Annotated in this window: 408 protein-coding genes, 1 tRNA gene, 3 rRNA genes, 2 pseudogenes and 1 riboswitch (2 of these 415 only partly in view); of the genes and pseudogenes, 239 read left to right on the top strand and 175 right to left on the bottom strand. The window is 70.6% G+C overall.

Going from position 1 to position 460410, the window contains the following annotated elements; all coding sequences use genetic code 11:
- Positions 1-1097, top strand: the 3' portion of a protein-coding gene (gene qcrB, locus OG798_RS17125; protein ID WP_121416445.1) for a cytochrome bc1 complex cytochrome b subunit. Its footprint begins 565 nt before the window's first position; 1097 of the gene's 1662 nt are visible here — the last part of the coding sequence; the start codon falls outside the window, past its left edge; the stop codon is at positions 1095-1097.
- Here the strand turns inward: qcrB and OG798_RS17120 are convergent.
- Both OG798_RS17120 and OG798_RS17115 read right to left on the bottom strand, forming a co-directional pair.
- Complete coding sequence (locus tag OG798_RS17120; protein WP_267061500.1) at positions 1072-2040, bottom strand: acyl-CoA dehydrogenase family protein; 969 nt, start codon at positions 2038-2040, stop codon at positions 1072-1074. The two genes, qcrB and OG798_RS17120, sit on opposite strands and share 26 nt — an antisense overlap.
- Entirely contained in the window at positions 2040-3185 is a 1146-nt protein-coding gene (locus tag OG798_RS17115) for an acyl-CoA dehydrogenase family protein (RefSeq protein WP_267061499.1), read from the bottom strand. Before OG798_RS17115 ends, OG798_RS17120 begins: the two co-directional genes overlap by 1 nt.
- A 46-nt stretch (positions 3186-3231) precedes the next feature.
- Here OG798_RS17115 and OG798_RS17110 point away from each other — a divergent pair, with 46 nt between their 5' ends.
- From OG798_RS17110 to OG798_RS17100, 3 genes are read left to right on the top strand one after another with little or no spacing between them, the layout of a single operon-like run.
- Positions 3232-4023: an SDR family oxidoreductase gene (locus OG798_RS17110; protein ID WP_267061498.1), complete on the top strand. Its 792-nt coding sequence runs from the start codon at positions 3232-3234 to the stop codon at positions 4021-4023.
- 39 nt (positions 4024-4062) lie between these two features.
- On the top strand, positions 4063-4674 hold the full coding sequence (locus OG798_RS17105) for a TetR/AcrR family transcriptional regulator (RefSeq protein ID WP_067363908.1): 612 nt from the start codon (positions 4063-4065) through the stop codon (positions 4672-4674).
- Positions 4675-4713: 39 nt separating this feature from the next.
- Positions 4714-5871, top strand: a complete 1158-nt coding sequence (locus OG798_RS17100; protein WP_095855211.1) for an acetyl-CoA C-acetyltransferase — start codon at positions 4714-4716, stop codon at positions 5869-5871.
- Between the two features lie 14 nt (positions 5872-5885).
- Here the strand turns inward: OG798_RS17100 and OG798_RS17095 are convergent, their stop codons facing one another.
- From OG798_RS17095 to OG798_RS17075, 5 genes are read right to left on the bottom strand one after another with little or no spacing between them, the layout of a single operon-like run.
- Complete coding sequence (locus OG798_RS17095) at positions 5886-6527, bottom strand: SIMPL domain-containing protein (RefSeq protein WP_095855212.1); 642 nt, start codon at positions 6525-6527, stop codon at positions 5886-5888.
- Complete coding sequence (locus tag OG798_RS17090; RefSeq protein WP_267061497.1) at positions 6524-7588, bottom strand: NAD(P)H-dependent flavin oxidoreductase; 1065 nt, start codon at positions 7586-7588, stop codon at positions 6524-6526. The genes OG798_RS17095 and OG798_RS17090 overlap by 4 nt, the downstream gene beginning before the upstream one ends.
- Positions 7588-8358, bottom strand: a complete 771-nt coding sequence (locus OG798_RS17085; RefSeq protein WP_328757279.1) for a CoA-transferase subunit beta — start codon at positions 8356-8358, stop codon at positions 7588-7590. Before OG798_RS17085 ends, OG798_RS17090 begins: the two co-directional genes overlap by 1 nt.
- On the bottom strand, positions 8355-9218 hold the full coding sequence (locus OG798_RS17080) for a CoA transferase subunit A (protein WP_095855215.1): 864 nt from the start codon (positions 9216-9218) through the stop codon (positions 8355-8357). The genes OG798_RS17085 and OG798_RS17080 overlap by 4 nt, the downstream gene beginning before the upstream one ends.
- Complete coding sequence (locus OG798_RS17075; RefSeq protein WP_328757278.1) at positions 9215-9979, bottom strand: enoyl-CoA hydratase family protein; 765 nt, start codon at positions 9977-9979, stop codon at positions 9215-9217. The genes OG798_RS17080 and OG798_RS17075 overlap by 4 nt, the downstream gene beginning before the upstream one ends.
- Positions 9980-10087: 108 nt before the next feature.
- Between OG798_RS17075 and OG798_RS17070 the strand changes: the two genes are divergently transcribed.
- Positions 10088-10873 carry an SDR family oxidoreductase gene (locus OG798_RS17070; RefSeq protein WP_267063803.1) on the top strand — a complete coding sequence of 262 codons (786 nt, stop codon included), beginning with the start codon at positions 10088-10090 and terminating at the stop codon, positions 10871-10873.
- 1 nt (position 10874) lies between these two features.
- A complete protein-coding gene (locus OG798_RS17065) occupies positions 10875-11798 on the top strand; it encodes an SDR family oxidoreductase (RefSeq protein ID WP_267061495.1) in 924 nt (307 codons plus the stop codon).
- Between the two features lie 12 nt (positions 11799-11810).
- Here the strand turns inward: OG798_RS17065 and OG798_RS17060 are convergent, their stop codons facing one another.
- Positions 11811-12854, bottom strand: a complete 1044-nt coding sequence (locus tag OG798_RS17060) for an ankyrin repeat domain-containing protein (protein WP_121416451.1) — start codon at positions 12852-12854, stop codon at positions 11811-11813.
- Between the two features lie 95 nt (positions 12855-12949).
- Positions 12950-13846, bottom strand: coding sequence for a hypothetical protein (locus tag OG798_RS17055; protein ID WP_121416452.1), 897 nt, complete (start codon positions 13844-13846; stop codon positions 12950-12952).
- 230 nt (positions 13847-14076) lie between these two features.
- Here OG798_RS17055 and OG798_RS17050 point away from each other — a divergent pair, with 230 nt between their 5' ends.
- Positions 14077-14859, top strand: a complete 783-nt coding sequence (locus OG798_RS17050) for a S1 family peptidase (protein ID WP_097226217.1) — start codon at positions 14077-14079, stop codon at positions 14857-14859.
- A gap of 844 nt (positions 14860-15703) precedes the next feature.
- Here the strand turns inward: OG798_RS17050 and OG798_RS17045 are convergent.
- Positions 15704-17473 carry a glycoside hydrolase family 35 protein gene (locus OG798_RS17045; RefSeq protein ID WP_097227654.1) on the bottom strand — a complete coding sequence of 590 codons (1770 nt, stop codon included), beginning with the start codon at positions 17471-17473 and terminating at the stop codon, positions 15704-15706.
- Between the two features lie 138 nt (positions 17474-17611).
- On the opposite strand from OG798_RS17045, the gene OG798_RS17040 reads away from it, so the two are divergent.
- The 6 genes from OG798_RS17040 to OG798_RS17015 all read left to right on the top strand — a co-directional run bounded on the left by OG798_RS17040 (position 17612) and on the right by OG798_RS17015 (position 25484).
- Positions 17612-18496 carry a helix-turn-helix transcriptional regulator gene (locus tag OG798_RS17040; RefSeq protein WP_067363937.1) on the top strand — a complete coding sequence of 295 codons (885 nt, stop codon included), beginning with the start codon at positions 17612-17614 and terminating at the stop codon, positions 18494-18496.
- 11 nt (positions 18497-18507) lie between these two features.
- Positions 18508-18876, top strand: coding sequence for a chorismate mutase (locus tag OG798_RS17035; RefSeq protein ID WP_095858152.1), 369 nt, complete (start codon positions 18508-18510; stop codon positions 18874-18876).
- 173 nt (positions 18877-19049) lie between these two features.
- Positions 19050-19613 carry a response regulator gene (locus OG798_RS17030; RefSeq protein WP_095855222.1) on the top strand — a complete coding sequence of 188 codons (564 nt, stop codon included), beginning with the start codon at positions 19050-19052 and terminating at the stop codon, positions 19611-19613.
- A gap of 82 nt (positions 19614-19695) precedes the next feature.
- The gene (gene pepN / locus OG798_RS17025) at positions 19696-22194 is read left to right on the top strand and encodes an aminopeptidase N (RefSeq protein ID WP_267061492.1); all 2499 of its coding nucleotides are present in this window, start codon (positions 19696-19698) and stop codon (positions 22192-22194) included.
- A 507-nt stretch (positions 22195-22701) separates the two neighbouring features.
- Positions 22702-24066: a pyridoxal phosphate-dependent decarboxylase family protein gene (locus tag OG798_RS17020; protein ID WP_121416455.1), complete on the top strand. Its 1365-nt coding sequence runs from the start codon at positions 22702-22704 to the stop codon at positions 24064-24066.
- Positions 24063-25484 (top strand): lysine N(6)-hydroxylase/L-ornithine N(5)-oxygenase family protein, encoded by a 1422-nt coding sequence (locus OG798_RS17015; protein WP_095855225.1) that lies wholly within the window; start codon positions 24063-24065, stop codon positions 25482-25484. Before OG798_RS17020 ends, OG798_RS17015 begins: the two co-directional genes overlap by 4 nt.
- A 59-nt stretch (positions 25485-25543) precedes the next feature.
- Here OG798_RS17015 and OG798_RS17010 read toward each other — a convergent pair whose 3' ends face one another.
- The gene (locus tag OG798_RS17010; RefSeq protein ID WP_267061491.1) at positions 25544-27358 is read right to left on the bottom strand and encodes a 5'-nucleotidase C-terminal domain-containing protein; all 1815 of its coding nucleotides are present in this window, start codon (positions 27356-27358) and stop codon (positions 25544-25546) included.
- A 138-nt stretch (positions 27359-27496) separates the two neighbouring features.
- On the opposite strand from OG798_RS17010, the gene OG798_RS17005 reads away from it, so the two are divergent.
- Both OG798_RS17005 and pyk read left to right on the top strand, forming a co-directional pair.
- The gene (locus tag OG798_RS17005; protein WP_121416456.1) at positions 27497-28210 is read left to right on the top strand and encodes an SIMPL domain-containing protein; all 714 of its coding nucleotides are present in this window, start codon (positions 27497-27499) and stop codon (positions 28208-28210) included.
- Between the two features lie 217 nt (positions 28211-28427).
- A complete protein-coding gene (pyk, locus tag OG798_RS17000; protein WP_328757276.1) occupies positions 28428-29864 on the top strand; it encodes a pyruvate kinase in 1437 nt (478 codons plus the stop codon).
- Positions 29865-29873: 9 nt separating this feature from the next.
- Here pyk and OG798_RS16995 read toward each other — a convergent pair whose 3' ends face one another.
- Positions 29874-30650, bottom strand: a complete 777-nt coding sequence (locus OG798_RS16995) for a helix-turn-helix domain-containing protein (RefSeq protein ID WP_179436609.1) — start codon at positions 30648-30650, stop codon at positions 29874-29876.
- 106 nt (positions 30651-30756) lie between these two features.
- Positions 30757-30831 (bottom strand) — tRNA-Leu (locus OG798_RS16990).
- A 99-nt stretch (positions 30832-30930) separates the two neighbouring features.
- On the opposite strand from OG798_RS16990, the gene OG798_RS16985 reads away from it, so the two are divergent.
- Both OG798_RS16985 and OG798_RS16980 read left to right on the top strand, forming a co-directional pair.
- Positions 30931-31581: an ANTAR domain-containing response regulator gene (locus OG798_RS16985; RefSeq protein WP_075026314.1), complete on the top strand. Its 651-nt coding sequence runs from the start codon at positions 30931-30933 to the stop codon at positions 31579-31581.
- 137 nt (positions 31582-31718) lie between these two features.
- Positions 31719-32102: a DUF2267 domain-containing protein gene (locus tag OG798_RS16980; RefSeq protein WP_054235991.1), complete on the top strand. Its 384-nt coding sequence runs from the start codon at positions 31719-31721 to the stop codon at positions 32100-32102.
- 121 nt (positions 32103-32223) lie between these two features.
- Here OG798_RS16980 and OG798_RS16975 read toward each other — a convergent pair whose 3' ends face one another.
- The 7 genes from OG798_RS16975 to OG798_RS16945 form a co-directional block, all read right to left on the bottom strand.
- Positions 32224-32940 (bottom strand): ABC transporter ATP-binding protein, encoded by a 717-nt coding sequence (locus tag OG798_RS16975; protein ID WP_067363973.1) that lies wholly within the window; start codon positions 32938-32940, stop codon positions 32224-32226.
- Positions 32937-33902, bottom strand: a complete 966-nt coding sequence (locus OG798_RS16970; protein ID WP_267061489.1) for an ABC transporter ATP-binding protein — start codon at positions 33900-33902, stop codon at positions 32937-32939. The genes OG798_RS16975 and OG798_RS16970 overlap by 4 nt, the downstream gene beginning before the upstream one ends.
- The gene (locus OG798_RS16965; protein ID WP_121418536.1) at positions 33899-35695 is read right to left on the bottom strand and encodes a branched-chain amino acid ABC transporter permease; all 1797 of its coding nucleotides are present in this window, start codon (positions 35693-35695) and stop codon (positions 33899-33901) included. The genes OG798_RS16970 and OG798_RS16965 overlap by 4 nt, the downstream gene beginning before the upstream one ends.
- 5 nt (positions 35696-35700) lie before the next feature.
- Positions 35701-36633, bottom strand: a complete 933-nt coding sequence (locus OG798_RS16960; RefSeq protein ID WP_067363979.1) for a branched-chain amino acid ABC transporter permease — start codon at positions 36631-36633, stop codon at positions 35701-35703.
- A 204-nt stretch (positions 36634-36837) separates the two neighbouring features.
- Positions 36838-38058 carry a branched-chain amino acid ABC transporter substrate-binding protein gene (locus OG798_RS16955; protein ID WP_095855229.1) on the bottom strand — a complete coding sequence of 407 codons (1221 nt, stop codon included), beginning with the start codon at positions 38056-38058 and terminating at the stop codon, positions 36838-36840.
- An 825-nt stretch (positions 38059-38883) separates the two neighbouring features.
- Entirely contained in the window at positions 38884-39369 is a 486-nt protein-coding gene (locus OG798_RS16950; RefSeq protein ID WP_097226224.1) for a PaaI family thioesterase, read from the bottom strand.
- Positions 39370-39423: 54 nt separating this feature from the next.
- The gene (locus OG798_RS16945; protein ID WP_121416459.1) at positions 39424-41703 is read right to left on the bottom strand and encodes an FdhF/YdeP family oxidoreductase; all 2280 of its coding nucleotides are present in this window, start codon (positions 41701-41703) and stop codon (positions 39424-39426) included.
- Positions 41704-41825: 122 nt separating this feature from the next.
- On the opposite strand from OG798_RS16945, the gene polA reads away from it, so the two are divergent.
- Together polA and OG798_RS16935 are read left to right on the top strand one after the other, a co-directional pair.
- The gene (gene polA / locus OG798_RS16940) at positions 41826-44555 is read left to right on the top strand and encodes a DNA polymerase I (RefSeq protein WP_121416460.1); all 2730 of its coding nucleotides are present in this window, start codon (positions 41826-41828) and stop codon (positions 44553-44555) included.
- 1123 nt (positions 44556-45678) lie between these two features.
- Positions 45679-46641 carry a serine hydrolase gene (locus OG798_RS16935; RefSeq protein WP_183127391.1) on the top strand — a complete coding sequence of 321 codons (963 nt, stop codon included), beginning with the start codon at positions 45679-45681 and terminating at the stop codon, positions 46639-46641.
- Here the strand turns inward: OG798_RS16935 and OG798_RS16930 are convergent.
- Positions 46562-47416 carry a DUF4184 family protein gene (locus tag OG798_RS16930; RefSeq protein ID WP_328757275.1) on the bottom strand — a complete coding sequence of 285 codons (855 nt, stop codon included), beginning with the start codon at positions 47414-47416 and terminating at the stop codon, positions 46562-46564. The genes OG798_RS16935 and OG798_RS16930 overlap by 80 nt on opposite strands.
- A gap of 257 nt (positions 47417-47673) precedes the next feature.
- Between OG798_RS16930 and OG798_RS16925 the strand changes: the two genes are divergently transcribed.
- The 3 genes from OG798_RS16925 to OG798_RS16915 all read left to right on the top strand — a co-directional run bounded on the left by OG798_RS16925 (position 47674) and on the right by OG798_RS16915 (position 50697).
- On the top strand, positions 47674-49377 hold the full coding sequence (locus OG798_RS16925) for a lytic transglycosylase domain-containing protein (protein ID WP_328757274.1): 1704 nt from the start codon (positions 47674-47676) through the stop codon (positions 49375-49377).
- Between the two features lie 153 nt (positions 49378-49530).
- On the top strand, positions 49531-49665 hold the full coding sequence (locus OG798_RS16920) for an SPW_0924 family protein (RefSeq protein ID WP_107096558.1): 135 nt from the start codon (positions 49531-49533) through the stop codon (positions 49663-49665).
- A gap of 39 nt (positions 49666-49704) precedes the next feature.
- Positions 49705-50697: a DUF3068 domain-containing protein gene (locus OG798_RS16915; RefSeq protein ID WP_267061487.1), complete on the top strand. Its 993-nt coding sequence runs from the start codon at positions 49705-49707 to the stop codon at positions 50695-50697.
- Here the strand turns inward: OG798_RS16915 and hrpB are convergent.
- Both hrpB and OG798_RS16905 read right to left on the bottom strand, forming a co-directional pair.
- The gene (gene hrpB / locus OG798_RS16910; RefSeq protein WP_267061486.1) at positions 50687-53254 is read right to left on the bottom strand and encodes an ATP-dependent helicase HrpB; all 2568 of its coding nucleotides are present in this window, start codon (positions 53252-53254) and stop codon (positions 50687-50689) included. The genes OG798_RS16915 and hrpB overlap by 11 nt on opposite strands.
- Before the next feature lie 4 nt (positions 53255-53258).
- A complete protein-coding gene (locus OG798_RS16905; RefSeq protein WP_373558998.1) occupies positions 53259-54140 on the bottom strand; it encodes a class I SAM-dependent methyltransferase in 882 nt (293 codons plus the stop codon).
- 337 nt (positions 54141-54477) lie between these two features.
- Between OG798_RS16905 and rpsA the strand changes: the two genes are divergently transcribed.
- The 5 genes from rpsA to OG798_RS16880 all read left to right on the top strand — a co-directional run bounded on the left by rpsA (position 54478) and on the right by OG798_RS16880 (position 60035).
- A complete protein-coding gene (rpsA, locus tag OG798_RS16900) occupies positions 54478-55977 on the top strand; it encodes a 30S ribosomal protein S1 (protein WP_075026303.1) in 1500 nt (499 codons plus the stop codon).
- A 295-nt stretch (positions 55978-56272) separates the two neighbouring features.
- Positions 56273-57799 (top strand): flavin monoamine oxidase family protein, encoded by a 1527-nt coding sequence (locus OG798_RS16895; RefSeq protein ID WP_328760038.1) that lies wholly within the window; start codon positions 56273-56275, stop codon positions 57797-57799.
- A gap of 147 nt (positions 57800-57946) precedes the next feature.
- Positions 57947-58885 carry a PAC2 family protein gene (locus tag OG798_RS16890; RefSeq protein WP_060898459.1) on the top strand — a complete coding sequence of 313 codons (939 nt, stop codon included), beginning with the start codon at positions 57947-57949 and terminating at the stop codon, positions 58883-58885.
- Between the two features lie 110 nt (positions 58886-58995).
- Positions 58996-59604, top strand: a complete 609-nt coding sequence (coaE, locus tag OG798_RS16885) for a dephospho-CoA kinase (RefSeq protein WP_095855237.1) — start codon at positions 58996-58998, stop codon at positions 59602-59604.
- Positions 59605-59654: 50 nt separating this feature from the next.
- The gene (locus tag OG798_RS16880) at positions 59655-60035 is read left to right on the top strand and encodes a tetratricopeptide repeat protein (RefSeq protein WP_054235974.1); all 381 of its coding nucleotides are present in this window, start codon (positions 59655-59657) and stop codon (positions 60033-60035) included.
- A gap of 38 nt (positions 60036-60073) precedes the next feature.
- On the opposite strand, the gene OG798_RS16875 is transcribed toward OG798_RS16880, so the two are convergent.
- A complete protein-coding gene (locus tag OG798_RS16875; RefSeq protein ID WP_179436611.1) occupies positions 60074-60340 on the bottom strand; it encodes a DUF6343 family protein in 267 nt (88 codons plus the stop codon).
- A gap of 123 nt (positions 60341-60463) precedes the next feature.
- On the opposite strand from OG798_RS16875, the gene OG798_RS16870 reads away from it, so the two are divergent.
- Together OG798_RS16870 and OG798_RS16865 are read left to right on the top strand one after the other, a co-directional pair.
- Positions 60464-61450 carry an acyltransferase domain-containing protein gene (locus tag OG798_RS16870; protein ID WP_267061485.1) on the top strand — a complete coding sequence of 329 codons (987 nt, stop codon included), beginning with the start codon at positions 60464-60466 and terminating at the stop codon, positions 61448-61450.
- A gap of 89 nt (positions 61451-61539) precedes the next feature.
- Positions 61540-61995 (top strand): DoxX family protein, encoded by a 456-nt coding sequence (locus OG798_RS16865; protein ID WP_328757273.1) that lies wholly within the window; start codon positions 61540-61542, stop codon positions 61993-61995.
- Between the two features lie 46 nt (positions 61996-62041).
- On the opposite strand, the gene OG798_RS16860 is transcribed toward OG798_RS16865, so the two are convergent.
- On the bottom strand, positions 62042-62539 hold the full coding sequence (locus OG798_RS16860) for an RNA-binding S4 domain-containing protein (protein ID WP_328757272.1): 498 nt from the start codon (positions 62537-62539) through the stop codon (positions 62042-62044).
- 159 nt (positions 62540-62698) lie between these two features.
- Between OG798_RS16860 and OG798_RS16855 the strand changes: the two genes are divergently transcribed.
- Both OG798_RS16855 and pip read left to right on the top strand, forming a co-directional pair.
- Positions 62699-63529 (top strand): uracil-DNA glycosylase, encoded by an 831-nt coding sequence (locus OG798_RS16855; protein ID WP_435864037.1) that lies wholly within the window; start codon positions 62699-62701, stop codon positions 63527-63529.
- Positions 63530-63538: 9 nt separating this feature from the next.
- Positions 63539-64501 (top strand): prolyl aminopeptidase, encoded by a 963-nt coding sequence (pip, locus tag OG798_RS16850; protein WP_095855242.1) that lies wholly within the window; start codon positions 63539-63541, stop codon positions 64499-64501.
- A gap of 38 nt (positions 64502-64539) precedes the next feature.
- Here the strand turns inward: pip and OG798_RS16845 are convergent, their stop codons facing one another.
- Positions 64540-65223 (bottom strand): GntR family transcriptional regulator, encoded by a 684-nt coding sequence (locus OG798_RS16845; protein ID WP_095855243.1) that lies wholly within the window; start codon positions 65221-65223, stop codon positions 64540-64542.
- Between the two features lie 194 nt (positions 65224-65417).
- On the opposite strand from OG798_RS16845, the gene OG798_RS16840 reads away from it, so the two are divergent.
- Complete coding sequence (locus OG798_RS16840) at positions 65418-66893, top strand: NCS1 family nucleobase:cation symporter-1 (RefSeq protein ID WP_097226235.1); 1476 nt, start codon at positions 65418-65420, stop codon at positions 66891-66893.
- A gap of 5 nt (positions 66894-66898) precedes the next feature.
- Positions 66899-67615: an aspartate/glutamate racemase family protein gene (locus tag OG798_RS16835; RefSeq protein ID WP_095855244.1), complete on the top strand. Its 717-nt coding sequence runs from the start codon at positions 66899-66901 to the stop codon at positions 67613-67615.
- 25 nt (positions 67616-67640) lie between these two features.
- Here OG798_RS16835 and OG798_RS16830 read toward each other — a convergent pair whose 3' ends face one another.
- Positions 67641-68045, bottom strand: coding sequence for a RidA family protein (locus tag OG798_RS16830; RefSeq protein WP_095855245.1), 405 nt, complete (start codon positions 68043-68045; stop codon positions 67641-67643).
- 184 nt (positions 68046-68229) lie between these two features.
- On the opposite strand from OG798_RS16830, the gene OG798_RS16825 reads away from it, so the two are divergent.
- The 6 genes from OG798_RS16825 to OG798_RS16800 all read left to right on the top strand — a co-directional run bounded on the left by OG798_RS16825 (position 68230) and on the right by OG798_RS16800 (position 74885).
- Positions 68230-69069 (top strand): nucleotidyltransferase domain-containing protein, encoded by an 840-nt coding sequence (locus OG798_RS16825; RefSeq protein ID WP_097226237.1) that lies wholly within the window; start codon positions 68230-68232, stop codon positions 69067-69069.
- A 41-nt stretch (positions 69070-69110) separates the two neighbouring features.
- Complete coding sequence (locus OG798_RS16820; protein ID WP_054235966.1) at positions 69111-69842, top strand: DUF7873 family protein; 732 nt, start codon at positions 69111-69113, stop codon at positions 69840-69842.
- Positions 69843-70487: 645 nt separating this feature from the next.
- The gene (locus OG798_RS16815) at positions 70488-72365 is read left to right on the top strand and encodes an FUSC family protein (protein ID WP_097226238.1); all 1878 of its coding nucleotides are present in this window, start codon (positions 70488-70490) and stop codon (positions 72363-72365) included.
- Between the two features lie 212 nt (positions 72366-72577).
- Complete coding sequence (locus tag OG798_RS16810; protein WP_328757271.1) at positions 72578-73750, top strand: cytochrome P450 family protein; 1173 nt, start codon at positions 72578-72580, stop codon at positions 73748-73750.
- An 84-nt stretch (positions 73751-73834) separates the two neighbouring features.
- The gene (locus OG798_RS16805; protein ID WP_328757270.1) at positions 73835-74524 is read left to right on the top strand and encodes a DUF899 domain-containing protein; all 690 of its coding nucleotides are present in this window, start codon (positions 73835-73837) and stop codon (positions 74522-74524) included.
- 187 nt (positions 74525-74711) lie between these two features.
- A complete protein-coding gene (locus OG798_RS16800) occupies positions 74712-74885 on the top strand; it encodes a hypothetical protein (RefSeq protein ID WP_095855250.1) in 174 nt (57 codons plus the stop codon).
- 12 nt (positions 74886-74897) lie between these two features.
- Here the strand turns inward: OG798_RS16800 and OG798_RS16795 are convergent, their stop codons facing one another.
- The 3 genes from OG798_RS16795 to OG798_RS16785 form a co-directional block, all read right to left on the bottom strand.
- Positions 74898-76919 carry an ABC transporter ATP-binding protein gene (locus OG798_RS16795; protein ID WP_095855251.1) on the bottom strand — a complete coding sequence of 674 codons (2022 nt, stop codon included), beginning with the start codon at positions 76917-76919 and terminating at the stop codon, positions 74898-74900.
- A gap of 126 nt (positions 76920-77045) precedes the next feature.
- A complete protein-coding gene (locus OG798_RS16790; RefSeq protein WP_095855252.1) occupies positions 77046-77492 on the bottom strand; it encodes a hypothetical protein in 447 nt (148 codons plus the stop codon).
- The gene (locus OG798_RS16785) at positions 77489-78187 is read right to left on the bottom strand and encodes an ATP-binding protein (protein ID WP_267061480.1); all 699 of its coding nucleotides are present in this window, start codon (positions 78185-78187) and stop codon (positions 77489-77491) included. The genes OG798_RS16790 and OG798_RS16785 overlap by 4 nt, the downstream gene beginning before the upstream one ends.
- Before the next feature lie 280 nt (positions 78188-78467).
- Between OG798_RS16785 and OG798_RS16780 the strand changes: the two genes are divergently transcribed.
- Both OG798_RS16780 and OG798_RS16775 read left to right on the top strand, forming a co-directional pair.
- Entirely contained in the window at positions 78468-79328 is an 861-nt protein-coding gene (locus OG798_RS16780) for a helix-turn-helix domain-containing protein (RefSeq protein ID WP_095855254.1), read from the top strand.
- Entirely contained in the window at positions 79329-79607 is a 279-nt protein-coding gene (locus OG798_RS16775; RefSeq protein ID WP_179436613.1) for a DUF397 domain-containing protein, read from the top strand.
- Between the two features lie 117 nt (positions 79608-79724).
- Here OG798_RS16775 and pdxR read toward each other — a convergent pair whose 3' ends face one another.
- A complete protein-coding gene (pdxR, locus tag OG798_RS16770; protein WP_328757269.1) occupies positions 79725-81137 on the bottom strand; it encodes a MocR-like pyridoxine biosynthesis transcription factor PdxR in 1413 nt (470 codons plus the stop codon).
- Between the two features lie 47 nt (positions 81138-81184).
- Between pdxR and OG798_RS16765 the strand changes: the two genes are divergently transcribed.
- On the top strand, positions 81185-81667 hold the full coding sequence (locus OG798_RS16765) for a carboxymuconolactone decarboxylase family protein (protein WP_382126553.1): 483 nt from the start codon (positions 81185-81187) through the stop codon (positions 81665-81667).
- 49 nt (positions 81668-81716) lie between these two features.
- Here the strand turns inward: OG798_RS16765 and OG798_RS16760 are convergent, their stop codons facing one another.
- The 3 genes from OG798_RS16760 to OG798_RS16750 all read right to left on the bottom strand — a co-directional run bounded on the left by OG798_RS16760 (position 81717) and on the right by OG798_RS16750 (position 84783).
- A complete protein-coding gene (locus tag OG798_RS16760; RefSeq protein ID WP_095855257.1) occupies positions 81717-83204 on the bottom strand; it encodes a glutamate synthase subunit beta in 1488 nt (495 codons plus the stop codon).
- 157 nt (positions 83205-83361) lie between these two features.
- Positions 83362-83841: an anthrone oxygenase family protein gene (locus tag OG798_RS16755; RefSeq protein WP_067364057.1), complete on the bottom strand. Its 480-nt coding sequence runs from the start codon at positions 83839-83841 to the stop codon at positions 83362-83364.
- Between the two features lie 234 nt (positions 83842-84075).
- Positions 84076-84783, bottom strand: coding sequence for a DUF2293 domain-containing protein (locus OG798_RS16750; protein WP_328757268.1), 708 nt, complete (start codon positions 84781-84783; stop codon positions 84076-84078).
- A gap of 308 nt (positions 84784-85091) precedes the next feature.
- On the opposite strand from OG798_RS16750, the gene OG798_RS16745 reads away from it, so the two are divergent.
- Positions 85092-85724: a uridine kinase gene (locus OG798_RS16745; protein ID WP_121416474.1), complete on the top strand. Its 633-nt coding sequence runs from the start codon at positions 85092-85094 to the stop codon at positions 85722-85724.
- Between the two features lie 128 nt (positions 85725-85852).
- Complete coding sequence (locus OG798_RS16740; RefSeq protein ID WP_095855260.1) at positions 85853-86281, top strand: CBS domain-containing protein; 429 nt, start codon at positions 85853-85855, stop codon at positions 86279-86281.
- 85 nt (positions 86282-86366) lie between these two features.
- Here the strand turns inward: OG798_RS16740 and corA are convergent, their stop codons facing one another.
- Positions 86367-87494 carry a magnesium/cobalt transporter CorA gene (gene corA / locus OG798_RS16735; RefSeq protein ID WP_097226245.1) on the bottom strand — a complete coding sequence of 376 codons (1128 nt, stop codon included), beginning with the start codon at positions 87492-87494 and terminating at the stop codon, positions 86367-86369.
- Positions 87495-87753: 259 nt separating this feature from the next.
- On the opposite strand from corA, the gene OG798_RS16730 reads away from it, so the two are divergent.
- Positions 87754-88545 carry a methyltransferase domain-containing protein gene (locus OG798_RS16730; RefSeq protein WP_097226246.1) on the top strand — a complete coding sequence of 264 codons (792 nt, stop codon included), beginning with the start codon at positions 87754-87756 and terminating at the stop codon, positions 88543-88545.
- Between the two features lie 5 nt (positions 88546-88550).
- On the opposite strand, the gene OG798_RS16725 is transcribed toward OG798_RS16730, so the two are convergent.
- Both OG798_RS16725 and OG798_RS16720 read right to left on the bottom strand, forming a co-directional pair.
- Positions 88551-89447 carry a carbohydrate kinase family protein gene (locus OG798_RS16725; RefSeq protein WP_257039693.1) on the bottom strand — a complete coding sequence of 299 codons (897 nt, stop codon included), beginning with the start codon at positions 89445-89447 and terminating at the stop codon, positions 88551-88553.
- Positions 89448-89539: 92 nt separating this feature from the next.
- On the bottom strand, positions 89540-90445 hold the full coding sequence (locus OG798_RS16720; RefSeq protein WP_095855263.1) for a pseudouridine-5'-phosphate glycosidase: 906 nt from the start codon (positions 90443-90445) through the stop codon (positions 89540-89542).
- 97 nt (positions 90446-90542) lie between these two features.
- Between OG798_RS16720 and OG798_RS16715 the strand changes: the two genes are divergently transcribed.
- Positions 90543-90971 (top strand): VOC family protein, encoded by a 429-nt coding sequence (locus OG798_RS16715; protein ID WP_328757267.1) that lies wholly within the window; start codon positions 90543-90545, stop codon positions 90969-90971.
- Positions 90972-91034: 63 nt separating this feature from the next.
- Complete coding sequence (locus OG798_RS16710; protein WP_261686147.1) at positions 91035-91397, top strand: cupin domain-containing protein; 363 nt, start codon at positions 91035-91037, stop codon at positions 91395-91397.
- A gap of 24 nt (positions 91398-91421) precedes the next feature.
- Here OG798_RS16710 and OG798_RS16705 read toward each other — a convergent pair whose 3' ends face one another.
- From OG798_RS16705 to OG798_RS16695, 3 genes are all read right to left on the bottom strand, one after another.
- Positions 91422-92696 (bottom strand): MFS transporter, encoded by a 1275-nt coding sequence (locus tag OG798_RS16705; RefSeq protein WP_328757266.1) that lies wholly within the window; start codon positions 92694-92696, stop codon positions 91422-91424.
- Positions 92697-93060: 364 nt separating this feature from the next.
- Positions 93061-93615, bottom strand: coding sequence for a methylated-DNA--[protein]-cysteine S-methyltransferase (locus tag OG798_RS16700; RefSeq protein WP_054235945.1), 555 nt, complete (start codon positions 93613-93615; stop codon positions 93061-93063).
- A gap of 92 nt (positions 93616-93707) precedes the next feature.
- Positions 93708-94583, bottom strand: a complete 876-nt coding sequence (locus tag OG798_RS16695; RefSeq protein ID WP_095855266.1) for a glycerophosphodiester phosphodiesterase — start codon at positions 94581-94583, stop codon at positions 93708-93710.
- Between the two features lie 279 nt (positions 94584-94862).
- Here OG798_RS16695 and OG798_RS16690 point away from each other — a divergent pair, with 279 nt between their 5' ends.
- From OG798_RS16690 to OG798_RS16665, 6 genes are all read left to right on the top strand, one after another.
- Positions 94863-95729 carry an MHYT domain-containing protein gene (locus OG798_RS16690; RefSeq protein ID WP_121416476.1) on the top strand — a complete coding sequence of 289 codons (867 nt, stop codon included), beginning with the start codon at positions 94863-94865 and terminating at the stop codon, positions 95727-95729.
- A gap of 40 nt (positions 95730-95769) precedes the next feature.
- The gene (gene uvrB / locus OG798_RS16685; protein ID WP_095855268.1) at positions 95770-97899 is read left to right on the top strand and encodes an excinuclease ABC subunit UvrB; all 2130 of its coding nucleotides are present in this window, start codon (positions 95770-95772) and stop codon (positions 97897-97899) included.
- A gap of 160 nt (positions 97900-98059) precedes the next feature.
- On the top strand, positions 98060-98638 hold the full coding sequence (locus OG798_RS16680) for a TerD family protein (RefSeq protein WP_054235941.1): 579 nt from the start codon (positions 98060-98062) through the stop codon (positions 98636-98638).
- A gap of 45 nt (positions 98639-98683) precedes the next feature.
- Entirely contained in the window at positions 98684-100702 is a 2019-nt protein-coding gene (locus tag OG798_RS16675) for a TerD family protein (protein ID WP_267061475.1), read from the top strand.
- A gap of 285 nt (positions 100703-100987) precedes the next feature.
- A complete protein-coding gene (locus OG798_RS16670; RefSeq protein WP_121416479.1) occupies positions 100988-102004 on the top strand; it encodes a TerC family protein in 1017 nt (338 codons plus the stop codon).
- 126 nt (positions 102005-102130) lie between these two features.
- The gene (locus tag OG798_RS16665) at positions 102131-103231 is read left to right on the top strand and encodes a calcium:proton antiporter (protein ID WP_328757265.1); all 1101 of its coding nucleotides are present in this window, start codon (positions 102131-102133) and stop codon (positions 103229-103231) included.
- Positions 103232-103278: 47 nt separating this feature from the next.
- Here the strand turns inward: OG798_RS16665 and OG798_RS16660 are convergent, their stop codons facing one another.
- Positions 103279-104580, bottom strand: coding sequence for an MFS transporter (locus OG798_RS16660; RefSeq protein WP_179857156.1), 1302 nt, complete (start codon positions 104578-104580; stop codon positions 103279-103281).
- A 243-nt stretch (positions 104581-104823) separates the two neighbouring features.
- On the opposite strand from OG798_RS16660, the gene aroQ reads away from it, so the two are divergent.
- Positions 104824-105297 carry a type II 3-dehydroquinate dehydratase gene (gene aroQ / locus OG798_RS16655; RefSeq protein ID WP_054235938.1) on the top strand — a complete coding sequence of 158 codons (474 nt, stop codon included), beginning with the start codon at positions 104824-104826 and terminating at the stop codon, positions 105295-105297.
- 1 nt (position 105298) lies between these two features.
- Here the strand turns inward: aroQ and OG798_RS16650 are convergent, their stop codons facing one another.
- The 5 genes from OG798_RS16650 to OG798_RS16630 form a co-directional block, all read right to left on the bottom strand.
- Entirely contained in the window at positions 105299-106051 is a 753-nt protein-coding gene (locus tag OG798_RS16650) for an amino acid ABC transporter ATP-binding protein (protein WP_067364105.1), read from the bottom strand.
- On the bottom strand, positions 106048-106974 hold the full coding sequence (locus OG798_RS16645; protein WP_097226252.1) for an amino acid ABC transporter permease: 927 nt from the start codon (positions 106972-106974) through the stop codon (positions 106048-106050). The genes OG798_RS16650 and OG798_RS16645 overlap by 4 nt, the downstream gene beginning before the upstream one ends.
- Positions 106971-107855, bottom strand: coding sequence for an ABC transporter substrate-binding protein (locus OG798_RS16640; RefSeq protein ID WP_097226253.1), 885 nt, complete (start codon positions 107853-107855; stop codon positions 106971-106973). The genes OG798_RS16645 and OG798_RS16640 overlap by 4 nt, the downstream gene beginning before the upstream one ends.
- A 374-nt stretch (positions 107856-108229) precedes the next feature.
- A complete protein-coding gene (locus tag OG798_RS16635) occupies positions 108230-108886 on the bottom strand; it encodes an MBL fold metallo-hydrolase (RefSeq protein WP_075026258.1) in 657 nt (218 codons plus the stop codon).
- 9 nt (positions 108887-108895) lie between these two features.
- Positions 108896-109585 carry a maleylpyruvate isomerase family mycothiol-dependent enzyme gene (locus OG798_RS16630; protein WP_095855274.1) on the bottom strand — a complete coding sequence of 230 codons (690 nt, stop codon included), beginning with the start codon at positions 109583-109585 and terminating at the stop codon, positions 108896-108898.
- A 223-nt stretch (positions 109586-109808) separates the two neighbouring features.
- On the opposite strand from OG798_RS16630, the gene uvrA reads away from it, so the two are divergent.
- Complete coding sequence (gene uvrA / locus OG798_RS16625; RefSeq protein ID WP_097226254.1) at positions 109809-112850, top strand: excinuclease ABC subunit UvrA; 3042 nt, start codon at positions 109809-109811, stop codon at positions 112848-112850.
- 129 nt (positions 112851-112979) lie between these two features.
- On the opposite strand, the gene OG798_RS16620 is transcribed toward uvrA, so the two are convergent.
- Together OG798_RS16620 and OG798_RS16615 are read right to left on the bottom strand one after the other, a co-directional pair.
- Complete coding sequence (locus tag OG798_RS16620) at positions 112980-113891, bottom strand: carbohydrate kinase family protein (protein ID WP_328757264.1); 912 nt, start codon at positions 113889-113891, stop codon at positions 112980-112982.
- Positions 113888-114973 (bottom strand): LacI family DNA-binding transcriptional regulator, encoded by a 1086-nt coding sequence (locus OG798_RS16615; RefSeq protein WP_095855277.1) that lies wholly within the window; start codon positions 114971-114973, stop codon positions 113888-113890. Before OG798_RS16615 ends, OG798_RS16620 begins: the two co-directional genes overlap by 4 nt.
- A 287-nt stretch (positions 114974-115260) precedes the next feature.
- Here OG798_RS16615 and OG798_RS16610 point away from each other — a divergent pair, with 287 nt between their 5' ends.
- On the top strand, positions 115261-115665 hold the full coding sequence (locus OG798_RS16610; RefSeq protein ID WP_097226256.1) for a Rieske (2Fe-2S) protein: 405 nt from the start codon (positions 115261-115263) through the stop codon (positions 115663-115665).
- A 39-nt stretch (positions 115666-115704) separates the two neighbouring features.
- Here OG798_RS16610 and OG798_RS16605 read toward each other — a convergent pair whose 3' ends face one another.
- On the bottom strand, positions 115705-116652 hold the full coding sequence (locus OG798_RS16605; protein ID WP_095855279.1) for a hypothetical protein: 948 nt from the start codon (positions 116650-116652) through the stop codon (positions 115705-115707).
- Positions 116653-116944: 292 nt separating this feature from the next.
- On the opposite strand from OG798_RS16605, the gene uvrC reads away from it, so the two are divergent.
- The 13 genes from uvrC to OG798_RS16540 all read left to right on the top strand — a co-directional run bounded on the left by uvrC (position 116945) and on the right by OG798_RS16540 (position 133770).
- Positions 116945-119110, top strand: coding sequence for an excinuclease ABC subunit UvrC (gene uvrC, locus OG798_RS16600; RefSeq protein ID WP_267061473.1), 2166 nt, complete (start codon positions 116945-116947; stop codon positions 119108-119110).
- The gene (gene rapZ / locus OG798_RS16595) at positions 119107-120120 is read left to right on the top strand and encodes an RNase adapter RapZ (RefSeq protein WP_097226258.1); all 1014 of its coding nucleotides are present in this window, start codon (positions 119107-119109) and stop codon (positions 120118-120120) included. Before uvrC ends, rapZ begins: the two co-directional genes overlap by 4 nt.
- Positions 120117-121187 carry a gluconeogenesis factor YvcK family protein gene (locus tag OG798_RS16590; protein WP_328757263.1) on the top strand — a complete coding sequence of 357 codons (1071 nt, stop codon included), beginning with the start codon at positions 120117-120119 and terminating at the stop codon, positions 121185-121187. The genes rapZ and OG798_RS16590 overlap by 4 nt, the downstream gene beginning before the upstream one ends.
- Positions 121178-122167, top strand: coding sequence for a DNA-binding protein WhiA (gene whiA / locus OG798_RS16585; protein WP_010987695.1), 990 nt, complete (start codon positions 121178-121180; stop codon positions 122165-122167). The genes OG798_RS16590 and whiA overlap by 10 nt, the downstream gene beginning before the upstream one ends.
- Before the next feature lie 163 nt (positions 122168-122330).
- On the top strand, positions 122331-125288 hold the full coding sequence (locus tag OG798_RS16580; RefSeq protein WP_267061471.1) for a M14 family metallopeptidase: 2958 nt from the start codon (positions 122331-122333) through the stop codon (positions 125286-125288).
- Between the two features lie 190 nt (positions 125289-125478).
- Positions 125479-126489 (top strand): type I glyceraldehyde-3-phosphate dehydrogenase, encoded by a 1011-nt coding sequence (gap, locus tag OG798_RS16575; protein ID WP_054235924.1) that lies wholly within the window; start codon positions 125479-125481, stop codon positions 126487-126489.
- Positions 126490-126617: 128 nt separating this feature from the next.
- Positions 126618-127829: a phosphoglycerate kinase gene (locus tag OG798_RS16570; RefSeq protein WP_095855284.1), complete on the top strand. Its 1212-nt coding sequence runs from the start codon at positions 126618-126620 to the stop codon at positions 127827-127829.
- Positions 127830-127835: 6 nt separating this feature from the next.
- Entirely contained in the window at positions 127836-128612 is a 777-nt protein-coding gene (tpiA, locus tag OG798_RS16565) for a triose-phosphate isomerase (RefSeq protein ID WP_095855285.1), read from the top strand.
- A gap of 125 nt (positions 128613-128737) precedes the next feature.
- Positions 128738-128974 (top strand): preprotein translocase subunit SecG, encoded by a 237-nt coding sequence (gene secG, locus OG798_RS16560; RefSeq protein WP_031143845.1) that lies wholly within the window; start codon positions 128738-128740, stop codon positions 128972-128974.
- A gap of 236 nt (positions 128975-129210) precedes the next feature.
- Positions 129211-129546, top strand: a complete 336-nt coding sequence (locus OG798_RS16555) for an RNA polymerase-binding protein RbpA (protein ID WP_095855286.1) — start codon at positions 129211-129213, stop codon at positions 129544-129546.
- Positions 129547-129730: 184 nt separating this feature from the next.
- Positions 129731-130999, top strand: coding sequence for an MFS transporter (locus tag OG798_RS16550; protein WP_121416487.1), 1269 nt, complete (start codon positions 129731-129733; stop codon positions 130997-130999).
- A gap of 72 nt (positions 131000-131071) precedes the next feature.
- Entirely contained in the window at positions 131072-132724 is a 1653-nt protein-coding gene (gene pgi / locus OG798_RS16545) for a glucose-6-phosphate isomerase (protein ID WP_328757262.1), read from the top strand.
- A gap of 101 nt (positions 132725-132825) precedes the next feature.
- On the top strand, positions 132826-133770 hold the full coding sequence (locus OG798_RS16540) for a hypothetical protein (RefSeq protein WP_328757261.1): 945 nt from the start codon (positions 132826-132828) through the stop codon (positions 133768-133770).
- Positions 133771-133789: 19 nt separating this feature from the next.
- On the opposite strand, the gene OG798_RS16535 is transcribed toward OG798_RS16540, so the two are convergent.
- The 3 genes from OG798_RS16535 to OG798_RS16525 are packed head-to-tail and all read right to left on the bottom strand — an operon-like array spanning position 133790 to position 137372.
- Positions 133790-136081 carry an ABC transporter permease gene (locus OG798_RS16535; protein WP_121416489.1) on the bottom strand — a complete coding sequence of 764 codons (2292 nt, stop codon included), beginning with the start codon at positions 136079-136081 and terminating at the stop codon, positions 133790-133792.
- Between the two features lie 5 nt (positions 136082-136086).
- The gene (locus OG798_RS16530; protein ID WP_095855291.1) at positions 136087-136860 is read right to left on the bottom strand and encodes an ABC transporter ATP-binding protein; all 774 of its coding nucleotides are present in this window, start codon (positions 136858-136860) and stop codon (positions 136087-136089) included.
- Entirely contained in the window at positions 136857-137372 is a 516-nt protein-coding gene (locus OG798_RS16525; RefSeq protein WP_095855292.1) for a PadR family transcriptional regulator, read from the bottom strand. The genes OG798_RS16530 and OG798_RS16525 overlap by 4 nt, the downstream gene beginning before the upstream one ends.
- Before the next feature lie 188 nt (positions 137373-137560).
- Here OG798_RS16525 and OG798_RS16520 point away from each other — a divergent pair, with 188 nt between their 5' ends.
- The 5 genes from OG798_RS16520 to OG798_RS16500 all read left to right on the top strand — a co-directional run bounded on the left by OG798_RS16520 (position 137561) and on the right by OG798_RS16500 (position 144269).
- The gene (locus OG798_RS16520; protein ID WP_095855293.1) at positions 137561-138832 is read left to right on the top strand and encodes an ABC transporter substrate-binding protein; all 1272 of its coding nucleotides are present in this window, start codon (positions 137561-137563) and stop codon (positions 138830-138832) included.
- A gap of 173 nt (positions 138833-139005) precedes the next feature.
- Positions 139006-140679 carry a glycoside hydrolase family 13 protein gene (locus OG798_RS16515; RefSeq protein ID WP_261686124.1) on the top strand — a complete coding sequence of 558 codons (1674 nt, stop codon included), beginning with the start codon at positions 139006-139008 and terminating at the stop codon, positions 140677-140679.
- A 64-nt stretch (positions 140680-140743) separates the two neighbouring features.
- Positions 140744-142069, top strand: a complete 1326-nt coding sequence (locus OG798_RS16510) for an ABC transporter substrate-binding protein (protein WP_328757260.1) — start codon at positions 140744-140746, stop codon at positions 142067-142069.
- A gap of 5 nt (positions 142070-142074) precedes the next feature.
- Positions 142075-143433: an ABC transporter permease gene (locus OG798_RS16505; RefSeq protein ID WP_328757259.1), complete on the top strand. Its 1359-nt coding sequence runs from the start codon at positions 142075-142077 to the stop codon at positions 143431-143433.
- Complete coding sequence (locus OG798_RS16500; protein WP_121416495.1) at positions 143430-144269, top strand: carbohydrate ABC transporter permease; 840 nt, start codon at positions 143430-143432, stop codon at positions 144267-144269. Before OG798_RS16505 ends, OG798_RS16500 begins: the two co-directional genes overlap by 4 nt.
- A 91-nt stretch (positions 144270-144360) precedes the next feature.
- Here OG798_RS16500 and pgl read toward each other — a convergent pair whose 3' ends face one another.
- From pgl to tkt, 5 genes are read right to left on the bottom strand one after another with little or no spacing between them, the layout of a single operon-like run.
- Positions 144361-145143 (bottom strand): 6-phosphogluconolactonase, encoded by a 783-nt coding sequence (gene pgl, locus OG798_RS16495; RefSeq protein WP_067364192.1) that lies wholly within the window; start codon positions 145141-145143, stop codon positions 144361-144363.
- On the bottom strand, positions 145140-146189 hold the full coding sequence (opcA, locus tag OG798_RS16490) for a glucose-6-phosphate dehydrogenase assembly protein OpcA (RefSeq protein WP_095855299.1): 1050 nt from the start codon (positions 146187-146189) through the stop codon (positions 145140-145142). The genes pgl and opcA overlap by 4 nt, the downstream gene beginning before the upstream one ends.
- The gene (gene zwf, locus OG798_RS16485) at positions 146186-147709 is read right to left on the bottom strand and encodes a glucose-6-phosphate dehydrogenase (RefSeq protein ID WP_095855300.1); all 1524 of its coding nucleotides are present in this window, start codon (positions 147707-147709) and stop codon (positions 146186-146188) included. Before zwf ends, opcA begins: the two co-directional genes overlap by 4 nt.
- A 4-nt stretch (positions 147710-147713) precedes the next feature.
- Entirely contained in the window at positions 147714-148832 is a 1119-nt protein-coding gene (gene tal / locus OG798_RS16480) for a transaldolase (RefSeq protein WP_095855301.1), read from the bottom strand.
- A 34-nt stretch (positions 148833-148866) separates the two neighbouring features.
- Positions 148867-150969: a transketolase gene (tkt, locus tag OG798_RS16475; protein ID WP_095855302.1), complete on the bottom strand. Its 2103-nt coding sequence runs from the start codon at positions 150967-150969 to the stop codon at positions 148867-148869.
- A gap of 378 nt (positions 150970-151347) precedes the next feature.
- Between tkt and OG798_RS16470 the strand changes: the two genes are divergently transcribed.
- From OG798_RS16470 to OG798_RS16460, 3 genes are all read left to right on the top strand, one after another.
- Entirely contained in the window at positions 151348-152301 is a 954-nt protein-coding gene (locus OG798_RS16470) for a heme o synthase (RefSeq protein ID WP_179436867.1), read from the top strand.
- 95 nt (positions 152302-152396) lie between these two features.
- Entirely contained in the window at positions 152397-152747 is a 351-nt protein-coding gene (locus OG798_RS16465) for a hypothetical protein (protein WP_328757258.1), read from the top strand.
- Positions 152748-152985: 238 nt separating this feature from the next.
- The gene (locus tag OG798_RS16460) at positions 152986-154092 is read left to right on the top strand and encodes an amidohydrolase family protein (RefSeq protein ID WP_095855305.1); all 1107 of its coding nucleotides are present in this window, start codon (positions 152986-152988) and stop codon (positions 154090-154092) included.
- 27 nt (positions 154093-154119) lie between these two features.
- On the opposite strand, the gene OG798_RS16455 is transcribed toward OG798_RS16460, so the two are convergent.
- The 4 genes from OG798_RS16455 to OG798_RS16440 all read right to left on the bottom strand — a co-directional run bounded on the left by OG798_RS16455 (position 154120) and on the right by OG798_RS16440 (position 157814).
- Positions 154120-155127 (bottom strand): COX15/CtaA family protein, encoded by a 1008-nt coding sequence (locus OG798_RS16455; protein ID WP_095855306.1) that lies wholly within the window; start codon positions 155125-155127, stop codon positions 154120-154122.
- Positions 155128-155246: 119 nt separating this feature from the next.
- Positions 155247-155963 (bottom strand): ABC transporter permease, encoded by a 717-nt coding sequence (locus OG798_RS16450; RefSeq protein ID WP_328760036.1) that lies wholly within the window; start codon positions 155961-155963, stop codon positions 155247-155249.
- A 50-nt stretch (positions 155964-156013) separates the two neighbouring features.
- Positions 156014-156937: an ABC transporter ATP-binding protein gene (locus OG798_RS16445; protein WP_095855307.1), complete on the bottom strand. Its 924-nt coding sequence runs from the start codon at positions 156935-156937 to the stop codon at positions 156014-156016.
- 46 nt (positions 156938-156983) lie between these two features.
- Complete coding sequence (locus OG798_RS16440; RefSeq protein WP_095855308.1) at positions 156984-157814, bottom strand: aminoglycoside N(3)-acetyltransferase; 831 nt, start codon at positions 157812-157814, stop codon at positions 156984-156986.
- A 161-nt stretch (positions 157815-157975) separates the two neighbouring features.
- On the opposite strand from OG798_RS16440, the gene OG798_RS16435 reads away from it, so the two are divergent.
- The 8 genes from OG798_RS16435 to OG798_RS16400 all read left to right on the top strand — a co-directional run bounded on the left by OG798_RS16435 (position 157976) and on the right by OG798_RS16400 (position 164600).
- A complete protein-coding gene (locus OG798_RS16435) occupies positions 157976-158719 on the top strand; it encodes a helix-turn-helix transcriptional regulator (protein ID WP_097226267.1) in 744 nt (247 codons plus the stop codon).
- Positions 158716-160140 carry a Fe-S cluster assembly protein SufB gene (gene sufB, locus OG798_RS16430; RefSeq protein ID WP_054235898.1) on the top strand — a complete coding sequence of 475 codons (1425 nt, stop codon included), beginning with the start codon at positions 158716-158718 and terminating at the stop codon, positions 160138-160140. Before OG798_RS16435 ends, sufB begins: the two co-directional genes overlap by 4 nt.
- A gap of 91 nt (positions 160141-160231) precedes the next feature.
- The gene (gene sufD, locus OG798_RS16425; RefSeq protein ID WP_267061466.1) at positions 160232-161413 is read left to right on the top strand and encodes a Fe-S cluster assembly protein SufD; all 1182 of its coding nucleotides are present in this window, start codon (positions 160232-160234) and stop codon (positions 161411-161413) included.
- The gene (locus OG798_RS16420) at positions 161413-161742 is read left to right on the top strand and encodes a bifunctional 3-phenylpropionate/cinnamic acid dioxygenase ferredoxin subunit (protein WP_054235896.1); all 330 of its coding nucleotides are present in this window, start codon (positions 161413-161415) and stop codon (positions 161740-161742) included. The genes sufD and OG798_RS16420 overlap by 1 nt, the downstream gene beginning before the upstream one ends.
- 7 nt (positions 161743-161749) lie before the next feature.
- On the top strand, positions 161750-162532 hold the full coding sequence (gene sufC / locus OG798_RS16415; RefSeq protein ID WP_095855311.1) for a Fe-S cluster assembly ATPase SufC: 783 nt from the start codon (positions 161750-161752) through the stop codon (positions 162530-162532).
- The gene (locus tag OG798_RS16410) at positions 162529-163785 is read left to right on the top strand and encodes a cysteine desulfurase (protein WP_054235894.1); all 1257 of its coding nucleotides are present in this window, start codon (positions 162529-162531) and stop codon (positions 163783-163785) included. Before sufC ends, OG798_RS16410 begins: the two co-directional genes overlap by 4 nt.
- Positions 163786-163800: 15 nt before the next feature.
- Positions 163801-164265, top strand: coding sequence for a Fe-S cluster assembly sulfur transfer protein SufU (gene sufU / locus OG798_RS16405; RefSeq protein WP_054235893.1), 465 nt, complete (start codon positions 163801-163803; stop codon positions 164263-164265).
- On the top strand, positions 164262-164600 hold the full coding sequence (locus OG798_RS16400; RefSeq protein WP_054235892.1) for a metal-sulfur cluster assembly factor: 339 nt from the start codon (positions 164262-164264) through the stop codon (positions 164598-164600). The genes sufU and OG798_RS16400 overlap by 4 nt, the downstream gene beginning before the upstream one ends.
- 69 nt (positions 164601-164669) lie before the next feature.
- Here the strand turns inward: OG798_RS16400 and OG798_RS16395 are convergent, their stop codons facing one another.
- Complete coding sequence (locus OG798_RS16395) at positions 164670-165641, bottom strand: AbfB domain-containing protein (protein WP_267061465.1); 972 nt, start codon at positions 165639-165641, stop codon at positions 164670-164672.
- A 283-nt stretch (positions 165642-165924) separates the two neighbouring features.
- Here OG798_RS16395 and OG798_RS16390 point away from each other — a divergent pair, with 283 nt between their 5' ends.
- From OG798_RS16390 to dapD, 4 genes are all read left to right on the top strand, one after another.
- Positions 165925-166929 (top strand): sulfotransferase family protein, encoded by a 1005-nt coding sequence (locus OG798_RS16390; RefSeq protein ID WP_267061464.1) that lies wholly within the window; start codon positions 165925-165927, stop codon positions 166927-166929.
- A 64-nt stretch (positions 166930-166993) separates the two neighbouring features.
- A complete protein-coding gene (locus OG798_RS16385) occupies positions 166994-167314 on the top strand; it encodes a DMT family transporter (protein ID WP_060902166.1) in 321 nt (106 codons plus the stop codon).
- The gene (locus OG798_RS16380) at positions 167314-167853 is read left to right on the top strand and encodes a TetR/AcrR family transcriptional regulator (RefSeq protein WP_067364252.1); all 540 of its coding nucleotides are present in this window, start codon (positions 167314-167316) and stop codon (positions 167851-167853) included. Before OG798_RS16385 ends, OG798_RS16380 begins: the two co-directional genes overlap by 1 nt.
- A gap of 148 nt (positions 167854-168001) precedes the next feature.
- Positions 168002-168991 (top strand): 2,3,4,5-tetrahydropyridine-2,6-dicarboxylate N-succinyltransferase, encoded by a 990-nt coding sequence (gene dapD / locus OG798_RS16375; protein WP_097226271.1) that lies wholly within the window; start codon positions 168002-168004, stop codon positions 168989-168991.
- A gap of 269 nt (positions 168992-169260) precedes the next feature.
- Here the strand turns inward: dapD and OG798_RS16370 are convergent, their stop codons facing one another.
- Positions 169261-169635, bottom strand: coding sequence for a hypothetical protein (locus OG798_RS16370; protein ID WP_267061463.1), 375 nt, complete (start codon positions 169633-169635; stop codon positions 169261-169263).
- Positions 169636-169833: 198 nt separating this feature from the next.
- Between OG798_RS16370 and OG798_RS16365 the strand changes: the two genes are divergently transcribed.
- Positions 169834-170181 (top strand): DUF1330 domain-containing protein, encoded by a 348-nt coding sequence (locus OG798_RS16365; RefSeq protein ID WP_097226272.1) that lies wholly within the window; start codon positions 169834-169836, stop codon positions 170179-170181.
- Positions 170182-170240: 59 nt separating this feature from the next.
- On the opposite strand, the gene helR is transcribed toward OG798_RS16365, so the two are convergent.
- The 3 genes and pseudogenes from helR to dapA all read right to left on the bottom strand — a co-directional run bounded on the left by helR (position 170241) and on the right by dapA (position 174478).
- Positions 170241-172409, bottom strand: a complete 2169-nt coding sequence (gene helR / locus OG798_RS16360) for an RNA polymerase recycling motor ATPase HelR (protein ID WP_328757257.1) — start codon at positions 172407-172409, stop codon at positions 170241-170243.
- 121 nt (positions 172410-172530) lie between these two features.
- Positions 172531-173312 (bottom strand): annotated as a pseudogene (locus OG798_RS16355) (glycosyltransferase).
- Between the two features lie 239 nt (positions 173313-173551).
- Complete coding sequence (gene dapA, locus OG798_RS16350) at positions 173552-174478, bottom strand: 4-hydroxy-tetrahydrodipicolinate synthase (protein WP_328757256.1); 927 nt, start codon at positions 174476-174478, stop codon at positions 173552-173554.
- A gap of 167 nt (positions 174479-174645) precedes the next feature.
- On the opposite strand from dapA, the gene OG798_RS16345 reads away from it, so the two are divergent.
- The 4 genes from OG798_RS16345 (at position 174646) to OG798_RS16330 (ending at position 177035) form a co-directional block, all read left to right on the top strand.
- A complete protein-coding gene (locus tag OG798_RS16345) occupies positions 174646-174792 on the top strand; it encodes a hypothetical protein (protein ID WP_165854120.1) in 147 nt (48 codons plus the stop codon).
- Positions 174789-175457 carry a hypothetical protein gene (locus OG798_RS16340; RefSeq protein WP_328757255.1) on the top strand — a complete coding sequence of 223 codons (669 nt, stop codon included), beginning with the start codon at positions 174789-174791 and terminating at the stop codon, positions 175455-175457. Before OG798_RS16345 ends, OG798_RS16340 begins: the two co-directional genes overlap by 4 nt.
- A 70-nt stretch (positions 175458-175527) precedes the next feature.
- The gene (locus tag OG798_RS16335) at positions 175528-176280 is read left to right on the top strand and encodes an ArsR/SmtB family transcription factor (protein ID WP_328757254.1); all 753 of its coding nucleotides are present in this window, start codon (positions 175528-175530) and stop codon (positions 176278-176280) included.
- A 20-nt stretch (positions 176281-176300) separates the two neighbouring features.
- The gene (locus tag OG798_RS16330; RefSeq protein WP_097226275.1) at positions 176301-177035 is read left to right on the top strand and encodes an SRPBCC family protein; all 735 of its coding nucleotides are present in this window, start codon (positions 176301-176303) and stop codon (positions 177033-177035) included.
- A gap of 96 nt (positions 177036-177131) precedes the next feature.
- On the opposite strand, the gene OG798_RS16325 is transcribed toward OG798_RS16330, so the two are convergent.
- On the bottom strand, positions 177132-178958 hold the full coding sequence (locus OG798_RS16325; RefSeq protein ID WP_328757253.1) for an endonuclease/exonuclease/phosphatase family protein: 1827 nt from the start codon (positions 178956-178958) through the stop codon (positions 177132-177134).
- Positions 178959-179674: 716 nt separating this feature from the next.
- On the opposite strand from OG798_RS16325, the gene OG798_RS16320 reads away from it, so the two are divergent.
- The 5 genes from OG798_RS16320 (at position 179675) to OG798_RS16300 (ending at position 187057) form a co-directional block, all read left to right on the top strand.
- Complete coding sequence (locus OG798_RS16320) at positions 179675-181102, top strand: hypothetical protein (RefSeq protein WP_121416503.1); 1428 nt, start codon at positions 179675-179677, stop codon at positions 181100-181102.
- 668 nt (positions 181103-181770) lie between these two features.
- Positions 181771-183225: an alkaline phosphatase PhoX gene (locus OG798_RS16315; RefSeq protein WP_328757252.1), complete on the top strand. Its 1455-nt coding sequence runs from the start codon at positions 181771-181773 to the stop codon at positions 183223-183225.
- Positions 183226-183708: 483 nt separating this feature from the next.
- Positions 183709-185292, top strand: coding sequence for a TROVE domain-containing protein (locus OG798_RS16310; protein WP_328757251.1), 1584 nt, complete (start codon positions 183709-183711; stop codon positions 185290-185292).
- A gap of 84 nt (positions 185293-185376) precedes the next feature.
- The gene (locus OG798_RS16305) at positions 185377-186027 is read left to right on the top strand and encodes a GntR family transcriptional regulator (RefSeq protein WP_328757250.1); all 651 of its coding nucleotides are present in this window, start codon (positions 185377-185379) and stop codon (positions 186025-186027) included.
- 13 nt (positions 186028-186040) lie between these two features.
- Complete coding sequence (locus OG798_RS16300; protein WP_121416507.1) at positions 186041-187057, top strand: 1-aminocyclopropane-1-carboxylate deaminase; 1017 nt, start codon at positions 186041-186043, stop codon at positions 187055-187057.
- Between the two features lie 47 nt (positions 187058-187104).
- On the opposite strand, the gene OG798_RS16295 is transcribed toward OG798_RS16300, so the two are convergent.
- Positions 187105-188556, bottom strand: a complete 1452-nt coding sequence (locus OG798_RS16295) for an MFS transporter (protein ID WP_095855326.1) — start codon at positions 188554-188556, stop codon at positions 187105-187107.
- A 137-nt stretch (positions 188557-188693) separates the two neighbouring features.
- Here OG798_RS16295 and OG798_RS16290 point away from each other — a divergent pair, with 137 nt between their 5' ends.
- Positions 188694-189260, top strand: coding sequence for a TetR/AcrR family transcriptional regulator (locus OG798_RS16290; protein ID WP_075026204.1), 567 nt, complete (start codon positions 188694-188696; stop codon positions 189258-189260).
- 198 nt (positions 189261-189458) lie between these two features.
- Here the strand turns inward: OG798_RS16290 and OG798_RS16285 are convergent, their stop codons facing one another.
- The 7 genes from OG798_RS16285 to OG798_RS16255 all read right to left on the bottom strand — a co-directional run bounded on the left by OG798_RS16285 (position 189459) and on the right by OG798_RS16255 (position 196868).
- Entirely contained in the window at positions 189459-190649 is a 1191-nt protein-coding gene (locus OG798_RS16285; RefSeq protein ID WP_328760035.1) for a TerD family protein, read from the bottom strand.
- 103 nt (positions 190650-190752) lie between these two features.
- A complete protein-coding gene (locus OG798_RS16280) occupies positions 190753-191742 on the bottom strand; it encodes a zinc-dependent alcohol dehydrogenase family protein (RefSeq protein WP_095855328.1) in 990 nt (329 codons plus the stop codon).
- Positions 191739-192590 (bottom strand): carbohydrate ABC transporter permease, encoded by an 852-nt coding sequence (locus OG798_RS16275; RefSeq protein WP_067364318.1) that lies wholly within the window; start codon positions 192588-192590, stop codon positions 191739-191741. The genes OG798_RS16280 and OG798_RS16275 overlap by 4 nt, the downstream gene beginning before the upstream one ends.
- A complete protein-coding gene (locus tag OG798_RS16270; protein WP_095855329.1) occupies positions 192587-193525 on the bottom strand; it encodes a carbohydrate ABC transporter permease in 939 nt (312 codons plus the stop codon). The genes OG798_RS16275 and OG798_RS16270 overlap by 4 nt, the downstream gene beginning before the upstream one ends.
- Complete coding sequence (locus tag OG798_RS16265; RefSeq protein WP_095855330.1) at positions 193522-194889, bottom strand: ABC transporter substrate-binding protein; 1368 nt, start codon at positions 194887-194889, stop codon at positions 193522-193524. The genes OG798_RS16270 and OG798_RS16265 overlap by 4 nt, the downstream gene beginning before the upstream one ends.
- 77 nt (positions 194890-194966) lie before the next feature.
- Positions 194967-195728 carry a DeoR/GlpR family DNA-binding transcription regulator gene (locus OG798_RS16260; protein WP_060902183.1) on the bottom strand — a complete coding sequence of 254 codons (762 nt, stop codon included), beginning with the start codon at positions 195726-195728 and terminating at the stop codon, positions 194967-194969.
- Between the two features lie 315 nt (positions 195729-196043).
- Positions 196044-196868 carry an NAD-dependent epimerase/dehydratase family protein gene (locus OG798_RS16255; RefSeq protein WP_121416509.1) on the bottom strand — a complete coding sequence of 275 codons (825 nt, stop codon included), beginning with the start codon at positions 196866-196868 and terminating at the stop codon, positions 196044-196046.
- A 253-nt stretch (positions 196869-197121) separates the two neighbouring features.
- Between OG798_RS16255 and OG798_RS16250 the strand changes: the two genes are divergently transcribed.
- Entirely contained in the window at positions 197122-198120 is a 999-nt protein-coding gene (locus OG798_RS16250; protein ID WP_095858164.1) for a 5-dehydro-4-deoxyglucarate dehydratase, read from the top strand.
- Positions 198117-199289, top strand: a complete 1173-nt coding sequence (locus OG798_RS16245) for a hypothetical protein (RefSeq protein WP_328757249.1) — start codon at positions 198117-198119, stop codon at positions 199287-199289. The genes OG798_RS16250 and OG798_RS16245 overlap by 4 nt, the downstream gene beginning before the upstream one ends.
- A gap of 17 nt (positions 199290-199306) precedes the next feature.
- Here the strand turns inward: OG798_RS16245 and OG798_RS16240 are convergent, their stop codons facing one another.
- Entirely contained in the window at positions 199307-200497 is a 1191-nt protein-coding gene (locus OG798_RS16240) for an MFS transporter (RefSeq protein WP_267061452.1), read from the bottom strand.
- Between the two features lie 146 nt (positions 200498-200643).
- Here OG798_RS16240 and OG798_RS16235 point away from each other — a divergent pair, with 146 nt between their 5' ends.
- The 15 genes from OG798_RS16235 (at position 200644) to OG798_RS16165 (ending at position 217770) form a co-directional block, all read left to right on the top strand.
- A complete protein-coding gene (locus OG798_RS16235) occupies positions 200644-201243 on the top strand; it encodes a TIGR03086 family metal-binding protein (protein WP_121416512.1) in 600 nt (199 codons plus the stop codon).
- A gap of 289 nt (positions 201244-201532) precedes the next feature.
- Complete coding sequence (locus tag OG798_RS16230) at positions 201533-202189, top strand: GntR family transcriptional regulator (RefSeq protein WP_095855335.1); 657 nt, start codon at positions 201533-201535, stop codon at positions 202187-202189.
- Complete coding sequence (locus OG798_RS16225; protein ID WP_121416513.1) at positions 202186-203094, top strand: dihydrodipicolinate synthase family protein; 909 nt, start codon at positions 202186-202188, stop codon at positions 203092-203094. Before OG798_RS16230 ends, OG798_RS16225 begins: the two co-directional genes overlap by 4 nt.
- Positions 203091-204842 carry an L-arabinonate dehydratase gene (araD, locus tag OG798_RS16220; protein WP_121416514.1) on the top strand — a complete coding sequence of 584 codons (1752 nt, stop codon included), beginning with the start codon at positions 203091-203093 and terminating at the stop codon, positions 204840-204842. The genes OG798_RS16225 and araD overlap by 4 nt, the downstream gene beginning before the upstream one ends.
- Positions 204843-205024: 182 nt before the next feature.
- Complete coding sequence (locus tag OG798_RS16215) at positions 205025-205960, top strand: carbohydrate ABC transporter permease (protein ID WP_075026190.1); 936 nt, start codon at positions 205025-205027, stop codon at positions 205958-205960.
- Entirely contained in the window at positions 205957-206859 is a 903-nt protein-coding gene (locus tag OG798_RS16210) for a carbohydrate ABC transporter permease (RefSeq protein WP_097226283.1), read from the top strand. The genes OG798_RS16215 and OG798_RS16210 overlap by 4 nt, the downstream gene beginning before the upstream one ends.
- Positions 206856-208121 carry a Gfo/Idh/MocA family protein gene (locus OG798_RS16205; RefSeq protein WP_267061450.1) on the top strand — a complete coding sequence of 422 codons (1266 nt, stop codon included), beginning with the start codon at positions 206856-206858 and terminating at the stop codon, positions 208119-208121. The genes OG798_RS16210 and OG798_RS16205 overlap by 4 nt, the downstream gene beginning before the upstream one ends.
- The gene (locus OG798_RS16200; protein ID WP_328757248.1) at positions 208118-208972 is read left to right on the top strand and encodes a PmoA family protein; all 855 of its coding nucleotides are present in this window, start codon (positions 208118-208120) and stop codon (positions 208970-208972) included. Before OG798_RS16205 ends, OG798_RS16200 begins: the two co-directional genes overlap by 4 nt.
- Positions 208972-210507, top strand: coding sequence for a glycoside hydrolase family 43 protein (locus tag OG798_RS16195; protein WP_328757247.1), 1536 nt, complete (start codon positions 208972-208974; stop codon positions 210505-210507). Before OG798_RS16200 ends, OG798_RS16195 begins: the two co-directional genes overlap by 1 nt.
- A 45-nt stretch (positions 210508-210552) precedes the next feature.
- Positions 210553-211890, top strand: a complete 1338-nt coding sequence (locus tag OG798_RS16190; protein WP_121416518.1) for an ABC transporter substrate-binding protein — start codon at positions 210553-210555, stop codon at positions 211888-211890.
- Between the two features lie 133 nt (positions 211891-212023).
- Positions 212024-212818: a rhamnogalacturonan acetylesterase gene (locus OG798_RS16185; protein WP_328760034.1), complete on the top strand. Its 795-nt coding sequence runs from the start codon at positions 212024-212026 to the stop codon at positions 212816-212818.
- A gap of 40 nt (positions 212819-212858) precedes the next feature.
- Positions 212859-214193 (top strand): pectate lyase family protein, encoded by a 1335-nt coding sequence (locus OG798_RS16180; protein ID WP_267061446.1) that lies wholly within the window; start codon positions 212859-212861, stop codon positions 214191-214193.
- A gap of 172 nt (positions 214194-214365) precedes the next feature.
- Positions 214366-215508: a pectinesterase family protein gene (locus OG798_RS16175; RefSeq protein ID WP_328757246.1), complete on the top strand. Its 1143-nt coding sequence runs from the start codon at positions 214366-214368 to the stop codon at positions 215506-215508.
- A 1-nt stretch (position 215509) separates the two neighbouring features.
- Positions 215510-216526: a pectinesterase family protein gene (locus OG798_RS16170; protein WP_328757245.1), complete on the top strand. Its 1017-nt coding sequence runs from the start codon at positions 215510-215512 to the stop codon at positions 216524-216526.
- Between the two features lie 131 nt (positions 216527-216657).
- Positions 216658-217770 carry a right-handed parallel beta-helix repeat-containing protein gene (locus OG798_RS16165; RefSeq protein WP_095855347.1) on the top strand — a complete coding sequence of 371 codons (1113 nt, stop codon included), beginning with the start codon at positions 216658-216660 and terminating at the stop codon, positions 217768-217770.
- Between the two features lie 24 nt (positions 217771-217794).
- Here OG798_RS16165 and OG798_RS16160 read toward each other — a convergent pair whose 3' ends face one another.
- From OG798_RS16160 to OG798_RS16145, 4 genes are all read right to left on the bottom strand, one after another.
- Positions 217795-218076, bottom strand: a complete 282-nt coding sequence (locus OG798_RS16160) for a hypothetical protein (protein WP_328757244.1) — start codon at positions 218074-218076, stop codon at positions 217795-217797.
- A gap of 73 nt (positions 218077-218149) precedes the next feature.
- Positions 218150-218611, bottom strand: coding sequence for a hypothetical protein (locus OG798_RS16155; RefSeq protein ID WP_328757243.1), 462 nt, complete (start codon positions 218609-218611; stop codon positions 218150-218152).
- 5 nt (positions 218612-218616) lie between these two features.
- Positions 218617-222930, bottom strand: coding sequence for a DUF6531 domain-containing protein (locus tag OG798_RS16150; RefSeq protein ID WP_328757242.1), 4314 nt, complete (start codon positions 222928-222930; stop codon positions 218617-218619).
- Entirely contained in the window at positions 222920-223297 is a 378-nt protein-coding gene (locus OG798_RS16145; RefSeq protein ID WP_095855351.1) for a hypothetical protein, read from the bottom strand. Before OG798_RS16145 ends, OG798_RS16150 begins: the two co-directional genes overlap by 11 nt.
- Positions 223298-223529: 232 nt before the next feature.
- Here OG798_RS16145 and OG798_RS16140 point away from each other — a divergent pair, with 232 nt between their 5' ends.
- Positions 223530-224324 carry an HAD family acid phosphatase gene (locus tag OG798_RS16140; RefSeq protein WP_328757241.1) on the top strand — a complete coding sequence of 265 codons (795 nt, stop codon included), beginning with the start codon at positions 223530-223532 and terminating at the stop codon, positions 224322-224324.
- 3 nt (positions 224325-224327) lie between these two features.
- Here the strand turns inward: OG798_RS16140 and OG798_RS16135 are convergent, their stop codons facing one another.
- Entirely contained in the window at positions 224328-226547 is a 2220-nt protein-coding gene (locus OG798_RS16135) for a family 43 glycosylhydrolase (protein WP_328757239.1), read from the bottom strand.
- Between the two features lie 234 nt (positions 226548-226781).
- On the opposite strand from OG798_RS16135, the gene OG798_RS16130 reads away from it, so the two are divergent.
- Entirely contained in the window at positions 226782-227939 is a 1158-nt protein-coding gene (locus tag OG798_RS16130) for a right-handed parallel beta-helix repeat-containing protein (RefSeq protein ID WP_328757238.1), read from the top strand.
- 107 nt (positions 227940-228046) lie between these two features.
- Here OG798_RS16130 and OG798_RS16125 read toward each other — a convergent pair whose 3' ends face one another.
- The 3 genes from OG798_RS16125 to OG798_RS16115 form a co-directional block, all read right to left on the bottom strand.
- Entirely contained in the window at positions 228047-228877 is an 831-nt protein-coding gene (locus tag OG798_RS16125; RefSeq protein WP_121416528.1) for a pectate lyase, read from the bottom strand.
- A gap of 98 nt (positions 228878-228975) precedes the next feature.
- The gene (locus OG798_RS16120; RefSeq protein ID WP_095855356.1) at positions 228976-229839 is read right to left on the bottom strand and encodes an anti-sigma factor; all 864 of its coding nucleotides are present in this window, start codon (positions 229837-229839) and stop codon (positions 228976-228978) included.
- Positions 229836-230402 (bottom strand): SigE family RNA polymerase sigma factor, encoded by a 567-nt coding sequence (locus OG798_RS16115; protein ID WP_060902186.1) that lies wholly within the window; start codon positions 230400-230402, stop codon positions 229836-229838. Before OG798_RS16115 ends, OG798_RS16120 begins: the two co-directional genes overlap by 4 nt.
- A gap of 260 nt (positions 230403-230662) precedes the next feature.
- Here OG798_RS16115 and OG798_RS16110 point away from each other — a divergent pair, with 260 nt between their 5' ends.
- Positions 230663-232114, top strand: a complete 1452-nt coding sequence (locus OG798_RS16110; protein WP_095855358.1) for an NCS2 family permease — start codon at positions 230663-230665, stop codon at positions 232112-232114.
- An 80-nt stretch (positions 232115-232194) separates the two neighbouring features.
- On the opposite strand, the gene OG798_RS16105 is transcribed toward OG798_RS16110, so the two are convergent.
- The 3 genes from OG798_RS16105 to OG798_RS16095 form a co-directional block, all read right to left on the bottom strand.
- Entirely contained in the window at positions 232195-233646 is a 1452-nt protein-coding gene (locus tag OG798_RS16105) for a peptidoglycan D,D-transpeptidase FtsI family protein (RefSeq protein ID WP_328757237.1), read from the bottom strand.
- Between the two features lie 96 nt (positions 233647-233742).
- Positions 233743-234213 (bottom strand): GNAT family N-acetyltransferase, encoded by a 471-nt coding sequence (locus tag OG798_RS16100; RefSeq protein ID WP_095855360.1) that lies wholly within the window; start codon positions 234211-234213, stop codon positions 233743-233745.
- A 3-nt stretch (positions 234214-234216) separates the two neighbouring features.
- A complete protein-coding gene (locus OG798_RS16095) occupies positions 234217-234990 on the bottom strand; it encodes an IclR family transcriptional regulator (RefSeq protein WP_095855361.1) in 774 nt (257 codons plus the stop codon).
- 131 nt (positions 234991-235121) lie between these two features.
- Between OG798_RS16095 and OG798_RS16090 the strand changes: the two genes are divergently transcribed.
- The 5 genes from OG798_RS16090 to OG798_RS16070 all read left to right on the top strand — a co-directional run bounded on the left by OG798_RS16090 (position 235122) and on the right by OG798_RS16070 (position 239910).
- The gene (locus OG798_RS16090) at positions 235122-236651 is read left to right on the top strand and encodes an aldehyde dehydrogenase (NADP(+)) (RefSeq protein ID WP_328757236.1); all 1530 of its coding nucleotides are present in this window, start codon (positions 235122-235124) and stop codon (positions 236649-236651) included.
- A gap of 107 nt (positions 236652-236758) precedes the next feature.
- Positions 236759-237367 (top strand): DUF1349 domain-containing protein, encoded by a 609-nt coding sequence (locus OG798_RS16085; RefSeq protein WP_054232288.1) that lies wholly within the window; start codon positions 236759-236761, stop codon positions 237365-237367.
- Between the two features lie 64 nt (positions 237368-237431).
- Positions 237432-237938, top strand: a complete 507-nt coding sequence (locus OG798_RS16080; RefSeq protein WP_328757235.1) for a GNAT family N-acetyltransferase — start codon at positions 237432-237434, stop codon at positions 237936-237938.
- A 77-nt stretch (positions 237939-238015) separates the two neighbouring features.
- Entirely contained in the window at positions 238016-238735 is a 720-nt protein-coding gene (locus OG798_RS16075) for a DsbA family oxidoreductase (protein WP_328757234.1), read from the top strand.
- Positions 238736-238860: 125 nt separating this feature from the next.
- Positions 238861-239910 carry an aminotransferase class V-fold PLP-dependent enzyme gene (locus tag OG798_RS16070; RefSeq protein WP_121416532.1) on the top strand — a complete coding sequence of 350 codons (1050 nt, stop codon included), beginning with the start codon at positions 238861-238863 and terminating at the stop codon, positions 239908-239910.
- 80 nt (positions 239911-239990) lie between these two features.
- Here the strand turns inward: OG798_RS16070 and thpD are convergent, their stop codons facing one another.
- The 5 genes from thpD to OG798_RS16045 all read right to left on the bottom strand — a co-directional run bounded on the left by thpD (position 239991) and on the right by OG798_RS16045 (position 244943).
- Positions 239991-240902 carry an ectoine hydroxylase gene (thpD, locus tag OG798_RS16065; RefSeq protein ID WP_328757233.1) on the bottom strand — a complete coding sequence of 304 codons (912 nt, stop codon included), beginning with the start codon at positions 240900-240902 and terminating at the stop codon, positions 239991-239993.
- Between the two features lie 6 nt (positions 240903-240908).
- Positions 240909-241313 carry an ectoine synthase gene (locus OG798_RS16060; protein ID WP_095855366.1) on the bottom strand — a complete coding sequence of 135 codons (405 nt, stop codon included), beginning with the start codon at positions 241311-241313 and terminating at the stop codon, positions 240909-240911.
- Between the two features lie 20 nt (positions 241314-241333).
- Complete coding sequence (gene ectB, locus OG798_RS16055) at positions 241334-242605, bottom strand: diaminobutyrate--2-oxoglutarate transaminase (protein ID WP_328757232.1); 1272 nt, start codon at positions 242603-242605, stop codon at positions 241334-241336.
- A gap of 100 nt (positions 242606-242705) precedes the next feature.
- Complete coding sequence (gene ectA / locus OG798_RS16050; RefSeq protein ID WP_095855368.1) at positions 242706-243245, bottom strand: diaminobutyrate acetyltransferase; 540 nt, start codon at positions 243243-243245, stop codon at positions 242706-242708.
- A 597-nt stretch (positions 243246-243842) separates the two neighbouring features.
- Positions 243843-244943 (bottom strand): pyridoxal-phosphate-dependent aminotransferase family protein, encoded by a 1101-nt coding sequence (locus tag OG798_RS16045; RefSeq protein WP_267063800.1) that lies wholly within the window; start codon positions 244941-244943, stop codon positions 243843-243845.
- Positions 244944-245179: 236 nt separating this feature from the next.
- Here OG798_RS16045 and OG798_RS16040 point away from each other — a divergent pair, with 236 nt between their 5' ends.
- The 5 genes from OG798_RS16040 (at position 245180) to OG798_RS16020 (ending at position 249988) form a co-directional block, all read left to right on the top strand.
- Entirely contained in the window at positions 245180-246028 is an 849-nt protein-coding gene (locus tag OG798_RS16040; RefSeq protein ID WP_095855369.1) for a transporter substrate-binding domain-containing protein, read from the top strand.
- Positions 246025-246858: an amino acid ABC transporter permease gene (locus tag OG798_RS16035; RefSeq protein WP_095858166.1), complete on the top strand. Its 834-nt coding sequence runs from the start codon at positions 246025-246027 to the stop codon at positions 246856-246858. The genes OG798_RS16040 and OG798_RS16035 overlap by 4 nt, the downstream gene beginning before the upstream one ends.
- A complete protein-coding gene (locus OG798_RS16030; RefSeq protein ID WP_097226290.1) occupies positions 246855-247676 on the top strand; it encodes an amino acid ABC transporter ATP-binding protein in 822 nt (273 codons plus the stop codon). The genes OG798_RS16035 and OG798_RS16030 overlap by 4 nt, the downstream gene beginning before the upstream one ends.
- A gap of 35 nt (positions 247677-247711) precedes the next feature.
- The gene (locus OG798_RS16025) at positions 247712-248803 is read left to right on the top strand and encodes an amidohydrolase family protein (protein WP_097226291.1); all 1092 of its coding nucleotides are present in this window, start codon (positions 247712-247714) and stop codon (positions 248801-248803) included.
- Positions 248804-249079: 276 nt separating this feature from the next.
- Positions 249080-249988: an SCO1860 family LAETG-anchored protein gene (locus OG798_RS16020; protein ID WP_267061436.1), complete on the top strand. Its 909-nt coding sequence runs from the start codon at positions 249080-249082 to the stop codon at positions 249986-249988.
- A 447-nt stretch (positions 249989-250435) separates the two neighbouring features.
- Here the strand turns inward: OG798_RS16020 and cobC are convergent, their stop codons facing one another.
- From cobC to cobM, 6 genes are all read right to left on the bottom strand, one after another.
- Positions 250436-251545: an Rv2231c family pyridoxal phosphate-dependent protein CobC gene (gene cobC / locus OG798_RS16015; RefSeq protein ID WP_328757231.1), complete on the bottom strand. Its 1110-nt coding sequence runs from the start codon at positions 251543-251545 to the stop codon at positions 250436-250438.
- Positions 251535-252470, bottom strand: a complete 936-nt coding sequence (locus OG798_RS16010) for a sirohydrochlorin chelatase (RefSeq protein ID WP_121416537.1) — start codon at positions 252468-252470, stop codon at positions 251535-251537. The genes cobC and OG798_RS16010 overlap by 11 nt, the downstream gene beginning before the upstream one ends.
- The gene (locus OG798_RS16005; protein WP_328757230.1) at positions 252467-253051 is read right to left on the bottom strand and encodes a precorrin-8X methylmutase; all 585 of its coding nucleotides are present in this window, start codon (positions 253049-253051) and stop codon (positions 252467-252469) included. Before OG798_RS16005 ends, OG798_RS16010 begins: the two co-directional genes overlap by 4 nt.
- A gap of 184 nt (positions 253052-253235) precedes the next feature.
- Positions 253236-254927, bottom strand: a complete 1692-nt coding sequence (gene cobJ, locus OG798_RS16000) for a precorrin-3B C(17)-methyltransferase (RefSeq protein ID WP_328757228.1) — start codon at positions 254925-254927, stop codon at positions 253236-253238.
- Between the two features lie 298 nt (positions 254928-255225).
- Positions 255226-256476 carry a precorrin-6y C5,15-methyltransferase (decarboxylating) subunit CbiE gene (gene cbiE / locus OG798_RS15995; RefSeq protein ID WP_121416540.1) on the bottom strand — a complete coding sequence of 417 codons (1251 nt, stop codon included), beginning with the start codon at positions 256474-256476 and terminating at the stop codon, positions 255226-255228.
- Positions 256473-257297 carry a precorrin-4 C(11)-methyltransferase gene (gene cobM, locus OG798_RS15990; RefSeq protein WP_095855378.1) on the bottom strand — a complete coding sequence of 275 codons (825 nt, stop codon included), beginning with the start codon at positions 257295-257297 and terminating at the stop codon, positions 256473-256475. Before cobM ends, cbiE begins: the two co-directional genes overlap by 4 nt.
- A gap of 119 nt (positions 257298-257416) precedes the next feature.
- Between cobM and OG798_RS15985 the strand changes: the two genes are divergently transcribed.
- Complete coding sequence (locus OG798_RS15985) at positions 257417-258151, top strand: ZIP family metal transporter (protein ID WP_095858167.1); 735 nt, start codon at positions 257417-257419, stop codon at positions 258149-258151.
- 11 nt (positions 258152-258162) lie between these two features.
- Here the strand turns inward: OG798_RS15985 and cobI are convergent, their stop codons facing one another.
- The 10 genes from cobI to OG798_RS15935 form a co-directional block, all read right to left on the bottom strand.
- Positions 258163-258912, bottom strand: coding sequence for a precorrin-2 C(20)-methyltransferase (gene cobI / locus OG798_RS15980; protein WP_328757227.1), 750 nt, complete (start codon positions 258910-258912; stop codon positions 258163-258165).
- The gene (locus OG798_RS15975) at positions 258909-260351 is read right to left on the bottom strand and encodes a cobyrinate a,c-diamide synthase (protein ID WP_328757226.1); all 1443 of its coding nucleotides are present in this window, start codon (positions 260349-260351) and stop codon (positions 258909-258911) included. Before OG798_RS15975 ends, cobI begins: the two co-directional genes overlap by 4 nt.
- Complete coding sequence (cobO, locus tag OG798_RS15970) at positions 260345-260944, bottom strand: cob(I)yrinic acid a,c-diamide adenosyltransferase (protein ID WP_054232271.1); 600 nt, start codon at positions 260942-260944, stop codon at positions 260345-260347. The genes OG798_RS15975 and cobO overlap by 7 nt, the downstream gene beginning before the upstream one ends.
- Positions 260944-262983: a putative cobaltochelatase gene (locus OG798_RS15965; RefSeq protein WP_097226297.1), complete on the bottom strand. Its 2040-nt coding sequence runs from the start codon at positions 262981-262983 to the stop codon at positions 260944-260946. The genes cobO and OG798_RS15965 overlap by 1 nt, the downstream gene beginning before the upstream one ends.
- The gene (cobN, locus tag OG798_RS15960) at positions 262980-266633 is read right to left on the bottom strand and encodes a cobaltochelatase subunit CobN (protein ID WP_328757225.1); all 3654 of its coding nucleotides are present in this window, start codon (positions 266631-266633) and stop codon (positions 262980-262982) included. Before cobN ends, OG798_RS15965 begins: the two co-directional genes overlap by 4 nt.
- Positions 266630-268138 carry a cobyric acid synthase gene (locus tag OG798_RS15955; RefSeq protein ID WP_328757224.1) on the bottom strand — a complete coding sequence of 503 codons (1509 nt, stop codon included), beginning with the start codon at positions 268136-268138 and terminating at the stop codon, positions 266630-266632. Before OG798_RS15955 ends, cobN begins: the two co-directional genes overlap by 4 nt.
- Complete coding sequence (locus tag OG798_RS15950; protein WP_267061429.1) at positions 268135-269091, bottom strand: cobalamin biosynthesis protein; 957 nt, start codon at positions 269089-269091, stop codon at positions 268135-268137. The genes OG798_RS15955 and OG798_RS15950 overlap by 4 nt, the downstream gene beginning before the upstream one ends.
- Positions 269092-269192: 101 nt before the next feature.
- Positions 269193-269333: riboswitch (cobalamin riboswitch) on the bottom strand.
- Positions 269334-269444: 111 nt separating this feature from the next.
- Positions 269445-269669 (bottom strand): hypothetical protein, encoded by a 225-nt coding sequence (locus OG798_RS15945; RefSeq protein ID WP_054232266.1) that lies wholly within the window; start codon positions 269667-269669, stop codon positions 269445-269447.
- 12 nt (positions 269670-269681) lie between these two features.
- Positions 269682-270926 carry an inorganic phosphate transporter gene (locus OG798_RS15940; protein ID WP_067364481.1) on the bottom strand — a complete coding sequence of 415 codons (1245 nt, stop codon included), beginning with the start codon at positions 270924-270926 and terminating at the stop codon, positions 269682-269684.
- Positions 270927-271138: 212 nt separating this feature from the next.
- Entirely contained in the window at positions 271139-271891 is a 753-nt protein-coding gene (locus tag OG798_RS15935; protein WP_328757223.1) for a lysozyme, read from the bottom strand.
- Positions 271892-272087: 196 nt separating this feature from the next.
- On the opposite strand from OG798_RS15935, the gene OG798_RS15930 reads away from it, so the two are divergent.
- From OG798_RS15930 to OG798_RS15920, 3 genes are all read left to right on the top strand, one after another.
- Entirely contained in the window at positions 272088-272813 is a 726-nt protein-coding gene (locus OG798_RS15930) for a class II aldolase/adducin family protein (protein WP_121416547.1), read from the top strand.
- Positions 272814-272968: 155 nt separating this feature from the next.
- Entirely contained in the window at positions 272969-274093 is a 1125-nt protein-coding gene (locus OG798_RS15925) for an alpha/beta hydrolase family protein (protein WP_097226301.1), read from the top strand.
- A gap of 156 nt (positions 274094-274249) precedes the next feature.
- The gene (locus OG798_RS15920; protein ID WP_179436620.1) at positions 274250-275653 is read left to right on the top strand and encodes a hypothetical protein; all 1404 of its coding nucleotides are present in this window, start codon (positions 274250-274252) and stop codon (positions 275651-275653) included.
- Positions 275654-275694: 41 nt separating this feature from the next.
- On the opposite strand, the gene OG798_RS15915 is transcribed toward OG798_RS15920, so the two are convergent.
- On the bottom strand, positions 275695-276108 hold the full coding sequence (locus tag OG798_RS15915; protein ID WP_097227655.1) for a VOC family protein: 414 nt from the start codon (positions 276106-276108) through the stop codon (positions 275695-275697).
- Between the two features lie 147 nt (positions 276109-276255).
- A complete protein-coding gene (gene ypfJ / locus OG798_RS15910) occupies positions 276256-277146 on the bottom strand; it encodes a KPN_02809 family neutral zinc metallopeptidase (protein WP_095855389.1) in 891 nt (296 codons plus the stop codon).
- Positions 277147-277387: 241 nt separating this feature from the next.
- Here ypfJ and OG798_RS15905 point away from each other — a divergent pair, with 241 nt between their 5' ends.
- The 4 genes from OG798_RS15905 to OG798_RS15890 all read left to right on the top strand — a co-directional run bounded on the left by OG798_RS15905 (position 277388) and on the right by OG798_RS15890 (position 281433).
- Positions 277388-278185 (top strand): hypothetical protein, encoded by a 798-nt coding sequence (locus tag OG798_RS15905; protein ID WP_267061426.1) that lies wholly within the window; start codon positions 277388-277390, stop codon positions 278183-278185.
- A 92-nt stretch (positions 278186-278277) separates the two neighbouring features.
- Positions 278278-279876: an ABC-F family ATP-binding cassette domain-containing protein gene (locus tag OG798_RS15900; protein ID WP_054232258.1), complete on the top strand. Its 1599-nt coding sequence runs from the start codon at positions 278278-278280 to the stop codon at positions 279874-279876.
- A gap of 386 nt (positions 279877-280262) precedes the next feature.
- A complete protein-coding gene (locus OG798_RS15895) occupies positions 280263-280484 on the top strand; it encodes a helix-turn-helix domain-containing protein (protein ID WP_006123601.1) in 222 nt (73 codons plus the stop codon).
- Positions 280485-280629: 145 nt separating this feature from the next.
- The gene (locus tag OG798_RS15890) at positions 280630-281433 is read left to right on the top strand and encodes an enoyl-CoA hydratase/isomerase family protein (RefSeq protein WP_095855390.1); all 804 of its coding nucleotides are present in this window, start codon (positions 280630-280632) and stop codon (positions 281431-281433) included.
- Positions 281434-281489: 56 nt separating this feature from the next.
- Here the strand turns inward: OG798_RS15890 and OG798_RS15885 are convergent, their stop codons facing one another.
- The gene (locus OG798_RS15885; protein WP_095855391.1) at positions 281490-282218 is read right to left on the bottom strand and encodes a nucleopolyhedrovirus P10 family protein; all 729 of its coding nucleotides are present in this window, start codon (positions 282216-282218) and stop codon (positions 281490-281492) included.
- A gap of 86 nt (positions 282219-282304) precedes the next feature.
- Here OG798_RS15885 and OG798_RS15880 point away from each other — a divergent pair, with 86 nt between their 5' ends.
- The 5 genes from OG798_RS15880 to amaP are packed head-to-tail and all read left to right on the top strand — an operon-like array spanning position 282305 to position 284692.
- Complete coding sequence (locus OG798_RS15880) at positions 282305-282793, top strand: Asp23/Gls24 family envelope stress response protein (protein ID WP_060902206.1); 489 nt, start codon at positions 282305-282307, stop codon at positions 282791-282793.
- A gap of 60 nt (positions 282794-282853) precedes the next feature.
- Entirely contained in the window at positions 282854-283039 is a 186-nt protein-coding gene (locus tag OG798_RS15875; protein ID WP_054232254.1) for a hypothetical protein, read from the top strand.
- Complete coding sequence (locus OG798_RS15870) at positions 283036-283419, top strand: Asp23/Gls24 family envelope stress response protein (RefSeq protein WP_388302763.1); 384 nt, start codon at positions 283036-283038, stop codon at positions 283417-283419. The genes OG798_RS15875 and OG798_RS15870 overlap by 4 nt, the downstream gene beginning before the upstream one ends.
- Entirely contained in the window at positions 283416-284108 is a 693-nt protein-coding gene (locus OG798_RS15865; RefSeq protein WP_095855394.1) for a DUF6286 domain-containing protein, read from the top strand. Before OG798_RS15870 ends, OG798_RS15865 begins: the two co-directional genes overlap by 4 nt.
- Positions 284109-284113: 5 nt before the next feature.
- Positions 284114-284692 carry an alkaline shock response membrane anchor protein AmaP gene (amaP, locus tag OG798_RS15860; protein ID WP_121416552.1) on the top strand — a complete coding sequence of 193 codons (579 nt, stop codon included), beginning with the start codon at positions 284114-284116 and terminating at the stop codon, positions 284690-284692.
- Positions 284693-284717: 25 nt separating this feature from the next.
- On the opposite strand, the gene OG798_RS15855 is transcribed toward amaP, so the two are convergent.
- The 5 genes from OG798_RS15855 to OG798_RS15835 all read right to left on the bottom strand — a co-directional run bounded on the left by OG798_RS15855 (position 284718) and on the right by OG798_RS15835 (position 289646).
- The gene (locus OG798_RS15855) at positions 284718-285473 is read right to left on the bottom strand and encodes an SDR family oxidoreductase (RefSeq protein WP_328757221.1); all 756 of its coding nucleotides are present in this window, start codon (positions 285471-285473) and stop codon (positions 284718-284720) included.
- A gap of 15 nt (positions 285474-285488) precedes the next feature.
- Complete coding sequence (locus OG798_RS15850; RefSeq protein WP_095855397.1) at positions 285489-287294, bottom strand: glycoside hydrolase family 15 protein; 1806 nt, start codon at positions 287292-287294, stop codon at positions 285489-285491.
- 101 nt (positions 287295-287395) lie between these two features.
- Positions 287396-288187 (bottom strand): SURF1 family cytochrome oxidase biogenesis protein, encoded by a 792-nt coding sequence (locus OG798_RS15845; protein WP_095855398.1) that lies wholly within the window; start codon positions 288185-288187, stop codon positions 287396-287398.
- Between the two features lie 93 nt (positions 288188-288280).
- Positions 288281-288514, bottom strand: coding sequence for a hypothetical protein (locus OG798_RS15840; protein ID WP_054232337.1), 234 nt, complete (start codon positions 288512-288514; stop codon positions 288281-288283).
- A gap of 112 nt (positions 288515-288626) precedes the next feature.
- The gene (locus OG798_RS15835) at positions 288627-289646 is read right to left on the bottom strand and encodes a DEDDh family exonuclease (RefSeq protein WP_328757220.1); all 1020 of its coding nucleotides are present in this window, start codon (positions 289644-289646) and stop codon (positions 288627-288629) included.
- 251 nt (positions 289647-289897) lie between these two features.
- On the opposite strand from OG798_RS15835, the gene OG798_RS15830 reads away from it, so the two are divergent.
- The 8 genes from OG798_RS15830 (at position 289898) to OG798_RS15795 (ending at position 297665) form a co-directional block, all read left to right on the top strand.
- A complete protein-coding gene (locus tag OG798_RS15830) occupies positions 289898-290695 on the top strand; it encodes an acetoacetate decarboxylase family protein (protein WP_095855399.1) in 798 nt (265 codons plus the stop codon).
- The gene (locus OG798_RS15825) at positions 290695-291579 is read left to right on the top strand and encodes an SDR family oxidoreductase (RefSeq protein WP_095855400.1); all 885 of its coding nucleotides are present in this window, start codon (positions 290695-290697) and stop codon (positions 291577-291579) included. The genes OG798_RS15830 and OG798_RS15825 overlap by 1 nt, the downstream gene beginning before the upstream one ends.
- 11 nt (positions 291580-291590) lie before the next feature.
- Entirely contained in the window at positions 291591-292874 is a 1284-nt protein-coding gene (locus tag OG798_RS15820) for an amidohydrolase family protein (RefSeq protein ID WP_143601253.1), read from the top strand.
- Positions 292871-294127 carry an amidohydrolase family protein gene (locus OG798_RS15815; RefSeq protein ID WP_328757219.1) on the top strand — a complete coding sequence of 419 codons (1257 nt, stop codon included), beginning with the start codon at positions 292871-292873 and terminating at the stop codon, positions 294125-294127. The genes OG798_RS15820 and OG798_RS15815 overlap by 4 nt, the downstream gene beginning before the upstream one ends.
- Positions 294128-294151: 24 nt before the next feature.
- Complete coding sequence (locus tag OG798_RS15810) at positions 294152-294862, top strand: VIT1/CCC1 transporter family protein (RefSeq protein ID WP_121416555.1); 711 nt, start codon at positions 294152-294154, stop codon at positions 294860-294862.
- Between the two features lie 147 nt (positions 294863-295009).
- Positions 295010-295882 (top strand): sterol desaturase family protein, encoded by an 873-nt coding sequence (locus OG798_RS15805; protein ID WP_095858171.1) that lies wholly within the window; start codon positions 295010-295012, stop codon positions 295880-295882.
- A complete protein-coding gene (locus OG798_RS15800; protein ID WP_328757218.1) occupies positions 295879-296574 on the top strand; it encodes a lysoplasmalogenase in 696 nt (231 codons plus the stop codon). The genes OG798_RS15805 and OG798_RS15800 overlap by 4 nt, the downstream gene beginning before the upstream one ends.
- 41 nt (positions 296575-296615) lie before the next feature.
- Positions 296616-297665: a zinc-dependent alcohol dehydrogenase family protein gene (locus tag OG798_RS15795; RefSeq protein WP_095855404.1), complete on the top strand. Its 1050-nt coding sequence runs from the start codon at positions 296616-296618 to the stop codon at positions 297663-297665.
- On the opposite strand, the gene OG798_RS15790 is transcribed toward OG798_RS15795, so the two are convergent.
- The 4 genes from OG798_RS15790 to OG798_RS15775 form a co-directional block, all read right to left on the bottom strand.
- The gene (locus tag OG798_RS15790; protein WP_121416557.1) at positions 297660-298688 is read right to left on the bottom strand and encodes a CopD family protein; all 1029 of its coding nucleotides are present in this window, start codon (positions 298686-298688) and stop codon (positions 297660-297662) included. The genes OG798_RS15795 and OG798_RS15790 overlap by 6 nt on opposite strands.
- Positions 298689-298788: 100 nt before the next feature.
- Positions 298789-300171 carry a CoA transferase gene (locus OG798_RS15785; RefSeq protein WP_328757217.1) on the bottom strand — a complete coding sequence of 461 codons (1383 nt, stop codon included), beginning with the start codon at positions 300169-300171 and terminating at the stop codon, positions 298789-298791.
- Between the two features lie 79 nt (positions 300172-300250).
- Positions 300251-301795 carry a S8 family peptidase gene (locus OG798_RS15780; RefSeq protein WP_121416558.1) on the bottom strand — a complete coding sequence of 515 codons (1545 nt, stop codon included), beginning with the start codon at positions 301793-301795 and terminating at the stop codon, positions 300251-300253.
- Positions 301796-301879: 84 nt separating this feature from the next.
- The gene (locus OG798_RS15775) at positions 301880-303406 is read right to left on the bottom strand and encodes a S8 family serine peptidase (RefSeq protein WP_328757216.1); all 1527 of its coding nucleotides are present in this window, start codon (positions 303404-303406) and stop codon (positions 301880-301882) included.
- Positions 303407-303822: 416 nt separating this feature from the next.
- Here OG798_RS15775 and OG798_RS15770 point away from each other — a divergent pair, with 416 nt between their 5' ends.
- From OG798_RS15770 to moaA, 3 genes are all read left to right on the top strand, one after another.
- Positions 303823-304179: a DUF485 domain-containing protein gene (locus OG798_RS15770; protein ID WP_067364553.1), complete on the top strand. Its 357-nt coding sequence runs from the start codon at positions 303823-303825 to the stop codon at positions 304177-304179.
- Positions 304176-305801 carry a solute symporter family protein gene (locus OG798_RS15765; protein ID WP_095855408.1) on the top strand — a complete coding sequence of 542 codons (1626 nt, stop codon included), beginning with the start codon at positions 304176-304178 and terminating at the stop codon, positions 305799-305801. The genes OG798_RS15770 and OG798_RS15765 overlap by 4 nt, the downstream gene beginning before the upstream one ends.
- Before the next feature lie 145 nt (positions 305802-305946).
- A complete protein-coding gene (moaA, locus tag OG798_RS15760) occupies positions 305947-306936 on the top strand; it encodes a GTP 3',8-cyclase MoaA (protein ID WP_328757215.1) in 990 nt (329 codons plus the stop codon).
- Positions 306937-307042: 106 nt separating this feature from the next.
- Here the strand turns inward: moaA and OG798_RS15755 are convergent, their stop codons facing one another.
- Together OG798_RS15755 and OG798_RS15750 are read right to left on the bottom strand one after the other, a co-directional pair.
- Entirely contained in the window at positions 307043-307264 is a 222-nt protein-coding gene (locus tag OG798_RS15755; protein WP_095855410.1) for a hypothetical protein, read from the bottom strand.
- Between the two features lie 232 nt (positions 307265-307496).
- Entirely contained in the window at positions 307497-307904 is a 408-nt protein-coding gene (locus tag OG798_RS15750) for a DUF3099 domain-containing protein (protein WP_079090396.1), read from the bottom strand.
- 245 nt (positions 307905-308149) lie between these two features.
- Here OG798_RS15750 and OG798_RS15745 point away from each other — a divergent pair, with 245 nt between their 5' ends.
- Positions 308150-308425: a GlsB/YeaQ/YmgE family stress response membrane protein gene (locus OG798_RS15745; protein ID WP_121416560.1), complete on the top strand. Its 276-nt coding sequence runs from the start codon at positions 308150-308152 to the stop codon at positions 308423-308425.
- Between the two features lie 98 nt (positions 308426-308523).
- On the opposite strand, the gene tyrS is transcribed toward OG798_RS15745, so the two are convergent.
- From tyrS to OG798_RS15730, 3 genes are read right to left on the bottom strand one after another with little or no spacing between them, the layout of a single operon-like run.
- On the bottom strand, positions 308524-309792 hold the full coding sequence (tyrS, locus tag OG798_RS15740; RefSeq protein WP_095855412.1) for a tyrosine--tRNA ligase: 1269 nt from the start codon (positions 309790-309792) through the stop codon (positions 308524-308526).
- A gap of 44 nt (positions 309793-309836) precedes the next feature.
- Complete coding sequence (locus OG798_RS15735; RefSeq protein ID WP_121416561.1) at positions 309837-311240, bottom strand: metallopeptidase TldD-related protein; 1404 nt, start codon at positions 311238-311240, stop codon at positions 309837-309839.
- Positions 311237-312760 carry a TldD/PmbA family protein gene (locus tag OG798_RS15730; protein WP_121416562.1) on the bottom strand — a complete coding sequence of 508 codons (1524 nt, stop codon included), beginning with the start codon at positions 312758-312760 and terminating at the stop codon, positions 311237-311239. The genes OG798_RS15735 and OG798_RS15730 overlap by 4 nt, the downstream gene beginning before the upstream one ends.
- 228 nt (positions 312761-312988) lie before the next feature.
- On the opposite strand from OG798_RS15730, the gene fabG reads away from it, so the two are divergent.
- From fabG to OG798_RS15715, 3 genes are all read left to right on the top strand, one after another.
- Positions 312989-313708: a 3-oxoacyl-[acyl-carrier-protein] reductase gene (fabG, locus tag OG798_RS15725; protein WP_054232229.1), complete on the top strand. Its 720-nt coding sequence runs from the start codon at positions 312989-312991 to the stop codon at positions 313706-313708.
- Positions 313709-313713: 5 nt separating this feature from the next.
- Positions 313714-314481 (top strand): enoyl-ACP reductase FabI, encoded by a 768-nt coding sequence (gene fabI / locus OG798_RS15720; RefSeq protein ID WP_095855415.1) that lies wholly within the window; start codon positions 313714-313716, stop codon positions 314479-314481.
- A gap of 151 nt (positions 314482-314632) precedes the next feature.
- The gene (locus OG798_RS15715; protein WP_095855416.1) at positions 314633-314977 is read left to right on the top strand and encodes a hypothetical protein; all 345 of its coding nucleotides are present in this window, start codon (positions 314633-314635) and stop codon (positions 314975-314977) included.
- 9 nt (positions 314978-314986) lie between these two features.
- Here the strand turns inward: OG798_RS15715 and OG798_RS15710 are convergent, their stop codons facing one another.
- Complete coding sequence (locus tag OG798_RS15710) at positions 314987-315682, bottom strand: FadR/GntR family transcriptional regulator (RefSeq protein WP_095855417.1); 696 nt, start codon at positions 315680-315682, stop codon at positions 314987-314989.
- A gap of 110 nt (positions 315683-315792) precedes the next feature.
- On the opposite strand from OG798_RS15710, the gene OG798_RS15705 reads away from it, so the two are divergent.
- The 4 genes from OG798_RS15705 (at position 315793) to OG798_RS15690 (ending at position 318238) form a co-directional block, all read left to right on the top strand.
- Positions 315793-317097: a CynX/NimT family MFS transporter gene (locus tag OG798_RS15705; protein ID WP_097226308.1), complete on the top strand. Its 1305-nt coding sequence runs from the start codon at positions 315793-315795 to the stop codon at positions 317095-317097.
- Between the two features lie 46 nt (positions 317098-317143).
- Positions 317144-317257 carry an SGM_5486 family transporter-associated protein gene (locus OG798_RS15700; RefSeq protein ID WP_095855419.1) on the top strand — a complete coding sequence of 38 codons (114 nt, stop codon included), beginning with the start codon at positions 317144-317146 and terminating at the stop codon, positions 317255-317257.
- A gap of 181 nt (positions 317258-317438) precedes the next feature.
- The gene (locus OG798_RS15695) at positions 317439-317654 is read left to right on the top strand and encodes a hypothetical protein (protein WP_095855420.1); all 216 of its coding nucleotides are present in this window, start codon (positions 317439-317441) and stop codon (positions 317652-317654) included.
- Positions 317655-317719: 65 nt separating this feature from the next.
- Positions 317720-318238, top strand: coding sequence for a SixA phosphatase family protein (locus OG798_RS15690; RefSeq protein ID WP_067364588.1), 519 nt, complete (start codon positions 317720-317722; stop codon positions 318236-318238).
- Positions 318239-318350: 112 nt separating this feature from the next.
- Here the strand turns inward: OG798_RS15690 and serB are convergent, their stop codons facing one another.
- Both serB and OG798_RS15680 read right to left on the bottom strand, forming a co-directional pair.
- Complete coding sequence (gene serB / locus OG798_RS15685; protein WP_067364591.1) at positions 318351-319562, bottom strand: phosphoserine phosphatase SerB; 1212 nt, start codon at positions 319560-319562, stop codon at positions 318351-318353.
- Positions 319563-319673: 111 nt separating this feature from the next.
- Complete coding sequence (locus OG798_RS15680; protein ID WP_121416563.1) at positions 319674-321431, bottom strand: streptophobe family protein; 1758 nt, start codon at positions 321429-321431, stop codon at positions 319674-319676.
- A gap of 242 nt (positions 321432-321673) precedes the next feature.
- On the opposite strand from OG798_RS15680, the gene OG798_RS15675 reads away from it, so the two are divergent.
- Positions 321674-324178 carry an ABC transporter ATP-binding protein/permease gene (locus tag OG798_RS15675; protein WP_121416564.1) on the top strand — a complete coding sequence of 835 codons (2505 nt, stop codon included), beginning with the start codon at positions 321674-321676 and terminating at the stop codon, positions 324176-324178.
- Between the two features lie 84 nt (positions 324179-324262).
- Here OG798_RS15675 and OG798_RS15670 read toward each other — a convergent pair whose 3' ends face one another.
- The 3 genes from OG798_RS15670 to OG798_RS15660 form a co-directional block, all read right to left on the bottom strand.
- The gene (locus OG798_RS15670; protein WP_095855423.1) at positions 324263-325045 is read right to left on the bottom strand and encodes a transglycosylase SLT domain-containing protein; all 783 of its coding nucleotides are present in this window, start codon (positions 325043-325045) and stop codon (positions 324263-324265) included.
- A 300-nt stretch (positions 325046-325345) separates the two neighbouring features.
- Entirely contained in the window at positions 325346-326431 is a 1086-nt protein-coding gene (locus OG798_RS15665) for an S-adenosylmethionine:tRNA ribosyltransferase-isomerase (protein WP_328757214.1), read from the bottom strand.
- Positions 326428-327123 (bottom strand): SDR family NAD(P)-dependent oxidoreductase, encoded by a 696-nt coding sequence (locus OG798_RS15660; protein WP_121416566.1) that lies wholly within the window; start codon positions 327121-327123, stop codon positions 326428-326430. Before OG798_RS15660 ends, OG798_RS15665 begins: the two co-directional genes overlap by 4 nt.
- A gap of 189 nt (positions 327124-327312) precedes the next feature.
- On the opposite strand from OG798_RS15660, the gene OG798_RS15655 reads away from it, so the two are divergent.
- The 3 genes from OG798_RS15655 (at position 327313) to OG798_RS15645 (ending at position 329529) form a co-directional block, all read left to right on the top strand.
- On the top strand, positions 327313-328491 hold the full coding sequence (locus OG798_RS15655; RefSeq protein ID WP_328757213.1) for a GAF domain-containing sensor histidine kinase: 1179 nt from the start codon (positions 327313-327315) through the stop codon (positions 328489-328491).
- Positions 328484-329125, top strand: coding sequence for a response regulator (locus tag OG798_RS15650; RefSeq protein ID WP_095855427.1), 642 nt, complete (start codon positions 328484-328486; stop codon positions 329123-329125). Before OG798_RS15655 ends, OG798_RS15650 begins: the two co-directional genes overlap by 8 nt.
- 158 nt (positions 329126-329283) lie before the next feature.
- On the top strand, positions 329284-329529 hold the full coding sequence (locus tag OG798_RS15645; RefSeq protein WP_328757212.1) for a chaplin: 246 nt from the start codon (positions 329284-329286) through the stop codon (positions 329527-329529).
- A 226-nt stretch (positions 329530-329755) separates the two neighbouring features.
- Here the strand turns inward: OG798_RS15645 and OG798_RS15640 are convergent, their stop codons facing one another.
- On the bottom strand, positions 329756-330544 hold the full coding sequence (locus OG798_RS15640) for a hypothetical protein (protein ID WP_095855428.1): 789 nt from the start codon (positions 330542-330544) through the stop codon (positions 329756-329758).
- A 121-nt stretch (positions 330545-330665) separates the two neighbouring features.
- Here OG798_RS15640 and OG798_RS15635 point away from each other — a divergent pair, with 121 nt between their 5' ends.
- The 3 genes from OG798_RS15635 to OG798_RS15625 all read left to right on the top strand — a co-directional run bounded on the left by OG798_RS15635 (position 330666) and on the right by OG798_RS15625 (position 333032).
- Positions 330666-331457, top strand: coding sequence for an ABC transporter ATP-binding protein (locus OG798_RS15635; RefSeq protein ID WP_054230572.1), 792 nt, complete (start codon positions 330666-330668; stop codon positions 331455-331457).
- Between the two features lie 73 nt (positions 331458-331530).
- Complete coding sequence (locus OG798_RS15630) at positions 331531-331965, top strand: NfeD family protein (RefSeq protein WP_328757211.1); 435 nt, start codon at positions 331531-331533, stop codon at positions 331963-331965.
- 131 nt (positions 331966-332096) lie between these two features.
- Positions 332097-333032: an SPFH domain-containing protein gene (locus OG798_RS15625; RefSeq protein WP_054230569.1), complete on the top strand. Its 936-nt coding sequence runs from the start codon at positions 332097-332099 to the stop codon at positions 333030-333032.
- 80 nt (positions 333033-333112) lie between these two features.
- Here OG798_RS15625 and OG798_RS15620 read toward each other — a convergent pair whose 3' ends face one another.
- The 3 genes from OG798_RS15620 to OG798_RS15610 all read right to left on the bottom strand — a co-directional run bounded on the left by OG798_RS15620 (position 333113) and on the right by OG798_RS15610 (position 335136).
- Positions 333113-333619, bottom strand: coding sequence for an HNH endonuclease (locus OG798_RS15620; RefSeq protein WP_095855430.1), 507 nt, complete (start codon positions 333617-333619; stop codon positions 333113-333115).
- 158 nt (positions 333620-333777) lie between these two features.
- Positions 333778-334311, bottom strand: coding sequence for a YbhB/YbcL family Raf kinase inhibitor-like protein (locus OG798_RS15615; protein ID WP_095855431.1), 534 nt, complete (start codon positions 334309-334311; stop codon positions 333778-333780).
- Between the two features lie 39 nt (positions 334312-334350).
- Entirely contained in the window at positions 334351-335136 is a 786-nt protein-coding gene (locus OG798_RS15610; protein ID WP_054230566.1) for a sporulation protein, read from the bottom strand.
- A gap of 237 nt (positions 335137-335373) precedes the next feature.
- On the opposite strand from OG798_RS15610, the gene OG798_RS15605 reads away from it, so the two are divergent.
- The 6 genes and pseudogenes from OG798_RS15605 to OG798_RS15585 all read left to right on the top strand — a co-directional run bounded on the left by OG798_RS15605 (position 335374) and on the right by OG798_RS15585 (position 344242).
- Positions 335374-336015, top strand: coding sequence for a DNA-3-methyladenine glycosylase (locus tag OG798_RS15605; RefSeq protein ID WP_328757210.1), 642 nt, complete (start codon positions 335374-335376; stop codon positions 336013-336015).
- 659 nt (positions 336016-336674) lie between these two features.
- Positions 336675-338200, top strand: a 16S ribosomal RNA gene (locus OG798_RS15600).
- 314 nt (positions 338201-338514) lie between these two features.
- Positions 338515-341636: ribosomal RNA gene (locus tag OG798_RS15595) — 23S ribosomal RNA — on the top strand.
- 136 nt (positions 341637-341772) lie between these two features.
- Positions 341773-341889 (top strand): 5S ribosomal RNA (rrf, locus tag OG798_RS15590).
- Together the 16S, 23S and 5S rRNA genes form the textbook arrangement of a ribosomal RNA operon.
- Before the next feature lie 682 nt (positions 341890-342571).
- Positions 342572-343084: pseudogene (locus tag OG798_RS56555) on the top strand (tetratricopeptide repeat protein); the annotation flags it as partial.
- Between the two features lie 303 nt (positions 343085-343387).
- On the top strand, positions 343388-344242 hold the full coding sequence (locus tag OG798_RS15585) for a tetratricopeptide repeat protein (protein ID WP_328760033.1): 855 nt from the start codon (positions 343388-343390) through the stop codon (positions 344240-344242).
- Positions 344243-344348: 106 nt separating this feature from the next.
- Here the strand turns inward: OG798_RS15585 and OG798_RS15580 are convergent, their stop codons facing one another.
- Positions 344349-345641, bottom strand: coding sequence for a DUF1015 domain-containing protein (locus tag OG798_RS15580; RefSeq protein ID WP_121416569.1), 1293 nt, complete (start codon positions 345639-345641; stop codon positions 344349-344351).
- A 72-nt stretch (positions 345642-345713) separates the two neighbouring features.
- Here OG798_RS15580 and OG798_RS15575 point away from each other — a divergent pair, with 72 nt between their 5' ends.
- From OG798_RS15575 to OG798_RS15560, 4 genes are all read left to right on the top strand, one after another.
- A complete protein-coding gene (locus OG798_RS15575) occupies positions 345714-346742 on the top strand; it encodes an HAD hydrolase-like protein (protein ID WP_121416570.1) in 1029 nt (342 codons plus the stop codon).
- A 78-nt stretch (positions 346743-346820) separates the two neighbouring features.
- Entirely contained in the window at positions 346821-347864 is a 1044-nt protein-coding gene (locus OG798_RS15570) for a FecCD family ABC transporter permease (protein ID WP_328757209.1), read from the top strand.
- The gene (locus tag OG798_RS15565; RefSeq protein ID WP_121416572.1) at positions 347861-348904 is read left to right on the top strand and encodes a FecCD family ABC transporter permease; all 1044 of its coding nucleotides are present in this window, start codon (positions 347861-347863) and stop codon (positions 348902-348904) included. The genes OG798_RS15570 and OG798_RS15565 overlap by 4 nt, the downstream gene beginning before the upstream one ends.
- Complete coding sequence (locus tag OG798_RS15560) at positions 348901-349779, top strand: ABC transporter ATP-binding protein (RefSeq protein ID WP_121416573.1); 879 nt, start codon at positions 348901-348903, stop codon at positions 349777-349779. The genes OG798_RS15565 and OG798_RS15560 overlap by 4 nt, the downstream gene beginning before the upstream one ends.
- Here the strand turns inward: OG798_RS15560 and OG798_RS15555 are convergent.
- Entirely contained in the window at positions 349763-350110 is a 348-nt protein-coding gene (locus OG798_RS15555) for an SCP2 sterol-binding domain-containing protein (RefSeq protein ID WP_095855439.1), read from the bottom strand. The two genes, OG798_RS15560 and OG798_RS15555, sit on opposite strands and share 17 nt — an antisense overlap.
- Positions 350111-350152: 42 nt before the next feature.
- Here OG798_RS15555 and OG798_RS15550 point away from each other — a divergent pair, with 42 nt between their 5' ends.
- The 6 genes from OG798_RS15550 to OG798_RS15525 all read left to right on the top strand — a co-directional run bounded on the left by OG798_RS15550 (position 350153) and on the right by OG798_RS15525 (position 356285).
- Positions 350153-350464: a hypothetical protein gene (locus tag OG798_RS15550; protein ID WP_179436623.1), complete on the top strand. Its 312-nt coding sequence runs from the start codon at positions 350153-350155 to the stop codon at positions 350462-350464.
- 7 nt (positions 350465-350471) lie between these two features.
- Positions 350472-351287, top strand: a complete 816-nt coding sequence (locus OG798_RS15545; RefSeq protein ID WP_075027836.1) for a TlyA family RNA methyltransferase — start codon at positions 350472-350474, stop codon at positions 351285-351287.
- Entirely contained in the window at positions 351284-352189 is a 906-nt protein-coding gene (locus tag OG798_RS15540; protein ID WP_067364895.1) for an NAD kinase, read from the top strand. The genes OG798_RS15545 and OG798_RS15540 overlap by 4 nt, the downstream gene beginning before the upstream one ends.
- A 126-nt stretch (positions 352190-352315) precedes the next feature.
- Positions 352316-354046, top strand: a complete 1731-nt coding sequence (recN, locus tag OG798_RS15535) for a DNA repair protein RecN (RefSeq protein ID WP_267061409.1) — start codon at positions 352316-352318, stop codon at positions 354044-354046.
- A 110-nt stretch (positions 354047-354156) separates the two neighbouring features.
- Positions 354157-354900, top strand: coding sequence for a hypothetical protein (locus OG798_RS15530; protein WP_121416574.1), 744 nt, complete (start codon positions 354157-354159; stop codon positions 354898-354900).
- 257 nt (positions 354901-355157) lie between these two features.
- On the top strand, positions 355158-356285 hold the full coding sequence (locus OG798_RS15525) for a glycosyltransferase family 4 protein (protein WP_328757208.1): 1128 nt from the start codon (positions 355158-355160) through the stop codon (positions 356283-356285).
- Between the two features lie 15 nt (positions 356286-356300).
- Here the strand turns inward: OG798_RS15525 and OG798_RS15520 are convergent, their stop codons facing one another.
- From OG798_RS15520 to OG798_RS15510, 3 genes are all read right to left on the bottom strand, one after another.
- The gene (locus OG798_RS15520) at positions 356301-357953 is read right to left on the bottom strand and encodes a PucR family transcriptional regulator (RefSeq protein ID WP_413253531.1); all 1653 of its coding nucleotides are present in this window, start codon (positions 357951-357953) and stop codon (positions 356301-356303) included.
- Between the two features lie 57 nt (positions 357954-358010).
- The gene (locus OG798_RS15515; RefSeq protein ID WP_097226318.1) at positions 358011-359348 is read right to left on the bottom strand and encodes an FAD-binding oxidoreductase; all 1338 of its coding nucleotides are present in this window, start codon (positions 359346-359348) and stop codon (positions 358011-358013) included.
- 167 nt (positions 359349-359515) lie between these two features.
- On the bottom strand, positions 359516-361318 hold the full coding sequence (locus OG798_RS15510; protein WP_168507782.1) for a glycoside hydrolase family 15 protein: 1803 nt from the start codon (positions 361316-361318) through the stop codon (positions 359516-359518).
- A 496-nt stretch (positions 361319-361814) separates the two neighbouring features.
- Here OG798_RS15510 and OG798_RS15505 point away from each other — a divergent pair, with 496 nt between their 5' ends.
- From OG798_RS15505 to OG798_RS15450, 12 genes are all read left to right on the top strand, one after another.
- Positions 361815-363464 (top strand): CTP synthase, encoded by a 1650-nt coding sequence (locus tag OG798_RS15505; protein WP_067364904.1) that lies wholly within the window; start codon positions 361815-361817, stop codon positions 363462-363464.
- A gap of 86 nt (positions 363465-363550) precedes the next feature.
- Positions 363551-364177, top strand: coding sequence for an NUDIX domain-containing protein (locus OG798_RS15500; RefSeq protein WP_267061406.1), 627 nt, complete (start codon positions 363551-363553; stop codon positions 364175-364177).
- Between the two features lie 220 nt (positions 364178-364397).
- Positions 364398-366506, top strand: coding sequence for a tetratricopeptide repeat protein (locus OG798_RS15495; RefSeq protein ID WP_267061405.1), 2109 nt, complete (start codon positions 364398-364400; stop codon positions 366504-366506).
- A 165-nt stretch (positions 366507-366671) separates the two neighbouring features.
- Complete coding sequence (ald, locus tag OG798_RS15490; protein WP_075027828.1) at positions 366672-367796, top strand: alanine dehydrogenase; 1125 nt, start codon at positions 366672-366674, stop codon at positions 367794-367796.
- A gap of 423 nt (positions 367797-368219) precedes the next feature.
- On the top strand, positions 368220-369347 hold the full coding sequence (locus OG798_RS15485) for a ParA family protein (protein WP_075027827.1): 1128 nt from the start codon (positions 368220-368222) through the stop codon (positions 369345-369347).
- A complete protein-coding gene (locus OG798_RS15480; protein WP_095855449.1) occupies positions 369332-369898 on the top strand; it encodes a hypothetical protein in 567 nt (188 codons plus the stop codon). The genes OG798_RS15485 and OG798_RS15480 overlap by 16 nt, the downstream gene beginning before the upstream one ends.
- 18 nt (positions 369899-369916) lie before the next feature.
- Positions 369917-371116 carry a segregation and condensation protein A gene (locus tag OG798_RS15475; protein WP_267061404.1) on the top strand — a complete coding sequence of 400 codons (1200 nt, stop codon included), beginning with the start codon at positions 369917-369919 and terminating at the stop codon, positions 371114-371116.
- Positions 371113-371769, top strand: coding sequence for an SMC-Scp complex subunit ScpB (gene scpB, locus OG798_RS15470; RefSeq protein ID WP_267061403.1), 657 nt, complete (start codon positions 371113-371115; stop codon positions 371767-371769). The genes OG798_RS15475 and scpB overlap by 4 nt, the downstream gene beginning before the upstream one ends.
- Positions 371769-372947: a pseudouridine synthase gene (locus tag OG798_RS15465; RefSeq protein ID WP_328757207.1), complete on the top strand. Its 1179-nt coding sequence runs from the start codon at positions 371769-371771 to the stop codon at positions 372945-372947. The genes scpB and OG798_RS15465 overlap by 1 nt, the downstream gene beginning before the upstream one ends.
- Before the next feature lie 253 nt (positions 372948-373200).
- Entirely contained in the window at positions 373201-373944 is a 744-nt protein-coding gene (locus OG798_RS15460; RefSeq protein ID WP_257016885.1) for an NUDIX hydrolase, read from the top strand.
- Positions 373941-374966 (top strand): ADP-ribosylglycohydrolase family protein, encoded by a 1026-nt coding sequence (locus tag OG798_RS15455; RefSeq protein ID WP_095855453.1) that lies wholly within the window; start codon positions 373941-373943, stop codon positions 374964-374966. The genes OG798_RS15460 and OG798_RS15455 overlap by 4 nt, the downstream gene beginning before the upstream one ends.
- A 25-nt stretch (positions 374967-374991) precedes the next feature.
- Positions 374992-375777 carry a nucleotidyltransferase domain-containing protein gene (locus tag OG798_RS15450; RefSeq protein WP_383126201.1) on the top strand — a complete coding sequence of 262 codons (786 nt, stop codon included), beginning with the start codon at positions 374992-374994 and terminating at the stop codon, positions 375775-375777.
- Here OG798_RS15450 and OG798_RS15445 read toward each other — a convergent pair.
- From OG798_RS15445 to OG798_RS15430, 4 genes are all read right to left on the bottom strand, one after another.
- The gene (locus OG798_RS15445) at positions 375673-376455 is read right to left on the bottom strand and encodes a nucleotidyltransferase domain-containing protein (RefSeq protein ID WP_328757206.1); all 783 of its coding nucleotides are present in this window, start codon (positions 376453-376455) and stop codon (positions 375673-375675) included. The genes OG798_RS15450 and OG798_RS15445 overlap by 105 nt on opposite strands.
- Positions 376456-376477: 22 nt before the next feature.
- Positions 376478-376909 carry a Rieske (2Fe-2S) protein gene (locus OG798_RS15440; RefSeq protein WP_095855455.1) on the bottom strand — a complete coding sequence of 144 codons (432 nt, stop codon included), beginning with the start codon at positions 376907-376909 and terminating at the stop codon, positions 376478-376480.
- Positions 376906-377496 carry a DUF6529 family protein gene (locus tag OG798_RS15435; protein ID WP_095855456.1) on the bottom strand — a complete coding sequence of 197 codons (591 nt, stop codon included), beginning with the start codon at positions 377494-377496 and terminating at the stop codon, positions 376906-376908. Before OG798_RS15435 ends, OG798_RS15440 begins: the two co-directional genes overlap by 4 nt.
- Before the next feature lie 133 nt (positions 377497-377629).
- On the bottom strand, positions 377630-378298 hold the full coding sequence (locus OG798_RS15430; protein ID WP_328760032.1) for a hypothetical protein: 669 nt from the start codon (positions 378296-378298) through the stop codon (positions 377630-377632).
- A gap of 221 nt (positions 378299-378519) precedes the next feature.
- On the opposite strand from OG798_RS15430, the gene OG798_RS15425 reads away from it, so the two are divergent.
- From OG798_RS15425 to der, 6 genes are all read left to right on the top strand, one after another.
- The gene (locus OG798_RS15425) at positions 378520-378954 is read left to right on the top strand and encodes a YidB family protein (RefSeq protein ID WP_218835970.1); all 435 of its coding nucleotides are present in this window, start codon (positions 378520-378522) and stop codon (positions 378952-378954) included.
- A gap of 156 nt (positions 378955-379110) precedes the next feature.
- Positions 379111-379473 carry a chorismate mutase gene (aroH, locus tag OG798_RS15420; RefSeq protein WP_054234458.1) on the top strand — a complete coding sequence of 121 codons (363 nt, stop codon included), beginning with the start codon at positions 379111-379113 and terminating at the stop codon, positions 379471-379473.
- A complete protein-coding gene (locus tag OG798_RS15415; RefSeq protein WP_067364935.1) occupies positions 379470-380555 on the top strand; it encodes a prephenate dehydrogenase in 1086 nt (361 codons plus the stop codon). Before aroH ends, OG798_RS15415 begins: the two co-directional genes overlap by 4 nt.
- Positions 380556-380723: 168 nt before the next feature.
- Positions 380724-381419, top strand: a complete 696-nt coding sequence (gene cmk, locus OG798_RS15410; RefSeq protein WP_267061402.1) for a (d)CMP kinase — start codon at positions 380724-380726, stop codon at positions 381417-381419.
- Complete coding sequence (locus OG798_RS15405; RefSeq protein ID WP_328757205.1) at positions 381377-382090, top strand: lysophospholipid acyltransferase family protein; 714 nt, start codon at positions 381377-381379, stop codon at positions 382088-382090. The genes cmk and OG798_RS15405 overlap by 43 nt, the downstream gene beginning before the upstream one ends.
- A gap of 77 nt (positions 382091-382167) precedes the next feature.
- Positions 382168-383652 (top strand): ribosome biogenesis GTPase Der, encoded by a 1485-nt coding sequence (der, locus tag OG798_RS15400; protein WP_095855461.1) that lies wholly within the window; start codon positions 382168-382170, stop codon positions 383650-383652.
- A 63-nt stretch (positions 383653-383715) separates the two neighbouring features.
- On the opposite strand, the gene OG798_RS15395 is transcribed toward der, so the two are convergent.
- Together OG798_RS15395 and OG798_RS15390 are read right to left on the bottom strand one after the other, a co-directional pair.
- Positions 383716-384123: a hypothetical protein gene (locus OG798_RS15395; RefSeq protein WP_095855462.1), complete on the bottom strand. Its 408-nt coding sequence runs from the start codon at positions 384121-384123 to the stop codon at positions 383716-383718.
- A 244-nt stretch (positions 384124-384367) separates the two neighbouring features.
- The gene (locus OG798_RS15390) at positions 384368-385141 is read right to left on the bottom strand and encodes a hypothetical protein (RefSeq protein ID WP_095855463.1); all 774 of its coding nucleotides are present in this window, start codon (positions 385139-385141) and stop codon (positions 384368-384370) included.
- Between the two features lie 538 nt (positions 385142-385679).
- On the opposite strand from OG798_RS15390, the gene OG798_RS15385 reads away from it, so the two are divergent.
- Together OG798_RS15385 and OG798_RS15380 are read left to right on the top strand one after the other, a co-directional pair.
- A complete protein-coding gene (locus OG798_RS15385) occupies positions 385680-386384 on the top strand; it encodes a transglycosylase family protein (RefSeq protein ID WP_121416581.1) in 705 nt (234 codons plus the stop codon).
- Between the two features lie 100 nt (positions 386385-386484).
- Positions 386485-386940 carry a transglycosylase family protein gene (locus tag OG798_RS15380; protein ID WP_323138708.1) on the top strand — a complete coding sequence of 152 codons (456 nt, stop codon included), beginning with the start codon at positions 386485-386487 and terminating at the stop codon, positions 386938-386940.
- On the opposite strand, the gene OG798_RS15375 is transcribed toward OG798_RS15380, so the two are convergent.
- The 3 genes from OG798_RS15375 to OG798_RS15365 are packed head-to-tail and all read right to left on the bottom strand — an operon-like array spanning position 386937 to position 390828.
- Positions 386937-387593: an ATP-binding cassette domain-containing protein gene (locus OG798_RS15375; RefSeq protein ID WP_121416583.1), complete on the bottom strand. Its 657-nt coding sequence runs from the start codon at positions 387591-387593 to the stop codon at positions 386937-386939. The genes OG798_RS15380 and OG798_RS15375 overlap by 4 nt on opposite strands.
- Positions 387590-390334: an ABC transporter permease subunit gene (locus tag OG798_RS15370; protein ID WP_328757204.1), complete on the bottom strand. Its 2745-nt coding sequence runs from the start codon at positions 390332-390334 to the stop codon at positions 387590-387592. Before OG798_RS15370 ends, OG798_RS15375 begins: the two co-directional genes overlap by 4 nt.
- Positions 390334-390828 carry a hypothetical protein gene (locus OG798_RS15365; protein WP_121416585.1) on the bottom strand — a complete coding sequence of 165 codons (495 nt, stop codon included), beginning with the start codon at positions 390826-390828 and terminating at the stop codon, positions 390334-390336. Before OG798_RS15365 ends, OG798_RS15370 begins: the two co-directional genes overlap by 1 nt.
- Before the next feature lie 131 nt (positions 390829-390959).
- Between OG798_RS15365 and OG798_RS15360 the strand changes: the two genes are divergently transcribed.
- The 4 genes from OG798_RS15360 to OG798_RS15345 all read left to right on the top strand — a co-directional run bounded on the left by OG798_RS15360 (position 390960) and on the right by OG798_RS15345 (position 394883).
- Positions 390960-391502: a hypothetical protein gene (locus OG798_RS15360; protein ID WP_328757203.1), complete on the top strand. Its 543-nt coding sequence runs from the start codon at positions 390960-390962 to the stop codon at positions 391500-391502.
- A 48-nt stretch (positions 391503-391550) separates the two neighbouring features.
- Complete coding sequence (locus OG798_RS15355; protein WP_328760031.1) at positions 391551-392813, top strand: ABC transporter substrate-binding protein; 1263 nt, start codon at positions 391551-391553, stop codon at positions 392811-392813.
- Positions 392814-392950: 137 nt separating this feature from the next.
- Positions 392951-393778, top strand: a complete 828-nt coding sequence (locus tag OG798_RS15350) for a hypothetical protein (RefSeq protein WP_267063795.1) — start codon at positions 392951-392953, stop codon at positions 393776-393778.
- Positions 393779-393845: 67 nt separating this feature from the next.
- Entirely contained in the window at positions 393846-394883 is a 1038-nt protein-coding gene (locus OG798_RS15345) for a helix-turn-helix transcriptional regulator (RefSeq protein WP_267061398.1), read from the top strand.
- On the opposite strand, the gene ctaD is transcribed toward OG798_RS15345, so the two are convergent.
- Positions 394765-396459: an aa3-type cytochrome oxidase subunit I gene (ctaD, locus tag OG798_RS15340; protein ID WP_120985116.1), complete on the bottom strand. Its 1695-nt coding sequence runs from the start codon at positions 396457-396459 to the stop codon at positions 394765-394767. The two genes, OG798_RS15345 and ctaD, sit on opposite strands and share 119 nt — an antisense overlap.
- A gap of 413 nt (positions 396460-396872) precedes the next feature.
- Here ctaD and OG798_RS15335 point away from each other — a divergent pair, with 413 nt between their 5' ends.
- Positions 396873-397088, top strand: coding sequence for an I78 family peptidase inhibitor (locus OG798_RS15335; RefSeq protein ID WP_075027802.1), 216 nt, complete (start codon positions 396873-396875; stop codon positions 397086-397088).
- 107 nt (positions 397089-397195) lie between these two features.
- Here OG798_RS15335 and OG798_RS15330 read toward each other — a convergent pair whose 3' ends face one another.
- Both OG798_RS15330 and OG798_RS15325 read right to left on the bottom strand, forming a co-directional pair.
- Positions 397196-398236, bottom strand: coding sequence for a phosphatase PAP2 family protein (locus OG798_RS15330; protein WP_097226331.1), 1041 nt, complete (start codon positions 398234-398236; stop codon positions 397196-397198).
- Between the two features lie 239 nt (positions 398237-398475).
- Positions 398476-399645, bottom strand: a complete 1170-nt coding sequence (locus tag OG798_RS15325; RefSeq protein ID WP_121416588.1) for a glycosyltransferase family 39 protein — start codon at positions 399643-399645, stop codon at positions 398476-398478.
- 259 nt (positions 399646-399904) lie between these two features.
- Between OG798_RS15325 and OG798_RS15320 the strand changes: the two genes are divergently transcribed.
- Entirely contained in the window at positions 399905-401512 is a 1608-nt protein-coding gene (locus OG798_RS15320) for an MFS transporter (RefSeq protein WP_267061397.1), read from the top strand.
- A 283-nt stretch (positions 401513-401795) separates the two neighbouring features.
- Positions 401796-402986, top strand: coding sequence for an acyl-CoA dehydrogenase family protein (locus OG798_RS15315; RefSeq protein ID WP_267061396.1), 1191 nt, complete (start codon positions 401796-401798; stop codon positions 402984-402986).
- 39 nt (positions 402987-403025) lie between these two features.
- Here the strand turns inward: OG798_RS15315 and OG798_RS15310 are convergent, their stop codons facing one another.
- The gene (locus tag OG798_RS15310; protein ID WP_054234440.1) at positions 403026-403466 is read right to left on the bottom strand and encodes a cell division protein SepF; all 441 of its coding nucleotides are present in this window, start codon (positions 403464-403466) and stop codon (positions 403026-403028) included.
- Positions 403467-403756: 290 nt separating this feature from the next.
- Between OG798_RS15310 and OG798_RS15305 the strand changes: the two genes are divergently transcribed.
- Complete coding sequence (locus tag OG798_RS15305; protein WP_095855474.1) at positions 403757-404986, top strand: DUF5685 family protein; 1230 nt, start codon at positions 403757-403759, stop codon at positions 404984-404986.
- A gap of 92 nt (positions 404987-405078) precedes the next feature.
- Here OG798_RS15305 and OG798_RS15300 read toward each other — a convergent pair whose 3' ends face one another.
- Positions 405079-406032 carry an ABC transporter substrate-binding protein gene (locus tag OG798_RS15300; protein ID WP_095855475.1) on the bottom strand — a complete coding sequence of 318 codons (954 nt, stop codon included), beginning with the start codon at positions 406030-406032 and terminating at the stop codon, positions 405079-405081.
- A gap of 434 nt (positions 406033-406466) precedes the next feature.
- Here OG798_RS15300 and OG798_RS15295 point away from each other — a divergent pair, with 434 nt between their 5' ends.
- From OG798_RS15295 to OG798_RS15245, 11 genes are all read left to right on the top strand, one after another.
- Complete coding sequence (locus OG798_RS15295; protein WP_121416591.1) at positions 406467-407324, top strand: amino acid ABC transporter permease; 858 nt, start codon at positions 406467-406469, stop codon at positions 407322-407324.
- Positions 407321-409075, top strand: coding sequence for an FAD/NAD(P)-binding protein (locus tag OG798_RS15290; protein WP_328757202.1), 1755 nt, complete (start codon positions 407321-407323; stop codon positions 409073-409075). The genes OG798_RS15295 and OG798_RS15290 overlap by 4 nt, the downstream gene beginning before the upstream one ends.
- Positions 409076-409118: 43 nt before the next feature.
- Positions 409119-409880, top strand: a complete 762-nt coding sequence (locus tag OG798_RS15285) for an amino acid ABC transporter ATP-binding protein (protein WP_328757201.1) — start codon at positions 409119-409121, stop codon at positions 409878-409880.
- Positions 409881-409931: 51 nt separating this feature from the next.
- A complete protein-coding gene (locus tag OG798_RS15280) occupies positions 409932-411011 on the top strand; it encodes an LLM class flavin-dependent oxidoreductase (RefSeq protein WP_328757200.1) in 1080 nt (359 codons plus the stop codon).
- Entirely contained in the window at positions 411008-412306 is a 1299-nt protein-coding gene (locus tag OG798_RS15275; RefSeq protein WP_328757199.1) for an NtaA/DmoA family FMN-dependent monooxygenase, read from the top strand. The genes OG798_RS15280 and OG798_RS15275 overlap by 4 nt, the downstream gene beginning before the upstream one ends.
- A gap of 4 nt (positions 412307-412310) precedes the next feature.
- Positions 412311-413093 carry a DUF1684 domain-containing protein gene (locus tag OG798_RS15270; protein WP_095855481.1) on the top strand — a complete coding sequence of 261 codons (783 nt, stop codon included), beginning with the start codon at positions 412311-412313 and terminating at the stop codon, positions 413091-413093.
- Between the two features lie 320 nt (positions 413094-413413).
- The gene (locus tag OG798_RS15265) at positions 413414-414310 is read left to right on the top strand and encodes a S1 family peptidase (RefSeq protein ID WP_095855482.1); all 897 of its coding nucleotides are present in this window, start codon (positions 413414-413416) and stop codon (positions 414308-414310) included.
- A 186-nt stretch (positions 414311-414496) separates the two neighbouring features.
- Positions 414497-415438, top strand: a complete 942-nt coding sequence (locus OG798_RS15260; protein WP_328760030.1) for a slipin family protein — start codon at positions 414497-414499, stop codon at positions 415436-415438.
- Between the two features lie 246 nt (positions 415439-415684).
- Complete coding sequence (locus OG798_RS15255; RefSeq protein WP_267061393.1) at positions 415685-416767, top strand: S1 family peptidase; 1083 nt, start codon at positions 415685-415687, stop codon at positions 416765-416767.
- A gap of 190 nt (positions 416768-416957) precedes the next feature.
- A complete protein-coding gene (locus OG798_RS15250; protein WP_328757198.1) occupies positions 416958-420542 on the top strand; it encodes a DNA polymerase III subunit alpha in 3585 nt (1194 codons plus the stop codon).
- A complete protein-coding gene (locus OG798_RS15245; protein WP_267061391.1) occupies positions 420539-421513 on the top strand; it encodes a DNA polymerase Y family protein in 975 nt (324 codons plus the stop codon). Before OG798_RS15250 ends, OG798_RS15245 begins: the two co-directional genes overlap by 4 nt.
- A gap of 17 nt (positions 421514-421530) precedes the next feature.
- Here OG798_RS15245 and OG798_RS15240 read toward each other — a convergent pair whose 3' ends face one another.
- Positions 421531-421905 carry a cupin domain-containing protein gene (locus OG798_RS15240; protein ID WP_075027785.1) on the bottom strand — a complete coding sequence of 125 codons (375 nt, stop codon included), beginning with the start codon at positions 421903-421905 and terminating at the stop codon, positions 421531-421533.
- A gap of 91 nt (positions 421906-421996) precedes the next feature.
- On the opposite strand from OG798_RS15240, the gene OG798_RS15235 reads away from it, so the two are divergent.
- Entirely contained in the window at positions 421997-422440 is a 444-nt protein-coding gene (locus tag OG798_RS15235) for a MarR family winged helix-turn-helix transcriptional regulator (RefSeq protein ID WP_121416598.1), read from the top strand.
- Positions 422441-422623: 183 nt separating this feature from the next.
- A complete protein-coding gene (locus tag OG798_RS15230; RefSeq protein WP_267061390.1) occupies positions 422624-423481 on the top strand; it encodes an esterase/lipase family protein in 858 nt (285 codons plus the stop codon).
- Positions 423482-423556: 75 nt separating this feature from the next.
- On the opposite strand, the gene OG798_RS15225 is transcribed toward OG798_RS15230, so the two are convergent.
- The gene (locus tag OG798_RS15225) at positions 423557-424663 is read right to left on the bottom strand and encodes a lytic polysaccharide monooxygenase auxiliary activity family 9 protein (RefSeq protein WP_267061389.1); all 1107 of its coding nucleotides are present in this window, start codon (positions 424661-424663) and stop codon (positions 423557-423559) included.
- A gap of 170 nt (positions 424664-424833) precedes the next feature.
- Between OG798_RS15225 and OG798_RS15220 the strand changes: the two genes are divergently transcribed.
- On the top strand, positions 424834-425295 hold the full coding sequence (locus tag OG798_RS15220) for a GNAT family N-acetyltransferase (protein WP_095855489.1): 462 nt from the start codon (positions 424834-424836) through the stop codon (positions 425293-425295).
- Between the two features lie 52 nt (positions 425296-425347).
- Here the strand turns inward: OG798_RS15220 and OG798_RS15215 are convergent, their stop codons facing one another.
- On the bottom strand, positions 425348-425482 hold the full coding sequence (locus OG798_RS15215; protein ID WP_095855490.1) for a hypothetical protein: 135 nt from the start codon (positions 425480-425482) through the stop codon (positions 425348-425350).
- Positions 425483-425619: 137 nt separating this feature from the next.
- On the opposite strand from OG798_RS15215, the gene OG798_RS15210 reads away from it, so the two are divergent.
- The gene (locus OG798_RS15210; RefSeq protein ID WP_267061388.1) at positions 425620-426318 is read left to right on the top strand and encodes a class I SAM-dependent methyltransferase; all 699 of its coding nucleotides are present in this window, start codon (positions 425620-425622) and stop codon (positions 426316-426318) included.
- Positions 426319-426367: 49 nt separating this feature from the next.
- Here the strand turns inward: OG798_RS15210 and OG798_RS15205 are convergent, their stop codons facing one another.
- Positions 426368-426868 carry a DUF402 domain-containing protein gene (locus tag OG798_RS15205; protein ID WP_267061387.1) on the bottom strand — a complete coding sequence of 167 codons (501 nt, stop codon included), beginning with the start codon at positions 426866-426868 and terminating at the stop codon, positions 426368-426370.
- Positions 426849-427778 (bottom strand): GNAT family N-acetyltransferase, encoded by a 930-nt coding sequence (locus tag OG798_RS15200; protein ID WP_267061386.1) that lies wholly within the window; start codon positions 427776-427778, stop codon positions 426849-426851. Before OG798_RS15200 ends, OG798_RS15205 begins: the two co-directional genes overlap by 20 nt.
- Before the next feature lie 71 nt (positions 427779-427849).
- Between OG798_RS15200 and OG798_RS15195 the strand changes: the two genes are divergently transcribed.
- Positions 427850-428218: a GntR family transcriptional regulator gene (locus tag OG798_RS15195; RefSeq protein WP_177324034.1), complete on the top strand. Its 369-nt coding sequence runs from the start codon at positions 427850-427852 to the stop codon at positions 428216-428218.
- Here OG798_RS15195 and OG798_RS15190 read toward each other — a convergent pair.
- Both OG798_RS15190 and OG798_RS15185 read right to left on the bottom strand, forming a co-directional pair.
- Positions 428215-428979 (bottom strand): DUF72 domain-containing protein, encoded by a 765-nt coding sequence (locus OG798_RS15190; protein WP_095855493.1) that lies wholly within the window; start codon positions 428977-428979, stop codon positions 428215-428217. The two genes, OG798_RS15195 and OG798_RS15190, sit on opposite strands and share 4 nt — an antisense overlap.
- Before the next feature lie 35 nt (positions 428980-429014).
- Complete coding sequence (locus OG798_RS15185) at positions 429015-430109, bottom strand: DUF5925 domain-containing protein (RefSeq protein ID WP_054231066.1); 1095 nt, start codon at positions 430107-430109, stop codon at positions 429015-429017.
- 158 nt (positions 430110-430267) lie between these two features.
- On the opposite strand from OG798_RS15185, the gene OG798_RS15180 reads away from it, so the two are divergent.
- On the top strand, positions 430268-431689 hold the full coding sequence (locus OG798_RS15180; protein ID WP_095855494.1) for a GH39 family glycosyl hydrolase: 1422 nt from the start codon (positions 430268-430270) through the stop codon (positions 431687-431689).
- A gap of 50 nt (positions 431690-431739) precedes the next feature.
- Here OG798_RS15180 and OG798_RS15175 read toward each other — a convergent pair whose 3' ends face one another.
- The 5 genes from OG798_RS15175 to OG798_RS15155 all read right to left on the bottom strand — a co-directional run bounded on the left by OG798_RS15175 (position 431740) and on the right by OG798_RS15155 (position 439002).
- Positions 431740-435606: a lipopolysaccharide biosynthesis protein gene (locus tag OG798_RS15175; RefSeq protein ID WP_121416603.1), complete on the bottom strand. Its 3867-nt coding sequence runs from the start codon at positions 435604-435606 to the stop codon at positions 431740-431742.
- Entirely contained in the window at positions 435599-436399 is an 801-nt protein-coding gene (locus OG798_RS15170; protein ID WP_267061384.1) for a polysaccharide deacetylase family protein, read from the bottom strand. The genes OG798_RS15175 and OG798_RS15170 overlap by 8 nt, the downstream gene beginning before the upstream one ends.
- Positions 436396-437439, bottom strand: a complete 1044-nt coding sequence (locus tag OG798_RS15165; protein ID WP_267061383.1) for a glycosyltransferase family 2 protein — start codon at positions 437437-437439, stop codon at positions 436396-436398. The genes OG798_RS15170 and OG798_RS15165 overlap by 4 nt, the downstream gene beginning before the upstream one ends.
- A complete protein-coding gene (locus tag OG798_RS15160) occupies positions 437436-438254 on the bottom strand; it encodes a glycosyltransferase family 2 protein (protein WP_095855496.1) in 819 nt (272 codons plus the stop codon). Before OG798_RS15160 ends, OG798_RS15165 begins: the two co-directional genes overlap by 4 nt.
- A gap of 412 nt (positions 438255-438666) precedes the next feature.
- The gene (locus OG798_RS15155) at positions 438667-439002 is read right to left on the bottom strand and encodes a hypothetical protein (protein WP_323138707.1); all 336 of its coding nucleotides are present in this window, start codon (positions 439000-439002) and stop codon (positions 438667-438669) included.
- 504 nt (positions 439003-439506) lie between these two features.
- On the opposite strand from OG798_RS15155, the gene OG798_RS15150 reads away from it, so the two are divergent.
- Complete coding sequence (locus tag OG798_RS15150) at positions 439507-440313, top strand: SGNH/GDSL hydrolase family protein (protein ID WP_075027770.1); 807 nt, start codon at positions 439507-439509, stop codon at positions 440311-440313.
- Between the two features lie 7 nt (positions 440314-440320).
- Here OG798_RS15150 and OG798_RS15145 read toward each other — a convergent pair whose 3' ends face one another.
- The 4 genes from OG798_RS15145 to OG798_RS15130 all read right to left on the bottom strand — a co-directional run bounded on the left by OG798_RS15145 (position 440321) and on the right by OG798_RS15130 (position 447160).
- A complete protein-coding gene (locus tag OG798_RS15145; RefSeq protein WP_095855498.1) occupies positions 440321-441976 on the bottom strand; it encodes a serine/threonine-protein kinase in 1656 nt (551 codons plus the stop codon).
- 84 nt (positions 441977-442060) lie between these two features.
- Complete coding sequence (locus tag OG798_RS15140; protein ID WP_328757197.1) at positions 442061-443875, bottom strand: urease accessory protein UreH domain-containing protein; 1815 nt, start codon at positions 443873-443875, stop codon at positions 442061-442063.
- Positions 443872-445497 carry a tetratricopeptide repeat protein gene (locus OG798_RS15135; RefSeq protein WP_328757196.1) on the bottom strand — a complete coding sequence of 542 codons (1626 nt, stop codon included), beginning with the start codon at positions 445495-445497 and terminating at the stop codon, positions 443872-443874. The genes OG798_RS15140 and OG798_RS15135 overlap by 4 nt, the downstream gene beginning before the upstream one ends.
- 139 nt (positions 445498-445636) lie before the next feature.
- Positions 445637-447160, bottom strand: a complete 1524-nt coding sequence (locus OG798_RS15130) for a DUF4331 domain-containing protein (RefSeq protein ID WP_095855501.1) — start codon at positions 447158-447160, stop codon at positions 445637-445639.
- A gap of 275 nt (positions 447161-447435) precedes the next feature.
- Between OG798_RS15130 and OG798_RS15125 the strand changes: the two genes are divergently transcribed.
- The 3 genes from OG798_RS15125 (at position 447436) to OG798_RS15115 (ending at position 449438) form a co-directional block, all read left to right on the top strand.
- Positions 447436-447978: a sigma-70 family RNA polymerase sigma factor gene (locus OG798_RS15125; protein WP_267061380.1), complete on the top strand. Its 543-nt coding sequence runs from the start codon at positions 447436-447438 to the stop codon at positions 447976-447978.
- Between the two features lie 250 nt (positions 447979-448228).
- Entirely contained in the window at positions 448229-449053 is an 825-nt protein-coding gene (locus OG798_RS15120; RefSeq protein ID WP_095855503.1) for an anti-sigma factor, read from the top strand.
- 115 nt (positions 449054-449168) lie between these two features.
- Positions 449169-449438 (top strand): hypothetical protein, encoded by a 270-nt coding sequence (locus tag OG798_RS15115; RefSeq protein WP_095855504.1) that lies wholly within the window; start codon positions 449169-449171, stop codon positions 449436-449438.
- A gap of 248 nt (positions 449439-449686) precedes the next feature.
- Here OG798_RS15115 and OG798_RS15110 read toward each other — a convergent pair whose 3' ends face one another.
- Positions 449687-450469 (bottom strand): ABC transporter permease, encoded by a 783-nt coding sequence (locus OG798_RS15110; RefSeq protein WP_267061379.1) that lies wholly within the window; start codon positions 450467-450469, stop codon positions 449687-449689.
- A complete protein-coding gene (locus OG798_RS15105; RefSeq protein ID WP_121416609.1) occupies positions 450466-451434 on the bottom strand; it encodes an ATP-binding cassette domain-containing protein in 969 nt (322 codons plus the stop codon). The genes OG798_RS15110 and OG798_RS15105 overlap by 4 nt, the downstream gene beginning before the upstream one ends.
- Before the next feature lie 65 nt (positions 451435-451499).
- Between OG798_RS15105 and OG798_RS15100 the strand changes: the two genes are divergently transcribed.
- On the top strand, positions 451500-452213 hold the full coding sequence (locus OG798_RS15100; protein ID WP_121418553.1) for a TetR/AcrR family transcriptional regulator: 714 nt from the start codon (positions 451500-451502) through the stop codon (positions 452211-452213).
- A 27-nt stretch (positions 452214-452240) separates the two neighbouring features.
- Here OG798_RS15100 and OG798_RS15095 read toward each other — a convergent pair whose 3' ends face one another.
- From OG798_RS15095 to hmgA, 3 genes are read right to left on the bottom strand one after another with little or no spacing between them, the layout of a single operon-like run.
- Positions 452241-453431 (bottom strand): type ISP restriction/modification enzyme, encoded by a 1191-nt coding sequence (locus OG798_RS15095; protein WP_267063794.1) that lies wholly within the window; start codon positions 453429-453431, stop codon positions 452241-452243.
- Between the two features lie 41 nt (positions 453432-453472).
- On the bottom strand, positions 453473-454222 hold the full coding sequence (locus tag OG798_RS15090) for a GntR family transcriptional regulator (RefSeq protein ID WP_054231081.1): 750 nt from the start codon (positions 454220-454222) through the stop codon (positions 453473-453475).
- Between the two features lie 28 nt (positions 454223-454250).
- The gene (hmgA, locus tag OG798_RS15085) at positions 454251-455591 is read right to left on the bottom strand and encodes a homogentisate 1,2-dioxygenase (protein WP_121416610.1); all 1341 of its coding nucleotides are present in this window, start codon (positions 455589-455591) and stop codon (positions 454251-454253) included.
- A gap of 201 nt (positions 455592-455792) precedes the next feature.
- On the opposite strand from hmgA, the gene OG798_RS15080 reads away from it, so the two are divergent.
- The 4 genes from OG798_RS15080 to OG798_RS15065 all read left to right on the top strand — a co-directional run.
- Positions 455793-456440 carry a nuclear transport factor 2 family protein gene (locus tag OG798_RS15080; protein WP_121416611.1) on the top strand — a complete coding sequence of 216 codons (648 nt, stop codon included), beginning with the start codon at positions 455793-455795 and terminating at the stop codon, positions 456438-456440.
- Positions 456437-457054 (top strand): TetR/AcrR family transcriptional regulator, encoded by a 618-nt coding sequence (locus tag OG798_RS15075; RefSeq protein ID WP_095855508.1) that lies wholly within the window; start codon positions 456437-456439, stop codon positions 457052-457054. The genes OG798_RS15080 and OG798_RS15075 overlap by 4 nt, the downstream gene beginning before the upstream one ends.
- A 164-nt stretch (positions 457055-457218) precedes the next feature.
- Positions 457219-459477 (top strand): molybdopterin oxidoreductase family protein, encoded by a 2259-nt coding sequence (locus OG798_RS15070; RefSeq protein ID WP_267061378.1) that lies wholly within the window; start codon positions 457219-457221, stop codon positions 459475-459477.
- A gap of 154 nt (positions 459478-459631) precedes the next feature.
- On the top strand, positions 459632-460410 hold the 5' portion of the coding sequence (locus OG798_RS15065) for a CitMHS family transporter (RefSeq protein ID WP_267061377.1). It continues 658 nt past the right edge of the window; 779 of the gene's 1437 nt are visible here — the first part of the coding sequence; the start codon lies at positions 459632-459634; the stop codon falls past the right edge of the window.

Raw genomic sequence — 460410 nt, 5'->3', positions numbered from 1 at the left:
GCTTCGCCCAGGGCGCGATCCTGTCGGTCCCGATCGTGGGAACGTACCTCTCCTTCTTCCTCTTCGGAGGCGAGTTCCCGGGCCACGACATCATTCCGCGCTTCTTCCCGATCCACGTCCTCCTGCTGCCGGGCATCATGCTGGGCCTGGTGGTCGCCCATCTGATCCTGGTCTTCTACCACAAGCACACGCAGTACCCGGGGCCCGGACGCGACCAGAAGTCCGTCGTCGGGATGCCGTTCATGCCGGTGTACATGGCCAAGGCGGGCGGGTTCTTCTTCCTCGTCTTCGGGGTGCTGTCGCTGATGGGGGCGATCGCGACCATCAACCCCGTCTGGGCCTTCGGCCCCTACCGGCCGGACCTGGTGACGACCGGCGCACAGCCCGACTGGTACCTCGGCTTCTCCGAGGGACTCATCCGGGTGATGCCGGGATGGGAGATCAACGCCTGGGGCCACACCCTCCAACTGGGGGTGTTCATCCCCTTCTCCCTCTTCCCGCTGATCATGACCGCCATCGCCGTCTACCCGTTCCTCGAGGCGTGGATCACCGGGGACAGACGGGAACACCACATCCTGGACCGGCCGCGCAACGTCCCCACCCGCACCGGGCTCGGTGTCGCCTGGCTGACGCTGTACGGAGTGCTCCTGGTCGGCGGTGGCAACGACCTGTGGGCCACCCACTTCCACCTCTCCATCAACGCCATCACCTGGTTCGTACGGGTCTCCTTCTTCGTCGCCCCGGCCCTCGCCTTCGTCGTCACGCGCCGGATCTGCATGGGCCTGCAGCGACGGGACCGCGACAAGGTGCTGCACGGAAGGGAGTCCGGGATCATCCGGATGCTTCCGCACGGCGAGTACGTCGAGGTGCACGAACCGCTCACACCGGCGGCCCGGTTCACGCTCACCCAGCACGAGCAGCCCCCGCCGTACGAGGTGGGACCGCTCGTGGACGCCAACGGCGTCACCCGCCGGGTCGGCCCCGGCCGCAGGCTGCGCGCCCGGCTCGCCCGCGCCATGTACGGGCCCGACACCCAGATCCCGAAGCCGACGCCGGAGGAGTACCGGGAGCTCACCGGCGGCGAGCACCACCACTGAGCACCTCGGCCCGGCACTCGGCCGGGGTGCCCCACGCGGTGCGCAGGGCACGGGCCTTGGCCAGCCACAGGGACAGGTCGTACTCCGCGGTGTAGCCGATCGCGCCGTGCAACTGGAGCGCCGTGCGCGCGGTGGCGTACGCGGCCTCGCAGGCCGTGACCTTGGCGGCGGCCACGTCGGCGGGCGCCATCGTCAGGGCCGCGCCGAACAGCAGCGGGCGCGCGAACTCCAGGGCGATCTTCGCGTCGGCGAGGCGATGCTTCACCGCCTGGAACGAGCCGACGGGGACGCCGAACTGGGTGCGCTGCCTGACGTACGCGACGGTCCGGTCGAGGAGCGCCAGACCGACGCCGAGCGCCTGGGCGGCGGTGGCGAGCCGGGCCCAGACGAGGGCATGGGCGACGGGCGGGGCGGCGGCGAGCAGTTCACCGCCCGGTGTGAGGGGTGTGAGGCGGCGGGCGGGGTCCAGGGAGGTGCGCACCGGGCCGTGGCCGGGGGCCAGACGCAGTCCGTCGGCCGCCAGGGCGAGGCGGGTGGTCGCCGCGTCGCCGTCCAGCGCGTACGCCCCGTCGAGGGCCAGCGTCGCCGACGCCTCGCCCGAGGCCAGCGACGGGAGCAGCCGCCCGGCGGGCACGGGGTCCGCCAGCTCGGCCAGCAGGGCGGCCGCCGCGACCGTCTCCACCAGCGGACCGGGCACCGCGTGCCGCCCCAACTCGACGAAACCCACGGCCAGTTCCGCCGGATGCGGACCCATCCCCTCGTACGCCTCCGGCACCGCGAGCGCGAACACGCCCACCTTGGCGATACGGGACCACAGCGCGCGGCCGCTGCCATGGTCGCCGCGGATCCAGTCCCGTACGACCGACGGAGTGTCCGCGGCCGTCAGCATCGCGTCCAGCGAGTCGGCGAACGCCCGCTGCTGCGGGTCGAGGAGGAAGCGCATCAGCGGCGGCCCTTCGGGAGGCCGAGCAGGCGCTCGGCGATGATGTCGCGCTGGATCTCGTTGGTGCCGGCGTAGATCGGACCGGCGAGGGAGAAGACGTACCCCTCGGACCAGTCCGTGTCCGCCGACTCGCCGTCCGGGCCTAGGAGGTCGAGGGCCGTCTCGTGCAGCGCGATGTCGTACTCGGACCAGAAGACCTTGTTCAAGCTGGCCTCTGGTCCGATGGTCCCGCCGTCCAGGAAGCGGGAGGCGTTGGCGTAGGTGAAGAGCTGGTAGGCGCGGGCGCCGATCACCGCGTCGGCCACCCGGTCGCGCAGCGCCGTGTCCGAGGGGTCGGCGCGAGCGCGCCACAGGTCCACCAGCCGGTCCGCGGCGGCGAGGAAGCGGCCCGGTGAACGCAGCGTCAGTCCTCGCTCGTTGCCCGCCGTCGACATGGCGACGCGCCAGCCCCCGCCCGGCTCGCCGATCACGTCCTCGTCCGGGACGAAGACCTCGTCGAGAAAGACCTCGGCGAAGGCCGGTCTGCCGTCCAGGCGGCCGATGGGGCGCACGGTGACCCCGGGCGCGCGCAGGTCGAACATCAGATAGGTCAGGCCCTGATGAGGCCTCGGTGTGCCCGGCTCACTGCGGAAGAGGCCGAACGCGCGGTCGGCGAAGGCGGCCCGCGACGACCAGGTCTTCTGCCCGCTCAGCAGCCAGCCCCCGGCCGTACGCACCGCACGCGAGGTGAGCGAGGCCAGGTCGGACCCCGCCTCCGGCTCGGACCACGCCTGCGCCCAGACGACTTCCCCGCCGGCCATGGAGGGAAGGATCCGGGCGCGCTGTTCCTCCGTGCCGTGGTCGAAGAGGGTGGGCGCCAGGAGGTTGATGCCGTTCTGCCCGACCCGGCCCGGCGCGCCCGCCGCGTGGTACTCCTCCTCGAACACCAGCCAGCGCACGATGTCCGCGCCCCGGCCGCCGTACACCTCCGGCCAGGACACCACCGACCAGCGGTCCGCGGCGAGTTCGGCCTCCCACACGCGGTGCGCCGCGAAGCCCTCCTCGGTCTCCAGGGACGGGAGGGGCGTTGGTGGCACATGGGCGGCGAGCCAGGTCCTGGCCTCGGCGCGGAAGGCCTCGTCGGCGGGGGAGAGGGTCAGATCCATCGGCAGCACCTTCCCTAACAAGTGTTTGGTAGGTTAGCGTGGAGGTATGAGCGACGTCGAGAGTCCGGCGTACGTCAGCGGGCACGGGCTGCTGACCGGGCGCACCGCCGTCATCACCGCCGCCGCGGGCGCGGGCATCGGCGGGGCGACGGCACGCAGGTTCCTGGAGGAGGGGGCGCGGGTGGTCATCAGTGACGCCCATGTCCGCCGCCTCAAGGAGAGCGAAGAGGCCCTCGCCGCGGAGTTCGGCGCGGCGAGCGTCGCCTCGCTGCCGTGCGACGTGACGGACGAGCAGCAGGTGGAAGCGCTCTTCGCGTTGGCGGGAGAGCTCCACGACGGCCTGGACATCGTCGTCAACAACGCGGGCCTCGGCGGCACTTGTGCCCTCGTCGACATGACCGACGAACAGTGGTCGAGGGTGCTGGACGTGACACTGAACGGCACGTTCCGGTGTACCCGGGCCGCCTTGCGCCGTTTCCGGGACCAGGGCGGCGGCGGAGTCGTCGTCAACAACGCCTCCGTCGTCGGCTGGCGCGCCCAGGCCGGTCAGGCGCACTACGCCGCCGCCAAGGCGGGCGTCATGGCGCTCACCCGGTGCGCGGCCGTCGAGGCCGCCGAGTACGGGGTGCGCGTCAACGCGGTGTCACCGAGTCTCGCCATGCACCCGCACCTGGTGAAGGTGACCACGCCCGAGCTGCTGGAGGAACTGACGGGCCGCGAGGCCTTCGGCCGCTACGCGCAGCCCTGGGAGGTGGCCAACGTGATGGTGTTCCTGGCGTCCGGCTACTCCTCGTACCTGACCGGCGAAGTCGTCTCCGTCAGCAGCCAACGTGCGTAGGGCGCCGTCGGCCCGCACCCCTGGGACCACAATGGAACCGTGCCTACCAAGAAGAAGCCCCAGGTGACCGCCACCCCCGAGCGGCGCCGCGAACTCCTCGACACCGCCGCGGAGGTCTTCGCCGAGCAGGGCTACAACGCCACCACCGTACGCAAGATCGCGGACGAGGCCGGGATGCTCGCGGGCAGCCTCTACTACCACTTCGACTCCAAGGAATCGATGCTGGAGGAGATCCTGCGGACCTTCCTCGACGAGCTCTGGGAGGGCTACGACGCCGTCCTGGACGCCGAACTCGGCCCGCGCCAGACCCTGGAGGCCCTGGTCACGGAGTCGTTCCGGGAGATCGACCGGCATCGTGCCGCCGTCGCCATCTACCAGAAGGAGTCCCGGCACCTCGCCGCCCAGCAGCGCTTCGCCTTCCTCGCCGACTCGCAGCGCAACTTCGAGAAGGCGTGGCTGAGCACGCTGGAGCGCGGCGTGGCCGCCGAGGCCTTCCGGGCCGACCTCGACATCCGGCTCACCTACCGCTTCGTGCGCGACACCGTGTGGGTCGCCGCGTCCTGGTACCGGCCCGGCGGACAGCACAGCCCCGAGGAGATCGCCCGGCAGTACCTGTCGATGGTGCTGGACGGCATCTCCGTACGCGCATAGCCCATGTCTGCTATACCCCATGTCTGCGAGGGAGTTGTCATGGCCGAGGCCTACATCGTCGAAGCGGTCCGTACGCCCGTCGGGCGGCGCGGGGGAGGCCTGAGCGGTGTCCACCCGGCCGACCTCGGCGCGCATGTCCTCAAGGCGCTGGTCGAGCGCTCCGGAGTGGACCCGGCCGCCGTCGAGGACGTCGTCTTCGGCTGTCTGGACACCGTGGGGCCGCAGGCCGGAGACATCGCCCGCACCTGCTGGCTGGCGGCCGGGCTCCCCGAGGAGGTGCCGGGCGTCACCGTCGACCGGCAGTGCGGTTCCTCCCAGCAGGCCGTGCACTTCGCCGCCCAGGGCGTCCTGTCCGGCACCCAGGACCTGGTGGTCGCGGGCGGAGTGCAGAACATGAGCCAGATCCCCATCGCCTTCGCCTCCCGCCAGGCCGCCGACCCCCTCGGCCTCACCGAAGGCCCCTTCGCGGGCAGCGAGGGCTGGCGGGCGCGCTACGGCGACCTGCCCGTCAACCAGTTCGCCGGCGCCGAGATGATCGCCGCCAAGTGGGGCATCAGCCGCAGCGACCAGGAGGAGTTCGCCCTCCGCTCGCACCGGCGGGCGATCCGCGCCATCGACGAGGGCCGCTTCGCCCGCGAGACCGTGGCCTACGGCGAGGTCACCGCCGACGAGGGCCCGCGCAGGGACACCTCACCGGAGAAGATGGCGGGCCTCAAGCCGGTCGTCGAGGGCGGCACCATCACCGCCGCCTGCTCCTCCCAGGTCTCCGACGGCGCCGCCGCGATGCTGCTCGCCTCCGAGCGGGCGGTACGGGAGCACGGGCTGACCCCGCGCGCCCGCGTCCACCACCTCTCCGTGCGCGGCGAGGACCCCATCCGCATGCTGTCCGCGCCCATCCCGGCCACCGCGTACGCCCTGAAGAAGACCGGCATGTCCCTCGACGCCATCGACCTCGTCGAGATCAACGAAGCCTTCGCCCCGGTCGTCCTCGCCTGGCTCAAGGAGACCGGCGCCGACCCGGAGAAGGTCAACGTCAACGGCGGCGCCATCGCTCTGGGACATCCGTTGGGGGCGACGGGCGTGAAGCTGATGACGACGCTCCTGCACGAACTGGAGCGCACCGGCGGCCGGTTCGGCCTCCAGACGATGTGCGAGGGCGGCGGCCAGGCGAACGTGACGATCATCGAAAGGCTCTGAGGCCCGGGCGGGCGTCAGCGGCCGAGCGAGAAGCCCAGCAGTACGCCCGCGTGGACCTCGACCATGCCGGGGGCCAGGTCGCCTTCCGAGCTTCCGCCGCCACCGCCGTGTCCCCGGTGGCTGCGCATTTCCCACGACTCGGCGTCCACGTCCTGGATGTGCAGCACCGTGCCCAGCGGGACGCCCGCCGCCTCCGCGTACACCTCCGCCTTCCGCCGGGCCGCGTCCACGGCCCGGCGCCGGGCCTCGTCGCGCAGCGCGGGCTTGTCGCGTACGTCGAAGACGACGTCGTCGACCCGGTTGGCGCCCGCGTCGACCGCGTCGACGATGAGCCGCTGCAGGTCGTCGATCGTCTCGATCTCGATGACGTACGAGGCCTGGCAGCGGTAACCGAGGAACTTCCGGCCGGTTCCGTAGCCGTCGTACTCGGATTGGAGCGACAGCTTGGATCCGGAGACCGACGCGTCCGGTATCCCGTGTCCGCGCAGCGTCTCGCGCAGCCGGGACACCGCCGAGCCCGCCTCCTGGAACGCCTTGTCGGGCGACGGCTCCAGCACGTCGACCGCCAACTTCACCCGCACCAGCTGAGGTTCCGCCCGCACGCTTCCCGCACCGAACACACTGAGGCCCCACGGCTCTCTTATGGTCTGAGTCACCCGGGCATTGAAGCACCCACGACCGCCAGGGCATCGAGGGTTTCCCGGGCTTCCGCCATCACCCGGTCGACCAGCTCCTTGCACGACGGCAGGTCCTCGATCACCCCCGCGACCTGTCCCGAGGCCATCACCCCCAGGTCCGTGCGCCCGTCCACCATCGACGACTTCAGGAGCATCGGTGTGTTCGCGGCGAGCAGCACCTGGCTCCAGGTCAGCTCCCTGCCGTGCTTCATGGCGAGACCGTCGCGGACCATCCGCGACCAGGACAGCCCGGAGATCCGCCGGAAGCCCGCGGCCCGGCGGACGGCCTGCGCGAGGGCCCTCGCACGGCCGGACCTCTCCAAGGAGTCGACGAAGTCCGTACGCAGCATGCGATGGGGGAGGCCGTCCACGGCCGTCGTGACCGTGACGTCCCTGACCGTCGCCGCCAGGTACTTCGCCTTCACCGCGGCCGGAACGGTCGAGTCCGAGGTGAGCAGGAAACGGGTGCCCATGGCGATGCCCGCCGCCCCGTACGCCAGCGCCGCGACCAGCCCCCGCCCGTCGTGGAAACCGCCCGCCGCCACCACCGGGATGTCCACCGCGTCCACCACCTGCGGCAGCAGCACCGTCGTCGCGACCTCGCCGGTGTGGCCGCCGCCCTCGCCGCCCTGCACGATCACCGCGTCCGCGCCCCAGGCGGCCACCTTCTCGGCATGCCGGCGTGCCCCGACGGAGGGGACGACGACCACGCCCGCCTCCTTCAGCTGGGCGATCAGCTCGCGGGACGGCGCGAGGGCGAACGACGCGACCCTCACCCCTTCCTCGACGATGATCCGTACCCGCTCGCCCGCGTCGCCGGCGTCGGCGCGCAGATTCACCCCGAACGGCGCGTCCGTACGGGACCTGACCTCGCGTATGGCCTCTCTCAGATGGTCGAGGGTCATCGTCGCGGAGGCCAGGATGCCCAGCGCCCCCGCGTTCGCCGCCGCCGACACCAGGCGGGGGCCCGCGACCCAGCCCATACCGGTCTGCACGACGGGGTGACGGACACCGACGAGGCGGGTGAGCGCGGTCTCCATCAGCTCCTGACCTCTCGATCCCGGGCACCGCCCGGATCGATGACCTCGCGGATCAGTCTCAGCTCCTCGGGACTCGGTTCGCGGGTGCGGGGCACCTCGTCGGGGACCGACAGCCCGAAGCCCGTCGCCTCCCGCACCTGCTCCACGGTGACGCCCGGGTGCAGTGAGGCGAGCCGCATCGAGTGGTCGGGGGTGGCGAAGTCGAAGACACCGAGGTCGCTCACCACGCGCGGGATGCGATGAAAACGGGTGGCGCTCGGGCCCGCGGCGGCGGCACGGTCGTACCCCACCCCGCACACCATGTCGACCCGCTCGACGAAGACGCGCGGCGAGTGTCTGGGGACCCAGTAACTGGTCGGGTTGTTCAAGGTGTTGACCGGCGCGCCGCGCACGCCGAGCAGCTGGCGCGTGGGCCTGGACCAGTCACCGATGCAGGAGATGTTCTGGTTGCCGAAGCGGTCGAGCTGACTCGCGCCCATCATCACGTGCCTTCGTCCGCCGGTGACCATGGTCAGGTGCTGCCGGTACGGCAGCCAGCCCTCCGGGGTGTCGTCGAGGCCGATGAGCATCGCCTCGCCGTCGGTCAGCAGCAGATCGGGGGAGAAGGTGCGCTTGGCGAGACGGGCGCCGATGGAGGGGATGGGACCCATGGGGCTGGCGAGCACCTCGCCGTTGTCCCGCCAGGCCTCGGCGCAGGCGATCACGCAGTACTCGGCGCGGGTGACCACGGCTGCGGGGGCACCGGGGGCGGGGGTGGACGCGGGGCTCATCGCTGCTCCTTGTGCCAGGCCCGTACGGCGGACTGGTAGGCCTGTTCGTCGCCGGTGAGGAAGCGCGCGGCGAACTCGGCGTACGGCGTGGTGGCGTACAGCTTCTGGAAGGGCTCGTCGCGTCCGTGGTCGGGGGCGCAGGACGTGAAGTGCGCGCCGTTCGGAGTCTCGACGACGCCCGTCACGCTCGACCGCTTGAGCAGCAGGGTCTGCGGGGCGGCCTCCTTGGTGAGCTCCGCCGTGTCGACCACGCGCTCGCACGAGACGTACGCGGCGTCGGCCGCCTCGCAGAACAGGTCGTCGAAGTACGGGTCCGGGCCCAGATACTGACCGTTGCCCAGGCGGTCGGCGCGGTTCATGTGGACCAGAGCCGCGTCCAGGCGCAGGGCGGGCATGGCGACGAGCTCCTCCCGTACCCCCGAGGAGGCATCGGCGTACGGCGAAGTGACCGTGCGCAGCGTGGGGTTGACCCGCATCACGTCCGAGCCGAGCCCGGCCCGGACGGGGAGGAAGGGCAGGCGGTTCGCGGCGGCGTGCAGGCCCCACATGAACATCGCCTCGTCGACCTCCATCAGCTCGAACGCCCCGCGCTCGCGTGCCGCCCGGTAGTGCGGTTCGAGCGGGATCGAGTCGAGGGTGGTGAAGGCGGTGACGAGCCGGCGGATCCGGCCCGCGGCGGCGAGCAGGCCGACGTCCGGGCCGCCGTACGACACCACGGTGAGATCGGTGATCCTGGTGCGGAGCAGTGCTCTCACCAGGGCCATCGGCTTGCGGCGCGAGCCCCAGCCGCCGATGCCGAGAGTCATCCCGCTGTGGAGCCGGGAGACCACCTCGTCGGTGGTCATCGTCTTGTCGCTCACCTGTCGACCCCCTCCTTTCCGAAGGTGTCGCGGACACGGTCGGCGACCCCGCCGAGGTTCGCCTCGAAGGTGAAGCCCTGCTCGAATCGGTAGCTGCGGCGCACGTCCACGGGGTCGATGCCGTTGAGCGCGGCCTTCGCGAGCCGGATCAGCTCGCCGTCCTTGGCGGCTATCTCACGCGCCAGCTCCAGCGCGGCGACCGGCAGTTCCTCGCGCGGCACGACCCGCCACACCGAGCCGTGCGCGTGCAGCTCGGCGGCGGTCGCCGTGCGCGAGGTGTAGTACAGCGCGCGCATCAGGTGGCCCGGGACCAGGCGGGCCAGATGCGTGGCCGCGCCCAGGGCGCCGCGGTCCAGCTCGGGCAGGCCGAACGTGGCGTCCTCGCTCGCCACGATCGCGTCCGCGTTCCCCACCAGCCCGATCCCACCGCCCAGACAGAAGCCGTGCACCGCCGCGACGACGGGGACCTCGCACTCGTAGACCGCGGCGAAGGCCTCGAAACAGCCGCGGTTGGCCCCTATGAGCGCGCGATGGCCTCCGCTGTCCCTGGTCTCGCGCTGCATCTCCTTGATGTCCACGCCCGCGTTGAAACCGCGCCCCTCGGCCGTCAGCACGACGCACCGGACGCCGGGGTCGCGGCCCGCCGCGCGCAGGGCGTCGGCCAGGTCGAACCAGCCGCGCACCGGCAGCGCGTTCACCGGTGGGAAGTCGACCGTGACGACGGAAATCCCCTTTTCCGGGGACGAGGTGGAGACACCCATGGACGCATCAGCTACCTTTCCACCTCAGAGCCATTCCACCAAACGTTTGTTAGGCGCACTCTCGAAGCTAGCAGTGAATGCATCCGGGCGGGAGGCCCTGTGGACAACCTGGATCTCGGGGGCAGGATCGTCGTCGTCACGGGCGGCACCCGTGGGGTGGGGGCCGGGATCGCCCGGGCGTTCGTCGAGGCGGGCGCGGACGTGGTGGTCTGTGCCCGCAGGCCCCCCGACGTACCGCTGGAGGGCACGGAGTTCGTGCCGGTGGACCTCCGCGACCCGGCCGCCGTGCACGCCTTCTTCGCCGCGCTGCCCCGGCTCGACGTGCTGGTGAACAACGCGGGCGGCGCGCCCTACCGGCCACTGACGGAGGCGGACGCCGGGCGCCACGCGCGCGTGATCGAGCTGAACCTCGTCGTGCCGCTGACCGCCTCGCTCGCCGCGTACGAGCACCTCAGGCGGGCCCGGGGATCGATCGTGATGATCGGCAGCGTGAGCGGGGCGCGGCCCTCGCCCGGGTCGGCGGCGTACGGGGCGGCCAAGGCGGGCCTTGCGAACCTGGCCCGTTCGATGGCCGTCGAGTGGGCTCCCGACGTCCGGGTCAACACCCTCGTCGTCGGCATGGTCCGCACCGAGCTCTCCCATCTGCACTACGGCGGCGAGGACGGCATCGCGGCCGTCTCCCGCACCGTCCCGCTGGGCCGCCTCGCCGACCCGTCCGACATCGGCGGGGCCGCGGTCTTCCTCGCCTCGGACGCGGCGAGGTACATCAGCGGGGCCTCGTTGCTCGTCCACGGCGGCGGCGAGCGGCCCGCCTTCCTGGACGCGGCGACCGCCAACAAGGCCGGCACGTCCGGTACGTCCGGCACATTCGACACGTCGGGCAAGGAGGACTGAGATGAGTGGACCGCTGCTGTGCGAGGGGCGGGTCGTGATCGTCACGGGCGCCGGGCGCGGACTCGGCCGCGCGCACGCGCTCGCGTACGCCGCCGAGGGCGCGCGGGTCGTCGTGAACGACCTCGGGGTGGGCCTCGACGGCACGCCCGGCCCCGACAGCCCGGCCGCGCGGGTCGTGGCGGAGATCCGGGCGGCGGGCGGACAGGCGGTGGCCCACGGCGGCGACATCGCCACCACCGACGGGGCCGCCTCCCTCGTACGCACCGCGCTGGAGACGTACGGACGCCTGGACACCCTCGTCAACAACGCGGGGTTCCTGCGCGACCGGATGCTCGTCAACCTCGACGAGGACGACTGGGACGCCGTGCTGCGCGTCCACCTCAAGGGCCACTTCCTGCCGCTGAAGCACGCGGCGGCGCACTGGCGGGCGGAGGCGAAGGACGGCCGCACGCCCCGGGCCAGGGTCGTCAACACCAGCAGCGGGGCGGGTCTGTTGGGTTCGGTCGGACAGGGCAACTACAGCGCCGCCAAGGCCGGGATCATCGGCCTGACCCTGGTCGCCGCGGCCGAACTGGGCCGCTACGGCGTCCAGGTCAACGCGATCGCCCCCGCGGCCCGCACCCGGATGACCGAACGCACCTTCGCGGACACCATGGCGGCCCCCGACGCCGAATCCTTCGACGCGATGGCCCCCGAGAACGTCTCCCCCCTCGTCGTCTGGCTCGGCGCGTGCGCGAGCACCGGAGTCACCGGCCGCGTCTTCGAGACCGAGGGCGGCCGCATCACCGTCATGGAGGGCTGGCGGCCGGGCCCCACCGCGGACAAGGGCGCCCGCTGGACCCCGTCCGAGGCAGGCGACACGGCCCTGAAGCTGCTGGCGGAGGCGGAGGTTCCGGGGGCGGTGTACGGGGCGGGGTATCCCTGAGGGCCGCGTGGTTCAAGGACCGGACGGGCCGGGGGAGTCGAGCCGCGCCAGCGCGCTCGCCGCCCGGTCGCGGATCACGGGGACGGTCGCGCCGGTGAGGACGCGCAGGATCGGCAGGCCGTGGGGGTTGCCCAGGCGGCCCAGTACGTCCGCGCCGAAGGCCTGGCGGAGGGGGTCGGGGGCGGCGCACCACTCGACCGCCGCCCGGAACGTCTCCTCGTCGCCGCGCAGGCCCAGCGCCGTCGCCGCCTCGGTCCAGTCGTCGTTGTCGGGGTCGGCGGGGCGCAGGGCGCGGGCGGCCAGTTCGGCGGCGGGCGCGGTGATGCCGAGGGCGGATTCGAGGATGGTCGCTATCGCGGCGTGGCCCGTCTGCTGGTCGTTGCTCGCGACGGGATTCCCGGCGGGGTCAAGGAGTTGGACCTCCACGGTGATGCCGCCGTCCTGCGGGTAGCGGTGGGTGACGGAGGGGTGGCCCGGGCCCCAGGTCTCTTCCAGGCCCGCGCGCACCTCGGTCTCCACATCGACGGTGAGCCGGCGGTGGGCCTCGGCGAGCGCCGCCGACCGCGCCCGCGCTCCGTGCCGCAGGAGGGCGCGTACACAGCCGGGCGAGCCACGGCGGGCGGCCGCGACGAGCGGGGGTTCACCGGTCGGGCCCGGGCGGTCGGGGTCCGCGCCCGCCACGAGAAGCTCCCTCACCACCGCGACCCGCCCCAGCCGCACCGCCCACGTCAGCGCCGTGAACCCGAACTCCTCCACCGTGTCCGGCGCGGCCCCGGCCGCCAGCAGGGCGCGTACGACCTCCGTGTGCCCACCGCACGCCGCCCCGCACAGCGGCGCGTCCGTGCCCTGGCTGAGCCGGTCGGGCGCGGCGCCGGCCACCAGCAGCAGTCGTACGACGCCGGGCCGGTCGCTCACCGCCGCGAGATACAGCGCCGTCTGGCCGTCCTCGTCCACCGCGTCCGGGCTCACACCGGAGCGCAGCAGCCGTACCACCGCGTCCTCGTCACCCTCGTGCACAGCCGTGAAGAGGTGTGCCGCGGGGTCGTTCGTGCTCATCCTTCGACCCTCGCTCGCGAAGGACGCGAGAGGCAAAGTCTTTGGGGGTGTTGTGTCTCACCTCCCCCCACGCACACCCGCGTGTGTCGCATGTCCTACGTGTCGCACTCCAGCACCGTCCTGCACAGCGTGCAGCGCGCCCGTACCCGGCCCCGGACCGGCACGCGGATCCGCTGGTGACAGGTCGGGCAAGGGAAGGAGACGCGCAGGGGCCCGCGGCTGTCGGGGCTGAACGCGTAGCGGACACCCGGGTGCGGGCCCGGTGTGTGCTGGTCCTGGGCGTGCCTCCGGTCCTTCGCGTAGCGGCGGCGGCCCGCCCAGCCGGCCGCGGTCAGCGGGGGCTGCTGCTCGTCACGGCGGGCCTGCGCCATGCCCTGCGTGTACGCCGTGTACGCCTGCGGGCTGGTGAACCAGATCGAGGGGTCCTCGTCGAAGACCAGGGCGCGTTTGGCGAGGACGTAGCCGAACTCCTCCGGGGTGAGGTAGCCGAGTTTCTGTGAGGAGTCGGCGTCCTCCCGGTAGGCGTCGAGAAGCAGCCAGCCCGCGCCGAGGTAGGTCGCCGCGGTGTCCGTGAGGATCTCGTTGTCGCGCGTGCCGGGGAAGTAGAGGTCGAGGCGGTGCAGATAGACGTGCATCACCTCGTGGGCGAGGGCCGCGCCGATGTCCCGGCGGTGGGAGCGGAAGCGGTCGTTCAGTTCGACGAAGTACTCGGGGCCCGCAGTGAGTTCGACGTTGGCCGCCTGGGTCATCTCGCGGAAGCCGATGATCAGCCGGGCGTCCGGGAGGTGGTAGTGGTGCACCATCTCGCGGGCCACGCGCTGCGCGCCCAGATGCAGGTCGTCGATGTCGCCGAAGGCCACGTCGGCGGGGGCCACGCTGGTCGCGAAGGTGTGGATGGTGTCGTACGAGAGCCGCTTGTAGAGCGCGGTGATCGATGCCCGCACCGTGTCCAGATGCGGGAAGCCGTGCTCGACGGGTCCGCCGTTCGCCACGTCCGTACCCCCTGAAGACGCCGGGCCTCCTGCATTCCACTCTAAGCGCCGCTGCGGTGGGCGGCGGGGCGCGGCTGGCCGAAATGGGGTCCTTGTCGGAGCGCTCCGGTGTCTAAATAATTCGCAAAGGCTTGGCGGGTGCATGTCACTCGGTGTGTGCGGCGACTGTCGTGTCGTGCGGCCTCGGTGTGACCCCGTCGGGCTTCCAACCCCCCACGAGAGGAAGCACGTTGAAGTCTTCGAAGAAGTTCACGGGCATCAAGAGAGTCCTCGCCCTCGGCGCCGTCACCCTCGCCACCGTCTCGCTCCAGCCCGTCTCCGCGCAGGCCGCGCCCACGCCCGTCGTCGGCGGCACCCGCGCGGCGCAGGGAGAGTTCCCGTTCATGGTCCGGCTCTCCATGGGCTGCGGCGGTGCGCTCTACACCCAGCAGATCGTCCTCACCGCCGCGCACTGTGTGAGCGGCTCCGGCAACAACACCTCCATCACCGCCACGGCCGGCGTCGTCGACCTGCAGAGCAGCAGCGCGATCAAGGTCAAGTCGACCAAGGTGCTCCAGGCGCCCGGCTACAACGGCAAGGGCAAGGACTGGGCGCTGATCAAACTCGCCTCGCCCGTCAACCAGCCCACGCTGAAGATCGCCACCACCACCGCGTACAACAACGGCAACTTCACCATCGCCGGGTGGGGCGCCGCGCGCGAGGGCGGCGCCCAGCAGCGCTACCTCCTCAAGGCCACCGTCCCCTTCGTCAGCGACGCCACCTGTCAGCAGGCGTACGGCAGCGATCTCGTGCCCGGTGACGAGATCTGTGCCGGGTTCGTGCAGCAGGGTGGGGTCGACACGTGCCAGGGTGACTCCGGTGGACCGATGTTCCGCAAGGACGACTCGGGGGCGTTCGTCCAGGTCGGGATCGTCAGTTGGGGGCAGGGCTGTGCGGAGCCGGGGTATCCCGGGGTGTACTCCGAGGTCTCGACCTTCGCCGCCGACATAGCCAGAGCGGCGTCCACCCTGTAGGGGCTGCGCCCCTCCGATCCCGGGTGAGTTCCTTGGGCGCGGGCGGGCGGTGCCTGATCGCGCCGTTCCCCGCGCCCCTCGGACTGGGCTGCGCCCCGATTCCCCGTCCGGTTGTAGTCGTTCGGGTGCGGGTGGGCGGGGGCCGGTCGCGCAGTTCCCCGCGCCCCTCGGGTGGGGCTGCGCCCCATATCCCCCGGCCGCCGGGGGTTCTTCGGCTGTCGGCCGGTGGGGGCTGATTGCGCAGTTCCCCGCGCCCCTGAAAACCTCGGTCGTCCGGGGTTCGAGGGGCGCGGGCCCTGCCCCCACCCACCTGGCCCGCGCCATTCAGCCGGTCCGGCGACCGTGGCCGAAGGCCGCATCCCACCCGCCCCGGCACGCATCATTCGGCCCGTCCGGCGCCCGTGGCCGTGGCTGAAGGCCGCATCCCTCCCACCCCGGCACGCATCATTCGGCCCGTCCGGCGCCCGTGGCCGTGGTCGAAGGCCGCATCCCTCCCACCCCGGCACGCATCATTCGGCCCGTCCGGCGCCCGTGGCCGTGGTCGAAGGCCGCATCCCATCCACCCCGGCCCGCGTCCTTCAGCCCGTCCGGCGACTGAGCACGAGGTCGGGGGCCGCATCCCGCCCACCCCCGGCCCGTGTCTTCAGCCCGTCCGGTGTCTGAGGTCGGGGTCGGGGGGCGCATCCCACCCACCCCGGCCCGTGTCTTCAGCCCGTACGGCGTTTGAGGACGAGGCCGTTCAGGCCGATGGGGGGTCTGGGGGCGGAGCCCCCAGGGATGGGACGGGTAGGGGCGGCGGGGGCGAGGGAAGGCGGTTGTCGTCGCCGGGGCGCTCGGTCGAGGCTCATCGGCCCGGCAAGGACGCAGCCGCCTCAGGGCACCTCAGGACCGGCGCAGTCGGCGACGTCTCCTGGAGCTCCAGGACCCACACCTCGTTGGCCCCCTCACGCAGCACCGGCCCGGGAACGTACAACGACCGCTGCGGCCCCACCGACCAGTACCGCCCGAGACAGAACCCGTTGACCCACACGAACCCCCGCGTCCAACCCGGAAGTTCCAGGAAGGCGTCCCCGACGCCACGCACCTCCACGGCGCCCCGGTACAGCCCACGCCCGCCCTCCGCGGGCAACCCCCCGAACGGCACCCGCCCCACGCCCCCGGCGTCGAACGCGTCAAGACGCAGCCCCCGCGCCCGCACCCCGTGCAGATACTGCCGCTCGTGCAACATCCCCCCGGTGATGCCCTTCGGCTCACCCGAACGCGGACCGTAGTTGACCCTCCCCAGCGACTCCACCCACGCCTCCACGCGCGCGTGCCCCGCGACAGGCTCCTTGACCCCCGGATCGTCCTCGGTGAGCACACCGACCGCCACACCATCCACGTACACCACCGCCAGGTCCCGCAGCCCGCGCAGCAGGAGGGGGTACGGCCCCCGCGGACCGGGGACGGTCACCTCGTACTTCACCAGGCCCCGGTCGACGTCCAATTCCTCGAAGGTGGGCGGGACGGGGTACTCGGCGTCCCGCCCACCCAGTGTCTCCAGCACGGCGTCCAGGGCGGCCCACTCCCGAAGGTCCACGACCGCGCCCGCACCGAGCGGCGCGGGCGCGGGCGGCAGCTCCGGCAGCGGCCCGTCCGCGTACGCGCCCAGGACCTCCCTGAAGCGCCAGAACTTCTCGGTGGGACGCCCGAGTTCGTCGATGGGCGCGTCGTAGTCGTAGGAGGTGACGTCGGGCTCCAAGGGACCCTCGTGCAGCGCGCCCCCGCCCCGGTTCGCCCCCGCCCAGCCCGCGAAGTTGGTACCCCCGTGCGCCATGTACAGGTTGACCGAAGCCCCGCACTCCAGGATCTCGCGCAGCGCCTGTGCCGCGTCCCCCGCATCCCGTACGACGTGCTCACCGCCCCAGTGGTCGAACCAACCGCACCAGAACTCCATGCACATCAGCGGCCCCTCGGGTCGGTGCCGGCGCAGCACCTCGAAGGCCGCGCGTGCGCGGGAGCCGAAGTTGACGGTCGCGAGGACACCGGGGATCGAACCGCCGGTGAGCATGTGGTCCTCGGGACCGTCCGAGGTGACCAGCGGAACGCTCACACCCTTGGCGCGCAGCACGTCCGCCAGGCGCCGCAGATACACCTGGTCGGAGCCGTAACTTCCGTACTCGTTCTCGACCTGCACCATCAGCACCGGCCCGCCGCGGTCGATCTGCCGCGGCACGATCTCGCGCAGCACCTGGTGGAACCAGCGCTCCACGTGCCCCATGTACTCCTCGTCCCTGGTGCGCGGCCTCCCCGTCAGCCAGTGCGGCAGCCCCCCGTTCTCCCACTCCGCGCAGATGTACGGGCCGGGGCGCACGATCGCCCACAGGCCCGCCTCCCGCACGGCGTCCAGGAACCGGCCCAGCGCCTGGACGTCGCGGTACTCGCCCGGGCGCGGCTCGTGCAGATTCCACGGGACGTACGTCTCCACACAGTTGAGCCCCATCGCCCGCAGCATCCCCAGCCGATGCCCCCACTGCTCCTCGTGCACCCGGAAGTAGTGCAACGCGCCGGACAGCAGCCGCACCGGGCGCCCGTCCAGCAGAAAATCCGTGTCCCCCACCGTGAACTCGCTCATGCGCTCACCCTCACCTCTGGCGGCGGCCGCGTCCATGGACAAAGATCAGCTCTGGTTGGACCAAAGAGTGACGCCGGCGGCGAGGGCGCGAAGGAAGTGACGCCGGCGGCAACGGCGCGAAGGAGGGGAGGCGCGCGGATGCACCACACCTGGATGCGCTATTTCTCCCCCGCCCCCGTCCACCACCGGCTCGGCCTCGCCTGCCTCGGCGTAGGCCTGCAGCACGGCGAACTGCCCACCGTCGGGCCCCGCACCCTCGACCACCACGTGGCCGTCGTCGTCAGCGCGGGCGGCGGCTGGTTCCGGGGCCCCGACGGACACCACCACACCGTCACCGCGCCCGCCCTGCTCTGGCTCACCCCCGGCGTACCCCACCACTACGGACCCGACCCCAGCTGGGACGAGTGCTTCGTCGACTTCACCGGGCCCGCCACCGCCACGTACACCGAACTCGGCTACATCGAACCCGACCGCCCCGTCGTGCCGCTCTCCGACGCCACCGGCGCCCGCGCCACCGTCGGCCGCATCGCCCGCGCCGCCCGCCGCGGCAACCCCCTCCTCGAAGTCGAGACCGGCGCCGCCGTCCACGAACTCCTCGTCGCCCTGCGCCGCGCCCGCGCCGACCTCGCACCCGACGGCGACCCCGTCCTGCACGCCCTCGCCCGTGACGCGTTCCAGCCACTGTCCGTCGCCGAGCACGCGGCCCGGCACGGCATGACCCCCGCCGAACTGCGCGCCGCCGTCCGCCGCGGCGCCGGCCGCAGCCCCAAGGACTACCTCCTCGGCATCCGCCTGGGCCGCGCCAAGGAACTCCTCGCCGCCACCGAACTGCCCGTCGCCGCGGTCGCCCGACGCGTCGGCTACGACGACCCCGCCTACTTCTCCCGCCTGTTCACCCGCCGTGTCGGCATGGCCCCCGTCCGCTTCCGCGAACAGCAGGGCCGCACCCTCCCCGGCGGCTGGAGCGACCGCATACCCGACCCCGACGATCCGCCCATGATCGAGCCCCCGCACGCCACGTAAAGTTGCTCCTCATGACCACCAGCAACACCAGCAACACGAACGACGGGGCGGGCGGCGAGGTCGACCCCGCCGTGCGCGCGGAACTCGCCCGGCTGCGCGACAGCATCGACAACATCGACGCCGCCGTCGTCCACATGCTCGCCGAACGCTTCAAATGCACCCAACAGGTCGGCCATCTCAAGGCCGCCCACCAGCTGCCGCCCGCCGACCCGTCCCGCGAGGCCCACCAGATCGCCCGGCTGCGCCGCCTGGCCGAGAGCGCCAAGCTGGATCCGGCCTTCGCGGAAAAGTTGCTGAATTTCATCATCGCCGAGGTCATCCGCCACCACGAGAGCATCGCGGACGGCGCCGGGCGGGGCGCGGCGGCCACGGGGGAGTGACACCGGGCGCCCCCAGCGTGCATCCTGCGTGAGCACTCCCTGTCAGGTGTCAGGCCAATGGCACATGCCAGCCGACCGTCCGTACGGGCCCCAGGGCACCCGCCACCCGTGGCACCCGCCCCCGCCCGTACCGGCCCGGGCCGGCATGTGGCCGATCGAGGGGACGTCGGGCCATGCCGTCGGATGCCAAGATCCTCATCGTCGACGACCACGAGGACACGCTGTACGCGCTCGAAAGCGCCCTCGCCCCGTTGGGCCACCGCGTGACCCGCGCGACCAGCGGCGACGACGCCCTCAAGGAAGTGCTGCGCGGCCAGGTCGGACTGCTCCTCCTCGACGTGCGCATGCCCGGCGTCAACGGCCTCGACGTCGTGCGCTACATGCGCCGCGTGGAACAGACCCAGCACATCCCGGTCATCCTGCTCACCGGCTTCGGACCGGACACCGAACTGTCCGCCACCGCGTTCGCCCTCGGCGTCGCCGACCTCGTCCTGAAGCCCGTCGACCCCTGGACCCTGCGCACCAAGGTCCGCTACCTGTACGACACCCACCAGCGCCGCCGGGCCCTGGAGGCGGAGGTGCGCGAGTTACGCGCCCGGACCGAGAAACGCGCCTCACCGCCCGCTCCGGGCCGTCTCCACCCCGACACCCGCGTCCCCCTGCAACGCGACGGCCACACCGACGCACGGGAGGCGCGTGACGTACGGGACGTACGGGAGCAGGACCGCACCGCCTGAGTGTGCCGATCCCGCCGTAACCATGCCGAACAAACGCCGTATACCGGGCAGGCCCTGTGTCCTGTCCGAGCCATCAGGCAGCATGTCCCCCATGTCCGTACTGACGCGCGACGAAGCGCAGACCCGTGCCCAGCTCCTCGACGTCCACCACTACGGGATCGCACTCGACGTGACCCACGGGGACGAGACCTTCGACTCCCTGACCGTCATCCGGTTCACCGCCCGCGCCGACGCGGACACCTTCGTCGAGCTGAAGCCCGCCGAACTGCGCTCCGTCACCCTCGACGGACAGCCCCTCGACCCCGAGACCCTCGACGAGAACCGGCTGCCCCTCAAGGGCCTCACCGCGGGCGAGCACGAACTGCGCGTCGACGCACGGATGCGCTACTCCCGCACCGGCGAGGGCATGCACCGCTTCACCGACCCCACCGACGGCGAGACCTACCTCTACACCCAGCTGTTCATGGAAGACGTCCAGCGCGTCTTCGCCGCCTTCGACCAGCCCGACCTGAAGGCCGTTTTCGACCTGACCGTGACGGCCCCCGAAGGCTGGACCGTCCTCGCCAACGGCATCACCGAACACCTCGGTGAAGGCCGCTGGCAGGCCGCCCCCACCCCCCTCATCTCCACCTACCTCGTCGCCGTCGCCGCCGGCCCCTGGCACTCCGTCCGCACCGAGCACCGCGGCCTGCCCTTCGGCATCCACTGCCGCCGCTCGCTCGCCCCCCACCTCGACGCCGACGCCGACGAGATCCTCGACATCACCCGCGCCTGCTTCGACCGCTACCACGAGAAGTTCGACGAGCCCTACCCCTTCGACTCCTACGACCAGGCGTTCGTCCCCGAGTTCAACGCCGGCGCCATGGAGAACCCCGGCCTCGTCACCTTCCGCGAGGAGTTCGTCTACCGCTCCGCCGTCACCGACACCGAACGCCAGAACCGCGCCATGGTCATCGCCCACGAAATGGCCCACATGTGGTTCGGCGACCTCGTCACCCTGCGCTGGTGGGACGACATCTGGCTGAACGAGTCCTTCGCCGAGTACATGGGCTACCAGACCGTCACCGAAGCCACCCGCTTCACCGACACCTGGACCGACTTCGGCGTCACCCGCAAACCCTGGGGCTACGACGCCGACCAGCGCCCCTCCACCCACCCCGTCGCCCCCGACCCGGACGCCGTCCCCGACACCGCGTCCGCCATGCTCAACTTCGACGGCATCTCCTACGCCAAGGGCGCCTCCGCCCTGCGCCAACTCGTCACCTGGCTCGGCGAGAAGGACTTCCTGGCCGGCATCAACACACACTTCGCCCGCCACAAGTTCGCCAACGCCACCCTCGCCGACTTCATCGACAACCTCGCCTCCGCCACCGAACGCGACGTCCACGCCTGGGCCGACTCCTGGCTGCGCACCACCGGCGTCGACACCCTCACCCCCACCCTCACCGCCGGACCCGACGGCACCCACACCCTCACCGTCGAACACCACGGCAGCCGCCCGCACCGCATCGCCGTGGGCCTCTACGACAACGACCTCGGCGTCGAAGGCCGCCTCGCCCTGCGCGACCGCCTCGAAGCCGACGTCCCGGGGAGCGAGCCGACCGTGGTCGGCAAGCGCCCCGCCCTGCTCCTCCTCAACGACGGCGACCTCTCCTACGCCAAGGTCCGCTTCGACCCCGAGTCCTTCCAGACCGTGCGCACCGCCCTCGCCGGACTGCCCGAACCCCTCACCCGCGCGGTCGTCTGGAACGCCCTGCGCGACGCTGTCCGCGACGGCGAACTGCCCGCCATGGCCTACATCGACGCCGCCCGCGCCCACCTCCCGCACGAGAGCGACCTCGCCCTCGTCCAGGGCGTCCTGTCGTTCGCCGCCGCCCAGGTTGCCGACCGCTACCTCCCCGCCGAGGACCGCCCCACCGCCCTCGCCACGCTCACCGACCTCTGCCGCGACCTCATCCGCCGCACCGAGGACGGCTCCCACCCCGGCCTGCGCCTCACCGCCGTGCGCCACTACATCGACGTCGCAGCCCACCCCGACACCATCAGCGCCTGGTTCTCCGAAGGCACCGTCCCCGGCGGACCCGAACTCGACCCCGAACTGCGCTGGCGCGTCCTCGGCCGGCTCGCCGTCCTCGGAGCCATCGACGACGCCGTCATCGAGGCCGAGCTCGTCCAGGACCCCAGCGCCACCGGCCAGGAAGGCGCCGCCCGCTGCCGCGCCGCGCTGCCCGACCCCGAGGCCAAGCGCCGCGCCTGGGAGGAGATGTTCACCTCCGACCACCTCTCCAACTACCTCTTCATCGCCACCGCCCAGGGCTTCTGGCAGCCCGAACAGACCCACCTCGTCCGGGAGTACGTCGAGCGCTACTGGGCCGACGCCGTCGCCGTCTCCACGCGGCGCGGCCCCGCCATCGCCGAGGCCGCCGGGCGCTACGCGTTCCCCGTCCACGCCGTCACCCCCGAAACCCTCGCCCTCGGCGAAGCGTGCCTTCGTGACGCCGACCCCATCCCCGCCCTCCGCCGCAAACTCGTCGACCAACTCGACGACCTGACACGAGCCTTGAAGGTACGAGCCGCATAACCACGCCCGTGTCCGCGGGTGGCCGGCGCCCCTGAGGCGGGGGCTTCGCCCCGCGTCCCCCGCCCGCCCTGATTCGTTTGGCTGCGGGTGGGTGGGGGCTGGTCGCGCAGTTCCCCGCGCCCCTAAAAGCCCCGGGTCGTCCGGCGTTCCAGGGCGAGGCCGGTGACCGCACCCCACCCACCCCGGCCCGCATCACTCAGCCTGTCCGGCGTTTGAGGACGAGGCCGTTCAGGCCGATGCGGGGGTCTGGGGGCGGCAGCCCTCAGGGATGATGGGGGTCCCCCCTGCTCGAGCGAAGCCGAGAGCTTGGGGGAGGGTAGGGGCGGCGGGGGCGAGGAAAGGTGGCTCCGGTTCCGGCGTGGCGTCTAGCAGCTTCGCCCCCCACTCACATTTTCTCCGTCCACCAGTACCCCCATTCGGGTCGGATCGTTGACCTTTCAGGGCGCGCAGGCCCATCCCCGTACAGGCTGGTACTCCCCCTGCCGCGCGCCCACCGGAGGACACCCCATGAGCACGCCGCCCCTCGCCTCAGGCCCCGAAGGTCCCGGCGCGCTGCGGCCGCTGCTCGACACCGTCCTCGACGCACTGCGCGAGGGCGGCGAGGCACGCGGGGGACCACTGCCCGCCGGCGGACCGGAGAGCGTGGCCCGGCGCGTACGGGACGCGGTCGGCGACGTACTGCCCGAGCAGGGAACCGAAGACGCCCTACGCGTCGTCGTACGGGCTCTCGCCGAGGGCGCGGCCGACCCCGCCGACCCCCTGTGCGCCGCCCACCTGCACTGCCCACCCCTCGCCGTCGCCACCGCCGCCGACCTCGCCGCCTCCGCCCTCAACCCCTCCATGGACTCCTGGGACCAGGCCCCGGCCGCCTCGGAACTGGAGGCACTCGTCACCCGGGCCCTGGCCCAGGAGATCGGCGCCGGTGATGCCCTGGTCACCACCGGCGGCACCGAGTCCAATCAACTCGCCCTCCTCCTCGCCCGGGAGGCACACGCCGGTGTGCGGCTCATCCACGGCGCCAACGCCCACCACTCCCTGCCCCGCGCCGCCTGGCTCCTCGGCCTGCCCGACCCCGTCGTCGTCCCCGCCCCCGCCGGCACCATGGACCTCGCCGCCCTCGACGAAGCCCTCACCGAACTCCAAGGCCTCCGCGGCTCCCTCCTCGTGGCCGCCACCGCAGGCACCACCGACGCCGGACTCATCGACCCCCTGCCCGACATCGCCGACCTCTGCGAAGCCCACGGCACCCGCCTCCACATCGACGCCGCCTACGGCGGAGGCCTCCTCTTCAGCGACCACCACCGCGGCAAACTCCACGGACTCGACCGCGCCCACACCGTCACCCTCGACCTGCACAAACTCGGCTGGCAGCCCGTCGCCGCAGGCCTCCTCGTCGTCAAGGACCCCCACGACCTCGACGCCCTGAGCCACCGCGCCGACTACCTCAATGCCGACGACGACACCGAAGCGGGCCTCCCCGACCTCCTCGGCCGCTCCCTGCGCACCAGCCGACGCCCCGACATCCTCAAAGTCGCCGTCACCCTCAAAACCCTGGGGCGAGCGGGACTCGGCGCGCTCGTCGACCAGGTCTGCGCCCGCGCCGTCGAGCTGGCGGACCTCGTCGAAGCACACCCCGGCTTCGAGCTCTACGACCCGCCCACCCTCAGCACCGTCCTGTTCCGCCCCGCCGAGGCCTCCGACGAAGCCGTCGCCGCCGTACGCCGCATCCTGCTCCACGAAGGACGCGCCGTCCTCGGCCGAGCCCTGCTCGACGACCGGCTCTGGCTCAAAGCCACCCTCCTCAACCCCCACACCCGGACGAGCGACCTGGCCGCGCTCCTGAAACTGGTGGAAGGACACACACCCCGATGAGCCCGACGCCCCTCCCCCCACGCCACGAGCCCGACGCGCCCCGCGACCTCGTGGGCATCGGCATCGGCCCGTTCAACCTCTCCCTCGCCGCCCTCGCCCACCCCCTCCCCGAACTCGACAGCGTCTTCTACGAACAGCGCCCCGGCTTCGACTGGCACCCGGGCCTGCTCATCGACGGCGCCACCCTCCAAGTCCCCTTCCTCGCCGACCTGGTCACCCTCGCCGACCCCGCCAGCCCCTGGTCCTTCCTCAACTACCTCAAGGACCGCGACCGCCTCTTCCCCTTCTACTTCGCCGAGCGCTTCCACATGCAGCGCGCCGAGTACGACGCCTACTGCCGCTGGGTCGCCGGCCGCCTCCCCGGACTCCACTTCGGCCACCAGGTCGACGCCGTCCGCTGGAACCCCGAACGCACCCTGTTCGAAGTCGACTTCACCCAGCTCGACAGCGAGGGAGAAGCCGAGGCCCTCGGCCGTACCTACACCCGCAACATCGTCCTCGGCGTCGGCACCGCACCCCACATCCCCGAGCCCCTCAAACCCCTCGTCGATACCCCCGGCGTCCCCGTCATCCACGCCGCGGACTACCTCGCCCACCGCGAACACTTCCTCACCGCCGAACACATCACCGTCATCGGCGCGGGGCAGTCGGGCGCCGAGGTCTTCCTCGACCTCCTGCGCAACCGGCCCGCCGGCCGCGAGAAGATCCACTGGCTCGCCCGCACCGAGGCCTTCGCCCCGATGGAGTACTCCAAGCTCGGCCTCGAACACTTCACCCCCGACTACACCCGCTACTTCCACGCCCTCACCGAGCCCGTACGCGACCGGCTCGTCGCCGCCCAATGGCAACTCCACAAGGGCATCGACGCCGACACCATCGCCGCCATCCACGACGAGCTCTACCGCCGCACCCTCCACGGCGGCTGGCCCGACGCCGTCCTCACCCCCGCCGTCACCGTCCGCACCGCGGGCCGCGTCGCCACCACCAAGGTCGAACTCCACCTCGAACACGGCCAGCAGGGCGCCCGCACCCGCCTCGTCACCGACGCCGTGGTCCTCGCCACCGGCTACCGCGAACGCCCCCTCGGCCAGATCCTCGCCGGACTCGACCCCTACCTGCACCGCGACAGCGCCGAACGCCCCCGCATCGACGACCAGTTCCGCCTGACCCTCGACCCCTCCGTCACCGGCCGCGTCTACGTCCAGAACGCCGAACTCCACACCCATGGCGTCGGCGCCCCCGACCTCGGCCTCGCCGCCTGGCGCAGCGCCACCATCCTCAACTCGCTGACGGGCAAGGACCCCTACCCGCTGCCGCGCCGTACGGCCTTCACCACCTTCGGACTCGAACCCCAGTCCCAGGTCCCGCTCGCCCGCCACACCGCCCAGACCCTCACCCCGCTCGTCGACGGACGGTAAGAAGAAGACCCCGGACATGCGCCCGGGGTCCACAAGACAAGCGTGCCGCAACAGGCGGGCTAGAAAACAGGCGTGCCGTCCCGCGTGAGCTTCCAGTCCACCGAAGCGAACTCCTTCGGGTCGAGCACACCCTTCGCGGTCACCCACTCGGCGATCCGCGTACGGATCTCCGTCGACTCCGACCAGACCTCCTTCGCGGACGCCACGTGCGGGAAGGCGCCGCCACCGTTCGCCCGGTAGTTGTTCACCGCGAACACGAACTGCTGCGCGTCGTCCAGCGCCGCACCGTTGTACGTCAGGTTCTTGATCCGCGAACCCTCCACCTGCGCGATGTCGATGTCGTACCGGAGCCCCGACACATAGTCGTAGTTGTAGTCCGGACGGTTGTTCGCGTTGGTCAGCTTCTCCGTGTCGATCACCGCACCGGCCGCCGTCCGCACGAAGTAGTTCGCCGAGTACTCCAGGTACGCCCGCACCTGCGCCCCCGTCAGCACCTTCGCGACCAGCGTGTTGTCATACACGTACAGGCTCGACAGATCCCGGATCGTCACCTTGCCGGCCGGGATCTCGGAGGTGCGCGAGAACGGCGAGGCCTGCGCGATCACGGGCAGCGACGCGTACTCCGTGCCCACCAGCGCCGCCTTGACCACGTCCTCCTGCACCTTGGTGATCAGGTCGATGATCGGGGCGTCCTTGTAACGCGCTTCGACCGTCGTCAGCGTGTCCGTGGCCGTGCCGACCACCTGGTTGACGTACGCCACCACCAGGTCGTGCTCGTCCTTCAGCAGCCGGGTGATCTTCGGGTCGTCGGCGACCGAGTTCGAGTTGCGGACCGTGGCCGCCACCGACTCGACCTGCCACTTCCCCTTCTCGAGGACCAGCTCGAAGTCGAACACCGACAGCCGCTCCGCGTACGCCAGCGGCTCCGACAGCACCACGGTCCTGCCGGTCTTGGTGTTGGTGACCTTCAGCTCCGGGATCTCCACGTGCGCGTGCCCGACGAGAATCGCGTCGATCCCCGGCACCTGCTGGGCGACGAGCGCCGCCGAGTTCTCGACGTACGGCAGCTGGTCACCGTAGGAGGACGTGCCGGACGAACCGGAGTGCGCCGACACCACGACCACGTCGGCACCCATCGACCGCAGCTTCGGCACCCACTTCGCCGCCTGCTCCTCCAGACCCGGGAACGTCAACTTCCCCTGGACGTACGCCTTGTCCCAGATCGCGATACCCGGGTTCGTCAGACCGAGCACCGCCACCTTCACCGAGGGGGCACCCGGCACGTGGAACGTCTTCATGAAGTACGGCGGGAAAGCCGGCTTCAGCGTCTTCGCGTCCAGCGCGTTCGCACCCAGCAGCGGGAAGCGGCACTGCGACTCGAACTTCCGCAGGGTCTCGATGCCGTAGTTGAACTCGTGGTTGCCCAGCGCCACCGCGTCATAGCCGATCGCGTTCATCGCCTGCGCCATCGGGTGCACCGGACCGCCCTTGGCGGTGATCGGGTCCACCTTCGCGAAGTAGTACGTCAGCGGGGTGCCCTGGATCGTGTCGCCCGCGTCCAGAAGGAGCGTGTTGCAACGCCCCTTCTCCTTGCGGATCTCGTTCACCAGCGTCGAGATCCGCGCCAGACCCTGCGCGTTGCCCGCCGTGTCCTTGTATTCCGCGTCCTTGAAGTAGTCCCAGTTGAAGACATGTCCGTGCAGGTCCGTCGTGCCCATGACGGTGAGGGAGTGCCGCTTCACAGGCTTCTTCCCACCCCCTGCCGCCGCCGAGGTCGCCGCCTGCGCGGACGGAGCCGCGACCGCACCGGTCAACGCCACCCCCGCACCCGTCACGGCGGACTTCTTCAGGAACTTCCGGCGGTTCAACGGCATGTCTATGGCTCCTTGGGAATTGGTCAACGACGCGCGTAGATTCTGACCTACGCATGACACTCCAGAACAGGTCTGGGAGGTTTCCATCTGGTGACCACCGGGCACCATGCCCACCCTTCCGGTGACAGAGTGGGGCGTATGGCCCCCACCGCAGAGGAACCCCGACCCGCAGTCCCCTACGGAACCCCCGCATCACCCCGCATCGCCGTCCGCGGCGAAGCCCACCTCGAAGTCGACCCCGAGATCGCCCGCATCGGCATCACCGTCAGCGCCCGCGGCACCGACCGACGCGAGGCCCTCGCCGACCTCACCCGCCGCAACGCGACGGCCATGGACCTCGTGAAGTCCTACGGAGACGCCGTCGAACGCCTCGAAACCGGCGCCTTCTCCATCAGCCCGGAACTCACGAAACACGGCCGCGGCGAACGCGTCCGCGCCTACCACGGCCGCGTCCACCTCACCGCCGAACTCACCGACTTCACCGCACTCGGCGAGCTGACGACACGCCTCGCGGACCTCGACCTCACCCGGGTCGACGGCCCCTGGTGGGCCCTGCGCCCCGACTCGCCCTCCCACCGCCAAGCCCGACAGCAGGCGGTCCGCGAAGCCGTCCAACGGGCTCGCGAATACGCCGAAGCCCTCGGTACCACCCTCGCCGCCCTCGTCGAACTCGCCGACATCGGCGCCGAGAACACCCAGCCCTACCCGGCGGCCCCCGGCCGCGCCATGCGTTCCATGTCCTTCGCCGGCGGCACCCCCGAAGAAGCCGCCCCCCTCGACCTCGAACCCGAGCGCCAACACGTCTACGCCCAGGTCAACGCCCGATTCACGATGGCCCCGCCGGAGCTGTAAAGCGCGGGTTCGGGAGGTTCCCCATTTCGCTATAGATATATGCAGTGGAAATATGCAGTACTGGATCCATGCAGCCGGGGTGTGCAAAGCGACCAAGCCGCTCATCAGAGCACCCCGGCGCACAATTCAACTGTTGTCAATAAGGCTTCACGTAAAGGTTGTTGAGTAGTCATGCTGGACCAATTCTCTACCGACCGGTAAGGCCTAGGCTCGAACCATGCGCCGAGCAAAAATCGTCTGTACATTGGGCCCCGCCACCGACTCGTACGACCAGCTCAAAGCCCTGGTCGACGCCGGAATGGACGTAGCCCGCTTCAACCTCAGCCACGGCACCTACGCCGAACACGAGGAGCGCTACCAGCGCGTGCGAAAGGCCGCCGACGAGACCGGCCGCAGCGTCGGACTGCTCGCCGACCTTCAAGGCCCGAAGATCCGACTCGGCCGTTTCACCGAAGGCCCCGTACTCCTTGAACGCGGAGACACCTTCACCATCACCGTCGAAGAAGGCGCCGAGGGCGACCGCCTCTCCTGCGGCACGACGTACTCGGGCCTCGCGGCCGACGTCACCCTCGGCGAACGCATCCTCGTCGACGACGGCAAGGTCTGCCTCGAAGTCACCGCCGTCGACGGCCCCCGCGTCCACACCACCGTCGTCGAAGGCGGCATGGTCTCCGACCACAAGGGCCTCAACCTTCCCGGCGTCGCCGTCTCCGTCCCCGCCCTCTCCGACAAGGACGAAGCGGACCTCCGCTGGGCCCTGCGCACCGGCTTCGACGTCATCGCCCTCTCCTTCGTCCGCAGCGGCCGCGACATCGACGACGTCCACCGCATCATGGACGAGGAAGGCCGCCGCCTCCCCGTCATCGCCAAGGTCGAGAAGCCCCAGGCCGTCGACGCGATCGACGACATCGTCGCCGCCTTCGACGGCATCATGGTCGCCCGCGGAGACCTGGGCGTCGAAATGCCCCTCGAGCAGGTCCCGATCGTCCAGAAGCGCGCCATCAAGCTGGCCAAGCGCAACGCCAAGCCGGTCATCGTCGCCACCCAGATGCTCGACTCGATGATCGACAACTCCCGCCCCACGCGAGCCGAGGCGTCCGACGTCGCCAACGCCGTCATCGACGGCACGGACGCCGTGATGCTCTCCGGCGAGACCAGCGTCGGCAAGTACCCCGTGGAAACCGTCCGGACGATGTCCCGCATCGTCGAGGCCGCCGAGGAGGACATCCTCGCCAAGGGCCTGCCGCCCCTGACCGACCGCAACAAGCCCCGCACCCAGGGCGGTGCGGTCGCCCGCGCGGCGGCGGAGATGGGCGACTTCCTCGGCGCCAAGTTCCTCGTCGCCTTCACTCAGTCCGGCGACACGGTCCGCCGTCTCTCCCGCTACCGCTCCCCGATCCCCCTGCTGGCCTTCACCCCCGACGAGGCCACCCGCTCCCAGCTGAACCTGACCTGGGGCGTGGAAACGTTCCTGGGACCGCACGTCGGCTCCACCGACGCGATGGTCGACCAGGTGGACGAACTCCTCCTGAAGTACGGCCGCTGCAAGAAGGGCGACATCGTCGTCATCACCGCCGGCTCCCCGCCCGGCGTCTCCGGCACCACGAACCTCGTACGCGTCCACCACATCGGAGAGGACGACAGCCCCAAGTAGGCCCGGCTGTCAGTACTTGGGACCGACGTGGGCGTCCATGAGAGCGACGGAGGCTTTGCGGGCGACGGAGATGTTGAACGGGTCGCTGGCGCGCGCCAGCGTCGTCCACTCGACGCCCACCCGGTCGAGGGCGTCGGTAAAGAGCTTCCGGATGTCGTCGGACTTGTTGGTGAAGAAATACCGGGGGTACTCGTAGCGCTTGCGCTCACCGGCGACGAGGCGGGTCGTCCAGTTCGTGATGCGACAGCCATCGGAGTGGATGAGCCCGCGGATGAATTCCCAGGGATGAGCGTCGACGATTTCCTGTTGCCAGTGTTCGAGGGCGATCGGGCGCTCGTGCTTCTTGCCTGGGCCGTGCTGGGGGAAGAGGCAGGGCCAGTGCTGGCTGTATCCGACGACCGAGACGTACCCGACTGCTTGGACCCGGTTCGACTTCTTGCTGGGGTTGATGGCTTCGATGGCGGCAGCGCAAGTTTCGATGAGGCCTGGCCAAGTGTCGGCGCATGCGATGCGGAGAACGTAGCCCGCTCGCATTCCGGGGCTGATACAGCCGTCACCGAGGTAGAGCCCCAAGAGGTAGCTGTAGGCCGCCGTGTTGGAGGGCGGCTCAGTCGCTGGGCCGCATCTTGAGCACGGCGTGCGCTGCATGCGCGGTAAGGGGTCGATGCGCGATTGCCAGCAACGGATCGCTGACCTGGATACCCCGGTCTCCTTGCTCACGGAGTTCAGGCTGCGCCCCTGAGCGACAAGTGCCAGAGCTCGCTCGCGTGTGCCCATGTCGTACATGTGGTAACTCTGGGTGAGTGATCGCGACCGTGCGCAGCAAAAAGCGGATGTTCACGAGAACGAGAACATCCGCTTTTCCGTGGTGACCTTGGAATCCAAGGAAAAGTGCCCCGAGTCGGACTCGAACCGACACTGTATGGGTTTTGAATCCATTGCCTGCTGCCAATTGGGCTACCGGGGCCCGCTGAATCGAAGGTTTACCCCGACCCGCTGCCCGTCCACCATACCGCAGCTAGGTAGGCTCTTGGGAGCAGTACCCGCCCCTGAACGAGGAGCCCCCGTGACCGCCCCCGAGTCGCCCCAGCCCGTCGCCGACGACGACAAGTCGCACGTGCCTCCGCTGACGACCCGTGTCGTCATCGCCGAGGACGAGGCGCTGATCCGCCTCGACCTCAAAGAGATGCTCGAGGAAGAGGGCTACGCCGTCGTGGGCGAGGCGGGGGACGGGGAGCAGGCCGTCGAGCTGGCCCGTGAGCACCGGCCCGACCTCGTGATCCTCGACGTCAAGATGCCCAAGCTGGACGGGATCTCGGCGGCCGAGAAGATCGCCGAGGAGAGCATCGCCCCCGTGCTGATGCTCACCGCGTTCTCGCAGCGCGACCTCGTCGAGCGGGCCCGTGACGCAGGCGCGATGGCGTACCTCGTGAAGCCCTTCAGCAAGAGCGACGTCGTACCCGCGATCGAGATGGCCGTCTCGCGGTTCACGGAGTTGAAGCAACTGGAGAAGGAGGTCGCGGACCTCAGCCAGCGCCTGGAGACGCGGAAGCTGGTCGACCGGGCCAAGTCCGTGCTGCAGACGCAGTACGGGCTGACCGAGCCCGCCGCGTTCCGGTGGATCCAGAAGACCTCCATGGACCGCCGTATGTCCATGCAGCAGGTCGCCGAGGCGGTCATCGCGGACGCCGAGGAGAAGAAGTCCTCCAAGGGCTAGGTCGACAGGGCCTAGGGAGCGGCGGCGCCCCGCTTCGGGGTGTCGTGGCTTGCCCGCGCGAGCCCGGCGACCGCGTGTCAGGCTGGTTTCGGGGCCGCGTGGCCTTCGGATCGGCAAGGCAGCAAAGGAGACAGCGCGTGGAAGAGAAGGCGTTCGTCCAAGCGGTGTCGGAACGTACGGGTCTGACTCGGCAGGAGTCGGCCGATCTCACGCGTGCCACGCTCGAGACGCTCGCCCATCGGCTGAGCTCGGGCGAGGCACGAAACCTGGCGCTGGAGCTCCCGGAGGGTCTGGCGGAGTCCGTTCGGCGCGGTGCCACCGCGGAGATCGAGCGCTTCGACTACGACGAGCTCGTGCGGCGTGTGGCCCAGCGCAACGTGCTCAAGCCCGACGAGGCCGACGGCGGCGTCCGTGCCGTGCTGGTCACGCTCCGTGAGGCGATCAGTGAGAAGGAGTTCGGTCACGCGATGTCGCAACTCGGTGCCGACTTCTCCAGGCCGATCGAGAATTTCGTCGGCTGATTGCCCGGCGAGCGGTATGGGCGAGCGGTATCGGTGAGTGACGAAGAGGCCCGCGCCCCCGACTGGGGGCCGCGGGCCTCTTCGTACAGCGGCTGTACGGTCGTACGGCCGGAGCCTGGTCTCAGTCCTCGCCCAGGTAGGCCTTGCGTACCGACTCGTCGTGCAGCAGGTCCTGTCCGGTGCCGGAGAGGACGATGTTGCCGACCTCCATGACGTGTCCCTGATCGGCGAGGGAGAGCGCCGCCTGGGCGTTCTGCTCGACGAGGAGGATGGTCGTACCGTCGGCCTTGAGTTCGGCGATGGTGGCCATGATCTTCTGCATCATGATCGGCGAGAGGCCCATGGAGGGTTCGTCGAGCATGAGCAGCTTGGGCTGGGACATGAGCGCGCGGCCCATGGCCAGCATCTGCTGCTCGCCGCCGGAGAGGGTTCCCGCGGCCTGCTTGCGGCGTTCACCCAGGATGGGGAAGAGGTCGTAGGCGCGCTGGATGTCCTTCTCGATGCCCGCCTTGTCGGTGCGCAGGAACGCGCCGAGCTGGAGGTTCTCGGTGATCGTCAGCCGGGGGAAGATGTGGCGTCCCTCGGGGGAGTGGGCGAGGCCCAGGGAGACGATCTTGTGGGCGGGGATGTTGCTGAGGGGTTTGCCGTCGAAGGTGATGCGGCCCGCGGTGGGCTTGAGGAGCCCGGATAGGGTGCGCAGGGTGGTCGTCTTGCCGGCGCCGTTGGTGCCGATGAGGGTGACGATCTGGCCGGCTTCGACGGAGAAGGAGATGCCCTTGACGGCTTCGATCTTGCCGTAGGCGACCTTGAGGTCTTCGACCTCGAGCAGTGCGGTCACTGGGCGTTTCCTTCCTTGCTGGTGGTGCCCTCCGCGGCGGCGTCGCTCTCGGCGGCCTCAGGAGTCTCGGTGGCCTCGGGAGTCTCGGAGGCTTCCGCGGGCTCGGGAGTGTCCGTGGCCTCCGCCGCCTCGGCGGCTTCGACCTCGGCGAGTTCTTCCGCGCCGGGGGCGCCCTCGAAGGGGGTGCCGAGGTAGGCGGCGATGACGCGCTCGTCGCCCTGGACGACCTCGGAGGTGCCCTCGACGAGCTTCTCGCCCTGGACGAGGCAGGCGACGCGGTCGGACAGGTTGAAGATGAAGCGCATGTCGTGCTCGATGACGAGGACGGCGATGCCCCTGTCGCGGATGGCGAAGACGAGGTCTTCGGTCGCGCGTGTCTCCTGGGGGTTCATGCCGGCCGTGGGCTCGTCGAGGAGCAGCAGTCCCGGTTCGCTCGCCATGGCGCGGGCGATTTCGAGCTTGCGCTGTTCGCCGTAGGGGAGGTTGCGGGAGAGGTGGTCGGCCTTGTGGTCGAGGCCGATGAACTCCAGCAGTTCCATGGCGCGTTCGCGGGAGGCGGCTTCTGCCTTGCGGAAGCCGGGGCCGCGCAGGAGGGCCGACCAGAGGCCTTCCTTGGTCCTGGTGTGGCGGCCGACGAGCACGTTCTCCAGGACGGTCATGTTGGCGAAGAGCCGGATGTTCTGGAAGGTGCGGGCGATGCCGGCGCTGGTGACGAGGTGGGGCTTGGGCGGGAGGACGGTGCCCTTGTAGGCGACCTTGCCCTCGGTCGGCACGTACAGGCCGGTGAGGCAGTTGAAGAAGGTCGTCTTGCCGGCGCCGTTGGGGCCGATGAGGCCGACGATCTCGCCCGAGTTGACGGTGAGGTCGACGTTGCGTACGGCGGTGAGGCCGCCGAAGCGCATGGTGACGCCGCTGGCCTCGAGTACGGGGCTGGTGGCCGTGGTGGTGGTCATGTGGGTCACGCCCCTGCCTTGGTGACGCCGACGGTGGAGTCGGGCAGGCCCTGTTCGGGTATGTCGATGCTGTCGTCGGACTCGTGGAATTCGAGCTGGCGGCGGCGGTTGGCGATGATGCCTTCGGGGCGGAAGCGCATGAGGATCACGAGCGCGATGCCGAAGGCGAAGAGCTGGTACTCCTTCAGGAAGCCGAGCTTCTCGGGGAGGAGGTAGAGCAGGGTGGCGCCGAGGATGGGGCCGTTGACCGTGCCCATGCCGCCGAGGACGACCGCGGCCAGCAGGAAGGCGGAGTTGGGCGGTACGGAGCCGGCGAACTGGTACGGGGCCGGGTTGACGCTGTAGCCGACGTGGGCGCTGACCGTGCCGGCGAGGCCGGCGAGGGAGGCGCCGAGGGCGAAGGCGATGAGCTTGACGCGGAAGCCGTTGATGCCCATGGCGGTCGCGGCGGTCTCGTCCTCGCGGATGGCGATCCAGGAGCGGCCGATACGGGAGTCGGCGGCGCGGTTGAAGACGATCACGACGATGCCGGTGATGATCAGCATCAGCAGGAAGTAGTTCGCGAAGCGGCCGAGGGTGATCGAGCCGATGTCGTGCGAGTTCCCGAGGTTGAACCCGAAGATGTCGAGGTCCGGGATCATCGAGATGCCGTTGGGGCCGTTGGTGATGTTGGGTCCGGAGGAGCCGTCGAGGTTGTTGACGGTGATGCGGAAGATCTCTCCGAAGCCGAGGGTGACGATGGCGAGGTAGTCGCCGCGCAGTCGCAGGGTGGGGGCGCCGATGAGGACGCCGAAGACGAGCGACGCGGCCATGCCGGTGAGCATGGCGGCCCAGAAGGGGAACTGGACGCCGGAGAAGCGGGAGAACTCGGAGCCCGAGACGAGGGCCGCGGCGTAGGCGCCGACGCCGAGGAAGGCGACGTATCCGAGGTCGAGGAGTCCGGTGAGGCCGACGACGATGTTCAGGCCGAGGGCGACGGTGGCGACGACGAGGATGTTCACGCCGAGGTTGGCGTTGTGCTCGTTGTTCTCGACGAAGGGGAAGACCGCCGCGGCGAGGAACGCCATGGAGGTGGCGAATCCCTTGTGGCGGGCGTTGAGCGTGGCGAAGCGGTCGAAGAGTCCGGCGGCTTGGAGTGCCCAGGTGCCGAGGACGACGAGCAGCAGGTAGCCGATGAAGGTCTCGCTGGCCTCGGGGTCGACGCCGATGCCGTAGGTGAAGACGATCAGGGCGACGGCGGTGGCGGCGGTGATGACGAGGCGCTCGGCCCAGCCGGGGAGCTTCTGGGCCGCGGGGATGTGGTCGGGCTTGCTGACCCAGTCCTTGAAGGTGTCGCCGGGGCTCGGCAGGGCGAGGGTGCCGACGAGGGCGATCAGGGAGCCGATGGCGGTGACGTAGGCGCCGGGGTCGAGGGCGACGAGGCCCTTGAGGTCGACGGCGATGGCGATGGCGCTGAACCAGCTGACGGCGAACGCGGAGGCGGCGGCGAGGACGACGGGCGCGGTGGCGCCTGCCGGGTTGAGCCAGCGCAGGCCGCGGACGTCGAAGAGGGTGAGCGCGAAGAGCAGGGTGATCGCGCCGGCGACGAGGTCGAGGATCTGGAGGCCGGCCGGGGAGCCGTAGTAGGTGAGGTCCCCGGGGAAGTCGGCCGTGTAGGTCCACGACATGAAGGTGCTGGCGATGGTGGCGACGGCGCCGACGGCGATGAGGGCGCGTGCGGCGGTCTGGGGGAGTGCGATCAGGCCGCGTGCGGTCTCGGTGACCTCGGCGGTGTTCTCTGCGGTGTTCTCGGTGGTTGCCATGGTGGTCACGCCCTGTCCGCGACGCGTTCGCCGACCAGGCCCTGTGGCCTGAACAGCAGTACGAGGATGAGGAGGACGAAGGCCCAGACGGAGGACCAGCCGCCGCCGCCGAGCTGCTGCATACCGGGGATGCCGTCGATGTAGGAGGTGGCCATGGTCTCGGCGAGGCCGAGGACGAGGCCGCCGATCATGGCGCCGTAGATGTTGCCGATGCCGCCGAGGACCGCGGCGGTGAAGGCCTTGAGGCCCATCTGGAAGCCCATGTTGTACTGGATCGAGCCGTAGCGCAGGCCGTAGGAGACGGCGGCGACGGCGGCGAAGAAGCCGCCGATGGCGAAGGCGATCACGATGATCTTGTTGGTGTCGATGCCCATGAGCTGGGCGGTGTCAGGGTCTTGGGCGGTGGCCTGCATGGCGCGGCCGGTGCGGGACATGCTGACGAAGAGGGCGAGGGCCGCCATGCAGAGCGGGGCGGCGACGATGACGAAGAGCGAGCCGCTGCTGATGCTGATGGACCCGATGTGCCAGGGACCGGCTTCGATCTGGGGGAAGTTGCGGTCGGTCTTCGCGTTCGGGTACCAGTTGAAGACGGCCTGCTGGAGCGCGAGGGAGAGGCCGATGGCGGTGATGAGGGGTGCCAGGCGTGGCGCGCCGCGCAGTGGTCGGTAGGCGAACCGTTCCGCCCCGACGGCGATGAGGACGGCGACGAGACCGCCGCCGATGAGCATCGCTGGGAGGGCTATCCACATGGATGTGCCGTCGGGCAGGACGTAGAGGTAGACCGTGAGTGCGCCGAAGCCTCCGGTCATGAAGATCTCGCCGTGGGCGAAGTTGATGAGCTGGACGATGCCGTACACCATCGTGTAGCCGATGGCGATCAGCCCGTACATCGAGCCGAGGAACAGCCCGTTGGCCAGCTGCTGCGGCAGGGTGTTCACCGCATGGCCTCCATGTGGGTGGGGAGAGTGAACGGGGGGATATGGGGCGGGCCGCGCGGTGACGTGTGGTCTTGGCCGCGCGGCCCTGGGGTGTAGCTAGCGGCGGATCTCGAATCAGCTGGGATCAGCTGGAGTTGGCTGGGATCAGCCGGACTTGGCCGGCCTCAGCCGGAGTTGGCTGAAATCAGCTGGGATCGGATCGGATCAGCCGTTGAACGTGCCGCTCTTGACGGCCTTCCACTTGCCGTTGACGACCTGGTAGACGGTGAGCTGCTTGTTGGTGGTGTCGCCGTACTCGTCGAAGGAGACGGGGCCGGCGATGCCCTCGAACTTCGTCTTCTGGACCTCGTCCACGATCTTGGCGCGGGCGCCGTCGGGGACCTTGCCGTCCTTCACGACGTTGGCGATCGCCTTGATGATGGCGGTCGCGGCGTCGTAGGAGTAGCCGCCGTACGTGCCGTAGTCGCCCTTGAGGCCGGAGGCCTTGTACTTCTTGATGAAGTCCGCGGCGGAGGGCAGGGAGTCGACGGGCTGGCCGACCGAGGTGACCAGGTCGCCCTCGGAGGTCTTGCCGGCGGTCTGGATGTAGGTGTCGCTGAACATGCCGTCACCACCGAACAGCGGGACCTTGACTCCGCCGTCCTTGAGCTGCTTGGTGAGCTTCTCCGACTCGTCGTACTGGCCGCCGTAGTAGACCAGGTCGGCCTTGGACTTCTTGATCTTGGTGACGAGGGCGGAGAAGTCGGTGTCGCCGGTGTTGACGTGGTCCTCGCCGGCGACCTTGCCGCCGTTCTTGGTGAAGCCGGCCTTGAACAGCTTGGCCAGGCCCGCGCCGTAGGTCTGCTTGTCGTCGACGACGAAGACGTTCTTCTTCTTGAGCGTGGTGGACGCGTACTCGGCCGCGAAGCCGCCCTGGAGGGCGTCGGTGGTGGCCGTGCGGAAGTACGTCTTGAACGGGCGCGACTTCGAGGTCTGCCAGTTCTTGCCCTGGGTGAGCTCGGGCGCCGTGTTGGAGGGCGAGACCTCGACCAGGTTGGCGGCCGCGAAGACCTGCTGCATCTGCGTGGCCACACCGGAGTTCAGCGGGCCGACGACGCCGAGGACCTTCTCGTTGTTGACGAGGGCGGTGGCGTTCTGCTGGCCGCTGGCCGGGATCGCCTTGTCGTCGAGCGCCTGGACCTTGAAGGTCACGCCGGGGACGGTGTTGTTCTTGTTGGCGTCGTCGACGGCGATCTGTACGCCGCCCTGGATGCCGAGGCCGGTTGCGGAGTTCTGACCGGTCAGCGGAGCGTCAACGCCGATGATGATCTCGGTCTTGCTGCTGCTGCTCTTGTCCCCGCTGTCGTCACGCGAACCGCAGGCGGTCAGCGTGAGTGCTCCGGTGGTGAGCACGGAGGTGAGTATGACCAAAGAACGCTGTCGCACGTTGAATCCTCTCCCTGGCGCAGCAGCCCTGCTGAGCTGCCGTGTGTCTCGCCGGGCCGTACTGGGTGATACCGAGCCGTGCTGCAGACGCGCCCGGCGGCGCGGTGACTGGCCGTGACTCTAAGCCTGTCTGTGGGCCCGGGCATCGCCGTGGGCTGGCTTGTGACTTTCTTGTTATGACGTGCCGGTTGATGAGCTTCAGGGACGGGTATTCTCGGCCGATTTGGCGGAATTTCTTCTCGTTCCACATGTTGAGAATCCGCACTTCCGGTTGCGCGTAGGGGAAGGTCGCGGTCGTGCGCCGTCGCAGGTCGCGTGGAGTCGCCGGGGGAGGTCGCCGGGAGTGCGGGCCGTCGAAGAGGGGACTCTGATGCCGTATTGCGTGCGTGTTACGCAGCGTTACGTCGAGAAAAGGAAACTCGGAGTTCGGCCGGCGTGCACGGTATTGGGCGCATCGGGTGCGGTGTCCGGGCGTGCAGTCTCGTGAAGGCGTGTTAAGTCGCCTGAAAAAGTGGTGAGTTGCCGCTGATTTCCGATAACTCCGGCGTATTGGAGTGCGGTTGCGGCGGGTGGGGACGGGCGGGGGCGGGCGAGGCGCGCGGAAGGGGTGTGTGGGGGGTCGGGGCCGGGGCGGAGGTATCCGTCCTCGGTCAGGCGCGGAATCGGTCGGTCCCGGAAGGGCTGGTGTTGACGCGCCAGCCGCTGCGGGCGGACACCTCCGCCCCGTCCCCTGCCCGCCGTACCCGACTGCCGGTGAGTGGTGAGTAGGGGGCAGATGTCTCCTGCCCCCTTGCTCGCCGTACGCCAGTTCCGGTGAGTGGTGGGTCAGGCCTCGCGTGCGGGGGCGGCGTCGGTGGGGTTGACGTCGCGCAGGAGGCAGGTGAGGCGGGCGGTGCAGACGCGCTTGTCGTTCTCGTCGGTGATGACGATCTCGTACGTCGCTGTCGTGCGCCCGCGGTGTACGGGGGTCGCCACGCCGGTGACGAGGCCGGAGCGGGCGCCCCGGTGGTGGGTGCAGTTCAGGTCGACGCCGACGGCGATCTTGGAGCTGCCGCCGTGGAGCATGGAGCCGACCGAGCCGAGGGTCTCCGCGAGGACGGCGGAGGCGCCGCCGTGCAGGAGGCCGTACGGCTGGGTGTTGCCCTCCACCGGCATGGTGCCGACGACCCGGTCCGCGGAGGCCTCGATGATCTGTACGCCCATGCGGGTGCCGAGGTGGCCTGCCGAGAAGAGGGCGGGCAGGTCGACGCCGAGTGCGGCGTACTCGTCGATGACCTCTTGCGGGAACTTCACGTGACTCTGCTCGCCCATGGGGGCCGGCTCCGATCGTCGTCGATCTCTCTGGCTGACTGGCTGAGCAAACGCTCAGTCGGTGGCCGATTGTTCCAGACGGACCACGACGGACTTGCTGGCCGGGGTGTTACTGGTGTCCGCGGTGGCGTCGAGCGGGACGAGGACGTTGGTCTCCGGGTAGTACGCGGCGGCGCAGCCGCGGGCGGTCGGGTAGTGCACGACGCGGAAGCCGGCGGCGCGCCGCTCCATGCCGTCACGCCACTCGCTGACGAGGTCGACGTACGAGCCGTCGGCGACGTTCAGCGCGCGGGCGTCCTCGGGGTTGACGAGGACCACTCGGCGGCCGTTCTTTATGCCCCTGTAGCGGTCGTCGAGGCCGTAGATGGTGGTGTTGTACTGGTCGTGCGAGCGCAGGGTCTGGAGGAGGAGGCGGCCTTCGGGGAGCTTCGGGTACTCGACGGGCGCGGCGGTGAAGTTGGCCTTGCCGGTGGCGGTGGGGAAGCGGCGTTCGTCGCGGGGGGCGTGGGGGAGGGTGAAGCCGGCAGGGTCGGCGATGCGTGCGTTGAAGTCGTCGAAGCCGGGGATCACGCGCGCGATGCGGTCGCGGATCGTGGCGTAGTCCTTCTCGAACTCCTCCCAGGGGGTGCGGGAGGCCTCGCCGAGCACGCGGCGGGCGAGGCGGCAGACGATGGCCGGCTCGGACAGGAGGTGCTCGCTCGCGGGCGCCAGACGGCCGCGTGAGGCGTGGACCATGCCCATGGAGTCCTCGACGGTCACGAACTGTTCGCCGCTGTCTTGGAGGTCGCGCTCGGTCCGTCCGAGGGTGGGCAGGATCAGGGCGCGGGCGCCGGTGACGACGTGGGAGCGGTTGAGCTTGGTCGAGACGTGCACCGTGAGGCGGGCGCGGCGCATGGCGGCCTCGGTGACGTCGGTGTCGGGGGAGGCGGAGACGAAGTTGCCGCCCATGGCGAAGAAGACCTTCGCGTCGCCGTCGCGCAGGGCGCGGATGGCCCGTACGACGTCGTAGCCGTGCTCGCGGGGCGGGGCGAAGCCGAACTCCTTCTCCAGGGCGTCCAGGAAGGCCGGGGCGGGGCGCTCGAAGATGCCCATGGTGCGGTCGCCCTGCACGTTCGAGTGGCCGCGGACCGGGCAGACGCCCGCGCCGGGGCGACCGATGTTGCCGCGCAGCAGCAGGAAGTTGACCACTTCGCGGATCGTGGGCACGGAGTGCTTGTGCTGGGTGAGGCCCATGGCCCAGCAGACGATGGTGCGTTGGGAGGACAGGACGAGGCGGAGGGTCTCGTCGATCTCCTCGCGGGTGAGGCCGGTGGCGGTGAGGGTCTCGTCCCAGTCGGCGGCGCGGGCGGTGGCCGCGAACTCCTCGTAGCCGTGGGTGTGTTCGGCGATGAAGTCCTCGTCGACCGCGCCCTCGGTCTCCAGGACGAGCTTGTTCAGGAGGCGGAAGAGGGCCTGGTCGCCGCCGAGCCGGATCTGCAGGAACAGGTCGGTGAGGGCGGCGCCCTTGAGCATGCCCTGGGGTGTCTGCGGGTTCTTGAAGCGCCCCAGTCCCGCTTCGGGCAGCGGGTTGACACTGATGATCTTCGCGCCGTTGGCCTTGGCCTTCTCCAGGGCGGAGAGCATGCGCGGGTGGTTGGTGCCGGGGTTCTGCCCGGCGACGATGATCAGGTCCGCCTTGTAGAGGTCCTCGAGCAGGACGCTGCCCTTGCCGATGCCGATGGTCTCGGAGAGCGCGGAGCCCGAGGACTCGTGGCACATGTTCGAACAGTCCGGCAGGTTGTTCGTGCCGAGTTCGCGGGCGAAGAGCTGGTAGAGGAACGCGGCCTCGTTGCTCGTGCGCCCCGAGGTGTAGAAGAGGGCCTCGTCGGGGGAGCCGAGGGCGGCGAGCTCCTCGGCGACGATGTCGAAGGCGCGCTCCCAGGAGACCGGCTCGTAGTGGTCGGCGCCCTCGGGCAGGTACATGGGGTGGGTGAGGCGGCCCTGCTGGCCGAGCCAGTAGCCGCTGCGGCCGTGCAGGTCGGTGACCGGGTGCGCGGCGAAGAAGTCCGGGGTGACCCGGCGCAGGGTGGCCTCCTCGGCGACCGCCTTCGCGCCGTTCTCGCAGAACTCCGCCGTGTGCCGGTGCGCCGGCTCGGGCCAGGCGCAGCCCGGGCAGTCGAAGCCGTCCTTCTGATTGACGCGCAGGAGGGTCAGCGCGGTGCGCTTCACCCCCATCTGCTGCTGGGCGATGCGCAGGGTGTGCCCGATGGCGGGCAGCCCGGCCGCGGCGCGCTTCGGCTCGGCGACCTGCGGCGCGTCCTGGATCGGATCGCTCTTGGGCGGCTTGCTGGCCATCACGGGACCCCTTCGCATGCACGTATGAAGTACGTCGGCGATCCTCGCACGCGCCGGTGACGACGAGGGCGGCCGGTCCCGGGAGGTCCGCACTGTCAGTGGGGCGTGCGAGGATCGGGGGCGTGGCAGAAACAGCATCGAAGAAGACCGAGAAAACCGCAGGTGCGGGCCGTCCGCGGCTGATGCTCATGGATGGGCACTCGCTGGCGTACCGCGCGTTCTTCGCGCTGCCCGCGGAGAATTTCACGACCGCGACGGGTCAGCCGACGAACGCGATCTATGGTTTCGCGTCGATGCTGGCGAACACGCTGCGCGACGAGGCGCCCACGCATTTCGCGGTGGCGTTCGACGTCTCGCGCAAGACGTGGCGCTCCGAGGAGTTCACGGAGTACAAGGCGAACCGTTCGAAGACCCCGGACGAGTTCAAGGGACAGGTCGAGCTGATCGGCGAGCTGCTGGACGCGATGCACGCGCAGCGGTTCGCGGTCGACGGCTTCGAGGCCGACGACATCATCGCGACGCTCGCCACGCAGGCCGAGGCCGAGGGCTTCGAGGTCCTGATCGTCACCGGTGACCGCGACTCCTTCCAGCTGGTGTCCGAGCACACGACGGTGCTGTACCCGACGAAGGGCGTCTCCGAGCTGACCCGCTTCACTCCGGAGAAGGTCGTCGAGAAGTACGGGTTGACGCCGGCGCAGTACCCCGACTTCGCGGCGCTGCGCGGCGACCCGTCGGACAACCTGCCGGGCATCCCCGGCGTCGGCGAGAAGACGGCCGCGAAGTGGATCAACCAGTTCGGTTCGTTCGCGGACCTCGTCGAGCGCGTCGACGAGGTCAAGGGCAAGGCGGGGCAGAACCTCCGCGACCACCTGGAGGCGGTGAAGCTCAACCGCCGTCTCACGGAGATGGTGAAGGACGTCGAGCTCCCGAAGACGGTCACCGACCTGGAGCGCGCGGCGTACGACCGTACGGCTGTCGTGATGGTCCTGGACACCCTGGAGATCCGCAACCCCTCCCTGCGTGAGCGGCTCTTCGCCGTCGACCCCGGGACGGAGGAGGCCGAGGCGGCCGCTCCGGTCGTCGAGGGTGTCGAGCTGGACGGGGCGGTTCTGGGCGCGGGCGAGCTGAAGCCGTGGCTCGCCGAGCACGACGGCAAGGCGGTCCTGGGTCTGGCCACCGTCGACACGTGGGCGCTGGGTTCGGGTTCGGTGGCCGAGGTCGCGCTGGCCGCGGCGGACGGGGCGGCGGCGTGGTTCGACCCCTCGCGGCTGGACGAGACCGACGAGAATGCGTTCGCGAAGTGGCTCGCCGACCCCAAGAAGCCCAAGGTGCTGCACAACGCCAAGGGTGCGATGCGGGTCTTCGCCGAGCACGGGTGGACGATCGAGGGCGTGTCCATGGACACCGCGCTCGCCGCGTATCTGGTGAAGCCGGGCCGCCGCTCCTTCGCGCTGGACGCGCTGTCCCTGGAGTATCTGGGCCGGGAGCTGGGGCCCGCCGCGGCGACCGACGGTCAGCTGGCCTTCGGCGCGGACGACCAGGCCGAGGCCGAGGCGCTGATGGTGCAGGCCCGCACGATCCTCGACCTGGGCGAGGCGTTCGGCGAGAAGCTGGCGGAGGTCGGCGCGGCCGAGCTGCTGCGCGACATGGAGCTGCCGACGTCGGCGCTGCTGGCCCGGCTGGAGCGGCACGGCATCGCGGCGGACCGGGCGCACCTGGAAGCCATGGAGCAGATGTTCGCCGGCGCCGTGCAGCAGGCGGTGAAGGAGGCCCACGCCTCTGTCGGGCACGAGTTCAACCTCGGCTCGCCCAAGCAGCTCCAGGAGGTCTTCTTCGGCGAGCTGGACCTGCCCAAGACGAAGAAGACGAAGACCGGTTACACGACGGACGCGGACGCGCTGGCCTGGCTGGCCACGCAGACCGACCACGAGCTGCCGGTCATCATGCTGCGCCACCGTGAGCAGGCCAGGCTGCGGGTGACGGTCGAGGGCCTGATCAAGACGATCGCCGCGGACGGCCGCATCCACACCACGTTCAACCAGACGGTGGCCGCGACGGGCCGGCTCTCGTCGGTGGACCCGAACCTGCAGAACATCCCGGTCCGTACGGAGGAGGGCCGCGCGATCCGCCGCGGCTTCGTGGTCGGCGAGGGCTTCGAGTCCCTCATGACGGCCGACTACAGCCAGATCGAACTGCGCGTGATGGCCCATCTGTCCGAGGACGAGGGCCTGTTGGAGGCGTTCACGTCGGGCGAGGACCTGCACACGACGGTGGCGTCGCAGGTGTTCTCGGTCGAGCGTTCGGCGGTCGACGCGGAGATGCGGCGCAAGATCAAGGCGATGTCGTACGGCCTCGCCTACGGGCTGTCGGCGTTCGGTCTCTCCCAGCAGCTGAACATCGACGCGGGTGAGGCGCGTGCGTTGATGGACACGTACTTCGAGCGTTTCGGAGGCGTGCGGGACTATCTGCGCCGGGCGGTCGACGAGGCCCGCGCCACGGGCTACACGGCGACGCTCTTCGGGCGCCGCCGCTATCTGCCCGACCTCAACAGCGACAACCGGCAGCGTCGGGAGGCCGCCGAGCGCATGGCGCTCAACGCTCCCATCCAGGGCACGGCCGCGGACATCGTCAAGATCGCGATGCTGAACGTGGACCGGGCGCTGCGCGAGGCCGGGCTCAAGTCCCGCATGCTCCTCCAGGTCCACGACGAAATCGTCCTGGAGATCGCTCCCGGAGAGCGGGCGAAGACCGAGGAACTAGTCCGCCGCGAGATGGCGTCCGCCGTTCATCTCCGGGCGCCCCTCGACGTCTCCGTCGGCGCGGGCCCCGACTGGGAATCCGCAGCACACTAGCCTCCGGCGAACGGACCCCTGAATCCCCGACCCAGGACCCCGACGCCGGTCCCGGCCCAGGGTTCCGGCGTACGGCCCTGGCGTCGGTCCCGGCCCAGGGTTCCGGCGGCGGGTCCCGACGTCGGGTCGCGGCCCCGGCCCAGGGCCCTGGCGTACGGCCCCGGCCCAGGGTTCCGGCGTACGGCCCCGGCGTCGGTTCGGCCCAGGGTTCCGGCGTCGGGTCCCGGCCTCGACCCCGGCCCACGGGTCCCGGCGTCGAGTCCCGGCCTTGACCCCGGTCTCGGCCCAGGGCCCCGGCCTCCGGTTCCGGCCTCGGCCTGGCGCCCCGGGCCCCGGCCTAGGGCCCGGTCCCGGCCCAGGGTCCCGGCTCCGGCTTCGATCCCGGTCCCGATCCCGGCCTTGGGTCTCGGCCCCGGCGCCCGGCCGGCTTGGTCCCGTGCGGCGCTGGTCGTGGCTCCGCCCACTCCGTGCGTCGGGTGCCCTGCGGGCGGCTTGCGCGCCGGTGTGGACAGATGTCCCACCCCCGCTCGGGGAAGCCCCCGCCCACAGGGCACCCCCCTCGCGGCCGCTCGCGGCGCAAGCCGTCCCGCGCTCCGCTGCGCGAGCCGCCCGCAGGGAGAGTCGCCCCGCGCCCCGTCGCGCGAGCCGCCGCAGGGAAAGTCGCCCCGCGCTCCGCTTTGCCAGCCGCCCGCAGGGAAAGTGGTCCCCCGCTCCGCTGTGCGAGCCGCCCGCAGGGAATGTCAGCTCAGCCCCGTCGTGCGAGCCGCCGCAGGGAGAGTCGCCCGCGCTGCGTCGTGCGAGCCGCCCGCGGGGAAAGTCGCCCGCGCTCCGCTGTGCGAGCCGCCCGCGGGGAAAGTCGCCCGCGCTCCGCTGTGCGAGCCGCCCTCGGGGAAAGTCGCCCCGCGCTCCGCCGTGCGATCCGCCCGCAGGGCAAGTCGACGTCGGTTCCTGTGAGCTGCCCGGAGGGTGGTGTCCTTCCGTTGGTTGCCCGTAGGGCATGAGCCTTCTTCGGTGGGCCGGAAGCGCAGGGAAGGGGGTGTCCGCTCAACCCCCGGAGGGAACCGTCACTCGCGTGGCCCTCGCAAAGACGCCCCCCGTGCTAAGGGACCGCAAGGATGCGGGCATGGGTATAAGCATGCTCAACCGTCGCACGGCCATGGCCACAGCCGTCGTCTCGGCGCTGCTCGCGCCAGTATCCGCGGTGGCCGCGAGCGCGAGCACCGCCCAGGTGCCCGCGGCCTGCCGATCCACCCGCAACCCCGAGCTCGCCGCCCGGATGTCCCGCGACATCAGGACGGTGCTGTCGTCACGCCAGGGCACCGTCGCCGTGGCGGTGCGCGACGACAGCAGCGACCTGACCTGCGCCCTCGCGAGCGAGCGCCAGTACGACTCGGCGAGCGTCGCCAAGCTCACGATCATGGAGGCCACCCTGCACCGCGCGGACGAGCTGGGCCGCACCCTCACGAACTGGGAGCTCGCCAACGTACGCCCCATGATCACCATCTCGGACAACACCGCGGCCCAGCATCTGTGGAGAGACCTGGGCCGCACCTGCCTCGGCCGTTTCCTGGACCGTGTCGGAACGCGCCGCACCGAGCTCGGCCCGGCAGGCTACTGGGGCCTGACCCGCACCACGGCCGCCGACCAGATGCGGCTGCTGGGCGTGCTCACAGGCGCCGGCTCCTTCCTGAAGAGCCGCGCCTACGGCCTGAAACTGCTCAGCCAGGTCCGCGGCGACCAGCGCTGGGGCGTCCCCGCCGGCATGCCGCGCGGCCTGCAGGCGCACATCAAGAACGGCTGGCTGCCCCGGTCCACCCACGGCTGGCGCGTCCACAGCGTCGGCGTGTTCACCGGCTCCGACCGCACGTACCGCATCGTCGTCCTGTCGCACGACAACCCGACGATGGCGTACGGGGTCCGCACCATCGAGCGCATCGCCCAGGCCGTCCACCGCGGCCTCAACCGTGGGCGCGGCGCCGTCCAGGGCTTCACTCCGGAGAACGGGATCAGCGAGGTGTCGGACGGTTCGGCGCCGCGCGGACCGGTGCCGGGCTGGGACGAGCCGGAGCGGGGCGCCACACCCTGACCCCGACGGCGTACAGCGCGAGCCCGAGCACGAGACCCGCGCCCGCGCCGAAGCAGAGCGCCGGGATCAACTCCCAGGGCTTCGCGCGGGTGCCCCAGTACGCCCACCAGCGTGACGCCCGCTGCACGGCGCCCATCAGCCCGCAGCCGCCGATGACGGCGGCGGCCAGCCACCGGTCGGAACGCGAAAGCACCGGCACCCCCACCGGTTCGGCCGAGGGCGCCCGGCGCAGCGCGACACTCACGAAGGCCACGATCAAGACGGCCCCCACCAGCGAACTGCCGTACTGCGCGTAGGTGAACACCGGCGTGCCGTCGGCGTTCCGCGACAGGACGGGGACCAGCCGAACCCCCCACCGGTCGTGGTGCGTGAACGCGTCCCACACGACGTGTGTCAGCGCGCCGAGCACCGCGGAGGCGTACCACCACAGTGCGGTCGAGGAGCGCACCGGCCCGCGCGGTGTCCCGCAGCGCAGCAGAGCCGCGGGACGGCCCTGACGGGCCCGTGGCAACAGCGCCACCAAGGGTTCGCGCAGTACCAGCCAGGCACCCACCAACACGCAGGCGACGAGTACGTCGAAGGTGAGGACACCGGTGAACGAGTGCGTGAAATCGCCGAACTCCATCGCTCCGGGGACCACGCTCGCCGCGTAGTAGGTCATGTCGGGGGCGAAGGAACCGGCCACGAGTGCCGCGGGCGCGAGGCGGCCGCGGCCGCTTCCGTCGCCGCGCAGGGCGGGCAGTACGGCCGCCGCGTGGCTGAGGGTGAAGGGCAAAGCGTCCCCCTGTGGCAGACGTTGGTCTGATATGTCGGCCCCGGTGATCTCCGACGCTCAGTATGAGGGACGTATGAAAATGTCCGCGGGCTCCACCCGGCGGTGCGTGTTCTCTTGGACAATCCCACATGGCCAACCGGTGAAAATCGGGCACGAACGGGTGCCCGGGCGACGGAAGTTGTCGTAGGGTCGCCTGGGTCACTGAGCCAGCGAACGCGCGGTGCGCGGACGGTCGTCCACGGGAGGGGTTCACTCAAATGGCGGCGCATTTCGGCAGACTGCGCAAGGGAGCGACGACCACCGCCGTGGCCGCGGTCGCGGTCGCGGCCCTGTCTGCTTCCCAGGCACCCGGAGTGACCACCGACGACCTCGGCAGACAGTCCGCCGGCTCCGCCCAGCCGTCGGGCGACGCGAACACCGGTGGCGAAGGCGGCGGCGCGACCGGCGACTCGCCGTACTACACCGACCTTCCGCCGCTGAAGAGCCCCAACCCGAGCCCGTCGGCGAGTCCGACCACCGGCACGACCGTCTCCGTGGGCGACGGCGAGGCCGGCATCCCCGCGACCGTCCTCGACGCCTACAAGAAGGCCGAGGCCGAACTGCGCGCCTCCAAGCCGGGCTGCAACCTGCCCTGGCAGCTCCTCGCCGCCATCGGCAAGGTCGAGTCCGGCCAGGCCCGCGGCGGCCGGGTCGACGCGAGCGGCACGACGTACTCGCCGATCCTCGGCCCCAAGCTCGACGGCAACGGCTTCGCGCTGATAGCCGACACCGACAACGGCGCGTACGACGGCGATCCTGCCTACGACCGGGCCGTGGGCCCCATGCAGTTCATCCCCTCCACCTGGGAGTGGGCGGGCCGCGACGGCAACAGCGACGGCAAGAAGGACCCCAACAACGTCTACGACGCGGCGCTCGCGGCCGGCCACTACCTGTGCCGGTTCGACCGGGACCTGTCCGTGCAGTCGCAGATGAACGCCGCGATCCTGAACTACAACAACTCGACGGAGTACCTCAACACGGTTCTGTCGTGGCTGGAGTACTACCGCAAGGGCACTCACGAGGTCCCGGACGGCACGGGCACCCTGCCCTCGCACAGCAGCAACAGCGACCCCGCGAGCCCCAACCCGTCCACGCCCGCGACACCGAGCACACCGAGCACACCGAGCACACCGAGTACCCCCAAGCCAGGCGGTGGCGGCTCGACGAGCCCCACCCCGAAGCCGCCCGCGCCGACTTCGCCCGCGCCGAGCCCGACGCCTCCCACGCCCACCCAGACGGTGGACCATCTGGAGGACGCGGACACCGGGAAGCTCACGGCGACGGCGGGCAGCGCCTTCGGCGCCAAGGTCGCCGTGCGGGCCGAGTCCAAGGCGAGCAAGGGTGTGGCGAAGGTCCGGGTGCGGTTCACGATCATCGGTGACACGGACGCCACCTTCACCGGCGGCGAGAGTGTTGCCACGGTCGTCACCGGCAGCGCGGGCACGGCCACCGCGCCCGCACTCGTGGCGGGGGAGAAGACCGGCGACTTCACCGTCCGCGCCACCGTCGTGGGCCGTGTGCTGGGCGGCCTCGACTACACGGCCACCGTCACCCCGCGCCAGGCCGACACCCTCACCCGCACCGGCGACACCCCGCTGACCTGTGTGCCGGGCGGCGAGTTCGCCGACCAGGTCGAGCTGAAGGCCACCTACAAGGGAGCCGTCGCGGGCAAGGTCGCGGCCACCGCGACGCTCATCAAGTCGGCGGACGACCCGACCGAGAACGACAAGGGCCCGTACTTCAAGGACGCGGACGGCAAGACGATCCGCACCCTCACGGACCTCACGACGGACGCCGACGGTGTGCTCAAGCTCCCCAAGCTGTACGCGGACGACGCGACCGGCACGTTCCTGCTCCGCGTCAACACCACGGGCGGCGCGGTGCTGACGGTCGAGCTGAAGGTCGCCGCAGCCGCCTCGTAGGCCGTACGCGCGTCAAGGGCGCCCCTCCGCCGACAGGCGGAGGGGCGCCCTCGTTCGTGTGCGCAATGTGTTCTCATCTCGCCCCGCCGTTGCTACGGTGCCGGATCTGACGAGGTATCAGTTCTCGATCCGCCGTCCCCCGGGAGGCCCCGCATGCGCGCCCTCATCGCCGCCGCGACCGGTCTCGCCGTGGCGTTCGCCCTGGTGCTCACGATCACGGCCATGGGCTCACCGGCAGGCAAGACCTCGCCCAAGCCGCTGCTGACGACCGTGCCCGCGCACCCGTAGCGCTCGGGACATCCGCAACTCTCAGGGAGGGACGCCGAGATGCGTCGCAAGGCCAGCCTGATCCTGCTCGCCTTCGCCGTGTTCTTCGCGGCGCTGTCCCCGCTGCTGCGCTGGTACGCCTTCCCGCGGCTGGCGAAGATCCCTGCCAACCAGTACCAGGACATGGTCCTGGAGGCGAAGGACGCGACCCTGCTCGACTACGGCACCATGCAGGCGAAGAAGGTCCCCAAGGTCACCATCGTGCAGACCCTGAAGGGCGACGTCGAGGCCTCCGACCGCATCGAGAGGACGGCGGGCCGCGACGTCGTCGTCTGGGACAGCCTCTCCTATGTGCAGGGCCCGGACGGGAAGATGGTCTCCAAGCTCCCCGAGCGCTACATCTTCGACGCGCACAGCCAGGACCCCGTCCACGCCACCGGCGAGTCCGTCGACGGCGACCCCGTCACACGCGAGGGCATCGAGTTCAAGTGGCCCTTCCACACGGAGAAGCGGGACTACGAGTACTTCGACGCGCAGACCCGTACCTCGGCCCCCATCCACTACAAGGGCACCCAGACCTTCCGCGGCGTCAAGGTGTACTACTTCGAGCAGACCATTCCCTGGACGAAGGTCAAGTTCCCCAAGGTCATGCCCGTCCAGGGCATCACTGCGGAGTCGGTCGCCAAGACGGGCACGACACGCTGGTACACGACCGTCCGCAAGTTCTGGGTGGAACCGGTCACCGGGGCGCCGGTCTACGGCGAGGAGATCCACAAGGAGGAGCTGCGGGGCGGCACCCTCCTCGGGGACCGCGACAAGGTGACCGCCTTCGCCGGACACGTGAAGATGCGCGAGGACTACATCAAGCACACCGTCGCCCTGGTCAAGTCCAACCGCACCCTGATCCTGCTGCTGACGTCGTATCTGCCGTGGGGCTTCCTGATCCTGGGCGCGGCTCTGCTGTCCCTCTCCCTCTACCTGGAGGCGCGCAGCCGCCGCCCGGGCGACCCGGCCCCCACGGAGGCGGCGGAACCGGAGCCGGTCAACGCCTGAGCCGCGCGTTCGTGTGCCGCGTCGGCTCGGCGGTGGCCGGGTCCTCGGGCCACGGATGCTTGGGGTAGCGGCCCCGCAGCTCCGCCCGCACCGCCTTGTACCCGTCCTTCCAGAAGGAGGCGAGGTCGGCGGTGACGGCGGCGGGGCGACCGGCGGGCGAGAGCAGGTGGACGAGCACGGGCACCCCGGCGACGGCCGGTGACTCGTGCAGCCCGAACATCTCCTGCAGCTTGACGGCGAGCACCGGCTGCTCGGGGTTGGCGTAGTCGATCCGGATCCTGGACCCACTGGGCACCTCGATCCGTTCGGGCGCGAGCTCGTCCAGCCGGGCCGCGTCCCCCGTGGCCCAGGGCAGCAGCCGGTTCAGCGCCTGCCCGGCATCGATCCGCGCCAGATCGGCCCGCCGCCGGGCACGGCCGAGCTCCGGCTCCAGCCACTCGTCCACGCGCGCGTGGAGCGCGTCGTCGGACACGTCGGGCCAGGGGTCGCCCAGGTGCAGCCGCAGAAACCCGAGCCGCCGCCGCAGCCCCTCGGCATCCGGGGACCACCGCAACAGCCCGAACCCGTCCTCCCGCAGCCCTTCGAGCAACGCTTCCCGTACGAGCCCGGGGTCGGCCTTCTTCAGCGGACGCACCGCCAGCTCCACGGCCCCGAGCCGCTCGACCCGCCGCGCGACGACATCGCCGTCGGCCCAGTGGACCTCGTCCCCCTCGGTGTGCAGGGGCGCCGCGGCCCGCCGTGCCGTCTCCTCGTCGACGACGGCGGCAAGCCGCACACGCGCGTGCCCGGCCCCGACGGGCCGATCGGCCACGGCGACCGCCAGCCAGGGCGCGCCGCGCAGAGCCGAGCCGTCGCCGATGTCGGCACGGGTGCCGTTCAGCATGAGGTAGGAGCCGCCCTGCGCCTGCGCGAGCCGCTCGGGGAACGTCAGGGCAGCCACCAGCGCGACCACGCGATCGCCGCCGCCGGCCGGCCACGGACCACCTTCGAGCCCGGCACCGCGGGCGCTGTCCTGGGCGGGTGGGTGGGAAAGTCCCGTCGAAGCGGAGCGCAGGCGCCGGGATTCGGTGCGCCAGCGGGACGCGTAGGGGTCGCCGCCGCGTCGGGCCAGCCTCCAGGCCGCTGCCAGGTCGTCGCCGTACTCGCGGGGCGGCTCCTCGCTCAGGAGGGCGACCACTTCGGCGGCGCGGTCGGCGCCCACCACGGGGGCCGCGTCCAGCAGCGCCCGGGCGAGCCGGGGGTGCAGGCCCAGCCGGGACATGCGCACCCCCCGTTCCGTGGCCCGACCGGCCGCGTCCACGGCACCCACCGCCGACAGGACGGACCGCGCCGCCGCCATCGCCCCGCCCGGCGGCGGGTCCAGGAGCGCCAGCCCCGTAGCCCCGGGGTCGCCCCAGCAGGCCGCCTGCAGGGCGAACGCCGTCAGGTCGGCCACCTTGATCTCCGGGGCGGGAAATCGCGGCAGACGGGCGTCCTCGGCTTCCGTCCAGCAGCGGTACACCCGCCCCGGCGCCTCACGCCCGGCCCGCCCCGCCCGCTGCCGTCCGGCCGCCTGCGAGGCCCGTACCGTCGCCAGCGCGCTCAGCCCGCGCGCGTGGTCCACCCGCGGCTCCCGCGCCAGCCCGGAGTCGACGACCACCCGTACCCCCGGAACCGTCAGGGACGACTCCGCCACGGAGGTCGCCAGGACCACCCGGCGCCGGTCCACGGTCCCCGGTGACAGCACCGCGTCCTGCACGGCGGCGGGCGCCCGCCCGTGCACCTGCAGCACGTCGACCCGGCCGCCCAGATCCCCCAGCCCGCCCGCCACCCGCGCGATCTCCCCGACCCCGGGGAGGAAGCAGAGGACGTCCCCCTCGCACTCCGTCAGTGCCCGTCGCACCACCGACGCGACATGCGTCAGCAGCGCCGGGTCGACACGCATGCCGTGCGGCGGTCGTACCGGACGTACCGGAGGCGCCCACTCCACCTCCACCGGATACGAGACGCCCTGCGCCGCGACGACGGGCGCGTCGCCGAGCAGCCGCGCCCACCCCGCCGCGTCCGTGGTCGCCGACGCCGCCACGAGCCGCAGCTCGGGACGGAGCGTGGCCCGTACGTCCAGGAGGAACGCGGCGACCGTGTCGGCGTCCAGATGACGTTCGTGGCACTCGTCGAGCACCACCACGTCGACGCCCGCGAGCTCCTGGTCCCGCTGGAGCCGTTGGAGGAGGACACCCGTCGTGACGACCTCCACACGCGCGCGTGGCCCCACGACCCGCTCCCCGCGCACGGTGAACCCGACGCTCTCCCCGACCTTCTCGCCGAGCAGCCACGCCATCCGCCGCGCGGCGGCCCGGGCGGCGATCCGCCGCGGCTCGGCGACCACGACCCGGCGCGCCGGCCGTCCGTCACCCGGGCCGCCGAGGAGTCCGGCGAGCGCCAGCGGCACGAGGGTCGTCTTGCCGGTCCCGGGCGGCGCCACGAGCACGGCGCTGCCGCCGTCCTCCAGGGCGTCGTCCAGGGCGGGCAGGGCGCCGCGTACGGGCAGCGCGTCCAGGGCGTCGTAACGGATCACCCGTTCAGTCTCGTACGCACACGAAGATCGCCGTACCGGGGATCAGGTTTCCGCGCAGCGGGGACCAGCCGCCCCACTCCTGGGTGTTCCAGGCGGGCCACTGCGGCTCGACCAGGTCGAGCAGCCGGAAGCCCCCCGCCACCACGTCCCGTACCCGGTCGCCGACCGTCCTGTGGTGCTCGACGTACACCGCGCGGCCCTCCTCGTCCTGCTCGACGTAGGGAGTGCGGTCGAAGTAGGACGACGAGACGGACAGACCCTCGGGGCCGGGCTCGTCCGGGAAGGCCCAGCGGATCGGGTGCGTCACGGAGAAGACGAAGCGGCCGCCGGGGCGCAGCACCCGGTGGACCTCCTTCAGGACACGCACCGGGTCGGCGACGAACGGCAACGCGCCGTACGCCGAGCACGCGAGGTCGAAGGAGCCGTCGGCGAAGGGCAGCGCGCCCGCGTCGGCCTCCACGAGGGGCACCCCGCCGCCTATGCGCAGCGCGTGCTGGAGCTGGCGGTGGGAGAGGTCCAGGGCGACCGGACGGGCCCCCTGGGCGGCCAGCCAGCGCGAGCACTGGGCCGCGCCGGCACCGATCTCCAGGATGTCCTTGCCCTTGAGGTCCTCCGGCGGGCCGAGCAGCTCGGCCTCCACCTCGTCGAGGCCCTCGGGGCCCCATACGAAACGGTCGTCCCCGAGGAACGTGCCGTGTTCTGTCTGGTAGTCGTCCGCGTTCCGGTCCCACCAGCCGCGGTTGGCGCGGGAGCTCTCCGTGACGCCGGCGTCGCGCCGGGTCGCCTCCGGCTCGGCATGTTCGGGCTCCGGGACCTCGGAGTGTTCCGGTTCGTGGATCTGGGGCTCTTGGATGATCGGCTCCCTCGTATTAGTCTGCGGCTCCAACCGGTCTCGGGAGTGTCACGGCAGGGGTTGCCTATGGCCCGCGTGGCCTCGTGAGACAGGTTTTGTGCCGGGATTGCGGCGATCCGCCCCGGGTGTGCGCCTTCGCGCATTGACCCTGCCCGGCTGCCCCCGTATGCTACAAGTTGCGCTGCGGGCCTGCGCTCCTCAGACGTAGCAGGCTGCGCTCGCATCTGTATGTATGTCCCCTCGGTTTTCGAGGCGCCACCGGGCAATCGGGTTCGGCGCTTCCTTGGCTGTCCGGCTTCTACAGGGCGAAACGGGCTCCCGGCGTAAGCAGTACCTACGACTCTCTGTCCGTACCGGAGCCCTTTCCCACATGACGAGCAGCACCGAGACCACCGCCACCACTCCGCAGGTTGCGGTCAACGACATCGGTAACGAGGAAGCCTTCCTCGCCGCGATCGACGAGACGATCAAGTACTTCAACGACGGCGACATCGTCGACGGCGTCATCGTGAAGGTCGACCGGGACGAGGTCCTGCTCGACATCGGTTACAAGACCGAAGGTGTCATCCCGAGCCGCGAGCTCTCGATCAAGCACGACGTCGACCCGAACGAGGTCGTCGCCGTCGGTGACGAGATCGAAGCCCTTGTTCTCCAGAAGGAGGACAAGGAAGGCCGCCTGATCCTCTCGAAGAAGCGCGCCCAGTACGAGCGCGCCTGGGGCACCATCGAGAAGATCAAGGAAGAGGACGGCATCGTCACCGGTACCGTCATCGAGGTCGTCAAGGGTGGACTCATCCTCGACATCGGCCTCCGTGGCTTCCTGCCGGCTTCCCTCGTCGAGATGCGCCGTGTCCGCGACCTCCAGCCCTACGTGGGCAAGGAGCTCGAGGCCAAGATCATCGAGCTGGACAAGAACCGCAACAACGTGGTCCTGTCCCGCCGTGCCTGGCTGGAGCAGACCCAGTCCGAGGTTCGCCAGACGTTCCTCACCACCCTCCAGAAGGGTCAGGTCCGCTCCGGCGTCGTCTCCTCGATCGTCAACTTCGGTGCCTTCGTGGACCTGGGTGGCGTCGACGGTCTCGTGCACGTCTCCGAGCTCTCCTGGAAGCACATCGACCACCCCTCCGAGGTTGTCGAGGTCGGCCAGGAAGTCACCGTCGAGGTCCTCGACGTCGACATGGACCGCGAGCGCGTCTCCCTGTCGCTCAAGGCGACGCAGGAAGACCCGTGGCAGCAGTTCGCCCGTACGCACCAGATCGGTCAGGTCGTCCCGGGTAAGGTCACCAAGCTCGTTCCGTTCGGTGCGTTCGTCCGCGTGGACGAGGGCATCGAGGGTCTGGTCCACATCTCCGAGCTGGCCGAGCGCCACGTGGAGATCCCGGAGCAGGTCGTCCAGGTCAACGACGAGATCTTCGTCAAGGTCATCGACATCGACCTCGAGCGCCGCCGCATCAGCCTCTCGCTGAAGCAGGCCAACGAGTCCTTCGGTGCCGACCCGGCCTCGGTCGAGTTCGACCCGACCCTGTACGGCATGGCCGCGTCCTACGACGACCAGGGCAACTACATCTACCCCGAGGGCTTCGACCCCGAGACCAACGACTGGCTCGAGGGCTACGAGACCCAGCGCGAGGCGTGGGAGCACCAGTACGCCGAGGCGCAGTCGCGCTTCGAGCAGCACCAGGCTCAGGTCATCAAGTCCCGCGAGGCCGACGCTCAGGCCGAGGCCGAGGGTGCCACCTCCACGGGTGCGGCTCCGGCTGCCTCCGGTGGCGGTTCGTACTCCTCGGAGTCGGACGACACCTCCGGCGCCCTGGCGTCGGACGAGGCCCTGGCTGCGCTCCGCGAGAAGCTCGCCGGCGGCCAGAGCTGAAAGCTCACCGCTAGCCAGTAGCACGTGACTGCGGGCCCGCACCCTTCGGGGTGCGGGCCCGCAGTGCGTTTGCTCCCCCTTCGTCCCCCGGCCGTCCAGCGGGCCGCACGTGTGCGGTTGCAGAAACGTGCGGGATACACGAGTAACTGACGGGCCGTAACCCGCCATTGGGAGGCTTCCCCGGTCGTTCAAGATCGAAAGGGGAGCTCCCGTCATGGCACAACCTCAGAGCGGTCCTGGCACGAGTCGGCGTTCCTTCCTGCGCAACGTGGGACTCACGGGCGGCGCGGGCACCATGCTCGCCACCATGGGTGCCCTCGGCCTCGCGCCCACGGCCGAGGCGGCCCAGCGCGAACAGCCCTTCCGCGCCCCGCGGCCGGGCGACTTCACCCTCACCGGCCGCGGCGCCGCCAAGGTGGTCGTAGTCGGCGGCGGCATCGCGGGCCTGGCCTGCGCGTACGAACTCGGCAAGGCGGGCTACGACTGTACGGTCCTGGAGGCCAGAGGCCGCACCGGCGGCCGCAACTTCACGGTCCGCGGCGGCGATACGACCACCGACCTCCACGGCAACATGCAGACGGCCCGCTTCAGCGACGGCCAGTACATGAACTGCGGCCCCGCCCGCATCCCCCAGTGGATGATCACCCTCGACTACTGCCGCGAACTCGGCGTCCCCATCGAGGTGTTCACCAACGTCAACGCGGACGCCTACCTCTTCAACGAGTCCACCGGGATGAAGAAGCCCGTGCGGTACCGCACGGCGAAGGCCGACGTGTACGGCTACGTCTCCGAGTTGCTCGCCAAGGCCACCGACAAGGGAGCCCTGGACAAGGAGCTGACCGCCACCGACCAGGAGAGGCTCGTCGAGTTCCTCAAGGACTGGGGCGAACTGGGCGACAAGCTGACGTACGAGGGCGGCGAGCGCCGCGGATACACGACCGTCCCGGCCGCCGCGGGTACCTCCGGAGTGCTCCTCGGTGACGTCCCGTCGGCCTCCGACGTCCTCGCGTCCGGTGTCGGCCGCTACTTCTCCTTCGAGTTCGGCTTCGACCAGGCGATGCTGATGTTCCAGCCGGTGGGCGGCATGGATCAGATACCGCGCGCGCTCACCAGGGCGATAGGCGAGCACCACATCCGCACCGGGGCCGTGGTCTCCCAAATCACCGACAAGGGGAGCGGCGTTTCGGTCACTTACACCCAGTCGGGCCGTACGAAGGTGATCGACGCCGACTACTGCGTGGGCGCCCTCCCGCCCAACATCCTCGCCAGGATCCCGCACAACCTCGGCTCCGGTGTGCAGAGCGCCCTGGAGGCGATCACTCCCTCGTCGGCGGCGAAGATCGGGCTCGAGTACCGTTCCCGCTGGTGGGAGCTCGATCACCACATCTACGGCGGTATCACCGAGACCGACCAGGACGTCACGCACATCTGGCACCCCTCGTACGGCTTCCACGGCGCGCGCGGCGTGATGATCGGCTACTACAACTACGACGGCGACGCCGACTCGTACGCCGAACTCACCCCCAAGGAGCGCGAGAAGCGCGCCGTGGCGGCCGGGGTGAAGATCTACGGCGAGAAGTACCGCACCGAACTCGCGTCCTCCTTCTCGCACCACTGGCGCCAGACACCGCATCTGGAGGCCGCCTGGCACAACACCCCAGGCGGCCCCGACGACGTCCGCTACAAACCGCTGAACGAGCCCACGGGGCGCGTCTACTTCGCGGGCGACTGGCTCAGCTACACCGACGCCTGGCAGCACGGCGCGTTCACCTCCGCCCGCAAGGCGGTCACCGCGCTGCACGCGCGCGTGCTGTCGGCGTAGGCATGCGGGGCGACGAACCCGGCGGGTGAGCCGAAGGGGCGCGTCTGTGCGCCCCGGAGGCGAACCGAGCCGTAAAAGGTGCGGTCCGGGGAATGCTCGCGATCCTCACCACGTTGTGGAGTACGAACACGAGGAGGAGCGGTCACAGTGCTTGATCCGCAGGGTTTGTACGCATGGGAGCCGAAGGGCCTGGCCGTGGTGGACATGGCACTCGCCCAGGAGTCGGCCGGTCTGGTCATGCTCTACCACTTCGACGGATACATCGACGCGGGTGAAACGGGCGACCAGATCGTCGACCGTCTGCTCGACTCGCTCCCCCACCAGGTCGTGGCCCGTTTCGACCACGACCGGCTCGTGGACTACCGGGCGCGCCGCCCGCTGCTGACGTTCAAGCGCGACCGCTGGACGGACTACGAGGAGCCCACGCTCGACGTGCGGCTCGTCCAGGACGCCACGGGCGCGCCCTTCCTGCTGCTGTCGGGACCCGAGCCGGACGTCGAGTGGGAGCGCTTCGCCGCCGCCGTCCAGCAGATCGTGGAGCGGCTCGGCGTCCGGCTGTCGGTGAACTTCCACGGCATTCCGATGGGCGTCCCGCACACCCGCCCCGTGGGCCTCACCCCGCACGGCAACCGCACCGACCTGGTGCCGGGCCACCGCAGCCCCTTCGACGAGGCGCAGGTCCCCGGCAGCGCCGAATCCCTCGTCGAGTACCGCCTCATGGAGGCCGGACACGACGTCCTGGGCGTCGCCGCGCACGTCCCGCACTACATCGCCCGCTCCCCGTACCCGGACGCGGCGCTGACCGTCCTGGAGGCCATCACGGGCGCCACGGGCCTGGTGCTCCCCGCCATAGCGCACTCCCTGCGCACCGAGGCGCACCGCACCCAGACGGAGATCGACCGGCAGATCCAGGAGGGCGACGAGGAGCTCGTGGCCCTCGTCCAGGGCCTCGAGCACCAGTACGACGCCGCCGCGGGCGCCGAGACGCGGGGCAACATGCTCGCGGAGCCGGTGGACATCCCGTCGGCGGACGAGATCGGGTTGGAGTTCGAGCGCTTCCTGGCGGAGCGCGAGGGTGACGCGTAAGGGGCGACGCCCGTAGGGCGGGGGGTGCAGGTAGGCCCCTTCGTGCCTTCACACAGGCCCCTTTAGGGGCCGTGGGGGGCTCGTCACCGGCAGGCCCTAAGCTCTCGGTCATGCTGAAGGTTGGCCTGACCGGCGGTATCGGTGCCGGCAAGAGTGAGGTGTCGAGGCTGCTCGTGCGGCTCGGCGCGGTGCTGATCGACGCGGATCTGATCGCGCGGGAGGTCGTCGCACCGGGAACCCCCGGGCTCGCGGCCGTCGTCGACGCCTTCGGGCAGGACGTGCTCGCACCCGACGGCGGTCTGGACCGCCCCAAACTGGGCTCGATCGTCTTCGCCGACCCGGAGAAGCTCGCCGTCCTGAACTCGATCGTGCACCCCCTGGTGGGCGCCCGCTCCCGCGAGCTGGAAAGTGCCGCGGCCGAGGACGCCGTCGTGATCCACGACGTCCCGCTGCTCGCCGAGAACGCCCTCAGGCCGCTGTACGACCTCGTGGTCGTCGTCGACGCCAGCCCCGAGACCCAGCTCGACCGTCTCGTGCGGCTGCGCGGCATGACCGAGGCGGACGCCCGCGCCCGCATGGCCGCCCAGGCCACCCGCGAGCAGCGGCTGGGGATCGCGGATGTCGTCATCGACAACGATGCCCCCCTGGAGGAGCTGGAGGCGCGCGTACGGGAGGTTTGGGCGGATCTCGTCCGCCGGGCGTACGCCCGCAAGGAATAGCCGTCCTCGACGGGGGCGTTGAACCCGTTCAGCGAGGGAAGGACTCTGCCGTGCCCGAGACCAGCGGATCGACCGGACGTACTCCGGAGACGCATGTCATCGACTTCCGTGCCGCTGAGCAACTGCTCGCCGCGCGGGACCCGCGGGGCGCGGTGAAGCTGCTCGATCCAGTGATCGCCGCGCACCCGGAGAACACCGCCGCCCGGCTGCTGCGCGCGCGTGCCTTCTTCGCCGCCGCGCAATTGCGGCCCGCCGAGCTGGAGTTCACGATCGTCCTGGAGCGCGAGCCGGACAACGCGTTCGCGCACTTCGCGCTTGCCCGGACCTATGAGCGCCAGCTCCGCCCCGACCAGGCGAAGCGGCACTTCCGGCTGGCGGCGGCGCTCGACCCGAAGCCCCAGTACCTGGAAGCGGCGCGCTTCGACTCGTGAGTCGTAAGTCGTGACCCGCCGTGGCCGTCGCCGCTCCGCTACGGGTGACGGTGCTCCGGAGGCCGGTACGGCGGGATGTCGCGGCCCGGCTGGTAGTGCGGCCCCTGATGGATGTGGCGCAGGATCATGGTCATGTCGGCGGTGACGATCAGCCACAGCACCCCGCACGCGGCCGCCCAGCCGGGGCGTCCGACCAGCGCGAACGCGGCCGTACCGAAGATCGTCCAGACCAGGCCCCAGACACTCAGCCAAAAGCGCATGCGCAGGGCGCTGCGCGCCGTCGTCGGTTCACTGCCTGTACGCATACGGATCACTACTCCGTGACGCTGATCCGTGACCATCGCTCCTACTGGAAACGTACTCTTCGTCGTGCACGTTGACCAAGGGCCGCGTAGAGCGAGCGGCGGCCGGACCGACGGGAGGCGCGGGTGCTGCTGGAGGCGCTGCGGGCGGACGCGAGACTCGCCGAGTGGCTGAGGGACCTGGAGAGCGAGGGCGCTCCCCGGCTGGAGGCGGTGCTCCCGGACGAGGACGAGCTGCCGGACCTCCTGCTCGACCTGACCGTGGCCCACGAGCACATCAACGAACTCGTCGCGCTGCGCGGCCGGCTGGCGGCCGACCCGGAGGCGATGACGCTGCTCGCCCGGTGCGTCGGCCGCTTCGTACGGGACATGGGGGAGATCGGGAAGGGCTGGGAGCCGCCCGCGTTCCCCGAGTCGGCGGGTCCCCTCGGGCGCTGCTTCCACCTGTACGTCTTCATCGCGGCGCTCCCGTACGTCCGGGCCCACCACCGGGGGCGCGGCATCCCCGACGACGTGTCCCGGCGCACCCTGGCCGACCTCGGCAGGCATGTGTCCGTACACCACAGACGGCTCGGGATGCCGGGGCTGCTGTTCCCCTGGTGGATCGCCCTGCACTTCCACGGTGAGCTGTTCCAGCTGGGCCGGCTGCAGTTCCAGCGCTCGCGGCTCGGCCGGCGCACGGGGCGGGCCGTCGCGGCGGCGGGCCTCGACGCCGGCCCCGGCGACGCGTGTCTGAGCCTGCACATACCCGACTTCCACGGGCCGCTGTCACCCGCCGCCTGCGAGCGGTCGCTCGCGCTGGCACGGGAGTTCTTCGCCCGGCACTATCCCGACGAGCGCCATGAAGTCGCCGTGTGCCACTCCTGGCTGCTCGACCCACAGCTCGGGCGGTATCTCCCGGCGGACTCGAACATCATCCGCTTCCAGGAACGCTTCCGGCTCGCGTACGAGGAGACGACCCCGGACGACGGGGTGCCGGTCGGCTTCGTCTTCGGCGATCCGGAGCTGCCCACGCGCGCGCTGCCGCGCCGGAGCGCGGTGGAGCGTGCGGTGGGGGACCATCTGCGCGCGGGCGGGCACTGGTACGTCGGGCACGGCTGGTTCGCGCTGTAGCCGTCTTTGGCCCACGGCGATGAGTTCCGGACGCGCCCCCGGTCTACCCCTGCGACAGCAACGCGTACCGCTTCGCACAGGAGACCCTCATGTCCGAGACCGCCGTCCCCGTCACCACGCTCGCCTCCACCTCCACCTCCGCCTCTTCGCTGAAGACCCGTGGCCGTGGTGCCCGGATCTCGCTGGGCGCGCTGCAGATCGTGCTCGGTCTCTTCTACGCGTTCGCGAGCGCGCTGCCCAAGCTGATCGCGCACCCGTCGGCCGCCGAGGCGTTCGACAAGCTCGGCTGGGGCAGCACGGGGATGTACCTCATCGGCGCGCTCGAACTCGCCGGAGGCCTCGCCCTGCTGGTCCCGCTGCTGTCCTCGGTGGCGGCGGTGGCGCTCGGCGCGCTGATGGTGGGGGCCTTCGTCGTGAACGTCACCGTCGTCCACGGGCCGTACGTGGCGACCCCGCTCATCCTGATCCTGCCGCTCGCGTTGATCGCGTGGGCCAGGAGGGACCGCACCACCGAGCTGGTGCGGTGGGTGCGGCGACGGGTATGACCTGGTGACGGCGCAAGACGGCGCATGACGGCCGTACGACGTCGGGTCAGGGCGAGTCGGGGCCGCCGAGGCCCCGGAGGCGTTCCATCTCGCGGCGGTCGCGCTTGGTCGGGCGGCCCGCTCCGCGGTCGCGGACACCGGCCGGGGCGATCGCCTCGCGCGGCGGGGGCGGCGGGCTGTTGTCGACGTAGCACTCGGCGGCGACGGGCGCGCCGACCCGCTTGCGGATCACCCGCTTCACGACGACGACCCGTTCCCGGATCCCCTGCCGCAGGCGCACCTCGTCGCCGACGCGCACGGCGTACGCGGGCTTGACGCGTTCCCCGTTCACCCGGACGTGTCCGCCCCGGCACGCGGTCGCGCCCGCCGAGCGGGTCTTGACCAGACGTACGGACCAGATCCAGCTGTCGACCCGCACGCTCTCGCCGCCCGCCGGACGGGCGGCCTCGGCGGCGGCCACCGCCGTCTCCTCGTCGACCTGCTCGTCGACCTGCTCGTCGACCTTCTCGTCGTTCCGCTCGACGTCCGCACCCTCAGAAGCCATGCCTCGACTCTAGAAGAGTCCCGGCCCGGCGTGCCTCGCAGGAGGAAGTAAGGACGACCGCCGGGCTGCGCCCCGCCGAACAGCCCACCGACCGACCCACCACTGACCCACCGGGGCCGGGTGGGGGAGGGGCCGGGCGCCCGGTCGTACGGTGGGGGCATGGACAGCAGCCCGGCCGACAGGAGCGATCCCGGCATCGTCGGCGACCTGGACGGCTCGGGCGCACTGGGTGACCTGGACGCACTGACCGATCTGGACGACCTGGACGCACTGACTGATCTGGACGCCCGGATCGCCGGGTGCCGGGCGTGTCCGCGGCTGGTCGCGTGGCGCGAGGAGGTCGCCCGCACCAGACGCGCAGCCTTCGCCGACCAGACGTACTGGGGCCGCCCCGTTCCCGGCTACGGACCGGCCGACGCCTCGCTGCTCATCGTCGGGCTCGCACCCGCCGCCCACGGCGGGAACCGGACCGGACGGATGTTCACGGGGGACCGCTCCGGGGACGTGCTCTACGCGGCGCTGCACGACGTGGGGCTCGCCTCGCGCGGGACCTCGGTGAGCGCGGACGACGGACTGGAGCTGTACGGCGTACGCGTCACCTCGCCCGTGCACTGCGCGCCGCCCGCCAACAAGCCGACACCCGGCGAACGGGACACCTGCCGCCCCTGGCTCGTACGGGAGTTGGAGCTGCTGCGGCCCACGCTCCGGTCGGTGGTCGTGCTGGGAGCCTTCGGCTGGCAGGCCGCGTTGCCCGCCTTCGCCGCGGCGGGATGGACGGTACCCCGGCCCAGGCCGGTGTTCGGGCACGGGGCGAGGGTTTCGCTGGAGGCGCAGGACGGGCCGGCGGCGGGGTCCGTCGAGCTGTTCGGGTGCTTCCACGTCAGCCAGCGGAACACGTTCACCGGACGGCTGACGCCCGCCATGCTGCGGGACGTGCTGCGTACGGCGGCGGGGGCGGCGGGGCTGACGACGCGACCGTATGACGGTTAACCTCGCCCGATGGGCCTGTATCCGGAGATCGAACCGTACGACCACGGCATGCTCGACGTCGGCGACGGCAACCGCGTGTACTGGGAGGTCTGCGGAAACCCCGACGGCAAGCCCGCCGTCATGCTGCACGGCGGTCCGGGGTCCGGCTGCGGTCCTTGGTTCCGGCGCTACTGCGACCCCGCCAAGTACCGGATCGTGCTGCTCGACCAGCGCGGCTGCGGACGCTCCACGCCGCACGCCGCCGCGTACGGGACGGACATGGCCGTCAACACGACGGCGCATGTCATCGGCGACCTGGAGCTGCTGCGACGGCACTTGGGCATCCGGCGGTGGCTGGTGTGGGGCGTGTCGTGGGGGTCGGCGCTGGGGCTGCGGTACGCGCAGACGCATCCGGACGTCGTCTCCGAACTGGTGCTGACCGCGGTGGCCACCGGCGCGAACGCCGAAGTGGCCCTGCTGACCAGGGGACTTGGACGGTTCTTCCCCGAGGCCTTCGAGCAGTTCCTCGCCGAACTGCCCGAGGGGGAGCGGGACGGGAACCTCGCCGCCGCCTACAGCCGGCTGCTCGAATCGCCCGACCCCGAGGTGCGGGCGCGGGCGGCGCGGGCCTGGACCGACTGGGAGACGGCGATCGTTCCCGCGCCGCCGCGGTCGGAGAAGCGCTACGAGGACCCGGAGTTCCGCATGGCGTTCGCGCGGACCGTCACGCACTACTTCGGCAACGACCACTTCCTGGGGGAAGGCAACGACGAAGGCGTCGTGATCCGCGACGCGCCCCTGCTGAAGGGCATCCCCGGCACGCTCGTCCAGGGCAGTCTCGACTTCGGGAACCTGCTGGGCACGGTGTGGCGGCTCCACCACGGCTGGCCCGACAGCGAGTTGATCGTCATCGACGACGTGGGGCACACCATGGGGGCGAGGGGTGTGGTGGACGCGTTGGTGGCGGCGACGGACAAGTACGCCCTGCGCTAGTCGACTTCAGGCCCGGGTACGCCCTGCGCTATCCCACTTCAGGCTCGGGGAGCCTCTGTTTCGCCGAAGAGGTGCCGCACCGTCGACCGGTAGTTGGCCTGGACGTGGGCGAGGGCGTGCGCGCGGGCGCGCTCCGGGTCGCCGGAGGCGATGGACTCGTACAACTCGTGGTGTTCGGTGAGAAGTTGGGGCCACTCCTCGTTCTGGCGGGTGAGCCAGCGCAGTCGGCCGTCGACCGGCTCCATGACGGAGATCAGCAGGCTGTTGCCCGCCATGGCGAGGATGCGGTCGTGGAAGCGGGTGTTGATGTCGGTGATCGCCTCCGCGTCGTCGGCGCGGGTCGCCGTCGCCGCACGGTCCAGCAGGTCCGCCAGCTCGGCGAGGTCCCGCGGTGTCGCCCGTGCCGCCGCGAGCCCGGCCGCGTAGACCTCCAGCGCCTCGCGCAGCTCGAAGAGTTCGGCCACGTCCGTCGGGGTGAGCCGGCGTACGACCGTGCGGCGCGGTGTCTCGAAGTGCACGAACCCCTCCGCCACGAGCGCGCGGATCGCCTCGCGCACGGGAACCCGTGAGACCCCGAACCGCTCCGCCAGCTCGCGTTCGACGAGACGGTCCCCGGGGCGCAGCCGCCCCGCGATGATCTCCTGCCGCAGCGCGGCCAGGACGCGTTCGCGGACCGCGCCCAGGGGTTCCCGTTCCGCGCCCAGGGGTTCGATCTTCGTCATGGGGCCATCTTCGCCGACTCCGGTGGTGTTTTACGGAGCCGTAACCGCTCGGACATCGGTCAGAACGCTTGACGGCGAGACCATGACGGCAGTTTGGTATACCAAACACGCTCCGCAGGGCCGTCCCGTACGCGCCGCAGCCGCCGCCCCCCACGCGAACCGCTGTCCTCCGTCCCCTCGCCCATGGAGGCCCCGTGTCCCTCGCCGACAGTGCCGAAGCCACCGGCACCCCAGCGTTCGTCCCCGACCCCCGGCTCACCAACGAAGACCTCGCACCCGCGGAGAAGCGCAACTGGAAGGTCTTCGACCTCTTCGCCATGTGGATGTCCGACGTCCACAACCTCGGCAACTACACCTTCGCCGCGGGCCTGCTGGTCCTCGGCATGAACGTCTGGCAGATCTTCACCTCGCTGCTCGTCGGCTTCGTGATCATCTACGCAGGCATGAACCTGATGGGCCGCATCGGCCAGCGCACCGGCGTGCCCTTCCCCGTCGTCAGCCGCATCAGCTTCGGCGTCTGGGGCGCCAACATCCCGGCGCTGATCAGGGCCGTCATCGCCATCATGTGGTACGGGATCCAGACCTACCTGGCCTCCGTCGCCGTGAACGTCATGCTGCTCGCCGCCTGGCCCGGCCTGGAGTCGTGGACCCACCACTCCTTCCTCGGCCTGGACGCGCTCGGCTGGACGTCCTTCGTCTCCCTCTGGCTGATCCAGGCGATGATCATCAGTCAGGGCATGGAGTCGGTCCGCAAGTTCCAGGACTTCTGCGGCCCGGCCATCTGGCTCGTCATGATCGCGCTGGCCGTCTGGGTCCTCGCCAAGGCCGGCTGGAGCATCTCGCTCACCTCGACCCCGCACCCGGTCTCCGTGGGCGAACAGTGGCGCCAGTGGTTCGGCGCGGTCGGCCTGATCCTGGCCACCTATGGCACGCTGATGCTCAACTTCTGCGACTTCTCGCGCTTCGCCCCCAGCTACAAGACGGTCAGGCGCGGCAACTTCTGGGGCCTGCCGATCAACTCCACGGCCTTCGTCATCGTGTCCGTCATCGTCACGGCCGGTTCCATCGAGGCGTTCGGCGAGGCCATCACCGACCCCGCGCTGCTGGTCGCCAAGGTCGGCAACACCTGGGTCCTGGTCCTCGGCGCCCTGACCTTCGCCATCGCCACCATGGGCGTCAACATCGTCGCCAACTTCGTCTCACCCGCGTACGACCTGGCGAACGTCTGGCCGCAGAAGATCACCTTCAAGATCGGCGGCATGATCAGCACGGTCGCCGCACTGGTCGTGACCCCCTGGAACCTCTTCTCCAACCCCACGGTCGTCAACTACTTCCTCGGCGGTCTCGGCGCCTTCCTGGGCCCGCTTTTCGGCGTCATCATGATCGACTACTACTGGGTGAAGCGCGGCAGGATCGACGTCGACCAGCTCTTCGACGCCCGGCCCGGATCGCCGTACTACTACCGCAAGGGCGTCAATCCCAAGGCCCTGTGGGCGTTCCTGCCCTCGGCGGCGGTCGCCGCGGTGCTGGCCCTGGTGAAGGCGTTCAGCGACGTGGCCCCGTACTCCTGGTTCATCGGAACCGCGCTGGCCGCGGGCCTGTACATGACCCTCTGCCGCACCGAACGCGCCGCCGACGAGACCACCGTCACCGAGCCCGTGGAGGTCTGAGCGGCGTGCACATCGTCGTCACCAACTGCAACACCACGCAGGAGATGACCGAGGAGATCGTGCGAGGTGCCCGGGCCGCCGCAGGCCCGGGCACCACCGTGACCGGCCTCACCCCCGCCTGGGGACCCGAGTCCGCCGAGGGCTGGCTCGACAGCTACCTCTCCGCCGCGGCCGTCCTCGACACCCTGCGCACATACGAGGGTCCCCGCGACGCCGTGGTCATGGCGGGCTTCGGCGAACACGGACGCGAGGGCGCGCGCGAACTCGTGGACGTGCCCGTCGTCGACATCACCGAGGCCGCCGCCCACCTCGCCTGCCTGCTCGGCCGCCGCTACGGAGTCGTCACCACCCTGGAGCGCTCACGCGGCCAGATCGAGGACAGCCTGTACGCCGCCGGAGTCGCCCAGAACTGCGCCGCGGTCGTCGGCACCGGCCTCGGCGTGCTCGACCTCGGCGACGTCCAGCGCACACAGGAGGCGTTCGTGACCGCGGCGGAGCGGGCCCGGGAGGCCGGCGCCGAGGTCCTCGTCCTCGGCTGTGCCGGCATGACGGGCCTGCAACGGGCGGTCGGGGAGAAACTGGACCTCCCGGTCGTCGACGGCGTCGCCGCCGCGGTCAAACTCGCGGAGTCCCTGGTCTCCCTGGGCCTCAGGACGAGCCGGGTGGGCAGCTATGCGCGACCGCTGCCGAAGCGGAGGGTGTGGGGTGCAGGCCGAGGGTGAATATGGCCTCGGACTCGGCCTCGGCCTAGTACTCGGGCACGACCGCCGTCGCCGTGATCTCCACCAACTGCCCGGTGTACCCGAGGCAGGCCACGCCGAGCAGTGTCGACGAGTGGGGTCCCGTACTGAGCCCGGACGCCTCGACGACACCCCACACGTCGGACAGCACCCTCGGCTCACCGCTGACGACATACACATCGGTCGCCACCACATGCGCGAAGTCACTGCCCACCGCACGGAGTTGCTCACCGAGATTGGCGATCACCTGCTCGGCCTGCCGCACGGGATCCCCCACACCGACGATCTTCCCCGCCGCGTCCAGCGGCACGGCCCCGGCGAGAAAGGCGAGCCGCGCACCCGCCTCGACGACCGACACGTGAGCGTAGCCGGGAGGCGGGAAGAGACTGGGGACGGTGACGCGAGCGGGCACGGGAACTCCACGAATCCTCGACTGGGCGGGCAACCTTCCTATGGTGTGGGCGGACGGAGGGCGATCGCACGCGATTTAGCCCCGACTCGTCCCCAGCCGAAGGCCCTGCCCCGCGAGGGTGACGGTCCAGCCTCCCGACGGATATTGGCTCGACAGCCCCGTCACCCGACCGCATCCTCACCTCATGCCCACACCGACCCAGCCGCCGCACATCGACGACGACAAGTTCCTCGCCCACGTCACTGACCGCCTGGCCGCCCTCCCCACCGTCCGGGCCGTCGCCCTCGGTGGCTCCCGCGCGCAAGGCACCCATGGTCCCGACAGTGACTGGGACCTGGCGATCTACTACCGGGGCGCCTTCGACCCCGACGACCTGCGGGCCGTCGGCTGGCAGGGTGAAGTCTCGGAGATCGGCGGCTGGGGCGGGGGCGTGTTCAACGGCGGTGCCTGGCTGACCGTCGAAGACCGTCGTGTCGACGTCCACTACCGGGATCTCGACGTGGTGGAACGGGAGTTGGCGAGGGCGGAGCAGGGGCGGTTCCATGTGGAGCCGCTCCTCTTCCATCTCGCCGGAATCCCCAGCTACCTCCTCGTCGCCGAGCTCGCCGTCAACCGTGTCCTGCGCGGCGACCTGCCCCGACCCGCCGCCTACCCGGCGAAACTCCGCACCTCCGCTTCCGCCCACTGGCACGGCACCGCCCACGCCACCCTCGCCTACGCCAAGGCCAACCACGCACCCGCCGGTCGTCTCACGGAGGTCGTGGGAGCGCTGGCGACCGCCGCCCTGCAGACCGGTCACGCGGTGCTGGCGGCGCGTGGGGAGTGGGTGACGAACGAGAAGCGGCTGCTGGAGCGGGCCGGGTTGAGAGGGATCGACGAGATCGTGCGAGGCGGGGTGAACGAGCCGGAAGGGCTGGTGCACATGCTCGGGCGGGCGGAGACGGTCTTGGACGCGGCGGTCATCCGGGCCGAGGAGGTCCTGGACGCCGAGCTCCCCCGGGCGCGGGAATCCGGTGTCGAATAACCCTTCGAAAAGCCCCCGTCGTCACTGCTACCGTCACCGACGTGGCGAAACTCAATCAGATCATCGCAGTGGAGAAGGGCATCAAGTCCAAGTCCCATCAGGACCTGACAGCCGCTCATCACGGGCTGCAGAAGCCCGCATTGCTGGCCGGCATCTCGCGGACCTATCAGCCGAAGGACGAGGAGGGCGAGCAGCTGCCGCCCGAGTCGACGCGGGTGCAGGTGCAGGCCGAGGACGTGTTGCGGGAGACCGCGGGGACGCTCACCCGGCTGTTCGACGTGACCGCCACCAAGGACTGGGCGAACTGCACGGCCCGGGCGGATGTGAAGGTGGACGGGCGGGTCCTCGTCGCCGACGTGCCCGTGTCGTATCTGCTCTTCCTCGAGAAGCAGCTCACCGATCTCAACACCTTTGTGCGCAAGCTGCCCGTTCTCGACGCCTCCGAGTCGTGGGTCCAGGACCCGTCGACGGACGCGTGGAAGACCGAGCCCGTCAGGACGCTGCGGACCAAGAAGGTGCCGCGCAACCACGTCAAGGCCGAGGCCACCGAGAAGCATCCCGCCCAGGTCGAGGTGTACTACGAGGACATTCCCGTCGGGTACTGGACGACCGTGAAGTTCTCCGGCGCCCTGCCCGCGCGACGCGTGAACGAACTGCTCGACCGGGTCGAGAAGTTGCAGCAGGCCGTCAAGTTCGCCCGGGAAGAGGCGAACGGCGTGGACGTCGTCGACCAGCGCGTCGGGGACTCCGTGTTCGGCTACCTGTTCGGGTAGCCTCTGAATCTCCCCGGCCACAACGCACCACGGCCGGGGTGCGCGAGGAGCGCAAGCTGAACCTGAAGCTTGTCGTGAATGCGCGGTTCCAGTGGAGGTTCGAATCCTCCCCGCGGCACCACACGGCACTCCACGGAGTGCCCACACGCCGCGGTAGCCCAACTCGGCAGAGGCAGACCGTGATCAATCTCAGACTCTTGCTCCAGACTCAGCATTCGCCGCCGATCGCCGGATCGACCGGGCCCAGGCCCCGGGACGCCGAAATGCTGGTTCAAGTCCAGTCCGCGCAGCTCGATGCGTGGTGGTCCAAAGGCAGGACGCGGCGACATAACGACTGACCTGGGTTCTCAAGCGTGCCGGCGTGTGACATGGGTGGCATCACAAGGGTCCGGGGGCCGGCTACGCCCTCGGACCCGCTCCATTTCATCCCCGGCTTCATCCCGGGCTTCGTCCCCGGTTTCGTTCCCGGCTTAATGCCCGGCCGACCGGCAGTTGCGTTCATAAAGAACGCGGCATCCCCGCGATGCGTCACCTCCCGGAAATACATACGTTCCATTTCCTCCAGCAACGCGATCTACCGTAGGCAGTACACCGCCCGGCCGACGTCGCCCGAAGGCGCCCCCGCCCTCGCCCGACAGGAGTCCCGTGTCCCGCCTCAGCGCCGCCGTACCGCCCTGGCTCGCCCACGCCCTGCGCGCACAGCGCGGCCCCGTGCCCTGGAGCGCGGTCGTGCGGGGCGCCCTGGCCGCCGGACCGCTGCTGCTCGTGGCGGTGCTGAGCGGGCGTACGTCCGTCGGTGTCGTCGCCGCCCTCGGGGCCATGCTCGCCGGGATCAACGACCGGCCGGGCAGCCGTAGGGCCGCGGTCAGGCGGCTCGGCGTACCGGCGCTCGCGGGAGCCGGTGGGCTGCTCGTGGGGTCGTACGCGGGACAGCACGTCGGCGCGGTGACGCTCACCCTTCTCCTCACCGTGCTCGGGCTGCTCGCTGGAGCGGTCAGCGCCGTCGGGCCCGTCGCGAGCGGAGCGGGTACACAACTGCTCGTCGCCGCCGCCATCGGGGCCGGGATGCCGCTGCCCGAGCCCGGCTGGCAGCGTGCGCTCTTCTTCGTCGGCGGGGCCGGATGGCTGCTCGTGCTGCGGCTCGCGCTGCCCACACCCGGGGCCACCGCGGGCGACTATCGCTTCGACGGGGAGCGGGACGCCGTCGGGGGTGTGTACGACGCCGTCGCCGCGCTGCTCGAAGCGGTCGGGGGGCCGGACGCGCCCGGTCGCCGGGTCGCCCTCACCGCCGCGCTCGACCACGCCCAGGACGCGCTCGGCGGGCCCCGGCTGCGGCCGTACGCCAGTTCCGCGGCCGAGCGGCGGCTGCACGCGCAGTACGCCGCCGCGCTCCCGCTCGCCGAGGCCGCCACCGCGCTCGCCTGGGCGGGCGAGGCGGTGCCCGCACGGGCCGTCGAAGGGCCGCGACGACTCGCCGTCGCCGTACGGACCAGCACGCACACCGGGCCGCTGCCCGCGCCCAGCCGCTCCGCGCCCGCCCTGCGCGCCCTCGACGACGCACTCCTGCACGCGGCCGACACCTTCGACAGGGGTGGCGACGACACCGCGCTGCACTCGCGGCGCCGTACTGCCACGTCCCTCGCCCGCACGGTCCTGGGTTCCGCAGGACGCGAGTACGGGCTCCGGGTCGCCCTCTGCTTCGGCGCCAGTGTGGCCGTGGCACAGGCCCTGCACCACGCCCGCTGGTACGGCAGCCACTCCCACTGGTACTGGCTCCCCGCGACCGCCGTCTTCCTGGTCAAGCCCGACCTCGGACCGCTCGCCTCACGCGTGATCTGCCGGGCGGCGGGGACCGTGCTCGGCGCCGTCCTCTTCGCCGGGTTCGCGGCGCTCCTCCCGCGCCCCGCCGGGCTGGTCGCCCTGGTGGCGCTGTGCGGCGCCCTGATCCCCGTCGCCACCCGGCACTTCGCGGCGCAGACCGCCGTCGTCACCGTGCTCGTGCTCTCCCTCGTCATGGTGGGCGGGGAGCCGGGGGCCTCCTGGAGCCGGATCGGTGAAACGCTGCTGGCCTGCGCGATCGTGCTGCTCGTCGGGCATCTGCCGGCGCTCGGGCAGCGCGGGGGAGGGGTACGGGCCCGTCTCACCCACGCCGCCGAGGCCGCGCACGTCTACCTCGCCCACGTGCTGGACGACGGCACGACCGACGACCGGGCCGGCCGCTGGACCCTGCGCCGTGAGGCCTACCGCGCGCTCGCCGAGGCCCGCGCCTCGATCGACCTCGCCGCCGCCGAACTCCCCGCGCTGGCCCGGCACGCCGAGGGAACGGACGAGGTCGCGGCCACCCTCGAACGCCTCGTCGACACCACGACCGCGTGCGCCGTGCAGCTCGACGACACCGGACGGCTCACCCCCCAGCACACTGAACGCATCACCGCACTCCTCGACGAACTGGCCGAGGGGCGGGAACGCGCGGGGCTGGTGGTGAAGGAGGGGCAGGCGCTCCCCGTTCCGCTCGCGGGCTGAGCACCGGGAGCCCGACCCGTCGTACGGTGACGCCATCACGCCGTCCGTCCCGGCCCCCTCCGCCACCACCCCCTCCGCGAGCGGCCCCGCCGACCTCCTCATCACCGGATGCACCGCGCTCGTGCACGACGAGCACCGTGCTCGTCGACCGGGGCCACGGGAGGCGGATTCAGGAGTACGACACCTGATCCACGCTGCCTAGGCTGGAGGACATGGACCCCGCAGAAGGCCTCATCGACCACCCGTACGCGGTCTACGACCGCCTGCGCGACATCGCGCCCGTGCACCGCGTCGCCGGTACCGACGGCAACCCCGCCTGGCTCGTCACCCGCTACGAGGACGTCCGCGAGGCGCTCGCGAACCCGCTGCTGTCGATGGACAAGAAGCACGCGCTGCCCGGCAGTTACCAGGGGCTGTCGCTGCCGCCCGCCCTCGACGCCAACCTCCTGAACATGGAGGCGCCCGACCACACCCGCATCCGGCGCCTGGTGGTCCGCGCCTTCACATCACGCCGCATCGAGCAACTGCGCACTCCCGTACGGGAAACCGCCGACCGGCTCCTCGACGTGCTCGGTCCGCACGGCAGCGCCGACCTGATGACCGCGTACGCCGCGCCCCTGCCCATCACCGTCATCTGCGACCTGCTGGGCATTCCGGGGGAGTACCGCCGGGACTTCCGGGCCTGGACCGACGTGCTCGTCGCGCCGGACCCGACGCGCCCCGGGGCCGCCAAGGAGGCGGTCGCGGCCATGCTCGGGTTCCTCACCCAACTCCTCGCGGACAAACGGAAGAAGCCGGCGGACGACCTGCTCTGCGACCTGATCGCGGTGCGCGACGAGGGCGACCGGCTCACCGAGGACGAGCTGATGTCGCTCGCCTTCCTCATCCTCTTCGCGGGCTACGAGAACACCGTGCAGCTCATCGGCAACGCCATCCTGGGACTGCTCACCCACCCCGACCAGCTGGCCGCCCTGCGCGCGAACCCGGAGCGATTTCCGAACGCGGTCGAGGAGTTCGCGCGCCACGAAGGGCCCGCGCTGCTCGCCATCCGGCGCTTCCCGGTGGAGGACGTGACGATCGGCGCGGTCACCGTCCCCGCGGGCGAGACCGTCCTGCTGTCCCTGGCCGCGGCCAACCGGGACCCGGCCCGCTTCCCGGACCCCGAGCGCCTCGACCTCGGCCGGGACGCCTCCGGCCATCTCGCCCTCGGCCGGGGTATCCACTATTGCGTGGGCGCGCCGCTGGCCCGCCTGGAGACGGAGATCGCCGTCTCCGCACTCCTGGAACGCCTTCCGGACCTCGCGCTCGACGCCGACCCCGCCGAGCTGCGGTGGCGGCCCTCCCTGCGCGCCCGCGGCCTGCTCGCGCTCCCGGTGACGTACTGAATCCAGAAATACTCCGCTCCGCCGATGAGTTCCGCTCCCGCGCCCGGTCACCACTGCGAAGGCACCGTTTCGTAGGAGGGGCACATGACGCTTCCGCAGATCGTCTCGAGCGAGGAGTGGCGCGCCGCGCGCGCGGAACTACTGGTCAAGGAGAAGGCGGCGACCCGCGCGCGGGACGCGCTCAACGCGGAGCGGCGCGGCCTGCCGATGGTCGAGATCGACAAGGAGTACGTGTTCGAGGGCGGTGACGGCAAGGCGGCCCTGCTCGACCTCTTCGAGGGGCGCCACCAACTCGTCGTCTACCACTTCATGTTCGCGCCGGAGTGGGACGAGGGCTGCCGCAGCTGCTCGGCCTTCCTCGACCAGATCGGCCACCTCGCCCATCTGCGTGCCCGGGACACGGAGTTCGCCGCCGTGTCCCGGGCGCCGTACACGAAGATCCTGCCCTTCAAGGCCCGTATGGGCTGGACGGTGCCCTGGTACTCGTCGTACGACAGCGACTTCAACGACGACTTCAAGGTGTCCGTCGAGGTCGACGACGAGCCCTACGAGCGGCCGGGCGTGAGCTGCTTCCTGCGGGACCGCGACCGGGTCTTCCACACCTACTCGACGTACGAGCGCGGCCTCGACGGGCTCGGCTCGACGACGACCCTGCTGGATCTCACGGCACTCGGCAGGCAGGAGGAGTGGGAGGTGCCCCGGGGACGCGCCTCGGCACTGGGGGCGCCGGCGGGCAGCGAGCGGATCCGGTACCACGATGAGTACGAGGAATGACAGGAAAGTACGAGAAAGGAAAACTCACGAAATGAAACGCCCACAGGCCGAGAGTTCCCTCACAGCAGAGTAGTGAACGAGTGTTGACTATGTCTCAGTACCGTCACTGACCGAGCCCTTCACCCCGCCTTTGGCGTTTAACTCTATGAGTACGCGTCATGAGTACGGCGCTACATGGAGGTGCAGGGTGAACGGGCGAATGGTGCTGGAGCGCTTTCCCGCCGGAGGGCCGCGCGGTTCGTGGCCCGCCGAGGAGTTCGCGCAGGCGTGCCGCCTGCAGGGGCAGGCCGCCGAGGTCGTCATGGACCTCGCCTCGGACGCGTTCCTGGTGATCGTGCGTGCCGGGGAACTCGTCGAGTGAGGCCGGCCGAGGTCAGCCCACCTTTGGAGCGGGCACTTTCGGAGCAGGCACTTTCGTGGGCGCATCGGTAGGAATCTTCGTCGGCACCTTCGTCGTGAACTGCTCGGCCTGCAAGGAGTACAGCTCGGCGTAGACACCGCCCTTCGCCAGCAGTTCGTCCGGACTGCCGGACTCCACCAGGCGGCCCTGTTCGAGGACATGCACCAGATCGGCGTGGCGGACCGAGGCCAGCCGGTGGGTGATGAGGACGACCGTCTGGCCACTGCCCGCCAGGGCCCTGATCTTGTCGAAGACCTCCAGCTCGGCCCGGGCGTCGAGCGCCGCGGTCGGCTCGTCCACGATCAGGATGCGACCACGGCGGTACGCGGCCCGTGCGATGCCCAGCCGCTGCCACTGCCCGCCCGACAGCTCGTGCCCACCGCTGAACCCGCGGGCGAGCAGCGTGTCCAGGCCGCGAGGCAGGTCGGCGACCACGTCCTCGGCCCCGGCCTCCGCCACCGACGAGGTGACACGCTCGTCCGTCAGCGGCGCCGAGGCGCGGCCGACCGCCACGTTGACGCGGGCCGTGAACGGCCAGCGTTTGAAGTCCTGCGCCACCATCGCGATACGTTCGGCGAGTTGCTGCCGGTCCGCCGTCGCCGCGTCGACGCCGTCCCACAGGATCCGGCCCCGCTCGGGCGCGTACAGGCCCGCGAGCAGCTTCACCAGGGTCGTCTTGCCCGAGCCGTTCTCACCGACGAGCGCCACGATCTTGCCGAGCGGCAGACGCAGGGTGACGTCCGCGAGCGCCGGTCGGGTCGAGGCGCCCGGATAGGTGAACGTGACGTTCTCGAAGCGGATCTCGCTCGGATCGTCGGGGAGCGGCTCGCCGCCCACCGGGATCGCGCGCTCGGCCGCCTCCACGTACAGGCGCTGCAGATCGCCCACGAACAGGGCTTCCTCATGGAGGGAGTTGACCTCCAGGACGAGCGTGTCGAGGCTCGCGGAGCCGGTACGGATCGCGATCACGGCCGTACCGGCGACGGAGAGTGCCATCGCACCGGCGAGCAGCAGTCCGCCGAGCGTCGCGTACGTCGCCACGGTGGCGATGCCCGTCCAGCCCGCCGCGACCAGGCCGGTGCGGGCGGACAGGCGGGCCAGGCGGGCCTGTTCCGCCTCGGCGGTCTCCGACATCGAGCGGAAGTGACGCAGCAGGAACGGGCCGACGCCGTGCACGCGGATCTCCGGGGCCGCGGCGGGCTCGGTGAGCAGACTGCTGATCAGGTGCCCGGCACGGGCGTGCTGCACCCAGGTGTGGAAGGACTCGTAGCGGCGCCGGGCGATCGTCAGGGAACTCCAGGCACTCGGCAGGGTCATCGTCACGAGCAGCGGCAGCAGGGCCGGATGCAGCACGGTCAGCACGCCCGCGGCCGCGATGAGCGAGATCATCGCGTTCACCACGCGGGTGGCGATCGCGATCATGCGGCGGGCCGAGGAGGCACCGTACTGCGCGGTGTCCAGCAGCTTGTGGAAGGCGTCGTCCTCGATCGCGGACAGTTCGACGGCCGCGGCCCGCTCCAGGTACAGCTCGGTGGCGACGCGTTCCACCTTGGGTTCCAGGCGCCCGGTGGCATACGTCGAGGCCGCCCGCAGCAGCGCGCCGAGCAGCATGACGGCGGCGACCGTGACCAGCGCCGGGACCGCGCCGTGCAGCCGGTCCCCGACGGAGCCGCTCGTCATCAGCCGGCCCAGCACGATGTTGACGGCCAGCAGACTCACCGCCTGCGCCGCGCCCCGGGCCAGTTCGGCGGACACCACGATCCGGGCGGCGCGGCGGTCCGCGGTCCAGGCGAGCCGGAAACTCGACGCGAGCAGGGACGGCAGCCGCGTCACCATCGCGCGGAAGTTCAACTCGAGGAACGCGTCGGAGTGTTGCGACCAGCCCATGTCGTAGCGCAAGGGGCCGCCGAAGAGCAGGTGTTCGGAGGCGGACGGCGCCGGTTTGTCGTCGTCGCGTTTCTTCTTGCGCGCTTTCCCTGTGGATATCCCCACCATCGGCCTCCCCGGGAACGGATGAACGGTGCCCTCCCCAGGAACAAGGCACTCCACTCGTGGTGATGGCGGAGTACGGGTGGCGACCGGCGCACTTCGGACACACCCGCCAGCCCCCTTACGGGAGGATCACGCGCTGATCGGACGCGACCAGACGGGTGTCGTACCGGTGACGCGGCACAGGGCCAGATAGAGGGGGATCGGCGGGGTGTACGGAAGGGTGCCGGCCGGCTTGTGGATGAGGCCGGGGGCGTGCGGGGTGTCCGGTACGACCGCCCCGGCGGCGTAGTGGGCGGGCGCGGGCCAGTCCAGGGCCACATCGGACTCGGAGGGCACGAGCCACCACCAGTGCGCCCCGTCGGCGTACACACAGCCCACCCGGGGCAGCCGGGTCATCAGCAGGGGCCCGAACCGGGCGGGCACCGCGACCGCGTCGCAGCCCAGCGGTACCGTCATGCCCTCGGGCACGGGGAGACGTCGCAGCGTCCTGGACACCGTCTGCTCGCGCTTCAGGCGGACCAGCGTGTCCAGGCTCAGGACCTGAGCACCGGGTCCTGTCGCCGACGTACTCGTCACAGCCTGCCCCGATCCCGGCTTCGCTCGATCGGGGGGATCCCCATGGTCCGCTTGCCCCAGGAGGATTCCCTCCGCCAGGACGCCTCGGACCGCCAGGAGGCTTCCGTTCCCCAGGACCCTTCCGTCCCGGTGCCCCGGCCGTCGGCCGGTGGCTTCCTCGCGCCCCATCCGAGGTCGGAGCGGGCCGCCCCGGCACCCGTGGCGTCGGCCGCCGGGGAACGCGGGAGATCCGCCCAGACCAGCAGCCCCGGCGCGGTGTCCTGGGCGCCCCAGGACCGGCACACGGCCGCGACGAGCAGCAGCCCCCTGCCGTGTTCCTCCTCGGGACGCTGCGGCGAGGGGTGCGGCTCGTCAGGAGCGCATCCCTCGTCACGTACGGCTATCCGCACCAGGTCGTCCCTGTCGTGCAGTTCGCACACCACCCGCGCGCTCGCGCTGTGCACGATGGCGTTGGTGACCAGCTCGGAGACGACCAGGACCGCCGTGTCACAGGTGTCGTCGGACACGGCCCAGCCGGAGAGCCGGGCGCGCGTCAGGTGCCGGGCGTGAGCCACGGAACCCGGGTGTGCGGCCAGCTCGAAGCGGAACCGGCGCGCGGCGGCGGCGTCGGGGCGCACCCCTGCGGTGGCACGCAGACCGGAGCGGTCCTCGGCGGCGTCTGTTCCTAAGGGCGCGGACGGAATCACGCTTGCCACTATCTCCCCGCCGTGAACACTTGGCAAGTGTCACTCTGAAAATTGCAGAGTGCCGTGTGACTCTGAGAAGGGCCGTGGCACACTGCTGGCAACAGCACGCCGAGCGGCGCCAGTTGGGATCGTCGAAGAAGTCGAAGAAGACGAAGCGGACCCCGAACGGCGCCGTCCGGTCTGTCAGGACGCAGTACCTGTTCAGCAGCGTTCAGAGCGGCGCCCGACCGTTCACCACGGCATCCGACCGTCGGAACGGCGTCTGTTCGGGACTCAGTGGAGGTGGGACGTGAGTGAACCGCGGTCCGCGCCGACGGTCGGCCAGGTCGTCCTCGGCCGGCGCCTGCTGGACCTGCGAGAACGCGCGGGCCTCAAGCGTGAGGAGGCGGCGCGCATCCTGCGGGTCGCGCCCGCCACGGTCCGCCGGATGGAGATGGCCGAAGTCGCCCTCAAAATCCCGTACCTCCAGCTCCTGCTGAAGTCGTACGGGGTGTCGGACGAGGAGGCCGAGGCCTTCGTCCAACTGGCCGAGGAGGCCAACCGGCCCGGCTGGTGGCAGCGCTTCCACGACATCCTGCCGGGCTGGTTCTCGATGTACGTCAGCCTGGAGGGTGCGGCCACCCTCATCCGTTCGTACGAACCCCACTTCGTGCCCGGAATCCTGCAGACCGAGGAGTACGCCCGAGGGGTCATGAAGTCGGGCGCCATCGGCCAGACCAGACCCGAGGACATCGAGCGCCATGTGGCGCTGCGCATGCAACGCCAGAATCTGCTCACTCGTGACGGCGCACCCCGGATCTGGGCCGTGATGGACGAGACGGCCCTGCGCCGCCCCGTCGGCGGTCCCGAGGTGATGCGCGCCCAGATCGACAAGCTGATCGAGGCCACGAAGCTGCCCAACGTGACGCTCCAGGTCGTCCCGTTCGACACGGGGCCGCACCCCGGCACGTACGGGCCCTTCGTGCTCTTTCGCTTTGCCATGCCGGAACTCCCGGACATGGTCTACAGCGAGTACCTGACCGGCGCCGTCTATCTGGACGAGCGTTCCGAGGTGGCGACCCATCTCGAGGTCATGGACCGCATGGCGGCTCAGGCCGCCACGGCACATCGCACGAAGGAGATCCTCCGGGATTTCCGCAAGGAGTGGTGAATGGACAACATCAAACAGCGGATGCGCAATGAGCGGATCTGCAACGAGCGGATCTACAACGGGATGCCCGCCCGTGAACTGGGCAGCGAGGGCTGGCACAAGCCGTGGAGCGGCGGCAACGGCGGCAACTGTCTGGAGGCGATGAAGCTCGCGGACGGGCGTATCGCCGTCCGACAGTCGGCGGACCCGGACGGGCCCGCGCTGATCTACACACCCGGCGAGATGACCGCGTTCATCCAAGGTGCCAAGGAGGGGGTGGCGGACTTCCTTCTTTCCTGAACTCTCTTGAAATTGGTGCTGAATAAATTGGTGCTGAATTGATTACTTGCAGCGGTAGAAGACCGTAGGACCACGACAACAAACGCATTACCTGGCGGGGCGTCGGCCAAGAGGTGTTCAAGGACCCGGCGGCAGCGCCCCGCACAACGCCTCCAACGCCGCCCCGTACGCGTGTTCCGAGGGCGTCGCGTAACCCACCACCAGCCCGTCCGGCGCGGACATCGTCGCCTCCGGATGCCGGAACCCGGCGAGCCCGTCGAGCGCGACACCCTGCCAGGTCGCGGCCTTGACGGCCGACGGCTCGGTCCCGGGCGGCAGCCGCAGCACCGCGTGCAGCCCGGCCGCGATCCCCGTCACCTCGATGTGCGGCGCCCGCTCCGCGAGGGCCGCGACGAGCCGGTCACGCCGACCGCGGTACCGCTGCCGCATCCGGCGGACATGACGGTCGTACGACCCGGAGGCGAGGAAGTCCGCGAGCGTCAGCTGCTCCAGGACGCTCGCCCACGCCTCCCGTTCGCCCTTGACGGCGAGCACGGCGTCGACGTACCGGCGCGGAAGGACCATCCAGCCGAGCCGCAGCGCGGGCGACAGACTCTTGCTCACCGAGCCGATGTGGACGACCCGTTCGGGGTCCAGTCCCTGCACGGCGCCGACCGGCTTGCGGTCGTAGCGGAACTCGCCGTCGTAGTCGTCCTCCAGAATCACGCCGCCACGCGCGCGTGCCCAGTCGACGACGGCGGCCCGCCGCTCCGGGTGCAGCGGGCCACCGGTCGGGAACTGGTGCGCGGGCGTGAGCAGGACCGCCCGCTCCCGGCTCAACTCGCCCACCTGGGCGCCGTCCTCGTCCAGCGGCAGTGGCACGGTCCGAACCGACGCGGCGGCCAGCAGCTCGCGGTGGAAGCCGAGTCCGTACGACTCGACCGCCAGCGGCCCGCGCAACACGCCCGGGAAGAGCAGCCGCAGGGCGTGCGCGAAGCCCGAGCAGATCACGATCCGCCCCGGCTCGGTGCGCACGCCACGCGCGCGTGCCAGGTACTCGGCGAGGGCCTCGCGCAGTTCCACGCGGCCCTCGGGATCGCCGGGCCCGAAGGCCGCGTTGGGCGCCTGCTGGAGCGCCCGCCGGTACGAGGCGAGCCAGGCGGCACGCGGGAACGACGAGGCGTCAGGCGTCCCCTGCCGCAGATCGTGTCGGGGTCCACGCGCGCGTGGTGGTGCCTTTTTCGGTACCCGCTCCGGAGCCCCCAGCTGTTCGGCGCGCTCGGCGACGCGGGTGCCCGACCCCTGCCGGGCGGTCAGCCAGCCCTCGGCGACGAGTTCGGCGTACGCGTCGGCGACCGTGTTGCGGGCCACGCCCAGGTCGGCGGCGAGCGAGCGGTACGGCGGCAGCCGGGTGCCCGGGGCGAGCCTGCCCTCGCGTACGGCCTCGCGCAGCGCCCGGATCAGCGCGGCCCGCCGTCCGCCCGGCCCGGACAGCTCCAGATGCAGGTCGGCGCCGATCCGCTCCGCAGAATTGACCCATGATTCCGCCATGGAAATGCACCCTACAGCCGGTCTTTCCAGTCCGTAGATTCATGGTCATGACGACGAACACGCACACGACGAACACCGTTTCCGCTCGCCTCGACTTCGCGAAGTCCGCCCCGAAGGTCTTCCGCTCCCTCGTCGGTTTCGACGCGGCGGCCCGCGACGGGCTCGACCCGGCCCTCGTCGAACTGATCCAGATCCGCGCCTCCCACCTCAACCACTGCGCGTACTGCCTCCACATGCACACCAACGACGCCCGCAAGGCCGGCGAGAGCGAGGACCGTCTGCACATGGTCCCGGTGTGGCGCGAGGCCCGGCACTTCTTCACCGAGAAGGAGCGCGCGGCCCTCGCCCTCACGGAGGCGGTCACACGCGTCGCCGACGCGGGCGTGCCCGACGACGTCTACGCGGAGGCAGCCGCCCACTTCGACGACCAGGAACTGGCCCACGTCCTGGCCCTCATCCTCACGATCAACACCTGGAACCGGGTCGCGCTGGCCACGGCGAAGGTGGCGGGCACGGACGAACGCCGCTGACCCGCACGCCACCGCGAGCCCGGGGTCTCCCGCACCGACCGGCGGAACCCTACGCGGTCATGGGGCGGTCGTACGGTCCGATCGGCGCCGGCAGCTGCGAGGTCCCGGCCAGCGCGCGGTCCACGGCGGCCGCCACCGACCGCCCCTCGGCGATGGCCCACACGATGAGCGACTGCCCGCGGGCCGCGTCCCCGGCGACGTACACCTTGGGGACGTTGGTCGCGAAGTCGGTGTCGCGGGTGATCGTGCCGCGCGGGTCGAGGGCCAGGCCGAGCTGGTCGATCAGCCCGTCGTGCCGGTCGGGCCCCGAGAAGCCGAGAGCGAGCAGCACGAGGTCGGCTGGGAGGGTCCGCCCGGAGCCCGGGACCGGGCGGCGCCGCTCGTCGACCTCGACCAGGTGCAGGGAGCGCACATGCCCGTCCGCGTCCCCGGTGAAGTGGAGCGTGGACGCCGCGAAGAGGCGCGCGTCCGCGTCCGCGGCGGGCGCCGTCTCCAGGTCGCGGGCCTCCTCGTGCGCGGCCGAGAGCCGGTAGATCTTCGGGTATGTAGGCCACGGCTCGACGTCCTCGTCGCGCTCGGCCTCCGGCTGCGGATAGATGTCGAGCTGGGTCACGGACGCGGCGCCCTCCCGCACGGCGGTCCCCAGACAGTCGGCGCCCGTGTCACCGCCACCGACGATGACGACGTGCTTCCCGGCCGCGGACAAGGGCGAGACCTCCAGATCCCCCTCGCACACCCGGTCGGCCAACGGCAGATACTCCATCGCCTGATGGATGCCGGCCAACTCCCGCCCAGGAACATCCAGTTCGCGCCAGGCCGTGGCGCCCACCGCGAGCACGACGGCGTCGTAGCGCGCCCGCAGCTCGGCCGCCCCGAGGTCCCGGCCGATCGCCGTGGACGTCCGGAACTTCGTGCCCTCCGCCCGCATCTGCTCCAGCCGCCGGTCCAGATGCCGCTTCTCCATCTTGAACGCGGGGATCCCGTACCGCAGCAGCCCACCGATCCGGTCGGCCCGCTCGTACACGGCGACGGTGTGCCCGGCCCGGGTCAGCTGCTGCGCCGCGGCGAGCCCGGCGGGCCCCGACCCGATCACCGCGACCGTACGGCCCGAGAGCCGGTCCGGTGGACGCGGTTGCGTGAAACCGTCCGCCCAGGCGCGGTCGGCGATGGCGACCTCGACGTTCTTGATGGTCACCGCGGGCTGGTTGATCGCGAGAACACAGCCCGCCTCGCAGGGCGCGGGGCACAGTCGGCCGGTGAACTCGGGAAAGTTGTTCGTCGCGTGCAACCGGTCGCTCGCCGCCCGCCAGTCCTCGCGCGAGACGAGGTCGTTCCACTCGGGAATCAGATTGCCCAGCGGGCAGGCGTCGTGGCAGAACGGGATGCCGCAGTCCATACAGCGGTCGGCCTGCCTGCTGATGATCGGCAGCAGCGCACCGGGGACGTACACCTCGTTCCAGTCCCGCACCCGTTCCTCGACGGGCCGACGGGGATACTCCTCGCGCGGAGTGGTCATGAATCCCTTGGGATCGGCCATGGCCGTCTCCCTCACGTACGCGTACCGGTACGGGGCCGCGCGGCCATCGAACGCCTTCGGCCCACGGCCCTGGGCGGCACTCCTTTCCCGCCACGATACGTCCCCTCCGAGTGCCCTGCCGCTCAGCTGCGGGCCCCCGTCGCGGGCGGCGCCGGCCTCAGGTGAGGGCCAGCGTGTACGAGACCGCCGCGGCGGCCGACGCGACCGCGCGAACGTGGTTCCACATCGTCCACTCGCGCACATACGAACGCCAGTAGACGGCGGCCTCCGGCGTACCCGGGGCCAGCTTCAGCAGCGCGTCGTTGCGCGGGACGTTCGCGACGACCGTCACCCCGAACGTCCCGAACAGATACAGCGCACTGCCCAGCAACAGCTCCACCGTCCCCTCGTCGGGCAGCAGCACGAAGGTGACCACGGCGAGCACGGCACACAGCCCCGCCGACCCGATGAACACGAGCATGAACGCCGGGCGCACCGCCGCCACGTTGATCGCGTTCATCGCCGCCACGCCCTGCGCGGGCGGCAGCTCGGCGAGCCCCCGCATCACGAACGTGGAGAACCCGCAGAACACCCCGGCCACCAGCCCGCAGCCGAGCACCCCCAGCACGGTCAGCACGAAATACGGTCCATCGATCATGACAACCCCCGCGTAGCTCCCCGAGGCCGAAGCCGCAGCCGAAGCCGAAGTTCAAGATCCTGAGATTCTGAGATCCTGCACGGCACCCACCGTCACCACAAGTGAAATCCCTTACTGTCACGGTGACCATGGCCGAGGGGCGCGGAGGCATGCGCGAGCGTCCAGAACCGGGTCGCACGTCTTCGCCGGGTGGCGCGCCTTCGCGGGTGGCGCGCCGTCGCCGGGTGCACGCCGTCACGCGCGTGACACGAGCTCGTCCTGCCACCCCTCCAGCCACTCCTCAAGCCGCGCCTCCACCGTGGCCGCGATCCGCCGACGCGCCTCGTGCCGTGGCACGCCACTCATCAGCAACTGGTCGTACGGAGTGTCCGTGTGCCGTACGGCGGCACGGACCGCAGCCGTCACGGCGGCCTCGGACAGCGCACGGCCCGCGGCACTGCGCCCCACCCGCCCGCTCCCGCGCACCGAGGCGTGCGCGGCGATCGCATGCGCCCGGTCGGCGGGACAGCCGGGAAACAGCCCGCGTATCTCCCGCGCGAACGCCTCCGTGAACCGCAGATCCTCCGCCTCCCGCCGCCGCGCGTCCCGTGCCCGGCGCCGCCGTCGCGCCTCCGCGTCCGCCAGGCACCGCTCCTCGGCCCGGGCGAGCGCCGCCTCCTCGACGAGGACGCCCTGCCGCTCGTACCGGCTCCGCCGCCGGTTGAAGCGCACCACCACCGCCGACAGCGCGCTGCCCTCCCGCGACCGGCGCGTCAGCGCGGTGTCGCCCCGCGGCAGGAACACCAGGTGTCCCAGGTCCGCGCAGTCCAGACAGCGTGACTCTCCCTCCTCCAGCACCAGCAGCGCCAACGGCCCCCTCCGGCACTCGACACAGCGGCGCTTCTTGAGCGGCTGGATGACGAGAAGTCCGCCAGGGGGCGGGGGAGTTGCGATCGGTGCCATACGTCGTTCATTCCCCTGGCCGGGGCGGCTCCCTACGCGATGTGCCCCCTTCTCGATACCGCCCCCCATTCGACTTCCGCGCCCTCCTCGATCCCCGCCTTGTCCTCGGCCCCGCCCCTTGGCCGACGCGGCCGCCTCCGGCCCGCGGCCCCCTTTCTCGACATGGCGCCTCCCGCCCGCCTTGACACATCCCTCCCCGGTCGCGGTCCACGCCCGGAGCCGCGCGCAGCCTCCGGCCGCCCTCGCTGTCCGCCCGCGCCGTCCGCCGCGCCCACGAGAGCGACGCGTGATCGCGGCATCATGGGCCTGTGCGACTCGAAGCGATCACCTGGGAACGGCTCGGCGACCTCCTCGCCGAGCGCCTGCTCGACCTGAAACCGGACGACGGCAGTCCGTGGCCGCGGATCGCCTTCGACGGAGCCCCCGCCGCCCACCCCGGTGACCTCGCCCACCGCGTCAGTGAGGCGCTGCGCATCCGCGGCCGGTCCTCGCTCGTCGTCGGCACGGAGGGCTTCCTGCGCCCCGCGTCGCTCCGGCTCGAATACGGTCACGAGGACGCCGAGGCGTACTACAACGGCTGGGTCGACACCGGCGCCCTGTGGCGCGAGGTCTTCGGCCCGCTCGACCCCGGCGGCGACGGCCGCGTCCTGCCCGACCTCTGGGACCCGGCCACCGACCGCGCCACCCGCAGCCCCTATGTCCAGCTCCCGCCCGGCGGGGTGCTGTTGCTCCACGGCCCCTTCCTGCTTCGGCACTGGTTCCCGTTCGACCTGAGCGTGCACGTCCTCCTCTCCCCGGGCGCCCTTCGCCGCCGCACCCCGGAACCCGAGCACTGGACCCTGCCCGCCTTCGAGCGCTACGAGGCGGATGTGGACCCGGGCGCCACGGCCGACGTCCTGGTCCGCGCCGACGATCCACGCCACCCCGCCTGGAACGGCTGAGCGGCGGCCACGAAAGCCCATCCCGGACTTCCGGGTGCGCGTGTCTGGGGACACGGCGAGAATGTAGGGCGCCGGGACTAGCGGTGTGTTCCGCGCCGCGCCGGCCGTCCGGCACCGGGAGGTACTTCATGACCACCGCCGGAGACATCATGCACCGTGGTGCCCAGTGGATCCCCGCTCACGAGACCCTGGACCGCGCAGCCCAGCTGATGCGTGAGCTCAACGTGGGCGCGCTGCCCATCAGTGACGAGAACGAACGGCTCTGCGGCATCCTCACCGACCGCGACATCGTCGTCGGTTGTGTGGCCATGGGCCACGACCCGGCCCAGGTCACCGCGGGCGAGATGGCCCAGGGCACCCCGCGCTGGATCGAGTCGGGCGCCGACGTCGGCGAGGTGCTCCAGGAGATGAAGGGGCACCAGATCCGCCGGCTTCCCGTGATCGAGAACAAACGACTCGTCGGCATGATCAGCGAGGCCGACCTGGCCCAACATCTGACGGACGAGCAGCTCGCCGCGTGGGTCGAGAGCGTCTACGCGAGGAGCGCGTTGCGCTGACCGCGCGCACTCTCCCGACCGGGAGGGTCATGAGCGCGCACTCCCGCCCGGCCGGCCGTGCCGGGCGAGGGGCGGCTCACCACTCTCACAGCCAGCCGTTGCGCCGGAACCCCCGGTACAGGACGAGGCAGGCGAGGGTGATCACGCCGATGACTATGGGGTAACCGAACCGCCAGTGCAGTTCGGGCATGTGGTCGAAGTTCATGCCGTAGAGCCCGCAGACCATCGTCGGTACGGCGATGACCGCCGCCCATGCCGTGATCTTCCGCATGTCCTCGTTCTGCGCCACCGTCACCTGCGCGAGGTGCGCCTGCAGGATCGAGTTGAGCAGTTCGTCGAAGGCGGCGATCTGCTCGGTGACCCGCAGCAGATGGTCGGACACGTCCCGGAAGTACGCCTGTATCTCCGGGGCGATCACCCGTATCGGCCGGGTGGCGAGCTCCTGGACGGGGCGGGCGAGTGGCACCACCGCCCGCTTCAGCTCCAGGAGTTCGCGCTTGAGCTGGTAGATGCGGCCCGCGTCCGCCCGCGCGCCGTTTTCGGCGAACACATCGGCCTCGACCTGGTCGATGTCCTCCTGGACCGAGTCCGTGACATGCACGTAGTCGTCGACCACATGGTCCGCGATCGCGTGCAGCACCGCGGCCGGGCCCTTGGCGAGCTGACGGGCGTCCGCCTCCAGCTCCTCGCGCAGGGGCCCCAGCGATCCGTGCCGTCCGTGCCGCACGGTGATGACGAAGTCGGACCCGACGAAGACCATGATCTCGCCGGTGTTCACCACCTCGCTGGTCGCCGTCAGCTCCTTGTGCTCGACGTAGCAGACCGTTTTGAACACCGCGAAGAGTGTGTCGCCGTACCGCTCCAGCTTCGGCCGCTGATGGGCCTCCACCGCGTCCTCTACTGCCAGCGGGTGCAGGTCGAAGAGATCGGCGATGCCGGCGAACTCCTGGTCCGTGGGCTCGTGCAGTCCGAGCCAGACGAAACCCTCGTCGCTCTTGCGGATCCGCTCCACGGTCTCGACGAGATCGCGTCCGCCCGGGACCCTTGCGCCGTCCTGATACGCCACGCAGTTCACCACCGCCGTGCCCAGCGGGGACCGGGCGTGGTGACTCAGGTCGACACGGGTACGCCGCCGGGCCAGCCGCGCCACCTTGCGGAGCCCACCGACCTTGCCGAGGCTCGTGACCTTCCGCAGATTCCCTGCCATGGACATCCGGAACTCCTTGCGTGGATCTCCCCGCGCCGCACTTCGCGCCCTGGCGTGCAAGTCTGCCAGCCCCTTTCGCTCGCCGGGAAAGCCTGTGGGAACGGAATGTTCCGCTTCGTTTCGGTGGTGCCGGGCGACATCGGACCAGACCGGCAGGGTTGTTGTCCGAGCGTCAGAGGCGTGCGATGCCCGCGGTGACGCACGGATGGGGAGAACGGGAGCGTCGGCGATTCCGGACAAGCGGGTCAACTGGGATGATCGCTGTATGACGCAAACCGACGGCTATCTCCTCGACAACCGGCAGACCGAGGCGGGGCAGCGCTTCGACGCCTTCGCCACTCTCTTCGACCCCACCACCTTCCGGCACATCGAGCGCTTCGGCATCGGGTCCGGCTGGCGCTGCTGGGAGGTCGGCGCGGGTGGCACGTCCGTGGCGTCCTGGCTCGCCAAGAAGGTCGGCCCGACCGGGCGGGTCGTCGCGACCGACATCGACACGTCGTGGGCGGACTCCGCGGCCCGCCCGCCGGTCGAGATCCGGGTGCACGACGTGGGCGCCGAGGAACCGCCGGGGGAGGGCTTCGACCTCGTGCACGCACGGCTCGTGCTGGTCCATGTGCCGGACCGGGAGCGGGCGTTGCGGTCGATGGTCAAGGCGCTGCGGCCCGGCGGGCGGCTCCTCGTCGAGGACGCCGACCCCGCGCTGCAACCGCTGCTCTGCCCCGATGAGCACGGCCCCGAGCAACAGCTCGCGAACCGGCTGAGGCAGGGCTTCCGCAAGCTGCTCGCCGAGCGCGGCGCCGACCTCTCCTACGGCCGCAAACTCCCTCGCCTGCTGCGGGAAGCGGGACTGCGCGAGGTGGAGGCCGACGCGTACTTCCCCGTCACCTCGACCGCCTGCGCCGACCTCGAGTCCGCGACGGTCCGTCAGATCCGCGGCCAGCTCGTCACCGCGGGAATCGCCACCAACGAGGACATCGACCGTCACCTGGCCAACGTGGCCTCCGGCTCGATGGACCTGGCGACCGCGCCGATGATCTCGGCCTGGGGACGCAAGTAGCGCCACTACCGGACCCGCGCCCCCTCGGGCCTGCCCCCGACCCGCTCCACCGCCATCGCCCCCGCCCTGCACCCCTCCACCGCCGCCGCCTCGGGCTCGGCGCCCGCGAGAAGGGCGGCGAGGAACGCCCCGGTGAACGCGTCGCCGGCGCCCGTCGTGTCGCGAGGGTCCGCGGGCACCGCAGGGACGTGGGCCCGTACGGCGCCCGAGCGGGCCACCAGGGCCCCGCCGGGGCCCTGCTTCGCGACGACCAGGGGGACGTGGCGGCTCAACTTGGCCGCCGCGTCCGCCGGGTCGGGCAGTCCCGTCAGCAGGAACGCCTCGTCGCGACTGGGCAGTAGCAGGTCGACGCCCTCGGCGAGCGCGAGGAAACGGTCCGCGCCCAGTTCCGTGAGGAACCCCGCCGACGCGGGGTCCAGGCTGACCGGTACCCCACGCGCGCGTGCCGACTCCAGAGCCACCGACACCAGCGCCCGGCTCGGCTCGGAGAAGAACAGATAGCCCGACAGATGCAGCCGCGCGACACCGTCGAGCAGCGCGGGCGACCAGTCGTCGGGGTCGAGCCGCAGGGAGGCCCCGCTGTCGGTGAGGAACGTCCGCTCGGCCGAGGCGCCCTGGTCCACCAGGCAGATCACCGTCCCCGTCGGCGCCTGCGGATCGACGACGAGGAGCGGGCGTACGCCGCAGGCCACCAGCTCGCGCTCGTGCCAAGCGGCGGCATCCGCCCCCACCCGGCCCAGCAGCCGTACCTCGGCGCAGCCCCAATGCGCCGCCCAGCACGCGACATTGGCGCCGGCCCCGCCCGGCAGGGTCCGGATCGCGGCGGCCGTGTCGGTGCCCGCCGCGAGCGGCCCATGGTGCCGGGCGACGATGTCCGTGACCACGTCACCGACGACGAGCAGCGCCCCCGGCGCCGGGGGCGCTGCTCGCCCGGCACCGTCTGGGTCCGCCCGGTTCGCGCCCCGGGCCGGTCCGCCGTCGCGATCCGGCTCGTTCACGCCCCGGCCCAGGCCGCCGCGATCCGTCCCGCGAGCCGTACGTTGCCGCGCACCGCCGCCAGATTGGCGCTCAGCGACGCGCCGTCGGTGTGCCGCACCAGATGGTCGAGCAGGAACGGCGTCACGGCCTGCCCGCTCACGCCCTCCGCCTCGCACGCCCGCAACGCCTCGGCGAGCACGCGCGCGTGGAGCGCGGGATCGAGCTGCTCCTCCTCGGGGACCGGGTTCGCCACGATGAGCGCCGATTCCGGTCCGTCCAGCGCGTCCTGGGCGCGCATGACGTCCGCCACCTGCCCGGGGGAGTCCAGCGTCCAGTCCACGGGATGTCCCGAGTCGGACAGATAGAAGCCGGGGAAGCGACCGGTGCCGTACCCGGCCACCGCGACGCCCAGTGTCTCCAGGCGCTGCAGCGTCGCCGGCACGTCCAGGATCGACTTGACGCCCGCGCACACCACCGTGATCCGGGTCCGCGCCAGCAGGCCCAGGTCGGCCGACTCGTCCTGCGTCACCGTCCATTCCCGGTGCACCCCGCCGAGGCCGCCCGTCGCGAACACGCGGATGCCCGCGAGAGCGGCCAGCAGCGCCGTCGCGGACACGGTCGTCGCGCCGCTCGCGCCCGCCGCCACCGCGAGCGGCAGATCGCGGTGCCCCAGCTTGCGGATCCCGTCCTCGTTGGCGACCCGCTCCAGCTGCTCCTTGTCCAGTCCGACGTGGGGCCGCCCGTCCAGCACGGCGATCGTCGCCGGCACGGCGCCCTCCTGCCGTACGACGTCCTCCAACTCCAGCGCGACCTGCAGATTGCGCGGGCGGGGCAGTCCGTGCGCGATGATCGTCGACTCCAGGGCCACCACCGGCCGGCGCGCGTCGAGCGCCTCCCGCACCTCTTCGGACACCACGATCACGTGCCTGCCTCCTGTCTGTCGCCTTTCCTCATCTCTGGCGGGCGGCGCGCCCGGTCAAACCCTTGCGACCTGCGGCGTACGACACCAGCCTGGGGGCATGACGGACAACTCGGCACGTCTTGACCATGTCGTCCTGTGGGTGCGCGATCCGGTCGCCTCGGCCGACTTCTACGAGAAGACGGTCGGCCTGGCACCCGTGAGGGTCGCCGAATACGCGGAGGGGAAGGCGCCGTTTCCCTCCGTGCGCCTCAATGAAGAGACCATTCTCGACCTCATGGCCCTCCCCATGGCCGCGTACATGAACATGATCCCGGGCGCCGGGGACAGCGCGGGGCACCCGGTCAACCACGTATGCCTGTCCCTCCAGGAAGCCGATTTCGACGCGCTGCACGCACGTCTGGAGGAACGGTCCGTCCCCCTCTCGGGGTTCTCGTACGACTCCTTCGGCGCTCGTGGCATGGCCAAGCGCAGCTTTTACTTCCAGGACCCGGACGGAAACGTGTTCGAGGCACGCCACTACGACTAGGTTCCGGGTCTTCGGACCACCCTCCGCGTGAGGCTTTCTCGCATGCCCTTAAGGTGACCGCTCATGACCGCGAACACACAGGCCACCCCGTCCTTCGCCGTGCACATCCCCGACGCCGAGCTGGAACCGGAGCCCCTGGACCCGGCTCAGATCGTCTCCGGTGATCCGGTGGTGAGCGGCAAGGTGCTGTGGGAGTCGGCAGACGGCAAGCAACTGCGCGGCATCTGGCAGATCACGCCCGGCGTGGTGACGGACACCGAGGCCAACGAACTCTTCGTCGTCGTCAGTGGCCGCGCCACGATCGAGGTCGAGGGCGGTGACGTGATCGAGGTGGGCCCGGGCGACGCGGCCGTGCTGCGCGAGGGCGACCGTACGACGTGGACCGTGCACGAGACGCTCCGCAAGGCGTACCACATCAGCCTCTGACCAGCCTCTGAGGCATTTCGGGGCTCACCGGCGGCTTCGGCCTCGGCGCCGCGTGAACAGCGCCATCCCGCCCAGCGGCACCAGCAGGCACGCGGCGAGGAGGTTCAGCCACCCGTAGCTCGCCTGTGCGACGACGAGCCCGGCGGTCGCCCCACCGAGGCCGGCCGCCGTGTTCATGGTCAGGTCGGACACCCCCTGGGCGGCGGCCCGCGCGGCCTGGGGCACCGAGTCCGTCAGGAGCGCCGAGCCGGACACGAGCCCGGACGACCAGCCAAGGCCCAGGACGAAGAGCCCCGCGGCGATCTGTCCGTGGCTGCCGCCCGCCGTGCCCGCGAGGAGCGCCGCGCAGGCCAGCAGGCCCACGGCGAGCCCGATCCCCGAGAGCCGCCCGAGCCGGTCCGAGAGCCGCCCCATGAGGGGCGAGAACGCGTACATGCCCGCGATGTGGCCACTGATCACCAGCCCGATCAGATCGATGCTCGCCCCGTGGTGTCCGAGGTCGACGGGGGTCATCGACATGATCGAGACCATCGCGGTGTGCGAGACGGCCACTGTCACGAGCGCCAGCCTGGCCCGCGGCGAGGCGGCGACCGCGGCGAAACCGGCGCGGATGGAACGCGCCTGGGCCGACTGCTCCTCGACGGGTGCCAGCGCCCGGGCGGTCAGCAGGGGATCGGGCCGCAGCAGCACGGCCACCAGCAGTGCGGACAGGAGGAAGACCCCGGCCGCCCAGAGGAACGGCCCCGCCGCCTCGGGTATCCCGAGCCCGGAGACGCTGCGTCCGGCGGGCGCGGCGATGTTGGGCCCCAGCACCGCTCCGATCGTGGTCGCCCACACCACGTTCGAGATGGCCCGGGCACGCCGCTGCGGCTCGGCCAGATCGGCGGCCGCGAACCGCGCCTGGAGGTTCGCCGACGAGGCCGCGCCGAAGCCCGCCATGCCGAGCAGCAGCAGCGGAAAGCTCCCCACACACGCGGCGACCACGACGACGCCCGCTCCCGACGCCCCGATGAGGTAGGCCAGCACCAGGCCCGGGCGGCGTCCCCGCGCGGTCATCAGCGCGGCCAGCGGCACGGAGAGCACCGCCGTCCCGGTGACCGTCGCGGTGGGCGCGAGCCCGGAGAGCGACTCGGTGCCGCTGACCTGCTTGGCCAGCACGGTGGCGAGTGCGATGCCGGTGGCGACGCCGAGCCCGCCGAGGATCTGACCGGCGATGAGTACGGCGGTGATGCGGCGCCGCAGCGCCGGTATCTCCGCGGCGTCCACGGGCACGGCGAGCTGCCGCTCGACGGAGGTCACGACGAACACTCGGACGCGCTGGAATCGGCTGGGGTCACCGGCGCAGTTTCCAGCCCGCGCCCCACATGAACAAGGGGTGTCGCGAGCGATGAGCGCTGTCGGCTCCGCAGGTACGGCAGGTACGGCAGGCACGGGCAGTTAACGGCAGCCCGCGCCGGGCACGGCAGGTACCGTACACAGCCGCCAGCCGCCAGCCGCCAGCCGCCAGCCGCCAGCCGCCAGCCGCCAGCCGCCAGCCGCCAGCCGCCAGCCGCCAGCCGCCAGCCGCCAGCCGCCAGCCGCCAGCCGCCAGCCGCCAGCCGCCAGCCGCCAGCCGCCAGCCGCCAGCCGCCAGCCGCCAGCCGCCAGCCGCCAGCACCGCCCGTCAGAACAACGGCTCCGGCAGCACCCCTTCCAGCGCCAGCAGCTTCCGCTTGGTCTCCAGGCCGCCGCCGAACCCCCCGATGCCGCCGTCGCTCTCCACCACCCGGTGACACGGCACGACGACCGGCAGCGGGTTCGAGCCCATGGCCACGCCCACGGCCTGCGCCGCGCCCGGCTGGCCGACCCGGCGGGCCAGGTCGCCATAGCCCACGACCCCGCCGTACGGAACTCCCGCGGCCAGCTCGCGCAGCACCTGACGGTTGAACCCGGAGATCAGCGACCAGTCCAACGGCAGTTCGAAGTCCCGCCGCTCGCCAGCGAAGTACGCCGTGACCTGGCGTATCGACTCGGCCAGGAGCGGTGACCCGGGTGCCTCGACCGGCTGGGTGCCCAGACGCGCGGCGAGCCGCTCGAGCGCCTTGTCACGCACCGCGTCCGTGGCGTGGAAGACCACGTTCACCAGGCCGTCCGGTGTCGCCGCCAGCAGCAGCGGACCGATGTCGGTGCCGACGACGGCCCACACCACCCGCTGTTCGTCCTGCCCATCGCTGTTCATGCGATCCACCGTACGATCCGCCACTGACAATGCCCGCGGCACGGACGCCGCCCGGCGTCCGCACCACGGGCGAGAGACCCGCCGAGAACCGGTCAGGTCTGTTGCAGAGCGCTCCGGATCACGTCGGGCTTGTTCGTGATCACGCCGTCCACGCCGTAGCCCGACAGGCGCCGTGCGGTGTTCGCGTCGTCGATGGTCCAGGTGAAGACCTCCATCGGCCGCCTGTGCGGTCCGACGAACGAGTGGACCGCGGAGACATAGCCGGCCGAGAGGGAGGCGTGGTCCGGGTTGATCAGATCGGCGAACCGCGCGTACTCGTGGAGGCGCGCGACCGACGGCCTGCCCAGGAAGGCCGTCGTGATCCCGGGACGCAGTTCGTGGACCGTCCGCACGCTCCGCTCGCTGAAGCTCTGGACGACCAGCCGGTTCCTGAGATGGCCCGGATCCAGCCAGCCCTCGTTGCTCAGGACCTTGAGGGTCTGCCGCTCGATCCCCGGATAGAGCTCGGGGTTCTTGATCTCCAGCACGAGCTTCTGGTGGTTGTGCGAGACGCGGTTCATGTACTGCTTCAGCGTCGGCACACGGGTGCCCGCGTACCGGGGACCGAACCAGCTCCCCGCGTCCAGGCGCGCGACCTCCGCCGCGGTGAAGTCCTTGACCTTCCACGGAGCCCGGTGCGGATAGATCTTCTTGACGTCGGTCGTGCGCGCCAGGCTTGCGTCGTGGAGCACGACGAGCTCGCCGTCCTTGGTGCGCTGGACGTCGTTCTCGACCCAGCCGAAGCCCATCGCGGCCGCCTTGTCGATGGAGGCGAGGGTGTTCTCGGGCGCGTAGGCGGACGCTCCGCGGTGCGAGACGATCAACGGAGCTTTGCGCAGGGAGCCGGCCTGTGCGTGGGAGGTGGGCAGTATCAGCACGGTTCCCCCGATGAACGCGGCGGTCGTGGCGGCGGCAACGCGCGCGTGCATACGTACTCCTCACGTCGAGTGATCACAGACAGATCAAGAGTGACAGCAGAGAGTCAACGACGGAGGGGTACGGGATGGACACGGATTGAATGGAGTTGACCAAGTCCGCTCACCGGCATCACACAGGTGCGGCGAGGTCGTGATTCTTTGCCGGAAAATCGTTCGACCATTCAGGTGGGGGTCATACTCTCTGCCTCGACCCTGGCCGTTTTTTCGGTCCTGAGGGTGGGGGCATTTCCGGGAATTTCTGGCGTAAAAGGGCGGGAAGGGCAGCCGCGCATGCAGGGCACGGTCGACGGCTTCAGTTACGGACTCGTCACACCGCTGGTGGCGTACCTCATGGCCTGCCTGGGCGGAGCGCTCGGCCTGCGCTGCACCACCAGATCGATGCTCGTCGCCCACTCCTGGCGGGCCGGCTGGCTCGCGCTCGGCTCGGTGGCGATCGCCTCGGGCATATGGACCATGCATTTCATAGCCATGATGGGGTTCACCGTAAAGGAGACCCCGGTCCACTACGACAAGCCGACGACCTTCGCGAGCCTGGGCGTGGCCATCGTGATGGTCGGCATCGGGATCTTCATCGTGGGTTACCGGGGCGCCACCGGAACGGCGCTCTTCACCGGGGGCACCATCACCGGTCTGGGAGTCGCCTCGATGCACTATCTGGGCATGGCCGGCATGCGCCTCAACGGGAACCTCGAGTACAACACCCTCACCGTCTCCGCCTCGGTGGTCATAGCCGTCGTCGCCGCCACCGCCGCTCTGTGGGCGGCGGGGCAGGTCCGGGGATTCCTCTGGAGCGTGGGCGCCAGCCTTGTCATGGGGCTGGCCGTCAGCGGTATGCACTACACGGGCATGGCCGCCCTCAGCGTCCATCTCCACGGCACGTCCAACAGTCCCGCCGGCGACTCGGCCGCCGCACTGCTCGCGCCCATGATGATCGGCCCGCTGGTCTTCCTGTGTCTGGCGGGCGTCGTCGTGATGTTCGACCCGCTGATGGTCATGGGCAAGCCCGACTGGAGGCCCACGGATCACCGGCCCGGCGTCCCGTCCCACTCCACGGTCCAGTACGTCGGCCGCCGCCCCCTGCCGCGCGCCGGCCGGGAGCGCGGCCACCGCAGCTCACGCACCCCCCAGAACCGGTGATCCGGGCCCGTTGTCAGTGCGGGGTCGTACGGTGGAACCCATGCGGCCCGTATCAAAGATCGAACGTTCGGTGGCGCCCTTCGAGGTCGTCAGTTCCTACCAGCCGAGCGGTGACCAGCCGGCGGCCATCGCCGACCTGGAAAAGCGCATCCGCGCGGGTGAGAAGGATGTCGTCTTGCTGGGCGCGACCGGCACCGGCAAGTCCGCCACCACCGCGTGGATGATCGAGAAGCTCCAGCGCCCCACGCTCGTCATGGCACCGAACAAGACGCTGGCCGCCCAGCTGGCCAACGAGTTCCGCGAGCTGCTGCCGAACAACGCGGTCGAGTACTTCGTCTCGTACTACGACTACTACCAGCCCGAGGCCTACGTTCCGCAGTCGGACACCTACATCGAGAAGGACTCCTCGATCAACGAGGAGGTCGAGCGCCTGCGCCACTCCGCGACCAACTCGCTGCTCACCCGCCGCGACGTCGTGGTGGTCGCCTCGGTCTCCTGCATCTACGGCCTCGGCACGCCGCAGGAGTACGTCGACCGGATGGTCAGCCTCAAGGTCGGCGACGAGATCGACCGCGACGACCTGCTGCGCCGCTTCGTCGACATCCAGTACACGCGCAACGACGTGGCGTTCGCCCGCGGCACCTTCCGGGTCCGCGGCGACACCATCGAGATCTTCCCGGTCTACGAGGAGCTCGCCGTCCGCATCGAGATGTTCGGCGACGAGATCGAGGCACTCTCCACGCTGCACCCGCTCACCGGGGAGGTCATCAGCGACGACAACCAGGTCTACGTCTTCCCGGCGTCCCACTACGTGGCCGGCCCCGAGCGCATGGAGCGCGCGGTCAACGACATCGAGAAGGAACTGGGTGAGCGCCTCGCCGAGCTGGAGAAGCAGGGCAAGCTCCTGGAGGCCCAGCGCCTGCGCATGCGTACGACGTACGACCTGGAGATGCTCCGCCAGATCGGCTCCTGCTCCGGCGTCGAGAACTACTCGATGCACTTCGACGGCCGCGAACCCGGCTCCCCGCCGAACACGCTGATCGACTACTTCCCGGACGACTTCCTGCTCGTCCTCGACGAGTCGCACGTCACGGTCCCGCAGATCGGTGCCATGTACGAGGGCGACGCCTCCCGCAAGCGCACCCTCGTGGACCACGGCTTCCGGCTGCCCTCCGCGCTGGACAACCGTCCCCTGAAATGGGAGGAGTTCCAGCAGCGCATCGGGCAGACCGTCTATCTGTCGGCGACCCCGGGGAAGTACGAACTCTCGCGCGGTGACGGCTTCGTCGAGCAGATCATCCGCCCCACCGGCCTCATCGACCCCGAGGTCGTCGTCAAGCCCACCGAGGGCCAGATCGACGACCTGGTGCACGAGATCCGTAAGCGCACCGAGAAGGACGAGCGCGTCCTGGTCACCACCCTCACCAAGAAGATGGCCGAGGACCTCACCGACTACTTCCTGGAGCTCGGCATCCAGGTGCGCTATCTGCACAGCGACGTCGACACCCTGCGCCGTGTCGAGCTGCTGCGCGAGCTGCGCTCGGGCGAGTTCGACGTCCTGGTCGGCATCAACCTGCTGCGCGAGGGCCTCGACCTGCCCGAGGTCTCCCTGGTGTCGATCCTCGACGCCGACAAGGAGGGCTTCCTGCGGTCGGGCACCTCGCTGATCCAGACCATCGGCCGCGCGGCGCGCAATGTCTCCGGCCAGGTCCACATGTACGCCGACCGGATCACCCCGGCGATGGAGAAGGCCATCGAGGAGACCAACCGCCGCCGGGAGAAGCAGGTCGCCTACAACGAGGAGAGGGGCATCGACCCGCAGCCCCTCCGCAAGAAGATCAACGACATCGTGGCCCAGATCGCCCGCGAGGACATCGACACGGAGCAGTTGCTCGGCTCCGGATACCGCAAGGGCAAGGACGGCAAGGGAGCCAAGGCCCCCGTGCCCTCGCTCGGCGGCAAGGCGGCCAAGTCCGCCAAGGGCAAGGCCAAGGAGACGGTGCCGACCGACCGCCCCGCGGCCGAACTCACTGAGCAGATCGAGGAGATGACGGAGCGGATGCGGGCCGCCGCGGCCGACCTCCAGTTCGAGATCGCGGCACGGCTGCGCGACGAGGTGTCGGAGATGAAGAAGGAACTGCGCCAGATGAAGGAGGCGGGCCTCGCCTGAGGCCCCCGCCCACTGTGCCGGACCTCGGCGGATGCGCGCTGTGTTGCAACACCGACACAAAGCGCGCCCCAGGGTTCGGCACCGTCGCCGGCGCTGCGTAGGGTGCTGGACATCCGCGGACTCCGCGGCAACAGGGGACAGCTCGAGAGGGGAACAGCGCGTGACGGTCAACATGACCAAGGGTCAGGCCATCAGTCTGCAGAAGAACGACGGGGGCACCCTGACCGCGGTGCGCATGGGGCTCGGCTGGCAGGCGGCTCCCCGGCGCGGCCTGTTCGGCTCGCGCACCCGGGAGATCGACCTCGACGCGTCCGCCGTGCTGTTCGCGGACAAGCAGCCCGTCGACGTGGTGTTCTTCCGTCACCTCGTCAGCGACGACGGATCCGTGCGGCACACCGGTGACAACCTGGTCGGTGGCGTGGGCCAGGGCGGCGACGACGAGGCGATCCTCGTCGACCTCCAGCGCGTCCCGGTCCACATCGACCAGATCATCTTCACCGTGAACTCCTTCACGGGCCAGACGTTCCAGGAAGTGCAGAACGCGTTCTGCCGTCTGGTCGACGAGACCAACGGCCAGGAGCTCGCCCGCTACACGCTCGCGGGCGGCGGCCAGTACACGGCGCAGATCATGGCGAAGGTGCACCGCGCGGGCCCTGGCTGGCAGATGACGGCCCTGGGCACACCGGCCAACGGCCGTACGTTCCAGGACCTGATGCCCGCGATCCTGCCGCACCTGTAGGCAGCGCGGCGCCCGGCACACGAAGCGACACGGGGGGACAAGGCGATGACGGCCGAGCTGGTCCGGGGGCAGAACCACCCGCTCTCCCAGGCCCGTCTTGAGGTCCGCGTATCGGCCGGTCGGCCGATCGTGGCCGGGGCCACGCTGAGCGACGAGCAGGGCAGGGTCCGGGGCGTCGAATGGGTGGCTCACCCGGGGGCGCCGACCCTGCCCGGACTCGAGGTCTCCAAGCAGGCGGCGGCCTACCACCGCCTCGCGTTCGACCTGGACGCCCTGCCGGGAACCGTGCACCGCGTCAGCGTGCTGCTCGCACTGCCGACCGGTGTCGGTGGCCCTGTCCGGTTCGGGGCCGTCGCCGCCCCCTTCGTCGCCGTCACCGGCCTCGACGGCTCCGAGGTCGCCAGCTACACCATCACCGGCCTGGACACGGAGTCGGCCGTCGTCGCCCTGGAGCTCTACCGCAGGCAAGGCGTCTGGAAGGTACGCGCGGTCGGCCAGGGGTACGCGGGCGGCCTCGCCGAACTCCTCACCGACCAGGGCCTGTCCGAGGCCCGGCAGCTCGCGGGCAGCATCAACGAAGCGGTGGCCCAGGGACTGGCCCGCTCGGTGTCGGCACCCCCGCCGCGTACGGCGGACACGGACCGCTCACGACAGGCGGCCGCCTCGGCGCCGGGACCGGACCAGCCGTACGCGGCACCGCAGGGCGCCTCCGGGACCGTACCGCCGCAGTCCCCGTACGACGCGCCGGGTCCGCAAGGAGCCACGGTGCCGCAGACGGGCTACCCGGGAGGCCCCGCGCAGCCCGACCCCTCCGCCGTCACCCAGCCGTCCGCCCCCACGGGCGGCCCGGTCAACTACAGCCACCCCGGCAGACAGGCCGCCGCGCCGCCCCCGCCTGCGCCGACCGCACCACCGGCCGCGCCGGGGCAGCCCGCGCAGCCCGTCGCCGGTGACGCGACCGGCTGGTCCATGGAGGAGCGGCTCTACAACCAGGTGTGGGGCATGTTCGAGGACCTGGCGCGCACCACGGCCGCGTATCGCAGCGCCGTCGACTTCGCCGACTCGCGCCTGGAGCAGGAGCTCGACAAGGTCCTGTCCGACCCGCGCAGCCGGATCGGCGGGCAGGGCGACGCGGCGCGTGAGGCCGCCCAGGCCAAGCGCGCCGGCTTGGTCGACCAGGCCCGCGCCGCGCTCGACCGGGACCTCGCCCAGCTCGCGGCCGAGGCCGAGGTGGTCGAGCCCGCGCTGCCCGCGGCGTACGCATCCTGGGACAACCCGGTCTGGCACGGTTACCGGGTGCCCATGGAGATCCCCATGGCCCTGCGCCTCGGCGACCTCCGGTTGCCCGAGAGCGAGAACCTGAGCATTCCGATGCTGGTCCGGCTTCCGCTCGAACGTGGCCTGTGGATCGACAGCGGACGGGCCGGCCTCGACGACCCGCTCGCCGACTCCGACGAACTGCGCCGACTCGCCATGGACACGGCGGTGGCGCACGCCGCCCGGCTGCTCGCCGTCTATCCCGCCGGCGAGTTCACGGTGCATGTGATCGACCCGGCCGGTTCGGGAGCCTCGTGTCTCGCGCCGCTGGTGCGTTCCGGAGTCCTCGACGCTCCGCCCGCCGCCGGGGCCGCGGGAGTGGGCGGGGTGTTGGCCCGGCTCACCCAGCGTGTCGACCTGGTGCAGATGGCGGTGCGTGGCGGTGTGGCCGACTCGCTGCCGCCAGACCTCGACACCGCTGAACAACTGCTGATCGTCAACGACTTCCCGCACGGCTTCGACGACCGCGCCGTGACGCAGTTGCGCTATCTCGCGGACGAGGGACCGGCCGTCGGCGTCCATCTGATGATGGTCGCGGACCGGGAGGACGCCGCCGCCTACGGGCCGCTGCTCGATCCTCTCTGGCGTTCGCTGTTGCGACTCACCCCGGTGCCCGACGACCATCTCGCCGACCCGTGGGTGGGACACGCCTGGACGTACGAACCTGCGCTCGTCCCGCCGGGCAGTCAGGTGCTCCAGCAGGTGCTCTCCCAGGTGGCGGCGGCCCGCCGCTCATGGAACCGCTGACTCGCAGAGGACTTTGCCAAGCATCGGTAAAGCTCCCTGACCAGGGAGTTTGGCCTTTCTTTTACTAATCGCTTTACCTTTCCTTGGTGTTTCGGGTACTGTTTTCCGCACGGAGGGGAGTACTCCCTACCAATAGCGGCGTTCCCGTCAATACGGATCCGACCGGATCCCGGGGCGTCGGCCCGTGGACCGCGGACGCATCACGTGTCCCCTCGGTCGCAGGTGGAAGAGACCTCCGGCAGCGACGACGCTGGTATTTGCCGTTACGACTGCCGGAGGCGCGCAGTGGAAGTTTCCGTGACCCTTTGGATCCTCACGATCGTGGGCCTGGCCGCCCTCATCGCCGTCGACTTCTTCATCGGTCGCAAGCCGCACGACGTATCGATCAAGGAAGCCGGAATCTGGACGATCGTCTGGATCGCCCTGGCCGGACTGTTCGGCCTGGGGCTGCTCGTCTTCTCCGGCGGCCAGCCCGCCGGCGAGTTCTTCGCCGGCTACATCACCGAGAAGTCGCTGAGCGTCGACAACCTCTTCGTCTTCGTCCTGATCATGGCGAAGTTCGCCGTGCCGACGCAGTACCAGCAGCGGGTACTTCTCGTCGGCGTCCTCATAGCGCTCGTCCTGCGCACGATCTTCATCGCCGCGGGCGCCGCGATCATCTCCAACTTCGCCTGGGTCTTCTACATATTCGGCGCGTTCCTCATCTACACGGCCTGGAAGCTGATCCAGGAGGCGCGGGCCGACGAGCCGGAGGAGGAGTTCGAGGAGAACAAGCTGCTCAAGGCGGCCGAGAAGCGCTTCGGTGTCGCCGACCGGTATCACGGCACGAAGCTGTGGATCCAGCAGAACGGCAAGCGCGTCATGACGCCGATGCTGGTCGTGATGCTCGCGATCGGCAGCACGGACGTACTCTTCGCGCTCGACTCGATCCCCGCGATCTTCGGCCTGACCCAGGACCCGTACATCGTCTTCACGGCCAACGCGTTCGCGCTGATGGGTCTGCGCCAGCTGTACTTCCTCATCGGCGGCCTGCTCAGGAAGCTGGTCCACCTCAGCTACGGGCTGTCCGTGATCCTCGGCTTCATCGGCGTCAAGTTGGTGCTGCACGCACTGCACGAGTCCGGCGTCCACGTTCCCGAGATCTCCATCCCGGTCTCGCTCGGGGTGATCTGCGCGGTCCTGGTCGTCACGACGATCACCAGCCTGATCGCCTCCAAGAAGCAGGCGGCGCTGGAAGCGTCCGAAGGTGCTTCGGGGGCCCCGGCGTCGGAGAAGTCCCCGACGAACAGCATCGACGTCTGATCACGTCGGAGGCGGCAACAGCCGCCTCGTGGCGGGGTGCGCGGTGCAGGGCCGCGCAACCCGCCAGGTGTTGGCTCGGGCGACCATCGGAATGCGGGGCCCGTCCGCGCCTGCGACGATCGCTGCATGATCGTTCGGCTCCGGTCACTCCTGACGCAGTGGACGGCCGTCGTGCCCGTGGTCGGGGTGGTCCTGCTGGCCTTCACCTGGGGGCGCGACCTGCCCGGCGCGATCGTCGCACTGGTGACCCTGGTCCTGGCCGGGGCGGTGCTGGCCGCGGTCCACCATGCCGAGGTGATCGCGTACCGGGTCGGCGAACCCTTCGGGTCCCTCGTCCTGGCCATCGCGGTCACGATCATCGAAGTGGCGCTCATTGTCACCCTGATGGCGGACGGCGGCCCGAAGACCTCGACGCTCGCCCGTGACACGGTGTTCGCGGCCGTGATGATCACGTGCAACGGAATCGTGGGACTGTGCCTGCTCGTCGCCTCCCTGCGTCACGGGTTAGCCGTCTTCAACGCGGAGGGCACCGGCGCCGCCCTGGCGACCGTCGCGACGCTGGCCACGCTCAGCCTGGTCTTTCCGACCTTCACCACCAGCAAGCCGGGCCCGGAGTTCTCCACGGCCCAGCTCACCTTCGCCGCGCTCGCCTCACTCGTCCTGTACGGCCTGTTCGTGACGACCCAGACCGTGCGGCACCGCGACTACTTCCTCCCGATCACCCGTCAGGGCGAGGTGATCGACGTGGACGAACACGCGGACGCCCCGTCCGCCCGTGCCGCCGGGATCAGCCTGGGCCTGCTCGCCCTGGCCCTCGTCGGAGTGGTCGGCCTCGCCAAGGGCGTGTCACCCACCATCGAGTCCGGCGTCGAGGCTGCCGGCATGCCGCAGTCCGTGGTCGGTGTGATCATCGCGCTGCTCGTGCTGCTGCCGGAGACTATCGCCGCGGTCCGGTCGGCCCGCCGCGACCGGGTGCAGACCAGCCTGAACCTCGCCCTCGGCTCCGCGATGGCCAGCATCGGTCTGACGATTCCCGCGGTCGCCCTGGCGTCCGTCTGGCTCTCCGGGCCGCTCGTACTCGGCCTCAGTTCCACCCATATGGTGCTGCTCGCGCTCACGGTGGTCGTGAGCTCCCTGACGGTCGTCCCCGGACGCGCGACCCCGCTCCAGGGAGGCGTCCATCTGGTGGTGTTCGCGGCGTACTTGGAGCTGGCGGTCACTCCCTAGCCGACACCGAGCCGGTGGAGGCGACGCTGAGCCGGCGGAGCCGACGCTCACTCCGTGGCCGGGGCGACGGCCATCCGGGGTACCGGCCGGGTCTCCGGCAGCAGTGCGAAACACCCGAGGCTGAGCAGAGCGATCGCCGTCAGATACGCCGCCACGCCCCAGGGCACCCGCTCTCCCTCGGCCACGGCCGTCGCCACGATGGGCGTGAGCGCGCCGCCCAGGACCCCGCCCAGGTTGTAGCCCACCGCCGCCCCCGTGCAGCGCACCCGAGGCTCGTACAACTCCGGCAGATACGCGGAGATCACGGCGAACGTCGTGATGAACGCGAGCAACGCCACCAGGAAGCCCAGGAACATCAACAGGGGTTCGCCGGTCGACAGCAGCGCGATCATCGGGAACATCCACAGTGCCGAGGCCGTGCACCCCGCCAGACACAGCGGCCGCCGTCCGTAGCGGTCGCCGAGGAGGGCCACCACGGGCGTGAGGGAACCCTGCACCACCACGGCCGCCATGATGCAGGACAGCATGACGGTACGGCTCACCCCGAGCCGCTCGACGCCGTACGCGAGCGCCCAGGTCGTCACCGCGTAGAACACGGCGTAGCCGACCGCGAGTCCACCGGCCGTCAGCAGGACGAGCCGCCAGTGGTCGCGCACCACCTCGGCGAGCGGCACACGCGCGTGGTCCTCCATTTCGAGGAAGCTGGGGCTCTCCGCGAGCGAACTGCGCAGCCACAGCCCCGCGGCGGCGAGCAGGCCCGCCGCCCAGAACGGCACCCGCCACCCCCATGCCGCGAACTGCGCGTCGGACAGCGTTGTCGACAGCATCAGCATCACGCCGTTGGCCAGCACGAACCCCACGGAGGGGCCGATCTGCGGAAAGCTCGACCACAGCGCGCGTCGCTCGGCGGGCGCGTGTTCCGCGGTCAGCAGCACCGCACCGCCCCACTCCCCGCCGAGCCCGAGCCCCTGAAGGAAACGCAGCACAAGAAGGAGCACGGGAGCGGCCGTACCGATCGAGTCGTACGTCGGCACGCACCCGACCGCGACGGTCGCGGCGCCGGTCAGCAACAGCGAGGCGACGAGCACCGGCCGCCGTCCGCGCCGGTCCCCGATGTGCCCGAACAGCATCGAGCCGAGCGGGCGGGCGACGAACCCGACGCCGAACGTCGCGAAGGCCGCCAGCGTTCCCGCCAGCGGTGAGAAGGTCGGGAAGAACAGCGGTCCCAGGACCAGGGCGGCCGCGGTCCCGTAGACGAAGAAGTCGTAGAACTCGATGGCCGTTCCGGCGAGCGAGGCGGCCGCGAGCCGGAGCATGGAGGGCGCCCTTACGGTGTGTACATCGTGCATGCCGCGTCAACTACCCACGGTGACGGACGGTTACGGGGGCGCGCGGGAGCATGGTGTGCGTCGGAGGCAGATCGCGATGCGCCGGAGCGGACCGATCTCGTACTGCTCGGAGCGGGTCTCCCCATGGAACGGTGGGTCTCATCACGGATTGGACGGCCCGTCACCACCGCGCCGTGGCGTGATAGACCGGGTCCGAGCAGCGGTCCGCAACGGGCCGGCAGATCTGGAAGGACCGGAGGAACCGTGCCCCGCACCCTCGCCAACGCCCCGATCATGATCCTCAACGGGCCCAATCTGAACCTTCTCGGGCAGCGTCAGCCGGAGATCTACGGCTCGGACACGCTCGCGGACGTGGCGGCCCTGTGTGCCAAGGCGGCCGCCGCGCACGGCGGCACGGTGGACTTCCGTCAGTCCAACCACGAGGGCGAGCTGGTGGACTGGATCCACGAGGCGCGCCTGAACCACGCCGGGATCGTGATCAACCCGGCCGCGTACTCGCACACCTCCGTCGCGATCCTGGACGCACTCAACGCCTGTGACGGCCTTCCGGTGGTGGAGGTCCACATCTCCAACATCCACCAGCGCGAGGCGTTCCGGCACCACTCGTACGTCTCGCAGCGGGCCGACGGGGTCATCGCGGGGTGCGGGGTGCAGGGGTACGCGTTCGCGGTGGAGCGGGTGGCGGCGCTGGCGGGGACGGGGCAGGCGCAAGCCTGATTCAGAGCCGCCCCGCCTCCACGATCCGGCGCAGGAACCGCTGGGTGCGCTCCTGTCGCGGACTCCCGAAGAGCTCCTCGGCCGTGCCGCGTTCGAGGACCACACCGCCGTCCAGGAAGCACACCTGGTCGGCGACCTCGCGGGCGAAGCCCATCTCGTGCGTGGCCAGCACCATGGTCATGCCCTCGTCCTTCAGGTCCCGGACGACGGACAGGACCTCACCCACGAGCTCCGGGTCGAGGGCGGCGGTGATCTCGTCGAGGAGCAGCAGCCGGGGACGTACGGCCAACGCGCGGACGATCGCGGCCCGTTGTTGCTGCCCGCCGCTCAGCCGGTCGGGGTACTCGCCCGCCTTCGCGCCGAGGCCGAGCCGGTCGAGCAGCTCACGCGCGTGTGCCTCGGCCTCCGCGCGGCCCACGCCGTGCACGCGGCGCGGGGCGAGCGTGATGTTCTCCAGCACGGTCATGTGCGGGAAGAGGTTGTACGCCTGGAAGACCACGCCGATCCGACGGCGTACGGCGTCGTGGTCGGCCCTCGGGTCGGTGATCTCCTCGTCGTCCAGCCAGATCGCGCCGTCGTCGATCTCCTCGAGGAGGTTCGCACAGCGCAGCAGGGTCGACTTGCCGGAGCCGGAGGCGCCGATCAGCGCGGTCACCGTGTGCGGGGCGACCTCCAGGTCGACGTCCCGCAGTACGACGGAGTCGCCGAAGGTCTTGCGGACGGATTCCATCCGCAGCACGGGTGTGCCGGTCATATGGTCCCTCCCTGGGCCCGCTGACGGTCCATCCGGGCCGTGATCCAGTCCGTGAAGCGGGTCATCGGAATGGTCAGCGCGACGAAGACCAGTCCCGCGACGATGTACGGCGTGTAGTTGAGGCTGCGGCCCACGATGATGTCCGCGGCCCGCACCGCGTCGACCGCGCCGCCGATCGACACGAGCCCGGTGTCCTTCTGGAGGGACACCAGGTCGTTGAGGAGCGGCGGCACCTGGCGGCGTACCGCCTGGGGGAGGACGACGTAGCGCAGGGCCTGCCGGTTGGTGAGCCCGAGCGAGCGGGCCGCGGCGCGCTGCGAGGGGTGGATGGACTCGATGCCGGCGCGGAACACCTCGGCGACGTACGCCGAGTACGTCAGCGTCAGCGCCGTACCGCCCAGGAGGACCGGGTCCACGGTGACGCCCTGCAGCCGCAGCGCGGGGACGCCCAGGACCACGATCATCAGGTTGATGATGAGCGGGAGGCCGCGGAAGAAGTCCGTGTACGCGGCGGCCAGCGCCCGTACGGGGAAGAACACCGGGCCGCGCAAGGTGCGGGCGATGGCGATCAGCATGCCCAGGACGAGGACCGCGGCGCCGCATATCAGGAGCAGCCGTACGTTCAGCCACAGCCCTTCCAGGACCTTGGGGAACGCCTCGCGCGCGTACTGCCCGTTGAAGAACGTCTCCTTGGTGCGCGACCAGCCAGGCGCGTTGACGACGACGAGGTACAGCACGACGCCGGTGACCAGGGTGGAGAGCGCGGCGATCGCCGTCGCGCGGCGGGCGCGGGCGCGCTTGTGGCGCTCCCGTTCGATCCGCCGCTGCGACGGGACGTACGCCTCGGACATGTCGCCCTCACCGGAGCCCGCTCCCGGCTCTCCTCCCGGCTCCCCTTCCGACTCCTCCTTGGTGACGGTCACTTGAGCACCGGAGCGTCGACGGCCTCGGACAGCCACTGCTTCTCGATCGAGGCGAGCGTGCCGTCCTGGCGCAGGGCGTCCACGGCCTTCGTCACGCACGGGGTCAGGGCGCTGCCCTTGTCGAGGACGAGTCCGAACTGTTCGGGCGTGCCCCCGGTGTTCTCGAACTGTCCGACGATCTTGGCGTCGGTCACCTCGGCCGCCGTGATGTAGAACGCGGTCGGCAGGTCGACCACGATGGCGTCGACCTGGCCATTCTTCAACGCGGACTTGGCCTGGTCGTTCTTCGCGTACGCGGCCGGCTGCTGGGTCGGCTTCACCACGTCGTCGATGTAGTTCAGGCTGGTGGTGCCGACCTGGGCGCCCAGCTTGACGCCCTTGAGGTCCGCGATGCTCTTCGCCTTCGCGGCCTTGGAGCCCTTGAGCGCGATGACGGCCTGGCGTACGTCGTAGTAGCCGGACGAGAAGTCCACCGCCTTCTTGCGCTCGGCGCTGATCGACACCTGGTTGATGTCGAAGTCGAAGGTCTTCACACCGGGCGCGAAGGCCTTGTTGAAGGGGACGGTCTGCCAGACGACGTCGCTCTTGTCGTAGCCGAGCTGCTTGGCCACGGCGTACGTGACCGCGGACTCGAAGCCCTTGCCGTTCGCGGGCTTGTCGTCCTTGAACCACGGCTCGTACGCGGGCTCGTCGGTCGCGATGGTCAGCTTGCCGGACGTCCGGGTGCCCAACGCGCCCTTCGCGCAGGCTTCCCCGGTTGTCCCGGAAGCCTTGGCGGAGGCCTTGTCCTCCGGCTGCGGGGCACAGCCCACGGCGACGGCGAGCAGGGCGACGGTGGCGGCGGACGCGGCGCGGCGCAGGGTGCGTTGGGCGAGATGCATGGCGGGAGAGTGACAGCGAGGCAGGCCGTTTGTCGAGGTCACAACGGCAAATGTCCGCATAGTGGGAACGTGTGTTGCGGTCCCGTGAACGCTCGATGAGAAGAGCCGTGGATCGGCCTGCCGACGGCTTCGCCGGGGCCGCCGGCCGAGGGCGGGGATCAATGGGCCGGCGGCCCGTTTCGCGTCAGGAGCCGTCGACCTGAGCGGGGCTGCTTCCAGTGGACTGCACCACCGCACGCGCCGGGAGCGCGCGCGGGGCACCGGCGCGTGCGCTCCATTCACACGGGGCGCGTGTTCGCGTGCTTCACGCCCCCGCCCGCGGGTTCGTCAGATGGCCCGGACCGGTCGGGGTTCGTTCGTCATGCGACACGGAGTCACCAGCCGCGTGCGTGCCACTCCGGAAGGTGCGGCCGCTCGGCGCCCAGCGTCGTGTCGTTGCCGTGCCCCGGGTAGACCCAGGTCTCGTCCGGCAGTGCGTCGAAGATCTTCGTCTCGACGTCGTGGATGAGGCTGGCGAACGCCTTCGGGTCCTTGCGGGTGTTGCCCACACCGCCGGGGAAGAGACAGTCCCCGGTGAACACGTGCGGGTGCCCGTGCGGGTCGTCGTAGACGAGGGCGATCGAGCCCGGCGTGTGTCCCACGAGGTGGCGCGCGGTGAGCTCCACGCGCCCCACTCGGATCGTGTCGCCGTCGCCCACGAGGACGTCGGTCGGCACGGGGATGCCCTCGGCGTCGTCCCGGCCCGCGTAGGTGCGGGCGCCGGTGGCCACCACGACCTCCGCGAGCGCCTGCCAGTGGTCGCCGTGCTGATGTGTGGTGACTACGGACGCGATGCCGTCGTCACCGATCAGCGTGAGCAGGGTGCCGGCGTCGTTGGCCGCGTCGATCAGCAGCTGCTCGTCGGTGGCCCGGCAGCGCAGCAGATAGGCGTTGTTGTCCATCGGGCCGACCGCGACCTTGGAGATCATCAGGTTCTGCAGCTCGTGCACATCGGCGGGTCCGCCGACCTTCACCGCTCCGCTGTACGTCATGACGGCAGCCTATAGCGGGGGGAGCGCGGGGAGTGGCCCGCCATCGACGCTCAGCCCCGAACCGTCGCGCCGTCCGCAGAGCCAGCCGAGCAGCGCCGGTGCGGGACCGGTCACGGTGACCTCGGGTCCGCCCTCGGCATCGCGTCCCGTGCTCCACGCGCGCGTGCCGTCGGTGATCCGCGTGGAGGTCACCTGGGAGTGTCCCGTGAACCGATCGGCGAGGAACTCGATCTCCCGTTCCACGAACTCCTCCGGGAGATCCTCGAGCTCGTATCCGATCCCCAGATCCACGTGATGCAGCTCGACCTCGACCCAGCGCCGGAACGGCACCCGGGCCGCGGAGTCCGTGACCCCGTTGCGCAGCTCCACCGTGCGCGACCAGTCCGCGGGCGCCGCCCCCACGTCCTGGAACCGGGCCGCGCTCTCCCGCAGGTCCGCGAGCTGTCCGGCCAGGGGGCGCGGCGCGTCCCGCTCGATGTCGGCGTCCCGGGCTTCCCCGGAGACGTACATGGGGCGCCCGTCGAGGACGTTCACGAGCGCGTCCGCGTTACGGGAGAGGTGGGCGAGCACATGGCCGCGGCTCCAGCCGGGCAGCCGTGACGGCTCGGCCGCGGAAGCGTTGTCCATTTTGGCGGCTGCGTTGAGCAGCCGTTCGGTCGCGTCACGTACAGACGCCAGGTCGCGCACATGATCCATCATGCGGCCGACCCTAGCCCCGCCACACGTTCGGGTGAAGACGGTCGGCCACGCCCGCAAATCGAATGCACGTGCTATACCCTCGAGTGCGGCGTCGGGCATGCTGGATGGCCCGGGATTGTTGTGAACCAGGGAAAGCAACCGGCGCTGTCAGTGGCTCCCCCTAGTCTGGGAAAGACGGGGGCCTCGGCCCCTGTCACTTCTCTCAAGAAAGGTGCGGACCGGCGTGGCCGACCGTCTCATCGTCCGTGGAGCGCGCGAGCACAATCTGAAGAATGTCTCGCTCGACCTCCCGCGCGACTCGCTCATCGTCTTCACGGGCCTGTCGGGGTCGGGCAAGTCCTCGCTGGCCTTCGACACGATCTTCGCCGAGGGACAGCGGCGTTACGTGGAGTCACTGTCCTCGTACGCCCGGCAGTTCCTCGGCCAGATGGACAAGCCGGACGTGGACTTCATCGAAGGCCTCTCCCCGGCGGTCTCCATCGACCAGAAGTCGACCTCGCGCAACCCGCGCTCGACGGTCGGCACCATCACCGAGGTCTACGACTACCTGCGTCTGCTCTTCGCGCGCATCGGCAAGCCGCACTGTCCCGAGTGCGGTCGCCCCATCACGCGCCAGTCGCCGCAGGCCATCGTCGACAGGGTTCTGGAGCTGCCCGAGGGAAGCCGCTTCCAGGTCCTTTCGCCGCTGGTGCGCGAGCGCAAGGGCGAGTTCGTCGACCTCTTCGCCGATCTCCAGACCAAGGGGTACAGCCGGGCCAGGGTCGACGGTCAGACGATCCAGCTCACCGAGCCGCCCACGCTGAAGAAGCAGGAGAAGCACACCATCGAGGTGGTCGTCGACCGCCTCACGGTGAAGGACTCCGCCAAGCGCCGCCTCACCGACTCCGTGGAGACCGCCCTCGGGCTCTCCGGCGGCATGGTCGTGCTCGACTTCGTCGACCTCCCCGAGGACGACCCCGAGCGCGAGCGCATGTACTCGGAGCACCTGTACTGCCCGTACGACGACCTGTCGTTCGAGGAGCTGGAGCCCCGCTCCTTCTCCTTCAACTCGCCCTTCGGCGCCTGCCCCGAGTGCACCGGTATCGGTACGCGCATGGAGGTCGACCCTGAGCTGATCGTCCCGGACGAGGACAAGTCCCTCGACGAGGGCGCCATCCACCCCTGGTCGCACGGGCACACCAAGGACTACTTCGGGCGCCTCGTCGGAGCCCTCGCCGACGCGTTGGGATTCCGGACCGACATCCCCTTCGCCGGTCTCCCGCAGCGCGCCAAGAAGGCCCTGCTCTACGGCCACAAGACGCAGATCGAGGTGCGCTACCGCAACCGGTACGGGCGCGAGCGTGTCTACACCACGCCCTTCGAAGGGGCCGTCCCCTTCATCAAGCGGCGGCACAGCGAGTCCGAGAGCGACGCAAGCCGCGAGCGCTTCGAGGGCTATATGCGCGAGGTGCCCTGCCCCACCTGTGAGGGCACCCGCCTCAAGCCGCTCATCCTCGCCGTCACCGTCATGGAGAAGTCGATCGCGGAGGTCTCCGCGATGTCGATCAGCGACTGCGCGGACTTCCTGGGCAAGCTGAAGCTCGACGCGCGCGACAAGAAGATCGCCGAGCGCGTCCTGAAGGAGGTCAACGAACGGCTGCGCTTCCTGGTCGACGTCGGCCTCGACTACCTGTCGCTCAACCGCGCGGCCGGCACGCTCTCCGGCGGCGAGGCCCAGCGCATCCGCCTGGCCACCCAGATCGGCTCCGGCCTCGTCGGCGTCCTGTACGTCCTCGACGAGCCGTCCATCGGCCTGCACCAGCGCGACAACCACCGGCTGATCGAGACCCTGGTCCGGCTGCGTGACATGGGCAACACGCTCATCGTCGTCGAGCACGACGAGGACACCATCAAGGTCGCCGACTGGGTCGTCGACATCGGCCCCGGCGCGGGTGAGCACGGCGGCAAGGTCGTGCACAGCGGCCCCTTGAAGGAGCTGCTCGCCAACCCCGAGTCGATGACCGGCCAGTACCTGTCGGGCAAGAGGGAGATCCCGCTTCCGGACATCCGCCGCCCCGCCGACCCGGGCCGCAGGCTCACCGTGCACGGCGCCCGTGAGAACAACCTTCAGGACATCGACGTGTCCTTCCCGCTGGGCGTGCTCACGGCGGTCACCGGTGTCTCGGGTTCCGGCAAGTCGACGCTGGTCAACGACATCCTGTACACGCACCTGGCGCGCGAGCTCAACGGCGCCCGGAGCGTTCCCGGGCGGCACACGCGTGTGGACGGCGACGACCTCGTCGACAAGGTCGTGCACGTCGACCAGTCGCCCATCGGCCGCACCCCGCGGTCGAACCCGGCCACGTACACCGGAGTCTTCGACCACGTCCGCAAGCTGTTCGCCGAGACGACCGAGGCGAAGGTGCGGGGCTACATGCCCGGCCGCTTCTCCTTCAACGTCAAGGGCGGCCGCTGCGAGAACTGCTCGGGCGACGGCACCATCAAGATCGAGATGAACTTCCTGCCGGACGTGTACGTCCCCTGCGAGGTCTGCCACGGGGCGCGCTACAACCGGGAGACCCTGGAGGTCCACTACAAGGGCAAGTCCATCTCCGAGGTCCTCGACATGCCGATCGAGGAGGCCCTCGGCTTCTTCGAGGCCGTTCCCGCGATCGCCCGCCACCTGCGCACGCTCAACGACGTCGGTCTCGGCTACGTCCGGCTCGGCCAGTCCGCGCCGACGCTGTCCGGCGGCGAGGCCCAGCGCGTCAAGCTCGCCAGCGAGCTGCAGAAGCGTTCCACGGGCCGCACGGTGTACGTGCTGGACGAGCCGACCACCGGTCTGCACTTCGAGGACATCAGCAAGCTGATCACGGTGCTCTCCGGTCTGGTCGACAAGGGCAACACGGTCATCGTCATCGAGCACAACCTCGACGTCATCAAGACCGCCGACTGGGTCGTCGACATGGGCCCGGAGGGCGGCAACGGCGGCGGTCTCGTGGTCGCCGAGGGCACGCCCGAGCAGGTCGCCGGGGTTCCGGCCAGTCACACCGGCAAGTTCCTGCGCGAGGTCCTGGGCGCGGACCGGATCAGCGACGCCGCCTCCGTACCGGCTCCTCGCAAGGCGACGGCCAAGAAGGCGGTCGCGGCCAAGTCGACGGCCAGGAAGACGACCACGAAGGCCGTGAACAACACGGCCACGAAGAAGGCCGCCGCGGCCACCAGCACGACGGCCACGAAGAAGGCGGCCCCCGCGAAGAAGACCACGCGGGCACGCAAGGCCTGATCCGGCCGCACGGGCCAGGCCCGACACATCACGCAAACCACGGTGCCCCATGGGAACTCCCCATGGGGCACCGCCCGTTGCGCATTCAGCCGCCCTTGGACCACATCGGTCTCAGAGGATCCGGCTGCCTCAGGGGGCGTCGAGTTCCGCGGCGAAGGGCGGCTCCGCGCCCGCTCGGGAGCAGGTGATCGCCGCCGCGCGGGCCGCGAACCGCAGCAGCTCGCTCCAGCCCTCGGGGCCCAGCTCGGCCAGCGCCGCCGGGGACAGCGCGTCCCGCGCGGCCAGGCCGTGCAGCAGGGCCGCGTTCACCGTGTCTCCGGCGCCGATGGTGTCCACGACCTCGACCGGCTCACCGGGCACGGAGTGGACGGAGCCGTCCTGGGTGAACACCGTCAGGCCGTCGCCGCCCTGGGTGATCACGACGGCCGCGGGACCGGAGGCCAGCCACTCGCGCGGGGTGCCGCCCAGCCACAGCGCGTCCTCCTCGGAGAGCTTGAGGAGCGACACCGACGGCAGCCAGCTCTTGAAGCGGGCCCGATAGGCGTCCGCGTCGGGGATGAGCACGGCCCGGATGTTCGGGTCGAGCGTGGTGAACACACCGCGCGCGGCGGCGGCCCGCATGAGCTCCTCGTAGGCGCTCGCACCCGGCTCCAGGACCAGCGAGCAGGTCCCGAAGGACACCGCCCGGGTGGCGTCCGGGAGGCGCTCCGGCGCGGCGAACAGGCGGTCGGCCGTGCCCTCGACGTAGAAGGAGTACGCCGCCGAGCCGTCCGCGTCGATGGAGGCGACCGCGAGGGTCGTCGGCTCCGTCCCGCGCTGCACCGAGGACACGTCTACGCCCGCCTCGTGCAGCCCGCCGAGGAGCGCCTCGCCGAAGGCGTCGTACGAGACCCGGGAGCAGAAGGCGGTGGGGGAGCCGAGGCGGCCCAGCGCCACCGCCGTGTTGTAGGGGCCGCCGCCGCGTGCGGGTCGCAGGCCGACGAGCGCGCCCGCGCCCTGCGGTACCAGGTCGATCAGGGCCTCACCGGCGACGACGATCACGACAGGGATCCTTTCGCGGGACTCTTCTGGCTCGGGTCGGTGGGGGAGGCCCCCGATGTCCCGGGGGGCTCGGCGCAGCCGCACGAGGTGCGGTGGACGAAGGCGCAGGGGAGGCGCACGGTGCGGGCCGGGTGGTCCGGCGAGGCGAGCCGTTCCAGGAGCAGCCGGACGGCCTGCGCGCCGATCTCCTTGCTGGGCTGGGAGATCGCGGTCAGCCGTGGCGCGAACAGATCCGCCCAGGCGAAGTCGTCGAAGCAGCACAGCGCCAGGTCGTCCGGCACGGACAGACCGCGTTCGCGCAGGGCGCGCAGGGCCCCGATGGTCATCGCGTTGTTTCCGGTGACCAGCGCGGTCGGGGGCGCCGCCAGGGACAGCAGCGCGTCGGTGGCACGTTCGGCGGCCGTCGCCTCGGAGTCGCCGTGCGCCACGAGCCGTTCGTCGTAGGGGAGCCCGGCGCCCGCGAGGCCGTGGCGGTAGCCGGAGATCCGCTCGCTCGTGGTGCTGAGCCCGGGCAGGCCCGCGACGAGCCCGATGCGCCGGTGACCCCGTTCGGCGAGATGCCCGACCAGCCGTGCCATCGGCTCGGCGTTCTCGGCGCAGACCTGGTCGAAGCGGAAGGGGGGGTCGGCCGGGGCCTCGACCAGGCGGTCCAGGAAGACGGTCGGCACGTTGTGCTGCCCGAGGTAGCGCAAGAGCGCGTCCGGATCGGCGGAGGGCGCGACGATCAGACCGTCGACGCGTCGCTCGTGCAGCAGCTGGACGACCTTCCGCTCGTGCTGGGGATCGTCGTGCGGATCGGCGAGGAGCAGCCCGTACCCGTGCTCAAGGGCGCCCGCCTCGACGCCCTGGAGGATCTCCGTGAAGTACGGGTTGGTGATCGCCGACACCGCGAGGCCGATGGACCGGGTGCGTGCGGTGACCAGCGAACGGGCCAGGGTGTTGGGTGTGTAGCCGAGCGCGTCGATGGCGTCCAGGACGGCCTGGCGGGTGTGGGGCAGCACGGGGCGCGTGTCGTTGAGCACATGGGAGACGGTCGCCACGGACACTCCCGCGTGCGCCGCCACGTCGACCATCGTTGCCATCGCCCTGCCTCGCCTCTCCCCGGGCGTCCCCCTGGGACCCTCTCCGAACTCTCGGCCTGCTCCGGCGGGAACGTATCGCATTCGACGGTGGACGTAAACGCTTGCGCAAACGTTTACGTCCAGTCACCCGCACCTTTGAGGGCACCTTCGGGGCCGCACCCATGAGGACCCCTCCGGGCCGCACCCATGAGGACCCCTCGGGGTCCCGCCTGTGCGGCCCCCCTCCGGGCGGAATGATCCCTCCCGGTATCGTCGACACACACCCGGCCCCGACCTGTGGAGACGCCATGCCTGCCCGCCGTACCGTCCTGCGAGGAGCGGCGCTCGCCCCGGTCGCCGGGATCGCCATCAGCGCCTGCTCCGGCGGCAGCGGGGGCGGGACGCCGGCGGCGCCGACCGCGCCGGTCGAGCTGGGCGCGGAGAGCGAGGTCGCCAAGGGCGGCGCCAAGCTGTACCGGGAAGAGAACGTCGTGGTCAGCCGCGCCGAGAACGGCTCCTTGAAGGCGTTCAGCACGATCTGCACGCACGCAGGGTGCGCCATCAACAAGCTTCAGGGCACGACGCTGATCTGCCCGTGCCACGGCAGCGAGTTCGACGCGGCGACGGGCAAGGTGCTGCAGGCCCCTGCCACCGTGCCGCTGAAGGAGCTGTCCGTGCAGGCCAAGGGTGGCAGGATCGTCGCGGGTCCCTGACCGGGAGTGCGGTGACGCCGCGTTCCCGGCCGGCCGGGGTCACTCCCAGTCCCAGCCGATGCCCACGATGCCCGACCGCACTCGCGGCTCGACGAGATGCACCGAGCGATGGCGCCCGCTGAGGGCGAGCTCCTGGCGGCCGCTGCGTGGCGCCGCCGCCGAGTGCTGGGTGAACCGGTGGCAGCGTACGGGCAGCGCATCCTCGGCGAACCGCACCTGGAGGGCGTACTGCCCGCCCGCGAAGCCGAACCCGCGTACGTACTCGCTGGACGCGCCGGCCGTGCCGTCCTCGAAGCCGTAGCGGAAGAGGAACGTATCTCCTGCGCGCAGCCGCGTGTCGAAGAGCAGCTCGGCGACCATCACTCCGGTGTCGTGGTGCCAGCGCACCCGTCCCGTGCGGCAGTTTTCCAGGGCTCGGACCGCGGTGCGCTCGGGGGCGCAGCCGGGGTCACCGTGGTGGACGGCCACATAGCGGTCCACACCGTCCTTGTAGGCCCGCACGATGTGGTGGGACTCGCGCGCGAGCAGCTCGCGGTGCGTGCCTATCCGGACGAGTTCGTGGTGGCCGAGGGTGTGCAGCCCGCCGTCGAGCGGTGACTCCAGCTCGGCCAGGAGCCGCTCCAGGACGCCGGAGGCCTCCACCAGGGAGCGGTACGAGCGGCCGGTGGGGCGCTGGGGGTCGCAGCGCTGGTCGGCCTTGGCCAGCAGCCGGATCAGCGACTCGTCCGGGAGCTGGAGTATCTCCTCCAGGGCGCGTACGGCGCGCAGCGACTCGGGGCGCTGTGGGCGCCGGGCGCCCTGCTGCCAGTAACTCAGGCTCGTGACCCCGACTTTGACCCCGTACCGAGACAGATGGTGCTGTACGCGCTGCAGGGGCAGGCCGCGTGCGGCGATCGCGGCGCGCAGTGCGACATGGAAGGGGCCGCCCGCCAGGGCCGTCTCCAGTTCGGCAATGGCGACGTCCGCGTGCTGTGTGCCGTACCGCATGCAGGGGCCTTTCTGTGAATGTTCACAACGGCTGGTCAGACCGTTGGATGTAGGTCCTCGGGGGCGCCCGGCTGGCGCGCGGGGCTTGTTCACACGCGCCTGTCGCCGTCCACGACCCCGAGTTCCCACGCATTGAAGCGTGTTGACCAAGCCCCGACAACACCTGATACGCAACCTACTCAACCTGCCGTACCGCCCTCTGGCCGATCTGCGATCGCGGTCCCGGCGGCTGAGTCCACAGGGGGGCCGGGAGGTCGTCGCGGTGTCAGCCCTCGCCAGTAGGGTGTGTGACATGGCCGACCCCTCCAGCTACCGCCCCAAGCCGGGACAGATCCCGGACTCTCCCGGGGTGTACAAATTCCGCGACGAGCACCGCCGGGTGATCTACGTCGGAAAGGCGAAAAGCCTGCGCCAGCGCCTGGCCAGCTACTTCCAGGACCTGGCGGGCCTCCACCCCCGCACCCGCACCATGGTCACCACGGCCGCGTCCGTGGAGTGGACGGTGGTGTCCACGGAGGTCGAGGCGCTGCAGCTGGAGTACTCCTGGATCAAGGAGTTCGACCCCCGGTTCAACGTCAAGTACCGCGACGACAAGAGCTACCCCTACCTCGCGGTGACGATGAACGAGGAGTTTCCGCGGGTGCAGGTGATGCGCGGCCACAAGCGCAAGGGCGTGCGCTATTTCGGTCCGTACGGGCACGCGTGGGCGATCCGTGACACCGTCGACCTGCTGCTGCGCGTCTTCCCGGTCCGCACCTGTTCGGCGGGCGTCTTCAAGAACGCCGCCCGCACCGGCCGCCCCTGCCTCCTCGGTTACATCGGCAAGTGCTCCGCCCCCTGCGTCGGGCGGGTCTCCGCCGAGGAACACCGTGAGCTGGCCGAGGAGTTCTGCGACTTCATGGCCGGCCGTACGGGGACGTACATCCGCCGCCTCGAGCAGCAGATGACGGACGCGGCCGAGGAGATGGAGTACGAGCGGGCGGCCCGTCTGCGCGACGACATCGAGGCCCTGAAGAAGGCCATGGAGAAGAACGCGGTCGTGCTCGCCGACGCGACCGACGCCGACCTGATGGCCGTCGCCGAGGACGAGCTGGAAGCCGCCGTGCAGATCTTCCATGTGCGTGGCGGCCGGGTGCGCGGCCAGCGAGGCTGGGTCACCGACAAGGTGGAGGCCGTCACCACCGGTGACCTGGTCGAACACGCGCTGCAGCAGCTCTACGGGGAGGAGACGGGCGACTCCGTCCCCAAGGAGGTGCTCGTTCCGGCACTGCCCGACCCCGTGGAGCCCGTCCAGGAGTGGCTGACCGAGCGCCGCGGGTCGAACGTCTCCCTCCGCATCCCGCAGCGCGGCGACAAGAAGGCGCTCATGGAGACCGTGCAGCGCAACGCGCTCCAGGCTCTCGGCCTGCACAAGACCAAGCGCGCCTCCGATCTGACCACCCGCTCGCGCGCCCTGGAGGAGATCGCCGGAGCCCTCGACCTGGACAGTGCCCCGCTCCGAATCGAGTGCTACGACATCTCGCACCTCCAGGGGGACGACGTGGTCGCCTCCATGGTCGTCTTCGAGGACGGGCTGCAGCGCAAGAGCGAGTACCGGCGCTTCCAGATCAAGGGCTTCGAGGGCCAGGACGACGTCCGCTCCATGCACGAGGTGATCACCCGCCGCTTCAGGCGCTATCTCGCCGAGAAGGAGCGGACGGGCGAGTGGACGAACGGTGAGAACGCCTCCGGCGACGGGGCCCCCCGCGACGGGGTCTCCGCCGACGGGACCTCCACCGAAGGCGCTCCCCTGGGGAACGCCGCTCTGGAGGGTGACACCACGGGGAACGCCTTCGCGGGGAACGCCTTCACCGAGGAGGACGGCCGCCCCAAGCGCTTCGCCTACCCTCCGCAGCTCGTCGTCGTCGACGGTGGCCAGCCACAGGTCGCGGCGGCCAAGAGGGCCCTCGACGAACTCGGCATCGACGACATCGCCGTCTGCGGTCTCGCCAAGCGCCTGGAAGAGGTCTGGCTGCCGCACGAGGACGATCCGGTGGTCCTGCCTCGCACCAGCGAGGGCCTGTACCTGCTCCAGCGGGTCCGTGACGAGGCCCACCGCTTCGCCATCACCTACCAGCGCACCAAGCGGGCCAAGCGTTTCAAGGCGAGCCCACTGGACGAGGTGCCGGGCCTCGGAGAGACCCGCAAGCAGGCGCTGATCAAGCACTTCGGCTCGGTGAAAAAGCTGCGATCCGCGACCATCGACCAGATCTGCGAGGTCCCCGGCATAGGCCGCAAGACGGCCGAGGCGGTCGCCGTGGCCCTCGCCCAGGCGGCGCCGGCCGCACCCGCCGTGAACACGGCGACTGGAGAGATCATGGAAGACGAGGAAGTCGGGGCGTCCGGTACGACCACGGGCTCCCCGGAGGAGCCCGTGACCGCGGGCGCCTCACACGAGCGACGGGGGCAGGAGACATGAGCGACAACGAACGACAAGAGATCCCAGCACAGACCGAACAACCGGCCGAACAGCCGGCCGGACCGCAGACCGGAGAGACGGCCGCACCACAGGCCGCCGACGAGACCCAGGGGGGTACGACGATGGAGACGCCCGCGGTGCCCGAAGCCGCCATCCCCGAGCTGGTGATCATCTCCGGGATGTCCGGGGCGGGCCGGTCGACGGCCGCCAAGTGTCTGGAGGACCTCGGCTGGTTCGTCGTCGACAACCTGCCGCCCGCGCTGATCCCCACCATGGTGGAGCTCGGCGCCCGCTCCCAGGGCAACGTGGCGAGGATCGCGGTCGTCGTCGACGTACGAGGCCGCCGCTTCTTCGACAACCTCCGCGAGTCCCTCGCCGACCTGGAGGCGAAGAACGTCACCCGGCGGATCGTCTTCCTGGAGTCCTCCGACGAGGCCCTGGTGCGCCGCTTCGAGTCCGTGCGCCGTCCGCACCCCCTCCAGGGCGACGGCCGCATCGTCGACGGCATCGACGCCGAGCGCGAGCTGCTGCGCGAGCTGCGCGGCGACGCCGACCTGGTCATCGACACCTCCAGCCTGAACGTGCACGAGCTGCGCGCCAAGATGGACGCCCAGTTCGCGGGCGAGGAGGAGCCCGAGCTGCGGGCCACCGTCATGTCCTTCGGCTTCAAGTACGGCCTTCCGGTCGATGCCGACCTGGTCGTGGACATGCGCTTCCTGCCCAACCCGCACTGGGTCCCGGAGCTGCGCCCCTTCACCGGCCTGAACGAGGAGGTGTCGGCATACGTCTTCAACCAGCCCGGCGCCAAGGAGTTCCTCGACCGCTACACCGAGCTGCTCCAGCTCATCGCCGCGGGCTACCGCCGCGAGGGCAAGCGCTATGTGACCATCGCGGTCGGCTGCACCGGCGGCAAGCACCGCTCGGTCGCCACCTCCGAGAAGCTCGCCGCCCGCCTCGCCTCGCAGGGCGTGGAGACCGTGGTCGTCCACCGGGACATGGGGCGCGAGTGACCGGACGTGCCGCACTGCGGCTGAGCGGGCTGCGCCGGGTCGCCTCCGAGGGACGCGGCGACAGGCCCGCCGAGGCGCGCGGCGGGAAGCCGCGCCGCCGCGGCGCCCAGCCCAAGGTCGTCGCCCTCGGCGGCGGCATGGGGCTGTCCGCCTCGCTCGCCGCGCTGCGCCGGATCACTGGCGACCTCACCGCCGTCGTCACCGTGGCCGACGACGGCGGCTCCAGCGGGCGTCTGCGCGACGAGCTGGGCGTGCTGCCGCCCGGCGACCTGCGCAAGGCCCTGGCCGCGCTGTGCGGCGACGACGACTGGGGCCAGACCTGGGCCCGCGTCATCCAGCACCGTTTCCAGTCCCAGGGCGATCTGCACGAGCACGCGGTCGGCAATCTGCTGATCGTGGCCCTGTGGGAACAGCTCGGCGACCATGTCCAGGCCCTGGACCTGGTCGGCAGGCTGCTCGGCGCGCACGGCCGGGTGCTGCCCATGTCCGCCGTACCCCTGGAGCTCCAGGCCCTGGTCAAGGGGCACGACCCGGAGCGGCCCGAGGACGTGGAGACCGTACGGGGACAGGCGACCGTGGCCCTCACCCCCGGCGAGGTGCAGTCCGTGCAGGTCGTCCCCGCCGACCCACCCGCCGTCCCCGAGGCCGTGGCGGCGGTCCTCGACGCCGACTGGGTGGTCCTCGGCCCCGGCTCCTGGTTCTCCTCGGTGATTCCGCACCTTCTCGTGCCCGAGCTCCTCGATGCGCTCACCGAGACGAAGGCGCGCCGGGTACTCTCCCTGAACCTCGCCCCGCAGCCCGGAGAAACCGAGGGCTTCTCCCCGCAGCGTCATTTGGAGGTTTTGGGACGACACGCCCCTAAACTCGCCCTGGACGTGGTGCTGGCCGACGAGGCCGCCGTGCCCGATCGCGACTCACTCACCGACGCCGCCCAGCGGTTCGGCGCCGCGGTCGAGCTGGCGCCGGTGGCCCGGACCGACGGATCTCCGCGGCACGACCCGGAGCTGTTGGCCGCCGCGTACGACCGTATTTTTCGGATGCATGGAAGGATCGGCCCATGGCGATGACGGCAGCGGTGAAGGATGAAATTTCCCGGCTCCCCGTCACCCGGACCTGCTGCAGAAAGGCGGAGGTCTCCGCCATTCTGCGGTTCGCCGGCGGCCTCCACCTGGTGAGCGGCCGGATTGTGATCGAGGCGGAGCTGGACACCGCGATGGCGGCGCGCCGGCTGAAGCGGGACATTCTGGAGATCTTCGGCCACAGCTCCGAACTGATCGTGATGGCGCCCGGCGGTCTGCGCCGCGGCTCCCGGTATGTCGTACGCGTCGTCGCGGGCGGCGACCAGCTGGCCCGTCAGACGGGGCTCGTGGACGGTCGTGGGCGCCCGATCCGGGGCCTCCCGCCGCAGGTGGTCTCGGGGGCCACCTGCGACGCCGAGGCGGCCTGGCGCGGGGCGTTCCTGGCGCACGGCTCGCTCACCGAGCCGGGTCGTTCCTCCTCCCTGGAGGTGACCTGCCCGGGTCCGGAGGCGGCGCTCGCGCTCGTCGGTGCCGCCCGTCGGCTCTCGATCGCCGCGAAGGCCCGCGAGGTGCGCGGCGTGGACCGCGTGGTCGTCCGTGACGGAGACGCGATCGGCGCGTTGCTGACCCGTCTCGGAGCGCACGAGTCGGTGCTGGCCTGGGAGGAGCGGCGGATGCGCCGCGAGGTCCGCGCCACGGCCAACCGGCTCGCCAACTTCGATGACGCCAACCTGCGCCGCTCGGCCCGTGCCGCCGTCGCCGCCGGGGCCCGCGTGCAGCGCGCCCTGGAGATCCTCGCGGACGAGGTGCCGGAGCACCTCGCGGCCGCCGGACGGCTGCGCATGGAGCACAAGCAGGCCTCCCTGGAGGAGCTGGGCGCGCTCGCCGACCCGCCGCTGACCAAGGACGCCGTCGCCGGCCGTATCCGGCGGCTGCTCGCGATGGCCGACAAGCGGGCCCAGGATCTCGGCATCCCCGGCACGGAGTCGAACCTCACCGAGGAGATGGCGGACAACCTCGCGGGCTGACCCGTCCGATCGATCGCCGGAAGTCCAACACGCTGGTGCCGATGTCCACTTGGGACGTCGGCACCAGCGTTTGCGTTCCTGTGAGGCACCCTTGACTTGACCATGAAGTGTCATGAGCCTGGCATCTGTTCGCTGCTGTGGCGGACTCACGCAAGGGGGGCTCATGAGACGAAGAGCGAGAGCGATCCTCGCTACGGGCGCGCTCCTGCTGGGCGGTGCGGGCATGGCGCCCATCGCCCAGGCGCAGAACGGCGGTTCACCCAAGCCCGACGCGAACGCCGTGAAAGTGTTCCGCGCGGAGATCACGAAGCAGCAGGTACCCCTGCTGCTCGCGGCCGGGCAGGACGGCCACGAACTCGGCGACGCGACGTGGAAGAACGGCAAGAGCGCGGTCGAGGTCTACGTCACCGACCAGCAGGCCAAGAAGCTGCAGAAGCAGGGCGTCGCCCTCACCGAGCACACCCTGACGGCCAAGGCCGAGGCGCGGGTGGAGAACGCGGCCCAGGGCGTGTTCCGCCCGTACAGCGGCAAGGGCAATCTCCAGGAGGAGATCGTCAAGACCGGCGCCGCCCACCCCGACCTCGCCAAGGTCGTCTCCATCGGCAAGACGGTCAACGGCCAGGACATCCTCGCGCTCAAACTGACCAAGGGCGCGAAGAAGTCCAAGGACGGCTCCAAGCCGTCCGTGCTGTACATGTCCAACCAGCATGCGCGCGAGTGGATCACGCCCGAGATGACACGGCGTCTGATGCACTACTACTTGGACAACTACTCCACGGACAAACGCATCAAGAAGATCGTCGACTCCACCGAACTGTGGTTCGTCCTGTCGGCCAACCCCGACGGCTACGACTACACGTTCAAGGACGCCGACGCCCGCCAGTGGCGCAAGAACCTGCGGGACGTCAATGGCGACGGGGTCATCTCCACCGGTGACGGCGTCGACCTCAACCGCAACTTCGCCTACAAGTGGGGCTACGACGACGAGGGTTCGTCACCCAACCCCACCAGCGAGACCTATCGGGGGGCGAGCCCCGGCTCCGAGCCCGAGACCAAGGCGCTCGACGCCTTCGAGAAGCGGATCGGCTTCACGTACGGCATCAACTACCACTCCGCCGCCCAACTGCTCCTCTACGGAGTGGGCTGGCAGGTGGCGACGCCCACCCCGGACGACGTGCTCTACAAGGCGCTCGCCGGAACCCCCGAGCACTCCGCGATCCCGGGCTACCACCCCCAGGTCTCCTCGGAGCTCTACACGACCAACGGCGAGGCGGACGGCCACGCGGGCAACGTCAACGGCATGGCGATGTTCACCCCCGAGATGTCGACCTGTGAGACCGCCTCGGACATCGACCCGAACGACGCCTGGAACGCGGCCGACTGCGCCTCGATCTTCACCTTCCCGGACGACGAGAAGCTGATCGAGCAGGAGTTCGAGAAGAACGTCCCGTTCGCGCTCTCCGTCGCCGAGACCGCGGCCCACCCCGACCGGCCGTCGTCCTCGGTGGGCCTCGACGCGGCCGACTTCACCCCGGCCCCCTTCACGACGTCGTACTCCCGCGGGGCCGACCAGGAAGTCTCCGTCGTCGTCCGCAAGTCCGTACGCGACAAGGAGCTCAAGTACCGCGTCAACGGCGGCCGCACGCTGGACATGGCCCTCAAGGCCTGGAAGGGCGGCGAGACCTACGGCGGCAAGGACAACCTCTACTTCGACGAGTACCGCGCCAAGGTGAAGGACGGCGACCCCGGTGACAAGGTCGAGGTGTGGTTCACCGGTGAGACCAAGAGCGGCAAGAAGACCTCCAGTACGCACTTCACGTACACCGTGGCCCAGCGGCCCGGTGCCGACACGCTGGTCGTCGCCGAGGAGGGTGCGACCGCCACGCAGTCCCAGGCCTACGTCGACGCCCTGAAGGCCAACGGCAGGAAGCCCCTCGTCTGGGACGTGGCAACCCTGGGCGCGCCCGACGCGCTCGGCGTGCTCGACCACTTCAAGACGGTCGTCCACTACACCGGCGCCGCCCGGCCGGGCAATGCCACCCAGCTCCAGCTGCGGGCCTTCCTCAACGAGGGCGGCAAGCTGATCGAGGCGGGCGAGCAGGCCGGCGGCAACGTCGACCTCGGCGGAGGCACCCTTTCGAACGACTTCAGCCAGTACTACCTGGGCGCCTACTCCCGTACGTCCACCCCGGGGGCCAACGGATTCACCGGCGCCGGGGAGCTCACCGGCTTCACGGGGGCGCTCGGCGACGCGCCCGGCAACCCGCTGAACACGGCGGGCACTTACGGCGTCACCTCGGACTCGCTGGCGCCCGCGCAGTACCCGCAGTTCGCCTCGAGCGCGGGAGCGGGCCAGTTCGCCGGGACCGTCAACCCGTACGGGCCCTACGCGGGCTCGTACATGGCCGCCGCCGTACACACCGACGACGCCTACAAGCGCCTCACCCGGACCATCGACCTCACCGGTGTCAGTGCCGCCGACAAGCCGACGCTGCGCACCCAGCTCCTGTGGGACACCGAGCCCGGCTACGACCACGCGGTGCTCGAGGCCCACACCACCGGGGCCGACGACTGGACGACGCTGCCCGAGGCGGGCGGCGCCACCAGCACCACGGTCCCGGCGGAGTGCGAGGCCGGATTCCTGGTCAGGGAGCACCCCTTCCTCAAGCGGTACCTGACCGTGAGTTCCACCGGCTGCGCCAACACCGGTACCAGCGGGGCGTGGAACAGCTTCACCGGTGCCTCCAGCGGCTGGCAGCAGGTCAACTTCGACCTCAGCGCGTACGCCGGCAAGTCGGTCGAGGTGTCGCTGAGCTACATCACCGACCCGAACACCGGCGGCCACGGCGTCCTCGCGGACAACGCCGCACTCGTCGTCGGCGGGTCGGCCACCGAAACCGAGGGCTTCGAGACCTCCCTCGGACCCTGGAGCGCCTCCGGACCGCCTCCGGGCAGCCCCTCCGTGCTCAAGGACTGGGCGCGCTATGGAGAGCTGTTCAAGACGTACGGCGGAGTCACCACGGACGACACGGTGCTGCTGGGCTTCGGCCTGGAGCACGTCACCGCGGCGGCCGACCGCGCGACCCTCATCAAGAAGGCGCTCGGGGCGCTGAACAGCTAACCCTGTGTGACTATCGCGTCAACACCGAGGGTGTTCCGTACCCCTACTGGTGGGTACGGAACACCCTGCCGTGTATGGGGTATCTCGATGTCACCGCAGACGCCTCGGGGAGGTAGGGTCGTAGGCGGTCGGGGACATCCCATACAACTCGCCGGCACTGAGTCGGCGTACCTAACGAGGAGATCGGTTCGTGACGATCCGCGTAGGCATCAACGGCTTTGGCCGCATCGGTCGTAACTACTTCCGCGCGCTGCTGGAGCAGGGTGCTGACATCGAGATCGTGGCTGTCAACGACCTGGGTGACACCGCGACCACCGCTCACCTGCTGAAGTACGACACCATCCTGGGCCGCCTCAAGGCCGAGGTGTCGCACACCGCCGACACGATCACCGTCGACGGCCACACCATCAAGGTGCTCTCCGAGCGCAACCCCGCCGACATCCCGTGGGGCGAGCTGGGCGTCGACATCGTCATCGAGTCGACCGGCATCTTCACCAAGAAGGCCGACGCCGAGAAGCACATCGCCGGCGGCGCCAAGAAGGTCCTGATCTCGGCTCCGGCCAAGGACGAGGACATCACCATCGTGATGGGCGTCAACCAGGACAAGTACGACCCGGCGCAGCACCACATCATCTCCAACGCCTCCTGCACCACCAACTGTGTGGCGCCGATGGCCAAGGTGCTCGACGAGAACTTCGGCATCGTCAAGGGCCTGATGACGACGGTCCACGCGTACACGAACGACCAGCGCATCCTGGACTTCCCGCACTCGGACCTGCGTCGCGCCCGCGCCGCCGCCGAGAACATCATCCCGACCACGACGGGTGCCGCCAAGGCCACCGCCCTGGTCCTCCCGCAGCTCAAGGGCAAGCTCGACGGCATCGCGATGCGCGTCCCGGTCCCGACCGGCTCGGCCACCGACCTGGTCGTGACCCTGCAGCGCGAGGTCACCAAGGACGAGGTCAACGCCGCGTTCAAGAAGGCCTCCGACGACGGCGACCTCAAGGGCTACCTGGCCTACACCGAGGACCCGATCGTCTCCTCGGACATCGTCGGCGACCCGGCCTCCTGCACCTTCGACTCCTCCCTGACGATGGTTCAGGAGGGCAACTCGGTGAAGATCCTCGGCTGGTACGACAACGAGTGGGGCTACTCCAACCGCCTCGTCGACCTCACGGTCTTCGTCGGCGGCCAGCTCTAAGTCCCGGAGCAGGCACCTCTGATGTGAGAGCAGGGCTCGGGCAGCGCACAGCCGCGTTGTCCGAGCCCTGCTCTGTGCACGGATCGATCAGCCCTCCCGGACAACAGAGCCCTCCTAGGAGTCCCTTTATGAAGACGATCGACGAACTTCTCGCCGAAGGCGTGGACGGCAAGCGGGTCTTCGTCCGCGCCGACCTCAACGTGCCGCTCGCCGACGGCCTCATCACCGACGACGGCCGTATCCGCGCCGTCCTGCCCACCATCAAGGCCCTCGCCGAAGCGGGCGCCAAGGTGGTCGTCGCCTCGCACCTGGGCCGCCCCAAGGGCGCCCCGGACCCGGCGTTCTCCCTGCTGCAGCCCGCCGAGCGTCTGGGTGAACTGCTCGGCGCCCCCGTGGCGTTCGCCCAGGACACCGTCGGCCCCGCCGCCCACGACGCCGTGAACGGCCTCCAGCCCGGCCAGGTCGCCGTGATCGAGAACCTGCGCTTCAACCCGGGCGAGACGTCCAAGGACGACACCGAGCGCGGCGAGTTCGCCGACCAGCTCGCCGCCCTGGCCGACGTCTACGTAGGCGACGGTTTCGGTGCCGTGCACCGCAAGCACGCCTCCGTGTACGACCTCCCGGCGCGCCTTCCGCACTACGCGGGCTACCTCATCGCCACCGAGGTCAACGTCCTGAAGAAGCTCACCGAGGACGTCAAGCGCCCGTACGTCGTCGCGCTCGGCGGCGCCAAGGTCTCCGACAAGCTCGCCGTCATCGACCAGCTGCTCGGCAAGGCCGACCGTCTGCTCATCGGCGGTGGCATGGCGTACACCTTCCTCAAGGCCAAGGGGTACGAGGTCGGCATCTCCCTCCTTCAGGAGGACCAGGTTCCGGCCGTCAAGGAGTACATGGACCGCGCGGAGAAGAACGGCGTCGAGCTGGTCCTCCCCGTCGACGTCCTGGTCGCTCCGGAGTTCCCGGACCTGAAGACCAAGGCCCCCGCCAACCCCACCACCGTCGCCGCGGACGCCATCCCGGCCGACCAGGAGGGCCTGGACATCGGTCCGGAGACCCGCAAGCTGTACGCCTCGAAGCTCGCCGACGCGGCCACCGTCTTCTGGAACGGTCCGATGGGCGTCTTCGAGCACCCCGACTACGCCGAGGGCACCAAGGCGGTCGCCCAGGCCCTCGTCGACTCCCAGGCCTTCACGGTCGTCGGCGGTGGCGACTCCGCCGCGGCCGTCCGCATCCTGGGCTTCGACGAGAAGGCTTTCGGTCACATCTCGACCGGTGGCGGCGCCTCCCTCGAATACCTCGAGGGCAAGACGCTCCCCGGCCTCGCCGCACTGGAGGACTGACCCCGCATGACGACCCGTATGCCGCTGATGGCGGGCAACTGGAAGATGAACCTCAACCACCTCGAGGCCATCGCGCACGTCCAGAAGCTCGCCTTCGCCCTGGCCGACAAGGACTACGAGGCCTGTGAGGTCGCCGTCCTGCCGCCCTTCACCGACCTGCGCTCCGTGCAGACCCTGGTCGACGGCGACAAGCTCAAGATCAAGTACGGCGCCCAGGACCTCTCGGCGCAGGACTCCGGTGCCTACACCGGCGAGATCTCGGGCCCGATGCTGTCCAAGCTGAAGTGCACGTACGTGGCGATCGGCCACTCCGAGCGCCGGCAGTACCACAACGAGACCGACGAGATCGTCAACGCCAAGATCAAGGCCGCCTTCAAGCACGGCCTGACCCCGATCCTGTGCGTCGGCGAGGAGCTGGCCGTCCGCGAGGCGGGCAACCACGTCGCGCACACGCTCTCCCAGGTCGACGGGGGTCTCAAGGACGTCCCGGCCGAGCAGGCCGAGTCGATCGTGATCGCGTACGAGCCGGTCTGGGCCATCGGCACCGGCAAGGTCTGCGGCTCCGACGACGCTCAGGAGGTCTGCGCGGCGATCCGCGCCCGGCTGGCCGAGCTGTACTCCCAGGAAGTGGCCGACCAGGTCCGCATCCAGTACGGCGGCTCCGTGAAGTCCGGCAATGTCGCGGAGATCATGGCGAAGCCCGACATCGACGGCGCCCTGGTAGGCGGTGCCTCTCTGGACGCCGACGAGTTCGTCAAGATCGTCCGCTTCCGCGACCAGTAAGTATGCGCTAGCGGCGATTCGTCGTACCCTTGCGGGGGTCGTGGCCTTCGGAGTGGGCTTGAGGTGCTCACCCAGTAGGCTTCGGCCCCCGTCGTCCATTCAGTTCCGAGGAAGTTGGTCCAGCCGTGGTTTTGGGGTTCTCGATCGCCCTGATCGTCTTCAGCCTGCTGCTGATGCTGCTGGTGCTGATGCACAAGGGGAAGGGCGGCGGTCTCTCCGACATGTTCGGTGGCGGCATGCAGTCGTCCGTCGGTGGCTCCTCGGTCGCCGAGCGCAACCTCGACCGCATCACCGTGGTGGTCGGTCTGCTCTGGTTCGCGTCCATTGTCGTGCTCGGCATCCTGATGAAGGTCAACAACTGATCACCGACCGGCATCGGTACAGCAGCACAACTGCACATTACGCAAGCACAATCCGCACGTAAGGCCCCATGTCCGGTACGCGCCCCCAGGCGCGGCCTATCATGGGGCTTGCGTCTAGGGGCCGGGGTGTAACTCCAATCACTGGACGCGCGTTGGGCCTTACGTAGACTGAGGCGCTCGCAGCGAAGCGTCACGCCGACTCGCTTCGCGGCACCATCACGCAGGGAGTTACGACCGTGGCAAGTGGCAACGCGATCCGAGGAAGCCGGGTCGGGGCGGGGCCGATGGGCGAGGCCGAGCGCGGCGAGTCCGCGCCGCGGCTGCGCATCTCCTTCTGGTGCTCCAACGGGCACGAGACGGTGCCCAGCTTCGCCAGCGACGCGCAGGTTCCCGACACCTGGGACTGCCCGCGCTGCGGCTTTCCCGCCGGACAGGACCAGGACAACCCGCCGGACCCGCCGCGCACCGAGCCGTACAAGACGCACCTCGCGTACGTACGGGAGCGGCGCAGCGACGCGGACGGCGAGGCCATCCTCGCCGAGGCGCTCGCCAAACTGCGGGGCGAGATCTAGGAGTTGAGAACCGGCCGGGCACCGAGGTGCCTGGCCGGACGTGTTTCGTACGCCGGGTCGCGGGCGCGCCGCCGGGTCGCGCCACCGTGCCGACCCGGTCACGGAGCGTCCGCGGCGCCGTCGCGAGCCGATTGTCAGTGGTGCCCTCTACGGTTCTTGAAGTGGCGGAACCAGAGGGGGCGTTGTGACGACGGTCGAGGCGGCGGGGGTGCGGGCACCTACGTGGCGCGGGGGATTCGGGCGCCTGTGGAGCGCGGCGGTGGTCTCGCGCTTCGGGGATGCCCTGCGCACCGCCGCGCTGCCGCTGCTCGCCGTGCGGCTCACGGACGATCCGCTCGTCATCGCCTCCGTCACGGCCTGCGGCTACCTCCCCTGGCTCCTCTTCGGGCTGCTGGGCGGCGCGGTCGCGGACCGGGTGGACCAGCGGCGGGCGATGTGGGCCGTCGACACCGTACGCGGCGGGCTGGTGGCCTGCTTCGCCCTCGCCGTCGGGCTCGGCCACGCCACGATCGGCCTGCTGATCGCGCTCGCCTTCGCCCTGACCACCCTCCAGACGCTGTTCGACAACGCGTCCACGGCCCTGCTGCCCTCCCTGGTCGGCAAGGAGACCCTGGGCAGCGCCAATGCCAGGCTGATGACCGGCCAGCAGCTCGCCGGCGGCTTCCTGGCCGGCCCCTTCGTGCCGCTGCTGCTCACCCTCGGGGCCGCCGCGCCGTTCGCGGCCGACGCGGTCACCTATCTGCTGGCAGCGGCCCTCGTGGCCTCCCTGCGGATCCGGGCGCCCGAGCGGGAGCCCCGGCCCGCCGGGAGCACCCTGCGGGCGGAGGTGGCCGAAGGAGTGCGCACCCTGTGGCACGACAGGGTGCTGCGCGCGGTCTGCACGGCCACCCTGCTGTGCAACATCGGCATGGGTGCCCTGATCGCCACGCTGGTCCTGCACGTGACCGGCTGGCTGCACGCGGGAAACGCGGGCTTCGCGGCCGCGATGACGGCCTACTCGGCCGGATCCCTGGCCGGGGGAGTGCCGGCCCAGTGGATCGCGCGCCGGATCGGGCGGGTACGGAGCCTGCTCCTGTGCGGATGCGTCCAGACGGCGGCCCTGGTACTCCTCGGCACCGTCCGCCACCTGGGTGCACTCCTCGCGGGCATGGCACTGCTCGGACTGATGGGCATGGTGTGGAACGTCAACCAGGTCACGCTGATGCAGCAACGCAGCCCGGCAGCCATGGTGGGCCGCGTCAGCTCCGCGTTCCGCACCGCCTCCACCTCCGGTGCCCCGGTCGGCGCCCTGCTCGGCGGCGCCGTGGCGGGTGCCTACGGACTGAACGGACCCGCGCTGTTCGCGGCCGTCCTCTTCGGGCTCGCCGTCACCTCGCTGATACCCGCGCATCTGCCGGACGTATCTGTTGTTGAGCCGGACGACGGCGCTACGACAGCTCACGTCAAGCCCTGATCAATTAGGTTGGGACCGGCAGTGGGGCGAGGCAAGCAGCAGCACACGCAGGAAAGAAGGCGGAAGCCAGAGATGAACGCAGACAGCCGTGCCAGGCTCAACCAGACGCCCGAGTGGACCGCTCTGGCCAAGCACCGCGAGGAGCTCGCGGAGACCCATCTGCGGGACCTGTTCGCAACCGACCCCGGGCGCGGAACCGGGTACACCCTCCAGGTCGGCGATCTGCACGTCGACTACTCCAAGCACCTGGTCACCGACGACACGCTGCGGCTGCTGCGCGAGCTGGCAGCGGCGACCGACGTCTTCGGGCTGCGGGACGCCATGTTCCGCGGCGAGAAGATCAACGTCACCGAGAACCGGGCCGTGCTCCACGTGGCGCTGCGCGCCCCGCGCGACGCCGTGATCGAGGTCGACGGGGAGAACGTCGTCCCGGCCGTGCACGCCGTGCTCGACAAGATGGCCGACTTCGCCGAGCGGGTCCGTTCGGGTGAGTGGACCGGTCACACCGGCAAGCGCATCAAGAACGTCGTGAACATCGGCATCGGCGGCTCCGACCTCGGCCCGGCGATGGCGTACGAGGCGCTGCGGGCCTTCACCGACCGCTCGCTGACCGTGCGGTTCGTGTCGAACGTGGACGGCGCCGACCTGCACGAGGCCGTCCGCGACCTCGACCCGGCCGAGACGCTGTTCATCATCGCCTCGAAGACGTTCACCACGATCGAGACGATCACCAACGCGACCTCCGCGCGCAACTGGCTGCTGACCGAGCTGAAGGCCGATCAGGAGGCCGTGGCCAAGCACTTCGTGGCGCTGTCGACCAACGCCGAGAAGGTCTCCGACTTCGGTATCGACACGGCCAACATGTTCGAGTTCTGGGACTGGGTCGGCGGACGCTACTCATACGACTCCGCGATCGGTCTGTCCCTGATGATCGCGATCGGGCCGGACCGCTTCCGGGAGATGCTCGACGGGTTCCATCTCGTCGACGAGCACTTCCGCACCGCGCCCGCCGAGACCAATGTGCCTCTGCTGATGGGCCTGTTGGGCATCTGGTACGGCAACTTCCACGACGCCCAGTCGCACGCGGTGCTGCCGTACTCGCACTACCTGTCCAAGTTCACGGCGTATCTGCAGCAGCTGGACATGGAGTCCAACGGCAAGTCCGTGGAGCGCGACGGGCACGACGTGGAGTGGGAGACCGGCCCGGTCGTGTGGGGGACGCCCGGCACCAACGGGCAGCACGCCTACTACCAGCTCATCCACCAGGGCACGAAGCTGATCCCGGCGGACTTCATCGGTTTCGCCGAGCCGGTCGCCGATCTGCTGCCGGGCCTGGTCGCCCAGCACGACCTGCTGATGGCGAACTTCTTCGCGCAGACCCAGGCCCTCGCCTTCGGCAAGACGCCGGACGAGGTGCGCGCCGAGGGCGTGGCCGAGGAACTGGTCCCGCACAAGACGTTCAAGGGCAATCACCCGACGACGACGATCCTCGCGAGGAAGCTGTCGCCCTCGGTGCTCGGCCAGTTGGTCGCCCTCTACGAACACAAGGTGTTCGTCCAGGGCGCGGTCTGGAACATCGACTCCTTCGACCAGTGGGGTGTCGAGCTCGGCAAGGTCCTCGCCAAGCGGGTCGAACCCGCGCTGACCGAGGGTGCGGACGTGCCGGGCCTGGACGAGTCGACGAAGGCGCTCGTCGCGAAGTACCGAGAGCTGCGCGGCCGGTAGGCGCGGTCGCGCGTGGGTCACGGAAAGCGGGCGGTGGGAGTCCGCCCGCTTCCCGTAGACTCCCGGGCGATCAAGCGGATGAAGGCTCGGGGGAGCGGAAGTTGACTGGTTCGCGAGGGAGTTGGACGGGCGGCAGGCTGACGGCGAGGTCGTTCCTGAAGCCGAAGCGGGTCGCGGAGGCGGTGTTCCATCCGGCGTGGATCCCGGAGGCGGTCGATCCGGGGGTGGAGCGGCTCAAGCGGGTACGGGTCATCGCCGGGGCGGTCGCGGCGGTCGGTGTCTACACCTTCGTGCAAGGCGGGTTCGCCTTCACGGAGATGCTGCAGAACATGCTGACGGCGTCCGTCGTGCTGCTGTTCATCACGCCGTTGACCGTCGGGGCGATGCTCCTCGTCTGGCGGCGCACCGGGACGGTCCGGCAGCTGCGGGTGCCGCTCGGCAACTCGTTCAAGCTGCTGCTGGCCTTCGTCGGGTCCATCGTCCTGACGGTGCTGACGTGGTGGCTTGCCGCCGGGGTCGGAGGATTCGCCCTGGTGCTGGGGCTGGTGGCGATCTGGCTGACCGGGTTCGTCGGCTCGGGTGCGGTGAAGGTGTCCGGCAACTTCTTCGGTACGGCCGCGGTGCATCGGTGTCTGCCGCCGTTGCTCGCCACCGTGACGACGTGGCTGATGGCCCTTCCTGACCTCGCCACGGGGGATCTGCACGGGCTCAGTCTCGGGATGGGGGTCGTCTTCATTCTGGGGGCGCCGGTGACGGTCACGGCGATTGCCGCGCTGGAGATGTACCGGTTGCGCAGGCGGCACGGGATACGGCTGGGGGCACATCCGGCCACACTGCCTCCGCCTGTCCCGTCGGCTCCGCCCGCCCCGCCGTACGGGTACCTCCCGCCGCAGGGCAACCCGTACGGGCCGGGTCCGGCGTACACGTACAACCAGGGCAACCCCTATGCGCCGGGGCAGCGGAACCCGTACAACCAAGGCCCGCAGAACCCCTACAACCAAGGACCACAGAACCCGTACAACCAGCAGAACCCGCACGGGTTCTGACCGCGTTCGGGTCCCGGGCTCAGGCCACCGCGCTCAGGGTGTCCGCGAGCCGTCGTCGGGCGGCGCGGCCCGCGGGGAGCGCGGCGAGGGCGGCGGCGCCCAGGACCGCGGCCAGACCGAACAGCGACAGCAGGAGGGGGGACGGCCCCCGGGCGATACCGGCGCCGATCCCACTCGACTTCCCCTGGACGTCGATCAGCCAGTGCGCCAGAGGCAGTCCCAGCGCCGTACCCGCGAGGACCGCTGCCAGCGCGGTGCAGGCGGTGGCCGTGACGGTGACCGCCGTGATCTGCCGCGGGGACAGCCCGATGGCCTTGAGCGCCAACAGATCCCGTTCGCCCTCGCGCACGGTGCCGCCGACCGCGGTCAGCAGCTCGATGAGCCCGATGAGGGCCAGTACGGCGATCAGCCCGACGACGACGCCGCGCAGCGGCGAGAGACCGTCGGCCGGATTGGTCACGGCGTGCACGTCCAGGTGCCCGTGCCCGGCCGCGGTCAGCTCGGCGGCGACCTTGTCCGGGTCGGCGCCGGGGCGCAACTCGAGCTGGTAGAGGGTCGGGCGGAGCTCCGGGTCGTTCTCGCGCAGGGTGTCGAGCGAGGTGGAGATGACGCGGCCGCCGTTCTCCGGCTCGATGCTGCGGCCGACGATGTGCAGGATCTGCGGGCGCGCGCCGACGGTCATCCGCACCCAGTCCCCGACGCGCACGTCCAGCAGGTCGAGCAGCCCCTGACCGGCCACCGCCTCGTCGGGTCCGCGGGCCGGGCGGCCCTCGGCCAGCGAGAACGGGTACGGGTCCCGGTGCGTACCGAGCCCGCGCAGTGCGATCGTCGCCGTCTGGCCCGGAACCAGAGCGGCCACCTCGGCGCCCGGGTGCACGGCGGTGACCTGTGCGTTCCGGGTGAGCAGGGCGCGGGCTGCCGGATCGCCGAGGCTCTCGTCCGGGTGCGCCGTGAGCGCGGCGGCGAGGCCCATCCGCTCGGGTTCGCTGTGGAAGCGGTCGATGGTGGTCCAGGCGCTCAGCGCGACCACGATCAGCAGCAGCGGCAGGGCGAGCCGGGCGACCGTGGCCAGCGAGCGTGGTCGCCGCGGGAACGCCTGGTGCCAGCCCAGCACGAGCGCGGGGGGCAGCCGCAGTCCGAGCGCCCGGCGGGCCACGCCCGACAGGCGGCCGGCCGGCGGTGCCGCGGCCCGCAGCACCGGCACGGGGGGCACCCGGCCCGCCCGCCACGCGGCGATCCCGGTCGTCGCGCCGATGAAGAGCACCGCGGCCACCGGTACCGCCAGGAGTGCCGCGGTGTGTCCGGGCAGTCCCTGCCAGACGCCCAAGGCGTCGCCGAGGCGGCCGGGGATCCGGCTCCCCAGCGCCTGGGTGAGCGTGGCGGCGCCCAGGGCGCCCAGCGACGCGTACACCACGTGCTGGATCAGGAAGATGCGCACCACCTGGCCGGGCGTGAACCCGATCGCCTTCAGTACCGAGATGTCCCGCAGGTGGCCGCGGATACGGGTGCCGATCGCGCCGTACACGGCGAGCCCGGCGGCCAGCAGCGCGCCGAGGCCGAACAGGCCGAGCACCTGTCCCAGCAGCCGGTTGTCGCCCTGGGCCTCGGCGCGGGCCTGCTGCCAGTTCGACACCTGGGTGACCGCGCCGGAGCCGAGCGTCGTCACCGCGCGCTGCACGGCATAGTCCGTGTCGCCGGGATCGGTCAGGCGCAGACCGATGACCTGGCCCGTACGTCCGTCCGCGCCCCGCACCGCGGAGGGCAGCGCCCAGACGACCCCCGACCGCTCGCCGGGGCGGTAGCGGGGCTCGGCACTGTCGGTCACGCCCAGGACGGTCAGGGTGCGTGCGGTGCCGGGCACGGTGAGGGTGTCCCCGGGCTCGGCCCACAGCGCACGGGCGAGGCTTTCCTCCAGGACGACTCCGTCGGGCCGGGTGTGGTCGAGCCAGTGACCGGAGGCGAGCAGCGGCCGACCGGTGGCGGGCGGCTCGACGGCGCCGCGCAGCTCGACGGAGGCACGGGTGCCGCGTGACTCGACGGTGGCGGACGCGGTGCGGTACGGGCCCGCCACGGACTCGACGCCGTCCAGCCGCGCGAGCCGCCCGGCGTCGGCGGACGCGCCGGTGTGGATCCACACATGCGCGCCGTGCGACTGCGTGAAGACGCGCTGCCAGGGGTTCGTCGCGTATCCGAAGAGCGCCGCGGCGAGCAGCAGCGAGGCGACGATTCCCGCGGTGGCGAGCACGATGAACAGCGCCTCGCCCCGATGCGTGCGCAGATCGGCATGCGCCCAGCGCAGAGTGGCCCGCACGCCGCTCAGTCCCTCAGTTCCAGCACGCCGGATATCCCGGCGCCGCGTGACGGCGTGCCGTCGAGTTCCGCGTCGTCGGCGATGCGGCCGTCGAAGAAGCTGATCACGCGGTCCGCGGCGCTGGCGAGCCGGGCGTCGTGGGTGACGAGCACGATGGTCTGACCGCGCTGGTGGAAGCCGGACAGCAGCCGCATCACCTCGCGGGTGCCCTTGCTGTCCAGGCTGCCCGCGGGTTCGTCGGCCAGCAGCAGGGACGGATGGTTGACCAGCGCCCGGGCCAGGGCGACGCGCTGCTGTTCGCCGCCGGACAGCTCACCCGGCATGCTGCGTCCCTTGCCCGCCAGGCCCAGCTCGGACAGCAGCCGCTCGCGCTCGGCGCGCGCCTGTTTGGGGGAGACCCCGGCGAGCAGCGCGGGCAGCTCCACGTTGTCGGCGACCGACAGGTTGGAGACCAGGTTGAAGAACTGGAAGACGATGCCGATGCGCCGTCGCCGCTCCACCGCCCAGCGCGCCTCGCTGTAGGCGTCCGTGCATTCGGCGTCCAGCCAGACGCTGCCGGAGTCGGGCCGCTGGAGGCCGCCGAGGAGGTGCAGCAGCGTCGACTTGCCGGCGCCGGACGGGCCGGTGACGGCCACGAACTCGCCCTGGCGCACGGCAAGATCCACTCCACGTACGGCGTACGCCGGGGCGCCCTCGCCGTGGTGGGTCTTGACCAGGCCCTCGGCGCGCAGCAAGGGAGCCTGACCCTCGGCGCGCGGCACAGGAGCGGTGTGGCTCATTCCAGCTCCTCCAGTTCCTCCTGGCAGCGCTCCAGCCAGTCCAGATCGGCCTGCAGGTGCAGCATGGCGCCCTCGATCAGCAGCTGGGAGATGCGGTTGTCCCGGTCCTCGGCCGCGGCGAGCTTCGACAGGTTGCGCATGGTGTTCAGATACTGCCGCCGCTGCTTGTTGATCAGGGCGATCTGGTCGGCCAGGCCGGTCGTGGGGGCGAGCGCGAGTTTCATGAAGAACTCGTCCCGTACCCGAGGCTCGTCCGCCGTCTCCTGGTACCAGGCATGCAGCGCCTCGCGCCCGGTGTCGGTGAGGTGGTAGATCTTCTTGTTGGGCCGGCTCGACTGCTCGACTTCCTCGCCCTCGATCAGTCCCGCCTTCTCGAGGCGGCCGAGCGTGACGTAGATCTGGCCGACGTTGGGCTGAGGGTACGCGGAGCCCAGCAGTTGCTCAAGGTCCTGCTTGAGCTCGTACCCGTGGGCCGGGCCTCGCGCCAGCAGGGCCAGGAGGGGCAGCCGCACCCGTACTCTCCTCCCCGCATCCTCGTCATGTGCCGCAGACCGATGTCATACCGATGTCAGGCCGTTGCCCGGTCGATGCGGCCGGAGACCAATGTGTTGCAGGCCCTAGTATCGCCCATACCTAACAGGTATACATGGCCACTGACGCCGGGCGAAGGTGCCCGACGCCGGTGTACAGGGAGGAACCTATGCGGTGGATACGTGCCGCCGGTAGGGGCCTCCTGGTCGCAGCGGTGGTCCTGACCGGTTACGTCGCCTCCGACACCCCCGCCGACGGGGCGCACGGCGCCGGTCGCGGCCCGCTCACCCTGGCGACCGCGGGGGACCTCACCGGCTATCTGGGGCCACTGCTCGAGGGGTGGAACCGTACCCACCCCGGCGAGAAGGTCACCCTCGTCGAACTCCCGGACTCCGCCGACGAGACGCACGCGCAGATGACGACCGACCTGCGCGGCGGTGGCAGAAGCCGCTTCGACGTCCTCAACATCGACGTCGCCTGGACCTCGGAGTTCGCCGCCGCGGGCTGGATCTCTCCGCTGGACCGCGGCCGCTTCCCGCTCCACAGCTTCCTGCCGCCGGTCGTGGACACGGCGACGTACGACGGAAGGCTGTACGCGGTCCCGTACGTCACCAACGCGGGACTCCTCCTGTACCGCAAGGACGTCCTCGCCAAAGAGGGCGTCGCGCCGCCGCGGACCTGGGCCGAGCTGGAGCGGCAGGCGAGGACCATCGCCCCGAAGTACGGACTCGACGGCTACGCCGGCCAGTTCCTGCCCTACGAGGGTCTCACCGTGAACGCGGCGGAGGCGGTCTACTCGGCGGGCGGAACGATCCTCGGCGACGAGGGCGAGCGCGTCACCGTGAACTCCGAGGCGGCCCGCGAGGGCATCGGGTTCCTCGCCGACGGCGTGCGCGACGGCTGGATTCCGAAGAAGGCGCTGACGTACAAGGAAGAGGAGTCCAAACAGGCCTTCCAGGACGGCCACCTCCTCTTTCTGCGCAACTGGCCCTACGCCTACGTCGGTGCTTCCGGCAAGGGATCGGCGGTCGCCGGGAAGGTCGGCGCAGTCCCCCTGCCCGGACCCGACGGACCGGGCACGAGCGTGCTGGGCGGCTCCAACCTGGCCGTCAACACCCATGCGCGGCACCCCGATTCGGCCGCGCGCCTGATCGCGTACCTCACGACCGAGCGGGCGCAGCGCCAGGTCCTCACCAAGGGTGCGCTGCCGCCCGTACGGGCGGCGCTGTACCAGGACCCGGAGCTGATCCGGGAGTTCCCCTATCTGCCCACGCTGCGCGCCAGCGTCCTCGCGGCAGCCCCACGCCCCAAGAGCCCGCGCTACGACCAGGTCAGCCTGGTCGTGCAGGCCGTGGTCCACGATGCGATGACGGGGCACGAGACGCCGTCCGCTGCGGTACGGCGGCTGGCGCGCGAGCTGGCGGCCATCTCGCCCCGGTAGCACCCCGGCGGTGCCCTGTCGGCACCCTGATAGTTACTTGTTAGGTAACGGGAGCATCCCATCTCCGGGTTCTGTGCCCGAAAAGTCGGCATATAACTGACCAAACTCCCGGTCGATGTCGGGTCGATGCTGCCTACTCGTTGACACCCATGCGACACGCCTACTTAACATGCATGCATAACGTAGGCACGCACAGACAGGTCCAACGGGTGACCCTCCACACGCACCGCTGGTGGCGCGACGCAGTGATCTACCAGGTGTACGTCCGCAGCTTCCTGGACAGCACCGGTGACGGCATCGGCGATCTCGCCGGGGTCCGCGCGGGCATGCCGTACCTCAAGAAGCTCGGTGTCGACGGCATCTGGCTGAGCCCCTTCTACCCCTCGCCGCAGCACGACCACGGCTACGACGTCGCCGACTACTGCGACGTGGACCCGCTCTTCGGCGACCTCGCCGAGTTCGACCTGCTGATGACCGACGCCCGCCGCCTCGGCGTCAAGGTGCTCCTGGACATCGTCCCCAACCACTGCTCCAGTGAGCACCCGTGGTTCCGTGCCGCGCTCGCGGCTGAGCCGGGCAGCGCGGCACGCGCCCGCTTCCACTTCGCCGACGGACGCGGCCCGGACGGCGCCGAGCCGCCCAACAACTGGCACGCCATGTTCGGCGGACCCGCCTGGTCCCGCGTCACCGAGGCGGACGGCAACCCCGGCCAGTGGTACCTGCACATGTTCACCTCCGAGCAGCCCGACCTGAACTGGCGCAACCCCGAGGTCGGCGCGCACTTCGACCACGTGCTGCGGTTCTGGCTCGACCGGGGCGTCGACGGCTTCCGCATCGACGTCGCGGCCGGCCTCTTCAAGCACCCCGACCTGCCGGACTCGCCCGACCCGGAGGCCGACGCCCGCACCCGCGACTCGGTCAACCCGCTCGCCTGGAACCGGCCCGAGGTGCACGACGTGTGGCGCCACTGGCGGTCCGTCTGCGAGGAGTACACCGGGCGCGACGGCCGCGACCGGCTGCTGGTCGGCGAGGTCTCGGTACCGACGGCCCGCGAACACGCCCAGTACGTACGCCCGGACGAGCTCCACCAGGCCTTCTTCTTCGACCTGCTCAGCGCGCCCTGGAACGCCGACGCCTTCCGCAAGGTCATCTCCGAGGCCATGCAGGACATAGCCGGCACCGGATCGACGGTCACCTGGGTCCTCAACAACCACGACCAGGTCCGCACCGTCACCCGCTACGGCGAGCTCGGCACCGAAGGCAGCGGCCTCGGTACGGCCCGCGCCCGCGCCGCCGCACTGCTGATGCTGGCGCTGCCCGGAGCCGCGTACATCTACCAGGGCGAGGAGCTCGGACTGCCCGAGGTCGTCGACCTGCCCGACGACGTGCTGACCGACCCGATCTTCCGCCGTACGGGAAGCCGCGCCCGTATCCGCGACGGCTGCCGGGTGCCGCTGCCCTGGTCCGGGCACGCCTCGCCGTTCGGCTTCACCTCGGGCGCCGAGAGCGCCAAGCCGTGGCTGCCGCAGCCCGCCTACTTCGCCGAGTACGCCACCGACCGCGCGCTCGCCGACACCCGCTCCTTCTGGCACCTCTACCGCGACGGGCTCCAGCTGCGCGCAGGACTCCCGCAGTTGGGCGAGGGCGCGCTGCGCTGGCTTCAGGCGCCGCCCGGCGTCCTCGCCTTCGTCCGCGACGACGGCCTGGTGTGCGCCGTCAACTTCGGTACGGCCCCCACGCCCGCGCCGGTCTCCGGCACCCCCTTGCTGTCCAGCGGCCCCTGCCCGGCCGGCGTGCTGCCCGGCTCCACGGCCGCCTGGTGGATCAGCGACTGCACGAATCCCTGACCTTCCCCTCCTCCCCCCTCCTCCGGTTTCCGTCCATTCCCCTGCCCTGAAAGGGACATCAACGATGATGCGACGACGTACGACCCTGCTCGCGAGCTGCACCGCACTCGCCCTGGCCCTCGGCGCCACCGCCTGCGGAGGCGGGCCCATGGCCGCCGGAGGAGGCGGCAAGTCGCTCAGCGGCCAGACGATCACCGTGGCCGGTGTCTGGTCCGGCAGCGAGCAGAAGAACTTCCAGAAGGTCCTGGACGCCTTCACCGCGAAGACGGGCGCCAAGACCCAGTTCGTCTCCACCGGCGACAACGTCTCCACGGTCGTCGGCAGCAAGATCGAGGGCGGCAACGCCCCCGACGTGGTGATGGTCCCGCAGGTCGGCGTCCTCCAGCAGTTCGCGAAGGAGGGCTGGCTCAAGCCGCTCTCCAAGACCACCCAACAGTCCGTCGACACCAATTACGCGAGCGTCTGGAAGAAGTACGGCAGCGTCGGCGACACCCTTTACGGCCTGTACTTCAAGGCCGCCCACAAGTCGACCGTCTGGTACAGCCCCGACGCGCTCGACCAGGCGGGTGTCAAGCCGCCGACCACGTACGACGCCATGCTGAAGGCCGGACACACCGTCTCCGACTCGGGCCTCGCCGCCTTCTCCGTCGCCGGACAGGACGGCTGGACGCTCACCGACTGGTTCGAGAACATCTACCTCTCCCAGGCGGGACCGGAGAAGTACGACGCCCTGGCCGCCCACCAGCTGAAGTGGACCGACCCGACCGTGGTCGAGGCGCTCACCACCCTCGGCAAGCTCTTCAAGGACAGGCAACTGATGGCCGGCGGCCAGAAGGGTGCCCTGAACACGGACTTCCCCGGCTCCGTCGAGAAGGTCTTCGGACCCAAGCCCGAGGCGGGCATGGTCTACGAGGGCGACTTCGTCGCCGGGGTCGCCAAGGACCAGTTCGGCAAGAAGATCGGCCAGGACGCGAACTTCTTCCCCTTCCCCGCGGTCGACGGCGGCAAGGCGCCGGTGGTCAGCGGTGGCGACGCGGCCGTGGTCCTCAAGGACGGCAAGAACCAGAAGGCCGCCATGACGTTCCTGGAGTACCTGGCGACCCCCGAAGCGGCCGCCGTCTGGGCCGGGGCGGGCGGCTTCCTCTCCCCGAACAAGAAGCTCGACCTCGCCTCCTACAGCGACGACATCGCCCGCGAGACCGCCAAGTCCCTGGTCGCCGCCGGGGATTCGGTCCGCTTCGACATGTCCGACCAGGCCCCCGCCGCGTTCGGCGGCACCAAGGGCGCCGGCGAGTGGAAGATCCTCCAGGACTTCCTCCGTGACCCCTCGGACCCGAAGGCGACCGCGGCCGAACTGGAGAAGGCCGCGGCCAAGGCGTACCAGGGCTGATCGCCGTGACCGCCACCCTCATGAAAGAGGCGAGCCCTCCGGCCGTGGGCATGGCCGACCGCAGACGGCGCGCCAGGCGCCGCGGCCGGATCATCGCCCTCGTCTTCGTCCTCCCCGCCCTGCTCCTGCTCGGCGCGCTGGTCGTCTACCCCGTGGTCTTCTCCGTGGGGCGCAGCTTCTTCGACGCCTCCGGCAGCCGGTTCGTGGGCGGCGACAACTACACCGAGATGTTCCGCGACCCGGCCACGCTCAAGGCCGTACGCAACAGCGCCATCTGGGTCGTCGTCGCGCCGACGCTGCTCACCGGGCTCGGCCTGGTGCTCGCCGTCCTGGTCGAGAAGATCCGCTGGGCCACCGCGTTCAAGCTGCTGCTGTTCATGCCCATGGCGGTCTCCTTCCTGGCCGCCGGCATCATCTTCCGGCTCGCGTACGACGAGGACCCCGACAAGGGTGTCCTGAACGCCGCCGTAGTCGGCGTCCACGACGCGTTCGAGGGAACCTCGTCCTATCCGACCGCCCGCGCCCGCGACGGCCGAGGCCTCACCAAGGGCGCCGACGGTTCGTACCGTACGACCGCCTCCGCCTCGCCCGGCCACACGGTCGGCCTCGGCCTCGTCGGCGTCCTGCCCAAGGACCTGCCGAAGGAGGCGAAGCCCGCCTACGCGGCCGCAGGGCAGAAGGCGGCCCGGGACGAGCTGCGCGGTGTCGTCTACCTGGACTTCACACCCGGCGGGGGAGGGAAACAGGGCCGGGTGGACCGCGGGGAGAGCGGACTGCCCGAGATGAAGGTCGAGGCGGCGCGCGACGGGAAGACGGTCGCGAGCACGACCACCGCGGCCGACGGCTCCTTCCGCTTCTTGGGGCTGGACCCCGGCTCGTACACCGTGCGGCTGCCCGCGTCGAACTTCAGCCCGCCGTACGAGGGTGTGTCCTGGCTCGGTCCGGCGCTGGTCACCCCCGCCATCATCGGCGCCTACCTGTGGATCTGGACCGGATTCGCCATGGTGCTGATCGGCGCGGGACTCGCCGCCCTGCCGCGCGACGCGCTGGAGGCGGCCCGGATGGACGGCGCCAACGAGTGGCAGATCTTCCGCCGGATCACCGTGCCGCTGCTGGCACCCGTGCTCACCGTGGTCTTCGTCACGCTCGTGATCAACGTGATGAAGGTCTTCGACCTCGTCTACATCATCGCGCCCGGTCCCGTGCAGGAGGACGCCACCGTGCTCGCCACCCAGATGTGGCTGGTGTCCTTCGGCGGCGGCAACAACCAGGGCCTGGGCAGCGCACTCGGTGTGCTCCTCCTGCTCCTGGTCGTCCCCGCCATGGTCTTCAACGTCCGCCGCTTCCGAAGGAGTCAACGATGAACGCGCTCAGGCGGGGGCTCGGCAACGGCCTGGTGCAGGCGTTCCTGGTGATCGTCGGCCTGGTCTGGGTCACCCCGCTCGCAGGCCTCTTCCTCTCCTCGATGCGCTCGGCGCAGGACACCGCCGAGGGAGGCTGGTGGACGGTGCTGACCAGCCCCGGTCAGCTCTCCTTCGACAACTACTCCGCCCTCCTGGGCAATGCGGGAATGACGCGGGCGTTCTGGAACACCGTGCTGATCTCCGTGCCGGCCACCGTCCTCGTCGTGGTGATCGCGGCGCTCGCCGGATACGCCTTCGCCTGGCTGGAGTTCCCCTTCCGGGACACGATCTTCCTTGTCGTGGTGGCGTTGTTGGTGGTGCCGGTCCAGATCGGGCTGCTGCCGGTCGCCAAACTCTTCGGCGCGCTGGGGCTGTTCGGCACGATTCCCGGTGTCGTGCTCTTCCACGTCTCCTACGGGCTGCCGTTCGCCATCTTCCTGCTGCGCAACTACTTCGCGGAGATGCCGAAGGAGATGCTGGAGGCCGCCCGGATGGACGGAGGCGGCGAGTGGCGCATCTTCACCCAGCTGGTGCTGCCGGTCGGACGTCCGGCCATCGCGAGCCTGGCCATCTTCCAGTTCCTGTGGGTGTGGAACGACATGCTGGTCGCCCTGCTGTTCGCCGACAGTTCAGCGCAGCCGCTGACGGTCGAACTCCAGTCCCAGATACGGCAGTTCGGCAGCAATATCGATGTGCTGGCGCCGGGGGCGTTTCTGTCGCTGATCGTTCCGGTGATGGTGTTCTTCGCGTTCCAGCGGCACTTCGTGCAAGGGGTGATGGCCGGGTCGGTGAAGTGAGGGGCCAAAAGACCGCGCAGTTGCCCGCGCCCCTTTTCAGGGGCGCGGGCAACTGCGCGAACGGGGTCCGGGGCGGAGCCCCGGGTACGGCTCAGGCCGAAGCCGGCGGGTACAACGAGCGCGGCAGCTGGGAGGCCGCCGCCGCGTCCAGGAGCCACAGGGTGCGGGAGCGGCCGTGGGCGCCGGCCGCCGGGGCCTGCACCTCGCCCGCGCCCGAGAGGGCGATCGCCGCGGCCTGCGCCTTGTCCTCGCCGGCCGCCAGCAACCAGACCTCACGGGCGGAACGGATCGCGGGCAGGGTGAGCGTGACCCGGGTCGGCGGAGGCTTGGGGGCGCCGTGCACGCCCACCACCGTCCGCTCCGTCTCACGGACCGCGGGCAGCTCCGGGAAGAGCGAGGCCACGTGGGTGTCCGGGCCGACGCCCAGCATCAGGACGTCGAACGAGGGCACGGAACCGTGGTTCTCGGGGCCCGCGGCCTTCGCGAGCTCGGCCGCGTAAGCCTCCGCCGCCGCGTCCACGTCGGTGCCGTACGGACCGTCGGACGCGGGCATCGCATGCACGCGCGCGGGGTCCACCGGCACCGAGTCCAGCAGTGCCGCACGGGCCTGGGTGTCGTTGCGGTCCGGATCGCCCTCGGGCAGGAACCGCTCGTCACCCCACCACAGGTCGATACGGCCCCAGTCGATGGCGTCCCGGGCGGGCGCGGCCGCGAGCGCCGCGAGGAGCCCGTTGCCGTTGCGCCCGCCGGTGAGGACCACCGAGGCGTAGCCGCGCGAGGCCTGCGCGTCCACGACCTTGGTGATCAGCCGGGCCGCGGCGGCCTGGGCCATCAGCTCCTTGTCGCGGTGCACGACGAGCTGCGGAGTGTTCACTCGGAGGCCGCCTTCTTCGCAGGGACCTTCGCGGGGGCCTTCTTCGCGGGTGTCTTGGCGGCGGCGGTCTTGGCGGCCGCCTTCGCCGTGGCCGGCTCCTCCTCGACGGCCTCGGCCGTCGCCCCGTTCAGCCGGTCCACCCCGTACCGCAGCGCCGACGCGTAGGTGTCGTCCGGGTCGAGCCGGCGCAGCTCCTCCGCGATCAGCTCCGAGGTGTCGCGGCGCTTGAGCGCCACCGCACGGTCGGGCTGGCCCTCGATGGAGAGGGTCGCCAGGGTGCCGTCGGCGCGGTCCAGGGCGATCGGGCCGCAGCTCGTTTCCATGCGGACGCCGGTCAGGCCGGGGCCGGCGGACTTGGACCGCTTGACGGGGACGTCCAGCCGGTCCGCGAGCCACATGGCGAGCAGCTCCACGCTCGGGTTGAACTCCTCGCCCTCCACCTCGACCGCGTTCACGTCACAGATGACCTGGTCGAGGGCGGCGGCCAGCATCGAGCGCCAGGGCGTGATGCGGGTCCAGGAGAGGTCGGTGTCCCCGGGCGTGTAGGCGTCGGCACGCGCGTTGAGCTCGCGTACGGGCGCCTCGGCGGCGTAGGTGTCGGTGACGCGGCGCTGGGCCAGCTTTCCGAGCGGGTCGTTGGCCGGGTCGAGCGGCGCGCTCACCGGCCACCAGACGACGACCGGCGCGTCCGGCAGCAGCAACGGCAGGACGACCGAGTCGGCGTGGTCGACGACCTCGCCGTACAGCCGCAGCACGACCGTCTCGCCGGTGCCCGCGTCCGCGCCGACCCGCACCTCGGCGTCGATGCGGGACTTCGTGCGGTCGCGGAGCGAGCGGGAGACACGCTTGATGACCACGAGGGTGCGCGAGGGGTGCTCGCGGGACGCCTCGTTGGCGGCCTTCAGGGCGTCGTAGGCGTTCTCCTCGTCGGTGACGATGACGAGGGTGAGCACCATGCCGACGGCGGGGGTGCCGATGGCGCGGCGGCCCTGCACCAGCGCCTTGTTGATCTTGCTGGCCGTGGTGTCCGTGAGGTCTATCTTCATGGGCGACGCCAGCTCCGTCCGTCTCGCTCGAGCATTTCGTCGGCCTCGACGGGGCCCCATGTGCCCGCGGGGTACTGCGCGGGCTTGCCGTGCTTGTCCCAGTACTGCTCGATCGGGTCGAGGATCTTCCAGGACAGCTCGACCTCCTCGGTGCGCGGGAAGAGGTTCGAGTCGCCCAGCAGGACGTCCAGGATCAGGCGCTCGTACGCCTCCGGGCTCGACTCCGTGAAGGACTCGCCGTAGGCGAAGTCCATGGAGACGTCCCGGATCTCCATCGAGGTGCCGGGCACCTTGGAGCCGAAGCGGACCGTGACGCCCTCGTCGGGCTGGACGCGGAAGACGATCGCGTTCTGGCCCAGCTCCTCCGTCGCCGTGTGGTCGAAGGGGGAGTGCGGGGCGCGCTGGAAGACGACCGCGATCTCGGTGACGCGGCGGCCGAGCCGCTTGCCGGTGCGCAGGTAGAAGGGGACGCCCGCCCAGCGGCGGTTGTCGACCTCCACCTTGATCGCGGCGTAGGTGTCGGTCTTCGACTTGGGGTCGATACCGTCTTCCTGCAGGTAGCCGACGGCCTTCTCGCCGCCCTGCCAGCCGGCCGCGTACTGCCCGCGGACGGTGTCGCGCCCCAGGTCCTTCGGGATCCGCACTGCGCCGAGCACCTTGGTCTTCTCGGCGGCGAGCGCGTCCGCGTCGAACGACGAGGGCTCCTCCATGGCCGTCAGGGCCATCAGCTGGAGCAGGTGGTTCTGGATGACGTCCCGGGCGGCGCCGATGCCGTCGTAGTAGCCGGCCCGGCCGCCGATACCGATGTCCTCGGCCATGGTGATCTGGATGTGGTCGACGAAGGACCGGTTCCAGATCGGCTCGAACATGGTGTTGGCGAAGCGGAGCGCCAGGATGTTCTGGACGGTCTCCTTGCCGAGGTAGTGGTCGATGCGGAAGACCTGGTCCGAGGAGAAGACCTCGTGCACGATCGCGTTGAGTTCCTCGGCCGACTTCAGGTCGTGGCCGAAGGGCTTCTCGATGACCGCGCGCCGCCAGGAGCCGTTCGACTGGTCGGCCAGGTGGTGCTTCTTCAGCTGCTGGATGACCACCGGGAAGGCGGACGGCGGCACGGAGAGGTAGAAGGCGAAGTTGCCGCCCGTGCCCTGCGCCTTGTCCAGCTCGTCGATCGTGGCGCGCAGCCGTTCGAACGAGTCGTCGTCGTCGAAGGTGCCCTGGACGAAGCGCATCCCCTGGATGAGCTGCTGCCAGACCTCCTCGCGGAACTCCGTACGGGCGTGTTCCTTGACGGCGTCGTGGACCACCTGGGCGAAGTCCTCGTTCTTCCACTCGCGGCGGGCGAAGCCGACGAGCGAGAAGCCCGGCGGCAGCAGCCCGCGGTTGGCGAGGTCGTACACAGCAGGCATCAGCTTTTTACGTGACAAATCGCCCGTGACGCCAAAGATGACCAGGCCCGACGGCCCCGCGATACGCGGGAGCCGTCGGTCTGCGGGGTCACGCAGCGGGTTGCTGCTTGACAAGGTTTCAGCCCTCCGAAGGGGCGAGGCGCTTGAGCTCCGCCTCTGTGGACTTGAGCAGGTCGTTCCAGGACGCCGCGAACTTCTCGACGCCCTCGTCCTCCAGGAGCTGGACCACGTCGTCGTACGAGATCCCGAGCTTCTCGACCGCGTCGAGCTCGGCGCGGGACTGCTCGTACGTACCGGCGATGGTGTTGCCGGTGATGTCGCCGTGGTCCTCGGTGGCCTGCAGGGTGGCCTCCGGCATGGTGTTCACCGTGTTCGGCGCCACCAGCTCGTCGACGTACAGGGTGTCCTTGTACGCCGGGTCCTTGACGCCGGTCGACGCCCACAGCGGGCGCTGCTTGTTGGCCTGCGCCTTGTCGAGGGCGGCCCAGCGGTCGGAGGAGAAGACCTCCTCGTACGCCTGGTAGGCGAGCCGGGCGTTGGCGAGCGCCGCCTTGCCGCGGGCGGCCTTGGCCTCGGGGGTGCCCAGGGCGTCCAGCCGCTTGTCGATCTCGGTGTCCACGCGGGACACGAAGAAGGACGCCACCGAGTGGATCTTGGAGAGGTCCAGGCCCGCGGCCTTCGCCTTCTCCAGACCCGCCAGGTAGGCGTCCATGACCTCGCGGTAGCGCTCCAGCGAGAAGATCAGCGTGACGTTGACGCTGATGCCCCTGCCGATGACCTCGGTGATCGCGGGCAGGCCCGCCTTGGTCGCCGGGATCTTGATGAGCGTGTTCGGGCGGTCCACCAGCCAGGCCAGCTGCTTGGCCTCGGCGATGGTCGCGGTGGTGTTGTGGGCCAGGCGCGGGTCGACCTCGATGGAGACCCGGCCGTCCTGGCCCTGCGTCGCGTCGAAGACCGGGCGCAGGATGTCGGCGGCGTCACGGACGTCCGCCGTCGTGATCATGCGGATGGCCTCGTCGACGGTGACCTTGCGGGCGGCGAGTTCGGCGAGCTGCTGCTCGTAGCCGTCGCCGCTGCTGATCGCCTTCTGGAAGATCGACGGGTTGGTGGTGACGCCCACGACGTGCTGCTGGTCGATCAGTTCGGCGAGATTGCCGGACGTGATCCGCTTGCGCGACAGGTCGTCCAGCCAGATCGCGACGCCTTCCTCGGAGAGGCGCTTGAGTGCGTCTGTCATGGAAATTGCATCTCCTACGTGTCGTATTTCAGCGTCAGCGCTGGGCTGCGGCGATCGATTCCCGGGCGACGTCGGCGACGTTCTCGGCAGTGAAGCCGAATTCGCGGAAGAGGACCTTGCCGTCGGCCGAAGCACCGAAGTGCTCCAGCGAAACAATGCGTCCCGCGTCCCCGACGAACCGGTGCCAGGTCAGACCGATACCGGCCTCGATCGAGACGCGCGCCTTCACCGACGGCGGCAGGACGCTGTCCCGGTACCCCTGGTCCTGCTCCTCGAACCACTCCACGCACGGCATGGACACGACCCGCGTCGGGACGCCCGCGGCCTGGAGCTGCTCGCGCGCCTCCACCGCCACGTGCACCTCGGAACCGGTGGCGATGAGGATGACCTCCGGCTCCGCGCTCTGCCCGCCGGGCCCTTCGGCCTCGAAGCGGACGTAACCGCCCTTGACCGTGTTCTCGTCGGCCTCGTACGTCGGCACGCCCTGACGGGTCAGCGCGAGACCGTGCGGGGCGCCCTTGCCGAAGACCTTCGTGTAGCGCTTGAGGATCTCGCGCCAGGCGATCGCGGTCTCGTTGGCGTCCGCGGGACGGACGACGTTGAGGCCGGGGATGGCGCGCAGCGAGGCCAGGTGTTCGACCGGCTGGTGGGTCGGGCCGTCCTCACCGAGACCGATGGAGTCGTGCGTCCACACGTACGTCACCGGCAGGTGCATCAGCGCGGACAGACGCACGGAGTTGCGCATGTAGTCGGAGAACACCAGGAAGGTGCCGCCGTATACACGGGTGTTGCCGTGCAGCGTGATGCCGTTCATCTCCGCGGCCATGGAGTGCTCGCGGATGCCGAAGTGGATCGTGCGGCCGTACGGGTTCGCGCCCGGCAGCGGGTTGTCGGCCGGCAGGAACGAGGAGTTCGGGTCGATCGTCGTGTTGTTCGAGCCCGCGAGGTCGGCGGAGCCGCCCCACAGCTCGGGGATGACCGCACCGAGCGCCTGCAGCACCTTGCCGGACGCGGCACGGGTGGCGACACCCTTGCCCGCCTCGAACGCCGGGAGCTTCTCCTCCCAGCCGGCCGGCAGCTCGCACGCGGCGATCCGGTCGAACTCGGCGGCACGCTCGGGCTGAGCGGTGCGCCACTCCTGGAAGCCCTTCTCCCACTCGGCCTTCGCCTCACGGCCGCGGTCGAGAGCCTTGCGGGTGTGCGCGAGGACCTCGTCCGCGACCTCGAAGGACTTCTCCGGGTCGAAGCCGAGGACGCGCTTGGTGGCCGCGACTTCGTCCTCGCCGAGCGCCGAGCCGTGCGCGGCCTCGGTGTTCTGCGCGTGCGGAGCGGGCCAGGCGATGATCGAGCGCATCGCGATGAACGACGGCTTGTCCGTCACCTTCTTCGCGGCCTCGATCGCGTTGTAGATGGCGTGCGGGTCGAGGTCGCCGTCCGGCTTCGGCGCGACGCGCTGCACGTGCCAGCCGTACGCCTCGTACCGCTTGACGGTGTCCTCGGAGACCGCCGTCTCGGTGTCGCCCTCGATCGAGATGTGGTTGTCGTCCCACAGCAGAACGAGGTTGCCGAGCTTCTGGTGACCGGCCAGGGAGGACGCCTCGTGCGAGATGCCCTCCTGGAGGCAGCCGTCACCGGCGATCGCGTAGATGAAGTGGTCGAAGGGGGACTCGCCCTGCGCCGTGTCCGGGTCGAACAGACCGCGCTCGTAGCGGGCGGCCATCGCCATGCCCACCGCGTTGGCGACACCCTGCCCGAGCGGGCCGGTCGTGGTCTCCACGCCCGGGGTGTGCCCGTACTCCGGGTGGCCCGGGGTGCGGGAGCCCCACGTCCGGAAGGACTCCAGATCGTCCAGCTCCAGGCCGAACCCGGCCAGGTAGAGCTGCGTGTAGAGGGTCAGTGACGAGTGGCCCGCGGACAGCACGAAGCGGTCACGTCCGGTCCAGTCGGGATCCGCCGGGTCGTGCCGCATCACCTTCTGAAAGAGGGTGTACGCGGCAGGCGCCAGACTCATGGCCGTACCGGGATGGCCGTTTCCGACCTTCTGTACGGCATCGGCGGCCAGGACGCGGGCGGTGTCGACGGCCCGCTGGTCCAACTCGGTCCACTCGAGGTCTGTGGTGGTCGGCTTGGTGCTCACCCTGGGTCAGGGCTCCTCTCCACATGTCACGCATGTCGAATGCCGGTGCACTGGGCGCCCACCGGCCGTTGTCGAGCCTACCCCCGTAGGTACGTGCGTTTTTTCGAGTCATTCCAGACTGCCGGGACTCTCCGGGATCCGCCTCCCGACTGGTCCGTTCCGTGTTCGGCAACTGAATACGGAGCCGCTCGTAAGAGTGCTCAATCGAGCTCCGTCGCGCCCGTCGTGCACGCCCTCTTCCCGCCCCGGTGCGGCCGCTCCCAACACGACCCCACCCCCGCGAAGGCCGAGGTATAGGCAACGTCTACAGTGGCGTGGTACGCGCGAGCTTTACGGGGAGTTCACACCCGGAGGCTTGCTGGGATGTCTCTGTCAGGGGTGTGCGTGACGGCCGTCGAATCCCGTCCAGCGGGGGTGCTCGGGACGAGCAGCAGCCCAAGCCACCGGCCGTTCGGGGCCCGTGTGAAGGCGTTCGTGGCGCTGACCAAGCCGCGAATCATCGAACTGCTGCTGATCACCACCGTTCCGGTGATGTTCCTGGCTCAGCAGGGTGTACCCGACCTCAAGCTGGTCCTGCTCACCTGCCTCGGCGGTTTTCTGTCGGCGGGCGGCGCCAACGCGCTGAACATGTACATCGACCGCGACATCGACGCTCTGATGGAGCGCACCTCGCAGCGCCCACTGGTCACCGGCATGGTCAGCCCGCGTGAGTGTCTGGCCTTCGGGATCACGCTGGCGGTCGTCTCGACCCTGCTGTTCGGGCTGACCGTCAACTGGCTGTCCGCCTGGCTGTCACTCGGAGCGCTCCTTTTCTACGTCGTCGTTTACACGATGATCCTCAAGCGGCGCACCTCCCAGAACATCGTCTGGGGCGGCATCGCCGGCTGCCTCCCGGTGCTCATCGGCTGGTCGTCCGTCACCGACTCCATGTCGTGGGCGCCGGTCATCCTCTTCCTCGTCATGTTCTTCTGGACGCCGCCGCACTACTGGCCGCTGTCCATGAAGGTGAAGGAGGACTACGCGCGCGTGGGCGTGCCGATGCTCCCGGTCGTCGCCTCCAACAAGGTGGTCGCCCGCCAGATCGTCATCTACAGCTGGGTGATGGTCGCGGTCTCGCTGCTGCTCACCCCGCTCGGCTACACGGGCTGGTTCTACACCCTGGTCGCGCTCGGCGCGGGCGGGTTCTGGCTGTGGGAGGCGCACGGTCTGCAGAACCGCGCCAAGGCCGAGGTGACCGGCGGGAAGCTCAAGGAGATGCGGCTGTTCCACTGGTCCATCACCTATGTGTCGCTCCTGTTCGTGGCGGTCGCGGTGGACCCCTTCCTGCGCTAGGGCCCGTCCGGCGAATCTTCACGGGCGGGGTACGTGGGCTAAGCCACGTACCCCGCCCGTCGCCGTTTGATCTACCCGTCGGTAGCATCCTGGACATGGCAGACACGCAGCAGGTTGACGAGACCACCGGCGCCGCCCAGGACGTCAAGGCCGAGCGCAAGGCGGCCAAGCTCGCCCAGCGGATCAACGCCTTCGCCAAGGAGCACGGCGGGACCGAGGGGCACGTCGAGTACCTCGGGCAGCGCGGCGCCCGGATCGTCCTCGTCGGCGCGGACGGTGCCTGGGGGGACGTGGTGGCGCCGACCTTCACGCTGGCCGAAGAGGCCGTGAAGAAGGCCGGGATCACTGTTCACGAGACGTTCGACGGTGAGTTCGCGGCGAAGGTCAAGACGGGGCCGTACGAGTGGAAGAGGATGGCGGGGATCCAGCTTGGGGCGCCGAAGTGACGGCTGACAGTATCTGTTATCTGTCACCTGACAGCTGATATCTGTCATCTGATACCTGACAGTTGATATCCGTTATCTGATTTCCGTCATCTGATTTCCGTCGGCTGTCACTCGTCAGTTGTCATCTGTCGGCTGTCATCCGTCAGCTGTTGGTACGCCTTGCGCTACACCAACACCTGACGCCCGCCTCACCCGTTAGGACCTGAAGAACGCAACGGTCCAGTCGCGGGGAGTCCGGATGATCGAAACGCCATCCCTGGTGGACCAGTACTGCCACGGCGTACTGAGGACGGAGCTGGGTCTCGGCACCTTCGAGGCCCACCTCGCCAGAACCGAGGGCCCCCCGGCCCCCGGTACCACCTTCTTCGACACCCAGACCGGCTTCGCGGTACGCCGCTGGTGCCCGCCCCTGCTCGGCCTGGAACCGCACTGTCCGCCCGCCCGCTATCTGGCCCGGCGCCGCGAACTCGGCGTCCTGGAGTCGGGGCGCAGACTCCTGCGCGGCAGCGGCATCACGACGTATCTCGTCGATACGGGGCTGCCCGGGGACCTGACGGGACCGGGCGAGATGGCCTCGACCGGCGCGGCCCACGCCCATGAGATCGTCCGCCTGGAGCTGCTGGCGGAACAGGTCGCGGACACCTCGGGCACCGTCGAGTCCTTCCTCGCCAATCTCGCCGAGTCCGTCCACGGAGCCGCCGCGAACGCCGTCGCCTTCACGTCGGTCGCGGGGGGACGGCACGGTCTGGCGCTCGCGCCCGAGCCGCCAGGACCGGGAGAGGTGCGGGGCGCGGCGGGCCGCTGGCTCGCGGGCCGCCGGGTGGGCGGGGCGCTGAGCGACCCGGTCCTGCTGCGCCACGTACTGTGGATCGCGGTCGCCTCGGGGCTGCCTCTCCAGCTCCACGCCGGCCTGGGCGAACCCGGTCTGCGCATCGACCGCACCGACCCCGTCCTGCTCACCGACTTCGCCCGTGCCACGGCCGGGCTCGGCACGGATCTCATCCTCCTGCACGGCTACCCGTACCACCGTCACGCGGCGCACCTCGCCGGGGTCTTCCCGCACGTCTACGCCGACTTGGGTGCCGCGCTGGTGCGTACGGGAGCCCGGGCGGCGGCCGTCCTCTCCGAGATCCTGGAGCTGGCCCCCTTCGGCAAGCTCCTGTTCTCCAGCGGGGCGCACGGCTTGCCCGAACTGCACGTCGTCGGCGCCCGCCTGTTCCGTGAGGCGCTTTCCCGGGTGCTGGGCACCTGGGTCGCCGAGGGCGCCTGGTCGCTCGTGGACGCGCAGCGGGTGGCGGGCCTGATCGCGGCGGGGAACGCGCGGCGGGTGTACGGGGTGGAGTGAACCGGTGCCGGACCCCCTACGAACGGCCTACGCGCGCGTGAGCGCCGATTCCGCGGCAGCCCCCGGCAGTTGTGCCGCGGCCTCCGGGCGTTCGCGCAGCGACAGCAGGACCCGCAGGACGCCGATCCATACCAGGCAGGAGCCGAACATGTGGAGGCCGACCAGGGCCTCGGGGAGGTCCGTGAAGTACTGGACGTAGCCGATGACACCCTGGCCGAGCAGGATCAGGAACAGCTCGCGGGTGCGGTCGAGCGGCCCCTTGGGGGCGTCTACGGCCTTGAGGACGAACCACAGGGCGAACGTCAACGTGACCACGATCCAGGCCAGCACGGCGTGCAGCTTGGCGACGGTCTCCCAGTTGACGGCCATGCGTTCGACCTCGCTGGAGTCGCCCGCGTGCGGACCCGCGCCGGTGACCACCGTGCCCACCGCGATCAGCAGGATGGCGGCGGCGACCAGGCACCACACGAGTTGCTGCACCGCCTTGCCGACCAGCGGGCGCGGGTCGGCGGAGCCCTCGCGCGTGCGCTGCCACATCACCGTGGCCACCGTGATGAGCGCCGTCGAGAGCAGGAAGTGCGCGGCGACCGTGTAGGGGTTGAGGCCGACCAGGACGACGATGCCGCCGAGGATCGCGTTGCTCATGACGATCCAGAACTGCGCCCAGCCGAGCCGGGTGAGGTCGCGCCGCCAGGGCTTCTCGGAGCGCGCGGCGATGATCGCCCAGCCGACCGCCGCGCACAGCACGTAGGTCAGCATGCGGTTGGTGAACTCGATGACTCCGTGGAAGCCCATCGCGCTCGTCGTGGTGAGCGAGTCGTCGGTGCACTTGGGCCAGGTCGGGCAGCCGAGGCCCGAACCGGTCAGCCGTACGGCGCCGCCGGTGACCACGATGACCACCGACATGACGAGCGCGGCGAGGGCCGCTCGTCGCACCGTCCGGGAGGTCGGGGTCCAGCGTTCGGCGATGAGGGCGAGCGGGTTGCGCGCGAAGGCTACGGCGTCGGCTCGGGTCACGTTTGGCACGCGCCCCATCGTAGGCGTCCGCTTGTGCACGCCTTCACGAGGCCCCCGCACCTACGCAAATCGCCACCTCAGCCCGTCCCGGAGGCCCGCACACCCGGATGCGCCCACACCCGGAGTCACGCCGGGAGTCACTCCCAGCGGAAGAACTTGCCCGCCGCTCCCAGGCCCACGACCGCCCACACGGCCAGGATCCCGAGGTCGCCCCACGGCAGGCCCGCCCCGTGCTGGAGCACGTCCCGCAGCCCGTCCGAGAGCGCCGAGACGGGCAGCAGACCGAGCACGTCCTGGGCGCCCGCCGGGAACTTGTCCATCGGGACGATCACACCGCCGCCCACGAGGAGCAGCAGGAAGACCAGGTTCGCGGCGGCGAGCGTCGCCTCCGCCTTGAGCGTGCCGGCCATCAGCAGGCCCAGGCCCGAGAAGGCGGCCGTGCCGAGGATCAGCAGGAGCAGGACGGACAGCGGGTTGCCGTGCGGCGACCAGCCCAGCGAGAAGGCGATCGCCGTCAGCAGGACGACCTGGAGGACCTCGGTGACCAGCACGGACGCCGTCTTCGCGGTCATCAGGCCCCAGCGGGGCAGCGGGGAGGCGGCGAGCCGCTTCAGGACCCCGTAGCGCCGCTCGAAGCCGGTGGCGATGGCCTGCCCGGTGAACGCGGTCGACATCACGGCGAGTGCCAGGATGCCGGGGGCCAGGAAGTCGACCGACTTGCCCTTGCCGGTGTCGATGATGTCGACCGAGCTGAACAGGACCAGCAGGAGTGTCGGGATGATCGCCGTGAGGAGGAGCTGCTCACCGTTGCGGAGCAGCATCTTCGTCTCGAGCGTGGCCTGCGCGCCGATCATCCGGGGCAGCGGGGCCGCCCCCGGCTTCGGGGTGTAGGTACCGGCGGTGGTCACGAACGCAGCTCCTTGCCGGTCAGTTCCAAGAACACGTCTTCCAGGGTGTGGCGTTCGACGGAGATCTTCTCCGGCATCACCCCGTGCTGTGCGCACCAGGACGTGACGGTGGCCAGCAGCTGGGGATCGATCTTGCCGCCCACCCGGTACGAGCCGGGCGTCAGCTCGGCGGCCGTGCAGTCGGCCGGCAGGGCCTTGAGCAGGGAGTTGACGTCGAGCCCCGGACGGCCGGTGAAGCGCAGGGTGTTCTCGGCGCCGCCGCGGCACAGCTGCTCGGGGGAGCCCTGTGCGATGACCCTGCCCGCGTCGATGATCGCGACGTCGTCGGCGAGTTGTTCGGCCTCGTCCATGTAGTGCGTGGTGAGGATGACCGAGGCGCCGTCGGCGCGCAGATCGCGGACGAGGTCCCAGGTGGCGCGGCGGGCCTGCGGGTCGAGGCCCGCGGTCGGCTCGTCGAGGAAGACCAGTTCGGGGCGGCCGACCACGGCCATCGCGAGCGCCAGGCGCTGCTGCTGGCCGCCCGAGAGCCGCCGGTAGGTCGTGCGGCCGCAGCTGTCGAGGCCGAGCCGTTCGATGAGCGCGTCCACGTCCAGGGGGTGGGCGTGGAGCTTGGCCACATGGCGGAGCATCTCGTCGGCGCGGGCACCGGAGTAGACCCCGCCGGACTGGAGCATCACGCCGATACGGGAGTGGAGTTCCCCGGACTGTCTCACCGGGTCGAGGCCCAGGACGCGTACCGTGCCGGAATCCGGCTTCCGGTACCCCTCGCAGGTCTCGACCGTGGTCGTCTTGCCCGCACCGTTGGGGCCCAGTACGGCGGTGATGCCCGCCTCGGCCACCAGGTCGAGGCCGTCCACCGCGGTCTTGTCGCCGTACCGCTTCACCAGGGCCTGGACCTGGACCACGGGCTCGCTTCGCATGAGGCGCAAGTCTAGGGAGCCGGTCGGGTGATCGGTCGGGCGGGGTTCAGGAGGCGGTCCTGGGTACGACCCATTCGTCGCGGGGGCGGTGCAGTGCCAGCCAGCGCTCCGCGTACGCCACCGCGTCGGCCACCGGGAACAGGCGTGCGTCGGCCGCGCCCACTCGGCCCCGTACGACGGGGCGGTCCCGTTCGAAGTCGGAGCCCAGTTCGTCGAAGCGGTCGGAGTCGACGGAGACCTCCGTGACGACTTCCCACCGGGTCGCTCCCTGCGGGGTGCGCACCGGGCGTCCCACCTCGACGAGCGGGGACGGTATGCGGTATTCGGCGAGGTGGAAGCTGGTGCACGTGTCGTAGCCCGCGCCGAGCAGGAGCACCCGGGCGTCGAGGGTCTCCAGGCGGGCCAGCGGGCTGCGCTCGCCGAGCCGGCAGTCGGGGGCGTGCCCCTCGACGATCTGCGCCGCGCGGGGGCCGAGGGCCGCGAAGGAGGTCTGCGGATGGGCGCTGCGCAGGGCGCCGGGCCAGGTGCGGACGGTCTCCGGGATCACACCGACCCCTCGGCTGGGCGTCACGAGGGGGTCGTAGGCGGGCATCGTCGCCCGAATGGGCGACCACCACTCCTCGGGTACGGGCGGACTGCTCCACAGCGCCGGGTCGGAGAGGTCCCCGGACTGGGTGGGAACCACCAGAGTGCCGTCGGGACCCAGCGCATCGAGCAGTCCTTGGACGACGGCGACGGCACCGCCGTTGACCCAGCCGAGGGAACTCAGTGAGGAGTGCGCGAGAAGCGTTTCTCCGGGCTGGACGCCCAGCTCAAGAAGCTGCGCGGCGAGGGTGTCGCGTGTGACGAGTGGGCCGGTCGGAGGGGGTGTCGACATGCTTCCCGAGTCTTGCGGAGAGCCGGTCCCGAAGCCAGTGAATTGATCGATCAAAGATCGTTTCCGCAGGTCACCTTAGGTATACCTAAGTGATGTAGCGCACCGCCCGCCTCCGGGGGCGCGGCTTGTCAGGCTCCAGGGAATTACGCAACAATGGCGTTGTGAAAAACGTTGGCGAGGCTCGGGAGACCCCCACGGGGGCCCCTCAGGAGGAACTCGCGACCGGTGAGCGTTCGACGCGCAACCGTGTCGCGCGGTCCATCCTGGACCACGGTCCGTCGACCGTGGCCGACCTCGCGGGGCGACTGGGCCTGACCCAGGCCGCCGTGCGTCGTCATCTCGACGCGCTGGTCGCCGACGACGTCGTGGAAGCGCGGGAGCAGCGGGTCTACGGAGCGCGTACGCGCGGCCGCCCCGCCAAGGTGTTCGCCCTGACCGACTGCGGCCGGGACGCCTTCGACCAGTCCTACGACAAGCTCGCCGCGGACGCGATGCGCTGGATCGCGGCGCGCGAGGGCGGGGACGAGGCGGTCGTCGCGTTCGCCCGCGCCCGGATGGCCGCCCAGGCCGAGGCGTACCGCAGGGCCGTCGAGGCCGCCGCGCCGGAGCAGCGCACCGAAGCGTTGGCCAAGGCCCTGAGTGCGGACGGGTACGCTGCTGCAGCGCGTAGCGCACCGGTCGGCGAGCAGCTCTGCCAGCACCACTGCCCGGTCGCTCATGTCGCCGAGCAGTTCCCGCAGCTGTGCGAGGCGGAGACCGAGATCTTCTCCCAGCTGCTCGGCACCCATGTTCAGCGGCTGGCCACCATCGCCCACGGCGACGGTGTGTGCACCACGTTCATCCCCAAGATTTCCGAATCCACCCATAACGCATCTGCAAGTACCGCCGGGAGGAACCCCGCATGACGCTCCCCATCGAGGAGACTGCCCACCCTGAGCTCGAGGGTCTGGGTACGTACGAATACGGCTGGGCCGACTCCGACGTGGCCGGTGCCTCTGCCAAGCGCGGTATCAACGAGGACGTCGTCCGCGACATCTCCGCGAAGAAGAGCGAGCCGGAGTGGATGACCAAGCTCCGCCTCAAGGGCCTGCGCCTCTTCGAGAAGAAGCCCATGCCCAACTGGGGCTCGGACCTGTCCGGGATCGACTTCGACAACATCAAGTACTTCGTGCGTTCCACGGAGAAGCAGGCGGAGTCCTGGGAGGACCTGCCCGAGGACATCAAGAACACGTACGACAAGCTCGGCATCCCGGAGGCGGAGAAGCAGCGCCTCGTCGCCGGTGTCGCGGCCCAGTACGAGTCCGAGGTCGTCTACCACCAGATCCGCGAGGACCTGGAGGAGCAGGGCGTCATCTTCCTCGACACCGACACCGCCCTCAAGGAGCACCCGGAGCTCTTCAAGGAGTACTTCGGCACCGTCATCCCGGTCGGCGACAACAAGTTCGCGTCGCTGAACACCGCCGTGTGGTCCGGTGGCTCCTTCATCTACGTGCCGAAGGGCGTGCACGTCGAGATCCCGCTCCAGGCCTACTTCCGTATCAACACGGAGAACATGGGCCAGTTCGAGCGGACGCTGATCATCGTCGACGAGGACGCCTACGTCCACTACGTCGAGGGTTGTACGGCGCCGATCTACAAGTCGGACTCCCTGCACTCCGCGGTGGTCGAGATCATCGTGAAGAAGGGCGCCCGCTGCCGCTACACGACCATCCAGAACTGGTCGAACAACGTCTACAACCTGGTCACCAAGCGCGCCGTGGCATACGAGGGCGCGACCATGGAGTGGATCGACGGCAACATCGGCTCCAAGGTCACCATGAAGTACCCGGCCGTCTACCTGATGGGCGAGCACGCCAAGGGTGAGACCCTCTCCATCGCCTTCGCGGGCGAGGGCCAGCACCAGGACGCGGGCTCCAAGATGGTCCACATGGCACCGAACACGTCGTCGAACATCGTGTCGAAGTCCGTGGCGCGCGGTGGCGGTCGTACGTCCTACCGCGGTCTGGTCGAGATCGGCGAGGGCGCCCACGGCTCGAAGTCGAACGTGCTGTGCGACGCGCTGCTCGTCGACACCATCTCCCGCTCCGACACCTACCCGTACGTCGACGTCCGCGAGGACGACGTGTCCATGGGTCACGAGGCGACCGTCTCCAAGGTCTCCGAGGACCAGCTCTTCTACCTGATGAGCCGCGGTCTGACGGAGTTCGAGGCGATGGCGATGATCGTGCGCGGCTTCGTCGAGCCGATCGCCAAGGAGCTGCCCATGGAGTACGCGCTTGAACTCAACCGGCTGATCGAGCTGCAGATGGAAGGCGCGGTCGGCTAAGACCCGCCGCCCGGAAAACAGCTGGTGGCCCGCCCTTCCCGGCGGGCCCGAGGATCTCAACCGACGCAGGAAAGAGAGCAGACCGACAGCCATGGCTGAGGCTCAGAACATCCCGGTGGGTTCCACCACCGCCGGACAGATCGCGGTGGCCGCCGAGTCGACCGTCGCCACGCGCATGAGCGCGCCCCCGTCCTTCGACGTGGCGGACTTCCCGGTCCCCCACGGCCGCGAGGAGGAGTGGCGGTTCACCCCGCTGGAGCGCCTGCGCGGGCTGCACGACGGGACCGCGGTCGCGACCGGCGACGGCCTGAAGGTCGACGTGGAGGCGCCCGCGGGCGTCGTCGTGGAGACCGTCGGCCGTGACGACGCGCGCCTCGGCCGGGCGGGCACCCCGGTGGACCGCGTCGCCGCCCAGGCGTACTCCGCGTTCGAGAAGGCCGGCGTGATCACCGTCCCCAAGGAGATGGTGCTCACCGAGCCCATCCGCGTCGCGGTGCACGGCGAGGGCGGGGTCGCCTACGGCCACCAGGTCGTGGAGCTCGGAGCCTTCGCCGAGGCCGTCGTCGTCATCGACCACACCGGTGACGCCGTGCTCGCCGCCAACGTCGACTACATCCTGGGCGACGGCGCCAAGCTCACCGTCGTCTCCGTCCAGGACTGGGACGACAAGGCCGTGCACGTGGGCCAGCACAACGCGCTGATCGGCCGGGACGCCACGTTCAAGTCGTTCGTGGTCACCTTCGGCGGCGACCTCGTGCGCCTGCACCCGCGCGTGGCCTACGCCGGCACCGGCGGTGAGGCCGAGCTGTTCGGTCTGTACTTCACGGACGCGGGCCAGCACCAGGAGCACCGTCTGCTGGTCGACCACAACACCCCGCACTGCAAGTCGAACGTCGCCTACAAGGGCGCGCTCCAGGGCGACGGCGCGCACGCCGTGTGGATCGGTGACGTTCTCATCGAGGCCAAGGCCGAGGGCACGGACACGTACGAGATGAACCGCAACCTGGTTCTGACCGACGGCGCCCGCGTCGACTCCGTGCCGAACCTGGAGATCGAGACCGGCGAGATCGTCGGCGCCGGACACGCCTCCGCGACCGGCCGCTTCGACGACGAGCAGCTCTTCTACCTGATGGCCCGCGGCATCCCCGCCGACGAGGCCCGCCGACTGGTGGTCCGCGGCTTCTTCGCCGAGCTCGTGCAGCAGATCGGTGTCGACGACATCGAAGAGCGGCTCCTCGTGAAGATCGACGAGGAGCTGGAGGCGTCGGTCTGATGACTGCCTCGTCGACGTTCGTACGCGCCTGTGGGCTGAGCGAGCTGGAGGAGGACACCCCGAAGCGGGTGGAACTCGACGGCACGCCGGTCTCGGTCGTGAAGACCGAGGGGGAGGTGTTCGCGATCAACGACATCTGCTCGCACGCGAACGTCTCGCTCTCCGAGGGCGAGGTGGAGGACTGCCAGATCGAGTGCTGGCTGCACGGCTCCGCGTTCGACCTGCGCACCGGCAAGCCGTCCGGCCTTCCCGCGACGCGCCCCGTCCCCGTATACCCCGTAAAGATCGAAGGAGACGACGTGCTCGTCTCCCTCACCCAGGAGTCCTGAGGAACCCATGGCAACGCTTGAAATCCACGACCTGCACGTCACCGTCGAGGCCGACAACGCCACGAAGGAGATCCTCAAGGGCGTCGACCTGACCGTGAAGCAGGGCGAGACGCACGCCATCATGGGCCCCAACGGCTCCGGCAAGTCGACCCTCGCCTACTCCCTCGCGGGCCACCCGAAGTACACGATCACCAGCGGCACCGTCACCCTCGACGGCGAGGACGTCCTGGAGATGTCCGTCGACGAGCGCGCCCGCGCGGGCCTGTTCCTGGCGATGCAGTACCCGGTCGAGATCCCCGGTGTGTCGGTCTCCAACTTCCTGCGCACCTCCGCCACGGCCGTCCGCGGCGAGGCCCCCAAGCTGCGCACCTGGGTGAAGGAGGTCAAGGAGACCATGGAGCGCCTCTCCATGGACCCCGCCTTCGCCGAGCGCAACGTGAACGAGGGCTTCTCCGGCGGTGAGAAGAAGCGCCACGAGATCCTCCAGCTGGAGCTGCTCAAGCCGAAGATCGCGATCCTCGACGAGACCGACTCCGGCCTGGACGTCGACGCCCTGCGCGTCGTCTCCGAGGGTGTCAACCGCGTCCGCGAGACCGGCGAGGTCGGCACCCTGCTGATCACGCACTACACGCGCATCCTGCGCTACATCAAGCCCGACTTCGTCCACGTCTTCTCCGGCGGCCGCATCGTCGAGTCCGGCGGCGCCGAGCTCGCCGACAAGCTGGAGAACGAGGGCTACGAGGCTTATGCGAAGCATGAAGTCGACATGAAGGGTGGCGCATCCGCGTGACACAGCTGCCGGGCCTCCTCGACACCGAGGCGATCCGCAAGGACTTCCCCATCCTGGACCGTCAGGTCCACGACGGCAGGAAGCTCGTGTACCTGGACAACGCGGCGACCTCGCAGAAGCCGCGCCAGGTGCTGGACGCCCTGAGTGAGTACTACGAGCGCTACAACGCCAACGTCCACCGCGGTGTGCATGTGCTCGCCGAGGAGGCCACGGCGCTGTACGAGGGCGCGCGCGACAAGGTCGCCGCGTTCATCAACGCGCCGAGCCGCGACGAGGTGATCTTCACCAAGAACGCCTCCGAGTCGCTCAACCTCGTGGCCAACATGCTCGGCTGGGCCGACGAGCCCTACCGGGTCGACCACGAGACCGAGATCGTCATCACCGAGATGGAGCACCACTCCAACATCGTGCCGTGGCAGCTGCTGGCGCAGCGCACGGGCGCGAAGCTGAAGTGGTTCGGTCTCACCGACGACGGCCGCCTCGACCTGTCGAACATCAACGAGATCATCACCGAGAAGACGAAGATCGTCTCCTTCGTGCTGGTGTCGAACATCCTGGGCACCGTGAACCCGGTCGAGGCGATAGTGCGCCGCGCCCAGGAGGTCGGCGCGCTGGTCTGCATCGACGCGTCGCAGGCCGCGCCGCACATGCCGCTGGACGTCCAGGCCCTCCAGGCCGACTTCGTGGCCTTCACCGGCCACAAGATGTGCGGCCCGACGGGCATCGGCGTGCTGTGGGGCCGCCAGGAGCTCCTGGAGGACCTGCCCCCGTTCCTCGGCGGCGGCGAGATGATCGAGACGGTGTCGATGCACTCGTCGACGTACGCCCCGGCGCCGCACAAGTTCGAGGCGGGCACCCCGCCGATCGCCCAGGCGGTCGGCCTCGGCGCGGCGATCGACTACCTGAACGCGATCGGCATGGACAAGATCCTCGCCCACGAGCACGCGCTCACCGAGTACGCGGTGAAGCGGCTCGGCGAGGTACCCGACCTGCGGATCATCGGCCCGACCACGGCCGAGGACCGTGGCGCCGCGATCTCGTTCACCCTGGGTGACATCCACCCGCACGACGTGGGCCAGGTCCTGGACGAGCAGGGCATCGCGGTCCGGGTCGGACACCACTGCGCCCGCCCGGTCTGCCTGCGGTACGGAATTCCTGCGACCACGCGAGCGTCGTTCTATCTGTACTCCACGCCGGCCGAGATCGACGCGCTGGTGGACGGCCTGGAGCACGTCCGGAACTTCTTCGGCTGAGGGGCTGGCTGAGACGTGAAGCTTGATTCGATGTACCAGGAAGTCATCCTGGACCACTACAAGCACCCCCATGGGCGAGGCTTGCGGGATGGCGATGCCGAGGTGCATCACGTCAACCCGACGTGCGGCGACGAGATCACGCTGCGCGTGAAGTACGACGGCGAGCAGATCGCGGACATCTCGTACGAAGGGCAGGGCTGCTCCATCAGCCAGGCCTCGGCGTCCGTGCTGAACGAGCTCCTCGTCGGCAAGGACGTGTCCGAGGCGCAGAAGATCCAGGAGACCTTCCTGGAGCTGATGCAGTCCAAGGGCAGGATCGAGCCCGACGACGCGATGGAGGAGGTGCTGGAGGACGCGGTCGCGTTCGCCGGTGTCTCCAAGTACCCCGCCCGGGTCAAGTGCGCCCTCCTGAGCTGGATGGCATGGAAGGACGCGACGGCCCAGGCTCTGGGCGAGAGCGCCGAGAGGAAGACGGCATGAGCGAGAACGAGACCCTGACGATGAAGCCGGCCTCGGAGGAAGAAGTCCGTGAGGCCCTGTACGACGTCGTCGACCCCGAGCTGGGCATCGACGTCGTCAACCTCGGCCTGATCTACGGCATCCACATCGACGACGCGAACATCGCGACGATCGACATGACCCTGACGTCCGCGGCCTGCCCGCTCACCGACGTCATCGAGGACCAGGCCAAGTCCGCGACGGACGGCATCGTCAACGAACTGCGCATCAACTGGGTCTGGATGCCGCCGTGGGGCCCGGACAAGATCACGGACGACGGGCGTGAGCAGCTTCGGGCGCTCGGGTTCAACGTCTGAGTCCGCGCACACCTGCGCACACGTCTGTGGCCCCCGGCAGTTCGCCGGGGGCCACAGGTGTTCCTGCGCTCAGGACCAGCCGTCCACCACACGGAACGCCGAGTCCGCGCGGAAGAGCCGACTGTTGTCGTCGCTGTCCAGGCGGAGCTGGAAGTTGCGGTGGCGCAGATAGCGGCCCGGGTAGTTGATCGACTCCAGCATGACGGCGCCCGTGTACGGGGACGTCCGGGGGCAGAAGGTGGCGTCCTTCCTGAAGAGGTCGGAGCCGTCGTTGCGGTCGGCGCGCAGAGAGAAGTTGCGGTGGCGCAGATAGGCGCCGTCGGCGGTGGCGAAGGAGTAGCAGTTGGCGTTGCCGAGTCCCGCCACCACCTTGAAGCTGGCGTCCCGCTTGGTCGAGCTCGAACTGCCCGAATCCACCGGATCGAGCCGTACGAAGCCGTTGCTCAGATGCCAGTAGCGGTTCGGGTAGTTGACCGACTGGACCGACTTCCCCGAGGAGACGGGCTTGGACTCGGGAGGCTTGCTGGACGAGGCGGTCTTCGACGGCTCGGCGGTGCCGGTGACCGGCTTGTCGTCGGACCCCTGTTCCGAGGGCCCCGGCGAGGCCGAGTCCGACGCGGTGGAGGTGGAGCCGGAGTGCCGCGGGGAGGACAGGGCGTTCTTGCCTGCCGGGGCCGTGGTGCTGCCGTCGGCCGAGGAGGAGCCGGGTATGAACGGGACGTCGGTGTCGGAGGCGGTGTGGTTCGCCCGGTTCTTCGACGCGGCGTCAGTGTTGCTGTCCAGTACGGCGATCGCGGTCGCGGTGGCGATGAGCACCGCCACCGCGAGTCCGCCGGCCATCCACAGCCGTCGGGTTCCGGGCAGCCGTCCCTCGTCCGGGAACTCCCCGGACTCCCAGGGCACCGGCGGCTCGACGAAGGGAGGCAGTTCCGCGGGATAGGGAGTGCCTTGGGGGGTGGGGCGCCAGGCGGGTTCCTCCGAAGTGGGCACGGCCTGGTCGGGTCCGGGCTCGAGTTCGGGCTCTGGCGTTGTTTCTGGCATGCGCGTTCCTCCAGCGTCGCCCAAGGCGCACGCGGATTCGTCTACTGGTCTCAGCACAAGAGGGGGCGCAGGCACACGGAACGGCGGTAGCCGTGGAGACCCGGTGCGCGACTGGTGAAACAGTAGTGGACTTGGTGACTTCTGAGCAGCCGTTTCCCCGCTGATCCTGGTGGCCCCACGGGGATTCATGGGGGTTCATGGGATTTCATGGGCGTGGTGGCTTCACATTGCATTCTCAGTGTGATCCAAGTCCGGGCTCATCGGGGCGCGACAGCGTGAGGTCGTGTCCGCTTCTGTGCAACCCACCCCCACCCGTCCGGTGTTCGTCCTCGGCTGCCCCCGCTCGGGAACCACGCTTCTCCAACTGATGCTGCACGCGCATCCCCGGATCGCCCTGCCGCCCGAAACGCGCTTCGTACTCCCCGCCTACGAAGGACGGCTGGCGTTCGGTGATCTGGCGGAGCGCGACAACCGGGCCGGGCTCGCGCGCTGGATCACCGGCCGCAAGGAGACCCGCTTCCACGAGCTCGGGCTCGACGCCGGGCGCGTGGCCGAGCGGATCACCGACGGGCCGCCGACCCTCGGTTCGGCGCTCGGGATCGCGCTCCGGGCGTACGCCGAGGAGCACGGCAAGGCGCGCTGGGGCGACAAACGGCCCGCGTACGCCCTGCACGTGGCGGAGATCCTGCGGCTGTTCCCCGACGCGCAGTTCGTCCACCTCGTACGGGACGGCCGGGACTGCGTCGCCTCGCTGCTCCGGATGCCCTGGTGGCACCGGGGATTCCATGAGGCCGTGGCCACCTGGGCACAGGTCGTGGACACCGCCCGCACGTACGCGCGCGAACTGGGTCCGGACAGTTGGTACCAACTTCGCTTCGAGGACCTCGTGGCCGATCCCGAGGGTCAACTCCGGGGCGTGTGCGGGTTCCTGGGTGAGGAGTACGCCTCCGGGATGACCGAGCCGCACCGCGTCGCCGGCATGGCCGTACCCGCCCGCAAGACCTGGCACCGGCGCACCCACGGCGCACTGGACACCTCCCGGGCGGGCACCTGGACCACCGGGCTGACGCCCGATCAAATACGGCTGAGTGAGGCCGTATTGGGAGAAAGGCTGACCTCGTACGGCTACGAACTCGCCGGAGCCGTCCGCCCCGACCCCGCCGAACTGCTGCGCTACCGGCGGGTGGAGGTACTGCGCCGGGCCGCCCACGCCAAGCGGCGGACGCTCGATCTCCTGGCGCGGGTGCGCGAACCGGGGCCGGTGGCCTGCCGGCCGGCTGTGGGGTGAGCTGTGGTGAGGTGCTCGGGCTCCTTGTGTACGTGCGTACGCATCGATGCGTACACTCGTACACATGGGATACGCACTGCTCGCCGGAGCCATCGCCTCCGAGGTGGCCGCCACGACCGCCATGAAGTACAGCGAGGGCTTCAGCAGGCTCTGGCCCTCGCTGGTGACCGTCCTCGGATACGTCATCGCCTTCGTGCTGCTCGCGCAGTGCCTCAAGACCGTCCAGGTCGGTACGGCCTACGCGATCTGGGCCGGCGCCGGCACCGCCGTCATCGCCGCGATCGGCATGGTGTTCCTCGGTGAGGCGCTCAGCTTCACCAAGGTCGCCGGGATACTGCTGATCATCGGCGGCGTCGTGGTGCTGAACCTCGGCGGGGCCCACTGATGGCGGCGCGCCGCTACGACCCCGAGCGGCGGCAGCGGATCATCGACGCAGCGATCCGGGTCGTGGGCGCCAAGGGACTCGCCGGGCTGAGCCATCGCACCGTCGCCGCCGAGGCCGATGTGCCGCTCGGCTCCACCACGTACCACTTCAAGACCCTCGACGAGCTGATGGTCGCCGCGCTGCGCCAGGCGAACGAGGGCTTCGCCAAGGTGATCGCCGCGCGCGGCGCGCTGGAGGACCCCGGGGCCGACCTCGCCGGCGAACTCGCCGGGCTGATGGGGGAGTGGCTGGCGGGCGACCGTACGGGGGTGGAGCTGGAGTACGAGCTCTACCTCGCGGCGCTGCGCCGCCCCGCCCTGCGCCCCGTCGCCGCCGAATGGGTCCAGGACCTCGCCGAGCCCCTCGCCCGCCGTACCGACCCCGTCACCGCGAGGGCGTTGGTGGCGCTGGTGGACGGGATCTGTCTGCAGGTGCTGCTGACGGGGGCCTCGTACGACGAGGGGTATGCGCGGGAGGTGTTGGGGCGGGTGATCGGCTGAGGGGGAGGGCTCGGCGCGAGGGGACGCGCGGGGTGCGGAGGCGGGGTCCTGCCGTGCGTCCCGCACAGGGGCGTACGGGGCGCCCGGCACGTGAGATGGTGGGTGGACCGGTTCGCTCGCGCGCCCCGGGCCGCGTTAGGTTTCACCCATGACCGACACGACTGCTACTCGCACCACCGGCGCCGTCGCCGCCGGCCTCGCCACCCTCACGGCCGACGGTACCGTCCTCGACACCTGGTTCCCCGCGCCCGAGCTGTCCGCCGAACCCGGCCCGGCCGGTACCGAGCGGCTGTCCGCCGAGCGTGCCGTCGAGCTGCTCGGCGAAGGCGCCGCCAAAGCCATCGGGCCCGACGCCCGCCGGGGCGTCGAAGTGGTCGCGGTCCGCACGGTCATCGCCTCACTGGACGAGAAGCCGATCGACGCGCACGACACCTACCTGCGTCTGCACCTGCTCTCGCACCGCCTCGTGAAGCCGCACGGCCAGAGCCTGGACGGCATCTTCGGTCACCTCGCCAACGTCGCCTGGACCTCGATCGGCCCGGTCGCCGTGGACGACGTCGAGAAGGTGCGCCTCAACGCCCGCGCCGAGGGCCTGCACCTCCAGGTGACGTCCATCGACAAGTTCCCGCGCATGACGGACTACGTCGCCCCCAAGGGCGTCCGGATCGCTGACGCCGACCGCGTCCGGCTCGGCGCGCACCTCGCCGAGGGCACCACCGTCATGCACGAGGGCTTCGTGAACTTCAACGCGGGCACGCTCGGCACGTCGATGGTCGAGGGCCGCATCTCGGCCGGTGTCGTGGTCGGCGACGGCTCCGACATCGGCGGCGGCGCCTCCACCATGGGCACCCTGTCCGGCGGTGGCAACGTCCGCATCACCATCGGCGAGCGCTGCCTGATCGGCGCCGAGGCGGGCGTCGGTATCGCCCTCGGCGACGAGTGCGTGGTCGAGGCGGGGCTGTACGTCACCGCGGGCACCCGCGTGACCATGCCCGACGGGCAGATCGTCAAGGCCCGCGAGCTGTCCGGTGCGTCGAACATCCTCTTCCGCCGCAACTCGGTGACCGGAACCGTCGAGGCGCGACCGAACAACGCGGTGTGGGGCGGCCTGAACGAGATTCTGCACAGCCACAACTGATCACGGGTGGCCGTGACCCGCGGCCGCCTCCTCGACCAACGCCCTGACCTGCTGCCGAGCTGTCGGCAGCTGTCGACGTCGGTCACCATCGAGCGCCCTTCCACGGCCCCAGGACGGCCGGGAGGGCGCTCGCTGCCACTCTCTGTGTGTCGTGGACGGACCTGGGGACCACGGGCTCGTCGTCCCCGCTCTTGCTGCGCCGGTGGTCGGCGGGGCCGACGACGCTGGGGCATCCGGCGGCATGGCCGACTGGTGCGAGGACGGCGGCTTCATGTCTGCGCCGGCTTGACCTCAGCAGTGCCGGAGCGGCTCACCAGCTGATCCTTCAACGCCGCGTAGGCGCGCTCGATCTCGCCCAGGTACTGCTCCAAGCGGAAGTGAGCCTCCTCGAGCACTTTGCCATCGAGGCCCGGGTACATCAGATCGGACCAGATGACCGTCTCGCCCCGGAGCCGGATCCGGATGGTCAGCCTGTCCGGCCCCGGCTCGGGCTGCTCCTGGGCTGCCACATCCACCTTGCACGGCGTATCCGTCGGAAAGAGCGGTCCGCCCGGGCGGAGCAGTCGCCTCGGATCGAGGCCGGCCATTCTGCTGTCGCTGCGCGCGACCACGTCGAGGCCGTCGACGAAGAGGTACGTGTGCACGGCAGCACAGGCCGGCGGCCCAGGACACGCGCCGATGAGCAGCGTGCTCGCGGCACCATCGCTTCGCCCGTCGGGCACGGTGGCCCGCAGCTCGCGCGGGGACCTACGCGGCATCCGCTTACCTCTCAGGTCATCGACCGGGGTCCGGCCGCATGCCAGGCTTCCAGCGTACGGAGTTCGACCGACCGGAAGGACACCATGCCCGCCTACGTCATCGCCCATCTGCAAGAGGCCGCTCCGCACCCGGAGATCGCCGAGTACATCGAACGCATACCCACCACCTTCGAGCCGTACGGCGGACGCTTTCTCGTGCACTTCGCGCAGCACGAGGTGAAGGAGGGCAGTTGGCCCGGGCACGTCGTCGTGATCGGGTTCCCGGGGATCGCCGAAGCGCGGGCCTGGTGGGACTCACCCGCATACCAGGAGATCGCACCGCTGCGGTCGCGGCACATCGAGGGCGAGATCATTCTGGTCGAAGGCGTCCCCGAGGGCTACGACCCGGCCGCCACCGCAAGGGCGATGCGGGAGACCCTGCCTGCCGAGTAGCCCTCGGGCTCGGCCGGCGCGCCCTGTCGATCGTCGGTGTCGAAGCAACCTACGCATCGTCAGCTCGTGAGGATGACGAGTTGCCGGGTCGCTCGGGTCATCGCGACATAGCGGTCGACCGCTCCTTCGATGCCCTCGCCGAACGCCTCCGGGTCGATGAGGACGACCAGGTCGAACTCGAGCCCCTTCGACAGCTCCGGGGTCAGCGAACGGACACGGGACATCGTCCGGAACGAGGGATCGCCGATGACGCAGGCGATCCCGTCGGCGTGCGTGGTGAGCCAGGTGTCGAGGATCGAGCCCAGATCCGCGGCGGATCCGTGGACGACGGGAACGCCGCCGCTACGGATGGAGGTCGGCACATTGGCGTCCGGGAGCACGGCCCGGATGACCGGCTCGGCCTCCGCCATGATTTCCTCCGGCGTCCGGTAGTTGATGCTCAGGGAGGCCGACTCGATCCGGTCGAGCCCGATCCGCTCGAGCCGTTCCCGCCACGACTCCGTGAACCCGTGCCTGGCCTGGGCGCGGTCCCCGACGATGGTGAAGCTCCGGGACGGGCACCGCAGCAGCAGCATCTGCCACTCCGCGTCGGTCAGCTCCTGGGCCTCGTCCACGACGATGTGCGCGAACGGGCCCGCCAGCAGGTCCGGTTCGGTGCCGGGCAGCGCGCTCTCGTCGACCAGGGTCTCCCGCAGGTCCTGTCCGTGCAGCATGCCCAGCGCGCCCTCGCTCTCGTCGATCACGACGTTCTGCAGCAGGCTGTCGATGACGTCGGCCCTGCGCGCGCGTTCGGCGGCCACGGCGGCTTCGTTGCGACGCCTGCGCCGCGCCGCCTCCGGGTCGCCGAGCCGCTGCCGTGCCGCGTCCAGGAGCGGCAGGTCGGACACCGTCCAGGCCTGGGCGTCCTCGCGCTGCAGCTTCTGGACCTCGTCGGGGCCGAGCCAGGGTGCGCACTTGCGCAGGTAGGCGGGTACCGACCACAGATCTGAGACGAGGTCGGCCGCTTCGAGCAGCGGCCAGGCGCGGTTGAAGGCCAGGAGCAGCTCCCTGCTGCGCTGCAGCGACGTGCGGAGCAGGTCGGCCGAGACGTCGTCGTCATGCGCCGAGGCGTCGTCGTGCTTGTCCACCAGGATCGTGAGCAGCTCCTCCCAGACCTGGTCGCGGGCCTCGTTGTGCGGAGTACCGGGTTCCGCCGCTTCGAACGCCATGGCCCAGTCGTCGGCGCTCAGCCAGATGTCGGACCAGTGGGTCGTGACCGTCATCCCCTTGGTGGGCGGCTCCTCGTAGAACCTGACGGCCGCCTCGATCGCCTTCACCAGGTTCGCGGACGACTTCAGCGCGGCCACGTCCGGGTCGGCCTCGATCGTCGCCGCGGCCCCCTCGGCGACGAGGTCCCGCAGGACGCACGTCTGCACGCCCTCCTCTCCGAGGCTGGGCAGGACGTCGGCGACGTACGCCAGGTAGGGCCGGTGCGGACCGACGAACAGCACGCCGCCCCGGCGGTGACCGAGGCGCGGGTCGGAGTGGAGGAGGTAGGCGGAGCGGTGCAGGGCGACGACCGTCTTGCCCGTACCCGGGCCGCCGTCGACGACGAGAGCGCCGCGTGATCCCGCGCGGATGATGGCGTCCTGGTCGGCCTGGATGGTGCCGAGCACGTCCCGCATCCGCCCCGACCGGTCGCCGCCCAGGCTGGCGATGAAGGCGGACTGGTCGTCGAGCGCGGCGTGCCCGGCGAACCCGTCCGAGGTGAACACCTCGTCCCAGTAGTCGCCGATCCGGCCGCGGGCCCAGCGATACCTGCGGCGGCTCGCCAGCCCCATCGGGTTGGCGTGGGTGGCTCCGAAGAACGGCTCGGCGGCGGGGGAGCGCCAGTCGAGCAGCAGCCGACGACCCGTGCTGTCCGTAAGGCCGAGTCGTCCGACGTACACGGGCTCGGGGCTGTCCGCGCCGACCATGTGCCCCAGGCACAGGTCCAGACCGAAGCGGCGCAGCGCGCGCAGGCGAGCGGTCAGCCGGTGGATCTCGATGTCCCGGTCCATCGCCTGTTGGCCGAGGCCGCCGGGCGCCCTGCGCGCGGCGTCGAGGCGTTCGGTCAGCTCGGCGATCGACTGCGCCAGGCACTCCGCGAGGGCCGCGAAGTGCTGCTCGTCGCCGGCGATCAGTGTCGGGTCGGCCTTGGCGGAGAGACGGTCGGGAAGGTCGAACGCGCTGGTGGTCAGGGGGTTCAATTCGTTGACTCCGAATGCTGCGAAGGTGAGGTCGCTTGTGGCCCTTGCGCGCGGCAAGGCGTCCGGACCGGCGTGTGCGGGTTCTCGTGTGCGGGGTCCTGACGGGACGGTCCCGTGTGGCTCATGCGGACATGCGCGGCTTCTCCCGGCCGGTCATGCCAGCCATGCCAGCCACGTCAGTCACGCCAGTCATGCCGATCATGTCGAGGAGAAGCTTCGCGGCCACCGTCGCCCCGTCGGTGCGGATCGTGGCGGCCACGGCCCTCGCGGTACGACCACCAGGGGGCGCGCCGGCCCGGGCGGCCGTCGTCGTGGTGCCCGCGCCGCCGTGGTGCACGACGGCGGCCACCCGGCCGAACAGTGCCTGCTGGTTGACCTCGCCGACGACGAAACAGTCATCGACGTCGTCGATCGGGGCCAGGTCGGCCCAGCCGTGGGCAAGGAGTACGCGGCGGCCCTGCTGCCGAAGCCCACGTACACCGGCGGTGCGCCCGCCTCCAGGAACGCCTCCAGCCCTTCCGGGAGCGGGCGTTCGTCGGGCAGGATCCACGCCCCGGTCTGCACGAGGTCGAGGTGGCTGTTCTCCGCCTCGCCGTACAGCTCGTTCACGCGCCGGGCGTCCTGCTCCCGCGGGGAGGGCCGGCCCGGCCGCGACTGCGGAGGGAAGTGCTGCGACGGCAGTCCGAACGGATGGAAGCACGCGAACACGTAGCGGATGCCCAGTTTCTCGGCCACCGAGCGCGCGCCGGCCGGCATCAGGCCGGTCGCCGGCAGCGCCACGAACTCCTCGTCCGGTGGCGCGCACACCCGCACCTCCGCGCCGAGTTCCCGCAACCCCGCCGTGAGTCCCGCCAGCGGTTCGACGTCCCCGCGCGATCCCCACGTCGACAACAGCACACGCACTTCGCGACTCCCCGTTTCCGCAGATTCCGGCCTCGGCCGGAGATTCTGCGGCACGACGGGGGCCTTGCCGCAAGCCCCCCGGTGCGCTATAAGTTGAGAGTGGCAAGGAGTGGGTCATCACCTCCTTGCCTTTTCTCTTGCTCGTCCGCCGTGGGATCGATCATGGATGCCGAAGCGCCGAAGAGCTTCCGGGAGGCCGTGGCGAATCGGTCGTCCATGCTGTTGAAGACGGTCGTGCTTCAGGCGGCCACCAACTCCTCGTACGCCGCCAGCAGTCCGTCGGTCACCTCGCGGCCGGCGGGCCGCAGGGGCGGGCGGACCGGACCCGCGGGCAGGCCGAGCCGGCCGAGCAGGGCCTTGGCCGTGACCGTGCCGGGCAGGCCCGACGACATCATCAACTCGATGAGCGGGATGACGCGTTGTTGCCGACGGGCCGCCTCCGCCGTGTCCCCCGCCTCGAACGCGTCGAGGATCGCACGGAAGGCGCCCGGGGCGGTGTTCGCCACCGTGCTGATGTATCCGGTCCCGCCAACCGCCCGCAGCGCGAGCACCTGCTCGTCGCAGCCCGCGTAGTACGCCAACTCCGTGCGGGCCAGCACCTTCTGGGTGCCTAGGAGGTCGTACGCGCAGTCCTTGACGGCGACGATCCGGGGGTGCTCGGCGAGCCGGATCAGGGTGTCGGGCTCGATGCGGGTGCCGGTGCGGCCGGGAATGTCGTACAGCGTGAGCGGTAGTCCGGTGGCGTCGGCGATCTCCCGGAAGTGGGCCTCGACGGCGTCCTGCGGAGGCCTGCTGTAGTACGGCGTCACGACCAACAGGCCGTCCGCGCCCGCCTTTTCGGCCGCCAGGGCCAGTTCGACGGTGTGCCTTGTGTCGGCGGTGCCGACGCCCGCGACGATCACGGCCCGGTCGCCGACCGCCTCGCGCACGGCGCGTACGAGCGCGGACTTCTCGGTGTCGGACGTGGTCGGCGACTCGCCCGTGGTGCCGGACAGGACCAGGCCGTCGCAGCCCGCGCGGACCAGCCGGTCGGCGAGCCGCCCCGCCCCGTCGAGGTCGAGCGCGCCCGCCTCGGTGAAGGGCGTGACCATCGCGCAGAGCGCACGGCCGAAGGGAGGAGCGGGGGAAGAAGCGGGGGAAGGGACGGAGGGGGCCGAGGTCGTCATACGAGTAGTCTCGGCAGCTCCACTGTGAAGCTCCACTTAATTTTTCTACGAGATAAAGGGAAGCATTGCTACCAGGTTGCCGCTTTCGCGAGGCCCTGGTGCCAACCCGGCCCCTCATGGGTCACCATGGCGGGGACGGAAGTCGACGGCAGATCGCGGGAGGCGTCATGAGGCTGGGCAAGGCACTCGCCACCGGAGTCGCGCAAGAGCGGACTCGCGCGGACGAGGACAATCTCCAACTTCCCGAGGAACTCCCCGAGAAAATCGAGGAGCTGGAGGCGTCCGTGCCCGAAGAGGTCCCGGTCGCCCGATGAGGCTGCGGCTCCCCGAGGAACGCCCGACGGAGCCGCCGACCGGATACAAGATCGCCCACCCGGTGCTGTCCCAGGACGGCACCCGGGCCGGGTTCACCGGCGTCTCACTGGGCGGCGCGGTGCCGTACGGAGTGCTGGACGAGGCGCGCTGCGTCTACGGGCTGCGGCACCGGGCGCCGCACCGACGCTGCGACTGCGGCTTCCACTGCGTGCACGACTCGGCCACGGCCGAGGCCATGCTCTGCACCGCCGAGCACCGGGCGGCCCTCCTTCTGGAGGTCTCCGTCCTCGGCGCCTATATCCGCTTCGAACAGGGGTTCCGCTACGCCCGCCAGCGGGTGCGGAGCGCGACGGTCGGTCCCTGCGCCTGCGGCGCGGTGGCCGCCGCGCTCGCGGACGCGGGCTGGGGGCGCCCCGGCTGGCGCGCCCTCGCGGCGGTCTGCGCGGGCTGCGTACGCGGTCGTACGTCCCTGTCGTTGGCGGGGTTCGCGCGGCTGGCCGGTGACGGGCTGCGGGTCCGCGCCGGGAGCGGGGCCGTGGTCGGGGATCTGCCCGCCGGGCTCGGGGTGTCCGAACTCATGGCCGAAGCGGCACTGTTGCAGGCCCGGCTGGACTGGTTCCAGACCCAACTGGCACGACTCGACGAGGGCGGGCCGCAGGGCTGAGCCCCTTCTCCGATTCTCCGACAACTTGAACCGCCTGGACAAAAAAAGTGTTCGGTGAGACGGTGGAGTCATGTTGGACGTGACCGTGATCGAGGACGCCGAGGCAGCCGCCGTCTCGCTTGACCCCATACGGGCCCGGCTGCTGGCCGAGCTGGCCGCCGGGCCCGCGTCGGCCGCCATGCTGGCCGGAAAGGTCGGACTGCCGCGGCAGAAGGTGAACTACCACCTGAAGGCGCTGGAGCGGCACGGCCTGGTCGAGCTCGCGGGCGAGCGCCGCAAGGGCAATGTCACCGAGCGGCTGATGCGCGCGACGGCGGCGTCGTACGTCATCTCGCCGCTGGCCCTCGCCGCCGTGCAGCCCGACCCTGACCGCTTCCGGGACCAGCTCTCGGCCCGCTGGCTGCTCGCCGTCGGTGCCCGGCTGGTCCGGGACGTGGGGGCGCTGATCACCGGCGCGGCGAAGGCCCGCAAGCGGCTCGCCACCTACGCGCTCGACGGTGAGGTGACCTTCGCCTCCGCCGCCGACCGCGCCGCGTTCATCGAGGAGCTGACGCAAGGGGTCGGCGCGCTCATCCGCAAGTACCACGACGGGAACGCGGAGGGCGGGCGCGACCACCGGATCGTCGTAGCCGTCCACCCGACGCTCAAGCCGGAAGCCATCGCCAAGCCGGAAGCCATCGCCAAGCCGGAAGCCATCGCCAAGCCGGGGGCCATCGCCAAGTCGGAAGCCACCGTCACCCCCGAAGTCACCGTCGAGGCGGGGGCCGCCTCGACGCCGGAGGCCGCCCTCGGGGTGGACTCGACCCCGCCCGGCCAGGACTGAACCACAGGAGAACCGCCACCATGTCCAAGGAATTCGAGATCGCCCGCGAGTTCGAGGTCGACGCCACCCCGGAGCAGATGTGGGAGGCGATCACCACCGGTACCGGCGGCTGGCTGTGGCCGATGGAGTTCGAGCCGCGCCAGGGCGGGACCGGGCCCTTCGGCTCCACGCTCACCAACTGGGACCCGCCGCACCGCCTCACCAGCCTGGTCGAGGACGTCGAGGGCATCTCCCAGCAGACCCTCAACCAGATCGACGAGACCATCGAGCCGCGTGACGACGGCCGCCGGTCCTGGGTGCGGTACGTGCACAGCGGCATCTTCGTCGAGGACTGGGACAACCAGTACGACGGCGCGAGCAAGCACACGGACTTCTATCTGCACACCCTGCGCCAGTACGTGACGCACTTCGCGGGGCGCCCGGTCGCCTTCGCCACCTTCGACGGGCCCGGCGCGTCCACGGCGTCCGACGCCTTCGCCGCCGTCGGGCGGGCGCTCGGCCTCGCGGACGACACGGCCGAGGGCGCGCGGGTGCGGGCACGGGGACCCGAGGGGCAGCTCCTCGACGCCGTGGTCGACTACCGCAACCCGTACTTCATCGGGCTGCGCACCGACAACGCCCTCATCCGTTTCTTCGGGCGCAACCACTGGGGTGCCCCCGTCGGCATGAGCGTCCACGACTTCGCGTCCGGCGCCGACGCCAAGCACAACGAGACCGCCTGGAAGGGCTGGCTGAACGAGACGTTCGCCGCCTGACATCGGGCAAGGGAAGGGAAGAGCCCGGCCCCCCGGACGACGGGGCCGGGCTCTTCCCTTTTCGGGGCTGTGGCCTCATCCACAGCCCCTACAGGCCTACGGCCGGAACCGCAGTACCTGCGGGTCGTGGTCGCTGATCTGGTCGGAGAACTCCGAGTTGACGTGCACGCTGTCGTAGTCGAAGTCGCAGCCCTTGCGGATCGACGGGCTGACCAGGATCTGGTCCAGGACCTGCTGGTTGCCCTGGTAGTCGTACGTGTAACGCTCGCTCTTCGGCAGCGACTTGATCGCCGACCAGAGCTCGCCGTCACCCTCGAGGATCTTGGTGGTGTCCGAGAACTCGAAGTCGTTCATGTCGCCGAGGGCGAGCACGTCGGCGTTCTTCTGCGCCTTGAGGATCTCGGTGACGAAGGAATTCACCGCCGTCGCCTGCAGATGACGCTGGGTCTCCGAGCTGCGGGCCGGGGGCTGGTACTGCGCGGTCAGCCCCTGGTCACCGCCCTTGGAGTTGAGGTGGTTGGCGATCACGAAGACCGTCTTGCCACGGAAGACGAACTCACCGGCCAGCGGCTTGCGGCTGGACGTCCAGGCCGTGTTGGCCGGGTCTATCCGGCCGGGGGAGGCCGTCAGTTGGGCCTTGCCGTGCACCTTGGTGACACCGACGGGGGTCGTCGAGTCGCCGCCCGCGCGGTCCGTGAAGGAGACCCGCTCCGGGTTGAACAGGAAGACCTGGCGGATGTTGCCGCCGGGCTCGCCGCCGTCCTTGTCGTTGACCGGGTCGATGGAACGCCAGTCGTACTTCGGGCCGCCCGCCGCGACGATCGCGTCGATCAGCTTGTTCACCGTCTGGTCGGCGGCGACCGTGCCGTCGTCCGTCGCGCCGTTGTTGTCCTGGATCTCCTCCAGGGACACGATGTCGGGCGACTGGAGGTTGTTCACGATCGCGGCCGCGTGGGCGGCGAACGTGCCGTCGCCCGGGTCCAGGTTCTCGACGTTGTACGTCGCCACGGCCAGCTCGCCGCGCGACTGCTTGCGGGTCGTCTCGCGCTTCAGGTCGCCCTTCTCCAGGGTGCCCAACTGGCTCGCGACGAGCGTGTAGCCGCCGAACTGGTTGTAGTCGAGCGGGCCCGCGGTGGTGCCGGCGAGCTTGTCGCCGACGTTCGCGACGGGGAAGTCGGCGGTCGAACCGAGGGACTGGATCTGCAGGCGTCCGGTGTTCTGCGAGGTGTACGCGCCGTAGATCGTGCCGCCGCGGCGGGTGACGTTCTCGTGCGGCTTCACCGTGACCCACAGCTCGCTGTACGGGTCGGTGGCGGTGACCACGCGGGTGTCGGCGACCTGGACGTTCATGCCCTCGAGGGACTCGTAGTAGTCCAGGGCGTACTTCGTCGGCTGCAGGGTGAGCGCGTTGATCGAACCGCTCGCGGCCGTGTCACCGGCGGGGGTGTAGGCGGCCGGCACGGAACGGCTGTTGACGACCGTGGGCGCGGGGACCGCGTTGCCGGACGACAGCACCGTGATCGTCGGCTTGGTGATCTCCGTCAGCGACTGGTTGCCGGAGGAGGCGCCGCCGGGCACGTACTCCGAGACGGTGCCCGTGACGGTGACCGAGTCGCCGACGGCGACCTTCGGGGTGGAGCTGGTGAAGACGAAGACGCCCTCACTGGTGGCCGGGTCGGTGTCCGGGGTCGGGTCCTGGATCCAGAAACCCCGGGACGAGCCGTAGGTCCGCAGGGCCGTGACGATGCCCGCCACGTCCGTGACCTTCTGGCCCGCGTAGGGGGACGTCCGGGTGGTGCCCTGGATGTCGTGGATGTGGACGGTGTCCGCGTGGGCGGGTGCGGTCAGCACCACGGCGGAGACGGTGGAACAGACCGCGGCTACGGTCAGCGCGCCGATGCGCGCGGTTCTCTTGCTCGGCAAGGGAATCCCTCCGGGGACTTACATGAGCGCCGGGACGAGGGTGGAACGTGTAGGGGTAGCGCGACCTGTGTGCGGGTCGGTGACGCGCGTAGAAACTGGTGAGACAGGTGCCCCTCTGAACTTCTACGCGCGTCAATCTCGTGTGTGGGGAGGGGAGTTGTCAAGGATGGAGTGATGTACAACTCCTGACAGGGACATGAACCGGGCGGCATGGGTGGAAATCCGTCTAGGCTGAGCCGTTGACGCGGCTTTCCGGCGTGGCGTCCGGATCCTCGGGTTCGGGGGCGGTGCATGGGCGTGCCGGATGTCCTGCGGGGCGATGTCCTTATGGACTCGGTGGGCGTCCTGCGGGGCTCTGGTGGGCGTTCGGTCGGGTCGGGTGGATGCGTTGCCGGGCTTGGTGGACGTACGTCTGGGGCAGGCGGATGTGCTGCCGGCCCTGGTGGGCTTCCTGCCGGGGCCGGGTGATGTGTTGCCGGGCCCTGGTGGGTGTGGTGTGCCGCCGGTTCCGGGGGTGCGCTGCCGGGCGCGGTGGGTGCGCTGCCGGACCCCGGTGGATGTCACGCTTGTTCCGCTCGTCATGCTTGTTCTGCTTGTACTGCGTTTCCTGCTTGTCATGCTTGGTCGGTCCCGCCGGTCGGGTCGCCCGGTTCCGCTCGTTCGGGCCGTTCGATCCCGCTGTTCGGGTCCTGATTGTTCGGAGGAGAACCCAGCCGATGTCAGAGAGCTCCCCCTTGCCGCCGGTGCGGCTGACTTCCGAAGCGGAGCTGGCGCGGGACGCGCTCGCCACACCGCTGCTCTCCCGCGCCGCACGGCTGGCCCGCTGGGCCGGCCCGGACACGCGGGTCGGCGCCGGGGGCGAACTCGTCGAGGAACAGCTTCCCGGGGCGGCCGACGCGCTCGGGCTCACCGGCGACGAAGCGGCGGCGACGGCCAGCGAGGCCTGGCGGGTGGCGGTCGACACCGGGCTCGTCGAGATCGTGGACGAGGAGGAAGGTACGGTCGCCGCGGGCGCGGACCTCGCGCTGCTCACCTCCGGAGCGCCGCAGGACGTCCTCGGGGTGTGGCTCACCGCCCTGGAGACCGTACTGGCCGACGCGAGCGTGCCCGACCTCGACGACCTCGTCGACGCGATGGACGGCGGCGGGGAGATCGACCTCTCCTCGCTGGACTGGGACCCCGAGGCCGAGGCCGAGTTCCTGGACGGAGTGCTCGGCAATCTGTACCTGCTGACCGTGAGCGAGGGCGGGGCCGGCGAAAGCCCCGTACCGCTGCCGGCCCTCGCCGCGTCCATGATCGTGCCCGACGACATGGGGGAGCCGACCAACGACGTACTGGAGCAGGTGTCGGACGCGATGATGCGGCTCGACGACCAGTTCCGGCTGCTCGAACCCGTCGGCCTCGTCGACTTCCAGCCGGTCGACGAGACACTGATGGCGGACAGCGACGAGGAGTCCTCGGCCGCCGCCGACGAGGCCGACGTGTCGCGGTACGGGATGGTACGGCTGACACCGCTCGGCCTGTACGGGCTGCGGGCGCGGCTGCTGGAGTCCGGCCTCTCCGCCCCCGCGGTGGGCGACCTGGCGGACAAGGGCGCGGACGCGCTGCTGGACGGCACCGCGGACTTCCCGCCGACCGCCGCCCGGGCCGAGACCGAGCAGTGGCTCGCTCGGCGTGAACCCCTCGCCGCCGCACGGGAGTTGCTCGCCGCGGCGCGCGGTGGTGACGCCGGGGCGCCGCTGCGCCGACTGCACTGTCAGCAGGCGCTCTCGCTCGTCGGCCTGGAGGCCGAGCCCGCGCTGCGCGAGGTCCTCGACGACGCCGAACTGGGCGGACTCGCCCGGGTCTGGCTCTCCGAACACGGCGCCGCCGACGTGCCCCCGCCGTCCGAGGCGATGATCTTCTGGCTCACCATCGACACGATCGCCGCGCAGCTCGCCGCCGAGGGCAATTCCGCCGAGCTCCAGGGGCTGGTCGAGGGCCTCGCCCAGCAGCACGGCGGCTTCTTCGCCGCGGCCTGGCGCGTCGACCACCCGGCCACCCCGGACGTCCTGGAGGCGATGGGCCGCCTCCACCCCGACAAGAAGGTCGCCAAGGAGGCCCGCAAGGCCGCCTTCAAGGCACGCTCGCAACAAGGGGGTTGAGCGGGCCGGGACAGGTCGAGGGAGCTTCCCTTGCCCGTGGCCCCGAGGGGGCGCTCGTTCCTCGGCCCGAGGGGGCTGCGCCCATTCCTTGGCCTCGGTGGGCTTCGCCCGTTCTCCGGTCCCGAGGGGGCGGCCGTTCCTCGGCCCCGGCGGGGCTTCGCCCATTCCTTGGCCTCCCTGGGCTTCGCCCGTTCTCCAGTCCCGGTAAGGGCGCTCGTTCCTCGGCCCCGGTGGGCTTCGCCCGATCCCCAGTCCCGGGAGGGGTGCTTCCCCGGCCGCGGGGGGGCTTCGCCTATTCCTCGCCTCCGGTGGGCTTCGCCCGTTCTTCAGTCCCGGGAGGAGCGCTTCCCTGGCCCTGGTGGAGCTTCGTCCGTCCCCCGGCCCCGAGGGTGCTCTCGTTCCCCAGCCCCCGGAGGGGGCGCTCGTTCCCCGGCCCGGGGCTTCTCCCGGCCTCGGGAGGGGGGATCGTTTCCGGTCCCGGAGGGTCCGGGCCGTTCCCCGGGCCGTAGGACTTTTGGTCGCTGTGGCCGAGTCCTTACGGATTCATGGAACCGAGTGCGGTGAAGTCGCCCGGTGTTCAACCGGCGTTCAGGCGTGGGCGGGAGCGTGTGGCCGCAATGCCCTCGGCCACCCTCCACGGTCATCCTTCACCGTCACGGGAGACACCCATGTCGCTCACCCGCAGGGACTTCGCCGGTCGATCCGCGCTGACCGGCGCCGGTCTCGTCCTGGCCGGCAGTGTCGGCGCCCTCGCCACCGCTCCGAACGCCCTCGCGTCCACCGACACCGAGAGCGTGGGGGAGGACGGCAAGCCGACGGACCGGCACGGCGGAGTCGGCTACGGACCGCTGGTCCCGGACCCGAAGGGCCTGCTCGCGCTGCCCGCCGGATTCTCCTACCGCGTCATCACCTACAGCGGCCGTACCAAGCTGGACTCGGGTGAGTTCACGCCGTCCAACCACGACGGCACCTCGACCTTCGACGGGCCGCGCGGCGCCACCCTCCTCGTCAACAACCACGAGCTCAAGGGCCCCCGCGCCGACTGGAAGTACCCCGTGCCGCTCACCGAGGGCCTGGTCTACGACCCGGCCGCGTCCGGCGGCTGCACGGTCGTCGAGGTGCGCCACGACAAGGTCGCCGAGTGGGTCGGCGTCGCGGGCACCTCCACCAACTGCGCGGGCGGCAACACCCCTTGGGGCACCTGGCTCACCTGCGAGGAGACCGAGGACAAGGCCGGCCAGAACGGCATGACCAAGGACCACGGCTACGTCTTCGAGGTCGACCCCGCCGACCGCCGCCGCAACCGGAACCCCAAGCCGATCAAGGCACTCGGCCGGTACGCCCACGAGGCCGTCGTCGTCGACCCCAAGCGCGGCCGCCTCTACCTCACCGAGGACGCCTCGGGTCCCAACGGCCTCCTCTACCGCTGGACGCCCCCGCAGGGCTTCGAGCACGGCCACGGACAGCTCGCCACCCTCGCCGCCGACGCCGGCGCCCTCCAGGCCTTCAAGTGCTTCGACTCCGGCGGCCGGTTCATCGACGACCTCTCCCGCGCCACCAAGATCGGCACGGTGTACGGCGTGGACTGGGTCGACGTCCCGGACCGTGACGCGAAGACCGTCTCCGTCCGCAAGCAGTTCACCGACGGCCAGGTCACCCGCGCCCGCAAGCTCGAAGGCATGTGGTGCGGCGACGGCGGCGTCTACATCGTCTCCTCCTACGCCCGCACCGAGAGCCCCGGCCAGGCCCACGACGGAGCCGTCTGGTTCTACGACCCCAAGCGCCGCACCCTGACCCTCAAGGTCCTGCTCGGCGTGAACCCCGACCCGTCCAAGGACGGCGCCTTCGACGGCCCCGACAACATCACCGTCTCCCCCTACGGCGGCCTCGTCATCGCCGAGGACGGCGAGGGCGTCCAGCACCTCTTCGGTGCCACCGACAGCGGCCGCACCTACCCGATCGCCCGCAACGAACTGAACATCGGGACCGAAGCCGAGCCGGCCTACAGCGAGTTCACCGGCGTCACCTTCTCGCCCGACGGCCGGACCCTCTTCGCCAACATCCAGGAACCGGGCATCATGCTCGCCATCACAGGCCCCTGGAAGCGCCAGAAGCGCGGGTAGTTAATTCAATGGCTCGAACCGCGGCCGCCCTCCTAAAGTGGTGCACGTCCAGGTGCGAAGGCAGGACCTACTTCCACTGATAATGGGGCGGCCGCGGGTTCGAGTCCCGCCACCGGTACAACGCGCCGGTGTAGCTCAGGGGTTAGAGCACCTACGTCGGTTCCGCCGGCTTTGAACTCTGGACACCACAACTTCATGCACCTCCCGGTGCGCAGGCTGCGGCTACTTCTCTTTCAAAGAATCCACGCCGCCGCCGACTTGACCTCGGGAGGCGCAGCTCATGGTGGGTGCCCGGTGCGCAGGCAGCGGATACTTCGGGACACGGTATGTTGCGGGTTCGAATCCCGTCATCGACTCCGGGTCGATGTGGCGGAACTGGTAGACGCGCCGGGTGAATAGGAACCGTCGCCGACTCCTGATCTCGGGCACCCTCCATTTGCTGTGCCTCCCTCCGAAATACTCATGAATTCGGGGGAATTCATCATGTCGCGATTCAACACCAAGGCGGCCAAGGCGCAGCCCACTTCCCGTGTGACGTCGACCGGCCGCGTGCTGCGCACCCACCAGGGCGGTCGCGGCCAGGAGCGCGACGCGCGCTCCGAGCTCTTCCTGCTGGCCATCGCCAACTTCGTCTCGCAGAACACCTTCTACGAGACCGGAGAGGCCCGCGACGACCGGTTCGCCGCGCTCGTGCGCGAGCTTGCCGTCGCCGACCCCTCGTGGACGGCCGCCCTGCTGGGCTGGCTGCGCGGCGAGGGCAACCTGCGGACGGCCTCGCTCGTGGGCGCCGCCGAGTACGTGAAAGCACGCCTCGACGCGGGCGTCACCGACGGCCCGGCCAACCGCCAGGTCATCGCCTCCGTGCTGCGCCGTCCGGACGAGCCCGGCGAGCTGCTCGCCTACTGGACCTCCCGGTACGGCCGCAACGTGCCCAAGCCCGTCAAGCGGGGCGTCGCCGACGCCGTACGCCGGCTCTACGGCGAGAAGTCGCTGTTGAAGTACGACACGGCGGCCAAGGGCTACCGCTTCGGCGACATCCTCAACCTGGTGCACGCTGCGCCCGATCCGGCGAAGCCGTGGCAGGGCGATCTGTTCCAGTACGCCCTCGACCGGCGTCACCACCCGGACACGGCCGTGGTGCCCAAGTCGCTGCCCGTCGTGGTGGCCCACCGCGACCTGATGGAGCTGCGGCCCGCCAAGCGGCGCAAGGTCGTGACCGGCGCGCACGGTGCCCGGCGCCTCGCGGAGGCGGGGATGACGTGGGAGGCGCTGGCCGGCTGGCTGCAGGGCCCGATGGACAAGGCGGCCTGGGAGGCCGTCATCCCGTCCATGGGCGCGATGGCGCTCGTACGCAACCTGCGCAACTTCGACGAGGCGGGAGTGAGTGACGAGGTGGCGGCTCAGGTCGCCGCCAGGATCAGCGACCCGGCGGAGGTGGCGCGCTCGCGGCAGTTCCCCTTCCGCTACCTCGCCGCGTACCAGCACGCGCCCTCGTTGCGCTGGTCGTACCCGCTGGAGCAGGCGCTCGGCCACTCGCTGGCGAACGTGCCGGCGCTGCCCGGACGCACGCTCGTGCTCGTCGACCGGTCCGGCTCGATGTTCTACTCGCGGCTGTCGGAGCGCTCGGAGCTCAGCCGGGCCGACGCGGCGGCGATCTTCGGCACGGCGCTCGCGCTGCGGGCGGCGGACGCGGATCTCGTCGAGTTCGGCACGAGCAGCAAGCGGGTGAAGTTCAAGAAGGGCGAGTCGGTGCTGAAGGTGCTCGAGCGCTTCGGCGACCTCGGCGGCACCAACACGAGCGAGGCGGTGCGCGCGCACTACAGGAAGCACGACCGGGTGCTCATCGTCACCGACGAGCAGGCCACCTACAGCCACTACGGCGACCCGACCGAGCAGGTCCCGGCGCACGTCCCGGTCTACACCTGGAACCTGGCCGGCTACCGGGCGGGCCACGGCCCCTCCGGAAAGGCCAACCGGCACACGTTCGGGGGGCTCTCGGACGCGGCTTTCCGGATGGTTCCCCTGCTGGAGTCGGCGCGGGACGCCGACTGGCCGTGGGCCGGATAACCGATCGCGCGTGAGTGCGGCCCGTACTTCGGTACGGGCCGCACTCTTGTGCGCAGCGGGAACTGATATCTAACATTTCAGTTCATGGAGGCGATACGACCCGTGCGTCGGACCCTGCTGAGGGACCGCGCGTACGAAGCGATACGGGACGCCATCGTGGCCGGTGAGCTCGCACCGGGCGCGGTGGTGCGCGACACCGGACTCGCCGAGTTGCTCGGGCTGTCGCGGGCGCCGGTGCGCGAAGCCTTCTCCCGGCTGGTCGACGAGGGGCTGCTGGAGTCCAAGCCGCAGAGCTACACGCGGGTGACCCCCTTGGTGACCGCCGATGTGCGGGACGCCGCGGCCGTGGTCGGCGCCATGCACGAGCTGATCGCACGCACGGCGGTCCCCCGGCTGGAAGCGCCGCACATCGAGGTGATGCGCGAGGCCAACGTGCGCTTCGCGGACGCCGTGCGCGCCGGTGACGTGGACGCCGCTCTGACGGCCGACGACGCGTTGCACGACGTACTGGTGCGGGTGAGCGGCAACCGTGCCGCCGCCGCCACCGTCGCCCGCTACACCCCGCTGATCCGCCGTCTGGAACGGCGCCGCTTCGGCGAGGGCGGCAACTGCCGTTCGGCGGGCCTGCACGACGAGCTGATCGACGCCTGCGCCGAACGGGACGTGGTCGCCGCCGTCCGCGTCACCGTGGAGATCTGGGGCGCTCTCGAAGACCTGGCCGATGTCGAACCCTGATGCGGGAGGACCCATGTCTCTTTCCTCGTACGAGCGTTACCCCCTGCTCTTCGGGCCCTCGCCCGTGCATCCGCTGGAGCGTCTGACGAAGCACCTCGGTGGCGCCTCCCTGTGGGCCAAGCGGGAGGACTGCAACTCCGGTGTCGCCTACGGAGGGAACAAGACCCGCAAGCTGGAGTACCTCGTCGCCGACGCGCTCGCCCAGGGCTGCGACACCCTCGTCTCGATCGGTGGTGTGCAGTCCAACCACACCCGCCAGGTCGCGGCCGTCGCCGCCCGCGCGGGGCTCAAGTGCGTGCTAGTGCAGGAGAGTTGGGTGGAGTGGCCCGACTCCGTGTACGACAAGGTCGGCAACATCCTCATCAGCCGCCTCGCCGGCGCCGACGTACGGCTCGTGCGGGCCGGGTTCGGGATCGGTTTCAAGGAGAGCTGGGAGCAGGCACTGCGGGAGGTCGAGGAGCGCGGCGGCAAGCCGTACGCCATTCCGGCGGGGGCGTCGGACCATCCGCTGGGAGGCCTGGGGTTCGCCGGGTGGGCCTATGAAGTGACTGAACAGGAGGCGGAGTTGGGCGTCTTCTTCGACACCGTCGTGGTCTGCTCGGTGACCGGATCGACCCAGGCGGGCATGGTCGCCGGGTTCGCGGCCCTGGAGGAGGCGGGCGGGCGACCGCGGCGCGTCCTCGGGATCGACGCGTCGGCGGCGCCCGCCCGCACCCGGGAGCAGATCGCGCGGATCGCACACGGCACCGGGCAGCTCATCGGCGTACGGAGGGAGTTGACGGAGGCGGACGTCGAGCTGGACGAGCGGTACCACGCGGGCACGTACGGGATTCCGGACGAGGCCACGCTGGAGGCGATGCGGCTCGCGGCGCGCACCGAGGGGATGGTCACCGACCCCGTCTACGAGGGCAAGTCGATGGCCGGGATGGTGGATCTGGTGGCGCGGGGGGAGATCGGGCGGGAGTCCACCGTGCTCTATGCCCATCTGGGCGGACAGCCGGCGCTGAACGCGTACAGCGCGTTGTTCTAGGTGCTGGGCTTCTTCAGGCGGTCGGTTCCTTTGGGTGGTGGGTTTCTTCAGGTGGTGTGCTTCGGCCTGGTGTCGGTGATCACGAGCGCCGACACCAGCAGGGCGGTCAGCGCGATCAGCGAGCCGATGCCGAACGCGCGGGCCGCACCCTCGGTGAGGATGTCGGACGGGGAGCCGTGCGCGTGCCGGGCCGCCGTGCCGAAGACCGTGACCAGGATGGAGAGGCCGAGGGTGCCGCCGAGCCACTGCAGGGTCTGCAGCAGGCCGGAGGCGGCGCCGGCCTCCCGTGGCTCGATGCCCGCGAGGATCGTCGCGTTGAGCGGCATGAAACTCAGTCCGACGCCGACGCCCATCAGCACCAGCGGGCCGAACAGACCGGTGAGGTAGCCGTCGTCGGGTCGCAGCCGCCACAGCCACGCGGCCGCGACGACGAGCAGGGCCATGCCGGTGAGCAGCACCGGCTTGGCGCCGAGCCGCGCGAGCAGCCGGGGCACGAAGCGTACGACCGTGAACATCGCCAGGGTCATGGGCAGGAAGGCGAATCCCGCGCGGAGCGGGCTGTACCCCAGGACCTGCTGGCAGATCAGGGTGAGGAAGTAGAACGCGCCGAACATGCCCGCGGGCAGCAGCAGTACGCCCGCGTAGCCGCCCGCGCGGTTGCGGCTCGCGAACAGGCGCAGCGGCATGATCGGCTGGTCCGCGCGGGACTCGATCAGTGTGAAGCCCACCAGCAGCGCCGCCGCCGAACTGAAGCCCAGCAGCGACTGGGTGTCGGACCAGCCCTCCTCCGAGACCCGGATGAACGCGTAGACCAGCGAGGTCATCCCGGCCGTGCCGGCGAGTGCCCCCGCCGCGTCGAACCGGCCCGCGTGGCGCGGGGTCTCGGTGACGAAGCGGGGCAGGGCGACGGCGACCGCGATGCCGATCGGTACGTTGATCAGCAGGGCCCAGCGCCAGGACGCCCAGGAGGTGAGCATGCCGCCGAGGACGAGGCCGATGGAGGCGCCGATGCCCGCCATCGACGCGTAGATGCCCAGGGCGTGGTGGCGGCGCGGGCCGTCGGGGAAGTTCGTGGTGATCAGCGCGAGGGTGCTGGGCGCGGTGAGGGCGGCGCCGACGCCCTGGAGGGCGCGCGCGGTGAGCAGCCAGGCGCTTTCGGTGGCGAGCCCGCCGAGCAGGGAGGATCCGGCGAAGAGCAGGACGCCGATGGTCAGGGTGCGGCGGCGGCCCGCGATGTCGCCGACCCGGCCGCCGAGCAGGAGCAGGCCGCCGAAGGTGAGCGTGTACGCGTTGAGCACCCAGGACAGGCCGGTCGGGCTGAAGTGCAGGTCCTTCTGGATGTCGGGCAGTGCGACATTGACGACCGTGGAGTCCACGCCGACCATCAGGTAGGCGGTGACGATGACGAACAGGACGGCGCCGAGCCTGGCGGGTTGGGGTGGTGCGGAGAGGGCGTCGGTGGTGGTGGGCGGTGCGGACGGGGTAGACGAGGTGGACACGGTGTTCTCCCGGTCTGGCGTCCCCGGACGAAGGTGCACACGGGCAGCACGGACTGCCCGCGAGATAAGCGGGGACTGTCTCCGTTTAACCCTCGCTAAGATACGGAGGGGGTCCCCGGTTCGCAAGGAGTATCTGAATGACGCAGGTCAAGCCCATGCGCGCGGACGCTCGGCGCAACTACGAGCGGTTGCTGAAGGTGGCGGCCGAGGCGTTCGCCGAGCACGGGGAAGGCGCGTCGCTCGACGACATCGCCAAGCGGGCGGGCGTCGGGTCCGGCACGCTGTACCGGCACTTCCCGACGCGGCAGGCACTGCTGGAGGCGGCGTACGTCGACCGGATCGAGGCGCTCGGGGCGCGGGCCGACGAGATCGCGAAGGAACTGCCCCCGGGCGAGGCGCTGGCGGAATGGCTCTACGAGCTGTGCGTCGGCACGATCCAGGTGCGCGGAATGAAGGCCCTGCTGGGCTCGGCCGTCACGGACGGCAGCAGGGCCGCGCTCACGGCCTGCGGCACTTCCATGAAGGGGGCGGCGCAGCGGCTGGTCGAGGCGGCGCAGCGGGAGGGGACCCTCCGTCAGGACATCGAGCCGATAGAGGTACTGCGGCTGGCCCACGGGGTTGCTACGGCCTCGGAGCTGGCGAACGGTCAGGGCAAGCAGATCCGCCGGTATCTGTCCCTGCTGACGGACGGGCTGCGGCCGTAGCGGCGGAGTGCTGTCCGGCGGTGTGTTGTCTGGTGGTGCGCCGTCCGGCTGTGGTGGGTCGGGGCCGTGCCGGTACGTCGAGCCCGTCGCCGCTGGATCAGGCGTGGGCCGGGCAAGGGAGCCGCTGCTCGATCCGAACGTAAGCGACGGGCTTGCGACGTACCGCCACGGCCCCTTCGGAGGGTGGGCGGCTGCGGGTCAGAGGGACTGGGCCGCGGGCTTCACCATGCCGCGGACCGTACGCGACTTCACGAAGTCGCCCATCGCCGTCATCTCCCACTCGCCCGAGAACTGCTTGATCAATTTCGCCATCATCACGCCCGTCTGCGGCTCGGCGCCGGTGAGGTCGAAGCGGACCAGTTCCTCGCCGGTGGCGGCGTCCAGGAGACGGCAGTAGGCCTTGGCGACCTCGGTGAACTTCTGGCCGGAGAAGGAGTTGACCGTGAAGACGAGGCCGGTCGCCTCCTGGGGGATGCGGCCGAGGTCGACCACGATCACCTCGTCGTCACCGCCGCCCTCGCCCGTGAGGTTGTCGCCGGAGTGCTTGATCGCGCCGTTCAGGATGGACAGCTTGCCGAAGTAGCAGCTGTCGATGTGGTTGCGCTGAGGGCCGTAGGCGATGACCGAGGCGTCCAGGTCGATGTCCTTGCCGCGGAACGCGGGCTCCCAGCCGAGGCCCATCTTGACCTGGGAGAGGAACGGGCGGCCGCCCTTGACCAGGGAGACCGTCTGGTTCTTCTGGAGGCTGACGCGGCCCTTGTCGAGGTTGATCTTTCCGGCGCCGATCGGCGGTGCGGAGGGCGGTGCGGGAGTCACCGCGACCGGCGGGGCCACAGGTGCCACCGGGGCCTGCACCGGCGGGGCGGGTGCGGCGACAGGGGCCGGCGCCGGGGTCGGTTCCTCCACCGAGACGCCGAAGTCCGTGGCGATGCCCGCGAGGCCGTTCGCGTACCCCTGGCCGACCGCGCGGGCCTTCCAGGCGCCGTTGCGGAGATAGATCTCCACGACCACCAGTGCCGTCTCGGTGCCGAGCTGCGGGGGCGTGAACGAGCCCAGGACGCTGTTGTCGTCCGCGTTGCGGATCGTGGCCGTCGGTTCGATGCCCTGGAAGGTCTGGCCCGCGGCGTCCGGGCTCGCGGTGACCACGATCTTCTCGATGCCCGGCGGGACGGCGCCGGTGTCGACGGTGATCGCGTCGGGGGCCGCACCGCCGCCCGAGCGGTACGTCACGCCCGGGCCCGTCGGCTGGTTGTAGAAGATGAAGTCGTCGTCGGAGCGCACCTTGCCGTCGGCGGTGAGCAGCAGGCCCGATACGTCGAGCCGCACGGGGGCGGCGACGTCCACCGTCACGCGCGCGGCGGAGAGAGGGATGTTCGAGCCGGGGGTCATAGCTGTCATGCCTCGTGAACGAGCGAGACCATTTTGCCGTTCCCTTACCAATGGGCCAATTGGCCCAGCCTTGAGATCCCCGGCTCGGAACCCCTCCCGCGGACTACGGAACCACCACGATCTTCCTGCCCACCCCGGCCGCGAACTGCTCCAGCGCCTGCGGATACCGCTCCAGCTCGATCCGGTCGCTGATGAAGATCTCCGGGTCGAGCACGCCGTTCGCGAACAGCTCCGCCGCCCGCTCGAAGCTGTGCAGCACCGCCATCGAACCGGTGATGGTGATCTCCTGGTTGTAGATGCGGTACGGGTCGATCGTCACGCGGGTGGCGTAGTCGGCGACCCCGAACTGGAGGAACGTGCCCGCCTTGGCCACCCGGTCCAGGCCGTCCTGGATGGCCGCCGCGTTGCCGGTCGCGTCGACGACGACGTCCCAGCCCTGCGGCCGGTCCAGCTCGTCGGCGTTCGCCGCCGACCCCGAGACGCCGAGCGTGCGTGCCGTCTCCAGGCGGGCCGCGTTCAGGTCCACGACGTCCACGCTCGCCGCGCCGGTCCGCTTGGCCAGCTCCAGCATCATCAGGCCCATCGTCCCGGAGCCGTAGATCAGGACATGGGCTCCCAGGCGGGACCGCAGGACGTCGTAGCCGCGTACCGCGCACGACAGCGGCTCCACCAACGCCGCGTCCTGGGTGCGTACGTGCTCGGGCAGCTTCACGCAGTTCGCCACCGGGGCCACCGCGTACTGCGCGGCCCCGCCCGCCGTGGTGACGCCGATCGCGGCCCAACGTTCGCAGAGGTTGTTGTGGCCCGTACGGCAGTAGCGGCACTCGTAGCAGTAGAGGGAGGGGTCCACCGCCACTCGGTCGCCGATCGAGATCTCCGTGACCTGGGCGCCGACCCCGACCACCTCGCCGGCGAACTCGTGGCCCGGCACGATCGGCAGCTTCGGCGCGAACTCGCCCTGGAGGATGTGCAGGTCCGTGCCGCACAGGCCGCAGGCGGCGACCTCGACGACGACCTCGCGGGGGCCCGGCGTCGGGTCCGGGACCTCGGTGACGACGGCGCGGCCCACGGACTCGATGACGGCGGCCTTCATTTGACGGCTCCCAAGGACAGGCCCTGGACCAGTTTGTCCTGGGCGGCGAACCCCGCGGCGAGCACCGGCAGGGAGATGACGAGCGAGGCGGCGCACACCTTGGCCAGGAACAGGCCCTGGCTGGTGATGAAGCCGGTCAGGAAGACGGGGGCCGTCTCGGCGACCACGCCGGTCAGCACGCGGGCGAACAGCAGTTCGTTCCAGCTGAAGATGAAGCAGATCAGGGCCGTGGCCGCGATGCCGGGGAGGGCTATGGGGGCGACGACTCGGGCCAGGATCGTCGGCAGTTTCGCGCCGTCGATCTGGGCCGCCTCGATCACCGCCACCGGTACCTCGGCGAGGAACGACTGCATCATCCACACCGCGATCGGCAGGTTCATGGAGGTGTAGAGGATGACCAGGAGCCAGATGTTGTCCAGCATTCCGGTGTTCTTCGCGAAGAGGTAGATCGGGAGGAGGCCCGCCACCACCGGCAGCATCTTCGTCGACAGGAAGAAGAACAGGACGTCCGTCCACTTCTTCACCGGGCGGATGGAGAGTGCGTACGCCGCCGGGAAGGCCAGCAGGAGGACGCAGAGGGTGGAGACCACCGAGGCCACCGTCGAGTTGAGCAGCGCGGGCCAGGGGCTCGCGCCGCCGCCCGTGCCGAAGAAGTCGCGGTAGCCGTCGAGGGTGAGGGCGGCGCCGAAGGACGGCGGGTTGGTCGCCGCGTCCGACTCCGAGTGGAACGACGTCAGGGCCATCCACGCGATGGGCAGGAAGAACAGCACACCGAGCAGCCAGGCCAGCAGGCCCAGGCCCGTTCCCCGGGCACGCCGGGGTCGTACGCGGATCGTGGTGGCGCTCATGCGCGGGACACCTCCTCGCGGAACAGGGACGAGACCACGCGCAGCGCGAAGGTCGCGATGATGATCGAACCGATGACGACCAGGACGCCCGCGGCGGAGGCGAGGCCGTTCTCGTGGGCCTGGTAGAAGCTCTGGTAGACGGTGTAGGGGAGGTTCGCCGTCCCCAGGCCGCCCGAGGTGAGGGTGAAGACCGCGTCGAAGTTCTGGACGATGTAGATCGAGCCCAGCAGGGCGCCCAGTTCGAGGTAGCGGCGCAGGTGGGGGAGGGTGAGGTAGCGGAAGACCTGCCAGTCGCTCGCGCCGTCCACCCGGGCGGCCTCGATCTGCTGGTGGTCGCGGCTCTGCAGGCCGGCCAGGAGGATCAGCATCATGAACGGCGTCCACTGCCAGACCAGGGAGGCCTCGACCGCCAGCAGCGGGGTGTTGGAGATCCAGTCGGGCTGGGGGCCGCCCACGTAGTGCAGCAGTCCGTTGAGCAGCCCGTACTCCGGGTTGTAGAGCACGTGCTTCCAGAGCAGGGCCGCGGCGACCGGGACCACAAGGAAGGGGGCGATGAGGAGGGTTCTGACGATGCCCCGGCCGCGGAACTTGCGGTCCAGGAGCAGGGCCAGACCCAGGCCGATGACCAGGCTGGCGACGACCACGGCCGCCGTCAGGAGGATCGTCGTCCAGACGGAGTGGCGCAGGTCGGGGTCGGTGAGGACGTCCGAGTAGTTGGAGAGGCCGGTGAAGTGGCGGGCCTTGGGGTAGAGCGCGTTCCAGTCGAAGAAGGAGATCACCAGCGTGGCCACGAAGGGGAGCTGGGTCACGGCGACCATGAAGATCAGGGCGGGGAGCAGCGGGGCGCGGGTGGCCCAGGCGCGCAGCCGGTTGGACGGCTTTCCCAGGGTGCGTACGGGAGTGGCGGCCACGGGGGCCGTTGTCGTGGCGGTCATCGTCCCTCGTACTCCTTGGAGATCTTCTCGGCGAGTTTCTGGGACTTCTTCAGGGCCGAGTCGACGGACTGGCGTCCGGCGACGGCCGCGCTGATCTCCTGCGAGACCTTGGTGCCGAGGTCGGTGAACTCGGGGATGCCGACGAACTGGATGCCGGGCGCGGGGCGCGGCTGCACGCCCGGGTCACGCGGCCGGGCGCCCTCGATGGCTTCGCGGGTCATCTCCTGGAAGGCGGCGGCCTCCTTGGTGTACGCGGCGTTCGTGTAGGTGGAGGCGCGCTTGCCGGCCGGCACGTTGGACCAGCCGATCGTGTCCCCGACCAGCTGCTCGTACTGCTTGCTCGAGGCCCAGGAGATGAACTTCCAGGCCTTGTCGGAGTTGTGGGAGGCCTTCTGCAGACCCCAGGCCCAGGTGTAGAGCCAGCCGGAGGACTTGGTCTTCTCGACGGGCGCGGGTACATAGCCGATCTTGCCCTTGACCGGGGAGTCGGACGCCTCCAGGGAGCCCGCCGCGGAGGTGGCGTCGTACCACATGGCGGTCTTGCCCTGGGTCATGTTGTTGAGGCACTCGGCGAAGCCGGACTGGGCGGCGCCGGACTCGCCGTGCTTGCGGACGAGGTCCACGTAGAACTTCGTCGCCTTCTCGAACTCGGGGGAGTCGAGACGGGCCTTCCAGTCCTTGTCGAACCAGGTGCCGCCGAAGGTGTTCACGACGGTGGTGAGGGGCGCCATGATCTCGCCCCAGCCGGGCAGGCCGCGCAGACAGATGCCCTTCATGCCGGACCGGGCGCCGTCGGCCTCGGCGGCCAGCTGTCCCACCTGTTCCCAGGTGGGGTGGTCGGGCATCGTCAGGCCCTTCTGGGCGAAGACGTCCTTGCGGTACATCAGGAAGGACGACTCGCCGTAGAACGGCTGCCCGTAGAGCTTGCCGTCGGCCGCCGTCAGGGACTGCCGCATGGGGGCGAGGATGTCCTGCTCGTCGTAGCCGCTGTCCTGGCGTACGTAGGTGTCCATGTCGTGCAGCCAGCCGTTGCGGGCGTAGATCGGGATCTCGTAGTTGGAGAGCGTGGCGACGTCGTACTGACCGGCCTGGTTGGCGAAGTCCTGGCTGATCTTGTCGCGGACGTCGTTCTCCGGCAGCACGGTGAAGTTCACCTTGATGCCGCTCTCCTTGGTGAAGTGCGCCTTGGTGAGCTTCTGCAGCTCCACCATCTGCGGGTTGTTGACCATCAGGACGTTGATGGAGTCGCCGCCCGACCCCGACCCGCCCGCTCCGACCCAACAGCCGGAGAGCAGCGGGGCGAGCAGCGTCCCTGCGGCGACCGCGACTAGTGCGCGCGGCCTCCGTCGGCTCTGGGTTCGCATGGATCGCTCCTGGACGTATAGGGAGATAAAGGGCGTTCTTGGGTTGACTGTGCCCTTGTAGTGGGTGAGTTGGGTTTTCAGACTCGGATGACCTGGGGGCCTTGCAAGGAGTACCGGTGTGCTTCCGACGTCGGAAGCAGCGTGCTCGTGACGATCGCTTCCAGGGCGGTGATCTCCGCGAAGCGGCAGAAGCTGACCGCCCCGAACTTGGTGTGCACGCCCGCGAAGACCGTGCGCCGGGAGGCCCTGATCGCCTGGGCCTTGACCTCGCTGACCGCCGGGTCGGGGGTGGTGAGGCCGTGTTCGCGGGAGATGCCGTTGGCGCCGATGTACGCCAGGTCGATGACGAAGCCGGCGAGCATCTTCGTCGTCCAGTGGTCCACGGTCGCGAGCGTGCCGGGGCGGACCCGGCCGCCGAGCAGCAGGACGCTGGTGTGGTCGGCCTCGGCGAGCGCGCCCGCCGTGGCCAGGGAGGCGGTGACCACGGTCAGTGGCCGGTCCTTGGGAAGTGCCTCGGCGATGAGCTGCGGGGTGAACCCCTCGTCGATGAACACGGTCTCGGCGTCCCCGAGCAGCTCGGCCGCGGCGCTCGCGATCCGGCGCTTCTCGGGTACGTGGCTGGTGGCGCGGAAGGCGAGCGTCGTCTCGAACCCGGCGCTCTCCACGGGGTAGGCGCCGCCGTGGGTGCGGCGGACCAGGCCGTGGTCCTCCAGGGCGCGCAGGTCGCGCCGCACGGTCTCCTTGGCGACGCCCAGTTCGGCGGCGAGCGCGGTGACGTCGACCGCGCCGGTACGGCGGGCGGCCCTGACGATCTCCCGCTGACGTTCTTCCGCGGTCATGGCCGACACCTGCTCCCTGCGTCCTGTGCGTACTGCCCGTTCGGGCCCGGTGCGGGCCTTGGGGGAAGTTCTACAGCGGGTGCGCGGCACTGACCAGGCCTGTTGCGTGACCGATGGTGCCCGGCTGTGACCGTTTGGCGGGGCGGGCGCCCGTGCCGGACCTGGGGCGCAGCGGTGGGCGGGGTGGGATCGGGCAGGGTTGGTGCCCGAACATGGCGGTGGGCGGGCCCGTTCGGTGCCCGCCCACCCTCTCGCGCCTTCGCCGCACGGTCGTCTTCCGGCCGCCCGGCCGTCGCTACGGCCGCCGTCCGGTCGTCAGTACGGCCAGATCGGCGGATGCGTCGTGAAGTGGCCGCCCAGGTGGGCGTGGTCCGGGTTGGCCGGGTCGAGCTCGCCCTGTTCGGCGATGAGCTTCTCGGCGTACGGCTCGGAGTCGTCGCGCGGCTCGTAGCCCAGCGCCCGGGCCGTCGAGAGGTCCCACCACAGCCGGGTGTTGGCCGAGGAGCCGTAGACGACCGTGTGCCGTACGTCCTCGGCGGTGAGCGCCGCGTGGAAGAGGCGGGCGCCGTCCTCGGGGCTCATCCAGACGGAGAGCATGCGCACGCTGGTGGGCTCCGCGAAGCAGGAGCCGATGCGGACCGAGACCGTCTCCAGACCGTGCTTGTCCCAGTAGAACTGCGCCAGGTCCTCGCCGAAGGACTTGGAGAGCCCATAGAAGGTGTCCGGGCGGTGCGGGGTGTCGATCGGGATCAGGGCGCTGTCGTCGAAGGGGGCCTCGCCCCGGGGGCGCGGGGTGAAGCCGACGGCGTGGTTGGAGGAGGCGAAGACGATGCGTCGTACGCCCTCTTCGCGCGCCGCCTCGTACAGGTTGTACGTCCCCTCGATGTTCGCCTTGAGGATCTTGTCGAAGGAGGCTTCCAGGGAGATCCCCGCGAGGTGGATGATCGCGTCGACGCCCCGCACGGCCTCGCGCAGGGCGGCCTTGTCCGCGAGGTCCGCGGTGAGCGCGTCCGGCTCGCCCTCGACGGGCAGCAGGTCGAGGAGGCGCAGCTCGTAGCCGTAGTCCGGCAGCAGCCCCCGCATCAGGGTGCCGAGTCCGCCGGCGGCGCCGGTGAGCAGAACGGTGCGGGGAGCGGGCATGCGGGCTTCTCCTCACGGCCACGCGAGTGGCCGTATTCGTGTACGGCATTCACATCCATGGACACGCTAAGGAGCCCCGACCTGCTGCGTCAAGTGTCGCGCGGAGGTGGCGAATCCGCTGCTGTGTCGCGGGTTTGCGCGCTTGACCGGCCCCAAGGTCGCGCTTTAGCGTGGTGGCGTTCAGAAATATGGACATGGATCAGAAACATGCACCCGCTGTTGTGTGCGTGAGCACCTGCCCCAGGGAGAGTCCGTGACGTCAGCCCCCCTTGCCGCTCGGCTCAGCGTCCCCAGCGGGCCGCTGTTCTTCCCCGTCACGGCGTACGGCCCCGACGGTGCCCTCGATCTCGACACCTACCGCGCGCACGTGCGGCGCGGCGTCGAGGCCGGTGCCGCCGCCGTCTTCGCCTGCTGCGGCACCGGGGAGTTCCACGCGCTCACGCCCGAGGAGTTCCAGGAGTGCGTGCGGGCGGCGGTGGAGGAGACGGCCGGGCGGGTTCCGGTCGTGGCGGGCGCCGGGTACGGGACCGCGCTCGCCGTACGGTTCGCACGCCTCGCCGAGGAGGCCGGGGCCGACGGGCTGCTCGCGATGCCGCCGTATCTGGTGGTGGCGGGGCAGGAGGGGCTCCTGCGGCACTACCGGGAACTCGCCGCCGCCACCTCGCTGGACCTCGTGGTCTACCAGCGCGACAACGCCGTGTTCACGCCCGAGACCGTGGTCGAACTCGCCCGCACCGAAGGGATCATCGGCTTCAAGGACGGGGTGGGCGACCTCGACCTGATGCAGCGGATCGTGAGCGCGGTGCGCAGCGAGGTCCCCGGTGACTTCCTGTACTTCAACGGGCTGCCGACCGCCGAGCTGACGGGGCTGGCGTACCGGGGCATCGGCATCACGCTGTACTCGTCGGCGGTCTTCTGCTTCGCACCCGAGATCGCCCTGGCGTTCCACGCGGCGCTCAACACGGGTGACGACGGGACGGCGAACCGGCTGCTGGACGGCTTCTACCGCCCCTTCGTCGACCTGCGGGCCCAGGGCCGCGGATACGCGGTCTCCCTGGTCAAGGCGGGGGTGCGGCTGCGGGGGCTGGACGTGGGTGAGGTACGGCCGCCGCTGCACGAGCCGACCGAGGACCATGTGAAACAGCTCGCGCAGCTGATCGAGCGGGGGTACGCGCTGCTGGAGCCGCTCGAGGGGCCCGGGGGAGCGCTCGAGGGACCTGGGGGAGAAGGACGGCTGGGGGAGGGCGAGTGAAGGCGTCCGCTTTCGTCTATCCGTGGGACGTCGTCGGGGATCCGGGGGCGGCCGGGCGCATCGCCGGGCTCGGGGTGCGGCAGGCGACGCTCGCCTCCGCGTACCACTCCACGCGCGCGCTGACCCCGCGCCACCCCCGGCACCGGATCGTGACGGCCGCGCACGCCGCCGTCCTGTACCCCGTCGACGACGCACGGTGGGAGGGCCGCGCGCTGCGGCCGTACGCCGCCGGGGAGTGGGCGCCCGGGGACGCCTACGGGGAGGCGGCCGGCGCGCTCGCGGAGGCCGGGCTTGACGTCCACACCTGGGTGGTCCTCGCGCACAACTCCCGGATGGGTGCCGAGCATCCGTCCACCTCCGTCGTCAACGCCTACGGGGACCGCTATGCGTGGGCCCCGTGCATCGCGCAGGCCGACACACGGGCGTACCTCGTCGACCTCGCGGTGGAGGCGGCGGTGCGGCCCGGGGCGCTGGGTACGGAGCTGGAGTCGCTCGGCTGGTACGGCCTCACGCATCTGCACGCGCACGACAAGATCGGCGGGGTGGGACTCGGGGACGCCGGCCAGTACCTGATGTCGCTCTGCTTCTGCGCGGCCTGCCGGGCGGGGTACGGGGGACACGGGCTCGACGCGGACGACCTGGCGTCGGCCGTTCGGGAGGCGCTGGAGCCGGTGTGGCGGGGGGACGTGCCGTCGGAAGGCGGCTGGCCGTTGGTCGAGAAGCTGCTCGGGGGTGAGGCGGCGGCCGCCACGCGCGTGTGGCGTGAGGGCGTGGCCCGTTCGCTCCAGGAGACGGTGGTCGCGGCGGTGCGGGCGGCCGCGCCGGCCGGCTTCCAGGTGTTGCTGCACGCCGATCCCGTGTCGTACCACTGCGGGGCGAACGCCGGGGTCGATCCCGGGCACATCCTGTCCGTGGCGGACGGGGTGGTGGTGCCGTGCACGGGTGGGGTGGGCCCGCTGACGCCGTTCGCGGAACAGGGGCGGGACGCGGCCGTACTGGCCGCCAACTTCACGGTCGTGTCGGGGATGGGAGGCAGCCCGGACACCTTGGCGGACGACGCGGCCCGGGCGTCTGCGGCGGGCGCGAGCGAACTGCGGCTGTATCACGCGGGGTTGGCTTCGGACGGGGATCTGGATGCCGTGCGGGCGGTGTTGACGGGGCCGGCCTGATTTTAGATCCCGGGGCCCTACGAGCCTCGGGTCGTCCGGCGTTGGAGGAGTGGGGGCAGGGTCAGAAGGCGGGTCAGCCCGAGGGCGAGGAGCAGGGGCCGGTAGTCGACCAGTTCGATCAGGCCCGCGCCGACGGCCAGCCCGAGCGCGTTCGGGGCGTACATCAGGGTGTTCGCGGTGGCGGAGGTGCGCCCGAGGAGCGGGGCCGGAGTCTCGCGCTGGACGGCGGTGTACGCGGCGATCAGGACGCAGGGGAGGCCGAAGCCGATCGCCGCGCCGCAGACCAGGGCCACCGCGTCGGACGGGACCGCGCGCAGCGCGACCGCGACCGCCGTGAGGGCGATGCCGTACGCGGCGAAGCGGCGCTCGCCCAGTCGGCGCAGCAGGGGACCCGAGACCAGGCCGATCAGTACCGAGCCGACGCCCTGGGCGACGTAGAGGAGGCCGACGTACGCGGGGGAGTGGCCAAGACCCTCGGCGACGGCGTAGACCGTGGCGCCGTTGAGGCCCGCGAAGAGCATGGTCGTGGCCGCGGCCAGGATCAGCGGCCGGAGTTCCGGGTGATGCCGGAGGTGGCGGATGCCCGCGGCGGTCCGGGTCCGCCAGGCCGCGGGGTCCGGGACCGGCGGGGCCTCGCGGACCCGCAGCAGCGCGTACAGCCCGGCCGCGAGGGCGAACGTCACGGCGTCCAGGACGGCCACCCTCGCACCGCCGTACCCCGCGTACAGGCCCGCCCCGGCCGTCGGAGCCAGCAGCTTCATGCCCTCGCCCGCCGTCATGCGCAGGCCGTTGAAGTCGCCGAGGAGGTGCCTGTCGACGGCCGTGGCCACGAGCGCCGACTCCGCCGCGTCATGGACGACGCCCGCCGCCCCGTAGATCAAAAGCACCGTGAAGAGGATCCACAGGCGGTCCCGGGTGGTCACGGCGAACAGCGTCGGCAGGAGCGCGGCCAGGGCCAGGTTCATGGCGATCAGGAGCGGCCGGCGGCGGACGCGGTCCGCGAGCACGCCGAGGACGGGGCCGACGAGTGTGGGGGCCCAGAGAGCGAACACGCACAGGGCCGCCAGACCGTTCGAGCCCGTCAGGTCCTTGACCCAGATGCCCGACACCAGCCACATCGCCGACGAGCCGAAGCCCGAGACCACCACTCCGGCCAGGTACAACCCCGCGTCGCGGTCGCCCAGAACACGCGTCACCGTCCATGTCATGGCAGGTGATCGTGGTGCTGAGGAGGGCGGTCGAGGATCGGGCACCTGACCTATCTCTTCGGCCGGGGAGCGATGACTTCCGGGCGCGGTTTCGGTCTACCTCCGCAGTGGCGCTACACAAGAGCTCAAGAGCTGGGGAGCAGTGGATGACGCACGACCGGACTTTCGACACCTTCGACCTCGGGCCGCAGGCCCTGGTCGTGGCGCGCCTTGCGGCGGAGATGACGCAGGAGCAGCTCGACCGCGACACGCCCTGTCCCGGGCTCGCGGTGCACCACATGCTCGGGCATCTGGGCGGGCTGGCCGTCGCCTTCCGTGACGCCGGGCGCAAGAACCTGGGCGTCACGACCGACACCAACCCCGGTTCCGTGGTGCCGGACATCGGGCCCGACTGGCGCGAGACCCTGCCGAAGGTGCTCGACGAGCTCGCCGAGGCCTGGCGCGACCCGGCCGCGTGGACCGGCGAGACCCGTGCGGGCGGGGTGACGCTGCCGGGTGCGGTCGCCGGGGCCGTGGCCGCCGACGAACTGGTGGTGCACGGCTGGGACCTGGCCCGGGCCACCGGCCAGGAGTACGAGCCCGACGAGGTCGCGCTGCGGGCGGCGTACGGCTTCCTCGTCGCCGCGGCCGCGAACTCCGGTCCTGGCGAGGGCGTGTTCGGCCCCGTGGTGCCGGTGCCCGACGATGCGCCCCTCCTCGACCGCGTGATCGGCCTCAGCGGCCGCGACCCCGGCTGGAAGCCGTAGCCCGGCCGAGTTGCGGAAGCATACGGACTCCGGAAGGGCCGTGTGTGATCTGATCGAGTGCGACATCGAGGCGTTCGGCCCGCGCGCCGAGTGTGCACGGGGCACAGCATCGCGAAGGCGAACATCGCGCAGGGACCGTCCGGCGGCCCGGAACTCCTTGGTCACTCCAAGTTCTTTTGTCTGAAGCGTTGACGAAACACGGCTGCGCTCCTACCTTCAACGCGTCGTACTTCGTACGTCATATATGAGACGCGATACACGAGATCAGATACAGATCCGAGAGGCGCGCATGACCTCTGTGCCCATTCCGATCCCGTCCCGCACGCAATTCGTGCTGGAGGGGATCAAACACCGCATCCTCACCGGGCAGTTGACCCCGGGACAGGCCCTGGTCGAGACCGAGCTCGCCGCGCAGTTCGGGGTGTCGAAGACCCCCGTGCGCGAGGCGCTCAAGACCCTGGCCGGTACCGGACTCGTCGTGATGAACCAGTACAAGGGCGTCACGGTACGCATGGTGGACGCGGACATGGCGCGCGAGGTGTACGACGTGCGGCTGCTGCTGGAGCCGGAGGCGCTGCGGCGGACCGTACGGCGCCAGGCGTCGCTCGACGCCGCGCGCGACGCGCTGACCCGCGCCGACGAGGCCTCCGACACCGCCGAACGCTCGCTCTCCAACCGGGAGTTCCACCGCGCCCTGTACGTCTCCTGCGGCAACCCGCTGCTCGGCCGGATGCTCGACGAAGTGCGTGACCAGGCCGCTCTCGTGTCGGCGGTCGCCTGGGCCGCCGACCCGTCCTGGGAGCGCGAGGCCGGCGAGCACCGGGAGATCCTGCGCCTCGCCCTGGACGGTGACGCCGACGGCGCGGCCCGCGCGCTGCACGCCCACATCGAGTCGTTCGTGCGACGGGCCTTCCCCGAGACCCAGGAAGAGGTTGGACAGGAATGACCGCGACGTACGAGACCCAGCGGGCAGCGCTCGCCGAGGTCGTGGCGATCCCCGTGACCCCCTTCACGGAGGACGGGACGATCGACGGCGACACCCACCGGGCCCTGCTGCGTCGGCTGCTCGACGGCGGCATCCGCACCCTCACACCGAACGGCAACACCGGCGAGTTCTACGCCCTGACCCCCGAAGAGCGGAACCTCGTCACCGAGCTGACGATCGACGAGGCCGGCGACCGCGCCGCCGTCCTGGTCGGCGTCGGACACGACGTGCCGACCGCCGTCGCCTCCGCCCGGCACGCCCGGGAGCTCGGGGCACAGATGGTGATGGTCCATCAGCCCGTGCACCCCTACGTCGCGGAGGGCGGCTGGGTCGACTACCACCGGGCCATCGCCGAGGCCGTGCCGGAGCTGGGCGTCGTGCCCTACATCCGCAACCCGGTGCTGCCCGGCGCCCGGCTCGCCGACCTCGCCGACGTCTGCCCGAACGTGATCGGCGTGAAGTACGCCGTCCCGGACGCGGCCCGCTTCGCCGCCTTCGCCCGGGACGCGGGGCTCGACCGGTTCGTGTGGGTCGCGGGTCTCGCCGAACCGTACGCCCCGTCCTACTTCTCGGCCGGTGCCACGGGCTTCACCTCGGGCCTCGTGAACGTCGCCCCGGCCGTCTCCCTGAACATGATCGAAGCCCTTCGAGCCGGTGACTATCCGGCCGCCATGAAGGTCTGGGAGCAGATCCGCCGCTTCGAGGAGCTGCGCGCGGCGAACACCTCCGCCAACAACGTCACCGTGGTCAAGGAGGCCCTCGCCTCGCTCGGCCTGTGCCGCCGCGAGGTCCGCCCGCCGAGCAGGGAACTGCCCGAGTCCGAGCGCGCGGAAGTCGCCGCCATCGCCGCGGGGTGGTCCATATGAGCCAGGGAAGAAAAGAGCCGAGGCGCCCCGAGGAGCTCCGGAGCCATCAGTGGTACGGAAGCGGCGTCTCGTCGGGTCTGCGCTCCTTCAGCCACCGGGCCCGCACCCGCCAGCTCGGCTACCTTCCCGAGGAGCACCTCGGCAAGCCGGTCATCGCGATCCTGAACACCTGGTCCGACATCAACCCCTGTCACGTCCATCTGCGCGACCGCGCGCAGGCCGTGAAGAGGGGGGTGTGGCAGGCCGGGGGCTTCCCGCTCGAGTTCCCGGTCTCCACCCTCAGTGAGACCTTCCAGAAGCCGACCCCGATGCTCTACCGCAACCTGCTGGCGATGGAGACCGAGGAACTGCTGCGCTCGTATCCCGTCGACGGCGCGGTGCTGATGGGCGGTTGCGACAAGTCCACGCCCGCCCTGCTCATGGGCGCCGCGTCCGTCGACCTGCCGGCCGTCTTCGTGCCCGCCGGGCCCATGCTGCCCGGTCACTGGCGGGGCGAGGTCCTCGGTTCCGGCACCGACATGTGGAAGTACTGGGACGACAAGCGTGCCGGACTCATCGGCGACTGCGAGATGACCGAGCTGGAGAGCGGGCTCGCGCGGTCCCCGGGGCACTGCATGACCATGGGTACGGCGTCCACGCTGACGGCCGCCGCCGAGGCGCTCGGGGTGACCGTGCCCGGCGCGTCCAGCATCCCCGCCGTCGACTCCGGGCACGACCGGATGGCGGCCGCGGCGGGCCTGAGGGTCGTCGAACTCGTCCGCCAGGACCGGAAGTTGTCCGACATCCTCACCGCGGACGCGTTCGAGGACGCGGTGACGACCGTCCTCGGGCTCGGCGGCTCCACCAACGCCGTGATCCATCTGATCGCCATGGCGGGCCGGGCGGGCGTCACCCTCACGCTCGACGACTTCGACCGGATCGCGCGGACCGTGCCGGTGCTCGCGAACGTCCGGCCCGGCGGCCAGAAGTACCTCATGGAGGACTTCCACTTCGCCGGCGGTCTGCCCGGGTTCCTGTCGCGCATCACCGATCTGCTGCACCTGGACCGGCCGACGGTGTCGTACGACAGCCTGCGCGAGCAGCTGGCCGGCGCCCAGGTGCACGACGACGACGTCATCCGCACCCGGCACAACCCGGTCGCGGCCGAGGGCGGAGTCGCCGTACTGCGCGGCAACCTCTGCCCCGACGGCGCCGTCATCAAGCACATCGCCGCCGAGCCGCAGCTGCTCAAGCACACCGGTCCCGCGGTCGTCTTCGACGACTACAGGACCATGCAGCGCACCATCAACGACCCGTCGCTCGGCATCACGGCCGACAGCGTGCTGGTGCTGCGGGGCTCCGGGCCCAAGGGCGGTCCCGGCATGCCGGAGTACGGGATGCTGCCCATCCCCGACCATCTGCTGAAGCAGGGTGTACGGGACATGCTGCGGATCTCCGACGCCCGGATGAGCGGCACGAGTTACGGCGCCTGTGTGCTGCACGTGGCGCCCGAGTCGCACATCGGCGGCCCCCTCGCCCTGGTGCGCACCGGGGACACGATCACCCTCGACGTCGAAGCGCGGTCGCTCCAGCTCAACGTGGACGACGAGGAGTTGGAGCGGCGCAGGGCGGAGTGGACGTCGCCGCCCGAACGGTACGAGCGCGGGTACGGGGCGCTCTACAACGAGCAGATCACCCAGGCGGACACCGGCTGCGACTTCGCGTTCCTGGCCCGGCCGGGGAAGGTGCCGGACCCGTACGCGGGCTGAGCGTGCCCGCGAGGGCCGCTCTCCCCCGAGCGCCAACGACCAACATCCGAACAGCATCTGAGCGACCACCCGACCGACATCTCGAACGGTGGACGGCAAGCGCTTCACCCATGTGTACGTAGCAAGCGCTTCCTGTCCGTACGGCAAGCGTTCCACGGCACCCGCCAGAACGGAGAACAGTCATGGCCCAAGCCGCAGTCGTGGCGAAACAGCCCGCGCCACCCCGGCGGCGCCGTGGCTCGGCGACGCCCCGCAAGCTCCCGTATCTGCTGATCGCCCCGGCGGGCCTGCTGATGCTGGGCTTCATCGCCTACCCGGTCATCAGCGTCTTCTACTACAGCCTGCAGAACTACAACCCCACCAAACCGTGGCGCAACGGCTTCGCGGGCTTCGACAACTTCACCCACGCGTTCACCAGCGACCCCCAGTTCTGGGACACACTCACCTTCAGCGCCAAGTGGGTCTTCGTCGAGGTCGGCCTGCAACTGCTCTTCGGGCTCGCGCTCGCGCTGATCGTCAACCAGACCTTCGTGGGACGGGCCGTCGGCCGCGCGCTGGTCTTCTCGCCCTGGGCCGTCTCCGGCGTGCTGACCTCCGCGATCTGGGTGCTGCTCTACAACTCCCAGACCGGCATCACCCGTTACCTGGCCGACGCGGGCATCGGCCAGTACGGCACCAGCTGGCTGTCGGACACCTCCACCGTCTTCCCGGCGGCCGTGGTCGCCGACCTGTGGCGCGGTGTCCCCTTCTTCGCGATCCTGATCCTCGCCGACCTCCAGTCCGTCTCCAAGGACCTGTACGAGGCCGCCGAGGTCGACGGCGCCAGCCGCTTCAAGCAGTTCCTGCACATCACGCTGCCGCACCTGAAGGACGCCATCATCCTGTCCACGCTGCTGCGCGCGGTGTGGGAGTTCAACAACGTCGACCTGCTCTACACGCTGACGGGCGGTGGTCCCGCGGGCGAGACGACGACCCTCCCGCTCTACATCGCCAACACCAGCGTCGACGCCCACAACTTCGGCTACGCGTCCGCCCTCACCACGGTCGCGTTCGTGATTCTGCTGTTCTGTTCGGTCGTCTATCTGCGACTGAGCAAGTTCGGAGGCGGGGACAAGTGATCACCAAGGACGCCACGATCAGCGCCCCCGCGGCGCTCGCCCCGCCCGCCGAGGAGCCCCGGCAGCGCCCGGGAAACAAGCGCCGCGCCTGGGACGAGGTCCCGCGCTGGCACATCTACCTCCCGCTCTCCCTCTACCTCCTCTTCACCCTGATCCCCTTCTACTGGATCCTGCTCTTCGCGCTCCGCCCGGCCGGCTCGACCTCGCTCGTGCCGTGGCCCATGACCTTCGACCACTTCGACAAGGTGTGGAACGACCGCAGCTTCGGGACCTACTTCCAGAACAGCGTGCTCATCGCCGTCGCCACCCTGGTGATGACGACCCTCGTCGCCCTCGCCGGCGGCTACGCCCTGGCCCGCTTCGACTTCAGGATCAAGCGCGGCTTCATGCTGGCGCTGCTCTGCTCCCAGTTCGTGCCGGGCGCGCTGCTCCTGGTCCCGCTCTTCCAGATCTTCGCCAAGCTTCAGATGATCAACTCGCTGGGCAGCGTCATCATCGCCGAGACGGTCTTCCAGCTGCCGCTGTCGATGATCCTCATCAGCGGGTTCATCAGGAACGTCCCGTACTCGCTCGAAGAGGCCGCCTGGGTCGACGGCTGCGACCGCTTCACCGCCTTCCGGATCGTCGTCCTGCCCCTGCTGCGGCCCGGGCTGATCGCCGTCGGCTCCTTCGCCTTCGTGCACGCCTGGAACCACTTCCTGTTCGCCCTGATGTTCCTCAGCGACCAGAGCAAGCAGACCATCCCCGTCGGCCTCAACACGCTGATGAGCTCCGACAGCGTCGACCTGGGCGCGCTCGCCGCGGGCGGCATCATCGCGGCCGTCCCGGTCGTCATCGTCTTCGCCTTCATCCAGAAGTGGCTGATCACCGGCTTCAGCGCGGGGGCGGTGAAGGGATGAGGCCCGCCGAGGAATTCCCGTCGAGCACGCCCACCGGAAAACTGCCGCTGCCCGTCGTTCTCGCGGGTGCGCGCGGCCACGGTCGTTGGCACCTGGAGAACATCCGCCGGCTCCAGGACAAGGGGCTCGTACGGCTGGCGGGAGTCTGCGAGCTGACCCCGCTCAGTGCAGAGGAGCTGAACGGGCAGACCGTCGAGCAGTCGGCCGACTTCGGCGCCCTCCTCGACTCCACCGGCGCCGCGATCGCCGTGATCTGCACGCCCATCCCCACCCACACCGACCTGGCGCTGATCGCCGCGGGCAAGGGCGTACACCTGCTCCTGGAGAAGCCGCCCGCGCCGTCGTACGCGGAGTTCCGCCGGATGGCCGACGGGGTCACCGCGGCCGGGGTCGTCTGCCAGATCGGCTTCCAGTCGCTCGGCTCGCACGCCGTGCCCGCGATCCGGAAGCTGATCGCGCAGGGTGTGATCGGCCAGGTGGCCGGGATCGGCGGGGCGGGCGCCTGGGCACGCGACGAGGCGTACTACCGGCGGGCACCCTGGGCGGGCAAGCGCCGTCTGAACGGCGTGGACGTGATCGACGGGGCACTCACCAACCCGCTCGCGCACGCCGTCGCCACCGCCCTCGCGCTCAACGGGTCCACCCGCGCCGAGGACGTCACCGCGATCGAGACCGAGCTGCTGCACGCCAACGACATCGAGTCGGACGACACGTCCTGCGTACGGATCACCACCCCGCGGGGCCGGGTCACCGTCGCCGCCACGCTCTGTGCCGAGCGGCCCGGCGAACCGTACGTCCTGGTGCACGGCGGCAGCGGCCGGATCACCTTCTGGTACAAGCAGGACCGCGTGCTGGTGCAGCGGTCGGGGCACGGCCCCGAGGAGATCGAGTACGGCCGTACGGACCTGCTGGAGAACCTGGTCGCGCATCTGACGGAGGGCGCCGAACTGCTGGTCGCGCCGGACGCGACGGGTGCCTTCATGAAGGTGGTGGAGGCGATCCGGCAGGCGCCGGACCCGCTCGCGCTGCCCGCCGACGCCTGGGAGCTGCTCCCCGAGGAAAGCCGCCGGGTCGTGCCCGGCATCGACGGCCTCGTCGCGGCCGCCGCCGACACCCTCGCCCTCTACTCCGAGCTCGGCGCCCCCTGGGCCCGGCCGCACCAGGCCCCGAACGACGTTCGAAGCGACGTCCCGAACAAGGCCGTGAACAAGGCTGCGAACGAGGCCGCGAACAAGGTGGGAAGCGAGGTGAGCACCCCATGAACCACGCGCAGAGCGCCGACTCGCTCGTCCTGCGAGCCGCGGGCCGCCCGGTCGGCCGGTACGTCACCCGGCCCGAACTCGCGCCCCGCCTCTCGCCGCGCCCCTACCTCCACCCGGTCACCACCCTGGCCGGCACGGCTGTCACCGAACTCAGCCCCGCCGACCACACCCACCACCTCGGCGTCGGTGTCGCCGTTCCCGACGTCGAGGGGCACAACTTCTGGGGCGGCCGCACCTACGTCCGCGACCAGGGACCCACCGAGCTGGCCGACCACGGCGCCCAGCGGCACGCCGGATTCCAGCTGCGCGACCCCGACGGCTTCGTGGAGGAGCTGCGCTGGGTGGCCGCGGGCGGCGAGCTGCTGCGCGAGCGCCGCACGGTCGCCGTCACCGAACTCACCGACTCCGCCTGGGCGTTGGACTTCACCTTCTCCCTCACCAACACGACCACGCACCCCCTGTCGATCGGCAGCCCGGCCACCAACGGGCGCCCAGGAGCGGCCTACGGCGGCTTCTTCTGGCGGGCCCGCAAGGAAGCACAGGCGCCACGCGTGTTCACCGCCGACACCGAGGGCGAGGAGGCGGTCCACGGGGCCCCCGCCGACTGGCTCGCCCTCGTGGGCGCGGGCTGGACCCTCGTCTTCGCCGGGGCCACCGCGGCGACCCGCCGCGACCCGTGGTTCGTGCGCACCGCCGAGTACCCGGGCGTCGGCTCCTCCCTCGCGCACACCGAACGGCTGCCGATCCCGCCCGGGGAGACGGTCGTACGCCGGGTCGTCACCGTCGTCGCGGACGGCACCCTCGGCAGAAGCGAGGCCGCGGCGCTGGTACGCAAGGCGGTGAGCCCCTGATGGCGCTGACCTCCGCCGACCTCGGCGACGGCACCTACCGCAACCCCGTCCTCGACGCCGACTGGTCCGACCCCGACCTGCTGTGCGTGGGCGACGACTTCTACCTCACCGCCTCCAGCTTCGGTCGCGTGCCCGGCCTGCCGCTCCTGCACTCCCGCGACCTGGTCAACTGGACGCTCGTCGGACACGCCCTCCAACTCCTCGAGCCCGCAGGGGACTTCAGGAAGCCCAGGCACGACTGCGGGGTGTGGGCGCCGTCCCTGCGGCACCACGACGACCGCTTCTGGATCTTCTGGGGCGACCCCGACCACGGCATCTTCCAGGTCAACGCCCCGGAGATCCGCGGTCCCTGGACCCGGCCGCACCTGGTCAAGGAGGGCAAGGGACTCATCGACGCCTGCCCGCTGTGGGACGAGGAGACCGGCGAGGCGTATCTCGTGCACGCCTGGGCCAAGTCCCGCGCGGGCGTGAAGAACCGGCTCACCGGCCACCGTATGCGCCCCGACGGCACCGGACTGCTCGACGAGGGCAAGGTGATCATCGACGGGGACCGGATCCCGGGCTGGTTCACCCTCGAAGGGCCCAAGGCCTACCGGCACGACGGCTGGTTCTGGATCTTCGCACCCGCCGGGGGAGTGGAGACCGGCTGGCAGGGCGCCTTCCGCTCGCGCGGCTTCTTCGGCCCGTACGAGGAGCGGGTGGTGCTGGAACAGGGGGACACCGAGGTCAACGGCCCCCACCAGGGCGGCTGGGTGCGCACGGGGGCCGGCGAGGACTGGTTCGCACACTTCCAGCAGCGCGGGCCCTACGGGCGGGTCGTCCACCTCCAGCCGATGCGCTGGGGCGACGACAGCTGGCCGGTGCTCGGTGACAAGGGTGTCCCCGTCGCCGTACACCGGAAGCCGCGACTGCCGCCGCAGCCGCCCTCCGCGCCCGCCACCGACGACGACTTCCCCGGCGGCCGGTTCGGACGGCAGTGGCAGTGGACCGCCAACCCCCATGACGGCTGGGCCACCCAGCACTCGGGGGACGGACTGCGGCTGAGCTGCGTACGGACGGTGGACGCGCACGACCTGCGCAGACTGCCGAACGTCCTCACCCAGCGGTTACCCGGCACCCCCGCCACCGTCGAGGTGGAGCTGCGCCTCGACAGCGAGGAGCCGGGGGCGCGGGCGGGACTCGCGGTGCTCGGGGACGCCTTCAGCTGGATCGGGCTCCAGCGGGAGGCGGACGGGTCGGTACGGCTCGTACACCGGTTCGCCGAATCGGTTGCCGAGAGGGAACGCGACGCCGCACATCCGCGAGAGGCGCCCGAGGGGCGGGCCCGGCTGTGGATCGAGAGCGGGGCGGGGGCGCGCTGCCGGTTCTCGTACGACGTCGGGGGCGGCCGGCAGCCCTCCGGCCAGGTCTTCGCCGCCACCCCCTGGCGCTGGGTCGGCGCCCTGCTCGGACTTTTCGCACTCGCGCCCGTCGGCGGGGGACACGCCGGCGCGGCCTCGTTCACGCAGTTCCGCATCACCAGTTCCTTCCACTGACAAGACCCCACAACCCCGTTGGATCCAGAAGAAGAGAGCCGATCAATGAAGATCAACATCCACAGAACCGGGCGTGCCGCGACGGTCGTCGCCCTGGGCTCCGTGCTCGCGCTCACCGCCACCGCCTGCGGCGACAACGGCAGCGGAGCGGCGGGCGACAAGGGCACCGAGGGCTCCGGCAAGGGCGAGATCACCTTCTGGGACAACAACGGCGGTGTCCGCACCGACATCTGGAAGCAGATCATCGCGGACTTCGAGAAGAAGTACCCGGACATCAAGGTCAAGTACGTCGGCATCCCGGCGGCGAGCGCCCAGTCGAAGTACGACACCGCCATCCAGGGCGGCGGCCTGCCCGACGTCGGCGGTGTGGGTACCGCGATGCTCGCCGAGGTCGCCGTCCAGGGAGCCCTTGAGCCGCTGGACAGCCGGCTCAAGGGGAGTTCGCTGAACGGCAAGCTGAGCCAGAACCTGCTCGACGTCAGCCGGTCCGCGGGCGGCGGTGACGCCCTGTACCAGGTGCCGACCTCCGCCAACAACGGCACGCTGTGGTACCGGACGGACCTGTTCAAGGCGGCGGGAGTGGACGCCCCGACCACCTGGTCGAAGTTCTACGACGCCGCCGACAAGCTCACCGACAAGGGCAAGAACAAGTTCGGCTTCACCATCCGGGGCGGCGAGGGCGCCATCGCGCCGGCCCTCGACGCGGTGTACGGCCAGACCGGCATCACCTCGTTCTGGAACGGCGACAAGACCACCGTCAACGACCCGAAGAACGTCGCCGCCCTCGAGAAGTACATCGCCCTCTACAAGAAGGACACCCCGTCCGCCGACGTCAACAACGACTTCACCAAGATGGTCGCCCAGTGGGACAGCGGCACCATCGGCATGCTCAGCCACAACCTCGGCTCCTACCAGGACCACGTGAAGGCGCTGGGCGCGGAGAAGTTCCGCGGCATCCCGAACCCGACGCAGGACGACGGCACACGCGTGCAGGTGTCCAACCCGGTCGACGGGATGAGCCTGTTCAGGTCCAGCAAGAACAAGGCGGCCGCCTGGAAGTTCATCGAGTTCGCCCTCTCGGCGGCGGAGAACTCCAAGTTCAACGAGTCGGCGGGACAGGTCCCGGCGAACACCGACGCCGCGAAGGACGCGTGGATCCAGAAGGCCGAGCCCACCAAGCTGGCGGCGGAGGCGCTGAACGGGGCCGGCACCAAGATCGTGCAGCTGCCGTACTACCTGCCGGACTGGAACACGATCTCCAAGTCCGACAACGAGCCGAACTTCCAGAAGCTGTTGCTCGGGAAGATGAGCGCGAAGCAGTTCCTGGACACGCTGGCCGACCAGTTGAACGAGGCACAGGCGGACTGGAAGGCGAACCACTAGCTCAGCTGGCCAGGTGCGGTCGGTTCGTGGCCTTCGAGGTTGTGTGGCGACCGCGGGCCGGGTGTGGCTGGTCGCGCAGTTCCCCGCGCCCCTGAAGGGGCGCGCCCCTCACCCCCGGTTGAAAGGCACCCCTGTGTCCCTCACCCGCAGACAGGTCACCTCGGCGGCTCTTGCCGTCGTTCCCGGCGCCCTTGTGGCAACCGGTACCGCACAGGCCGCCCAGCGTTGCCGCACCCTCTATATCGCGGGTGACTCCACCGCTGCTCAGAAGTACGCCGACGCCGCGCCGGAGACCGGCTGGGGCATGGCGCTTCCGTTCTTTCTGCGGGAGCAGCTGGAAGTCGCCAACCACGCCGTGAACGGGCGGAGTTCGAAGAGTTTCGTCGACGAGGGGCGGCTCGAGGTCGTTCTCGAGGCGATCCGGCCCGGCGACCTCCTGCTCATCCAGTTCGGGCACAACGACGAGAAGAGCGCCGACCCGACGCGCTACACCGAGCCCTGGACGACGTACCAGGACTACCTGCGGCAGTACGTCGACGGGGCGCGGGCCCGTGGCGCGCGGCCGGTGCTCGCCACCCCCGTGGATCGCAGAAAGTTCGACGCGGACGGCAACGCCGTGCCGACCCACGGCGACTACCCGGCGGCGATGCGCGCCCTCGCCGAGGAGGAGCACGTGGCGCTGCTCGACATCCAGGCCCTGTCGATCGCCCTGTGGCAGCGGCTCGGTGTCGAGGAGACCAAGAAGTACTTCAACTGGACCGCGACCGAGCAGGACAACACCCACTTCAACCCGCCGGGTGCGATCGCCGTGGCCCGTCTCGTCGCGGCCGAGCTGCTGCACCGCCGGGTGCTGGCACACCGGGACGTGCGCCGGCTGGACGAGGAAGTACCCGAGTCCTGGATCACCTGGCCGGACGCGGCCGCGTAACCCCCTTCCACTGAACCTCCGCCAGAAGGAGAGCCGCAGAGTGAACACACAGAGATGGCATGCACATGCCATAGCAGGGTCGGCGACGACGGCCCTGCTGGTCGGTTGCACCGCCCTGGCCCTCGCCGTCACCGGCACCACCGCCCAGGCCCAGACCCGGTCGGGCGACGTCGGCCGAGGGACCCTCGCCGCCGGTGACGGCTGGGGCTCCGAGGGCACGGGGACCGCTGGCGGTGCGGCGGCCGACGCCGCACACGTGTACACCGTCACCACCTGGGCCGAGTTCAAGGCCGCGCTGAAGAACGGCGGCACCACCCCGAAGATCATCCAGGTGAAGGGCACGATCGACGCCAACGCCGAGGGCTGCGACTCCTTCGCCGCGCCGGGCTACGACTTCGACGCCTATCTGCAGAAGTACTCGCCGGAGAACTGGGGATACGGCACCAACCTGGACGCCGAGCCGGACGACAGCCCCGAAGGCCTGCGCCGCGCCTCCGCCGCCAACCAGGACACCGCCATCAAGGCGGAGATCCCCGCGAACACCACCCTCGTCGGCCTCGGCAGGGGCGCGGGGTTCAAGGGCGCCAGCCTCCAGATCAAGGCCGTGGACAACGTCATCGTCCGCAACCTCACCTTCGAGAGCCCGCTCGACTGCTTCCCGCAGTGGGACCCGACCGACACCTCCGTCGGCAACTGGAACTCCGAGTACGACAGCGCGGTGGTGTACGGCTCCACGCACGTCTGGCTGGACCACAACACCTTCACCGACGGGGACCACCCCGACAGCACTCTGCCCACGTACTTCGGGCGGATCTTCGAGCAGCACGACGGCGAGCTGGACATCGTCAAGGGCGCGGACTACGTGACGGCCTCCTGGAACGTCTTCGCCGACCACGACAAGACGATCCTCATCGGCAACAGCGACAGCGCGTCCACCGCGGCGGTCGACCGGGGCCACCTCAAGGTCACCTTCCACCACAACCTGTTCTCGAACCTCGTCGAGCGCGCGCCGCGCGTCCGCTTCGGCCAGGTCGACTCGTACAACAACCACTTCGTCGCGGGCGACGGCTACTCCTACAGCTACGGCATCGGCATGGAGTCCCAACTCGTCGCCGAGCACAACGCGTTCACGCTGCCCGCCGGAGTCAGCGCGGCGACCGTCCTGAAGAAGTGGAAGGAGGCGCCGCTCACCGCCGCGGACAACTACGTCAACGGGGCGGCCACCGACCTGATCGCCGTGCACAACGCGGAGATCCCGGCGGAGACGCTGCAGTCCGGGGCCGGATGGACGCCGACGCTGCGCACCGAGGTCGACCCGCCGCGGGCGGTGCCCCGGATCGTCGACCGCGGCGCGGGCGCCGGAAAGATCTGCTGACCCACGTCGGACCTTCGCCGGACCCACGCCCGACCGACCCACCTGCGACCCATCTCCTGGTCAGGCCGGAGCGGCTCCGCACCCGCCCCTCACCCAGGGCGCGCCGCTCCGGCCCCTTTCCCCGCGCAGCCCGCGGGGCTCTCGAGCCGCCGCACAGTGAAGGAGCATCGTCATGCTCTCCCGCACCACCCCCAGTCGCAGAACCTTCCTCGCCGCCGGTGCCGGAGCCGCTCTGGCGCTCGGTCTCGCGGCCCCCGCGCGAGCCCAGGGGCGCTCCCCCTTCGGGCGCTACGGCTCACCGTCGGCCCGTCTCACCGAGCGGACCCTGTACGTCCACCCCGGCGGGCTCGGCGACCACACCACCGTCCAGGCCGCCGTCAGCGCGGTCGGGGGCACCTCCCAGGCGTTAAGCACTGGGGGAGGGGCCGGATACACGCTGGTCGTCGCGCCGGGCACGTACCGCGAGACGGTCGCCGTCGGTGTCGACCGTACGGAGATGACCTGGATCGGCGCCTCCGGGGACCCGCGTGACGTCGTCGTCGTGTACGACAACGCCAACGGCACCCCGAAGCCCGGCGGCGGCACCTACGGGACCACCGGGTCGGCCACCACCACCGTGCAGGCCGACGGGTTCACCGCCCGTTCGATCACCTTCGCCAACGACTTCCTGCGCGCCGACCACCCCGAGATCACCGGCACCCAGGCGGTCGCCGTCAAGGTGCAGGGCGACCGCTCGGCCTTCGTGGGGTGCCGGTTCCTGGGCCACCAGGACACGCTGTACGCCGACTCGATCGCGCTCGGCACCTTCGCCCGCCAGTACTACCGCGACTGTTACGTCGAAGGTGACGTGGACTTCGTCTTCGGCCGGGCGACCGCCGTCTTCGAGCGCTGCCACTTCCGCACCCTGAGCCGCACGGACCTGGCGACCGCCCCGTACGGCTTCGTCTTCGCCCCCTCCACCGCGCTCGCCAACCCGCGCGGCTATCTGGTCACCCACGGCCGTGTCAGCAGCGCGGCCCCGGACGCGTACTACAAGCTCGCCCGCCCCTGGGTGCCCGGCTCGGACACCACCGCCCGGCCCATGCTGACCGTCCGCGACACCCGCCTCGCCGCCGGGATCGACGCGGTCGCGCCCTACACCAACATGGCGGACGCCTACCCGTGGCAGAGCCAGCGCTTCGCCGAGTACCGGAACACGGGGCCCGGCGCGGTCATCAGCGTCCCGGAGAACCGTCCCCAACTGAGCCCCGGGGAGGCCGAGTCGGCGACCCGGGAGGCGTATCTCGGCGACTGGACACCGTGGAAGGGGTGCTGAGATGCGCCGACGCGCCTTTCTCGCCACGGCCGGTGCGCTCGGCGTCCTCGGCGCGACCCCCGCCTTCGCGGGCGGGCGCCGGGTGCTGCACGTCCGCCCCGGTGACTCCGTCCAGGCCGCCGTCGACGCGGTGACGGGCGCCGACTGGACGATCGTCGTGCACCCGGGCACGTACCGCGAGGTCGTGAACATCCCCGTCGACAAGACCGGCCTGACGCTGCTCGGCGCCACCCGCGACCCGCGCGACGCCGTCATCGTCTTCGACCACGCCAACGGCACGCGCAAGCCGGACGGCTCAGGAACGTACGGCACCGCGGGCTCCGCCACCTTCACCTCGGCGGCGCCGGGGCTCACCGTGCACGGTCTGACGCTCGCCAACGACTGGCTGCGCGCCGACCACCCGGACATCACCGGGACGCAGGCGGTGGCGGCGTACGTCACCGGGGACCGCTCGTCCTTCACCCACGTCCGCCTGCTGGCACACCAGGACACCCTGTTCGCGGACACGACGGCCCTGACCGCCTTCGACCGCCAGTACTACCGCGACTGCTACATCGAGGGCGACGTCGACTTCGTCTTCGGGCGGGCCACCGCCGTCTTCGAACGCTGCCACTTCCACACCCTCGACCGGGACGTCGCCTTCAAGCCCGAGGGGATGGTCTTCGCGCCCTCCACGGCCCGCGCCAACCCGCACGGTTTCCTGGCCCTGCGCGGCCGGGTCACCTCGGGCGCGCAGGACGGTGCGTACAAGATCGCGCGGCCGTGGGTGCCGTCGTACGAGACGACGGCCTGGCCGTCCCTGGTCGTACGGGAGACGGAACTCGGCCCCGGCATCGACGCGGTGGCGCCCTACGTCGACATGCGCGAGGCCTACCCCTGGCAGTCCATGCGCTTTCGCGAGTACCGCAACACCGGTCCCGGCGCGGAGATCACCGTGCCGGAGAACCGTCCCCAGCTCACGGACACGGAAGCCGTGTCGCACACGCGTGCGGCGTATCTGGGCGACTGGTGCCCGTGATGTCCCCGAGGAGCGCACCGGAGAAAGCACCGAGCAACGCACCGAACAGCGCACCGGAGCAAGCCCCGAAGAAGGCACCGAAGAAGGCACCGAAGTAGTCCCCCACCGTATCGACGAAAGGACCGCACTCCATGTCTCGTCGAACCGCTCTCGCCCTCGGCGCCACCCTGGCGCTCGGCGCCGGACTCGCCGTCCTGCCCACCCAGGCCCAGGCGGCGACCGTCGTCGTCAGCACCACGGCCGACCTCACCAGCGCCATCAAGAACGCCACCGCCGGCACCGTCATCCAGGTGCGCGCCGGCACGTACTACCCGACGGCCACCCTCCAGTCGACGGCCAACGGCACCTCGTCGAGCCCTGTCACCCTCCAGGCGTACGGCTCGGAGACGGTGAAGATCGACGGCTCGTCGCTGCCCGCCGGGGACTGGATCTTCAAGCTGACCGCCGACTACTGGAACGTCTCCCACCTCACCTTCCAGAACTCCCCGGACAGCGCGGTCGTCTGCCAGTCCTGCACCGGCACGAACTGGAACGACATCAAGACCATCAACGGCGGTGACTCCGGCTTCACGCTCACGGGTGACGGCACCGTCAACAACACGGTCAAGAACATCGACTCGTACGGCAACTACGACGCCGCCACCCATGGCGAGAACGCGGACGGTGTCGCCGTGAAGTTCGGCTCCGGCACCGGCAATCTGATCACCGGCGCCCGCCTGTACAACAACTCGGACGACGGCATCGACTTCTGGTCCTTCTCGTCGCCCGTCACCGTCGAGCACACCTGGTCCTTCGGCAACGGCAAGAACCGCTGGGGCGACTCGGCCTTCGCGGGGGACGGCAACGGCTACAAGCTGGGCGGCGACGGCGAGGTCGTCGCGCACGTCGTCAACAACTCCGCCGCCTGGGACGACGCGGGCAACGGTTTCACCGAGAACTCCAACACCGGCGCGATCGTCATCAACCGCACCACCGCGTACGCCAACGGCAAGTACGGCTACTACTTCGCGACCAGCTCCGCGAAGCTCGGCAAGAACCTGGCGGTGAGCAACGGCAGCGCGGCGGTCTCCAAGGGGTCCTCGGTCACGTCCGCCGGCAACAACTGGGACTCGGGCGTCTCCACCCCGTCCTTCGTCTCCACGGACGCGTCGACGACGTACAACGCCCGCAAGTCGGACGGCTCGCTGCCCGCGACGACGTTCCTGACGACGGGGAGCACGACGATCGGCGCCACGATGAACTGATCCGCAGGAACCGGTGCGGTGGGCTCAGTTGAGGTGCCACAGGGCGTAGGCAGCGGTCAGCAGCACAAGACCGGCGACCGTGAGAAACGCCCCGAGCATCCGGTGGTACCAAGGCTGGGCCCCCATCAGCACCGAACCACCCCTCAGTTGATGCCTGTCGCGGATGTTCGCGGCCCTCCGGACGGCGATCCCGCGCACGTTGAACGCCCAGCTCCCGCCGCACCAGACGGCTGCGAGGCCGCCCAGGGCGAAGAGGGTGATGATCACTGGGGACGGCCCATGCGTTCCGGCAGCGAGATGGTGCATGTTCTCGTTGTTCCTTCCGTCAAGAGAGCTCGGTGCGTGTTCGGGGGAGTTCGGCCAGGTGGTCCCGGATCCGTCATGGATTGACGTGTCCCATAAGTCTTGCCAACGCGTCGTCGTATCCCTGGGCGTTCCCGGGGAGCAATTCCTTCATCCTGGTGAAGAATTTCGTGCCCGCCCGTTGCAGCGCCTCGACGAGTTCTCGCTCGTCGACGGAGGTGGCACGCTTGATGTCATCGTAGGTGAGAGAGACGAGAACGAGTCCCCCGCCCAGGCGCTTGAACGAAAGCCTGATCGGCTGATCCGGGAAGTACGTCGCCGCCTCGTCCTCGTGCTTGAGACTCAGCACCATGTCGCTGATATAGGACCAGAGTTCGTCGACGTAGTCCCAAAGCTCCTGGTCCAGGATCCGTACGCCGTTGATCGTCAGTTCGATGGCGCCTTCGACGTATGAGGGATCCGAAGGTGCGGAGGTCGTGTCCGGTACGGGGGTGAATCCTCCTGACTTGGTGCGCAGGTAGGAGGTGATTTCAATCATGTGGCCTATTTCTTGGGGAGAGTTCCGGGATAGAACTGGCCTATATGGCCGTTCTTGATACCGAGGACGTAATCTACTCCGTTTACTTTGCCTTCTACCTGGTACATGCCCATGGGGCCGCGGGACGTCAGCTTGTCCCGGTTCTGATTCAGGGTCTCGGTGATGGCGTCCTCGACATCCTTGACGGACATCTTTCCGTCGAGGAAGGACTGCTTCTGCTTCACCGAACCGTCCCAGTACTCAGGATGATGCCTTTCCAGGACGTGTGCCAGGTTCTTCTTGTCGAGCATGAACTGATCGCTGCCGAACTGGTATCTCCTGCTCTGCCAGTCCTTGAGCGCGTTCTCCACCTTGCAGGTGAAGAGTCCGAGCGGATCGGACTCGACGAGGGGATTCCTCACGTAGGCGTGGTGATCGGGGGAGGGTGCGAGGCCCAGCGGGTCCGAAGAGACGTATCGTCCGGTCTCGGGGTCGTAATAGCGGAAGTGGTTGTAGCTGAGTCCCGTCTCGGGGTCGGCGTACTGGCCGGGGAAGCGTAGCGGGCAGTCCACGGTGGCTTCCTCGTCCGTCGGAGCCGGCAGGCCAGTGCCCCAGAGCGAGGTGCGCCGCTGCCAGACCAGGTCTCCGGACACCGAGACCAACTCCGCGGGGGTGCCCACGAGGTCCGTGACCACGGCGTGGAAGCGGGTCGTGTGCGAAGAGCCGGTCTCTTCGACCAGCCGGGCGAGGAACGACGCGCCGGACTCGACGACGGAGGTCTTGTGCTGCGTCTGGGCGACCGGACGATGGGAACCCGGAGCGTAGTCCCAGGTCGTCACCCTGCCATCCTGGCAGGTCTGTTCGGCCAGGCGGGTGTCGTCCCAGGAGAAGTCGACGCGATCGGCCTGTGACCCGTCCTCGGCCACGCGGTGTTTGGACACACGGCGGCCCAGTGGGTCGTACGCGTATCGCCATCGTTCGCCGTCCGGCGTGACCGCTTCGGTCAGCCGGTCCTCGGTGTCCCAGACGTATGTCCAGGTGCGCGTCTGCCCGTTGAGAAGCTTGCGTGTCCTGCGGACCAGACGGCCCTGGGCGTCGTGCTCGTAGACGGTGTGCCCTGCGCGGCGGACGAGCGTGCCCTCGAACTCGCGGTCACCCGGACAAGCATGGTCGGGCGCCGTCGCCCGTACCGGACTGCCTGCCGCGTCGTAGGCGTAGACCTCACGCCAGCCATGGGCGCGTACGCCTGTGACACGGCCCATGGCGTCCAGGTCGAAGCGGCGCGTGCCGGAGGTGAGCTCGCGTACTTCGACGAGGTGGCCGTCCGCTCGGTAGGCGTAGCCGCGGTGCTGGAGAAGGCGATCCGCCTCCGACGAGTCCGCCGTCGATGTCAACGACTGCACGGCGAGGTGTCCTGTCGCGCTCCAGCTCTGAGTGAGCGTCGCGGCATCGCCGATCCGGCGCTCGGTCTCGCGACCGACGGCGTCGTACGAGAAGGCCAGCGAACCGGCTGCCGACCGCAGTTCGACAGGGTGGCCCACAGGATCGTAAGTCCAGTCGGACACCAGACCGGATGGGGTCACCCGGTGGGTGCACTGCCCGACGGCGTCGTACGTGAACGTCGTCGTGCGCCCGCCCACCGTCTCCGAGAGAATGCGGCCCACCGCGTCCCGATCCAGCACGACCTCGGCGTCCGCGTTGGCGGCGCGAGACATTCTGCCGTCGGGGCCGTACGCGTACGTCGTCACCTCACCCGTGTCGTCGTGCTGCTCCACGACACGGCCCTGCGCGTCCCGTGTGAAGCGCAGTGTTTCGTCGGCGCCGTTGGTGCGCGAGACCAGACGGCCTGCCGCGTCGTGCTCGTACGTGAGCGTGCGGCCGTTGAAGTCCGTCTCCGTAACGAGCCGGCCGGCCTGGTCGTACCGGTACGACCAGGCCAGGCCCTGGGGATTGGTGACCTTGGTCAGGCGCAGCTCGGTGTCGTACGTGAACGTGTACCGTGCGCCGTCCGGATCCGTGCGGGCCGCCAGGAGGTCGAAGTGTGTGGCGGTCTGGCGGGTGGTGTTGCCCACCAGGTCGGTGTGGGTGAGCAGGTTGCCCTCGGCGTCCCAGGCCCAGGACTCGCGGGTGCCGTCGGCGTACTCCCGCCACTCCGGCTTGCCCTCGACGGTCCAGCCCATGCGGGTGGTGTCGCCGAGCGGGTCGGTCACCGCGACGATCCGGCCGAAGGCATCCCGCCGCACGGTCGTCTCGTGCCCCAGCTCATCGGTGAGCACGACGGGCAGCCCGGCGGCGTTCGAGGTGATCCGGCGTGTGTGGCCGAGCGCGTCCGTGACCATGGCCAGATGGCCCGATGAGTCGTACTCGTACCGCGTTTCGGCACCCGTGGGGTCCACAGTGGACAGCAGGTTGCCGCGGTCGTCGTAGGTATGCCGCCAGGTCGCGCCGCCCGACTCCACGACCTCTGTGGGCAGGCCGAGAAGGTTGTGGACCGCACGGGTCACCGACGCGTCCGGCAGGGTGATCTCGCTCAGGTTCCCGGCGGCGTCATACGCGTGACGGGTCGTCCTCCCTAGCGGATCGGTCACTGCGACGGGCTTGGCACCCCACTCGTCCCACTCCGTGCGCGTGACATGCCCGAGCGGGTCCGTCTCCTCGACGACCAGGCCCTCGGAGTTGTACCGATGGCTGGAGACGCGGCCGAGTGAATCGGTGTACGTCGTCGTGGCCGCCGCCTCGTCGTACGTCAGGGTGCCCGACAGGATGCCGTCGACGCCCTCGGTGCGGACGACGCGGCCGCGTTCGTCGTAGACGTAGGAGAACCAGGTCCCGTTGCGGTCGGTCCAGCGCGTCATCCGGCCCTGGTCGTCGTAGGTGAACCGGAGCGGCTCACCGCTGGAGTTGATGACCTCGGTGAGGTTGCCGGACGGGTCGTAGCCGTACCGCATGACGAGCGTGCCCTCGCCCACCGGGCCGTCGGGGCCGTAGCGGGAGGGGGATTCGTCGAGCAGGCGCAGGGCGGTGACGCGGGGGCCCTGGGTGTCGACGGCCAGGTAGTAGCCGCCGGAGTGGCGGATGCCGAACGGGATGCCTTCGTCGTCGCGCTCGACGTCGATGCGAACGCCGTTTCGGTCGCTCCAGGAGTCCAGGGGCAGATGGAAGACGCCGAAGGAGCCCGAGGAGAAGGGGGTGCTGAAGGTGCGGACGACTCCGGTGGCGGGGTCGGTGATGGTCATGACGCCGTCGGGCTTGCCGTCCCAGCGCAGTGGCCAGCGCGCGCCCTTCAGAGGGAGGGTCGGCACATCCGGCTCCGGCACGGGATAGACGAGCCGCATGCCGTCCGCCGCCGCGAAGACGACCCCCTCGCCGTCGATCTGCACGCACTCGTCGAGGGTGGAGATCCAGGTCGGGCCGAAGCAGACGCCGCCCCGGTAGGAGGACAGGTGGGTGCGCTGGAAGAGGAGGGGAAGGGAGGCCGGCAGCGTCAGGTCGGTCTGGGACATCAGCATGGCGCCCGTCGCCACGTCGATCGGCTCGCCGACGCACGGCGTGCGCTCCGCGTTGCGCGCGGCGGGTCCGAGCTCGACCAGGTCGGGGCGGAGGGACGGCGGGCGCAGCAGGAGGGGAGTGGTGTCGCTGAACGCGCCCTCCATGCCCGCCTTCAGTACGCCGCCGCCCGCGCCCAGCGCGCCGCCGAAGATCATGCCGTCCTTGGCGGCCTGGTTGACCTCGTCCAGGCTGAAGCCCTGCTGCAGACCGGTGACCATCTTCAGGGGCTGGGCCACGGCCAGGTCGACGGTGACCGACTCGATACCGCCGAAGGCCGCCGCGACCAGGGTGCCCGCCGCTATCTCCGCGACGGTGGTGGAGACCGCGATGCCCATGGTGGCGCCGAACTCGATGATGGCGTCGGCCGCCGCGACGGCTGCTCCGGAGGCGAGGCCCGCCGTGAAGAAGGCCAGCGCCACCCCGCCCGCGATCACGGCGGCGTCGATGCCGATCTGCGTCCAGAGTTTGTTGATGGCGTCGTCGATGGCGTCCGCGAACTTGTCCAGGGCCTTCGCCATCGCCCGGGAAGACTCCGCCAGGTCGCTGAGCCAGCCGGCGTCCTTGCCCTTGGCGAAGCGGTTCCAGAACTTCTCGAACGCGTCGATCGACTCGCCGGTGTTGTGGTGGATGAGGGAGGACGCACTCGTGTGCACCGGTGCCCGTACGTCGTCGACCGCGTCGGCGAAGGTGCGCCAGGCGGTCGCCGCGGCCCGCAGCGAACCGGAGTTGGCGTCCGGCCACCACAGGCCCAGTTTCAGCAGGATCTTCTTGGCCTCGTCCTCAACGCTCACCGGAACCGTCGCTTTCCGCCTTGACGGTCCCGCCGGTCTTCACCTCGGTGAACATTCCCGCGATCAGCTGGTCGTTGTCGACGGTGCCGTCCGCCAGGTCGTTCATGGCCTCGTGGATGCTCACCAGGCCGAGTACGAGGGTGCCCGCCGCGCTCTCTATCTTCTTCTGCATCGGCGAGTAGGCGTCCCCGAACTCCTTGCCCTGTTTGTCGTCGCCCCAGGGTTTTCCCAGGCTGTCCAGGGTGGTGACGAGGGTGGTGAGTGCCGTGCTGAGGTTCTTGGCCCCTTCGTGGAAGTCCGGCGCCGCGCGCTTCAGATCGGCGGTGTGGATGTGCAGGACCATGCCGTCGCCGTTGCCATCACCCATGCGGCTCTCCCCGTCTGACGCATCGTTCGCATGTGCGTTCCGACCCTAGGAGAACCGGTTCAAGAGAAGGTCAAGCGCACGCCACCTGCGGGCAATGCATCAAGGGGGACGCCGCCCGCGGGTGAGGTCTCGATCCGATAAAGCCTCCCGCGTGGCGTGCGTGATGCGCGTAGACAGTCCCTGACCTGGTGCGGAATGACCTGGTCACCCATCACCCAGATCCGGAGAATCCATGCGGAAGTCCCTCAGAGCGGCAGCCATCGCGGCCGCTTGTGCCGTCGCTGGCGGAGCCCTCTACGGCACGGGCGTCGCCACGGCCGGCCAGTCGACGGCCAACTCGACCCACGAGCCCTACAACATCGGGCTCCTGGTCAAGGACATCGACACCTACTACGGCACCACGCTCGACAGCAACGGCGTGTACCAGGCGTCCAAGGACAGCCGGTACGCCAAGGACCTGTCGCGCCTGGAGTCTGACGCCAAGCGCTACATCGACAGGGCGGCGCACAAGGCGAAGCACCGGGGCGAGAAGCCCGCGGTCGTCTTCGACATCGACGACACGCTGCTGCTCTCCCTCGACTACGAGAAGAAGACCAACTACACGTACAACTCGGCCTCCTGGGCCGCGTACGTGGCCCAGGCCGACCGTCCGGCCGTCTTCGGCACCCCCGAACTCGTCGCGTACGCCAAGTCCAAGGGTGTCGAGGTCTTCTACAACTCGGGCCTGAAGGAGTCGCAGCGCGTCTCCGCGGTCGCGAACCTGAAGAAGGTCGGCGCCGACATCAACCTCGACGCCGACCACATGTTCCTCAAGGACGCGGCCAACCCGCCGGCCTACCTGAGCGCCTGCGCCACGGCCGCCGCCTGGAACTGCACCACCGTGCAGTACAAGTCCGGCACCCGTGAGCACATCGAGTCCCTCGGGTACGACATCGTCGCCAACTTCGGCGACCAGTACTCCGACCTCGACGGCGGCTACGCCGACAAGACGTTCAAGCTCCCGAACCCGACGTACTTCGTCAGCTAGTACTCAGGACTCGGTCCGTACGGGGCGGATCGACTCCAGGGTCGGCACCACCGGTTCGATCGTCCCGTCGGCCGCGAACTCCATGCGGTCGATGGTGGTCTCCCGGTGCGTGCCGTCCCCGCCCGCCTTCCCGGGGCCGTTCAGGGCGAACCGGTGGTAGACGATGTACCAGTCGTCGGTGCCGGGGACGTTCACCACGGAGTGGTGTCCGGTGCCCTTGATGCCGTACTCCGGGCGCTTGGACAGGATCGTGCCCCGCTTGGTCCACGGACCGAGCGGGGACGGTCCGGTGGCGTAGGCGACGTGGTAGTTCTCGCTGCGGGTGTCGTCCTCGGACCACATGAAGTAGTACGTGCCGTGCCGCTTGACGACGAAGGATCCCTCACGGAAGTCGGGCTGCGTGATGTCCCGCACCTGCGAGGCGTCGAACGACACCATGTCGGCGTTCAGCGGCACCACGTATCCGTGGCCGTTGCCCCAGTACAGATACGACCGACCGTCGTCGTCCGTGAACACCGCCGGGTCGATCATCTGGCCCGTCAACAGGCCCTTGGCCACCAGGGGCTTGCCCAGCGCGTCCTTGAAGGGACCGGCCGGGGAGTCGGCCACCGCCACGCCGATCTGCTGCTCCGCACAGAAGTAGAAGTAGTACTTGCCGTCGCGTTCGGCGATCGCCGGGGCCCAGGCGTTCTTGTCCGCCCAGGACACATCGGATCCCAGGTCCAGGATCACACCGTGGTCCTTCCAGCGGACCAGGTCCTTCGACGAGTACGCCTTGAAGCTCGTCCCGCTCCAGCCCGCGTAGCCGTCCGTCGTCGGATAGATCCAGTACTGGCCGTCCAGGTAGTGGACGTCCGGGTCGGCGTTGAGGCCGGGGAGGACCGGGCTGCGGGTGGGTACCGCCTCGACCGTCCAGGTCCGGCTCGTCCCGTCCGGAGCCGTCACGGTGTAGGTGCGCGGGGTGCGGAAGTCCCGGGGTGTGCCCGAGGCCGGGCTGACCTTCGCGCCCGCGCCGACCGCGAGGGTGGGGGCGAGGTGCCTGAGGTCCGTGTCCGGCTTCATGGGCAGGACGACCTTCGAGACCGACTCGGTGACGATCGCATACCCGCTGAGGCCCTTCGCGGTCGCGTCCACGACCGACGTGCCGGTCACCGGGTAGGCGGCCAGCAGCCGGTCGTACTCCGCCTGCGTCACCGGCATCACCGTGCCGTGCCGGGGGCTCGCGGGCAGCTGGTAGTTCGTCGACATCGTCCACTTGCCCGAGTCGAGGTCGGTCGTCTCGAAGGGGACGTACCCGCGGCTGCCGTACTCGTCGATGAACAGGTACCACTTGTTCTCGGTGTTGGACTTGAAGACCGTCGGGCCCTCGCCGCGGTCGATCGAGCCGCTGCCGATGCAGTCCGAGACGAAGTCGTACGCGGTGTCCGTCAGCGACGTCGACTTCTCGCCGGTGATGAACTTCGAGCAGGGGCTGGAGGAGCTGGGATCGCGCTCGTCCTTGGTGTAGCGGTAGTAGCTGCCCTTGTTCTTGATGACCGTCGAGTCGATCACCGAGTAGCCCGGGTCGTCCCAGACCTTCGGCTCGCTGAAGGTGCGGAAGTCCTTCGTGGTGGCGTACAGCATCTTGTTGTACGTCGATCCGGTGTGGTCCGGGTCGTCGTCGGCGTACAGCTTGGACGCCCAGAAGACGACGTACTCACCGAGCGAGTCGTCCCAATAGGCCTCCGGCGCCCAGGTGTTGCCCGCGTTGTCGGGGGCCACCTTCACCAGGCGCTGGTCGGTCCAGTGCACCAGGTCGGTGGACTCCCAGATCATGATGGACCTGCTGCCGTGCCGCTGCACGTAGTCCCAGCTGCCGCTGGAGTTCTGGTACATCTTCAGGTCGGTGGCGATGAGGAAGAACTTGTCGCCCTTGGGGGAGCGGATCACGAACGGGTCGCGCAGGCCCTTCTCGCCGATGGTGGAGGTCAGGACGGGATTGCCCGCGTTCAACTCCCGCCAGTGCAACGGGTCGTTGCCGCGGCTCAGGGCGTAGCGGATCTGCTCGTCGTCGGCCGTGCCCTCGCCGGTGAAGTAGGCGAAGAGATAGCCGGCGTACTTCGGTTCGTTCACGTGCGATGCTCCCGAAGGTGACGGTGACGCGGGGCTCGGTGGGGCGGCCAGCAGGCCCAGGAGGAGCGCGAGGACGGGGATCAGGAGCGCGCGGGCGGTGCGGCGTCGCATGACACATCCTGTCGGAGTCTGGTGGATTCTGTTGGGGAAGCGCTCTCGGAGTGTTGCCAGTGGGGGACAGCACGTCAATTGATGAAGACGGCACGACGGCCGGCGAAAGTTTCGACCTTTTTCGTGAGCCCTCGGCAACCTTTCCCGCCACCGCGGCGACCCGGGAGCAGAAGCGGGCCGGGGCGGCCCCTCCGGCCCGCTTCGTCTCCCGTCCCCCTAGGAAAGGAACGCCCCGTGCTTCTGAGCACCGGACGCCACCGCAGGACCCGTACGCTCTCGATCGCCGCGGCGGTGGCCGTCGCCGCGGGGGCGGGTGGCGTCTACCTCGGCCTCGCGAACAACGGCTCGGCGCAGGCCGCCACCACCACGGTCACCGTCTCCACCACCGCGCAGCTCCAGACGGCCGTCGCCAATGCCGCCGCGGGTACGACCATCCAGGTGCGCGGCGGCACGTACTATCCGACGGCCACGCTGAAGTCGACGGCGAACGGCACCAGTTCCACGCGGATCACGCTCACCGCGTACGGCAGCGAGAAGGTGAAGATCGACGGTTCCAAGCTGGCCGCCGGTTCCTGGCTGGCGGGGATCTACGGCGACTACTGGACCGTCCAGAACATCACCTGGCAGAACTCGCCCGCCCAGGGCTTCGTCGCCACCTCCTCCGTCGGTGGCGTCTTCAAGAACCTCGTCACCGCGAACAACGGCGACTCGGGCTTCACCCTGCGCGGCGACGGCACGACCGGCAACCTCGTGCAGAACCTGGACAGTTACGGCAACTACGACGCCGCGAACCACGGGCAGAACGCCGACGGCATCGCCATCAAGTTCGGCTCCGGCACCGGCAACAAGGTCACCGGCGCGCGCCTCTACAACAACGCGGACGACGGCCTCGACCTCTGGCAGTTCTCCTCGCCGATCACCATCGAGCACTCGTGGTCGTACGGGAACGGCAAGAACCGCTGGAACGACTCCGCCTTCGAGGGCAACGGCAACGGCTTCAAGCTCGGCGGCGGCGGGGCCTCGGTCGCCCATGTCGTGAACAACGACGCCGCCTGGGACAACGCGGGCAACGGCTTCACCGAGAACTCCAACACCGGGGCCATCGTGCTCAACCGCAACACCGCCTACGCCAACACCGACGCGGGCTTCTTCTTCGCGACGGGCAAGGCGCGGCTCGCCAGGAACCTCGCGGTGAGCAACAAGGGCGGCCTGGACAAGCTCGGCTCCGCCACGGTCTCCGCGGCCAACAACTGGGACAGCGGCACCTCGACGCCGTCCTTCAGGTCCACGGACGCGACCACGGCGTACGGGGCCCGCTCATCGAGCGGTTCGCTGCCGGCGACCACGTTCCTGACGACGGGCTCGACGACCATCGGCTCGACCATGAACTGACGTGCCCGCGTACTGACGTACGAGGGAAAGTGAACGCCCCCGCCGGTCGTCACCGGCGGGGGCGTTCCTCTGACTGGCTCCGAGGGGGGCTCAGGCCAGCAGATCCCTTACTTGTACGTGATGTCAGATGACGTGAACCTGCAAAAGGTTCCATCCGCGCCGGTGCCGAGTTCGGTGGGCTCCTTGCCGCTGCTGTTGCCCTTGAAGCGCACGCAGGTCTTGAGCTTCTTCTTGGTGTCGCCGGTGACACGGATCTTCGACAGGGTCGCCGTGTCGCCGAAGTTGGAGTTGATGCCGACCAGCGCCTTGCCCGGGGCGGTCGCGTCGATGTCGCTGAGCACGATCGTGCGCTTGTACTGCGTCTTGCAGTTGCCGCACGAGCGCGCCAGCTTGCCGAAGTTCTCCACGTGGAAGCCGGTGATGGAGAGCGTGCCGGCGCCGTTGAACTGGAACACCTTGTCGGAGGCCTGCCGCGCGCCACCGCCGATCACGTTGTACTTCGCGGACGACGCCTTGCCCTTGAAGGTGGCCGCGTCCTCGCCGACGTCCAGCCACCACACGTTCTGCAGCGTGCAGCTGCCCAGACAGTGCACGCCGTCGGCGGCCGGGGTGCCGATGATGACGTTCTTGAGGACCGCGCCGTCCTTGAGCTCGAAGATCGGGCCCTGGCTCTCCGACTGGTCGGAGGTGCCGAGGGAACCACTGCCGAAGAACTTCGTCAGCTTGCCGTCGTAGGTGCCCGAGACCGAGATCGTCTTCGAGACGGCCTTGCTGCCCTTGGCCGTCGGCCAGACGGAGCTCGCGCCCGCGGTGCTCAGCATCGACGTCGTGACGAGCGCGGCCCCGGTGATGCCGAGTGCGGTGACCCCACCGATCACGGACCGCCGCCCGGTGAGGCGGCGACGGTGCCGGACGCGCTGTTCAACTCGTACAGTCATGAAGCGGATTTCCTTGCGGAAGGGGACGTGTTCGTCTCCTGGTCGCCGCAGGTGAGGAAAGGGTTGCCGCCGTCCGCAGGTTTTTTCGAGGGGATTTTCTACGAGTCGCCGTCGGTGCCGCTCGCGGCGGCGAAGTCGCCCGCCACCGACAGCGTCCTGTCCGCGGTCCTCGCGTCCGCCGAGTAGCGGTCGTCCTTGGCGTCCCGGCCGCCGCGGGTGTGGTTGTACTGGCCCGCGAAGACCCACTGGCCGGCCGCGAGGGTGTGGCCGTCCTTGAGCACCCAGGTGTAGACGAGGAAGCCGTCCTTCTCGGTGACCGTCGTCGTGAAGTCGCTCTCGGGTGCCGAGCGCCAGGAGCCCGTGTCGCCGACCCCGCCGGTCTGCTTGATCCTCAACTCGACGGTGAGCGAGGTGAGTTTGTCGGCGTTCTTCAGGGTCACATTGCTCTGCGCCCAGAAGTCGTTGCTGTGCGGATCGACCGAGCCGTCGGACCACAGCGAGCCGTCCTGGTTGCCCGCGGCGGGTGCCTTGGGCGCGGCGGGCGAGGAGTGCGCGGCCGAGGGGGTGTCCGAGGGGGAGGCGCTCGCCTTCCCGGACGGCTTCGAGGCACCCGAGGTGTGCGAGGGGTGCGGCACGACGGGCGCGCGGCTCGTCGCGTCCGGGGAGGCGACCGGGGTCGGCGAGACCGCGACCGTCTGCTGCGGCGGGTGGTTCTCCTGCACCGCCGCGGCCACCCAGTAACCGCCGACCGCGAGGACGCCCGCCACCGCGGCCGTGGCGCCGACGATCCGACCCCAGCCGAGCACCGGCGGACGCGCCGCGCGCCGGGGACGACGCTCGGCGGCGCCGGACATCCCGCGCTCGACCCGGGCCAGGATGCGCGCGCGGTCGGGCTCGTGCGCCTCGGCCGCCTCGTGCAGCCTGGCGCGCAGCTCGTCGTGCACGTCCTGCGCCTTCCTCATCGGTCCCTTCCTCCGGCTCCACCCGTGGGCAGCACACCTGCGTGCACCCGCATCGGGGCCTCTTCGGTGCCGAGGAGCCGCTTCAGTTCGGCCATGCCCTTCGACGTCTGGGACTTAACCGTACCCACGGAAACACCGAGGGCGAGCGCCGTGTCCTTCTCCGAGAGGTCGAAAGCGTGCCGAAGCACGACACATGCGCGCTTACGGAACGGCAGTCGGCGCAGCGCCTCCTGGACGTCGATCTTCCCCGCTATGTCGGGGTTCTCGGTCTTGTCCTCGCGCTGCGACCAGAACAGTGTGATCCGTCTACGCTCGCGCACCGCGCTGCGGATCCGGGTGCGGGCCAGGTTCGCGACGACCCCGCGGGCGTACGCCACCGGGTGGTCGGCCGCGCGCACCCGGTCCCAGCGGTGCCACAGCGCGAGCAGCGCGTCGGCCGCCAGATCGTCGGCGGCGTCCGCCTCGCCGGTCAACAGATGGGCGAAGCGGGCGAGTTCGGCATGGTGCCGCTCGAAGAAGGCGTGGAACTCCACGGAGGCTGCGTCGTCGACGACAGTGCCCACGGCTACCTCTCCTTGCTGCGGCTTTTGAGCAACCGGTGCGGGTGCGTGCGTATACGGCCCCCGTGCGCCACCCGTGAAGGAATGGTGCCCCTGTGGGGCGAGATGCGTGAGCGTACCAGCGATGTGTACAGGGCTTCGAACAGCGTATGGCGGGCCGAACTCGATTCTGTAACACGGCGAAAACCTGAACGCGGTTCAACGCGGGAACAATCCAGCCAGCATCCGCACACCCAGCACGCAGGCCACAAGGAGTATCAGCCATGTCCGAAACACAGAAGGTGGCCGACCGGCCAAGTGCCGCGCCACCAGCGGCGAACGGCGTCGACCGGTTCTTCAGGATCTCCGAACGGGGCTCCACCTTCGGCCGGGAGATACGCGGCGGATTCGCCACGTTCTTCACCATGGCCTACATCCTTGTCCTGAACCCGATCATCCTCGGCAGCGCCAAGGACAAGTTCGGTCACCAGCTCGACAGCGGCCAACTCGTCACGGCCACCGCCCTGGTGGCCGCGGTGATGACCGTCATCATGGGCGTGGGCGGCAATCTGCCCCTCGCGATCGCCGCGGGCCTCGGCCTGAACGCCGTCGTCGCCTTCCAGATCGCCCCGCTGATGAGCTGGCCCGACGCGATGGGCCTGGTGGTCATCGAAGGCGTGATCATCTGCGTACTGGTCCTCACCGGACTGCGCGAAGCCGTCATGAACGCCATCCCGCAACCGCTGAAGCACGCCATCGGTGTGGGCATCGGACTCTTCATCGCCTTCATCGGCTTCGTGGACGCCGGTTTCGCCAGCCGCATCCCGGACGTCGCGAACACCACCGTGCCGGTGCAGTTGGGCGCGACCGGTTCGCTGACCGGCTGGCCCGTACTGGTCTTCTGTCTCGGCGTGCTGCTCACCATCGGACTGATGGCACGCAAGGTCAAGGGCGCCATCCTGATCAGCATCGTGACGATGACCGTGGTCGCCGTGATCATCAACTCGGCCGCCGACATCAAGAGTTGGGGCCTGACCACGCCGAAGATCCCCTCCGACGTGGTGGCCACCCCGGACTTCGGTCTCGTCGGACACTTCAGTCTGTTCGGCGGCTTCGGTGAGACCGGCGCCCTGACCGTCGTCCTGCTGATCTTCACCCTGATCCTGTCGGACTTCTTCGACGCCATGGGCACGATCGTCGGCATCAGCGCCGAGGCCGGACTGCTCGACGAGGAGGGCAAGGTGCCCGGCATCGGCCGGGTGCTGTTCATCGACGGCGCCGCGGCCGTCGCGGGCGGTGCGGCCTCCGCCTCCTCCAACACCGCCTACATCGAGTCCGCGGCCGGCGTCGGCGAGGGCTCGCGCACCGGCTTCTCGAACCTGATCACCGGCGGCATGTTCGCCCTCGCCCTGTTCCTGACCCCGCTGCTCACCATCGTGCCGCTCCAGGCGGCGGCCCCCGCTCTGGTCGCGGTCGGCTTCCTGATGATGACGCAGGTCAAGCACATCGAATGGGACAGCTACGAGGTCGCGATCCCCGCGTTCCTGACCATCGCGGCGATGCCGTTCACCTACTCGATCACCAACGGCATCGGGGCCGGCTTCGTCGCCTACGTCGTGATCAAGGCGGTGCTCGGCAAGTTCCGTGAGGTCCACTGGCTGCTGTGGGCCGTGTCGGCGCTGTTCCTGGTGTACTTCGCGATCGATCCGGTGAGACAGCTGTTCGGCGTGAAGTGACCCGTACGGGCGTGAAGTGACCGTACGAAGGAAGGGCCGCCCCCAGGGGTGCGGGGCGGCCCTCCGTCGTGCGCGGTGCGTCAGTTCTTCAGCGCCGCCCGCATCATGGCCTTGGCCACCGGCGCCGCCAGGCCGTTGCCGCTGACCTCGGACCTCGCCGCGTCGGACTGCTCGACGATGACCGCCACGGCGACCTCCTTGCCGTTCGCATCGGACTTCGCGTACGACGTGAACCAGGCGTACGGCGTCTTGCTGTTCTTCTCGCCGTGCTGGGCCGTACCCGTCTTACCGCCCACGGTCGCGCCGGAGATCTTCGCGTTGGTGCCCGTGCCCTCGGTGACGACCGTCTGCATCGCGGACTGGAGCTGCTCGGCGGTGGTCGAGCTGACGATCTCCTTGGTCTCGGTGCCGTCGTCGTAGTCCTTCACCACATTGCCGCTCGCGTCACTGGTCTGCGACACCATGTGCGGCGAGACCAGCTTGCCGCCGTTGGCGATGGCGGCCGACACCATGGCCATCTGCAGCGGGGTCGCCGTGACGTCGTACTGGCCGATGCCGGTCAGCGCCGTGGACGACTCGTCCATGTCCGAGGGGTAGACGCTCGGGTACGCCCGCACCGGCACGTCCTGCGAGCTGTCGTTGAAGCCGAACTTCTCCGCCATCGCCTTGACCTTGTCCTGCCCGAGGTCGACGGCCATCTTCGCGAAGACGTTGTTGCACGAGTACTGGAGTGCCACCCGGATCGAGGCGTCCTTGCAGGGTGCGGAGGCGCTCTCGTTCGACAGGTCGGTCTTCGTGTTCGGCAGCGTGTACGGGTTGGGGCTGTTCGTGCCGGTGTCCACGTTCTTGTACAGCCCGTCGTCCAGCGCCGCCGCCGCGACCACCAGCTTGAACGTCGACCCCGGGGGCAGCGGCTGGCGCAGCGCCCGGTTGGTCATCGGCTTGTCCGCGTCCTTCGTCAGCTTCGTCCAGGCGGCGGAGTCGCCGGTGGTGAGCTGCGAGGGGTCGTACGACGGGGTGGAGACGACCGCGAGGATCTTGCCGTTCGTCGGGTCGATCGCGACGGCCCCGCCCTTCTTGCTGCCGAGCGCCGCGTACGCCGCCTTCTGCACGTCCGGGTCGATGGTCGTGACCACGTCACCAGGGCTGGCGCGCTTGTTGGTGATCGTGTCGAGGGGGTTCTTCAGCTGGTTGTCCGTACCGTCGAGCAGGCCCTTGTAGACGCCCTCCAGCTGGGTCGCCCCGAACACCTGGGAGCTGTAGCCCGTGACCGCCGCGTACAGGCTGCCGTCCGTGTACGTCCGCTTGTACTTGAGGTCGCTGCCCTTCGTCTGCGCGGAGCCGGTGATCGCCCGGCCGGCCACGATGATGTTCCCGAGCGGGTTCGCGTACTGCTCGATCGCGTTCCGTCGGTTGTTCTTGTTGTCCGCGAGTGCCTGGCCGTCGTAGAACTGCACCCAGGTCGCCCTGATCAGCAGGGAGAGCACGAGCAGCAGAGTGAAGACGGCGGCACGCCTGATCGTCTTGTTCATCCCGCTCAGAAGGACGAGCGGAAGGGAGCGAATCGTTCCCTTCCGCCCGCATTTCTCATGCGCTGTTCATGAAGCCGGGCTCACATGAAGTCGGGCTCAGCCCTTCAGGGTGAGCACGACCTCGTCCGTGTCCTCGCCGCGCGCGTGCGCGTACCCCCGGTCGTTCCCGGTGACGCGGAACCCGCACTTCTCCAGGACCCGCCGCGACCCGGCGTTGTCGGCCGCCGCCCGCGCGTGCAGCGGGCGTTCGGGCACCTCGGCCAGCAGGTCCCGCAGCGCGGCCGTCGCGATGCCCCGGCCCCAGTACGCCCGGTCGATCCAGTAGGTGACCTCGCGCTCGCCGGGCTCCCCGTACACCGCGGCGCTGCCCACGACATCGCCGTCCGCGAGGATCGTGCGCAGCACGGCGGACGAGGCGCGGACACGCTTCCAGTGAGCGTCGAAGGCGTCACGGTCGGCGGGGTCCCTGGGGGTGAACGCGGCCATCCGGAGGGACTCGGGGTCGTTCATCTGCCGGTAGAAGACCGGCAGATCGCTGTCGTGGACCGGACGGAGTGCGATCTCCATGGTTCAGAGCCTCCGGGTGGCGAGCGTCAGCCGGTCGCGGGCGTCGAACAGGGCGTCCTTGACCATCTGCTCGTGCGCGGGGGTGAGCCGGGCCACCGGGACCGAGCAGCTGATCGCGTCCCGGGCGGGGGTGCGGTAGGGGATCGCGACGCCGAAGCAGCGCAGCCCCAGCGTGTTCTCCTCACGGTCCACGGCGAAGCCCTGCTCCCGGACCTGGTGCAGCTCCTCGATGAGCTTCTCCCGGTCGGTGATCGTGTGTTCGGTCAGCGCGGCGAGCGTCTCGGGCAGCATCTTGCGGACCTGCTCGTCGGTGTGGGTGGCGAGCAGCGCCTTGCCGAGCGAGGTCGAGTGCGCGGGGAGCCGGCGGCCCACCCGGGTGAAGGGGCGCAGGTAGTGCTGCGACTGGCGGGTGGCCAGGTACACGACGTTCGTGCCGTCCAGGCGCGCCAGGTGGATGGTCTCCGTGGTGTCGTCGGAGAGCCGGTCCAGGGTCGGGCGGGCCGCGGCGACCACCTCGTCGCCGTCGATGTACGAGGTGCCGACCAGCAGCGCCCGTACGCCGATGCCGTACCGCGTGCCCGTCGCGTCCGTCTCGACCCAGCCGAGCTCCACGAGGGTGCGCAGCAGCATGTAGAGGCTGGATTTCGGATAACCGACGGCCTCCTGGACCGCGGCCAGGGAGTGCATACCGGGCCGGCCCGCGAAGTACTCGAGCAATTCCACGGTCCGTACCGCGGACTTGACCTGCGCTCCGCCGCCTGTCTCGCCTGCCGACATCGCCCTTGACCCCCTCGTTCGACGGGAAATAGTCTCCGCATCATATTCACCATCAGAGACAGCGTTCAGTATATCGAACACCGCTGGTGGGTGAGACAAGAACTGCGGCATTACATCTGGAGGGACCCGCGGTGGCAGCAGCACCAGTCTGGAGTGTCGACCCCCGTACCGGGAAGCAGCGCGAGCAGGTTGCGGTGGAGGCCACGGCCCAGGAGGTCGACGAGGCCGTCCGCGCCGCGCACGCCGCCCGGGGAGCCCTCGTCGACCGCACCGTGCGCGCGGCCTTCCTGAGGACCGCCGCTGACCTGCTCGAAGCGGCCAAGGAACAGCTCGTCGAGGCCGCCGACGCGGAGACCGCGCTCGGCCCGGTCCGGCTCACCGGTGAACTCGCCCGCACCTGCTACCAACTGCGGGCCTTCGGCGGCATCGTCGACGAGGGCGCCTTCCTCGACGTCGTCATCAACCACCCCGACGACACGGCGACCCCGCCGATCCCGGACCTGCGCCGCTACAAGGTGCCGCTGGGTGTCGTCGCCGTCTACTCCGCCTCCAACTTCCCCTTCGCCTTCTCCGTCGCCGGCGGCGACACCGCGAGCGCGCTGGCGGCCGGCTGCCCGGTCGTGGTCAAGGCCCACCCCGACCACCCGGCGCTCTCCGAGCTGGTCGCGGCCGTACTGCGCCGGGCCGCCGCCCGGCACGACATCCCGGGCGGTGTCGTCGGCCTCGTGCACGGCTTCGAGGCGGGCGTCGAACTCGTCAAGCACCCGCTGGTCGCGGCGGCCGGGTTCACCGGCTCCGTGCGCGGCGGCCGGGCCCTGTTCGACGCGGCGGCCGCGCGCCCCGCGCCGATCCCCTTCCACGGCGAGCTGGGCTCCCTCAACCCCGTCGTGATCACCGAGGCCGCGGCGGCCGAGCGCGCCGAGGAGATCGGCGCCGGGCTCGCGGGCTCGATGACGCTGGGCGTCGGCCAGTTCTGCGTGAAGCCGGGCCTGGTCCTGGCACCCGCGGGCGCGGCGGGCGACCGCCTGGTGAAGTCCCTGACCGACGCCGTCAGCGACACCGACGCGGGCGTCCTCCTGGACCACCGCATGCGCGACAACTTCATCGCGGGTGTCGCCGAGCGCGCCGGGCTCCCCGGCGTCGAGACCCCGGTGACCCCGGGCTCGGGCGGCGAGCACACCGTGAGCCCCGGCTTCCTGACCGTGCCCGCGCAGAAGCTCGCCACCGAGGGCGAGCACGACCTGCTCCTGGAAGAGTGCTTCGGCCCGCTCACGGTCGTCGCCCGCTACGAGGACGAGTCCGAGGCCAGCGCGGTCCTCTCCCGCCTTCCCGGCAACCTCACCGCGACCGTGCAGTTGTCGACGGAGGAGGCGGCGGGCGAAGGCCGCGGCGCGGAGATCCTCGCCGAGCTGACGCCGCTCGCCGGGCGCGTCCTGGTCAACGGCTGGCCCACCGGTGTCGCCGTCGCCCCCGCCCAGCACCACGGCGGTCCCTACCCGGCGACGACCTCGACCTCGACGTCGGTCGGCGGTACGGCGATCGAGCGCTGGCTGCGGCCGGTGGCGTACCAGAACGCGCCGGAGACGCTGCTGCCGCCGGAGCTGCGGGACGACAACCCGCTGGGGTTGCCTCGACGCTACGACGGTCACCTGGAGCGGTAGCGCCGTTGGGGTTGTGGTTGTTCGCGGGCTGCGGGGCCGTTGTGGCTGGTCGCGCAGTTCCCCGCGCCCCTGCGGGGGCGCGGCAGTGGGCCTGAGAGGATTGGCGAATGGACGTCGAACTTCCCGAACTTCCCTTCCCGCTCCGCACCTACGGGCCTGACGGGCACTGGTCGCACGAGGACGGGATCCTCACCGGCTGGGCAGGCCCCCGCCAGGACCGTTTCGTACCGCCCACCGACGAGGCACTGGACCCCGCCTCAGACGCGCCCCGCCTCCTCGGGGCGCCGGAGGGGGACTTCCAGCTGATCGCCCGCGTCACGGTCGGCTTCGGCGCGGCCTTCGACGCGGGGGTCCTCTACGTCCATGTGGGGGAGCGGGCCTGGGCGAAGCTCTGCCTGGAGTACTCCCCGGACGTGCCCACCGTCTGCACGGTGGTCACCCGGGGGCACTCCGACGACGCCAACTCCTTCACCGTGGACGGCAGTTCCGTCTGGCTGCGGATCAGCCGCACGGGTCGGGCCTTCGCCTTCCACGCCTCCCGCGACGGCAAGCGCTGGACCTTCATCCGGCTCTTCACCCTGGGCGAGGAGAAGGAGACGTCCGCCGCGCTCGTCGGTTTCATGACGCAGTCGCCGATGGGGGAGGGGTGCGTGGTGACGTACGACGGCATCGAGTTCCGCCCGAACTGGCCCAAGGACCTGAGAGACGGCAGCTGACCGTGGGTGGGGGGTCGGCCGCGCAACGGGAACCGTGGCCCCCCTCCCTCACGTCCTCCGCTGCATGATCAGCACACCCCGCGCCACGGGCCCCCTCGTCATCAGAACCGCGCTGCCCAGCGAGGCCGCCGCCATCGCCGACCTCCACGTCCGCGCCCGCGCGACCTACTACCCGGACGGCCTGCCGGAAGACGGCTTCGACTGGCTCGCACGCTGGCGCGGTGCCATCGAGCGCCCCGACGGCCACGTCCTGTGCGCGGTGCGCGACGGACACCTCGTGGGTATCGCCTCCTTCCGTACCGCGGAGGGCGCCCCCGCCGACACCGTGACGCTCTTCCAGTTCCACGTCTCCCCCGACCGCTGGCGCGAAGGCATCGGCACCGCACTGCACACGGCCTGCCTCGAACAGTGGCGGGCGGACGGCAAGCACACGGCCACCCTCGACGTGCACGTCGACAACGCCCGCGCCCAGGCCTTCTACACCCGCCAGGGCTGGGTCCCGGACCCGGAGAACCCGCCCGCCGAAGACGATCACCACCTCTTCCTGCGCTACGCCGTCACCGGGGAATGAAGTCGGCCGTTTGAACGTTCACATACTCCCGCCCCCGGAGGGGCCCGTATTCGTACGACCTGGAGAGAGCCGAAGACATGCGCGTCGAGATCTGGTCGGATATCGCCTGTCCCTGGTGCTACGTGGGCAAGGCCCGCTTCGAGAAGGCGCTGGACGCCTTCCCGCACCGTGACGAGGTCGAGGTCGTGCACCGCTCCTTCGAGCTGGACCCCGGTCGCGCCAAGGGCGACATCCAGCCCGTGCTCAAGATGCTGACCAAGAAGTACGGCATGAGCGAGGCACAGGCGCAGGCCGGCGAGGAGAACCTGGGCGCGCAGGCCGCCGCCGAGGGCCTGGCGTACCGCACCCGGGACCGCGACCACGGCAACACCTTCGACATGCACCGCCTCCTGCACTTCGCCAAGGAGCGGGGCCGCCAGGACGAGCTGATAGGCCTGCTGTACAAGGCGAACTTCGCCGAGGAGCGGACCGTCTTCAACGACGACGAGCGGCTCGTCGAGCTGGCCGTCGCCGCCGGGCTCGACGCCGACGCGTCCCGCGAGGTGCTGGCCGACCCGAAGGCGTACGCCGACGAGGTGCGCGCCGACGAGCGGGAGGCCGCCGAGCTCGGCGCGAACGGCGTGCCGTTCTTCGTCCTGGACCGCAAGTACGGCGTCTCCGGCGCCCAGCCCGCCGAGGTCTTCACACAGGCCCTGACCCAGGCGTGGGGCGAGCGCCCGCCGCTGAAGCTGATCCAGGACGGTGCCGCCGACGCGGAGGCCTGCGGCCCGGACGGATGCGCCGTACCGCAGCCGTAAGCCCGCCCGGCCCGCCCGACTCGGCGGTGAAAGCGCAGGTCGGGGCGGACGTATAAGCAGTCCTTACCGGAACCACGCAGAACTCCGTAATGGACGAGAGGTGCTCGGGGCCGCACAGTGGTCCCATGGAGACCTTCGAGAGCCTCGTACGAGCCGAGTTCGCCCCGAAGAACACCTATCTGAACACCGCGAGCTGCGGACTCCTGCCGGCGCGCACGGTCGAGGCCATGCGCGCCGCAGTCGAGTCCGTCGCCGACGGACGGCCGTCCGACATGTTCGACGACGTGGAGGCATCCCGCGCCGCCTTCGCCCGGCTGGCCGGGGTCCCCGCGAGCCGGGTGGCGGCCGGGGCCTCGGTCGCCGTCTACAGCGGGCTGATCGCCGCCTCGCTGCCGCCGGGCGCCGAAGTCCTCACCGCGGAGGACGACTTCAGCTCCGTCGTGAACCCCTTCCACGTCCGTGGCGACCTCAAGCTGCGCGCCGTACCGCTGGAGCGGCTCGCCGAGTCCGTACGTCCGGGCACCGCGCTCGTCGCGGTCAGCGCCGCGCAGTCCGCGGACGGGCGGATCGCCGATCTGGCGGGCATCGCCCGGGCCGCGCGCGAGCACGGGGCGCGTACGTACGTCGATGTCTCCCAGGCCGCCGGCTGGCTGCCGATGGAGGCCGACGCGTACGACTTCGTCTCCTCGGTCGCCTTCAAGTGGCTCGTCTGCCCTCGGGGCGTGGCCTTCCTGGTCGTTCCGGAGGACCTCGGCGGGCTCACCCCGGTGTTCGCCGGCTGGGTCGCGGGTGAGGCGCCGTGGGACAGCTGCTACGGCCCGGTGGCGGAACTCGCCCACTCGGCGCGGCGGTTCGACGAGAGCCCCAGTCTCTTCTCGTACGCGGGCGCCCGGCACTCGTTGGAGCTCGTCGAGGAACTGGGCGTGGCGAACGTACGCGCCCATGACCTCGCCCTCGCCGACCGTTTCCGCGCCGGGCTCCAGGAGCTCGGCCACGCGCCGGTGTCCGCCCCCGCCTCGCCGATCGTGTCCGTGCCCGGACTCGGCCAGCGGCAGCAGGAGCTGAGCGAGGCCGGGGTCGAGGTCTCCGACCGGGCGGGCAACCTGCGCGCGGCCTTCCACCTGTACAACACCCCCGCCGACGTCGACCGACTGCTGGACGTCCTGTCCGGCTGACCCCGGCGGGGGCTCCTTCACGCTCGTGGCTACGGCACGCGCGCGGTCACTTCATGCTCGCGGTCACTTCACTCTCGCGGTCACTTCACGGGCGTGAAATCGCGGGCGCCGATGAACTCGGGCCTGCGGACCGGCGCCGCGAACGGCTCCACCGCCGCGTTCTCCACGCTGTTGAACACGATGAAGACGTTGCTGCGCGGGAACGGGGTGATGTTGTCCCCGGAGCCGTGCATGCAGTTGCAGTCGAACCAGGTCGCCGAACCGGCCCGGCCCGTGAAGAGCTTGATGCCGTGCCGGTCGGCGAAGCGGGTCAGCGCCTCGTCGGACGGGGTGCCCGCGTCCTGCATCTGGAGCGACTTCTTGTAGTTGTCCCGCGGGGTGGCCCCCGCACAGCCGAGGAACGTCTTGTGCGACCCCGGCATGATCATGAGGCCGCCGTTGGTGTCGTGGTTCTCGGTCAGCGCGATCGACACGGACACGGTCCGCATGTTCGCAAGGCCGTCCTCGGCGTGCCAGGTCTCGAAGTCCGAGTGCCAGTAGAACCCGCCGGCCCCGAAGCCCGGCTTGACGTTGATCCGCGACTGGTGGACGTAGACGTCCGAGCCGAGGATCTGCCGGGCCCGCCCGACGACCCGCTCGTCGCGTACGAGCGCGGCGAAGACCTCGCTGATTCGGTGCACCTCGAAGACGGACCGGATCTCCCGCGTGGCGGGCTCGACGATCGAGCGCTCGTCGGCGCGGATCGCCGGATCGGTGACCAGCCGCTCCAACTCGGCCCGGTAGAGGGCGACGTCGTCCTCGCCGATCAGCTCCTCGATCGCGAGGAAGCCGTCACGCTCGTACGCCTGGAGGTCGGGCACGGAGAACGGCCCCGGCGTGCCGGGCGCGCCCCAGACGACCGGGTCCTGGCGGGGGTTGGACACCTCGGTGGCGCCGCGGCTGGGGTAGAGATCGGTGACGGTGGTCGTGCTGGTCGTGGTGGTCGTGGTCATGGGGCTTCAGACCTCCTCGGGTTCGGTGAGCAGCGGGTAGACGCCGTTCTCGTCGTGGTCCTCCCGTCCGGTGACGGGCGGATTGAAGACGCAGACGCACCGGAAGTCGGTCTTGGGGCGCATGGTGTGGCGCTCGTGGCCGTCGAGCAGGTACATCGTGCCCGGCGTGATCCAGTGCGTCTCACCGGTCTCGTCGTTGGTCAGCTCGGCCTCGCCCGCCACGCAGAGCACGGCCTCGATGTGGTTCGCGTACCACATCGACGTCTCCGTACCCGCGTACAGGACCGTCTCGTGGAGGGAGAAGCCGACCTTCTCCTTGGCGAGGACGATGCGCTTGCTCTCCCAGGTACCCGTCGCGGCCTTCACATGCCGGTCGGTGCCTTCGACGTCCTTGAACGAACGGACTATCACGGTGGTGCCGTGCCTTTCTGTCAGACGGTTTCGCGTACGGCGCGGGCGAGGGTGCGCAGACCCTCGTCGAGCTCGTCGGGGGTGATGGTGAGCGCGGGGAGGAGCTTCACGACCTCGCTCTCCGGGCCTGAGGTCTCGATGAGCAGCCCGAGTTCGAAGGCGCGCTGCGCGACGCGCCCCGCACGCTCCTTCTCGTGGAACTCGAGGCCCCAGACGAGACCGCGCCCCCGGTACTCCTTCACGTCGGCGAGGTTCTCCTCGGTGAGGGAGATCAGGGCCTGCTCGATCTGCTCGCCGCGGGCACGGGTCTGCTTCTCCATGGCGGACCCGTCGGACCAGTACGTCTCCAGGGCCGCGGCGGCGGTGACGAACGCGGGGTTGTTGCCGCGGAACGTGCCGTTGTGCTCGCCCGGCTCCCAGATGTCCAGTTCGGGCTTGAACAGGCACAGCGACATGGGCAGCCCGTACCCGCTGATGGACTTGGACACGGTCACGATGTCGGGCACGATCCCCGCCTCCTCGAAGGAGAAGAACGCTCCCGTCCGCCCGCAGCCCATCTGGATGTCGTCGACGATGAGCAGCATGTCGCGCCGCCGGCACAGGTCGGCGAGGGCGCGCAGCCACTCGGGCCGGGCGACGTTGATGCCGCCCTCGCCCTGCACGGTCTCGACGATGACCGCGGCGGGCTGGTTGAGCCCCGACCCCTGGTCCTCGAGCAGCCGCTCGAACCAGAGGAAGTCCGGCACCTGGCCGTCGAAGTAGTTGTCGAACGGCATCGGGGTTCCGTGCACGAGCGGAATCCCGGCACCGGCGCGCTTGAAGGCGTTCCCGGTCACGGCCAGCGAGCCCAGCGACATCCCGTGGAAGGCGTTGGTGAAGGACACGATCGCCTCGCGCCCCTTCACCTTCCGCGCCAGCTTCAGCGCGGACTCGACGGCGTTGGTGCCCGTCGGGCCCGGGAACATGACCTTGTACGGCAGGTCGCGCGGCCGTAGGACGAGGTTCTGGAAGGCCTCCAGGAAGGCGCGTTTGGCGGTCGTCGACATGTCGAGACCGTGGGTGACGCCGTCGCGCTCCAGGTAGTCGATGAGGGCCCGTTTGAGTAGGGGGTTGTTGTGCCCGTAGTTCAGGGACCCCGCACCGGCGAAGAAGTCGAGGTACTCGTGCCCGTCCTCGTCGAACATCCGGCTGCCCCGGGCCCGGTCGAAGACGGTGGGCCAGCTGCGGCAGTAGCTGCGCACCTCCGACTCCAGGGTCTCGAAGACGCTCAGGTCGGGCTGGATGATGGTCACGGCGAATCGCTCCTCGGTGCGTGGGGGGAGGGAGAGGAAGTCAGGGGGAAGTCAGGCGAAGCCAGGGGGATGTCCGGGTCGACCGGGGGCCGGTCCGAGGTCAGCCGGGGAGCGGACCGATCCGGTAGAGCACCTCGGGGTCGTGCGGCCCGTCCGGGAACTGCCCGGCCTCGAACAGCACTTCGTGCTCGACGCGCGCGCCGTGGCGTCGCGCGTACGAGGTGAACAGGCGCTCGGAGGCGGTGTTGCCGGGCGTGATCGTGGTCTCGACGGCGGTGATCGTCCGCTGCTCCGCGACCCGCGCGGTCAGCCCGTCGAGCAGGGCCGCGGCCAGTCCGCGTCCGCGGTGGGCGGCGTCGACGGCCACCTGCCACACGAGCAGGGTGCCCGGGCGCTCGGGCCGGACGTACCCGGTGACGAAGCCGACGGGCACGCCGTCCGCGTCACGCGCCACCGCCGACGTGCCGGCGAAGTCACGGCACCACAGCAGATAGCTGTACGAGGAGTTCAGGTCGAGGGTTCCGGAGTCCTTGGCGATATGCCAGAGCGCGGCTCCGTCCGCCACCTTCGGACGGTCGATCCGAAGGCCCTCCGGCATTTCCAGGAATTCCGCTTGCAGGTCTGCTCGTGCGGCGGTCATGCGGATTGAATTTACCGATGGAAATCTCAAATTGCATCGTCGTACGGGGTTACGCACGATGCGTCTTTGTGTTATCACGCGCCCGTGAGAGCACGGTGCTGCGGGTGGTGTAACGGGATGGTTTGCCCGGAAAATAGGGGAGGAAATGGACGTACTGTGGAGTGCGTCACAGACACGTAATCGCCACGAGACGTGCCCGAATTACGTCGGTTGGCGTTCGCGAAATCTTTGCGTTTAGGGGCCGGGAAAGCGGGCAGAAGAATACGGGAAGCTCATCCTCGAGTTAATGCAAGAATAAGCATGGCGAGCGCCTCGTCAATTGATGCGCGATTAAGCTCCGGTAAGTCCGTGGGAGAACATGCCGGGGCTCCGCCCCGGACCCCGGTGTGTTCTTCGGCTGCGGGTGGGTGGGGGCTTGGCGCGCAGTTCCCCGCGCCCCTGGAGCGCGGGGCTGCGCCCCGGCGCCCCATCGGCCTCGTCCTCGCGCGCCGGACGAGCTGGGGGCTTTTAGGGGCGCGGGGAACTGCGCGACCAGCCCCCACCCACCCGCAGCCGATACACCCACCCGGGGTCCGGGGCGGAGCCCCAGGTTCGGGGCTAGGACCACGCCTTCGTCGTCGCGCGGTGTGCCGCTTCCAGGTCGATGGTCAGGCCGGACTCGGCCATCGCCGCCCCCAACGCCGCGAGGCAGGAATGCACGACCCCCGGCGTCGCATCGGGACCGTAGTGGTTCACCCGGATCATCTCCTTCGCCAGCGCACCCCCACCCGCGACCAACGGCAACACCGGATCCGCGGCCAACGCCTTCGCGACCAGCACCCCCGCATCGACCCCGGACGGAGCCCGCAACGTCGTGGCGACCGGCGCCGCGTCCCCCGCCTCGTACACATACGGCTCCAGCCCGCCTCCGAGAGCGACCGCCCCCGCCCGCGTGGCCGCCGCCGCCAGGGCATGGCGGCGCATCACCGCGTCGAGCCCCTCCGCCTCGATCCGCTCGACACAGGCCTCCAGCGCCAGCATCTCCAGCTGCGCCGGCGCGTGCAGCAGCGCCTTGCGCCCGCCGTCGACCCACCGCTCCTTCCAGTCCAGCAGCGAGAGATAGGACCGACGCGGCGCCCCGGGATTGGCGGCCATCCGCGCCCACGCCCGCTCGCTCACGGACACGGCCGACACCCCGGCCGGCCCGCCCATGGCCTTCTGTGCCCCGATCACGCACAGGTCGACTCCCCACGCGTCCGGCAGTACCGGCTCCGCGCCGATCGAGGCGACGGCGTCCAGGTAGAACAGCGCGCCGTGCGCACGCACCACCTCGCCGATCTCCGCGACGGGGTTCGTGTTGCCCGTCGCCGCCTCCGCGTGCACCAGCGAGACGAAGTCGATCGCCGGATGCTCGGCAAAGGCATCACGCACTTGCGCGGCCGTCACCGCCGTGTGGAACGGCACCGCGAGATCGATCACCGTCGCCCCGCAGTCCCGCAACCAGTCCCCGAAGGTCTGCCCGTACGGCCCGGTGATCACGTTGAGCGCGGTGGTGCCGGGCCCGGCGGTGGCGCGAATGGCACCTTCCAGGGGCAGCAGCGCCTCGCCCTGCATGATCACGACGTCCTGCTCGGTGGAGAGCAGCCGCGCCACGCGGTCCTCGATCGCCGCGAAGTGTGCGGCGCTCAGCGGGGCGAGGTCCAGGAAGGGATGGGTCACGGCGGTGCTCTCTTCGCTCACGGGTTCCAATGCGCAGCCCCGAGCGTATCCGGCGTCCTTGTCGCGTCCGCGGCGATCCTCGGTCGTACGGGCGCACACCCCCAGGTCGTAGGGCCGGACGGCCCCGTGAGGCATGACTTCTGAGGCCGAACGGCGCAACAGCCATCGGATTGATTTGAGTGAGTCAAACCTTTCCTTATAATCGGAATCCTCCATTCCCCCCACAGGAGGTCTCCGTGAACTCGGTCCTCGGACGCCGGACGCGCATTCTGGCCGCCACCACCGCCACGGCCGGGCTGCTGCTCGTGGCCGGCTGTTCCTCGGGCGGCGGAGGCGGTCAGAGCAGCGCCAAGGGCGTTCCCCTGGTCAAGGCGGGCCAGGTCACGACCTGCACCCACCTCCCGTACCCGCCGTTCCAGTCGGAGATCAACGGCAAGGTGCAGGGCTTCGACGTCGCGCTGATCGACCTGGTCGCGGGGGACCTCGGCGTGAAGCAGGCCATCGTCGACACGCCCTTCGAGAACTTCAAGACGGGCGCGTTCCTCAACTCCGGCCAGTGCGACCTCGCCGCGGCCGGCATGACGATCACCCCGGAACGCAAGAAGAACGTCGACTTCTCCGACCCGTACTTCGACGCCACCCAGGCCGTCCTGGTCGACAAGAAGAGCGGCGTCAACTCCCTCGCCGACGTCAAGGCCAAGGGCAAGAAGCTCGGTGCCCAGGCGCAGACCACGGGCGAGGAGTACGCGACGAAGCAGGGCTTCGACCCGGTCTCCTTCGAGTCCTCCGACGCGGTCCTCAACGGCCTGCGCACCGGTCAGGTCCAGGCCGTGATCATCGACTACCCGGTCGTCCAGGGCTGGCTGAAGGACAAGGCCAACGCCGACGCCTTCAAGGTGGTCGACAACCTCCACACCGGTGAGCAGTACGGCTTCACGGTGAAGAAGGGCAACACCAAGCTCCTCGCCGAGATCAACAAGACGATCAAGCAGGCCAAGGCCGACGGTACGTACAAGAAGCTCTACGAGAAGTGGATCGGCCCGTACCCGGCGTCCGCGGCCACCGCCTCCCCGTCCGCCTCATGAGCGATGCCGACGCAACCCTCCAGCCCCGGAAGTCCGGCCTGACCCGGCGCCAGAAGCGCGCCCTGTCGCGCGGCGCGCAGTACGTCGTCTTCGTCGCCGCCGTGATCGCCTTCGCGGTCGCGGCGGACTGGGGACGTCTGAAGAACCAGTTCGCGCAGTGGGACCTGGTCAAGCAGATGTTCCCGGACGTCATCACGCTGGCGCTGAAGAACACCGTGCTCTACACGATGTCCGGCTTCGTGTTCGGCCTCGTGCTCGGCATGGTCATCGCCCTGATGCGACTGTCCCCGGTGGGCCCCTACCGCTGGCTCGCCGGCATCTACATCGAGATCTTCCGCGGCCTGCCCGCCCTGCTGATCTTCGTCTTCGTGGGTGTCGCCGTGCCCTTGGCGTTCCCGGGCACGGAGATCCCCGGCGGTACGTACGGCAAGGTGGCGCTCGCGCTCGGCCTGGTCTCGGCCGCGTACATGGCAGAGACGATCCGCGCGGGCATCCAGGCGGTGCCCAAGGGGCAGATGGAGGCGGCCCGTTCGCTGGGCTTCTCGCACGCGCGGGCCATGGTCTCGATCATCATCCCGCAGGCGTTCCGCATCGTGATCCCGCCGCTCACCAACGAGCTCGTCCTCCTCTTCAAGGACTCCTCGCTGGTGCTGTTCCTCGGGGTCACCCTGGAGGAACGCGAACTCACCAAGTTCGGGCGCGACCTGGCGAGCCAGACCGCCAACTCCACACCGATCCTGGTCGCGGGCCTGTGCTACCTGCTCGTCACCGTGCCGCTCGGATTCGTCGTACGCCGCCTGGAGGCCAAGGCCGGGGAGGCCACCAAGTGACCAGCACCAGCAACAGCAGTAGTTCCAGCACCGGCACTCCCGAGATCGACGTCCGGGACCTCCACAAGTCCTTCGGCGACAACGACGTCCTGCGCGGTATCGACCTGGAGATCGGACAGGGCGAGGTCGTCTGCGTCATCGGACCCTCCGGCTCCGGCAAGTCCACCCTGCTCCGCTGCGTGAACCTCCTGGAGGAACCCACCAAGGGGCAGGTCTTCGTCGGCGGTACCGAGGTCACGCACCCCGACGTCGACATCGACGCCGTACGCCGCCGGATCGGCATGGTCTTCCAGCAGTTCAACCTCTTCCCGCACCTGTCGGTGACCGAGAACCTCACGCTCCCGCAGCGCCGGGTGCTGAAGCGGGACAAGGAGGAGGCGGCCAAGGTCGCCGCCGAGAACCTGGAGCGGGTGGGCCTTTCCGAGAAGGCGGACGCCTACCCCTCCTCCCTCTCCGGCGGCCAGCAGCAGCGCGTCGCGATCGCCCGCGCGCTCGCCATGGGGCCCGAGGTGATGCTCTTCGACGAGCCGACCTCGGCGCTCGACCCGGAGCTCGTCGGCGACGTGCTCGCCGTCATGCGCAGGCTCGCCCACGAGGGCATGACGATGATGGTCGTCACCCACGAGATGAGCTTCGCGCGCGAGGTCGCCGACCGGGTCGTCTTCATGGACGGCGGCGTGATCGTCGAGGACGGCGCCCCCGCGCAGGTCATCGGCAACCCGAGCCACGAACGCACCCGCCACTTCCTGTCCCGACTGCTGGACCCGGCGATGGCGGAGGTCGAGGAGGACGTGGCGGAGGGGGAAAAGGGGCTGTAGCACCTCGCCGTGCGGCACGAATTAAGGTGCGGTGCATGAGCGATCGCGCGGTGCTGCACGTGAAGGGGCGGGTGCTCGTCGGGCCCGACGACGTCCGGGACGAACTGTGGGTCGTCGGCGGGAGGATCTCCTACGAGCGTCCCACCGGCGCCCGTGACATCCGTACCGTCGAGGGCTGGGCCCTCCCCGGTCTCGTCGACGCGCACTGCCACGTCGGCCTCGACGCCCACGGGCCCGTCCCCGACGACGTCTCCGAGAAGCAGGCGCTCACCGACCGCGAGGCCGGCACCCTGCTCATCCGGGACGCGGGCTCGCCCTCCGACACCCGCTGGATCGACGACCGCGCGGACCTCCCGAAGATCATCCGAGCGGGCCGGCACATCGCCCGCACCCGCCGCTACATCCGCAACTACGCGCACGAGATCGAGCCGGAGGACCTGGTCGCGTACGTCGCCCAGGAGGCCCGGCGCGGCGACGGCTGGGTGAAACTGGTCGGCGACTGGATCGACCGCGAGACAGGCGACCTCAGCGCCTGCTGGCCGCGTGAGGCCGCCGCGGCGGCGATCGCCGAGGCGCACCGCCTCGGCGCACGGGTGACCGCCCACTGTTTCGCGGAGGACTCGCTCAGGGACCTGGTCGAGGCGGGCATCGACTGCGTCGAGCACGCGACCGGCCTGACCGAGGAGACGATCCCCCTCTTCGCCTCCCGAGGCGTCGCGATCGTCCCCACGCTCGTCAACATCGCCACCTTCCCGCAGCTCGCCGCCGGGGGAGAGACGAAGTTCCCGCGCTGGTCGTCGCACATGCGGGCACTGCACGAACGCCGCTACGACACCGTGCGCGCCGCCTACGACGCCGGAGTCCCGGTCTACGTCGGCACCGACGCGGGCGGTTCGCTGGCCCACGGACTGGTGGCCGGCGAGGTCGCCGAACTCGTCACCGCGGGCATCCCGCCGATCGAGGCGCTGTCCGCGACGACCTGGGGCGCCCGGCGGTGGCTCGGGCGCCCGGGACTCGACGAGGGCGCGCCCGCCGACCTCGTGGTGTACGAGGGGGATCCGCGTGCGGACGTACGGGTGCTGGCGGCTCCGCGCCGGGTGGTGCTCGACGGGCGGGTCGTGGGCTAGCAGTGGAGAGGTCGTCCGGTTGACGGAACGTTACGCGTCCGCCGGGCGCCTCGTTACGCACCACCATGCGTGCTCCGGAGCGTCGACCGGCGTGTTCGGGGCTGGGCTGTTGAGTGGGTGACGGCGGGGAACATCCGTGCCCAGCGGTGTCGAGAGATTCGAACGAACTCCCGGAAACCCCACGTTGGAGTGAAGTCACGTCGGGTTGCTGACTGTTCACTCTCGGTGCGTAATTCTTGCCGGGTCCCAAGCTGTTCTCTCCTGGGGGTCCCACCCTTGAACGCCAACACCAACTTCCGCATGCCCGCACGCCGTTTCACCGCCACCGCGGCGGCCACCGTCCTCGCCGCCGGTCCGGTGGTGCTGGCCGGTGCGGGTTCCGCGAGCGCCGACGCCGACCACGGTCGCGCGAGCGCCGTCGTGCTGCGCACCGGGCTCGACGTGTCCCTGCTCAACAAGACCGTGAACGTCCCGCTCGCGGTCTCCCTCAACGAGGTGCGGGCTCCGCAGAGCGCCGAGCGGACCGCGCTGACGGCGAGGCTGGACGGGGTCGACGGTGGGCAGCCGTTCAGTGTGCTGCGGGCGGATGTCGCCTCCGCGAAGGCGACGGTGTCCGCGTCGGGGGCCGAGGCGTCCACGAACCTCACCCATGCGCGGATCCATGTCCCCGGGCTGCCGTTGCTGTCCCTCATCGAGGTCGGGCAGGTGACCTCGAAGGCGACCTGTGCGGCGGGTCGCAAGCCCGTGGCCTCCGCCACCCTCCTGGGCGGGGTGACCGTCCTCGGCAAGAAGGTGACGTTGACGGTGGGCGGTCCGACGGAGGTGAAGGTGCCGGGGGTCGGTGAGGTCCGGATCGACTTCTCCAGGACGCGGACCACGTCCCGTACGGCGGCCGCATCCGCGCTCGAACTCAAGGTCTCCGTCAACCCGTTGAAGCTGAACGTGGCGGATGTGGAGGGCACCCTGACCCTGGGATCCGTCACCTGCGAGTCCCCGGCCGCGGCGCCTGTCTCTGCCCCTGCCTCAGTTTCTGCTCCCGACATCAAGCCCCAGGGGGCACCGGCGGGGTCGGGCCTCGCGGAGACCGGCGGCGCGTCGACGACTCCGTTCGTGGTGGGTGGGGCGGTCGTGCTTCTGGCGGCGGGCGGAGCGGCCGTCGCCCTGGGACGCCGCCACCGCTCCTGACCCCGACCTGTTCTCGCCCCCGCCGCCCCTACCCGTCCCATCCTCAACCTGGGGGCTCCGCCCCCAGACCCCCGGGCGGATTCTTCGGCCGCGGGCCGGTGGGGGCTGGGCGCGCAGTTCCCCGCGCCCCTGAGGCGGGGGCTTCGCCCCGCATCCCCCGGCCGTCCGGAGTCGTTCGGCCGCGGGCCGGAGGGGGCTGGGCGCGCAGTTCCCCGCGCCCCTGAGGCGGGGGCTTCGCCCCGCATCTCCCGGCCGTCCGGAGTCGTTCGGCCGCGGGCCGGTGGGGGCTGGGCGCGCAGTTCCCCGCGCCCCTGAAAGCTTTCAGCCTGTCCGGCGTTTGAGGACGAGGCCGTTCAGGCCGAAGCGGGGGTCTGGGGGCGGCAGCCCCCAGGGATGGGACGGGTAGGGGCGGCGGGGGCGAGAAAGGGCCCTTGCCGCACCCGTCCCTCATCGCCCAGCCACCACCATCGCCCGATCCAACGCCTGGAGGAATCCATTGACGGTGGCCCGGTCGCGTACGGCCAGGCGGAGCCAGTCGTCCCCCAGCCCCGGAAACGTGTCCCCACGCCGCACCGCGAACCCCAGCCCCCGCAACTGACGCCGCACCACCACCGCCTGAGGCAGCCGAATCAGCACGAACGGCCCCTCGGCGGGTTCGACGACCCGCAACCCGTCGGGCTCGAACTCCCGGAGCCCCGCGACGAGATGGGCCCGGTCGGAGGCGACCCGCCGAGCCGCGTGGGCGGCCTCGGCGAGCGCCCGGGGCGACACGCACACCTCGGCCGCCGCGAGGGCGGGCGTGGAGACGGGCCAGAGCGGCTGCGCACGGGCCAGCTCGCGGACCGCGTCGGGCGCGGCCAGGACGTACCCGATCCGCAACCCCGCCAGCCCCCACGTCTTCGTGAGGCTGCGCAGCACGACAAGCCCGGGGATGTCCGTCCGCCCGGCCAGTGCCTCCCGCTCACCCGGCACCGCGTCCATGAACGCCTCGTCGACCACCAACGTCCGCCCGGGCCGCGCGAGCGCGGCGATCGAGGCCGCCGGATGCAGCACGGACGTCGGATTGGTCGGGTTGCCGATCACCACGAGGTCCGCGTCCTCGGGTACGGCCGCGGGGTCCAGCCGAAAGCCGTCCGACTCACGCAACAGCACCCGGTCGACCGTGTGGCCGGCGTCCCGCAGCGCCGCCTCCGGTTCGGTGAACTGCGGGTGGACCACGACCGGCTGACGGACCTTCAGAGCGCGGGCCAGAAGTACGAACGCCTCCGCCGCGCCCGCCGTCAGGAGCACCCGCTCCACCGGCACCCCGTGCCGCGCCGCCACCGCGGCGCGCGCGGCCCGCCCGTCCGGGTAGGCCGCGAGGCCGTCCAGCGACGCGGCGACGTGCTCGCGCAACCACGCCGGAGGCGTGTCCGCACGGACGTTCACGGCGAGATCGGTGAGCGCCGAGCCGTCGTCCCGCACCTCGGCGTCCCCGTGGTGCCGCAGATCGTGCGCGTCGTCCGCGCGCGAGCCTCCTCCGTGCGCGTCGCCCCCGTACGCGCCCTCAGTGCGCATGCGCGTGCCCGCCGTGGTGGTGCCCGTGGTGATGTCCGTCGTGGTGGTGCCCGTCGTCGTCCGGGTGGAAGTGCGGCTGCTGGGGGAGGCCCACCTTGTCCTCGAAGCCGGGCAGCGCGATGCGGTAGACGCAGGAGTCGCAGTTCATCCGCAGGTCGCCCTTGACGGCCTCCCGGTACCGCTCCATGACCAGGTCGAGCAGCTCCGGCTCGGGGCCGATGACCTCGGCCGACCGCACCTCGACGTCCGGGTGCGCGGCCGCCCAGCCCTCGGTCTGCTGCCGCACCCGGTCCGGGAGGATGCCCGTGAAGAGGAAGTAGGGGAGTACGACGATCCTGCGCGCGCCCAGCTTCACACAGCGGTCCAGGCCCGACGGGACGTCCGGCGCCGCCAGCGACACGAACGCCGTCTCGACGCTCGCGTACCCGCGTCCCTCCCACAGCAGCCGCGCCGCCTTGTGCACCTCGGCGTTGGCGTCCGGGTCGGTGGAGCCGCGCCCGACGAGCAGCACGGTGACGTCGGACCGGTCCTCCGGCGTACGGACCGTGCCGCCGAGCGCCTCGTCCAGCCGCCGTTCGAGCACCGCAAGCAGCGACGGGTGCGGGCCCAGCGGGCGCCCGTAGGTGTACGAGATCCCGGGGTGCCGCTCCTTCTCACGGGCCAGCGCCGCCGGGATGTCCCCCTTGGCGTGCCCGGCGGACACCAGCATCAGCGGCACGGCGGCGAACCGGCGTACCCCCTGCTCGACCAGTTCGGTCACGGCGTCACCCAGCGGCGGCGGCGACAGTTCGATGAACCCTCCGGCGACGGGCAGTTCGGGGTGACGGTGCCCCAACTGCCGTACGAAGTCGCGGAAGGCCTCGGCTCCGGCCGCGTCCCGGGTGCCGTGTCCGGCGATGAGCAGGGCGGGGGGCGGGGTGGTCACGAAAACTCCTTGGTTGCGGGGTGGTACAGCAGTGCGTTGAGCGCGGCGGCGGCGACCGCCGAGCCGCCCTTCTCGGACACGTTGCTGACGGCGGGCAGCCCGCTGTCGCGCAGCGCGGCCTTGGACTCGGCAGCGCCGACGAAGCCGACGGGCAGACCGATGACGAGCGCCGGGTCGGCGTCGAGGGTCAGCAGCTCCTCCAGGGCGGTCGGCGCACAGCCGATCACCCAGAGCGCGCCGGGCCCGACCTCCTCGTACGCGAGCCGGATCGCGTGGGCCGAACGGGTCAGCCCCGGGCCGGACTTGGCGTCCTTGAGGCGGCAGACGGTGTCGCGGCGCGTGATGCCCGCCGCGACCATCTCCACGTCCACCACGACCGGCGCCCCGGCGTGCAGCGCCGCGTGCGCGTTCGCCAGGGCGCCCTCGTCGGTGACGAGGTCGTCCGCGTAGTCGAGGTCGGCCGCGGAGTGGATGACCCGCTCCACGACCGCCCGCGTCAGCGGCGGGAAATGCGAGGTGTCCAGACGGGCACGCAGCCGCCGGAAGGACTCCTGCTCGATCGGGTGAATCACGCGGTTCACCGGGCCTCCCGGTGGTAGCGTCGCCGCGTGCTGAGCGAGAACCAAGCCAGCACAGCAGCCTCCAATCCTTGGGGAAACCGGGCTGGTTCCAACCCGGCTGGTGTTGATCGCGGAAGACTCGATCGTTCGCTGAGCGACCGAGCAGCGTGAGCCAGGAATCCTTCTCGTTCGCGAGGAGGAGGGTTCAATTGGGCTCCTCCTGCCAGCGGTAGCCGCGCGGTGTCACCATGCGCCCGGCGATCTCACGCGTCGCCGTGTTGCCCACGGTCACGACGGTCATCATGTCGACGATCGCCGGATCCAGGGACCCCAGCGACGTCACCCGGCTCGACTCGTCCGGCCGGGAGGCGTTGCGGACGACCCCGACCGGCGTCGTCGGTTCCCGGTGCTCGGCGAGGATCGCGAGCGCCTTCGGGAGCTGCCAGTCGCGGCCCCGGCTGCGCGGGTTGTAGAAGGTCACGACGATGTCCGCCTCCGCGGCGGCCCGCACCCGGCGCTCGATGACCTCCCACGGTGTGTGCAGGTCGGAGAGGCTGATCGACACGTGGTCGTGGCCCAGCGGCGCGCCCAGGATCGCCCCGGCCGCGAGCGCGGCGGTCACGCCCGGCACCCCCACCACGTCGATGTCGTCGGACGCCTCGGCCAGCGCCGGTGACGCCATCGCGTACACGCCCGCGTCCCCGCTGCCGATCAGCGCGACGGCCTGCCCGCGCCGTGCCTCGGCGACCGCCGTGCGCGCCCGCTCCTCCTCGGCGCCGAGCCCGGACTCCAGGATCCGGGTGCCGGGGCGCAGCAGATCGCGGATCTGGTCCACGTACTGGTCGAGCCCGACGAGCACGGACGCCCGCCGCAGCTCCTCCTTCGCCCGCGGGGTGAGCAGGTCACGGGCGCCGGGTCCGAGCCCGACCACCGCGAGCCGCCCGCGCGCCACGCGGCGCACGACGGCACAGGTGGCCATCGCGGGCCGCCCGTCCGCACGCGTCGACTTCCGCTTGGGTACGAGGAGTTCACCGCCGCGTACGAGGGCGGCGGCCTCCGCCACGGACGGGGTGCCGACGGCGGTGAGCGGTGCGTCCGAGGGGTTCGGCACGTCCACCGCCGCCAACTCCTCGGCGGTGTACGTCACCACGGGCACCCCGAGCCGTCCGGCGGCCTCGACGATGCCGGGCTCCTCGGCCTTGGCGTCGACGGTGGCCAGCTCCGCGACGGACTTCGCGGACAGCCCGGCGTCACGGAGTACGTCCTCGACGAGGCCGAGGATCTCGGCCACCGGAGCGCCCTTGGACGCGCCGACCCCCACCACGAGGGAGGGCGGACGCAGCAGCACCTCGCGCTCGCCGGGCGTCACGGCCCGGTCGGTGACCCGAATGCCGTACGCGCCCTCCGTCGCGACGGGCAGAGGTGGCAGCGGCCACGCCAAGTCGGCCCGCAGGGCGACGGGTTCGCCGTCCAGCAGCGCCCGGGTGACCGCGGCGACCTCCCCCTCCACGGGGAAGCCGAGCGTGTCGAGTCCCGGCACTCCGACCGTGTCCGTCGCCGTCGTCACCACCGGCTCGGCCCCGAGCAACTCGCCCACCTCGCGGGCGAGTTCATTGGCGCCGCCGCCGTGACCGCCGACGAGCGACACGGCGAACCGGCCGCCCTCGTCCACGCACACGACCCCCGGGTCGGACGTCTTGTCGCCCAGCAGCGGCGCGATCAGCCGCACCACAGCGCCCGTGGCGAGGAAGCACACCAACTGGTCGCACTCCGCGAAGGCCCGCCGCACGGCGTCCCCGACGGACCCGTCGTACACCCGCGTACGGGTGGGCCAGGCCGCGGCCAGCCGGTCACGGGCCGCCGCGCCCGCCGCCGTGGCGGAAATCAGGCCGATCACTGGATCCCTCCGAGGACGTCCCGGCCTTCAGGCCGGGGAGGAATCGAACACCTGCGCATCAGGGCAGGAAAAGCCGGTTCGCCCCCAGGGCGGACCGGCGTGCTGGTAGCGTGAATCGCAGACGATGCGTCGCGAGAGCCAAGCACGCGGAGTCTCCTTGAAGTTGTGTGACCTTGCAGCAGGTGAGCTGCCCGGGCTGGTTTCAACCCGGCTGGTGTTGATCGTGGAAGACCTGACGGACCGCCGGTCCGAGAGGCAGCGTGAGCCAGGAATCACCTCCGTTCGCGGAGGCGAGGATTCAATGGAGGACTCCTTCGGTACGTGCCGGAGGCCGGACGCCCCACAGCAAAAAAACGGGGTTGGTGGCCGCGAGCCGGGTGACGTTCCCCGGCAGCGGCGTGAGCCGGGAAGACTGCAGCAGTACGCCGTCGCAGTCGAACCCGGCGGCGGTGAGCGCCTCCCGGGCCGCCGGCACCCGGTCGAGCGCGGCCATGGCGACGACGACGGCCCGCCGGGCCCGCCGTGCGCAGACGGTCACGATGGCGGGCAGCTCGCGCCCCCCGCCGCCGATGAACACGGCGTCCGGATCGTCCAGGTCGGACAGCACGGTCGGCGCGGCCCCGTGCACCACCCGGACGTCGACGCCGTGCGCCTCGGCGTTGGCGAGGATCCGGTCGCAGCCGTCCCGTGTCTTCTCGATCGCGGTGACGGCGGCCCCGAACCGCGCGCACTCGACGGCGACGGATCCGGAGCCCGCGCCGACGTCCCAGACCAGCTCGCCCAGGCGCGGCCCGAGCCGGGCCAGCGCCAGCGCCCGCACCTCGAACTTGCTGATCATCGAGTCGCGGTGGGCGAACTCGCGCTCGTCCAGGGCCCACCGGTCGGGTCCGGCCGGGGGACCGGCGACCGTCCGCACGGGGGCGAGGGCCCGCGACTCGTCGAGGCACAGGACCACACTCACCGCCGTACCCCAGTCGCGGCCCGCGGCCTGTGCCGGGGTGACCCGCTCGACACGCTCGTGTGCGGGGTCGCCGAGGGCGCTCGCCACGACGAGGACGCGCCCGGCGCAGTGGTGGGCGAGGGCGGCGCCCAGTTCGGCGGGCCCGGAGCCGGGGCCGGTCAGCACCGCCACCTTCGGGTGGGAGCGGCAGACCTGGACGGCCGTGCGCAGCGCGCGCCCGTGGGCGCTCACCACCACCGCGTCGTCCCAGGGCAGCCCGAGCCGCGCGAAGGCGGTCGCGACGGACGAGACACCGGGGCGCACGTCCAGCCGCTCGGCCCCGAACCGCTCGGCCAGCGCCCGCACGATCCCGAAGAACCCGGGGTCACCGGAGGCGAGCACGACGACGCGCCGCTCCTTCTCCAGGCATCCCTCGATCGCGTCGAGGGCGGGCGCGAGCGGCCCGAGGACGATCCGCTCCACCGCGTCCGGCAGCCGCGCGGACGCCAGATGGCGGCGGGCGCCCACGACGAGCCCGGCCTCGGCCAGCGCGTCCGAGGCGTCCGTGGACAGCGGTGCCCCCGTCCCCGTACCGAAGACGGTGATCACGAAGGACTGCCCTTGCGGGCCGCGCGCAGCTCCGCGCGCGCCTGCGGATCGGCCTTGCGGAAGCCGTGGAAGTGACCGGGGTGGTAGAGGTGCGAGCGGGTGCCGCTCGCGTCGAGGGCGGGGCCGACCAGGAAGAGGGTGTGCTTCCAGAGCTTGTGCTCCTTGACGGTCTCCTCCAGCGTCTCGATCGTGCACTTCACGATCAGCTCCTCCGGCCAGGTCGCCTGGTAGGCGACCACGACCGGCGTGGACGTCGGATAGCCGCCCTCCAGCAGTTCCCGTACGAGCTGTCCGCTGCGGGCGGCCGACAGGAACAGCGCCATGGTCGTGCCGTGCCGCGCGAACTCCCGCACCTCCTCGCCGGGCGGCATGGGCGTCTTGCCGCCGCCGAGCCGGGTGAGGATCACGGACTGCGCGACCTCGGGGATCGTCAGCTCGCGCTGGGCGAGCGCGGCCACGGCGGAGAAGGAGGAGACGCCGGGAATGATCTCGGTCTCGACGCCGATGTCCGCACACCGGTCCAGCTGCTCCTGCGTACCGCCCCACAGGGCCGGGTCGCCGGAGTGGATGCGGGCCACCTTCAGCCCGTCGGCCGCCGCCCGCTCGTACACGGCCACGACGTCCTCCAGGGACATCGTCGCCGAGTCCAGGATCTCCGCTCCCTCGCGCGCGTGCTCGAGGACCTCGGCCTGCACGAGGCTGGCTGCCCAGATCACGACGTCGGCCTCGGCGATGGCGCGCGCGGCGCGGAACGTCAGCAGGTCGGCGGCGCCGGGCCCTGCCCCGACGATGGTCACCTTGCCGGTGGGGGCATCGGCCATGGGAATCGGTCCTCTCCTACGGATGAATCGGGTGCTGCGAGAAGTCGGTGGGCGCGTCAGTGGGCGCGAGGTGGTCGCTGGATGTGCGCGAACGGGGTGCGATCGGATACGAAGGGTTCATGGCGGTCTTCGTCGCGCTCGGCGCGTTCCTGATGACGCTGGCCGGCGGCTGGACGGCCCAGCGGGTCACCGACCGCCGCCACCTGGTGCTGGGCCTGGCGGGCGGGCTGATGCTCGGCGTGGTCGGCCTGGATCTGCTCCCGGAGGCGCTGAGCGCGGCGGGTGAGGAGGTGTTCGGCGTACCGGCGGCCTTGCTGCTGTTCGTCGCCGGGTTCCTGTTGGCCCATTTGGTGGAACGTCTGCTGGCCGCCCGGCAGGCCGCGCACGGCGGCGAGGAGCACGACGGACGCGCGCCCGAGGTGGGCCTGACGGCCGCCGCGGCGATGGTCGGGCACAGCGCCATGGACGGCGTCGCGATCGGCGCCGCCTTCCAGGTCGGCGGCGGTATGGGGCTTGCGGTCGCGCTCGCGGTGATCGCCCACGACTTCGCGGACGGCTTCAACACGTACACGATCACGAGCCTGTACGGGAACGCGCGCCGCAAGGCGATCACGATGCTGTTCGCGGACGCGGTGGCCCCGGTGATCGGCGCCGCGTCGACCCTGTTCTTCACCATCCCGGAGAAAGCGCTCGGCTGCTATCTCGGTCTCTTCGGCGGCGTACTGCTGTATCTGGCCGCCGCCGAGATCCTCCCCGAGGCGCACCACGAGCACCCGGCCCGCTCGACCCTGCTGTGCACGATCGCGGGCGCGGGGTTCATCTGGCTGGTGGTGGGTCTCGCCGGAAGCGGGTGATCTTCCGAGGCTCACAGCTTCCCGCCGCGTTTGCCGTCGCGCCGGGCGGGCGCGATGAGGGTGGAGAGGTACGGCAGCGGTTCGCCGTCGAGGTCGGCGGCGGGCCGGATGGACTCGCCCTCAAGCCCGAGCGCGGACCCCCACACGGCGTCGTCGAGCCGCCCCGTCACCCGCAGCGCCTCCGCGACCTCGTGCGCCTGCCGCCCGAACTTGTACGCGACGACGGTCCCGGGCCCGTTGAGGGCGTCCTTGAGCACGGTGGCCCCGGCGGTCACCGGAACGAGGGTGAGCGGCTCGGTCCCTTCCGTGAGCACGGCCCCGGACCGGGCCGCCAGGTCCTGCATGGCGGTGATACCGGGCACGGTCTCGACGACCGTGCCGGGCACCAGCTCCCCGATGGTCTGCGCGAGATAGGTGAAGGTCGAGTACACGTTCGGATCGCCGATGGTCGCGAAGGCGACGGACGCGTGCCGCCGGAGCAGCTCCGCGACCCGTGTGCCCGCGGCGTCCCAGGCGGCCTCGCGCCGTCCCCGGTCGGTTCGCTCGTTGAGCGCGAACACGACACGGACGACCTTCTCCTCGGGCACGTAGTGCAGCACGGTGGCCTCCGCGCGCCCCGGCTCTCCGCCGTCCTTGCCATCGGGCGCGGCCATCACCGGCACGACCACGACCTCGGCGGCACGCAGCGCGTTGACGCCCTTGACGGTCACCAGCTCCGGGTCACCGGGACCGACCCCGATTCCGATCAGCTTGCTGCTCATGACGTCCGGCACCTCTCCACGAACCGACGGGCGACACCGGGCTGTGACGCCCAGTGCGTGTGCAGATAACTCGCGTGCACACCTTGTTGTACGAAACCTTCGACGCGCCGCTCAGGGGCGCGCACCCCCCAGGCGGGAGCCGCCCCGGCTCCCGGCTCGACGACGGTCCGGTGGAACTCGTGCCCCCGCATCCGCGTCCCGGCGACGGCGAGCGCGCTGTCACTCACGGCCACGGCGTCCCGATAGCCCAGGGTGAGCCGCTCGCTCATCCGGGCCGAGACGTCGAGCACGCCGCACATGGGCTGCCCGTCGAGCTCGCGCGAGAGATACAGCAGCCCGGCGCACTCGGCGGCGACGGGAGCCCCGGCGAACGCCAGCTCGGCCACGGCCTTGCGCAACGGCTCGTTGGCGGACAGCTCGGGCGCGTACACCTCGGGAAACCCCCCGCCGATGACCAACCCGCCGGTACCGTCCGGCAGTTGTTCGTCCCGCAGCGGGTCGAAGGTGACGACTTCGGCTCCCGCGGCGGTCAGCAACTCGGCATGCTCGGCGTAGGAGAAGGTGAAGGCGGCCCCACCGGCGACAGCGACCACCCTCAGCCCGTCCGGCGTTTGAGGACGAGGCCGTTCAGGCCGATGGCGGGGGTCTGAGGGCGCAGCCCCCAGGGTGGGGACGGGAAGGGGCGGCGGGGGCGAAGAAGCAACCACCTCAGCCGCGTCCCAAGCCGCACCCGACAACTCACCCGCACCACGCGCCAACGCGTACAACGCGTCCAGATCACACCCGCGCCGCACCTGCTCGGCCATCGCCCCCACGGCGTCCACGGCATCCGAGCGCCGCTCGGCGACAGGAACCAGCCCCAGATGCCGAGCGGGCGTGTCCACCTGCGCGGCCCGCCGCAGGCACCCCAGCACCGGCACCCCGGACTCGTCCAGAGCCTCCCGCAGCATCTCCTCATGCCGCGACGACCCCACCTTGTTGAGGATCACCCCCGCGACCCGCACCTCGGGATCCCAGGAAGCGAACCCGTGCACCAGCGCGGCCACGGACCGGGACTGCGCCGACGCGTCGACGACCAGCACCACCGGCGCCCGCAGCAACTTCGCCACCTGCGCCGTGGACGCGAGCTCACCCTCCCCGGCGGCCCCGTCGTACAGCCCCATCACACCTTCGACGACCGCGAGATCACATCCGCGCGCCCCGTGCGCGAACAGCGGCGCGATCAACTCCGTGCCGCACAGATACGAGTCGAGATTCCGCCCCACGCGCCCGGTGGCGAGCGCGTGGTACCCGGGGTCGATGTAGTCGGGCCCCACCTTGTGCGGGGACACGGCGAGCCCCCGTGAGGCGAAGGCCGCCATCAACCCCGTGGCAACGGTGGTCTTGCCGCTCCCGGAAGAGGGCGCGGCGATGACCAGCCGAGGGACGGAAATCACCACTCGATGCCCCTCTGGCCCTTCTGGCCGGCGTCCATCGGATGCTTGACCTTGGACATGTCCGTCACGAGATCCGCGAACTCGACGAGCTTCTCCGGAGCGTTGCGCCCGGTGATCACGACATGCTGGGTCCCGGGCCGGTCCCGCAGCACGGCGACGACCTCGTCGACGTCCACCCAGCCCCAGTGCATGGGGTAGGCGAACTCGTCCAGCACATACAGCTTGTACGTCTCGGCGGCGAGGTCCCGCTTGACCTGCTCCCAGCCCTCGCGGGCCTTCTCCTCGTTGTCCATCTGGGAGTCGCGCTGCACCCACGACCACCCTTCGCCCATCTTGTGCCAGTCGACGGACCCGCCTTCGCCGGAGGCGCCGAGCACGCGCAGCGCGTTCTCCTCCCCGACCTTCCACTTCGCCGACTTGACGAACTGGAACACCCCGATGGGCCACCCCTGGTTCCAGGCGCGCAGCGCCAGCCCGAAGGCGGCGGTGGACTTGCCCTTCCCGATCCCGGTGTGCACCACGACCAGCGGCCGGTTACGGCGCTGACGGGTCGTCAGCCCATCCTCCGGTACGACACTCGGCTGCCCCTGCGGCATTACGCGGCCCTCCTCGAAGTCCCCTGCACATCGCGCACGAGCCCGGCGATTGCGTCGGCCCGCAACTCGTCCAACGTCACCGCCGTGCCGCCCAGTTCACCCGCGAGCCGCCCCGCGAGTCCCAGCCGCACGGGCCCCGCCTCGCAGTCGACGACCACGGAGGCGACCTGGTCGGCCGCGAACAGCCGCGCCGCCCGTTCGGCGAGCGCGACGGGCTCAGGGCCGCCGGTGGCCCGCCCGTCGGTCACCACGACGACCAACGGCCGCCGGGCGGCGTCCCGCAGCCGCTCGACCCGCAGCACGTCGTGCGCGCGCAGCAGCCCGGCCGCCAGCGGCGTCCGCCCGCCCGTGGGCAGCGACTCGAGGCGGGCGGCGGCCGCGTCCACGGACGAGGTGGGCGGCAACGCCACGTCGGCCGAGGACCCCCGGAAGGTCACGAGCCCCACCTTGTCCCGCCGCTGGTACGCGTCGAGCAGCAGCGACAGCACCGCGCCCTTGACGGCACTCATCCGCTGCCGCGCCGCCATCGACCCGGAGGCGTCCACCACGAACAGCACGAGGTTGCCCTCACGCCCCTCCCGGGTGGCCTGGCGCAGATCGTCCCGCCGTACGACGAGACCGCGCCCCGACCGCCCCCGCGCCCGCTGGTGGGGCGCCGCCGCCTGCACGGTCGCCGCCAGGTGCAGCTTGGTGAGCGCCCCTCGGGGCCGCCGCGACCCGGTGGTCCGCCCGTGCTCGGTCCGCGCCCGCGAACGCCGCCCGGCCGCGCCCTCGCCGAGCCCCGGCACGCTCAGCACCTTCGTGCGAAAGGGTTCGGCGGCCCGTACGGGGGACTGCTCACCGGCGCCCTGCGCGGCCGGCGCCTGTCCGTCGTCCGAGGGCTCGCCCCGCGCCGGCACGTCACCGGCGGGGGAGTCGCCGTCCGGCCCGTCCTGAGGCGGCTGCCCACCCCCACCGGGCCCGTCCGGATCCGGGTCCCCGTCCGGATCGTCGTCGGAAGGACCCTCCTCGGAAGAACCCTCGTCCGATCCCCCGAACTCCTCCAGCGTCTCGTCGAGCTTGTCCTCGTCGAGCCCCGGCGCGTCGAAGGGGTTGCGCCGCCGCCGGTGCGGCAGCGCGAGCAGCGCGGCCTGACGTACGTCCTCCGCCAGCACTTCGGTCCGTCCCGCCCACGCGGCGAGCGCGGTCGCGGTCCGTGCCATGACGATGTCGGCCCGCATGCCGTCCACCTCGAAGGCCGCGCAGGTCGCCGCGATCTGCCGCAGCGCCGGGTCCCCGAGCCGCACGGACGGCAACAGCTGCCGCGCCGCCACGATCCGGGCCCGTACGGCGGACTCCTCGTCGGCCCAGCGCGCCGCGAAGCCCGTCGGATCGTCGTCGTAGGCGAGCCTGCGCCGCACGACCTCGACCCGCTGATCGGGTTCCCGGGAGGCGGCCACCTCGACGGTCAGCCCGAACCGGTCGAGCAACTGCGGCCGCAGCTCGCCCTCTTCGGGGTTCATGGTCCCCACGAGCAGGAAGCGTGCCGCGTGCCGTACGGAGACACCCTCGCGCTCGACGTACGAGGCGCCCATGGCGGCGGCGTCCAGCAGCAGGTCGACCAGGTGGTCGTGCAGGAGGTTGACCTCGTCGACGTACAGGATCCCGCGGTGCGCGTCGGCCAGCAGCCCCGGCTCGAAGGCCTTCACGCCCTCCGCGAGCGCCCGCTCGATGTCGAGCGCGCCCACGAGCCGGTCCTCGGAGGCGCCGACGGGCAGCTCGACCATGCGGGCCGGCCGGGTCTCGAAGGCGCCCGGCTCGTGCGGACCGTCGGGACAGGCCGGGTCGGGCCCGGCCGGATCGCACGAGAACCGGCACCCGGCGACGACGTCCACCCCCGGCATGAGCGCCGACAGGGCGCGTACGGCCGTGGACTTGGCCGTGCCCTTCTCACCGCGGACGAGCACACCGCCCACGGCGGGCGACACGGCGTTCAGCAGCAGCGCGAGCCGCAGGTCGTCCTGGCCGACCACGGCCGTGAACGGGAACGGGGTACTCACTGGTCGTCGCCCTCCAAGTCGCCTTCGAGCTCCAGATAGGTGGCACGCAGCCGCTCCAGCGTGTCCGCGTCCGGCTCGGCCCACAGCCCCCGGTCGGCGGCCTCGAGGAGCCGCTCCGTGATGCCGCGCAGCGCCCACGGGTTGGACTTCTTCATGAAGTCCCGGTTCTCCGCGTCGAAGACGTACTCCGCGCTGAGCTTCTCGTACATCCAGTCGTCCACGACCCCGGCCGTGGCGTCGTAGCCGAAGAGGTAGTCGACGGTCGCCGCCATTTCGAAGGCGCCCTTGTAGCCGTGCCGTCGCATGGCGGCCATCCAGCGCGGGTTGACGACCCGGGCGCGGAAGACACGGTGGGTCTCCTCGCCCAGCGTGCGGGTCTTCACCTGGTCGGGTACGGCCGAGTCGCCGACGTACGCCTCCGGGCTCGCGCCCGTCAGGTGGCGGACCATCGCGACCATGCCGCCGTGGTACTGGAAGTAGTCGTCGGCGTCGACGAGGTCGTGCTCACGGGTGTCGACGTTCTTCGCGGCGACGGCGATGCGCCGGAACGCGATCTCCATGTCCCCGCGCGCCGCCCGCCCGTCCAGCCCGCGCCCGTACGCGTAGCCGCCCCACACCGCGTACACCTCGGCGAGGTCGGCGTCGGAGCGCCAGTTGCGGGCGTCGATCAGGGGGAGGAGACCGGCGCCGTACGCGCCCGGCTTGGAGCCGAAGATGCGGGAGGTGGCCCGGCGCCGGTCGCCGTGCTCGGCGGTGTCCTCGTCGGCGTGCGCGCGGACGTAGTTGCGGTCGGCGGGCTCGTCCAGCTCGGCCACCGCGCGCACCGCGTCGTCGATCAGGCCCACGACGTGCGGGAACGCGTCCCGGAAGAAGCCGGAGATGCGGACCGTGACGTCGATGCGCGGCCGGCCCAGCTCCTCCAGGCCCACCACGTCGAAACCGGTCACGCGGCGCGAGGCGTCGTCCCAGACCGGGCGGCAGCCGAGCAGCGCGAGGATCTCGGCGATGTCGTCGCCCTGGGTGCGCATCGCGGACGTGCCCCAGACCGTCAGACCGACGGACTTCGGGTACTCGCCCGTGTCCTGCAGGTACCGCTGCACCAGGGAGTCGGCGAGCGACTGCCCGACCTCCCAACTCAGCCTGGACGGGATCGCCTTGGGGTCGACGGAGTAGAAGTTGCGGCCGGTCGGCAGGACGTTAACCAGCCCGCGGGTCGGTGAGCCCGACGGGCCCGCGGGGACGTAACCGCCGTCCAGGGCGCGCAGGATGTGGGTGATCTCGTCCGTCGTCCGGGCCAGACGCGGCACGACCTCACGGCAGGCGAACTCCAGTACCGCGACGGCGTCGGGGAGTTCGACGCCCAGCACCTCCCGTACGAGAGCGGTGCTCTCGGACGTCACCCAGCCGCGCTCCTCCATGCCCTCCGCCATCCGGCGGCACAGCTGCTCCAGCAGGTCGATCGCGTCCGCCCCGGTCCGCGCCGGCCCCTCGACGAGGTCCGTCAGCTCGACCGGCACCTTCACCGGCGCGCCCGGCTCGGCGAGCAGCTCCTTCTCGACCAGGCCGAAGTACTCGGCGAGGCAGGCCCGCAGCCCCGGCAGCGCGTTCGCGGTGCCACCCCACACCTGGGAGGCGCGCAGCACGGCCAGCACGAGGTTGACGCGGGGCTCGGCCTCCGGGCCGCCGCCGAGGATGTGCAGACCGTCGCGGATCTGCACGTCCTTGATCTCGCACAGATAGCCGTCGATGTGCATGACGAACTCGTCGAACGCCGCGTCGTCCGGCTGGTCCTCCACATGCAGGTCGTGGTGGAGTTCGGCCGCCTTGACCAGCGTCCAGATCTGCGCGCGGACGGCCGGGGCCTTCGTCGGGTCCAGGTCGGACACGAGCGCGTACTCGTCGAGGAGCTGCTCCAGCTTGGCGAGGTCGCCGTAGGTGTCGGCGCGGGCCATCGGCGGTACGAGGTGGTCGACGACCGTGGCGTGGCCGCGCCGCTTGGCCTGGGTGCCCTCGCCGGGGTCGTTGACGATGAAGGGGTAGATGAGCGGGAGTTCACCGAGGACGGCGTCCGGCGCGCAGCCGCCGCTGAGCCCGAGGCCCTTGCCCGGCAGCCACTCCATCGTGCCGTGCTTGCCCATGTGCACGACGGCGTCCGCGCCGAAGCTGTTTTCGAGCCAGCGGTACGCGGCCATGTAGTGGTGCGACGGCGGCATGTCCGGGTCGTGGTAGATCGCGATCGGGTTCTCGCCGAAGCCGCGCGGCGGCTGGATCATCACGACGATGTTGCCGAACTGCAGGGACGCGAGCACGATGTCGTCGCCGTCGACGTAGAGGGAACCGGGCGGCTCGCCCCACGCGTCCAGCATGCCTTGCTTGAGATCCGGGTCCAGCTTGTCGAACCAGGCCCGGTAGTCGGCCAGCGGCACCCGTGCGGGCGCGGCGGCCAGCTGCTCCTCCGTGAGCCACTCGACGTCGTGGCCACCGGCGTTGATGAGCCGGTGGATCAACTCGTCGCCGTTGTCGGGGTGTCCCTCGACGACGTACCCGGCGTCCCGCAGCGCGTCGAGCACCCGTACCGCCGAGGCGGGCGTGTCGAGGCCGACCGCGTTGCCGACGCGGGAGTGCTTGGTCGGATAGGCGGTGAAGACGAGCGCGAGCTTCTTGTCGGCGTTCGGCTTGTGCTTCAGCCGGGCGTGCCGTACGGCGATTCCGGCGACGCGGGCGACCCGCTCGGGGTCGGCGACGTAGACCGGCACCTCGTCGGGCCCCTGCTCCTTGAAGGAGAAGGGGACGGTGATCAGACGGCCGTCGAACTCGGGGATCGCGACCTGCATCGCCGCGTCCATGGGGGAGAGGGCGGCGTCCGACGCGTCCCAGGCACTCCTGGACGAGGTCAGGCAGAGTCCTTGCAGCACGGGCACGTTCAGGTCGGCGAGCGCGCCGATGTCCCAGGCCTCCTCGTCGCCGCCCGCGGACGCCTCGGAGGCGTGTGTGCCGCCCGCCGCGAGCACGGTGGCGACCAGCGTGTCCGCCGTGCCGAGGATCTCGTACAGGGCCGCGTCCGCGCCGCGCAGCGAACCGCAGTACACGGCGAGCGCGTTGGCGCCGCGCGCCTCGATCGCGTCGCACAGCGTGTCCACGAACGCGGTGTTGCCGGACAGATGGTGGGCCCGGTAGAAGAGCACGCCGACGGTCGGGCGGCCCTCGACGAACGCGCGCTCGCCGTGGACGCCGTACTCCGGCATCTTCCGCGGCTCCTCGAAGCCCTCACCCGTGAGCAGCACGGTGTCGGACAGGAACCGGGCCAGCTCGGTGAGGTTGTCCGGGCCGCCCTCGACCAGGTAGCGCAGCGCCTCGGCGACGACACCGGCGGGCACCGACGACTCCGCCATCAGTTCGGCGTCGGGTACGGACTCCCCGCCGAGCAGCACGGTGGGGATGCCCGAGGCCTTCAGCTTCCGCAGGCCCTCCTCCCACGCACGCTTGCCGCCCAGGAGGCGTACGACGGCGATGTCCGCGCCCTCGACGAGGGACGGCAGTTCGCCCTCGACATCCACCCGGGTGGGGTTGCCGATCCGGTACGGGGCGCCGGAGGCACGCGCCGCCAGCAGATCGGTGTCGGCGGTCGACAACAACAACACTGTGCTCATGCGGGCGCTCCCGGTGGAATGAAAGGCAGTCCTTGCGGCGCGCCCGACTCGATGAGCCGCCACAGCGCGTCCGTGTCCGCGTGTTCCTCGATCAGATCGCCGAGCCGGTCGAGCTGCTCCTCGCGCAGCGCCGCGAACGACGTGTCGGCGGCCGGCACGAAACGACGGCCCGCGGCGGCCGCCACCTCGCGCAGGAAGGCACGCCGGAAGCCGTCCGACTCCAGCGAGCCGTGCCAGTGCGTGCCCCAGACGGCGCCGACCCGGCAGCCGTCCAAGAAGGGCTCACCGCCCGTCACATCGGCGACGCCGTGATGGATCTCGTAGCCCTCGACGTGCTCGCCGAGCGCCTCCCCGACGGGCCGGGTCAGGGTCTTCTCGCGTGCGAACCGCACCCGGACCGGCAGGAGTCCGAGCCCGTCGACCTGACCGGCGCGCGACTCGACCTCGTCCTCGATGTGCTCGCCGAGGACCTGGAAACCGCCGCAGATGCCCAGCACGGGCCGCCCCTCGGCGGCTCTGCGCAGGATGGCGTCCGCGAGTCCGCGCTCGCGCAGCCACTCCAGCGCCTTCACCGTCCCCCGGGTCCCGGGGACGACGACGAGGTCGGCGTCGGCCAGCTCCTCGGCCCGGTCCACGAACCGCACCACGACACCCGGCTCGGCGGCCAGCGCGTCCACGTCCGTGAAGTTGGACATCAGCGGGATCGCGCAGACGGCGACGCGCAGCACGTGCTCGCCGACGGGGGAGGTCACTCGGGACTCCCGGACCGCTCCCCGCAACGACACCCGCAGCCCGTCCTCCTCGTCGATGCCGAGGCCGTGTCGGAAGGGCAGGACGCCGTACGTAGGCCGCCCGGTGAGGCCGTGGAGCATGTCGAGCCCCGGCTCCAGCAGGGAGACGTCCCCCCTGAACTTGTTGACGAGGAACCCGGCGACGAACTCCTGGTCCTCCCGCGACAGCAGCGCGACCGTCCCGAAGAACGAGGCGAACACACCCCCGCGGTCGATGTCGCCGACGACGAGCACGGGCAGCCGCGCATTGCGCGCGATCCCCATGTTCACGATGTCGGTCCGCCGCAGATTGATCTCGGCAGGACTGCCGGCCCCCTCACAGATCACCGCGTCATACGTGCCCCGCAACTCGGCGAGACAGTCCAGCACGGTGGTGAGGAGGGCTTCCTGCCGCCCACCGTGGTAGCCACGGGCGGTCATCTCGCCCACGGGCTTTCCCATGAGGACGACCTGACTGCTCCGGTCGCTGCCCGGCTTGAGCAGCACGGGGTTCATGAGCGCGGTCGGCTCCACCCGGGCGGCCTGCGCCTGCATGGCCTGCGCGCGCCCGATCTCGGCGCCCTCGCGCGTCACGAACGAGTTCAGGGACATGTTCTGCGCCTTGAAGGGCGCGACCTTGACGCCGTGGCGCACCAGCCACCGGCAGATCCCGGCGGTCACGACGCTCTTGCCGGCGTCGGAGGTGGTCCCGGCGACGAGCAGCCCGCCGCTCATGACGTACGCCCCTTCCTGAGAAGCCTCTGTGCGAGCAGCCGTCCGCCGGCGCTCACGCCGAGGGCGAGCCAGCCGACACGCCGTGACAGCCGTACGGCCCGCTCGATGTCGTCGACGTGCACGGCGCGTCCGGCGCCGTTGAGTTCGGGCCGGTGCTCGACGCGCCCGCCGTAGGAGAGGGTGCCGCCCAGGCGCACCCCGAGCGCCCCCGCGAACGAGGCCTCCACGGGCCCGGCGTTGGGGCTCGGATGCTTGACGGCGTCGGCGCGCCAGGCTCGCAGGGCCCCTCGGGGACTGTCACCCGCGAGGGCGGCGAGCACGGCGGTGAGACGAGCCCCCGGCCATCCGGCGACGTCGTCGAGCCGGGCCGAGGCCCACCCGTACCGCCGGTATCTGGGCGACCTGTGACCGACCATGGCGTCAAGGGTGTTGACGGCCCGAAAGCCGACGAGCCCCGTGACTCCGCCCACGGCACCCCACACCAGGGCGCCCACCACGGCGTCGGAGGTGTTCTCGGCGACGGACTCGACGACGGCGCGCGCGATGCCGTCGGCGCCGAGGGCCTGGGGATCCCGTCCGCACAGATGCGGCAGCCGCTCCCGGGCCGTCTCGATCTCCCCGTCCGCGAGGGCGTCACCGATCGCCCGGGCCTCCCGCCCGAGCGTGGTGCCCCCGACGACGGCCCAGGTGGCGGCGGCCGTCAGCGCGAGGGACGCGGCACGTGAGGGGCGTACGGCACGGCAAGCGACGGCGGCGAGTCCGGCGGCACCTCCCACGCACACAGCGGTGTGCAGCGCGCCCCACCCGCGGTGGTCCCGCCACAGCACCCGCTCCACGGCTGCCGCGCTCCGCCCGAACACGGCGACCGGATGCCCCCGGCGGGGATCGCCGAGCAGCAGGTCACCGAGGAGGCCGGCGGCGGCGCCGTACGCGAAGACGCGATCGGCACGCACGGGGTCAGCCGACCGTCAGGTCGGGTGGAACCGTCGCTCGCAGGGCACTTGGGCAGCCGCGCATGGCGTTATGTCCTCACTCAGGGTGTCCGCGCCCTGGTTCGACGAGACCGGCGGGGAGAGTTCCTGGCTCCCGGGGAGTTCCTTCCCCGGTCACAGTGGCGGGACCGCGCCGGATTCACACCGGCTTCCTCTTCTGTCGCCGTACTTGGCTCCGGCAGTCCACCACGGGTTGGAAGACCCGTCAACTTGCCGTTGACCTGCGCGGGGAGAGTGTGCGAAGGCCCACATACAGGTGGGGTGCGGGACGGTGATCCGTCCCGCACCCCACTCGAAGTGCTGCCCGTTTTGGGTTACTTGCCGACGATCAGGAAGATGCCGTACGCCACCGCCGCGGCGCACGCCGCGAAGCAGACGTACGCGCCGGTGACCGCGAGGGTCGCGGAGCCGCCCTGGGCGGACGCGGACTCGCGCTTGGAGAGGCCGACGATGCCGAGGGTGAAGAGGCCGACGAGGCCGACGGTGGTCACGAGGCTGACTCCGAAGACGGAGCCGAGGGCTGCCCAGTCGATGTGCATGCTGTTCTGTCCTTACACCGTGGCCGGGCGGGTGGGCTCCGCGTCCGGGGACGGGATGGTGGTCTTCAGGTCGCCGGACAGGTCGCCGGTGACGGGGCCCGCGGGCGGCGGGGTGACGGCGGCGATCGCGGTGGTGACGACGCCCGCGGGCTCGGCGTCGACGTCGTTGACGTTGTCGACGGTGACCGGCTGGCGGCGGGAGAGCTTCCAGATGGTGCCGGCCCCGGCGACGAGCAGGGCGCCGGTGAGGACGATGCCCCAGGTGCCCTGCTTGGTGAGGAACTCGGCGGAGGCACCGGCCAGACCGGCGGCCGGCAGGGTCAGGCCCCAGGCGACGAACATCCGGGTCGCGGTCGACCAGCGGACCACTCCGCCCTTGCGGCCGAGGCCCGAGCCCATCACGGCGCCGGAGCAGACCTGGGTGGTGGAGAGGGAGAAGCCGATGTGCGAGGAGGCCAGGATGGCCGTCGCGGCGCTGGTCTGGGCGGCGAAGCCCTGCGGCGGCGCGAGGTCCGTGAGGCCCTTGCCCATGGTGCGGATGATGCGCCAGCCGCCCAGGTAGGTGCCGAGCGCGATGGCCGTACCGGCCGAGACGATGACCCACAGCGGGGGGTTCGAGCCCGGGGCAATGACGCCGCCGGTGACCAGGGCGAGGGTGATGATGCCCATCGTCTTCTGGGCGTCGTTCGTGCCGTGCGCCAGGGAGACCAGGCCGGCGGAGGCGATCTGGCCGGCGCGGTAGCCCTTGGCGGTCGCCTTCTCGTCGGCGCGGTTGCCGATCCGGTAGGTCAGCCGGGTGGCCAGCATCGCGGCGAGTCCGGCCACGATGGGCGCGGCGACCGCGGGGATGAGCACCTTGGTGACGACGGTCGAGCCGTTCACCGACGACCAGCCGGCCGACATGACCGCGGCGCCGATCAGGCCGCCGAACAGTGCGTGGGAGGAGCTGGAGGGCAGACCCAGAAGCCAGGTCAGCAGATTCCAGAGGATGGCGCCGACGAGCGCCGCGAAGATCACTTGGACGCGTATGCCCTCTTCGTTGATGATCCCGCCGGAGATCGTCTTGGCGACCTCCACGGAGAGGAACGCGCCGACGAGGTTCAGCACGGCGGACATGGCCACCGCCGTCTTGGGCTTCAGGGCGCCGGTCGAGATGGTGGTCGCCATCGCGTTGGCAGTGTCGTGGAAACCGTTCGTGAAATCGAACACGAGAGCGGTGACGATCACGATTCCGAGGAGGAGCGTGATGTGTTCCATTTACCCAGGCTTCTGTTTGGCGTCAGTGGCAGGTGGACCGTAGGCAACCTGAGTGAACGGAAGATGAACTGGGGCGGGCGCTGGGGTGTCTCAAACGGTGGACCGCCCCTCCGCTTGTAATGACCAGTGTGCGGGAGGGGCGGCCTGACCTTTGACCAGATGTTCGAACGGAGGCGGAATTTCGGCTCCGCCGGGGGATTGTTCGAGGGCTTCTAGCCCGCGGCGAACTGCCTCAGCCGGGCCATGGATCCGTTGAAGAGATTCTGGTCACCCGGGAGCGTGCCGCTGTTGTCGTACTGCCAGAACGTCCACGTCGACCAGCCGGCCGGCAACGCGCCCGTGTCCGCCGAGTCGTAGCGGGCCAGCCAGAGGGCGTGGTTCGCGGCGAAGGCGCCGCTGCCGCCGGTGCAGGTGTTCCACCAGTGGGTGGTCGTGTAGATGACGGGACGGCGGCCGGTCTCCCGTTGGAGTTCGTCGCTGAACGCCTGGATCCAGCTCACGATCCTGGCCTTGCTCAGGCCGTAGCACTTGTGCTTCTTGTCGTACGGGTTGTACTCCATGTCGAGCGCGGGCGGCAGCGTCCAGCCGTCCGCGCGCCAGGCGCCGCCGTTGCGCACGAAGTGCGCGGCCTGGGTGGCGCCGGACGACTTGTCCGGCACCGCGAAGTGGTAGGCGCCACGGAGGATCCCCGCGTCGCGCGCTCCGTCGTACTGCCGGCCGAAGTACGGATTGCGGTACGTGTGGGACTCGGTCGCCTTCACATAGACGAACCGGGCGCCTTTCTCTTTCGCGCTCTGCCAGTCGACGTTCTTCTGGTGCGAGGAGACGTCGTGGCCCCTGGGTTTGGCCGCCGCGGCGACCGGGGCCCCGGCGAGGACGGTCCCCGCGGCGGTGAGCGCCGCCACGGCGGCCGTCGCCGCGAGCACGCGGGCGCGGCGAAGAAGTGGTTTGTGGTCACGGGCCATATGTCCCCCCGGAATGGCGACGTGCGTGACAAATCCCCCAGAGGCTATTGGAAGATCGTTGAAAGCCCGTCGATCGCCAGCCAATCACCCCGAGGGGGCGATATGTGCCGTTATGTGCCCTTACGGACGCTTGTCTTCCGCCCTAAAGTGCCCTCACCGACCGCGGGTTGACGTCCCTGCCTGGCAGGATCGCCACATGGCTGAGCAGCGGCGGGACGCACGGGAAGTGCGGGACGTGGGGGAGAGTGCGCCGGGCACGCGCGAGCGGGAGGTGGCGGCCGCGTGGGGCGAGCTCGTCGCGACGGCCCGCCGGACGGTGGCCGACGGTCTGGTCGTCGGCACGTCGGGCAACGTCTCCGTCCGGGTCGGCGACACGGTCCTGGTCACACCGACCGGAGTGCCCTACGACCGGCTGAGACCCGAAGACGCCGTCGGTGTGGACCTCGAGGGCCGGCAGGTCCTCGGTTCACTCGCCGCGACGAGCGAACTGCCGATGCACCTCGCGATCCACCGTGCCACCGACGCGCGGGCCGTCGTCCACACCCACGCCGCGCACGCGACGGCCGTCTCGACCCTCGTCTCCGAACTCCCCCTGATCCACTACATGGCGGGCGCCCTCGGCGGACCGGTCCGAGTTGCCCCCTATGCGACCTACGGCACCCCGGAGTTGGCCGAGAACATGCTCCAGGCCCTCACCGGCCGCACGGCCTGCCTCCTCCAGAACCACGGCACCATCGCCTACGGAGCCTCGCTGTCCCAGGCGTTCGACCGCACCGCCCAACTGGAATGGATGTCCCGCGTCTGGCTCCTGGCGTCGTCCGTGCCCGGCCTGTCCCCGACGCTGCTCTCGCCGGAACAGGTGGACGAGGCGGGGGAGCGGCTGGGGCGCTACGGGCAGGGAGACGGGGCCGGCCCCCGCTGATCCGGCGCGGCGTACCGGCCTGGCGGTGCGGGTTGTACCGACCCGGCGGTGCCGGTGCGCGCGCAGCGCCTGAGAACGAGCCCGCGCACCCCAAGGCGGGAGTCCACCGCCCGCTCCGGCTGGCCGACCGGGGGCCGGGCCGGGAGACTGAACCCGTGCGTACTGTCAAAGCGACGGCCGCGGCCGTCTCCGTAGCCCTGGCCGCGGGCGCAGCCTCCGTGGCGGCGGGCCGGTTCGCCAGCGACGCCGCTCTGAAGGCGCCGCCCGGCAGGCCACTGCCCACCGAGCCCCGGCTCACCGTGCACTCCACGGCCGCGGGCCGGATCACGCTCACCCGCGACCTGGCCTCCCTGCGGCCGGGACGGTACGGCCTCACGGGCGACGGCTCCCACGCGGTCGTCGGTCCCGTCCTGGACGACGTACACCACACCGCCGACACGGTCGTACGCCGCCTCGAACGCGTCACCCACGGCACCCTGGAGCCCGGCGACAAGGCGTGGCTCACCCCGAACCTGCACATCGGCAACCCCAGCAGCGCCCTCGGCCTCGACCACGCCGACGTGGACGTCCCCGGCGAGCTCGGCCCGCTGCCCGCCTGGTTCGTGCCCGGCACCCGCGACACCTGGGTGATCACGACGCACGGGCTCGGCACCACCCGCGAGCTGCCGATGAACGTGATGGAGTTCCTGCACCGCAACCAGCTGCCCGTGCTCGACCTCGCCTACCGCGGCGACCTCGGCGCACCCCGCTCCCCGGACGGCCTCAGCCACCTCGGCGAGACCGAGTGGCGCGACCTGGACGCCGCCGTGCGCTACGCCGTGCGCTACGGCGCCGAGCAGGTCGTCCTGTACGGCTGGTCCATCGGCGCCACCATGGCCCTGCGCACCGCGGCGCACTCCGCCCTGCGCGAGCGGATCTCCGGGCTGATCCTGGACTCGCCCGTCCTCGACTGGGGAGCCACGCTGCGCGCCCTCGCCTCGGCCCGCCACACGCCCAGCGCCCTGCTGCCCCTCGCGGTCCGTGCCGCGCAGGGCCGCACCGGTCTGCACGGCGACCGCATCCAGGAGGCCGCCGACCCCGGCCAGCTCAAGGTCCCGACCCTGATCGTGCACGGCCCGGACGACACCATCGCCCCCTGGGGCCCCTCGCGCCGCCTCGCCGAGCGCCGCCCGGACCTGGTCACCCTGCACACGGTCCCGAACGCCTCCCACGGCGCCATGTGGAACGCCGCCCCCCATTACGAAGAGGCCCTACGCCGCTTCCTCACCCCTCTCATGTAGCCACCCCACAAGGCTTCCGGTTGGGCCCCGGTCAACTCGTGCGAGGCTTCGCTCACACGTGTCGAGCCCTCTCGGAACCCTGTCCATTGGCCACCCCTGTCGCCTGCTGTGACATTCCGTTTGGGTTTTCGGACCGTCAACCGGAAGACTGCACCCGTGACGTCCCGTAACCCGCGCGACTCCAGGCTCCGAATCGTCCGCTCGCGCCCCCTGGCTTCCGCCCCCCGAGCGGTGACCCAGCGCAGCTCGCGCCGACCCGCACCCCGGCCCCCCGAGGGCACCCCGCCCCCCGCGGAACTGGCCCGCATGGCCCGCACCGGCCTCGCCGCCGCGGCCCGTGTCGCCCGCTGGGCCGACGCCTCGCTCGGCCCGGGGAGCGACGGCGCGACCCCCGACGGCAAGGGCACCCTCGCCGACGCGACCGCGGAACGGGCCGCCGAGGAGTTGGGCCTGACCCCGGCTCAGGTCCGCGCGGACTGGGACACCGCACGCCTCGCCGGCCTCGTCGAGGTGCACGGCGACATCGCCCGCCCCGGCTGGCGACTGCGCGCCTGGAACCGCGACGACAGCGCCGTCCTGCGCGGCTGGGTCGCCCTCTTCGACGCCTGGTCGCTCGCCCACCCCGAGCCGGCCGACCGCGAGGCGTCCGCCGTCGCCGAGGTCGTCTCCGCGATGCCCCAGGTGCTCTCCTTCCTCCAGCTCTCCGCCGGGCCCGTCCCCATGGAGCAGCTCCTCGACCTCCTCGAACAGCGCGTCACCGAACTGCGCACCGAGCGCTGCGAGATCCCCTACGGCCCCCAGCCGGAGCCCGTCCCGGAGGCCGCCGAGATCGCGGACACCCCCCTCGAGCCCCTCCTGGACTGGGCCCTGCACGCGCTCGCCTCCGTCGGCGCGCTCACCTGCGCCGACGGGCAGGCCACGCTCACCCCGCTCGGCAGCTGGGCGGTCTGGGTCAAGCTGGAGCAGATCTGCGTCGCCGCGCAGAGCCCCGCCGGGAACATCGAGCAGCCCGCCTCGGACATGCTCCGCGGCTGCGCCCAGCTGCGCCCGAACGCGGCCCGCGCCGAGTACCGCGCCTGGCTCGCCGCGCGTCCCGTCGGCGGCGCCGTCACCGAACTCCTCGAAGCCGCCCGCGGCGAGGACGCCCTCACCCGCGGCCTCGCCTTCGAGGCGCTGCGTGTGGTCGGCGCCCCCGCCGAGCCCGACGTACGCGCCGTGGCCGACGAGTCCTGGCTGCGCCCCTACGCCCTGCTGTGGCTCGCCGAGCACGACGGCCACGACCCGGAGGACGCCCACGAGGTCCTCACCCGCGAAGAGTCCACCTGGCTCTGGGTCGACACCGCCGCCGCCGTCGCCGACCACGGTGAGGCGCCGCTTCTTGTGCGCCATCTGGAGTCCGCGGTACAGCCCACCGTGCCCGCGCTCCTCGACGAGGTGCGCGCCGTCGGCCATCCCCGCACCGTCCAGGTCCTGGTCGCGCTCGCCGCCGCCCACCCGGACCCGGCCCTCGCCAAGGCCGTACGCCGCGCCGCCTTCCAGGTCCACACCGGAGGCAGCTAGGGCCTGTCCGGCGGATCGGCCCCGCACCCCGCACCCCGGGGTCAGCCCCGTATCTCCGGGGCGTACGTGCCGAAGCTCCAGATGTTGCCCTCGGTGTCCCGGGCCAGGTAGTCCCGCGAGCCGTAGTCCTGGTCGGTCGGGGGCATGAGGATCTCCGCGCCGTGGTCCACGGCGCGCTGGTGGTGCGCGTCGACGTCGTCCACGACCACGTACACCCCCGCGGGGCCCGCGTCCTTCATCGCGCCGTCGAAGACGCCACCGCGGCCCTTGGAGCCGAGCATCACCGCGCCGTTGCCCTGGACCAACTCGGCGTGCATCACCGTGCCGTCCTCACTCTCGTACACCGAGGCCTCCGAGAAGCCGAAGGCCTCCGTCAGCTGCCTGATCGCGGCTTTCGCGTCCGCGTACAGCAGCGTCGGGTAGATGCTCGGGCGCCCGCCGTCCGTACCTGCCATGCCGATCACTCCCACCGGAACTCGTCCTGCTGGGCCGGAATGTCACCCGCTGCCCAGTCTTGCACCGGCCACTGACAACGCCCCGGAGAGCCGACGCCGCCCGGAACGCGCCGCATCCGCGGACTTCTCCTCGCCCCGTCCGAGCCCTCAGCGGAAGGTGTTGCACTGCGCCATGTCGCCGGTGCGATAGCCCTGGTAGAACCACTGCTGCCGCTGCGCGGACGAGCCGTGCGTCCACGTCTCCGGGGTCACCCGCCCCTGGAACTCCCGCTGGATCCGGTCGTCGCCGACGGCGGCCGCCGCGTCCAGTCCGTCCCGGATGTCGGCCGGAGTGAGGTTCTTGATCAACGGCCTGCCCGTCGACGGGTCCTTCGTCGTCGTCGCGTGGTGCGCCCACACCCCGGCGTAGCAGTCCGCCTGCAGCTCCACCTTCACCGAGTTGCTGTTCGCGCCCGTGACACCGCTCTGGGCCCTGCCCAGCGTCCCCATCAGGTCCTGCACGCGGTGCCCGTACTCGTGCGCCACCACGTACGCCTGCGCGAACGGCCCGCCGCTGGAGCCGAACTTGGTCCGCAGGTCGTCGAAGAAGCCCAGGTCCAGATAGACCTTGCGGTCACCGGGACAGTAGAAGGGCCCGACCGCCGAGGTCGCGGTGCCGCACGCGGTGTTCACCCGCCCGCTGAAGAAGACGGTCGGCGAGCGCGTGTACGTACCGCCGCGTCGCGCGAACTCCTGCGCCCAGAAGTCCTGCACGCTGTTGACCACCGCCACCATCCGGCAGTCCTCCCTGGCGTTCGCGTCCCGCCCCTTCCGGCAGGTCTGCTTGATCTGGTCGAGCGAGGAAGTGGTCACCGCGGGCTGGTCGTTGCCGGAGGACAGCCCGAGCTGATCGGGCCCGACGCCGAAGAACAGCCCGAGGATCAGGGCGATCAGACCCGCGATGCCACCCCCGACGGTCGCCCTGCCCCCAGGGATCCGGCTGCCGCGCACATCCTGCACGTCGGAGGTGTCCAGGTCGGCGTCGTCGTCGAACTGCATGGGCACACCACCCTCTGCGTACGGCTTCGCACCTCGGCGTACGTCGCTCCGTGGCGCCATCCTCGTACGCCCGCACGGGTCCGGCGCCGGGCGGAGGGCCGAACGGGCGACACGCCCCCGCCGCCCGCCGTGTCCCGACGGGCGTTCCCACCGCCCACGCCTACGCTCTGCGCCTGATCCGTGCGCCTGGACGGCCGGACAGGTCCTGGGAGCGGCGAGCGGCGCCGATGGGGGCGAGGTGATGGCTGTGCCGGTCGAGGCGGCGGAGGCGGAACAGTCCGCCCCGGCGACCACGGACCCCCCGGCCCCCCGGCTCCGTTCCCCCGCCGCCTGCCGCCGCGCCGCCCGCGCCCTGCTCCCCGTCGCCGTCGCCCTGCTGCTCACCGCGGCCCACGAAGCGCGTCCCGCGCCCTACGGGGACCGTCTCATCGCCCACATGCGCGTGGCGCACGGGCACGGGACACGACAGCCCCCGCTGCGCGCCACGAAGGCGGCCGTCGAGGCCTACGACGGGACGACCGGCCACCCCCGCTGGACCTACGCGCGTGAGGGTCGCCGTCCGGTGGCCGTGCTCCCCGCGCGCGGGCACGCGATCGCGCTGTGGGACGACGGACTGGTCACCGACACCGCGCGCGGCGACGGCAGCGCCGTGCGCTGGCACCGGGCCCTTCCCGGGGCCGCCGGGTGGCTCGCGGACCACGGGGCGAGCGGGGTGCTGCAGCCCCTGGGCACCCGCATGCTCGCCGTCATCACCCCGCGGCGCGTCGCCGCCTACCGCATCGCCGACGGCGACCTGCGCTGGACGCTGCCCGCCCGGTACGGCTGCTCCTTCGCCCCCGAACGTGCGCTGCGTCACGGCGAGGCGCTCCTGATCGCGCAGCCCTGCGCCCCCGGCGACAGCTGGACCACCGAGCTCGTCGCCGTCGACGACCTGGGCAGAGTCACCCCGCACCGCACGCCGCTGGGCAACGTGTGGCAGGGCGAGCGTCACAGTGCGGAACACGCTCACCCAGGGAAAGTGGTTGCACGGCCCCGTTAGACTGGGGCCCATGGCCATTCTCCTCGCGCATTAGACGGCGGGAACGTCCTCAGCCGTCCACCCCGCCAACCACCCTGCCCTGGAGTCTGTCCGTGATCTCCGCCTCCGGTATCGAGCTGCGCGCCGGCGCCCGCATCCTCATCGAGTCCGCTACCTTCCGCATCACCAAGGGCGACCGCATCGGCCTGGTCGGCCGCAACGGCGCGGGCAAGACGACCCTGACGAAGGTCCTGGCCGGCGAGGGCATCCCGGCCTCCGGCACCGTCGCCCGCTCCGGCGAGGTCGGCTATCTGCCCCAGGACCCCCGCACCGGTGACCTCGACGTCCTGGCCACCGACCGCATCCTCTCCGCGCGCGGCCTGGACACCCTGATCCGCAAGATGCGGGAGAACGAACAGCGCATCGCCAACGGCTCGGGCGCCACCCGCGAGAAGGCCATGCGGCAGTACGAGCGCCAGGAGACCGAGTTCCTCACCAAGGGCGGGTACTCCGCCGAGGCCGAGGCCGCCACCATCGCCGCCGCGCTCAACCTGCCCGACCGTGTGCTCGGCCAGCCCCTGCACACGCTCTCCGGCGGTCAGCGCCGCCGTGTCGAGCTGGCCCGCATCCTGTTCTCGGACGCCGACACGCTCCTGCTCGACGAGCCGACCAACCACCTCGACGCCGACTCGATCGTCTGGCTGCGCGACTACCTGAAGACCTACCGCGGCGGCTTCATCGTGATCTCCCACGACGTCGACCTCGTCGAGACGGTCGTCAACAAGGTCTTCTACCTGGACGCCAACCGCGCCCAGATCGATGTCTACAACATGGGCTGGAAGCTCTACCAGCAGCAGCGCGAGGCCGACGAGAAGCGCCGCAAGCGCGAGCGGCAGAACGCCGAGAAGAAGGCCGCCGCGCTGAACTCGCAGGCGGACAAGATGCGCGCCAAGGCCACCAAGACGGTGGCCGCGCAGAACATGGCCAAGCGCGCCGACAAGCTGCTGGCCGGCCTCGAGGCGGTCCGCGTCTCCGACAAGGTCGCCAAGCTGCGCTTCCCGGAGCCCGCGCCCTGCGGCAAGACCCCGCTGATGGCCGAGGGCCTGTCGAAGTCGTACGGCTCGCTGGAGATCTTCACCGATGTCGACCTGGCCATCGACAAGGGCTCGCGCGTGGTCATCCTGGGCCTCAACGGCGCCGGCAAGACGACCCTGCTGAAGCTGCTCGGCGGCGCCGAGCAGCCCGACACCGGCCAGGTCATAGAGGGCCACGGCCTCAAGCTCGGGTACTACGCGCAGGAGCACGAGACCCTCGACCCCGAGCGCACGGTCCTGGAGAACATGCGCTCTGCCGCCCCCGACCTGGATCTGGTCGAGGTCCGCAAGACGCTCGGCTCGTTCCTGTTCTCCGGCGACGACGTCGACAAGCCGGCCGGCGTTCTCTCCGGTGGCGAGAAGACCCGGCTCGCGCTCGCGACCCTCGTGGTCTCCTCGGCGAACGTCCTCCTCCTCGACGAGCCGACGAACAACCTGGACCCGGCCAGCCGCGAGGAGATCCTCGGCGCGCTGCGCACCTACAAGGGCGCCGTCGTCCTCGTCACCCACGACGAGGGTGCCGTCGAGGCGCTCCAGCCCGAGCGGATCATTCTGCTGCCGGACGGCGTCGAGGACCTGTGGGGCTCCGACTACGCGGACCTCGTCGCCCTCGCCTGAGCCCTCGTACGGCCTCCCGACCGCCCTGGGGCCGCCGTCAGCACGACGTGATCGAATGACTGATCCACTGCGTATGGATCATTCGGCCGATCCGTGATCCATCATCTGTGTGAGATCTCCTCGTACCGAGGTGTGTCCTACATTCATTTCGCGGCCGAGTCCTCTGTTCCCAAGGGCTCGGCCGTCTTGTGTCGCTGACCTGGCACTTCACGGAAGAACCCGTTCGGTCGTACGGACAGAGCAGTGCGGACCCTGTGATTCCACTTGTGAGGACGGGCTCCTGTCGTCAAAACCGTGTCTCACGGACCTTGCCGAATGGGTGGCCATGAAGCCCTTGAGGGGTGATCATGAGAAGTCCAGAGCGCACTTCCCATGAGGAGGCACGGGTGGCCGAGACTCTGAAGAAGGGCAGCCGGGTAACCGGCGCCGCGCGCGACAAGCTCGCGGCAGACCTGAAGAAGAAGTACGACTCCGGTGCGAGCATTCGAGCGCTGGCCGAAGAAACCGGCCGTTCGTATGGCTTCGTGCACCGGATGCTCAGCGAGTCGGGTGTCACGCTGCGAGGGCGTGGCGGAGCGACGCGGGGCAAGAAGGCCGCCTCGGCCTGAGGCCGGGCGTCCCCATCGGCTTCGGTGGTGGCCACCCGGTCGGTCGGGTGATCGACCGGGTGGTTACTGTGCAGTCACTTAGGTGTGTCCTCGTGTCCTTCACGAGGTACGCGTCTGATCCGACCGCACCCATCGGAGGCAGCCCATGGCTTCGCTCGACAACGATCTTGACCCCGTACTCGACAAGGACGGCGTACGGCTCACCGTCGACGACGCGATCGCCACGGTGACGCTGACCAATCCGGCCAAGCGCAACGCCCAAAGTCCTGCTCTGTGGCGGGCGTTGACGGAGGCCGGGCGGTCGCTGCCGGGCACTGTGCGTGTGGTGGTGTTGCGTGCCGAGGGCCAGTCGTTCTCGGCCGGGCTCGACCGGCAGGCGTTCACGCCCGAGGGGTTCGACGGCGAGCCGTCGTTCATCGACCTCGCTCGCGGGGCCGACGCCGAACTCGACGCGACCATCGCCGAGTACCAGGAGGCGTTCACCTGGTGGCGGCGCAGCGACGTCGTGTCCATCGCCGCCGTGCAGGGGCACGCCATCGGTGCGGGTTTCCAGCTGGCGCTCGCCTGTGACCTGCGCGTCGTCGCGGACGACGTGCAGTTCGCCATGCGCGAGACCAGCCTCGGGCTCGTTCCCGACCTGACGGGAACGCATCCGCTGGTGAGCCTGGTCGGATACGCCCGTGCGCTGGAGATCTGCGCCACGGGTCGCTTCGTGTCGGCCGAGGAGGCCGAGCGTACGGGGCTCGCCAATCTCGCGGTGCCCGTCGACCAGCTCGAGGATGCCGTGCGGGACCTCGCCGGTGCGGTGCTGGCCGCGCCTCGGGACGCGGTCGTCGAGACCAAGGCGTTGCTGCGGGGGGCGCAGGAGCGCACGTACGAGGAGCAGCGGGTCGCCGAGCGCGCGGCTCAGGCCCGGCGGCTGCGGGACCTTGCCGGCTTGGGGGAGTGAGGTCGTCTTTCGGCTGCGGGGGCTGGTCGCGCAGTTCCCCGCGCCCCTAGTGCGCTCTACTCGACGGATGTCACCAGGGCCGTCACTGACGGAGTGTCGGGGAGGGCGTCCGCAACCGCCGCTCTGACGGCTCTTGCCACGTCCACCGGTCGCTCCGTTGCCGCGACCGCCAGTTCGACGCGGACGTGGCGGCGGGCGAGGGCGGGATCCTTGCCGGGGACGCTCTCGATGTGCACCGGATGGCCCAGGACGTCCGTCAGGTGGAGTACCCCCGGCACGGAAAGGGCGGCGGTGGCCGCCCGGGCCTCGTCGGGGGTCGTCGGTACGGCGGCCGGAGGCGGGGCGGCGGGGCGTACGGCGGTCGGCGGCGCGGAGACGTCCCCCAGCTCCGTCACCTTCAGGTCGACCTCCGTGACCGTCAGGCCGAGGGCTTCGGCCGCCTCGGCCAGGGCCACGCGCAGGCGGGCCGCGGTCGTGGGAAGCGGCTCGACGCCGGGTGCCGTCGGATCCGCCCCGGCCGTGAACTCCGCGACGATACGCAGAGGGCCGGGCGGCAGCGCGCTGGGCGGCGGCGGTACGACGGGTTCGTGGGCCAGGTCCGGGTCCGCGAGGGCGATCCGGAGCGTGCCGAGGCGGACGGCGGGCACGCCGGCCGCCGCGCGCCGCAGGAACGCGTCGGCCGCCTCCTCGGCGATCCAGGCGCCGTCGCGCGGATGCCCGAGCGGGAGCAGGCGCCCGAGCCCGAGCTGCCGCCGCACTGCCTGAGTCCATCGATCCGCGGTCATTGCTCCAGCCTGCCGCATCCCTGGCGCGCGAGCCCGCAACCGCACCTACTGTGGGCAAGGAGGACGACCGAAAGGGACGTACGGCGATGACCGACATGACGGAGCAGAACCGGACGGACAGCCCCGGGAGCGAGAAGGAAGCCCCCCAGAGCCGCAAACCCGGGGTCACCAAGCGCGGCGGCGGTGATCCCGCGACCCGGGGGCGGACCACGATCGCCGACGGTGTGGTGGAGAAGATCGCCGGGCTCGCCGCCCGGGACGTGCTCGGTGTCCATGCGATGGGCAGTGGGCTGAGCCGGACCTTCGGGGCCGTGCGCGACCGAGTGCCAGGGGGATCGAAATCCGTCTCGCGCGGCGTCAAGGCCGAGGTCGGGGAGCTCCAGACCGCGCTCGACCTGGAGATCGTCGTCGAGTACGGCGTGTCGATCGCGGACGTCGCCCGCGCCGTGCGCGAGAACGTCATCGCGGCCGTGGAGCGCATGACGGGACTCGAGGTCGTCGAGGTCAACATCGCGGTGAGTGATGTGAAGCTTCCCGAGGAAGAAGACGAGGAGCCGGAGGCGCGGCTCCAGTGACCGGGCCGGTCGCGCAACGGCCCACGACACCCCGGCCGTCGAACCGCTGAGGAGCGCACCATGAGCTTGGCCGTGATCGGCATGATCGCCGGAATGGCGCTGGGCTTCGCCGGATACTTCGGGGGCTTCGGGGCCTTTCTGCTCGTGGCCGCCCTGGGTGCCGTCGGGTTCGTCGTCGGACGGTTCCTCGAAGGGGACCTGGATCTCGGTGACTTCTTCCGTCCCCGCGACGACCGGCGGCGGTGACGCCCGTGACCGGCCCGCTCGGCGACACCCGACGGCCCCCGACGGCCGTCGAGGCGGCCGAGCGCGGCGCGACCCGGATCGCCGACCGGGTCGTGGCGAAGATCGCCGCGCAGGCCGCCCGCGAGGCCCTGGACCCGCTGCCCCCGGACGCCGTACCCCCGCACGCGACGGTCGTCGTCCACCACCAAAGCGCCCGCGTCCGCGTCCACCTCGAGCTCGGCTACCCCTCCGACATCGGCGCCCGCTGCAAAGAGGTGCGTCGTCATGTCGCCGAGCGGGTAGACGCGTTGACGGGGATGGAAGTGCCGGAGGTGACGGTCCACGTCGAGCGGCTGCACCTGGTACCGGCGACCGCCGCGGCACAGGGGAGGACGCGATGAGCGAGCCCCAGGGCTCCGAGAACACCACCCGACGCATGCCCGTCCTGGAGAAGTCGGACGCGGGTCCACCGGCCGAGGACGAACTCGACCAGTCCGCCTCCGCGGCCGACTACGACCCGCCGCCCGCCGTCGACGACGCGTACGGCGGGCAGGGTCGGTTCTGGTCGGCGCGCCGCGTCCCCGCGGGGATCGTCGCGCTGCTGGTCCTCGTGGGTGCGGGCGCCCTGCTGTACGACGTCGCGGCCGTACGTGCCCACCGGCCCGCCTCGCACTGGCGCAGATCCCTCGCCCGGCAGCTCGCCGAACGGCCCCTCGACGACACCTGGGTGCTCGTCGGCGCCGGCCTCGCCGCGGCCCTCGGACTCTGGCTGATCGTCCTCGCGGTGACGCCGGGGCTGCGCGACGTGCTGCCGATGCGGCGTACCCATGGCGACGTACGGGCCGGGCTGCACCGGGGCGCCGCCGCGACGGCGCTGCGCGACCGGGCCATGGAGGTCTCCGGGGTGCGGTCGGTCCGGGTACGGATGGGGCGCAGGAAGGTCGACGTACGGGCGGTCTCGCACTTCCGCGCGCTCGACGACGTACGGGCCGACCTGGACGCCACGCTCGCCGACGGCATCCGGGGACTCGGGCTCGTCCGGTCGCCCGCCCTGTCGGTGCATGTCGCGCGTCCGGGCCGGAAGGGGTGAGGGCGGTGATCAGGATCGTCAACCGTGTCCTGCTGGGCATCGTCGGGCTCGCGCTGCTGGTCCTCGGCGGTTCCGTGCTCGCCGTCGGACTGGGCGTGCGGCCGCCCTCCTGGTGGATCCACGACGGGCGCCGCGACGTGCTGCTGAGCGCCGCCGAACGGACCCGGTGGCGGGACCAGGGCTGGTGGTGGCCGACCGTCATTGCCGTTCTCGCGGTCGTCGTCCTGCTCAGCCTGTGGTGGCTGTCGGCCGTACTGCGGCGGCGTCGGCTCGCGGAGGTGCTCGTCGACACCGGCGACGGCGAAGGGGCGCTGCTGCGCGGGCGGGCCCTGGAAGGCGTACTGGCCGCCGAGGCGGGACGGTTGGACGGCGTCGAACGGGCCGAGGTCCAGCTGACCGGGCGGCGCGCCGCTCCCGGGACCCGGGTCCAGCTCCTGCTGGAACCGCATGTCGATCCCGGGCAGGCGCTGCACCTGCTGACGACGGAGGCCCTGGCGCACGCCCGGGACTCCGCGGGCCTCGCCGCGCTCCCCGCGGAGGTACGCCTCCGCGGGGTCAAGCACCGGGCCGAAAGGGTGAGTTAGTCCCCCGCGTGGCGCTGGAGCGGACTCAGAACCCGCTCCGCATGCCGCCGTCCACCGGCACCATGATGCCCGTCAGATACGACGCGGCGGGCGAGAGCAGGAACGCCGCCGCGCGGCCGAACTCCTCCGGGGCGCCGTAGCGGCGCAGCGGAATCCGCGCCTCGTTGGCCGCACGGGTGGCCTCCGGGTCGGCGGAGAGACCGTCGAGCTCGCGCAGGCGGTCCGTGTCGATGCGGGCCGGGAGCAGCCCCACGACACGGATGCCGCGCGGGCCCAGTTCGTCGGCGAGGGACTTGGCGAAGCCCGCGAGACCGGGGCGCAGACCGTTGGAGATGGTCAGGCCCGGGATCGGCTCGTACACCGAGCCGGAGAGCACGAAGCCGATGACGCCGCCCTCGCCGAGCTCCTCGGCGGCCGCGCGGGCCAGCCGGACCGCGCCCAGGAAGACGGACTCGAAGGCGGCCGTCCACTGCTCGTCCGTGTTGTCCGCGACGAACCCGGGCGGCGGGCCGCCGACGCTGATCAGGATGCCGTCGAAGCCGCCGAAGTGCTCGCGGGCCGCCGCGATCAGCCGGTCCGGGGTACCCGGGTCGGCGTTGTCGGCGGCCACCCCGACCGCGTTCGGGCCGAGCGCGGACGCCGCGTCGGCGGCGGACTTCTCGTCGCGCCCCGTGACGAGCACCTTCGCGCCGTCGGCGGTGAGCTCGCGCGCGGTGGCGTTGCCCAGGCCACGGGTGGCTCCCGTGACGACGTACACACGGTTCTTCAGTCCAAGATCCATGGCCCCCATCCTCCCCTATCCGGTCTTCTCGGCTCCTCCCGGATGCGCTTCACCGAACAGGTTGAAGGCGGTCCCCACCAGGCCGAGGTGGCTGAACGCCTGGGGGAAGTTGCCGAGCTGGCGGCGCGCGACGGGGTCGTACTCCTCGGACAGCAGCCCCACGTCGTTGGCCAGGCCGATCAGCCGTTCGAACAGCTCGCGGGCCTCCTTCGTACGGCCCGTCATGTGCAGCGCGTCCGCGAGCCAGAACGAGCAGACGAGGAAGGTGCCCTCGCCGCCCGGCAGTCCGTCGACGTCGACGCCCTCGTCGCTGTAGCGGCGCAGCAGGAAGCCGTCGCGTTCGAGCTCGGCGCGCACCGCGTCGATGGTGCCGACGACCCTGGGATCGTCGGGCGGCAGGAATCCGACGCGGGGGATGAGCAGCAGTGACGCGTCCAGTTCGCGTGACCCGTAGGACTGCGTGAAGGTGTTGCGATCGCTGTCGAAGCCGTACTGGCACACCTCCTTGTGCACCTCGTCGCGCATCGTGCGCCAGCCCTCCAGGTCGCCGACGAGCTCCGGTTCGCTCTCCAGCGCCCGGACGGCGCGGTCGGCCGCCACCCACGCCATCACCTTCGAGTACACGAAGTGCCGGCGTGGGCCGCGCACCTCCCAGATTCCCTCGTCCGGCTGCCGCCAGGCGGTCCGCAGGAACTCCATCAGGGCGCACTGCAGGCGCCACATGTGCGGCTTGGACGGCAGGCCCGAGCGCCGGGCCAGCGAGAGCGAGTCGATGACCTCGCCGTACACGTCCAGTTGGAGCTGTTTCACGGCCTCGTTGCCGATCCGGACCGGGTACGAGCCCCCGAAGCCGGGCAGCCACGACAGCTCGAACTCGGGCAGCCGGCGTTCACCGGAGAGGCCGTACATGATCTGCAGGTCCGCGGGGTCGCCCGCGACCGCGCGCAGCAGCCAGTCGCGCCAGGCCTCGGCCTCCTCGTGGTACCCGGCCGACAGGAGCGCGCCCAGGGTGAGGGTCGAGTCGCGCAGCCAGCAGTAGCGGTAGTCCCAGTTGCGGACGCCGCCGAGTTCCTCCGGGAGCGAGGTGGTGGGGGCGGCGACGATGCCGCCGGTCGGGGCGAAGGTGAGGGCCTTCAGGGTGATCAGGGAGCGCACGACGGCGTCGCGGTGCGGACCGTCGTAACGGCAGCGCGCCGCCCACGCCTGCCAGTCCTCGACGCTGGAGCGCAGTGCCTCGTACGGGTCGACGAGCGGCGGGCGCGACTGGTGCGAGGGATGCCAGGTCAGGACGAAGGCGACCTTCTCGCCCGCCTCCACGGTGAACTCCGAGTGGGTACGGAAGTCCTTGCCCCAGGTGCGTACCGCGGGTTCGCTGCGCAGCCACACCGAGTCCGGGCCCGCGACCGCCACCCGCTGGCCGTCCGCCCTGCGCACCCACGGCACGACGGAGCCGTAGTCGAAGCGCAGTTGCAGGGTGCTGTGTACCGTCACCCGGCCGCTGAGCCCTTCGACGACGCGGATGAGATCGGGGGCGTGCTCGCGCTGCGGCATGAAGTCGGTCACGCGGACCGCGCCCTCGTCGGTCTCCCATTCGGAGTCGAGGACCAGCGTGTCCTGCCGGTACGCCCGCCGGGTGCAGGGGCCCGCCCCCGCGGGTGAGATCCGCCAGCGGCCGTGGTTCTCGTCGCCGAGAATCGCGGCGAAGCAGGCGGCCGAGTCGAACCGTGGCAGACAGAGCCAGTCGACGGACCCGTCCCGGCTCACGAGCGCGGCGGTCTGTTCGTCCCCGATGAGCGCGTAGTCCTCGATACGTGGGTGCACGTGGGGCGAGTTCCCGGCGAAGGCCGGGGCCAATCGGGTCGGGGGCCGACCGGGTGACACCGGCCGAGGAAGTGCGGGCGCGCGGGGCGGCGGGCCAGGGGTCAGGCGGCCACCGTGGCCGCTTCCGGCGCGGACGTGGAGGCGGCGGCCTCGGACCGGTCGCGGCGCTCCCGGCGGACCAGGATCAGCCAGCCCACGGGCACGCCCGCGGAGAAGAGCCACCACTGGATCGCGTACGCCATGTGCGGACCGATGTCGTTGTGCTCGGGGTCGGGGATCAGTTCGGGGGAGTCGCCCTTGGGTGCGGGCGCCGTCTGCTCGATGTACCCGCCGAGGACCTGCTTGCCGAGGCTCTTGGCCTGCTGCTCGCTGTTGATCAGCATGACCTGGCGGTCGGGCAGGCCCTGGATGTTCTTGATGCCGCTGTCGCCGGTCGTCTCGTCGGGCATCAGCCGCCCGGTGACGGTGATCTCGCCCTTCGCGGGCGCCGGGATCTTCGGGAACGCGGTCTGTGAGCCGTTCGAGTCGATCCAGCCCCGGTTGACGAGGAGCACCCGGCCGTCGTCCAGGTCGAAGGGGGTCAGGACGTGGTAGCCGACCTCGCCGTCGGCGTTGGTGCGGCGCCGCACGACGACCTCGTGCGCGGTGTCGAAGGTGCCCTTCGCGGTCACCCGGCGGTACAGGTCCGCGTGCTTGACGTGCTGCCCCGGCGCGGTGACCGACTCGGCGGGCACCGGCGTGGCCGTCAGCGACTGCGAGATCACCTTGTTGAGCGCGACCTTGTGCTCATGGCGGTGCAGCTGCCAGAAGCCCAGCTTGATCATCGTGGGGATGAGCAGGAGGGCCACGAGGGTGAGAATCACCCACTGCCGGGACAACAGGAAGCGGTACACCCCACGACCGTACAACTCGGTCGTGGGGCGTATTCAGGGGGGTGTGCGTCGCCACGAGGGGAACGTGTGCTCTCGGACCGTTCCGCTCGGCCCTCAGACCTTGTCGATGATGCCCACCTTGCCCTCCGCGCGGGCGCAGTGCGCGCCGCAGAACCAGTGGCCCTCGACCTCGACGCCCTGGCCGATGATCTGCACGCGACAGTGCTCGCAGATGGGGGCCATCCGGTGGATCGCGCAGGAGAAACAGTCGAAGACGTGCACCGCGCCCTGCGCGTGCACCTCGAAGGTCATGCCGTAGTCGTTGCCGCACACTTCGCATCTCGCCATGCGCCACAGGGTGAGGTGCCGACGCGGCGCGGGCGAGCGGGCGCCGGGCGAGTCGCCCGGCAATCACCCGTACGTCCGTCAGCGACCCCGGCCCCTCTTCAGCCTCTCGGGTTCACTTCTCCGAGGCCGGTGCCACGTCCCGCAGCAGCTGGCCGAACGCCGCCTCGTCGATCACCGGTGTCCCGAACTGTTTGGCCTTGACCACTTTGGACGTACTGGAGTCCGGATCGTTGGTGACGAGCAGGCTGGTCAGCCGGGACAGACTCGTCGCGACATGCAGGCCGGCCTCGACGGCACGGTCCTCCAGCAGCTCGCGGTCGATGGACGTGTCCCCGGAGAAAGCGACCCGCATACCCTGCTTGAGTGGTTTGTCCGCTTCGTAGCGACCCGGGTTGGGATGGGGGCATGCGGGGCGTTTGCGTGAGGGCCGCCAACTCCCGGACGGGTAGCCACCGGACGAGTACCCTCCGGACGACTGACCACCGGAACCGGACTGCCGTCCGATCCGTGGTGCCGCGGGGCTCTCGGACCACTCCTTGAGCGGCCGGCACTCCAGGAGCGGCAGCCGGATGCCGTCCCGCGCGGCGGCCCGCAGGCTCGGCCGGAACGCCTCGGCCAGCACGCGCGCGTCGTCCAGCGCGTGGTGCGCCCGCTGCTGTACGACACCGAAGTGCGCGGCCAGCGACTCCAGCTTGTGGTTGGGCAGCGGCAGGCCCAGTTCCTTGGACAGCGCGATGGTGCACAGCCGCTGACGCACCGGCGCCTCACGCTCCGCGCGCGCGTACTCCCGCGCGATCATCGACCAGTCGAAGACCGCGTTGTGCGCCACGAGCACCCGGTCGGCGAGCCGGTCGGAGAACTCCCCGGCGATGTCCTGGAAGAGCGGGGCACCTTCGAGCACCTCGGTCGTCAGACCGTGGATCCAGACCGGACCCGGGTCCCGCTCCGGGTTGACCATCGTGTACCAGTGGTCCTCGACCTCGCCGCGCGCGTCCAGCCGGTAGACGGCGGCCGAGATTATCCGGTCGTCGCGGGCCAGGCCGGTGGTCTCCACGTCGACGACCGCGTACCCCTGCGGATACGCGGCCGGCCAGGGGATTGGTGACGCGGCGGTCGTCAGGTCTTCGAGCATGGTCACTGAGGATACGGGCCCTGACTGACAGTCCGGCCCCCACCTTCCCGGAACCGACGGACGGTCCGGCCCCGTGAGTTGACGCGGTCGGCGGGGGACAGGGGTGCCCTTTGTGGCGCGGGTCACCGGTTGGTCCGGCCCGGCGCGCGGTCCCGGGCGCATGGCTGACGCATGGCTATGGACCTTTCGACGGTGTCCTGCAAGCGTGCTCCGCGCCCCAGCAGGTAGCGCCTACGAAGGGCGGTACGGACATGGCACGAGTGAGGTACGGCGCACGGACCGAGGCGGAGATCGCCGCCGCGCGCACCGCGAGCGCCAAGCTCCCCGACATCTGGTCCACTGGTGTGGTGGCCGTCTGGGAGAGTGATCCGGACGCGGTCGCGGCGGTCCTGCCACCCCCGCTCAAACCCACCGGACGCCCCCTGGTCCGGGTGAACATCAGCAAGGTGGACCTGCCGGGTTATCCGCTCGGCGCGGGCTCGTTCGCCGTCGCCGCAGCGCACGACGGCGTCGAGGGCTGGTACCCGCTGGTCATGCCGATGACCCACGAGCGGGCGCTCATCGGCGGCCGCGAGGTCTTCGGGGAGCCCAAGAAGCTCGGCGAGGTCACCGTGGAACGCGACGGCCTCGTCGTACGGGCCGCACTCGCCCGGCACGGCATCGCGTTCGTCGAGGTGCGCGGCGCGGTGAGCGGTGACCTGCCGCTGCCCGAGCCCGCCCGGAAGACCGACTTCTACTTCAAGTTCCTTCCCGCGGTGGACGGTTCGGGCTTCGACGCCGACCCCGTGCTCGTGCACTGCGTACGCAACGAGAAGGTGCGCAGGCTGGAGCGCGTCACCGGGGACGTCGTGCTGCGCGAGTCGATGTACGACCCGGTCGCCGACCTCCCCGTACGCGAACTGGTCGAGATCACCCTCGGCGAGAAGACCACCGACCAGACGGGCCGGGTGGTCGAACGCGTCAGCGCCCAGGCCCTGTTGCCGTACATCCACCAGCGCTACGACGATCCGCGGCAGATCCTCGACGGGCCGCCGGAAGGGAGTGCCTGATGGATCTCCGGGCGGGGCAGGTCGCCGTCGTCACCGGCGCGGCGAGCGGTATCGGGCTGGCGATGGCGCGCCGGTTCGCGGCGGACGGTCTGAAGGTGGTCCTCGCGGACGTCGAGGAGGGCGCCCTGGAGAAGGCCGCCGCCACGCTGCGGGAGGACGGGGCGCAGGTGCACGCGCGCGTGGTGGACGTCTCGGAGCGCGAACAGCTCGACGCGCTCGCCGCCGAGACGTACGAGAAGTACGGCGCCGTGCATGTCCTGTGCAACAACGCGGGGGTCGGCTCCGGCGCCGAGGGCCGCATGTGGGAGCACGATCCGAACGACTGGCAGTGGGCCTTCGCCGTCAACGTCTGGGGCGTCTTCCACGGCGTGCAGGCCTTCGTGCCGCGGATGATCGCCGGGGGAGAGCCGGGCCACGTCGTCAACACCTCGTCCGGCGACGGCGGGATCGCCCCGCTGCCGACCGCCTCCGTGTACGCCGTCACCAAGGCGGCCGTCGTGACGATGACCGAGTCCCTGTACGCGCATCTGAAGGCGGAGCACGCGCGTGTGGGGGCGTCCGTGCTCTTCCCCGGGCCCCACATGCTCCGTACCGGCCTGTGGGAGTCGCACCGCAACCGGCCCGAGCGCTACGCGAAACAGCGCCCCAGGAAGACTCCGTACCGCAGCCTCGACCAGTGGGAGGCCGCGATGAAGGAGGCGGGGCAGGAGGTGCGGTTCACGCCGGTGGAGGAGGTCGCCGACCTGGTGGCGGACGGCATCCGGGAGGGCCGGTTCTGGCTGCTGCCCGCGAGCGAGCACAGCGACCGGCAGATCCGGGCGAGGTCGCAGTCGATGCTCGACCGGGCCGACCCGTCGTACCTAGAGCACTTCATCCTGGACTGAGGAGGCGGGCGATGACCGACCGGGACCCCTATCTGATCATCTCCTCCGACTGCCACGCCGGGCTCCCCACCGAGGAGTATCGGCCCTACCTGGACTCCCGGTTCCACCGGGACTTCGACGAGTTCCTCGCGGGCCAGGGCCGGCGCCGCGAGGAGATGAACCGGCTCGGCATCCGCAACGAGGCGTTCGCGGACCGCTGGTTCCAGGACAACGAGGAGGGCCTGCGCGGTGGTTGGGACACCGCGCAGCGCCTCAAGGAGCTGGACGGCGACGGTGTGGCGGGGGAGGTGGTCTTCCCGGACGCCGACGCCGTGGACAGCCGCACGGCGGCCCCCTTCGGCGTGGGCCTCGGCCTCTCCGGCGACCACGACCCGCAGCTCGGCATGGCGGGCGCGCAGGCCCACAACCGCTGGCTGGCGGAGTTCGTCGGGCAGAACCCCGAACGGCACTGCGGGGTCGCCCTGTTGCCGATCACGGCGGCCCCCGACGCGGTCGTCGCCGAGGTGTACCGCGCCAAGGAGTCGGGACTCGGCGCCTTGATGATCCCCGCCATGTGGGTCGACAAGGAGCCCTACCACGACCGCCGTTACGACCCCGTGTGGGCGGCCGCCGCCGAGTGCGGGATGCCGGTGGTCACGCACTCCGGCGCGGCACCGCGCCACGAGTACGGCGACCACCTGGGGATCTACGTCTCCGAAGTCACCTGGTGGCCCGCGCGCCCCCTGTGGTTCCTGCTCTGGTCGGGCGTCTTCGAACGCCACCCGGGGCTGAGGTTCGGGGTGGCCGAGTCGGGCTGCTGGTGGCTGCCGAACCTCCTGTGGTTCATGGACCGCCTCTACCTGGGCGCGCACGGCGGCAAGAAGCTGTCGCCCTTCGCCGAGCTGAAGCGACCCCCGCACGAGTACCTCGACCGGCAGCTCTTCATCTGCGCGACGAACACCAAGCGCCGCGAACTCGCCCAGCGCTACGAGATCGGCGTCGACAACATCCTCTGGGGCAGCGACTTCCCGCACCCCGAGGGAACCTGGCCCGACACCCGCGCGTGGCTGCGGCGCACCTTCCACGACATCCCGGTCGCGGAGACCCGCCGCATGCTCGGCCTCGCGGCCGCCGAGGTCTTCGGCTTCGACGTCGAGCGGCTGACCCCGCTCGCCCGGCGCATCGGCCCGACCCCGGCCGACCTCGGCCAGAGCGACGACCAGACGGCCGTGGCGGCGTCCTGGGCACGCTCGCGCGAGGTGGGCCGCCACTGGCTGACCGACCACGACTTCCCGGTCCTGGGGACGACGCCGTGAGCGCCCCCACGAACGACCCCGTGACCGACCGCTACACCGTGATCTCGGCGGACTGCCACGCCGGGGCGGACCTCCTGGACTACCGGCCCTACCTGGCGAAGGAACACCACGAGGCGTTCGACGCGTGGGCGGCCACGTACGTCAATCCGTACGAAGACCTGCTCGCCGACACCGCCGACAAGAACTGGAACTCCGCGCGGCGCCTGGCGGAGCTGGAGGAGGACGGCATCGTCGCGGAGGTGGTGTTCCCCAACACCATCCCGCCCTTCTTCCCGTCGGCCGCCCTGATGGCGCCGGCCCCCACCGCCGAGGAGTTCGAACGGCGCTGGGCGGGCCTGCGCGCCCACAACCGCTGGCTCGCGGACTTCTGCGCGGCCGCGCCGGGCCGCCGCGCGGGTGTCTTCCAGATCCTCCTGAACGACGTGGAGGAGGCGGTGAAGGAGATCAGGTGGGCCTCCCGGGCGGGCCTCAGGGGCGGCCTGCTGCTCCCCGGCACCCCACCGGGCTCGGGACTGCCCGAGCTGTACTCCTCGACGTACGACCCGATCTGGGCGGTCTGCGAGGAGCTGGGCGTCCCCGTGAACCACCACGCGGGCTCGGCGTCGCCGCCACTGGGCGAGGAACCGGCGGCCCGCGCGGTCTTCATGGTCGAGACGACCTGGTTCTCCCATCGCGCGCTCTGGCACCTCATCTTCGGCGGCGCCTTCCGCCGCCATCCCGGCCTGAGACTGGTGCTGACCGAGCAGGGCTCGGGCTGGATCCCCGGGGTGCTCGACATGCTGGACTACTACCACGGGAGGCTGTCGGCGGCGGCGAAGAGGGCGAAGAGGTCGACGGCGGAGTCGAAGTTCGGCGCGGGACTCGCCGAGGCGATGGGCAAGGGCCCCTCGGACGTCTGGCGGGACAACTGCTTCGTCGGCGCGAGCTTCATGCGCCCGCACGAGGTGCCGCTGCGGGAGCGGATCGGCGTCGACAAGATCATGTGGGGCAGCGACTACCCGCACGACGAGGGCACCTACCCCTATTCCCGGGAGGGCCTGCGCTGTGCGTACGCGGGCGTGCCGCGCGAGGAGGTCGCCGCGATGGTCGGCGGGAACGCCGCCCGGGTGTACGGCTTCGACCTCGACGCGCTGGACGCCCTCGCGGCGGAGGTGGGACCGACCGTGGCGGAACTGGCCGAACCGCTGACGCGGGCCCCGGCGGACGCGACGAGTCCGGTGTTCGCGCGGGGAGCGTCAGTACGGGTCTGGTGACGCGCCAGGTGGCATCCTCCCCGTGTGACGGTACCCACGCACGACGAGGCCCACGAAGGCACCCTCGGCTCCCGCCTGAACTGGCTGCGGGCCGCGGTGCTGGGCGCCAACGACGGCATCGTCTCCACCGCCGGCCTCGTCGTCGGCGTGGCCGGCGCCACGGACGACCGTTCCGCGCTGCTCACGGCGGGCCTCGCGGGGCTGCTGGCCGGCTCCATGTCGATGGCGGCGGGCGAGTACGTCTCGGTCTCCACCCAACTGGACTCCGAGAAGGCCGCCCTGGCGCTGGAGCGACGCGAACTGCGCGAACAGCCCGATGCCGAACTCGAGGAGCTGACCGAACTCCTGGAGCAGCGCGGCCTGACCCGCGACGTGGCCCGCGAGGCGGCCGAGCAGCTCACGGAACGCGACGCGCTGAAGGCCCACGCGCGCGTGGAGCTCGGCATCGACCCCGACGCCCTCACCAACCCCTGGCACGCGGCCTGGGCGAGCTTCCTCTCCTTCACCGTGGGCGCCCTCCTCCCCCTCCTCGCCATCGTCCTGCCACCGGCGGCCTGGCGCCTGGGCGTCACCGTGCTCTCGGTCCTGGGCGCCCTGGTCCTCACCGGCTGGCTGAGCGCCCGCCTGGGCTCGGCGAACCCGGGCCGCGCGGTACTGCGGAACGTGGGCGGGGGTGCGCTGGCGATGGGGGTCACCTATGCGGCGGGGGTGCTGTTGGGGGCGGCCGGGGTGTGACGAGCGTCGAGCGGACATCTGACGAGCATCGGTCCGGACCTGTCGGCGTCCTTGGCGGAGATCACCAATAAGCAAGCGCGTACCCCCGGTAATACTTGTGGGTAACAACGTCTAGCCGTGGCCGAGCTGCGGTTCTACGGTGCACCCATGCCGAACCTGCCCGATGTCGTGCTGTTGTCGATACCCGCCTTTGTGCTGCTCACCGTGATCGAGGTGGTGAGCGTCAGGATCCATCCGGACGACGATGCCGCGGGGTACGAGACGAAGGACGCCGCGACGAGCGTCGGCATGGGGCTCGGGAGTCTCGTCTTCGACTTCCTGTGGAAGATTCCGATCGTCGCGATCTATGCGGCGATCCATGAAGTGACTCCGCTCCGGGTGCCCGTCCTGTGGTGGACCGTTCTGCTGATGCTGCTGGGGCAGGACTTCTTCTACTACTGGTCGCACCGCGGGCACCACGTGATCCGCGTCCTGTGGGCCTGCCATGTGGTGCACCACTCCAGCCGGAAGTTCAACCTCACCACCGCGCTGCGCCAGCCCTGGACGACCTGGACGGTCTGGCCCTTCTACGTGCCGCTGATCGCCCTCGGTGTGCACCCCGCCGCGCTCGCGTTCTGCTCGTCGGTGAACCTCGTCTACCAGTTCTGGATCCACACGGAGCGGATAGACAAGATGCCCCGTTGGTTCGAGTTCGTGCTCAACACGCCCTCCCACCACCGGGTCCACCACGCCTCCCAGGGCGGCTATCTGGACCGCAACTTCGGCGGGATCCTCATCGTCTGGGACCGGCTCTTCGGGTCCTTCGTCGCCGAGACCGAGCGGCCCGTCTACGGGCTCACCAAGAACATCGCCACGTACAACCCCCTGCGCGTCGCCACCCACGAGTACGCCGCCATCGCCAGGGACCTGAAGGCGGCGACCGGTTGGCGCGAGCGGGCGGGGCGGGTCTTTCGCGGGCCCGGCTGGCAGCCGACGCCGAAGTCCGCGGGGCACCAGCCGGTCACGGAGCCCGTCGCGTGAGCCCACGGCACGCGCGCGTGCTGCTCGTCTCCTTCGGCGTGGCCGCCGCCGTGGACCTCGTTTCCCTGGCCGTCGGGTTCACCCCGGGGCACCTGGTCGCCAAGCCGCTTCTGATGCCCCTGCTCGCCGCCCACGCGGTCGCACGCGGCGGACCACGGCTCCTTGTGGCCGCCCTGCTCTGCGGCTGGGGCGGCGACGTACTGCTGCTGTCCGACGCCGACCCGGCCTTCCTCGTGGGGATGGCCTCCTTCGCGGCCGGTCACGTCTGCTATCTCCTGCTCTTCAGAAGGCCGGATCCGCCGCATCGCCCTGCACACCTGCCTGGGCCGTCGGCCTGGATCGGCGGCGCGTACGTCCTCGCCCTCGTCGTCACCGTCACCTTCCTGTGGCCCGATCTGCCCGCCGGCCTCCGTATCCCCGTCGCGGGCTACAGCCTGCTGCTGACCGCGATGGCGGCCGCGAGCACCCGGCTCGGACCCGTCGCGGGCGCGGGCGGGGCGCTCTTCCTGCTGTCCGACACCCTCATCGCCACCGGCGTCGCCGACTGGCCGCAGCTCCCGAGGCCGGACTTCTGGATCATGCTGACCTATGCCGCCGCCCAGTTCCTGCTGGTCAGCGGAGTGCAGGGCACCCTCGGCGCGCACAGCGAGGCGAGGGCGGCGTACGGTGAGATGCGCTCAACCACCCCCTGAGCGCATCTCACCCAGCCCATCGGCCGAGAAGGATCCTCGTCATGCGCGCCACCACCATCCACGCCCCGTACGACATGCGCGTGGAGGACGTCCCCGAGCCCCTGGTGCAACTGCCCACCGACGCGGTCGTGCGGGTGCTGCGGTCCTGCATCTGCGGCAGCGACCTGTGGGCCTACCGGGGCGAGGCGGCACGGCAGGCGGGGCAGCGGATCGGGCACGAGTTCCTCGGCATCGTCGAGGAGACCGGCTCCGAGGTGACCGGCGTCCGCCGCGGCGACCTGGTCGTCGCGCCCTTCATGTGGTCGGACGGCGTCTGCGACTACTGCCGCGAGGGCCTCACCACCTCCTGCGAGCACGGCGGCTTCTGGGGCGCGGTCGGCTACGACGGCGGTCAGGGCGAGGCCGTGCGCGTCCCCTTCGCCGACGGCACCCTCGTACAGCTGCCCAAGGAGGCGGCCTCCGACGACCACCTGCTGTCGGCCCTGCTGACGCTCTCCGACGTCATGGGCACCGGTCACCACGCGGCCCTCGGCGCGGGAGCCCGCAAGGGCGCCACCGTCGCGGTCGTCGGGGACGGCGCCGTCGGGCTGTGCGCCGTGCTGGCCGCCAAGCGGCTCGGCGCCGAGCGGATCATCGCGCTCGGACGCCACCAGGCACGTACGGACATCGCGCGCGCCTTCGGTGCCACGGACGTCGTCGCCGCACGCGGCGAGGCGGCCGTCGAGGCCGTCCGCGAGCTGACCCGCGGCCAGGGCGCGCACGCCGTCGTGGAGGCCGTCGGCACCGAGCAGTCCATGCGGACGGCCGTGAACATCACCCGCGACGGCGGCGCCATCGGCTTCGTCGGCGTGCCGCACGGCAGCGGCACGGGCCTCGACCTGAGCGTGATGTTCGACCGGAACGTCGCGCTGCGCGGCGGTGTGGCGCCGGTGCGGGCGTACATCCCGGAACTGCTGCCCGACATCCTGGACGGCACCATCGACCCGTCGCCCGTCTTCGACCTGACCGTCGGTCTGGAAGGCGTGCCCGAGGGCTACAAGGCGATGGACGAGCGCACCGCCCTCAAGGTGCTCGTCACCAACGGCTCATGACCATCTGATCGGCAGCGGCAGCGCCGTCAGCAGCCCCGACACCGCCACGACCAGGCCCAGTGCCACCACCTCCGCGCGCGCGGGCACACAGGCGCTGAGCCGGTCGGTGGCCCGGCGCAGCCGCAGCCGCGCGAGCAGCGCCAGCACGGCGACGGCGGCCACCAGGACCAGCTTGGCGAGCAGGGTGCGCCCGTACGACGTCGCCGTCAGCTGGTCCAGGACCGTGCCGGGCGGCATGCGCCGCAGTGCGCTCCATGCGCCCGTCGCGGTGAGCGCCGCGAACAGGACGGCGGCCACGCGCGCGTAGAGGCCCAGAAGGGCCGCTCCGGCCGCGTCCGCCGCCTCCGAAGAGGCACGCCAGGCGCGCAGCATCCGCAGCACGTGCAGCAGGCCGCCCGTCCACAGGGCCGCGCAGGTCACGTGAACGAGCGTCAGACCGGAGCCGACGAGCGGGCCGTGCTCCGGCGCCGGGTGGGCGCGCAGCGCCTCCGCGAGGGCCACCGCGGCCAGCGGCCAGACCTGGGCGGTCGGTCTTCGTGAGAGGGCGCAGAGCCCGGCGGCCAGGAACGCGTTGACCTCCAGGAGCGCGAGCTTGCCGTCCCGACTCTGGTAGAGCCCGCCGACGTCCATGTCGGAGAGGTGGTGCGGCAGCAGATTGCCGGTGGCCACCACCGAGGCGAGCCCCAGCGCGGCGACGAACCCGACCGCCGCGGCGTAGGGCGTCCAGCTGCGGGGCGCGCGCTCCAGCGGTGCGCCCGGCACCCGGCGGGCCAGCCGGGCCGCGAACAGTTCGCCCACGGGGACGCACAGCGCCGCGAACAGGGCCGCGCGCAGCAGGGCGATGCCGCCGACGCCGGGGGCGGCCGCCTCGCCGGTGCCGTCCAGCGCGGAGCGCGGACCGAGCAGCGGGATCAGGGCGGCCACGGCCACCAGGACGAGCAGGGCGACGGCGCGTCCGGCGGCGGGGCGCCGCGCCGGACCACTCGCGCCCGCTGCCTCGGCTGTCGGTCGTATCAAGGTCACCCCAAGATCTTCACCAGTCGGCACAGAACCGGGCAAGTGCAGGGAAACAAGCGGTGGTTCGGCATTCCGCCCATAGGTACGTTTCCGGCCGACGCCCCGCTCACGCCCACCGGGCCGAGTCCGCCCCCCAACGTCCGGGCGGGCGGGCCCAGTCGATGGGCCCGCCGGCGAAGGAGACGGGCGACCGTGCGTACCTGAGCCGGCCCAGGTCGCTGTCGGTCTCGGCGAGCCAGGGGCCCGGTTCGTACGAGGTGTCGGCGGGCTCCCTCTCCAGGTGCGTCGGCCCCTCCATCAGCCACGCGGCCGTCCGCGCGAGCGCCAGCCGGACGAGCCGCGTCCCGCCCTCCCGGGTCTGCTCGGTGAGCGACCGGAGCACCGCGGCGGCCAGCAGGTACCCCGTGCCGTGGTCGAGGGCCTGCGCGGGCAGCGCACCCGGCCGCTCCGCGGACCCCTCGATCTGCGCGATCCCGGTGGCGACCTGCACCAGACTGTCGAAGCCCCGCCGCCCGGACCACGGCCCGTAGTCGCCCCACGCCGACAACTGCGCCACCACCAGACCGGGCCGCCGCTCGGCCAGCGCCCCCGGGGAGAGCCCGAACCGGTCCAGTGCGCCGGGCCGGTACCCGGTGACGACGACATCGGCCTCGGCGAGCAGCTCGTCGAAGGCCGAGCGATCCCCGCGCGTCGACAGGTCGAGCGTGGCGGACCGCTTCCCGAAGTCCAGGTCGGCATGCTGGTCGTCGATCTCGGGCAGGCGCGGGCTGTCGATCCGCAGGACGTCCGCGCCGAGGAGGGCGAGCGTGCGGGTGGCCACCGGGCCCGCGATGACCCGGGTGAGGTCCAGCACGCGGACGCCCGCGGCGGGCAGCGGCGGATCCCCGGCGAGCGGGGCGAGCCGTCGTACGGGTGCCGTGTCCAGTTGCTCGCGGGCCACCAGCGGGTGTGCGGCGACCGCCCGCCCCTGTGGGTGCGCCGCCCACCGGCCGGGCGTGCGCAGGGCGATCGCGAGCCCGCCGGCCGCGTACACCGTCTCCTCCACCTCGATGGCCGACCGCTCGGCGAGCACCTCGGCGAGCACTTCGGCGAGGGAGCCCCGGCTCTCCGGTACACCCAGCGCGCCCAGCAGCCGCTTTTGATGGTGCGGATAGTTCGCGTGGGTGCGGACCCAGCCGTCCGCCGTCCGCCAGAACCGGGACAGCGGGGCGAAGTTGACCGGCTCACGACCGTCGACGCGCAGGTGCCGCTCACTGTGGAAGGCGGTGGCGACAGCCCCGTCGTCGACCCGCACCTCGGGCACCTTCCCTCCGGTGCGCCCTGCGGTCAGCTCGGCCCCGGCGAGGGCACAGACCGCGACACACGCCCGGGCCGTCCCGCGCACCGGCAGCCGTGCGGGCAGCACTCCCTCCCGTGCGACGGCCGAGATCTGTGAGACGAGTGCGGGGTCGCCGCCCAGAGCGGCCCACGCGAAGTCCGTACGAGTCATGACGGCACTATGCAGGGTGTACTGGATCAACATGGGAAAGGGGGCCGGGGCAACCGCCCGGCCCCCTTCGCTCACGAGGTCACTTCGTGACCGCCTTCAACGCGTTGACGGTGCCCCAGCCGTAGAACCCGTTGTGGTTCTTCGTGCCCTCGCACACCGCGTCGACCTTGCCGTCGCCGTCGATGTCGTAGGGGTCGGTGCACGGCGTGGCGTCGGCCTCCGCGTACAGCAGCGCCTTCACCAGGGCGGCGGAGGCGTGCGGGTGGGTCGACTTGATGAGGGCGGCGACACCGGCGACGTGCGGGGACGCCATCGACGTACCGGCCATGTAGCCCCAGGTGCCGCCGGGCAGCGGGCCGAGGATCAGGCCGCTGGTGGCGGGAGGTGCCGGGGTCTGGTAGCGCGTCGAGTCGCCGCCGGGCGCGGCGACGTCGATGACGCCCAGGCCGTGGTTGGAGAAGGACGACTTGATGCCCTTGGCGCCCGTCGCGGCCACGGTGACCACACCCGGCAACTGGGTGGGGATGTCGTAGCACTTGGAGGGGTCGATCACCCGGTCCGAGGGCGTGCCGTCGTTCGGGGAGACCGGGTCGGTGATCGAGTCGGCGGCCAGGTCGTAGTTCTCGTTGCCCGCCGCGGCGACGTTGACGGTGCCCCTGTGCTCCGCGTACTGCGAGGCGCGGGTGATCGCGTCGACCAGGGCCTTCTGGTCCGGGTCGTCCTTGCAGTTGAAGTACCAGGGGTCGGTGTAATAGCTGTTGTTGGTCACGTCGACGTGGTGCTCGGCGGCCCACACGAAACCGCAGACGACGGCCTCGGTGTAGAAGTAGCCGGCCGTCGTGGCCACCTTGATGCCGGCGACCTTCACGCCGGGCGCGACTCCGGTGATACCGACGCCGTTCTTGGCGCCCGCGATCTCGCCCGCGACATGCGTGCCGTGCGGGCTCTCCGCGGCGGTCGGCCGCCAGGCCCCGTCGGTGGTGTCCGGCTTGCCCGTCACACAGTTGACCGAGGCGTCGCGGTCGAAGTTCGGCGCGATGTCGGGGTGCGTGTCGTCGACACCGGTGTCGATCACTGCGACCGTCACCTTGCTGCTGCCGAGGGTCTTCTCGTGCGCCTTGTCCGCCTTGATGGCGGGCAGGTCCCACTGGAGGGACTCCAGCGGGTCCTGTCCGGCGGCGGCCTCGGCGCTCGCGGCCTTCTCCTGCGCCGTGGTGAGCACCTGGGGCGCGCCCGTGTCGGTGGTCGACTGCGCGGGCAGCGGCGCGTTGCGCGTGTTGCCGGCCGACTGCACGCCGCGTACGCCGCGGATCGTCTTGGCGAAGTCGGCGTTCGAGGAGTGCACGACGATCACGCCGATCTGGTCGTACGACGTCACGATCGTGCCGCCCGCCTTGGCGATGGCCTTCTTCACGGAGGAGGAAGTGCCGTGCCCGGGGCTGACGTTGACGACATAGCTGAGGGCGGTCGCGTCCGCCGTCGTCGCCGTGGCGGTCTGCGCGGCGGAGCTGTCGGTGTCGGCCGCCGAGGCGCTGACGTTCGGCAGGAAGGCGAGGGCCGTCGCCGTGGCCATCCCGAGCGGGAGGGCTATGGCGCGACGGGAGCGCTTGCGAGGCGCGGTCATGGAGTCTCCAGTTCATTCGCGGTACGAGCGGTACGAGCCGTGCGGAAGCTCATGTGGCGTCCGGCCGGACTTGCTTGACCGGACTTACTTGACCGCGCGCAGTGCGTTGACGATCCCGGCTCCGTAGAAGCCGTTCACGTGCTTGCCGCCCACGCAGGTGGCGTCCACGACGCCGTCGCCGTTCCCGTCGTACGGGGCGGTCGGGCAACCGGGGTTGTCCGCCTCGGCCTTGAGGAGCGCCTGGAGCTGGGCCGGCGAGGCCCAGGGGTGCGTGGACTTCAGCAGCGCGGCCACGCCCGCGACGTGCGGCGTCGCCATCGACGTGCCCTGCAGGAAGCCGTACTGGTTGTTCGGCATCGTCGACAGGATGCGGCCGTTCTTCGACGGCGTGTCCGGGATCTGGTACTTGTCGCCGCCCGGCGCGGCAACGTCGATGACGCCCTTGCCGTAACTGGAGAAGTACGACTTGGCACCGGTGACGCCGGTCGAGGCGACCGTGACGACACCCGGCAGCTGGGTCGGTACGTCGAAGCACTTGTGCGGGTCGACCGTGCGGGTCACGGCGGTCGAGTCGTCGGGGCTGGAGGCGTCGACGAGGGCGTTCGAGTCGAGGTCGTCGTTGGAGTTGCCCGCCGCGGCGACGTTGAGGGTGCCCTTCTTCTGGGCGTACAGCTGGGCCCGGTTGACGGCGTCGACGATGGCCCTCTGGTCGGGGTCGTCGAGGCAGTTGTAGAGCCACGGGTCCACGTAGTAGCTGTTGTTGGTGATCTCCACGCCGTGGTCGGCGGCGAAGACGAAGGCGCAGACGACGCTCTCCGGGTAGAAGAGCTGGCCCGCGTCCGGCTCGGCCACGGTGATGCCCGAGACCTTCACACCGGGCGCCACGCCCGCGACACCGATGCCGTTGCGGGCGGCGGCTATCTCCCCCGCGACATGGGTGCCGTGGTAGTGGTCGGCGTCCACGGGGCGCCATGCGCCGTACGTGGTGTCCGGCTTGCCGCCCACGCAGTTCGCGGACTGCGAGGGGGAGAAGTTCGGGGCGATGTCCGGGTGCGTGTCGTCGACGCCGACGTCGATCACGGCGACCGTCACGCTCTTGCTGCCCGGGTTGGTCTTCGCGGCCTTGTCGGCGCCGATCGCGCGCAGGTCCCACTGGTCGGCTTCCAGGGGCTCCTCGCCCGCGGCGGCGGTCCTGGAGACCTTGGAAGCCTCGGCGGCGGACAGCATCTGCGCCGCGCCCTCGTCCGTCGTCCCCGCGGCCGTCAGCGGCGCGGTCCGGGTCGCGCCCGCCGACTGCACCCCGCGCACGGCGCGAATCCGCTTGCCGAAGTCCGGGTTGGCGGAATGGACGACGATCACGCCGATCTTCTCGTAGGCGATGACGACGGTGCCGCCCGCCGCGGAGATCGCCTTCTCCACCGACGCGATGGTGCGGTGGTCCGTCCTGGTGTTGACCACGTACGCGAGGTTGGGGCCGTCCGCGCTCGTCGTGGCGGACGCGGTCAGCGGGGCGGCCGACGCGGCGCCCGGCAGGAAACCGAGCGAGGCGGTGAGGGACAGGACGACCGGCACCGCGAGGGCGAGGCGACGTCTGGAACGCAGATGAGCCATGGGATCTCCACATCATCCGGAAACGAAAGCCGCCCGAACACAGGTGGTGCTCGGGCAGGTGCGTGAGGGTGCTGAGGCTGGTGCGGGTGGCGCTTCGGCAGGTGCATGACGAGTACTGCAGGCCGAAGCTATCTCCCGTCCCAGCTGGCCAGCAATGACTTCCGGAGATGACTTCCGAAAGAAGTCGGGGGAGTTGAACCGGTCCACGCGTGGCGCCGTGACCTTGAGCAGGGAGCCCGAGGACGATCGAGCCCCCTGTTGGATCACGCACGGGAGCAAACCCGTCGCTCCCGGTCACGTGATCCAGGTCACTGTGAGGTCGCAACCGTATGTCCGCACCCCAGCCGTCCCCGTCCGCGAGCCCAGACTCGCCCCCGTCCACCGTCGTAACCGCACCCGCAACGCGAGGAGACTTCGTGGCTACCGACGCACCGCCCCCTTCGAAGGCCGATCCCCGGCTGCCCTCGACCGAGCAGTTCGTCGAGGTGCAGGAGAGCGCCGAATTCGCCGAACTGCGCCGCGCGCACCGCTCCTTCGCCTTCCCGCTGACCGTCGCCTTCATCGCCTGGTACCTGCTGTACGTCCTGCTCTCGAACTACGCGGGCGACTTCATGGGCACCCAGGTGGTCGGCAACATCAACGTCGCCCTGGTCCTCGGGCTCGCCCAGTTCCTCACCACGTTCCTCATCGCCTGGTGGTACTCGCGGTACGCCGCCGCGAAGCTCGACCCCAAGGGCGAAGCGATCAAGTCCCGGCTGGAGGGCGACGCATGAGCCCCGTACAGACGACCGTGCTCGCCGCAGGTGAGGCCAGCCAGCACCGGCCGCTGATCATCACCCTCTTCGCGGTGTTCGTCGCCGCGACCCTCGTCATCACCGTCTGGGCGGGCCGCCAGACCAAGGACGCCGCCGACTTCTACGCGGGCGGACGACAGTTCACCGCCTTCCAGAACGGCCTGGCCGTCTCCGGCGACTACATGTCCGCGGCCTCGTTCCTCGGCATCGCGGGCGCGATCGCCCTCTTCGGGTACGACGGTTTCCTCTACTCCATCGGCTTCCTGGTCGCCTGGCTGGTGGCCCTCCTCCTGGTCGCCGAGCCGCTGCGCAACTCCGGCCGCTACACCATGGGCGACGTACTGGCGTACCGGATGCGCCAGCGCCCGGTACGCACGGCCGCGGGCACCTCCACCATCGTCGTGTCGATCTTCTACCTGCTGGCCCAGATGGCCGGCGCGGGCGTCCTGGTCTCGCTGCTCCTCGGCATCACCAGCGACGGCGGCAAGATCGGCATCGTCGCCCTCGTCGGCGTCCTGATGATCGTGTACGTCACCATCGGCGGCATGAAGGGCACCACCTGGGTCCAGATGGTCAAGGCCGTCCTGCTGATCATCGGCGCCCTGCTGCTCACCTTCCTGGTACTGCTGAAGTTCAACTTCAACATCTCCGACCTGCTCGGCAAGGCCGCCGACAACAGCGGCAAGGGCGCGCCCTTCCTCGAGCCCGGCCTCAAGTACGGCGCCACGTCCACCACCAAGCTGGACTTCATCTCCCTGGGCATGGCGCTGGTCCTGGGCACCGCGGGCCTGCCGCACATCCTCATCCGCTTCTACACCGTGCCCACGGCGAAGACCGCGCGGAAGTCGGTGAACTGGGCGATCGGCCTCATCGGCGCCTTCTACCTGATGACCCTCGCGCTCGGCTTCGGAGCCGCCGCGCTGATCAAACCCGACGAGATCATCGCCTCCAACAAGGCGGGCAACACCGCCGCGCCGCTCCTGGCACTGCACCTGGGAGGCGTCGACTCCAACTGGGGCGCCATCCTGCTCGCCTCCATCTCCGCCGTCGCCTTCGCCACGATCCTCGCCGTCGTCGCCGGCCTGACCCTGGCCTCGTCCTCCTCGTTCGCGCACGACATCTACGCGAACGTCATCAAGAGGGGGCAGGCCACGGAGAAACAGGAGATGAGCGCCGCCCGCTACGCGACGGTGGGCATCGGCGCCGTGTCCATCCTGCTGGGCGCCCTCGCCCGCGACCTGAACGTCGCCGGTCTGGTCGCGCTCGCCTTCGCGGTCGCCGCCTCCGCCAACCTGCCGACGATCCTCTACAGCCTCTTCTGGAAGCGGTTCACCACCCAGGGCGCGCTGTGGTCGATCTACGGCGGTCTGGTCACGGCGGTCGGACTGGTGCTGTTCTCGCCGGTGGTCTCGGGCAAGCCCACCTCGATGTTCCCCGACGTCGACTTCCACTGGTTCCCGCTGGAGAACCCGGGCCTCATCTCGATCCCGGTCGGCTTCCTGCTGGGCTGGCTCGGCACGCTCCTGTCCAAGGAGGAGCCGGACGCCGGCAAGTACGCCGAGCTGGAGGTACGGTCCCTGACGGGCACCGGAGCACACTGATCCCCCTCGCCGACGGCCGCGTCGTAGATCTCTACGACGCGGCCGCGCCGCGTCTCGTGGGATCCGGCCGGGGTCGATGTCAGTCGCGTCACGTAGGCTCGATCGTGCCGAGTAGAAGTGATCCGCAACGAGGGAGGGGGCCCACGTGCTCATCGACACCTACGGCCGAGTGGCCACCGACCTGCGCGTCTCACTGACGGACAGGTGCAATCTCCGGTGCACGTACTGCATGCCCGAAGCGGGCCTGCAGTGGCTGGCCAAGCCCGACCTGCTCTCGGACGACGAAATCGTCCGTCTCATCGGGATAGCGGTCACCCGCCTCGGCATCACCGAGGTCCGCTTCACCGGCGGCGAACCCCTGCTGCGCCCCGGCATCGTGGGCATCGTGGAGCGGGTCGCCGCGCTCGAACCCCGCCCCCAGATGTCCCTGACGACCAACGGCATCGGCCTCAAGCGCACCGCCGCCGCCCTGAAGGCCGCGGGTCTGGACCGGGTGAACGTCTCGCTGGACACCCTGCGCCCCGACGTCTTCAAGACCCTCACCCGCCGTGACCGCCACCAGGACGTCATCGCGGGCCTCGAAGCCGCCCGCGACGCCGGCCTGACCCCCGTCAAGGTCAACAGCGTGCTGATGCCGGGCCTCAATGACGACGAGGCCCCCGACCTCCTGGCCTGGGCGGTGGAGCACGACTACGAGCTGCGCTTCATCGAGCAGATGCCCCTGGACGCCCAGCACGGCTGGAAGCGCGAGGGCATGGTCACCGCGGGCGACATCCTCGCCTCGCTGCGGACGCGCTTCGCGCTCACCGAGGAGGGTGTCGACGAGCGGGGCTCCGCCCCGGCCGAGCGCTGGCTCGTGGACGGCGGCCCGCACCGCGTCGGCGTGATCGCCTCGGTCACCCGCCCGTTCTGCGCGGCCTGCGACCGTACGCGCCTGACGGCCGACGGCCAGATACGCAACTGCCTGTTCGCCACCGAGGAGACCGACCTGCGCACCGCCCTCCGCTCGGACGCCCCCGACGAGGAGATCGCCCGCATCTGGCGCCTCGCGATGTGGGGCAAGAAAGCGGGCTCGGGCCTGGACGACCCGTCATTCCTCCAGCCGGCCAGACCGATGTCGTCGATCGGCGGCTAGTGACTCCGTCGAGGCAGGCGCCCCTTCAGGGGCGCGGGGCTGTGACACATGCGGCTTTGCCGCGTGGGCGCGACAGGCCACCGACGACCCGCACTTCCAGAACCGCTCAGCCCTCCGGTTCCGCCCAGTCCTCCAGTCGCACCACGTCCTTCAAGAAGCCCCGCACGTCGAGGAACGTGGACAGGTGCTCGCGATGCTCCTCGCAGGCGAGCCACGTCTTGCGCCGCTCGGGCGTGTGCAGCTTCGGGTTGTTCCAGGCGAGCACCCACACGGCATCGGTGCGGCAGCCCTTGGCGGAGCACTGCGGAGTGCTGGGGGCCGGGGACATGTCGGGGAGCGGGAAAGTCACGCCTCAACCCTAAACGGCCCCGAAAAGGCGACGCCGAGCAGCCACGGGGGGAGCTGCCCGGCGTCGGTCTGTCGCTCCGACGGGGGATGCGGAGCGCGTACGAAGTATGTCACGGCTAGCCCGCTGCCCGGCACCGGAACAACATGATTGATCTGAGCTTTTCTTGAGCTTGGTGCGCGATCGGATTCCGTTTTCGGCGGATCCCCCGTGGTCAGGTGAGGGTCGAGTCGGGCTCGGCCCGCTCGTGCGGGCCGCCTCCCGGACGCACCCCGGGGTCGGTCACGACGTCCTCCGGGACGGATTCCGCGGAGGCGTCCGGGCGCGGCGGCGCGATCATCGCAGGGCCGGGCACGTTGACGAACGTCGACGGCAGCGACGGCGCGTTCTCCCGTCCGGCGTTGGCGATCACCACGGAGATGTAGGGGAGGAGTATGCCGAGTACCAGTGCGACGATTGCGACGTGCCGCTCCACGTTCCAGAGGGTCGCGGCGAGGATCACGGAGACCGTGCGGACGGACATCGAGATGACATAGCGGCGCTGCCTGCCGCGGACGTCCTCGTCGAGCCCCTGCCTGGCCCCGGTGATCCGGAAGACCTGGCTTTTGCTCTGCTTCCGCATCACGTTCCACCACCTGCTCTGTGTCGGACTCTCCCCGGCCCGTACCCGGCCCGAACCCGGTCTGGAAGCAGGCCCGAACACGTCCCACGTTACGCCGCGACTCCGTCGCCTTCGAGACCGGGGCGGGTCCGGCCCGGGTGGACATGATGCGCCGTACCGCGTACGGCCGCGCCCGACATGCGCCGTATGGCGCACACGCCGAGACTGGGCGTAATGCTCACGTAGAGCCGTACTAGGAGGCAGACATGGGCTGGTTGTGGGCGATCATCGTGGGCTTCGTGCTGGGCCTGCTGGCCAAGGCGATCCTGCCGGGCAAGCAGCACAGCCCACTCTGGCTGACCACCATCTTCGGCATCCTCGGTGCCATCGTCGGCAACGCGATCGCCCGGGCGGTCGGTGTCGCCGAGACCCGAGGCATCGACTGGAGCCGCCACGCCTTCCAGCTCGTGGCCGCGGTCATCATCGTCTTCCTCGGCGACATGGCGTACATGGCGCTGCGGGGCAACAAGCAAAGAGCCTGACGAGCCGGCGCGCAGCCCGATGATCAGGTACGCCGAAGGGGCGGTCTCCCGCACGGGAAACCGCCCCCTCGTCGTGTCCAGGCCTCAGCGACTCGTGTCTAGGCCTCTGTGACCTCCACCGCCGCCAGGTTCTTCTTGCCCCGGCGCAGTACCAGCCAGCGCCCGTGCAGCAGGTCCTCCTTGGCGGGGACCGCGTCCTCGGCGGTGACCTTGACGTTGTTCACGTAGGCACCGCCCTCCTTGACCGTGCGGCGCGCGGCCGACTTGCTGGCCACCAGGCCGACCTCCGCGAAGAGGTCCACCACCGGGCCGAGCTCGGCGACCTGGATGTGCGGCACCTCGGAGAGCGCCGCGGCCAGCGTCCGCCCGTCGAGCCCGGTCAGCTCGCCCTGGCCGAAGAGAGCCTTGGACGCGGCGATCACCGCGGCCGTCTGGTCGGCGCCGTGCACCAGCGTCGTCAGCTCCTCGGCCAGCGCGCGCTGGGCGGCGCGGGCCTGGGGGCGCTCCTCGGTCTGCTGCTCCAGCTCTTCCAGTTCCTCGCGGGACTTGAAGGACAGGATCCGCAGGTACGTCGAGACGTCCCGGTCGTCCACGTTCAGCCAGAACTGGTAGAACGCGTACGGCGTCGTCATCTCGGGGTCGAGCCAGATGGCGCCGCCCTCGGTCTTGCCGAACTTGGTGCCGTCCGCCTTGGTCATCAGCGGTGTCGCCAGCGCGTGCACGGCTGCGTGCGGCTCCAGGCGGTGGATCAGGTCCAGGCCCGCGGTGAGGTTGCCCCACTGGTCGCTGCCGCCCTGCTGCAACGTGCAGCCGTGGCGTCGGTACAGCTCCAGGAAGTCCATGCCCTGCAACAGCTGGTAGCTGAACTCCGTGTAGCTGATGCCTTCCTCGGACTCCAGGCGCCGGGCCACGGAGTCCTTCGTCAGCATCTTGTTGACGCGGAAGTGCTTGCCGATGTCCCGCAGGAACTCGATGGCCGACAGGCCGGCCGTCCAGTCCAGGTTGTTCACCATGACCGCGGCGTTCTCGCCCTCGAAGGACAGGAACGGCTCGATCTGCGAGCGCAGGCGCGTCACCCAGTTCGCGACCGTCTCCGGGTCGTTCAGCGTGCGCTCGGCGGTCGGGCGCGGGTCGCCGATCTGGCCCGTCGCGCCGCCGACCAGGGCCAGCGGACGCAGGCCCGCCTGCTGGAGACGACGCATGGTGAGGACCTGCACCAGATGCCCCACGTGCAGGCTGGCCGCGGTCGGGTCGAAGCCGCAATAGAACGTGACGGGACCGTCCGCGAGCGCCTTGCGCAAAGCATCTTCGTCGGTGGACAGGGCGAACAGCCCCCGCCACTTCAGCTCGTCGACGATGTCCGTCACGGTTCTCGTATCTCCTTGGGTGGTCTCGTGAATCAGGTACGAGGTTATACGCCCTGGCTGACAGAGCTCATATTGAAGTCGGGCACCCTCAGCGCGGGCATCGCAGCCCTAGTGAACCAGTCGCTCCACTCACGGGGCAGCGTCTTTTCCGTGCGCCCCGCCTCCGTGGCCCGCGACAGCAGGTCCACCGGCGACTCGTTGAACCGGAAGTTGTTCACCTCACCGACGACCTGGCCGTTCTCGACCAGGTAGACGCCGTCCCGGGTCAGTCCCGTGAGCAGCAGCGTCGCCGGGTCCACCTCGCGGATGTACCAGAGGCAGGTCAGCAGCAGACCGCGCTCGGTGGCGGCGACCATCTCCTCCAGGGAGCGGTCCTCGCCGCCGTCCAGGATCAGGTTGCCGATGATCGGGGCGACGGGCAGCCCGGTGAGGCCCGCGCTGTGCCGGGTGGTGGACAGACGGGTCAGCGTGCCTTCGCGCACCCAGTCCGTCGCCGACAGCGGCAGCCCGTTGTCGAACACGGAGGCGTCGTCGCCCGAGGAGTGCGTGAGCACGAAGGGCGCGGACTCGAGCCCCGGCTCGTTCGGGTCGCTGCGCAGGGTCAGCGGCAGCTCGGTGAGCTTCTCGCCGACGCGGGTGCCGCCGCCGGGCTTGCTGAAGACGGTCCGGCCCTCGGCCGCGTCCCGGGCCGCCGCCGACCACATCTGGTAGATCAGCAGGTCCGCGACGGCGGTCGGCGGCAGCAGCGTCTCGTAGCGGCCCGCGGGCAGGTCGACACGCCGCTCGGCCCAACCGAGCCGGGTCGCGAGCTCGGCGTCGAGGGAGGCCGGGTCGACGTCCTTGAAGTCCCGCGTGGACCGCCCCGCCCACGCCGAGCGCGTCCGGTCGGGCGACTTGGCGTTGAGTTCCAGCGTCCCGTTCGGCTGGTCGTGGCGCAGGCGCAGCCCCGTCGACGTACCGAGATAGCTGGAGACGAGCTCGTGGTTGGCGAAGCCGTACAGCTCGCGCCCGCCCGCACGCGCGCGGGCGAAGGACTCGCCGAGCGCCGGGGCGAAGTCGGCGAAGACGGCGGAGGAGGTCTCGGCGGGCGCGTCGGTGAAGTCGGGGGACTCCGGCACGCCGGTGACCAGCGGCTGGGCGTCCTCGGCGGGCCCCGCGCCGCGTGCCGCCGCCTCCGCGGCCCGCACCAGGGGCTCCAGCTCGTCCGCGGTCACGGCCGCGCGCGAGACGACCCCGGAGGCCGTGCCCTCACGGCCGTCGACGGTCGCGATGACGGTCAGGGTGCGCCCGCGCGTGACCCCGTTCGTGGTCAGCGCGTTGCCGGCCCAGCGCAGGTTGGCGGTCGAGTGCTCGTCGGCGATCACGACGCAGCCGTCGGCGCGGGAGAGTTCGAGGGCGCGCTCGACGACCTCGTGCGGCTTGTTCTGCTGGCTGGAGCGAGCGCTCATCGACCGGCCTCCTGCGTCGTGTTGAGGATGTTGACCCCCTGGAAGAGAGCTGACGGGCAGCCGTGTGAGACTGCCGCGACCTGACCCGGCTGGGCCTTGCCGCAGTTGAAGGCACCGCCCAGGACGTACGTCCCCGGACCACCCACCGCGGCCATCGAACCCCAGAAGTCGGTCGTCGTGGCCTGGTATGCGACATCCCGCAGCTGCCCGGTGATCCGACCGTTCTCGATCTTGAAGAACCGCTGACCGGTGAACTGGAAGTTGTACCTCTGCATGTCGATGGACCAGGACCGGTCACCGACGACGTAGATGCCGCGGTCCACGCCCCCGATCAGGTCCTCGGTCGAGAGCCCCGCGGGGTCCGGCTGGAGCGAGACGTTGGCCATGCGCTGTACGGGCACGTGCCCGGGGGAGTCGGCGTAGGCGCACCCGTTGGACCGGTCGAAGCCGGTCAGCTTCGCGATCCGCCGGTCGAGCTGGTAGCCCACGAGGGTGCCGTCCTTCACGAGGTCCCAGGACTGCCCCTCGACGCCCTCGTCGTCGTACCCGATGGTCGCGAGGCCGTGCTCGGCGGTGCGGTCACCGGTGACGTTCATCCGCTCGGAGCCGTACCTCAGCTTGCCGAGCTGGTCGAAGGTGGCGAAGGAGGTGCCGGCGTACGCCGCCTCGTAGCCCAGCGCGCGGTCCAGCTCGGTGGCGTGGCCGATGGACTCGTGGATCGTCAGCCACAGGTTGGAGGGGTCGACGACGAGGTCGTACAGCCCCGCCTCGACGCTCGGCGCCCGCATCTTCTCGGCGAGCAGCTCCGGGATCCGCGCGAGCTCGGACTCCCAGTCCCAGCCGGTGCCCGTCAGGTACTCCCAGCCGCGTCCGACCGGCGGCGCGATGGTGCGCATGGAGTCGAACTCGCCGCTGGACTCGTCGACGGCGACGGCGGTGAGCTGCGGGTGCAGCCGCACCCGCTGCTGGGTGGTCACGGTCCCGGCGGTGTCGGCGTAGAACTTGTTCTCGTGGACGGTCAGCAACGAGGCGTCGACGTGGTTGACGCCGTCGGCCGCGAGCAGCCGCGCGCTCCAGTCCGCGAGCAGCCCGGCCTTCTCCTCGTCCGGCACGGAGAAGGGGTCGATGTCGTACGACGAGATCCACGTCTTCTCGGCGTGCACCGGCTCGTTCGCCAGCTCCACCCGCTCGTCGGAACCCGCCGCCTTGATCACCTGGGCCGAGAGTTTCGCCATCGCCACGGCCTGCGACGCGACCTTCGCGGCCGCGTCCATCGTCAGATCCACACCCGACGCGAACCCCCAGGTCCCGCCGTGCACCACCCGCACCGCGTACCCCAGGTCCGTGGTGTCCGACGATCCGGCGGGCTTGGCGTCCCGCAGCCGCCAGGACGCGCTGCGCACCCGCTCGAACCGGAAGTCCGCGTGCTCGGCCCCCAGCGCCCGCGCCCGCGCGAGCGCGGCGTCGGCCAGGGCCCGCAGCGGCAGTGCCGTGAAGGCTTCGTCGATGGAATGAGGCACGGAGGTCTCCCTGCTGTCGTGGCCTGTCGGGTCCGATCATGTCGCGCGGGCGGGTCCGGGGGCCACATCTTTCCCTCCGCGCATCGAGGCTTTCTGTAGGGATCCGACAGTGAGTCCCCCGCGCCACTGTCGGTGCCCGATTCTCCGGGAGGCGTGGGGGACCGATAGGTTTCCAAGGAAGGCGCCTGTCTTGCAGGGGTTTCAGACAGCTATCGAAAGGGTGAACCGTTGAGCCGCTCGGTTCTCGTCACCGGAGGCAACCGGGGCATCGGCCTCGCCATCGCCCGCGCTTTCGCCGATGCCGGCGACAAGGTCGCGATCACATACCGCTCGGGTGAGCCGCCGGCCGCCCTCACCGCATTGGGCTGCCTCGCCGTCAAGTGCGACATCACCGACACCGAGCAGGTGGAGCAGGCCTACAAGGAGATCGAGGCCGAGCACGGTCCCGTCGAGATCCTGGTCGCCAACGCGGGCGTCACCAAGGACCAGCTTCTGATGCGGATGTCCGAGGAGGACTTCACCTCCGTCCTCGACACCAACCTCACCGGCGCCTTCCGGGTCGTCAAGCGTGCCAACCGCGGCATGCTCCGTGCCAAGAAGGGGCGGGTCGTCCTCGTTTCGTCGGTCGTGGGGCTGCTCGGCTCCGCGGGGCAGTCGAACTACGCCGCCTCCAAGGCCGCCCTGGTCGGCTTCGCGCGTTCGCTCGCCCGCGAACTCGGCTCGCGCAACATCACCTTCAACGTCGTCGCGCCCGGTTTCGTCGACACCGACATGACCAAGGCGCTCACCGACGAGCAGCGTGCGGGCATCGTCGCCCAGGTGCCGCTCGGCCGGTACGCGCAGCCCGAGGAGATCGCCGCGACGGTGCGGTTCCTCGCCTCGGACGACGCCTCGTACATCACTGGAGCCGTCATTCCGGTTGACGGCGGACTGGGAATGGGTCACTGATCACCATGAGTGGAATCCTCGAGGGCAAGCGCGTCCTGATCACCGGTGTGCTGATGGAGTCCTCCATCGCCTTCCACACCGCCAAGCTGGCTCAGGAGCAGGGCGCGGAGATCATCCTGACCGCGTTCCCGCGGCCCACGCTGACCGAGCGCATCGCCAAGAAGCTCCCCAAGCCCACCAAGGTCATCGAGCTCGACGTGACCAACGACGAGCACCTGGCGCGTCTCGCCGACGTCGTCGGTGAGGAGCTCGGCGGCCTCGACGGCGTCGTGCACTCCATCGGCTTCGCGCCGCAGGACGCCCTCGGCGGCAACTTCCTCAACACCCCCTTCGAGTCGGTCGCCACGGCCATGCACGTCTCGGCATTCTCCCTGAAGTCGCTGACCATGGCCTGCCTGCCGCTGATGCAGAACGGCGGCTCGGTCGTCGGCCTCACCTTCGACGCGCAGTACGCGTGGCCGCAGTACGACTGGATGGGCCCGGCCAAGGCAGCCCTGGAGTCCGTCAACCGCTACCTCGCCCGCGACCTGGGCAAGCAGAACGTGCGTTCCAACCTGATCTCGGCGGGCCCGATCGGCTCGATGGCCGCCAAGTCCATCCCGGGCTTCGGCGAGCTCGCCTCCGTCTGGGACACCCGGGCGCCCCTCGAGTGGGACCTCAAGGACCCGGAGCCGGCCGGCCGCGGTGTCGTCGCCCTGCTGAGCGACTGGTTCCCGAAGACCACCGGCGAGATCATCCACGTGGACGGCGGACTGCACGCCATCGGCGCCTGATTTCCCCCAAGTGGCTGACGCCCCGTTTCCCGCAGTGCGGGGAGCGGGGCGTCGCCCGTTCGGCCTAGTCGGCCGGGCGTCACGGGCATCGCACCGCGCACGCTGGGACTACGCACCGCCCCGCAGCCGTACGGCCGAGGAGGTCCCCGTTGTGCGCCTGTCCCGCCGTTTTGCCCCGGTGTTCGCCGCTGTCGCCTTCATGATGGTTCTTCCGTACGACGCCGTGCCCCACACGCGCGTAGTGCACGGAAAACTCCCCGTCCCCCAGCCTTTCGGCGCTGAGTGTCGCACCACGGTCCAGGGTTCGCACGTGACCGCGTACTGCCACAACCCCTACCCGGAGACCGACCGGGTCGCCCTGCACGTCGAGTGCGACCGCTGGTGGGACATCGACACCGACACCGACGCGGTCGACGCGGGCCCCGCGATGACGGTCCGGCTGGCCGGCCGGTGCTGGGAGGAGGTCCGGTCGGCATGGGTCAGTCACCAGAGGTGACCGTGTTCGTCAGCTGTCGGAGGCCAGGGGCGTGAGCCGTCCCGGACGGCACTGGAACGGATAGCCCCCGGCTTCCGTGCCCGCCGCCTCCGCGTCCTGCGCGCGGATCGCGTCGACGAGCCGCGCGTGGTCCATGTACGTCTCGGGCGTCAGCTTCCCGCCGACGTCCTCGCGCAGCCAGTCGCGCAGTACCTCGCCCAGGTCCGCGTACATCGCCGTCATGACGTCGTTGTGGGACGCGGCCACCACCGCCAGGTGGAAGGTCGCGTCGGCGGCCACGAAGGCCTCCGCGTCACCCGACTCCCAGGCCTCCTCCCGCCGTACGAGCAGCGCGTCGAGCTGTTTCAGATCGCGCTCGGTGCGCCGCTCGGCGGCCAGCTTCGCCGCGCTCGACTCCAGCGTGGCGCGCAGCTCGGCGATGTGCCGCGGATCGGCGTCCGCGAAGCGCCGGTGCATCACGCCCGCGAGCTCGCTGGTCGCCACGACATAGGTGCCCGAGCCCTGGCGGATGTCGAGCAGACCGTTGTGGGCCAGCGCGCGGACGGCCTCGCGGACGGTGTTGCGGGCGACGCCCAGCTGGTCGACGAGCTCCGGCTCGGTGGGGATGCGGGAGCCGACCGGCCATTCGCCCGAAGTGATCTGGTTCCGCAGCTCGGCGATGACCTGCTCGGACAGCGCCGAACGGCGGGGGTGGCTCAGCGGCATGACGGTCCTTCGTACGGGCCCGGTGTGATCGTTCGCGCGGGGCCGGAGAATCCGGAGATTAACGCAGGGGGATTGAACAGCCAATCATCCCATGATTCTATGATGGCCTCATGGTGAGCGAGGAGACCGGGACGACGACGTCCACACCCATACGCAGTTCCGCCGAGAGCACGGAGCCCCGATCGCACCCCACGCGTGCGTGGGCGACGCGGCTCGTGACGGTCGGCATCGTCCTCACGGCCCTCAACCTGCGCCCCGCCATCACCAGCTTCGGAGCGCTCCTGGAGGACGTGCGCGACGGGCTCGGCATGAGCGGCAGCGTCGCCGGACTGCTCACCTCCGTACCCCCGCTCTGCTTCGCCGTCTTCGGCGTCATGGCGCCGCGCCTCGCCCGCCGCTTCGGACCCGGCGCGGTCGTCTGCGCCGGCATGGTCGCCATCACGGCGGGGCTCGCGATCCGGCCCTACACCGGCAGCGCGGTCGGCTTCCTGGCCGCCAGCGCCCTCGCACTGATGGGCATCGCCGTCAGCAACGTCCTGATGCCGGTGATCGTCAAACGCTGGTTCCCGGACCGGGTCGGCTCCATGACCGGCCTCTACTCGATGGCGCTCGCCCTGGGCACCTCGGCCGCGGCGGCCGTGACCGTGCCCGTGACCGACGCCCTGGGCGGCAGCTGGCAGTCGGGCCTCGCGGTGTGGGCGGGCCTGGCGGCGGCCGCCGTACTGCCGTGGATCGGGCTGGTACGCGCACGGGGCGCCGATCCCCGCGACGCCGAGCGGACAAGGGCGGCACACCCCGCCCCGCGGGAAACCGGCGGGCTGCGCATCACCCGCAGCCGGACCGCCTGGGCGCTCGCCGTCTTCTTCGGACTCCAGGCCACCGCCGCGTACATCACGATGGGCTGGATGGCGCAGATCTTCCGCGACGCGGGCGTCTCCGCGGGCACCGCGGGCCTGCTCCTCGCCGTCACGATGGTGATGGGCGTGCCCCTGGCCTTCGTCATTCCGCGCCTCGCCACCCGCATGCCTCACCAGGGGCCGATCGTGGTCGCGCTCGGTGTCTGCGGCCTCGCGGGATACGCGGGCCTCTACCTCGCCCCGGCGGGCGGAGCCTGGGCCTGGGCCCTCCTGCTCGGCGTCTCCAACTGCGCCTTCCCGCTGGCCCTCACCATGGTCGGCATGCGGGCCAGGACCGGCGCGGGCGTCGCCCAGCTGTCGGCGTTCGCGCAGAGCACCGGGTATCTGATCTCGATCCCGGGGCCTCTCCTCGTAGGCGTGCTCTACCAGCACAGCGGCGGCTGGGGGCTGCCGATAGCGCTCATGGCCGCCCTGATGATCCCGCAGATCGCGGTGGGCGTCCTGGCCGGCCGCGACCGTACGGTGGAGGACGAGGCCGCGCGCGGCCCCCGCCCCTGAGCCCCCCGAAGGCGAAGGCAGGCACGAAGGGTGCGAGACTGGCCGTATGGCGCTCGACCCGAACCCCCAGAACGGCCAGAAGAAGCTGCTGCTCGTGCTCGGCGCGATGCTGGCCATCACCGTGATCATCGCCGTCATCGCGTCGATCGCCTCACCCTGACCACCACCGCCCGCCCCCCGGGGACACCGATGGTGGGGCTAGCCCCCCTGTCCCCTAGGGGGTGAGTGTCAGGGTCAAGTGGGTGGATCACCGGATGGGTTGACGGCCCAGGAATCCGTACCTTCGAGTTGTGGCCGTGAGGACGCGGGCCACGGAGCACTCGAGGCCCCACGGAGGCGGCATGTCGGCCCGTACGCACACCCGGCCCCACCCGGCGACCCCGGGCGGCGTGGACATCCGGCTGCCCTGGTGGGCCCTCGCCCTGCCCGCCCTCGCCTTCATCGCCCTGCTCCTGCTGATACTGAACCCGGCGGACGCGCACGCCGCGGGCGGCGACCCCGCGATCACCCACCTCTTCGAGCGCGTCCAGCAGACGGTGCTGCACCAGACCCCCTGAGCACGCCCGGGAGAGCAGGTCAACTCTCAGCGCCGCATGGCGTGTTTCATGCGAAGCTGGGACTCATGAGCGTCGCAGAACCCCGCAGGATTGTCCTCTTCCGGCATGCGAAAGCCGACTGGCCACAGGTGTCCGACCACGAGCGGCCGCTCGCTGACCGGGGCCGTCAGGACGCCGCCGTCGCCGGACGCAAGCTGGCCGACACCGGGATCCCTTTCGATATGGCCCTCTGCTCCACGGCGACCCGCACCCGGGAGACCTGGAAGCTCGCCGTCCACGAGCTCCCGCACCGGCCGAAAACCGTCTATGAGGAGCGGCTCTACGAGGCCTCGCCCGGCGAGCTGATCGCCGTACTCAACGAGACCCCGGACGACGCGCACAACGTGGTCCTGATCGGCCACAACCCCGGCATCCAGGGACTCACCGAGGTGCTGGCCGGACAGGCCGAGGGCGACACCCGCGCCCGGATGGCCGCCCACGGCTTCCACACGGGCGCCTTCGCCGTGCTCTCCGTCGAGGGCTCCTGGAAATCCCTGGAGCCCGGAGTGTGCACGCTGACCGACTACTGGGCGCCGACCGAGTAACCCACCCGACAGGGACGGGGGCCCGGCACCAGTACGGTGCCGGGCCCCCGTCGACGTATGTCCGGGCCTCAGGGCCTGTCCGGCGGATCATGCCGCAGACGCGGGACAGGACCTAGTGGTCGCCGAGGTGCATGTCCGCCGCCTCGACCTCTTCGCGGGTGACACCCAGCAGATACAGCACGGTGTCCAGGAAGGGGAAGTTCACCGCGGTGTGCGCGGCCTGGCGGACGACGGGCTTGGCGTTGAAGGCGACGCCGAGACCGGCCGCGTTGAGCATGTCGAGGTCATTGGCCCCGTCGCCGATCGCCACGGTCTGGGCGAGCGGCACCCCCGCCTCGGCGGCGAACCGGCGCAGCAGCCGTGCCTTGCCCGCGCGGTCCACGATCTCCCCGGTGACCCTGCCCGTCAGCTTCCCGTCGACGATCTCCAGGGTGTTGGCCTGCGCGAAGTCCAGCCCGAGCCGCTCCTTCAGATCGTCCGTGACCTGCGTGAATCCGCCCGAGACGACACCGACTTGGAAACCGAGCCGCTTCAGCGTACGGATCAGCGTGCGCGCGCCCGGTGTCAGCCGCACCTCCTCGCGCACCTTGGTCACCACCGAGGCGTCCAGCCCCTTGAGCAGCGCCACACGCGCGTGCAGCGACTGCTCGAAGTCCAGCTCCCCGCGCATCGCGGCCGCCGTCACCTCGGCGACCTGCTCCTCGCACCCGGCATGCGCGGCGAAGAGCTCGATCACCTCGTCCTGGATCAGCGTCGAGTCCACATCCATGACGACCAGGCGCTGCGCCCTGCGGTGCAGCCCCGCCGCCACCACCGCGATGTCCACTCCGAGCGCCGCGGCCTCGGTCACCAGCGCGGTGCGCAGCGCCTCGGTTCCCGTACCGGACACGGCGAACTCGACCGCCGTCACCGGGTACTTGGCGAGCCGGAAGATACGGTCGATGTTGCCGCCGGTCTTGGTGATCCGGGCGGCGATCGCGGCCGTCGACTCCGCCGTGAGCGGATGCCCGAGCACGGTGACGAGGGACCGCCCGAGGCCACGCGGCCGGTTGTCGCCGAGGCCGGAGATGATCTCCGCCTGCATCTTCATCGACTCCGCCCAGCTGTGGACGGTGGCCCGCAGATCGCCCTCCAGGCCGGCCGGCGGCTCGGTCACGAGCGCGCAGAGCACGATCCGGCCGCGGGTGACGACCTGCTCGATGTCGACCACCTCGACGGAGAAGGCGGCGAGGGTGTCGAAGAGTCCGGCCGTGATACCCGGCCGGTCCTTGCCGAAGATCTTGACGAGGAGAGTGGGGACCTCGGGGGTCTGCGAAGCGCTCATGGTGACTCCACCGTATCCGGCACCCCGTGCCTTCCGCCCCTGAGGTCCGTCCAGCGGACGGGGAACACTGGGTGTCGGAGCGGTGTCGAGCGCGTTGCCCGGCAACGACGATCAGTTCTGCCGCCCCGGCCCCGGCGGCGCGGAAGGTCCCTGGCCGGGCGGCGGCTGCGGCGGAGGCGGCACATCGCGCCCCCGCGGTCGCCGGTTCTGCGGCCCAGGTGGCGGCGCCATCGGCCGGACGACCGTCGGCGCGCCGTACACGTCGTCGGGCGAGCGCGGCCGCTCGGGCGGCCGACCGTCGGCGGGTTCCCGCAGCTCGTCGGGCAGCCGCAGATAGGGATTGGTGTCGGGGTTCGCCGGTCGGTACGGGGCGCCCGGGGCGTACGGTCCGGGCTCCCGGGGGAGGTCAGGGGCGGGCGCAGGCGCCGGGGGACCTGCGTCACCCAGTGCCAGCGGCGCCGCCCGCCGTCCCGCGGCCCCGCTCGCGTACGCCAGCAGCGCCCCCGCCGCCCCCGCGCCCGCACCCCAGACGGCGCCGAGCAACAGCGCCATGCCCAGATGCCCGTGCAACCGAATTCCGGCACCGAACGCGTCGATGCCGAACACCGACAGCGAGGCGTCCACGGACACGTCCGTCAGCCACACCAGCAGCGGCAGCGCCAGCGCCGTCACGATGCCGAGCCGAAGAGCGCAGCGCCCGGCGAAACCGAGGGCACCCCCTCCTCGTACAACGGGAGCAGCCGGTGTTCCCACCGAAGCCGCACCCTGACCCCGTACAAAAGGCGTACGCGAGGCGGCGAGGACGCCCGCGAACAGCATCATCACCGCGGTCGCGACCCCCAACAGCCACACCCGTCCGTCGAGTTCGGCGAGCCGGCCCAGGGTGACGGGCTGATCGGAGTCGACGCTCAGCAACCGGTCCAGCGGGTGGGGGAGCACCTTGGCGAGTTCGCCGGTGGCCTTGCCGTCCCAGGGCACGAAGAGGCCGATCGGGATGCCCAGCCACACCCCGTTGGGCGCGCCCAGCAGCGCGGCGCCCGCGATCAGCTTGGGATGGGGATCGTCGATCGCCGCGTACGCCGCCGCCGCGAGGCCCGCGAGGACCGCCACCAGGACCACCGTGACCAGCGCGGACGCGGCCGGGCGCACCATCCGGTGCACGCCCTCCCAGCCGCGGGGCAGCGGGGTGCGCCGGGAGGCGAGCAGGGCGATCACCAGGATTCCGGCCGCCCAGGCCGCGCCGCCGAGCAGCGTGGGCACCGTGTCGACGGTGAAGCCCACGGCCGCCTGCGCCTGCACCAGGTCGCCGATCTTGCCGGGCAGCAGTCCGCCGAGGTCGCCGAGACCGCCGGGGAGCTTGTCGGTGATGTTCCCGAGGCCGCCGCCCGTCACCCGGTCGAGGCCGAGCTTGCTCCCGTCGATCGTGATGATGTCGTGCCCGGCCCAGGCGAGCCCGCCCAGCATCGCCACGAACAGCACGACCACCGCGCCCGCACGCGCGAGGAGTTCGGACGGCGCGATCACAACTCCCGCCCCGCGCAGGGAGCGTAGGAAGAAGAAGGAGAGCAGGAGCGCGCCCACGAGCCCCACACCCAGTGGCGTGATCTGTATGGCCGTGTGCGCCTCCGCCCCCTTCAGACCGAAGGCCGACACATCGCCGGACGGTTTGACCGCACCATTGGCCCCGAGAGCCACCACCGCCGCGGTCATCGGCCCGAGCGAGCCCGCCGCGTCCGCGCCGACCAGATGCAGACCGAGCGCGGCCGTTCCCGCCATCGCGATCAACGCCCAGCTCACCGAGGCGATCGCGGACAACAGCACATCCCCCCACGGCAGTCGCCTGCCGTGTCCCGCGGTGTCGATGCTCATCGTCAGACCCCCCGATCCGCGCCGCGGTGTCATCACCGCGGATGTCCCCCTCGCGTGGGATTACCACTCTCCGGGCCGGTTTCAACCCCGTCAACGGAAACGGGCAACCCGCCCGTGCGCGCTCTTCACATGGCCCGACTTTCGGTCAGGGGGCTGCTCCTGAAATAGTTCCCCCCGATGTTCGACATCCCTAGACTCCCTGTGATGGGGGAACTTCGGGGGACAACTCAGTGGGGCATGGAGTGCCGGAACTCGTACTGGAATTGAATGGACGGACCTGGACGCTCGATGCGTCCAGGCCATACACCCTCGGACGTGATCCGCAGGGGGACGTCGTGCTCGACGACGCCAGGGTCTCCTGGCGTCACGCCACGATGAGCTGGGACGGCCGGAGTTGGGTCATCGAGGACCACGGCAGCACCAACGGCACCTTTGTGCAGGGGCAGCGGATCCATCGGATGGAGATCGGCCCCGGTTCGGCCGTGCACCTCGGCAACGCGACCGACGGCCCGCGTCTGAACCTCTCCGGCGCCGCTGCCGCCGTCGCGCAGCCTCAGCAGCAGCCCTACGCCGCGCAGGGCGCGAGCCCCGGCTGGGCCCAGCAGGCACCGCCGCAGCAGACGCCGGAGCAGAGTCACCAGCAGCCGCAGCAGCCCGCGGCGCGAGTGCCGCAGCAGCAGGGACCCGGTGGTGGCGCGGGGGCGCCGCCGGTCTACGGCGACCGCAGCCCGACCACCTTCCACCAGCTCGACCTCGGCCGGGTGATGCGCATCGGTCGTGCGCTGGAGAACGAGCTGGTCGTCTCCGACCTCCAGGTCTCGCGCCACCACGCCGAGTTCCACGCGATGCCCGGCGGCCGCTTCGAGATCCGCGACCTCGGCTCGCACAACGGCACCTACGTCAACGGTCAGCCGATCGCCAAGGGCGGCTCGGCGCTGCTCGGCCCGAACGACATCGTCGGCGTCGGCCACTCGACGTTCCGCCTGGTCGGCGACCGGCTCGAGGAGTTCGTCGACACCGGTGAGGTCTCCTTCTCGGCCCGCCATCTGACGGTGACCGTCGACGGCGGCAAGCAGATCCTCAAGGACGTCTCCTTCGGCGTCCCCGAGAAGTCGCTCATCGCGGTCATCGGCCCCTCGGGCTCCGGCAAGTCGACGCTCCTGAAGGCGCTCACGGGCTACCGCCCCGCCAACCAGGGTGACGTCCTCTACGACAACCGGAACCTGTACAAGCAGTTCGCCGAGCTGCGCCAGCGCATCGGTCTGGTCCCGCAGGACGACATCCTGCACAAGGAACTCACCGTCAAGAAGGCCCTCAAGTACGCGGCCAAGCTGCGCTTCCCCGCCGACACCACGACGGCCGAGCGTGAGGCCCGCATAGACGAGGTGCTGCGCGAGCTGAAGCTGGACATCCACAAGGAGAAGAAGGTCACCTCCCTCTCCGGCGGCCAGCGCAAGCGCGTCTCGGTGGCCCTGGAACTGCTGACCAAGCCGTCGCTGATCTTCCTGGACGAGCCGACCTCCGGTCTCGACCCGGGCATGGACCGCGATGTCATGCAGCTGCTGCGCGGCCTCGCCGACGACGGCCGTACGGTCCTCGTCGTCACGCACTCCGTGGCCGAGCTGGCGATCTGCGACAAGCTGCTGGTGATGGCACCGGGCGGTTCGGTCGCGTACTTCGGTCCGCCGGAGGAGGCCCTCAACTTCTTCGGGTACGAGACCTGGGCCGATGTCTTCTCCGCCTTCGAGAACTACCGCGACTACGACTGGGCGGGCCGCTGGAAGGGCTCGCAGCACTACCAGATGTATGCCGCGGACATCGACGCCGTCGCCCCGCAGTCGGCCAATGTGACGCCGCCGCAGGCGATGAAGCCGCCGAAGCCGCAGGGCTGGTTCTCCCAGCTCAGCACGCTGGTACGGCGTTATGTGTCGGTGATCGTGTCCGACAAGGGCTTCCTGGCGCTGACGGTGATCCTGCCGGCCGTGCTCGGCGCGGTGAGCCTGCTCATCGACCCGAACAAGACCCTGCTGGTGAACCCGCAGGTGAACCCGAAGACGGGCGTGCACGTGCCGAACGGCACGGCCACCACGGTGCTGCTGATCCTCGCGGTCGGCGCCTGTTTCGCGGGCGCGGCGAACTCCGTCCGTGAGCTGATCAAGGAACGGGTGATCTACGAGCGGGAGCGCGCCACCGGCCTGTCCCGCTCGGCGTACCTGATGTCCAAGGTGGTCGTGCTCGGCGTGATCACCGTGCTGCAGGGCGCCATGGTCGGCGCGATCGGTTTCACCAGCCGCACCAAGCCCACCGAGGGCGTGGTCTTCGGCCATTCGGTGCTGCTGGAACTCTCCATCCCGATCATGGCGCTGGGCTTCGCCTCGATGATGTTCGGCCTGGTCATCTCCTCGCTGGTGAAGACGGCCGAGAAGACCATGCCGCTGCTGGTCATGTTCGCGATCATCCAGGTCGTGTTCACCGGCTGCCTGTTCATCCTGAACGGCAAGATCGGCGTCAACGAGTTCTCGTACCTGATGCCCTCGCGCTGGGCGGTCGCCGCCGCCGGCGCCACGCTGGACTTCAACAACATCAGTCCGAACACGGACGACCCGTCCAGCACGGACCCGCTGTGGAACCACACGGCGTCCGCCTACGGCATGGACATCGTCGCGCTGCTCGTCCTCGCCGCCGTCTGCGGCTTCTTCGTGGCCCGCTTCCTGCGCCGCCACGAGCCCGAGGTCATGCGCAAGTAGTCCCGCGCGCACGTACGCCGAAGGGCGGCACCCCAACACCGGGGTGCCGCCCTTCGGCGTACGTGTCAGAGGTCCGCGCAGGCCTCAGTACGCGCTGTTGACGTTGTCCATCGAGCCGTACTTGTCGGCCGCGTAGTTGGCGGCGGCCGTGATGTTGGCGACCGGGTCGTAGATGTTCCACGAGGTGCCGGGCACGTGGTACGCGTTGAAGGTCGGCTGGATGACCTGCAGCAGGCCCTTCGAGGGGATCCCGTTGATGGCGTTGATGTCCCAGCCGTTGATGGCCATCGGGTTGCCCGAGGACTCGCGCATGATGTTGCGGTGCAGCCCGTTGTACGAACCCGGGATGCCCCTGCGCTTCATGATGTCGAGCGACTGGCGGATCCAGCCGTCGAGGTTGTTGGCGTACTTCTTCGTGGCGGCCGTCTTCGTGGTGTACGTCTTCGTGGCGTACGTCTTCATGGCGACCGTCTTCATGGCGACCGTCTCGATCGCGGGGCGCTGCACGGAGCGGCTCGCGGCCTGCACCGTGCGGACGTTCTCGACGGCCTTCTTGGCGGCGGCCGCGTCGGCGGCCTTCTTGGCGGCGTCGTCGGCCGCCTTCTTCTTCGCCTGGATGGCCTGGGTCTTCAGGCTCGCACCGGCCTGCTGGTCGGTGACGCGGGCCTGCACGTTCTTGATCGGCTGCTGGCTGAAGGCGACCGGGGCCGCGGAGACGGCGGCGTCGCTCGTGGTGGTCTGCGTGTGGCTCGGCGCCAGCGAGAACGCGAGGGTCGCGGCACCGAGGGTGGCGACACCGGCGACCGAGAGCTTGTGGAGCTTCGTCAGCTTCGGACTATGGCCAGGAGTGCGGGTGTTCTTGGTCATGGCTGATGGACCTCTTCGAATAGCGCGGAGGTCGCTCCCGATCCGGTGGGGGGACAGAGTGTTTCCGGATCTGGCGCCGTGGGGTGAAACCCTCGGTGCTGAGCGACGGGTGCCATTCTTAGCGGCCGCAAAATACTGTGGCAAAGGTGTGACGTACGACGGAAGGTAGTAGGGCCAGTAAGGGCAAATCGGGGCAGACTGACACGTCTGCCCCGCTCACTATGCCCGCCTTTATCTCCTATGCACCTTCGTACGTGATGTGCGCCCTATGTGCGGGCTCACATTGGCCCCATGGAATTCTCACCGGTAGTTGCTGGAGCAACGCTCAGCGTGAGGGCCCTTCTCCGGCAGGATGAGGTGCACGTCCCCGAACTCGTGCCAGAGGTATAGCCCGCTCAACGCCTCGCCGTAGCTGCGCTCGATCGCCGCCCGTCCCGCGATCGCCTCCAGCATCAGCAGATGCGAGGCCTCCGGCTCGTGCAGCCCGGTCAGCAGCCCGTCCACCACCCGCACACCCCGCTCCGGGGTCACCACGAGGTCCGTCCAGCCCTTCCGGGCCCGGACCACCCCGCCGGCGTCGACGGCCGACTCCACGGCGCGTACGGCCGTCGTACCGACCGCGAGGATCCGCCCCTCTCCCGCTCTCGCGGCGTTGATCAGCCGGGCCGACGCCTCCGGCACCTCGTACCGCTCCGGATACGGCGGCTCATGGGCCTCCGCCGACGCGACACCGGTGTGCAGCGTGATCGGCGCGAACTGCACGCCCCGGCTCACCAGCTCCGCCACCAGGCGCGCGGTGAACGGCCGCGCGGCGCTCGGCATCTCCGCGCTGCCTCCGCCGTCGGCCGACGGCAGCGCGAACACCGTCTGGTACGCGGACAGCGGCTGATCCCTCTGTGTATAGGAGTAGCGAATGGGGCGCCCGCGGCGCCGCAGCAGTCCGAGCACGTCCGGCTCCGACACCCGCCCCCACCACAGCCGCGAGCCGTACGACGTCAGCGGCTCCTCCAGTACGAGGCGCACGTCCCCGGCAAGGCGCACCTCCGTACCCGCGGGTCCGCCCGCGCGCGCACGTGTGGTGCCCCTTCCATCGGGATCCCGCAGCTCGACGGCCCACCGTCCGTCATCGCCCCGCGTGGAGAAATGCACCACCACACGCGCGTGCCCGATCCGCCCGTCCACGGCGGCCGCCAGCGTGGCGGAGGTGTTGACGATCAGCAGATCCCCCGCCCGCAGCCGCCGCGGCAGCTCCACGAACGCGTGATGCGACACCTCCGTACCGCACGACACCAGCAGCCGCACGGAGTCCCGGTCCCGCCCGGGCCCGCGCTGCTCGGCCGGCACCCGCGCCGACCGCTCCTCCGGAACCCGCACGGTCGTCGTCATCGCACCTCCAGCAGCGCCCGAGCGCCGTAGCGGCCACTGGCGGGACGTTCGTCCAGCAGCCGCAGAAAGGCCGGAACCACGCTGTCCGGCGTCGGCCGCGCGTCGTCGTCGTCCGGCACGGCCGCCGCGTACAGGTCCGTGCCCATGTCCCCTGGGTCCACGGCCCACACCCGCAGCCCGGGCTCCTCCACGCCGAGCACGGCCGCCAGATGGTCCAGGGCGGCCTTGGACGCCCCGTACCCGCCCCACGTCTCGTACGCCTCCACGGCCGCGTCCGAGCTGACGGCGACGACCGCCCCGGCCCGTGCGGCCCGCAGCAGCGGCAGCGCCTCCTGGACCAGGCCCAGCGCCGCGACCACGTTGACCTCCAGGGCGTGGCGCAGCCCGTCCAGGGCCAGATCCTCCAGACGCACCAGCGGCTCCGCGCCCAGCGCGCTCGCGTTGCTCACCAGCAGGTCCACGCCGCCGAGCCCACGGGCCGCCGCCACCAGCCCGGCGCGGTGCCCGGCGTCCCCGACATCCCCGGGCAGCGCCTCCACCCGGGTCCCGTACACGGACAGCGCCTCCGCCGTCTCCTTCAGCACTCCCGCGGTCCTGGCGTCGAGCACCAGATCCCAGCCGCGCTCCGCCAGAGCCGCGGCCAGCGCCCGACCCAGCCCCTTCGAAGCACCCGTGATGATCGCTACCGGCATGACGTCCGTCCCCTCGTCCCAGCACCGCCGCTCCGGGCGGGTGCCCCCCAACGTAGGAACCGGGCCACCCCCGCCGCCTCGTGCGCGGGCCCCAATGACCCGGGGCCCTTCGCCCTAGGCCCACCGGCCTAGACAGCCGCCACCACAGGTCGGATACGCACTGTCACACCCCGCCGGTACGTTGGGGACATGAGCCAAGGCCCCCGGTCCGGTCTGTACGCGGTGAGCTCCGCGCTGCTGGCCATGAGCAGGCACCTCGAGGTGCGCGACGTCCTCAAGACGATCGTCGTCTCGGCCCGCGAGCTGCTCGACGCGCAGTACGCGGCGCTCGGTGTGCCCGACGACCACGGAGGCTTCGCCCAGTTCGTGGTCGACGGCGTCAGCGACGCCCAGTGGAAGGCCATCGGCCCGCTTCCGCGCCAGCACGGCATCCTCGCCGCGATGCTGCACGAGGCCCGCCCCGAGCGCCTCGCCGACGTACGCAAGGACCCCCGCTTCGAGGGCTGGCCCGCCGCCCACCCCGACATGTCCGACTTCCTGGGCCTGCCCATCCGCGACGGCGACGAGGTCATCGGCGCCCTGTTCCTGGCGAACAAGAACAGGACGAAGGAGAACAAGGAGAACCAGGAGGACTGCTCCGCGCCGGACGGCGGCTGCGGCTTCACCGAGGACGACCAGGAACTCCTCACGATCCTCGCCCAGCACGCGGCGATCGCCCTGACCAACGCCCGCCTCTACGAGCGCAGCCGCGAGCTCACCATCGCCGAGGAGCGCTCCCGGCTCGCCCACGAGCTCCACGACGCCGTCAGCCAGAAACTCTTCTCCCTGCGCCTGACCGCACAGGCCGCCGCCGCCCTCGTGGACCGCGACCCCGCACGCGCCAAGGGCGAACTGCACCAGGTGGCCATGCTCGCCGCGGAGGCCACCGAAGAACTGCGCGCCGCCGTCATCGAGCTGCGCCCCGCCGCCCTCGACGAGGACGGCCTGGTCGCCACCCTGCGCACCCAGATACAGGTCCTCGACCGCGCCCACTCCGCGCACGTGACCTTCGCCGGCCACGGGGTGCGGGCGCTGCCCGCCGCCCAGGAGGAGGCCGTGCTGCGCGTCGCCCAGGAGGCCCTGCACAACGCGCTGCGGCATTCTGGAGCCGGCCGCGTCGATGTCACCCTGGAGAAGCGCGGCACCGGCACCGTTCTGCGCGTCAGCGACGACGGCACCGGCTTCGAGCCCACGGCGATCCGCGCCGCGGGACGCCACCTGGGCCTGGTCTCCATGCGCGACCGATCGAGCGGGGTCGGCGGCACCCTCAGCGTGGAATCGGCGCCCGGAAAGGGCACCACGATCGAGATGGAGGTCCCTGGTGGCTGACGCAATCAAGGTGCTGCTCGTCGACGACCACCAAGTGGTCCGCCGGGGCCTGCGCACCTTTCTCGAAGTGCAGGACGACATCGAGGTCGTGGGCGAGGCGTCCGACGGCGCCGAAGGAGTCGCCCGCGCCGAGGAGCTGAAGCCCGACGTCGTCCTCATGGACGTCAAGATGCCGGGCATGGACGGCATCGACGCGCTGCGCAAGCTCCGTGAACTCGCCAACCCCGCGCGCGTGCTGATCGTCACCAGCTTCACCGAACAGCGCACGGTCGTCCCGGCCCTGCGCGCGGGCGCCGCCGGCTATGTCTACAAGGACGTGGACCCCGACGCCCTCGCCGGAGCCATCCGCTCCGTGCACGCCGGGCACATCCTGCTCCAGCCCGAGGTGGCGGGCGTCCTGCTGTCCCAGGAGGAGGCCAACTCGGGCCAGGGGAGGGGCGGCTCGCTCACCGAACGGGAGCGCGAAGTGCTCGCCCTGATCGCGGACGGCCGCTCCAACCGGGAAATCGCACGCGCGCTCGTCCTCTCGGAGAAGACCGTCAAGACGCACGTCTCGAACATCCTGATGAAGCTCGACCTCGCCGACCGCACACAGGCCGCGCTCTGGGCCGTACGCCATGGGGCGGCGGGCTGATCGCCCGCGCGCGGCGGCAACTCGGAGGGTTCCGCTCCGGGCTGAGATTCATACCGTCGTGTGTATGTCACCCGGATGGCGCATCCTCCGGGGATCTCGGCCGTTCTCCAGTGCGTGCCGCGGCGACTGCCGCGGTGATCGCTAGGGAGGGCTCAGAAGTGAAGAACCTGAAGAAGGCCACGGCTGTCGCGATGGTGGCCGGCGGGCTGGTCGCCGCCGGTGCCGGTATGGCGTCCGCGACGGACGGCTCGTGGGCGGGCGGCAGCGCCGCGGGCTCCCCGGGCGTCGTCTCGGGCAACGTCATCCAGGCCCCGATCCACATCCCCGTGAACGCGGTCGGCAACAGCGTGAACGTCATCGGCGTCCTGAACCCGGCCTTCGGCAACCTGGGCCTCAACCACTGAGACCCACGCCCCCACCACCCCCCACCGGCCTCCCAGGACTCTCCTGGGAGGCCGCTGCCGTGTCGGGCCCTGGGGGGCAGGGGCGCAGCCCCGCCCCCCCAGGGGCGCGGGGAACTGCGCGCCCAGCCCCCATTCACCCGCACCCAAAGAACCCACCGGGGGGTCTGGGGGCGGAGCCCCCAGCTGGGGATGGGACGGGTAGGGGCGGCGGGGGCGCAAACAGACCTCAGCGACCCCCGCGCTCCCGCTCCTCCACGAACGCGTTGTACGCCGCCACCTGCGCCCGCCGAGCCGTCCGCTCAACCGGCCGCAACGCCAACGCCCGCGCCGAAATCTCCGACGCACTCACCGCCCCGCCATGCCCGTTCTCATACGCGACGGAGATCAGCAACCCCACCCGCTGAGCCAGCTCCAGCACCCGCACCGCACGCGGCGGATACCCGGGCGCCAACACCTCCCGCCCCCGCTCGGCCCGCGCCCGGTACGCGTCGACCGCCGCCTCGGCGACCGGCCCCGACCCCGCCACATCGAGCCGCGACAACACCTCCGTCGCGTCACGCAGCGCCTCCGCGAGCTCCCGCTCGGCCTCACCGAGCGACGGCACATCCGCCGGCGGCGCCTCCCGCACGGCGAGGCAGTGCCACACCACCTCGACATGGACATCACCCTCGGGCCCGGCCTCGTACACCTCGGGAACGAGCCCGAGCGCCACCCCGTGGCAGACCACCGCCTCCTCCGCGTCGAGGGCGCGCGCATTGAAGTCCGGCGGCCCGCTCAGCCCGAGCGGATGCCCCGGCGCGGGCAGCGCGACCCGCAGTCCTTTCACCCCGAGCGCGCGAAGCCGGCCGAGCGCGAGCGTGAGACCGACGGGCCCGGACTCACCCGGCAGCCCCTCGACCCGGTGCACCGCGTCCTCACCGACGATGGCGAGCACCGCGTCATCCGGCGAAACAAGTCCGGCCAAAAGGGCATTTCCCCATGCGGCCAGGCGTCCTGAGCGTGGTTCCGAGAGCATGCCTCCACCCTAAGGACCGACCGATGGATGGGAGCGACCGACCGGTGGCGTAGGTTTTCCCTGGGGGCTGCGTCCACAGACGTAAGCGACGGCCGAGACTGCAATGGGAGACAACGCGCTCATGAGCGATGTACTGGAGCTGGAGGACGTGTCCGTGGTCCGAGAGGGCCGGGCTCTGGTGGACCAGGTCTCCTGGTCGGTCAAGGAGGGGGAGCGCTGGGTCATCCTCGGCCCGAACGGCGCCGGAAAGACGACCCTCCTGAATCTCGCCTCCAGCTATCTCTTCCCCAGCCAGGGCACCGCCACCATCCTCGGCGAGACCCTCGGCAAGGTCGACGTCTTCGAGTTGCGCCCGCGCATCGGCGTGGCCGGTATCGCCATGGCCGAGAAGCTCCCCAAGCGCCAGACCGTCCTGCAGACCGTGCTGACGGCCGCGTACGGCATGACCGCGGGCTGGCACGAGGACTACGAGGACATCGACGAGCAGCGCGCCCGCGCCTTCCTCGACCGCCTCGGCATGAGCGACTACCTGGACCGCCGGTTCGGCACGCTGTCCGAGGGCGAGCGCAAGCGCACCCTGATCGCCCGCGCCCTGATGACCGACCCCGAGCTGCTCCTGCTCGACGAGCCCGCCGCGGGCCTCGACCTCGGCGGCCGCGAGGACCTCGTCCGCCGCCTCGGCCGCCTCGCCCGCGACCCGATCGCCCCCTCCATGATCATGGTCACGCACCACGTCGAGGAGATCGCTCCCGGCTTCACCCACGTCCTGATGATCCGTCAGGGCAAGGTGCTCGCCGCGGGCCCGCTCGAACTCGAACTCACCTCGCGCAACCTCTCCCTCTGCTTCGGACTCCCGCTCATCGTCGAGCAGAACGGCGAGCGTTGGACCGCGCAGGGCCTGCCGATGTCCTGAACACCCGGTACGAGCCCCTTCTCCACCGATCTGCGCCCTGTCCGCGCCCGGCCCGCGGACCTACCATGACCACGTGAACGACATCAACGCATGGGTGTGGTGGCTCGTCGGCGCGGCCGCGCTGGGCATCCCGCTCGTGGTGACCGCGATGCCGGAGTTCGGCATGCTCGCCCTCGGCGCCGCAGCGGCGGCGGCGACAGCGGGCCTTGGCGGCGATGTCGTCCTTCAGGTACTCGTCTTCGCCGTCGTCTCGTTCGCCCTCATCGCCGTCGTACGACCCGTCGCGGCCCGGCACCGCGCCCAGCGGCCCCAACTCGCCACCGGCGTGGAGGCGTTGAAGGGGAAACAGGCCATCGTCCTGGAACGGGTGGACGGTTCGGGCGACGGCCGGATCAAACTCGGCGGAGAGATCTGGTCGGCGCGCGCCCTCGACGCCGGACGGGCCTACGAAGTGGGCCAGGAGGTGGACGTCGTGGACATCGAAGGAGCCACGGCGATTGTGATGTGACCTCGTGCGACGCAAGTGAACCGAACGCCCCACGTGGCAGACGACGGTCTGTCAGACTCGTCGAGCAAGATCTTCAACAACCATAAGATCTTTCGGACATATCGAGGCGGAGAAGGGTACGGGGAGCATCGATGGCACCAATCATCATCGTCCTGATCATCCTGGTGGTGTTGGTATTCATCGCCCTGATCAAGACCATCCAGGTCATCCCACAGGCCAGCGCGGCCATCGTGGAGCGCTTCGGGCGCTACACACGGACCCTCAACGCGGGCCTGAACATCGTGGTCCCGTTCATCGACTCGATCCGCAACCGCATCGACCTGCGTGAACAGGTCGTGCCGTTCCCGCCGCAGCCGGTGATCACCCAGGACAACCTGGTGGTCAACATCGACACGGTCATCTACTACCAGGTCACCGACGCACGCGCCGCCACCTACGAAGTCGCCAGCTACATCCAGGCGATCGAGCAGCTCACCGTCACCACCCTGCGCAACATCATCGGTGGGATGGACCTGGAGCGGACCCTCACCTCCCGCGAGGAGATCAACGCGGCCCTGCGCGGCGTCCTCGACGAGGCCACCGGCAAGTGGGGCATCCGCGTCAACCGCGTCGAGCTCAAGGCGATCGAACCGCCCACCTCCATCCAGGACTCGATGGAGAAGCAGATGCGCGCCGACCGTGACAAGCGCGCCGCGATCCTCACCGCCGAAGGCATCCGCCAGTCGCAGATCCTCACCGCCGAAGGTGAGAAGCAGTCCGCGATCCTGCGCGCCGAAGGTGAGGCCAAGGCCGCCGCCCTGCGCGCCGAGGGCGAGGCCCAGGCCATCCGTACGGTCTTCGAGTCCATCCACGCCGGCGACGCCGACCAGAAGCTCCTCGCCTACCAGTACCTCCAGATGCTCCCCAAGATCGCCGAGGGCGACGCCAACAAGCTCTGGATCGTGCCCAGCGAGATCGGCGACGCCCTCAAGGGCCTGAGCGGCGCCATGGGCAACTTCGGTCCCATGGGCGGCGGTTCGGGCAACGCGGGCACCGAGCGCCGCGAGAAGCCGTCCGTCACCGACTGACGCCCTGGTCCCTACGACGATGGGGCCCACCTCCTGCCTTTCGGCGGAGGTGGGCCCCATCGTCGTAGGAACTGCCGGGCCTACGCTGCGGGTTGGGCCAGCCACTCCGGGAGGGCGTCGAGGTCGTCACGGCCCAGCGCCAGCAGCATCGCGTCCGCGGGCGTCGGCTCGAACGGCTGCCGCAGCAGCGGCATACCCGCCTGCTCCGGAGTCCGGGCCGCCTTGCGGTGATTGTCCTCGGCGCAGGACGCCACCGTGTTCAGCCAGGAGTCCTGACCGCCCTGCGCGCGCGGCACCACGTGGTCGACCGTCGTCGCCCGCCTTCCGCAGTACGCGCACCTGTGCTGGTCGCGCACCAGCACACCGCGCCTCGACCACGGCGCTTGTCTTCGGAAAGGCACCCTTACATACCTGCAGAGCCTTATGACTCGGGGCACGGGTATGTCCAGCGCGGCGCCGCGCATACGGAGTTCGGGGTGGGCCTGCTCGACAACAGCCTTGTCCTGCAGCACCAGAACGACGGCTCGGTTCAACGTCACCGTCGACAGCGGCTCAAAGCTCGCGTTCAGAACCAGCGTGTCCCGCATCCAGCCCACCTCCCGTGCGCACCGGCCCACCCCCTGGCGGGCTTGGATCAACTCTGGCCGGGCACGCCGAGATGGACAACGCAATAAAAATGCCCGCCCCTGATCACTTCCAAGACCAGAGGCGGGCAAACGTTCAGTGAACGTGAGTCTTCACCGCTTTACGCGGGCGACGCGTACTCTCCCATCAGCTGGGCGCGCGCCAGCGTGTGGAACCGCAGATTGAATCCCACGACGGCCGGCGACACCTCCGCGTCGGGACCGAGCTTCTCCTGATCCACGGCGTACACCGTGAAAACATACCGGTGCGCGGGATCCCCGGCCGGCGGCGCGGCGCCACCGAAGTCCTTGGACCCGTAGTCGTTGCGCACCTGAACGGCACCCTCCGGCAGTCCCTCGAACTTGCCGCTGCCCGCACCCGTCGGCAGTTCCGTCACCGAAGCCGGAATGTCGAACACCACCCAGTGCCAGAACCCGCTCCCCGTAGGGGCGTCCGGATCGAAGCAGGTCACGGCGAAGCTCTTGGTCTCCGGCGGGAAGCCCTCCCAGCTCAGCTGCGGCGAGGTGTTCCCGGCCGCGTAGACCTGAGCGTCCTTCAGTACCCCGCCCGACTCGACGTCCTCACTGGTGACCGTGAAGGCCGGAACGGGCGGATGGAAGTCATGGGGAAGCGGCGGCCTCTTGAGCTCGGTCACGTCAGAACCTCCTGAACGGTGGAATCTCTCGACCCGAGCCTAGAACCAGCTGCGCTTGCTGCCGACCTCGGACAGCCACTGGTTCAGGTACGCGGCCCAGTCCGTGCCCTGGTAGTCGTGCAGCCCCACCCGGAAGGAGCGGTACGAGTCGCTGCCCTCACTGAAGAGGCCCGGCTTCTTGTCCATCTCCAGGATGACGTCCATCTCGTGGTCGTCCGCGACGAAGCTCAGCTCGACCTGGTTCAGCCCGCGGTACTGCGACGGCGGGAAGAACTCGATCTCCTGGTAGAACGGCAGCTTCTGCCGGGTGCCCCGGATGTGACCGCGCTCCATGTCCGCGTTCTTGAAGCGGAAGCCCAGCTGGATGAAGGCGTTCAGGATCGCCTGCTGCGCCGGCAGCGGGTGCACGTTGATCGGGTCCAGGTCACCGGAGTCCACGGCACGCGCGATCTCCAGCTCGGTGGTCACACCGATGTGCATGCCCCGCAGCGCCTGCCCGTCGATCGTGGTGATCGGCGTCTCCCACGGGATCTCGAGCCCGAAGGGAACGGCGTGCACGGCACCGGCCTGCAGCTCGAAGGCCCCACCGAGCCGCAGCTTGGTGAACTCGATGTCCTGCTTGTACTCCTGGTCGTCGTGCCCCTCGACCTCGACCTTGGCCTGGAGCCCGACCGACAGCCCCTCGATGGCCTGGTTCACGGACCCGCCCTGGATCCGCACCTCACCCTGCACGACACCACCCGGAACGACGTTGACCTCGGTCAGCACCGTCTCGACCGAAGCCCCACCGGCTCCCAGGCTCGCAAGCAGCCGCTTGAACCCCATGTTTCTTCCTCCCCAGGCAGCGCCTGTGTTCCGTCGTACATCCGTCTGGATCCCTGATCCCTACAAACGCGATCCGACCGCGGCCGGTTCCACGCCCTCACCCTTACAAGGAGGACGGTCCCTGACCACCCGTAGACACGTACGGGCTCGTACGGACAACGCACGCGTGCGGGCCCGTACGGCACAGTCCCTCACCCGGCCGCATCCGTCCGGGCGACTGGACTACGCTCGTACGCCATGATCGCGGCCCCTGACCGTACGCCCATCACCCGGGACTTCTTCGACCGCCCCGTGCTGGAGGTCGCCCCCGACCTGCTGGGGCGCATCCTCGTGCACACGACACCGGACGGTCCGATCGAGCTCCGTCTCACGGAGGTGGAGGCGTACGACGGCCCGAACGACCCCGGCTCCCACGCCTATCGCGGCCGCACGGCCCGCAACGACGTGATGTTCGGTCCGCCCGGGCACGTATACGTCTACTTCACCTACGGCATGTGGTTCTGCATGAACCTGGTGTGTGGTCCCGAGGGCAACCCGAGCGGGGTGCTCCTCCGTGCCGGGGAGATCATCGAGGGCGCCGAACTCGCTCGCAAACGTCGGCTCTCGGCCCGAAATGACAAGGAACTGGCCAAAGGGCCCGCGCGCCTGGCCACGGCCCTCGGCGTGGACAGGGCCCTCGACGGCGCCGACGCCTGCGGCCCCGAGGGCTCCCCGCTGACCCTCCTGACGGGCACCCCCGTCCACTCCGACCAGGTACGCAACGGTCCGCGTACCGGAGTGGCCGGCGACGGGGGCGTCCACCCCTGGCGCTTCTGGGTAGCCAACGACCCCACCGTGAGCCCTTATCGAGCCCACACGCCACGCCGTCGCTCAACTTGACTCGCCCCTGGGGGGTCCGTAATGTAGCCCGAGCCGCTTGAACCGGGTACGGCGTTCAGCCTGCAGCCGGGAGTGGCCAACCCACTACCTAGGACTTCCCCTCAGCGGGGGAGAATTCGGCGTGCCTGCATGCCTGAATTCCGGCCCGCGGAACTCGATTATGAGTTGCCGAGGGAATCGGCTAGCGTAGTGAATGTCGAAAGGCCGCGAAGCGAAAGCATTCAAAGCCGGGAGACAGAATCCCTCTCCGACAGGGAATCGGACACGAAAGAGTCTGATAGAGTCGGAACCGCCGGAAAGGGAAACGCGAAAGCGGAAACCTGGAAAGCACCGAGGAAATCGGATCGCGAAACGGTCTGATAGAGTCGGAAACGCAAGAACAAAGCAAGACAGCAGGACCGAAGGGAAGCGCCCGGAGGAAAGCCCGAGAGGGTGAGTACAAAGGAAGCGTCCGTTCCTTGAGAACTCAACAGCGTGCCAAAAATCAACGCCAGATATGTTGATACCCCGTCTCCGGCCGATCGGCTGGGGCGAGGTTCCTTTGAAAAAGTCCTGCCGGGCACTGCCTGGCAGGCGCACAGCGAGGACGCTGTGAACCGGGGGGATTATTCCTCTCCTCGGTTCCGCTCTCGTGGTGTCGTCCCGATTACGGGAAAACATTCACGGAGAGTTTGATCCTGGCTCAGGACGAACGCTGGCGGCGTGCTTAACACATGCAAGTCGAACGATGAAGCCCTTCGGGGTGGATTAGTGGCGAACGGGTGAGTAACACGTGGGCAATCTGCCCTTCACTCTGGGACAAGCCCTGGAAACGGGGTCTAATACCGGATAACACCTGCCCGGGCATCTGGGTGGGTTAAAAGCTCCGGCGGTGAAGGATGAGCCCGCGGCCTATCAGCTTGTTGGTGAGGTAGTGGCTCACCAAGGCGACGACGGGTAGCCGGCCTGAGAGGGCGACCGGCCACACTGGGACTGAGACACGGCCCAGACTCCTACGGGAGGCAGCAGTGGGGAATATTGCACAATGGGCGAAAGCCTGATGCAGCGACGCCGCGTGAGGGATGACGGCCTTCGGGTTGTAAACCTCTTTCAGCAGGGAAGAAGCGAAAGTGACGGTACCTGCAGAAGAAGCGCCGGCTAACTACGTGCCAGCAGCCGCGGTAATACGTAGGGCGCAAGCGTTGTCCGGAATTATTGGGCGTAAAGAGCTCGTAGGCGGCTTGTCACGTCGGGTGTGAAAGCCCGGGGCTTAACCCCGGGTCTGCATTCGATACGGGCTAGCTAGAGTGTGGTAGGGGAGATCGGAATTCCTGGTGTAGCGGTGAAATGCGCAGATATCAGGAGGAACACCGGTGGCGAAGGCGGATCTCTGGGCCATTACTGACGCTGAGGAGCGAAAGCGTGGGGAGCGAACAGGATTAGATACCCTGGTAGTCCACGCCGTAAACGGTGGGAACTAGGTGTTGGCGACATTCCACGTCGTCGGTGCCGCAGCTAACGCATTAAGTTCCCCGCCTGGGGAGTACGGCCGCAAGGCTAAAACTCAAAGGAATTGACGGGGGCCCGCACAAGCAGCGGAGCATGTGGCTTAATTCGACGCAACGCGAAGAACCTTACCAAGGCTTGACATACACCGGAAACGGCCAGAGATGGTCGCCCCCTTGTGGTCGGTGTACAGGTGGTGCATGGCTGTCGTCAGCTCGTGTCGTGAGATGTTGGGTTAAGTCCCGCAACGAGCGCAACCCTTGTTCTGTGTTGCCAGCATGCCCTTCGGGGTGATGGGGACTCACAGGAGACTGCCGGGGTCAACTCGGAGGAAGGTGGGGACGACGTCAAGTCATCATGCCCCTTATGTCTTGGGCTGCACACGTGCTACAATGGCAGGTACAATGAGCTGCGAAGTCGTGAGGCGGAGCGAATCTCAAAAAGCCTGTCTCAGTTCGGATTGGGGTCTGCAACTCGACCCCATGAAGTCGGAGTTGCTAGTAATCGCAGATCAGCATTGCTGCGGTGAATACGTTCCCGGGCCTTGTACACACCGCCCGTCACGTCACGAAAGTCGGTAACACCCGAAGCCGGTGGCCCAACCCCTTGTGGGAGGGAGCTGTCGAAGGTGGGACTGGCGATTGGGACGAAGTCGTAACAAGGTAGCCGTACCGGAAGGTGCGGCTGGATCACCTCCTTTCTAAGGAGCACTTCTTACCGATCCCTCCGGGGTGAGGTCAGAGGCCAGTACATCGGCGAATGTCTGATGCTGGTTGCTCATGGGTGGAACGTTGATTATTCGGCATCTTCAGTCATCTCAGGCTGTGAGTACTGCTCTTCGGGGCGTGGAAAGCTGATCATGAGTGGCGGGGGTGCCGGGCACGCTGTTGGGTGTCTGAAGGTACGGCCGAATCGGCTGCCTTCAGTGCCGGCCCCAGTGCACTCCGGTTGTAACCGGGGGTGATGGGTGGTTGGTCGTTGTTTGAGAACTGCACAGTGGACGCGAGCATCTGTGGCCAAGTTTTTAAGGGCGCACGGTGGATGCCTTGGCACCAGGAACCGATGAAGGACGTGGGAGGCCACGATAGTCCCCGGGGAGTCGTCAACCAGGCTTTGATCCGGGGGTTTCCGAATGGGGAAACCCGGCAGTCGTCATGGGCTGTCACCCATACCTGAACACATAGGGTATGTGGAGGGAACGCGGGGAAGTGAAACATCTCAGTACCCGCAGGAAGAGAAAACAACCGTGATTCCGGGAGTAGTGGCGAGCGAAACTGGATGAGGCCAAACCATATGCGTGTGAGACCCGGCAGGGGTTGCGTATGTGGGGTTGTGGGATTTCTCTTTCACGGTCTGCCGGCCGTGAGACGAGTCAGAAACCGTTGATGTAGGCGAAGGACATGCGAAAGGTCCGGCGTAGAGGGTAAGACCCCCGTAGTCGAAACGTCAACGGCTCGTTTGAGAAACACCCAAGTAGCACGGGGCCCGAGAAATCCCGTGTGAATCTGGCGGGACCACCCGCTAAGCCTAAATATTCCCTGGTGACCGATAGCGGATAGTACCGTGAGGGAATGGTGAAAAGTACCGCGGGAGCGGAGTGAAATAGTACCTGAAACCGTGTGCCTACAAGCCGTGGGAGCGTCGGGCAAGCACTTGTGCTTGCCTCGTGACTGCGTGCCTTTTGAAGAATGAGCCTGCGAGTTTGCGGTGTGTTGCGAGGTTAACCCGTGTGGGGAAGCCGTAGCGAAAGCGAGTCCGAATAGGGCGATTTAGTAGCGCGCTCAAGACCCGAAGCGGAGTGATCTAGCCATGGGCAGGTTGAAGCGGCTGTAAGAGGTCGTGGAGGACCGAACCCACCAGGGTTGAAAACCTGGGGGATGACCTGTGGTTAGGGGTGAAAGGCCAATCAAACTCCGTGATAGCTGGTTCTCCCCGAAATGCATTTAGGTGCAGCGTCGTGTGTTTCTTGCCGGAGGTAGAGCACTGGATAGGCGATGGGCCCTACCGGGTTACTGACCTTAGCCAAACTCCGAATGCCGGTAAGTGAGAGCGCGGCAGTGAGACTGTGGGGGATAAGCTCCATGGTCGAGAGGGAAACAGCCCAGAGCATCGACTAAGGCCCCTAAGCGTACGCTAAGTGGGAAAGGATGTGGAGTCGCAGAGACAACCAGGAGGTTGGCTTAGAAGCAGCCACCCTTGAAAGAGTGCGTAATAGCTCACTGGTCTAGTGATTCCGCGCCGACAATGTAGCGGGGCTCAAGCGTACCGCCGAAGTCGTGTCATTGCAGCAATAGGGCCAACGCCCGCTGTGATGGGTAGGGGAGCGTCGTGTGCCGGGTGAAGCCGCGCCGGAAGGCAGTGGTGGACGGTTCACGAGTGAGAATGCAGGCATGAGTAGCGATACACACGTGAGAAACGTGTGCGCCGATTGACTAAGGGTTCCTGGGTCAAGCTGATCTGCCCAGGGTAAGTCGGGACCTAAGGCGAGGCCGACAGGCGTAGTCGATGGATAACCGGTTGATATTCCGGTACCCGCTGTGAAGCGTCAAACATTGAACCAGGCGATGCTAAGTCCGTGAAGCCGCCCCGGAGCCTTCGGGCAAAGGGGAGTGGTGGAGCCGACGGACCAGACCTGCAGTAGGTGAGTGATGGGGTGACGCAGGAAGGTAGTCCATCCCGGGCGGTGGTTGTCCCGGGGTAAGGGTGTAGGACGTCTGGTAGGCAAATCCGCCTGACACATAGTCTGAGACCTGATGCCGAGCCGATTGTGGTGAAGTGGATGATCCTATGCTGTCGAGAAAAGCCTCTAGCGAGTTTCATGGCGGCCCGTACCCTAAACCGACTCAGGTGGTCAGGTAGAGAATACCGAGGCGTTCGGGTGAACTATGGTTAAGGAACTCGGCAAAATGCCCCCGTAACTTCGGGAGAAGGGGGGCCATCACCGGTGATCGGATTTACTCCGTGAGCTGGGGGTGGCCGCAGAGACCAGCGAGAAGCGACTGTTTACTAAAAACACAGGTCCGTGCGAAGCCGTAAGGCGATGTATACGGACTGACGCCTGCCCGGTGCTGGAACGTTAAGGGGACCGGTTAGTCACTCTTCGGGGTGGCGAAGCTGAGAACTTAAGCGCCAGTAAACGGCGGTGGTAACTATAACCATCCTAAGGTAGCGAAATTCCTTGTCGGGTAAGTTCCGACCTGCACGAATGGCGTAACGACTTCTCGACTGTCTCAACCATAGGCCCGGTGAAATTGCACTACGAGTAAAGATGCTCGTTTCGCGCAGCAGGACGGAAAGACCCCGGGACCTTTACTACAGTTTGATATTGGTGTTCGGTTCGGCTTGTGTAGGATAGGTGGGAGACTTTGAACTCTGAGCGCCAGCTCAGGGGGAGTCGTCGTTGAAATACCACTCTGGTCGTGCTGGATGTCTAACCTGGGTCCGTGATCCGGATCAGGGACAGTGTCTGATGGGTAGTTTAACTGGGGCGGTTGCCTCCTAAAGAGTAACGGAGGCGCCCAAAGGTTCCCTCAGCCTGGTTGGTAATCAGGTGTTGAGTGTAAGTGCACAAGGGAGCTTGACTGTGAGACCGACGGGTCGAGCAGGGACGAAAGTCGGGACTAGTGATCCGGCGGTGGCTTGTGGAAGCGCCGTCGCTCAACGGATAAAAGGTACCCCGGGGATAACAGGCTGATCTTCCCCAAGAGTCCATATCGACGGGATGGTTTGGCACCTCGATGTCGGCTCGTCGCATCCTGGGGCTGGAGTCGGTCCCAAGGGTTGGGCTGTTCGCCCATTAAAGCGGTACGCGAGCTGGGTTTAGAACGTCGTGAGACAGTTCGGTCCCTATCCGCTGCGCGCGTAGGAATATTGAGAAGGGCTGTCCCTAGTACGAGAGGACCGGGACGGACGAACCTCTGGTGTGCCAGTTGTCCTGCCAAGGGCATGGCTGGTTGGCTACGTTCGGGAGGGATAACCGCTGAAAGCATCTAAGCGGGAAGCCTGCTTCGAGATGAGTATTCCCACCCCCTTTGAGGGGTTAAGGCTCCCAGTAGACGACTGGGTTGATAGGCCGGATCTGGAAGGCGGGTAACCGCTGGAGGTGACCGGTACTAATAGGCCGAGGGCTTGTCCTCAGTTGCTCGCGTCCACTGTGTAGTTCCCAGACAACGAACGGTTGTGCTGGCTGAACAGTTCCACTAATCAATTGAATAGTGTGCTTGTTCGCTGCCCGTTCAAGACCCCGCTTTATCGCGGGGTGTCTGAAAGGGTTTCGGTGGTCATAGCGTGAGGGAAACGCCCGGTTACATTCCGAACCCGGAAGCTAAGCCTCACAGCGCCGATGGTACTGCAGGGGGGACCCTGTGGGAGAGTAGGACGCCGCCGAACAATCTTTGGAGGACCTCTGGTCCCAGCGACTCGCTGGGACCAGAGGTCCTTTTTTGTTTTTCCGAAGCGCGCCGGGTACCCGGCTGCGCGAGAATGACTTGCGGTACCGATGACAGGAGTCACCATGTCCACCAACTCTCCCGACGAGCGTCCGGAGCGCGATCAGCGCCGCCGGGACAGTGGTGACCGCGGCGGTTACCGCGGAGGTCCGCGCCGGGACAACGACCGCCGTGACGACCGCCCCAGTGGTGGTCCGCGCCGCGACGACGACCGCGGTGGGTTCCGTCGGGACGACAACCGCGGTGCCGGCGGCGGCGGTTTCCGGCGCGACGACAGCCGTCGTGACGACAGCCGTCGTGATGACAACCGTGGCGGCGGCGGTTTCCGTGGCCGTGACGACCGGCGTGAGGGCGACCGGGGCGGTCGCCCGCCGTTCCGCCGTGACGATCGACCCACGAGTGGTCCGCGCCGCGACGACCGCGACCGTGACCGTGGGGTCCGTCGGGACGGGGACCGTCCGGCGTTCCGCCGTGACGACCGCCCCAGCAGTGGCCCGCGTCGCGATGACCGCCCCAGCAGTGGTCCGCGCCGCGATGACCGCCCTAGTGGTGGTCCGCGCCGTGACGACGACCGCGGTGGGTTCCGTCGGGACGACAACCGCGGTGGCGGTGGCGGCGGCTTCCGGCGCGACGACCGCAACGACTTCCGCCGTGACGACCGTCGGGACGACCGGCGTGACGATCGCCGGGGCGACGACCGCGGTGGTTTCCGTCGCGACGATCGCCGTGATGACCGTCGGGACAGCGGCGACCGCGGCGGGTTCCGCCGTGACGATCGCGGTGACTTCCGGCGTGATGACCGTCGGGGCGACGACCGTGGCGGGTTCCGTCGCGAAGGGGACCGTCCGGCGTTCCGCCGTGACGACCGCCCCAGCAGTGGCCCGCGTCGCGACGACCGCCCCAGCAGTGGTCCCCGTCGTGACGACGACCGCGGTGGGTTCCGTCGCGATGACCGCCGTGATGATCGTCGGGACAGCGGCGACCGCGGTGGGTTCCGCCGTGACGACCGCCCCAGCAGTGGCCCGCGTCGCGACGACCGCCCCAGCAGTGGTCCGCGCCGTGACGACGACCGCGGTGGGTTCCGTCGGGACGACAACCGCGGTGGCGGCGGCGGCGGTTTCCGGCGCGACGACCGCAGTGACTTCCGCCGTGACGACCGTCGTGAGGGCGACCGTCCGGCCTTCCGTCGCGACGACAGGCGGGACGACCGGCGCGACGACCGTCGTGACGACAGCCGTGGCGGTGGCGGTTTCCGTGCCCGCGACGACCGGGGTCGCGACGACCGCGGACGTGGTGGCCCCCGTCGTGACGACCGGGGCGGCCGCCCCGGTGGCGCCGGTGGCTTCCGGGGCCGTGACGACCGTCGGGGCGACGACCGGCGCGGTGGCGGCTTCCGTGGCCGCGACGAGCGTGACCGGGACCGTGAGCCGATCAAGCGGCTGCCGATCCCCGATGACGTCACGGGCGAGGAGATCGACGCCGACGTACGGCAGGAACTGCTCAGCCTGCCGAAGGGGCTTGCGGAGGACGTCTCCAGGAACCTGGTGATGGTCGCCCGGCTCATCGACGAGGACCCCGAGGGCGCGTACGCGTACTCGAGGATCGCCCTGCGGCTGGCGTCGCGTGTGGCCGCCGTACGCGAGGCGGCCGGGTTCGCCGCGTACGCCAACCAGAAGTACAGCGAGGCGCTCGCCGAGTTCAGGGCGGCGCGCCGTATGACTGGGAACGTGGACCTGTGGCCCGTCATGGCGGACTGCGAGCGCGGCCTGGGCCGGCCCGAGAAGGCGCTGGACATGGCGGGTGCGCCCGAGGTGCACAAGCTGGACAAGGCCGGTCAGGTCGAGATGCGGCTCGTGGCGGCCGGCGCCCGGCGCGACATGGGGCAGCTCGACGCGGCCATCGTGACGCTCCAGAGCCCGGAGCTCGCCTCGAACTCCGTACAGCCCTGGACGGCCCGGCTGCGTTACGCCTACGCCGACGCGCTGCTGGCCGCCGGTCGTGAGGACGAGGCGCGCGAGTGGTTCGCGAAGGCCGTCGAGTCCGACAAGGACGGCAGCACGGACGCCTCCGACCGGCTTGCCGAGCTGGACGGCGTCGAGTTCGTCGACGCGCTCGTCGAGGACGAGGTCGAGGTCGAGGTCGCGACCGAAGCTGAGGCTGAGGACGAGATCGACGCCGAGGACGAGATCGAGACCGAGGACGACGAGGACGATGATGACTTCGACATCGTCGAGGCCGAGCAGACCAAGCCGGTCGTCGAGGCCGACGACGATGACGAAGCTCCGCGGGGCTGACGTACAGCGGTGGTCGTAGGACACGGGCGGCGGGATTCCGGAAGGGATCCCGCCGCCCGTGGCGTTTCAGCCCCTGTATTTCGCCTGGGCGCCTCGCCTGGGTGCTTCAGACAGGAAGCGCCCGCAATACCAGCCCCGACGCCGGCTTCGGGCCGAACGACGTCGACTTGCGGGGCATCGTGACGCCCTGGCGGGCGAGGTCGCGTACGACCTCCTCGCGGACCGGGTGCATCAGGACGGCCGTGCCGCCGTCGCGCTCCGCCTTCTCCACCGTGGCGGCCGTGTCGTGGATGTACGCGATGTGGGCGGGCGAGTCCTCGGGGATGCCCCAGATGTGGGCCAGGAGTGTGGCGTGCAGGACGGTCGCGTCCAGGGTGCGCCAGGCCTCGGGGCGGTCCGCCGGGACCGTACGGGCGAGGAGCTCCGGGGAGGGGCGGTCGACCAGGTGGAACGAGCCGTCGCCCGCGAGGAGGAAGGCGTTGCCCTCGGCGGCGGCCGCTGCGAGGGCCTCCAGGGCCTTGGGGAGCGGAACGTCGAGGTGACGTACGCGGAACGAGTCCGTGAGGGCGGTCAGCGCCTCCGCGACCGGCAGATTGTGCAGCAGGCGGTGGATCGCGCGGACCCGGAGCGGGTAGCGCGCGGTGTCCACCAGGAGCACGAGGCCGTAGTCCCAGGGGCTGGGGGAGGGGTGCTCGGCGCGTAGCCGCAGGTATGTCGCCCAGCGGTGGTGGCCGTCCGCGATGAGAGCCTGGTGCCGGCCGAGATCCGTCTGGATCTCGGCCAGGTCCGCCGGGTCGGTGATCGCCCACAGGCGGTGGCTGAAACCGTCCTCCGTGGTCGTCGAGAGCAGGGGGTCGCCCTCCGCGGCGCGTTCGATGACGGCGGCCGTGCCGACCCGGGAGCCGTTGCCGCGGTAGGTCAGCAGCAGCGGTTCGAGGTTGGCCGAGGTGGCACGCATCAGGGCCGCGCGGTCCGCGATGATGTGCGGCATGACGTCCTCGTGCGGGAGGACGACGCCGGCGGACGGCTCCGACAGGCGCAGGGCGCCGATGATGCCGCGTTGCAGCATCCCGTCGTCGTGCTGCTCGTAGACGTACAGGCCCGGCTCGGGGTCGGCGGCGAGGACGCCTTCGGACACCCAGTCGTGCAGGGTGTCCGCCGCCTGGCGGTTGCGGGCCGTCGGGGTCGTGTCCTGGGGGAGGATCAGCCTGACGATGTTGTGCGGGTCGGCGGACTCGAGGTGGAGCAGACCGTCCGGCCGGACGATGACGTCGTACGGCGGAGATGTCACGGCGGCGAGGCTGCCGACCCGGTCGGGGTCGTAGCGCAGGCCCCGGAACGGGGTCAGTTCGAGGCCGCTGCGCGCCGGGGTTTCCTCCGCGGGACCTGCATAGTTCATTGAGGCATCGTAAGTGTGCAGACGCTGTGGGGGATGATCGGGGGAAAGAGATCGAACGAGGAGCGATGCGTAATGAGCCAGACCGCCAGGACCCGGCCCGAGGCCAGTGAACAGGCCCTGAGTGACGCCTACGACACGGCTCTGCTCGATCTCGACGGCGTGGTGTACGCGGGCGGCAACGCGATCGCGCACGCCGTGGAATCACTGGGCACGGCCCGTTCGGGAGGGCTGCACCTCGCGTATGTCACGAATAACGCGCTGCGTACGCCCGATGCGGTGGCGGAGCATCTGACTGAGCTCGGCATACCGACGGACGCCGATGACGTCATCACCTCGGCGCAGGCCGTGGCGCGGCTGATCAGCGAGCAGGTGCCCGCCGGTGCGCGCGTGCTGGTCATCGGCGGCGAGGGACTGCGGGTCGCGCTGCGCGAGCGCGGGCTCGAGCCGGTCGAGTCGGCGGACGACGACCCGGCGGCGGTCGTCCAGGGGTTCGGCGGGCCCGACCTGCCCTGGGGGCGCTTCGCGGAGGCGTCCTACGCCGTCGCGCGCGGGGTGCCGTGGTTCGCGTCCAACACCGACCTGACGATCCCGAGCGCGCGGGGGATCGCGCCCGGGAACGGGGCCGCGGTGGAGGTCGTACGCATCGCCACGGGCGCCGAGCCGCAGGTGGCGGGCAAGCCGTTGCCCCCGATGCACCGCGAGACGATCCTGCGGACCGGGGCGAAGCGGCCGCTGGTGGTCGGCGACCGGCTGGACACGGACATCGAGGGCGCGTTCAACGGCGAGGTGGACTCGCTGCTCGTGCTCACCGGGGTGACGGACGGCGCGCAGCTCCTCGCCGCCCCGCCGCAGCACCGGCCGACGTATGTGGACGCCGATCTGCGCGGGCTGCTCACCGGGCAGCCGGAGGTCGTGGAGGAGGGCGACGGGTTCCGCTGCGGCGGGTGGACGGCGCAGGCGGGGAATGAGCGTCTGGAGCTGGCGGGCGACGGTGAGGCGCTCGACGGGCTGCGGGCGCTGTGCGCGGCGGCGTGGACGGCCGCGGGGGACGGGGCGTGCGAGCTGGACGGGGGGAAGGCGCTGGCGCGGCTGGGGCTCTGAGAGCCCCGGGGGCTCGTCGGTGGTGGGGCGTAGTCACCCGGGATCGAAGCGTGAGCGAGGGTAGGCTAACCTAACCACGTGTTGGTCGACAGTCCCCCCGAACAGCGCGCGGAGACCGCCCCCGCGCCCCCAAGCCGTCAGGCGATACGCGCCGTTGGGCTCCTCGCGTCCCTGGCCCTCCTGGTGCTCGTCGCGTTGGCGAGTATCGCGATCGGTGCGAAAGTGCTGCCGCTGGACCAGGTCTGGCACGGCCTGTTCCACGGTACGGGGACGTACTCCGACGTCGTGGTGGACGACCGGATCTCGCGTACCGTCCTCGGGCTGCTCGTCGGCGCCGCGCTCGGACTGTCGGGTGCCGTCCTGCAGGCGCTCACCCGCAATCCGCTGGCCGACCCCGGACTGCTCGGCATCAACGCGGGCGCGTCGGCCGCGGTCGTCACCGCCATCACCTACTTCGGTGTCACGAGCCTGAGCGGCTATGTGTGGTTCGCCTTCTTCGGCGCGGCCTCGGTCGGGGCGCTGGTCTGGTTCCTGGGCGGCAGCCGCGGCGCCACCCCGGTGCGGCTCGCGCTCGCCGGCACGGCGATCAGTGCCGCGCTCTACGGCTATCTGCAAGCCGTGATGATCATGGACGACGCGGCGCTCGGCAAGATGCGCTTCTGGACGGTGGGTTCGCTGGCCTCGGCCACCGACTCGACCATTCGGCAGGTGCTGCCCTTCCTGGTGGTCGGCGCGGTCGTCGCGCTGGCGCTCGCCCGGCCCCTGAACGCCATGGCCATGGGCGACGACACCGCCCGCGCGCTCGGCGCCAACCTGAACCGCACCCGGGCGCTGTCCATGGCCGCGGCCACCGTGCTGTGCGGCGCCGCGACCGCGGCCTGCGGGCCGATCGTCTTCGTCGGGCTCATGGTCCCGCACGTGGTCCGCTCCTTCACCGGGCCCGACCTGCGCTGGATCCTGCCGTACGCGACCGTGCTGTCGCCCGTGCTGCTCCTCGGCGCCGACGTCGTGGGGCGGATGGTCGCCCGGCCCGCGGAGCTGCAGGTCGGCATCGTCACCGCGGTCCTCGGCGGGCCGGTCTTCATCTATCTCGTACGACGGCGGAGGACGGCCCAGCTGTGACGACCACACGTACCCGAGCCGTGCGGACGCGCGGCGGTCTCTCCGTCCGGTTCGACGTCCGGGCGTTCACCGTCGTCGTACTGCTGCTGGTGGCCGCGCTCGCCGCGAGCGTGGTGCTGATCGGCACCGGCGACTTCCCGATCCCGGCCGTCGACGTCCTCAAGACGCTCGTCGGCAACGGGAACGCGGGCCAGGAGTTCATCGTCAACGACCTGCGGCTGCCGCGGGTGCTCGTCGGCCTGCTGGTCGGGGCCTCGCTCGGGCTCGGCGGGGCACTGTTCCAGTCCATCTCCCGCAACCCGCTGGGCAGCCCGGACGTCCTCGGCCTCGGCCAGGGATCGACGGCCGGGGCGCTCATCATGATCGTGCTGTTCTCGGGCAGCGCGAACCAGGTCGCACTGGGAGCACTCGTCGGCGGCCTGGTGACCGGGCTCGCCATCTATCTGCTCGCCTGGAAGCGGGGCGTCCACGGATACCGACTGGTCCTGGTCGGTATCGGAGTCTCCGCGATCGTCACGGCGGTCAACGGCTATCTGCTGACCAAGGCGGACATCGTCGACGCGGCCCGCGCGGTCGTCTGGATGACCGGCTCCCTCAACGGCCGTGACTGGGCGCAGGTCTGGCCGCTGCTCGTCCTGTGCGGCGTCCTCGTCCCGCTCGTCCTCGGCAACGCGCGCGGGCTGCGCATGATGGAGATGGGCGACGACGTGTCGTACGCCCTCGGGGTGCGCGTCGAGCGCGTACGACTGCTGCTGATGCTGGCCGCCGTGCTGCTCACCGCCGGCGCCACCGCCGCCGCGGGCCCGGTCGGCTTCGTGGCGCTCACCGCGCCGCAGCTCGCCCGGCGGCTGACCCGCTCGCCGGGACCGAACCTGGTGCCGTCGATGTGCATGGGCGCGACCCTGCTGATCGTCGCGGACTGGGCCTCGCAGCGGGCCTTCGGCGCCGATCAGCTGCCCGTCGGCGTCGTGACGGGGGTCCTGGGCGGGATCTATCTGCTGTGGCTGCTGGTCACCGAGCGCAAGGCGGGCCGGATATGAGCGCCGCAGCGAACAAGAACACTCAAAGGAGCACTGTGAACCGCCTGTCCGCCGACAACGTCACCCTCGGCTACGACCAGCGCGTCATCGCGGAGAAGTTGTCGGTGGAGATTCCCGACAACTCCTTCACCGTGATCGTCGGCCCGAACGCCTGCGGCAAGTCCACGCTGCTGCGCGCCCTGTCGCGGATGCTCAAGCCCTCCGAGGGACGCGTGCTGCTCGACGGGCAGGTCATCCAGTCGATGCCCGCGAAGAAGGTGGCCAGGACGCTCGGGCTGCTGCCGCAGTCGTCGATCGCGCCGGACGGGATCACGGTCGGCGATCTGGTCGGCCGGGGCCGCTACCCGCACCAGGGCCTGCTGCGCCAGTGGTCGACGCAGGACGAGCGGGTCGTACAGGAGTCGATGGCCTCGACCGGCGTCGCCGAACTGGCCGATCGCTATGTCGACGAACTGTCCGGCGGCCAGCGGCAGCGCGTGTGGATCGCGATGGCACTCGCCCAGCAGACCCCGCTGCTGCTGCTCGACGAGCCGACGACCTACCTCGACATCCAGCACCAGATCGACGTGCTCGATCTGTGCGCCGAACTCCACGAGGAGCAGGGGCGCACCCTGGTCGCCGTCCTGCACGACCTCAATCACGCGGCCCGCTACGCCACCCACCTCATCGCCCTGCGCGAGGGCCGGGTCGTCGCCGAGGGCGCGCCGAACGACATCGTCACGGCCGAACTGGTCGAGGAGGTCTTCGGGCTGCGCTGCCAGGTCATCGACGACCCGGAGACCGGGACGCCGCTGGTGGTGCCGGCGGCACGCAAGGCCCGTGTGAAGGTGGCCGCCGGAGCCGCTGCCGCCGAAGCCGCTACAGAAGCTTCCTGAGGCGGAACAGGTCGAGCAGGGCCGCCTCCAGCCGCACCCGGCCCGAGCCCCAGGCCTTGGCGAAGTTCAGCTGCCCGTCGACCATGGCGACCAGGTCGTCGCCGGACATGGCGAGTCTGATCTGGGCCTTCTCGACGGGTGGACCCTGGAGGGTGTCGAGCACCTCGATCCGGCCGCCCTTGAGGCGACCGACGAAGGTGACGTCGAGGTCGGTGATACGGCAGCTGAGCGAGCGGTCCAGGGCCGCCGCCTCGCGTACGTTCCCGTCCGCGCCCGCCATGTTGTCCGAGAGCTTGTCGAGTGCGCTGCGGCACTCCTCAATCGTGGCCATCGCGGTCGACGGTACCGCAGCGCTTCGGGGTAGCGTCGGGGCATGAACGAGTCAGTGCCGGAGGTCGGGACTCCGCAGGGCCCGATGCCGGAGCCGGAGGTTCCGGTCGAGGTCGAACCCGAACTCGAGTACGACCCCGCCGCCCCGGCCCCGCTGGACGTGGACCGCACCCCCACCGGGAACGCCGAGGTCGACGCCCAGCTCGACCGGCTGGGCGACGCCGACCACCTCGCCACGGACGGACATGTCGAGGTGTACGAGGATGTACACCGGGGGCTGCGCGACGCGCTCACCGCGCTCGACGCCCGCCCGGGACCTCCGGCGCCCCCTACGCCGTACGACCGCAGGAGCTGAACCCAACGTGGCAGGAGTGGCACGCCGCCGCCTCGACGCCGAGCTGGTCCGCCGGAAGCTCGCCCGCTCGCGCGAGCACGCCAGCCAGCTGATCGCCGCCGGCCGGGTGAGCGTCGGCAAGACCCTCGCGACCAAACCCGCCACCCAGGTGGAGACCGCGGCCGCGATCGTGGTCACCCAGGACGACAGCGACCCCGACTACGTCTCGCGCGGCGGGCACAAGCTCGCGGGCGCCCTGGCGGCCTTCGTACCCCAGGGACTGAAGGTCGAGGGGCGGCGGGCGCTGGACGCCGGAGCGTCCACCGGAGGCTTCACCGACGTACTGCTGCGCGCGGGCGCCTCCCACGTCGTCGCCGTCGACGTCGGCTACGGTCAACTCGCCTGGTCTCTGCAGAGCGATGAACGCGTCACCGTCAAGGACCGTACGAACGTACGCGAGTTGACGTTGGAGGCGATCGATGGGGAGCCCGTGGATCTTGTTGTCGGGGATCTGTCCTTCATCCCGCTCGGCCTGGTGCTGCCCGCCCTCGTGCGGTGCGCGGCGCCCGACGCCGATCTGGTGATGATGGTCAAGCCGCAGTTCGAGGTGGGGAAGGAACGACTGGGGAGTGGTGGAGTCGTACGCAGTCCGGAACTGCGCGCCGAGGCGGTGCGCGGCGTGGCCCGGCGGGCCGCGGAGCTGGGGCTCGGGGTGAAGGGCGTGACCGCGAGTCCGCTGCCCGGACCCTCGGGCAATGTCGAGTACTTTCTGTGGCTGCGTGCCGGGGCACCCGAACTCGACCCGGCCGACGTTGACCGTGCAGTGGCGGAGGGGCCGCGTTGACAGAGACCCGAGCTCGTACTGTTTTCCTGCTCGCCCACACCGGGCGGCCGGCCGCGATCCGCAGCGCCGAACTCGTGGTGCAGGGGCTGCTGCGCTCCGGGATCGGGGTGCGTGTGCTGGAGGCGGAGGCGGCCGATCTGCCGCTGCCGCCCGAGGTGGAGCTGGTGAAGGAAGCCACTCCGCAGTGCCTCGACGGATGCGAACTGCTGATCGTGCTCGGCGGCGACGGCACCCTGCTGCGCGGCGCCGAGTTCGCCCGCGCCTCCGGCGTGCCGATGCTCGGCGTCAACCTCGGCAGCGTCGGCTTCCTCGCGGAGGCCGAGCGTGACGACCTCGACAAGGTCGTCGACCGGGTGGTGACCAAGGCGTACGAGGTCGAGGAACGCATGACCGTCGACGTCGTCGTCCACCAGAACGGCGACATCGTGCACACCGACTGGGCGCTCAACGAGGCCGCCGTGCAGAAGGTCTCCGCCGAGAAGCTCCTCGAGGTCATCCTGGAGATCGACGGGCGGCCGGTCACCGGCTTCGGCTGCGACGGCATCGTCTGCGCGACCCCGACCGGGTCCACGGCGTACGCCTTCTCCGCCGGCGGACCCGTCGTCTGGCCCGAGGTCGAGGCGCTGCTCATGGTGCCGATCAGCGCGCACGCGCTGTTCGCCAAGCCGATGGTGACCTCGCCGAACTCGGTGCTCGCGGTGGAGGTGCTGCCGCACATTCCGCCGGGGGTGCTGTGGTGCGACGGGCGGCGGACGGTGGAGCTGCCGCCGGGGGCCCGGGTCGAGGTACGGCGGGGGGCCGTGCCGGTGCGGCTGGCTCGACTGCACCACGCCTCGTTCACCGACCGGCTGGTGGCCAAGTTCGCGCTGCCGGTCTCCGGCTGGCGCGGGGCGCCGCACTGACGCACCCGCCAGGTCCACTCCCGTGGGTGACAAGGCACCGTTTGTAGGTGCTTGTCACCTGCGGGTTCGCGGCTGCGGGGCGGGGGCCGTCGCACATCCGTGGCTGGACCTCGTAAGGTCGTGTCCGTGTTGGAGGAGATGCGGATACGGTCGCTCGGAGTCATCGACGACGCGGTCGTCGAGCTGTCGCCAGGCTTCACCGCCGTGACGGGTGAGACCGGCGCGGGCAAGACGATGGTGGTCACCAGCCTCGGGCTGCTGCTCGGCGGGCGCGCGGACCCCGCCCTCGTACGGATCGGCGCCAAGAACGCCGTCGTGGAGGGGCGGATCACCGTACCCACGGGCGGTACGGCGATCGTACGGGCCGAGGAGGCGGGCGCCGAGCTCGACGACGGCGCGCTGCTGATCAGCCGTACCGTTTCGGCCGAGGGGCGCTCACGGGCGCACCTGGGCGGCCGTTCCGTCCCGGTGGGCGTGCTCGCCGAGCTGGCCGACGAGCTGGTGGCCGTGCACGGGCAGACCGACCAGCAGGGGCTGCTCAAACTGTCCCGGCAGCGGCAGGCGCTCGACCGGTACGCCGGGGACGCGGTCGCCGTGCCGCTCGCCAAGTACGTGGGGGCCTACCGGCGACTGCGGGCCATCTCGGCCGAGCTGGACGAGATCACCACACGCGCGCGTGAGCGGGCCCAGGAAGCCGACCTGCTGCGCTTCGGACTCGAGGAGATCGCGGCGGTCGAGCCGCGCGCGGGCGAGGACGTGGAGCTGTCGGCTGAGGCGGAGCGGCTCGGGCACGCGGAGGCGCTCGCGTCCGCCGCCACGTCCGCCCACGCCGCGCTCGCGGGCAATCCCGAGGACCCCGAGGGCATCGACGCGGCGACGCTCGTCGCGGGCGCGCACCGGGCCCTGGAGGCCGTACGGTCGCACGACGCCGCGCTCGCCGGGCTGTCCGGGCGGATCGGGGAGATCAACATCCTGCTGCGCGACGTGGCGGGGGAGCTGGCCGGGTACGCCGACGACCTCGACGCCGATCCCTTGCGGCTCGCGGCCGTCGAGGAGCGCCGCGCCGCGCTCAGCCAGCTGACCCGGAAGTACGGCGAGGACATCGACGCCGTACTCGCGTGGGCCGAGCAGAGCGCCGCGCGGCTCCTCGAACTCGACGGCGACGACGAGCGGATCGACGAGCTGACCGGCGAGCGGGACGCGCTGCGGGCCGAACTGGGCGGGCTTGCCCAGGCGCTGACGGACGCCCGCACCGAGGCCGCCGAACGGTTCGCCGCCGCCGTGACCGCCGAGCTGGCCTCGCTCGCCATGCCGCACGCGCGCGTGTCGTTCGAGATCCGGCAGACCGACGACCCCGAGGGCGTGGAGCTCGGCGGGCGCACCGTCGCGTACGGGCCCGCGGGTGTGGACGAGGTCGAGCTGCTGCTCGCCCCGCATCCCGGAGCGCCGCCGCGGCCCATCGCCAAGGGGGCCTCCGGTGGTGAGCTCTCACGCGTGATGCTCGCGGTGGAGGTCGTCTTCGCGGGGACCGACCCTGTGCCGACGTATCTCTTCGACGAGGTCGACGCCGGTGTGGGCGGCAAGGCCGCGGTCGAGATCGGGCGGCGGTTGGCCAAGCTCGCCAAGAGCGCCCAGGTCGTCGTGGTGACTCATCTGCCGCAGGTCGCCGCGTTCGCCGACCGGCAGCTGCTGGTCGAGAAGACCAACGACGGGTCTGTGACGCGCTCCGGGGTGAAGGTGCTCGAGGGGGAGGAACGGATTCGGGAGCTGTCCCGGATGCTGGCGGGGCAGGAGGACTCGGAGACGGCCCGGGCGCATGCGGAGGAATTGTTGGCCACGGCTCGGGGCGACCGGTAGTTCCTTGCGTCCGCGGGCGGGGGCTGGTTCTTGCGTCGCTCCGCGGTCTTCTCTTCGCCGCTCCGCGGCCCCCCGAACCCGCCCGCTCCGCGGGCCCCTGGAGTTGTCGCATGATCACCAGCTTCGGTACCGCCGTCGCCGTCACCCGCGCCACCCTCGCAGGCCTGCGCACCAAGACCCCGGGCGGCCCGGAGCGCTGGCAGCGCACGAACTACGCCGGGCGCACCGTCGAGTTGTACGCCGGCCCCGCCACCGCCCTCGGAGCGGCGCTCGCGGCCGCGCGCGTCCACCGGGGCGCCGGGGCCGCGGTCCTGGCCGCCGGGGCGTGCGGCGCGTACGACGACGTGGTCGGGGCGGGGGACCCCCGCCGGGGGTTCCGGGCGCATCTGGGGGCGCTGAAGGACGGGGAGGTGACCAGTGGGGCGGTCAAGCTCTTGGGTATCTCGGCCGCGGGGCTGGTGGCGGGGGCCCTGCTCAAGGAGCGGCCCGTGGACAAGCTGCTCGCGGGGGTCGTGATCGCCGGGAGCGCGCACTTCGTCAACCTCGTGGACGTCCGGCCGGGGCGGGCCGCCGGTGCGGTGCTCGCGCTGGGGGCCCCGGGGCTGCTGCGGGGCGGACCCGCCGGGCGGCTGTCGGCCGCGGCGATGGGTGCGGCGGCGGCCGTGTTCCCCGACGATCTCGGCGAGCGCGCGATGATCGGCGACACCGGGGCCCACGCGCTCGGCGCCGCGCTGGGCAGCGCGATCGTCGCGGGCAACGGACGGGCCGGGCTCCTCGCCCATGCCGCGGCGCTGGTGGCCGCGACCGTGTACGGGGACAAGGTCAGCGAGGCGGTCGCGCGACCGCTGGGGTGAGGGGCGGACACTCCGACGGGCATCCAGCGAAGGACAACCCGTCGCGAAGACACGCGACTTGTCACTCTTGTGGGTGACAGCTGTCGTCGAGTTGGGCGCAGCGCCGCAAGGCTTGCTCCGATGGCGGTCCCGGAACACCCGTACGGCCTGGCATCCTTGGCGTAGTACGCGGAGCACGACGTGCGGTACACCCCCACTGCCTTTCCCTCTGTACGTTCTCCGTGCCCGTCCGACGCCGAACCAGGAGCCCCGGCCACGTGAGCAGCCACTCACCGCACGGTCAGTCGCCGTTGCGCACCGTGCAGGTGCTCGGCGGCGCGAGCGCGGGCAGCAGCGCGCATGTGCGGTCGCTGGCCTCGGGGCTCGTCGCCCGGGGTGTGCGGGTCACCGTGTGCGCACCTGCCGAGGCCGACCTCGCGTACGGGTTCAGTGGCGTCGGGGCCCAGCACGTTCCCGTGCCGCGCAGCAGTGATCCGGCCGCCGTGGCCGCGCTGCGGGTGGCCTGCGCGGACGCCGATCTCGTGCACGCGCACGGGCTGCACGCCGCGCTGCGGGCCGCGCTCGCGCTCAGCGGCCGGCGCACCCCGCTCGTCGTCACCTGGCACACCCGTTCGCACGCGGAGGGGGCGCGGGCGCATCTGCTGCGGCTGCTGGAGCGGCGGGTCGCCAGGGCCGCGGCGGTGGTGCTGGGCTCCTCGCCCGACCTCGTGGACCGCGCCCGCAGGCGCGGGGCGCGGGACGCCCGGCTCGCGGCCGTCGCGTTCCCGACGCCACGCAAGGCCGTCGAGTACGGGGACCCCGACCGGCTCTGCCACAAGGCGCGGGCCGAACTCGGCGCCACCGACCGCCCGTTGCTCATGGCCGTCGGCTCCCTCGACCGGCACCGCGGATACGACACCTTGCTGGACGCCTCGCGCGCGTGGCGCTCGCTCGACCCCGTGCCGCTCCTGGTGATCGCCGGGGAGGGGCCGCTGCGGGCGGTCCTCCAGCGGCGGATCGAGGACGAGGAGCTGCCGGTGCGGCTCGTCGGGCGGCGCGACGACGTCTCCGAGCTGCTCCTGGCCTCCGATCTCGCGGTGCTGCCAAGCGGTCGGGAGTCCCGTTCCGTGCTCGCCCAGGAGGCCCTGCACGCGCGTGTGCCGCTCGTCGCGACCGCCGTCGCAGGTATCCCCGAACTGGTCGGCGACGCGGCCGAGCTCGTCCCGTGCGCGGACGCCGACGCGCTCGCCGCGGCCGTCGTACGGCTGCTCGGGGACGACGATCGCCGGGAGTTGCTCAAGGAGCGGGGGGTGCGGCAGGCCACGACCTGGCCGACCGAGGACGAGACCGTCGCCCAAGTGCTCAGCGTCTACGACGAGTTGACCCAGGCGAGACCCCTTGCCTAGGGGGCGCCCGGTCGTTCAGGGCACGTGTCGTCGCGCTCGCAGTGCCAGGCTCAACGCCAGTACCGTCTGCGGGTCGTCCAGGTCCGTGCCCAGCAACTCCCCGATCCGGGCGAGGCGGTTGTAGAGGGTCTGCCGGTTCAGGTGCAGCTCGCGGGCCGTCTCCGCCTTGCGGCCCGCGTGCGCCAGGTACGTCTCCAGGGTGGGCAGCAGCGGCGGCTTGGAGCGGAGGTCGTGGTCGCGCAGGGGGCCGATGGCACGGTCCACGAAGGCCGCCAGGTCCGGATGGTCGCGCAGCCGCCACAGGAGCAGGTCGGTGTCGAGGCGGCGGGCGTCGTACCAGGGGCGGTCCGTCAGGCCCTGCGCGGCCGTCGCCGTCTCCGCCGCGTGCCGCAGGCCCGCCGAGGCCGCCGCCCAGCCGCCCGCGACCCCGACCACCACCACGGGCGGCTGTGCCCCCGGCCGCTGCATGCCCGCGCGCTCCACGCCCGCCCTGAGGGCCGCCGCGACCCGGTCCGCGACTGCCGCGCGCTCGGACTCCGAACGCAGGCCCAGCAACAGGGGGACGCGGCCCTCCACCGGGCGTACGCCCAACAGGACCGGCACACCCACCGAGGCCAGCTCCTCCGCGACCGCGCGCGCCAGGACGGCCCAGCCGCCGCCGGGGGAGGGGCCGTCGGCGAGCCGCATCACGACCGGCAGGAGCGGACTGTTGCCGGGCTTGAAGCCGAGCACGCGGGCCTGCGCGGGAGCGTCCTCGGCGGCGATACGGCCCTCCGCGAGGTCGGTGAGGAAGTCGCCGCGTCCGCGTGCCGCGAGTTCCTCCTCCTGGCGGGCCTGCATGAGGACGACGGCCAGGATGCCCGCGGCCCGCTCCGCCGCGATCCGGTGCACGGGGGCGACCGGGGCGCTGACGGGCAGGAGGACCAGCCGGGCGCGTACCGAACCGGTGCCGTGGCCGCCGCCCGGCACGTCCACGAGGGTCGTCCCGGCGGGCGGCTCCTCCTTGTGCTGGCCGCGCATCCCCTCCCACACCTGGAGCGGATCGGCGCCGGCGGAGCCGGCCCCCGCGGCGTACAGGAGCTGTCCGTCCGCGGTCTCCAGGAAGACGGGGTTGCCGCTGAAGTCCGCGAGGATGCCGAGGACCTGGGGTATGCCCCCACCGCCCAGCAGGGCCTCGGTACAGCGCCGGTGCACTTCCTCGGCCCGCTGCAGCAGCGCGTAGTGGCCGTTGACGATCTCGGTGTGGATCTCCTCCGTGACCGCCACGAAGGGCACCTCGCGGTGCAGCTGGACCAGCGGGAGACCGGCGGAGCGGGCCGTCTCCACGAGGGCCGCGGGCAGCCGGGTGAAGCGCGGGCCGAGTTCCACGACGAGCGCCGCGATACCGCGCTCCGCGAGGGTGCGGACGAACGCGCGCTGGTCGGCGGGGCGGGTGCCGAGGCCGTAGCCCGTGGTCAGGAGCAGTTCGCCGCCCTTGAGGAGCGAGGCGATGTTCGGGACCTCGCCCGCGTGCACCCAGCGCACGGTGCGGCCCAGCCGGTCGGCGCCCGCGAGGATCTCCGGCAGACCGCTGCGCAGCCCGGGCAGCTCCAGCGCCCGCTGCACGGTGATTCCGGCGCCCTGGGTGTCGTATCGACTGTCCAAGTGGCTGTCCAAACGGCTGTCCATGCAGCGGACGCTACCCGGGGAGGCCTCCCGGGGGCATGTCCGAGGCCGGGCCGCTCACTACCGGGGCAGGATGTTGTGGTTGAAGCGGAAGACGTTGTCCGGGTCGTACGCGGCTTTCACCGCGGCCAGCCGTCGGATGTTCCCGGCGCCGAGGCCGGCCACCACGCGGTCGACGCCCTCGTCGCCGACGAGGTTGAGACAGACGGCGCCGGTGCTCCACGGCCGGAAGGCGGCGCGCACGTCCTCGACCCACTGGACGCAGCGCCTGTCGTCGGCCGGGTCCTCCCACATGCCGAAGGGGTGCACGGTCCACCGGGCGTTCCGGAACGGCACCGGGAAGCGTTCCGGGCCTGAGGCGATCGCGCCGCCCTGCGGGAACAGCGAGCACCGGGTGGCCGTGGGCACGGGCATGGCCTTCCCCAGCTCGCAGAAGACGTCCACGGCGTCGTCGGGCAGGCCGGTCAGGGACTCCGCGGAAGAGTGGCTCCTCAGGCCCGGCGGGCTGTCCAGGATCCGCTGGAAGGCGGCGTAGGGGAGGGGCGTGAGGATCACGGCCTCGTGAGGCAGCGCCAGCAGCGGCCGGGCGAGCTTGCGGAGGTCCTGCTCGGGGCCCGGGTACGTCAGGAGTGCGTCGACCAGCTGTGTGCGGATGATGCCGCCGCCCGTCTCCGGTGGGGCGGCCTCGATGATCTCGCGGTAGGTGCGGATCACGTCCGGGCCGGACTCCGGGCGGTATGTCAGCAGGGCGATCGAGAAGTCCGGCAGCGGGTGCGGTCTCAGGGTCAGTGCGGTGGCGACGCCGAAGTTGCCGCCACCGCCGTGCAGGGCCCAGAAGAGTTCCGGGTTCTCGTGATCGGTGGCCCGGATCTGCGAGCCGTCGGACGTGACCAGTTCGACGCCGAGCAGGTTGTCGACGGCGAGGCCGAAGGCGCGGTCGAGCCAGCCGGTGCCGCCGCCGAGGGCGAAGCCGGCGACGCCGGTGGTCGAGTTCCGGGCGCCGGTGGTGGCCAGGCCGTGGGGCCGGGTCGCCTGGTCGAGGTGGCTCATGAGGGCGCCGCCCTCGACCCGTACCGTCCGGGAGCCGGGGTGAACGGTCACCGTGCGCATCCGGCGCAGGTCGATGACCAGGCCGTTGTCGTTGAGCGACATCCCGGCCGGGCTGTGGCCGCCGGCCCGGATCGCGATGTGGAGGTCCAGGTCCCGCGCGAAGCGGACGCAATGGACCACGTCCGCCGTGGTCTCGCACTGGGCGATCACTGCGGGGTGGCGGTCGATGCGGGTGTTGAAGAGCTTGCGGGCGTTGTCGTAGCCGGGGTCTTCCGGCCTGAAAGCGTCGCCGGTCAGGTTTGCGCGTAGGGCGGCGAGGCGGGTGTGGGCCTTCGAGAAGGGGGACATCGCGGTTGCCCCCTTTTTTTCAGTAGGGGACGGGACTGCTTTCAGCCTAGGGGCTTGTCGCGAGGCTGCGGGTCGTCGGTGGGGGCTGGTCGCGCAGTTCCCCGCGCCCCCAAGGGCCGCGGCCCACGCCCCCGCAAGGGGAGCGTGGGCCGCTGTCGCGGTGGTTGTCAGCCGCCGTATGCCCCGCTCGCCGTCAGCCTCAGGGCCGTGTCGATCAGGGGCACGTGGCTGAAGGCCTGCGGGAAGTTGCCCACCTGGCGCTGGAGGCGGGGGTCCCATTCCTCGGCCAGGAGGCCCAGGTCGTTGCGGAGGGCCAGGAGCCTTTCGAAGAGCTTGCGCGCCTCGTCGACGCGGCCGATCATCGCCAGGTCGTCCGCCATCCAGAAGGAGCAGGCCAGGAAGGCTCCCTCGTCGCCCTCGAGGCCGTCCACGCCCGCGTCCTCGCCGGTGGTCGGGTAGCGCAGGATGAAGCCGTCCGAGGTGGACAGCTCGCGCTGGATCGCCTCGATGGTGCCGATCACGCGCTTGTCGTCCGGGGGGAGGAAGCCCATCTGCGGGATGAGGAGCAGCGAGGCGTCCAGTTCCTTGGAGCCGTACGACTGCGTGAAGGTGTTGCGCTCCTTGTCGTAGCCCTTCTCGCACACGTCCCGGTGGATGTCGTCGCGCAGTTCGCGCCACTTCTCCAGCGGGCCGTCCGCGTCACCGGACTCGATGAGCTTGATCGTGCGGTCGACGGCGACCCAGGCCATCACCTTGGAGTGCACGAAGTGGCGGCGCGGGCCGCGGACCTCCCAGATGCCCTCGTCCGGCTGGTCCCAGTGGTCCTCCAGGTAGCGGATCAGCTTCAGCTGGAGGAGCGAGGCGTAGTCGTTGCGGGACAGGCCCGTCATATGGGCCAGGTGCAGGGCCTCGATGACCTCGCCGTAGACGTCCAGCTGAAGCTGGTGTGCGGCGCCGTTGCCGACCCGTACAGGGCCCGAGTTCTCGTATCCGGGCAGCCAGTCGAGCTCCGCCTCGCCCAACTCCCGCTCGCCCGCGATGCCGTACATGATCTGCAGGTTCTCCGGGTCGCCGGCCACGGCGCGCAGCAGCCATTCGCGCCAGGCGCGGGCCTCCTCGCGGTAGCCGGTGCGCAGGAGGGAGGAGAGGGTGATCGCCGCGTCGCGCAGCCAGGTGTAGCGGTAGTCCCAGTTGCGTACGCCGCCGATCTCCTCCGGGAGGGAGGTGGTGGGCGCGGCGACGATGCCGCCCGTGGGGGCGTACGTCAGGGCCTTGAGGGTGATCAGGGAGCGGACGACGGCCTCGCGGTAGGGGCCGTGGTACGTGCACTGGTCGACCCAGTCGCGCCAGAAGTCCTCGGTGGCCTCCAGGGCCTGCTCCGGCTCGGGCAGCGCGGGGGGCTTCTTGTGTGAGGGTTCCCACGAGATGGTGAACGCGATCCGGTCACCGGGTGCCACCGTGAAGTCCGCGTACGTGGTCAGCGCCTTGCCGTAGGTCTCGCAGGCGGTGTCGAACCACACCGAGTCGGGTCCGGCGACGGCAACCGTGCGCCCCTCGTGCTTGTGCACCCAGGGCACGACACGGCCGTACGAGAACCGCATCCGCAGCGCGGAGCGCATCGGGACCCGGCCCGTGACGCCCTCCACGATCCGGATCAGCTGGGGCGCGCCGTCACGCGGCGGCATGAAATCGGTCACGCGGACCGTGCCGCGTGGGGTGTCCCACTCGGATTCGAGGATCAGCGAGTCGCCGCGGTACGAGCGGCGCGCCGCCGTCGGCGGTTCGGCGTCGGCCGCGTGGGCGGGCCCGAGCCGCCAGAATCCGTGTTCCTCCGTGCCGAGCAGTCCCGCGAAGATGGCATGAGAGTCGAAGCGGGGCAGGCACAGCCAGTCCACTGTGCCGTCCCGGCAGACCAGTGCTGCGGTCTGCATGTCTCCGATGAGTGCGTAGTCCTCGATGCGCCCGGCCACGTGCATCTCCAGTCGAACGGCCACGTCGCCCCCGAGGGGCGGTCGCTCTGCGGTCAGGGAACAGGAACGTTAAAACGTTAGAAGAATGAACGTTAGAACGTTGGTAAAGCGTCGTTGCGGAACGTCAATTATCGGTGCGATTGTCGTTGCGAAACGAACTGACGAGCTCTCGTGGTTCCGGGATACGGGCGGGGATGGTGCCGCGTGCCGGCCGGACTCGGCAGCGAGTGTCCGAGCAGGATACGACGCACGTGGGTGATCCGCGTGCCGCTCCAGGCAACCCGCCTGGTCCGATCGAGTGAGTGCTGTGTGTGGTCTGTGCCGATGGGTGTGCGGAGCGTGGCCGGAAGCAGCCTCCTCGGGTCGCTGATACCCTGGTAGCCCGTGGACCGGTGGGCAAGAAACCCCCGAACCGCAGCGACGGCACCTCCGGAAATCTTCGGACACCACGCCGGTACGCACCCCAGACCGCGACCACGGGAGCCCCCTCTTGGCCATGCCGCCCAAATCCACGACGACCAAGCACATCTTCGTCACCGGGGGTGTCGCCTCCTCCCTCGGTAAGGGCCTGACCGCCTCCAGCCTGGGTGCGCTGCTCAAGGCGCGGGGCCTGCGGGTCACCATGCAGAAGCTCGACCCCTACCTGAACGTCGACCCGGGCACCATGAACCCGTTCCAGCACGGCGAGGTGTTCGTCACCAACGACGGCGCCGAGACCGACCTGGACATCGGACACTACGAGCGCTTCCTCGACGTTGACTTGGACGGCTCCGCCAATGTCACTACAGGGCAGGTGTACTCGACGGTCATCGCCAAGGAGCGGCGCGGCGAGTACCTGGGCGACACCGTGCAGGTCATCCCGCACATCACCAACGAGATCAAGCACCGCATCCGGCGTATGGCGACCGACGACGTCGACGTCGTCATCACCGAGGTCGGCGGCACGGTCGGCGACATCGAGTCGCTGCCCTTCCTGGAGACCGTCCGACAGGTCCGGCACGAGGTCGGCCGGGACAACGTGTTCGTGGTCCACATCTCGCTGCTGCCGTACATCGGCCCCTCCGGCGAGCTGAAGACCAAGCCGACCCAGCACTCGGTCGCGGCTCTGCGGAACATCGGTATCCAGCCGGACGCGATCGTGCTGCGCGCCGACCGCGAGGTGCCCACCGCCATCAAGCGCAAGATCTCGCTGATGTGCGACGTCGACGAGGCGGCCGTGGTCGCGGCCATCGACGCCAAGTCGATCTACGACATCCCGAAGGTGCTGCACACCGAGGGCCTGGACGCCTACGTCGTGCGCAAGCTGGACCTGCCCTTCCGCGACGTGGACTGGACGACCTGGGACGACCTGCTCGACCGCGTCCACAACCCGCTCCACGAGATCAACCTCGCGCTCGTCGGCAAGTACATCGACCTGCCCGACGCCTACCTCTCGGTCACCGAGGCGCTGCGCGCCGGCGGCTTCGCCAACAAGGCCCGCGTGAAGATCAAGTGGGTCACCTCGGACGACTGCAAGACCCCGGCGGGTGCCGCGAAGCAGCTCGGCGACGTCGACGCCATCTGCATCCCCGGTGGCTTCGGCGACCGTGGCGTGTCGGGCAAGGTCGGCGCGATCCAGTACGCCCGCGAGAACAAGATCCCGCTGCTCGGCCTCTGTCTCGGCCTGCAGTGCATCGTGATCGAGGCCGCGCGCAACCTGGCCGGCATCCCGGACGCCAACTCCACCGAGTTCGACTCCGCCACCGCCCACCCGGTCATCTCCACGATGGCCGAGCAGCTCGACATCGTGGCGGGCGAGGGCGATATGGGCGGAACGATGCGACTGGGCATGTATCCGGCCAAGCTCGCCGAGGGCTCCATCGCGCGCGAGGTGTACGACGGCAAGGAGTACGTCGAGGAGCGTCACCGCCACCGCTACGAGGTGAACAACGCCTACCGCGGCGAGCTGGAGAAGAAGGCCGGTCTGCAGTTCTCCGGCACCTCCCCGGACGGCAAGCTCGTGGAGTACGTCGAGTACCCGCGCGAGGTGCACCCCTACCTGGTCGCGACCCAGGCGCACCCCGAGCTGCGCTCCCGCCCGACCCGCCCGCACCCGCTCTTCGCGGGCCTGGTCAAGGCCGCCGTCGAGCGCAAGACGGGCAAGTAACACAAGGGCTGTACGGTGACCGGGGTACGCGTCTTTTGGGACACGTGCCCCGGTTTTCGTTCGGTGCGTAGGAGGAACAGGGCGACATGACGATCAAGGACACCCCCGAGGAGTGGGAAGTCAGGGCCACCGCGACTCCCTTCGTCGGCAACAAGACGTCCGTCCGCACCGACGACGTGGTCATGCCGGACGGATCGGTCGCCCGCCGCGACTACCAGGTCCACCCCGGCTCCGTGGCCGTCCTCGCCCTCGACGACCAGGACCGCGCGGTGGTGCTGCGCCAGTACCGGCACCCCGTGCGCCACAAGCTGTGGGAGATCCCGGCCGGACTCCTCGACGTGCCCGGTGAGAACCCGCTGCACGCCGCCCAGCGCGAGCTGTACGAGGAGGCGCACGTCAAGGCCGAGGACTGGCGGGTGCTGACCGACGTCTACACCACCCCGGGCGGCTGCTCCGAGGCCGTGCGGATCTTCCTCGCCCGCGATCTCTCCGAGGCCGAGGGGGAGCGCTTCGAGGTCGAGGACGAAGAGGCCGACTTGGAGCTGGCCCGGATCCCCGTCGGCGATCTCGTGCGCGGGGTGCTCGCCGGTGAACTGCACAACAACTGTCTCGTCGTCGGCGTCCTCTCCCTGGTCGCCGCCCGCGGCGGCGACGGACTCGACGCGCTGCGCCCGGCCGAGGCGCCCTGGCCGGCCCGCCCGTTCGAGTCCTGACGCACCCCGGACGCTCCTCTCCCACGACCGGATCCCCCAACCGGAACCCGTGACCGGATCCCGCGACCGGACACCATCAGTCCTACGATCGGCTGATCCGATCGGGGGACGTCCCCGCCGTGCTCCGCCCGGATCGTCGCAGAGCGTGAACTAGGCTCTGGAAACGCCCGAACCGGAGTCCCGGCGGGCTTGCGCGCGCAGTGGGACGGGAGCGTGGCCCGTGGCGGATCAGGCGGTGGACACAGACGGCACGAAAGTGTCGTCGGCGGGGCGGCGCCCGGCTGCCGGGTCCGCTCCTACGGAGGGTCAGTTCCTCGGCCGCACAAGAGAGTTGAAGGAACTCAGGGTCGACATCGAGCGCGCGGGCCTGGACACCCTCGCGGGCCGCAAGGCACCCCGCGCGCGCGTGCTGCTCATCGCCGGCAGGCCCGGATCGGGCCGCACCGCGCTCGCCGAGGAGCTCGTACGGCAGGTTGCGGGGAGTTACCCGGACGGGGTGCTGCGCGCCCGGCTCACCGAACCCGACGGCACCCCCGTGCCCACCGAGCGCACCGCGCGGGAGCTGCTGAGGACCCTGGAGCTGCCCGCGCCGGCGGGGGCAGCCGCCGACGACCTGAGCGAGGCGGTGCGCGAGGCCCTCGCCACCCGCCGCGTCCTGCTGCTGCTCGACGACGCGGCCGACGCCGAGCAGGTCGACGCGCTGCTTCCGGACACCCCCGAGTGCCTGGTCGTCGCGGTCTCCGGCGGGCCGCTGACCGGCATCGCGGACGTCCGCCCCTGCACCCTGGGCGGCCTGGACACCAAGTCCGCGCTCGAACTGCTCGACCGCTTCACCGGCTCGGTGCGCATCACCGTCGACCCGCTCGCGGCCGAGGGACTGGTCGAGGAGTGCGCCGGTCAGCCCGCCGCCCTGCGCCTCGCGGGAGGCTGGCTCGCCGCCCGCCCCACCTCGGCCGTCGCCGACCTCGCCAAGCAACTGCGCACCGAGGGCGACGAGAGCACCCCGCTCGGCCGGGTCTTCCACCTCGTCTACACCGCGCTGTCCGCCACCGCCGCGCGGATACTGCGTCTGCTCTCGCTCGCCCCGGCAGGCCTCATCGACCCGCACACCGCGTCCGCGCTGGCCGGCTGCTCGGTGGAGACCGCACGGGCCGCGCTGGACGACTTCGTCGGCTTCGGCCTCGTACGGCCCGTCGAGTCGCGGCTGCCGCAGTACGAGGTGCCCGGCTGCCTGCTGCCGCTGCTGCGCTCCCTCGCCGAGAGCCAGGACCGCCCGGCCGAACTGCAGCTGGCCCGCGCCCGGATGCTGGAGCGGACCGTACGGCTGCTGGTGTCCTGCCGCGCCATCACCGAGACCGACAACGCGCCCGCCCGCGAGAAGCTCGCCGCGCTGCCCCGCGAACTGCGCTTCCCGACCCCCAGGGCGGCCGAGGACTGGCTGCGCCTGCGGCAGCCCGCACTGCTGGCCGCGGCCCGGCTCGCGGTCGCGGACGGGGAGCTGGACACCCTGGCCAGGCGGCTGATGGCCGCGCTGGTGCGGGCGATGGTGGCCCACTTCGGCACCCGGGCCGCGGCGCCCGAGCTGTACGGCATCCACCGCCTCGTCCTCGACGTCGCCGAGCGCCGGGGCCTGCCCCGCGAGAAGGCCGCGGCCCTGCTGAACCTCGCCGACCTGGACGCCCAGACCGGCCGAACGGCCGACGCCCTGGCCCGCTACCGGGCCGCCCTGGACGCCGGACGCGAGGCGAACGACCCGTATGCGACCGGCCGCGCGATGGAATCCGTAGGCGGCGCCCACCAGGAGCTCGGGGACCACGACCGGGCCGCCGACTGGTACGGCAGGGCGCTCGCCCAGCGCCTGGCGCGGGACGAGCGGGTGGACGCCGCCCGGCTGTACGGCCGTATCGCCACCGCGCACACCTACGCGGGCCGCTACGGCGAGGCGCTGCGCAACTGGCGCGCCGCCGTCACCGGACACCGCAGGAACGGCGATGTGCCCGCTCAGGCACGGGCGTTGAGCGAGCTGGCGCGCGTCCAGGAGTACGCAGGGCGGCCCGAGGAGTCGCTGCGCACCTGCCACGAGGCGGTCGAGTGGGCGCGCCGCGCCGAGGACCACCGGCTGCAGGCCGCGCTGCAACTGCGGCTGGCCGACACCCTGGACCGGCTCGGCGACCCCGCCGCGGCGCGACTGCACCGCAAGGCGGCCGAGCGCATGCTGGGTGATGAGCTCCCGGAGAGCGCGACGGCCGTGGAAGACCCAGAAGGCACAGAAGGCACGGAACAAGGCGCTAACGCCTGCGAAATCCGTAGTACATCCGTCGAAGATTGATGCATTGAAAGGCTAGACAGAGAGAACCCCTTCATTAGACTGGCTCCGCCGCGTTCTTTCGTGGTGTCTCCCGGTGCGCCCCCGTGTATCCGGGTATGACATGCATTGCCCCGGCTTGCATCGCCCCGGCCGTGCATAGCCCCAGAACCCTCTGAGCCAAGGACCGTGATCGACGTGAAGGTCGGCATCCCCCGCGAGGTCAAGAACAACGAGTTCCGGGTGGCCATCACCCCCGCCGGTGTGCACGAGCTGGTGCGCAACGGCCACCAGGTCGTCGTCGAGCGGAACGCCGGTGTCGGCTCCTCGATCACGGACGACGAGTACGTTTCCGCCGGTGCGCAGATCCTGGAGACCGCCGACGAGGTCTGGGCCGCGGCCGACCTGCTGCTGAAGGTCAAGGAGCCCATCGCGGAGGAGTACCACCGCCTCCGCAAGGACCAGACCCTCTTCACCTACCTGCACCTGGCCGCGTCCAAGGAGTGCACCGACGCGCTCCTGGAGTCCGGCACCACGGCGATCGCGTACGAGACGGTCGAGCTGCCGAGCCGCGCGCTGCCGCTGCTCGCCCCGATGTCCGAGGTCGCGGGCCGCCTCGCCCCCCAGGTCGGCGCCTACCACCTGATGGCCGCCAACGGCGGCCGCGGTGTGCTGCCCGGCGGTGTCCCCGGTGTGCTGCCCGCCAAGGCGGTCGTCATCGGCGGCGGCGTCTCCGGCTGGAACGCCGCGCAGATCGCCATCGGCATGGGCTTCCAGGTGACCCTGCTCGACCGCGACATCAACAAGCTCAAGGAGGCGGACAAGATCTTCGGCACGAAGATCCAGACCGTCGTCTCCAACGCCTTCGAGCTCGAGAAGGCCTGCCTCGAGGCCGACCTCGTCATCGGTGCGGTCCTCATCCCCGGCGCCAAGGCCCCGAAGCTCGTCACCAACGAGCTGGTGTCCCGGATGAAGGCGGGAAGTGTTCTTGTCGACATCGCGATCGACCAGGGCGGCTGCTTCGAGGACTCCCGCCCGACCACGCACGCCGAGCCGACCTTCCCGGTCCACAACTCGGTCTTCTACTGCGTCGCCAACATGCCCGGCGCCGTGCCCAACACCTCCACGTACGCGCTGACCAACGCCACGCTGCCGTACATCGTGGAACTGGCCAACCGCGGCTGGGTCGAGGCGCTGCGCCGTGACCCCGCGCTGGCCAAGGGCCTCAACACGCACGACGGCAAGGTCGTGTACCGGGAGGTCGCGGAAGCGCACGGCCTGGAGCACGTCGAGCTGGAGTCCCTGCTCGGCTGAGACACCGAAGGGTGACCGGCCGCGTGGCCGGCTGACCCATCAATCGGCAAAAGGCGATACGTCAACACAGGTCGTCAACGCCCCGCACCCGGCCGGACCTTGCCCAGCGAGGTCCGGTCGGGTGTGTGTCGGGTCACTTTGCGACACTCGTTCAACTCGCCACGAACGTAACCCTTTAACCGATTCGCACACCCGTGAAACCTGCTGTGCGACGGCCTTACGCCCTTGACAGAGGGGTGTTCGGTTGCCGACACATCGGGTCGGGTCCGGCGGATTGTGTTGCTGCGGACCGGTGACACGCCATAGAGTCGCCAACCGTCGGCATGGTGCCACGCTGACCTATCTAGAAGTTTCCTGGTCACCAAGGAGGTAAGACGACTTGTGAATGAGTCGACATTTACTCCCGGGGGTGGTCAACCAGGAATGCCGGCGCGGGGCCAGGGCCCCACGGGGCTCGAGGCTGTCGGCTCCGTCGCTGTCCGAACCTTCGCAGCGCAAAAGAGTCCCCGGATGACTCAGACAGCACACCAGAGCATGGATGGCCATCACGTGAACGCCATGGCCGGCAACGGAAGTGGCGGGAACCACACCCACTTCGCCGACTACGACGAACTGCCCGAGGGGCACTTCTACGACCCCGACGCCGAGTACGAGCCCGATCCGGAGTACGCGGCCACGCTCGCGCCCGACGCGGCCCGTCAGCGCCGTGAGCGCGTCGGACCGACCGGACGCCCGCTGCCCTACTTCCCGATCCCGGGTCCGCTGACCAGCCACGGCCCCGCGACGATCATCGCGATGTGCAACCAGAAGGGCGGCGTCGGCAAGACGACGTCGACCATCAACCTGGGCGCCGCGCTCGCGGAGTACGGACGCCGGGTCCTGCTCGTCGACTTCGACCCGCAGGGCGCGCTCTCCGTGGGCCTCGGCGTCAACCCCATGGAGCTCGACCTCACCGTCTACAACCTGCTCATGGAGCGGGGCATGGCGGCCGACGAGGTGCTCCTGAAGACGGCGGTCCCGAACATGGACCTGCTGCCCAGCAACATCGACCTGTCCGCCGCCGAGGTGCAGTTGGTGTCCGAGGTCGCGCGCGAGTCCACGCTCCAGCGCGCGCTGAAGCCGCTGATGGCCGACTACGACTACATCGTGATCGACTGTCAGCCCTCGCTCGGCCTCCTCACCGTCAACGCCCTCACGGCGGCCCACAAGGTGATCGTGCCGCTCGAGTGCGAGTTCTTCGCCCTGCGCGGTGTCGCGCTGCTCACCGAGACCATCGAGAAGGTCCAGGAGCGGCTCAACCCCGAGCTGGAGCTCGACGGCATCCTCGCCACGATGTACGACTCCCGCACGGTGCACAGCCGTGAGGTGCTCGCGCGCGTGGTCGAGGCGTTCGACGATCACGTCTACCACACGGTGATCGGCCGGACCGTCCGCTTCCCGGAGACCACCGTCGCCGGTGAGCCGATCACCACGTACGCCTCCAACTCCGTCGGTGCCGCCGCCTATCGCCAGCTCGCCAGGGAGGTGCTCGCCCGGTGTCACGCCGAGTGAGTCTGCCGGGGGCCGACGAACTGTTCCGTACCACCGGGGGCATGGCGCTCCAGTCATCCACCCCGACCCGCCGGACCAACGGCGAGGCCCGGGTACCGGCTCCGGCCGGTGAGAGCGACCCGGCCGCCGCGGAGGACGCGCCGCAGTCGGTGCCGGTGCAGGGCGGTGACGGCGAGGGCGACGAACACGTCGCGGCGGACGCCGAGGCGGACGCGGGAGAGTCCCGCAGCCGGGGTACGGCCCCGGAGCGTTCGGCGCGGCGCCAGGCGACGCAGGAGGGCGCCGGCGGGCAGCCCGCCCGCGGCAGCAAGCGCTCCCGCGCCGCCAACCGGCGGCCCAGCGGGCGGGAGCGGCACGACGAGAAGATCACGGTGTACGTGTCCGCCGAGGAGCTCATGGACCTCGAGCACGCCCGGCTGGTGCTCCGCGGGGAGCACGGGCTCGCGGTCGACCGCGGCCGGATCGTCCGCGAGGCGGTCGCCGTCGTACTCGCCGATCTTGAATCCCGCGGGGACGCGAGCATCCTCGTACGACGGCTTCGCGGGCGGTAGCGGTAGCCTGCGACGGCTATGACCTCGAACGACACCTCTGTCCCCGCCGGCTCCGGCGGCCGTCGCCGTGTCCTGGGCCGGGGCCCCGGCGCGACGCCGGTCCCGACGGAGAAGCGGGACGGGCGGCCCGAGGAGCGCGTCGAGTCGGCCGAGGGGCCGCCGCCGGTCGACGGGCGAGCCGAGTCGGTCGAGGAGTCCGTGGAGGAGCCCGTCGAGGCCGCCGCGGAGACGGCGCCCGAGCCTCCGGCGGCGCACCCTCCGGTAGACACGGCGCCCGAGTCTCCGGCAGCGGACCCTCCGGCGGACACGGCGCTTGAGCCTTCGCCCGAACCTCCGGCACAGGCCGAGGCCGGTGACGGGGTCTTCAAGGTGCGGCTCGCGAACTTCGAGGGGCCGTTCGACCTGCTGCTTCAGTTGATCTCGAAGCACAAGCTCGATGTCACCGAAGTGGCGCTGTCCAAGGTCACCGACGAGTTCATGGCGCACATCAGGGCGATGGGTCCCGACTGGGACCTCGACCAGACGACCGAGTTCCTGGTCGTCGCGGCGACGCTGCTCGATCTGAAGGCCGCCCGGCTGCTCCCGGCCGCCGAGGTCGAGGACGAGGCGGATCTGGCGCTGCTGGAGGCGCGGGACCTGCTGTTCGCGCGGCTGCTCCAGTACCGCGCCTACAAGCAGATCGCGGACATCTTCAACGCCCGGCTGGAGGAAGAGGGCCGCCGCTACCCGCGCACCGTCGGGCTCGAGGCCCACCACGCCGAGCTGCTGCCCGAGGTGGTCATCAGCATCGGGGCGGAAGGATTCGCCAGGCTCGCCGTGAAGGCGATGCAGCCCAAGCCCAGGCCGCAGGTGTACGTCGACCACATCCACGCCCCGCTGGTGAGCGTGCAGGAGCAGGCCGGGATCGTGGTGGCGCGGCTGCGGGAGCTCGGGGAGGCCAGTTTCCGCGCCCTCGTCGAGGACACCGAGGACACCCTCACCGTCGTGGCCCGGTTCCTGGCCCTGCTGGAGCTCTACCGGGAGAAGGCCGTCGCCCTCGACCAGGAGGAGGCCCTCGGGGAGCTCATGGTGCGCTGGACGGGCGGCGACGGCGACGGCCAGCCGAGGGTCACGGACGAGTTCGACCGCCCGCCGGAAGTGGCCAAGGACGACCGGGCCAAGGACGGCGAGACCAAGGACGACAAGATCAAGGACGGCGCCAAGGAGGAGAAGGCGTGAACCAGGAGACCACCGACACCCCGGCGGGCCTGCGTACCGTCGCCGACCTCGACCTGAAGCCCGCCCTGGAGGCCGTCCTCATGGTCGTGGACGAGCCCGCGACCGAGGAGCACCTCGCGAAGATCCTGGAGCGGCCCGAACGGCAGATCAAGGACGCGCTGCGGGAGCTGGCCGACGAGTACACCGTCCAGGGCCGCGGTTTCGAGCTGCGGCTCATCGCGGGCGGCTGGCGGTTCTACACCCGGCCCGAGTACGCGGCGGCCGTCGAACGCTTCGTCCTCGACGGGCAGCAGGCCCGGCTCACCCAGGCCGCCCTTGAGACCCTGGCGGTCGTCGCCTACCGCCAGCCGGTCAGCCGATCCCGGGTCTCAGCGGTCCGCGGAGTGAACTGCGACGGTGTGATGCGCACCCTGTTGCAGCGCGGTCTGGTCGAGGAGGCGGGCACGGAACCCGAAACAGGTGCGATCCTGTACGTGACGACGAACTACTTCCTGGAGCGAATGGGCCTGCGCGGTCTGGACGAGCTCCCGGAGCTCGCGCCCTTCCTCCCCGAGGCGGACGCGATCGAGGCCGAGACGCTGGAAGGGGTCCCGTCGTTCGATCCGGATGCACCGGATGCAGATGCAGACGACACGACGACGACGGAACTTTGATGCGAAGCAGTGGCAGTGGCAGTGGCAGTGGCAGGAACAGCGGGCGCGGCAACCCGCGCGGGACCGGTGGAGGCGGTAATTCCCGCGGGACCGGCGGAGGCGGCAACCCTCGCGGGGCCGGCGGGAGCGGCAACCCCCGGGGCACCGGTGGGGGCGGCTCCCAGCCGAGGAGCGCGGGAGGGCGCGACGACAGGCCGAAGCGCGCCGGCAAGCCCCGCCCCGAGGAGCGCCGCTACGACGTAGGCCCCGCCGCGTCCCACGAAGGCCCGAAGTCCGGGCGCGGCAACGCGGCCCGCGGCGGCGCCAAGGGCGGCCCCAAGCAGGGCCAGCAGCGCGGTGGCCGTACGGAGCCCGCGCGTTCCCGCGAGTACGAGACGCGGGCCGAGGAGCGCAACCGGGACCGGTACGCGGGCAAGCCTGACGTCAAGCTGCCCAAGACCTTCCCGGGCGCCGAGGAGGAGGGCGAGCGCCTGCAGAAGGTGCTCGCGCGTGCGGGCTACGGCTCCCGCCGCTCCTGCGAGGAGCTGATCGAGCAGGCCAGGGTCGAGGTCAACGGCGAGATCGTCCTGGAGCAGGGTCTGCGCGTCGACCCGGAGCACGACGAGATCAAGGTCGACGGACTGACCGTGGCCACGCAGTCGTACCAGTTCTTCTCGCTGAACAAGCCCGCCGGCGTGGTCTCGACCATGGAGGACACGGAGGGCCGGCAGTGCCTCGGTGACTACGTGACGAACCGCGAGACGCGGCTCTTCCACGTCGGGCGGCTCGACACCGAGACCGAGGGCGTCATCCTGCTCACCAACCACGGCGAGCTGGCGCACCGGCTGACCCACCCCAAGTACGGCGTGAAGAAGGTCTACCTCGCGCACATCGTGGGTCCCATCCCGCGCGACCTGGGCAAGCGGCTCAAGGACGGCATCCAGCTGGAGGACGGGTACGCCAAGGCGGACCACTTCCGCGTCGTCGAGCAGACCGGCAAGAACTACCTCGTCGAGGTGACCCTGCACGAGGGCCGCAAGCACATCGTGCGCCGCATGCTCGCGGAGGCCGGCTTCCCGGTCGACAAGCTCGTGCGTGTGGCCTTCGGTCCGATCACCCTGGGCGACCAGAAGTCGGGCTGGCTGCGCCGCCTGTCGAACACCGAGGTCGGGATGCTCATGCAGGAGGTCGATCTCTAGACCCCGCCCGGCGGCCCTGGAGGGCGCTGTGCGCCCTCCGCCCGCCTTCACCGCCCGGCGGGGAGCCCGGCGGCCTCCGACGCGCTCCAGGGGCCGCTGAGGGCTTCTGGCGCGGATGTGCCGAGAACACGGATGTGCCGAGAACCGCGCCCGAGGTCTTGTAGGGCGCGGTTCGGCTTTTTATAGTCGTACTGACTATTACTCGTGCCGGTCGTCACCGGCCACGACTCGTGCGGAACCGGGGGCGGGTGACTTGCGCGCAAGGGGAGGCCTCGCTCCCGAGGGCTACGACAAGTACGCCTTCGAACCCTTCGCCGTCACCGTCGACCTCGCCGTCCTGACCGTCCGCGCGGGCGAACTCGAGGTGCTGCTCGTCGAACGGGGGCAGGAACCGTACGCCGGCCGCTGGGCCCTGCCCGGCGGCTTCGTGCTGCCGAAGGAATCCGCGGAGACGGCCGCCCGGCGTGTACTCGCCGTGGAGACCGGCATCCCGGACCTCTCCCGCCTCCACCTGGAACAGCTGCGGACCTACAGCGAACCCGACCGCGACCCGAGGATGCGGGTCGTCTCCGTCGCGTTCGCCGCGCTGCTCCCCGACCCTCCCGAGCCGCACGGCGGCGGTGACGCGGCACAGGCCCGCTGGCTGCCGTACGGCTCGGTCGGCCCGCTCGCCTTCGACCACGTCCGCATCCTCGCCGACGCCCACGAACGCGTCGGCGCCAAGCTCGAGTACACCTGTCTCGCCACGTCCTTCTGCCCGCCCGAGTTCACCCTCGGTGAGCTGCAGCGGATCTACGAGACGGTGTGGGGCGCCGTCCTCGACCGGCCCAACTTCCGGCGCAAGGTCCTCGCCACGCCCGGGTTCGTCGCACCGGTCCCGGGGGCCGCACGCCTCACCGGAGGCCGCGGCAAACCCGCCGCGCTCTACCGCGCGGGCGGCGCCACCGCCCTGCAGCCACCCCTGCTGCGCCCCCCTTCGGAAGGACGGCCCTCATGACCACCACCCCGACGCTCGCGAAGCACGCCGCCACCGGATCCCTGCTCGGCCTCGCCCTCGGCGACGCGCTGGGCTTCCCGACCGAGTTCAACGACGTCCCCTCGATCCTGGCCAAGTTCGGCCCCTGGCGGGAGATGAAGCTGCCGCGGCCCGCGATCGTCACGGACGACACGCAGATGACGCTGGCGCTGGGGCGGGGACTGCGTACGGCGATGGACCGCGGCCTGCTCACACCGCTGCGGATGGAACGGCCGGTGCGCGAGGAGTTCGTGGACTGGTATCAGTCGCCCGACAACAACCGCGCGCCCGGCCGCACCTGCCTCGTGGCCTGCAACCTCCTGAAGACCGAGGGCCGGCCCTGGCAGGAGGCCAGCCAGATCGGCTCCAAGGGGTGCGGGGCCAACATGCGAGTGGCGCCGGTCGGGCTCGTACGGGGGCTGAGCGACGAACAGCGTTCGGGCGCCGCGCAGTTGCAGGCCGCGCTCACCCACGGCCATCCCACCGCGCTCGCCGCCTCGGACCTCACCGCCCACGCCGTGTGGCTCCTCGCCGGAGGCGCCGAGCCGACCGAACTGATCGGCCTCCTGCGCTCGTACGCCCAGGAGAACCGCGGCCGCTACCTCTCCCGCTGGCTCGGCGACCTGTGGACCCGGAGCCAGGACCCCACACCGGAGCACTTCATCGAACGCGGCTGGGACGAGTGCCTGGAGGTCCTCGACCGCCTTCAGGACGCCGTGCGCACCGCTTCGCCCGAGAGCGACCCGTGCCTGGCCACCGGCGCGGGCTGGATCGCCGAGGAGGCGCTCGCCACCGGACTGCTCTGCTTCCTGCAGTTCGTCGACGAGCCCGTCACCGCGCTGCGCCGCGCGGCCTGCACCTCCGGCGACTCCGACTCCATCGCCTGTCTGACGGGCGCGTTCGCCGGCGCCCACCACGGCTCCGACGCCTGGCCGACGGAGTGGGCCGACCGCATCGAGTACCAGAGCGACCTCATGTCGCTGGGGGCGCTCTGGGATGCCTGAGTAACGGCTCTGGGATGCTGGGGCGATGATCGACGACGTCCTGGACATCGACCTCGCGGGTGTGGTGGCCGAGCAGCCCGACCCGGTGCTGTTCGCCACCGTCTCCGGGGCGCATCTGTACGGCTTCCCGTCACGCGACTCGGATGTCGACCTGCGCGGTGTGCACCTGTTGCCGACGGCCGAACTGGTCGGCCTGCGCGAGCCGGACGAGACCCGGTCGCGGATGTGGGACCGGGACGGCGTCGAGATGGACCTCGTCACCCACGACCTGCGCAAGTTCGTACGGCTGATGCTGCGGCGCAACGGCTATGTGCTGGAGCAGCTGCTCTCGCCCCTGGTCGTGCACACCGGGGAGGCGCACCGGGAGCTGGTCTCGCTCGCCCCCGGAGTCCTCACCTCCCACCACGCCCACCACTACCGGGGTTTCGCGGCGACCCAGTGGCGGCTTTTCGAGAAGACCGGTGAGCTCAAGCCGCTGCTCTACACGTTCCGGGTGCTGCTCACCGGCATTCATCTGATGCGCAGCGGCGAGGTGCAGGCCGATCTGCGCACGCTGGTCGCGCAGGTCGGGCAGGCTCCGGTGTATCTGCCCGACCTGATCGCGGCGAAGGCGGAGCGGGAGCACGGGGACGCGGACGTCGACCACGCGCGTGTGGCGGCCGACGTGGAGCGGCTGCACGGCGTGCTGGACCTGGCGCAGGACGCCTCAGCGCTGCCGGACGCTCCGTCCGCGTACGACGCCCTGCACGCGTTCGTCGTCCGGGTCCGGCTGGAGGGTCCGGGGGGCTTCGCCGTCCGCGCGGAGGGCTGAGGCGCGGCGCGTGCGCAGGAGGAAGTCCTCGACGCGGGCGTGGTCCGGTTCCGCGGGCAGGGGGCTGCGGGTGGCCGCCTCGTCCGCCTCGGTCGCGAGTCGGGACATCCAGGCCTCGACCTTCGGCCACGAGACCTCGCCGCGCTTCACCGCGAGCAGAGCCTCGCGCTGCGGGCCGACGTCGATCGTCAGCGCGCCGGTGCGCAGCAGGTCACGGGAGCTCATGAGGAGGCGCAGGAGGTGCATGGCGTGCTTCCAGCGCGGGGCGCCGTGCTGCCGGACGTCGGCGTCCAGCTTCTTGCGCTGACCCAGCGCGTAGCGGGCGAACGTGTCGTGCGCCCGGCGGGAGAGGAACGCCTCGCGCAGGGCGAGGAGTTCGCGACCCGTGTCGTCGACGTACTCGACGAGAGGGGAGTGCAGGCACTCCAGGATGTTCGGGTTGGCGCGCAGCGCGAGGGTGCAGAAGCGCTCCAGTTCCCAGCTGAACTGTTCCTCGGCCGGCCCCTCGACGTGTGTCGGAGGCTTCTCGAAGCGCCAGAAGAGCGGGGTCGGCGCGAGGAACACACCCCGGCGGTCCGTGTCGCTGCCGTCCGTGGCCAGCCCGAAGGCGCGCGACCCCATCACGCACGAGTAGATCGTGTGGTCGCGCACCAGGAACACCGGGGCATCGGAATGCATGCCCTGGAGCGTACGTGCCCGCTCACGCCAGGAAGATCGATTTTCCCTTCACCGTGATCTTCTTCCCAGGCAGGGGACGCGTGGCCGGGCCGTGGACCACCGAGGCGTCGGTGATGCGGTACTTGCTGCCGTGGCAGGGGCAGTCGATGGTGCCGTCCGCGACCTTGTTCACCGTGCAGCCCTGGTGGGTGCAGATCGCCGAGAAAGCCTTGAACTCGCCCTTCTTCGGCTGGGTGACCACGACCTTCTCTTCCTTGAAGACCTTGCCGCCGCCGACCGGGATGTCACTCTTCTCGGCGAGTTCCTTCCCTGCTGAGGGCTTGGCGATCGGGGAGGTGGTCGCGGTCGGGGAAGCTGCCGACGAACTGTTGTTGTCGCCGTACTTGCTGCACCCCGCGAGCAGGAAGGCCGCGCCCGTTCCGAGAACCGTGCGCCGGGCCGGGGGGTTCGTCATGTCGTCACTCCGAACGTACGGAAGAACCAGAGAGCCGACGTCAGCCAGATGGCGGTGAGGACGACGAAGACGAGTCCTCCGACCAGGGGCAGCAGCCAGCCGGGCAGTCGCTCCGAGCGGAGCAAGAGCATTTTGGCACTAAATGCACCGAAGAAGAAGCAACCCAGGAGCGAATGCCACATCACCCGCGGTTCGTACGTCTGATAGCCCAACGCGTACAGGCAGTGCACCGCGACCGGCACCGCCACCAGGAACGCGACCCGTCCCGACCAGCGGTGCAGCGTCGGCGCCCAGCTCGGCCCGGGCAGCTTCCCGTAGACCATGAACGCCGAGACCAACTGGACCAGCGCGAAGGCGAACGCCGCCGTCGCCAGCCACGACTTCACCGCGCTCGTGCTGCTGAACCCCGCGAGGTTGAAGGCGGTCCCCGCCGGGTGGTGCGTCTTGCCGTAGGCGCCGAGGCCGATCGCGACCGCCGCGGCGACCAGGGCGGGGACGAGATAGCGGGATGCGCCGGGGCGGTGGTGGGCGGGCGGGGGAGGGGGAGGGGGGAAGCCCTGGGTGGCGGCGTTCGGATCCACGGTCATTTCGGCTCCCGATCAGGAAAGGGCCAGGAAAGGGTTCACGAACGGGTCTTGGAGTCGCGGGTCTTGAAGTGCCGGGTCATGGAGCGACGGTCATGGAGCGACGGTCATGGAGCGACGGTCATGGAGCGACGGGTCATGGAGTGACGGGCGAGGCGGTGAATGTCTGTCCGTCGACCGTCACGGTGCCGGTCTGAGGGTCGATCGTCGGCGCCGCAGCGGGCTTGCCGTCCCGGTCGAGGATGCCGACCTGCTTGCCGCCGGGCAGCACGATCCAGCCGCCGTCGATTTTGGCGCCGCGCACCGTGGCGGTCGCGCGGTAGAGCCCGGACGGCTTGACCGCCTTGTCGGCGGTGAACGCGTAGCGCTGCCCGCCGAGGTCGACGGTGCCGCGGATGCTCCTGCCGTTCTTGAGCGTGCCGTTCAGTTCGGCGCCTTTCTTGCCGGTGAGCTGCATGGTGCCGTCGTCGTTGACGTCGCCCTTCAGCCACGACTCCTTGCTCCGGCCGTCGCAGAAGTACGCGATCGCCTTGCCGCCCCGCAGGGAGACCGCGACCGCGGAGGAGTTGTCGTCGGTGCGGCCCGCGTAGTCGGCGTTCGGTGGCGCGCTCTTCGAAGGGGGCGGAGGGCTCGACGACGACGGCGCACTGGTGGGTGGCGGGCTCGTCTGCGGCGTGGCGCTGGGTGAGGCCTCCTGGGGCGACGAGGACGCGTTCTTCGTCCCCGTCGTCGCGTTGAGCGTCAACATGAACACGGCGAGCAGGAGCCCCACCAGAAGGGTGAGGAGCGGTCCTGGGCGTTTCATACGGGCCATTCGGGCCTCCCCCGAGGCGAGTCTCCTGCCATGAGAGCGGACCCGTGCCCCGGCGTCCAGAGGCGCACGGGCGTGTTCTCACTACAAGTGGCGGAATAGGGCGATTCAGGTGACATTGGCGGAGGCCCGGGCCTGGCGGTGGCCTGCCTCGGTCTCACTTCCGAAAGGCACCCCCAGACACTTCCCGAAACTCACTCTCGAAAGGCGTGACCATGGCGGGTAACGATCTCGGCGGCCTGCTCGGCGGTCTCCTCGGCGGAGGCGGCCAGGGCGGTACCGGCGGTTCCGGCGCGGGCAACATCCTCGGCGCGCTGCTCGGCGCCCTGGGCGGCGGCGGTGGCCAGGCGGCCGGCGGCAATCCCCTGGGCGGCCTGCTGGACATGCTCACCAAGTCAGGCCTGATGGATCAGGCCCAGTCGTGGATCGGCACGGGCGAGAACAAGCCCGTCAGCGGAGATCAGATCGCCCAGGCCCTGCCCGACAACACCCTCCAGGAGGTCGCCGCACAGGCCGGCGTCAGCCCGCAGGAGGCCGCGGACCAGATCGCCCAGCACCTGCCCCGGGCGGTCGACAAACTGACTCCGAGCGGAGAGCTGCCGCAGCCGGGCGCCTCCCTGGAGGACCTCATCAAGCAGCAGTCGCTCTGAGACGTGCTCCTTTTGTGTGCGCGGCGGCCGTCTCGTCAGGCGGGCGCCGCGCACTCGCGCGTTGCGGCCTGACTACGCTGGTGTGACAAGACGAGACACGACGACATACGACGAGATACGACAGGTACGTAGCTCGGCTCAGCGAGGAGTGACACCGTGGCGGTACGAGCGGTCCGGGGCGCCGTCCAACTGGAACGGGACGAGGCCGGCCACATGGACGAGCAGGTCAGCGAGCTGCTCACCGCCGTCCTGGAGCGCAACGGTCTCACCACCGACGACCTCATCAGTATCTGGTTCACCGCGACGCCCGATCTGCACAGCGACTTCCCGGCCGCCGCCGCCCGCAAGCTCGGCATCGTCGATGTACCGCTGATCTGCGCGCAGGAACTGGACATCGAGGGCGCGATGCCCCGAGTCGTACGGGTCCTCGCGCACATCGAGTCCGACAAGCCCCGCGCCGACATCGCGCACGTCTACCTGGGTGCCGCGGGCGCGCTGCGCAAGGACATCGCCCAGTGAGAACCGCGCTCGTCATCGGAACCGGGCTGATCGGTACGTCGGCGGCCCTCGCGCTCTCCCAGCGGGGCGTCGTCGTCCACCTCACCGACCACGACCCGGAGCAGGCCCGTACGGCGGCCGCGCTCGGCGCCGGCACCGACGTGGCGCCCGGCGGGCCCGTGGACCTCGCGATCGTGGCGGCCCCGCCGGCGCACGTGGCGGCGACGCTCGCGGACGTCATGCGGCGCGGGGTCGCGCGCGGCTACCTCGACGTGGCGAGCGTCAAGGGCGGACCGCGCCGCGAGCTGGAGGCGCTCGGCCTCGACCTCTCCGCGTACATCGGTTCGCACCCCATGTCGGGCCGCGAGAAGTCGGGCCCGCTGGCCGCGACGGGCGACCTCTTCGAAGGCCGCCCCTGGGTCCTCACCCCCACCCGGGACACGGACACCGAGGTCCTGAACCTCGCCCTCGAGCTGGTCTCGCACTGCCGTGCCGTCCCGGTCGTCATGGACGCCGACGCCCACGACCGCGCGGTCGCGCTCGTCTCCCACATGCCGCACCTGGTGTCCAGCATGGTCGCCGCGCGCCTGGAGAACGCGGAGGAGGCGGCGGTACGGCTGTGCGGGCAGGGCATCCGTGACGTGACCCGGATCGCGGCCTCCGACCCCCGGATGTGGATCGACATCCTCTCCGCGAACCCGGGCCCGGTCGCCGACCTCCTCGCGGACGTCTCCGCCGACCTCGACGAGACCGTCCAGGCCCTGCGGGCCCTCCAGTCCTCCGACGAGGCCAAGCGGCGCGAGGGCGCGAGCGGCATCGAGGACGTCCTGCGCCGCGGCAACGCGGGCCAGGTCCGCGTCCCCGGCAAGCACGGTGCCGCGCCCCTGACGTACGAGACGGTGGCCGTCCTCATCGACGACCAGCCCGGCCAGCTGGCCCGCATCTTCGCCGACGCGGGGGCCGCCGGGGTCAACATCGAGGACGTACGCATCGAGCACGCGACCGGACAGCAGGCCGGGCTCGTCCAGCTGATGGTGGACCCGAAGGCGGCACCGGTCCTGAGCACGGCACTGCGGGAACGGGGCTGGGCCCTGCGGCAGTAGGGCCGCCGTTCGGCCCGGGGCGGCCTGCCCCGGGGGTGGCGTCGGCCCTTCCCGTGCGGTGGGCCGGGAAGGGCCAGTAATGCGGGGTCCGGGGAGACAGTAACCTTGTGCTGGGCGCGATCGTGCCCCGCACAGACCTCCACCCCGCACCAGGAAGGTGTTCCCACCGTGGAAAACGGCGCCGCCCGGCCCGCCCAGGCAGTGATTGTCGCCATCGACGGCCCCTCCGGCACGGGCAAGTCGAGCACCTCCAAGGCCGTGGCCGCGAAGCTGGGCCTCAGCTACCTGGACACGGGCGCGCAGTACCGGGCGATCACCTGGTGGATGGTGACCAACGGCATCGACATCACGGACCCGACCGCGATCGCCGCCGTGGCCGGGAAGCCGGAGATCATCTCCGGGACCGACCCGTCCGCGCCGGCCATCACGGTCGACGGAACCGACGTCGCGGGCCCGATCCGCACCCAGGAGGTCACCTCCAAGGTCAGCGCGGTCAGCGCGGTGCCCGAGGTGCGCACGCGGATCACCGAGCTGCAGCGTTCGATCGCGGCCGCCGCCCAGCTGGGGATAGTCGTCGAGGGACGCGACATCGGCACCACCGTGCTGCCGGACGCCGATCTGAAAATCTTCCTCACCGCTTCCCCGGAGGCGCGTGCCTCCCGCCGCAGCGGTGAGCTGAAGGGCGCGGACGTCAACAGCACCCGCGAGGCCCTGCTCAAGCGGGACGCCGCCGACTCCAGCCGTAAGACCTCCCCCCTCGCCAAGGCGGACGACGCGGTCGAGGTGGACACCTCCGACCTCACGCTCCAGCAGGTCATCGAGTGCGTCGTCACCCTCGTCGAGGAGAAGCGGGCCGCCAAGTGACCGCACCCTCCGAGAGAGGCGCCGAGGTAGGGCGCCGTATCGGCGTCGGCCTGATGTACGGGCTGTGGAAGCCGCGCGTGCTCGGCGCCTGGAAGGTCCCCGCGACCGGCCCGGCGATCCTGGCGGTGAACCACTCGCACAACATCGACGGCCCGATGGTCATGGGCGTGGCGCCCCGCCCCACCCACTTCCTGATCAAGAAGGAAGCATTCATCGGCCCGCTCGACCCCTTCCTGCTCGCCATCGGCCAGCTGAAGGTGGACCGTGAGACCACCGACCGCACCGCCATCACCGACGCCCTCGGCGTCCTGTCGTCCGGTGGCCTGCTCGGGATCTTCCCGGAGGGCACCCGCGGCGACGGCGACTTCGCCTCGCTGCGTGCCGGACTCGCGTACTTCGCGGTCCGCTCCGGCGCGCCGATCGTCCCGGTGGCGGTCCTGGGAAGTTCGGAGAAGAGCAGCCGGTTGACCAAGGCGCTGCCCCCGCTGCGCAGCCGGGTCGACGTCGTCTTCGGAGACCCCTTCGAGGCGGGCGACGGCAGCGGACGGCGTACCCGCAAGGCACTGGACGAGGCGACCGCCCGCATCCAGAAGCAGCTGAGCGCCCACCTGGACCACGCCAGGCGTCTGACAGGACGCCCGGAAAACGCCGGGCGCCCCACCGGGCACTAGGCGACACTTGAGTAGTGGATCACCCGATATGCGGGCGGTCCACCGATCACCACGATGAACGACGAGGTACGGACTTCATGAACGACCACATCCAGCCCGACGGCTCGGCCGGCCCGGCCGAGCACGAGCACGGGGCGCTTGGCGATGCCGAGTACGCGGAGTTCATGGAGCTCGCCGCGGAAGAGGGCTTCGACATCGAGGACGTCGAGGGCGCGATCGACGAGGCGGGCCACGGCCCGCTGCCCGTCCTCGCCGTCGTCGGCCGGCCCAACGTCGGCAAGTCGACCCTGGTGAACCGGATCATCGGCCGCCGCGAGGCGGTCGTCGAGGACAAGCCCGGCGTCACCCGCGACCGCGTCACCTACGAGGCCGAGTGGGCGGGCCGCCGCTTCAAGCTCGTCGACACCGGCGGCTGGGAGCAGGACGTCCTCGGCATCGACGCGTCCGTCGCCGCGCAGGCCGAGTACGCGATCGAGGCCGCCGACGCGGTCGTCTTCGTCGTCGACGCCAAGGTCGGCGCGACCGACACCGACGAGGCGGTCGTACGCCTTCTCCGCAAGGCCGGCAAGCCCGTCGTCCTGTGCGCCAACAAGGTCGACGGCATGAGCGGCGAGTCCGACGCCTCGTACCTCTGGGCCCTCGGTCTCGGCGAGCCGCACCCGGTCTCCGCGTTGCACGGCCGCGGCACCGGCGACATGCTGGACGCCGTCCTGGAGGCGCTGCCCGAGGCCCCGGCGCAGACCTTCGGCACCGCGGTGGGCGGCCCCCGTCGCATCGCCCTCATCGGCCGCCCGAACGTCGGCAAGTCCTCCCTGCTGAACAAGGTGGCCAACGAGGACCGTGTGGTCGTCAACGAGGTCGCGGGCACCACCCGTGACCCGGTCGACGAGCTCATCGAACTCGGCGGCATCACCTGGAAGTTCGTCGACACGGCGGGCATCCGCAAGCGCGTCCACCTCCAGCAGGGCGCGGACTACTACGCCTCGCTGCGCACGGCCGCCGCCGTAGAGAAGGCCGAGGTCGCGGTCATCCTGATCGACGCGTCCGAGACCATCTCCGTACAGGACCAGCGCATCGTGACGATGGCCGTCGATGCGGGCCGTGCGATCGTCCTCGCCTTCAACAAGTGGGACACCCTCGACGAGGAGCGCCGCTACTACCTGGAGCGGGAGATCGAGACCGAGCTCCTCCAGGTGGCGTGGGCACCCCGGGTGAACGTCTCGGCGCGCACCGGACGGCACATGGAGAAGCTCGTCCCCGCGATCGAGGCGGCCCTGGACGGCTGGGAGACCCGTGTCCCGACCGGCCGTCTGAACGCCTTCCTCGGCGAGCTCGTCGCCGCCCACCCGCACCCGGTCCGCGGCGGCAAGCAGCCCCGCATTCTCTTCGGAACGCAGGCCGGCACCAAGCCCCCGCGGTTCGTGCTCTTCGCCTCCGGCTTCATCGAGCACGGCTACCGGCGCTTCATCGAGCGCCGACTGCGCGAGGAGTTCGGCTTCGAGGGGACGCCGATCCACATCTCCGTACGGGTGCGCGAGAAGCGCGGCACCAAGAAGAAGTGACGTAGCGACAGGTGAGGGGCGGCTCCCATGGGAGCCGCCCCTCACCTGTTCCACCGCTTCCGCTCACAGCCCCCTGCGGGGCGCGGGGGGCAGCGCGGCCGGGATGTGGTGGAGTTCCGTACCGTGCAGGCGCGCCACCGGCTGCCAGACGCCGGTCGTCGACGCGCCTTGACCTTGCTGGGAGCCGCCGTTGCGCGCGGAGTACGCTCCCGCGCTGTAGGAGCTGTACGACGAGGGGTACGAGGATCCGCCGTACGTGCTGGAACCCTGTGTCAACATCCCGAAGGCCGTGAAGCCGAGCTGGTCCTCGTCGTGGCGGTCGCCGGGCAGGGCCTTGAACGATCTGACCCACTCGGCGTACAGCGCGTCATAGATCGGCGTGGCCGAGGGGCCGCGCGGAGGATCCTGAGCCGATCGCGCGGCCGGGATCTGCTGGAAGGGCTGGCGGCGGGGGGCGTCGTAGGTGTGCACGTATGTGCCAACGACCCCACAGCCCAACAGATGCGGTCACACCTTTGCTTCAGGCCGCCCCGTCGGAGCGCAAGCCTTTTAGGGGCGCGACGAGCTGTGCGCTCAGCCACGACGGACCCGCGGCCGAACAACGCACCTGTCGCGCCCCGACAAGGGGCGCGGGGAACTGCGCGACCAGCCACGACGGACCCGCACAAGGCGACGCACCGCAGCTCCCCGGCTCAACCCGGTGGAACGCTCACGCTCACGTTCCGGCGAGCGGCATCGCGGCAGCCACCAACTTCCCGTTCGCCGCCGCCTTGTCCAGCGCGTCCCGCAGCAGATCCTCCCGCGGCTGCCGCCCGATCGACCCGACCGGCGCCGCGAACAGCAGCACCTGCTGGTGCTTGTTGGCGGCGGCCCGCCAGCTCTCCGCGACCTGGAGCGCCTGGTGCGCCTGCCACCAGGCGACGGGCGACCCGCCCCCGGTGCCCGGCTGGAGCACGGCGTGCAGCTGTCCCATGGCGAGCAGCACGGACCACCCGTGCAGCACCGGCGGCACCGAGCTCAGCTCGGTCACCGGCATGAACCCCTGTTCGATGAGGAGCGGCAGGAAGTCGTCACCGATGTCCGTCGAGCCGGGCCGCACGATGGGCCCGGTCGGCTCGACGACGAGCGCGGGGTGCAACTCGCCACTGATCAGGATGAGTCCGCTGGTCACGCCGAGCACCGCCTGCTCGGGTGCGGCCTGGCCGGGCACGCCGTCGGGGTTGATCGAGCGGACGGCGCCCTGGAGTTGCTCCTCGGTGACCTGGACGACCTGTGAGGGCAGACAGGTGGCGTGGGCGAAGGCGAGGACGGCGGTCTCGTCGCCGATGAACAGGACGGTGCTGGTGCGCTCCTGTTCCGAGTCGCCCGGGGTGCGGCAGGACGTGCAGTCGTAACTGCCCGGGGCGTTCTCTCCGGCGAGCAGCCGGTCGGCTTCTTCGTCGCCGATCTCGGCGCGTACGTCGTCGCTGACGTCGAGCATGCGCGGCACGGGTGGCTCCTCGGGATGCGGTGCGTGGCGATGCCGGGTGGCTCCCGGCCCATGAATCCGGGGGTCCCGGCTCATGAAGATGACAACGGGCGATCTGTGGCCGGAGTCACGCCCGGGAGCGAACGGAATCGAACCATCCGACGCGCAGGGTGATCCCTTGTGCGGAATCTGTTACTCCGAGCCAACTTCGTGCGCGTTCAAGGAAGTTGGTTCCGTGAAGTGGGTCACAGGTCACTTGAGCGGCTGGTCGACAAATCCTGAAATCAGCCTATGAAGTGGGTGGCCGAAAATCGCTGATACCCGCGGTAACTATGAACTGGCCTCGAATGACATGGAGTTGGTTGATATCGGGCGACCGTCTCCATAGATTTCTCGGCCGTGTGCACAGAGCACCGCTCGGGTACGTCCGCCGGCCGAACCGTACGACTGGTTCGCAGCACCACCTCCGGCGGACGGGGCGGAGCACGACGACCGCGTCCTACGCGCAGGAAGTCGCGCCCCGCCTTGGGGGATCCCGGGTGTTTCGAGAGGGAACTACATGTCCGCATGTGCCGATAACACTCGTAAGGTTCGTACGACGCGTACGACGGCGGTCCTCACCGGGGCGGCTCTGCTCGCCCCGCTCGGACTGCTCGCCGCGACCGGCAACGCCGCCGCGGCCGACAGCGGAGTGTGGGACCGCATCGCCAAGTGCGAGAGCGGCGGAAACTGGCACATCAACACCGGCAACGGCTACTACGGCGGACTGCAGTTCTCCGCCGGCACCTGGCGGGCGTACGGCGGTACGGCCTACGCGTCGACCGCCGACAAGGCCTCCAAGGCCGCCCAGATAGCCGTTGCCACCAAGGTCCAGAACGCACAGGGATGGGGCGCCTGGCCCACCTGTTCGGCGCGGGCCGGAGCGTACGGCAACGCACCCGCGTCCTCGGGCGCCGCGTCGTCCGGAGGGTCGGCCACCACGAAGTCGGCCCCCAAGGCGGCACCCAAGTCGACGTCGAAGTCGGCTCCCACCAAGTCGACGACCCGGTCGGCCCCCGCACAGACGCCCGAGGCCCCGGCGCGCGCATCCGGCCACCCGAACCGCGCGGCGTCCCGCGGCGACTACACCGTCCGCGGCGGCGACACCCTGAGCGGCATCGCGGAGCGGCACGGAACGACCTGGCGGAAGATCTACGCCGCCAACCGGGCGGTCATCGGCGGCGACCCCGACCTGATCATGCCCGGCCAGCGGCTCGACCTCTGAGCCCCGGCTCCACCCCGCCGCCCCTCCCCGGTCCGCCGACCGGGTGGGACCCCGGGCGCGGCGGGGCGGATGTGCCCCGTGTGGTGTTTAGCGTGACCCGATGCACCTCGAGCCGACGCCATCGCCCCTGTTGAGCAAGCGCATGCGGTACGTGGCCGCGACCGTCGTCGCCGCCACCCTGGCCGTCCTCGTTCCCGCGAGGGCGGCCGTCGCGTCCCCGCCCCCGTTCTCCGGCCTGTCGGCGGGGCGGGTGTCGCACAACTGTGCGCGGGACCATTGGCCCTGGGGCTGCCTCGCCAAGTGCGAGAGCGGCGGGCGCTGGCACGCGAACACCGGAAACCACCACTACGGAGGGCTGCAGTTCAGGCAGGCCACCTGGGTGGCGTTCGGCGGCCTGGCGTACGCCAGGCGCGCGGATCTGGCCCGGCGGAAGGAGCAGATCAAGGTCGCCAAGCGGGTGGTGGCCGTCCAGGGGTGGGGCGCCTGGCCCGTCTGCGCCAAGAGGTACAAACTCCGGGGCCATACACGTGTGGTGAACCCCGGTCGGACGTTCTAGGTCTGCCGGCGGCGCACTTCGGCCGCCTCTCCGCTGAACGCGACCGCGCCCCGGCGCAGTTCATGGACGTACGTCGTGCGGCCCGCCCGTTCGCGCAGACCGGGCGGCAGCCGCTGCTCGGCGACCACCACGCACGCGTCGAGGCCGCCGAGGAGTTCGTACGTGCGGGCCGCGACCGCCGGTGACATGCCCTGCGCGGGCTCGTCGACGAGCACCACACGCGCGTGTGCCAGCAGGGCGCGGGAGAGGGCGAGCATGCGCTGCTCGCCCCCGGAAAGGGTGCCGGCGCGGCGCGGAAGGAGGGGCTCCAACTGCGGGTACGCGTCGAGGACGGGAGCGAAGTCGGGCGCGGTCAGCTCCAGGTGCTCGCGGACCGTGAGCGAGCCGAAGACGGCCCGACGCTCCGGGACCAGGCACAACCCGCGCCGGGCCCGTTCGAAGGCGGGCAGCCGGGTCACGTCCACCCCGTCCCAGACGACGGCGCCGTCGGACAGCGGCACGGTACCCGCGAAGGCGCGCAGGGCGGTCGTACGGCCCGAGCCGTTGCGGCCGAGCAGCACGGTGAGGCCGGGGCCGGGCGCGAGCAGGGTCACGCCGTGCAGGGCCTCCAGGGGGCCGTAGCGCACGCGCGCGTGGCGCAGGGAGATGTTCATCCGCGCCCCCGCTCCAGTACGTGGCCGGCGGGGCCGGAGGTGACGACGCGTCCGGCGGTCATGACATGGACGACGTCGGCGAGGTCGGCGACCAGATCGAGGTCGTGCTCGACGACCAGCAGGGCCGTGCCGTCCGCGGCGAGTGCGCGCAGTACCCGGGCCAGCGCGGTCACTTCGGCGGTGTCCAGGCCCGCGGCGGGCTCGTCGAGCAGCAGCACGTGCGGACTTCCCGCGAGGGCCCGCGCCAGCTCGACGCGTCTGAGCGTTCCGGTCGGCAGTCCCTCGGCGGGCAGCGCGCGGACCGGCCCGTCGAGTCCGAACAGCCGCAACGCCCGTTCCGCCGCGGCGGGATCGGCGATCCGGCCCTGCTCCGCCCCCACCTGGACGTTCTCGGCCACCGTCAACGAGGGGAAGACGGCCAGCTGCTGGAAGGTCCGCGCGATGCCGAGCCGGGTCCGGGCGTGCGCCGCGAGCCGGGTGATGTCCCGTTCGCCGAACAGCACCTGGCCGTGCGAGGGTCGGAGCGTTCCGGCGAGGCAGTGGAACAGGGTGCTCTTGCCGGCCCCGTTGGGCCCCACGACAGCGGTGACCCAGCCGGGCCGGACCTCGAGATCGACGCCGTCGAGCGCGGTGAAACCGTCGTAGGCGACCCGTATCCGTCGGGCGAACAGAGATCCGGGCGTCGGCACGGCCGGAGTGTGCGGGGCGCTCGGCCTGCGTGACGTCGTGTCCCGCCCGGATGTTGCGGCTTTTGGACCTCGGGGCGTCCTCGTGGGGTCGTTGGGACCTGGGCGGTCACCGACGCCCGGTGGCGCGGCGGCGGGTTCCGGTTCGGTGCCGTCCGGCCGTCCGGCGGCGGGTGGCCGGTCGGTGGGCCTCGTCTCCACCGCCCGCAGCCGTCGCCGCACCCGCGCTCCCAGCGGGGTCGGCGTCGCCCTGCGGCGCGGCCGGAGCCGGGACGTCGCCGTGCGCAGGGCCTCGTACGGGCCACCGGGGAACCGGCCGACGAACACCGCGAGCACCCCGAACAGTGCGGCCGCCACCCCGCCGCGCGCCCCCGCGTCGAGCCCCACCAGCAACGCCGCCGCGGCCAGCGCGCCGAGGGCGCTGTCGGCACCGAGGACCACGACCGCCGCGAACCAGAGCAGCCCGCGCACCGGGTCGTACGCCGTCGCGTCGAAGGCGCGCAGACCCATGCCGAGCATCCCCCCACCCAGCGCGGCCAGGGCGGCGCCCGCCACGAAGGCCGTCAGCTTCAGCGCAGGGACCCGTACGCCCGCCGCGGAGGCGCCCGACGCGTGGTCGCGCATCGCGGCCAGGGCGCGGCCCGTACGGCCCCGGCGCAGCGCCCCCGTCGCCAGCAGCGCGGCCGCCAGCAGCCCCAGTTCGAGCACGTAGTACGCGCGGTCGCCGTCGAAGCCCGCCGGGCGGTCCAGGGACAGCCCGGAGGTCGCGTAGGGCTGGGCGAAGACGAAACGGCTGACGCCCACTCCCACGGCGAACGTCGCCAGGGCCAGCGCCAGGCCGTGACGGCCGATCGCCGGCCAGCCGGTCAGGACCCCGAGCGGGGCGACGAGCGCCACCGCCACCGCCAGCGCGGCCAGTTCGGGCAGACGGGGCAGTCCGGGGAAGCGGCCCGCGGCCAGCAGCGCGGTGAAGAGGGCGCCCAGACCCGCGTACGCCGCCTGCCCGAGGGAGATCTGACCGCCGCGGCCGGTCACCACGACCAGGGACAGGAGCACCACACCCAGCGCGGGCACCTGCACCGACGTGTGCAGGTCCGAGCCCGCGAGGCCGAGCGGCATCAGGAACAGCACGACCGCGACGATCCACGCGCCCGGGGGCGTCGCCACCCGGGCCGTCGCCGTACGCGGCAGGACGTCCCGGTCGCCGATCCCCGGCAGGACGAGCGCCGCGACCAACAGGGCCACCACGAACAGGTTCGCCCCCACCGCCTGGAGCATCGGCTCCGCCCAGCCCGCCGGATGCAGCCGCGTCAGCTGACTCTGCGCGACCCCGAGACCCAGCGCCACCACGACGGCCACCGGCCGGCTGCGCATCCGGGCTGCGACGGCCACCGCCATCACCTCCATGACGAGCAACGGCATGCCGTACGGATCGAGTCGTACGTACGGCGCCAGGAGCACGCCCGTCAGGCCCGCCGTGAAGGAGCCGAACGCCCAGCCCGCGGCGGCCACCCGGTCCGCGTCGATGCCGCCGAGCACGGCGAGCGAGCGGTCGTCGACCACGGCCCGCAGCTCCGTGCCGAAGCGCGTCCAGCGCGTCACGCCCCCCACCCCGACCGCCAGTGCGACGGCGACCGCCAACTGCCCCCACGGGTCCGCCGACACCAGCGTCGGCGCGTCCGCGCGCGCCCCGGTGCCCCACACCAACGCGGCCCCGCCGACCAGCAGCACGAAGACGCCGAGAGACGCGACCAGCGTCTGTGCCGGGTCGCCGCCGAGGACGGACAGGGGGCGGAAGACGAACCGTTCCAGGGCCATGCCGATCGCGGGGGCCACCAACAGCAGCGTCACCGCGGCACCGAGCGCGAGCGGCCAGCCCCACACCACCGTGAACTGCCGCAGCAGATAGGCGCACACCATCGCGATCGCGCCGTGCGCGAAGTTCAGCACCCCGGTCGCCCGATGGGTGACGACCAGCCCGATCCCGGTGAGCGCCGCCGCGCCGCCGACCGAGAGCCCGGCCAGCGTGAGGTCGTACGTCAGGGAACCGCTCATCACCGCTCCGGCGCGGGCGACCGCTCGGCCGCGGGCGGCTCACAGATCGGGCACGGGCCCAACTCCCCGCTCGCCAGCACTCGCGAGTCCACCGGCACGGCGGCCGGCTTCCCCGCGACCAGCGGGCAGTCCGCACGGTGCCACAGCGTGCCCCCGGGGACCATCAGCAGCTCCCCGCTGACGGCGAGCGGCGCCACGGCGGCCTGTTCGGACCGCTCCGCGTCGGCGGGCTCGGCCGCCACCAGCAGCCCGTACAACTCCTCGACGCGCGCCGCCGCCAGGGCGTTCCTGCCGTGCGTGAGCAGCACCGCGCCCGCGACGATCAGCGCGGCCCCGGGAACCGTGCAGGACGCCAGGAAGGGCAACTGCCGTTCCGCGTACCGCTCGCCCGACACGCCGTACCAGCCGATGACGCACAGCACCGCCCCGGCGGCGAGCGCGGCGCACCCGGCCCACAGGACGGGGTGCACGGTCCGCAGTCGAGATGTCCGCATCCTGGCTCCCAGACGTCGTGTGTCTGTCTGTCTTCCAAGTCCGCCAATGGACTTGCACTATGCCTTCTGGAAGCTGACCCTGAAAGCTCCGGGCGCGGTCGGCCCGGACCGACACCCGGTGGTGAGCCAGCATGGTTCTCGGGAGCGACCTCAGGCGGGACAACGGCCGGGGGGTGGCGGCGCTGGTCGCCCTCCTCCTCGCCGGGGCCCTCACGGCGTGCGGCGACAGCAGCGGCGGCGGGAGTTCGACCCCTCCGCCCACCCCCACCGTGGAGCGGCCCAGCAGCGCGTCACTCAGCCCGACCGGCCCGGACGACCCGGCGGCGGCCGAGAACCAGGTCAGGCGGAACTGGGAGAAGTTCTTCTCCCCGTCCGTCCCCGTCAAGGACAAACTGAACTACCTGGAGAACGGCGACCGGATGACCGCGGTCGTCCAGGGCTTCAGCGGCGACAAGCGTGGTCAGCAGGTCGCGGCCCAGGTCCAGAAGGTCGTGTTCACCGCGCCGGCCGTCGCCGAGGTGACGTACGCGCTGACCCTGAAGGGCGCGACCGCCCTGCCGAACGCCTCCGGGACGGCCGTCTACGAGAACGGCACCTGGAAGGTCTCCGACAACACCCTCTGCGCCCTGGTCGCGCTGAGCGGCGACGGATCCGCGACCCCGGCCGGCTGCTGACCCGCCGTGCGCCCCAAGGGAGTTCCCGAAGGAGTCCTCGCCGCCGGCCTGCCGCTCCTGCTGGGCACGGCACTCGTCCTGGGCACGGCGGCCTGCGGCAGCCGCCTGCCCGAGAGCGTCTTCGAGCACCGGACCACGCCCGCCCCGCGGAGCACCGCCCCGCTGCGCGTCGGCATCGTCACCAGCGCCACCAGCCCTGTCGGCGGCTCCGCCTTCACCGGCCCCCGCGACGGGGCCAAGGCCTACTTCGACCGCCTCAACGCGCGCGGGGGCATCGACGGCCGCCCCGTCGAGGTGCGCACCTGCGACGACGGCGGCAGCGGCGTGGGCGACAACGAGTGCGTGCACCGGCTCATCGACGAGGACAAGGTCGTCGCCCTCGTCGCCACCACCGCCCTCGACTACGCGGGCGCCTCCCGCGTGTCCGCCGCCGGGGTGCCCGACATCGGCGGACAGCCCATCGGCGCGGCCTACGACACCTATCCGCACCTCTACGGGATCTACGGCAGCCTCGCGCCCCGCGAGGGAACACCGGGCTGGGGCGGGAAGCTGTACGGCGGCACCGAGGTCTACCGCTACTTCAAGCGCGTCCACGGCGCCCGTACGGCCGCCGTGATCTCCTACAACCAGTCCGCGTCGGCCGCGTACGCCCGGCTCGTCACCCGGGGTCTGAAGGCCGAGGGCTACCAGGTGGTCACCGAACAGGTCGACTTCGCGCTGCCCAACTTCCGCGCCGCCGCGGCCGATCTGAAGGACCAGGGCGCCGACCTCGTCTTCGACGCCCTCGACACGCACGGCAACGCCCAGCTGTGCAAGGCGATGGACGACGTCGGCGCCAAGGTCATCGCCAAGGTCACCAACGTGCAGAACTGGACCTCCACCGTCCCCGAGGACTACAAGGACGCCCCGCGCTGCCGCAACGCCCTGTGGGCGACCGGATCCAGCCGGAACTACGAGGACACCTCCGACGCCGCCGTCCGCGCGTTCCGGGACGCCACCAAGGGCCTGCCCACGCATTCCCAGTGGCAGTTGGAGGGCTGGGCGGCCGCGATGTGGTTCACGGACGCCGCGAAGTCCTGCGCGAAAACGGGCGTCACACGCGTGTGTGTCGACCGCTTCATGAACCGCGGCGCCCCGTACACCGCCGACGGCCTGCTGATCCCCGTCTCCTCCGAGCGCCTGCCCACGCCTCCGAAGACCCGCCGGACCTGTGTCTCGGTGGCCCGCTGGGAGGACGGCAGCGGCTGGGTCTCCCAGGGCGACATGAACAGCGACTGCTTCGAGGTGCCGCAACTGTCGTACGAGCCCTGACGTGCCTCGACTGTCCTGCGCGCCCTGATGTGCACATGAGAAGCAACCATTCACCCGGGCCCGGGGTCTATCCCGACAGGAGGCGGATCCGACGGAGGACCCGGCGGTGCCGCCCCGCACGAAAGGGCGCTCGCATGATGACGCCGGTCCCGCGGACCGCTCGGCACCGCGCCGACCCGGACGCCGCCGTGCCCCCGTGCGCCGACTGCATCGCCGACTCCGCGGGCGGACTGACCTTCGACGTCACCGAGACCGGCGAGCCGGGCGCCGCGCTCCTGGTGCTGCGCCACCGCGAGAGCCACGAGGCGGTCAGCCTGCCGCTGACCCCCACCGGGGACGGCCGACTGCGCGCCGCGCTGCCCAGCGGCGTCGCCCTGCCCGAGGGCCGCTGGGACGCCTACGTCCAGGTCGCGGGAGGCGAGCCGCGACGGCTGGCCCCGGGCGTCGACGACCTGCGCTCGCTCGTCGCCCGGGTCCCCAGCGGCTCCCTCGGCCATGTCGCCGTCCGCATCCCGTACGCGACCCGGCACGGCAACCTCTCCGTGCGCAGCTGGCTGCGGGCCCCGCACGCGGAGGCCGTCGAGCTGTACCGGGCGGAGCGGGGACTGGGCGTACGAGGCCGGGTGTACGGCGTTCCCCTCTCGCCGGACGCGTATGCCGAGGTCTGTCACCGGGACGCGGCCGGTCCGCCGATCCGCGTGGAAGTGGCCGTGGAGCAGGCGGAGTTCGGCTTCACGGTGGCATACGGCGCCCTGCGGCCCGGCGTCTGGGACCTGTGGCTGCGCCCGGCGGGGGAGGGCGGGCCCCGGGTACGGATCGCGCGGCTGCTCGACGCCATCGCCGACAAGCGCCTCTTCCTCATCCACCCGAGGGTGCCGGTGAAGACCCTGTACGGCCCGGTGGAGGCCGGGCCCTCCTACACACGGGACAACGACCTGTCCGTGACGGTCACCGCGGCCGGCTGACCGCGCCCGGCGCCCAGGAGCACCTTGCGGACAGTGGTTGTCCGCAAGGGCTGGCAAACTCGACGGCATGTTGGAGACATCGGCACGGCTGCTGCGGTTGCTCTCACTGCTGCAGGCCCACCGCGAATGGTCCGGGGCCGATCTGGCGGACCGTCTGGGCGTGACGCCCCGCACGATCCGCCGCGATGTGGACCGGCTGCGCGAGCTGGGCTATCCCGTCAACGCCAGCCCGGGCACGGGAGGCGGCTACCAACTCGGCGCGGGAGCCGAGCTGCCGCCGCTGCTGCTGGACGACGACGAGGCGGTGGCCGTCGCGGTCGGGCTGCGCACGGCCGCCGGGCAGGGCATCGAGGGCATCGGCGAGACCTCCGTACGCGCCCTCGCCAAGCTCGAACAGGTCCTGCCGAGCCGACTGCGCCGCCGCGTGAGCGCCCTCAACGCCTTCACCGTGCCGATGCTGCGCGGCCCCCAGCCCTCCGCCGTGGACCCGGGCGTGCTCACGGAACTCGCCCACGCCTGCCGCGACGGTGAGCGGCTGCGCTTCGAGTACCGCGACCACGGCGGCTCCCCGACCCGCCGGACCGTCGAACCGCACCGCCTGGTGTGCACCGAACGCCGCTGGTACCTGGTCGCCTGGGACGTCGACCGCGACGACTGGCGCACGTTCCGGGCCGACCGCATCACCCCCAGGCCGCCGCACGGACCCCGCTTCACCCCCCGCACGCCACCGGCCGAGGATCTGGCGGCCTACGTCTCCCAAGGGGTCTCCACACGCGCCTACGCCTCGCAGGCGGTCGTCCGGCTCTTCGTGCCCCTCGAAGAGGCCGCCGAGCGGATCTCCCCCTCGGCGGGGACGCTGGAAGCCTCCGGGGAGGACAGCTGCGTCCTGCGCACCGGCGCCGCGAGCCTCGACGTGATGGTGATTCACGTGATGCTGACAGGCTTCGAGTTCGAGGTCCTGGAGCCGGCCGAACTCACCGAGGCGATCAGGACGTCCCGGGACCGGCTGTCCCGGGCGCTGGAGCGGTTTCCTGACCGTTCGCCCCGTACTGGGGATGGTGCAGGTCGAACGCCGGGCTCTCGGAACGGATCCGGGGCAGCGTGACGAAGTTGTGCCGGGGCGGCGGACACGAGGTCGCCCACTCCAGGGAGCGGCCGAAGCCCCAGGGGTCGTCCATCTCGACCTTCGTGCCGTACTTGGACGTCTTCCAGACGTTGTAGAGGAACGGCAGCGTCGACATGCCCAGCAGGAACGCGCCGATCGTCGAGACGGTGTTGAGCGCCGTGAAGCCGTCGGCGGCCAGATAGTCCGCGTACCGGCGCGGCATGCCCTCGGCACCCAGCCAGTGCTGCACCAGGAACGTCGTGTGGAAGCCGACGAAGAGCGTCCAGAAATGGATCTTGCCGAGTCGTTCGTCGAGCATCTTGCCGGTGAACTTGGGCCACCAGAAGTAGAAACCACCGAAAGTCGCGAAGACGACGGTGCCGAAGACGACGTAGTGGAAGTGCGCGACCACGAAGTACGAGTCGGTGACCTCGAAGTCCATCGGCGGCGAGGCCAGGATCACTCCGGTCAGACCGCCGAACAGGAACGACACCAGGAAACCGATGGCCCACAGCATGGGCGTCTCGAAGGAGAGCGAACCATTGATCATCGTCCCGCTCCAGTTGAAGAACTTCACCCCCGTGGGCACCGCGATCAAGAACGACATGAAAGAGAAGAACGGCAGCAGCACCGCGCCCGTCGCGAACATGTGGTGCGCCCACACCACGATCGACAGACCGGTGATGGCCATCGTCGCGGCGACCAGCGTCAGATAACCGAAGACCGGCTTCCTGCTGAAGACCGGCAGGATCTCCGTGATGATCCCGAAGAACGGCAACGCGATGATGTAGACCTCGGGATGCCCGAAGAACCAGAACAGGTGCTGCCACAGCAGCGCGCCGCCGTTGGCCGCCTCGAACACCACCGACCCGAAGCGCCGGTCCGCCTCCAGGACCAGCAGCGCCGCCGCGAGCACCGGGAACGCGAAGAGGACGAGGATCGAGGTGAAAAGGATGTTCCAGGTGAAGATCGGCAGCCGGAACATCGTCATGCCGGGGGCCCGCATCCCGACGATGGTCGTGATGAAGTTCACCGCGCCGAGGATCGTGCCGAAGCCCGTCAGCGCCAGGCCCATGATCCACATGTCGGCGCCGATGTTCGGCGAGCGCTCCAGGCTGTTGAGCGGGGCATAGGCGAACCAGCCGAAGGAGGCGGGTCCGTCGGGCACCATGAGCGAGCCGAGGACGATCAGGCCGCCGAAGAGGAAGAACCAGTACGACAGCATGTTCAGGCGGGGGAAGGCGACGTCCGGGGAGCCGATCTGCAGCGGCATGATCTCGTTGGCGAACCCGGCGAAGGTCGGGGTGGCGAACAGCAGCAGCATGATCGTGCCGTGCAGGGTGAACAGCTGGTTGAACTGGTTGTTGTCCACGATCTGCAGACCGGGCCGGGCGAGTTCGGCGCGCATCACCAACGCCATCAGACCGCCGATGAGAAAGAAGGCGAAAGACGTGATCAGGTAGAGGTGGCCGATCTTCTTGTGGTCCGTCGTGGTGAGCCAGTCCACGGCGAGCCGCCCCGGTCGCTGCCTCCTGTATACGGGTGGCGCCGTCGCCTGCGCGGTCTCCGTGCCCATTGCTCGCCCCTTCGCCGTCGCGCCGTGGGCCTGCCTGAAGCTCACGCCGTGGTGCTCGCATCGCTCCGCGCCCCGACAGAAGATGTGCGGGGGTTCTGTGCTGGAACCGTGCATTTCCTATGCGGTGTCAGCTTCCGCGACATGCCCCGGAATCGGAATGGAAGACTTCCCCCACGGGATCTCGACGGGGGACTCCGCACTTTCCATTGGGTTATTCGGGACGGCGTCAAGGTAGTCCCGAATTACGTTCGAAGGGGTGCGGGACACGTGCGGAACCCCTCGTACGTGTGACGGAGTTCGGCCGAAACGCGTGTAGCGATCCTGTGACAGAAGCGCGACCGGAGGGGCATGGGTGACGCAGGGTCTTGGGCCCGGACTTCCCCCGCCGCGGTCGGCCGCCTAACGTGGCGGTCATGGCACCCATTCCCACCCCGCCCGCAGAGCCCCAGGACAGTCCGCAGGCCTATGTCGGCCTGGAGGCGAGGAGCGCCGAGCACCGCGCCCGGGAGCACGGCTGGTCCACGGTGCGCTCGCTGCCGCCCGGCGCGATCATCACCATGGAGTACCGCACGGGGCGGCTGAACTTCGAGGTCACCGACGGCCGGGTGACCCGCTGCTGGAAGGGCTGAGGCCACGTAATGCGCGAAGGCCCCCGGCTCACGAGCCGGGGGCCTTCGCTGTGCGGGGAGGTTGTGCGTACCGGCCCCGCTGTTCTCCATGATCGGTCCGTTGTGCCTCAGCCGCCTGTCAGCGGCCGGGCGGACGATGTCGTGGTGGCGCGCGCCACGCGGTCCGGGTGCGGTGGACGGCGGCTGCCGACCGGGGTGACCGGGGTGCGCTCCGAGCGGGTCGTGTGGGGTCCGGGCGCCAGGTAGACCGGCGCCCGGGGCGGGCGGGCGGAGGGCACCGCCCCGCGTACCGGAGCCTCCTCGTTCACCGGGACCGACTGCTTGACCAGCACGGGCACACCGACCGGGGAGCCGACCGGAGCCTCGGCCGGGGCGGGCACCGCACGGCCGCGGCGGGCGCGCCAGGCGTCGCGCAGGGTGAACAGACCGGTCTCGGCGCGGGCGATCAGCGGCTCGCACCACGGCAGCGCCAGCAGGATCAGCAGACCGGCGGCCCAGCCCAGCAGCACATCGCTCAGCCAGTGCGTACCGAGGTAGACGGTGGTGAGGCCGACGCCGAGCGAGGTCACGGCGGACAGCGCCGACAGCCAGCGCCTCGCCCGCGGGGTGGAGGCCAGATAGGCCAGGATTCCCCAGGTCACGACGGCGTTCGCGGTGTGGCCCGAAGGGAATATATCGCCGCCGAGACCCATCTCGTTCGAGCCGATCGTGATGGCGTAGTGCGGGCCGAGGCGGCCCATGCCGAGCTTCGCGGCGCCGACCGTGATGTTGAGCAGCAGCAGCGAGGCGCCCAGCGTGAGCATCGGGCGCAGGGTGTGCTGCCGCCAGGAGCGCCAGCCGAGCCATGCGGCGACCATCACGGCGGTGGGGCCGCGCTGGCCCAGCACCACGTAGTAGTCGAGGAACGCGTGGATCTCCGGCCACTGCTGATAGGGCCGGAAGAACATGACCTGCCAGTCGAACCGGACCAGCCACGATGTGATCGCAACGGCCCACACGATGGCCACGTAGAAGGCCAGGGTGGCTCCGAGGAGCACAACCCTGTGCCTGCTCATCTTCGGCACATCGATGTTCGCCGGCCGTTCCGGCTCACGGTCCAACCGGGCGAAGACCCGGTCCAGACGGGTGAGGTTTCGTTCGGTACGCACTCAATCGACGTTACAGCGAGTGAGCTGCGTTCCAGGCCGAATCACTCGCTTTGTGATGACGATGTGATGTGGGATTCCTCTCAGGGCGATGTTTAATTCCAATGATTCTCTAATCATCGGCGCCCCGATCCTTCAATTCCATTGATCGGCTTGGGCTTCTGTTTTATGTCACTTTTGAATTCGTTCACCGAATCCTGGGGTGGAATTCTCCAGCCGCTCACCGAGCGTCAACGGGTGGATCATGGCGGACCGGAGCCGTTCAGCCAGAACGCTCCGTAGAGCGCGGAGGCCATCGCCACGCCACCGAGGATCAGTGCTGACCTGGACGTACGCAGTCGCGCCAGGGCCAGCGCGAGGGGGAGCAAGAGGGGGAAAGCGGGCAGCAGGAGGCGCGGTTTCGAGCCGAAGTAACTCGACGCGCACAGGGCGAGCGCGACGACGATCCCCGCGTACACCAGCAGCGCCGGCGGCTGGCGTTGTCGTACACACGTCACGTACAGCCAGACGATCAGTGCGACTCCGACGATCAGTCCGACGCCGGCCGGAGCGGACGGGAATGACGTGAACTTGTCGCCCACGAAGCGGGCGAACGCGTACCCGCCGTCGAATCCGTTGCGCCAGCCCGCCTGGACGTCGAGATAGCCGAGCGGCCCCTTGCCCGTGCGGTGGCCGACCCAGAGCACATATCCGGCGGCGCCGAGCGGCGCGAGGAGCATGCCGAGGGCGCGTCGGAGCACGGGCGCGCCGTGCGCGGGATGCGCGCTCCGATCCCGCACGAACGAGGTGATGGCCGCCACCCACAGGGCCGCGACCACCGCGGCCCCCACCGGGCGGGTCAGCCCGGCGAAGGCGGCGAGCAGACCGGCCGTCACCCAGCGGCCGGTCAGCACCGCGTAGAGCGACCAGGCGGCGAGCGCCGTGAACAGGGACTCGCTGTACGCCATCGACTGCACGATGCCGACCGGCAGCACCGCCCAGACCAGCACCGCGCAGACGCCCACGCGGGGGCCGTACACGTGGTCCGCGACGGCGAAGATCCCCCAGGCCGCGGCGAGCGAGGCCAGCGTGCTGACCAGCAGCCCGGCATCCGCGTACGACAGAGGGGAAAGCGCCGAGACGAGCCGCTCCAGCCAGGGCAGCAGCGGGAAGAACGCGAGGTTCGAGTGCACGTCACCGTTGGGCAGCCGCACCTCGTAGCCGTAGCCGAGATCGGCGACGCGGGTGTACCAGAGCGCGTCCCAGCGGGCCGTCAGCAGTGTGTGGGCGCTCTTGCCGTTCGCCGCGCTCCACAGCGCGAGCGTGAGGACGCCCAGGGCCCGTACCGCGGCGTACCCGAGGAGGGCGGGCGCGGCCCGGCGTGGCGCGCTCGCGCCGGGCGGCGTCGCGAGGGGCGTCTCAAGATCGGTCACGGGCTCGATTATCGACGGCGGGCGGAACCGGGCGGCCGTGCGGGGCGTGGTGCACCAGGGGGAGCGTGGCGTACGCCACACGCTCGGCAAGGAGAACGTGAGAGGTCCGCCACGTGTATGCGACAGGAACTCGCGTACGCTGGCCGCTCACTCGCCTTTGATGCGTGCGTCCGGGACCCCGCTCCTCCCGGACCGCAGCCGCAGGGAGTCCCCACCCAGCGGATCGCCGAACGCGAGGGAACATCTGGGAGGTACGTACATGTCCGGGACGACCACGGCCGCAGAGTGTCGCCGTCGGGAGGCCGGGGCCGGTGCCAACCGCTGGGTCGTCCTCGTGGTGCTGTGCGTCAGCCTGCTCCTCGTGGCCCTCGATGCCACCGTGCTGCACGTCGCCGTGCCCGCCGTCACCGAGGACCTCAAGCCCGGCGCGATAGAACTGCTCTGGATCGTCGACGTCTATCCGCTCGTCTGCGCCGCGCTGCTGATCCTCTTCGGCACGCTGGGTGACCGGGTGGGCCGCAGACGTGTGCTCCTCCTCGGATACGGACTCTTCGGCATCGCCTCCGGGATCGCCGCGCTCGCCGACAGCGCCCAGGTCCTCATCGGCGCGCGCGCCCTGCTCGGCGTCGGCGGCGCGATGATCATGCCCGCGACCCTGTCCATCCTGCGCCAGGTCTTTCCCGACCGGCGGGAGCGGGCTCTCGCGATCGGCATCTGGAGCGCGGTCGCCGCGGTGGGCGCGGCGGTCGGGCCGCTGCTCGGCGGGTTCCTCCTCGAACACTTCTGGTGGGGATCGGTCTTCCTCGTCAACATCCCGCTGATGCTGATCAGCCTGCCGATCGGACGGCTGCTGCTGCCCGAGTCCTACGGCGACCGCGACGGTCCCTGGGACGTGGTGGGGGCCCTGACGGCCGCCGCCGGGCTCTTCGGGCTCGTGCTCGGGGTCAAGCGGCTCGGCGGCGGTGAAGCGCCGTTCGGCCCGTTCACGCTGGCGCCGCTGTTCGTGGGCGGCGCGCTGATGTTCGCCTTCGTACGGCGCCAGCGACGGCGTACGCATCCGCTGGTGGACCTGCGGATGTTCTCGCGGCCCGCGTTCAGTACGTCCGTGTGCTGCATCGTCCTCGCCATGCTCGCGCTGGTCGGGCTCGAGCTGATCGCCGCGCAGTACCTGCAACTGGTCCTCGGACTCTCGCCCCTGCAGACCGGGCTGCGGCTGCTGCCGCTCACCTTCGCGGCGATGGCCGCGGGGCTCGCGGGGGCGCGGCTGCTGCGGCGGTTCGGGCCGCGCGCGATGGTCTGTTTCGGGTTCTGTCTCACGGCGGTGGCAGTGGTCACGCTCACCGCGATGGGCGGGGACGACAACACCGGGCTGCTGCTGTTCGGGTTCGTGCTGCTCGGGTTCGGGCTGGAGACGACGCTCTTCGGGGCGTACGAGTCGATGCTGAGCGAGGCGCCGCCGGCGCAGGCGGGTGGGGCGGCGGCGATCGGCGAGACCTCGTACCAGCTGGGGGCGGGGATCGGGATCGCGCTTCTGGGGAGTGTGATGAACGCGGCGTACGCGCCCGGACTGTCGTCCGTACCGGGGGTCTCGCCGGGGGACTCCGCTGCGGCGGGGCACTCGTTGGGAGAGGCGTACGACGTCGCTGCGCGGCTCGGCGGGGTGCGGGGGGCGGCCCTGCGTCATGCGGCTCGGGACTCCTTTGTGCACGGGCTGCATGTGACGTTGCTCGTCAGTGCGGGGTTGTTGTTGCTGGGGGCGGGGATGGCGTTGCGGTTGCCTCGGGTCATGGAGTGCGGGGTGTCTGCGGCGGGCTCGGCGGAGATTCCGGCGCCTCGGGGGGTTGCGGAGTCCCGCGTCTCGGCGTAGCCGAGGGTTCTCCCGCCCACGCACCACCCGTTTCCACCCTGTCGACACGTGCGGGTCTCCCGTGGGGGCTGCCCGTCGTCGGCGGCTGCCGGTCCGCTCGGAGAGCGCCCACGCGCCACCGCCGACGGCGCTTCATCCCCGCGGGGGACCCACGCTTGTCGGCGTACTGGAAACGGGTGGTGCGTGGGTGGGGGAGGTACTGGACGTGCGGGACGCTGGGTCGTACCGTCGGGGCGAGACCGTAACTAGCGGTGCTAGTTTTAGCGTGCCGGAGGCTGCCCCCATGTCCGCGTCCTCGAAGCTCCCGCCCTTCGACCCCACCGACCCCCTCGGCCTCGACGACCTCCTGGACCCGGAGGACCTGGCGATCCGGGACACCGTACGGACATGGGCCGCGGACCGCGTCCTGCCGTATGTCGCCGAGTGGTACGAGAAGGGCGAGCTGCCCGGGATCCGGGAGCTGGCGCGCGAGCTCGGCGGGATCGGGGCGCTCGGGATGTCGTTGGAGGGGTACGGATGCGCGGGCGCGACCGCCGTGCAGTACGGGCTCGCCTGTCTGGAGCTGGAGGCCGCCGACTCGGGCATCCGGTCCCTCGTCTCCGTACAGGGCTCCCTCGCCATGTACGCCATTCATCGCTTCGGGGGCGAGGAGCAGAAGCAGCGGTGGCTGCCGGGCATGGCCGCCGGTGAGGTCATCGGGTGCTTCGGGCTGACCGAGCCCGACCACGGGTCCGACCCGGGCGCCATGCGGACGTACGCCAAGCGTGACGGCGGCGACTGGGTGCTCAACGGGCGCAAGATGTGGATCACGAACGGCTCCGTGGCCGGGGTCGCGGTCGTCTGGGCGCAGAGCGAGGACGGGATTCGGGGGTTCGTCGTGCCCACCGACGCTCCCGGGTTCTCCGCTCCCGAGATCAAGCACAAGTGGTCCCTGCGGGCGAGCGTGACCAGCGAGCTCGTACTCGACGACGTACGGCTGCCCGCCGACGCCGTACTGCCGGACGTGACCGGGCTCAAGGGCCCGCTCAGCTGTCTGTCGCACGCGCGGTACGGGATCGTGTGGGGCTCGATGGGCGCCGCGCGGGCCAGTTTCGAGGCCGCCGTCGAGTACGCCAAGACGCGCGAGCAGTTCGGGCGCCCCATCGGCGGGTTCCAGCTCACCCAGGCCAAGCTCGCCGACATGGCGGTGGAACTGCACAAGGGGATTCTGCTCGCCCACCATCTGGGGCGGCGCATGGACGCGGGACGGCTCCGTCCCGAGCAGGTCAGCTTCGGCAAGCTCAACAACGTACGGGAGGCGATCGAGATCTGCCGGACCGCCCGTACGATCCTCGGCGCCAACGGGATCTCGCTCGAATACCCCGTGATGCGGCACGCGACCAACCTCGAATCGGTGCTCACCTACGAGGGCACCGTCGAGATGCATCAACTCGTGCTGGGCAAGGCGCTCACCGGACTCGACGCCTTTCGGTGAGTCGAGCACCGGAGAGCAGGGCCGGTGAGCGGCCCTGCCTCAGCTCTGGTTGAAGAAGCCGTCCGTCTGGCGTCCCGGCGCCTCGCCGCTGACGATCTCGGTGTTGGCAGGGGTCAGCAGGAAGACCCGGGTGGCGACCCGCTCGATGGTGCCGTGCAGGCCGAAGGTCAGGCCGGCCGCGAAGTCCACCACGCGCTTGGCGTCGGCGGGCTCCATGGCCGTGAGGTTGATGATGACCGGGACGCCTTCCCGGAAGAGTTCGCCGATGCCGCGTGCGTCCCGGAAGCTGTCCGGGGTGACCGTGCCGATCCGGCGGCCTGTCTCTTCCGCCGTCTCGGACGCGACCTTCACGCGCGGGTCCGTGACCCAGGCATCGCCGGAGTCCTGTCCTTCGGCGTAGTTGTCGTCGTCGTAGTAACGCTCGTCATCGTTGTCGTCGACGAGGCCAAGCCAGGCACTCGCCTTGCGCACCGATCCCATGGACGCCTCCTCTCACAGCGGTCTTTCTTGCTTTCCGCATCCCCATGGTCGTCCATGATGCGGATGTCGCGCCAAGTGGATAGACGCCGCGCGGGGGTTTCGTGACGGTACTGGTGCACAGCGAATTCGTCGAGAGCCCGCGTGCCCCAAGGGTCCTGCCGTGTACGGCTGCTGACTGTGAGTGAAATATGATTCTCGACGGCGTTCGGGTGACGGGCGGGGCGTACGGGTGAACGAAGGGGTCGATACGATGCCGCAGCTCAACGTCGTACGAGGCACGGGGGAGTGTCATGTTCGGAATCGTGAGGCCCTGCAGCCACCGCCTCGGTGAGGGGCTCAAAACGCAGTGGATGGCGCATCTGTGCGGACTCTGTCTCGCGTTGCGCGGAGACCACGGACAGTTCGCTCGGGTTGTCACCAATTACGACGGGCTGCTGATATCGGTTTTGACGGAGGCTCAGGCCGAGCGCACCACCGGGTGGCGGCGTACGGCGGGGCCGTGCCCGTTGCGCGGGATGCGGACCGCGTCCGTCGCACAGGGTGAGGGAGCCCGCCTCGCAGCCGCAGTCTCGCTGGTGCTGGCCTCGGCCAAGGTGCGCGACCACGTGGCGGACAAGGACGGCCTGTTGGCGCGCAGGCCGGTGGCGCTCGCCGCCCGCCGGGTCGCCGCGAGCTGGGGGCGCGCCGGGGCCCGTACCGGATCCGACGTGGGCTTCGACACCGCCGTACTCGTCGACGCCGTCGACCGGCAGGTCGGCATCGAGGCGCTCGCCGGTCCCGGGACGCCGCTTCTGACCGTCACCGAGCCCACCGAGACCGCGACCGCCGCCGCCTTCGCGCACACGGCCGTCCTGGCCGGTCGGCCGGGCAACGCCGAGCCGCTCGCCGAGGCCGGCCGGCTCTTCGGGCGGCTCGCGCATCTCCTGGACGCCGTGGAGGACCGGGAAACTGACGCCGCGTCGGGAGCGTGGAACCCGCTCACGGCCACCGGCACCCCGCTCGTGGAGGCGCGCCGGCTCGCCGCCGACGCTCTGCACGGGATACGGCTCGCGCTGCGCGAGGTGGAGTTCACGGACGGCAAGCTGGCGCATCTGCTGCTCGCGCACGAGCTGGGGCGATCGGTGGACCGCGCGTTCGGGACCTCGGGGTGCGGGCACCAGGCCCACGCGGACGGTGCGCGGGGGGCTTTCGGGCCGCCGCAGCACGGTGGGCCGTACAACCCGCAGAGCCCACAGAGCCCGTACGACGGGCAGAATCCTTACGGCGGTGACGGCAACCCCTTCGGCGGCGCTCCCTCCTTCCCGCCGCCCGGGCCCGGCAGGCGAGGCTTCTGGGCCGGGTGCGCGGCCGCGATCGGGGTGTGCTGCACCTGCAAGGTGTGCTGTGCCGACGAGTTCGAGGGACCGTGGTCGCGAAAGAGGCGCGAGGGCTGCCTCGGCAACTGCGACTGCAACTGCTGCGAGGCCTGTGAGATCTGCGAGTGCTGTGAATGCTGCTCGTGCTGCGACTGCGGACTGTGACGGAATTCGTATACGGCGGCGTGGGCGACCACGCCGCCGTACGGGTCCTACCTGCCCGGACGGGAATGCCATCGTTTCCGGGCGTAGGTTTCTCAGTTCTTGAGTTCCGGCGGGGAGATCTCCGACTTCGCTATCGCCGAACCAGTCGTCCCCCACTTCTTGAGGATTTTGTCGTATGTGCCGTCCGCGATCAGCTTGTTCACCGCCGCCTGGAAGGCCGGTGCCAGCTTCGTGTCCTTCTTGAAGGCGAAGCCGACGTCGAGGCGGTGGTACTCGTTGAGGAACTTGACGCCCTGCTGGTGGGCGACGGCGTAGCGCAGGCCGTTGATGGTGCTCATCACGAGGTCGCTGCGGCCCTGTTGGAGTGAGGACCAGATCGCGCCCTGCTCGCTGTAGGTCTGCACCTTGTACGCCTTCTTGCCGGCGTCGGTGCAGACCTTCTTGTTCTCCTCCAGCGTCGCCTCGAAGGTGGTGCCCGCTCCGGTCGCGACGTTCAGGCCGCACAGCTGCTTGAGGTCGGTGATCTTGGCCAGCTTGCTGTCGGAGCGCGTGGCGAAGCCCTGGCCGTCGTTGATGTAGGTGACGAAGTCGATCGTCTTGCGCCGCTCGTCGGTGACGCCGAAGTTGCTGGCCCCGAAGTCGTACTTGCCGCTGTCCAGGGCCGGCAGGATCGCCTCGAAGCCGGCCTGTTCCGTCTTGAGTTCGATGCCGAGCACCTTGGCCACGGCGTCCGCGAAGTCGACGTCCTGGCCCGTCAGCGTCTTGCCGTCGTCCAGGTACGTCGTGCCGGGTGGCGTACCGCCGACGGCGACCGCCACGGTGAGGCCGGTGACGCCGGGCGGGAGCAGCTTGGCGGCGGCCTCGTCCTTCGGGATGTCCGAGACGACGTCCGTGGTGGGGATCTTGTCGGCCTTGGCCGCCGCATTCGCCGCGGTGCCGGTCGTGTCGTCCGAGCCGGAGCCGCATGCCGTGAGGAGCAGGGCCGTCGAGGTGATGATGACAAAGGGCGCAAAGTGCCGATAACGGGTACGCGTGGACGTACGCATGGTGTGCGGTCTCCTGAGAGCAAGAGTGAGCAGAACCCGAGGGGAGGGGTGCGCGTGTGAAGGCGAAAGGGAGGGAGAACGCGAAGGGCGCCCGGTTGGCCAGGGGATCAGGCGATCGGATCGATCAAGGGATCAAGCGATCAGGGCGCGCAGTGGGTCAGCTCAACAGGAAGAGGACCACACTCGACCGAAGTCGATGTGGGAGCGCTTGACCAGCCACTGCTGTGGATGCATGGGCCAAGTGGAACAGGCATCCGGTTGTGCGTCAACCGACTTGAGACGTACGGCTCACAGTATGGACAGCCTTGACAGCGGGGGGAAACGGGCCCGTACTCTCGGTGGACGGCCCTGCTGAGGGGCTCGGCCGTACTGCGCCGCGAGGCGCTTCGTGTGAAGGCATCCACCCGTGTTCGACTACGTCACGGAGTCTTCGCATGTCTTCCGACACCCTCGCCAAAACATCCGCCGCACCGGACATACCGGAGCAGGCCGACTCCCTGCGGATCGTTCCGCAGCGCCGTCCGGGCCAGTGGACGGCCGCCGTCGCCGTACTCGTCCTGCTCGGGCTCGCCGTCACCTCCGTCGTCCGCAACAAGGCGTTCCAGTGGGGGGTGGTCGGTGACTACTTCACCTCGGACTCCGTGCTGCGCGGCCTGTGGCTCACCCTGTGGCTGACGGCTGTGGTGATGGTGCTCGGCTTCGCGCTGGGGACGCTGCTCGCGGCGGCCCGGTTGTCCGCCAATCCCGTGCTGCGCAGCGTCAGTTGGGGTTATGTGTGGCTGTTCCGGTCGATTCCGATCCTGGTGCAGTTGCTGCTGTGGTTCAACATCGGGGCGCTGTATCCCGAGCTCCTCGGCGTGAAGACGGTCAATCTGTTCACCCCGATCGCGGTCGCGATCATCGGGCTCACCCTGCACGAGGCCGCGTACGCCGCCGAGGTGGTGCGCGGTGGCATCCTCTCCGTCGACCGTGGGCAGATCGAGGCCGCGCAGGCGCTCGGTCTGAGCCGGTGGCGCCGCTGGTGGCGGATCGTGCTGCCACAGGCGATGCGCTCCATCGTGCCGCCCGCCGGGAACATGCTGATCGGCACCCTCAAGGGCACGTCGATCATCAGCGTCATCGCCGTGCAGGACCTGCTCTTCTCGGTACAGCTGGTCTACCACCGCACCTACCAGGTCATCCCGCTGCTGATGGTCGCCACCCTCTGGTACACCGTCGTCACCTCGGTCCTCGGCCTCGGCCAGTACTACGTCGAGAAGCACTACGCGCGCGGCTCGGAGCGCACCCGATGAAGCCCTCTCTCGTGATCGTCGGGGCCGGGCCGCGGGGGACCGGTCTCATCGAGCGCATCGCCGCCAACGCGCACGAGCTGTACGCCGGTTCGGGACTCGACATCCATCTCGTCGACCCCCATCCGCCGGGCGCCGGACGCATCTGGCGCGAGGCGCAGTCGCCGCTGCTGTGGATGAACTCGCACGCCGAGGACGTCACCATGTTCACCGACGAGACGGTGGTCATGGACGGGCCCGTGCGCCCCGGTCCCACGCTGCACGAATGGGCGGCCATCGACGGTCGCACCTTCGCCGACCGACAGCTGCAAGGGGCTTACCTGAGCTGGGTGCACGAGCAAGCCGTGGCCGCCCTGCCCCCGGACGTCACCGTCCACCATCACCCGTGCAGGGCCCTGCGCGTCAGCGGCCCGCGCGAGGGGCGCCAGCAGGTCTGGCTGGAGGGCCGTCCGCGTCCCCTTCTCGCCGACCTCGTCGTTCTCGCGCTCGGCCACCTCGACGCCGAACTCGACCAGGATCAGCGCGAGTTGGCGACGTACGCCCGCGCCCACGACCTGGTCCATCTGCCGCCCGACTTCACCGCCGACAGCGACCTGTCCTCGCTCGCGCCCGGCGAACCCGTCCTCGTGCGCGGCTTCGGGCTCGCCTTCGTCGACCTGATGGTGCTGCTCACGGAGGGACGGGGCGGGCGGTACGACGGTGACACCTACCTTCCGTCGGGGCGGGAACCGGTGCTGTACGTCGGATCGCGGCGCGGCGTGCCGTACCACTCGAAGATCGGTTATGACTGGACCGGTGAACGGCCGCCGCTGCCACGGTTCTTCGGGCCCGCCGAGGTCGACGCGCTGCTGGCGCGGCCGGAGGGCTTCGACTTCCGGCGGGACGTGTGGCCGTCGATCGAGAAGGAGCTGGGGTTCGCGCACTACCACCGGCTGTTCACCGTCCACCCCGAGCGGACGGCGATCGCCTGGACCGACTTCGAGGAGAAGTACGCGGCCGGGGAGGCGACGGAGCGCGAGGCCCTCGTGGTATCCGTCGTGCCCGACCCCGCCGACCGGCTCGACCTCGCGGCGCTCGACCGCCCGCTGGACGGGGTGCGGTACGCGTCGCACGAGGAGTTGCAGGAGGGGCTGCGGGCGTACGTCGAGGGAGATCTGCGTCGCCGTCATGATCCCGAAAACAGCCCTGACCTGGCCGTCTTTCTCGGACTGCTCTCCGTCTACGGGCAGTTGATCCGGCTCGGAGACGTCGGACCCTGGTGGCACGGCTTCTTCAGCTACCTCGCCTCAGGGCCGCCCGGACCCCGGCTGCGGCAGATGCTCGCACTGTCCCGGGCCGGCGTCGTGCGGTTCGTGGGCGCGGACATGGCCGTGGTCGCCGAGGACGGGGTGTTCCGGGCGTCGAGCGCGACCGTGCCGGGCGAGACGGTCCAGGCGCGGGCGCTCGTCGAGGCGCGGCTGCCCGAGCCCACCGTCGGGCGCGCCCTCGACCCGCTGCTGCGTGAACTGCACGCCGACGGCGCCGTCGAGACCCCGGAGGGGCTGCTGCGGGTGGACCGCTCCGACGGACGGATCCTCGACGGGGGCGGCCGGCCGCATCCCCGGCGCTTCGCACTGGGGCCCTACACCGACGTACGTACCCCCGGCGCCTTCACCCGGCCGCGCACCGGCGGGCCCGCGTTCCGGCAGAACGACGCCACCGCGCGAGCCGCGCTGGCGTTCCTGCGCGATCTTGCGTATCGGGCCGCCGCGTAACCCCCGACCGTCAACTCCACTGCCAGCACGAGGGATTCACACGATGACCGTCATGGTCGACATCAGGTCCGTCCATAAGAGCTTCGGCCCACTGGGAGTGCTCAAGGGCATCGACCTCGCGGTGCGCACCGGCGAGGTCACCGTGATCCTCGGCCCGTCCGGCTCCGGCAAGTCCACGCTGCTGCGCACCATCAACCACCTGGAGAAGGTGGACCGGGGCCGCATCAGCATCGACGGCTCGCTGGTCGGCTACCGGCGCTCCGGCGACAAGCTGTACGAGCTGCGCGAGCGCGAGATCCTGAGACAGCGCACCCGCATCGGGTTCGTCTTCCAGAACTTCAACCTCTTCCCGCACCTCACCGTGCTGGACAACATCGTCGAGGCCCCGGTCGCCGCGCTGAAGCGCCCGCGCAAGGACGCCGTCGAGGCGGCGCGGGCGCTGCTCGACCGGGTGGGGCTCGCCGACAAGGCCGACGCCTACCCGAAGCAGCTCTCCGGCGGCCAGCAGCAACGCGTCGCCATCGCCCGCGCGCTCGCCCTGGAACCGAAGCTGCTGCTCTTCGACGAGCCGACCTCGGCGCTCGACCCCGAGCTGGTCGGCGAAGTCCTCGACGTCATCAAGGACCTGGCCCACCAGGGCACCACGATGATCGTCGTCACGCACGAGATCGGGTTCGCCCGGGAGGTCGCCGACACCGTCGTCTTCATGGACGACGGGCGGATCGTCGAACAGGGCGCCCCCGCCGACGTACTCGACCGGCCGCGGCACGAACGGACGCGGTCGTTCCTGTCCAAGGTTCTTTGATCCCTCTCCAGGGGGCTCTGATCGGATTACCGGAGAAAGGTTTCACCCGATATGACCGCACCGCACGGCCGGGGGCTGCTGCACCTGGCCGCCGCCCTCGATCAACAGGCGGCCTTCGACGCCGCCTCGTACGTCGGGCCGGCGCAGCTCGCGGAGCGCGGCGGGCTCGACTTCGTGACGCTCGGCGACACCTTCACGCGCCCCGGGCCCGACGCGCTCGCCGCACTCTCCCGTGTCGCGCCCGCCACCCGCCGGATCGGTCTGGTGCCGACCGTGACCACCACCCACACCGAGCCCTTCCACGTCCAGGCGGCGGTGGCGACCCTCGACTGGGTCAGCCGCGGCCGGGCCGGCTGGCAGCTCGACGTGTCGACGACCGAGGGCGAGGCCCGCCTCTTCGGCCGCAGGCACGCGGCACCCGCCGACGCGCTGTGGCGGGAGGCCGGCGAGATCGCCGAGGTGGCCGCCCGGCTCTGGGACAGCTGGGAGGACGACGCCGAGATACGCGACGAGGCCACCGGCCGTTTCATCGACCGCGACAAACTGCACCACGTCGACTTTCGGGGCGCCACCTTCTTCGTGAAGGGCCCCTCGATCGTGCCGCGGCCCCCGCAGGGCCACCCCGTCCGGGTCGTCGACGCCACCGAGGGGCCCGCCCGTCGGGTCGCCGCCCGGTACGCCGACGTGGCGCTCGTCCGGGTCGTGGGACCCGCGCAGGCCCGGGCCGTACGGGCCGAACTCCGGGACGCGGCAGCGAAGTTCGGCCGCAATCCCGACACCCTGCGGGTCCTCGGCTCGCTCGTCGTCGATCTCGGTGACGGGGAGCGCGCGGCCGAGCCGGGCCATGGGGGTGGCGGTCCCCGGCAGACCGCGCAGGGGCCGCTGTACCGGGGCGGTCCGGTCGACCTGGCCGAGCTGATCGCCGCCTGGCACGCGTCCGAGGCCGTCGACGGCTTCCACCTCACCCCGGTCGAGCCGCACCGTGACCTGGAGCGGCTCGTGAACGGAACGGTGGCGCTGCTCCAGCACCGCGGTCTGTTCCGCACCTTCTATCCGGGCAGCACGCTCAGGGAGCACCTGGGACTGGCCCGGCCCGCCAACCAGTACGCCGTGACAGGGGGAGCGTCATGACCGTACGCAAGCGCATGCATCTGGCGGCGCACTTCCCGGGCGTCAACAGCACCACCGTCTGGACCGACCCGCGCTCGAAGTCCCAGATCGACTTCGCCTCCTTCGAACACCTCGCGCGCACCGCCGAACGCGGCCTGTTCGACTTCCTCTTCCTCGCCGAGGGACTGCGGCTGCGCGAGCACAAGGGACGCGTCCACGACCTGGACGTCGTGGGGCGCCCGGAGTCGATCACCGTCCTCAACGCGCTCGCCGCCGTCACCGAACGGCTCGGGCTCGCCGCCACGGTCAACGCGACCTTCAACGAGCCCTACGAACTCGCCCGCAGACTGGCCACGCTGGACCACCTCAGCGGGGGCCGGGCCGCCTGGAACGTGGTCACCTCCTCCGACGCCTTCACCGGGGAGAACTTCCGCCGCGGCGGCTTCCTCGACCGCGCCGACCGGTATGCGCGCGCCGCCGAATTCGTCGCCACCGCACGAGAGCTGTGGGACTCCTGGACGCCGGAAGGCGTGGCGCGCCCCTTCGCCCACCAGGGGCAGCACTTCGACATCGCGGGGGAGTTCGGGCTGCCGCGCTCACCGCAGGGGCAGCCCGTCGTCATCCAGGCCGGGGACTCGGACGAGGGCCGGGAGTTCGCCGCGGCCACGGCGGACGTGGTCTTCACCCGGCACGGGACCCTGGACGCCGGCCGGGAGTTCTACGCCGATGTGAAGGGGCGGCTCGCGACGTACGGGCGGTCGCCCGAGGACCTGAAGATCATGCCCGGTGTCACCGTCGTGCTCGGTGACACCGCGGCGGACGCGCGGGAGCGGGCCGCCGAGATCCGCCGCCGACAGGTCTCCCCGCAGAACGCGCTCCTCGCGCTGGAGCAGATCTGGGGCGTCGACCTCTCCTCGTACGACCCCGACGGGCCCCTGCCCGACATCGACCCGGAGCCGGAGCCGGCCCTCGCGCAGGGACGGGTGCGCGTCGCCGACCCCCTCGCGGTGGCGGAGAAGTGGCGGGCCCTGTCGCGGGCGAAGGGACTGTCCATCCGGCAGACCGTGATCGAGGCGTCCGGGCGGCAGTCCTTCGTCGGCACGCCGGAGACGGTCGCCGCCGAACTCGACGCGTTCGTGATGGCGGGCGCCGCCGACGGCTTCATCCTCGTCCCCCATCTGACCCCGGGCGGACTGGACGAGTTCGTGGACCGGGTGGTCCCGCTGCTCCAGGAGCGGGGCGCCTTCCGCACGGAATACACGGGCATGACGCTGCGCTCACACCTCGGGTTGCCGGAACCCATATGGAAGGGTTGATCACATGACGAAAGACGCATCCGAGGACTGGGAGCGGTGGCACGAGCGCCGCGTCGAGACGGTGTCCGCCTCCTACGGCCCGTTGGCGCTCACCGGCACGCACTGGCTGGAGGACTATCCGGACGGGCGACTTCCGGACATCCCCGGGCTGTGGACCGACCAGGAGGACGGGGTCCTGCTGACGGCCGCCCCCGAGGACGGTCTGAGCCTGGACGGAAAGCCCTTCACCGGTGAGGTCCGGATCGACGCCGACGCCGGGTCGGCGGCCGAGTCCCGGGTCGGGCTCGGCGAGCGCCGGTTCGTCGTCCTGGTGCGCGAAGGGATCTGGGGCGTACGCGACTTCGACCCCGCCTCCGAAGCGCGCGCGGCCTTCAAGGGGGTCGAGGCGACGCCGTACGACCCGCGCTGGTCGGTGCCGGGGCACTTCACGCCGTACGGCGAGAGCCGGACCGTCCATGTGGAGAACGCGGACGGAGTCGCCCGCGGTCTGGGGCTCGGCGGCATCCTCGCCTTCACCCTGGACGGCGAGGACCTCACGCTCCAGGTGTCGGTGGAGAGCGACGGTTCGCTGTGGGCCGTGTTCGCCGACACCACCAGCGGGGACAGCAGCTACCGCTTCCGGTTCCTGCGCCCCGCGGCACCCGACGCCGAGGGGCGTACGACAGTGGACTTCAACCGGGCCGTGCTTCCGCCGTGCGCGTTCGCCGACCACTTCCTCTGCCCCTTCCCGCCGCCCGGGAACACCCTGGGCGTGGCCGTCCCGGCGGGGGAGCGCACGCTGCTCTGACGGTTCACTCCTCCGCGCCCTCCACTCACTCCACGCCCTCCACTCACTCCTCCAAGCCCTCCTGGCACTTCGAGTGCCCGACGATCCACACGCAATCCGCACACCCGAGTCTGGGAAGATCAACTACCGCTGGTGGTACGTCAGTTGAATGCTGCACGGCCGAAAGGCGCCCTTGCGCCGGTCGGCCGTGCGGCCGAATACTCCCCCACAGCGCTTGTCAGGAGCACGGCTTGTCCGGAATCCGGTCAGGCGACTCCCGGCTGCGCCTCACGGGCCCCGACCCCACGCGGGCCCCCTACTTCCCTCGGGAGGAACGACAAGTGAGGATCAAGCGCACCACCCCCCGCAGCGGTATAGCGAGACGGACCCGGCTGATCGCCGTGACCACCGGACTCCTGGCCGCCGCAGCGTTCTCCGTCCCCACCGCGAACGCATCCGACGTCCATACGTTCAGCGCCACTCAGCTGAGCACGGTGAACAAGTCGGTACTCAAGTCCGACATCGCGGGAACCGCCTGGGCGGTCGACGCCAAGACGAACCGCGTCGTCGTCACCGTCGACAGCACGGTCTCCAAGGCCGAGATCGCGAAGATCAAGAAGGACGCGGGCGGCAACGCCGCGGCCCTCACGATCAAGCACACCCCGGGCAAGTTCAAGAAGCTGATCACCGGCGGCGACGCCATCTACGGCGGTGGCTACCGTTGTTCGCTCGGCTTCAACGTGCACAGCGGGAGCACCTACTACTTCCTGACCGCCGGCCACTGCGGTGAGGTCGCCTCCACCTGGTACTCCAACTCGGGCCAGTCCACCACGCTGGGTACGAACGTCAGCTACAGCTTCCCGACCAACGACTTCGCGCTGGTGCGATACACCTCGTCGGTCGCCCACCCCAGCTCGGTCGGCAGCCAGACCATCAGCAGCGCCGCCACGCCCAGCGTGGGCACGACCGTCTACCGTCGCGGCTCGACCACCGGCACGCACAGCGGCCGGGTCACCGCGCTGAACGCCACGGTCAACTACGGCAGCGGCGACGTGGTCTACCAGATGATCCAGACCACCGTGTGCGCCGAGGGTGGCGACAGCGGCGGTCCGCTCTACGCGGGTACCGTCGCCTACGGTCTGACCTCCGGTGGCAGTGGCAACTGCACCTCCGGCGGTACGACCTTCTTCCAGCCGGTCACCGAGGCGCTGAGCTACTACGGCGTGAGCGTCGGCTGACCGACCGCACCCCGTAAAGCCCGCACGATCGGACCTGCAGCCAGCAGCAGGCGAGCCCCCGTACGCAACTGCCGTGCGGGGGCTCGCCCTTGCTCGGGTGACGGAGTTACCGTCGAAGTACACGCCGGGTACGCGCCTGATGCGGTACTTGCCCGATGCGCCCACTTCGGACCCTGGGGGGCCGTGATGGTCGAGGAACTGGTGGCGGCGGGAGTCTCCGTCGTATCCGTGGGGATCGTCTACGCGATGGCCGGGGCCCGTGTCGTCAAACAGTACGAACGCGGTGTGGTGTTGCGCCTCGGCCGGTTGCGCTCGGAGGTGCGCGGGCCCGGGTTCACCATGGTGGTGCCCTTCGTCGACAAGCTGCGCAAGGTCAACATGCAGATCGTGACGATGCCCGTCCCGGCGCAGGAGGGCATCACGCGGGACAACGTCACGGTCCGGGTCGACGCGGTCGTCTACTTCAAGGTGGTCGACGCGGCCGACGCGGTCATCCAGGTCGAGGACTACCAGTTCGCGGTCTCGCAGATGGCGCAGACCTCGCTGCGCTCGATCATCGGCAAGAGCGACCTGGACGATCTGCTCTCCAACCGGGAGAAGCTCAACCAGGGCCTGGAGCTGATGATCGACAGTCCGGCCATGGGCTGGGGCGTGCAGATCGACCGGGTCGAGATCAAGGACGTGTCGCTGCCGGAGACGATGAAACGGTCGATGGCCCGGCAGGCCGAGGCCGACCGGGAACGGCGCGCGCGGGTCATCAACGCGGACGCCGAGTTGCAGGCGTCGAAGAAGCTGGCGGAGGCCGCCGGGGTGATGTCCGAACAGCCCGCCGCGCTCCAACTGAGGTTGCTGCAGACCGTGGTGGCGGTCGCCGCGGAGAAGAACTCCACCCTGGTGCTCCCCTTCCCGGTGGAACTGCTGCGGTTCCTGGAACGGGCGCAGCAGCCGGCCGCCCCGGCGCCCGAGCAGGCGCGGCCGTCGACCGAGCGGCCGGTGCGGGAATCGGTGGAGCAATCGGTGCGGGAATCGGTGGAGCAACCGGTCGAGCAATCGGTGCAGGAGCAACCGTCTTCCCTCGCGCCCCCGTTGGGATCGGACTCTGAAGAGTCGAAAATCAGACAGGACTAGACCTCACGGGCTGCACATGCGTCACTCGCACGCAGTGTTTGCACTGCGAACGCACAGGGTGCGATCACGCAGGGTCAAGGTGCCGGGGGCGTACACCCGTTGCTGTACGCGCGTCCTGAAGTCGACCTTGTGAGCCACCTGTGGGTCTCGGAATAGTGGGCGCCCGTACGCCTTTCGATTCCGTACGCCTTCCGGCCCGGGAGGTCCCCACGACCTCCCGGGCCGCCCCCCACAGGAGGACGCGAAGTGAAGCACCGACGTATATCCGGGCGGCGCGCAGCCGTGGCAGGCGCGAGTGTCGCCGCCCTGGTCGCCGCGGGAGTCACCTTCCAGACTGCGAACGCGAGCGAGACGCAGAAGAGCGCGACGCCCCGGCCGCTCTCGATCACGGCGGCCGGAAAGCTCGCCTCGACGCTCGGCAAGGACCTGGGTCCCGACGCGGCGGGAACGTATTACGACGCGAAGGCCGGGCACCTCGTCGTCAATGTGCTCGACCAGGCCGCGGCGCGCGTCGTCGAGGCGGCCGGCGCCCAGGCCAGAATCGTCGAGAACTCCCTCGCCGAACTGACGAGCGCCCGTACCACCCTCAAGGAGGACGCGACCATCCCCGGCACGTCCTGGGCGACCGACCCGGGGACCAACAAGGTCGTCGTCACCGCCGACCGCACGGTCGGGGGCGCGACCCTCGCCCGGCTGACCAAGGTCGTCGACGGTCTCGGCGCCAAGGCCGAACTCCAGCGCACGAAGGGGGAGTTCAAGCCCTTCATCGCGGGCGGCGACGCGATCACCGGCTCCGGCGGGCGCTGCTCGCTCGGCTTCAACGTGGTCAAGGGCGGCCAGCCGTACTTCATCACCGCCGGGCACTGCACCCGGGAGATCTCCACCTGGTCGGACTCCAGTGGCAAGGAGATCGGCACGAACGAGCAGTCCAGCTTCCCCGGCAACGACTTCGGTCTGGTCAAGTACACCTCGACGGTCGACCACCCGAGCGAGGTCGATCTCTACAACGGCTCAGCGCAGCCCATCACCCAGGCGGGTGCGGCGACCGTCGGGCAGTCGGTGACGCGCAGCGGTTCGACGACCCAGGTGCACAGCGGCACGGTCACCGGCCTGGACGCCACCGTGAACTACGGCAACGGTGACATCGTCGACGGACTCATCCAGACCGACGTCTGCGCCGAGCCCGGTGACAGCGGCGGCTCGCTCTTCTCGGGCTCCACGGCCATCGGCCTCACCTCGGGCGGCAGCGGCGACTGCACCTCGGGCGGCGAGACCTTCTTCCAGCCGGTCACCGAGGCGCTGTCGGCCTTCGGCGCCCAGATCGGCTGACGCGCTCCGTCCTGCCTGCTCAGGGCCGGTGGACCGGTGTTTGCGCAGGTGGGACGGGCTCGAACGGATGTCGCACACTTGTTCGGAAATTGGTCTATGGTGGGGGTGAGGTCATTGGGAACGAATGTTCGAGAGCCTGGTGAGAGGGTCCTCGAACACGAACGGATACGGACGGGTACGGGAGGTGCGTGTGCCGGGGTTCACGCATCTGCACACCGTCTCCGGGTTCTCCCTGCGGTACGGGGCCTCGCACCCGGAGCGGCTGGCCGAGCGTGCCTCGGAGCGGGGCATGGACGCCCTCGCGCTCACCGACCGGGACAGCCTCGCGGGCACGGTCCGGTTCGCCAAGGCCTGCGCGAAAGCGGGTGTCCGTCCACTGTTCGGGGCGGACCTCGCGGTTGAGGCTCCCGCCCGAGAGGCGAGGGCTTCCGCCCGGACGGCGGGGGCCTTCGCCCGGACGGCCGGGGCCTCCGCGCCGACGGGCGGGGCTTTTGCCCGAGCGGCGGGGGAGCCCGTACGAGGGAACGGGGAGCCCGTACGAGGGGAGCGGCGCCGCGCCCCGGTCCGTGGCGGTGCCTTCATCGACGAGTCGACTCCTCGGGTGACCTTCCTCGCCCGGGACGGCGCGGCCGGCTGGGCCGACCTCTGCAGAATCGTCACGGCGGCGCATGCGGGCGGCGGTCCCGACAGCGGCCCGGGGCGGCAGCCCCTGCTGCTCCGGCCGGACAACCACGCCGAGGGACTGACCGTACTGCTCGGACCCGTCTCCGACGTCGGCCGCGCACTAGCCGCGGGGCGCCCCGACCGCGCCGCGAAGCTGCTCGCGCCCTGGCGGGAGATCTACGGCGACGCCCTGCGCCTCGAAGCCGTCTGGCACGGCCGCGAGGGCACCGGGCCCGGGTCCCTGCGGCTCGCCGCCCGCACCGTCGGCTTCGCCGCCGAACAGCGGGTGCGCCCGGTGCTCAGCAACGCCGTCCGGTACGCCGACCCGGGCCTCGGCCCGGTCGCCGACGTCCTGGACGCCGCCCGCCGCCTCGTCCCCGTCGACCCCCGGCGCGAGCTGGACTCCGGCGAGGCCTGGCTCAAGGACGAGGCCGCCATGCTGGGCGCCGCCGAACGGATCGTCGAGGCCGCGGGCTACCGCCGTGACACCGCGTACCGCCTGCTCGAACAGACCCAGGCCACCGCCGCCGAGTGCCTCGTCGACCCCGAGGACGACCTCGGCATCGGCACCGTCCACTTCCCCGAGCCGCATCTCGTCGGTGCGGGCCGGCGCACCGCCCAGCGCGTCCTGGCCTCCCGGGCGGCGGCGGGCATGGTGCTGCGCGGCTACGAACGCAGGCGGGACTACTGGGAACGCATGCACCGCGAGCTGGACATCATCGCCCACCACGACTTCGCCTCCTACTTTCTGACGGTCGCCCAGGTCGTGGACGACGTACGGAAGATGGGCATCCGGGTCGCCGCGCGCGGCTCCGGCGCGGGCTCCCTCGTCAACCACCTCCTCGGTATCGCGCACGCCGACCCGGTCGAGCACGGGCTGCTGATGGAGCGCTTCCTGTCCAAGCGTCGCTCGGTGCTGCCCGACATCGACATCGACGTGGAGTCCGCGCGCAGGCTGGAGGTCTACCGCGCGATCATCGACCGGTTCGGCACCGAGCGGGTCGCGACCGTCTCGATGCCCGAGACCTACCGGGTCCGGCACGCCGTCCGCGATGTGGGCGCCGCGCTCTCCATGGACCCGGCCGACATCGACCGGATCGCCAAGTCCTTCCCGCACATCCGCGCCCGCGACGCCCGCGCGGCGATGGACGAGCTGCCCGAACTGCGGGAGCTGGCGAGGGAGGTTCAGCGGGACGGGGCGAAGTACGGACGGCTGTGGGAGCTGGTCGAGTCCCTCGACGCCCTCCCGCGCGGCATCGCCATGCACCCGTGCGGGGTGCTCCTCTCCGACGCCTCCCTGCTCGCCCGTACGCCGGTCGTGCCGACCAGCGGTGAGGGCTTCCCCATGTCGCAGTTCGACAAGGAGGACGTCGAGGACCTCGGGCTGCTCAAGCTCGATGTGCTGGGCGTGCGGATGCAGTCCGCGATGGCGCACGCGGTGGCCGAGGTGCAGCGGGCCACGGGGGACCGGCCGGACATCGACGCGGTGGCGCCGGGCGACCCGGCGACGTATCGGCTCATCCAGTCCGCCGAGACGCTGGGCTGCTTCCAGATCGAGTCGCCCGGCCAGCGCGACCTGGTCGGGCGGCTGCAGCCCGCGACCTTCCACGACCTCGTCGTCGACATCTCGCTCTTCCGGCCGGGACCGGTCGCAGCCGACATGGTGCGGCCGTTCATCGAGGCGCGGCACGGGCGGACGCCGATCCGCTATCCGCACCCGGACCTGGAGGGACCGCTGAAGGAGACGTACGGCGTCGTGGTCTTCCACGAGCAGATCATCGACATCGTCGACATCATGACCGGCTGCGGACGCGACGAGGCGGACCGGGTGCGGCGCGGGCTGTCCGACCCCGAGGCGCAGGGGCGGATCCGGTTCTGGTTCGCACAGAACGCGGCGGCCAAGGGGTACGACGCCGAGACCATCGCGCGGACCTGGGAGATCGTCGAGGCCTTCGGGTCGTACGGCTTCTGCAAGGCGCACGCGGTCGCCTTCGCCGTCCCGACGTACCAGTCGGCGTGGCTGAAGGCCCATCACCCGGCCGCTTTCTACGCCGGGTTGCTCACGCACGACCCCGGGATGTATCCGAAGCGGCTGCTGCTGGCGGACGCGCGGCGGCGGGGGGTGCCGATCCTTTCGTTGGACGTGAACCGGTCGGCGGTCGCCCACCGTATCGAACTGGTGTCTGAATCTGCTGGCTCTGCCGGCCGCTGGGGTGTCCGCCTCGCCCTCTCCGACGTGCACGGCATCAGCGAGGCCGAGGCGGCGCGGATCGCGGACGGACAGCCGTACGCCTCCCTGCTCGACTTCTGGGAGCGGGCCCGGCCGAGCAGGCCGCTCGCACAGCGGCTCGCGCAGGTCGGCGCGCTGGACGCGTTCGGCGCCAACCGACGTGATCTGCAACTGCACCTGACCGAGCTGCACCGGGGTTCCCGGGGCGCGGGCGGCGGCCAACTCCCCCTGTCCGGCGGGCGGAAGACCGCCTCCGCCGGGCTGCCCGACCTCTCCTCGGCGGAGCGGCTCAGCGCCGAACTGGGCGTGTTGTCGATGGACGCCTCGCGCAATCTGATGGACGACCACCGGGAGTTCCTGGGGGAGCTGGGCGTGGTGACGGCACGTCGGCTGCGGGAGGCGCGACACGGAGAGACGGTCCTGGTCGCGGGCGCCAAGGCGGCCACCCAGACCCCGCCGATCCGCTCCGGCAAACGCGTCATCTTCACCACCCTGGACGACGGCACCGGCCTGGTCGACCTCGCCTTCTTCGACGACTCGCACGACGCCTGCGCCCACACCGTCTTCCACTCCTGGCTGCTGCTGGTGCGCGGAGTGGTGCAGCGCCGGGGCCCGCGCAGCCTCAGCGTGGTGGGCGCGGCGGCCTGGAATCTCGCCGAACTGGTCGAGCTGCGCGCCGAGGGCGGCCTCGACGTGGTGGCGGCGCGGCTGGCGGAGCCCGTGCCGGGGCCCCTGCCGGAGGGGGAGGGCACGAAGGAGAGCCGGAAGATCCGGATGCCCACGGGGTACGAGATGCACCCCTGGGCCGATCTGCGTCCCGCGGGCGAAGGGCCCGCGGGAGGAAAGAAGTTGTGGCACCAGAGTCCGGGGAGTGCGGGATGACCATCCTCTGCGTACGTTTTCAGCTGCCTCCGATGTACGAGGCCGCCCTGCCGGGGCTCCTCGGACTGTTGGAGGAGTTCACCCCCGTCATCGAGGCGCTGCCGCCCGACCGGGCGCTGGTCGATCTGCGGGGCGCCGAACGGTACTTCGGGCGGACCGCCGTGGAGTTCGCCTCGTTGATCCGGGTGCGGGCACTCGCCCTGTACGGGATCGACTGCGCGATCGGCGCCGGACCCGGGCCGATGCTCGCGCGGATGGCACTGCGGGAGGCCGTGCCCGGAGTGGCCCGGGTGGTGCCCGGGGAGCCGGACGCCGTCGCGGAGTTCCTCGCCGAGCGGCCCGTCGGCGCGCTGCCCGGGGTCGGCGGCGCCACCGCCCGCACCCTGTGCGAGTACGGCCTCGACACCATCGGCAAGGTCGCCGCCGCGCCCCTGTCCACGCTCCAGCGCCTGACCGGTGCCCGGACCGGCCGCGAACTGCACGAGAAGGCGTCCGGCATCGACCGCGGTCGGGTCGTCCCGAACGCCACCTCGCGCTCTCTCGCCACCGAACGCCCCTTCTCCCGCGACGAGTTGGACCCCGCCCTGCACCGCCGCGCGCTGCTCTCCGCCACCGAGGAGCTGGGCACCCGGCTGCGCGCCCTGGAGAAGGTCTGCCGCACCCTGACCCTCACCGTCCGCTACGCCGACCGCTCCTCGACCACCCGCAGCCGCACCCTCAAGGAGCCGACCGCCCACTCCTCGGCGCTCACCGCCACCGCGTACGCCCTGTACGAGGCGCTCGGCCTCCAGCGTGCCCGGGTCCGCGCGATCGGCCTGCGCGCCGAGGGCCTCACTCCCGCCGAACAGGCCTCCCACCAGCTGACCTTCGACCCCGTGGACGAGAAGGTCCGCCGCATCGAGGAGGTCGCGGACCGCGCGCGGGCGAAGTTCGGCCCGCATGCGGTGATGCCGGGCACGCTGGCGGCGTAACTCTCCTCAGATGTGCGTCAGTTGGCCCACGGAGGGGTGATGCGGGTGCCGTCGGACAGCTCCGCCGTCAGACCGATGGGCGTGGTGACCCAGGTGATCACGGTCCGGTCGGTCGGGTTCTCGGCGCCGAAGGTCGCCCCGGGGTTGATGATCAGCGTGTCGCCCGCGGTGACCCGCTCGGTGCGTCCGTCGAGCGTGATCACCAGCTCGCCCTCGAGGATGTGGAGGATCTCCTCGCGGCTGACGGTGTGCAGGGGCGCCTTGGTGCCGGCGGGGATCTCGCCCCGCCAGGCGCACAGTTCCTTGCTGCCGGCGCCGGGGCGGGCGTACGAGACGAAGCGGGCGCCGTGCATCTCGTGGACGACGGCATCGGACGGGTGGATGACGGGCATGGCTGCCTCCTGAAAGTGGTCAAGTAGCTTGACTATATGGACTCATGGTCAAGCTGCTTGACCAATTCGTCAAGGGTGTTTCAATGCATCCGTGGAGAACTACGAGGCCATGGCCCTGACCGCCGCCCTGCTCGCCGCCGCGGGCGACCTGACACGGCGCATCAACGACGGCGTCGAAGCCCGTGGCTTCGAGGTGCGGCCCGCGCACGGCTTCGCGTTCGTCCGGCTCGCGCCGGACGGTGCGACGGTCACCGACCTCGCGACCCATCTGGGGATGACCAAGCAGGCCGCCAGTCAGCTCGTCGACGAGCTCGTGCGCAAGGGGTACGCCGAGCGGCGCCCGTATCCCGGTGACGCGCGCGCCCGCCTCGTCGTGCTGACCGAACGCGGCTGGGCCTGCACCCGTGCGGCGGAGGAGGCGGCCGCCGATGTCGTGCGGGCGTGGGCCGAGGTGCTCGGTGAGGGTGAAGTGCGCGTGTTGTGCGACCGATTGATGCGTATCGCGCCCTATGGTCCCATCAGGCCCGCTTGGTGACGATTCGTCAGGTGTTGGCCGCTGTCCGAGACTGCCGCTGTTTTCCGCCGGAAGTTTTTTACTGACGCGTAACTTCACACTTGGGCTACTCGCCCGTAACTTGACGAGTGAACAGCATCCTCGTGATCCGGATCACAGGGCGTACGTCGTCGCAACTCCCTTGAGCCGCAAGGAGATCACCCGATGCTGCCCTGGAAGCGCCTGCTCAGACCCCTCACCGCACTGCTGTTGACCGCGGTGGTCGCCGTGGTCCCCGCCGCCACCGCCCACGCCGCCGCGCCGAGCAGCGGCTGGAACGACTACTCCTGCAAGCCCTCCGCCACCCATCCCCGCCCCGTCGTCCTCGTCCACGGCACCTTCGCCAACTCGATCGACAACTGGCTGACCTTCGCGCCCTACCTGGTGAACCGCGGGTACTGCGTCTTCTCCCTCGACTACGGGCAACTGCCCGGCGTCCCCCTCTTCAACGCCCTCGGCCCCATCGACAAGTCGGCCGAACAGCTTCAGGTATTCGTCGACAAGGTGCTCACCGCGACCGGCGCGGCCAAGGCCGACCTCGTCGGCCACTCGCAGGGCGGCCTGATGCCCCGCTACTACCTCAAGTTCCTCGGCGGAGCCGCCAAGGTGAACACCTTCGTGGGCATCGCGCCCGACAACCATGGCACCACCCTCGACGGCCTCACCAACCTGCTGCCGTACTTCCCGGGCGCCGAGGACCTGCTGTCGGCGGTCACACCCGCGCTCGCCGACCAGATCGTCGGCTCCGCCTTCCTGACCAAGCTCAACGCCGGCGGCGACACCGTCCCGGGCGTGCACTACACGGTGATCGCCACCAAGTACGACGAGGTGGTCACGCCGTACCGCTCACAGTTCCTCACCGGATCCGACGTCCACAACGTGCTGCTGCAGGACCTGTGCCCGGTCGACCTCTCCGAGCACGCGGCGATCGGCCTCATCGACCGGATCGCCTTCCACGAAGCGGCCAACGCCCTCGACCCGGCACACGCCACCACCACGAACTGCGCCTCCGTGTTCAGCTGACCGCCCCGGCCGGGGCCTGTCCGACCTGAGCCGCCGGACAGGCCCCGGAGTGCACCGGGAATGTGACGACAGGGCCTAGCGACCGCGTCGGCCGTCGCGCGGCGCGCGGCGGCGGACCGAGGAGAACAGTGCCGCCGCGCCCAGCGCCAGCGCGCTCGCCCCGCCGATCGCGAGATAGGGGCTGGAGGAGTCACCGCCGGTCTCGGCGAGGTGCCGCTCCGAGACACCCGCGGCCTCGGGCCGGTCGGCGGAGCCGCCGGGAGCTGCCTCGGAGGTGTTCGTGTCGGCCGCCGGAGTGGCCGTGCCGTCGTGGTGGTCGTGCCGCACCGTCGACTTGTCGGCACCGTCGGCTATCTGCTGCTCGGAGGGCGCGGAAGCGGTGGGTGCCGGGGTGGTCGGCGCGGGGGTGGTACCGCTTCCGGTACTCCCCGTGCCCGTATTACTACCGCTGCCCGTACCGCTGCTGCCCGTACTGCCGCCACCGGCACCGGCGTTGCCGGAACCTCCGCCACCGAAGGTGACGTCCGAGCAGGAGTAGAACGCCTCCGGACTGTCCGAGCGCTGCCAGATCGCGTAGAGGAGCTGTCTGCCCGATCGCTGCGGCAGGGTGCCGAAGAAGGTGTAGTAGCCGTCCGTCGCGGCCGGGTCGGTCTTCGTGGCGACCGGGTGAGCCAGGTCCAGATCGGCCCAGGCCAACGGCTTGGACGGGTCGTAGCCCGCCTTGGTGATGTAGACGTCGAAGGTCCCCTTGTGCGGGGCCGTCACCCGGTACTTGAACGTGTACGCGCCGGCGCTCACGCGCGTCGTCGGCCAGTCGGCGCGGGCCAGGTCCAGGCCCTTGAACTCGTCGTTGCCCGCGCTGCACAGCTTCCCGTCGGGGATGAGCCGCTGGTGTCCGCCGTTCGCGTCGCCGATCCGGATGCCGTTCCAGTCGTACAGCGCCTGGGTGCCGCCGGCCGCGACGGCCGCCTTGCAGGCGCCGGATTTCGGGCTCTCGGGATTCTCCGCGTAGCACTGGAAGACCCGGCTGACCGGGTCGCCCATCGTGCCGTGCGCGACGGCGGGCGCCGCGGCGAGCGCGGTCAGGGCGACCGGGGCGACACCGACGGCGACTGCGACGGCGGCCTTGCGGCATTGGGGCCTCCCCTGCTCGAACGTAGTTGAGAGCTTGGGGAAAGACATGGGGGAACTCCTCGAAGCGGGCCTACGGGCGTACGGCGGATCCCGTGGGGGTGATCAGCAAGCTAGCCCGAAGAAACCGCGAAATCGCCTGTTGGAGGCGGGTGAGGGAGATCCTTATGGTCGGCTTAAGGGAGTGCTGAGCCTGCGCTCAGGTAGCTACCGTTTCGGCCATGACAGATGCCCCGAACCAACCGGAGATCCGCCCGGCCGTTGCCGCCGACGTGGCCGCCGTGAAAGCGGTGACCGACGCCGCGTACCACCACTACATCGAGCGCATCGGAGTGGTGCCGAAGCCCATGGAGGCGGACCACGCGGCGAACGTGGCCGCGGGGCGGGTGTTCGTCACGGGGGAACCCGTGAGGGGCCTCGTGGTGATCGAGGCGCGCGAGGACCATCTCTTCCTCGACAGCATCGCCGTCCACCCCGACGCCCATGGCAAGGGCGTCGGGCGACGGCTGCTGGCGTTCGTGGACGCACACGCGCGTGCGCTCGGGCTGACCGAGGTCAGGCTCTACACGAACGCGATGATGTGGGAGAACCAGACGATCTACCCGAAGTACGGGTACGAGGTCGTGGAGCGCCGTGTGGACGGCCGGTACGACCGGATCCACTACCGCAAGCGGCTCGACTGACACTTTCCGCGCCGGGGCGTGTCTCAGTGCCGGGGCGCGCGGCCCGGACCGCTCACTCGTCCGGCCACCACGTGCGGTGGATGTCCTTGCGGACCTCCGGACGCTCGGCCGGGCGCTCGTCGGCCTCGTCCCGCACTCGGCGGGACTGCGACTTACTCAGGGGCTTCTGCACGGTCACACGGCGCATGGCTGCCTCCTTGTGCCTACCGGGATCCGCGGTTGTACGGAGGTAGACCCTTTCCGGGAGAGTTGCTCATCAGTCCGGATCTGTCTGTGGCGGCTGTCACGATTCGACTGTCAGTGGTGGGTGTCACCCTGGGGCACATGACGGGTTACAACGAAATGAATCCAGGTCAGAGCGGTGTCAAACCTTGTCCGAGCGAGGTGGGGCCGGAGCTCGGCGGCGCGGGCGGGGGCGCGGAGACGGTGGCCGACACGGACCGGGTGGACTGGGACGCCGAGGCCGACACCTTCGACGACGAACCGGACCACGGGCTGCGCGACGCCGTCGTGCGGGAGGCCTGGGCGGAGCGGTTGCGCGCCTGGCTGCCCGAGACCCCGTGCGAGGTGCTCGACCTCGGCTGTGGCACCGGCAGCCTGGCGCTTCTCGCGGCCGAGCGGGGCCACCATGTCACCGGGATCGACGGCGCGCCACGCATGGTCGACCTGGCCCGCGCCAAGCTCGCCGGACGTGACGCGGTGTTCCTCCTAGGTGACGCGACGGCACCGCCCGTCGGCGAGCAGCGGTTCGACGTCGTGCTCGTGCGGCACGTCCTGTGGGCGCTGCCCGACCCCGGGCGCGTCCTGCGGCACTGGCGCGGGCTGCTGCGCCCCGGAGGACGGCTCGTCCTGGTCGAGGGGGTGTGGGGGACGCTGAGCCCCGTCGGCATACCCGCGGACCGGCTGGCCGCCCTGCTGGAACCCCTGACCTCGGACCTCCGGGTGGAGCGGCTGTCCGACGACGCGCGGCTGTGGGGGCGCGAGGTGGCGGACGAGCGGTACGCGGTGGTGGCCCACGTCTGACCACCGGGTGCTCGGCGGTCGCCGAGCGGGTGTCCGCCGGGTACCGGCCCTAGCCGAACAGGGCCTCGAAGTCGCCCTCGCGGGCCAGGAGTTCGAGTGTGTCGAGGGCGTTCTGCGCGGCGGCCGCGGCCCGCGGATCGGTCGTCGCGAGGCCGCTCGCCGCGAACTCGTCCTCGTCCAGGCGCAGTACGTCCGTGCCGTCCGCGGAGCGCCACAGGTCCAGGTCGAGGTCCTCGACGACCAGTTCGCCGCCGGAGAGGGTGGCCGGGCGGGTGATGTCGCAGTACCAGCCCTTCCGTACGCCCTCGGCGTCCCGGACCTCCTTGACCGCGTACCAGCGGTCCCGCCAGTAGTGCTCGGTGAAGACATCGCCCGGCTCGAACCGTACGAAGCCGAAGTCGCGGACGCCCTCGCCCGCCCACGGCGCGCGCACGGTGACGCGGGTGCCGTCGTCGGCGAGCAGTTCGGCGGGGTAACGGATCTTCGTGCGACCGGACTTGACGAGGACGACCTCCACGGTGCGAGGTGCGTCAGGCGAGTTCGCGGACATACCGCACCTCCGTCCCGCAGATCTCGTAGCCGAACCACTTGTTGATCGCGATCATCGGTTCGTTGCCGGCGTCGTTGCCCGTGAACGCCTCCGTGTACCCGGCGGCGCGGGCCCGGTGCAGCGAGTCGTTCTTGGCGAGCTTGGCGAGGCCGCGACCGCGGAACGCGGCGGCGGTGCCCGTCATCACGGTGCCGTAGCGGGTGCCGCCGTCCGTGCGGGCCGCGCTGAACGCCGCCGGGCGGCCGTCGACGAGCGCGACCGTGGTCAGCTCGGCGCTGAACAGGGGGTGGCGCCAGGTCTCCTGGAGCCAGGCCTGGTAGTCCGTGAACTCGTGGGGAATGTCGCTGGGTTCGTCCGCCATCGTCTCCGCGTCCAGGGTGAACAGGGGGCGCGGGTCGTCGGCGAAGTCCGAGCCCTTGCACAGTTCGACGCCCGGCGGCGGGCTCTGGAGCGCCGGCAGGGTGCTGCCCGCCAGGTCGAGGCGGAGGAAGTGGGCGGAGCGGCTCGCTCGGTAGCCGTGCTTCTCGGCGAACGCGCGGTTGCCCGGCTCGTCCAGGACCCAGGCGAAGAGCTTGGTCGCGCCCAGGGCCGCCAGGTGCTCCTCGGCGGTGCGCACCAGGAGGGAGCCCGCGCCCCGGCGGGTGCGGTCGGGGTCGACGTACACGTTGAGGTAGCCCTGGTTCGGCTCCGCGCTGTCGTGCGCGATGCCGACCTGGGCCGTGCCGATCGGTTCGCCGTCCTGCTCCGCGAGCAGCGGGCGGTAGTGGGCGTCGGGGTGCGCGTGCGTGACGTCGTACGCGATGGAGTCGGGGGTGTACAGCACGAAGGGGAGTGCGCGGTTTCGGATGTGGGCGAAGCCCTCGGTGTGCCGTCGGTCGTCCGGGCGGACGTCGCTGATGATCACAGTCATGGAGTCGAACGCTACGCGCGAGGTGTGTGCGAGTGCCTCTCATTTTCCGTTCCGTACGGGACAATCGCTGCGTGACGTTGAAGATCCACATCGATGAGGGGGCCGCGCCCTACGAACAGGTGCGTGCCCAGATCTCCGAGCAGGCGCGGTCCGGCGCGCTGCCGGTCGGCTACAAGCTGCCCACCGTGCGGGGGCTGGCCGAGGAACTCGGCCTCGCCGCCAACACGGTCGCCAAGGCCTACCGGGCGCTGGAGTCGGACGGGGTGATCGAGACGCGCGGCCGCAACGGGACGTTCGTCGCCGCGGCGGGCTCGGCGGCGGAGCGCGAAGCGGCGTCGGCCGCACAGGCGTACGCCGAGCGCGTGCACCGCCTCGGCCTCTCCGAGTCCGCCGCGCTGGACGCCGTACGGGATGCCCTGCGGGCGGCCTACGGGGACTAGGTCCTGTCGTCCGGCGTGCGGGTCACCGGCAGGCCCGTTGTTCTTGCGGCGTGGGCGAAGGCCACCGAGTCGTGGATCGCCGCCGCGTTCGGGTCGTTGTTGAAGTACGCGTACACGTCGTGGTGGTCGGACCAGGCGTCCGTGACGCGCCGTACCCAGGTCGTCAGGGACTGCCGGCCGTAGCGCGGCCACGGCTGGGCGCGGCCCTCGTGGAAGCGGACGTAGCCCCAGTCGGTGGTCCGCCACAGGGGCGTCACGGGGCGGGCCAGCACATCGGCCCAGCAGAGGGCGGCACCCCGTGACTCGAGCACCTTGCGCACCTCCGATGTCCACCAGGAGTCGTGGCGCGGTTCGACCGCGACCCGGACGCCGGCGGGGAAGCGGCCCAGACACTCGTCGAGAAGGGCGGGGTCGGCGTGCAGCGTGGGCGGGAGCTGGAGCAGGACCGGGCCCAGGCGGTCGCCGAGCCCGGCGGCGTGGCCCATCAGCCGGTCGACCGGCTCCGCCGGGTCGCGCAGCCGTTTGATGTGCGTCAGATAGCGGCTCGCCTTGAGGGCGACGACGAAGTCGGGCGGGGTGCGCTCCCGCCAGCTCTCGAAGGTCTCCCGCGACGGCAGCCGGTAGAACGCGTTGTTGATCTCGACCGTGGCGAACCGTGCCGCGTACTCCTCCAGCCACAGCCGCATCGGCACCCCGTCCGGGTACAGGACGCCGCGCCAGTCCTTGTACTGCCACCCCGACGTGCCGACGAACAGGGTCATACGACCATCAAAGCACCGCACGCAGTGCCGGGCAGCTACAGATACAGTCCCGCGTCCGCGCCCTCCCGCTGGTCCGGCACCGACGTCGGCGTCGTGCCCCGGCGCAGCGCGTACAGCTCGGCCAGGGTCGCGCCGTCGCGGCCGACGCCCTCCTCCGTGCCCAGCCAGCTCACCGCCTCCGGGCGGGTCAGCGCGCCGACCTCGATCCGGGCGAGGCAGCGGCCGGGGCGGACCACGGCGGGGTGGAGGCGCTCGAGGTCCTCGTTGGTCGTGACGCCCACGAGCACGTTGCGGCCCTGGCCGAGGAGGCCGTCGGTGAGGTTGAGCAGCCGCGAGAGCGCCTGGCCCGCGGTGTGCTTGGCCTCGCCGCGGATCAGCTCGTCGCAGTCCTCGAGCAGGAGCAGCCGCCAGCGGCCCTTGCCCGTGCCGTCCTCCTCGCCGATCGCGATGTCCATCAGATAGCCGACGTCGGAGAAGAGCCGCTCCGGGTCGAGGACGCAGTCCACCTGGCACCAGTCGCGCCAGGAACGGGCCAGGGTGCGCAGGGCCGAGGTCTTGCCCGTGCCGGGCGGGCCGTGCAGCAGCAACAGCCGGCCCGCGATGTCCTCGGGCGTCGTCTTCATCAGCCGGTCCATGGCGTCCGCCACCGGTCCGGTGTAGTTCGACCGCACCTCCTCCCACGTACCCGCGGAGATCTGCCGGGTGGTGCGGTGCGGGCCGCGGCGCGGGGAGACGTACCAGAACCCCATCGTCACGTTCTCCGGCTGGGGTTCGGGTTCGTCCGCCGCGCCGTCCGTCGCCTGGTCGAGGATCTTGGCGGCCAGTTCGGTGCTGGTCGCGGTGACCGTGACGTCGGCGCCGCGGTTCCAGCGGGACACCAGCAGGGTCCAGCCGTCGCCCTCGGCGAGCGTGGCGCTGCGGTCGTCGTCGCGGGCCGAGCGCAGCACGCGGGCGCCCGGCGGGAGGAGCGTCGCCCCGGACCGTACGCGGTCGATGTTCGCCGCGTGCGAGTGCGGCTGCTCGCCCGTCGCGAAGCGGCCGAGGAACAGCGCGTCGACGACGTCCGACGGTGAGTCGCTGTCGTCGACGTTGAGCCGGATCGGCAGTGCGTCGTGTGGGTTGGCAGACATGCCGCCATGATCCGTCACGCGGGCGCCCCGTGCACCCGGTTTCCGCGGTGCGTCCTGTGTGTCGGCTGTGTCTACCCGTATCCCCTCCGTCCTGTTACACGGCTGTGGTCCTACAAGACCTGTCCCGCGGCCGACCCCCGCCGTTACTGTTGCCCTTGATGGGACGTCATGGGTGGAATTCGGGGGCACGGCGGTGGCGGCTCACCGCGCTGCTCGGCGTGGGAGTGGCCGCTCTGGCCCTGGTGGTGACCTTGCTCAACACCCTGCCCGGAGGCGGCGCGAGCACCGCGGGCACCACCCGCGACGGGGACAAGGTGCACGGCACCCCCGTCACCCCGCCCCCAACGCCGCGACCCGAGGTGGGCTGGGGCTTCACCCACACCCAGTACAGCGCAGACCAGGGCAGTGACACGGCCACCCGGCGCGTCGAGGGGCTGCTGGAGAAGCAGTCGGTGCCGCAGATCCAGCACATCATGGGCTGGGGGGCGGGCAACCCCGAACCCTCCAAGGGGCGCTACGACTTCTCCGAGATGGACCGCCGTATCGACTTCATGCGGAAGTCCGGCGGGACCCCGGTCGTCACCCTGTGCTGCTCCCCGGACTGGATGAAGGGCGGCAAGGCCGGCGCGAACAACACGAACTGGAGCCAGGCCGCCCTGGAGACCGCCCCGGACCGCGCCCACTACGCGGACTTCGCCGCGCTCGCCGCGACCGTCGCCAAGCGCTATCCGGACGTCCGTCACTTCATCGTCTGGAACGAGTTCAAGGGTTTCTGGAACGACGGCAAGGCCCGCTGGGACTACGAGGGCTACACCGAGCTCTACAACCTCGTCTACAAGGCGCTGAAGAAGGTCGACAAGGACATCCTGGTCGGCGGGCCCTACCTCGTCATGGACAGCGTCGACCCGCGCCAGACGGAGAACGCGTCGACGACCCTGAAGGGCACCTGGGGCACCATGGACCAGCGGGTCCTCGACGCCTTCGACTACTGGAACAAGAACAAGGTGGGTGCCGACTTCGTCGTCGTCGACGGCTCCAGCTACACCAACGACGACGACCTGCTCCCGAACGAGTTCGCGGCCACCGACAAGTTCACCGCCGTCAGCCGGTGGGTGCGCGAGCAGACTCATGGACTGCCTCTGTGGTGGGCCGAGTACTACGTCGAGCCCGCCGACGGCAACGACGAGCGCACGGGCTGGTCCGAGGCCCACCGCGTCGCCGTCCAGGCCGCCGGCCTGATCGCGATGGCCCGCGGCGGCGCAACCTCCGGCTTCTACTGGAACCCGGAGAAGGAGAAGGGCACCGACTGCGCGGGCTGCCTGTGGACGCCGACCGACCGTGCCGACGGCGGCGCGGCCCTGCCCATGCTCGACCTCGTCTCCCGCTTCAGCCGGGCGTTCGCCCCGGGCTCCACGTACGCGACGGTGTCCGTGGCCCCCGACGACGTGCCCAACGTCCGTGTCCTCGCCACCGACAAGGCCGTCCTGGTCGTGAACACCCTGAACCGGTCCATCAACGCGCAGGTGGACGGCAAGCAGTTCGACATGAGGGCCTACGAAGTGAAGTGGCTCACCCGCTGAACCCGTGATCCCGGGTCCGGGTGAGCCACTGCGCCTGGCTGGACCTTGTGCTACTTCATGGTCAGGAACCGCTGTACGAGCGAGGCCAGCAGCACCGCCAGCAGCGGCAGCGAGAACCAGAAGCTGCTCTGCAGCCACCGCAGCTGCCGCACACTCGGCCGCACCGCGACCCGTACGACCTCCCGCGCCGCCAGCATGATGATGAGCGCCACCGCCGCCAGCGCGCCGACGACCGACCACGGTGTCCAGGTGACCAGCGGACCGATCGGTCCCGGATCGGGCTCGGGCACCTTGCCCGCGGGCTGCTTGCCCAGCGCGTACATCGTCACGTCGTCGTTGACGAGGACCTTCTTCAGGTCCTGCCGGTCGTCGAGGTTGCGGATGAGCCGCGACTCCCAGGTCGCCGAGTAGCCCACGTCCATCTGGAGGTAGACCACCTGACTGCGGTTGATCATCAGGTACGAGTTCGGGCCGGCGTCCTTGAGCGACTTGACCAGCCCGGACACCAGCACCGGGTCGCTGGGTGCCAGCGTCGGCACGTACTGCACCTTCTCCATGTCCCGGGTGCCCCACGGCATCGCGGGCGTCACGTTGTTGACCGTGTCGTTGCTCAGCCACAGCAGCCGTACGGTCGGCTTGTCGTGCGCGTACACGTAGTTCATGGCCGTGACCTCGCCCGGCCGGATCCGCTCGAAGGACTCGTTGCCCCAACGGGCCACCAGGAAGCCACCCATGAGCAGCAGACCCGCCATGGCCGCGGCCAGCGGGGCGAGGCTCACCCGGTCCTTCTCCCGTTCCTTCGCGGTGACGCCGGTGCGCGGGAAGAGGGCGAGGCCGGCCAGCAGCGCCGCCCCCGGCAGGGCGAACATGAAGACCCGCAGGGCCATCTCGCCGCCGTACGACTGCATGCCGAAGCCCAGGAACGGGACGAAGGTCAGGACGATCAGCGACCGCTCGCGGTACTTGTGGTCGCGCCGTCGCCACCAGCCCCAGCAGGCGAAGGCCATCACCCCGCCGGCGAGCAGCACGCGCGCGTAGAGGACGAGTTTGTGTGTCGAACTGCCGCCCTGGATACGGCCGGAGACGGAGGTCGACACATTGCTGCCGACGCCGCCGACCCCGCCGAACAGGTCGTTGAAGTGCCCCGACCAGTACGGCTCGGCCATGAAGCCGATCCAGACGCAGACCAGCACGGCGAACAGGATCGGCAGCCCGCGCAGTTCGCAGCGGCCCGCGAGGACGAGGACCGCGAGCACTCCGAGCATCACGAACGGGGTGAGCTGGTGTGCCGGGACGCTCGCCGCGAACAGGCCGATCAGCACCATGAGGAGCACGGCCCGCTGGCGCCGGTCGGTCGCCTCGACCTCCGCCTCGCCCGGGCGCACCTTCGCCCACAGCACACGCGGCGCCCGGAACCACACCAGGAGGATCGCCACGAAGACGAGGTAGAGGAGGTAGGTGAAGCCCTGGGGGGAGAAGTAGTCCTGGCCCACCCAGCCGCTCAGCACGAAGATCCAGATGCCGGTCCACTTGGCGCGCCAGCTCGCCCGCATCGAACGCACGAGCAGGAACATCGGGGCCAGGTAGAGCAGCTGCATGGTCAGCGGCCACCAGCGGATCACCTCGGTGAGGTCGCTGACACCGCAGGCCTTGGCGACGAACGCGGCCCCCGCGAAGAAGCCCGGCCAGCTCCAGCGGGCGTCCAGGTCGGGCACTGCGGACCCGGTGCGGTCGATGTAGTCGATGAAGCCGAGGTGCTGCCAGGCGGTGGCGAACCGTGGCTCGGTCTCGATGACCGCGGGGAGCGCGTGCAGGGAGATCACGGTGGCGAGCAGGGTGATGAGCAGCAGGCCCCTGTGCTCGCGGTTCATCCAGAGCAGCGAGGCGAAGACCGTGATCAGGAGAGCCGCGCCGATCAGGGTGGGCAGCGGCAGGACGGAGATGAGGCCGAGGCCGCCCATCTTGTCGAGGGAGGCGTCGTCGAGGCCCAGTGCCGGGACCCAGTAGAGGAGCAGTGCGGAGATCAGCAGGAAGCCGAGGAGCACGCCGGGTTTGGAGGGGTGTCGTAGGCGTTCACGGAGGGGTGGTGGGGGTGGTGGGGTTGTGTCGTCTGCCGGCTGCGGGTCGGTGGTGGCTGATCGCGCCCACGCGGCGGAGCCGCTTGATGTCCCGCCCCGCGCCCCTGTCGGGGCGCTGTCCGAACCGTCCGTCTCGAAGGGAGCGTCGACTTCCGGGGCCTCCGCCGGGCCCAGGGAAGCCTCCGAGCCCGGCTCCCGCGCCTCCACCGGCAGACCCACTGAGGGCGGTTGCGGCTTGAGCGCCCAGGTCGGGCGGTGGTCCGGGCGTGCCTTGGGTGTGCCCGTGGGTGGGGTGCCGGGGCCCGGGCGGACGTCCGGGCGGCGTTCCTGGTGGTCGAAGTCGACGTGCACGCCGAGGGCGAGGGTGTCGGAGTCGAGGGCCCAGGCGGGCCCCCGCTTCGCCTCGCGCGGCTTCGCCGCGGCCACGTCGCGCGCACCCAGGTCGGCGAGGTCCCCGTCCGGCGCTGCGCCCGCCGGGAGTTCGGCGGGCGGCGCGGTCCGTACGATCTTGAACAGCTTGGGCGCGGCGATCGACACGATCACCGCGAGGCTGGAGATCTCCGCGACGCCCGCCCCGGTCAGGCCCATCCGGGGCAGCAGGATCACCGTCAGGCCGAGGACCAGGACGCACAGCAGGCCCTGCAGATAGGCGAGTCCGGAGGTGCGGCTCTGGGCGCGCAGCACCGCGAAGTACGTCTCCATGACGACCCGCAGCAGCGCGCCGACCGCGAACCAGCGCAGCAGCGGGGTCGCCGCGTGCGCGTAGCCGTCGCCGAACACGTGCAGGATGAACGGCGCCCCGACGAACAGCAGTCCGCACACGGGCAGCATGATCCGCGTCATGCGCTTGATCGCGGCCCGGGTGTTCGCGGCGAGCCGCGCGGGGTCGTGCGAGCCCTCGACGGTCAGCGAGGCGCCCATGTTGATGGCGAGCAGGTTGACCGTGCCGCCGATCGTCGTGGTGATGTAGAAGTACGCGTTGTCGGAGGAGCTGACCTGCGAGGCGACGATCACCGGCACGAGATAGACGACGGCGAGCGAGAAGAGCGAGCCGGTGTAGTCGCCGGCGAGGAAGCGTCCGACCTCCTTGAGCGTGGGCGGGTTCGCGCGTTCCTCGGTCGCCTTGATGTGCCGGGGGACCAGCCGCCGGAAGACCAGCAGGCCGAGCGGTACCACCGACAGGGCGATCGCGGCGACCCAGGAGACGAAGACACCCGTCGTCGGGATCGCGGCGGCGAGCCCGATGAGCAGCGCCAGCTTCACCGCGGAGAACACGGTGTTGCCCACCGGCACCCAGAGCGCGCTGCGCAGTCCGGTCAGCACGCCGTCCTGCAGGGTCAGCAGCGACCAGGCGACGACCGCCAGGATGAAGCCGAGGCCGTTGAGCGGGCCGTGCAGGAAGCGGTACGAGGGTCCCCATGCGTTCAGCGTCAGTAGGAAGACCACGGCGGCCAGCGCCACGACCACCGAACTTCCCGCGTACGTACGGAAGATGAGGCGTCCGGTGGCGCGGCCCGCGACGGGGATGAAGCGGGCCAGGGCTCCGGTCAGGGTCACCGCGGTCAGGCCCGCGAGGAGCTTCATCGCGGCGATCGCGGCGGAGCCCTGGCCGACCGCGGTGTCGGAGTAGTAGCGGGCGGCGACCAGCCAGTAGCCGAGCCCGAGCACCGCGGAGATCCCGGTGTTGAGCATCAGGGCGTAGGCGTTGCGGAAGAGTTGGTTGCCTCCGCCGCCGTCCTTGCGGCCCCGGCCGGGCAGGCGGAGGCGGCGCCCGGGCCGCTGCTCGGGCGCCTCGGCGGTGGGCGATGAAGCCTGGGCTGTGGTCGTCGTGTCAGACACGGGAACGGATGGCCTTCCGCCGGACCTGTCGTGCTCTTCGGACCATGGCGTACCCCTTGGTGAGGGCGCGGTCCCGGACGAAATTGCGGGTGATCGCGCGGCCCTCGACGAGCCGCTCGAACTCCTCGATACCGGTGCTGCGGCGCACGGTCACGCGTTGCAGGGCGTACGGGCCCTGGCGGCGGCGCGCCAGACCGTTGCCTACGGCGAGCGACTGGGCGAAGCCCGTCTCCCGCACCATCTGGCGCACCCGGCGGCTGGAGTAGCCGTAGGGGTACGCGAACGAGGCCGGGCGGCTGCCCAGCTCGTCGGCGATGATCTCCTTGCAGCGCAGCACCTCGAACCGGAGCGCGTCGTCGGAGAGCTGGTCCAGCTGCGGGTGTGTGTGGCTGTGCCCGCCGATCTCGACCTGCTCGGCGGCGAGTTCGCGCACCTGAGCCCAGCTCAGCATGGCGTCGAGGCCGCCTCCGGTGTCGTACGCGCCCTTGATCCACCCCGTCGAGACGAACAGCGTGGCGGCGAAGCCGTGCTTGGCCAGCACGGGCAGCCCGTGCCGGTGCACGCCCTCGTAACCGTCGTCGAAGGTGATCAGCACGGGTCGCTCCGGCAGCGGTCCGCCGGACCGCCACCGCGCCGCCAGCGCCGCCGTGTCGACGGGGGTGAACCCCTGGTCCCCGAGCAGCGCCATCTGCTCGGCGAACGCCTCGGGTCCGACGGACAGTTCACGCGTCGCGTCATTGGGTGCGGCGGCGATGGAGTGGTACATGAGGATGGGTACGGGGGTGTCGTTCACCGGCCCGCACCTCCCTCGTGCACCCGGCCCGCCGCCCCCTCGCGTCCCGGACCGCTCTCGGTCCCGTTCTCGATCTCGGCCACGGTGAACGTGGCGCCGCCCCTGCGGGCCCGGACGCTGCCGAGCACGTACCCGCCGGCCGCCGTCAGGACACCGGCCACGATGGCGCCCGCGCGGCCCGCGCCGCCCGGGCGGGCGAGCAGGGCGTCGCGCAGTCCGCGGGCCACCCCGGCGGGCAGGACGCGGGTCGTGTAGCGGCGCTCCGACTCGAGGCCCTTGTCGGCGCCGACGCTCCGGGCGACCAGGGCCTTGGAGAGGCCCTCGGCGTAGGCGCGGGTGCGGAAGTAGGCGAAGTGCTCGCGTGGTTCCGGTACCCGGTGGTGGATGACCGCGCGGTCGTCGATCAGCAGGATCGCGTCCGGGCGGGCGCGGGTGAGGCGGATGCACAGCTCCGTCTCCTCACAGCCCAGCGGACGCTTGTCGCCGTCGCGGCCGATGCCGGTCGCGAAGCCGCCCGCCGTGTCGAACGCCGTACGACGGAAAGAAGCGTTTCCGCCCAGGACGTTGCGGACCTGGACCCGGCCCGGCGGCAGCCCCTTGTACGTGCAGCCCACCACCCAGTCGAACTCCTCGGGGAACCAGGCGGGCCGGCGTCCCGACGCCCAGATCGGCATCGTACGGCCGCCGACGGCCATGACCCGTGGGTCGGCGTATCCCGAGGCGAAGTGGCGCAGCCAGTCGCGCTCGGCCACGGCGTCGTCGTCGAGGAACGCGATGATCTCGCCGTGCGCGACGGCGATCCCGGTGTTGCGGCCCGCGGACAGGCCGCGCGGGCCCGCGTTGGCGAGCACCCGTACCGCGTCGGTCTCCTTGTACTCCCTGCTCAGCCGGTCGAGCAGGGTGGGGTTGTGGTCCACGACGAGGAGCGTCTCCAGGGCGGGCAGCGACTGCGCCCGCACCGAGGAGACCGCCGCGAGGATGTCCTCCCAGCGGTCCTCGGTGTAGACGCAGATCACCACAGAGATGTCGGGACTGCTCAAGACACCTCTCCCTGGCCCGAGTCGAGCTGGGCGGCGTGCGGCCTGCGGCGCAGAGCACGCCGGTTGGAACGCTCACCCATGATCACCTTGAGCACCCGGAACCCGTCCCGCACGGCCCGCAGATTGCTCGTGCCGTGGATGCGGAGGTACTCGTGGCTGGGTATCTCCTGCACCTTGAGCCCGGCCTTGACCACCCGGATGTTCATCAGGGTCTCGACCTCGAAGCCGGTGCAGTCGAGTTCGATCTGGTCCAGGCAGTGCCGCCAGAACGCGTTGTAGCCGTAGCAGAGGTCGGTGTAGCGGGCGCCGAACTTGGCGTTGACGGCCGCGCACAGCACTCGGTTGCCCAGCTTGCGGATCGGTGTCATGTCGGAGGTGCCGCCGCCGTTGGCGAACCGCGAGCCCTTGGCGAAGTCCGCCCCGGACACCAGCGCGGACACATACGACACGATCTCGTGGCCGTCGGCCGAGCCGTCCGCGTCGACCATCACGATGATGTCGCCGGTGCACGCCTCGAATCCGGTGATCAGGGCGTCGCCCTTGCCCTTTCCCTGCTGCGTGACGACCTTGACGTCGGGCCACAGTTCACGGGCCACCTCGACCGTGTCGTCGGTGGAATTGCCGTCGACAAGAACCACTTCGTGTATCCAGGCGGGAAGGGTCTTGAAGACGTACGGGAGGTTCTCCGCCTCATTCATGGCGGGAATCACGACACTCACCGGTGGCGCGATGGCCAGGTGAGAGGAGATCGGCCGGTATTTGCCGGCCATTAACGGATCTTCGCCCGATACGGCTGGGCGCAGGACTGAGCTCATGAGTCTGGTCCCTCTCGTCCGGTGGACCGCCCGCCCCTGGGCGGTCCGGCTTTTAGTCCGGTTCGAAAGGGGGGTTCTCACTTACGGCATGACGAAATGGATCTCCGTGCATGCCGGGTGAGCTGGCAAAGCTGGCCGATTCCGAAGGCGGAAGTCCGAAGACGGAAGCCCGAGGACGGAATTCCGGATGCGGAAACCGGTCGCGCGGCACGACTCGGCACAAGTGTGGTCACCGAGCACGGCACCCCCCTACCGCGCCCCGCGCCGGACCCTCTTCGCGATCTTGAGCCCTCCCCTAGATCGCATGTGCGTGATGGTCCGATGCGGGTGAGATGTATGACGGTATTGACGATTGCGCCCATATGGCAAGGCCTGGAACGACGCCTCACGTTTTTGTTGGTTTGGCCGTTACCTAACGACTCGAACGGATTTTCCCCATCCGCTTGCGCAGTCGTCGTGCCACCACCAACAGGAGAACGAGAGAGCTGATCGCCGTCACGGCAACGATTCCGCCACGGACCGACCACCGGTGCACCGCCAGCATGCCCTGGGCGACAAGGAGGTCGACGGCGATCGCTCCCGCGACGGACACCACCGTGCGGGCGAAGGGATCCAGCCCGCGCAGCGCGACCCCGATGGCGGCTCCCGGTGCGGCGAGCAGGAAGAAGAGCGTGAACGGGCCGCGCAGGGAAGAGCCCGCGTCGGCGAGCGCGAGTACCGCGCCGACCCCCGCGACGGCCACCGCCATGCCCACGAGCAGTGGGACCAGGTCCCTCCCCGGATCCTGTCCCGACCGCTGGTCACTGTCTGACGAAGGTGACTTGATACCTATGGTCTGCATTGGCGACTTTGCCCCCCGAAGCGCCGGATGCCGGGCTTCAATGTCGCGCAGCGGGCTGGGGGCCGTCAAGATGCGGTAGGCGCCCATGGGGGCTTCTTGGCCGACTTCAAACATGTGACGCGAGTGTTCACCGCGTGTTCCCCGGAGGCGCCGGCCGCCTCCGGGGAACCGCGCTGTGGGGCGGGCGGGTTGAGGCCTCGCGGGGCGATCTCCGGCGCGATCTTCGGCGCGATCCGTATCGGCGCACGGCCGTTGTACGGCCGTCCAAGGGTGTGGCTCAAGGGAGTTGACGCCCCGTCATCACGACGGGCGACCGCCGCGGGGGGCGAAAAGTCTTGGCATGGACACTTCCTGTCAACACGCGTAGCTGCTACGACAGTTGTGGCAGAGATCCTGCTAAAGGGAGGTTCCATGAGACGTTCCCGAATTACGGCATACGTGACCTCACTCCTCCTCGCCGTCGGCGTCGCCCTTACCGGGGCCGCGACGGCGCAGGCGTCCGGAACCGTCGCGGCCACCGGGTATGTGGCCCTCGGCGACTCCTATTCGTCCGGTGTCGGCGCGGGCAGCTACATCAGCTCCAGCGGCGACTGCTTGCGCAGCACGAAGGCGTACCCCTACCTCTGGGCCGCCGCCCATTCACCCTCGTCGTTCGACTTCACGGCCTGCTCGGGCGCCCGTACGGGTGACGTCCTGGCGAACCAGCTGGGCCCGCTCAGTTCCTCCACCGGCCTCGTCTCCCTCAGCATCGGCGGCAACGACGCGGGCTTCGCGGACGTCATGACGACGTGCGTGCTCCAGTCCGACAGCGGCTGTCTGTCCCGCATCGCCACCGCCAAGGCATACGTCGACTCCACGCTCCCCGGCCAACTCGACTCCGTCTACTCCGCGATCAGCTCGAAGGCGCCCGCCGCCCACGTGGTCGTCCTCGGCTACCCCAGGTTCTACAAACTGGGCGCGACCTGCCTCGGCCTCTCCGACACCAAGCGCGCCGCGATCAACGGCGCCGCCGACTACCTGGACAGTGCCATCGCCAAGCGCGCCGCCGACCACGGCTTCACCTTCGGCGACGTCAGGAGCACCTTCACCGGTCACGAGCTCTGCTCCGGCAGCGCCTGGCTGCACAGCCTGAACCTGCTGAACATCACCGAGTCGTACCACCCCACCGCGGCCGGCCACTCCGGCGGCTATCTGCCGGTCTTCACCTCGGCCGCCTGACCGCCCCTCACGGAGACGTGGAAGCGGAGGCCTCGTCCGACGGGGTCTCCGTCACACACGTCACCGAGAACGGCACCGAGTTGGACGTCGTCCGGACGGGGCTGCGCACCTCCACGCTGATCTCGTTCTGGAAGATCCCGCTCGCGTTGTACGTCGTCAAGAAGATCGACTTCTGCTTGGTCCTGCCACCGTCCGACGAGAACGACAGGGTCTTCCAGCCCGGGTCGGACACCTCGCCCGTCTTCAACACCCAGCGGTACTGGACGTCCACCGGTACACGGCCCACCGTGAAGGTCGCCGTGAAGGTCGGCGCCTGGGCCTGGGGCGGCGGGCAGGAACCGGAGTAGTCGGTGTGCGCGCCCGCGACCGTCACCTGCACGGACTGGGCCGGCGGCGAGCTCGCAGAAGCGCTGCTCGACGGACTGGCCGAGGGAGTGGAGCCGCCCGGAGCGGCCGTCTTGCCCTTGCTGCTGCTCGCGGACGGCGAACTCCCGCCGTCGGAACCGCTCTTGGTACCACTTCCGCTGCTGTCGTTGCTGCTCCCGCCGCCGTTGTCACGGTTCACCAAGGCGTACGTCAGTCCGCCCAGCGCGAGCGCGAGCGCGATCACGCCCGCGATCACGGCGGCGGCCGCGCGCCGGTTGCGTACGGGCTCCGTGGAGGTGGGGGTGTCGGTGTGCGGCGGATACGGCGTGTATCCCGGCTGCGGTCCCTGCGGAGAGGTCCGGGACGGCTGCATGGGAGGTCCGAATCCCGGCGGCGGCTGCGCGGGCTGGGAGAACGAGGAGATCGTCGGCGACTGGGCGGTCGGCGACGGCGGTCCCGCGGCCGGGAAGCCGCCCGCGGCGACGAGCCGCAGATCGCTCTCCGCCTGCGCGGCGCTCAGCCGCTCGGCCGGGTCCTTCCTCAGCAGACCCTCGATCACGGGCGCGAGCGGCCCCGCGCGGCGCGGCGGCGGCAGCGGCTCGTCGACGATGGCCCGCAGCGTGCTCAGCGGGGTGTTGTGACGGAAGGGCGAGTTGCCCTCGACCGTCGCGTACAACAGGACACCGAGCGACCACAGGTCGGACTCGGGCCCGGGCGTACGGCCGAGGGCCCGCTCGGGGGCGAGGAACTCGGGCGAACCGATGACCTCGCCCGTCATCGTCAGCGCCGAACTGCCCTCGACCGTCGCGATACCGAAGTCCGTGAGGACGACCCGGCCCTCGTTCGACAGCAGCACGTTCGCCGGTTTCACATCGCGGTGCAGCACCCCGGCCTCGTGCGCGGCCCGCAGGGCGGAGAGCACCTCGGCGCCGATGTCGGCGGCGCGCTGCGGCGACTGCGGGCCCTCGGAGTCCAGCAGGTCGGACAGGGCGATGCCACGGACGAGTTCCATGACGATCCAGGGGCGGCCGTCCTGCGTCGCCACGTCGTACACCGTCACCACATTGCGGTTCGCGACCCGGGCCGCGGCCCACGCCTCGCGCTCCAGCCGGGCGTACATCCGCTCCACGTCGTGCGCCGGGATCCCGGCGGGCGCACGGACCTCCTTGACGGCGACCTCGCGGTGCAGCACCTCGTCACGGGCGCGCCACACGGTCCCCATACCGCCCTCGCCCAAGGGGGAGAGGAGGCGGTAGCGGCCCGCGATCACACGTTCACTGCCCGGCTCTTCGGACACGGGTGTCCCCCATTCGTATCCGCTGTGCATCCGCGTGATGTCTCTTCACGATGTCTCTTCGCGCGATTTCTCCCCAAAAGTAGCTCAGCCGAGTGCGGATGCCGCCCCCTTGAACACCAATCCAGCCCCAAGAGCGACGACGATCAACGCCGAGCCCAGGGGGGCGGTCCTGCGGATCAGGGCCGCGGTCGGTCCACCGGCCCACCGGGGACGCTTCGCCAGCGCACGGTTCATGCCGTCGCCCAGTTTGACGACGGCGAACCCGGCCGCCGTGAGCGTCAGGGCGAGACCGACGCCGTACGCCAGGACGAGAAGTAGGCCGAACCACGCCTGTCCCAGCGCCGCCGCGCCCACCAGGACGACCACGGCGGAGGGGCTGGGCACGAGTCCGCCGGCGAATCCGAGCAGGATCGTCCCGCGAAGGGTGGGGGCCACCTCGTGGGTGTGGGTGAAGCCGCCGTGGGTGTGTTCGAGGGTGGGGGAGACGGCGGGGTCGTGGGAGTGCGAGTGGGGGTGGGGGTGAGGGTGCGCGTGGTCGTGGCCATGGGCATGGTCGTGGTCGTGGGAATGGCCGTGGTCGTGGGAATGTCCGCGCTCGTGTCCGTGAGTGTGCGGCTTGCTGTCCGTCGCCGTCGCCGTTGCCGTCGCGGCGGACGCGTGGGCGTGGGCGAGGACCAGGGGGCGTTCGCGCTCTACGGCGTGCTCGTGGCCGTGCTCGTGCTCGTTGTTGTCAGCGTGGCTGTGCGCGTGGTGGTCATGGTCGTGCGCGTGTCCGTGAGCGTGGTCGTGGGCGTGGGCGTGCTCAAGTCCGGGTCGCCGCGGACGGTTGCGCCAGGCCCGGCGTACGAGCGTGGCACCCGCGAAGGTCACCAGGACGCCGCTGGCGATGCCGAGCCACGCGATCACGGAGGGCGCCGCGGCCGAACCGGCCGTCACCAGGAGGCCGAGGGCGACCACGCCCAGGGTGTGGGTGACCGTGACGGAGGCGGCCAGCGGCAGGACGTCCCGCAGCCCCGCATTGCCGCCGCGCGCCGCGGCCGTCGCGGCCATCAGGGTCTTGCCGTGACCGGGCGCGAGCGCGTGCATGGCGCCCAGGAACACGGAGATGAGCAGGGCCAGCGCGGCGAAGCCGACGGTGAGGTGATGGCGGGCCACCAGGTTGTTCAGCGCCTCGGTCCAGCGGTCGGCGCCCCGGGGCAGCACGGAGGCGCCGGGGGCCTGCGTCCGCTCCTCGACGAGGGCGGGGCCGCCGGGGCGAATCCGCAGGGACGCGGTCGCGGTGTCGGCGGGGGAGGAGAGCAGTGCCTTGGGGTAACTCGTCAGTTCGCGCGACACCGACTTGGTCGGTACGTCCGAGGCGGTGAGCGTCATCCGGTCGCCGCGCGCGGTGATCTCGCGCCAGCCGGGTCCCCGGTCGGCACCGGCGCTGTGGAAGCCGAGTGAGACGGTGCCCTGCTTGGGCAGCGCGGCCGTCAACCGGCACTCCACCCGCAGGGTGTTGAGCCCGGCCTGTCCGGGGCGCAGCTTCGCTCGGCTCGTGTCGACGGAGAGCGCGGTCGGACGCCCGTCGACGGTGACCTTGCTGCCGTTCGCGGCCGTCTCGCAGCGCTGCCGGGCCCAGTCCGTCATACCGAGCTTCTCGAGGTCGGGCTTGGCCTGGGTGGCCGGGATCTCGGCGAGGTCCTCGACGTGGTCGACGCGCAGCCGTCCGGGGGCGGCGACGAGTCCGTCGTACCGGTTGACGGTGAAGTTGCCGAGCGGATGCGCGCTCGCGGCCCCGGTGGGGACGAGGACGAGGGCGCAGGCGGCGGTGAGGACGGCCGCGCAGGAGGCGAACAGCCGACGCGACCTCCCCCGCGGGGACTTCGCCCGCGGGCCGCGCGTTCGAGCGGGCCTCACTTGCCCTCCCCCAGAGCCTTGCGAGCCGCACGGGCACCCAGGGGTGAGAAGCCCGCGTTCAGGTCGAGGGCCGACTTCAGCGAGGCGCGGGCCTCCTTCTCGTGACCGGTGGCGCGCTCGATCATGCCGCGGTGGTAGAGGAAGGACGCGTTGCGGTAGCCGGTGGCCGTGGCCTGGCGGGCGTACGGCAGAGCTTCCTTGTCGCGGCCGTTGACGTGCAGCGCCCAGGCGAGCGCGTCCGCCGTGTGCACGGTGTGGCGGCGGGCCCACTCGGCGCGGGCCGCCTTGAGCGCGTCGCCCCGGTTGCCGTGGTCGGCGGCGGCGAGGGCGGTGTCCAGGTCGGCGTTGACACCGTAGGAGTGGGCCAGCGAGACCCAGGCGGTCACCAGGGCGTACTGGTCACGGGCCTTCTGCGCGTCGCCGGCCTGGCCGCGCGCCTCGTACAACTCACCGAGTTCGACGAGCGGTTGGGGGAGCGGATAGCGCTCCACGACCTGCTCCATACCCTTGATCGCCGCCGCCTGGTCGCCCTTCGCGGCCTGGGCGCGGGCGCGGCCTTCGAGCGCGGGGAGGTAGCTGTCGTCGGCGGCCAGGGCTCGGGCGTAGTACTTCAGTGCGGAGTCGTAGTCGCCCTGGTGCCAGGCGAGTTGGCCGAGCGCCGCCGCCACGTACGAGACGTCCCCCCGGCTCGGCGCCGTGTCGAGCGCCTGCTGAAGGACGCGGCGGGCGGTCTTCACATCGCCGCGCAGCTCGTGGACGTAGGCGTACCGGGTGAAGACGGGGACGCCCGGTCGGCGCGAGTCGGCCAGGTCGGCGGCCTCCGAGGCGTCGGCGTAGCGGCCGAGTTCGACGAGCGCGTCGATACGGGAGGAGAGGGCGCGCTCGCTGTACGGGTTCTCCTTGAGCACCTTGTCCGCGTAGGTCAGGGCGTCGGTGAAGTCGTGCCGCGCCGCGGCGAGGGCGGCGCGGCCGGCGAGCGCCGACTCGTTGTCGGGACGCAGCTTCAGGGAGCGGTCCAGTGCCTGCTGCGCCTGGGGGTAGCGGGAGGGGTCGCCCTTGGTGCGGGCCTGCTCGACGTACGCGAGTCCGAGGGTGGCCCAGCTGTCGAAGTCCTTGGGCTGGGTGCGGAGATGGGCCTGCAGCGAGGTGATGTTGGCGTCGAGGTCCCCGCCGGCCAGCAACTCCGGTGACACGGCGCCGGTCGTGGCGGCGACCGCGGTGCCCGAGCCGTCCCGCAGGGCTCCGACGATCACGGCCCCGGCGGTGAGAGCGAGAGCCAACGAGGCGGCGCAGAGGCCGAGTTGGACCGCCCGCCAGCGACGTGTCGAGGCGGACACCCGCCGGACGGCGGCGACGCGTTCATCGACCACGGGCAGCTGGTCTTCCGCCACGGACGAGTGGTCTTCGGGCACGGGCGGCTCGGCTTCGGCTTCGGGCAAGTGATCCTCGGCCACCAGCAGCTTGGCTTCGGGCTCGGGCAAGTGATCCTCGGCCACCAGCAGCTCGGCTTCGGGCTCGGGCTCTGGCTCCGGCTCGGAAGCGTCGTGCGGAGGCTGTGGGTCGGCCGTCGTCACCTCGTCGGGCTCGCCCTCCGGCGCGCTCTCGTTCGTACGCGGGGACATGCCCTCTCCTCAAAGTCCTTGGGGTGAACGGTCGTCGTGGGGGTGGGGCGGCGCGGCCCGCGGTGTGGGGGGTGGTGGGGTGCGGGCCGCGCCAGTCGGTGGACCGGGCCCGGTCAACGGGCCCGGTCGCCAAGGCCGGTCAGTAGGCCCGGTTGTACATGCGGCGGCGCCACCACATGACGCCGGCGCCGATCAGCAGGACCCCGGCCACGCCCGCCGCCGCGGACCCCGCGATCAGCATGACGTTGGTGCTGCCGGAGCCCGTCTGCAGGGCGTCACCCAGCTGGTTCTTGACGTCGCTTCCGGCGCCCTTCGCCAGCGCTCCACGCGAACCCGAGGTGGGCTCGGCCACGTACGGGAACGACTTCTCGAAGCTCTTGTCGTTCTTGTCGACCGAGTCCGACAGACCGGTCTTCTGGCCCAGGAGTTCACCCTCGACGACCCGCAGCGAGGCATCGATCACGTCGTCGGCGAGCCGACGTCCGTTCGGGAAGCCCGCCTTGTCGCCGTCGAGCACACCGAGCCGCTTGGGATGCATGCTCGGCTTGATCGAGGTGTTGAGCCGCAGCTCCTCCGCCGGAGTCACCTTGGGCGGCTGGTTGAGACCCTTCACACCCTTCAGGAACACGTCGACCAGGTCGTTGCGCGGCTCGGCGGGCGCCTTGATCTTGTAGATCGCCTCGATGAGCTTGGGCAGCTCCGGGTTGGTGACGTTCTTCAGGAACTGCGCGTCCTCCCAGGGCGAGGACGCGTTGAACTTGTCCTTGTCCTTCTGCGGGTTGACGACCTCGTTGACCAGCGGGCTGCCCAGGCGCGAGACCTGGGTGTAGTAGCCGCGGGCGTCCTTGCGCTGGACGGTGGACCAGATGCCGACGATCGGCTGGTGCGACGACTCCTGGATCATGTAGTTGGGCACCTGCAGGGCCAGCGTGTTGACGTTGTAGCCCTTGAGCGTGTCCCGCCCGACCTCGGACAGGTTGCCGCCGTACAGCAGGTCGAAGACCCGCAGATCGGCGAAGAAGGGGTCGTCCGCCTGGCCGGCGAAGGTCGTCGAGTCACCCGCGAGCTTGTACACGGCCTGGTTGCGCAGCTTCGTGTAGTCGGGCATCGACGCCTTGCCGACGTTCGACGGCGCGACCGGGATGTCGTCCGCGACCTTCGTCTTGGAGATCACCTTCTGCTTGTGCAGCCGCAGCAGATCGATGTCGTAGGTCTGCGTGATGTTCAGGTCCGGGTCGTCCAGGCTGTTGACCGGACCCGTGTTGTAGAGGAACGTGTCGCCGTTCTTGCGGTGCGTCTTGAAGGTGTACCGGTACACCAGCTCGCTCTGCGCGTCACCGTCGTTGTCGATGTGGATGTCGTACTGCGCGTCGTCGGCGAACGTGTAGAAGTTCGGCCCGCCGGCCGGCTCCTCGAAGGGTATGAAGTTCGCGATGACGGTCGTCGTGTCCGGCTTGTCCGGGCTGACGAACGCGTACAGGTCGGTGTTGTCGTACTGGGGAGTGCCCGAGATGAGCGGGGCCTCCCGGTGACTGGAGGCGGAGGCCGCCCCGGGGTCCAGCGCAGCTACGCCGGCGGCTACGAGCCCCCCGGCAGCCAGCGCACCGCAGACGAGGGTCGCGAGACTCCTGCGTCCCAAGCCACTCCTGGAGATAGGTGTCATGCCGTCCGTCCTCAGATCCCAATTGCCTGACGCACGCCATTCGGAGCGGTCGCCGGGGTGGATTGGTCGAATCCCAAACGTTCTTACGGCGGGTTTCGCGGCTCGTTTCATCGACGGGCCAGGTTTCTTTCACGGCGCTCTCACTGACCTCTCATCACTCTTTGGCAACCGACCCGTTTTTTCGCCGTCCTGATCCGTAACCCATCCGAGTGAGCTCGCGCTGCGAAGATGTAGGTGCGGGGACAGGCCGCGCGCGGCCGGAGAGGGGGGAACGAGTGGAGGCGGACGAACTTCTGGTGCTCGTGGCCAGAGGCGACCAGACGGCATTCGAGGAGCTGTACGGGCAGGTGTCCGGACCCGTGTTCGGACTCGTACGCCGTGTGGTGCGGGACGTGGCCCAGTCGGAGGAGGTGGCCCAGGAGGTGTTGCTCGAACTCTGGCGCTCCGCCGCGCGGTTCGACCCCGGCCGGGGCAGTGCCCTGTCCTGGATCCTCACCCTCGCGCACCGCCGGGCCGTCGACCGGGTTCGCAGCGCCCGCGCGGCCACCGAACGCGAGCAGCGTGAGGGGCAGCGCGCCCATCATCCCGCCTTCGACCAGGTCGCCGAGGAGGTGGAGGCCGGGCTCGAACGCGAGTGGGTGCGCCGCTGCCTGGAGCGGCTGACCACTCTGCAACGGCAGTCCGTCACCCTCGCCTACTACGACGGCTACACCTATCGCGAAGTCGCCGAACGCCTCTCCCTGCCGCTCGGCACGGTCAAGACACGTATGCGCGACGGACTGACACGCTTGCGCCACTGCCTGGGAGGTGTGGCATGAGCGCGCGTCGGACACCGCGCCACGGGGACGGCGGGCCGGCCCGTCAGCCTGCCGCGCCGGATCAGGAGTTCGCCCGTCAGCCCGCCGTGCCGGATCAAGGGTTCATCTGCCGGCCTGCCGAGCCGGACCCCGAGTTCACCCGCCAGGGCCGTGCTCCCCACCCCCGGCGCCTTCCCCCAGGCTCCCGACGCCCCCGTATCCGCGCCCTGGAACTGCCCAGCCGCGCCTCACACCCCCAGGGAGGCGTCGTATGAGCGTCCTCGACCGTCTGCTGCGCCGCGATCTGCACTCGCTCGCCGCCCCCTACGCCCTCGACGCGCTGGAACCCGACGAACGCCGCCGCTTCGAGCGTCATCTGCAGGGTTGCCCCCGGTGCGCGGCCGAGGTGCGGGAGCTGGGCGAGGACGCGGTGCGGCTCGCCTGGTCCACCACGGCACCCGCCCCGGCCGCCCTGCGCGAACGGGTCCTGACCGCCGTACGCACGACTCCTCAAGAGGCGCCGGACCCGTCGCACCCCGCCCACCCGTCGCAGGCGTTGCCGAACGGAGTGCCCCGTGGGCGCGCGGCGCACGGGCCCGCGCGCGACCGGACCCCGCGCTTCCGGTCGCTGCTCGCCCCGCTCTCCACCGCCACCGCCGCCGCGGCGCTCGTCGTGGCGTCCCTCTTCGCCGTGCAGGCGACACAGACCCAGGACAAGCTGGACCAGGAGCGGGCCCAGGCGCGTGAGATCGCCCACGTTCTGGCGGCCCCCGACGCCCGGGCGACGAGCGACCGGGACGCACAGGGCCGCGGAATCGGAGTGGTCGCCTCCGCATCGGAGCGGCGCGCCGTCGTGACCTTGAGCGGACTTGCCACTCCATCAGGGGGGCGCGTGCACCAGTTGTGGCTCATGCGCCCCAACGTGCAACCGCGCTCCCTCGGGCTCTTCGAGGGCGACACGCCCTTGATAGCCGACGGACTGAGCACCAATGCCACGTCACTCGCTGTCACCGTCGAGCCGCAGGGGGGCTCTACACAGCCCACCACCTCGCCAGTTGCGCAACTCGCCCTGAAATCGGTCGGATTCGGAGAGTAACCGTCAACACCCTTACGGGGAAGGTGAATCCTGCCACCGCGATACACGAGTGCCACGAGGGAGCGATAGGGTTAGCCTGCCCGGGCCGGGTGGACTCGTACGGGTGGGGAGAGACATGGAACAGATAACAGTGCGCAGCAGGGCACGCGTCCCTGCGATCACCTGCGGGAGCAGCGCGACCAGTTCGCGCCTCGACCGCCATCTGGCGGTGCTGGGCGGCCCTGCCGTCCCGCAGCGCGAGACGGCCGAGGCGACTTCGCTGATGCGTGAGCTCACCGCGCGTGACACGACGCACGACAGCAGTGGGAGGGGCGCGCGCGTACGGCGGGTCTCGCTCTTCGCCCCTCTGAAGCGGCTGCGTCGTTCGCTGTTCGGCGGCCACTAGGACGGTCGTGCGTTACTCGAACCCGCGCTCGGGCGACCACATCGCCCCGGCGTAAGCGCTGCGTTCTCGCCGCCCGTCGTCCCCACGGCACGCAGCGCCGCCCCGGTGTGTTCCCGGAGCGCGGGTGTACCCCCGTTCGTCTTTTCGTGCGCCTCGTTCCCACCCGGCGGCGCGCGGCGGTTTCCGTCTCCCCCTCCTCCCGGCCCTCGGCCTTCGTCAACCCCGGATGCCCGAGACCCCGTTGGGGTTCATCGCTCCCCGGTCGCGTACCGGCGCACGGCGAGCGGCACGAACACCGCGAGCATGACGGTGCACCAGGTCAGCGCCCCGGCCACCGGATGTGTCACCGGCCAGGCCCCCTCGTCCGGCACCGGTGCGTTCCCGAAGAGGTCCCGCAGTGCCGTGGTCACCGCGCTGATCGGATTCCACTCGGCCACAGTGCGCAGCCAGCCGGGCAGGTTGTCGGTGGGGATGTACGCGTTCGACAGCAGCGGCAGGATGAACGTCGCGCCGCCCAGTTGCCCGGCCGCCTCCTCGCTCCGTGAGGCGAGCCCCAGCACGATGCCGATCCATGTCGTCGCGAACCGGAAGAGCAGCAGGAGTCCGACGCCGGCCACCGCCCGCAGCGCCGACCCCTCGATCCGCCAGCCCACGGCCAGCCCGACCAGCATCAGCGGCACCGTGCCCACGGCGGTGACCACGAGGTCCGCGAGCGCCTGTCCGAGCGGCACGGCGGCCCGGCTCATCGGCAGGGTACGGAAGCGGTCCATCACGCCCCGGTGCGAGTCCTGGGCGGCCTGGAACATGCCGGTCATGATCCCGTTCGCGGCGGTCGCCACCAGCAGTCCCGGCAGCAGGAAGGCGCGGTACTCCTGTCCGGGTGTCGCGAGGGCGCTGCCGAAGACATAGCCGAAGAACAGCAGCATCGTGATCGGCATGGACTGGGTGAGGATCAGCAGCCCGGGATTGTGCCGGATCCGCCTCAGGTGCCGCCCCAGCATCGCGGTCCCGTCGTAAGCCAACGTGCTCATGTCACAAGCTCCTTGCGGTCGGTGCGGCCTCCGGTGAGGCGCAGGAAGACGTCGTCGAGCGTCGGCGGACGCAGGCTCGCGTCGAGCACGGGCACCCCCGCGGCGTCGAGTTCACGGACGAGCCGGGGCAGGGTCAGTGTCGGATCGGTGGTCACCGCCCCGACCGCGTGCCGCTCCGGGGCGAACGCCGGTTCGGAGCCGGTGAGCCGGTCGAGGACGGCCGCCGCGCCGGGCATGGCGTCGGCGTGGGCGACGACGACCTCCGCGTACGAGCCGATGAGCGCCTTGAGTTCGGCGGGCGATCCGGTGTGCGCGACCCGGCCGTGGTCCACGAGCGCGATGTCGTCGGCGAGCCGGTCGGCCTCCTCCAGGTACTGCGTGGTCAGCACCACGGTCGTGCCCTCGCCCCGCAGGGCGCGCACGGCTTCCCAGATCTGGTTGCGGCTGGCCGGGTCGAGCCCGGTGGTGGGTTCGTCGAGGAAGAGCACCTGGGGGCGGCGGATCAGGCTCGCCGCGAGGTCGAGGCGGCGCCGCATACCGCCCGAGTAGGTGGACGCGGGCCGGTCGGCGGCCTCGGCGAGCCCGAAGCGTTCGAGGAGTTCACCGGCGCGCGTGGGAGCGTCCCGCATCCGGTGCAGCCGCGCGAACAGCCGCAGGTTCTCCCGGCCGGTCAGGTCGCCGTCGACGGAGGCGTACTGCCCGGTGACCCCGATGGCGCCGCGTACCGCGGACGCCTCCCGTACGAGGTCGTGCCCGGCGACCCGCGCGGACCCCGCGTCGGGTCGCAGCAGCGTGGTGAGCAGGCGTACCGCCGTGGTCTTGCCCGCGCCGTTCGGTCCGAGCACCGCGCAGACGGTGCCCGCGGCCACCGCGAGATCGAGCCCGCGCACCGCGTGGACGACCTCCCCCTTGGTCCCGAAGCTCTTCTCCAGACCTTCACTAAGTACGGTGTACGTAGTTGTCATGGGGGCGACCATAGCGCACTACGTACGCTGTACGTAACTAGGATGATGGCGAGGTGATCGACGACATGACAGGGCGCACTGCCGTACCCGAAGTGATCTGGGCCCGCCCCGAACGCGCGGGCCGTGGTCCGCGGGCGGCCCACAGCCGGGCGGACATCGCGGCCGCCGCGGTGCGGATCGCGGACGCGGACGGGCTCGACGCGGTCTCGATGCGGCATGTGGCCACCGAGCTGGGCTGCGGCACGATGTCGCTGTACAACTACGTCCCGCGCAAGGAGGACCTGTACGAGCTGATGGTTGACGCCATCAGTGGTGAGCACGAGCCCTGGGAGCCGACGGGCGACTGGCGCGCCGACATGCTCCGGGTCGCCCATCAGACCCGTGCCCTCATGCACCGCCACCCGTGGCTGCCGCGCCTGATGTCCCCGGTCTACGGCTTCAGCCCCAACGCCCTGCGCTACCTGGAGCACTGTCTCGTCTGCCTCGACCCGCTGGACGCGTCGTACGGCACGAAGATGGAGCTGATCGCGATGCTCAACGGCGTGGTGACGACGTACGTCGGCAACGAACTGGCCACCGCCGAGCGCACCCGCTCCCTGCCCTGGTCCGCGGAGCAGGAGCAGGCGATGCGGATCGCCTACCTCGGCAGCCGGATCGCGACCGGCGCGTATCCGCGGATGGCGGCCGCCTTCGCGCAGGACGCGGGCCCGATCGACCTGGAGGCGGTGTTCGAGCGGGCGCTGGGCCGGGTGCTGGACGCGTTCGAACCGAAGGGTTAGATCTACGGGGCTGTCGGACCTATGGGGTCAGATGAGCGCGAACTGTCCTTCTGGTCCCTCTTCGTGATGATCGAGGACGGACGCGGGCCGGTGCGCCGCCTCCGGAACCGGCAGCACACCCGCCTCGCGCAGCTCGGTCCGCGTGATCGGTGAGCCGATCGTCAACTCGGCGAGCTGAGGGCGGAGTTCCGCGAGCAGTGTCAGCACCGTGACGAGTTCCAGCAGCTCGGACGTCCAGGCCTGCTGCCAGCCGGCGGGCCGGATCGCCTCCAGGGTGCCCGGCTCGGGTGGTTCCGCCGGCTCGGTCCTGGCCGCGAACCACTGCTCCAGGACGCGCACTCCGCCCACCTCGAAGTCCCAGGCCTCCGGCGGCACGGGCGAGATACGGCCCTCGTCGAGGAGGAGGGCCTCCTCGTCGCGGTCGTAGCGCACCTCGACGGGGCGCGACGGGAGGGGAGCGCGGACATAGGGGCGGCGGCCCCCGGGGAGCTTGGGGCGCTCGCCGTCGCGGCGCATCAGCCACAGCATCCGGCGTCCCAACCCGACGCCGTGCGCCCACGCCTGCGGGTCCGCGGTGAGCGGGACGGCGCATCCCTCACGGTCCGACCGTGCGACCGCCACCGCCCAGGCGAGTACGTCGACGGGGTCGGGGGAGTGGCCGAGGCGGGTGCCGAGGTGCTCCAACAGGCCGGGCGCCAGATTCGGTTCGCGGCCCCCGGGGCGCCGGTGGAGGGGGCGGACACGGCCGCCGCGACCGGTGCCCAGCGGCAGCACGGACGCGACCAGCAGCACCGGCCCCGACGTGTCCGGCACCGCCGTCTGCTCCATCACGAACACCTGCCGCTCGTCGGCCACCCGCCACAACTCGGGGCGCGCCGCGTCGATCAGCCGGTGGTCCGGGATCAGCCACTGCTCGTCGAACGGGCCGTGCAGGACCCGGACCGGCTCCGGACAGGGCCCCGACTCGCGCTCCAGCCGGACCGTCCCGCTGGACTGCCCCGGCAGCTGTCCGACGGCCGAGTGCGTGGTGCGCGAGCGCGTCGGGCCGAACAAGGCCTCACGGCCCTGCCCCTCGGCCTTCATCAGCGTGTCCCAGCGCGCCTTCAGGGACGCCGCGTCGGGCGCCGTCGGCCACCCCCGGCCCAGCCTCGGCGGTGCGACGGACCACGGCATGAGGTCCGCGAGCAGCGGAGCGTCGTCGTGCGTCACGCCCGGCATCGTACGACGTGGGCGCTGCGCGCCGGTCTCGTACGCCATCGTCAGTGGGCGTCGAGGGTGACCGTGAAGGAGAAGCGGTCACCGCGGTAGTGGATGCGGGCCACGTCCAGGGCGCGGCCGTCCTCGCCGTGCACGATGCCCGTGTAGTGCAGGATCGGGCTGAGCAGCGGCACCTGGAGCAGCCGGGCCGTCTCCGGATCCGCGAGCCGCGCCTCCACCGTGTCGGTGATCCGGCTGATGCGCACGCCCACCACGTCCCGCAGCACCTTGGTCATGGGCCAGCGCACCAGGTCCTGCGGGTCGATCCGCGCGGCCAGTTCGGGACGGACGTAGTTGCGCGCGTGGTTCGTCGGCTCACCGGTCTTCTCGTCGCCGCGCAGCCGGTGGTACGTCCCCACCTCGGCCAGGTCCGGGAAGTACTCGGCGAGTTCGGCCGGCACCGGCACGCTCCCGTGGTCCAGCAGCTCGGTCGTCATGCCCGACTGCTGCGCGACGATCGTGTCCACCGAGCCCAGCAGCCGCACCGGAGCGCCCCGTTGCGCGCTCGGCTCGATGAACGTGCCCCGCCGCCGATGGCGGGTGATCAGTCCCTCGTCCTCCAGTTCCTTGAGCGCCTGCCGCATGGTGAGCACACTCACCCCGTAGTGGCCCGCCAACCGCTCCTCGGTCGGCAGGCGCAGCGGTTCCTGGGGCGAGCGCCCGAGTATCGAGGCACGCAGGGACTGCGACACCTGGTACCAGAGCGGGAGTTTGCGGTTCAGGACGATCGAGTCCGGGGCGAAGGAGGTCACGAGGGATATCCGTACCGGTCGCCGACGCTCAGTGCAACGGGCCGAAGTGCCGCTGGAGGCCCTGCCACACGTCGTCGTACCCGCGCTGCAGATGCTCCGCGTGCGCCGCCTGCGCCGTGGCGGTCACCGGCCACCGGGTCTCGAACATGAACGCCAGCCCGTCGTCGATCTTCTGCGGCCGCAGCTCGGCGGCGCTGGCCCGGTCGAAGGTCTCCCGGTCCGGCCCGTGCGCCGACATCATGTTGTGCAGCGAACCGCCCCCCGGAACGAAGCCCTCCGCCTTCGCGTCGTACGCCCCCTCGATGAGCCCCATGTACTCGCTCATCACGTTCCGGTGGAAGTACGGCGGCCGGAAGGTGTCCTCGCCCACCAGCCAGCGCGGCGCGAACACCACGAAGTCGACCCCGGCGAGGCCCGGGGTGTCGCTCGGCGAGGTCAGCACCGTGAAGATCGACGGGTCCGGGTGGTCGTAGCTGATCGTGCCGATCACATTGAAACGGCGCAGGTCGTAGACGTACGGCACATGGTTGCCGTGCCAGGCGACGACGTCCAGCGGCGAGTGGTCGTACGTCGCCGTCCAGAGGTTGCCGCAGAACTTGTTGACCACCTCCACCGGGCCCTCGACATCCTCGTACGCGGCGACGGGGGCGAGGAAGTCCCGCGCGTTGGCGAGTCCGTTGGCGCCGATCGGGCCGAGGTCGGGCAGCTGGAAGGGCGCCCCGTAGTTCTCGCACACATAGCCGCGGGCCGTCGGGCTCTGCCCGCCGTCGGACGCGGCGTCCAGCAGCTCCACCCGGAAGCGGACCCCACGGGGAATCAGCGCCACCCCGCCCGGCTCCACGTGCAGCAGCCCGAACTCGGTCCGCAGCAGCAGCCCGCCGCGCTCCGGCACGATCAGCAGCTCCCCGTCGGCGTCACTGAAGACGCGGTCCATCGAGGAATCGGCGTGATACAGGTGCACGGCCATGCCGGTGCGCTGGGTCGCGTCGCCGTTGCCGCCCAGCGTCCACAGGCCCGCGAGGAAGTCGGTGCCCCGCGGCGGCTCCGGCAGCGGGTTCCAGCGCAGCCGGTTCGGGTCGGGCTCGGTCTCCGTGAAGGGCGCCGAGCGCAGCGCCCCGTTGTCCGTGCGCGAGAACGCCGGGTGCGCGGCCGACGGACGGATCCGGTACAGCCACGAACGCCGGTTGTGCGCCCTCGGCTCCGTGAACGCCGTACCGCTCAGCTGCTCCGCGTACAGCCCGAGAGGGGCGCGCTGGGGCGCGTTGCGGCCGTGCGGCAGCGCTCCGGGGAGCGCCTCCGAGCTGTGTTCGTTGCCGAATCCGGTGAGGTAGGTCAGCCCCTCGGCCGTCTTCCTCGCGTCCCCGCTCATGATCGCTCCCTCGCGCCTGATTCCTATGCTTCACCGTAGGATTCAGTTTTTTCGCGCGCAAGAGGTACGCCTAGGTGCGTGGCCGGCGAACGCGCGGCGCCGGAGCCTCCGCGCGGAGTACGCCCCAGGGTTGGCGGCACGGCCCAAGAACCCGACTCCAGGGGGATCCGCCTGTCAGGGCGTTGTTCTAATGTCCCCGGCATGTCGTGGAAGCGTGGACTGCTCGCCGCGCTCGCGGTCTGCGCCCTGCTCGGCGCATCGGCGGGCTGCGGCACCGGCGCCGCACACGAGCGGAGGGACGCGGTGTCGCCCTCACTCGTGGGCAAAATCCTGGACGATACGGACAAAGAAGGACGGCACTACCGTGAGGTCGACAAGAAGAGCGCACCCGAGGTCGCCATCGAGGTTCAACCGGCCTCCGACGACGGCTGGGACGTCCGCCTGACCGTCCACCGCTTCCGCTTCTCGCCCGCCGCCGCCAAGGCGGAGGCCGTGGCCGGCCGCGGCGTCGCGCTGCTGTCCCTGGACGGCCGGAACCTCGCCACCCTGCGCACCGCCGAGTACCACCTCGCCGGCGGCCTGGTCCCACGCGGCACCCACCACGTCACCGCGCGCCTGTACGCCGACGACCGCACGGCGTGGGCCGTTCACGGCAAGCCCGTCGAGAGCACGGCGGACATCACCGCCTCCGGGACCGCCGCCTCGACCCGGCCGTCGACACCCGTCTCGCCGCCCCCGTCGAGCCCGTCGGCCCCCGCGTCGACACCGACATCGACGGTGAGCGGGAACGGCGTCGCGGGCCGTACCGACACGGGAGGTTCACCGGATCCCGGCGGAAAGGCATCATGAAGCCTGTGCCTCAAGCGACCTCGCTGCGCCGCGCGCCCGTTCAGCGGCGCAGCGCCGAACGACTGACCAGGATCCTCGACGCCTGTGCCGACCTCCTCGACGAGGTCGGCTACGACGCCCTGAGCACCCGGGCCGTGGCCCAGCGCGCGGGCGTCCCCATCGGCTCCGTCTACCGCTTCTTCGGCAACAAGCGCGCCATGGCCGACGCACTCGCCCAGCGCAACCTCGAGCGCTACACCGAACGCGTCACCGAACGCCTCCGGGCGACAGGAGCACAGGGCTGGCGCGCCGCCATGGACGCTGTACTCGACGAGTACCTCGCCATGAAGCGCACCGCCCCCGGCTTCTCCCTCGTCGACTTCGGCAACCAGATACCCGTCGGCGTCCGCGACGCCGAGCCCAACACCCGCGTCGCCGACCGCCTCACCGACCTCCTCTCCGACTTCCTCGACCGCACCCCCGACGAAGACCTCCGGCGCACCTTCCTGGTCGCTGTGGAGGCCGCCGACAGCCTGGTCCACCTGGCCTTCCGCATCGCCCCGGAGGGGGACGAGCGGATCATCGCGGAGACGCGGGAGCTGCTGCGCGCGTATCTGGCCAGGGTTCTGGACTGAACCGCCGCACCGCCCTACCGCTCCACCGCTGCAGCGCGCGGGCCGGGGGACGGGCTCGCGATTTCCCGACCTCACCCCCTTCAAGCCCTCCCTCCCATCCGTACCGGTCGGTATGCTCGGCCAGGTCCGTGTGCCATCGCCGCCACCGTCCTCCGGGAGGACCCGTGTCCCGCACCTCCGGCGCCACCCCCGAGTCCCGCACCGCCCTGCGCGTCTGCCCCCTCTGCGAGGCCACCTGCGGGCTGACCCTCACCATCGAGGGCACCCGGGTCACCGGCGCCCGCGGCGACCGCGACGACGTCTTCAGCAAGGGGTTCATCTGCCCCAAGGGCGCCTCCTTCGGCGCCGCCGACGGCGACCCCGACCGGCTGCGTACCCCCCTCGTCCGCACGGACGGCGAACTGCGCGAGGCCACCTGGCAAGAGGCCTTCGACGCGATCGCGGCGGGCCTCGGCCCGATCGTCGAGCAGTACGGCCCGCACGCCCTCGGCATCGTCCTCGGCAACCCGAACGTGCACACCATGGCCGGCGCCCTCTACCCGCCCGTCCTGCTCACCGCGCTGCGCACCCACAACGTCTTCACCGCCTCCACGCTCGACCAGATGCCCAAACACGTCTCCAGCGGGCTGCTCTACGGCGACGCCAACGCGATCCCGGTCCCGGACCTCGACCACACCGACCACCTCCTCCTCATCGGCGCCAACCCCCTGGAATCCAACGGGAGTCTGTGCACCGCCCCCGACTTCCCCGGCAAGCTCAAGGCACTGCGCGCCCGCGGCGGCACCCTGACGGTCATCGACCCGCGCACCACCCGTACCGCCAAACTCGCCGACCGCCACGTGACCGTCCGCCCCGGCACCGACGCCCTGCTGCTCGCCGCGATGACACACGTCCTCTTCGAGGAGAAACTCGTCGACCTGCGCGACCTCGCCCCGCACGTCCAGGACGTCGAAGAGCTCGCCACCGCCGTACGGGACTTCACCCCCGAGGCCGCGAGCGAGGCCTGCGACGTGGACGCCGACACCATCCGCGCGCTCGCCCGCGAACTCGCCGCCGCCCCCACCGCCGCCGTCTACGGCCGCATCGGCAGCTGCACCGTCCCGCACGGCACCCTCGCCAGCTGGCTCGTCGACGTCCTCAACATCCTCACCGGCAACCTCGACCGCCCCGGCGGCGCCCTCTTCCCGCAGGCCGCCACCGACAAGACCCCCCGCCCCGCCGGACCCGGCCGCGGCTTCGCGCTCGGCCGCTGGCACAGCCGGGTGAGCCGCCACCCCGAGGCCAAGGGCGAACTCCCGCTCGCCGCACTCGCCGAGGAGATCGACACCGCCACACCCGAGGGCAACCCCGTCCGCGCCCTCATCGCCATCGCCGCCAACCCCGTCCTGTCGGCGCCCGACGGCAACCGCCTGGACAAGGCCCTCGACTCCCTCGACTTCATGATCAGCGTCGACCCGTACCTGAACGAGACCGCACGCCACGCCGACGTCGTGCTGCCGCCGCCCCCGCCCTCCCAGAGCGCCCACCACGACTTCGCCTTCAACACCCTCGCCGTACGCAACCAGGTCCGCTACAACCGCCCCGCCGTCCCCCTCGAACCGGGCCGCATGGCCGAGACCGAGATCCTCGCCCGGCTGGTGCTCGCCGCGACCGGCATGCACGGCACCGACCCGTCCGCCGTGGACGCCATGGTCATCGACTCCACCCTCGGCAAGGCCGTCCAGGACCCGCACGGCCCCGTCCACGAACGCGACCCGAAGGAACTCGCCACGCGGCTCACCGGCGAGAACGGACCCGAACGCAGGCTCGACATGATGCTGCGCCTCGGCCCGTACGGCGAGGGCTTCGGGGCTCGGCCCGACGGCCTGAGCCTGGAGAAACTGCTCGCCCACCCGCACGGCATCGACCTCGGACCGCTGCGCCCACGTCTGCCGCAGCCACTGAAGACGCGCAGCGGAAAGATCGAGTTGCTGCCGGCACCGATCGCCGACGATCTTCCCCGGCTGCGCGCGGCTCTGCGTGAGCGCCCGGCGGCGATCGTCCTCGTCGGCCGTCGCCATCTGCGCTCCAACAACAGCTGGATGCACAACGTCCCCGCCCTCACCGGCGGCACCAACCGCTGCACCCTGCACATCCACCCCGAGGACGCGGCACGCCTCGGCCTCGCCGACGGGGCGGCCGTGCGCGTCAAGGGCGCCGGGGGAGAAGTGGTCGCCCCGGCCGAGGTCACGGACGCCGTACGACGCGGGGTGGTGAGCCTGCCGCACGGCTGGGGACACGACCGCCCCGGCACCCGGATGAGCCATGCGGCCCTCGAACCGGGCGTCAACGTCAACCAGCTCCTCGACGGCTCGCTCCTCGACCCGCTGTCGGGTACGGCGGTGCTCAACGGGGTGCCGGTGGAGCTCGCAGCGTGCCCGTAGCGGGCCTCCGCTCACCGAGACAAGCCTGTGACCTGGAGTTTTGCGCTTATTGCTCGCGTGTCAACATCTTGTTAACGCAATCTTGCGCGACCTAACGTCATCGCACCGCCGTCCCTGGTGGGAGTTCAAGGGCGAACGTTAGGTAATCCAACTCATGCTGACCATCCTCGGCTTCACCATGATCGCGACCTTCCTGGTCCTGATCATGCTGAAGAAGATGTCGCCGATCGCGGCGCTCGTGCTGATCCCGGCACTCTTCTGTGTCTTCGTCGGAAAGGGCGCCAAGCTCGGTGACTACGTCATCGACGGCGTCACCAGCCTCGCCCCCACGGCGGCGATGCTGATGTTCGCGATCGTCTACTTCGGTGTGATGATCGACGTCGGTCTCTTCGACCCGATCGTCCGGGGGATCCTCAAGTTCTGCAAGGCCGACCCGCTGCGGATCGTGGTCGGCACGGCGGTCCTCGCCGCGATCGTCTCCCTGGACGGCGACGGCTCGACCACCTTCATGATCACGGTCTCGGCGATGTACCCGCTGTACAAGCGCCTCAAGATGAGCCTGGTCGTGATGACCGGCGTCGCCGCCATGGCCAACGGCGTCATGAACACGCTCCCCTGGGGCGGCCCCACGGCCCGCGCCGCGACCGCGCTGAAGCTCGACGCCAGCGACATCTTCGTCCCGATGATCCCGGCCCTCGCCGTCGGCCTGCTCGGCGTCCTCGCCCTCTCGTACGTCCTCGGACGCCGCGAGCGCAAGCGGCTCGGCGTGCTGACGCTGGACGACGTCCTGGAGCCGGAGACCGAGACGGTGCTCGTCGGCGCGGGTGCGGGCGCCTCCGGCGACGGTGACGGCACCGTTGCCGTCGCGAAGAAGGCGGCGCGCACGGGTGGTTCGGGCACCGGCACCGGCACCGGCTCCGACGCCGATCCGTC

It is taken from the genome of Streptomyces sp. NBC_00271 (assembly GCF_036178845.1).
Classification (GTDB): Bacteria; Actinomycetota; Actinomycetes; order Streptomycetales; family Streptomycetaceae; genus Streptomyces.
This window is presented reverse-complemented; position numbering and strand designations above follow the sequence as displayed.

Coding starts and splice junctions, on each gene's coding strand:
- OG798_RS17120 (WP_267061500.1), bottom strand. CDS start 2,040: ATGCGCTTCCTCCTCGACCCGCAGCAGCGGGCGTTCGCCGACTCGCTG.
- OG798_RS17115 (WP_267061499.1), bottom strand. CDS start 3,185: ATGGATCTGACCCTCTCCCCCGCCGACGAGGCCTTCCGCGCCGAGGCC.
- OG798_RS17110 (WP_267061498.1), top strand. CDS start 3,232: ATGAGCGACGTCGAGAGTCCGGCGTACGTCAGCGGGCACGGGCTGCTG.
- OG798_RS17100 (WP_095855211.1), top strand. CDS start 4,714: ATGGCCGAGGCCTACATCGTCGAAGCGGTCCGTACGCCCGTCGGGCGG.
- OG798_RS17090 (WP_267061497.1), bottom strand. CDS start 7,588: ATGGAGACCGCGCTCACCCGCCTCGTCGGTGTCCGTCACCCCGTCGTG.
- OG798_RS17085 (WP_328757279.1), bottom strand. CDS start 8,358: ATGAGCCCCGCGTCCACCCCCGCCCCCGGTGCCCCCGCAGCCGTGGTC.
- OG798_RS17075 (WP_328757278.1), bottom strand. CDS start 9,979: ATGGGTGTCTCCACCTCGTCCCCGGAAAAGGGGATTTCCGTCGTCACG.
- OG798_RS17065 (WP_267061495.1), top strand. CDS start 10,875: ATGAGTGGACCGCTGCTGTGCGAGGGGCGGGTCGTGATCGTCACGGGC.
- OG798_RS17060 (WP_121416451.1), bottom strand. CDS start 12,854: ATGAGCACGAACGACCCCGCGGCACACCTCTTCACGGCTGTGCACGAG.
- OG798_RS17045 (WP_097227654.1), bottom strand. CDS start 17,473: ATGAGCGAGTTCACGGTGGGGGACACGGATTTTCTGCTGGACGGGCGC.
- OG798_RS17040 (WP_067363937.1), top strand. CDS start 17,612: ATGCACCACACCTGGATGCGCTATTTCTCCCCCGCCCCCGTCCACCAC.
- OG798_RS17035 (WP_095858152.1), top strand. CDS start 18,508: ATGACCACCAGCAACACCAGCAACACGAACGACGGGGCGGGCGGCGAG.
- OG798_RS17030 (WP_095855222.1), top strand. CDS start 19,050: ATGCCGTCGGATGCCAAGATCCTCATCGTCGACGACCACGAGGACACG.
- pepN (WP_267061492.1), top strand. CDS start 19,696: ATGTCCCCCATGTCCGTACTGACGCGCGACGAAGCGCAGACCCGTGCC.
- OG798_RS17020 (WP_121416455.1), top strand. CDS start 22,702: ATGAGCACGCCGCCCCTCGCCTCAGGCCCCGAAGGTCCCGGCGCGCTG.
- OG798_RS17015 (WP_095855225.1), top strand. CDS start 24,063: ATGAGCCCGACGCCCCTCCCCCCACGCCACGAGCCCGACGCGCCCCGC.
- OG798_RS17010 (WP_267061491.1), bottom strand. CDS start 27,358: ATGCCGTTGAACCGCCGGAAGTTCCTGAAGAAGTCCGCCGTGACGGGT.
- OG798_RS17005 (WP_121416456.1), top strand. CDS start 27,497: ATGGCCCCCACCGCAGAGGAACCCCGACCCGCAGTCCCCTACGGAACC.
- pyk (WP_328757276.1), top strand. CDS start 28,428: ATGCGCCGAGCAAAAATCGTCTGTACATTGGGCCCCGCCACCGACTCG.
- OG798_RS16995 (WP_179436609.1), bottom strand. CDS start 30,650: ATGTACGACATGGGCACACGCGAGCGAGCTCTGGCACTTGTCGCTCAG.
- OG798_RS16965 (WP_121418536.1), bottom strand. CDS start 35,695: ATGGCAACCACCGAGAACACCGCAGAGAACACCGCCGAGGTCACCGAG.
- OG798_RS16950 (WP_097226224.1), bottom strand. CDS start 39,369: ATGGGCGAGCAGAGTCACGTGAAGTTCCCGCAAGAGGTCATCGACGAG.
- OG798_RS16945 (WP_121416459.1), bottom strand. CDS start 41,703: ATGGCCAGCAAGCCGCCCAAGAGCGATCCGATCCAGGACGCGCCGCAG.
- OG798_RS16935 (WP_183127391.1), top strand. CDS start 45,679: ATGGGTATAAGCATGCTCAACCGTCGCACGGCCATGGCCACAGCCGTC.
- OG798_RS16925 (WP_328757274.1), top strand. CDS start 47,674: ATGGCGGCGCATTTCGGCAGACTGCGCAAGGGAGCGACGACCACCGCC.
- OG798_RS16920 (WP_107096558.1), top strand. CDS start 49,531: ATGCGCGCCCTCATCGCCGCCGCGACCGGTCTCGCCGTGGCGTTCGCC.
- OG798_RS16915 (WP_267061487.1), top strand. CDS start 49,705: ATGCGTCGCAAGGCCAGCCTGATCCTGCTCGCCTTCGCCGTGTTCTTC.
- rpsA (WP_075026303.1), top strand. CDS start 54,478: ATGACGAGCAGCACCGAGACCACCGCCACCACTCCGCAGGTTGCGGTC.
- OG798_RS16895 (WP_328760038.1), top strand. CDS start 56,273: ATGCTCGCCACCATGGGTGCCCTCGGCCTCGCGCCCACGGCCGAGGCG.
- coaE (WP_095855237.1), top strand. CDS start 58,996: ATGCTGAAGGTTGGCCTGACCGGCGGTATCGGTGCCGGCAAGAGTGAG.
- OG798_RS16875 (WP_179436611.1), bottom strand. CDS start 60,340: ATGCGTACAGGCAGTGAACCGACGACGGCGCGCAGCGCCCTGCGCATG.
- OG798_RS16865 (WP_328757273.1), top strand. CDS start 61,540: ATGTCCGAGACCGCCGTCCCCGTCACCACGCTCGCCTCCACCTCCACC.
- OG798_RS16860 (WP_328757272.1), bottom strand. CDS start 62,539: ATGGCTTCTGAGGGTGCGGACGTCGAGCGGAACGACGAGAAGGTCGAC.
- OG798_RS16855 (WP_435864037.1), top strand. CDS start 62,699: ATGGACAGCAGCCCGGCCGACAGGAGCGATCCCGGCATCGTCGGCGAC.
- pip (WP_095855242.1), top strand. CDS start 63,539: ATGGGCCTGTATCCGGAGATCGAACCGTACGACCACGGCATGCTCGAC.
- OG798_RS16845 (WP_095855243.1), bottom strand. CDS start 65,223: ATGACGAAGATCGAACCCCTGGGCGCGGAACGGGAACCCCTGGGCGCG.
- OG798_RS16825 (WP_097226237.1), top strand. CDS start 68,230: ATGCCCACACCGACCCAGCCGCCGCACATCGACGACGACAAGTTCCTC.
- OG798_RS16810 (WP_328757271.1), top strand. CDS start 72,578: ATGGACCCCGCAGAAGGCCTCATCGACCACCCGTACGCGGTCTACGAC.
- OG798_RS16805 (WP_328757270.1), top strand. CDS start 73,835: ATGACGCTTCCGCAGATCGTCTCGAGCGAGGAGTGGCGCGCCGCGCGC.
- OG798_RS16795 (WP_095855251.1), bottom strand. CDS start 76,919: ATGGTGGGGATATCCACAGGGAAAGCGCGCAAGAAGAAACGCGACGAC.
- OG798_RS16775 (WP_179436613.1), top strand. CDS start 79,329: ATGGACAACATCAAACAGCGGATGCGCAATGAGCGGATCTGCAACGAG.
- pdxR (WP_328757269.1), bottom strand. CDS start 81,137: ATGGCGGAATCATGGGTCAATTCTGCGGAGCGGATCGGCGCCGACCTG.
- OG798_RS16765 (WP_382126553.1), top strand. CDS start 81,185: ATGACGACGAACACGCACACGACGAACACCGTTTCCGCTCGCCTCGAC.
- OG798_RS16760 (WP_095855257.1), bottom strand. CDS start 83,204: ATGGCCGATCCCAAGGGATTCATGACCACTCCGCGCGAGGAGTATCCC.
- OG798_RS16755 (WP_067364057.1), bottom strand. CDS start 83,841: ATGATCGATGGACCGTATTTCGTGCTGACCGTGCTGGGGGTGCTCGGC.
- OG798_RS16750 (WP_328757268.1), bottom strand. CDS start 84,783: ATGGCACCGATCGCAACTCCCCCGCCCCCTGGCGGACTTCTCGTCATC.
- OG798_RS16740 (WP_095855260.1), top strand. CDS start 85,853: ATGACCACCGCCGGAGACATCATGCACCGTGGTGCCCAGTGGATCCCC.
- corA (WP_097226245.1), bottom strand. CDS start 87,494: ATGTCCATGGCAGGGAATCTGCGGAAGGTCACGAGCCTCGGCAAGGTC.
- OG798_RS16730 (WP_097226246.1), top strand. CDS start 87,754: ATGACGCAAACCGACGGCTATCTCCTCGACAACCGGCAGACCGAGGCG.
- OG798_RS16715 (WP_328757267.1), top strand. CDS start 90,543: ATGACGGACAACTCGGCACGTCTTGACCATGTCGTCCTGTGGGTGCGC.
- OG798_RS16710 (WP_261686147.1), top strand. CDS start 91,035: ATGACCGCGAACACACAGGCCACCCCGTCCTTCGCCGTGCACATCCCC.
- OG798_RS16700 (WP_054235945.1), bottom strand. CDS start 93,615: ATGAACAGCGATGGGCAGGACGAACAGCGGGTGGTGTGGGCCGTCGTC.
- OG798_RS16695 (WP_095855266.1), bottom strand. CDS start 94,583: ATGCACGCGCGCGTTGCCGCCGCCACGACCGCCGCGTTCATCGGGGGA.
- OG798_RS16690 (WP_121416476.1), top strand. CDS start 94,863: ATGCAGGGCACGGTCGACGGCTTCAGTTACGGACTCGTCACACCGCTG.
- uvrB (WP_095855268.1), top strand. CDS start 95,770: ATGCGGCCCGTATCAAAGATCGAACGTTCGGTGGCGCCCTTCGAGGTC.
- OG798_RS16675 (WP_267061475.1), top strand. CDS start 98,684: ATGACGGCCGAGCTGGTCCGGGGGCAGAACCACCCGCTCTCCCAGGCC.
- OG798_RS16665 (WP_328757265.1), top strand. CDS start 102,131: ATGATCGTTCGGCTCCGGTCACTCCTGACGCAGTGGACGGCCGTCGTG.
- OG798_RS16660 (WP_179857156.1), bottom strand. CDS start 104,580: ATGCACGATGTACACACCGTAAGGGCGCCCTCCATGCTCCGGCTCGCG.
- OG798_RS16650 (WP_067364105.1), bottom strand. CDS start 106,051: ATGACCGGCACACCCGTGCTGCGGATGGAATCCGTCCGCAAGACCTTC.
- OG798_RS16640 (WP_097226253.1), bottom strand. CDS start 107,855: ATGCATCTCGCCCAACGCACCCTGCGCCGCGCCGCGTCCGCCGCCACC.
- OG798_RS16635 (WP_075026258.1), bottom strand. CDS start 108,886: ATGACGTACAGCGGAGCGGTGAAGGTCGGCGGACCCGCCGATGTGCAC.
- OG798_RS16630 (WP_095855274.1), bottom strand. CDS start 109,585: ATGATGGATCATGTGCGCGACCTGGCGTCTGTACGTGACGCGACCGAA.
- OG798_RS16615 (WP_095855277.1), bottom strand. CDS start 114,973: ATGGCAACGATGGTCGACGTGGCGGCGCACGCGGGAGTGTCCGTGGCG.
- OG798_RS16610 (WP_097226256.1), top strand. CDS start 115,261: ATGCCTGCCCGCCGTACCGTCCTGCGAGGAGCGGCGCTCGCCCCGGTC.
- OG798_RS16605 (WP_095855279.1), bottom strand. CDS start 116,652: ATGCGGTACGGCACACAGCACGCGGACGTCGCCATTGCCGAACTGGAG.
- uvrC (WP_267061473.1), top strand. CDS start 116,945: ATGGCCGACCCCTCCAGCTACCGCCCCAAGCCGGGACAGATCCCGGAC.
- rapZ (WP_097226258.1), top strand. CDS start 119,107: ATGAGCGACAACGAACGACAAGAGATCCCAGCACAGACCGAACAACCG.
- whiA (WP_010987695.1), top strand. CDS start 121,178: ATGGCGATGACGGCAGCGGTGAAGGATGAAATTTCCCGGCTCCCCGTC.
- OG798_RS16580 (WP_267061471.1), top strand. CDS start 122,331: ATGAGACGAAGAGCGAGAGCGATCCTCGCTACGGGCGCGCTCCTGCTG.
- OG798_RS16570 (WP_095855284.1), top strand. CDS start 126,618: ATGAAGACGATCGACGAACTTCTCGCCGAAGGCGTGGACGGCAAGCGG.
- tpiA (WP_095855285.1), top strand. CDS start 127,836: ATGACGACCCGTATGCCGCTGATGGCGGGCAACTGGAAGATGAACCTC.
- pgi (WP_328757262.1), top strand. CDS start 131,072: ATGAACGCAGACAGCCGTGCCAGGCTCAACCAGACGCCCGAGTGGACC.
- OG798_RS16530 (WP_095855291.1), bottom strand. CDS start 136,860: ATGAGCCACACCGCTCCTGTGCCGCGCGCCGAGGGTCAGGCTCCCTTG.
- OG798_RS16520 (WP_095855293.1), top strand. CDS start 137,561: ATGCGGTGGATACGTGCCGCCGGTAGGGGCCTCCTGGTCGCAGCGGTG.
- OG798_RS16515 (WP_261686124.1), top strand. CDS start 139,006: ATGCATAACGTAGGCACGCACAGACAGGTCCAACGGGTGACCCTCCAC.
- OG798_RS16510 (WP_328757260.1), top strand. CDS start 140,744: ATGATGCGACGACGTACGACCCTGCTCGCGAGCTGCACCGCACTCGCC.
- OG798_RS16500 (WP_121416495.1), top strand. CDS start 143,430: ATGAACGCGCTCAGGCGGGGGCTCGGCAACGGCCTGGTGCAGGCGTTC.
- opcA (WP_095855299.1), bottom strand. CDS start 146,189: ATGAAGATAGACCTCACGGACACCACGGCCAGCAAGATCAACAAGGCG.
- tal (WP_095855301.1), bottom strand. CDS start 148,832: ATGACAGACGCACTCAAGCGCCTCTCCGAGGAAGGCGTCGCGATCTGG.
- OG798_RS16465 (WP_328757258.1), top strand. CDS start 152,397: ATGGCAGACACGCAGCAGGTTGACGAGACCACCGGCGCCGCCCAGGAC.
- OG798_RS16460 (WP_095855305.1), top strand. CDS start 152,986: ATGATCGAAACGCCATCCCTGGTGGACCAGTACTGCCACGGCGTACTG.
- OG798_RS16455 (WP_095855306.1), bottom strand. CDS start 155,127: ATGGGGCGCGTGCCAAACGTGACCCGAGCCGACGCCGTAGCCTTCGCG.
- OG798_RS16450 (WP_328760036.1), bottom strand. CDS start 155,963: ATGATCGGCGCGCAGGCCACGCTCGAGACGAAGATGCTGCTCCGCAAC.
- OG798_RS16445 (WP_095855307.1), bottom strand. CDS start 156,937: ATGCGAAGCGAGCCCGTGGTCCAGGTCCAGGCCCTGGTGAAGCGGTAC.
- OG798_RS16440 (WP_095855308.1), bottom strand. CDS start 157,814: ATGTCGACACCCCCTCCGACCGGCCCACTCGTCACACGCGACACCCTC.
- sufB (WP_054235898.1), top strand. CDS start 158,716: ATGACGCTCCCCATCGAGGAGACTGCCCACCCTGAGCTCGAGGGTCTG.
- sufD (WP_267061466.1), top strand. CDS start 160,232: ATGGCTGAGGCTCAGAACATCCCGGTGGGTTCCACCACCGCCGGACAG.
- OG798_RS16420 (WP_054235896.1), top strand. CDS start 161,413: ATGACTGCCTCGTCGACGTTCGTACGCGCCTGTGGGCTGAGCGAGCTG.
- sufC (WP_095855311.1), top strand. CDS start 161,750: ATGGCAACGCTTGAAATCCACGACCTGCACGTCACCGTCGAGGCCGAC.
- OG798_RS16400 (WP_054235892.1), top strand. CDS start 164,262: ATGAGCGAGAACGAGACCCTGACGATGAAGCCGGCCTCGGAGGAAGAA.
- OG798_RS16395 (WP_267061465.1), bottom strand. CDS start 165,641: ATGCCAGAAACAACGCCAGAGCCCGAACTCGAGCCCGGACCCGACCAG.
- OG798_RS16385 (WP_060902166.1), top strand. CDS start 166,994: ATGGGATACGCACTGCTCGCCGGAGCCATCGCCTCCGAGGTGGCCGCC.
- OG798_RS16380 (WP_067364252.1), top strand. CDS start 167,314: ATGGCGGCGCGCCGCTACGACCCCGAGCGGCGGCAGCGGATCATCGAC.
- dapD (WP_097226271.1), top strand. CDS start 168,002: ATGACCGACACGACTGCTACTCGCACCACCGGCGCCGTCGCCGCCGGC.
- OG798_RS16365 (WP_097226272.1), top strand. CDS start 169,834: ATGCCCGCCTACGTCATCGCCCATCTGCAAGAGGCCGCTCCGCACCCG.
- dapA (WP_328757256.1), bottom strand. CDS start 174,478: ATGACGACCTCGGCCCCCTCCGTCCCTTCCCCCGCTTCTTCCCCCGCT.
- OG798_RS16345 (WP_165854120.1), top strand. CDS start 174,646: ATGAGGCTGGGCAAGGCACTCGCCACCGGAGTCGCGCAAGAGCGGACT.
- OG798_RS16340 (WP_328757255.1), top strand. CDS start 174,789: ATGAGGCTGCGGCTCCCCGAGGAACGCCCGACGGAGCCGCCGACCGGA.
- OG798_RS16335 (WP_328757254.1), top strand. CDS start 175,528: ATGTTGGACGTGACCGTGATCGAGGACGCCGAGGCAGCCGCCGTCTCG.
- OG798_RS16330 (WP_097226275.1), top strand. CDS start 176,301: ATGTCCAAGGAATTCGAGATCGCCCGCGAGTTCGAGGTCGACGCCACC.
- OG798_RS16320 (WP_121416503.1), top strand. CDS start 179,675: ATGTCAGAGAGCTCCCCCTTGCCGCCGGTGCGGCTGACTTCCGAAGCG.
- OG798_RS16315 (WP_328757252.1), top strand. CDS start 181,771: ATGTCGCTCACCCGCAGGGACTTCGCCGGTCGATCCGCGCTGACCGGC.
- OG798_RS16310 (WP_328757251.1), top strand. CDS start 183,709: ATGTCGCGATTCAACACCAAGGCGGCCAAGGCGCAGCCCACTTCCCGT.
- OG798_RS16305 (WP_328757250.1), top strand. CDS start 185,377: ATGGAGGCGATACGACCCGTGCGTCGGACCCTGCTGAGGGACCGCGCG.
- OG798_RS16300 (WP_121416507.1), top strand. CDS start 186,041: ATGTCTCTTTCCTCGTACGAGCGTTACCCCCTGCTCTTCGGGCCCTCG.
- OG798_RS16290 (WP_075026204.1), top strand. CDS start 188,694: ATGACGCAGGTCAAGCCCATGCGCGCGGACGCTCGGCGCAACTACGAG.
- OG798_RS16285 (WP_328760035.1), bottom strand. CDS start 190,649: ATGACCCCCGGCTCGAACATCCCTCTCTCCGCCGCGCGCGTGACGGTG.
- OG798_RS16280 (WP_095855328.1), bottom strand. CDS start 191,742: ATGAAGGCCGCCGTCATCGAGTCCGTGGGCCGCGCCGTCGTCACCGAG.
- OG798_RS16275 (WP_067364318.1), bottom strand. CDS start 192,590: ATGAGCGCCACCACGATCCGCGTACGACCCCGGCGTGCCCGGGGAACG.
- OG798_RS16270 (WP_095855329.1), bottom strand. CDS start 193,525: ATGACCGCCACGACAACGGCCCCCGTGGCCGCCACTCCCGTACGCACC.
- OG798_RS16265 (WP_095855330.1), bottom strand. CDS start 194,889: ATGCGAACCCAGAGCCGACGGAGGCCGCGCGCACTAGTCGCGGTCGCC.
- OG798_RS16260 (WP_060902183.1), bottom strand. CDS start 195,728: ATGACCGCGGAAGAACGTCAGCGGGAGATCGTCAGGGCCGCCCGCCGT.
- OG798_RS16255 (WP_121416509.1), bottom strand. CDS start 196,868: ATGCCCGCTCCCCGCACCGTTCTGCTCACCGGCGCCGCCGGCGGACTC.
- OG798_RS16240 (WP_267061452.1), bottom strand. CDS start 200,497: ATGACATGGACGGTGACGCGTGTTCTGGGCGACCGCGACGCGGGGTTG.
- OG798_RS16235 (WP_121416512.1), top strand. CDS start 200,644: ATGACGCACGACCGGACTTTCGACACCTTCGACCTCGGGCCGCAGGCC.
- OG798_RS16230 (WP_095855335.1), top strand. CDS start 201,533: ATGACCTCTGTGCCCATTCCGATCCCGTCCCGCACGCAATTCGTGCTG.
- OG798_RS16225 (WP_121416513.1), top strand. CDS start 202,186: ATGACCGCGACGTACGAGACCCAGCGGGCAGCGCTCGCCGAGGTCGTG.
- araD (WP_121416514.1), top strand. CDS start 203,091: ATGAGCCAGGGAAGAAAAGAGCCGAGGCGCCCCGAGGAGCTCCGGAGC.
- OG798_RS16215 (WP_075026190.1), top strand. CDS start 205,025: ATGGCCCAAGCCGCAGTCGTGGCGAAACAGCCCGCGCCACCCCGGCGG.
- OG798_RS16205 (WP_267061450.1), top strand. CDS start 206,856: ATGAGGCCCGCCGAGGAATTCCCGTCGAGCACGCCCACCGGAAAACTG.
- OG798_RS16200 (WP_328757248.1), top strand. CDS start 208,118: ATGAACCACGCGCAGAGCGCCGACTCGCTCGTCCTGCGAGCCGCGGGC.
- OG798_RS16195 (WP_328757247.1), top strand. CDS start 208,972: ATGGCGCTGACCTCCGCCGACCTCGGCGACGGCACCTACCGCAACCCC.
- OG798_RS16190 (WP_121416518.1), top strand. CDS start 210,553: ATGAAGATCAACATCCACAGAACCGGGCGTGCCGCGACGGTCGTCGCC.
- OG798_RS16175 (WP_328757246.1), top strand. CDS start 214,366: ATGCTCTCCCGCACCACCCCCAGTCGCAGAACCTTCCTCGCCGCCGGT.
- OG798_RS16170 (WP_328757245.1), top strand. CDS start 215,510: ATGCGCCGACGCGCCTTTCTCGCCACGGCCGGTGCGCTCGGCGTCCTC.
- OG798_RS16165 (WP_095855347.1), top strand. CDS start 216,658: ATGTCTCGTCGAACCGCTCTCGCCCTCGGCGCCACCCTGGCGCTCGGC.
- OG798_RS16160 (WP_328757244.1), bottom strand. CDS start 218,076: ATGCACCATCTCGCTGCCGGAACGCATGGGCCGTCCCCAGTGATCATC.
- OG798_RS16155 (WP_328757243.1), bottom strand. CDS start 218,611: ATGATTGAAATCACCTCCTACCTGCGCACCAAGTCAGGAGGATTCACC.
- OG798_RS16145 (WP_095855351.1), bottom strand. CDS start 223,297: ATGGGTGATGGCAACGGCGACGGCATGGTCCTGCACATCCACACCGCC.
- OG798_RS16140 (WP_328757241.1), top strand. CDS start 223,530: ATGCGGAAGTCCCTCAGAGCGGCAGCCATCGCGGCCGCTTGTGCCGTC.
- OG798_RS16135 (WP_328757239.1), bottom strand. CDS start 226,547: ATGCGACGCCGCACCGCCCGCGCGCTCCTGATCCCCGTCCTCGCGCTC.
- OG798_RS16125 (WP_121416528.1), bottom strand. CDS start 228,877: ATGACTGTACGAGTTGAACAGCGCGTCCGGCACCGTCGCCGCCTCACC.
- OG798_RS16120 (WP_095855356.1), bottom strand. CDS start 229,839: ATGAGGAAGGCGCAGGACGTGCACGACGAGCTGCGCGCCAGGCTGCAC.
- OG798_RS16110 (WP_095855358.1), top strand. CDS start 230,663: ATGTCCGAAACACAGAAGGTGGCCGACCGGCCAAGTGCCGCGCCACCA.
- OG798_RS16105 (WP_328757237.1), bottom strand. CDS start 233,646: ATGAACAAGACGATCAGGCGTGCCGCCGTCTTCACTCTGCTGCTCGTG.
- OG798_RS16100 (WP_095855360.1), bottom strand. CDS start 234,213: ATGGAGATCGCACTCCGTCCGGTCCACGACAGCGATCTGCCGGTCTTC.
- OG798_RS16095 (WP_095855361.1), bottom strand. CDS start 234,990: ATGTCGGCAGGCGAGACAGGCGGCGGAGCGCAGGTCAAGTCCGCGGTA.
- OG798_RS16085 (WP_054232288.1), top strand. CDS start 236,759: ATGGACGTCGAACTTCCCGAACTTCCCTTCCCGCTCCGCACCTACGGG.
- OG798_RS16080 (WP_328757235.1), top strand. CDS start 237,432: ATGATCAGCACACCCCGCGCCACGGGCCCCCTCGTCATCAGAACCGCG.
- OG798_RS16075 (WP_328757234.1), top strand. CDS start 238,016: ATGCGCGTCGAGATCTGGTCGGATATCGCCTGTCCCTGGTGCTACGTG.
- OG798_RS16070 (WP_121416532.1), top strand. CDS start 238,861: ATGGAGACCTTCGAGAGCCTCGTACGAGCCGAGTTCGCCCCGAAGAAC.
- thpD (WP_328757233.1), bottom strand. CDS start 240,902: ATGACCACGACCACCACGACCAGCACGACCACCGTCACCGATCTCTAC.
- ectA (WP_095855368.1), bottom strand. CDS start 243,245: ATGACCGCCGCACGAGCAGACCTGCAAGCGGAATTCCTGGAAATGCCG.
- OG798_RS16035 (WP_095858166.1), top strand. CDS start 246,025: ATGAGCGATGCCGACGCAACCCTCCAGCCCCGGAAGTCCGGCCTGACC.
- OG798_RS16025 (WP_097226291.1), top strand. CDS start 247,712: ATGAGCGATCGCGCGGTGCTGCACGTGAAGGGGCGGGTGCTCGTCGGG.
- cobC (WP_328757231.1), bottom strand. CDS start 251,545: ATGCGCACTGAGGGCGCGTACGGGGGCGACGCGCACGGAGGAGGCTCG.
- cobM (WP_095855378.1), bottom strand. CDS start 257,297: ATGGCCGATGCCCCCACCGGCAAGGTGACCATCGTCGGGGCAGGGCCC.
- OG798_RS15985 (WP_095858167.1), top strand. CDS start 257,417: ATGGCGGTCTTCGTCGCGCTCGGCGCGTTCCTGATGACGCTGGCCGGC.
- cobI (WP_328757227.1), bottom strand. CDS start 258,912: ATGAGCAGCAAGCTGATCGGAATCGGGGTCGGTCCCGGTGACCCGGAG.
- cobO (WP_054232271.1), bottom strand. CDS start 260,944: ATGCCGCAGGGGCAGCCGAGTGTCGTACCGGAGGATGGGCTGACGACC.
- cobN (WP_328757225.1), bottom strand. CDS start 266,633: ATGAGCACAGTGTTGTTGTTGTCGACCGCCGACACCGATCTGCTGGCG.
- OG798_RS15955 (WP_328757224.1), bottom strand. CDS start 268,138: ATGAGCGGCGGGCTGCTCGTCGCCGGGACCACCTCCGACGCCGGCAAG.
- OG798_RS15945 (WP_054232266.1), bottom strand. CDS start 269,669: ATGCACATCGACTGGGCAGCCCTCGGCTCCGTCTTCGGAGTCAGCCTC.
- OG798_RS15940 (WP_067364481.1), bottom strand. CDS start 270,926: ATGGAACACATCACGCTCCTCCTCGGAATCGTGATCGTCACCGCTCTC.
- OG798_RS15935 (WP_328757223.1), bottom strand. CDS start 271,891: ATGGCCCGTGACCACAAACCACTTCTTCGCCGCGCCCGCGTGCTCGCG.
- OG798_RS15930 (WP_121416547.1), top strand. CDS start 272,088: ATGGCTGAGCAGCGGCGGGACGCACGGGAAGTGCGGGACGTGGGGGAG.
- OG798_RS15915 (WP_097227655.1), bottom strand. CDS start 276,108: ATGGCAGGTACGGACGGCGGGCGCCCGAGCATCTACCCGACGCTGCTG.
- ypfJ (WP_095855389.1), bottom strand. CDS start 277,146: ATGCAGTTCGACGACGACGCCGACCTGGACACCTCCGACGTGCAGGAT.
- OG798_RS15905 (WP_267061426.1), top strand. CDS start 277,388: ATGGCTGTGCCGGTCGAGGCGGCGGAGGCGGAACAGTCCGCCCCGGCG.
- OG798_RS15890 (WP_095855390.1), top strand. CDS start 280,630: ATGGCTTCGCTCGACAACGATCTTGACCCCGTACTCGACAAGGACGGC.
- OG798_RS15885 (WP_095855391.1), bottom strand. CDS start 282,218: ATGACCGCGGATCGATGGACTCAGGCAGTGCGGCGGCAGCTCGGGCTC.
- OG798_RS15880 (WP_060902206.1), top strand. CDS start 282,305: ATGACCGACATGACGGAGCAGAACCGGACGGACAGCCCCGGGAGCGAG.
- OG798_RS15875 (WP_054232254.1), top strand. CDS start 282,854: ATGAGCTTGGCCGTGATCGGCATGATCGCCGGAATGGCGCTGGGCTTC.
- OG798_RS15865 (WP_095855394.1), top strand. CDS start 283,416: ATGAGCGAGCCCCAGGGCTCCGAGAACACCACCCGACGCATGCCCGTC.
- OG798_RS15855 (WP_328757221.1), bottom strand. CDS start 285,473: ATGGATCTTGGACTGAAGAACCGTGTGTACGTCGTCACGGGAGCCACC.
- OG798_RS15840 (WP_054232337.1), bottom strand. CDS start 288,514: ATGGCGAGATGCGAAGTGTGCGGCAACGACTACGGCATGACCTTCGAG.
- OG798_RS15835 (WP_328757220.1), bottom strand. CDS start 289,646: ATGCTCGAAGACCTGACGACCGCCGCGTCACCAATCCCCTGGCCGGCC.
- OG798_RS15830 (WP_095855399.1), top strand. CDS start 289,898: ATGGCACGAGTGAGGTACGGCGCACGGACCGAGGCGGAGATCGCCGCC.
- OG798_RS15825 (WP_095855400.1), top strand. CDS start 290,695: ATGGATCTCCGGGCGGGGCAGGTCGCCGTCGTCACCGGCGCGGCGAGC.
- OG798_RS15820 (WP_143601253.1), top strand. CDS start 291,591: ATGACCGACCGGGACCCCTATCTGATCATCTCCTCCGACTGCCACGCC.
- OG798_RS15805 (WP_095858171.1), top strand. CDS start 295,010: ATGCCGAACCTGCCCGATGTCGTGCTGTTGTCGATACCCGCCTTTGTG.
- OG798_RS15795 (WP_095855404.1), top strand. CDS start 296,616: ATGCGCGCCACCACCATCCACGCCCCGTACGACATGCGCGTGGAGGAC.
- OG798_RS15785 (WP_328757217.1), bottom strand. CDS start 300,171: ATGACTCGTACGGACTTCGCGTGGGCCGCTCTGGGCGGCGACCCCGCA.
- OG798_RS15780 (WP_121416558.1), bottom strand. CDS start 301,795: ATGACCGCGCCTCGCAAGCGCTCCCGTCGCGCCATAGCCCTCCCGCTC.
- OG798_RS15775 (WP_328757216.1), bottom strand. CDS start 303,406: ATGGCTCATCTGCGTTCCAGACGTCGCCTCGCCCTCGCGGTGCCGGTC.
- OG798_RS15765 (WP_095855408.1), top strand. CDS start 304,176: ATGAGCCCCGTACAGACGACCGTGCTCGCCGCAGGTGAGGCCAGCCAG.
- OG798_RS15755 (WP_095855410.1), bottom strand. CDS start 307,264: ATGTCCCCGGCCCCCAGCACTCCGCAGTGCTCCGCCAAGGGCTGCCGC.
- OG798_RS15750 (WP_079090396.1), bottom strand. CDS start 307,904: ATGCGGAAGCAGAGCAAAAGCCAGGTCTTCCGGATCACCGGGGCCAGG.
- OG798_RS15745 (WP_121416560.1), top strand. CDS start 308,150: ATGGGCTGGTTGTGGGCGATCATCGTGGGCTTCGTGCTGGGCCTGCTG.
- OG798_RS15735 (WP_121416561.1), bottom strand. CDS start 311,240: ATGAGCGCTCGCTCCAGCCAGCAGAACAAGCCGCACGAGGTCGTCGAG.
- fabI (WP_095855415.1), top strand. CDS start 313,714: ATGAGTGGAATCCTCGAGGGCAAGCGCGTCCTGATCACCGGTGTGCTG.
- OG798_RS15710 (WP_095855417.1), bottom strand. CDS start 315,682: ATGCCGCTGAGCCACCCCCGCCGTTCGGCGCTGTCCGAGCAGGTCATC.
- OG798_RS15705 (WP_097226308.1), top strand. CDS start 315,793: ATGGTGAGCGAGGAGACCGGGACGACGACGTCCACACCCATACGCAGT.
- OG798_RS15700 (WP_095855419.1), top strand. CDS start 317,144: ATGGCGCTCGACCCGAACCCCCAGAACGGCCAGAAGAAGCTGCTGCTC.
- OG798_RS15695 (WP_095855420.1), top strand. CDS start 317,439: ATGTCGGCCCGTACGCACACCCGGCCCCACCCGGCGACCCCGGGCGGC.
- OG798_RS15690 (WP_067364588.1), top strand. CDS start 317,720: ATGAGCGTCGCAGAACCCCGCAGGATTGTCCTCTTCCGGCATGCGAAA.
- serB (WP_067364591.1), bottom strand. CDS start 319,562: ATGAGCGCTTCGCAGACCCCCGAGGTCCCCACTCTCCTCGTCAAGATC.
- OG798_RS15680 (WP_121416563.1), bottom strand. CDS start 321,431: ATGAGCATCGACACCGCGGGACACGGCAGGCGACTGCCGTGGGGGGAT.
- OG798_RS15670 (WP_095855423.1), bottom strand. CDS start 325,045: ATGACCAAGAACACCCGCACTCCTGGCCATAGTCCGAAGCTGACGAAG.
- OG798_RS15665 (WP_328757214.1), bottom strand. CDS start 326,431: ATGACGACGACCGTGCGGGTTCCGGAGGAGCGGTCGGCGCGGGTGCCG.
- OG798_RS15660 (WP_121416566.1), bottom strand. CDS start 327,123: ATGCCGGTAGCGATCATCACGGGTGCTTCGAAGGGGCTGGGTCGGGCG.
- OG798_RS15655 (WP_328757213.1), top strand. CDS start 327,313: ATGAGCCAAGGCCCCCGGTCCGGTCTGTACGCGGTGAGCTCCGCGCTG.
- OG798_RS15640 (WP_095855428.1), bottom strand. CDS start 330,544: ATGCTCTCGGAACCACGCTCAGGACGCCTGGCCGCATGGGGAAATGCC.
- OG798_RS15635 (WP_054230572.1), top strand. CDS start 330,666: ATGAGCGATGTACTGGAGCTGGAGGACGTGTCCGTGGTCCGAGAGGGC.
- OG798_RS15625 (WP_054230569.1), top strand. CDS start 332,097: ATGGCACCAATCATCATCGTCCTGATCATCCTGGTGGTGTTGGTATTC.
- OG798_RS15620 (WP_095855430.1), bottom strand. CDS start 333,619: ATGCGGGACACGCTGGTTCTGAACGCGAGCTTTGAGCCGCTGTCGACG.
- OG798_RS15610 (WP_054230566.1), bottom strand. CDS start 335,136: ATGGGGTTCAAGCGGCTGCTTGCGAGCCTGGGAGCCGGTGGGGCTTCG.
- OG798_RS15605 (WP_328757210.1), top strand. CDS start 335,374: ATGATCGCGGCCCCTGACCGTACGCCCATCACCCGGGACTTCTTCGAC.
- OG798_RS15580 (WP_121416569.1), bottom strand. CDS start 345,641: ATGAACTATGCAGGTCCCGCGGAGGAAACCCCGGCGCGCAGCGGCCTC.
- OG798_RS15575 (WP_121416570.1), top strand. CDS start 345,714: ATGAGCCAGACCGCCAGGACCCGGCCCGAGGCCAGTGAACAGGCCCTG.
- OG798_RS15560 (WP_121416573.1), top strand. CDS start 348,901: ATGAGCGCCGCAGCGAACAAGAACACTCAAAGGAGCACTGTGAACCGC.
- OG798_RS15555 (WP_095855439.1), bottom strand. CDS start 350,110: ATGGCCACGATTGAGGAGTGCCGCAGCGCACTCGACAAGCTCTCGGAC.
- OG798_RS15550 (WP_179436623.1), top strand. CDS start 350,153: ATGAACGAGTCAGTGCCGGAGGTCGGGACTCCGCAGGGCCCGATGCCG.
- OG798_RS15530 (WP_121416574.1), top strand. CDS start 354,157: ATGATCACCAGCTTCGGTACCGCCGTCGCCGTCACCCGCGCCACCCTC.
- OG798_RS15520 (WP_413253531.1), bottom strand. CDS start 357,953: ATGGACAGCCGTTTGGACAGCCACTTGGACAGTCGATACGACACCCAG.
- OG798_RS15515 (WP_097226318.1), bottom strand. CDS start 359,348: ATGTCCCCCTTCTCGAAGGCCCACACCCGCCTCGCCGCCCTACGCGCA.
- OG798_RS15505 (WP_067364904.1), top strand. CDS start 361,815: ATGCCGCCCAAATCCACGACGACCAAGCACATCTTCGTCACCGGGGGT.
- OG798_RS15500 (WP_267061406.1), top strand. CDS start 363,551: ATGACGATCAAGGACACCCCCGAGGAGTGGGAAGTCAGGGCCACCGCG.
- OG798_RS15485 (WP_075027827.1), top strand. CDS start 368,220: ATGCCGGCGCGGGGCCAGGGCCCCACGGGGCTCGAGGCTGTCGGCTCC.
- OG798_RS15475 (WP_267061404.1), top strand. CDS start 369,917: ATGACCTCGAACGACACCTCTGTCCCCGCCGGCTCCGGCGGCCGTCGC.
- OG798_RS15465 (WP_328757207.1), top strand. CDS start 371,769: ATGCGAAGCAGTGGCAGTGGCAGTGGCAGTGGCAGGAACAGCGGGCGC.
- OG798_RS15455 (WP_095855453.1), top strand. CDS start 373,941: ATGACCACCACCCCGACGCTCGCGAAGCACGCCGCCACCGGATCCCTG.
- OG798_RS15450 (WP_383126201.1), top strand. CDS start 374,992: ATGATCGACGACGTCCTGGACATCGACCTCGCGGGTGTGGTGGCCGAG.
- OG798_RS15445 (WP_328757206.1), bottom strand. CDS start 376,455: ATGCATTCCGATGCCCCGGTGTTCCTGGTGCGCGACCACACGATCTAC.
- OG798_RS15440 (WP_095855455.1), bottom strand. CDS start 376,909: ATGACGAACCCCCCGGCCCGGCGCACGGTTCTCGGAACGGGCGCGGCC.
- OG798_RS15435 (WP_095855456.1), bottom strand. CDS start 377,496: ATGACCGTGGATCCGAACGCCGCCACCCAGGGCTTCCCCCCTCCCCCT.
- OG798_RS15430 (WP_328760032.1), bottom strand. CDS start 378,298: ATGAAACGCCCAGGACCGCTCCTCACCCTTCTGGTGGGGCTCCTGCTC.
- OG798_RS15425 (WP_218835970.1), top strand. CDS start 378,520: ATGGCGGGTAACGATCTCGGCGGCCTGCTCGGCGGTCTCCTCGGCGGA.
- der (WP_095855461.1), top strand. CDS start 382,168: ATGAACGACCACATCCAGCCCGACGGCTCGGCCGGCCCGGCCGAGCAC.
- OG798_RS15385 (WP_121416581.1), top strand. CDS start 385,680: ATGTCCGCATGTGCCGATAACACTCGTAAGGTTCGTACGACGCGTACG.
- OG798_RS15380 (WP_323138708.1), top strand. CDS start 386,485: ATGCACCTCGAGCCGACGCCATCGCCCCTGTTGAGCAAGCGCATGCGG.
- OG798_RS15375 (WP_121416583.1), bottom strand. CDS start 387,593: ATGAACATCTCCCTGCGCCACGCGCGCGTGCGCTACGGCCCCCTGGAG.
- OG798_RS15370 (WP_328757204.1), bottom strand. CDS start 390,334: ATGAGCGGTTCCCTGACGTACGACCTCACGCTGGCCGGGCTCTCGGTC.
- OG798_RS15365 (WP_121416585.1), bottom strand. CDS start 390,828: ATGCGGACATCTCGACTGCGGACCGTGCACCCCGTCCTGTGGGCCGGG.
- OG798_RS15360 (WP_328757203.1), top strand. CDS start 390,960: ATGGTTCTCGGGAGCGACCTCAGGCGGGACAACGGCCGGGGGGTGGCG.
- OG798_RS15350 (WP_267063795.1), top strand. CDS start 392,951: ATGACGCCGGTCCCGCGGACCGCTCGGCACCGCGCCGACCCGGACGCC.
- OG798_RS15345 (WP_267061398.1), top strand. CDS start 393,846: ATGTTGGAGACATCGGCACGGCTGCTGCGGTTGCTCTCACTGCTGCAG.
- ctaD (WP_120985116.1), bottom strand. CDS start 396,459: ATGGGCACGGAGACCGCGCAGGCGACGGCGCCACCCGTATACAGGAGG.
- OG798_RS15335 (WP_075027802.1), top strand. CDS start 396,873: ATGGCACCCATTCCCACCCCGCCCGCAGAGCCCCAGGACAGTCCGCAG.
- OG798_RS15320 (WP_267061397.1), top strand. CDS start 399,905: ATGTCCGGGACGACCACGGCCGCAGAGTGTCGCCGTCGGGAGGCCGGG.
- OG798_RS15315 (WP_267061396.1), top strand. CDS start 401,796: ATGTCCGCGTCCTCGAAGCTCCCGCCCTTCGACCCCACCGACCCCCTC.
- OG798_RS15310 (WP_054234440.1), bottom strand. CDS start 403,466: ATGGGATCGGTGCGCAAGGCGAGTGCCTGGCTTGGCCTCGTCGACGAC.
- OG798_RS15305 (WP_095855474.1), top strand. CDS start 403,757: ATGTTCGGAATCGTGAGGCCCTGCAGCCACCGCCTCGGTGAGGGGCTC.
- OG798_RS15300 (WP_095855475.1), bottom strand. CDS start 406,032: ATGCGTACGTCCACGCGTACCCGTTATCGGCACTTTGCGCCCTTTGTC.
- OG798_RS15295 (WP_121416591.1), top strand. CDS start 406,467: ATGTCTTCCGACACCCTCGCCAAAACATCCGCCGCACCGGACATACCG.
- OG798_RS15290 (WP_328757202.1), top strand. CDS start 407,321: ATGAAGCCCTCTCTCGTGATCGTCGGGGCCGGGCCGCGGGGGACCGGT.
- OG798_RS15285 (WP_328757201.1), top strand. CDS start 409,119: ATGACCGTCATGGTCGACATCAGGTCCGTCCATAAGAGCTTCGGCCCA.
- OG798_RS15280 (WP_328757200.1), top strand. CDS start 409,932: ATGACCGCACCGCACGGCCGGGGGCTGCTGCACCTGGCCGCCGCCCTC.
- OG798_RS15275 (WP_328757199.1), top strand. CDS start 411,008: ATGACCGTACGCAAGCGCATGCATCTGGCGGCGCACTTCCCGGGCGTC.
- OG798_RS15270 (WP_095855481.1), top strand. CDS start 412,311: ATGACGAAAGACGCATCCGAGGACTGGGAGCGGTGGCACGAGCGCCGC.
- OG798_RS15260 (WP_328760030.1), top strand. CDS start 414,497: ATGGTCGAGGAACTGGTGGCGGCGGGAGTCTCCGTCGTATCCGTGGGG.
- OG798_RS15245 (WP_267061391.1), top strand. CDS start 420,539: ATGACCATCCTCTGCGTACGTTTTCAGCTGCCTCCGATGTACGAGGCC.
- OG798_RS15240 (WP_075027785.1), bottom strand. CDS start 421,905: ATGCCCGTCATCCACCCGTCCGATGCCGTCGTCCACGAGATGCACGGC.
- OG798_RS15230 (WP_267061390.1), top strand. CDS start 422,624: ATGCTGCCCTGGAAGCGCCTGCTCAGACCCCTCACCGCACTGCTGTTG.
- OG798_RS15225 (WP_267061389.1), bottom strand. CDS start 424,663: ATGTCTTTCCCCAAGCTCTCAACTACGTTCGAGCAGGGGAGGCCCCAA.
- OG798_RS15220 (WP_095855489.1), top strand. CDS start 424,834: ATGACAGATGCCCCGAACCAACCGGAGATCCGCCCGGCCGTTGCCGCC.
- OG798_RS15215 (WP_095855490.1), bottom strand. CDS start 425,482: ATGCGCCGTGTGACCGTGCAGAAGCCCCTGAGTAAGTCGCAGTCCCGC.
- OG798_RS15210 (WP_267061388.1), top strand. CDS start 425,620: ATGACGGGTTACAACGAAATGAATCCAGGTCAGAGCGGTGTCAAACCT.
- OG798_RS15205 (WP_267061387.1), bottom strand. CDS start 426,868: ATGTCCGCGAACTCGCCTGACGCACCTCGCACCGTGGAGGTCGTCCTC.
- OG798_RS15200 (WP_267061386.1), bottom strand. CDS start 427,778: ATGACTGTGATCATCAGCGACGTCCGCCCGGACGACCGACGGCACACC.
- OG798_RS15190 (WP_095855493.1), bottom strand. CDS start 428,979: ATGACCCTGTTCGTCGGCACGTCGGGGTGGCAGTACAAGGACTGGCGC.
- OG798_RS15185 (WP_054231066.1), bottom strand. CDS start 430,109: ATGTCTGCCAACCCACACGACGCACTGCCGATCCGGCTCAACGTCGAC.
- OG798_RS15180 (WP_095855494.1), top strand. CDS start 430,268: ATGGGACGTCATGGGTGGAATTCGGGGGCACGGCGGTGGCGGCTCACC.
- OG798_RS15160 (WP_095855496.1), bottom strand. CDS start 438,254: ATGAGCTCAGTCCTGCGCCCAGCCGTATCGGGCGAAGATCCGTTAATG.
- OG798_RS15155 (WP_323138707.1), bottom strand. CDS start 439,002: ATGGCGGTGGCCGTCGCGGGGGTCGGCGCGGTACTCGCGCTCGCCGAC.
- OG798_RS15150 (WP_075027770.1), top strand. CDS start 439,507: ATGAGACGTTCCCGAATTACGGCATACGTGACCTCACTCCTCCTCGCC.
- OG798_RS15135 (WP_328757196.1), bottom strand. CDS start 445,497: ATGTCCCCGCGTACGAACGAGAGCGCGCCGGAGGGCGAGCCCGACGAG.
- OG798_RS15130 (WP_095855501.1), bottom strand. CDS start 447,160: ATGACACCTATCTCCAGGAGTGGCTTGGGACGCAGGAGTCTCGCGACC.
- OG798_RS15120 (WP_095855503.1), top strand. CDS start 448,229: ATGAGCGTCCTCGACCGTCTGCTGCGCCGCGATCTGCACTCGCTCGCC.
- OG798_RS15115 (WP_095855504.1), top strand. CDS start 449,169: ATGGAACAGATAACAGTGCGCAGCAGGGCACGCGTCCCTGCGATCACC.
- OG798_RS15110 (WP_267061379.1), bottom strand. CDS start 450,469: ATGAGCACGTTGGCTTACGACGGGACCGCGATGCTGGGGCGGCACCTG.
- OG798_RS15105 (WP_121416609.1), bottom strand. CDS start 451,434: ATGACAACTACGTACACCGTACTTAGTGAAGGTCTGGAGAAGAGCTTC.
- OG798_RS15100 (WP_121418553.1), top strand. CDS start 451,500: ATGACAGGGCGCACTGCCGTACCCGAAGTGATCTGGGCCCGCCCCGAA.
- OG798_RS15095 (WP_267063794.1), bottom strand. CDS start 453,431: ATGCCGGGCGTGACGCACGACGACGCTCCGCTGCTCGCGGACCTCATG.
- hmgA (WP_121416610.1), bottom strand. CDS start 455,591: ATGAGCGGGGACGCGAGGAAGACGGCCGAGGGGCTGACCTACCTCACC.
- OG798_RS15080 (WP_121416611.1), top strand. CDS start 455,793: ATGTCGTGGAAGCGTGGACTGCTCGCCGCGCTCGCGGTCTGCGCCCTG.
- OG798_RS15075 (WP_095855508.1), top strand. CDS start 456,437: ATGAAGCCTGTGCCTCAAGCGACCTCGCTGCGCCGCGCGCCCGTTCAG.